Annotated in this window: 438 protein-coding genes, 8 tRNA genes and 2 pseudogenes (2 of these 448 only partly in view); 287 read left to right on the plus strand and 161 right to left on the minus strand. The window is 72.6% G+C overall.

Translation table 11 applies throughout. The features are described 5' to 3' along the window. Window positions 1–455 carry the 3' portion of a nuclear transport factor 2 family protein gene (locus J2S63_RS11305; protein ID WP_310302001.1) on the plus strand. It extends 28 nt beyond the left edge of the window, so the window shows 455 of its 483 coding nt (coding positions 29–483); its start codon lies off the left edge, out of view; the stop codon is at window positions 453–455. An 89-nt stretch (window positions 456–544) separates the two neighbouring features. On the opposite strand, the gene J2S63_RS11310 is transcribed toward J2S63_RS11305, so the two are convergent. From J2S63_RS11310 to J2S63_RS11325, 4 genes are read right to left on the minus strand one after another with little or no spacing between them, the layout of a single operon-like run. Continuing rightward, window positions 545–1,783 (minus strand): arginine deiminase, encoded by a 1,239-nt coding sequence (locus J2S63_RS11310; protein ID WP_310302002.1) that lies wholly within the window; start codon window positions 1,781–1,783, stop codon window positions 545–547. Next, window positions 1,780–2,373, minus strand: coding sequence for a LemA family protein (locus J2S63_RS11315; protein WP_310302003.1), 594 nt, complete (start codon window positions 2,371–2,373; stop codon window positions 1,780–1,782). Before J2S63_RS11315 ends, J2S63_RS11310 begins: the two co-directional genes overlap by 4 nt. After that, window positions 2,370–3,098: a DUF3137 domain-containing protein gene (locus J2S63_RS11320; protein ID WP_310302004.1), complete on the minus strand. Its 729-nt coding sequence runs from the start codon at window positions 3,096–3,098 to the stop codon at window positions 2,370–2,372. The genes J2S63_RS11315 and J2S63_RS11320 overlap by 4 nt, the downstream gene beginning before the upstream one ends. A 17-nt stretch (window positions 3,099–3,115) precedes the next feature. Then, window positions 3,116–3,874 carry a M14 family zinc carboxypeptidase gene (locus tag J2S63_RS11325; protein ID WP_310302005.1) on the minus strand — a complete coding sequence of 253 codons (759 nt, stop codon included), beginning with the start codon at window positions 3,872–3,874 and terminating at the stop codon, window positions 3,116–3,118. Between the two features lie 30 nt (window positions 3,875–3,904). Between J2S63_RS11325 and J2S63_RS11330 the strand changes: the two genes are divergently transcribed. Both J2S63_RS11330 and J2S63_RS11335 read left to right on the plus strand, forming a co-directional pair. Next, window positions 3,905–4,891, plus strand: a complete 987-nt coding sequence (locus tag J2S63_RS11330; RefSeq protein WP_310302006.1) for an NAD-dependent epimerase/dehydratase family protein — start codon at window positions 3,905–3,907, stop codon at window positions 4,889–4,891. Beyond that, window positions 4,888–5,865 carry an NAD-dependent epimerase/dehydratase family protein gene (locus J2S63_RS11335; protein WP_310302007.1) on the plus strand — a complete coding sequence of 326 codons (978 nt, stop codon included), beginning with the start codon at window positions 4,888–4,890 and terminating at the stop codon, window positions 5,863–5,865. Before J2S63_RS11330 ends, J2S63_RS11335 begins: the two co-directional genes overlap by 4 nt. Here the strand turns inward: J2S63_RS11335 and J2S63_RS11340 are convergent. Both J2S63_RS11340 and J2S63_RS11345 read right to left on the minus strand, forming a co-directional pair. Beyond that, window positions 5,842–7,104: a T6SS phospholipase effector Tle1-like catalytic domain-containing protein gene (locus J2S63_RS11340; protein ID WP_310302008.1), complete on the minus strand. Its 1,263-nt coding sequence runs from the start codon at window positions 7,102–7,104 to the stop codon at window positions 5,842–5,844. The genes J2S63_RS11335 and J2S63_RS11340 overlap by 24 nt on opposite strands. Window positions 7,105–7,143: 39 nt before the next feature. Continuing rightward, window positions 7,144–8,121: a TerC/Alx family metal homeostasis membrane protein gene (locus J2S63_RS11345; protein WP_310302010.1), complete on the minus strand. Its 978-nt coding sequence runs from the start codon at window positions 8,119–8,121 to the stop codon at window positions 7,144–7,146. 193 nt (window positions 8,122–8,314) lie between these two features. Between J2S63_RS11345 and J2S63_RS11350 the strand changes: the two genes are divergently transcribed. Beyond that, window positions 8,315–8,863: a YbaK/EbsC family protein gene (locus tag J2S63_RS11350; protein WP_310302012.1), complete on the plus strand. Its 549-nt coding sequence runs from the start codon at window positions 8,315–8,317 to the stop codon at window positions 8,861–8,863. A 9-nt stretch (window positions 8,864–8,872) separates the two neighbouring features. On the opposite strand, the gene J2S63_RS11355 is transcribed toward J2S63_RS11350, so the two are convergent. From J2S63_RS11355 to J2S63_RS11365, 3 genes are read right to left on the minus strand one after another with little or no spacing between them, the layout of a single operon-like run. Further along, the gene (locus tag J2S63_RS11355) at window positions 8,873–9,232 is read right to left on the minus strand and encodes a hypothetical protein (protein ID WP_310302013.1); all 360 of its coding nucleotides are present in this window, start codon (window positions 9,230–9,232) and stop codon (window positions 8,873–8,875) included. A 56-nt stretch (window positions 9,233–9,288) separates the two neighbouring features. Next, window positions 9,289–10,824 (minus strand): glycerol-3-phosphate dehydrogenase/oxidase, encoded by a 1,536-nt coding sequence (locus J2S63_RS11360; protein ID WP_310302014.1) that lies wholly within the window; start codon window positions 10,822–10,824, stop codon window positions 9,289–9,291. Then, on the minus strand, window positions 10,821–11,417 hold the full coding sequence (locus tag J2S63_RS11365) for a TetR/AcrR family transcriptional regulator (protein WP_310302016.1): 597 nt from the start codon (window positions 11,415–11,417) through the stop codon (window positions 10,821–10,823). The genes J2S63_RS11360 and J2S63_RS11365 overlap by 4 nt, the downstream gene beginning before the upstream one ends. A gap of 27 nt (window positions 11,418–11,444) precedes the next feature. Here J2S63_RS11365 and J2S63_RS11370 point away from each other — a divergent pair, with 27 nt between their 5' ends. The 4 genes from J2S63_RS11370 (at window position 11,445) to J2S63_RS11385 (ending at window position 15,960) form a co-directional block, all read left to right on the plus strand. After that, window positions 11,445–13,043, plus strand: a complete 1,599-nt coding sequence (locus J2S63_RS11370; protein ID WP_310302019.1) for an FAD-binding oxidoreductase — start codon at window positions 11,445–11,447, stop codon at window positions 13,041–13,043. Further along, window positions 13,040–13,927, plus strand: a complete 888-nt coding sequence (locus J2S63_RS11375) for a diacylglycerol/lipid kinase family protein (protein ID WP_310302022.1) — start codon at window positions 13,040–13,042, stop codon at window positions 13,925–13,927. The genes J2S63_RS11370 and J2S63_RS11375 overlap by 4 nt, the downstream gene beginning before the upstream one ends. 154 nt (window positions 13,928–14,081) lie before the next feature. Further along, the gene (locus tag J2S63_RS11380) at window positions 14,082–14,645 is read left to right on the plus strand and encodes a hypothetical protein (protein WP_310302024.1); all 564 of its coding nucleotides are present in this window, start codon (window positions 14,082–14,084) and stop codon (window positions 14,643–14,645) included. 391 nt (window positions 14,646–15,036) lie between these two features. Then, window positions 15,037–15,960, plus strand: a complete 924-nt coding sequence (locus tag J2S63_RS11385; RefSeq protein WP_310302026.1) for a cation diffusion facilitator family transporter — start codon at window positions 15,037–15,039, stop codon at window positions 15,958–15,960. A gap of 147 nt (window positions 15,961–16,107) precedes the next feature. On the opposite strand, the gene J2S63_RS11390 is transcribed toward J2S63_RS11385, so the two are convergent. The 5 genes from J2S63_RS11390 to J2S63_RS11410 form a co-directional block, all read right to left on the minus strand. Beyond that, on the minus strand, window positions 16,108–17,214 hold the full coding sequence (locus J2S63_RS11390; protein ID WP_310302029.1) for a hypothetical protein: 1,107 nt from the start codon (window positions 17,212–17,214) through the stop codon (window positions 16,108–16,110). Window positions 17,215–17,381: 167 nt separating this feature from the next. Next, on the minus strand, window positions 17,382–19,391 hold the full coding sequence (locus J2S63_RS11395) for an FAD-dependent oxidoreductase (protein ID WP_310302031.1): 2,010 nt from the start codon (window positions 19,389–19,391) through the stop codon (window positions 17,382–17,384). After that, window positions 19,388–19,960, minus strand: coding sequence for a PadR family transcriptional regulator (locus tag J2S63_RS11400; RefSeq protein ID WP_310302033.1), 573 nt, complete (start codon window positions 19,958–19,960; stop codon window positions 19,388–19,390). The genes J2S63_RS11395 and J2S63_RS11400 overlap by 4 nt, the downstream gene beginning before the upstream one ends. A gap of 52 nt (window positions 19,961–20,012) precedes the next feature. After that, on the minus strand, window positions 20,013–20,219 hold the full coding sequence (locus J2S63_RS11405) for a helix-turn-helix domain-containing protein (RefSeq protein ID WP_310302035.1): 207 nt from the start codon (window positions 20,217–20,219) through the stop codon (window positions 20,013–20,015). After that, on the minus strand, window positions 20,219–20,971 hold the full coding sequence (locus tag J2S63_RS11410; RefSeq protein WP_310302037.1) for a DUF2975 domain-containing protein: 753 nt from the start codon (window positions 20,969–20,971) through the stop codon (window positions 20,219–20,221). Before J2S63_RS11410 ends, J2S63_RS11405 begins: the two co-directional genes overlap by 1 nt. Before the next feature lie 135 nt (window positions 20,972–21,106). On the opposite strand from J2S63_RS11410, the gene J2S63_RS11415 reads away from it, so the two are divergent. The 6 genes from J2S63_RS11415 to J2S63_RS11440 all read left to right on the plus strand — a co-directional run bounded on the left by J2S63_RS11415 (window position 21,107) and on the right by J2S63_RS11440 (window position 28,798). Beyond that, window positions 21,107–22,267: a CaiB/BaiF CoA transferase family protein gene (locus tag J2S63_RS11415; RefSeq protein WP_310302039.1), complete on the plus strand. Its 1,161-nt coding sequence runs from the start codon at window positions 21,107–21,109 to the stop codon at window positions 22,265–22,267. Between the two features lie 9 nt (window positions 22,268–22,276). Continuing rightward, window positions 22,277–22,765: a hypothetical protein gene (locus tag J2S63_RS11420; protein ID WP_310302042.1), complete on the plus strand. Its 489-nt coding sequence runs from the start codon at window positions 22,277–22,279 to the stop codon at window positions 22,763–22,765. 90 nt (window positions 22,766–22,855) lie between these two features. After that, window positions 22,856–24,073: an acetyl-CoA C-acetyltransferase gene (locus J2S63_RS11425; protein WP_310302045.1), complete on the plus strand. Its 1,218-nt coding sequence runs from the start codon at window positions 22,856–22,858 to the stop codon at window positions 24,071–24,073. Window positions 24,074–24,124: 51 nt separating this feature from the next. After that, the gene (locus J2S63_RS11430) at window positions 24,125–26,311 is read left to right on the plus strand and encodes a 3-hydroxyacyl-CoA dehydrogenase NAD-binding domain-containing protein (RefSeq protein WP_310302047.1); all 2,187 of its coding nucleotides are present in this window, start codon (window positions 24,125–24,127) and stop codon (window positions 26,309–26,311) included. A gap of 209 nt (window positions 26,312–26,520) precedes the next feature. Then, window positions 26,521–27,237, plus strand: a complete 717-nt coding sequence (locus J2S63_RS11435; protein WP_310302049.1) for an ABC transporter ATP-binding protein — start codon at window positions 26,521–26,523, stop codon at window positions 27,235–27,237. Continuing rightward, window positions 27,212–28,798, plus strand: a complete 1,587-nt coding sequence (locus tag J2S63_RS11440; RefSeq protein ID WP_310302051.1) for a hypothetical protein — start codon at window positions 27,212–27,214, stop codon at window positions 28,796–28,798. Before J2S63_RS11435 ends, J2S63_RS11440 begins: the two co-directional genes overlap by 26 nt. 57 nt (window positions 28,799–28,855) lie before the next feature. Here J2S63_RS11440 and J2S63_RS11445 read toward each other — a convergent pair whose 3' ends face one another. Both J2S63_RS11445 and J2S63_RS11450 read right to left on the minus strand, forming a co-directional pair. Beyond that, window positions 28,856–29,371 (minus strand): hypothetical protein, encoded by a 516-nt coding sequence (locus J2S63_RS11445; protein WP_310302054.1) that lies wholly within the window; start codon window positions 29,369–29,371, stop codon window positions 28,856–28,858. Between the two features lie 131 nt (window positions 29,372–29,502). Beyond that, window positions 29,503–30,039 (minus strand): hypothetical protein, encoded by a 537-nt coding sequence (locus J2S63_RS11450; RefSeq protein WP_310302057.1) that lies wholly within the window; start codon window positions 30,037–30,039, stop codon window positions 29,503–29,505. Between the two features lie 73 nt (window positions 30,040–30,112). Between J2S63_RS11450 and J2S63_RS11455 the strand changes: the two genes are divergently transcribed. The 4 genes from J2S63_RS11455 to J2S63_RS11470 are packed head-to-tail and all read left to right on the plus strand — an operon-like array spanning window position 30,113 to window position 33,477. Continuing rightward, window positions 30,113–30,967 (plus strand): SDR family NAD(P)-dependent oxidoreductase, encoded by an 855-nt coding sequence (locus J2S63_RS11455; RefSeq protein ID WP_310302060.1) that lies wholly within the window; start codon window positions 30,113–30,115, stop codon window positions 30,965–30,967. Further along, window positions 30,964–32,046, plus strand: a complete 1,083-nt coding sequence (locus J2S63_RS11460) for a phosphotransferase family protein (RefSeq protein ID WP_310302063.1) — start codon at window positions 30,964–30,966, stop codon at window positions 32,044–32,046. Before J2S63_RS11455 ends, J2S63_RS11460 begins: the two co-directional genes overlap by 4 nt. Further along, the gene (locus tag J2S63_RS11465; protein WP_310302065.1) at window positions 32,043–32,696 is read left to right on the plus strand and encodes a histidine phosphatase family protein; all 654 of its coding nucleotides are present in this window, start codon (window positions 32,043–32,045) and stop codon (window positions 32,694–32,696) included. Before J2S63_RS11460 ends, J2S63_RS11465 begins: the two co-directional genes overlap by 4 nt. 31 nt (window positions 32,697–32,727) lie before the next feature. Continuing rightward, the gene (locus tag J2S63_RS11470) at window positions 32,728–33,477 is read left to right on the plus strand and encodes an SDR family oxidoreductase (RefSeq protein ID WP_310302067.1); all 750 of its coding nucleotides are present in this window, start codon (window positions 32,728–32,730) and stop codon (window positions 33,475–33,477) included. 11 nt (window positions 33,478–33,488) lie between these two features. On the opposite strand, the gene J2S63_RS11475 is transcribed toward J2S63_RS11470, so the two are convergent. Continuing rightward, window positions 33,489–34,121, minus strand: a complete 633-nt coding sequence (locus J2S63_RS11475) for a TetR family transcriptional regulator (protein WP_310302069.1) — start codon at window positions 34,119–34,121, stop codon at window positions 33,489–33,491. A gap of 228 nt (window positions 34,122–34,349) precedes the next feature. On the opposite strand from J2S63_RS11475, the gene J2S63_RS11480 reads away from it, so the two are divergent. The 3 genes from J2S63_RS11480 to J2S63_RS11490 all read left to right on the plus strand — a co-directional run bounded on the left by J2S63_RS11480 (window position 34,350) and on the right by J2S63_RS11490 (window position 37,055). Next, window positions 34,350–35,414 carry a ferredoxin reductase gene (locus J2S63_RS11480; RefSeq protein WP_310302071.1) on the plus strand — a complete coding sequence of 355 codons (1,065 nt, stop codon included), beginning with the start codon at window positions 34,350–34,352 and terminating at the stop codon, window positions 35,412–35,414. A 93-nt stretch (window positions 35,415–35,507) separates the two neighbouring features. Continuing rightward, window positions 35,508–36,725, plus strand: coding sequence for a fatty acid desaturase family protein (locus tag J2S63_RS11485; protein ID WP_310302074.1), 1,218 nt, complete (start codon window positions 35,508–35,510; stop codon window positions 36,723–36,725). A 99-nt stretch (window positions 36,726–36,824) separates the two neighbouring features. Further along, window positions 36,825–37,055 carry a hypothetical protein gene (locus J2S63_RS11490; RefSeq protein WP_310302076.1) on the plus strand — a complete coding sequence of 77 codons (231 nt, stop codon included), beginning with the start codon at window positions 36,825–36,827 and terminating at the stop codon, window positions 37,053–37,055. Here the strand turns inward: J2S63_RS11490 and J2S63_RS11495 are convergent. Then, complete coding sequence (locus tag J2S63_RS11495) at window positions 37,047–38,597, minus strand: sensor histidine kinase (protein WP_310302078.1); 1,551 nt, start codon at window positions 38,595–38,597, stop codon at window positions 37,047–37,049. The two genes, J2S63_RS11490 and J2S63_RS11495, sit on opposite strands and share 9 nt — an antisense overlap. Before the next feature lie 249 nt (window positions 38,598–38,846). Between J2S63_RS11495 and J2S63_RS11500 the strand changes: the two genes are divergently transcribed. The 7 genes from J2S63_RS11500 (at window position 38,847) to J2S63_RS11530 (ending at window position 48,179) form a co-directional block, all read left to right on the plus strand. Next, on the plus strand, window positions 38,847–39,473 hold the full coding sequence (locus J2S63_RS11500; RefSeq protein WP_310302081.1) for a TetR/AcrR family transcriptional regulator: 627 nt from the start codon (window positions 38,847–38,849) through the stop codon (window positions 39,471–39,473). Then, window positions 39,470–40,285, plus strand: a complete 816-nt coding sequence (locus J2S63_RS11505; protein ID WP_310302084.1) for a TIGR03084 family metal-binding protein — start codon at window positions 39,470–39,472, stop codon at window positions 40,283–40,285. The genes J2S63_RS11500 and J2S63_RS11505 overlap by 4 nt, the downstream gene beginning before the upstream one ends. A gap of 68 nt (window positions 40,286–40,353) precedes the next feature. Then, window positions 40,354–42,150, plus strand: a complete 1,797-nt coding sequence (locus J2S63_RS11510) for an acyclic terpene utilization AtuA family protein (protein ID WP_310302086.1) — start codon at window positions 40,354–40,356, stop codon at window positions 42,148–42,150. Beyond that, entirely contained in the window at window positions 42,147–43,301 is a 1,155-nt protein-coding gene (locus tag J2S63_RS11515; protein ID WP_310302088.1) for an acyl-CoA dehydrogenase family protein, read from the plus strand. The genes J2S63_RS11510 and J2S63_RS11515 overlap by 4 nt, the downstream gene beginning before the upstream one ends. A gap of 53 nt (window positions 43,302–43,354) precedes the next feature. Then, window positions 43,355–44,947: an acyl-CoA carboxylase subunit beta gene (locus J2S63_RS11520; RefSeq protein ID WP_310306675.1), complete on the plus strand. Its 1,593-nt coding sequence runs from the start codon at window positions 43,355–43,357 to the stop codon at window positions 44,945–44,947. Beyond that, window positions 44,944–47,004, plus strand: coding sequence for an acetyl/propionyl/methylcrotonyl-CoA carboxylase subunit alpha (locus J2S63_RS11525; protein ID WP_310302089.1), 2,061 nt, complete (start codon window positions 44,944–44,946; stop codon window positions 47,002–47,004). The genes J2S63_RS11520 and J2S63_RS11525 overlap by 4 nt, the downstream gene beginning before the upstream one ends. Beyond that, a complete protein-coding gene (locus tag J2S63_RS11530; protein ID WP_310302090.1) occupies window positions 47,001–48,179 on the plus strand; it encodes an acyl-CoA dehydrogenase family protein in 1,179 nt (392 codons plus the stop codon). Before J2S63_RS11525 ends, J2S63_RS11530 begins: the two co-directional genes overlap by 4 nt. On the opposite strand, the gene J2S63_RS21300 is transcribed toward J2S63_RS11530, so the two are convergent. Further along, window positions 48,173–48,586, minus strand: a complete 414-nt coding sequence (locus J2S63_RS21300; protein ID WP_374725113.1) for a YkvA family protein — start codon at window positions 48,584–48,586, stop codon at window positions 48,173–48,175. The two genes, J2S63_RS11530 and J2S63_RS21300, sit on opposite strands and share 7 nt — an antisense overlap. A gap of 50 nt (window positions 48,587–48,636) precedes the next feature. Between J2S63_RS21300 and J2S63_RS11540 the strand changes: the two genes are divergently transcribed. Beyond that, window positions 48,637–49,392, plus strand: a complete 756-nt coding sequence (locus tag J2S63_RS11540; protein ID WP_310302092.1) for an enoyl-CoA hydratase family protein — start codon at window positions 48,637–48,639, stop codon at window positions 49,390–49,392. A 96-nt stretch (window positions 49,393–49,488) separates the two neighbouring features. Here J2S63_RS11540 and J2S63_RS11545 read toward each other — a convergent pair whose 3' ends face one another. The 6 genes from J2S63_RS11545 to J2S63_RS11570 all read right to left on the minus strand — a co-directional run bounded on the left by J2S63_RS11545 (window position 49,489) and on the right by J2S63_RS11570 (window position 56,956). Continuing rightward, the gene (locus tag J2S63_RS11545) at window positions 49,489–50,538 is read right to left on the minus strand and encodes an ABC transporter ATP-binding protein (RefSeq protein ID WP_310302095.1); all 1,050 of its coding nucleotides are present in this window, start codon (window positions 50,536–50,538) and stop codon (window positions 49,489–49,491) included. Between the two features lies 1 nt (window position 50,539). After that, a complete protein-coding gene (locus J2S63_RS11550) occupies window positions 50,540–51,376 on the minus strand; it encodes an ABC transporter permease (RefSeq protein ID WP_310302097.1) in 837 nt (278 codons plus the stop codon). Then, complete coding sequence (locus J2S63_RS11555) at window positions 51,373–52,236, minus strand: ABC transporter permease (protein ID WP_310302099.1); 864 nt, start codon at window positions 52,234–52,236, stop codon at window positions 51,373–51,375. Before J2S63_RS11555 ends, J2S63_RS11550 begins: the two co-directional genes overlap by 4 nt. A gap of 17 nt (window positions 52,237–52,253) precedes the next feature. After that, window positions 52,254–53,417: an ABC transporter substrate-binding protein gene (locus J2S63_RS11560; protein WP_310302102.1), complete on the minus strand. Its 1,164-nt coding sequence runs from the start codon at window positions 53,415–53,417 to the stop codon at window positions 52,254–52,256. Window positions 53,418–53,532: 115 nt separating this feature from the next. After that, window positions 53,533–55,566 carry a vWA domain-containing protein gene (locus tag J2S63_RS11565; protein ID WP_310302105.1) on the minus strand — a complete coding sequence of 678 codons (2,034 nt, stop codon included), beginning with the start codon at window positions 55,564–55,566 and terminating at the stop codon, window positions 53,533–53,535. Beyond that, window positions 55,559–56,956 (minus strand): MoxR family ATPase, encoded by a 1,398-nt coding sequence (locus J2S63_RS11570; RefSeq protein ID WP_310302108.1) that lies wholly within the window; start codon window positions 56,954–56,956, stop codon window positions 55,559–55,561. The genes J2S63_RS11565 and J2S63_RS11570 overlap by 8 nt, the downstream gene beginning before the upstream one ends. An 81-nt stretch (window positions 56,957–57,037) precedes the next feature. Here J2S63_RS11570 and J2S63_RS11575 point away from each other — a divergent pair, with 81 nt between their 5' ends. From J2S63_RS11575 to J2S63_RS11590, 4 genes are all read left to right on the plus strand, one after another. Further along, window positions 57,038–59,224 carry a HelD family protein gene (locus J2S63_RS11575; RefSeq protein ID WP_310302111.1) on the plus strand — a complete coding sequence of 729 codons (2,187 nt, stop codon included), beginning with the start codon at window positions 57,038–57,040 and terminating at the stop codon, window positions 59,222–59,224. Window positions 59,225–59,616: 392 nt separating this feature from the next. Further along, window positions 59,617–61,524 (plus strand): anthranilate synthase family protein, encoded by a 1,908-nt coding sequence (locus tag J2S63_RS11580; RefSeq protein ID WP_310302114.1) that lies wholly within the window; start codon window positions 59,617–59,619, stop codon window positions 61,522–61,524. 46 nt (window positions 61,525–61,570) lie between these two features. Further along, on the plus strand, window positions 61,571–62,134 hold the full coding sequence (locus tag J2S63_RS11585) for an anthranilate synthase component II (RefSeq protein ID WP_310302117.1): 564 nt from the start codon (window positions 61,571–61,573) through the stop codon (window positions 62,132–62,134). Between the two features lie 20 nt (window positions 62,135–62,154). Next, window positions 62,155–63,402: an anthranilate synthase component I family protein gene (locus tag J2S63_RS11590; protein ID WP_310302120.1), complete on the plus strand. Its 1,248-nt coding sequence runs from the start codon at window positions 62,155–62,157 to the stop codon at window positions 63,400–63,402. Between the two features lie 99 nt (window positions 63,403–63,501). Here J2S63_RS11590 and J2S63_RS11595 read toward each other — a convergent pair whose 3' ends face one another. The 3 genes from J2S63_RS11595 to J2S63_RS11605 are packed head-to-tail and all read right to left on the minus strand — an operon-like array spanning window position 63,502 to window position 67,306. After that, window positions 63,502–65,049, minus strand: coding sequence for a S1C family serine protease (locus J2S63_RS11595; protein ID WP_310302122.1), 1,548 nt, complete (start codon window positions 65,047–65,049; stop codon window positions 63,502–63,504). Continuing rightward, window positions 65,046–66,548 (minus strand): sensor histidine kinase, encoded by a 1,503-nt coding sequence (locus J2S63_RS11600; RefSeq protein ID WP_310302125.1) that lies wholly within the window; start codon window positions 66,546–66,548, stop codon window positions 65,046–65,048. Before J2S63_RS11600 ends, J2S63_RS11595 begins: the two co-directional genes overlap by 4 nt. Before the next feature lie 14 nt (window positions 66,549–66,562). Then, complete coding sequence (locus tag J2S63_RS11605) at window positions 66,563–67,306, minus strand: response regulator transcription factor (protein ID WP_310302128.1); 744 nt, start codon at window positions 67,304–67,306, stop codon at window positions 66,563–66,565. A gap of 121 nt (window positions 67,307–67,427) precedes the next feature. Here J2S63_RS11605 and J2S63_RS11610 point away from each other — a divergent pair, with 121 nt between their 5' ends. After that, entirely contained in the window at window positions 67,428–68,690 is a 1,263-nt protein-coding gene (locus J2S63_RS11610) for a fibronectin type III domain-containing protein (RefSeq protein ID WP_310302131.1), read from the plus strand. Window positions 68,691–68,814: 124 nt separating this feature from the next. Further along, window positions 68,815–69,600, plus strand: coding sequence for a hypothetical protein (locus tag J2S63_RS11615; protein WP_310302134.1), 786 nt, complete (start codon window positions 68,815–68,817; stop codon window positions 69,598–69,600). 4 nt (window positions 69,601–69,604) lie between these two features. Here J2S63_RS11615 and J2S63_RS11620 read toward each other — a convergent pair whose 3' ends face one another. Next, window positions 69,605–70,117, minus strand: coding sequence for a low molecular weight protein-tyrosine-phosphatase (locus J2S63_RS11620; protein ID WP_310302137.1), 513 nt, complete (start codon window positions 70,115–70,117; stop codon window positions 69,605–69,607). Then, a complete protein-coding gene (locus J2S63_RS11625) occupies window positions 70,114–70,482 on the minus strand; it encodes a phage holin family protein (RefSeq protein ID WP_310302140.1) in 369 nt (122 codons plus the stop codon). Before J2S63_RS11625 ends, J2S63_RS11620 begins: the two co-directional genes overlap by 4 nt. A gap of 484 nt (window positions 70,483–70,966) precedes the next feature. On the opposite strand from J2S63_RS11625, the gene hisC reads away from it, so the two are divergent. The 5 genes from hisC (at window position 70,967) to J2S63_RS11650 (ending at window position 76,328) form a co-directional block, all read left to right on the plus strand. Further along, complete coding sequence (gene hisC, locus J2S63_RS11630; RefSeq protein WP_310302143.1) at window positions 70,967–72,052, plus strand: histidinol-phosphate transaminase; 1,086 nt, start codon at window positions 70,967–70,969, stop codon at window positions 72,050–72,052. A 213-nt stretch (window positions 72,053–72,265) separates the two neighbouring features. Then, window positions 72,266–73,408 carry a pyruvate dehydrogenase (acetyl-transferring) E1 component subunit alpha gene (gene pdhA / locus J2S63_RS11635; RefSeq protein ID WP_310306677.1) on the plus strand — a complete coding sequence of 381 codons (1,143 nt, stop codon included), beginning with the start codon at window positions 72,266–72,268 and terminating at the stop codon, window positions 73,406–73,408. After that, window positions 73,405–74,409: an alpha-ketoacid dehydrogenase subunit beta gene (locus tag J2S63_RS11640; protein ID WP_310302147.1), complete on the plus strand. Its 1,005-nt coding sequence runs from the start codon at window positions 73,405–73,407 to the stop codon at window positions 74,407–74,409. Before pdhA ends, J2S63_RS11640 begins: the two co-directional genes overlap by 4 nt. A gap of 22 nt (window positions 74,410–74,431) precedes the next feature. Then, on the plus strand, window positions 74,432–75,901 hold the full coding sequence (locus J2S63_RS11645; RefSeq protein ID WP_310302149.1) for a dihydrolipoamide acetyltransferase family protein: 1,470 nt from the start codon (window positions 74,432–74,434) through the stop codon (window positions 75,899–75,901). A gap of 121 nt (window positions 75,902–76,022) precedes the next feature. Beyond that, a complete protein-coding gene (locus tag J2S63_RS11650) occupies window positions 76,023–76,328 on the plus strand; it encodes a hypothetical protein (RefSeq protein ID WP_310302152.1) in 306 nt (101 codons plus the stop codon). Here J2S63_RS11650 and J2S63_RS11655 read toward each other — a convergent pair. The 4 genes from J2S63_RS11655 to J2S63_RS11670 are packed head-to-tail and all read right to left on the minus strand — an operon-like array spanning window position 76,325 to window position 80,002. After that, window positions 76,325–77,107, minus strand: a complete 783-nt coding sequence (locus tag J2S63_RS11655) for a putative protein N(5)-glutamine methyltransferase (RefSeq protein WP_310302155.1) — start codon at window positions 77,105–77,107, stop codon at window positions 76,325–76,327. The genes J2S63_RS11650 and J2S63_RS11655 overlap by 4 nt on opposite strands. Beyond that, window positions 77,104–78,000 (minus strand): SDR family oxidoreductase, encoded by an 897-nt coding sequence (locus tag J2S63_RS11660; protein WP_310302159.1) that lies wholly within the window; start codon window positions 77,998–78,000, stop codon window positions 77,104–77,106. Before J2S63_RS11660 ends, J2S63_RS11655 begins: the two co-directional genes overlap by 4 nt. Continuing rightward, window positions 77,997–79,478 (minus strand): carboxyl transferase domain-containing protein, encoded by a 1,482-nt coding sequence (locus J2S63_RS11665; RefSeq protein ID WP_310302162.1) that lies wholly within the window; start codon window positions 79,476–79,478, stop codon window positions 77,997–77,999. Before J2S63_RS11665 ends, J2S63_RS11660 begins: the two co-directional genes overlap by 4 nt. Then, window positions 79,475–80,002 carry a GNAT family N-acetyltransferase gene (locus tag J2S63_RS11670; RefSeq protein WP_310302166.1) on the minus strand — a complete coding sequence of 176 codons (528 nt, stop codon included), beginning with the start codon at window positions 80,000–80,002 and terminating at the stop codon, window positions 79,475–79,477. The genes J2S63_RS11665 and J2S63_RS11670 overlap by 4 nt, the downstream gene beginning before the upstream one ends. A 205-nt stretch (window positions 80,003–80,207) precedes the next feature. Between J2S63_RS11670 and J2S63_RS11675 the strand changes: the two genes are divergently transcribed. The 5 genes from J2S63_RS11675 to J2S63_RS11695 all read left to right on the plus strand — a co-directional run bounded on the left by J2S63_RS11675 (window position 80,208) and on the right by J2S63_RS11695 (window position 84,657). Beyond that, window positions 80,208–80,546 carry a hypothetical protein gene (locus J2S63_RS11675; RefSeq protein WP_310302169.1) on the plus strand — a complete coding sequence of 113 codons (339 nt, stop codon included), beginning with the start codon at window positions 80,208–80,210 and terminating at the stop codon, window positions 80,544–80,546. 78 nt (window positions 80,547–80,624) lie between these two features. Beyond that, window positions 80,625–81,350, plus strand: a complete 726-nt coding sequence (locus J2S63_RS11680) for a response regulator transcription factor (protein ID WP_310302172.1) — start codon at window positions 80,625–80,627, stop codon at window positions 81,348–81,350. Window positions 81,351–81,354: 4 nt separating this feature from the next. After that, entirely contained in the window at window positions 81,355–82,845 is a 1,491-nt protein-coding gene (locus J2S63_RS11685; RefSeq protein ID WP_310302175.1) for a sensor histidine kinase, read from the plus strand. A 142-nt stretch (window positions 82,846–82,987) separates the two neighbouring features. Next, window positions 82,988–83,542, plus strand: coding sequence for a SigE family RNA polymerase sigma factor (locus J2S63_RS11690; protein ID WP_310302178.1), 555 nt, complete (start codon window positions 82,988–82,990; stop codon window positions 83,540–83,542). After that, window positions 83,539–84,657: a hypothetical protein gene (locus tag J2S63_RS11695; protein ID WP_310302180.1), complete on the plus strand. Its 1,119-nt coding sequence runs from the start codon at window positions 83,539–83,541 to the stop codon at window positions 84,655–84,657. Before J2S63_RS11690 ends, J2S63_RS11695 begins: the two co-directional genes overlap by 4 nt. Here the strand turns inward: J2S63_RS11695 and J2S63_RS11700 are convergent. The 4 genes from J2S63_RS11700 to J2S63_RS11715 form a co-directional block, all read right to left on the minus strand. Beyond that, a complete protein-coding gene (locus tag J2S63_RS11700) occupies window positions 84,654–85,514 on the minus strand; it encodes an SDR family oxidoreductase (protein ID WP_310302183.1) in 861 nt (286 codons plus the stop codon). The two genes, J2S63_RS11695 and J2S63_RS11700, sit on opposite strands and share 4 nt — an antisense overlap. Beyond that, window positions 85,511–86,962, minus strand: a complete 1,452-nt coding sequence (locus tag J2S63_RS11705; protein ID WP_310302186.1) for a cytochrome P450 — start codon at window positions 86,960–86,962, stop codon at window positions 85,511–85,513. The genes J2S63_RS11700 and J2S63_RS11705 overlap by 4 nt, the downstream gene beginning before the upstream one ends. Then, entirely contained in the window at window positions 86,962–88,371 is a 1,410-nt protein-coding gene (locus J2S63_RS11710) for an aldehyde dehydrogenase family protein (RefSeq protein ID WP_310302189.1), read from the minus strand. Before J2S63_RS11710 ends, J2S63_RS11705 begins: the two co-directional genes overlap by 1 nt. A 154-nt stretch (window positions 88,372–88,525) precedes the next feature. Further along, entirely contained in the window at window positions 88,526–89,494 is a 969-nt protein-coding gene (locus J2S63_RS11715) for an alpha/beta hydrolase (protein ID WP_310302192.1), read from the minus strand. 164 nt (window positions 89,495–89,658) lie between these two features. On the opposite strand from J2S63_RS11715, the gene J2S63_RS11720 reads away from it, so the two are divergent. The 3 genes from J2S63_RS11720 to J2S63_RS11730 all read left to right on the plus strand — a co-directional run bounded on the left by J2S63_RS11720 (window position 89,659) and on the right by J2S63_RS11730 (window position 91,485). After that, a complete protein-coding gene (locus tag J2S63_RS11720; RefSeq protein WP_310302194.1) occupies window positions 89,659–90,546 on the plus strand; it encodes a phosphoribosylaminoimidazolesuccinocarboxamide synthase in 888 nt (295 codons plus the stop codon). Next, on the plus strand, window positions 90,546–90,971 hold the full coding sequence (locus J2S63_RS11725; protein ID WP_310302197.1) for an SRPBCC family protein: 426 nt from the start codon (window positions 90,546–90,548) through the stop codon (window positions 90,969–90,971). The genes J2S63_RS11720 and J2S63_RS11725 overlap by 1 nt, the downstream gene beginning before the upstream one ends. Before the next feature lie 73 nt (window positions 90,972–91,044). Beyond that, entirely contained in the window at window positions 91,045–91,485 is a 441-nt protein-coding gene (locus J2S63_RS11730) for a pyridoxamine 5'-phosphate oxidase family protein (RefSeq protein ID WP_310302200.1), read from the plus strand. Window positions 91,486–91,520: 35 nt separating this feature from the next. Here the strand turns inward: J2S63_RS11730 and J2S63_RS11735 are convergent, their stop codons facing one another. Together J2S63_RS11735 and J2S63_RS11740 are read right to left on the minus strand one after the other, a co-directional pair. Then, complete coding sequence (locus J2S63_RS11735; RefSeq protein WP_310302203.1) at window positions 91,521–92,123, minus strand: hypothetical protein; 603 nt, start codon at window positions 92,121–92,123, stop codon at window positions 91,521–91,523. After that, complete coding sequence (locus tag J2S63_RS11740) at window positions 92,120–92,344, minus strand: hypothetical protein (protein WP_310302206.1); 225 nt, start codon at window positions 92,342–92,344, stop codon at window positions 92,120–92,122. Before J2S63_RS11740 ends, J2S63_RS11735 begins: the two co-directional genes overlap by 4 nt. Before the next feature lie 124 nt (window positions 92,345–92,468). Between J2S63_RS11740 and J2S63_RS11745 the strand changes: the two genes are divergently transcribed. The 8 genes from J2S63_RS11745 (at window position 92,469) to metW (ending at window position 98,884) form a co-directional block, all read left to right on the plus strand. Beyond that, window positions 92,469–94,028: a long-chain-fatty-acid--CoA ligase gene (locus J2S63_RS11745; RefSeq protein WP_310302209.1), complete on the plus strand. Its 1,560-nt coding sequence runs from the start codon at window positions 92,469–92,471 to the stop codon at window positions 94,026–94,028. Beyond that, window positions 94,025–94,495: an SRPBCC family protein gene (locus J2S63_RS11750; protein WP_310302211.1), complete on the plus strand. Its 471-nt coding sequence runs from the start codon at window positions 94,025–94,027 to the stop codon at window positions 94,493–94,495. Before J2S63_RS11745 ends, J2S63_RS11750 begins: the two co-directional genes overlap by 4 nt. 61 nt (window positions 94,496–94,556) lie before the next feature. Beyond that, entirely contained in the window at window positions 94,557–94,814 is a 258-nt protein-coding gene (gene purS / locus J2S63_RS11755) for a phosphoribosylformylglycinamidine synthase subunit PurS (RefSeq protein WP_310302214.1), read from the plus strand. Further along, window positions 94,811–95,479 (plus strand): phosphoribosylformylglycinamidine synthase subunit PurQ, encoded by a 669-nt coding sequence (gene purQ, locus J2S63_RS11760; RefSeq protein ID WP_310302217.1) that lies wholly within the window; start codon window positions 94,811–94,813, stop codon window positions 95,477–95,479. The genes purS and purQ overlap by 4 nt, the downstream gene beginning before the upstream one ends. 13 nt (window positions 95,480–95,492) lie before the next feature. Continuing rightward, window positions 95,493–95,750, plus strand: a complete 258-nt coding sequence (locus tag J2S63_RS11765; RefSeq protein WP_310302220.1) for a LuxR C-terminal-related transcriptional regulator — start codon at window positions 95,493–95,495, stop codon at window positions 95,748–95,750. 79 nt (window positions 95,751–95,829) lie between these two features. Continuing rightward, a complete protein-coding gene (locus J2S63_RS11770) occupies window positions 95,830–97,116 on the plus strand; it encodes an O-acetylhomoserine aminocarboxypropyltransferase/cysteine synthase family protein (protein ID WP_310302222.1) in 1,287 nt (428 codons plus the stop codon). 38 nt (window positions 97,117–97,154) lie between these two features. After that, window positions 97,155–98,300 carry a homoserine O-acetyltransferase MetX gene (gene metX / locus J2S63_RS11775; protein WP_310302225.1) on the plus strand — a complete coding sequence of 382 codons (1,146 nt, stop codon included), beginning with the start codon at window positions 97,155–97,157 and terminating at the stop codon, window positions 98,298–98,300. After that, the gene (gene metW / locus J2S63_RS11780; RefSeq protein WP_310302228.1) at window positions 98,300–98,884 is read left to right on the plus strand and encodes a methionine biosynthesis protein MetW; all 585 of its coding nucleotides are present in this window, start codon (window positions 98,300–98,302) and stop codon (window positions 98,882–98,884) included. Before metX ends, metW begins: the two co-directional genes overlap by 1 nt. A gap of 129 nt (window positions 98,885–99,013) precedes the next feature. Here metW and J2S63_RS11785 read toward each other — a convergent pair whose 3' ends face one another. Further along, window positions 99,014–100,081, minus strand: a complete 1,068-nt coding sequence (locus tag J2S63_RS11785) for a PQQ-dependent sugar dehydrogenase (RefSeq protein WP_310302231.1) — start codon at window positions 100,079–100,081, stop codon at window positions 99,014–99,016. A 103-nt stretch (window positions 100,082–100,184) separates the two neighbouring features. On the opposite strand from J2S63_RS11785, the gene purL reads away from it, so the two are divergent. Next, the gene (gene purL / locus J2S63_RS11790) at window positions 100,185–102,464 is read left to right on the plus strand and encodes a phosphoribosylformylglycinamidine synthase subunit PurL (protein WP_310302234.1); all 2,280 of its coding nucleotides are present in this window, start codon (window positions 100,185–100,187) and stop codon (window positions 102,462–102,464) included. Window positions 102,465–102,765: 301 nt separating this feature from the next. Here the strand turns inward: purL and J2S63_RS11795 are convergent, their stop codons facing one another. The 3 genes from J2S63_RS11795 to J2S63_RS11805 form a co-directional block, all read right to left on the minus strand. Then, complete coding sequence (locus J2S63_RS11795; protein ID WP_310302237.1) at window positions 102,766–104,154, minus strand: helix-turn-helix domain-containing protein; 1,389 nt, start codon at window positions 104,152–104,154, stop codon at window positions 102,766–102,768. Between the two features lie 349 nt (window positions 104,155–104,503). Continuing rightward, window positions 104,504–105,841, minus strand: coding sequence for a glycoside hydrolase domain-containing protein (locus J2S63_RS11800; protein ID WP_310302240.1), 1,338 nt, complete (start codon window positions 105,839–105,841; stop codon window positions 104,504–104,506). 316 nt (window positions 105,842–106,157) lie between these two features. Beyond that, on the minus strand, window positions 106,158–107,450 hold the full coding sequence (locus tag J2S63_RS11805; RefSeq protein WP_310302243.1) for a glycoside hydrolase domain-containing protein: 1,293 nt from the start codon (window positions 107,448–107,450) through the stop codon (window positions 106,158–106,160). 158 nt (window positions 107,451–107,608) lie between these two features. On the opposite strand from J2S63_RS11805, the gene malQ reads away from it, so the two are divergent. From malQ to J2S63_RS11835, 6 genes are all read left to right on the plus strand, one after another. Further along, window positions 107,609–109,162 (plus strand): 4-alpha-glucanotransferase, encoded by a 1,554-nt coding sequence (malQ, locus tag J2S63_RS11810; RefSeq protein WP_310302246.1) that lies wholly within the window; start codon window positions 107,609–107,611, stop codon window positions 109,160–109,162. Window positions 109,163–109,172: 10 nt separating this feature from the next. Beyond that, on the plus strand, window positions 109,173–109,544 hold the full coding sequence (locus J2S63_RS11815) for a sterol carrier family protein (protein WP_310302249.1): 372 nt from the start codon (window positions 109,173–109,175) through the stop codon (window positions 109,542–109,544). Between the two features lie 8 nt (window positions 109,545–109,552). Further along, entirely contained in the window at window positions 109,553–110,881 is a 1,329-nt protein-coding gene (locus tag J2S63_RS11820) for a dipeptidase (protein WP_310302252.1), read from the plus strand. Between the two features lie 99 nt (window positions 110,882–110,980). Beyond that, window positions 110,981–112,603 (plus strand): amidophosphoribosyltransferase, encoded by a 1,623-nt coding sequence (gene purF / locus J2S63_RS11825; protein ID WP_310302256.1) that lies wholly within the window; start codon window positions 110,981–110,983, stop codon window positions 112,601–112,603. A 17-nt stretch (window positions 112,604–112,620) separates the two neighbouring features. Then, complete coding sequence (gene purM / locus J2S63_RS11830; RefSeq protein WP_310302259.1) at window positions 112,621–113,682, plus strand: phosphoribosylformylglycinamidine cyclo-ligase; 1,062 nt, start codon at window positions 112,621–112,623, stop codon at window positions 113,680–113,682. A 231-nt stretch (window positions 113,683–113,913) separates the two neighbouring features. Then, on the plus strand, window positions 113,914–114,117 hold the full coding sequence (locus J2S63_RS11835) for a DUF3073 domain-containing protein (RefSeq protein WP_310302263.1): 204 nt from the start codon (window positions 113,914–113,916) through the stop codon (window positions 114,115–114,117). Window positions 114,118–114,123: 6 nt separating this feature from the next. Here the strand turns inward: J2S63_RS11835 and J2S63_RS11840 are convergent, their stop codons facing one another. Further along, window positions 114,124–115,242, minus strand: a complete 1,119-nt coding sequence (locus J2S63_RS11840) for a Glu/Leu/Phe/Val dehydrogenase dimerization domain-containing protein (protein WP_310302266.1) — start codon at window positions 115,240–115,242, stop codon at window positions 114,124–114,126. Between the two features lie 350 nt (window positions 115,243–115,592). On the opposite strand from J2S63_RS11840, the gene J2S63_RS11845 reads away from it, so the two are divergent. After that, entirely contained in the window at window positions 115,593–115,811 is a 219-nt protein-coding gene (locus tag J2S63_RS11845) for a BldC family transcriptional regulator (RefSeq protein ID WP_310302270.1), read from the plus strand. Window positions 115,812–115,913: 102 nt separating this feature from the next. Here the strand turns inward: J2S63_RS11845 and J2S63_RS11850 are convergent, their stop codons facing one another. Further along, the gene (locus tag J2S63_RS11850) at window positions 115,914–118,580 is read right to left on the minus strand and encodes an SCO7613 C-terminal domain-containing membrane protein (protein ID WP_310302273.1); all 2,667 of its coding nucleotides are present in this window, start codon (window positions 118,578–118,580) and stop codon (window positions 115,914–115,916) included. Between the two features lie 139 nt (window positions 118,581–118,719). Here J2S63_RS11850 and J2S63_RS11855 point away from each other — a divergent pair, with 139 nt between their 5' ends. The 3 genes from J2S63_RS11855 to J2S63_RS11865 all read left to right on the plus strand — a co-directional run bounded on the left by J2S63_RS11855 (window position 118,720) and on the right by J2S63_RS11865 (window position 121,944). After that, window positions 118,720–120,528: a glycoside hydrolase family 15 protein gene (locus tag J2S63_RS11855; RefSeq protein ID WP_310302276.1), complete on the plus strand. Its 1,809-nt coding sequence runs from the start codon at window positions 118,720–118,722 to the stop codon at window positions 120,526–120,528. A 30-nt stretch (window positions 120,529–120,558) separates the two neighbouring features. After that, complete coding sequence (locus J2S63_RS11860; protein WP_310302278.1) at window positions 120,559–121,152, plus strand: SatD family protein; 594 nt, start codon at window positions 120,559–120,561, stop codon at window positions 121,150–121,152. Window positions 121,153–121,227: 75 nt separating this feature from the next. Next, window positions 121,228–121,944, plus strand: coding sequence for a hypothetical protein (locus J2S63_RS11865; RefSeq protein WP_310302281.1), 717 nt, complete (start codon window positions 121,228–121,230; stop codon window positions 121,942–121,944). A gap of 89 nt (window positions 121,945–122,033) precedes the next feature. Here J2S63_RS11865 and J2S63_RS11870 read toward each other — a convergent pair. From J2S63_RS11870 to soxR, 4 genes are all read right to left on the minus strand, one after another. Further along, window positions 122,034–122,110 (minus strand) — tRNA-Phe (locus tag J2S63_RS11870). 43 nt (window positions 122,111–122,153) lie between these two features. Continuing rightward, window positions 122,154–122,227: transfer RNA gene (locus tag J2S63_RS11875), tRNA-Asp, on the minus strand. 87 nt (window positions 122,228–122,314) lie between these two features. Next, a tRNA-Glu gene (locus J2S63_RS11880) sits at window positions 122,315–122,387 on the minus strand. A gap of 27 nt (window positions 122,388–122,414) precedes the next feature. Beyond that, entirely contained in the window at window positions 122,415–122,858 is a 444-nt protein-coding gene (gene soxR, locus J2S63_RS11885; RefSeq protein ID WP_310302283.1) for a redox-sensitive transcriptional activator SoxR, read from the minus strand. Between the two features lie 117 nt (window positions 122,859–122,975). On the opposite strand from soxR, the gene J2S63_RS11890 reads away from it, so the two are divergent. Then, window positions 122,976–123,326: a metallopeptidase family protein gene (locus J2S63_RS11890; protein WP_310302286.1), complete on the plus strand. Its 351-nt coding sequence runs from the start codon at window positions 122,976–122,978 to the stop codon at window positions 123,324–123,326. Window positions 123,327–123,331: 5 nt separating this feature from the next. Here J2S63_RS11890 and J2S63_RS11895 read toward each other — a convergent pair whose 3' ends face one another. The 9 genes from J2S63_RS11895 to J2S63_RS11935 form a co-directional block, all read right to left on the minus strand. Continuing rightward, window positions 123,332–123,757 (minus strand): phage holin family protein, encoded by a 426-nt coding sequence (locus tag J2S63_RS11895; protein ID WP_310302289.1) that lies wholly within the window; start codon window positions 123,755–123,757, stop codon window positions 123,332–123,334. A gap of 10 nt (window positions 123,758–123,767) precedes the next feature. Then, window positions 123,768–124,961: a Na+/H+ antiporter NhaA gene (gene nhaA, locus J2S63_RS11900; RefSeq protein WP_310302293.1), complete on the minus strand. Its 1,194-nt coding sequence runs from the start codon at window positions 124,959–124,961 to the stop codon at window positions 123,768–123,770. Between the two features lie 123 nt (window positions 124,962–125,084). After that, window positions 125,085–127,088, minus strand: coding sequence for an acetate--CoA ligase (acs, locus tag J2S63_RS11905; protein WP_310302296.1), 2,004 nt, complete (start codon window positions 127,086–127,088; stop codon window positions 125,085–125,087). A gap of 126 nt (window positions 127,089–127,214) precedes the next feature. After that, a complete protein-coding gene (locus J2S63_RS11910) occupies window positions 127,215–128,957 on the minus strand; it encodes a monocarboxylic acid transporter (protein ID WP_310302298.1) in 1,743 nt (580 codons plus the stop codon). Further along, window positions 128,954–129,334, minus strand: a complete 381-nt coding sequence (locus J2S63_RS11915) for a DUF485 domain-containing protein (protein ID WP_310302301.1) — start codon at window positions 129,332–129,334, stop codon at window positions 128,954–128,956. Before J2S63_RS11915 ends, J2S63_RS11910 begins: the two co-directional genes overlap by 4 nt. A gap of 166 nt (window positions 129,335–129,500) precedes the next feature. Then, window positions 129,501–131,054 (minus strand): sodium/solute symporter, encoded by a 1,554-nt coding sequence (locus tag J2S63_RS11920; protein ID WP_310302304.1) that lies wholly within the window; start codon window positions 131,052–131,054, stop codon window positions 129,501–129,503. Further along, window positions 131,051–131,437, minus strand: a complete 387-nt coding sequence (locus J2S63_RS11925) for a DUF485 domain-containing protein (RefSeq protein WP_310302307.1) — start codon at window positions 131,435–131,437, stop codon at window positions 131,051–131,053. The genes J2S63_RS11920 and J2S63_RS11925 overlap by 4 nt, the downstream gene beginning before the upstream one ends. Continuing rightward, the gene (locus tag J2S63_RS11930) at window positions 131,434–132,153 is read right to left on the minus strand and encodes a LytR/AlgR family response regulator transcription factor (RefSeq protein ID WP_310302309.1); all 720 of its coding nucleotides are present in this window, start codon (window positions 132,151–132,153) and stop codon (window positions 131,434–131,436) included. Before J2S63_RS11930 ends, J2S63_RS11925 begins: the two co-directional genes overlap by 4 nt. A 70-nt stretch (window positions 132,154–132,223) precedes the next feature. Then, entirely contained in the window at window positions 132,224–133,366 is a 1,143-nt protein-coding gene (locus J2S63_RS11935; RefSeq protein ID WP_310302312.1) for a sensor histidine kinase, read from the minus strand. Window positions 133,367–133,411: 45 nt separating this feature from the next. On the opposite strand from J2S63_RS11935, the gene J2S63_RS11940 reads away from it, so the two are divergent. Then, complete coding sequence (locus J2S63_RS11940) at window positions 133,412–133,621, plus strand: SPOR domain-containing protein (RefSeq protein WP_310302314.1); 210 nt, start codon at window positions 133,412–133,414, stop codon at window positions 133,619–133,621. Window positions 133,622–133,624: 3 nt separating this feature from the next. Here the strand turns inward: J2S63_RS11940 and J2S63_RS11945 are convergent, their stop codons facing one another. Further along, on the minus strand, window positions 133,625–134,521 hold the full coding sequence (locus J2S63_RS11945; RefSeq protein WP_310302317.1) for a class I SAM-dependent methyltransferase: 897 nt from the start codon (window positions 134,519–134,521) through the stop codon (window positions 133,625–133,627). A gap of 49 nt (window positions 134,522–134,570) precedes the next feature. On the opposite strand from J2S63_RS11945, the gene J2S63_RS11950 reads away from it, so the two are divergent. Further along, window positions 134,571–135,299, plus strand: coding sequence for an oxidoreductase (locus J2S63_RS11950; RefSeq protein ID WP_310302320.1), 729 nt, complete (start codon window positions 134,571–134,573; stop codon window positions 135,297–135,299). Window positions 135,300–135,573: 274 nt separating this feature from the next. Here the strand turns inward: J2S63_RS11950 and J2S63_RS11955 are convergent, their stop codons facing one another. Next, a complete protein-coding gene (locus tag J2S63_RS11955; protein ID WP_310302323.1) occupies window positions 135,574–136,389 on the minus strand; it encodes an HAD family hydrolase in 816 nt (271 codons plus the stop codon). A 386-nt stretch (window positions 136,390–136,775) separates the two neighbouring features. On the opposite strand from J2S63_RS11955, the gene ssd reads away from it, so the two are divergent. The 8 genes from ssd (at window position 136,776) to J2S63_RS11995 (ending at window position 143,404) form a co-directional block, all read left to right on the plus strand. Next, window positions 136,776–137,849: a septum site-determining protein Ssd gene (gene ssd / locus J2S63_RS11960; RefSeq protein ID WP_310302326.1), complete on the plus strand. Its 1,074-nt coding sequence runs from the start codon at window positions 136,776–136,778 to the stop codon at window positions 137,847–137,849. 9 nt (window positions 137,850–137,858) lie between these two features. Continuing rightward, window positions 137,859–139,307, plus strand: coding sequence for an MFS transporter (locus tag J2S63_RS11965; protein ID WP_310302329.1), 1,449 nt, complete (start codon window positions 137,859–137,861; stop codon window positions 139,305–139,307). Between the two features lie 147 nt (window positions 139,308–139,454). Then, window positions 139,455–140,699 carry a TadA family conjugal transfer-associated ATPase gene (locus J2S63_RS11970; protein ID WP_310302331.1) on the plus strand — a complete coding sequence of 415 codons (1,245 nt, stop codon included), beginning with the start codon at window positions 139,455–139,457 and terminating at the stop codon, window positions 140,697–140,699. After that, entirely contained in the window at window positions 140,696–141,505 is an 810-nt protein-coding gene (locus J2S63_RS11975; protein WP_310302336.1) for a type II secretion system F family protein, read from the plus strand. Before J2S63_RS11970 ends, J2S63_RS11975 begins: the two co-directional genes overlap by 4 nt. Further along, complete coding sequence (locus J2S63_RS11980; RefSeq protein WP_310302339.1) at window positions 141,502–142,221, plus strand: type II secretion system F family protein; 720 nt, start codon at window positions 141,502–141,504, stop codon at window positions 142,219–142,221. Before J2S63_RS11975 ends, J2S63_RS11980 begins: the two co-directional genes overlap by 4 nt. Window positions 142,222–142,411: 190 nt before the next feature. Then, complete coding sequence (locus J2S63_RS11985) at window positions 142,412–142,597, plus strand: DUF4244 domain-containing protein (protein WP_310302342.1); 186 nt, start codon at window positions 142,412–142,414, stop codon at window positions 142,595–142,597. A 10-nt stretch (window positions 142,598–142,607) separates the two neighbouring features. Next, entirely contained in the window at window positions 142,608–143,048 is a 441-nt protein-coding gene (locus J2S63_RS11990) for a TadE family type IV pilus minor pilin (protein ID WP_310302345.1), read from the plus strand. After that, a complete protein-coding gene (locus J2S63_RS11995) occupies window positions 143,045–143,404 on the plus strand; it encodes an Rv3654c family TadE-like protein (protein WP_310302348.1) in 360 nt (119 codons plus the stop codon). The genes J2S63_RS11990 and J2S63_RS11995 overlap by 4 nt, the downstream gene beginning before the upstream one ends. On the opposite strand, the gene sftH is transcribed toward J2S63_RS11995, so the two are convergent. Next, on the minus strand, window positions 143,386–145,818 hold the full coding sequence (sftH, locus tag J2S63_RS12000; protein ID WP_310302351.1) for a DNA 3'-5' helicase SftH: 2,433 nt from the start codon (window positions 145,816–145,818) through the stop codon (window positions 143,386–143,388). The genes J2S63_RS11995 and sftH overlap by 19 nt on opposite strands. 83 nt (window positions 145,819–145,901) lie before the next feature. Between sftH and J2S63_RS12005 the strand changes: the two genes are divergently transcribed. The 8 genes from J2S63_RS12005 to J2S63_RS12040 all read left to right on the plus strand — a co-directional run bounded on the left by J2S63_RS12005 (window position 145,902) and on the right by J2S63_RS12040 (window position 158,497). Next, complete coding sequence (locus J2S63_RS12005; protein WP_310302353.1) at window positions 145,902–146,249, plus strand: anti-sigma factor antagonist; 348 nt, start codon at window positions 145,902–145,904, stop codon at window positions 146,247–146,249. A 34-nt stretch (window positions 146,250–146,283) separates the two neighbouring features. Further along, window positions 146,284–146,724 carry an ATP-binding protein gene (locus J2S63_RS12010; RefSeq protein ID WP_310302356.1) on the plus strand — a complete coding sequence of 147 codons (441 nt, stop codon included), beginning with the start codon at window positions 146,284–146,286 and terminating at the stop codon, window positions 146,722–146,724. A gap of 275 nt (window positions 146,725–146,999) precedes the next feature. Next, a complete protein-coding gene (locus tag J2S63_RS12015) occupies window positions 147,000–149,384 on the plus strand; it encodes a sodium-translocating pyrophosphatase (protein WP_310302359.1) in 2,385 nt (794 codons plus the stop codon). 96 nt (window positions 149,385–149,480) lie between these two features. Beyond that, on the plus strand, window positions 149,481–150,986 hold the full coding sequence (locus J2S63_RS12020; RefSeq protein ID WP_310302361.1) for a DUF7059 domain-containing protein: 1,506 nt from the start codon (window positions 149,481–149,483) through the stop codon (window positions 150,984–150,986). A gap of 37 nt (window positions 150,987–151,023) precedes the next feature. Continuing rightward, window positions 151,024–153,717, plus strand: a complete 2,694-nt coding sequence (topA, locus tag J2S63_RS12025) for a type I DNA topoisomerase (protein ID WP_310302365.1) — start codon at window positions 151,024–151,026, stop codon at window positions 153,715–153,717. Window positions 153,718–153,757: 40 nt separating this feature from the next. After that, window positions 153,758–155,806, plus strand: coding sequence for a dTMP kinase (tmk, locus tag J2S63_RS12030; protein ID WP_310302366.1), 2,049 nt, complete (start codon window positions 153,758–153,760; stop codon window positions 155,804–155,806). Then, window positions 155,803–156,933, plus strand: a complete 1,131-nt coding sequence (locus J2S63_RS12035) for a DNA polymerase III subunit delta' (protein ID WP_310302369.1) — start codon at window positions 155,803–155,805, stop codon at window positions 156,931–156,933. The genes tmk and J2S63_RS12035 overlap by 4 nt, the downstream gene beginning before the upstream one ends. Then, window positions 156,926–158,497: an alpha/beta hydrolase gene (locus tag J2S63_RS12040; RefSeq protein WP_310302372.1), complete on the plus strand. Its 1,572-nt coding sequence runs from the start codon at window positions 156,926–156,928 to the stop codon at window positions 158,495–158,497. Before J2S63_RS12035 ends, J2S63_RS12040 begins: the two co-directional genes overlap by 8 nt. Here J2S63_RS12040 and J2S63_RS12045 read toward each other — a convergent pair. Beyond that, entirely contained in the window at window positions 158,452–159,210 is a 759-nt protein-coding gene (locus J2S63_RS12045; protein WP_310302376.1) for a DUF5701 family protein, read from the minus strand. The two genes, J2S63_RS12040 and J2S63_RS12045, sit on opposite strands and share 46 nt — an antisense overlap. Window positions 159,211–159,302: 92 nt before the next feature. On the opposite strand from J2S63_RS12045, the gene J2S63_RS12050 reads away from it, so the two are divergent. Both J2S63_RS12050 and J2S63_RS12055 read left to right on the plus strand, forming a co-directional pair. After that, a tRNA-Thr gene (locus J2S63_RS12050) sits at window positions 159,303–159,378 on the plus strand. An 87-nt stretch (window positions 159,379–159,465) separates the two neighbouring features. Continuing rightward, window positions 159,466–160,461 (plus strand): aldose epimerase family protein, encoded by a 996-nt coding sequence (locus J2S63_RS12055; RefSeq protein WP_310306679.1) that lies wholly within the window; start codon window positions 159,466–159,468, stop codon window positions 160,459–160,461. Window positions 160,462–160,483: 22 nt separating this feature from the next. On the opposite strand, the gene J2S63_RS12060 is transcribed toward J2S63_RS12055, so the two are convergent. Beyond that, a complete protein-coding gene (locus J2S63_RS12060; RefSeq protein WP_310302379.1) occupies window positions 160,484–161,398 on the minus strand; it encodes a LysR family transcriptional regulator in 915 nt (304 codons plus the stop codon). 126 nt (window positions 161,399–161,524) lie between these two features. On the opposite strand from J2S63_RS12060, the gene J2S63_RS12065 reads away from it, so the two are divergent. The 4 genes from J2S63_RS12065 to J2S63_RS12080 all read left to right on the plus strand — a co-directional run bounded on the left by J2S63_RS12065 (window position 161,525) and on the right by J2S63_RS12080 (window position 165,882). Continuing rightward, window positions 161,525–161,779 carry a CBU_0592 family membrane protein gene (locus J2S63_RS12065; RefSeq protein WP_310302382.1) on the plus strand — a complete coding sequence of 85 codons (255 nt, stop codon included), beginning with the start codon at window positions 161,525–161,527 and terminating at the stop codon, window positions 161,777–161,779. 83 nt (window positions 161,780–161,862) lie between these two features. Further along, window positions 161,863–162,483, plus strand: a complete 621-nt coding sequence (locus J2S63_RS12070) for a PadR family transcriptional regulator (protein WP_310302384.1) — start codon at window positions 161,863–161,865, stop codon at window positions 162,481–162,483. Further along, window positions 162,480–163,040, plus strand: a complete 561-nt coding sequence (locus tag J2S63_RS12075; RefSeq protein WP_310302387.1) for a DUF1707 SHOCT-like domain-containing protein — start codon at window positions 162,480–162,482, stop codon at window positions 163,038–163,040. The genes J2S63_RS12070 and J2S63_RS12075 overlap by 4 nt, the downstream gene beginning before the upstream one ends. A gap of 37 nt (window positions 163,041–163,077) precedes the next feature. Then, window positions 163,078–165,882: an NAD(P)-binding domain-containing protein gene (locus J2S63_RS12080; RefSeq protein WP_310302390.1), complete on the plus strand. Its 2,805-nt coding sequence runs from the start codon at window positions 163,078–163,080 to the stop codon at window positions 165,880–165,882. Here the strand turns inward: J2S63_RS12080 and J2S63_RS12085 are convergent. After that, a complete protein-coding gene (locus tag J2S63_RS12085) occupies window positions 165,876–166,454 on the minus strand; it encodes a hypothetical protein (protein WP_310302393.1) in 579 nt (192 codons plus the stop codon). The two genes, J2S63_RS12080 and J2S63_RS12085, sit on opposite strands and share 7 nt — an antisense overlap. A gap of 23 nt (window positions 166,455–166,477) precedes the next feature. Here J2S63_RS12085 and J2S63_RS12090 point away from each other — a divergent pair, with 23 nt between their 5' ends. The 5 genes from J2S63_RS12090 to J2S63_RS12110 all read left to right on the plus strand — a co-directional run bounded on the left by J2S63_RS12090 (window position 166,478) and on the right by J2S63_RS12110 (window position 172,948). Further along, window positions 166,478–168,349 (plus strand): alpha/beta hydrolase family protein, encoded by a 1,872-nt coding sequence (locus tag J2S63_RS12090; RefSeq protein ID WP_310302398.1) that lies wholly within the window; start codon window positions 166,478–166,480, stop codon window positions 168,347–168,349. 103 nt (window positions 168,350–168,452) lie between these two features. Continuing rightward, complete coding sequence (locus tag J2S63_RS12095; protein WP_310302401.1) at window positions 168,453–170,117, plus strand: sulfatase family protein; 1,665 nt, start codon at window positions 168,453–168,455, stop codon at window positions 170,115–170,117. Between the two features lie 46 nt (window positions 170,118–170,163). Beyond that, on the plus strand, window positions 170,164–170,883 hold the full coding sequence (locus J2S63_RS12100) for a (Fe-S)-binding protein (protein WP_310306681.1): 720 nt from the start codon (window positions 170,164–170,166) through the stop codon (window positions 170,881–170,883). A gap of 17 nt (window positions 170,884–170,900) precedes the next feature. Beyond that, the gene (locus tag J2S63_RS12105; protein ID WP_310306683.1) at window positions 170,901–172,307 is read left to right on the plus strand and encodes a lactate utilization protein B; all 1,407 of its coding nucleotides are present in this window, start codon (window positions 170,901–170,903) and stop codon (window positions 172,305–172,307) included. Further along, window positions 172,304–172,948 carry a LutC/YkgG family protein gene (locus tag J2S63_RS12110; protein ID WP_310302403.1) on the plus strand — a complete coding sequence of 215 codons (645 nt, stop codon included), beginning with the start codon at window positions 172,304–172,306 and terminating at the stop codon, window positions 172,946–172,948. Before J2S63_RS12105 ends, J2S63_RS12110 begins: the two co-directional genes overlap by 4 nt. Before the next feature lie 8 nt (window positions 172,949–172,956). On the opposite strand, the gene J2S63_RS12115 is transcribed toward J2S63_RS12110, so the two are convergent. Beyond that, the gene (locus J2S63_RS12115) at window positions 172,957–174,465 is read right to left on the minus strand and encodes an HNH endonuclease signature motif containing protein (protein WP_310302405.1); all 1,509 of its coding nucleotides are present in this window, start codon (window positions 174,463–174,465) and stop codon (window positions 172,957–172,959) included. 95 nt (window positions 174,466–174,560) lie between these two features. Between J2S63_RS12115 and J2S63_RS12120 the strand changes: the two genes are divergently transcribed. Further along, the gene (locus tag J2S63_RS12120; protein ID WP_310302408.1) at window positions 174,561–177,035 is read left to right on the plus strand and encodes a GcvT family protein; all 2,475 of its coding nucleotides are present in this window, start codon (window positions 174,561–174,563) and stop codon (window positions 177,033–177,035) included. Window positions 177,036–177,197: 162 nt separating this feature from the next. Here J2S63_RS12120 and acs (J2S63_RS12125) read toward each other — a convergent pair whose 3' ends face one another. The 3 genes from acs (J2S63_RS12125) to J2S63_RS12135 form a co-directional block, all read right to left on the minus strand. Then, a complete protein-coding gene (acs, locus tag J2S63_RS12125; protein WP_310302411.1) occupies window positions 177,198–179,180 on the minus strand; it encodes an acetate--CoA ligase in 1,983 nt (660 codons plus the stop codon). Further along, entirely contained in the window at window positions 179,177–179,797 is a 621-nt protein-coding gene (locus J2S63_RS12130; protein ID WP_310302414.1) for an acetate uptake transporter, read from the minus strand. Before J2S63_RS12130 ends, acs (J2S63_RS12125) begins: the two co-directional genes overlap by 4 nt. Before the next feature lie 123 nt (window positions 179,798–179,920). Continuing rightward, the gene (locus tag J2S63_RS12135) at window positions 179,921–180,610 is read right to left on the minus strand and encodes a hypothetical protein (RefSeq protein ID WP_310302417.1); all 690 of its coding nucleotides are present in this window, start codon (window positions 180,608–180,610) and stop codon (window positions 179,921–179,923) included. A 90-nt stretch (window positions 180,611–180,700) separates the two neighbouring features. On the opposite strand from J2S63_RS12135, the gene J2S63_RS12140 reads away from it, so the two are divergent. Continuing rightward, a complete protein-coding gene (locus J2S63_RS12140; protein WP_310302419.1) occupies window positions 180,701–181,627 on the plus strand; it encodes a crotonase/enoyl-CoA hydratase family protein in 927 nt (308 codons plus the stop codon). Between the two features lie 13 nt (window positions 181,628–181,640). On the opposite strand, the gene J2S63_RS12145 is transcribed toward J2S63_RS12140, so the two are convergent. From J2S63_RS12145 to J2S63_RS12185, 9 genes are all read right to left on the minus strand, one after another. Further along, window positions 181,641–181,826: a hypothetical protein gene (locus J2S63_RS12145; protein ID WP_310302422.1), complete on the minus strand. Its 186-nt coding sequence runs from the start codon at window positions 181,824–181,826 to the stop codon at window positions 181,641–181,643. 80 nt (window positions 181,827–181,906) lie between these two features. Continuing rightward, window positions 181,907–182,770: a hypothetical protein gene (locus J2S63_RS12150; protein ID WP_310302428.1), complete on the minus strand. Its 864-nt coding sequence runs from the start codon at window positions 182,768–182,770 to the stop codon at window positions 181,907–181,909. Continuing rightward, a complete protein-coding gene (locus J2S63_RS12155) occupies window positions 182,757–183,338 on the minus strand; it encodes an RNA polymerase sigma factor (RefSeq protein ID WP_310302430.1) in 582 nt (193 codons plus the stop codon). The genes J2S63_RS12150 and J2S63_RS12155 overlap by 14 nt, the downstream gene beginning before the upstream one ends. A gap of 116 nt (window positions 183,339–183,454) precedes the next feature. Next, complete coding sequence (locus J2S63_RS12160) at window positions 183,455–184,192, minus strand: YqjF family protein (RefSeq protein WP_310302433.1); 738 nt, start codon at window positions 184,190–184,192, stop codon at window positions 183,455–183,457. A 10-nt stretch (window positions 184,193–184,202) separates the two neighbouring features. Then, on the minus strand, window positions 184,203–185,927 hold the full coding sequence (locus J2S63_RS12165; protein WP_310302435.1) for a thiamine pyrophosphate-dependent enzyme: 1,725 nt from the start codon (window positions 185,925–185,927) through the stop codon (window positions 184,203–184,205). Between the two features lies 1 nt (window position 185,928). After that, window positions 185,929–187,539 carry an FMN-binding glutamate synthase family protein gene (locus tag J2S63_RS12170; protein WP_310302437.1) on the minus strand — a complete coding sequence of 537 codons (1,611 nt, stop codon included), beginning with the start codon at window positions 187,537–187,539 and terminating at the stop codon, window positions 185,929–185,931. 79 nt (window positions 187,540–187,618) lie between these two features. Beyond that, on the minus strand, window positions 187,619–188,857 hold the full coding sequence (locus J2S63_RS12175; protein ID WP_310302440.1) for a cytochrome P450: 1,239 nt from the start codon (window positions 188,855–188,857) through the stop codon (window positions 187,619–187,621). A gap of 103 nt (window positions 188,858–188,960) precedes the next feature. Then, window positions 188,961–189,641, minus strand: a complete 681-nt coding sequence (locus J2S63_RS12180) for a response regulator transcription factor (protein WP_310302443.1) — start codon at window positions 189,639–189,641, stop codon at window positions 188,961–188,963. 46 nt (window positions 189,642–189,687) lie between these two features. After that, a complete protein-coding gene (locus tag J2S63_RS12185; protein WP_310302446.1) occupies window positions 189,688–190,029 on the minus strand; it encodes a hypothetical protein in 342 nt (113 codons plus the stop codon). 56 nt (window positions 190,030–190,085) lie between these two features. Here J2S63_RS12185 and J2S63_RS12190 point away from each other — a divergent pair, with 56 nt between their 5' ends. Both J2S63_RS12190 and J2S63_RS12195 read left to right on the plus strand, forming a co-directional pair. Then, the gene (locus J2S63_RS12190; RefSeq protein ID WP_310302449.1) at window positions 190,086–190,490 is read left to right on the plus strand and encodes a secondary thiamine-phosphate synthase enzyme YjbQ; all 405 of its coding nucleotides are present in this window, start codon (window positions 190,086–190,088) and stop codon (window positions 190,488–190,490) included. 71 nt (window positions 190,491–190,561) lie between these two features. Then, entirely contained in the window at window positions 190,562–191,524 is a 963-nt protein-coding gene (locus J2S63_RS12195; RefSeq protein WP_310302453.1) for a GNAT family N-acetyltransferase, read from the plus strand. Here the strand turns inward: J2S63_RS12195 and J2S63_RS12200 are convergent. Then, window positions 191,508–192,023 carry a MarR family winged helix-turn-helix transcriptional regulator gene (locus tag J2S63_RS12200; protein ID WP_310302455.1) on the minus strand — a complete coding sequence of 172 codons (516 nt, stop codon included), beginning with the start codon at window positions 192,021–192,023 and terminating at the stop codon, window positions 191,508–191,510. The genes J2S63_RS12195 and J2S63_RS12200 overlap by 17 nt on opposite strands. Before the next feature lie 91 nt (window positions 192,024–192,114). Between J2S63_RS12200 and J2S63_RS12205 the strand changes: the two genes are divergently transcribed. Then, window positions 192,115–192,681, plus strand: a complete 567-nt coding sequence (locus tag J2S63_RS12205) for a YceI family protein (RefSeq protein ID WP_310302459.1) — start codon at window positions 192,115–192,117, stop codon at window positions 192,679–192,681. Between the two features lie 109 nt (window positions 192,682–192,790). On the opposite strand, the gene J2S63_RS12210 is transcribed toward J2S63_RS12205, so the two are convergent. Together J2S63_RS12210 and J2S63_RS12215 are read right to left on the minus strand one after the other, a co-directional pair. Continuing rightward, window positions 192,791–193,318 carry a GNAT family N-acetyltransferase gene (locus J2S63_RS12210; protein ID WP_310302462.1) on the minus strand — a complete coding sequence of 176 codons (528 nt, stop codon included), beginning with the start codon at window positions 193,316–193,318 and terminating at the stop codon, window positions 192,791–192,793. A 37-nt stretch (window positions 193,319–193,355) separates the two neighbouring features. After that, window positions 193,356–193,841 (minus strand): DUF6328 family protein, encoded by a 486-nt coding sequence (locus J2S63_RS12215; protein WP_310302465.1) that lies wholly within the window; start codon window positions 193,839–193,841, stop codon window positions 193,356–193,358. Between the two features lie 96 nt (window positions 193,842–193,937). Here J2S63_RS12215 and J2S63_RS12220 point away from each other — a divergent pair, with 96 nt between their 5' ends. Genes J2S63_RS12220 through J2S63_RS12230 form a run of 3 tightly spaced genes read left to right on the plus strand, consistent with a single transcriptional unit; the run spans window position 193,938 to window position 196,866 of the window. After that, window positions 193,938–195,167: a peptidase C69 family protein gene (locus J2S63_RS12220; RefSeq protein ID WP_310302467.1), complete on the plus strand. Its 1,230-nt coding sequence runs from the start codon at window positions 193,938–193,940 to the stop codon at window positions 195,165–195,167. Then, window positions 195,164–196,531 carry a flavin monoamine oxidase family protein gene (locus J2S63_RS12225; protein WP_310302471.1) on the plus strand — a complete coding sequence of 456 codons (1,368 nt, stop codon included), beginning with the start codon at window positions 195,164–195,166 and terminating at the stop codon, window positions 196,529–196,531. Before J2S63_RS12220 ends, J2S63_RS12225 begins: the two co-directional genes overlap by 4 nt. Then, on the plus strand, window positions 196,528–196,866 hold the full coding sequence (locus J2S63_RS12230; RefSeq protein WP_310302474.1) for a hypothetical protein: 339 nt from the start codon (window positions 196,528–196,530) through the stop codon (window positions 196,864–196,866). The genes J2S63_RS12225 and J2S63_RS12230 overlap by 4 nt, the downstream gene beginning before the upstream one ends. 22 nt (window positions 196,867–196,888) lie before the next feature. Here J2S63_RS12230 and J2S63_RS12235 read toward each other — a convergent pair whose 3' ends face one another. Further along, window positions 196,889–198,136 (minus strand): MFS transporter, encoded by a 1,248-nt coding sequence (locus J2S63_RS12235; protein ID WP_310302477.1) that lies wholly within the window; start codon window positions 198,134–198,136, stop codon window positions 196,889–196,891. Beyond that, window positions 198,133–199,503: a GH1 family beta-glucosidase gene (locus tag J2S63_RS12240; protein ID WP_310302480.1), complete on the minus strand. Its 1,371-nt coding sequence runs from the start codon at window positions 199,501–199,503 to the stop codon at window positions 198,133–198,135. The genes J2S63_RS12235 and J2S63_RS12240 overlap by 4 nt, the downstream gene beginning before the upstream one ends. Before the next feature lie 208 nt (window positions 199,504–199,711). On the opposite strand from J2S63_RS12240, the gene J2S63_RS12245 reads away from it, so the two are divergent. From J2S63_RS12245 to J2S63_RS12270, 6 genes and pseudogenes are all read left to right on the plus strand, one after another. Further along, window positions 199,712–200,893 carry an alanine racemase gene (locus J2S63_RS12245; protein WP_310302483.1) on the plus strand — a complete coding sequence of 394 codons (1,182 nt, stop codon included), beginning with the start codon at window positions 199,712–199,714 and terminating at the stop codon, window positions 200,891–200,893. Window positions 200,894–200,965: 72 nt separating this feature from the next. Then, window positions 200,966–201,625, plus strand: coding sequence for a TetR/AcrR family transcriptional regulator (locus J2S63_RS12250; protein WP_310302486.1), 660 nt, complete (start codon window positions 200,966–200,968; stop codon window positions 201,623–201,625). Next, window positions 201,622–202,866: a fumarylacetoacetase gene (gene fahA / locus J2S63_RS12255; protein WP_310302489.1), complete on the plus strand. Its 1,245-nt coding sequence runs from the start codon at window positions 201,622–201,624 to the stop codon at window positions 202,864–202,866. The genes J2S63_RS12250 and fahA overlap by 4 nt, the downstream gene beginning before the upstream one ends. A 146-nt stretch (window positions 202,867–203,012) precedes the next feature. After that, entirely contained in the window at window positions 203,013–204,395 is a 1,383-nt protein-coding gene (locus J2S63_RS12260; protein ID WP_310302492.1) for an MFS transporter, read from the plus strand. A gap of 167 nt (window positions 204,396–204,562) precedes the next feature. Continuing rightward, window positions 204,563–204,616: pseudogene (locus J2S63_RS12265) on the plus strand (transcriptional regulator); the annotation flags it as partial. Between the two features lie 52 nt (window positions 204,617–204,668). Next, window positions 204,669–204,833 carry a hypothetical protein gene (locus J2S63_RS12270; RefSeq protein ID WP_310302495.1) on the plus strand — a complete coding sequence of 55 codons (165 nt, stop codon included), beginning with the start codon at window positions 204,669–204,671 and terminating at the stop codon, window positions 204,831–204,833. 24 nt (window positions 204,834–204,857) lie between these two features. Here the strand turns inward: J2S63_RS12270 and J2S63_RS12275 are convergent, their stop codons facing one another. After that, window positions 204,858–206,468: a GMC family oxidoreductase gene (locus J2S63_RS12275; protein WP_310302497.1), complete on the minus strand. Its 1,611-nt coding sequence runs from the start codon at window positions 206,466–206,468 to the stop codon at window positions 204,858–204,860. Window positions 206,469–206,628: 160 nt separating this feature from the next. Here J2S63_RS12275 and J2S63_RS12280 point away from each other — a divergent pair, with 160 nt between their 5' ends. Further along, complete coding sequence (locus J2S63_RS12280) at window positions 206,629–207,030, plus strand: cyclic nucleotide-binding domain-containing protein (RefSeq protein ID WP_310302499.1); 402 nt, start codon at window positions 206,629–206,631, stop codon at window positions 207,028–207,030. Beyond that, complete coding sequence (locus J2S63_RS12285; RefSeq protein WP_310302502.1) at window positions 207,027–208,196, plus strand: adenylate/guanylate cyclase domain-containing protein; 1,170 nt, start codon at window positions 207,027–207,029, stop codon at window positions 208,194–208,196. The genes J2S63_RS12280 and J2S63_RS12285 overlap by 4 nt, the downstream gene beginning before the upstream one ends. A gap of 28 nt (window positions 208,197–208,224) precedes the next feature. Here J2S63_RS12285 and J2S63_RS12290 read toward each other — a convergent pair whose 3' ends face one another. Then, window positions 208,225–209,439 carry a PucR family transcriptional regulator gene (locus J2S63_RS12290; RefSeq protein ID WP_310302505.1) on the minus strand — a complete coding sequence of 405 codons (1,215 nt, stop codon included), beginning with the start codon at window positions 209,437–209,439 and terminating at the stop codon, window positions 208,225–208,227. 102 nt (window positions 209,440–209,541) lie between these two features. Between J2S63_RS12290 and J2S63_RS12295 the strand changes: the two genes are divergently transcribed. Both J2S63_RS12295 and J2S63_RS12300 read left to right on the plus strand, forming a co-directional pair. Beyond that, complete coding sequence (locus J2S63_RS12295) at window positions 209,542–210,657, plus strand: ferredoxin reductase (protein WP_310302508.1); 1,116 nt, start codon at window positions 209,542–209,544, stop codon at window positions 210,655–210,657. Between the two features lie 64 nt (window positions 210,658–210,721). Next, the gene (locus J2S63_RS12300; RefSeq protein WP_310302510.1) at window positions 210,722–211,846 is read left to right on the plus strand and encodes a fatty acid desaturase family protein; all 1,125 of its coding nucleotides are present in this window, start codon (window positions 210,722–210,724) and stop codon (window positions 211,844–211,846) included. A gap of 29 nt (window positions 211,847–211,875) precedes the next feature. Here the strand turns inward: J2S63_RS12300 and J2S63_RS12305 are convergent, their stop codons facing one another. Next, on the minus strand, window positions 211,876–212,280 hold the full coding sequence (locus tag J2S63_RS12305; protein ID WP_310302514.1) for a PaaI family thioesterase: 405 nt from the start codon (window positions 212,278–212,280) through the stop codon (window positions 211,876–211,878). 57 nt (window positions 212,281–212,337) lie between these two features. Here J2S63_RS12305 and J2S63_RS12310 point away from each other — a divergent pair, with 57 nt between their 5' ends. After that, a complete protein-coding gene (locus J2S63_RS12310; RefSeq protein WP_310302515.1) occupies window positions 212,338–213,261 on the plus strand; it encodes an oxidoreductase in 924 nt (307 codons plus the stop codon). Here J2S63_RS12310 and J2S63_RS12315 read toward each other — a convergent pair. After that, window positions 213,243–213,845 (minus strand): FMN reductase, encoded by a 603-nt coding sequence (locus J2S63_RS12315; RefSeq protein ID WP_310302518.1) that lies wholly within the window; start codon window positions 213,843–213,845, stop codon window positions 213,243–213,245. The genes J2S63_RS12310 and J2S63_RS12315 overlap by 19 nt on opposite strands. After that, entirely contained in the window at window positions 213,842–214,930 is a 1,089-nt protein-coding gene (locus tag J2S63_RS12320; protein WP_310306685.1) for an LLM class flavin-dependent oxidoreductase, read from the minus strand. The genes J2S63_RS12315 and J2S63_RS12320 overlap by 4 nt, the downstream gene beginning before the upstream one ends. Window positions 214,931–215,037: 107 nt before the next feature. Here J2S63_RS12320 and J2S63_RS12325 point away from each other — a divergent pair, with 107 nt between their 5' ends. After that, complete coding sequence (locus J2S63_RS12325) at window positions 215,038–216,501, plus strand: FAD-binding protein (RefSeq protein ID WP_310302521.1); 1,464 nt, start codon at window positions 215,038–215,040, stop codon at window positions 216,499–216,501. Window positions 216,502–216,503: 2 nt separating this feature from the next. On the opposite strand, the gene J2S63_RS12330 is transcribed toward J2S63_RS12325, so the two are convergent. Together J2S63_RS12330 and J2S63_RS12335 are read right to left on the minus strand one after the other, a co-directional pair. Continuing rightward, window positions 216,504–217,994, minus strand: coding sequence for a multicopper oxidase family protein (locus J2S63_RS12330; RefSeq protein ID WP_310302524.1), 1,491 nt, complete (start codon window positions 217,992–217,994; stop codon window positions 216,504–216,506). After that, a complete protein-coding gene (locus J2S63_RS12335; protein ID WP_310302527.1) occupies window positions 217,991–218,509 on the minus strand; it encodes a COX15/CtaA family protein in 519 nt (172 codons plus the stop codon). Before J2S63_RS12335 ends, J2S63_RS12330 begins: the two co-directional genes overlap by 4 nt. Window positions 218,510–218,688: 179 nt before the next feature. Between J2S63_RS12335 and J2S63_RS12340 the strand changes: the two genes are divergently transcribed. The 6 genes from J2S63_RS12340 (at window position 218,689) to J2S63_RS12365 (ending at window position 221,138) form a co-directional block, all read left to right on the plus strand. Continuing rightward, window positions 218,689–218,761: transfer RNA gene (locus J2S63_RS12340), tRNA-Thr, on the plus strand. 49 nt (window positions 218,762–218,810) lie between these two features. Beyond that, window positions 218,811–218,884, plus strand: a tRNA-Met gene (locus J2S63_RS12345). An 84-nt stretch (window positions 218,885–218,968) separates the two neighbouring features. Then, on the plus strand, window positions 218,969–219,139 hold the full coding sequence (gene rpmG / locus J2S63_RS12350) for a 50S ribosomal protein L33 (RefSeq protein ID WP_310302530.1): 171 nt from the start codon (window positions 218,969–218,971) through the stop codon (window positions 219,137–219,139). Between the two features lie 79 nt (window positions 219,140–219,218). After that, on the plus strand, window positions 219,219–219,674 hold the full coding sequence (locus J2S63_RS12355; protein WP_310302533.1) for an FAS1-like dehydratase domain-containing protein: 456 nt from the start codon (window positions 219,219–219,221) through the stop codon (window positions 219,672–219,674). Further along, window positions 219,671–220,099, plus strand: a complete 429-nt coding sequence (locus tag J2S63_RS12360) for a MaoC/PaaZ C-terminal domain-containing protein (protein WP_310302536.1) — start codon at window positions 219,671–219,673, stop codon at window positions 220,097–220,099. Before J2S63_RS12355 ends, J2S63_RS12360 begins: the two co-directional genes overlap by 4 nt. Then, entirely contained in the window at window positions 220,092–221,138 is a 1,047-nt protein-coding gene (locus tag J2S63_RS12365; protein WP_310302539.1) for a UDP-N-acetylmuramate dehydrogenase, read from the plus strand. The genes J2S63_RS12360 and J2S63_RS12365 overlap by 8 nt, the downstream gene beginning before the upstream one ends. A gap of 40 nt (window positions 221,139–221,178) precedes the next feature. Here J2S63_RS12365 and J2S63_RS12370 read toward each other — a convergent pair whose 3' ends face one another. Then, complete coding sequence (locus tag J2S63_RS12370) at window positions 221,179–222,228, minus strand: adenosine deaminase (RefSeq protein ID WP_310302542.1); 1,050 nt, start codon at window positions 222,226–222,228, stop codon at window positions 221,179–221,181. After that, window positions 222,229–223,443: a pyridoxal phosphate-dependent aminotransferase gene (locus tag J2S63_RS12375; RefSeq protein ID WP_310302545.1), complete on the minus strand. Its 1,215-nt coding sequence runs from the start codon at window positions 223,441–223,443 to the stop codon at window positions 222,229–222,231. Window positions 223,444–223,622: 179 nt separating this feature from the next. On the opposite strand from J2S63_RS12375, the gene J2S63_RS12380 reads away from it, so the two are divergent. From J2S63_RS12380 to rplA, 5 genes are all read left to right on the plus strand, one after another. Next, window positions 223,623–223,695 (plus strand) — tRNA-Trp (locus J2S63_RS12380). Between the two features lie 72 nt (window positions 223,696–223,767). Further along, window positions 223,768–223,989 (plus strand): preprotein translocase subunit SecE, encoded by a 222-nt coding sequence (gene secE, locus J2S63_RS12385; RefSeq protein ID WP_310302548.1) that lies wholly within the window; start codon window positions 223,768–223,770, stop codon window positions 223,987–223,989. Between the two features lie 74 nt (window positions 223,990–224,063). Further along, window positions 224,064–224,873: a transcription termination/antitermination protein NusG gene (nusG, locus tag J2S63_RS12390; RefSeq protein ID WP_310302551.1), complete on the plus strand. Its 810-nt coding sequence runs from the start codon at window positions 224,064–224,066 to the stop codon at window positions 224,871–224,873. Window positions 224,874–224,979: 106 nt separating this feature from the next. Then, the gene (rplK, locus tag J2S63_RS12395; protein WP_310302554.1) at window positions 224,980–225,411 is read left to right on the plus strand and encodes a 50S ribosomal protein L11; all 432 of its coding nucleotides are present in this window, start codon (window positions 224,980–224,982) and stop codon (window positions 225,409–225,411) included. A gap of 115 nt (window positions 225,412–225,526) precedes the next feature. After that, complete coding sequence (rplA, locus tag J2S63_RS12400; protein ID WP_310302557.1) at window positions 225,527–226,246, plus strand: 50S ribosomal protein L1; 720 nt, start codon at window positions 225,527–225,529, stop codon at window positions 226,244–226,246. A gap of 70 nt (window positions 226,247–226,316) precedes the next feature. Here the strand turns inward: rplA and J2S63_RS12405 are convergent, their stop codons facing one another. Continuing rightward, window positions 226,317–227,315 carry a DnaB-like helicase C-terminal domain-containing protein gene (locus J2S63_RS12405; RefSeq protein WP_310302561.1) on the minus strand — a complete coding sequence of 333 codons (999 nt, stop codon included), beginning with the start codon at window positions 227,313–227,315 and terminating at the stop codon, window positions 226,317–226,319. A 336-nt stretch (window positions 227,316–227,651) separates the two neighbouring features. Here J2S63_RS12405 and rplJ point away from each other — a divergent pair, with 336 nt between their 5' ends. The 16 genes from rplJ (at window position 227,652) to J2S63_RS12485 (ending at window position 248,492) form a co-directional block, all read left to right on the plus strand. Further along, window positions 227,652–228,215, plus strand: a complete 564-nt coding sequence (gene rplJ / locus J2S63_RS12410; RefSeq protein WP_310302564.1) for a 50S ribosomal protein L10 — start codon at window positions 227,652–227,654, stop codon at window positions 228,213–228,215. Window positions 228,216–228,295: 80 nt separating this feature from the next. After that, a complete protein-coding gene (rplL, locus tag J2S63_RS12415; RefSeq protein WP_310302567.1) occupies window positions 228,296–228,688 on the plus strand; it encodes a 50S ribosomal protein L7/L12 in 393 nt (130 codons plus the stop codon). Window positions 228,689–228,926: 238 nt separating this feature from the next. After that, on the plus strand, window positions 228,927–229,883 hold the full coding sequence (locus J2S63_RS12420; RefSeq protein WP_310302571.1) for an ABC transporter ATP-binding protein: 957 nt from the start codon (window positions 228,927–228,929) through the stop codon (window positions 229,881–229,883). Window positions 229,884–229,889: 6 nt separating this feature from the next. After that, window positions 229,890–230,675: an MlaE family ABC transporter permease gene (locus J2S63_RS12425; protein WP_310302574.1), complete on the plus strand. Its 786-nt coding sequence runs from the start codon at window positions 229,890–229,892 to the stop codon at window positions 230,673–230,675. Window positions 230,676–230,685: 10 nt separating this feature from the next. Next, window positions 230,686–231,513 (plus strand): MlaE family ABC transporter permease, encoded by an 828-nt coding sequence (locus tag J2S63_RS12430; RefSeq protein WP_310302577.1) that lies wholly within the window; start codon window positions 230,686–230,688, stop codon window positions 231,511–231,513. A 5-nt stretch (window positions 231,514–231,518) separates the two neighbouring features. Then, window positions 231,519–232,805 (plus strand): MCE family protein, encoded by a 1,287-nt coding sequence (locus J2S63_RS12435; protein ID WP_310302580.1) that lies wholly within the window; start codon window positions 231,519–231,521, stop codon window positions 232,803–232,805. Continuing rightward, window positions 232,802–233,839, plus strand: a complete 1,038-nt coding sequence (locus J2S63_RS12440) for an MCE family protein (RefSeq protein WP_310302583.1) — start codon at window positions 232,802–232,804, stop codon at window positions 233,837–233,839. Before J2S63_RS12435 ends, J2S63_RS12440 begins: the two co-directional genes overlap by 4 nt. Beyond that, window positions 233,836–234,810 carry an MCE family protein gene (locus J2S63_RS12445; RefSeq protein ID WP_310302586.1) on the plus strand — a complete coding sequence of 325 codons (975 nt, stop codon included), beginning with the start codon at window positions 233,836–233,838 and terminating at the stop codon, window positions 234,808–234,810. Before J2S63_RS12440 ends, J2S63_RS12445 begins: the two co-directional genes overlap by 4 nt. 1 nt (window position 234,811) lies before the next feature. Next, window positions 234,812–235,984: an MCE family protein gene (locus J2S63_RS12450; RefSeq protein WP_310302589.1), complete on the plus strand. Its 1,173-nt coding sequence runs from the start codon at window positions 234,812–234,814 to the stop codon at window positions 235,982–235,984. Continuing rightward, window positions 235,981–237,303, plus strand: a complete 1,323-nt coding sequence (locus J2S63_RS12455; RefSeq protein ID WP_310302593.1) for an MCE family protein — start codon at window positions 235,981–235,983, stop codon at window positions 237,301–237,303. The genes J2S63_RS12450 and J2S63_RS12455 overlap by 4 nt, the downstream gene beginning before the upstream one ends. Further along, entirely contained in the window at window positions 237,300–238,607 is a 1,308-nt protein-coding gene (locus J2S63_RS12460) for an MCE family protein (RefSeq protein ID WP_310302596.1), read from the plus strand. Before J2S63_RS12455 ends, J2S63_RS12460 begins: the two co-directional genes overlap by 4 nt. Then, window positions 238,604–239,119: a hypothetical protein gene (locus tag J2S63_RS12465; RefSeq protein ID WP_310302599.1), complete on the plus strand. Its 516-nt coding sequence runs from the start codon at window positions 238,604–238,606 to the stop codon at window positions 239,117–239,119. The genes J2S63_RS12460 and J2S63_RS12465 overlap by 4 nt, the downstream gene beginning before the upstream one ends. A gap of 1 nt (window position 239,120) precedes the next feature. Further along, window positions 239,121–239,870 carry a hypothetical protein gene (locus tag J2S63_RS12470; protein WP_310302602.1) on the plus strand — a complete coding sequence of 250 codons (750 nt, stop codon included), beginning with the start codon at window positions 239,121–239,123 and terminating at the stop codon, window positions 239,868–239,870. A gap of 339 nt (window positions 239,871–240,209) precedes the next feature. After that, window positions 240,210–243,722: a DNA-directed RNA polymerase subunit beta gene (rpoB, locus tag J2S63_RS12475; RefSeq protein ID WP_310302605.1), complete on the plus strand. Its 3,513-nt coding sequence runs from the start codon at window positions 240,210–240,212 to the stop codon at window positions 243,720–243,722. Between the two features lie 44 nt (window positions 243,723–243,766). Next, window positions 243,767–247,627 (plus strand): DNA-directed RNA polymerase subunit beta', encoded by a 3,861-nt coding sequence (locus J2S63_RS12480; protein WP_310302607.1) that lies wholly within the window; start codon window positions 243,767–243,769, stop codon window positions 247,625–247,627. Between the two features lie 94 nt (window positions 247,628–247,721). Next, a complete protein-coding gene (locus J2S63_RS12485; protein ID WP_310302610.1) occupies window positions 247,722–248,492 on the plus strand; it encodes a lysophospholipid acyltransferase family protein in 771 nt (256 codons plus the stop codon). Here J2S63_RS12485 and J2S63_RS12490 read toward each other — a convergent pair. Then, window positions 248,467–249,513, minus strand: a complete 1,047-nt coding sequence (locus J2S63_RS12490; protein ID WP_310302612.1) for an acyltransferase family protein — start codon at window positions 249,511–249,513, stop codon at window positions 248,467–248,469. The genes J2S63_RS12485 and J2S63_RS12490 overlap by 26 nt on opposite strands. 58 nt (window positions 249,514–249,571) lie before the next feature. Here J2S63_RS12490 and J2S63_RS12495 point away from each other — a divergent pair, with 58 nt between their 5' ends. Both J2S63_RS12495 and J2S63_RS12500 read left to right on the plus strand, forming a co-directional pair. After that, a complete protein-coding gene (locus J2S63_RS12495; RefSeq protein ID WP_310302614.1) occupies window positions 249,572–250,078 on the plus strand; it encodes an NUDIX hydrolase in 507 nt (168 codons plus the stop codon). Then, on the plus strand, window positions 250,075–251,337 hold the full coding sequence (locus J2S63_RS12500; protein WP_310302617.1) for a hydroxyacid-oxoacid transhydrogenase: 1,263 nt from the start codon (window positions 250,075–250,077) through the stop codon (window positions 251,335–251,337). Before J2S63_RS12495 ends, J2S63_RS12500 begins: the two co-directional genes overlap by 4 nt. Window positions 251,338–251,341: 4 nt before the next feature. On the opposite strand, the gene J2S63_RS12505 is transcribed toward J2S63_RS12500, so the two are convergent. Next, on the minus strand, window positions 251,342–252,994 hold the full coding sequence (locus J2S63_RS12505; protein ID WP_310302620.1) for an amidohydrolase: 1,653 nt from the start codon (window positions 252,992–252,994) through the stop codon (window positions 251,342–251,344). Window positions 252,995–253,053: 59 nt separating this feature from the next. Between J2S63_RS12505 and J2S63_RS12510 the strand changes: the two genes are divergently transcribed. The 9 genes from J2S63_RS12510 (at window position 253,054) to J2S63_RS12550 (ending at window position 263,886) form a co-directional block, all read left to right on the plus strand. Continuing rightward, on the plus strand, window positions 253,054–255,876 hold the full coding sequence (locus J2S63_RS12510; RefSeq protein ID WP_310302624.1) for an FAD-binding and (Fe-S)-binding domain-containing protein: 2,823 nt from the start codon (window positions 253,054–253,056) through the stop codon (window positions 255,874–255,876). A 157-nt stretch (window positions 255,877–256,033) separates the two neighbouring features. Next, window positions 256,034–256,408, plus strand: coding sequence for a 30S ribosomal protein S12 (gene rpsL, locus J2S63_RS12515; RefSeq protein ID WP_310302627.1), 375 nt, complete (start codon window positions 256,034–256,036; stop codon window positions 256,406–256,408). Beyond that, window positions 256,408–256,878 carry a 30S ribosomal protein S7 gene (gene rpsG, locus J2S63_RS12520; protein ID WP_310302630.1) on the plus strand — a complete coding sequence of 157 codons (471 nt, stop codon included), beginning with the start codon at window positions 256,408–256,410 and terminating at the stop codon, window positions 256,876–256,878. The genes rpsL and rpsG overlap by 1 nt, the downstream gene beginning before the upstream one ends. Before the next feature lie 158 nt (window positions 256,879–257,036). Continuing rightward, window positions 257,037–259,097 carry an elongation factor G gene (gene fusA / locus J2S63_RS12525; RefSeq protein ID WP_374725138.1) on the plus strand — a complete coding sequence of 687 codons (2,061 nt, stop codon included), beginning with the start codon at window positions 257,037–257,039 and terminating at the stop codon, window positions 259,095–259,097. Between the two features lie 89 nt (window positions 259,098–259,186). Then, the gene (tuf, locus tag J2S63_RS12530) at window positions 259,187–260,380 is read left to right on the plus strand and encodes an elongation factor Tu (protein WP_310302636.1); all 1,194 of its coding nucleotides are present in this window, start codon (window positions 259,187–259,189) and stop codon (window positions 260,378–260,380) included. 95 nt (window positions 260,381–260,475) lie between these two features. Then, window positions 260,476–261,225, plus strand: a complete 750-nt coding sequence (gene trmB, locus J2S63_RS12535) for a tRNA (guanosine(46)-N7)-methyltransferase TrmB (protein WP_310302639.1) — start codon at window positions 260,476–260,478, stop codon at window positions 261,223–261,225. Between the two features lie 68 nt (window positions 261,226–261,293). Then, window positions 261,294–261,818 (plus strand): PadR family transcriptional regulator, encoded by a 525-nt coding sequence (locus tag J2S63_RS12540; RefSeq protein ID WP_310302642.1) that lies wholly within the window; start codon window positions 261,294–261,296, stop codon window positions 261,816–261,818. Beyond that, window positions 261,815–262,519: an ABC transporter ATP-binding protein gene (locus J2S63_RS12545; RefSeq protein WP_310302645.1), complete on the plus strand. Its 705-nt coding sequence runs from the start codon at window positions 261,815–261,817 to the stop codon at window positions 262,517–262,519. The genes J2S63_RS12540 and J2S63_RS12545 overlap by 4 nt, the downstream gene beginning before the upstream one ends. Next, window positions 262,516–263,886, plus strand: coding sequence for an FtsX-like permease family protein (locus J2S63_RS12550; protein ID WP_310302648.1), 1,371 nt, complete (start codon window positions 262,516–262,518; stop codon window positions 263,884–263,886). Before J2S63_RS12545 ends, J2S63_RS12550 begins: the two co-directional genes overlap by 4 nt. A gap of 4 nt (window positions 263,887–263,890) precedes the next feature. Here the strand turns inward: J2S63_RS12550 and J2S63_RS12555 are convergent, their stop codons facing one another. Further along, on the minus strand, window positions 263,891–265,237 hold the full coding sequence (locus tag J2S63_RS12555; protein ID WP_310302651.1) for a transaminase: 1,347 nt from the start codon (window positions 265,235–265,237) through the stop codon (window positions 263,891–263,893). Window positions 265,238–265,295: 58 nt separating this feature from the next. Continuing rightward, window positions 265,296–266,120 (minus strand): RDD family protein, encoded by an 825-nt coding sequence (locus tag J2S63_RS12560; RefSeq protein WP_310302654.1) that lies wholly within the window; start codon window positions 266,118–266,120, stop codon window positions 265,296–265,298. Between the two features lie 39 nt (window positions 266,121–266,159). Here J2S63_RS12560 and J2S63_RS12565 point away from each other — a divergent pair, with 39 nt between their 5' ends. Next, window positions 266,160–267,155: a stage II sporulation protein M gene (locus tag J2S63_RS12565; RefSeq protein ID WP_310302657.1), complete on the plus strand. Its 996-nt coding sequence runs from the start codon at window positions 266,160–266,162 to the stop codon at window positions 267,153–267,155. A 46-nt stretch (window positions 267,156–267,201) separates the two neighbouring features. On the opposite strand, the gene J2S63_RS12570 is transcribed toward J2S63_RS12565, so the two are convergent. The 5 genes from J2S63_RS12570 to J2S63_RS12590 are packed head-to-tail and all read right to left on the minus strand — an operon-like array spanning window position 267,202 to window position 272,356. Next, window positions 267,202–268,488, minus strand: coding sequence for a DUF58 domain-containing protein (locus tag J2S63_RS12570; protein ID WP_310302660.1), 1,287 nt, complete (start codon window positions 268,486–268,488; stop codon window positions 267,202–267,204). A 10-nt stretch (window positions 268,489–268,498) separates the two neighbouring features. Beyond that, window positions 268,499–269,539 carry an AAA family ATPase gene (locus J2S63_RS12575; protein ID WP_310302663.1) on the minus strand — a complete coding sequence of 347 codons (1,041 nt, stop codon included), beginning with the start codon at window positions 269,537–269,539 and terminating at the stop codon, window positions 268,499–268,501. Beyond that, the gene (locus J2S63_RS12580; RefSeq protein ID WP_310302666.1) at window positions 269,536–270,729 is read right to left on the minus strand and encodes a DUF4350 domain-containing protein; all 1,194 of its coding nucleotides are present in this window, start codon (window positions 270,727–270,729) and stop codon (window positions 269,536–269,538) included. Before J2S63_RS12580 ends, J2S63_RS12575 begins: the two co-directional genes overlap by 4 nt. Further along, entirely contained in the window at window positions 270,726–271,355 is a 630-nt protein-coding gene (locus J2S63_RS12585) for a DUF4129 domain-containing protein (protein ID WP_310302669.1), read from the minus strand. The genes J2S63_RS12580 and J2S63_RS12585 overlap by 4 nt, the downstream gene beginning before the upstream one ends. Continuing rightward, a complete protein-coding gene (locus tag J2S63_RS12590; RefSeq protein WP_310302672.1) occupies window positions 271,352–272,356 on the minus strand; it encodes a DUF7847 domain-containing protein in 1,005 nt (334 codons plus the stop codon). The genes J2S63_RS12585 and J2S63_RS12590 overlap by 4 nt, the downstream gene beginning before the upstream one ends. A gap of 450 nt (window positions 272,357–272,806) precedes the next feature. Between J2S63_RS12590 and rpsJ the strand changes: the two genes are divergently transcribed. From rpsJ to J2S63_RS12725, 27 genes are all read left to right on the plus strand, one after another. After that, on the plus strand, window positions 272,807–273,115 hold the full coding sequence (gene rpsJ, locus J2S63_RS12595; protein ID WP_008360994.1) for a 30S ribosomal protein S10: 309 nt from the start codon (window positions 272,807–272,809) through the stop codon (window positions 273,113–273,115). 13 nt (window positions 273,116–273,128) lie between these two features. After that, a complete protein-coding gene (gene rplC / locus J2S63_RS12600; protein ID WP_425573350.1) occupies window positions 273,129–273,791 on the plus strand; it encodes a 50S ribosomal protein L3 in 663 nt (220 codons plus the stop codon). Continuing rightward, the gene (rplD, locus tag J2S63_RS12605; RefSeq protein ID WP_310302676.1) at window positions 273,788–274,465 is read left to right on the plus strand and encodes a 50S ribosomal protein L4; all 678 of its coding nucleotides are present in this window, start codon (window positions 273,788–273,790) and stop codon (window positions 274,463–274,465) included. Before rplC ends, rplD begins: the two co-directional genes overlap by 4 nt. Next, on the plus strand, window positions 274,462–274,767 hold the full coding sequence (gene rplW, locus J2S63_RS12610) for a 50S ribosomal protein L23 (RefSeq protein WP_310302679.1): 306 nt from the start codon (window positions 274,462–274,464) through the stop codon (window positions 274,765–274,767). The genes rplD and rplW overlap by 4 nt, the downstream gene beginning before the upstream one ends. A gap of 31 nt (window positions 274,768–274,798) precedes the next feature. Beyond that, the gene (rplB, locus tag J2S63_RS12615; protein ID WP_310302682.1) at window positions 274,799–275,632 is read left to right on the plus strand and encodes a 50S ribosomal protein L2; all 834 of its coding nucleotides are present in this window, start codon (window positions 274,799–274,801) and stop codon (window positions 275,630–275,632) included. Window positions 275,633–275,663: 31 nt separating this feature from the next. Then, complete coding sequence (gene rpsS, locus J2S63_RS12620; RefSeq protein ID WP_310302685.1) at window positions 275,664–275,945, plus strand: 30S ribosomal protein S19; 282 nt, start codon at window positions 275,664–275,666, stop codon at window positions 275,943–275,945. A gap of 28 nt (window positions 275,946–275,973) precedes the next feature. Then, a complete protein-coding gene (gene rplV / locus J2S63_RS12625; RefSeq protein WP_310302688.1) occupies window positions 275,974–276,414 on the plus strand; it encodes a 50S ribosomal protein L22 in 441 nt (146 codons plus the stop codon). Further along, the gene (rpsC, locus tag J2S63_RS12630; protein ID WP_310302692.1) at window positions 276,414–277,268 is read left to right on the plus strand and encodes a 30S ribosomal protein S3; all 855 of its coding nucleotides are present in this window, start codon (window positions 276,414–276,416) and stop codon (window positions 277,266–277,268) included. Before rplV ends, rpsC begins: the two co-directional genes overlap by 1 nt. A 3-nt stretch (window positions 277,269–277,271) precedes the next feature. Then, on the plus strand, window positions 277,272–277,691 hold the full coding sequence (gene rplP / locus J2S63_RS12635; RefSeq protein WP_310302694.1) for a 50S ribosomal protein L16: 420 nt from the start codon (window positions 277,272–277,274) through the stop codon (window positions 277,689–277,691). Continuing rightward, the gene (rpmC, locus tag J2S63_RS12640; protein ID WP_310302697.1) at window positions 277,691–277,924 is read left to right on the plus strand and encodes a 50S ribosomal protein L29; all 234 of its coding nucleotides are present in this window, start codon (window positions 277,691–277,693) and stop codon (window positions 277,922–277,924) included. Before rplP ends, rpmC begins: the two co-directional genes overlap by 1 nt. Then, window positions 277,921–278,214, plus strand: a complete 294-nt coding sequence (gene rpsQ, locus J2S63_RS12645; protein ID WP_310302700.1) for a 30S ribosomal protein S17 — start codon at window positions 277,921–277,923, stop codon at window positions 278,212–278,214. The genes rpmC and rpsQ overlap by 4 nt, the downstream gene beginning before the upstream one ends. Then, window positions 278,211–278,579, plus strand: a complete 369-nt coding sequence (gene rplN, locus J2S63_RS12650) for a 50S ribosomal protein L14 (protein WP_310302702.1) — start codon at window positions 278,211–278,213, stop codon at window positions 278,577–278,579. Before rpsQ ends, rplN begins: the two co-directional genes overlap by 4 nt. Before the next feature lie 3 nt (window positions 278,580–278,582). After that, window positions 278,583–278,957 (plus strand): 50S ribosomal protein L24, encoded by a 375-nt coding sequence (gene rplX, locus J2S63_RS12655; RefSeq protein WP_310302705.1) that lies wholly within the window; start codon window positions 278,583–278,585, stop codon window positions 278,955–278,957. A gap of 1 nt (window position 278,958) precedes the next feature. Beyond that, a complete protein-coding gene (rplE, locus tag J2S63_RS12660; RefSeq protein WP_310302708.1) occupies window positions 278,959–279,540 on the plus strand; it encodes a 50S ribosomal protein L5 in 582 nt (193 codons plus the stop codon). Then, window positions 279,540–279,725, plus strand: a complete 186-nt coding sequence (locus tag J2S63_RS12665) for a type Z 30S ribosomal protein S14 (protein ID WP_011757321.1) — start codon at window positions 279,540–279,542, stop codon at window positions 279,723–279,725. The genes rplE and J2S63_RS12665 overlap by 1 nt, the downstream gene beginning before the upstream one ends. 124 nt (window positions 279,726–279,849) lie before the next feature. Beyond that, entirely contained in the window at window positions 279,850–280,257 is a 408-nt protein-coding gene (gene rpsH / locus J2S63_RS12670) for a 30S ribosomal protein S8 (RefSeq protein ID WP_310302711.1), read from the plus strand. A gap of 28 nt (window positions 280,258–280,285) precedes the next feature. Continuing rightward, a complete protein-coding gene (gene rplF, locus J2S63_RS12675; protein WP_310302713.1) occupies window positions 280,286–280,828 on the plus strand; it encodes a 50S ribosomal protein L6 in 543 nt (180 codons plus the stop codon). A gap of 2 nt (window positions 280,829–280,830) precedes the next feature. After that, a complete protein-coding gene (gene rplR / locus J2S63_RS12680; RefSeq protein WP_310306689.1) occupies window positions 280,831–281,214 on the plus strand; it encodes a 50S ribosomal protein L18 in 384 nt (127 codons plus the stop codon). Window positions 281,215–281,236: 22 nt separating this feature from the next. Next, window positions 281,237–281,833 (plus strand): 30S ribosomal protein S5, encoded by a 597-nt coding sequence (rpsE, locus tag J2S63_RS12685; RefSeq protein ID WP_310302717.1) that lies wholly within the window; start codon window positions 281,237–281,239, stop codon window positions 281,831–281,833. After that, on the plus strand, window positions 281,833–282,012 hold the full coding sequence (gene rpmD, locus J2S63_RS12690; protein ID WP_374725114.1) for a 50S ribosomal protein L30: 180 nt from the start codon (window positions 281,833–281,835) through the stop codon (window positions 282,010–282,012). The genes rpsE and rpmD overlap by 1 nt, the downstream gene beginning before the upstream one ends. Before the next feature lies 1 nt (window position 282,013). Further along, window positions 282,014–282,475 (plus strand): 50S ribosomal protein L15, encoded by a 462-nt coding sequence (gene rplO, locus J2S63_RS12695; protein WP_310302719.1) that lies wholly within the window; start codon window positions 282,014–282,016, stop codon window positions 282,473–282,475. A 120-nt stretch (window positions 282,476–282,595) separates the two neighbouring features. Beyond that, window positions 282,596–283,888 (plus strand): preprotein translocase subunit SecY, encoded by a 1,293-nt coding sequence (gene secY, locus J2S63_RS12700; protein WP_310302723.1) that lies wholly within the window; start codon window positions 282,596–282,598, stop codon window positions 283,886–283,888. After that, window positions 283,888–284,460: an adenylate kinase gene (locus tag J2S63_RS12705; protein ID WP_310302726.1), complete on the plus strand. Its 573-nt coding sequence runs from the start codon at window positions 283,888–283,890 to the stop codon at window positions 284,458–284,460. The genes secY and J2S63_RS12705 overlap by 1 nt, the downstream gene beginning before the upstream one ends. A 15-nt stretch (window positions 284,461–284,475) precedes the next feature. After that, window positions 284,476–285,297: a type I methionyl aminopeptidase gene (gene map, locus J2S63_RS12710; protein WP_310302729.1), complete on the plus strand. Its 822-nt coding sequence runs from the start codon at window positions 284,476–284,478 to the stop codon at window positions 285,295–285,297. Window positions 285,298–285,330: 33 nt separating this feature from the next. Next, a complete protein-coding gene (locus tag J2S63_RS12715; protein WP_310302733.1) occupies window positions 285,331–286,707 on the plus strand; it encodes a cystathionine beta-synthase in 1,377 nt (458 codons plus the stop codon). Window positions 286,708–286,773: 66 nt separating this feature from the next. Beyond that, window positions 286,774–290,265: an adenylate/guanylate cyclase domain-containing protein gene (locus J2S63_RS12720; protein WP_310302736.1), complete on the plus strand. Its 3,492-nt coding sequence runs from the start codon at window positions 286,774–286,776 to the stop codon at window positions 290,263–290,265. After that, window positions 290,262–293,777, plus strand: coding sequence for an adenylate/guanylate cyclase domain-containing protein (locus tag J2S63_RS12725; RefSeq protein ID WP_310302739.1), 3,516 nt, complete (start codon window positions 290,262–290,264; stop codon window positions 293,775–293,777). The genes J2S63_RS12720 and J2S63_RS12725 overlap by 4 nt, the downstream gene beginning before the upstream one ends. Before the next feature lie 28 nt (window positions 293,778–293,805). Here the strand turns inward: J2S63_RS12725 and J2S63_RS12730 are convergent, their stop codons facing one another. The 4 genes from J2S63_RS12730 to msrA form a co-directional block, all read right to left on the minus strand. Then, complete coding sequence (locus J2S63_RS12730; RefSeq protein WP_310302742.1) at window positions 293,806–294,144, minus strand: YciI family protein; 339 nt, start codon at window positions 294,142–294,144, stop codon at window positions 293,806–293,808. Window positions 294,145–294,412: 268 nt separating this feature from the next. Further along, entirely contained in the window at window positions 294,413–294,574 is a 162-nt protein-coding gene (locus J2S63_RS12735) for a hypothetical protein (protein ID WP_310302745.1), read from the minus strand. A gap of 7 nt (window positions 294,575–294,581) precedes the next feature. Then, window positions 294,582–294,974 carry a hypothetical protein gene (locus J2S63_RS12740; RefSeq protein WP_310302748.1) on the minus strand — a complete coding sequence of 131 codons (393 nt, stop codon included), beginning with the start codon at window positions 294,972–294,974 and terminating at the stop codon, window positions 294,582–294,584. 65 nt (window positions 294,975–295,039) lie between these two features. Beyond that, the gene (msrA, locus tag J2S63_RS12745; RefSeq protein WP_310302751.1) at window positions 295,040–295,687 is read right to left on the minus strand and encodes a peptide-methionine (S)-S-oxide reductase MsrA; all 648 of its coding nucleotides are present in this window, start codon (window positions 295,685–295,687) and stop codon (window positions 295,040–295,042) included. Window positions 295,688–295,758: 71 nt separating this feature from the next. On the opposite strand from msrA, the gene J2S63_RS12750 reads away from it, so the two are divergent. Genes J2S63_RS12750 through ilvA form a run of 3 tightly spaced genes read left to right on the plus strand, consistent with a single transcriptional unit; the run spans window position 295,759 to window position 299,568 of the window. After that, complete coding sequence (locus J2S63_RS12750) at window positions 295,759–296,919, plus strand: cystathionine gamma-synthase (protein WP_310302754.1); 1,161 nt, start codon at window positions 295,759–295,761, stop codon at window positions 296,917–296,919. Window positions 296,920–296,978: 59 nt separating this feature from the next. Further along, window positions 296,979–298,313 carry an AI-2E family transporter gene (locus tag J2S63_RS12755; RefSeq protein WP_310302757.1) on the plus strand — a complete coding sequence of 445 codons (1,335 nt, stop codon included), beginning with the start codon at window positions 296,979–296,981 and terminating at the stop codon, window positions 298,311–298,313. A gap of 19 nt (window positions 298,314–298,332) precedes the next feature. Then, the gene (gene ilvA, locus J2S63_RS12760) at window positions 298,333–299,568 is read left to right on the plus strand and encodes a threonine ammonia-lyase (protein WP_310302760.1); all 1,236 of its coding nucleotides are present in this window, start codon (window positions 298,333–298,335) and stop codon (window positions 299,566–299,568) included. Window positions 299,569–299,575: 7 nt separating this feature from the next. Here the strand turns inward: ilvA and greA are convergent, their stop codons facing one another. Then, the gene (greA, locus tag J2S63_RS12765; protein ID WP_310302765.1) at window positions 299,576–300,088 is read right to left on the minus strand and encodes a transcription elongation factor GreA; all 513 of its coding nucleotides are present in this window, start codon (window positions 300,086–300,088) and stop codon (window positions 299,576–299,578) included. Between the two features lie 65 nt (window positions 300,089–300,153). Next, window positions 300,154–300,564: a DUF4307 domain-containing protein gene (locus J2S63_RS12770; protein ID WP_310302768.1), complete on the minus strand. Its 411-nt coding sequence runs from the start codon at window positions 300,562–300,564 to the stop codon at window positions 300,154–300,156. Window positions 300,565–300,607: 43 nt separating this feature from the next. Between J2S63_RS12770 and mca the strand changes: the two genes are divergently transcribed. Continuing rightward, the gene (gene mca, locus J2S63_RS12775) at window positions 300,608–301,540 is read left to right on the plus strand and encodes a mycothiol conjugate amidase Mca (RefSeq protein WP_310302771.1); all 933 of its coding nucleotides are present in this window, start codon (window positions 300,608–300,610) and stop codon (window positions 301,538–301,540) included. Further along, entirely contained in the window at window positions 301,537–301,803 is a 267-nt protein-coding gene (locus J2S63_RS12780) for an ABC-2 family transporter permease (protein ID WP_310302774.1), read from the plus strand. Before mca ends, J2S63_RS12780 begins: the two co-directional genes overlap by 4 nt. Here J2S63_RS12780 and J2S63_RS12785 read toward each other — a convergent pair. From J2S63_RS12785 to J2S63_RS12795, 3 genes are read right to left on the minus strand one after another with little or no spacing between them, the layout of a single operon-like run. Further along, complete coding sequence (locus J2S63_RS12785; protein ID WP_310302777.1) at window positions 301,800–302,690, minus strand: oxygenase MpaB family protein; 891 nt, start codon at window positions 302,688–302,690, stop codon at window positions 301,800–301,802. The two genes, J2S63_RS12780 and J2S63_RS12785, sit on opposite strands and share 4 nt — an antisense overlap. Beyond that, on the minus strand, window positions 302,687–303,304 hold the full coding sequence (locus J2S63_RS12790) for a class I SAM-dependent methyltransferase (RefSeq protein ID WP_310302781.1): 618 nt from the start codon (window positions 303,302–303,304) through the stop codon (window positions 302,687–302,689). Before J2S63_RS12790 ends, J2S63_RS12785 begins: the two co-directional genes overlap by 4 nt. 19 nt (window positions 303,305–303,323) lie before the next feature. Further along, complete coding sequence (locus tag J2S63_RS12795) at window positions 303,324–303,707, minus strand: thioredoxin family protein (protein ID WP_310306693.1); 384 nt, start codon at window positions 303,705–303,707, stop codon at window positions 303,324–303,326. A 219-nt stretch (window positions 303,708–303,926) separates the two neighbouring features. On the opposite strand from J2S63_RS12795, the gene J2S63_RS12800 reads away from it, so the two are divergent. From J2S63_RS12800 to J2S63_RS12820, 5 genes are read left to right on the plus strand one after another with little or no spacing between them, the layout of a single operon-like run. Beyond that, window positions 303,927–304,946 (plus strand): sulfate ABC transporter substrate-binding protein, encoded by a 1,020-nt coding sequence (locus tag J2S63_RS12800; protein WP_310302783.1) that lies wholly within the window; start codon window positions 303,927–303,929, stop codon window positions 304,944–304,946. Beyond that, the gene (gene cysT, locus J2S63_RS12805; protein WP_310302786.1) at window positions 304,943–305,791 is read left to right on the plus strand and encodes a sulfate ABC transporter permease subunit CysT; all 849 of its coding nucleotides are present in this window, start codon (window positions 304,943–304,945) and stop codon (window positions 305,789–305,791) included. The genes J2S63_RS12800 and cysT overlap by 4 nt, the downstream gene beginning before the upstream one ends. Beyond that, window positions 305,784–306,590, plus strand: coding sequence for a sulfate ABC transporter permease subunit (locus J2S63_RS12810; protein WP_310302788.1), 807 nt, complete (start codon window positions 305,784–305,786; stop codon window positions 306,588–306,590). The genes cysT and J2S63_RS12810 overlap by 8 nt, the downstream gene beginning before the upstream one ends. Then, window positions 306,587–307,618 carry a sulfate/molybdate ABC transporter ATP-binding protein gene (locus J2S63_RS12815; protein WP_310302791.1) on the plus strand — a complete coding sequence of 344 codons (1,032 nt, stop codon included), beginning with the start codon at window positions 306,587–306,589 and terminating at the stop codon, window positions 307,616–307,618. Before J2S63_RS12810 ends, J2S63_RS12815 begins: the two co-directional genes overlap by 4 nt. Before the next feature lie 32 nt (window positions 307,619–307,650). After that, window positions 307,651–308,442 carry an inositol monophosphatase family protein gene (locus tag J2S63_RS12820; RefSeq protein ID WP_310302794.1) on the plus strand — a complete coding sequence of 264 codons (792 nt, stop codon included), beginning with the start codon at window positions 307,651–307,653 and terminating at the stop codon, window positions 308,440–308,442. Between the two features lie 18 nt (window positions 308,443–308,460). Here the strand turns inward: J2S63_RS12820 and trhA are convergent, their stop codons facing one another. After that, on the minus strand, window positions 308,461–309,204 hold the full coding sequence (gene trhA / locus J2S63_RS12825; protein WP_310302796.1) for a PAQR family membrane homeostasis protein TrhA: 744 nt from the start codon (window positions 309,202–309,204) through the stop codon (window positions 308,461–308,463). Window positions 309,205–309,242: 38 nt separating this feature from the next. On the opposite strand from trhA, the gene J2S63_RS12830 reads away from it, so the two are divergent. The 3 genes from J2S63_RS12830 (at window position 309,243) to J2S63_RS12840 (ending at window position 312,543) form a co-directional block, all read left to right on the plus strand. Continuing rightward, a complete protein-coding gene (locus J2S63_RS12830) occupies window positions 309,243–310,031 on the plus strand; it encodes an isoprenyl transferase (RefSeq protein ID WP_310302799.1) in 789 nt (262 codons plus the stop codon). 234 nt (window positions 310,032–310,265) lie between these two features. Further along, the gene (phoH2, locus tag J2S63_RS12835; protein WP_310302802.1) at window positions 310,266–311,573 is read left to right on the plus strand and encodes an RNA 5'-3' helicase PhoH2; all 1,308 of its coding nucleotides are present in this window, start codon (window positions 310,266–310,268) and stop codon (window positions 311,571–311,573) included. A gap of 265 nt (window positions 311,574–311,838) precedes the next feature. Further along, on the plus strand, window positions 311,839–312,543 hold the full coding sequence (locus J2S63_RS12840) for an aggregation-promoting factor C-terminal-like domain-containing protein (protein WP_310302805.1): 705 nt from the start codon (window positions 311,839–311,841) through the stop codon (window positions 312,541–312,543). Window positions 312,544–312,596: 53 nt separating this feature from the next. Here the strand turns inward: J2S63_RS12840 and J2S63_RS12845 are convergent, their stop codons facing one another. The 4 genes from J2S63_RS12845 to J2S63_RS12860 are packed head-to-tail and all read right to left on the minus strand — an operon-like array spanning window position 312,597 to window position 316,031. Then, window positions 312,597–313,409: a DUF72 domain-containing protein gene (locus J2S63_RS12845; RefSeq protein WP_310302809.1), complete on the minus strand. Its 813-nt coding sequence runs from the start codon at window positions 313,407–313,409 to the stop codon at window positions 312,597–312,599. 11 nt (window positions 313,410–313,420) lie between these two features. Continuing rightward, window positions 313,421–314,809, minus strand: coding sequence for a class II fumarate hydratase (locus tag J2S63_RS12850; RefSeq protein ID WP_310302812.1), 1,389 nt, complete (start codon window positions 314,807–314,809; stop codon window positions 313,421–313,423). After that, complete coding sequence (locus J2S63_RS12855) at window positions 314,806–315,501, minus strand: spermidine synthase (RefSeq protein WP_310302815.1); 696 nt, start codon at window positions 315,499–315,501, stop codon at window positions 314,806–314,808. Before J2S63_RS12855 ends, J2S63_RS12850 begins: the two co-directional genes overlap by 4 nt. Beyond that, window positions 315,498–316,031, minus strand: a complete 534-nt coding sequence (locus J2S63_RS12860) for a DUF427 domain-containing protein (protein WP_310302818.1) — start codon at window positions 316,029–316,031, stop codon at window positions 315,498–315,500. Before J2S63_RS12860 ends, J2S63_RS12855 begins: the two co-directional genes overlap by 4 nt. On the opposite strand from J2S63_RS12860, the gene J2S63_RS12865 reads away from it, so the two are divergent. Continuing rightward, window positions 316,026–316,472, plus strand: a complete 447-nt coding sequence (locus tag J2S63_RS12865; RefSeq protein WP_310302820.1) for a DUF3817 domain-containing protein — start codon at window positions 316,026–316,028, stop codon at window positions 316,470–316,472. The genes J2S63_RS12860 and J2S63_RS12865 overlap by 6 nt on opposite strands. A gap of 205 nt (window positions 316,473–316,677) precedes the next feature. Here J2S63_RS12865 and J2S63_RS12870 read toward each other — a convergent pair whose 3' ends face one another. Together J2S63_RS12870 and J2S63_RS12875 are read right to left on the minus strand one after the other, a co-directional pair. Beyond that, window positions 316,678–318,384 carry a fumarate hydratase gene (locus J2S63_RS12870; protein WP_310302822.1) on the minus strand — a complete coding sequence of 569 codons (1,707 nt, stop codon included), beginning with the start codon at window positions 318,382–318,384 and terminating at the stop codon, window positions 316,678–316,680. Then, window positions 318,381–319,469: a LacI family DNA-binding transcriptional regulator gene (locus J2S63_RS12875; RefSeq protein WP_310302824.1), complete on the minus strand. Its 1,089-nt coding sequence runs from the start codon at window positions 319,467–319,469 to the stop codon at window positions 318,381–318,383. The genes J2S63_RS12870 and J2S63_RS12875 overlap by 4 nt, the downstream gene beginning before the upstream one ends. A gap of 213 nt (window positions 319,470–319,682) precedes the next feature. On the opposite strand from J2S63_RS12875, the gene J2S63_RS12880 reads away from it, so the two are divergent. The 8 genes from J2S63_RS12880 (at window position 319,683) to J2S63_RS12915 (ending at window position 329,389) form a co-directional block, all read left to right on the plus strand. After that, the gene (locus J2S63_RS12880; protein WP_310302827.1) at window positions 319,683–321,395 is read left to right on the plus strand and encodes a glycoside hydrolase family 13 protein; all 1,713 of its coding nucleotides are present in this window, start codon (window positions 319,683–319,685) and stop codon (window positions 321,393–321,395) included. A 1-nt stretch (window position 321,396) separates the two neighbouring features. Then, on the plus strand, window positions 321,397–322,695 hold the full coding sequence (locus J2S63_RS12885; protein ID WP_310302829.1) for an ABC transporter substrate-binding protein: 1,299 nt from the start codon (window positions 321,397–321,399) through the stop codon (window positions 322,693–322,695). A 182-nt stretch (window positions 322,696–322,877) separates the two neighbouring features. After that, window positions 322,878–323,882, plus strand: coding sequence for a carbohydrate ABC transporter permease (locus J2S63_RS12890; protein WP_310302832.1), 1,005 nt, complete (start codon window positions 322,878–322,880; stop codon window positions 323,880–323,882). Window position 323,883: 1 nt separating this feature from the next. After that, a complete protein-coding gene (locus J2S63_RS12895) occupies window positions 323,884–324,801 on the plus strand; it encodes a carbohydrate ABC transporter permease (RefSeq protein WP_310302835.1) in 918 nt (305 codons plus the stop codon). After that, window positions 324,801–325,103, plus strand: coding sequence for a hypothetical protein (locus tag J2S63_RS12900; RefSeq protein ID WP_310302838.1), 303 nt, complete (start codon window positions 324,801–324,803; stop codon window positions 325,101–325,103). The genes J2S63_RS12895 and J2S63_RS12900 overlap by 1 nt, the downstream gene beginning before the upstream one ends. 84 nt (window positions 325,104–325,187) lie before the next feature. Further along, window positions 325,188–326,270: an ABC transporter ATP-binding protein gene (locus J2S63_RS12905; protein WP_310302841.1), complete on the plus strand. Its 1,083-nt coding sequence runs from the start codon at window positions 325,188–325,190 to the stop codon at window positions 326,268–326,270. Between the two features lie 42 nt (window positions 326,271–326,312). Continuing rightward, window positions 326,313–327,464 (plus strand): galactokinase, encoded by a 1,152-nt coding sequence (gene galK / locus J2S63_RS12910; RefSeq protein WP_310302844.1) that lies wholly within the window; start codon window positions 326,313–326,315, stop codon window positions 327,462–327,464. Then, window positions 327,461–329,389, plus strand: coding sequence for an alpha-amylase family protein (locus J2S63_RS12915; protein ID WP_310302847.1), 1,929 nt, complete (start codon window positions 327,461–327,463; stop codon window positions 329,387–329,389). The genes galK and J2S63_RS12915 overlap by 4 nt, the downstream gene beginning before the upstream one ends. A gap of 19 nt (window positions 329,390–329,408) precedes the next feature. Here J2S63_RS12915 and J2S63_RS12920 read toward each other — a convergent pair whose 3' ends face one another. After that, the gene (locus J2S63_RS12920) at window positions 329,409–330,359 is read right to left on the minus strand and encodes an alpha/beta fold hydrolase (protein WP_310302850.1); all 951 of its coding nucleotides are present in this window, start codon (window positions 330,357–330,359) and stop codon (window positions 329,409–329,411) included. A 57-nt stretch (window positions 330,360–330,416) separates the two neighbouring features. Here J2S63_RS12920 and J2S63_RS12925 point away from each other — a divergent pair, with 57 nt between their 5' ends. Continuing rightward, entirely contained in the window at window positions 330,417–331,295 is an 879-nt protein-coding gene (locus J2S63_RS12925; RefSeq protein WP_310302852.1) for an esterase/lipase family protein, read from the plus strand. A gap of 58 nt (window positions 331,296–331,353) precedes the next feature. Here the strand turns inward: J2S63_RS12925 and J2S63_RS12930 are convergent, their stop codons facing one another. From J2S63_RS12930 to J2S63_RS12940, 3 genes are read right to left on the minus strand one after another with little or no spacing between them, the layout of a single operon-like run. Continuing rightward, window positions 331,354–332,283 (minus strand): PfkB family carbohydrate kinase, encoded by a 930-nt coding sequence (locus J2S63_RS12930; protein ID WP_310302854.1) that lies wholly within the window; start codon window positions 332,281–332,283, stop codon window positions 331,354–331,356. Between the two features lie 9 nt (window positions 332,284–332,292). Then, complete coding sequence (gene glpX, locus J2S63_RS12935; protein ID WP_310302856.1) at window positions 332,293–333,318, minus strand: class II fructose-bisphosphatase; 1,026 nt, start codon at window positions 333,316–333,318, stop codon at window positions 332,293–332,295. A 35-nt stretch (window positions 333,319–333,353) separates the two neighbouring features. Next, complete coding sequence (locus J2S63_RS12940; RefSeq protein WP_310302859.1) at window positions 333,354–334,127, minus strand: substrate-binding domain-containing protein; 774 nt, start codon at window positions 334,125–334,127, stop codon at window positions 333,354–333,356. A 57-nt stretch (window positions 334,128–334,184) separates the two neighbouring features. Between J2S63_RS12940 and J2S63_RS12945 the strand changes: the two genes are divergently transcribed. After that, window positions 334,185–334,709 carry a DUF4245 domain-containing protein gene (locus J2S63_RS12945; protein WP_310302863.1) on the plus strand — a complete coding sequence of 175 codons (525 nt, stop codon included), beginning with the start codon at window positions 334,185–334,187 and terminating at the stop codon, window positions 334,707–334,709. Between the two features lie 20 nt (window positions 334,710–334,729). Here the strand turns inward: J2S63_RS12945 and J2S63_RS12950 are convergent, their stop codons facing one another. Beyond that, window positions 334,730–334,957, minus strand: a complete 228-nt coding sequence (locus J2S63_RS12950) for an exodeoxyribonuclease VII small subunit (RefSeq protein ID WP_310302865.1) — start codon at window positions 334,955–334,957, stop codon at window positions 334,730–334,732. Beyond that, window positions 334,954–336,225, minus strand: a complete 1,272-nt coding sequence (xseA, locus tag J2S63_RS12955) for an exodeoxyribonuclease VII large subunit (protein WP_310302868.1) — start codon at window positions 336,223–336,225, stop codon at window positions 334,954–334,956. Before xseA ends, J2S63_RS12950 begins: the two co-directional genes overlap by 4 nt. A 79-nt stretch (window positions 336,226–336,304) precedes the next feature. Here xseA and J2S63_RS12960 point away from each other — a divergent pair, with 79 nt between their 5' ends. After that, window positions 336,305–337,306 (plus strand): 4-hydroxy-3-methylbut-2-enyl diphosphate reductase, encoded by a 1,002-nt coding sequence (locus tag J2S63_RS12960; RefSeq protein ID WP_310302871.1) that lies wholly within the window; start codon window positions 336,305–336,307, stop codon window positions 337,304–337,306. 156 nt (window positions 337,307–337,462) lie between these two features. Here the strand turns inward: J2S63_RS12960 and J2S63_RS12965 are convergent, their stop codons facing one another. Genes J2S63_RS12965 through J2S63_RS12980 form a run of 4 tightly spaced genes read right to left on the minus strand, consistent with a single transcriptional unit; the run spans window position 337,463 to window position 341,155 of the window. Further along, window positions 337,463–337,954 (minus strand): DUF6542 domain-containing protein, encoded by a 492-nt coding sequence (locus J2S63_RS12965; protein ID WP_310302874.1) that lies wholly within the window; start codon window positions 337,952–337,954, stop codon window positions 337,463–337,465. 19 nt (window positions 337,955–337,973) lie between these two features. Continuing rightward, the gene (locus tag J2S63_RS12970) at window positions 337,974–339,086 is read right to left on the minus strand and encodes a DNA recombination protein RmuC (protein WP_310302878.1); all 1,113 of its coding nucleotides are present in this window, start codon (window positions 339,084–339,086) and stop codon (window positions 337,974–337,976) included. Window positions 339,087–339,129: 43 nt separating this feature from the next. Further along, window positions 339,130–340,344: an oxygenase MpaB family protein gene (locus J2S63_RS12975; protein ID WP_310302881.1), complete on the minus strand. Its 1,215-nt coding sequence runs from the start codon at window positions 340,342–340,344 to the stop codon at window positions 339,130–339,132. Window positions 340,345–340,363: 19 nt separating this feature from the next. Then, window positions 340,364–341,155, minus strand: coding sequence for an exodeoxyribonuclease III (locus J2S63_RS12980; RefSeq protein WP_310302884.1), 792 nt, complete (start codon window positions 341,153–341,155; stop codon window positions 340,364–340,366). Between the two features lie 41 nt (window positions 341,156–341,196). Between J2S63_RS12980 and J2S63_RS12985 the strand changes: the two genes are divergently transcribed. Then, on the plus strand, window positions 341,197–342,549 hold the full coding sequence (locus J2S63_RS12985) for a DUF2252 domain-containing protein (protein ID WP_310302887.1): 1,353 nt from the start codon (window positions 341,197–341,199) through the stop codon (window positions 342,547–342,549). A gap of 3 nt (window positions 342,550–342,552) precedes the next feature. Here J2S63_RS12985 and J2S63_RS12990 read toward each other — a convergent pair whose 3' ends face one another. After that, window positions 342,553–343,818 carry a GAF domain-containing sensor histidine kinase gene (locus J2S63_RS12990; protein WP_310302890.1) on the minus strand — a complete coding sequence of 422 codons (1,266 nt, stop codon included), beginning with the start codon at window positions 343,816–343,818 and terminating at the stop codon, window positions 342,553–342,555. Between the two features lie 141 nt (window positions 343,819–343,959). On the opposite strand from J2S63_RS12990, the gene ychF reads away from it, so the two are divergent. Further along, window positions 343,960–345,033: a redox-regulated ATPase YchF gene (gene ychF, locus J2S63_RS12995; protein WP_310302895.1), complete on the plus strand. Its 1,074-nt coding sequence runs from the start codon at window positions 343,960–343,962 to the stop codon at window positions 345,031–345,033. A 19-nt stretch (window positions 345,034–345,052) separates the two neighbouring features. On the opposite strand, the gene J2S63_RS13000 is transcribed toward ychF, so the two are convergent. Continuing rightward, the gene (locus J2S63_RS13000) at window positions 345,053–345,643 is read right to left on the minus strand and encodes a hypothetical protein (RefSeq protein WP_310302898.1); all 591 of its coding nucleotides are present in this window, start codon (window positions 345,641–345,643) and stop codon (window positions 345,053–345,055) included. Window positions 345,644–345,792: 149 nt separating this feature from the next. Here J2S63_RS13000 and J2S63_RS13005 point away from each other — a divergent pair, with 149 nt between their 5' ends. Together J2S63_RS13005 and J2S63_RS13010 are read left to right on the plus strand one after the other, a co-directional pair. Further along, complete coding sequence (locus J2S63_RS13005; protein ID WP_310302901.1) at window positions 345,793–347,646, plus strand: sensor histidine kinase; 1,854 nt, start codon at window positions 345,793–345,795, stop codon at window positions 347,644–347,646. Further along, complete coding sequence (locus J2S63_RS13010) at window positions 347,643–348,299, plus strand: response regulator (protein WP_310302904.1); 657 nt, start codon at window positions 347,643–347,645, stop codon at window positions 348,297–348,299. The genes J2S63_RS13005 and J2S63_RS13010 overlap by 4 nt, the downstream gene beginning before the upstream one ends. 10 nt (window positions 348,300–348,309) lie before the next feature. On the opposite strand, the gene J2S63_RS13015 is transcribed toward J2S63_RS13010, so the two are convergent. After that, complete coding sequence (locus J2S63_RS13015) at window positions 348,310–348,960, minus strand: hypothetical protein (protein WP_310302906.1); 651 nt, start codon at window positions 348,958–348,960, stop codon at window positions 348,310–348,312. 130 nt (window positions 348,961–349,090) lie between these two features. On the opposite strand from J2S63_RS13015, the gene J2S63_RS13020 reads away from it, so the two are divergent. The 3 genes from J2S63_RS13020 to J2S63_RS13030 all read left to right on the plus strand — a co-directional run bounded on the left by J2S63_RS13020 (window position 349,091) and on the right by J2S63_RS13030 (window position 351,633). Continuing rightward, window positions 349,091–350,269 carry a sensor histidine kinase gene (locus J2S63_RS13020; RefSeq protein ID WP_310302908.1) on the plus strand — a complete coding sequence of 393 codons (1,179 nt, stop codon included), beginning with the start codon at window positions 349,091–349,093 and terminating at the stop codon, window positions 350,267–350,269. Next, window positions 350,266–350,946, plus strand: coding sequence for a response regulator (locus J2S63_RS13025; RefSeq protein ID WP_310302911.1), 681 nt, complete (start codon window positions 350,266–350,268; stop codon window positions 350,944–350,946). Before J2S63_RS13020 ends, J2S63_RS13025 begins: the two co-directional genes overlap by 4 nt. Window positions 350,947–351,063: 117 nt before the next feature. Beyond that, window positions 351,064–351,633, plus strand: coding sequence for a dienelactone hydrolase family protein (locus tag J2S63_RS13030; RefSeq protein WP_310302914.1), 570 nt, complete (start codon window positions 351,064–351,066; stop codon window positions 351,631–351,633). Here the strand turns inward: J2S63_RS13030 and mmuM are convergent. Continuing rightward, window positions 351,622–352,497, minus strand: coding sequence for a homocysteine S-methyltransferase (gene mmuM / locus J2S63_RS13035; protein WP_310302916.1), 876 nt, complete (start codon window positions 352,495–352,497; stop codon window positions 351,622–351,624). The genes J2S63_RS13030 and mmuM overlap by 12 nt on opposite strands. A 115-nt stretch (window positions 352,498–352,612) precedes the next feature. Here mmuM and J2S63_RS13040 point away from each other — a divergent pair, with 115 nt between their 5' ends. Continuing rightward, complete coding sequence (locus J2S63_RS13040; protein WP_310302919.1) at window positions 352,613–354,046, plus strand: sensor histidine kinase; 1,434 nt, start codon at window positions 352,613–352,615, stop codon at window positions 354,044–354,046. A 72-nt stretch (window positions 354,047–354,118) separates the two neighbouring features. On the opposite strand, the gene J2S63_RS13045 is transcribed toward J2S63_RS13040, so the two are convergent. After that, window positions 354,119–354,880: a nuclear transport factor 2 family protein gene (locus J2S63_RS13045; protein ID WP_310302922.1), complete on the minus strand. Its 762-nt coding sequence runs from the start codon at window positions 354,878–354,880 to the stop codon at window positions 354,119–354,121. Between the two features lie 199 nt (window positions 354,881–355,079). Between J2S63_RS13045 and J2S63_RS13050 the strand changes: the two genes are divergently transcribed. Together J2S63_RS13050 and J2S63_RS13055 are read left to right on the plus strand one after the other, a co-directional pair. Next, a complete protein-coding gene (locus J2S63_RS13050) occupies window positions 355,080–355,391 on the plus strand; it encodes a hypothetical protein (RefSeq protein ID WP_310302924.1) in 312 nt (103 codons plus the stop codon). A 160-nt stretch (window positions 355,392–355,551) separates the two neighbouring features. Next, a pseudogene (locus J2S63_RS13055) lies at window positions 355,552–355,812 on the plus strand (RidA family protein); the annotation flags it as partial. A 32-nt stretch (window positions 355,813–355,844) separates the two neighbouring features. On the opposite strand, the gene J2S63_RS13060 reads toward J2S63_RS13055, so the two are convergent. The 4 genes from J2S63_RS13060 to J2S63_RS13075 all read right to left on the minus strand — a co-directional run bounded on the left by J2S63_RS13060 (window position 355,845) and on the right by J2S63_RS13075 (window position 359,256). Continuing rightward, the gene (locus J2S63_RS13060) at window positions 355,845–356,318 is read right to left on the minus strand and encodes a DinB family protein (protein WP_310302927.1); all 474 of its coding nucleotides are present in this window, start codon (window positions 356,316–356,318) and stop codon (window positions 355,845–355,847) included. 19 nt (window positions 356,319–356,337) lie between these two features. Beyond that, window positions 356,338–357,804 (minus strand): HNH endonuclease signature motif containing protein, encoded by a 1,467-nt coding sequence (locus J2S63_RS13065; protein ID WP_310302929.1) that lies wholly within the window; start codon window positions 357,802–357,804, stop codon window positions 356,338–356,340. Window positions 357,805–358,111: 307 nt separating this feature from the next. Beyond that, window positions 358,112–358,852: a maleylpyruvate isomerase family mycothiol-dependent enzyme gene (locus J2S63_RS13070; RefSeq protein WP_310302931.1), complete on the minus strand. Its 741-nt coding sequence runs from the start codon at window positions 358,850–358,852 to the stop codon at window positions 358,112–358,114. Beyond that, window positions 358,849–359,256, minus strand: coding sequence for a PPOX class F420-dependent oxidoreductase (locus J2S63_RS13075; RefSeq protein ID WP_310302934.1), 408 nt, complete (start codon window positions 359,254–359,256; stop codon window positions 358,849–358,851). The genes J2S63_RS13070 and J2S63_RS13075 overlap by 4 nt, the downstream gene beginning before the upstream one ends. Before the next feature lie 90 nt (window positions 359,257–359,346). On the opposite strand from J2S63_RS13075, the gene J2S63_RS13080 reads away from it, so the two are divergent. The 7 genes from J2S63_RS13080 to J2S63_RS13110 all read left to right on the plus strand — a co-directional run bounded on the left by J2S63_RS13080 (window position 359,347) and on the right by J2S63_RS13110 (window position 367,241). Next, window positions 359,347–360,768, plus strand: coding sequence for a glycosyltransferase (locus J2S63_RS13080; protein ID WP_310302937.1), 1,422 nt, complete (start codon window positions 359,347–359,349; stop codon window positions 360,766–360,768). A 22-nt stretch (window positions 360,769–360,790) separates the two neighbouring features. Further along, window positions 360,791–361,843, plus strand: a complete 1,053-nt coding sequence (locus J2S63_RS13085; protein ID WP_310302939.1) for a MaoC family dehydratase — start codon at window positions 360,791–360,793, stop codon at window positions 361,841–361,843. Window positions 361,844–361,962: 119 nt separating this feature from the next. Further along, a complete protein-coding gene (locus J2S63_RS13090; RefSeq protein WP_310302941.1) occupies window positions 361,963–363,048 on the plus strand; it encodes a WD40/YVTN/BNR-like repeat-containing protein in 1,086 nt (361 codons plus the stop codon). Between the two features lie 116 nt (window positions 363,049–363,164). Beyond that, entirely contained in the window at window positions 363,165–364,781 is a 1,617-nt protein-coding gene (locus tag J2S63_RS13095; protein WP_310306696.1) for a circularly permuted type 2 ATP-grasp protein, read from the plus strand. After that, complete coding sequence (locus J2S63_RS13100) at window positions 364,775–365,719, plus strand: alpha-E domain-containing protein (RefSeq protein WP_310302943.1); 945 nt, start codon at window positions 364,775–364,777, stop codon at window positions 365,717–365,719. Before J2S63_RS13095 ends, J2S63_RS13100 begins: the two co-directional genes overlap by 7 nt. A 16-nt stretch (window positions 365,720–365,735) precedes the next feature. After that, the gene (locus J2S63_RS13105; protein ID WP_310302946.1) at window positions 365,736–366,575 is read left to right on the plus strand and encodes a transglutaminase family protein; all 840 of its coding nucleotides are present in this window, start codon (window positions 365,736–365,738) and stop codon (window positions 366,573–366,575) included. Between the two features lie 90 nt (window positions 366,576–366,665). Continuing rightward, window positions 366,666–367,241, plus strand: coding sequence for an NADPH-dependent FMN reductase (locus tag J2S63_RS13110; RefSeq protein WP_310302949.1), 576 nt, complete (start codon window positions 366,666–366,668; stop codon window positions 367,239–367,241). A gap of 26 nt (window positions 367,242–367,267) precedes the next feature. Here the strand turns inward: J2S63_RS13110 and J2S63_RS13115 are convergent, their stop codons facing one another. Further along, a complete protein-coding gene (locus tag J2S63_RS13115; RefSeq protein ID WP_310302951.1) occupies window positions 367,268–368,848 on the minus strand; it encodes a non-homologous end-joining DNA ligase LigD in 1,581 nt (526 codons plus the stop codon). Between the two features lie 60 nt (window positions 368,849–368,908). On the opposite strand from J2S63_RS13115, the gene J2S63_RS13120 reads away from it, so the two are divergent. From J2S63_RS13120 to J2S63_RS13130, 3 genes are all read left to right on the plus strand, one after another. Further along, window positions 368,909–369,667: a fructosamine kinase family protein gene (locus tag J2S63_RS13120; protein WP_310302953.1), complete on the plus strand. Its 759-nt coding sequence runs from the start codon at window positions 368,909–368,911 to the stop codon at window positions 369,665–369,667. Between the two features lie 108 nt (window positions 369,668–369,775). Continuing rightward, window positions 369,776–370,681 carry a lysophospholipid acyltransferase family protein gene (locus tag J2S63_RS13125; protein WP_310302955.1) on the plus strand — a complete coding sequence of 302 codons (906 nt, stop codon included), beginning with the start codon at window positions 369,776–369,778 and terminating at the stop codon, window positions 370,679–370,681. Continuing rightward, the gene (locus J2S63_RS13130; protein ID WP_310302958.1) at window positions 370,681–371,145 is read left to right on the plus strand and encodes an SRPBCC family protein; all 465 of its coding nucleotides are present in this window, start codon (window positions 370,681–370,683) and stop codon (window positions 371,143–371,145) included. The genes J2S63_RS13125 and J2S63_RS13130 overlap by 1 nt, the downstream gene beginning before the upstream one ends. Window positions 371,146–371,173: 28 nt before the next feature. Here the strand turns inward: J2S63_RS13130 and J2S63_RS13135 are convergent, their stop codons facing one another. Further along, a complete protein-coding gene (locus tag J2S63_RS13135; protein ID WP_310302960.1) occupies window positions 371,174–371,935 on the minus strand; it encodes a MerR family transcriptional regulator in 762 nt (253 codons plus the stop codon). 129 nt (window positions 371,936–372,064) lie between these two features. Between J2S63_RS13135 and J2S63_RS13140 the strand changes: the two genes are divergently transcribed. From J2S63_RS13140 to J2S63_RS13155, 4 genes are all read left to right on the plus strand, one after another. After that, window positions 372,065–373,093, plus strand: coding sequence for an LLM class F420-dependent oxidoreductase (locus J2S63_RS13140; protein WP_310302962.1), 1,029 nt, complete (start codon window positions 372,065–372,067; stop codon window positions 373,091–373,093). Continuing rightward, entirely contained in the window at window positions 373,093–374,244 is a 1,152-nt protein-coding gene (locus tag J2S63_RS13145) for an acyl-CoA dehydrogenase family protein (protein WP_310302964.1), read from the plus strand. The genes J2S63_RS13140 and J2S63_RS13145 overlap by 1 nt, the downstream gene beginning before the upstream one ends. Further along, window positions 374,244–375,422 (plus strand): acyl-CoA dehydrogenase family protein, encoded by a 1,179-nt coding sequence (locus J2S63_RS13150; protein ID WP_310302966.1) that lies wholly within the window; start codon window positions 374,244–374,246, stop codon window positions 375,420–375,422. The genes J2S63_RS13145 and J2S63_RS13150 overlap by 1 nt, the downstream gene beginning before the upstream one ends. Window positions 375,423–375,611: 189 nt before the next feature. After that, window positions 375,612–376,022, plus strand: coding sequence for a hypothetical protein (locus J2S63_RS13155; protein ID WP_310302969.1), 411 nt, complete (start codon window positions 375,612–375,614; stop codon window positions 376,020–376,022). Between the two features lie 75 nt (window positions 376,023–376,097). Here the strand turns inward: J2S63_RS13155 and J2S63_RS13160 are convergent, their stop codons facing one another. Next, on the minus strand, window positions 376,098–377,732 hold the full coding sequence (locus tag J2S63_RS13160; RefSeq protein ID WP_310302972.1) for a M4 family metallopeptidase: 1,635 nt from the start codon (window positions 377,730–377,732) through the stop codon (window positions 376,098–376,100). Between the two features lie 129 nt (window positions 377,733–377,861). Next, entirely contained in the window at window positions 377,862–378,995 is a 1,134-nt protein-coding gene (locus J2S63_RS13165) for a hypothetical protein (RefSeq protein ID WP_310302974.1), read from the minus strand. An 18-nt stretch (window positions 378,996–379,013) separates the two neighbouring features. Here J2S63_RS13165 and mshB point away from each other — a divergent pair, with 18 nt between their 5' ends. The 3 genes from mshB to J2S63_RS13180 all read left to right on the plus strand — a co-directional run bounded on the left by mshB (window position 379,014) and on the right by J2S63_RS13180 (window position 382,958). Then, entirely contained in the window at window positions 379,014–379,922 is a 909-nt protein-coding gene (gene mshB, locus J2S63_RS13170) for an N-acetyl-1-D-myo-inositol-2-amino-2-deoxy-alpha-D-glucopyranoside deacetylase (protein ID WP_310302976.1), read from the plus strand. A 10-nt stretch (window positions 379,923–379,932) separates the two neighbouring features. Further along, window positions 379,933–380,943: a peptidoglycan binding domain-containing protein gene (locus J2S63_RS13175; RefSeq protein WP_310302978.1), complete on the plus strand. Its 1,011-nt coding sequence runs from the start codon at window positions 379,933–379,935 to the stop codon at window positions 380,941–380,943. 95 nt (window positions 380,944–381,038) lie between these two features. Next, entirely contained in the window at window positions 381,039–382,958 is a 1,920-nt protein-coding gene (locus tag J2S63_RS13180) for an AMP-dependent synthetase/ligase (protein ID WP_310302980.1), read from the plus strand. A 6-nt stretch (window positions 382,959–382,964) separates the two neighbouring features. On the opposite strand, the gene J2S63_RS13185 is transcribed toward J2S63_RS13180, so the two are convergent. Next, complete coding sequence (locus J2S63_RS13185) at window positions 382,965–383,678, minus strand: TetR/AcrR family transcriptional regulator (protein ID WP_310302984.1); 714 nt, start codon at window positions 383,676–383,678, stop codon at window positions 382,965–382,967. A 116-nt stretch (window positions 383,679–383,794) separates the two neighbouring features. On the opposite strand from J2S63_RS13185, the gene J2S63_RS13190 reads away from it, so the two are divergent. Next, entirely contained in the window at window positions 383,795–384,727 is a 933-nt protein-coding gene (locus tag J2S63_RS13190) for an NAD-dependent epimerase/dehydratase family protein (RefSeq protein ID WP_310302986.1), read from the plus strand. Window positions 384,728–384,745: 18 nt separating this feature from the next. Here J2S63_RS13190 and J2S63_RS13195 read toward each other — a convergent pair whose 3' ends face one another. Then, window positions 384,746–385,756, minus strand: coding sequence for a GNAT family N-acetyltransferase (locus J2S63_RS13195; protein WP_310302988.1), 1,011 nt, complete (start codon window positions 385,754–385,756; stop codon window positions 384,746–384,748). Window positions 385,757–385,875: 119 nt separating this feature from the next. Here J2S63_RS13195 and fdxA point away from each other — a divergent pair, with 119 nt between their 5' ends. Together fdxA and dapC are read left to right on the plus strand one after the other, a co-directional pair. Continuing rightward, window positions 385,876–386,202 (plus strand): ferredoxin, encoded by a 327-nt coding sequence (gene fdxA, locus J2S63_RS13200; RefSeq protein WP_310302989.1) that lies wholly within the window; start codon window positions 385,876–385,878, stop codon window positions 386,200–386,202. A 115-nt stretch (window positions 386,203–386,317) separates the two neighbouring features. After that, entirely contained in the window at window positions 386,318–387,406 is a 1,089-nt protein-coding gene (gene dapC / locus J2S63_RS13205) for a succinyldiaminopimelate transaminase (RefSeq protein WP_310306698.1), read from the plus strand. A 15-nt stretch (window positions 387,407–387,421) separates the two neighbouring features. Here dapC and J2S63_RS13210 read toward each other — a convergent pair whose 3' ends face one another. From J2S63_RS13210 to dapD, 4 genes are all read right to left on the minus strand, one after another. Further along, window positions 387,422–387,697 carry a hypothetical protein gene (locus tag J2S63_RS13210; protein WP_310302991.1) on the minus strand — a complete coding sequence of 92 codons (276 nt, stop codon included), beginning with the start codon at window positions 387,695–387,697 and terminating at the stop codon, window positions 387,422–387,424. Between the two features lie 180 nt (window positions 387,698–387,877). Next, a complete protein-coding gene (locus tag J2S63_RS13215) occupies window positions 387,878–388,150 on the minus strand; it encodes a hypothetical protein (protein ID WP_310302993.1) in 273 nt (90 codons plus the stop codon). Between the two features lie 100 nt (window positions 388,151–388,250). Beyond that, window positions 388,251–389,243 carry a VldE C-terminal domain-containing protein gene (locus tag J2S63_RS13220; protein WP_310302995.1) on the minus strand — a complete coding sequence of 331 codons (993 nt, stop codon included), beginning with the start codon at window positions 389,241–389,243 and terminating at the stop codon, window positions 388,251–388,253. Continuing rightward, window positions 389,230–390,255: a 2,3,4,5-tetrahydropyridine-2,6-dicarboxylate N-succinyltransferase gene (gene dapD / locus J2S63_RS13225; RefSeq protein WP_310302998.1), complete on the minus strand. Its 1,026-nt coding sequence runs from the start codon at window positions 390,253–390,255 to the stop codon at window positions 389,230–389,232. Before dapD ends, J2S63_RS13220 begins: the two co-directional genes overlap by 14 nt. 77 nt (window positions 390,256–390,332) lie before the next feature. Here dapD and dapE point away from each other — a divergent pair, with 77 nt between their 5' ends. Genes dapE through J2S63_RS13250 form a run of 5 tightly spaced genes read left to right on the plus strand, consistent with a single transcriptional unit; the run spans window position 390,333 to window position 393,632 of the window. Next, window positions 390,333–391,451, plus strand: a complete 1,119-nt coding sequence (dapE, locus tag J2S63_RS13230) for a succinyl-diaminopimelate desuccinylase (protein WP_310303000.1) — start codon at window positions 390,333–390,335, stop codon at window positions 391,449–391,451. A gap of 10 nt (window positions 391,452–391,461) precedes the next feature. Continuing rightward, window positions 391,462–392,274 (plus strand): LOG family protein, encoded by an 813-nt coding sequence (locus J2S63_RS13235; protein WP_310303002.1) that lies wholly within the window; start codon window positions 391,462–391,464, stop codon window positions 392,272–392,274. Continuing rightward, window positions 392,271–392,591 (plus strand): DivIVA domain-containing protein, encoded by a 321-nt coding sequence (locus J2S63_RS13240; protein WP_310303004.1) that lies wholly within the window; start codon window positions 392,271–392,273, stop codon window positions 392,589–392,591. The genes J2S63_RS13235 and J2S63_RS13240 overlap by 4 nt, the downstream gene beginning before the upstream one ends. Then, complete coding sequence (locus J2S63_RS13245; protein WP_310303006.1) at window positions 392,581–393,171, plus strand: DNA-3-methyladenine glycosylase I; 591 nt, start codon at window positions 392,581–392,583, stop codon at window positions 393,169–393,171. Before J2S63_RS13240 ends, J2S63_RS13245 begins: the two co-directional genes overlap by 11 nt. A 50-nt stretch (window positions 393,172–393,221) precedes the next feature. After that, on the plus strand, window positions 393,222–393,632 hold the full coding sequence (locus J2S63_RS13250; protein WP_310303008.1) for a hypothetical protein: 411 nt from the start codon (window positions 393,222–393,224) through the stop codon (window positions 393,630–393,632). 24 nt (window positions 393,633–393,656) lie between these two features. Here J2S63_RS13250 and J2S63_RS13255 read toward each other — a convergent pair whose 3' ends face one another. Then, window positions 393,657–394,463: an enoyl-CoA hydratase/isomerase family protein gene (locus J2S63_RS13255; protein ID WP_310303010.1), complete on the minus strand. Its 807-nt coding sequence runs from the start codon at window positions 394,461–394,463 to the stop codon at window positions 393,657–393,659. Between the two features lie 135 nt (window positions 394,464–394,598). Here J2S63_RS13255 and J2S63_RS13260 point away from each other — a divergent pair, with 135 nt between their 5' ends. The 3 genes from J2S63_RS13260 to J2S63_RS13270 are packed head-to-tail and all read left to right on the plus strand — an operon-like array spanning window position 394,599 to window position 396,696. Continuing rightward, window positions 394,599–394,766, plus strand: a complete 168-nt coding sequence (locus J2S63_RS13260) for a DUF3117 domain-containing protein (protein WP_151084696.1) — start codon at window positions 394,599–394,601, stop codon at window positions 394,764–394,766. Window positions 394,767–394,792: 26 nt separating this feature from the next. Beyond that, a complete protein-coding gene (locus J2S63_RS13265) occupies window positions 394,793–396,358 on the plus strand; it encodes a leucyl aminopeptidase family protein (protein ID WP_310303014.1) in 1,566 nt (521 codons plus the stop codon). Beyond that, window positions 396,355–396,696, plus strand: coding sequence for a hypothetical protein (locus J2S63_RS13270; protein ID WP_310303016.1), 342 nt, complete (start codon window positions 396,355–396,357; stop codon window positions 396,694–396,696). The genes J2S63_RS13265 and J2S63_RS13270 overlap by 4 nt, the downstream gene beginning before the upstream one ends. Window positions 396,697–396,726: 30 nt before the next feature. Here J2S63_RS13270 and J2S63_RS13275 read toward each other — a convergent pair whose 3' ends face one another. Beyond that, on the minus strand, window positions 396,727–397,362 hold the full coding sequence (locus J2S63_RS13275) for an O-methyltransferase (RefSeq protein WP_310303018.1): 636 nt from the start codon (window positions 397,360–397,362) through the stop codon (window positions 396,727–396,729). A gap of 205 nt (window positions 397,363–397,567) precedes the next feature. Between J2S63_RS13275 and sigE the strand changes: the two genes are divergently transcribed. The 3 genes from sigE to J2S63_RS13290 all read left to right on the plus strand — a co-directional run bounded on the left by sigE (window position 397,568) and on the right by J2S63_RS13290 (window position 400,261). Beyond that, the gene (gene sigE / locus J2S63_RS13280; protein ID WP_310303020.1) at window positions 397,568–398,200 is read left to right on the plus strand and encodes an RNA polymerase sigma factor SigE; all 633 of its coding nucleotides are present in this window, start codon (window positions 397,568–397,570) and stop codon (window positions 398,198–398,200) included. 218 nt (window positions 398,201–398,418) lie between these two features. After that, window positions 398,419–398,940, plus strand: coding sequence for a hypothetical protein (locus tag J2S63_RS13285; protein WP_310303022.1), 522 nt, complete (start codon window positions 398,419–398,421; stop codon window positions 398,938–398,940). A gap of 43 nt (window positions 398,941–398,983) precedes the next feature. Continuing rightward, window positions 398,984–400,261 carry a S1C family serine protease gene (locus J2S63_RS13290; RefSeq protein ID WP_310303025.1) on the plus strand — a complete coding sequence of 426 codons (1,278 nt, stop codon included), beginning with the start codon at window positions 398,984–398,986 and terminating at the stop codon, window positions 400,259–400,261. Here the strand turns inward: J2S63_RS13290 and J2S63_RS13295 are convergent. The 4 genes from J2S63_RS13295 to J2S63_RS13310 all read right to left on the minus strand — a co-directional run bounded on the left by J2S63_RS13295 (window position 400,258) and on the right by J2S63_RS13310 (window position 403,689). After that, window positions 400,258–400,581 carry a sec-independent translocase gene (locus J2S63_RS13295; protein ID WP_310303027.1) on the minus strand — a complete coding sequence of 108 codons (324 nt, stop codon included), beginning with the start codon at window positions 400,579–400,581 and terminating at the stop codon, window positions 400,258–400,260. The two genes, J2S63_RS13290 and J2S63_RS13295, sit on opposite strands and share 4 nt — an antisense overlap. A 32-nt stretch (window positions 400,582–400,613) precedes the next feature. Then, a complete protein-coding gene (locus J2S63_RS13300; RefSeq protein ID WP_310303029.1) occupies window positions 400,614–401,768 on the minus strand; it encodes an Mrp/NBP35 family ATP-binding protein in 1,155 nt (384 codons plus the stop codon). A 33-nt stretch (window positions 401,769–401,801) separates the two neighbouring features. Beyond that, window positions 401,802–402,362, minus strand: coding sequence for a DUF1003 domain-containing protein (locus J2S63_RS13305; protein WP_310306700.1), 561 nt, complete (start codon window positions 402,360–402,362; stop codon window positions 401,802–401,804). A gap of 70 nt (window positions 402,363–402,432) precedes the next feature. Continuing rightward, window positions 402,433–403,689, minus strand: coding sequence for a magnesium transporter MgtE N-terminal domain-containing protein (locus J2S63_RS13310; protein ID WP_310303032.1), 1,257 nt, complete (start codon window positions 403,687–403,689; stop codon window positions 402,433–402,435). Window positions 403,690–403,725: 36 nt separating this feature from the next. Between J2S63_RS13310 and J2S63_RS13315 the strand changes: the two genes are divergently transcribed. Then, window positions 403,726–404,856, plus strand: a complete 1,131-nt coding sequence (locus J2S63_RS13315; RefSeq protein WP_310303034.1) for a sulfotransferase — start codon at window positions 403,726–403,728, stop codon at window positions 404,854–404,856. Here J2S63_RS13315 and J2S63_RS13320 read toward each other — a convergent pair. Then, window positions 404,798–405,925: an endonuclease/exonuclease/phosphatase family protein gene (locus tag J2S63_RS13320; RefSeq protein WP_310303036.1), complete on the minus strand. Its 1,128-nt coding sequence runs from the start codon at window positions 405,923–405,925 to the stop codon at window positions 404,798–404,800. The genes J2S63_RS13315 and J2S63_RS13320 overlap by 59 nt on opposite strands. A gap of 143 nt (window positions 405,926–406,068) precedes the next feature. Here J2S63_RS13320 and J2S63_RS13325 point away from each other — a divergent pair, with 143 nt between their 5' ends. The 10 genes from J2S63_RS13325 (at window position 406,069) to J2S63_RS13370 (ending at window position 416,395) form a co-directional block, all read left to right on the plus strand. Then, window positions 406,069–407,709 carry a LicD family protein gene (locus tag J2S63_RS13325; protein WP_310303038.1) on the plus strand — a complete coding sequence of 547 codons (1,641 nt, stop codon included), beginning with the start codon at window positions 406,069–406,071 and terminating at the stop codon, window positions 407,707–407,709. After that, window positions 407,700–407,945, plus strand: a complete 246-nt coding sequence (locus tag J2S63_RS13330; protein WP_310303039.1) for a DUF6752 domain-containing protein — start codon at window positions 407,700–407,702, stop codon at window positions 407,943–407,945. Before J2S63_RS13325 ends, J2S63_RS13330 begins: the two co-directional genes overlap by 10 nt. Window positions 407,946–408,005: 60 nt before the next feature. Next, complete coding sequence (locus tag J2S63_RS13335) at window positions 408,006–409,322, plus strand: hypothetical protein (protein WP_310303042.1); 1,317 nt, start codon at window positions 408,006–408,008, stop codon at window positions 409,320–409,322. Between the two features lie 29 nt (window positions 409,323–409,351). After that, window positions 409,352–410,686 carry a phospholipase D-like domain-containing protein gene (locus J2S63_RS13340; protein ID WP_310303044.1) on the plus strand — a complete coding sequence of 445 codons (1,335 nt, stop codon included), beginning with the start codon at window positions 409,352–409,354 and terminating at the stop codon, window positions 410,684–410,686. After that, complete coding sequence (locus J2S63_RS13345; protein WP_310303045.1) at window positions 410,686–411,618, plus strand: glycosyltransferase family 2 protein; 933 nt, start codon at window positions 410,686–410,688, stop codon at window positions 411,616–411,618. The genes J2S63_RS13340 and J2S63_RS13345 overlap by 1 nt, the downstream gene beginning before the upstream one ends. A 150-nt stretch (window positions 411,619–411,768) precedes the next feature. Beyond that, window positions 411,769–412,716, plus strand: coding sequence for an endonuclease/exonuclease/phosphatase family protein (locus tag J2S63_RS13350; RefSeq protein ID WP_310303047.1), 948 nt, complete (start codon window positions 411,769–411,771; stop codon window positions 412,714–412,716). Window positions 412,717–412,770: 54 nt separating this feature from the next. Further along, entirely contained in the window at window positions 412,771–413,805 is a 1,035-nt protein-coding gene (locus J2S63_RS13355; protein ID WP_310303050.1) for a hypothetical protein, read from the plus strand. Between the two features lie 72 nt (window positions 413,806–413,877). Then, window positions 413,878–415,077: an acyl-CoA dehydrogenase family protein gene (locus J2S63_RS13360; protein ID WP_310303052.1), complete on the plus strand. Its 1,200-nt coding sequence runs from the start codon at window positions 413,878–413,880 to the stop codon at window positions 415,075–415,077. A gap of 76 nt (window positions 415,078–415,153) precedes the next feature. Continuing rightward, window positions 415,154–415,327, plus strand: coding sequence for a DUF5302 domain-containing protein (locus J2S63_RS13365; protein ID WP_310303055.1), 174 nt, complete (start codon window positions 415,154–415,156; stop codon window positions 415,325–415,327). Window positions 415,328–415,333: 6 nt separating this feature from the next. Continuing rightward, window positions 415,334–416,395: a DUF2332 domain-containing protein gene (locus J2S63_RS13370; protein ID WP_310303057.1), complete on the plus strand. Its 1,062-nt coding sequence runs from the start codon at window positions 415,334–415,336 to the stop codon at window positions 416,393–416,395. Window position 416,396: 1 nt separating this feature from the next. Here the strand turns inward: J2S63_RS13370 and J2S63_RS13375 are convergent, their stop codons facing one another. Continuing rightward, window positions 416,397–417,020, minus strand: coding sequence for a hypothetical protein (locus J2S63_RS13375; protein ID WP_310303059.1), 624 nt, complete (start codon window positions 417,018–417,020; stop codon window positions 416,397–416,399). A gap of 22 nt (window positions 417,021–417,042) precedes the next feature. Next, complete coding sequence (locus tag J2S63_RS13380) at window positions 417,043–417,465, minus strand: NUDIX domain-containing protein (RefSeq protein WP_310303061.1); 423 nt, start codon at window positions 417,463–417,465, stop codon at window positions 417,043–417,045. A gap of 153 nt (window positions 417,466–417,618) precedes the next feature. On the opposite strand from J2S63_RS13380, the gene J2S63_RS13385 reads away from it, so the two are divergent. From J2S63_RS13385 to J2S63_RS13395, 3 genes are all read left to right on the plus strand, one after another. Continuing rightward, window positions 417,619–418,284: a DUF6758 family protein gene (locus J2S63_RS13385; RefSeq protein WP_310303063.1), complete on the plus strand. Its 666-nt coding sequence runs from the start codon at window positions 417,619–417,621 to the stop codon at window positions 418,282–418,284. A gap of 358 nt (window positions 418,285–418,642) precedes the next feature. Then, window positions 418,643–419,689 (plus strand): PHP domain-containing protein, encoded by a 1,047-nt coding sequence (locus tag J2S63_RS13390; protein WP_310303066.1) that lies wholly within the window; start codon window positions 418,643–418,645, stop codon window positions 419,687–419,689. Between the two features lie 27 nt (window positions 419,690–419,716). Continuing rightward, window positions 419,717–420,295, plus strand: a complete 579-nt coding sequence (locus J2S63_RS13395) for a M48 metallopeptidase family protein (protein ID WP_310303068.1) — start codon at window positions 419,717–419,719, stop codon at window positions 420,293–420,295. Here J2S63_RS13395 and J2S63_RS13400 read toward each other — a convergent pair. Together J2S63_RS13400 and J2S63_RS13405 are read right to left on the minus strand one after the other, a co-directional pair. Further along, entirely contained in the window at window positions 420,214–420,825 is a 612-nt protein-coding gene (locus J2S63_RS13400; RefSeq protein ID WP_310303070.1) for an NUDIX hydrolase, read from the minus strand. The genes J2S63_RS13395 and J2S63_RS13400 overlap by 82 nt on opposite strands. Further along, window positions 420,822–422,255, minus strand: a complete 1,434-nt coding sequence (locus J2S63_RS13405; RefSeq protein WP_310303072.1) for a zinc-dependent metalloprotease — start codon at window positions 422,253–422,255, stop codon at window positions 420,822–420,824. Before J2S63_RS13405 ends, J2S63_RS13400 begins: the two co-directional genes overlap by 4 nt. A gap of 45 nt (window positions 422,256–422,300) precedes the next feature. On the opposite strand from J2S63_RS13405, the gene J2S63_RS13410 reads away from it, so the two are divergent. Continuing rightward, on the plus strand, window positions 422,301–422,738 hold the full coding sequence (locus tag J2S63_RS13410) for a molybdenum cofactor biosynthesis protein MoaE (RefSeq protein WP_310303074.1): 438 nt from the start codon (window positions 422,301–422,303) through the stop codon (window positions 422,736–422,738). 35 nt (window positions 422,739–422,773) lie between these two features. On the opposite strand, the gene J2S63_RS13415 is transcribed toward J2S63_RS13410, so the two are convergent. Beyond that, window positions 422,774–423,010 (minus strand): hypothetical protein, encoded by a 237-nt coding sequence (locus J2S63_RS13415; RefSeq protein ID WP_310303076.1) that lies wholly within the window; start codon window positions 423,008–423,010, stop codon window positions 422,774–422,776. A gap of 84 nt (window positions 423,011–423,094) precedes the next feature. Between J2S63_RS13415 and J2S63_RS13420 the strand changes: the two genes are divergently transcribed. Genes J2S63_RS13420 through J2S63_RS13430 form a run of 3 tightly spaced genes read left to right on the plus strand, consistent with a single transcriptional unit; the run spans window position 423,095 to window position 427,896 of the window. Beyond that, window positions 423,095–424,174, plus strand: coding sequence for a YlbL family protein (locus J2S63_RS13420; protein WP_310303078.1), 1,080 nt, complete (start codon window positions 423,095–423,097; stop codon window positions 424,172–424,174). Beyond that, window positions 424,167–424,880, plus strand: coding sequence for a PPA1309 family protein (locus J2S63_RS13425; protein ID WP_310303080.1), 714 nt, complete (start codon window positions 424,167–424,169; stop codon window positions 424,878–424,880). Before J2S63_RS13420 ends, J2S63_RS13425 begins: the two co-directional genes overlap by 8 nt. A gap of 7 nt (window positions 424,881–424,887) precedes the next feature. Beyond that, entirely contained in the window at window positions 424,888–427,896 is a 3,009-nt protein-coding gene (locus tag J2S63_RS13430; protein WP_310303082.1) for a UPF0182 family membrane protein, read from the plus strand. Window positions 427,897–427,945: 49 nt separating this feature from the next. Here J2S63_RS13430 and J2S63_RS13435 read toward each other — a convergent pair whose 3' ends face one another. Next, complete coding sequence (locus tag J2S63_RS13435; protein ID WP_310303084.1) at window positions 427,946–428,446, minus strand: hemerythrin domain-containing protein; 501 nt, start codon at window positions 428,444–428,446, stop codon at window positions 427,946–427,948. A gap of 223 nt (window positions 428,447–428,669) precedes the next feature. On the opposite strand from J2S63_RS13435, the gene J2S63_RS13440 reads away from it, so the two are divergent. From J2S63_RS13440 to J2S63_RS13525, 18 genes are all read left to right on the plus strand, one after another. Continuing rightward, the gene (locus J2S63_RS13440; RefSeq protein ID WP_310303086.1) at window positions 428,670–429,350 is read left to right on the plus strand and encodes an SAF domain-containing protein; all 681 of its coding nucleotides are present in this window, start codon (window positions 428,670–428,672) and stop codon (window positions 429,348–429,350) included. Between the two features lie 4 nt (window positions 429,351–429,354). Beyond that, window positions 429,355–430,233, plus strand: a complete 879-nt coding sequence (locus J2S63_RS13445) for a CpaE/TadZ family protein (protein ID WP_310303088.1) — start codon at window positions 429,355–429,357, stop codon at window positions 430,231–430,233. Then, window positions 430,230–431,564, plus strand: a complete 1,335-nt coding sequence (locus J2S63_RS13450; RefSeq protein WP_310303090.1) for a TadA family conjugal transfer-associated ATPase — start codon at window positions 430,230–430,232, stop codon at window positions 431,562–431,564. Before J2S63_RS13445 ends, J2S63_RS13450 begins: the two co-directional genes overlap by 4 nt. Beyond that, on the plus strand, window positions 431,555–432,493 hold the full coding sequence (locus tag J2S63_RS13455) for a type II secretion system F family protein (protein ID WP_310303092.1): 939 nt from the start codon (window positions 431,555–431,557) through the stop codon (window positions 432,491–432,493). Before J2S63_RS13450 ends, J2S63_RS13455 begins: the two co-directional genes overlap by 10 nt. Beyond that, window positions 432,490–433,410: a type II secretion system F family protein gene (locus J2S63_RS13460; RefSeq protein WP_310303094.1), complete on the plus strand. Its 921-nt coding sequence runs from the start codon at window positions 432,490–432,492 to the stop codon at window positions 433,408–433,410. Before J2S63_RS13455 ends, J2S63_RS13460 begins: the two co-directional genes overlap by 4 nt. A 31-nt stretch (window positions 433,411–433,441) precedes the next feature. After that, complete coding sequence (locus J2S63_RS13465; RefSeq protein ID WP_310303096.1) at window positions 433,442–433,648, plus strand: hypothetical protein; 207 nt, start codon at window positions 433,442–433,444, stop codon at window positions 433,646–433,648. 23 nt (window positions 433,649–433,671) lie between these two features. Beyond that, entirely contained in the window at window positions 433,672–434,106 is a 435-nt protein-coding gene (locus J2S63_RS13470; RefSeq protein WP_310303098.1) for a TadE/TadG family type IV pilus assembly protein, read from the plus strand. Beyond that, window positions 434,103–434,516 (plus strand): TadE/TadG family type IV pilus assembly protein, encoded by a 414-nt coding sequence (locus J2S63_RS13475; RefSeq protein ID WP_310303100.1) that lies wholly within the window; start codon window positions 434,103–434,105, stop codon window positions 434,514–434,516. Before J2S63_RS13470 ends, J2S63_RS13475 begins: the two co-directional genes overlap by 4 nt. Further along, window positions 434,513–434,962, plus strand: a complete 450-nt coding sequence (locus tag J2S63_RS13480) for a pilus assembly protein TadG-related protein (protein ID WP_310303102.1) — start codon at window positions 434,513–434,515, stop codon at window positions 434,960–434,962. Before J2S63_RS13475 ends, J2S63_RS13480 begins: the two co-directional genes overlap by 4 nt. 113 nt (window positions 434,963–435,075) lie before the next feature. After that, entirely contained in the window at window positions 435,076–435,687 is a 612-nt protein-coding gene (locus J2S63_RS13485) for a hypothetical protein (RefSeq protein WP_310303104.1), read from the plus strand. 14 nt (window positions 435,688–435,701) lie between these two features. Beyond that, a complete protein-coding gene (locus J2S63_RS13490) occupies window positions 435,702–436,697 on the plus strand; it encodes a hypothetical protein (protein ID WP_310303106.1) in 996 nt (331 codons plus the stop codon). A gap of 52 nt (window positions 436,698–436,749) precedes the next feature. After that, window positions 436,750–439,542: a LysM peptidoglycan-binding domain-containing protein gene (locus tag J2S63_RS13495; RefSeq protein WP_310303108.1), complete on the plus strand. Its 2,793-nt coding sequence runs from the start codon at window positions 436,750–436,752 to the stop codon at window positions 439,540–439,542. A 77-nt stretch (window positions 439,543–439,619) separates the two neighbouring features. Further along, complete coding sequence (locus J2S63_RS13500) at window positions 439,620–439,916, plus strand: WXG100 family type VII secretion target (RefSeq protein ID WP_310303110.1); 297 nt, start codon at window positions 439,620–439,622, stop codon at window positions 439,914–439,916. Window positions 439,917–439,995: 79 nt separating this feature from the next. After that, window positions 439,996–440,292 (plus strand): DUF6317 family protein, encoded by a 297-nt coding sequence (locus J2S63_RS13505; protein ID WP_310303114.1) that lies wholly within the window; start codon window positions 439,996–439,998, stop codon window positions 440,290–440,292. Next, window positions 440,289–440,942, plus strand: coding sequence for a hypothetical protein (locus tag J2S63_RS13510; RefSeq protein WP_310303116.1), 654 nt, complete (start codon window positions 440,289–440,291; stop codon window positions 440,940–440,942). The genes J2S63_RS13505 and J2S63_RS13510 overlap by 4 nt, the downstream gene beginning before the upstream one ends. Next, the gene (locus J2S63_RS13515; protein WP_310303118.1) at window positions 440,942–442,717 is read left to right on the plus strand and encodes a putative T7SS-secreted protein; all 1,776 of its coding nucleotides are present in this window, start codon (window positions 440,942–440,944) and stop codon (window positions 442,715–442,717) included. Before J2S63_RS13510 ends, J2S63_RS13515 begins: the two co-directional genes overlap by 1 nt. A 7-nt stretch (window positions 442,718–442,724) precedes the next feature. After that, a complete protein-coding gene (locus tag J2S63_RS13520; protein WP_310303120.1) occupies window positions 442,725–443,483 on the plus strand; it encodes a hypothetical protein in 759 nt (252 codons plus the stop codon). Then, window positions 443,480–444,121, plus strand: a complete 642-nt coding sequence (locus J2S63_RS13525; protein WP_310303123.1) for an SseB family protein — start codon at window positions 443,480–443,482, stop codon at window positions 444,119–444,121. The genes J2S63_RS13520 and J2S63_RS13525 overlap by 4 nt, the downstream gene beginning before the upstream one ends. 1 nt (window position 444,122) lies before the next feature. Here J2S63_RS13525 and J2S63_RS13530 read toward each other — a convergent pair whose 3' ends face one another. Then, window positions 444,123–448,532 carry a type VII secretion EssC family protein gene (locus J2S63_RS13530; RefSeq protein WP_310303125.1) on the minus strand — a complete coding sequence of 1,470 codons (4,410 nt, stop codon included), beginning with the start codon at window positions 448,530–448,532 and terminating at the stop codon, window positions 444,123–444,125. Window positions 448,533–448,613: 81 nt separating this feature from the next. Here J2S63_RS13530 and J2S63_RS13535 point away from each other — a divergent pair. Then, window positions 448,614–448,690 (plus strand) — tRNA-Met (locus J2S63_RS13535). Window positions 448,691–448,835: 145 nt separating this feature from the next. Further along, window positions 448,836–449,563: the 5' portion of a tyrosine-type recombinase/integrase gene (locus J2S63_RS13540; protein WP_310303127.1), read on the plus strand. 262 nt of this gene lie beyond the right edge of the window; only the first 728 of its 990 coding nucleotides appear in the window; its start codon is at window positions 448,836–448,838; the stop codon falls past the right edge of the window.

Genomic DNA, 449,563 nt, shown 5'->3' on the forward strand with positions numbered 1-449,563 from the left:
CCCGGGACCACGACGACGTCGAGGCGATCAAGCAGCTCAAGTACGCCTACTTCCGCTGCCTCGACCTCAAGCGTTGGGACGAGTTCGCGGAGCTGTTCGTGCCCCAGGCGACGGGGGCCTACGCCGGCCTCGACTTCGGCTCCCGCGACGACCTCGTGGCCTACATGAGCGAGAACCTCCCGGCCGACCGGATCACCTTCCACCAGGCCCACCACCCCGAGATCACCGTCGACGGGGACGTGGCCGAGGGCACGTGGTACCTCCACGACAAGGTCTTCGTCCCGGAGTACGACGTCGCGATCGAGGGTGCGGCGTTCTACCGCGACCGCTACGTCCGCACGCCCGACGGCTGGCGCCTGAGCCACGTCGGCTACGAGCGCACCTTCGAGGCGTCCTGGCAGATGTCGGCGGTCCCGGGCTGGACCTTCAAGCGGGGCAAGGCGTACGACGCCTGACGGCTGCCCGGCTTGCGGGGCCGGTTGTCATCACGGGGTGACCCCGAGCGACCCCACAAGCAGCCAGGGTCGAGGGCCACCCGGTGGGGTCAGACCTCGTCGCGGAGGACCGGGCAGGACATGCACCTCGGTCCGCCGCGGCCCGAGCCGAGCTCGGAACCGGCGATCCGGACGACCTCGATCCCGGCCTCCTCGAGGCGGCGGTTGGTCTGGGTGTTGCGCTCGTAGGCCACGGCCAGCCGCGGGGCGAGCGCGAGGGTGTTGTTGCCGTCGTCCCACTGCTCGCGCTCGGCGGTGGTCGGGTCGAGGCCGGTGTCGATCACCTTGAGCTCGTCGATCCCCATCGCGGCGGCGGCAGCGTGGAGGAAGGGCTCTGCCCTGGTGACCCGCAGCTCCAGCTCGGTGGCCGGCGTGCCCGCGGGGGACTCCGTGGTGACCGTGAGTGCGCGGAGGCCGTCGGCGATGTTGGGGTACATCACGACCGTGTCGACGTCGACCATCGTGCAGACGGTGTCGAGGTGCATGGTCGCGCGGTCCTGCGTGATCGGCACGGCGAGCACGGTGGTCGCGATCCCGCCGGACATGAGCTGGCGCGCCAGGCCCTCGACGCCCGCGGGCGTGGTGCGCTCGCCCACCCCGACGGCCACGACGCCGGGCGCGAGGAGCAGGACGTCCCCGCCCTCGACGTACTCCCGGTCCCAGCCGTGCAGGCGCTGGACGGCGGCGAACCGGGGGTGGTGGCGGTAGACGAGCTCGGTCAGCTGGGTCTCACGGGAGCGGGCGGGCATCGCCAGCGAGGTGATCGTGACGTGGTCGCGCACCCACACGCTGGAGTCGCGGGTGAACAGCAGGTTGGGCAGCGGGTCGATCAGGAAGTCGTCGTCCGCGAGCAGGCTGGACACGAGCCCCGGCGAGGGGTGGCGGACCTCGTCGTTGCGCAGGCCCGCGCACAGCGACAGCGCCAGGTCGTCGGGCGCCATGTCGAAGAGCATCGCCGAGAGGTACGCGCGGAGCGACTCGCCCAGGTGCAGGCTCTCCATCGCACTGCCGATCGCGAGCTCACGGGCCTCGTCGGAGCCGAGCGTCTCCTCGAGCAGGTCGGCGAGGTAGAGCACCTCGACGTCGCGGGAGCGCAGCGCCTCGGCGAACGCGTCGTGCTCCTCCTGAGCGCGGCTCACCCACGGGATGCCGTCGAACAGCAGCCGGTCGTTGTTGCGTGGGGTGAGCCGGGTCAGCTCCGGACCCGGGCGGTGCAGGAGGACCGTGCGGAGGCGGCCCACCTCGGTGGTGACGCCGACCGGTGGCAGCGCGTGGTCATCGACGGTCATGGTGTCTCCTCGGTCAGGGCGGGCCCGACCTGTGGTGGGGTCGCGGCTGCCGGGTCCGACAGCTCGAAGAACTCCGAGCGGTCGAAGCCGAACATCGCGGCGACCACGTTGGACGGGAAGGTGCCGACCCGGGTGTTGAGCGCCCGCACGTTGCCGTTGTAGAAGCGGCGTCCGGCGGCGATGCGGTCCTCGGTGTCGGTCAGCTCGCGCTGCAGCTGCAGGAAGGTGATGCTGGCCTTGAGGTCGGGGTAGGCCTCGGCGACGACCATGAGGCCCGACAACGCACCGCCCACCTCCTCCTCGAAGGGGCGGCGCTGCGGCGGGCTGTCGCGCCGGTGCTGGTCCGCGGCGACGCGTGCCGCGGTGACGCGCTCGAGCACCGAGCGCTCGTGGGCGGCGTACCCCTTCACCGTCTCGACCAGGTTGGGGATGAGGTCGTGGCGCCGCTGCAGCTCGACGTCGACCTGGCTCCAGGACTCCTCGACCAGGGTGGTCTGCTGCACGAACCGGTTGTACGACGTCACCAGCGCGACCAGCAGCAGGAACAGCAGGCCGCCGCCGACGGCGAGGCCGGCACCGAGGGGGCTCATGCGGCGCCGCCGGTCTGCTGGGTGGGCGCCGGGATGCCGTACTGCCGGCGCAGGAAGTCGGGCAGCGCGTCGAGCAGCCGGTCGGCGAAGTCCAGCCGCTGGTCGACGTCGGGCAGCTCGTAGGTGCCGCGCTCGACGGTCAGCAGCCACCCGCGGTCGATCCGCCACGCGGTGTCGCGGTGCTGCAGCAGCAGCTCCATCATCCGGGGGTGCAGCACGTCGGAGGCGAACTTGCGGTCGTCGGCGGTGACGGTGAAGGCGCGGTTGAACTCCTCGGACTCCAGTTCGATGTCGCTGTTGAACATGCGGCCGAGCAGGCGACCGAAGGCACCCTCGGGGGAGACCGACAGGCCCGGGGTCGTGGCGCCGAGGGACAGGGCCACGACGTTGAAGTGGTGCGACTCCTCGCGGGAGTGGCTGTGGCCGTTGGCGTCCGTCGAGGTCTCGGTGGTGTGGTAGACGAAGTCGAAGACCGCCGCCTCGCGCCCGTCGTACGGGCCTCGGAGCACCTTGGTGCTCCGGCGGCCGTGGCCGGAGTGGAACGGCGACCCGGTGAAGGACTCGTGCCAGGAGTCGTCGCGCTCGGTGTAGGACCAGCCGCGGCGGGCGGCGTACGCCTTCACCTCGGCGATGCGCTTCTGCTCGGCCTTCCAGCCGAGGTAGATCAGCAGGCCGACCACGACCAGCATCCCGCCGACGATCACCGGGAAGAGCGCTGCGTCCACGAGACCTGCCTTCGCTGTCAGAGATCGGAGAGGTACTGGCCCAGCACAGCACGGACCGCCGCCCGCGCGGCCGCGCCGCGCAGCCACCGGACCGAGGGGTGGTGGCCGAGCTCGACGGTGATGGCGGTGCCCGCGTGGCGGTGGTTGTACCAGGACGTCATCGTCCCGTAGCAGCGGCCGCTGCAGTTGAACGCCTTGACGGGCAGGTCGAGGCCGCGCGCGAGCCGGCGCTGGAACGCCTTGTCCTTGCGGTCGCTGCCCACGCCGTGCAGCGGCTGGTGGATGGACACCACGAACCGCGGGCGCACCCGGTCGAGGAACCTCCTGAGCGCGCGGGACTCGGGCTCGCTCAGCGACTCCGGTCCGGAGTAGTACGTCCCGGTCAGGTGACCCCACTGGTAGGGGAAGTTGCGGTTGAGGTCGACCCCGTGGGCGTTCTGCCGGGTGCCGCGGGCGACGCCGTCGGGGTTGACCGTGGGGATCACCCACAGGTCGACCTCGTGGACCGGGGCGCCGCGCCGGATGCCCTCGGTGAGGCGGATGCCGGCCGTCTCGTCGCCGTGGATGGACCCCAGCACCACGGCTCGGCGCGGGCTGGTCGGGTCGCCGAGGTGGTAGGCCCGGATCGCCCGGCCCTGCACCGACCGCCCGATGACGGTGCTCCCCAAGACGGTCGGGGCCGGCTCGACCGGGGCGGCCTGCGCGGTCGTGACCAGCGTGCCCCCGGCGAGGGAGGTGAGCCCGAGGAGCGCGGCGGCCAGCCGCTTCCGGTGCATGGGGGGATCGTAGGGCCCTAGATTGACCCGGTGCAGTTCTTCGTCACCGGCGGCAGCGGCTTCCTCGGCCGCCACCTGGTGACGCGCCTGGTCGCCGAGGGCCACGTCGTCCTCGCCCTCGCGCGCTCCGAGCAGGCGGCCCACGCGGTCGTCGCGGCCGGCGCCCGACCGGTCCGGGGGGCGCTCTGCGACGCCCCGGCCCTCGCGCACGAGGTCGAGGGCACCGACGTCGTGGTCCACGCCGCGGCCGACACCCGCCAGTGGGGCCGGCCCGGGGCGCTGCAGGCCGACAACGTCGAGGGCACCCGCGCGGTCATCGCCCTCGCGCTCGCCGGGCACGCCGCGCGGCTCGTGCACGTCAGCACCGAGGCGGTGCTGGCCGGGGGCCGACCCCTGCGCTACGCCGACGAGTCCGCGCCCTACCCGTCGCGCCACAGCGGGGAGTACGCCCGCACCAAGGCCGTCGCCGAGCAGCTCGTGCTCGCCGCCGACGGCCACGAGCTGCGCACGGTCTCGGTCCGGCCCCGCCTGATCTGGGGGCCGGGGGACACCACGTTCGCGCCCGCCGTGCTCGACGCGATGCGCGGCGGCCGCTGGGCCTGGGTCTCCGGGGGCGACTACCTCACCTCGACCTGCCACGTCCGCAACGTGGTGGAGGGCCTCGTGCTCGCCGCCACGGTCGAGCGGGCGCAGGGCACCTACTTCCTGACCGACGGGGCGCCCGTGCGCTTCCGCGAGTTCGTCACCGACGTCGCCACGGCGTACGGCGTCGAGCCGCCCGAGCGGTCCGTCCCCTACGCCGTGGCCCGGACCATGGCCGGCGTGGTGGACCGCGGCTGGCGCACGCTCCACCTGCGCGGTGAGCCGGCGGTCTCGGAGGGGGCGATCGCGCTGGTCGGCCACGAGATGACGGTCAACGACACGCGTGCGCGCAGCGAGCTCGGCTACCGACCCGTGGTCGGGGTCGCCGACGGGTTGGCCGAGCTGCGCGCCCACGAGCAGGAGAAGCGGGCGTGAAGGTCCTGCTCACCGGGGGCACCGGCTACGTCGGCGCCTGGACGGCCAAGGCGTGCGTCGACGCCGGTCACGAGGTCCGCTACCTCGTCCGCACGCCGGAGAAGCTGGCCAGGTCCGCGGGCGCGCTCGGGCTGGACACCTCCGACCACGTGGTCGGCGACATCACCGACTCCGGCTCCGTGCGTCGCGCGATGGAGGACTGCGAGGCGGTCATCCACTGCGCGGCCGTCGTCGCGCTCGGCCCGGAGGACGCGGAGTGGATGTCGCGGACCAACCTCGAGGGCGCCCGCCACGTGCTCGGGCAGGCCGTCGAGCAGGGCCTCGACCCGGTCGTGCACTGCTCCAGCGCCGCCGCGCTCTTCCGCCCCGGTCTCCCGGTGCTCACCGCCGACCTGCCCGTGCTCGGCGGTCTCGACGACTACGGCCGCTCCAAGGGCGAGGTCGAGGAGTACGCCAGGTCGCTGCAGTCCGCCGGGGCGCCGGTGGTCTGCACCTATCCGGTGATGGTGCTCGGCCCGCCGGCCGGCGACCAGCTCGGCGAGGCCAACGAGGGCCTGCTCAAGGGGCTGCGCCTGCGGATGCTGCCCGGGACCGGGGCGACGTGGACGGTCTGCGACGTGCGCGACCTCGGTCGCGCCCACGCGGCGCTCCTCGAGCCCGGTCGCGGCCCGCGGCGCTACGTCACCGGCGGGGTCACCGTGCCCGTCCGCGAGGCGGCTCGCGTCCTCAGCGAGGTCTCCGGACGCCGGGTCCTCCACGTGCCGGTCCCCGACGCGGCCCTGCGCGGCTTCGGTCGGCTGCAGGACCGGCTCCGCCTCGGCACGCCGATGACCGCCTCGGCGATGGAGTACTACACCCGCATGCCCGACGCGGACAACGAGCCGATGCGCACCGACCTCGGGGTCGAGTTCCGCGACCCCCGCGAGACCCTCGCCGACGCGTGCGACGGCCTACGTCGGCTGGGTCATCTCTGAGGCCGACTCGGTCGCGACCCGCGGTCCGGGGACCGAGTCGCCTCCGCCGGCCACCTGCTGGCCGCCGGCGCGCAGCCGGGCCAGCAGCGCGTCGTACGCCTCGGACGGGACGACCACCGTGTCCTCCAGCACCCCGTCGAAGTGGCGGGTCGAGGTGTCGTAGGAGTGCAGGTTGCGCGGGTGGTAGCCGAGCCCGGCGTCGTCGTACCTCGTCGCGGTGGTGCGGGCGAGCCGGATGCCGGCGCACTCGGGCCGGAACAGCCGGCGCCGCTCGCCCTCGAAGGCGCCGCCGTCGGCGACCTTGACCGCGATCTTGGCGCGGATGGCCAGGTCGAGGAAGCGGTAGACGGGCTTGGAGGGGTTGTGCCGCACCAGCGGCGAGCCCTTGAGCTGCCGCTCGAACAGGTCGAGGTCGAGGACCAGCCCCTTGTCCTGCGCCTCGGCCGCCATCCACAGCAGCGCGGTGTCGGACAGGCCGCACTCCTTGGCGCCGTAGCCGCCGCCCACGTCGGAGTGCGCGCCCTCGAACCACACCTGCCGGATGCGGCCGTCCTCCCAGGGCGGCACCGGCTCCTCCCACAGGCAGGGCTCGAACTTCATCCGCGGCTCGTCGATCGCCAGTGCCTGCCGGGCGGTGACCACCGCGGAGCCCAGGCGGACGTCGTGGAACTGGTGCCCCCGGCGTACGGCGCCCGGGACGCCGAGCGCGCCGACGGTGTCGAAGACGCCGAGGAACTGGATCGGCACCTCGTCGTGGCAGAACTCCTTGCGGAACTGCTCCGGTGGCGACCACTCGGGCTTGGGGTGCTCGCGCAGCTGGTAGCGCTGGCAGGCCTCGCCGAGCCTGCCGTCGACGAGCGCCTCGCCGGTCAGCAGGCCGACCCGGCCGATCATCCCGGCCAGCGACCGGGCGGTGTAGGCGCCGCGGGAGAAGCCGAAGACGAAGATCTCGTCGCCGGCCTCGTAGTTGAGCGCCAGCCACCGGTAGGCGGTCTTGACGTTGGCGAACAGACCGAACCCGAAGGCCCCGCCGAGCAGGCGGTCGGTCTTGTAGCCCGCCGTCCCGACACCGGTCAGGTAGAGCACCTGCTGGGGCACTCCACCGGTCCGGGTCGGGTCCGACTCGATCGTGCGGGCGATCTTCTCGATGTTGGTCACGGTGTCGGCGTCGGCGCGGTTCCACGTGCCGTCGCAGCACACGACCAGACGCTTCTTGGTGCCGGTCCTGGGCTCGTCCATGGGGCCAGGGTGCACCCGTGTGACGCTTGTGTCGATGGCTCAGACGGGCTCTTTGACCGGCTCGTCCTCGGCGACCCGGTTGCCCACCAGGCTCGCGACCGTGGTGACCACGAGGATGCCGACGACCACGACGAGCGACCACAGGGTCGGCACCTCGGGGACGCCCTTCCAGTGCTCGTGGCCCCAGTGCAGCCCGAGCTTGGCGCCGATGAACACGAGGATCGCCGCCAGGCCGTAGCCGAGGTAGCGCAGCTTGTGGAGCGCGCCGGCGAGCACGAAGTAGAGCGCGCGCAGGCCGAGCAGGGCGAAGGCGTTGGTGGCGAGGACCAGGTAGGGGTCCTCGGTGATGCCGTAGACCGCGGGGACCGAGTCGACCGCGAAGACCACGTCGGTGGCGAACACGGCCACCACCACGACCGCGAGCGGGGTGAGGGCCCGACGGCCGGCGACCCGCGAGAGCAGCCGCGGACCGTCGTAGTCGGCCGTGACCGGGAAGACCTTCCGGACGAGCCTCACACTGCGCAGGCCGTCGGGGTCGATCTCGTGGTCGGTGCCGCTCAGCGTGTCCTTGAGCACCTTGAGGCCGGTGACGGCGAGGACCAGCCCGAACACCAGGAACATCCAGTCGAAGCTGTCCAGGGCGGCCGCCCCGAGGGCGATGAAGATGCCGCGCAGGACGAGGGCACCGGCGATGCCGTAGAGCAGCACCCGCTGCTGCAGCTCGCGCGGCACCGCGAAGGCGGAGAGCAGCAGCATGAACACGAACAGGTTGTCGACGCTGAGCGACTTCTCGACCAGGTAGCCGGTGTAGTACTGCAGCCCGGTCTCACCGCCGTGCGCCGCGAGCACCCAGCCACCGAAGGTCAGCGGCAGCGCGACGTAGAAGGCGGACCAGCCGAGCGCCTCCTTCATCGACACCTCGTGCGGGCGGCGGGTCAGGACGAAGTCGACGGCGAGCAGCAGCAGCACCGCGCCGAGGGTGAGGCCCCACAGCAGGGGCGTTCCGATGGACTCCACGAGTGCTCCTCGAGGTCGTGCGCGGGATGCGCGATGGGCCTCGAGGTCTCCTTCGCCGCCCGTTGCCGGGTCGGCCGCCGCACCGGGACGCCTGACTGGGCTGGCGTCGTACTGACCGGTGAGGTGTTGGGAAGTACTCCCCTCGCGGGCAATGCTAGGGCAGGAACCTGAACGGAGACCGAGAGGCGGGCGCGTGGGCGACGGACGGTGGCGGCTGGGCAGGGCGGACGGGGTGCCGGCGGTGGAGCGCACCGATCTCCTCGCGGACCCGGTGGCGACGGCACTGCGGTCGTGGGACCGGGCCGGCGAGGCGGGGGTCATCGAGATCGACCCCGCCCTGGCCGACACCGCGACGCTGAGCGAGGCCTACGACCTGCCGATGGAGGCCGGCGGCAACTGCGTGGTCGTGATGGGCCGGCGCGACGGCGAGGAGCGGTTCGCGGCCTGCGTGGTGCGCGCCGACACCCGTGCGGACGTCAACAACCTGGTCAAGCGTCGCCTCGACGTGCGCAAGTGCAGCTTCCTGGCCGTGGACCGGGCGACCGCGGAGAGCGGCATGGAGCACGGCGGGATCACCCCGCTCGGCCTCCCGGCCGCGTGGCGGGTGCTGGTCGACGCCGCCCTGCTCGAGCAGCCGCTGGTCGTGCTCGGCTCCGGCGTGCGCCGCTCCAAGCTGCTGCTCCCCGGACCCGTCCTGGCCGAGCTGCCGGGTGCGGAGGTCGTCGAGGGGCTGGGGGTCTGACCGCGGGGGTCAGCCCTTCTGCTGGCCGAGCGCCTGGACGCCCCCGAGCACCGCGGCTCCGGCCGCACCGGCCATGACCGCCCCGACGACGGGCTTGAGCTGCCCGGCCTTGAGGGCGAGCAGGGCCGCGCCTGTGTCGGCGGAGTCGACGGCGAGCCCGACCTGGAGCAGCGCCCGCCTGCTCGCCGGCGGGGCGAGCAGCGTGATCGTCCCCAGCGCCACGTCCCGCGCGCCGAACAGCCGCAGCAGGTAGGGCGACTGGGGAGCGTCCGCATCGAGCAGCGCCGCCTTGAGCGACGTCCGGGGCGCCAGCCAGGCGGCGGCTCCCACGGCGATGCGGGCGAGGGACAGGGTGGTGGTCTGGTCCATGCCGGGACCCTAACGGTGGCCGGAACCGACCCGGGGGACGTCCGCCTGGAGGGCGCTCAGCCCGCGACGGAGAGGGCCCAGGAGGCGGCGTCCTCGCAGGCCTCCCGGTCGACAGGCACGAGTCCGATGCGGGTACGGCGGTCGAGCAGGTCTGAGGTGTCGAGGGCTCCCTCGTGGGTCACGCCGAAGACCAGCTCGGCCCGGGTGACGGGGACCCGGTCGGACAGCGGCGCGAGGAGGTCGGCCTCGGGCAGGCCGGTCGCCTCGACGGCCGCGGCGACCACGGCGGGGGCCTCGGTGCCGTAGCGGCGGACCAGCCGGGTGGGGGCCACGATGCGCGCCAGCTCGTGGCGGGGCGCGGCTCCCACGAGGGGCAGCGACGCGGTCACCGAGGACCCGGCGCCGAGCCCGGCCGCGCTGACCGCCTGGTCGACCGCGTCCTGCGCCATGCGCCGGTAGGTGGTCAGCTTGCCGCCGACGATCGTGACCACACCCGTGGTCGAGGTGAGGACCGCGTGCCGCCGCGACAGGTCGGAGGTCGAGCCCTCGGCGGACAGCAGGGGACGCAGCCCGGCGTAGGACCCGACGACGTCGTCGCGGGTGAGGGGGCGGGCCAGCACCCGGTTGATCGTGTCGAGCAGGAAGTCGACCTCGTGCTCCTCGGGGCGCGGCACGTCGGGGATCTCGTCGGTCGCCTCGTCGGTCAGGCCGAGGTAGACCAGGCCGTCGGCCTGCGGGAGCGTGAACACGAACCGGTTGGTCGACCCGGGGACGGGGGCCGAGACGGCCACGTCGGTGCCGGGCATCCGGTCGGCGCGCAGCACGAGGTGCGTGCCCCGGCTCGGGGTGAGGGTCAGGCCGTCCACGAGCCCGCCGGCCCAGACCCCGGTCGCGTTGACGACCGCGCGCGCCCTCACGGTCAGGGTCTGCCCGGTCACCTCGTCGCGCAGCGTGGCGGAGTCGCCGGCGAGGTCGGTGGCGCGCACCTTGGTCAGCACGCGAGCGCCGTGGGCCGCGGCGGTGCGCGCCAGCGCGGTGACGAGGCGGGCGTCGTCCTCGAGCTGGCCGTCGTACGACAGGAGGCCGCCGCGGAGACCCGCCCGGCTCACCCCGGGCACGCGAGCAATTGTCTGCTCGACAGAAAGTCGGCGCGGGCCGGGGAGCAGCCCCCGTGGCGTGTGGGCCATGCGCCGGAGCAGGTCGCCGGCCCGCAGGCCCTGCATCGCGAGCGCGGCCTGCGGCTTGCCGACCGCGTCGGTCAGCGGGATCACCATGGGCATCGCGTGGGTGAGGTGGGGAGCGGTCCGGGTCATCAGGACCCCCCGCTCGACCGCGGACTCGTGGGCGACGCCGACCTGGCCCTTCGCCAGGTAGCGCAGGCCGCCGTGCACGAGCTTGGAGGACCACCGCGAGGTGCCGAAGGCGAGGTCGTGCGCGTCGACGGCGACCACGCGCAGCCCGCGCGACGCGGCGTCGAGGGCGACGCCTGCCCCGGTGACGCCGAGACCGACCACGAGGACGTCGACCGGGGCGCCGCCGGCGAGGGCGTCGAGGTCGGCGGTGCGGCGGGCGGCGTTGAGCGAGACGGTCATGGCTGGAGGTGTCCTTCGATCAGATGGGCGAGCTCGCCGAGCAGGGCGTCCTCGGTGACGTCGGGGTCGGTCATGGTGGTCAGGGACAGCACGTAGCCCTGCGCGGCCAGTACGACGGAGCGCGCGATCGTCACCGGGTCGCCCTCGCGCAGGAGGGACTCGGACTGGCCGAGCCGGACCGCGGTCGCGAGGACCTCGACGATGCGGTCCTGGTTGCGGCCGCGCCGCTGCAGCAGGTAGGGGAGCAGCAGCTCGGGGTCCACCTCGACGATGCGGGCGAACAGCTCGTCGGCCCGCAGCAGCCGGACCGTCTCGACGACCCCGCCGGCCAGCGCGGCCGGGGTGGGGGAGGCGGTCGTCGTCGCCGCCAGGGCCTCGCGCAGCGCGGTGTCCCACTCGCGCACGAGCAGGTCGGCGAGCACGGCCTGCATGTCGTCCCAGCGGCGGTAGATGGTCATGCGCGAGATGCCGGCGCGCTTGGCGATGTCGGTCAATGTCGAGCGCCGGAAGCCCACGGCGAGGATGCTGGCCCGGGCGGCGTCGAGCACGACGGTGTCGGGATCAGGCGTGTCGATGTGACGACTTGACGTCATGTGTCACAGTGTATCACACTGGCGTGCATGACCATCGACCTCGACTCCCAGATGCACTGGGCCCGCTGGGGGGACCCGGCGAGGTCCCACCCGGTCTCGGACTCCATGCGCGAGCTCATCGAGATGTTCCTCGGCGAGCTGACCGAGCGCCCCGCCGTCCCGCAGGCCGACGTGCGCCTGCCCGAGGTCGGGCTCTCCGACGAGCACCTCGCCGCACTGGCCGGTCTCGTCGGCGAGGACCACGTGCACACCGATGCCGAGTGGCGCATCGCCCGCACGCGCGGCAAGTCCACCCCCGACCTGCTCCGCATGCGGGAGGGGGACGGCGCCGACGCCCCCGACGCCGTCGTACGCCCGGCCTCGCACGAGGAGGTCGCCGCGGTGGTCTCGTGGTGTGCCGACAACCAGGTCGCGCTGGTCCCGTTCGGGGGAGGTACGTCGGTCGTGGGCGGCCTGGCCGCCCGCCGTGACGGCTTCGACGGCGTCGTCGCGCTCGACCTGCGCCTGATGAACCGGCTGCTCGAGGTCGACGAGAGGTCGGGCATGGCCACCCTCGAGGCCGGCCTCCTCGGGCCCGAGGCCGAGGAGCTGCTGGCCGAGCACGGCCTGATGATCGGGCACTACCCGCAGTCCTTCCGCTACGCCTCGATCGGAGGCTTCGCCGCGACCCGCTCGAGCGGCCAGTCGTCGGCGGGCTACGGCCGCTTCGACTCGATGGTGATGCGGCTCCGGATGGCCACCCCGCAGGGCGACCTGGTCGCCGGCAGCTCGCCGGCCAACGCCGCCGGTCCCGACCTGCGCGAGCTGGTGATGGGCTCCGAGGGCGCCTTCGGCGTGATCACCGAGGTGACGCTCAAGGTCAAGCCGATCCCGCAGGTGAAGGTCTACGAGGGCTGGCGCTGGGAGTCCTTCGCCGCGGGCGCCGACGCGATGCGCCGCCTCGCGCAGGGCAAGGTCCTGCCGACCGTGCTGCGCCTGTCCGACGAGGCGGAGACCTCGGTCAACCTCGCCCGTCCCGACGCGGTCGGTGGCGAGAGCACCGGCGGCTGCCTGATGGTCACCGGCTACGAGGGCACCCCGGCCCAGGTCGAGCGCGCCCGCGCGGCCGCGACCGAGCTGCTCGAGGAGCTCGGTGGCGAGAACCTCGGCGAGGAGGTCGGGCAGTCGTGGGCCGAGGGCCGCTTCGACGGTCCCTACCTCCGTGACGCGCTGCTCGACGTCGGCGTCCTGGTCGAGACCTTCGAGACCGTCGCCTTCTGGTCGCGCCTCGACGAGGTGTACGCCGCGGTGAAGTCCGCGGTCGAGGGCGCGCTCGCCGGGCAGGGCACCCCGCCACTGGTGCTCTGCCACATCTCCCACGTCTACGAGACCGGGGCCTCGCTCTACTTCACCGTCGCGGCGAAGGAGCTCGAGGACGGGCTCGGCCAGTGGAGGCAGGCCAAGGCCGCCGCCAGCCAGGCGATGGTCGACCACGGCGCCTCGATCACCCACCACCACGCGGTCGGCCAGGACCACAAGGAGTGGTTCGCCCAGGAGATCGGGCCGGTCGGGGTCGAGGTGCTGCGCGCGGTCAAGCAGGCGCTCGACCCGGCCGGCGTGCTCAACCCGGGGGTGCTGGTCCCGTGACGGACCGTTCGTTCCGGATCCTGGTCAACCCGCTCTCCGGTGGCGGGACGGCGCCGGAGAAGGTGCGGCAGGTCTCCGAGCTCCTGGTGCGCGCCGGGGCACGGGTGTCGGTCGAGCAGAGCCGGGACGCCGCGCACAGCCAGGCGGTCGCCACCGACGCGGTGGAGCGCGGCGAGGTGGTCGTGGCGGCCGGTGGTGACGGCATGCTCGCCTCGATCGCCGGCACCGTCGTCGCGGCCGGCGGCACCCTCGGCATCGTCCCGTCGGGCCGCGGCAACGACTTCGCCCGCATGCTCCGGCTCGAGGGGACCCCGGAGGGCGTGGCGCACTGCCTGCTCGAGGGCGACCCCACGCCGGTCGACGTGATCGAGGTGGCCGACGGGGCGGGCGCGACGACCGTCGTGCTCGGCAGCCTCTACGCCGGGGTCGACTCGCTGGCCTCCGAGATCGTGGACCGCTCGCGGCGGATGCCCGCGGCGCTGCAGTACCCCTCGGCCGCGGTCCGCGCGCTGGCGTCGTACCAGCCGGTGGAGTTCCACGTGACGGTCGACGCGCGCACGCACGTGCAGGAGGCGTTCAACGTCGTGGTGGCCAACTCGGGCTACTACGGCTCCGGCATGCACATCGCGCCGATGGCCGACGTGCACGACGGTGTCCTCGACGTGGTCGTGCTGCCCGCCGGCTCGCGGCTCTCGATGATCCGCCGCCTGCCCAAGGTGTACGACGGCTCGCACGTCGAGCTCGACGGCGTCACCGTCCTGCACGGCTCGCAGGTGCGCGTGGCCGGGGAGGGCGTGGTCGGGTACGGCGACGGCGAGCGGATCGGTCCGCTCCCGCTCACCGCGACGGTGCGCCCCGGGGCGCTGCGGCTGCTCCTGCCCTGACCGTTCGCCCGGGGGGAGGTCGCCCGTCCGGTCCTTTTAGTGACAAAGTGGACAAATGCCACCTACCCTTGTGCTAGCCGCTCGAGGGAGCGGACCTGGTCGGAGGGAGCAGGTCCGTGCGGCGCCTGGCTCGGTCGTGCAGGAGGCACCCACCGTGAATCGCACCTTCCGTCAAGGCCTGCTCTCGGCCGTCACCGGCCTGCTGGTCGGGGTGGCCTACCAGGTCGCCATGGTCCGCACCGGCAGCTGTGCCGGCTACGTCTCGCTCGTCGGGGGCGCGGACGGCTGCTCCGCCGTCGCCGACGGCACCGCCGGGCTCAACGCCTTCGCGCTGGCCACGCTGGTCCTGACCGTCGTGACCGGCCTGGTCGCGGCCCGTCGCTACGCCGAGGAGGAGGGCTTCCTCTCGCTCGGTGACACCTTCCTCGCCATCGGCACGATGGTGGTGGTGGTCGAGGCGGTCTTCTTCGCTGTCTCCGGGCTGTGGGTCGGCCTGGCCTACGGCGTCGCGGGGGTGGCGCTCACGCTCTTCGCGCTCAAGCAGGACCGGCAGACCGCCGTCGCGGTGGCGGCGATCATGAGCCTGTTCGTCGGGACGTGGATGTACTCCGACAGCAGTGCCCTGCTGCTCGGCCTGACCCCGTCGGTCCTGTGGGTGCTCGGCGCGCTGGCCTACACCAGCAGCCTGCGCAGTGGGGAGAGCCTCGCCCTCGACTGACCCAGATCGTGGGGGTGGCGGCCATCGTGCTCGCCGGACCGTCGTCCTCACAGGTGCGTCTCCCGGGCGCGGCGGAGTCCCAGCTGCCCCCTGCCCGCTCAGGTGGGACGCACCGGAGCCGGGTGTCTCCCACCTCTCCATCCCGGCTCCAGCCTCCGGCGGCACGAGCGGCAGGTCGATGCCCGACGGGGCGACACCGGCTGCTGGGCGACGGGCGATGTGGAGGATCGTCCGCCGCCCGACGGGCGGGCGGCGGTGTGGGCCGGCAGGCACACGCCGGACGTGGGTGCGACCCAGCCACCACGTCCGGGGGCCGGGTCTCGCCGCCGTCCGTTCCCTGCGCCGGGGTCTCCCACGTCCCGGCGCAGGAGCCCGCCCTAGGCTCGGCCCCGTGGGACACGGGCATGGCCACGACTGGGCCGCCGGACGGGCGGAGGACCGCCGCCGGCTGAGGTACGTCCTGGCGATCACCCTGTCCGTGCTGGCCGTCGAGGTGGTCGGCTCCCTGGCCACGGGCTCCCTGGCGCTCCTGGCCGACGCCGGCCACATGCTGACCGACTCCGCCGCGGTCGCGATCGCGCTCTCGGCCTCCCACCTCGCGGCGCTGCCGTCCACGGACCGTCGTACCTTCGGCCTCCAGCGCGCCGAGATCCTCGCCGCCCTCGCCAACGCCGTGGTCCTGCTCGCGCTGTGCGGCTTCCTCGTCGTGGAAGGCGTACGCCGGCTGGCCGACCCGCACCCCGTCGACGGCGGGCCGATGCTGGCCGTGGCCGGACTGGGGCTGCTGGGCAACCTGGTCGCGCTCCGGCTGCTGAGCACCCGCAAGGAGTCCTCGCTCAACCTGCGCGCGGCCTACCTCGAGGTGCTCACCGACCTCCTGGGCTCCGTCGCCGTCCTCGTCGCCGCGCTGGTGGTGCTCACCACCGGCGTCGACCGGGCCGATCCCGTCGCGACGCTGCTGGTGGCCGCGATGGTGCTGCCGCGCTCCTTCCTGCTGCTGCGCGAGGCCGTCGACGTGCTCCTCGAGGCGACCCCGCGCGACGTCGACGTCGACGAGCTGCGCTCCCGGCTGAGCGGGATCCACGGGGTCGTGGAGGTGCACGACCTGCACGTGTGGACCATCACCAGCGGCGTGCCGTCCCTGTCGGCCCACGTCGTGGTCGAGGACGGGGCGCTGGCGTCCCGCGGGCTCGGCGCGCTGCTCGACGAGCTGTGCGCGTGCGTGGGCGACGACTTCGACGTCGAGCACGTGACCTTCCAGGTCGAGCCGCGGTCCCACCGCGAGCACGAGGACCTGGGGCACCACCACCCCTGAGGACCCCCGGCGTCCGGAAGGGCCCGGACGGGCCCGGACGCGGCAGGGCGCGGGCGGCCCGGAGGTCGCCCGCGCCCTGTGCGTGCGGTGCGTGCGGTGCGTGCGGTGCGTGCGGTGGGTGCGGTGGGTGCGGTGTGGTCGACGGGGTCAGAGGCCGAGGCCCCCGAGGCCCCCGAGGAGACCGCCGAGCGTGTCGGTGACCACCGTGGTCGTCCCGGCGTCGCCGACGACGCCGGTGACGGCGTCCTGCAGCAGGACGAACAGGTCGGTCGGGTCCGAGGGGACCGTCCCGCTGTTCAGTCCCGCCAGGGTGGTGAACAGGGTGGTCAGCTGCGGCGCCGCCGCGGCGAGCTGGTCGGTGACGGCGTCGACCGCCGCGCTGAGCGCGGCCACACCGGCCGCACCCGTGGACGGGTCGAAGGCGGTCAGGGTCGTGACCAGCGTCTGCAGGGTGGACCGGAGGTCGGCGAGGTCACCGGTCGCCGGCACCGGCATCCCGGCGGTGGCGTTGCCCAGCAGTCCCTCGATGAGCGCTTGGAGCGCCGCGGGGTCGCCGCCGGCGGTCTGCAGCTGGGTGACGAGCTCCTCGACCGACATCTGCAGCGCGCTCGGGTCGAGCGCGTCGAGCTGCGCCATGATCTGGTCGAGCTGCTCCGGCGTGGCGCCGGGGACCTGGGCCAGCAGCTGGTCGATCGCAGCCTGCGCGGTGTCGGAGGCCGTGGTCAGCGCCGCGAGCAGCGTGGGCGGCAGCGGGCTGCTGGAGGGCTCGCCCGTGGAGCCGCCGGTGGAGCCGCCGGTGGACCCGCCGGTGGACCCGCCGGTGGACCCGCCGGTCGAGCCGCCGGACGTGGTGTCCTCGTAGCCGGCCTTGGTCTCCTGGCCCTTGGTGGTGGCGTCCGCCTGCTTCTTGGCGGCGCTGCACCAACGCGACATCTGGGCGCGCTGGGCCTTGAGGTTGCGCGTGGCCAGCTTGTGCCGGCGCGTGGCCTTCTTGAGCGCCTTCCTGGCCTTGGTCTTGGCCTTCTTGCCGTGGGCCTTCTTGACCTTCTTGGCGGCCTTCTTCTTCTTCGCCGTGGCCTTCTTCAGCGCGGACGTCGCGTGGCGCACGTCCTGCCGCTCGTGCCGGCAGTGCTGCGCGGCGGTCATCGAGTCGGCCTGCGCGACCGAGACCAGGCCGGGCCCGGCGATCAGCGCGATGGCGGTGACGATGCCGGCGACGGCGCGCGCGACGAGTCCCTGGTGTCCCTGGTGCATGCGTGGTTCTCCCTCACCCCGAGCGGGGACCCCTCCCCGTCTCTTCCGCCGCCCAGGATGCCAGTCGATTCATGGTCATATGACCAGTTCGGGACCTTGGGCCCGAGTCTTTACCTTCCGGTCCGGTCCGGGGAGGCGGGGGAGCCCGGGGCGATGCTGGGGGAGGCTCAGAGCCGGGCGGCGACCTCGGTGCCCTGCTTGATCGCCCGCTTGGCGTCGAGCTCGGCCGCCACGTCGGCCCCACCGACGAGGTGGGCGGCGACACCCCGCTCGACCAGCTCGTCGTACAGCCCGCGGACGGACTCCTGGCCCGCACAGACCACGACGTGGTCGACGTCGAGCACGCGCGGCTCGCCGTCGACGGTGACGTGCAGCCCCGCGTCGTCGACCAGGTCGTAGGTCGCGCCGGTCACGTGGTGCACCCCGGAGTCCTTGAGCACGATGCGGTGGGCCCACCCGGAGGTGCGGCCCAGGTCCTTGCCGATCATGCTGGTCCTGCGCTGCAGCAGCCACACCTCGCGTGCGGGAGTGCGGTCCTTCTTGGCGGTCAGGCCACCGCGGTCGACCGACGGGTCCCCGACGCCCCAGTGGGCCAGCCACTCGTCGAGGTCCTCCTCGGTGTGGGTCAGGAAGACGCTCAGGTCGACCCCGATCCCGCCGGCGCCGACCACGGCCACCCGCTGCCCGACCTCGACCCGGCCACCCAGCACGTCGTCGTACGCCACGACCTTGGGGTGGTCGCTCCCCGGGAGGTCGAGACGCCGCGGCTCGACCCCGGTGGCGACCACGACGTCGTCGTACGCCGCGAGGTCGTCGGCGGCCACGCGGTGGCCCGTGCGCACGTCGACGCCCAGCACCTCGAGGCGCCGGGAGTAGTAGCGCAGGGTCTCGGCGAACTCCTCCTTGCCCGGGACGCGCATGGCGTAGCGGAACTGGCCGCCGAGCTCCTCCTCGGCCTCGAAGAGGGTCACGCGGTGACCACGCTCGGCGGCGTTGAGCGCGGCGGCGAGCCCGGCGGGTCCGGCACCGACGACCGCGACCTGCTTGGCGCGCGTGCGCGGCACCGGCAGCAGGACCAGCTCGGTCTCGTGGCAGGCGCGCGGGTTGACCAGGCACGAGGCCCGCTTGGCCGAGAAGGTGTGGTCCAGGCAGGCCTGGTTGCAGGCGATGCAGGTGTTGATCTCGTCGGCGCGACCCTCGGCCGCCTTGTTCACGAAGTTCGGGTCGGCCAGGAACGGCCGGGCCATGGAGACCAGGTCCGCGCTGCCGTCGGTGAGGAGCTGCTCGCACACCTCGGGGGTGTTGATCCGGTTGGACGCGCAGACCGGGATGCCGACCTCCTCGCGGAGGCGCTTGGTCGTCCAGGCGAACGCCGCCCGGGGGACCTGAGTGAGGATCGTGGGGACGCGGGCCTCGTGCCACCCGATGCCGGTGTTGATGATCGAGGCGCCGGCGTCCTCGACCCGGTGGGCCAGCTCGACGGTCTCGTCCCAGGTCTGGCCGTCGTCGACCAGGTCGAGCAGGGACATGCGGTACATCACGATGAGGTCGTCACCGACGGCCTCGCGGATGCGCCGCACGATCTCGACCGGGAAGCGCATCCGCTTGTCGGCGGTGCCGCCCCACTCGTCGTCGCGCTTGTTCACCCGCGCGGCGAGGAACTGGTTGATCAGGTAGCCCTCGGACCCCATCACCTCGACGGCGTCGTAGCCGGCCTTGCGGGCGAGATCGGCGGAGCGCACGAAGTCGGAAATTGTCTGCTCGACCATTCTCCCGCTCATCCCGGACGCCTTGAAGGGCGTGATGGGGGACTTGCTGGGGCTCGCGCTGACGGAGAACGGCGTGTAGCCGTAGCGCCCGGCGTGCAGCAGCTGCAGCGCGATCTTGCCGCCCTCGGCGTGCACCGCCTCGGTCACGCGCTGGTGCCGCGCCGCGTTGAGGCGTGTGGTCATCTGCGAGCCGAACGGCAGCAGCCACCCACGCACGTTGGGGGCGTAGCCGCCGGTGACGATCAGCCCGGCGCCCCCGCGGGCGCGCTCGGCGAAGTACGCCGCCAGCTCGTCGACGTGCCACGGGCGGTCCTCGAGCCCGGTGTGCATCGACCCCATGACCGTGCGGTTGCGCAGCGTCCCGCCGCGGACCTCGAGCGGCGACAGCAGGGTGGGGTAGGGGTTCATCGTTCCTCCGTGGTGGTCGAGCCTGTCGGGACCTCGGTCGCGCCGTGGGCGTCGAGGTACTCACCGAGCCACTCGACCCAGAACTCCTCCATGCGGACGCCGCCGCGCAGGACGAGGTAGTGGTCGAGGTCGGCACCCTCGAGCTCGTCGGGGTGGGGGTACTGCGTGGCGGCCATCTGCTCGTAGCCGGCCAGCCGGGTGGCGTGCTCGGCACGCAGGGCGGCGACCTCGCGCAGCAGGGCCGCGCGGTCGCCGTACGACGCGGCGCGCAGCTTGACCGCGAGGTCGCTGCGGTGGGACTCGCGCAGGAGCGGCTCGCCCAGCCAGCGGCGCAGCTCGGCCCGCCCGGCCTCGGTGACCTCGTAGACGCGCTTGTCGGGGCGGCCGGACTGGGCGACGGCGGTCGAGACGACCCAGCCGTCGGACTCCATGCGACCGAGCACGCGGTAGATCTGCTGGTGGGTGGCGGTCCAGAAGTAGCCGATCGAGCGGTCGAAGCGCCGGGTCAGGTCGAGCCCCGCGCCGGCACGCTCGCTGAGCGAGACGAGGATCGCGTGCTCGAGGGCCATGCGGAGGAGTATGCAACGAGTTGCACAAGGCATGCAACGAGTTGCACTTCACTCAGTCGGGGACGTACTCCAGCAGGTCGCCCGGCTGGCACTGCAGCTCGCGGCAGACCGCCTCGAGGGTGTGCAGGCGCACCGCCTTGGCCTTGCCGGTCTTGAGGATCGACAGGTTGGCGACCGTGATCCCGACCCGGTCGGCCAGCTCCGTGAGGGTCATCCGCCGCTCCAGCAGCATCCGGTCGAGCCGGACCTCGATCGCCATCAGACGGTGAGCTCCTGCTCGGCCTCGATCTCCGCGCCGCGGCGCAGCACCTCGGCGACCAGGACCACGAGCAGGCCCAGGGCGACCGCGGACACGTTGAGCGAGCTCTCGGTGCCCGGCACGAGCATGGGCCCGGGTCCGCGGGACTGGAAGCCGTAGCCGAGCGCCTCGGGCCGGGTGAGCTGGCTGATGACCGGGTCGAGCAGCGCCATCGCGATGACCAGCCCCCCGATGCCGCGCAGCCGGTCGACCTGGCCGAAGGCGCGACCCGCGGCCCCGGCGCGCAGGAAGCGCGACAGCTGGAACAGCAGCAGCGAGAACAGGCCGGCCCAGACCGCGGTGCCCGCCATCTTGGCCGCCACGTAGGGGCTCCAGCCCGGAGGGACCCGGAGGGCCAGGTCGCCGTCCATCACCGCCGAGACGGGCTCGACGTCGTTCTGGACCTCCACGCCCCGGAACCGGCCCGGGGACACCTCCTCGGCGCGGTCGCGGTCGAAGGCGAAGGCGGCGCAGTCGCCCGGCGGGTTGCGCCTGGCGGCGAAGACCGCCGGGTCGCAGACCTCGACGAAGAGCCGGACCGGCATCGAGATCGCGGAGTCGAGGTGGACGGGGCCCACCGCCTTGTGCAGCGGCAGCCCGGTCTGGCCGGTGAGCACGAGCGCGCCGACCACGACGGCGTAGACCGCGAACGCGGCGCTCACCACGGCCGCAACAAGGGCGACCCACGCCGCGGCGACGAATCCTCGGTGCATGAGACGCTCCTCGACATCGAGACGCGGCAAGTCCGCATCGAGAATCAATAAGATCATGTTGCTTTGCGATATGGCAAGGGCTGGGTTGGTGATCCCTCTGGCGACCGTGACAGTTCTGCTGTCAGAATCCGGGCCATGGGTGACTACGCGCTTGGCCAGGGGACCGGACCGCTTCGGGGCATCAAGGTCGTCGAGATCGCCGGCATCGGGCCCGGCCCGCACGCCGCGACGATCCTCGCCGACCTCGGCGCGGACGTCGTCCGGGTGGAGAGGCCCGGCGGCGCCGCCTCGGCAGGCCCGCGCGGGGCCGACCTGCTCACCCGCGGGCGCCCGTCGGTGGCGATGGACCTGAAGGACCCCGAGGCCCTGCGCGCGCTCAAGGAGCTGATCGCCTCGGCCGACGTGCTCATCGAGGGCATGCGGCCGGGCGTGACCGAGCGGCTCGGGATCGGCCCCCACGACTGCCTCGCGCTCAACCCCGCCCTGGTCTACGGGCGCATGACCGGTTGGGGCCAGACCGGCCCGCTGGCCCACACCGCCGGCCACGACATGAACTACATCGCGATCGCCGGGGTGCTGCACGGCCTCGGCCAGGACCCCGGCCGGCCGCACTTCCCGAGCAACGTCGTCGGCGACTTCGGCGGCGGCTCGGCCTACCTGGTCATCGGCGTGCTGGCCGCTCTGCTCGAGGCGCGGGTCTCCGGCCAGGGCCAGGTCGTCGACGCCGCGATCGTCGACGGCGCCGCGCACCTCAACCTCATGTGGGCCGCGATCCTCGCCGGTGGCTGGGCGCAGGAGAAGCGCGCGGCCAACCTGCTCGACGGGGGCATCCCCTACTACGACGTCTACGAGACCTCCGACGGCAAGCACATGAGCGTCGGCGCGCTCGAGCCGCAGTTCTACGCCGAGATGGTCCGGCTGCTCGGGATCGAGGACACCGCCCCGGACCGCAACGACTTCGCCTCGCTCGGCGAGCTGCGCACGGTGCTCACCGAGACCTTCCGGTCGCGCACCCAGGCGGAGTGGGCCGAGGTCTTCGACGGCACCGACGCCTGCGTCGCGCCGATCCTCCCGCTCACCGAGGCAGCCCAGCACCCCCACATGGCCGCCCGCGAGGTGTACGTCGAGCGCGACGGCCTGCTCCAGCCCGCCCCCGCTCCGCGGTTCTCGCGGACCGAGGCCACCCTGACCACCGGCCCCTCCGTGCCGGGGGGCGGCACCCGCGACGTCCTCGAGGCGTGGGGCGTGTCCGACGTGGACGGGCTGCTGGGCTCCGGGGCCGCCGTCCAGGCCTAGTGTGGAGGTGTGGGTGGACGTCCGTGGCCCGCACGGCTGCTGGCCCTGAGCATGCTCCTGTGGGGGGTCGCCGCGATCGGTGGCTCCGTCGGGATCCTCGGCGCGCCCGACGGCTCGGCGATGAGCTGGGACACCGCCTGGCTGGTCCACACGCCGTTCTCCGACTGGCTGGTCCCTGGCCTGCTGCTCCTCGGCGTGGGGCTGGTCAGCCTGGTTGCCGGGGCACTGCTGGTGCGCGACCTGGTCCGTCGTACCTCCCGGGCGTGGGTGGGCACCGCCCTCCTGCTCGTCGCGCTGGTGCACGTCGCCTGGATCGCCGGCGAGGTCGCGCTGCTCTGGGGGCCGGTGAGCGGCACCGACGCGACCACCCGACGGTTCTTCCTCGTGTTCTGGGCGGTCTACGTCCCCTGGGCCCTGCTCGACCTCGCCCTCGCCGCCGTATGGCGGGGCCGCGGGGTGCGACGCCCGTCACACGCCCCTGCGCGGCCGGGCCATTGACGACCGTGACAGTAAGAGTGTCACAATCAGACGATGTCATCTGCGCGCCCGGTTCCTGGGCGCGGACGCTCGCTCGAAAGTTGGGACTCCATGGCTGACTCGCCACAGGCGTACGTGTACGACGCGATCCGGACCCCGCGGGGGAAGGGCAAGAAGGACGGCTCCCTCCACGAGGTGAAGCCCATCGACCTGGTGACCACGCTGCTGGACGAGGTCCGCACGCGTCACGAGGGCTTCGACCCGTCCCGCGTCGACGACGTCGTCCTGGGTGTGGTCTCCCCGATCGGCGACCAGGGTGGCGACATCGCCAAGACCGCGGCGCTGGCCGCGGGCTACCCCGACACCGTCGCCGGCGTGCAGCTCAACCGCTTCTGCGCCTCCGGCCTCGAGGCCGTCAACCAGGCCGCCGGCCGCATCCGCTCCGGCTGGGAGGACCTGATCCTGGCCGGTGGCGTGGAGTCGATGAGCCGCGTGCCGATGGGCTCCGACGGCGGCTCGTGGGCCTCCGACCCGGCCACCGCGTTCTCCACCGCGTTCGTGCCCCAGGGCATCGGCGCCGACCTGATCGCCACGATCGAGGGCTGGGACCGCGAGGACGTCGACGGCTTCGCCGCCGAGTCGCAGGCGCGTGCCGCCAAGGCGCAGGCCAACGGCTACTTCGACCGCTCGGTCGTCCCGGTCAAGGACCAGAACGGCCTCATGGTGCTGGAGAAGGACGAGTTCATCCGCCCCGGCACGACCGTCGAGAGCCTCGCGGGCCTCAAGCCGAGCTTCCAGTTCCACGGCGACCTCGGCTTCGACTCCGTCGCGCTGGAGAAGTACCACTGGCTCGAGGGCATCGACCACGTGCACCACGCGGGCAACTCCTCGGGCATCGTCGACGGCGCCGCGATCGTCGCGATCGGCAACGAGCAGGTCGGCAAGGACCTCGGCCTCACCCCGCGGGCCCGCATCGTCGCGGCCGCCGTCTCCGGCGCCGACCCGACGATCATGCTCACCGGCCCGGCTCCCGCGAGCCGCAAGGCACTGGCCAAGGCCGGCATGACGGTGGACGACATCGACCTGTTCGAGATCAACGAGGCGTTCGCCGCCGTCGCGATGCGCTTCATGCGCGACCTCGACCTGGACCACGACAAGGTCAACGTCAACGGCGGCGCCATCGCGATGGGCCACCCGCTCGGTGCGACCGGCGCGATGATCCTCGGCACCCTGATCGACGAGCTCGAGCGCCGCGACCTGCAGCGCGGCCTGGCCACGCTCTGCGTCGGTGGCGGCATGGGCATCGCCACGATCGTCGAGCGCGTCTGACGCCCCGCCCGCCCTCACTGACTCTCGAACCACAGAACGGATCTCTCACGCATGACTGACACCAGCGCGGTGCGCTACGAGCGGGACAACGACGGCATCGTCACCCTGACGATGGACGACCCGTCCGCCTCGGCCAACACCATGAACGAGGCCTACAAGGATGCCATGAAGGCGGCCGTGGACCGCCTGCACGACGAGAAGGACGACATCACCGGTGTCGTCCTCACCTCGGCCAAGAAGACCTTCTTCGCCGGCGGCAACCTCAACATGCTGCAGCAGGCCACGAAGGCCGACGCCCAGCGCATGTTCGAGGAGAGCATGGGCATCAAGGCCGACCTGCGTCGCCTGGAGACCCTCGGCAAGCCCGTCGTCGCCGCGATCAACGGCGCTGCCCTCGGCGGTGGCCTCGAGATCGCGCTGGCCACGCACCACCGCATCGCGGCCGAGGGTCGCTACGAGATCGGCCTGCCCGAGGTCACCCTCGGCCTGCTGCCCGGTGGCGGCGGCGTCGCCCGCACCGTGCGCATGCTCGGCCTGCAGACCGCGCTGACCGAGGTGCTCCTCCAGGGCCAGCGCTACAAGCCCGAGCAGGCACGCGAGAAGGGCCTCATCGACGAGATCGTCCCGGCCGACCAGCTGGTCGACGCGGCCAAGAAGTGGATCGCCTCGGTCAAGGACGACGAGACCGCGGCGCAGCAGCCGTGGGACCGCAAGGGCTACAAGATGCCCGGCGGCACCCCGTCCCACCCGGCGCTCGCGCAGATGCTCCCGGTCTTCCCGGCCACGCTGCGCAAGACGCTCAAGGGCGCGGACTACCCCGCCCCCCGCGCGATCATGTCGGCCGCCGTCGAGGGCGCCCAGCTCGACTTCGCGGGCGCGGAGCGCGTCGAGGCGCGCTACTTCGTCGAGCTCGCCACGGGCCAGAACGCCAAGAACATGATCCAGGCGTTCTTCTTCGACCTGCAGGCGATCAACTCCGGCAAGCTGCGTCCGCAGGGCCACGACCAGTACGTCGCCAAGAAGGTCGTCGTCCTCGGCGCCGGCATGATGGGCGCGGGCATCGCCTACGTCTGCGCCAAGGCCGGCATGGAGGTCGTCCTCAAGGACGTCTCGCTCGAGGCCGCCGAGCGCGGCAAGTCGTACTCCCAGAAGATCAACGAGAAGGCCGTCTCGCGCGGCAAGCTCACCCAGGAGAAGTCCGACGAGCTGCTCGGCCGGATCACCCCGACCGACGACCCGCAGGCCGCGGCCGGTGCCGACCTGGTGATCGAGGCCGTCTTCGAGGACCCGTCGCTCAAGGCCAAGGTGTTCGCCGAGATCCTCCCGGTGATCAACTCCGACGCGCTGCTGTGCTCCAACACCTCGACGCTGCCGATCACCGAGCTCGCCGACGGCGTCGACCGTCCCGACGACTTCATCGGCCTGCACTTCTTCTCCCCGGTCGACAAGATGCCGCTGGTCGAGATCATCCGCGGCGAGAAGACCTCCGACGCCGCCACGGCGAAGGCGATCGACGTCGTCCAGCAGATCCGCAAGACCCCGATCGTGGTCAACGACAGCCGCGGCTTCTACACCTCCCGCGTCATCGGCACCCAGATCAACGAGGGCCTGGCGATGCTCGGCGAGGGCGTGCGCCCGATGACCGTCGAGCGTGCGGCGCTGCAGGCCGGCTACCCGGTCGGTCCGCTGCAGATCACCGACGAGCTCAACATGGAGCTCATGGTCAAGATCCGCAACGCCACCAAGGCTGCGGTCGAGCGCGACGGCGGCACCTACACGCCGCACCCGGCCGAGAAGGTCATCGACGCGATGATCGAGGCGGGCCGCCCGAGCAAGCTCAAGGGTGCCGGCTTCTACGAGTACGACGAGTCGGGCAAGCGCGGCAAGCTGTGGACCGGCCTGTCCGAGCTCTTCACGCCGGCCGACGAGCAGCCCGACATCCAGGACTGCAAGGACCGGATGCTGTTCATCGAGTCGATCGAGACGGTCCGCTGCTTCGACGAGGGCGTGCTCAACTCGACCGCCGAGGCCAACATCGGCTCGATCTTCGGCATCGGCTTCCCGGCCAACACCGGCGGCGCGGCGCAGTTCATCAACGGCTACGAAGGCCCCGCCGGCACCGGCACCGCGGCGTTCGTCGCCCGGGCCCGCGAGCTCGCCGCGGCGTACGGCGAGCGCTTCGAGCCCCCGGCCAGCCTGGTCGAGAAGGCCGAGAAGAACGAGCCGTTCACGGTCTGATCGCTGGGGTCCAGTTTCACTAGGGCCCTAGTGAAACTGGCACTCCCCGAGCGAAACTTCGCTCGGGGAGTGCCAGTCCTCCCGCAGGTACGACGGCCGGCGGGCGGGGCGTCCTCCGTCGGGGTGGTCTTTGCCCAAACCGGGCAACTCGTCGCCCGCCGTTTGTCAGACTCGTTGACATGTCCGTCGCGCCCGAAGACGCTGCCGTCATGACCTCGTCCGGCACGGCCGTCGTCGACGTCCACCAGCTCCGGGTGCGCTTCGGCGAGGTGGAGGCCGTGCGGGGGATCAGCTTCGGCGTCGAGCCCGGGGCCGCGACCGCGCTGCTCGGCCGCAACGGCGCCGGCAAGTCCACGACCATGCGCGTGCTGGCCGGGGTCATCCCGCCCACCGAGGGCGAGGTCCGGGTCCACGGCCACGACCTGCGGCGGGACACGATCGCGGTCAAGCGGCTGACCGGCTACTGCCCCGACGTGGGCGGGCTCGTGCCTCGCGCGACGCCCTGGGAGCACCTCCAGCTCGCGGCCCGGCTCCGCCGCCTCGAGGGCTGGGAGGACCGCGCCCGGCGCCTGCTCGAGCGCTTCGACCTCGGCGCCGCCTCGCACCGCGTCACCGCCGGGTTCAGCCACGGCATGGGCCGCCGCATGTCGGTGATCCTCGCGTCGTTCCACGAGCCCGAGGTCCTGCTCCTCGACGAGCCGTTCGACGGCGTCGACCCCCTCGGGGTGGAGGCCACGATGGAGGTCATCGCCGACGCGCGCGCCCGCGGCGCGGCCGTCCTGGTCTCCACCCACCTACGCGAGCTGGCCGTCGACGCGTGCCAGGAGGCGCTGGTGCTCCGCGGCGGCTCGGCGGTCGCCCAGATGCCCGCTTCGGAGATGACCGGGGAGGCAGGTGCGGATGCCTACCGGGCGCTCCTCGACTGACACGGGGGCGCCCCACCTCGAGAGGCCCGCACCGGTCCGCGAGGGCCGCAAGGAGTCGGTCCTGCGCAGCCTGTCCGACACCCGGGCGCTGATCAGCTTCCGCCTGGCCGGCCTGCGCGGCCGCTCGCGCCGCGTCGCGGCGTACGGGCTCGCCCTCATGGTGCTCCTGACCCTCGCCTTCGCGGTCGCGCCCGCGTTCGTCGAGCGCAACACCGCACGCCTGACCGACGTCCTCAGCCTGCTGCCGACGGCGATGGTCGGGATCCTCGTGATCGCCCTGATCTCGGCGGCGGCCTCGGGCGGCGGCCGCGAGCTCATCCCGCGCGACCAGGGCGTCGCCTACCCCGTCACGCCCCTGACCGACCACCTCGGCGCGCTGCTCATGGCGCCGCTCAACACGGCCTGGCTGCTGCAGGCCTGGACGCTGCTCGGCGCCACGGCGTACGTCGTCGGCCCCACCTGGTGGCTGCCGCTCGTGCAGCTCCCGGTGGTGCTGTGGCTGGTGTGCGCGACCACCATCGCCCAGGTGATCGGCTGGGGCATGGAGTGGGTGCGCCGCGGCCGCGGCGGGCCGTGGTCGATCCGTGGGATCGGGGCGGGGTTCGGGCTGGTGCTGGCCTACCTCATCGCCGCCGACCGGCTCGTGCCGCTGCTGCAGGGCAGCCCGACCATCCAGGTGACGATCGCCTCGCTGGCGGCGGCGCGAGGGATCGACGCCAACTACGTCCGCGTGGTCGCCGAGCTCCTCGTCGTCACCGGCGTCGCCGTGGTGGCCGGCGCCTACGTCGCCGCCGCGGTCGTACGACGGCCGGCGCGCGACGAGCTGCGCGTGGAGTCCGCGTCCTACCAGCCCCGCCCGGCACCGGGCTCCGACCTGGTCGCGATGATGCGCACCGACCGGGTCGGCATCTGGCGCTCGGTGCCCCTGCGCCGCGGGCTGGCCGTGCTCGCCGTCATGCCGGGGCTGGTCGCGATCGCCGGCGGACTCGAGTGGGGGATGCTCACGATCCTGCCGGGGCTGGTCGCCTCCGGTGGCGCGCTGCTGTTCGGGGTGAACAGCTGGTGCCTCGACGGGCGCGGAGCGCTGTGGCGCGACAGCCTGCCGGCCTCGCCGCGCCTGGTGTTCACCTCCCGCGTGCTGGTGCTGCTCGAGGTCCTGCTCGCTGCGACCGCGGGGACGATCGTGCTCGCCTCGCTCCGTGCGGGCCTGCCCGACACCGCCGAGCTGGCCGCGGTCCTCGCGGGCTCGCTGGTCGTGTCGGCGCAGGTGGTCTCGGCGTCGCTGCGCTGGTCGGTGCGGCGGCCGTTCCCGGTCGACCTGCGCAGCGCGCGGGCGACCCCCGCGCCGCCGCTGGTGATGGTGGGCTACTCCTCCCGGCTGGCGCTCAGCACGACGTTCGTGGGGCTGTTCTTCGCGGTCCTGGCCCGCACCTCGTGGGAGTGGTCCGTGCTCGCCGCGCTGCCGTTCGTGCTGCTCTCGGCCTACCGGCTGGTCCGCACCTCCAACGTCTGGGCCGACCCGGTCGAGCGCTCGCGCGTGGTGGCCACGGTCGCCTCCTGAGACGCCGGCACCCCCCGACCCGCGGGTGCGGGCTCGAGGGGTGCGGGTCAGGTCAGGTCAGGACGAGGGCTGGATGCACTTGACCAGGTCGGGGCGCAGGTCCTCCTGGATCTGCGAGGACTTGCCCTGGAACGTCAGGGACAGGATCTTCTCGACCCGGTCCTTGGTGAGGACGTCCTTGATGCACTGCTGCTGCTTGTCGCTCATGCCCGACGCGGCCTGCGAGAACTGCTTCTCGATCAGGCCCTCGGCGTCGACGCAGCCGGTGAAGGAGGCGGCCATGGCGTCCGCATCGTCCTTCTTGAGCTTGACGTCGGTGAGCTTGTCGTCGACCTTGAGGTCCTTGTCGAGCAGGCCGTACTTCTTGAGCTGGTCGACGCCGATCTTGTCCACGATGTTGTCGGCCAGGCAGCCGGCCTGCCTGCCGGTGAGGTCGGCGCCCGCGACCTGCTCCTTGAGGATGCTCGCCTTGATGTTCTTGGCCGCGGTCTCGTCGTCGTTGGTGCCGCACCCGGCGAGGAGGCCGGAGGTGGCCACGAGGACCACGACGGGGATGGCGTGCATGAGCTTCACGGGGATGGGGTCCTCCCTGTCGGTCCGCGTCGGGGCTCGACGCGGGCGTGCCAGGGGCTGGCCCCCCGGATCAGGGCCACGATACGCAGGTGACCGGGCGGCCGGCCCGCGCGGCACGGGGCCGCCGGCCCTCAGCCGCGGCAGGCGCCGAGCTGCTCGACGAGACGGGTGTAGGCGGTCGCCCCGGTCTTCTGGAAGCTCTGGGCCAGGATGTCGCGGACCACGTCGGCCGTGACGGCGTCCCGGACGCACGCGGTGATCTTCGCCCGTCTCGCCGCCCTGCTCTTGCCGGCGGGGGCGAGCCGCGCGACGAGCCGGTCCTCGACGATCCTCTCCGCGTCGGAGCACTCGAGGTAGACCCCGGCCAGGGCGTCGGCGTCCTTCGCCGACAGCGGCACCTCGCTGAGCCGCTTCTGCACGTCGAGCCGGTCGTCGAGGATCTGGTAGTCCTGCAGCCTGTCCACGGTGATCGCGTCGACCGCTCCGCGCGCGATGCACGTGGACTGCTCGTCGCTGATCGCGGTGTCGCTCACCATCGAGTTGTTGGCCACGATCTGGGACTTGAGTGCGGCGACCGCCTGCGCCTCGTCGTCGGACCCGCACGACGACAGGCCCGCGGCCGCGACCACCACCGTCGCGACGACGTGCGCGGCTCGTCCAGATCGCATGCGTCTCCCTCGGGTCCGTCCAGCAGCCGGTGGGTCCCGGCGAGCATAGTGGCGCCGACTAGCCTCAGGGCTCATGACGAGCGACACGACCGACCCGACCCCGCCCGCCGATCCGGTGTTCGGTCCCGGCACCCGCGTGCTGGTCACCGGGGCCGCCTCCGGCCTGGGTGCTGCGATCACCGCCGCCGCCCGGGCCCGAGGGGCGCAGGTCCTCGCCACGGACCGCGACGGCGACGACCTGGCCGAGCACGAGGGGGAGGGCATCGCCCGCCTCGACATCACCTCCGACGACGACTGGGCCGCTGCGGTCGCCTGGGTCGAGCGGCGGTGGGGCGCGCTCGACGTGCTGGTCAACAACGCCGGCGTCGCGGGCGGCGGTCGTCTCGACCAGGCCGGCCTCGACGAGTGGCAGTGGCTGTTCGACGTCAACGTCTTCGGCATGGTGCGCGGGGTCCGGGCATTCACCCCGATGCTCAAGCAGCACGGCGGTCACGTGGTCGACGTCGCGTCCCTGGCCGCACTCGTGCACCCGGCCGGCATGGCGTCGTACAACGCGGCGAAGGCGGCCGTCCTCGCCTTCACCGAGACGGTGGGCCACGAGCTGGCGTCGTACGGCGTGACCGCGCACGCGGTGTGCCCGTCGTACTTCCGGACCAACCTGATGGACAGCCTGCGCGGACGCGACACCGCGATCGCCCAGGTGATGAGCCGCCTGGTCACCGACTCCCCGGTGAGCGCCGAGGACGTCGCCGAGGCGGTGCTGGCCGGGGTCGAGGCGGGGGAGGAGCTGATCCTGCCCGACCCGGCCGCCCGCGCGGCCTACCGGATGAAGGTGGACGACCGCTCGGCGTACGACGGGGTCATGCGTCACCAGGCCGCGCGCCTGGAGCAGCTGAGCACGGTCACGACGAGCGAGGAGCAGGCATGAGTAGCGTCCCCGACGGGTCCCGCAGCGTCCGCGAGGAGGACGCCTTCGACGTCGCGGCGGTGACCAGGTGGCTGCAGGACAACGCCTCCGAGGCCGACCGCGCGACGCTCGTCGGCGAGCCGGAGGTGCGCCAGTTCAGCGGCGGGGCCTCCAACCTGACCTACCTGCTGCGCTTTCCCGAGCGTGACCTGATCCTGCGTCGCGCCCCCCGCGGCACCAAGGCCAAGGGCGCCCACGACATGGGCCGGGAGTACTTCATCCAGTCCGCGCTCGAGGGTCACTTCCCCTACGTCGCGCACATGGTCGGCTTCTGCCAGGACGAGTCGGTGCTGGGTGCCGACTTCTACGTCATGGACCGCATCGACGGGATCATCCCCCGCAGCGAGATGCCCCCTGGGGTCGACCTCACGCCCGAGCAGGCGCGCGGCATGTGCCTGTCGATGATCGACACGCTCGTGCGGCTGCACCAGGTGGACTTCGAGGCCGCGGGGCTCGAGCGGCTCAACAAGGGCCGCGGCTACGTCCGCCGCCAGGTCGAGGGCTGGTCGACGCGCTACCGCAACGCCCGCACCGACGACGCCCCCGACTGCGAGGCGACGATGGCCTGGCTCGCCGAGCACCAGCCCGAGGACGTCGCGACCTGCGTGATCCACAACGACTTCAAGCTCGACAACCTCGTCTTCGACACGGACGACCCGACCCAGGTGGTCGGCGTCCTCGACTGGGAGATGGCGACGCTCGGCGACCCGCTGATGGACCTCGGCGGCGACCTCGCCTTCTGGGTCCAGGCCGACGACGAGACGCTCAGCCACTTCCGACGGGTGCCGACGCACCTGCCCGGGATGATGACGCGCGAGGAGATCGTGCAGACCTACTGCGAGCGCATGGGGTTCGACCTCACGCCCGAGCAGTGGCGGTTCTACGAGGTGTTCGGCTACTTCCGGCTCGGGGTGATCGCGCAGCAGATCTACTACCGCTACTTCCACGGGCAGACCACCAACGAGCTGTTCGCGCTGTTCGGGCCCGCGGTCCACCTGGCCGAGCAGCGCATCCGCGAGCTGGGGGTCGGGAGCGCGTGAGCCTGCTGCTGCTGGTCCGCCACGGCCAGGCCTCCTGGGGTGCGGCGGACTACGACAACCTGTCCCCGCTCGGGACCGAGCAGTCCGCGCTGCTCGGCCGGCACCTGGCGTCCCTCGGCGTCGAGCCCGTCCGGCTGTGGGTCGGCGGCATGCGGCGCCACCAGCAGACCGCCGACGCGGCGCGCGAGGCGGCCGGCTGGGCCGTCGAGCCCGAGGTCGACGAGGGCTGGGCGGAGTTCGACCACGTCCGCCTCCTCGAGGCGCACGGTGACGCCCCCGACGCCCACGGCATGCCCATCACCGACTTCAACGTGCTCTTCGACGCCGCCATCCGGCGGTGGACGGGCGGCGAGCACGCCACGGACTACGACGAGCCGTTCTCCGCGTTCAGCGACCGCGTCGACGCCGTCGTACGCCGGGCGGCGGAGCAGCTGGGCAAGGGCGAGACCGGCGTCGTGTTCACCAGCGGGGGGCCGATCGCCTGGGCCGCCTCGCGCCTCCTCGGCGCCGGGACCGAGCAGTGGGGACGTCTCAACCCGGTCCAGGTCAACACCGGCTACTCCCGCCTGGTCACCGGGTCGCGCGGCGTGAGCCTGGTCTCGCTCAACGAGCAGTCCCACCTGACCACCGAGACCCTGACCTACCGATGATCTCGACAAGCTCGATCCACGAGGAGACACGATGAGCAAGACGATCCTGATCACCGGTGCCAGCTCCGGCCTCGGCGCGGAGATGGCCCGGCAGTTCGCTGCCAAGGGCCACGACCTCGCACTGGCCGCGCGGCGGCTGGACAACCTCGAGGCACTCAAGGCCGAGATCCTTGCCGCCCACCCCGACCGTCGGGTCGAGGTGCGGGCGCTCGACGTCACCGACCACGACCAGGTCTTCGAGGTCTTCCGCGGCTTCGCCGAGGACTTCGGCACGATCGACCGCTTCGTGGTCAACGCGGGCCTGGGCAAGGGAGCACCGCTCGGCACCGGCCGGTTCTACGCCAACCGGCAGACCTCCGAGACCAACTTCATCGGCGCGCTCGCCCAGACCGAGGCCGCGGCCGAGATCCTGCGCGAGCAGGGTCACGGCCACTTCGTCATGGTCTCCTCGGTCTCCGCGATGCGGGGGCTGCCGGGCAACGTGACGGCGTACGCCGCGACCAAGGCCGGGGTCGCCCACCTCGCCGAGGGGCTCCGCGCCGACCTGCTGGGGACCCCGATCAAGGTGACCGTGCTCTACCCGGGCTTCATCGAGTCCGAGATGACCTCACGCAACCCCGGCAACAAGATGCTGATCGTCTCGACCGAGGACGGGGTCCGCGCGATGGTGTCGGCGATCGAGAAGGAGAAGGCGTCGGCGGCGGTGCCGCAGTGGCCGTGGGAGCCGCTCGGCTTCGCGCTGAAGCACCTCCCGCTCACGCTGGCCCGTCGCCTCATGTGAGGCGGTGAGGGTCAGTCGGGCCGGGTGGACCGCCAGTTGATGCCGCCGATGACCACCATGCGCAGCTGGGTCTCGGCGGTCGCGACCACGCGGGCGCGCAGGTCGGGGCGGTGGGGCGGCAGCGTGATCAGCTCGACGGCCGTCTCGACCATCGACTTCACGATCAGGTTGGCCAGCGCCTGGAGGTCCTCGCTCGACCACTCCTCGACCCCCGGCAGCCGGGCGACGTCCATCGCGAGCTCGCGCTCGAACAGCCCCAGCTCGTGGCGGATGGCGTCCTGCACGACGACCAGCCCGCCCACGCGCTCGCGGCCGATGAACAGGAAGTGCTCGCGGCGCTCGAGGGTGTGACGGGCCAGGATCGCCACCGAGTCGGCGATGACGCGGTCGATCTGCATCTCGCGCCGCAGGTCGCGCAGCACCTGTCGCAGCGAGGCGAACGACTCCCCGACCAGGGCGACGCCGAGCTCCTCGATGCTGGCGAAGTGGCGGTAGAACGCCGTCGGCACGATGCCGACCTCCTTGGCCACCGAGCGCAGCGACAGCCCGGCCAGGCCGGTCTCGGCGCTCAGGGCCAGTGCGGCGTCCAGGATCGCGCGCCGCGTGGCCTCCTTGCGCTCGCTGCGGGTCGGAGCGGTGGTCACTCGTCGGAGTCTAGGTCGTGCTCCCCGTGGCGGCGGCCCGGGCGCGGCCCCGAGCGCCCGCCCGGAGGGGGGTCGCTTTGGGGTGGTGCGGTTGGTGCACAGGTGTTCCGCGTCACGGCTGAGCGGGAAGTGAGGGGCTGGTGAGCGCGGTCACGGCGGGTTTGGCTTGCCACGGGTCCGGGGGACACTCAGACTGAGTGTACGGATGTTCACTGAAAGGGATTTCTCGTGACACTGACCCAGACTCTTCTCCGGTCGCCGCTGGCGGCCGCCCTGACCACGCCGCACGGCGTCGACCGCTACATCGAGCTGGTCGCGCCGATGGGCGTGGTCGACGAGGTCCGCGCCAAGATCGTCTCGATCCACCGTGAGACCAGCGCCGGCGCCCCCGTGGCCACCCTGACCCTCGAGCCCAACCGCCGCTGGCGCGGCCACCAGGCCGGGCAGTACGTCCAGGTCGGCGTCGAGATCGACGGTCGGCGGCGCACCCGCTGCTTCTCGGTCTCCTCCGCCGAGTCCAAGCCCGGCGACCTGATCACCCTGACCATGCGGGCCAACCCCGACGGCCTCGTCTCGCGCCACCTGGTCGAGGACGCGCGCGTCGGCGACGTGCTGTTCCTGTCGCAGGCGCAGGGCGAGTTCACGATCCCCAACCCCCTGCCCGCCTCGGTCCTGCTCATCTCCGGCGGGTCCGGGATCACCCCGGTGATGTCGATCCTGCGCACCCTGCTGCGCCGGGGGTACGGCGGCACGATCCACTTCGTGCACTACGCCCAGTCCCCGGACCACCAGATCTACGAGGCCGAGCTGCGCGACCTGCCGCCCAACGTCAAGGTCCGCCTGCTCTACCCGGAGTGCGGCGACCCGGCGTACACCACCGAGGAGCTGCGCGGCCTCGTGCCGGACCACGCCGAGCTCGACACCTGGGCCTGTGGCCCCGCCGGCCTGATCGAGCTGGTGCAGGAGACCTACGCCGACAGCGACCGGCTCAAGGTCGAGTACTTCAAGACCTCCACCAAGCCCGCCTCCGACGTGGTGGCGGAAGGAGCCACGTCCTTCGCGGTCTCCGGCAAGGAGTCGGCCAACGAGGGCGTGCCGCTGCTCGAGCAGGCCGAGGCGCTCGGCCTGAGCCCGGAGTACGGCTGCCGCATGGGCATCTGCATGTCGTGCACCTCGCGCAAGACCGAGGGCACCGTCCGCAACGTGATGACCGGCGCCGTCTCCGACGAGCCCGACGAGGACATCCAGATCTGTGTCAGCGCCGCCGTCGGCGACTGCACCGTCCAGCTCTGACCCGATCCACACCGATCCACCGATCCACCGATCCACTTCGCGAGGTTTCGAGGCTCGCTCCGCTCGCACCTCAACCAGCAAAGGAGATTCTCCATGACCATCAAGCTCAGCCCCGAGCAGCTCGAGGCGTTCGGCCAGGAGCTCGACGAGCTCCGCAACCGCACCATGGCCGACCTCGGCCAGGCCGACGCCGACTACCTGCGCAGCGTGATCAAGGCCCAGCGCGCCTTCGAGGGCGCCGGACGCGCGCTGTTCTACCTGCCCCCGGCCTGGCCGCTCGCGGTCGCCGCGCTCTCCGTGTCGAAGATCCTCGACAACATGGAGATCGGCCACAACGTGATGCACGGCCAGTACGACTGGATGGGCGACCCGCAGCTCAACTCGCGGATGTACGAGTGGGACACCGTGTGCCCCAGCGAGCAGTGGAAGTACTCCCACAACTACATCCACCACACCTACACCAACATCCTCGGCAAGGACCGGGACATCGGCTACGGCATCCTGCGCATGGACAAGGACCAGCAGTGGCGGCCGAACCACCTGCTCAACCCGGTCAACGCCTTCCTGCTCATGGTCTTCTTCCAGTGGGGCGTGCTGCTGCACGACCTGGAGGTCGAGGAGATCGCCGCCGGCCGTCGCACCTGGGGTGACACCAAGCACCTGCACCGCGGCATGATCCGCAAGGTCCGCCGCCAGGTGCTCAAGGACTACGTGCTGTTCCCGCTGCTGACGGGGCCGTTCGCGCCGCTGACCCTGGCGGGCAACGTGGGCGCCAACCTGATGCGCAACCTGTGGACGTTCAGCATCATCTTCTGCGGCCACTTCCCGGCCGGCGTGGAGAGCTTCTCCATCGAGGAGACCGAGGGCGAGAGCCGCGGCGGGTGGTACTACCGCCAGATGCTCGGCTCGGCCAACATCACCGGCAGCCCGCTCTTCCACATCATGAGCGGCAACCTGTCGCACCAGATCGAGCACCACCTCTTCCCGGACATGCCGGCCGCGCGCTACCCGACGATCGCGCCCGAGGTGAAGGCGATCGCCGACAAGTACGGCCTGGAGTACAACTCCAAGTCGCTGAGCAAGCAGCTCGGCAGCGTCTACGTGAAGATCGCCAAGCTGGCCCTGCCGGACAGCATGGAGGACCTGCGCCGCGGGTTGCGCCTGCCGTTCCTCGGCCGTCGCAAGGCCACCCCGGCCACGCCTCCCACGCCCACCTCGGACGCAGCCGAGGTCGCGGCGACCTTCCCGCGGGTCGACGTGGAGTCGGCCGTGCAGGACGCCGACCCCGGTCTCGTGGGAGCCGGCGTCTGAGGTCTCGTACGACGACCAGTGCGACACTGGGCCGGCCGGACCGCACCCGTGGAGGGTGTGGCCCGGCCGGAGCCGTGACGGAGACGTGAGAGGTCCACGATGAGGGAACGACTCAGCAAGGCGGAGATCACCAAGGACGCCCTGCAGTCCACGGTGAGTGCCGGTGCGGAGACCGTGGCGGAGGTGACCACCGTGGTGGTCCACGCGGTCCGCGACGTGGTCAACGCCGTCGGCGGGTTCGCCACCGAGGTCTTCGAGATCCGCGAGGCTGCCCGGCGCGCGCGCGTCGAGAGCGAGGTCCCCGCGGAGGTCGAGACCAACTCAGAGTGACGGTGGGAGCGGCATGTCCCACCTCAGGGTCGTGCCCTCCCCGATCTCGGACTCGACGGTGAAGGTCCCGCCGTGGGCGCGGGCGCGCTCGCTGAGGTTCTCCAGCCCGCTGCGCCGTTCGCTCTGGATGCCGATGCCGTCGTCGCTGACGGTGACGACCACGCGCCCGTCCGCCACCCGGACGGTGAGGGAGACCGCCGCGGCCTTGGCGTGACGCACGATGTTGGACATCGCCTCCCGCAGGCTCAGGGCGAGGTCGGCGGCCAGCGGTCCCGTCACGCGGCGGGCCGCGGCGTCCATGCTCAGCTCCGGGGCGAAGCCGAGCAGTGTCGACGTCTCGCTGACGATGCCGGTGAACAGCTGGTCGAGGCGGTCCGCGGCGGTGCTCCGCAGCACGAGGATCGTGTTGCGGATCTGGCGGATCGTCTGGTCGATGGAGATGATCGCGTCGTCCACCTGGGCGCGGGTCTTGCCGGTGAGGTCCGGGGCCGCCTGGGAGAGGTAGAGGCCCGTGGCGAAGAGGCGCTGCACGACGTTGTCGTGCAGGTCGCGCGCGATGCGGTTGCGCTCCTCGAGCAGCCGCAGCTGCTCGCGTGCCTCACGCGCCGCGGTCAGCTCGATCGCGAGGGCTGCTGTGCTGGCGAAGGCCTCGGCCGTGTGCATGTGGGAGAGGCTGAAGGTGCGTGCGCCGGCGCGGCGCACCATGACGATCACCCCGAGCACCTCGTGCGCCCCGTGCAGCGGGACCGCCAGGGTCGGACCGACGGCGAGGTCGCCGAGCTGGGCGAAGCGCGTCGAGTCGCTGCTGCCGAGGTCGGCCAGCAGCACCGGCTCGCCGGTGCGCAGCACGTGGTCGCTGACGGTGTTGGCGCGCGGCTGGACGGTGCCCATCAGGTGCTCGGCCCCCGCGCCGTTGACGTAGCGCATCTCGACGCGGTCCTCGTCGCGCGCGATCATCACGGTCACGCCGTCGGCGTTGGCCAGCTCGAGGGCACGGTCCGCGATGAGCGCGAGCGGGTCCTCCACGTCGGGGCTCAGCACCTGGGCGGTCAGCTCCGCGGAGGCCCGCATCCACCGCTGGGAGCGCTCCGCCTCACGCAGGCGCACGCCGTGCTCGACGGCGGGGGCGACGGTCTGGCAGAAGAACTCGAGGACCGCGCGGTCCTCGTCGGTGAACGCCGGCTCCGTCCTCGGGCGCGAGAGGCACACGGCCCCGAAGACGGTCTCGTCGGCGACCAGGCTCAGCCCGAGGCGGTGGCGCGAGGGGTCGGAGAGGTCGAGCACATCAGGGCTGCCGAGCACCCGGTCGCGCACCGCGTCGTCGAGGAGGGGGATGTCCTCGTCGGGGGTCGTGCCGGCCAGGTCGACGTGACGGACCAGGGGCTCGGCCATCTGGTCCACGACCGCGACCGTCACCCCGGAGGCGTCGAGGAGCTCGCCGAGGGTGCCGGCCATGTCGTCGAGCTTCACCTCCAGCGCGACGTCTCCGCTGAGGAAGTGAGGGACCTGACGGAGGATCCGGCGCAGGCGAGCGTCGCGCACGAGGGCTTCCATCCGACTCTTTCTGCACGGGGCCGCCCGGGGGCTGGACGGCGTTGACGGGTGGGTTCGGGGTCCATCGTGCCAGTCCCCGTTCGGGGACGCCGAGAGTTGCAGGATCGGTCCGTTTTCAGTCCGTTCGGTCTACCAGGGGGTGACCGACCCGGCAAGGCGGCGCTCCGTGCAGCGTCGGACCCGCCGCAGAAAGAATCAGTCTTGACTGTTTGTGGGTCTCGTGGTCGGGTGGTCCCCGTGACCACCTCGGCCCGTCGGGCGCCCGCCCGGGTCCCCCAGGAGGAGCGCAGCCGCGCCATGCGGTCCCGCCTGCTGGTGGCGACCGTCGAGTGCCTGGTCGAGCACGGCTGGGCCGGTACGTCGACCACGCTGGTCTCCCAGCGTGCGGGCGTGAGCCGCGGGGCCCAGCTCCACCACTTCCCGACCAAGAACGACCTGGTCCTCGCCGCGGTCGAGCACGTCACGCTGGCCCGCGAGGACGACCTGGTCGGTCTCGTCCGAGCCGGCGCGGGCCGCACCCGGGCGGTGCTGGCCGCCCTCGCCGAGCTCTACACCGGCCCCCTGTTCACCGCCGCCCTCGAGCTGTGGGTCGCCGCGCGCACCGACCCGGCCCTCCACGAGGCCGTCGTCGAGCTCGAGGCCCGGGTGGGACGCGACGCCCACCGCCGCACGGTCGAGGCGCTCGGCATCGACGAGGCCGCGCCCGGCAACCGCGAGCTCGTGCAGGCCACCCTCGACCTGGTCCGGGGCCTCGGCCTCGCGACCACCCTGACCGACGACGCCGGCCGCCGCGCCCACATCCTCGACCGCTGGGCGGCCGTCCTCGACGCCGAGCTGGTCCGACCCGAAGGAGTCCTCCCGTGACCGATCCGCGCACGCTGGGCGTGCTGACCGACCTGGCCCAGGAGGGCGACTGGCTGGAGAGCCTGGTCGTGGACCTGCCCGACGAGGGCTGGCGCAGGGCCACGCCCGCCGATGGCTGGGACGTCGCGACGACGATCGCGCACCTGGCATGGACCGACGAGGTCGCGGTGCTCGCGGCCGGTGCCGCGGCCGGCGAGGAGGGCAAGTCGGCGTGGGACGCGGTCGTCCTGGAGGCGATCGGCGACCCGGAGGGGTTCGTCGACGCGCAGGCCCTGGAGGGCGGCCGCGCGACGCCTGCGGACCTGCTCGCCCGGTGGAGGCACGCCCGCCAGGAGCTCGCCCGCGTGCTGAGCGACGTGCCCGCCGGGACGAAGATGCCGTGGTTCGGACCGCCGATGAGCCCCACGTCGATGGCGACCGCGCGCTACATGGAGACCTGGGCGCACGCGTTCGACGTCGCGGACGCCCTGGGGGTCACCGTCGAGCCGCACGACCGCGTGCGCCACGTCGTCCACCTCGGCGTGCGCACCCGTGACTTCGCCTACGCCAACCGAGGTGAGACCCCGCCCGGCGAGGAGTTCGCCGTGGTGCTGCAGGCCCCCTCGGGAGACACCTGGGCCTACGGTCCCGAGGACGCCGCGCAGCGCGTGACCGGCTCGGCGTGGGACTTCGCGCGGCTGGTGACCCAGCGCGCCCACCGCGAGGACCTCGACGTCCGTGCCGAGGGCCCCGACGCCGACCACTGGCTCGACATCGCCCAGGCCTTCGCCGGGCCGTCCGGCGAGGGACGCTCGCCCGGGGCATCGGCATGACAGCGAGCGGAGCGAGCCACAGGGTCACGCCTGGCTCTGCCGCCGAGCGGAGCGAAGGCGGTGGAGGCGTGACGCTGCGCGTCGGCAACTGCTCCGGGTTCTACGGCGACCGCCTCACCGCGATGCGGGAGATGCTCGAGGGCGGCCCGCTCGACGTGCTCACCGGTGACTACCTGGCCGAGCTCACCATGCTCATCCTCGGCCGCGACCAGCTGAAGGACCCCTCGCTCGGCTACGCCCGCACCTTCCTCAAGCAGGCCGCGGACTGTCTCGCCCTGGCGAAGGAGAAGGACGTCCGCATCGTCAGCAACGCCGGCGGCCTCAACCCCGCCGGGCTGGCCGAGGCGTTGCGCAAGGTCGCCGCCGACCAGGGCCTCGACGTCACGGTCGCCCACGTCGACGGCGACGGGCTGATGGGTCGCGACGACCTCGACCTGCCCGAGGGTGCGCTCACCGCCAACGCCTACCTCGGCGCGTTCGGCATCGCGGCCGCGCTCTCCGCCGGCGCGGACGTGGTCGTGACCGGGCGGGTCACCGACGCCTCGGTGGTCGTCGGGCCGGCCATCTGGCACTTCGGCTGGGGCCGCGAGGACCTCGACCAGCTCGCCGGCGCGGTGGTCGCGGGCCACGTGATCGAGTGCGGGGCCCAGGCGACCGGCGGCAACTTCAGCGGCTTCCGCGAGCTGGTCGCCTCCGGCCGCGGCCACCTGCCGCTCGGCTTCCCGCTCGCCGAGATCGACGCGGACGGCTCGTGCGTGATCACCAAGCACCCCGGCACCGGCGGCATCGTCACCACCGACACCGTGACCGCGCAGCTGGTCTACGAGATCCAGTCCGCGCGTTACCTCGGCCCCGACGTGACCGTCCGGCTCGACACGGTCGCGCTGTCGGACGACGGCGAGGACCGGGTCCGCATCTCCGGGGTCCGGGGCGAGGCGCCCCCGGACACGCTCAAGGTCTGCGTCAACCAGCTCGGCGGCTTCCGCAACCAGATGGAGCTCGTCCTCACCGGCCTCGAGATCGAGGACAAGGCCGCCTGGGTGCGCGCCCAGGTGGAGGCCGCGCTCCGTGTGCGGCCCGCCGAGATGGACTGGTCGCTGGCCCGGACCGACCACCCCGACGCCTCGACCGAGGAGGCCGCGTCCGCCCGCCTGCGGTGCGTGGTGCGCGACCCGTCGGGCGACGTGGTCGGCAAGGGGTTCACCGGTCCGCTGATCGAGCTGGCGCTGGCGTCCTACCCCGGCTTCACCGCCACCACCCCGCCCACCCCCGCCACGCCGTACGCCGTCTATCGCGCGGCCTACGTGCCGCAGTCCGCCGTGACCCACACGGTGCACCTGCCCTCGGGGTCTGTTGTCACTGTGGAACCCCCGGTGGTCACGTCTGGCGGGGACGACGCCGCCGCCGCGGGCAACCACCCCCTCCGCTCCTTCGTCGCTCCGGGGGGGCCAGTCCCATCCACGCCCTCGGCGGCGGCGCCGTCCCCGCCCGGCGCCGACGCTGCGGACTCCGCGGGGTCGACCACTCGCGCTCCTCTCGGCTCGTTCGTCCATGCGCGTTCGGGGGACAAGGGCGGGGACGCGAACCTCGGGCTGTGGGTCTCCGCATCCGACCCGAAGGCGCAGGCACGTGCCGAGTGGCTGCTCGCGACGGTGACCCCGGAGTGGGTGCGCGGGCTGCTGCCGGAGGCCGCTGACCTGGAGGTGGACGTCGTCCCCCTCCCCAACCTGCACGGCGTCAACGTCGTGCTCCACGGACTGCTCGGCCTGGGAGTGGCGGCGAGCAGCCGCTTCGACCCGCAGGCCAAGGGACTGGGCGAGTGGGCCCGGTCCCGTCACGTCGACATCCCCGAGGAGCTGGTGTGAGTTTCTGGTCAGAGGAACAAGAAGCGCTGCGCGAGACGTGCCGACGCTTCACCGAGCGTGAGATCGTCCCGCACCTCGCAGAGTGGGAGGAGGCCCAGGCGCTGCCGCGCGAGCTGCACGTCGCGGCCGCCAAGCACGGGCTGCTCGGCGTCTCGTTCCCCGAGGAGGTCGGCGGACAGGGCGGCGGCCTGCTCGACTCGGTGGCGCTGACCGAGTCGATGATGGAGGCCGGCGCGTCCGGCGGGGTCATGGCGAGCCTGTTCACCCACGGCATCGCGCTGCCGCACATCGTCCACTCCGGCAACCAGGACCTGATCGACCGCTTCGTGCGGCCGACGCTCGCCGGCGAGCTCATCGGGTCGCTGGCGATCACCGAGCCCGACGGCGGGTCCGACGTCGCCGGCATCCGCACCAAGGCGCAGCGCGACGGCGACCACTACGTCGTCGACGGCGCCAAGACGTTCATCACCTCCGGCACCCGCGCCGACTTCGTCACCACCGCGGTGCGCACGGGCGGCCCGGGTCACGGCGGCATCAGCCTGCTCGTGGTCGAGAAGGGCACACCCGGCTTCGAGGTCACCCGCAAGCTGGAGAAGCTCGGCTGGCACTGCTCCGACACCGCCGAGCTCTCCTACGCCGATGCCCGCGTCCCGGTCGAGAACCTCGTGGGTGACGAGGGCTCGGGCTTCGTCCAGATCGCGATGGCGTTCGTCACCGAGCGGGTCAGCCTCGCGGTGCAGGGCTACTCGACCGCCGCCCGCTGCCTCGCGCTGACCGTGGACCACGCCACGCAGCGCGAGACCTTTGGCACGCCGCTGATCCAGCGTCAGGCCGTGCGGCACAAGCTCGTCGAGATGCACCGGCGGGTCGAGGCCGCGCGGGTCTACACCCGTGAGGTCGCCCGGAGGTACGACGCCGGGGAGCAGCCGCTCGTCGAGGCGCTGCACGCCAAGCGGCTCGGGGTCGACGCCGCGTCGTACGCCGTGGAGGAGGCCGTCCAGATCCACGGCGGCACGGGCTACATGAAGGGGACCGAGGTGGAGATGCATTACCGCGACGCACGCATCCTGGGCATCGGCGGCGGCGCCAACGAGGTCCTCGACGACCTCGCCGCCAAGCTGCTGGGCTACTCGGCGGGGAGCAGCCGGTGACCGCGACGGAGCAGGAGAAGCCCGCAGCGGAGCCGATCAGTCGGCGCGAGGCGATGCTCGCCAAGATCGCGGACCTCCACGCCGAGCAGGCCAAAGCCGTCGACGGCGGCGGCGAGCGCAACAACGAGCGCCACCGCAAGCGCGGCAAGCTCCTGGCCCGAGAGCGGATCGAGCTGCTGCTCGACGAGGGCTCGCCGTTCCTCGAGCTGATGCCGCTGGCCGGCTGGGGCTCCGACTTCACCGTGGGCGCGAGCATCGTCACCGGCATCGGCGTCGTCTCCGGCGTCGAGTGCATGATCGTCGCCAACGACCCGACCGTGAAGGGGGGTGCCAGCAATCCCTGGACGCTGAAGAAGTCGTTCCGCGCCGCGCAGATCGCCGCGGAGAACCGCCTTCCCACGATCAACCTCGTCGAGTCCGGCGGCGCCGACCTCCCCACGCAGAAGGAGATCTTCATCCCCGGCGGCAAGATCTTCCGCGACATCACGCGGTCGTCGGCGGACAAGCGGCCGACCATCGCGCTCGTGTTCGGCAACTCGACCGCCGGTGGTGCCTACATCCCCGGCATGAGCGACTACGTCGTCATGGTCAAGGAGGGCGCCAAGGTGTTCCTCGGCGGCCCGCCGCTCGTCAAGATGGCGACCGGCGAGGAGTCCGACGACGAGTCGCTCGGCGGCGCCGAGATGCACGCGCGGATCTCCGGCCTCGCGGACTACCTCGCGGTCGACGAGGAGGACGCCATCCGCCTCGGGCGTCGCATCGTGGCGCGGCTCAACCACCGCAAGGCGCCCGTCGCGAGTGGTCTCGAGGCTCGGCTAGCGCCTCGCACCTCGACCAACGAGGTGGGCTTCGTCGAGCCGGACCTGCCGGCCGACGACCTGCTCGACATCATCCCGACCGACCTCAAGGAGCCGTTCGACCCGCGCGAGGTGATCCACCGCATCTGCGACGGGGTCGGGCCCGGCAACGAGGCTGGCTTCGACGAGTTCAAGCCGCTCTACGGCTCCTCGCTGGTCACGGGGTGGGCCCGGCTGCACGGCCACCAGGTGGGCATCCTCGCCAACGCGCAGGGGATCCTCTTCTCCGAGGAGGCCCAGAAGGCGACCCAGTTCATCCAGCTGGCCAACCAGATCGACGTGCCGCTGCTGTTCCTGCACAACACCACCGGCTACATGGTCGGCAAGGAGTACGAGCAGGGCGGCATCATCAAGCACGGCGCCCAGATGATCAACGCGGTCAGCAACAGCCGGGTCCCGCACCTGACGGTGATCATGGGCGCGTCGTACGGCGCCGGCAACTACGGCATGAACGGCCGTGCCTACGACCCGCGCTTCCTCTTCACGTGGCCGAGCGCCAAGTCCGCGGTGATGGGCCCTGCCCAGCTCGCGGGCGTGCTCTCGATCGTCGCCAGGGCAGCGGCCGAGTCCAAGGGCAAGCCCTACGACGAGCAGGCCGACGCCGGGATGCGCGCGTTCGTCGAGCAGTCGGTCGAGGAGCAGAGCCTGCCGTTCTTCCTCTCCGGGATGGTCTACGACGACGGGGTCATCGACCCGCGCGACACCCGCACCGTCCTCGGGATCTGCCTGTCCGTGATCGCCAACCAGCCCGTCGAAGGCACCGACCGCTTCGGAGTGTTCCGCCCATGACGCAGCCGATCCGACGACTGCTCGTCGCCAACCGCGGTGAGATCGCCCGCCGCGTCTTCCGCACCTGCCGTGACCTCGGCATCGGCACCGTCGCCGTGCACTCCGACGCCGACGCGGACCTGCTGTTCGTGCGCGAGGCCGACGTCGCCGTGCGCCTTCCTGGCAACACGCCTGCGGAGACCTACCTGCGCGCCGACCTGGTCATCGAGGCCGCGCAGCGAGCCGGTGCCGACGCCATCCATCCCGGCTACGGCTTCCTGTCCGAGAACGCCGACTTCGCCCGCGAGGTGCTCAAGGCCGGCCTGACCTGGGTCGGTCCTGCCCCTGAGTCGATCGAGGCGATGGGCTCCAAGGTCGAGTCCAAGCGGCTGATGGCCGAGGCGGGCGTGCCCACGCTCGACAACCTGGCGCCCGACGCGGTCACCGAGTCCGACCTCCCGGTGCTGGTCAAGGCCTCGTCCGGTGGCGGCGGCCGCGGCATGCGCGTCGTACGCCGCCGCGAGTCGGTCGCCGCCAACGTGGACGCGGCCCGCGACGAGGCTGCGTCGGCCTTCGGCGACGGCACGGTGTTCATCGAGCCCTACGTCGAGCAGGGTCGCCACGTCGAGGTGCAGATCATCGGCGACGCACACGGCACCGTCCTCGTGGTCGGTGACCGCGACTGCTCGGTCCAGCGCCGCCACCAGAAGGTGGTCGAGGAGGCGCCTGCCCCCGGCATCCCCGACGACGTGCGCACCGCGCTGCACGAGGCGGCCCGCCTGGCAGGCGAGGCGATCTCCTACCAGGGCGCCGGCACCGTCGAGTTCTTGTACGACGAACAGAAACAGCGCTTCTACTTCCTCGAGATGAACACCCGTCTGCAGGTGGAGCACCCGGTCACCGAGTGCGTGACCGGCCTCGACCTGGTGGAGCTGCAGGTCGGCGTCGCCGAGAGACGCGCGCTCACCGAGCTCGTGCCCGACGGCGTCCCGGCGCCGCGCGGTCACGCGGTCGAGGTCCGGCTCTATGCCGAGGACCCCAGCCAGGACTGGCAGCCGCAGGCGGGCGGGCTCGGTGCCTTCGAGGTGCCGAGCGACCTCCAGTTCGTCACGCCCACGGCGTACGGCGTCCGGCTCGACTCCGGCTTCCAGACCGGCGACGAGGTGTCGACGTACTACGACGCCATGCTCGCCAAGGTGATCGCCTGGGGGCCCGACCGCCGCGCGGCGCTGCGCCGTCTCGGTGGTGCGCTCGGTCGTGCTCGGCTGCACGGCATCCGCACCAACCGCGACCTGCTGGTCGAGATCCTGCGCCACCCGGACTTCGTGGAGGAGCGGCTGTCGACCGCGTTCCTGTCGGACCCTGACGTGCTCGACCGCGTCAACGGCTCGGGCATCCCGTCCGTCCCGCCGTCCGAGCAGGGCTGCGCGCTGTTCGCCGCGGCCGTGGCGTGCACGGAGGAGGTGGCGCGCAGACGCCCTGTCCTGCAGGCGGTCCCGGCCGGCTGGCGCAACGTCACGTCCGCCCCGCAGCGCACGTCGTTCGAGGCCGACGGCACGAGAGTGGATGTCGGCTGGCTCGGTGGGCGGGATGGCTACGTCCTGGCCGACGTGTACGACGAGGTCGGCCCCGCTCGCGCGACGTCGATCGAGGACCTCGGCGACGGGCTCTGGCGTGTGGTCGTCGAGCTCGACGGGACCGCCCGGCCGTTCGACGTCGCCCTCGACGGCGACCGGGTCGACATCGACTGGTCCGGTGGGCACTGGGCGTTCACCCGGGTGCCGCGCTTCGTGGATCCGGCCGACCAGGTTGCCGAGGGCTCGCTCCTCGCACCGATGCCGGGCTCGGTCATCGCCCTCCGCGCGGCCGCCGGCGAGTCCGTCACGGCCGGCCAGCCGGTCGTCGTGCTCGAGGCGATGAAGATGCAGCACACGATCAACGCCCCGCACGACGGCGTCGTCACCGAGGTGCCGGTGAGCGTCGGCACCCAGGTCGCGGCCGGCGACGTCCTCGCCGTCGTCGAGTCCACCAGCAGTACTCGCAGCACCGACAGCACCACCTCCGAGGAGACGTCATGACCCAGACCATGTTCACCGAGCCCGACGAGCGCGTCGCCCTGCGCGAGGCCGTCCACAAGCTGGCCTCGTCCTACGGCCGGGACTACATCGAGGCCAAGGCGCGTGCCGGCGAGCGGACCACCGAGCTGTGGCAGGACATGGGCAGGCACGGCTACCTCGGGGTCTCGCTCCCGGAGGAGCACGGCGGTGGGGGTGGCGGCATCGCGGACCTCGCGGCGGTGCTCGAGGAGGCCGCGGCGGCCGGCGCCCCGCTGCTCCTCATGGTGGTGAGCCCGGCGATCTGCGGCACGATCATCGCCCGCTACGGCACGCCCGAGCAGAAGCAGCGCTGGGTCCCCGGCATCGCCGACGGCTCGATCACGATGGCCTTCGCGATCACCGAGCCCGACGCCGGCTCCAACAGCCACAAGATCATCACCGCGGCGACCGCGGACGGCGACGGCTACGTGCTCAACGGCCGCAAGACCTACATCTCGGGCGTCGACGAGGCCGACCACGTCCTCGTGGTCGCGCGGATGGCCGACGAGAAGACCGGCAACCTCAAGCCGGCGCTGTTCATCGTCCCGACCGACGCGCCGGGCTTCGAGTACCAGCCGATCGAGATGTCGTTCACCGCCCCCGAGAAGCAGTTCAACCTCTACATCGACGGCGTGCGGCTGACCCAGGACCAGCTCGTCGGCGACCCCGACCAGGCCGACGCGGGCCTGCTGCAGCTCTTCGCCGGGCTCAACCCCGAGCGCATCATGGGCGCCGCGTTCTCCAACGGGATGGCGCGCTACGCCCTGGAGAAGGCCGTCGCCTACGCCAAGGAGCGCGCGGTGTGGAAGGGCAACCCGATCGGCACGCACCAGGGCATCGCGCACCCGCTGGCCAAGATCAAGATCGAGCTCGAGCAGGCGAGACTCCTGCAGCAGAAGGCCGCCGCGCTCTACGACGCCGGTGACGACACCGGTGCGGGGGAGTACGCCAACATGGCGAAGTACGCCGCCGGCGAGGTCGCCTGCAACGCCACCGACGTGGCGGTGCACACCCACGGTGGCAACGGCCTGGCACAGGAGTACGGCCTCGGCCAGATGCTCCTCGCCGCCCGCCTGGGCCGCATCGCCCCGGTGTCGCGCGAGATGATCCTCAACTTCGTCGCGATGCACACGCTGGGGCTGCCCAAGTCCTACTGAGGGCGCACGCCCGCGAGCCGCTTGACCGCGGCCAGGCCCTGCTCGGTGCCCGTCCAGTGCCGGTCGAGCGCCTCCGGCCCCGCTCGGCGTACGACGGACCGGAGCGCCAGCGCCACGACCACGGCGTCGTCGGCGTAGCCGACCACCGGGATGAAGTCGGGCACGAGGTCGATCGGCAGGAGCAGGTAGGCGAGCAGCGCCCCGAGCCGCCACCGCACGCCGCGTGGCAGCTCGGGGTCGGCCGCCAGCCGGCGCAGCAGGCGGACGACGTCCGGGACCAGGCGTACGACGTCCCGCAGCGTCATCGGGTCGTCCTCGCGCCGGGCGACGAGGGAGAGCGCCCCCACCAGCACCACCCAGAGCAGCACGAGACCGCCGACGACGGCGATCACCAGGTCCCAGGGCACGGACCCAGTGTCCCCCGCCCGCAGCACGCCGATGAGACAGGATGACCCGCATGACCGATGCCTCCGCCGAGCCCGTCCACTACGACGTCGCCGACCAGGTCGCGACGCTGACCCTCGACCAGCCCCACAACCGCAACGCGCTGAGCAAGGCGCTCGTGCGGGGGCTCTTCGACGGGCTGACCCGGGCCGAGGAGGACGACGAGGTCAAGGTCGTGCTCCTGCGGTCGGCCGACCGGGTGTTCTGCTCGGGCGCGGACCTCTCGGAGGCGACGGGCGAGGGGATGGTCGAGGGCGCGAAGCAGATCGTCGAGCTGCAGCGCCGTGTCGTGGCCTCGCCCAAGCCGGTCGTGGTCCGGCTGGACGGCCCGGTGCGCGCGGGCGGCATCGGCATCGTCGCCGCCGCCGACGTCGCGGTCGCGGGGCCCGACGCGAGCTTCGCCCTGACCGAGGTGCGCCTCGGGCTCGCCGCGGCGGTCATCTCGCTGACCGTCTTCCACCGCATGACCAGCCGGGCCGGGTCGCGCGCGATCCTCACCGGTGAGACCTTCGACGCCCGTCAGGCCGCCGAGTGGGGCCTGGTGACCGAGGCCGCCGACGACGTCGACGCGGCGGTCGGGCGCGTGCTGGACGACCTGCGCAAGGGGCACCCCCAGGGCCTCCGCGAGTCCAAGCGGGTGGTCAACGGCGTGCTGCTGCAGCGCATCGAGGACCACGGGACCGAGATGGCCGAGCTGTCCGGCCGGCTGTTCGGCTCCGACGCCGCGCGCGAGGCGATGCTGGCCTTCCTGTCGAGGAAGAAGGGCTGACCCCCGCGACCTTGGGGTTCCGCGACCAGGTCGGGACGCGGCGCTCACCCACGACCTCGACCGAGCGCCCGCTGACGGAGCCCCGCCGCGTCGTGATCAGTCGACGACGAGGACCGGGGCGGTGTCCACCCCGACCCGGACCCGGGTGCCGGGGTCGAGCGCACGCGCCTCCTGGGAGCCGACCTGCGCGACGAGCTCGGTGCCGTCGGAGGTGGTGAGCTGCACCCGCGAGATCGGGCCGAGGAACGAGCGCGTGACCACCGTGGCGTCGCCGTCGGCGTCCTCGCGCAGGTTGAGGGCCTCGGGCCGGACCAGCGCGGTGCCGGAGCCCGAGACCGAGCCGGGGAGGACGGGCAGCGAGGTGCCCAGCACGACCGCTGAGCCGCCGGAGACGCTGGCCGGCACCCGGTTGTTGAGCCCGACGAACTCGGCGACGAAGGGGGTGGCCGGCTCGGCGTAGAGCGTCGCCGGCGCGGCGACCTGCTCCAGGCGCCCCTGGTTCATCACGCCGACCCGGTCGGCGACCGAGAGGGCCTCCTCCTGGTCGTGGGTGACGAAGAGCGTGGTCGTGCCGACGTCGAGCTGGACGCGCCGGATCTCCTCGCGCAGCTGCACCCGGACCTTGGCGTCCAGCGCCGACAGCGGCTCGTCGAGCAGCAGGACCGAGGGCTCGATCGCGAGCGCCCGCGCCAGGGCGACCCGCTGCTGCTGCCCCCCGGAGAGCTGGTGGGCGTAGCGGTCGGCGTGCTCCTCCAGCCCCACCAGGGCGAGCATGTCGTCGGCCCGCTCGCGGCGCTTGCGGGTGTCGAGGCCGCGCAGCTTGAGCCCGAAGGCGACGTTGTCGCGCACGGTGAGGTGCGGGAACAGCGAGTAGGCCTGGAAGACCATCCCCATGTCGCGCTTGTTGGCCGGGACGGTGGTGAGGTCCTTGCCCGCCACCTCGACCCGGCCGGAGGTCGCGGTGTCGAGTCCGGCCAGGATGCGCAGTGCCGTGGTCTTGCCGCAACCGGACGGCCCGAGCAGGGCGACCAGCTCGCCGGCGCTGAGGTGCAGGGTCAGGCCGTCGAGGGCCTTGACGCTGCCGTAGACGCGGGTCAGGTCGGTCAGCTCGACCGACACCCCCTCGGTCTGTCTGGGCTCGGTCACCTCAGGTCCCTTCCGTGACGGGGGCGGGTGTGGCGGTGCGCGCGGCGGCGTCGCCCCGACGTCCGCGTGAGAACAGGGTCAGCAGGCCCAGGAGCACGAAGCCGAGGACCAGCGTGGCGAAGGAGGCCGCCACCGAGGTCGGGCCGTCGACCTTGCCGATCAGCACGATGACGACCTGGAGGTTCTGGTAGCCGGCCAGCGAGGCGATCGTGTACTCGCCGAGGACGACCGCCACCGAGATGAAGGCCGCCGACAGGATGCCGCTCCAGATGTTGGGGACGACCACCCGGACGATCGTGGTGGGCCAGCTCGCCCCCAGCGAGCGGGCGGCCTCGGCCAGCGTGGTCATGTCGATCGAGGACAGGGCGCCGTCGAGGGCTCGGTAGGCGTAGGGCAGCACGAGGACGACGTAGACGAAGGTCAGCGTCAGGGGTGACTCGCCGAAGAAGTAGGTCACCCAGTCGTAGACGCCGCGCATCCCGACCACGATCACCAGCGGCGGGATCGTGAGGGGGAGCAGGCAGAGGAACTCGATGGTGCGCGCCGCCCACGGCACCCGCAGCCGCACCCAGATCATCGTCGGCACCAGCAGGGCCAGCATCAGCGCCACGGTCAGGGCCGCCAGGAGCAGCGAGGTGACCACGGCGGTGTAGAGCTGGTCGTCCTGGAAGAGGTTGACCCAGGCCTGCCAGGACCGGTCCACGCCGGTGGCCGTGCGCGTGCTGAAGTCGGCCATCGACAGCAGGGGGATGCCGAAGAAGAGGACGAAGGGCGCCATCAGCAGCGCGCGACGCCAGCCGCTGGGCCCCGTGGTGCTCGGGGCGAGGGAGGCGCTCACCGCAGCCACCTCGACGTACGCCGCAGGAGCAGGGTGTAGAGCGTCATCACGACCGCCACGACCACCACCATCTCGAGAGCCAGGGCGTAGGCGAACCCGGCCTGGCCGAGCACGACCTCGCTGGTCATCGCGGTGCGGATCATCAGCGGGACGATCGGGTTGCCCTGGCTGATCAGCGCCGCCGCCGTGGCGTAGGCGGCGAACGCGTTGGCGAACAGCAGCAGGGTCGAGCCCAGGAACGCCGGGGCGAGGAGCGGGGCCGCCACGTGGGTCCAGTACTGCCGCGGAGTGGCGCCGAGGGAGACCGCCGCCTCGCGCCACTGCACCCGCAGACCCTCCAGGGCGGGGAGGAACACGATCACCATCAGCGGGATCTGGAAGTAGGAGTAGACCAGCAGCAGGCCCTTGACGCTGTAGAGCCAGCCCGAGCCGTAGAGGTCGAGGCTGCCGTGGTCGTGGAACCACTGGGTCAGCACGCCGGAGTAGCCGATCGTCGCGATGAACGCGAAGGCGAGCATGACGCCGCCGAACTGGGCGAGCACGCTGCACACGGACGTCACCGTGCGGCGCAGGAGCGAGGTGGGGGGCGCCGAGACGACCAACCAGGAGAGCACGGCCCCGAGGACCGCGCCGATCACGGCGGTGACGGCGGAGACCAGGACGCTCTTGCCGAGGGCGCGCATGGCAGCGCCGCCGAAGAGGGCCTGGAGCTTGTCGGTGGTGAAGCCGCCGTCCTGGCTGACCGACCCCACCACGATGGCGATCGTCGGGATCAGCAGGAAGACCAGCAGGTAGAGCAGGAAGGGCGCCAGCGGCAAGGTGTTGCGCACCCTGCCGCCGGCGCCCTTCGAGGCACTCATCGAGGAACCGTCCGGCCTCAGCCGATGACCTTGGCCCAGTTCTTGGACAGGTAGTCGGCGCCCTTGGTGTTCTGCTCGTTGGTCACGGTGACCGGGTTGCCGGGGACCTCGGGAAGCGCGTCCCAGGCCTGCTTGTCGATCGTGCCGTCCTTGACCATCGCCTCGGCGCGGACCGGGCGGGCCCCACCGCCCAGCCAGAGGTTCTGGCCGTCGTCGCTGTAGAGGAACTCCTGCCACAGGCGAGCGGCCGCGGGGTGCGGGCCGCCCTTGTTGATCGCCTGGAAGTAGTAGCCGGCGACCGGGTCGCCGTCGCTGGGGATCACGACCTTCCAGCTGGGCAGCTTGGCGGTCTCGGCGGCGTTGAGGTAGTCCCAGTCGATGACGACCGGCGTCTGGCCGGACTCGATCGTGGCCGGGGTGGGGTCGACGGCGACGAAGTTGCCGGCCTTCTTGAGCTTCTGGAAGAACTCGACACCAGGAGCCAGGTCGTCGGCCGAGCCGCCGTTGGCCAGGGACGCCATGACCACGCCCGAGAACGCCGCGCCCGCCTGGGTCGGGTCACCGTTGAGCGCCACGGCGCCCTTGAAGTCACCCTTGAGCAGGTCGGCGACCTTGGTCACGTCCGGGACCTTGTCGGAGTTGTAGCCGATCGACATGTAGCCGCCGTAGTCGTTGACCCAGGCGCCGTCGGGGTCCTTGAACTCCTCGGGGATGGAGTCCCAGGTCGCGACCTTGTAGGGGGCGAACATGTCGGTGTTGGCCAGTGCGACCGACTGCCCGAGGTCGAAGACGTCGGGGGCCGTGCTCTTGCCCTTCTGCTGCTCGGCGGCGTTGATCTCGTCCTGGCTGGCGCCGTCGGGCAGCTGGGAGTTGATCTTGATGCCGTACTTGGCGGTGAAGGCCTTGAGGATCTCGCCGTAGTTGGCCCAGGTCGGGGGAAGGGCGATGACGTTGAGCTCGCCCTCCTTCTTGGCGGCCTTGACCAGGGCGTCCATGCCGCCCAGGTCCGCGGCCGAGGTGGCGGAGGCGGCCTTGTCCGAGCCGGACCCGCCGCCGCTGTCCTTGGCGGGCGGGGAGCACGCGGCCACCCCGGCGACGGCCATCGTGGCGACCAGGGTCATCGCCGGCAGGCGGTGGGCGCGCGTGGCCGTGAGACGCGCGCGGAGCTGCAGCAGTGTCATGTCTCGGAAGGTAGCGCACCGCGGGCGTCGCGGCAGTGACCTGCGGGCGACGAGTCGGTGGCGCCGTGGTCGACGTACGCCGGCCCGAGCGTCGAGCGGAGCGTCGGCCGGAGGGTCAGCCGACCCACCAGCCGCGGCCACCGAACCAGTCGCCCATGTGCTCGCCGACCGGTCCGCGTCCGCCCTTGCGCGACCCGAGGTAGGACCCCACGACCGCGGCGCCGAGGTCGTCGAGCTCGGGCGCGACGACCCGGCCCTCCACCCGGCCGGCCATCGCGTCGATGAACCGGGCCAGCCCCGGGTCCTCGCCGAGCCGGAAGAACGTCGTCTGCGCGCCGAGCCGGCGGGCGTTGTCGAGCTCGCGGACCGCGAGGGCGATGGTGCGCGGGTGCGGCGGGTAGGAGAACCGCACCTCGCCGTCGGCCTCCAGGTGGGAGGTCGGCTCGCCGTCGGTGACGATCAGCAGCACCGGCTGGGCGTTGGGGTGCTTGCGGAAGTGCCGGTTGGCCAGCAGCAGCCCGTGGTGGAGGTTGGTGCCCTTGTCGTAGCGGGGGTCGAGCGCGGTGAGCTCCTCGATCTCCATCACGCGAGCGGCGCGACCGAACGAGATCAGCTGCAGCGCGTCACCGCGGAACCGCGACCTGATCAGGGTGTGCAGGGCCAGCGCGGTGCGCTTCATCGGCACCCACCGGCCGTCCATGGCCATGGAGAACGACGTGTCGACCAGCAGTGCGACGCACGCCTGCGTGCGGGCCTCGGTCTCGCTGACCTCGATGTCCTCCATGGTGAGGCGCACGCCGGGCCCGGTGCGGCCCTCGGAGGAACTGCGCAGGACGGCGTTGGTGATCGAGCGCGTCACGTCCCAGGGCTCGGTGTCCCCGAACGCCCAGGGCCGCGTCGCGCCGGACAGCTCGCCGGCCGCGCCCGACTGCCGCACGTCGCGCTGGCCCTGCCGACCGGAGAGCCGGTTGGCCACGTCGCGCAGCAACGCCTTGCCCAGCTGGCGCATCGCCTTGGGCGAGAGCTTGAGCTGCCCGTCGGCGGAGCGGCGGAGGTAGCCGGTCTCCTTGAGCGCGCGCTCGAGGTCGGCCAGCGTGCGCGCGTCGATCGCGGCCTGGTCGCCGAGCTGGCGCTGCACCTTGTCGAGGTCGATGTCGTCGAGCCGTGCTCCGGAGTAGGACTGCGACACCTGCTCGGCCAGCTCGTCGAGGTCGGCGAGGTCCTGCAGCACGCCGGTGCCGTCGCCGAGGCCGAGCCCCTCCTCGCCCTCGAAGCGCTGCGACCCGTGCCAGTCCTCGCCCGGACGGAGCGAGCGCAGGTTGTCGTCGAGCCGGGACATCGCCTGCATCAGCTCCGGGGACCCGAAGGCCTGCTGTGAGAGCTCCATCAGCTCGGCGCGCTGCTCGGGCGTCATCGAGTTGAGCATGCGCTGGGCGGCGGCCGCGCGCTGGGCGAGGGCGTCGAGCAGCTCGGTGATGTTCTGCGGGTCCTCCGGGAAGTACTGGCCGTGCTTGGCCATGAACTCCTCGAAGTCCTCCTGTGTGTCCTCGCCGAGGCGGTGCTTCTCGAGCAGCTCGTTGAGGTCGCCGAGCATCTCCTGGACCGCCGCTCGGTCCTCCTCGGTGGCGCCCTCGAGCGCCTGCTTCATCCCGGCGAAGCGCTGGTCGAGCAGCTCCCGCCCGAGCAGGTCGCGGATCTTCTCGTAGTCCTCGCGGGCGTCGCTGCTCTGCCAGTCGTATGACGACAGCTCGCTGACCGCGGCGGCGGGCGACTGGGGCAGGCTGTCGAGCCGCATCTCGCGGAAGGCCCGGTCGGTGTCGTCGAGGTCGATGTCGCGGGCCAGCTGCTTGCGCTCGTTGAGCACGGCGCGGTCGAGCAGCTCCTTGACCTCCTGCATCGTGCCGTCGAGGGAGTGCTGCTGGAGCAGCTCGCGCCGCTTCTGGGCGATGCGCCGCGCGAGCTCGTCGAGCCCCACCTGGTCGCGGCCGCCGCGGCGCAGGAACTCCTGCATCGCGCGCTCGGGGGAGTAGCCCGCCATCACGTCCTCGCCGATCGCGTCGAGCGCCTCGGCCAGGTCGACGGGAGGGGCCAGCGGGTCGGGCCCCCCGTCGTACCGGGTGTAGCGGGACCGGTGACCCGACCTAGCCATAGACCGTCTCCCCGCCGCCGGTCTCCTTGCCGATCTTGCGGGCGAGGTAGAGGCCCTCGAGGGCGAGCTCGAGGGCGGAGGCGCGCGCGCCGTCCGTGCGCGCGCCGAGCCGGTCCATCACCTGGTCGTAGACGTCGGACTCGCCGAGCACCGGCAGCCCGGCCAGGAAGTCGCGGGCGGTCACCTGCTCGCCGGTGGTGACCAGTGCGCCGTTCTCCAGCGCCGCCACGAGGGGCCCGAAGTCGATGCCGCGCAGGTGCGCGCGGACCGTCTCGGCGGTCGCGGTGCGCAGCAGGTGGGTGAGCACCTCGCGCTCGCGTCCCTCCTCGCCGGTCTCGAACTCGACCTTGCCGCCGAGCACGTCGACCGCGGTCTCGAGGTCGACGATGCGGGCGACCGCCTCGTCCTCGCCCTGGACGGTCGCGCGGTGCAGCGCGGAGGCGGCGATGGTCTCGGCACCGGCGATCGAGAAGCGCGCGCTGACGCCCGAGCGCTGGTCGACCGAGGACGACTGGCGCAGGTGACGGGTGAACCGGGCGAGGATCTCGACCACGAAGTCGGGCACCTCGGCCAGCAGGTGGGCCTCCTGGCGGATCACCGCGACCTCGTCCTCGAGCGCGACGGGGTAGTGCGTGCGGATCTCCGCGCCGAAGCGGTCCTTGAGCGGGGTGATGATGCGCCCGCGGTTGGTGTAGTCCTCGGGGTTGGCCGAGGCCACCACGAGCACGTCCAGCGGCAGCCGCAGGAGGTAGCCGCGGATCTGGATGTCGCGCTCCTCCATCACGTTGAGCATCGCGACCTGGATGCGCTCGGCGAGGTCGGGCAGCTCGTTGATCGCCACGATGCCGCGGTGGCTGCGCGGGATCAGCCCGAAGTGGATCGTCTCCGGGTCGCCCAGCGACCGGCCCTCGGCGACCTTGATCGGGTCGATGTCGCCGATCAGGTCGGCCACCGAGGTGTCCGGGGTGGCGAGCTTCTCGGCGTACCGCTCCGAGCGGTGCCGCCACGAGATGCGCAGGTCGTCCCCGTCGGTCGCCGCGGCCTGCTGCGAGGCGTGGCTGATCGGCTCGTAGGGGTGCTCGCCGAGCTCGGAGCCGCTGATCACCGGCGTCCACTCGTCGAGCAGCGTCACCAGGGTGCGCAGGAGGCGGGTCTTGCCCTGGCCGCGCTCGCCGAGGAGGACGACGTCGTGCCCGGCGATGAGGGCGCGCTCGAGCTGGGGGACGACGGTGTCCTCGAAGCCGTGCAGGCCGGGCCAGGGGTCCTCGCCGGCGCGCAGCTTGGCCAGGAGGTTGTCGCGCAGCTCCACGCGCAGCGGCTTGTGGACGTGCCCCGAGGCGCGGAGCTCGCCGAGGGTGGCGGGAAGCGGGGAGGGGGTGCGGTCGGTCACGGCTTCCACGCTAGACCCGTCCTGGTCGGACCTCCTCGCGATAGGCTTGCGTGCTCGTTTCCCAGGGAGGACCCCGCACCCGTGACCGACCGGACCCCACCGGCACGCCCCGACCTCGCCGTCGGCCCCGCCGCCGCCGACCCCGCACAGGTCGAGGCGCGCGAGATCGCCCATGAGCAGGGGGTCGTCGACCGCGTCTACGCCCAGCTCGAGGTGGCCGCGCGCAACGCCCAGCTCCTCGCCGCCGAGGGCCACAGCCGCGCCCGCCTGGGCCACGAGGGCGGGCTGGTCGAGCGCGACGCGATGGTGTTCCAGGCGGCCAAGCGCATCGCCACCCTCGACGCGGCCCACGAGGGCCTGGTCTTCGGACGGCTCGACCTCAAGGACCCGGCCGTCGAGCCGAGGTACGTCGGCCGCATCGGCGTGCGCGACGACGACCACGAGCCCCTGCTGATCGACTGGCGCGCCCCCGCCGCGGCGGTGTTCTACCAGGCGACGGCCTCGGAGCCCCAGGGCGTCGTACGCCGGCGGGTGCTGCGCTGCACCGGCAAGCGCGTCGTCGGGGTCGAGGACGACCTGCTCGACGCCGAGGCCGAGACCGACCTGCCGATCGTGGGCGAGGGCGCCCTGATGGCGCAGCTCTCGCGGGCCCGCGACCGCCGCATGCACTCGATCGTCGCGACCATCCAGGCCGCGCAGGACAAGGCGATCCGCGCCCCGAGCCGCGGTGTCGTCGAGATCTCCGGCGGACCCGGCACCGGCAAGACCGTCGTCGCGCTGCACCGCGCGGCCTACCTGCTCTACTCCGACCGCCGCCGCTACGAGCGCGGGGGCGTGCTGGTCGTGGGTCCCTCAGGCGTCTTCATGCGTTACATCGAGCGGGTGCTGCCCTCCCTGGGCGAGACCGCCGTCGCCCTGCGCTCCCTGGGCGAGGTCGTCGACGGCATCGACGCGGTCCGCCACGACGCGGCCGACGTGGCCGCGGTCAAGGGCGCGGCCCGCATGGCCGAGCTGCTGCGGCGCGCCGCCCGCCAGCCGGTGCCGGGCTCGCCGCGCGAGTTCCGCTACTTCTACCGCGACGACGTCCTGCGCCTGACCCCCGGCGACCTGGGCCGGGTGCGGCGCTCGCTGCTCGGCCAGGGTGGCGCCGCCGGGCGCCGCAACGCGGTGCCGCAGGCCCGCGCGGGCAGCCTGCTGGTCGACGCGCTCTGGCGCCAGGTCAAGGGCGAGCGGGCGCTGGAGCGCAGCCGCGAGGACTTCGCCGAGACGGTGCTCGGCGACGACCGCTTCCTGCTGTTCCTGCGCGAGTGGTGGCCGCCGCTCTACAGCGCCGAGGTGCTCGGCTGGCTGCGCGACCCCAGCTTCCTCAGCACGATCGGCGAGGGCGTGATCAGCGTCGCGGACGTCGCGGTCCTCACCCGGGCCGACGCCTGGGGCCGCGACGCCCACGACCTGTCGGTGGAGGACGTGGCGCTGGTCGACGAGCTGCGCCACCTGCTCGGCGAGCCGCAGGAGGACCCCGAGCTGCTCGACGACCCGCTGGCGCACCTGGTCGACGCCAACCTGCCCGAGCTCACCACGGTCCAGGACCGCGAGTTCACCGGACCCCGCGCGCAGCGCCGCATCGAGGACGACACCTACGCCCACGTGCTCGTCGACGAGGCCCAGGACCTCTCGCCGATGCAGTGGCGCATGGTCGGCCGGCGGGGCCCGACCGCGACGTGGACCGTCGTCGGCGACCCGGCCCAGTCGTCGTGGCCGTTCCCCGGGGAGGCCGACGCCGCGCGCGAGGAGGCGATGCGCAACAAGCAGCGCTACCGCTTCCACCTCGACACCAACTACCGCAACTCCGCGGAGATCTACCGCTTCGCCGCGGCGTACGCCGAGCGCGTCGGCCTGGACATCGACCTGCCCGAGGCGGTCCGCAGCACCGGCGTCGAGCCGGTCGAGGCCAAGGCCACCGACCTGGCCGCCGAGGTGACCGCCGAGGCCCGCCGCATGCTCGACCACCTCCCCGGCACGGTCGGGGTGGTCGCGGCCGCGGGCCGCCGGGCCGAGCTCGAGGCGTGGTTCGAGGGCTGGGCCGAGCGCGAGGGCGGCGACCAGGCGAGGCTCGCGCTGCTCACCGGCCTGGACACCAAGGGCCTGGAGTTCGACGGCATCGTCGTCGTCGCGCCCGGCGAGATCGAGGCGGAGTCCCCGACCGGTCGCGCCACCCTCTACGTCGTCCTGACCCGGGCGACCCAGGAGCTCACCCTCGTCCACTGACGTGGCTCACCCCGGCGGGCTCGGCCGATCGGCGGATCGGCTCAGCCGTTCGGTCGCAGGACTCGGGACCATCGCACCGGCCGAATCCGGGCCGTCCGACCGTGTCCGGTGATGTCCCGGTCCGACACAGTTGTCCCTGTCGACGCACCGGCTCGGGAAGGGCCCAGCGAAGCACCGTGGGGGGCCACGGGGGAGCTCACCGCAGGGGAGACGTGCCGCAGTCGACGGGGGTGCATCAGGAGGCTCGGCGCCACGCACGGACCGACAGATGTGACGCAGCAGGGCTGCACCGACCGGGGGGAAGGTGCAGCCCTGCTGATGTTTTCCCACGGCGTCCGGCCGGGCCTCGAAACCCGTCGAGCCCGACCGCCCGGCCCGGGTAGCGTTCGCCCATGACCGGCACCCCTCCCTCCCCCCGTGCGGCGCTCGACGAGCTGCTGGGGTGCGAGGCCTGGGCGGTCGTCCGGGTCAAGGACGCAGCGACGGTCACGTTGGTCGGGGGGCCGAGGAGCGAGGTGGGCTCGCTGCTCGAGGTCCCCCTCGAGCAGGGCGTCCCCGCCGAGGGCAAGCGCTTCGACCGGCTGCTCGCCGTGCCGTTCCGCCAGGTCCGCGAGCGCGGGTTCGTCGCCCACGACGACGGCGCGCCCCTCACGGTCGTCGACGTGCAGGTCGAGCACGAGGTCCCCTACGCCGACCTGCTCGCCGCCCTGCCCGACGTACCCGTCACCTTCGCCGACCGCGGTGCCTTCGAGACCAGCGACGAGGACTACGCCGACGTCGTGCGCACGATCATCGACGAGGAGATCGGCAACGGCGAGGGCGCCAACCTCGTGGTCGGCCGGCACTACCGCGCCCAGCTGGAGCAGTGGGGCCCCGACCAGGCGCTGACGGTCCTGCGGCGGCTGCTCGAGCGCGAGCGCGGCGCCTACTGGACCTACTGCTTCTCCACCGGCGACCGCTTCCTCGTCGGCGCCAGCCCGGAGCGTCACGTGTCGGTGCACGGGGGCGACGTGCGGATGAACCCGATCTCCGGCACCTTCCGTCTGCGCGGGGTCCCCGAGGCCGAGCGCAAGGCGCGGCTGCTGGAGTTCCTGGCCGACGAGAAGGAGATCTACGAGCTCTTCATGGTCGTCGACGAGGAGCTCAAGATGATGTGCGACGTCTGCAACGAGGGCGGCCAGGTGCTCGGCCCGTTCCTCAAGCCGATGACGCACCTGGTCCACACGGAGTACCTCCTCGCCGGCCGCACCAGCCGCGACGTGCGCGAGGTCCTCCGCGACACGATGTACGCCGCGACCGTCACCGGCGCTCCCGTCGAGAACGCCTGCCGGCTGATCGCGCAGTACGAGACCGAAGGGCGCGGCTACTACGGCGCCGCCCTCGCGCTGCTGGGCCGCGACGCGAGCGGTGCCCAGACCGCCGACAGCCCGATCGTCATCCGCACCGCCGACGTCAGCCTCGACGGGCGGCTCAAGGTCACCGCCGGTGCGACGCTCGTGCGCGACTCCGACCCGGCGTACGAGGTGGCCGAGACGTGGGCCAAGGCAGGCGGCATCCTGACCGCCTTCGGCCTCACCGACGCGCCCGCCGAGCCGGTCACCGGTGTCGCCGAGCTGACGCAGGACGAGGACGTCATCGTCGCGCTCGGGTCGCGCAACCAGCGGCTGAGCCGGTTCTGGCTGACCGACCAGGGCGGGGCCGCCCCCGTGCCGGAGCTCAAGGGCAAGCGGGCGGCGATCCTCGAGGGCGAGGACGACTTCGTCAACATGCTCGTGCACGTGCTCGAGGTGCTCGGGATGAGCGCGGTCGTCGTACCCCACGAGGAGGCGACGCCCGAGCGGTTCGAGGGCCTCGACCTCGTGGTCGTCGGCCCCGGCCCGGGCGACCCCCGCGACGGCGACCACCCCAAGATCGCGGCGTTCCGCCGGGTGGTCGACGGGCTGCTGGCCTCGCGGAGCCCGTTCCTCGCGGTGTGCCTGGGTCACCAGGTGCTCTGCGACCGGCTGGGGATCCCCCTTGCCTACAAGGACATCGTCTTCCAGGGCACGCAGTCGCGGGTCTCGCTCGACCCCGTGCTGCCGGACCGCGAGGAGGTGGTCGGCTTCTACAACACCTTCGTCGGCCGCCCCGACGGTCCGTTGCCCGAGGGGGTCACGGTCGCCGCCGACCCGGCCACCGGAGACGTGCACATGCTGCGGGGTCCGCACTACCGCGGGATGCAGTTCCACGCCGAGTCGATCCTCACCGAGGACGGCTTCGCCCTCGTCCGCGACCTCGTCGTCGACCTCGTGCTCCGGTGATCGAGCCGGTGCGGTGAGCGAGCCCGGGCGAGGTCCCCGTGTCGTGGTGGTCGACCACCATGACTCCTACACCTGGAACCTCGTCCACCTGGTCGCCGAGGTGACCGGCTCCCTGCCGGTCGTCGTCGAGCACGACCAGGTCGGCGCCGCCGACCTCGACGGGTTCACCCACGTCGTCCTCTCGCCCGGGCCCGGCAGCCCCGACGTCCCCGCGGACTTCCGGGTCGGCCGCGACCTCCTGCTCGCCGCGCGCACGCCCGTGCTCGGCGTCTGCCTCGGCCTGCAGGGCCTGGTCTCGGCGTACGGCGGCCGCGTCGCCCAGGTGCCGCCCGCCCACGGCGTGGTCGCCCGGGTGGAGCACGACGGGACCGGGGTGTTCGCGGGGCTGCCCTCACCGTTCGACGCGGTGCGCTACCACTCCCTCGCGGCCGTCGAGGTGCCCGACTGCCTGCGCGTCAACGCCTGGGTCGGCGAGGGAGAGGACCGGATCGTCATGGGCGTCGAGCACCGCGACCTCCCGCTGGCCGGCGTCCAGTTCCACCCCGAGTCGGTCCTCTCCCACCACGGCGCCCCCCTCCTCGCGAACTTCCTGGGGGTCGGTCGACCGTGACCGAGGTCGGGGAGTTTCGGGTGGCGGCGGGGCGGTCGGACCGGATGTTCTGGCTCGACGGCGGGGGGGCGACCCCGTGGTCGGGGACGCGGTCGGTGATCGGGACGCTCGACGAGGACGACGTGTCGCTGACCTTCCACGCCGGGCGTCGGGAGGTACGCCGGCACGGGGCCGGCCCGAGCGAGGTGGTCGGCGACGACGTGTTCACGGCCCTCGAGGAGCACCTGGACGCCGACCGGGCCTCCGGGGAGGACGTGAGCTGGGTCGGCTACCTCGGCTACGCCTGCCGCACCGACCTCCCCGGCCGGCCCTCGGACGACCCGGCGGTGCCGGACGCGGTGTGGATGCGCTGCCGCTCGCCGCGGGTGCTCGAGGGGCACCCGACCCGCGCGCACCCCGCCGCCCCGACCAGCGCGGACGAGCCGGTGCCCGAGTGGTACGCCGCGGCGTTCGCGGAGGTGCAGCGCCAGCTCCACCTCGGCAACTCCTACGAGGTCAACCTGACCTGTCGCGAGAGCGCGGTGTCCGCGCGCGACCCGGTCGCGACGTACCTCCGGCTGCGCGAGACCGACCCGGCGCCGTACTCCGGCTACCTCCAGCACCGCGGCGTCCACCTGCTCAGCTCGAGCCCGGAGCGCTTCGCCACGGTCAACCGCCAGCGGGTGGTCGAGGCCCGGCCGATCAAGGGGACGACGCCGCGCGGCGCCGACGAGACCGATGACGCCCGGCTCCGCGAGCACCTGGCGAGCGACCCGAAGTTCCGCGCGGAGAACCTGATGATCGTCGACCTGCTCCGCAACGACGTCGGCATGGTGAGCGCACCGGGGACGGTCGCGGTGCCCGAGCTGATGCAGGTCGAGTCCTACCGCTCGGTGCACCAGCTGGTCTCCACCGTGCAGGGCCGGCTGCGCGACGAGGTCTCGACCGTGCAGGCGCTGCGCGCGATCTTCCCGGCGGGGTCGATGACCGGGGCGCCCAAGCTGCGCACGATGGAGGTGATCGACGCCGTCGAGCAGACCCCGCGCGGGGTGTACGCCGGCGCGTTCGGCTGGCTGGCCCCCGACGGCCGGGCGGACCTCGCCGTGGTGATCAGGTCGCTCGTCGCGCGGCCGGAGGGTGACCGCTGGCGCTACGCCTGGGGCACCGGGGGAGGCATCACGGTGCAGAGCGACGTGCGTGAGGAGTGGGAGGAGACCCGGTGGAAGGCCGCCCGGATCCGGGCGGCCCTCCAGGGTCCCGCCCGGCCGCAAGGGGGGGATGCGGCCTGACAGGTCTCTGGGGCGTCAGGGCCCGGTCCGAGTGCGCGGGGGCGACGCACGCGTCACTCTAGCGGTTGCGGACCCGCCGGCCGGTATCCCCCGATCGTGTCAGCTGGTGGTGCTGGCGACGTCGCTGTCGAGGGTGGCGTCGAGGGTCTGCGTCTTGCCGTCGCGCAGGATCGTCAGCGTGACCTTGTCGCCGGGCCGGTAGCCGCGGATCGTCGCCACCAGGGACTCGCTGCTGCTGATCGGCTCGTCGTCGACCTTGGTCACGACGTCGCCGGCCTCGAGCCCCGCCTTGTCGCCGGCCGACCCCGGGGTGACCTGCTCGACGCCCGCCCCGGTGATGAGGCCGTTGTCGGTGGGGTCGGTGCTGCTGCCCTTGTCGGAGACCGTGATGCCCAGTCGGGCGTGGGTCGGGCTCTGGCCGTTGCGCAGCTGGTCGACGACCGGGAGCACCTTGCTGATCGGGATCGCGAAGCCGAGGCCGATCGAGCCACCCTCGCCACCGATGTCGGAGGAGGAGCGGATCGAGGAGTTGATGCCCACGACCTGGCCGGCGAGGTTGACCAGCGGACCACCGGAGTTGCCGGGGTTGATCGCGGCGTCGGTCTGGATCGCGGGGTAGGTGGTGGACTCGTTGGCGCCGCCGTCGCCGCCCACGGAGACCGGACGGTTGAGCGCCGAGACGATGCCCGAGGTGACGGTGGCCTGGAGGCCGAACGGCGAGCCGATCGCGACGACCCCCTCACCCACGTCGAGCTTGTCGGAGTCGCCGAGCTTGGCGGGGGTGAGGCCGGCGACGCCGTCGACCTTGATGACGGCGAGGTCGGTGACCGGGTCGTCGCCGACGAGCTTGGCGGGCGCGGTGGTGCCGTCGTTGAAGCTGACCGTCATGCGGCCGCCGTTCTTGGCGATCTCGGTGACGTGGTTGTTGGTGAGGATCTCGCCGGCGCTGCTCAGGATGATCCCGGAGCCGGACCCGGCGCCCTGGCTGCCGGAGACGTTGATCTTGACCACGCTGGGCAGCACCTTGGCCGCGACCGCCTCGGCCGACCCGGCCGCGGCGGGCAGGTCGGTGCTGTCGGTGCGGCTGTCGTCGTCGCTGGTCGTGCGGGTGGTGACCGTCGCGGTCGGGGCGCTCAGCGAGCCGGTCGGGCTCTGGTCGCCGTTGGCCGCGGTGTACGCCGCCGCACCGACCACGCCGCCCGCGCTGCCGAGCAGGAGGGCACCGACGAGGACCCCCGCGGCGCGGTTGCGGCCACGGGTGCGCTCCTGCCGGGTCACGTGGGCCGGGTCGGACGGCTCGTCCGGGCGGAAGGTGAAGGGGCCGAACGCCGAGGTGTGCTCGGCCGGCGGGGGCGGGAGCACCGGGGGCGCCGGTGCGGTCGCCGGCCCGGTGGAGCCCGCGGGGTCGTAGGAATGGGCGGAGGGAGCCTCCCAGCCGGCCTGGGACCCGGCGGAGGCCCCCTCCTGCGACGCGGCCCGTCCCTCGCGGTGCCACGTCCCGGCCGGAGGCACGGCAGCAGTCTGCTCGGTGCCGTCCGGTGCGGAGGGGTCGTAGCGGTGCAGCCGCTCGTCGGGGTCCGGGGTCTGGGGGTCCCGGTGGGTCTCGTCCGACGTGGGCTGGGGGTCGCGAGGGTCGTGGTCGGTCATGACTCCATCGTGTGGTCGGTTGCTGAAGTGTCACTGAGAGCGTGCTGCGTCGGCGCTGTCGGTGTTCTGAGAGCTTTCTGTGCCCGGCGGAGGGGGCCGTGGCCGGGGGTGGAGCCGACCTCGGACTGGTCGGGGCGACCGGGGACGAAGAACCTGAACGCGGCGCCGCCGCCGGGGGCGGACCCGGCGTGCACGCGGCCGCCGTGGGACTGCGCGACCTTGGCGACGATGGCCAGCCCGAGGCCCGACCCGGGCATGGTGCGGGCGTCGGCCGAGCGGTAGAAGCGCTCGAACACGTGCTCCACGTCCTCGGGCGCGATGCCGCGGCCCTGGTCGAGCACCTCGAGGGTGCCCGCGCGCAGCCGCACGGTCACGGTGCCGAGCGGCGGGCTCCACTTCGCCGCGTTGTCGAGCAGGTTGGTGACCGCCCGCTCCAGCCCGTGCCCGTCGCCGACCACCCACCACGGGTCGAGGTCGACGTCGAACTCCAGCGAGCTGGCGCGCCGGCGCACCCGGTCGACCGCCCGCTCGACGACCTCGGCCAGGTCGACGCGGTCGTAGACCTCCGTGGGCCGCTGCTCACGGGCCAGCTCGGTGAGGTCGCCGATGAGCTGGGTCAGCTCGTCGATCTGGAAGCGCAGGTCGCCCATCAGCTCGCGCCGCGACTCGGCGCTGAGCGAGCCCCGGCGGGACGGGTCGTCGGCCTGGCTGAGCAGGTCGAGGTTGGTCCGCAGCGCGGTCAGGGGCGTCCGCAGCTCGTGCCCCGCGTCGGCGACGAGCTGGGACTGGCGGGTGCGCGAGGCCTCGAGCGCGGCGAGCATCGAGTTGAAGGCCACGGCCAGCCGCGCCACCTCGTCCTGGCCCTCGACCTCGATCGGCGCGAGCCGCTCGGTGCGGGCGATGTCCTCGACGGCCCCGGTCAGCCGGCGCACCGGGCGCAGCCCGTTGCGCGCCACCAGCCATCCCAGCATCCCGGCCAGCGCGATGCCGAGCAGCCCGAAGACGGTGAGGACGGCACCGACCTTGCCCAACGCGTCGTACGTCGGCCGGAGCGACTGCGCGAGGATCAGTGCGGTGCCCGGGTCGTTGCCGGGGACCGCGGCGACGCGGTAGCGGCCGTCCGAGGTGCGGATGGTGCGCTGGGAGAGCGTGGACTGCCCCCGCGCGACGGCCAGCTCGGGACGGCCGAGCTCGATCGTCGCGTCGTCGGTCGACTGGCTGTTGATCACCTGGTTGGCCTCGGTGAGGACGGCGACCTTGATGTCGCCGGCGCCCAGCGCCCACGCGGGCACGCGCCGGGCGGTCAGCGCGGAGAGCGTGTTGGTGCTCGCCGCCGCGGTGGCCCGCTGCTCGAGCGAGGCGTCGAGGGAGGCGTAGAGCTGGTGCCGGATCACGGCGTACGCCGCGAGGGAGCCGAAGACGACCGACAGCGTCACCGCGAGGGTCGCCAGGAGGCTGACCCTGCTGGCCAGCGTGCCGCGGAACCGCACGGGCTGCACGGGCGGGAGGCCCCTCACGCCTCGCGGAGGACGTAGCCGACGCCGCGGACCGTGTGGATGAGCCGGGGCTCGCCCTCGGCCTCGGTCTTGCGGCGCAGATAGCCGACGTAGACCTCGAGGGAGTTGGCGGTCGTCGGGAAGTCGTAGCCCCAGACCTCCTCGAGGATGAAGGACCGGTCGAGCACGCGGCGGGGGCGGCGCAGGAACATCTCGAGCAGCGCGAACTCGGTGCGGGTCAGCTCGATCAGGCGGTCACCGCGGGTCACCTCGCGGGTGGCCGGGTTGAGCGTGAGGTCGGAGAAGCGCAGCTCCTCGGCCGCGAGGTCGTCGTCGTCGTGCTCCGCTCCGTGGCGGCGCAGCAGGGCGCGCAGGCGGGCCAGGAGCTCCTCGAGGGCGAACGGCTTGGTGAGGTAGTCGTCGGCGCCGGCGTCGAGGCCGTCGACCCGGTCCCCGACGGAGTCCAGGGCCGTCAGCACGATGATCGGCAGGTCGTTGCCGGCCGAGCGCAGGGCCTTGGTGGTCTCGATGCCGTCGAGCCGCGGCATCATCACGTCCATCACCACCACGTCGGGTGCGGACCGCGCGATGCCGGCGAGGGCCTCCGCGCCGTCGGTCGCGGTGGCGACCTCGTAGCCGTTGAACTCCAACGAGCGCCGCAGCGAGTCGCGCACCGCCCGGTCGTCGTCGACCACCAGGACGCGCGGCCTGGCGCCGTCGGGGGTCGGCTGGGCGGCGGGCTCGGGCGGGCGGGACGTCACCCTCCCACTTTTGCACCTCGCCCTGAGTTTTCGGTGATGGAGGTCGTCGAGATCGCTGAGCGGCCCACCGAGCCGTGACGATCGGCCCTCCTCGGAGGCCCCGCAGGTGCAGGATTGCGCCATGCGTTCGCGGAGCCTGCTGGCGACCCTGTCCCTCGTGTCCGGCGGCCTCGCCGCGCTGGTCGTGACCACGGCGCCCACCTCGAGCGCCTCCGCGACGCTCGAGCAGCGCTGGTGCGCCGGCCCGGGCACCGCGCGCCCGTGCGTGATGTCGTTCCGCCACAACGGGGTGGACACCAGCCCCGCCGACACCTTCCGGGTCCGGCTCAACACCCCTCAGGCGCTCGACGGCGGTCACTACGTCAACTGGGCGGTCGTGCGCGCCAACGGCGTCTCCGACCTGCCTCCGGGTGACACGTGGTCGGTCACGATCGACACCGGGACCCTCGCGCCCCGCTACACCGAGGGCTACTCCGGTGACACCTGGGTGGAGCGCACGGTCAACGGGGACGGGACCTACCGGGTGACGATCAGCGGGCGGTCGGTCCGGACGGCGGAGGGCTGCACCGACGTGTGGCCGCCGGTCTGCCAGGACCCCGCTCCCAGGTCGACCGTGGGCGGCGCGTTCAACGGCGAGGTGTGGGACCTCGAGGGGGAGGGCGGTGCGGCCTCGTGGCGCAACGGCTACGACCGCTCGCAGAACGTCGACGGCGTCAACGACCCCGACTTCGCGCCCACCTCCGGCGGCGGTTACCGCTTCTCGACCGAGACCTACAACTCCGCGACGTACGACGACGACGGCGACCCGGCCACGGCCCCGGTCGTCTTCACCGGCGAGCTCAGGTTCCGGCTGCCCTACGGCCTGATGCAGAAGCGGTTCGGGGTGCCCGACCCCGACACCCTCCCCCTGAGCAGCCTGACCGGGTCGACGTCCGGGTCCGGCGACGCCAACCCATGGACCATCACCAGGAACGCGGCCGGCAAGTACTTCCTCGCCGAGGTCACCGGGATCACCTACCCCGACACGGTCTCCGCCCGGGCCCTCGCCCGCGGTGCCTCCCGGACCCAGGTGCGCACCCTGCAGGTCGAGCGGGGCCGCATCACGCCGTACGCCCCGAGGAACGTGAGCGCGAGGCGCGTCGCCGCGCACCGGGGCCGCGTGGCCTACTCCGCCGCCCGCGCCCGGGGTGCACGACCGACGGGCTACACCGTCCGGTGCGTCGTCGTGCGCGGCACCCACGTGGTCGCGGTCAACGACGCCGCCAGCCCGACGGCCGTGACCGGGCTCCGGTCGAGGAGGGCCTACGACTGCCGCGTCCGCGCCCGGTCCAAGGCAGGACCCGGCGCCTGGAGCGTGAAGGTCCGCGTGCGGGCCCGTCCCTGACCGTCTCGCGCCGGTCCGACCTGTTCACGACGTAGGTCCTGGGATCCCCCACTGAGGGACTCGCCCTCGTCCTGCCGCACTGGTGGGGTGAGGGCACGCATCGTCGTTCTCGGGGGTCCCGCACATGCCAGCACGTCTCGTCCGCCCGCTCGGTGTCCTGCTCGTCGTCCTGCTCACGACAGCCGGCGCGATCAGCACCAGTGCGGCCGCGGCCTCGACCTACGTCGTCACCGCCAAGCCCAACAAGACCAACCTGGTCCTGGGGCAGGCGGTGGTCTTCACCGGCTCGGTGTCGCCACGGGCCTCGGGCAAGACGGTGGTCCTGCAGAAGCGCTACCGCACGACCGACGCGTGGACCAACGAGCGCACCGCGACGATCGCGAACGACGGCACGTTCCGCGTGACCGACCGGCCGTCCTCCCTCAAGCCGCGCTACTACCGCGTCCGCAAGCCGGCCTCCTCCACCATCGGCGCGGGCGTCAGCCCGACGTCCAAGGTGCTGATCTACAAGTGGCACTACCTCACCGACCTCTCGTCGGTCGACGACAACGACATGGACACCGAAGTCACCGTGACGATCAACGGCGACGCCTATCGGAAGTCGATGTACGCCGACTGGCTCTACCTCGATGGCGACGCCTCGTTCATCGAGTGGAATCTCAGCCGCAAGTGCTCGCGAATGGTCGGCACCTTCGGCCTGTCCGACGACAGCGAAACCGGGAGCCGCGCCAACATTGAGGTGTCCGGCGACGGCAACACGCTGTACTCCCGCGACTTCGACCTGGGCGTGTCCGAGAGGCGCACGCTGGCCGTCGGCAACGTGCTCCGCGTCCGGTTCGAGTTCACTGCCCTCGCCTACCCGGACGTCTATCCAGCGGTCGGGTCGGCACGCGTCCTCTGCCGGTTCTGACCCGTCAGGGCAGGATCGCGGCCAGCTCGTCGACCAGGGCCCTGGACGTGCGGGTGACCATCGCGAGCACGCGCTCGAACCCGTCGTCGCGGCCGTAGTAGGGGTCGGGCACGTCGCGGTCGCCCTCGGTCGCGCGGGGGTCGAGGTCACGGAACATCCGCACGCGGTCCCACTCCTCGGGGTCGTGGGCGTGCTCCATCACGTCGGCGTGGTTGGTGGCGTCCATGGTGAGCACCAGGTCGCAGTCCTCGACCCACGAGCGTCCGAACTGGCGCGCCCGGTGCCGCGAGGCGTCGTACCCGTGGGCGGTGAGGACCGCCGCCGCCCGCCGGTCCATCGGGTCGCCGACGTGCCAGCCGCCGGTGCCCGCGCTGACCACCTCGACCCGGTCGTCGAGCCCGGCCTCGGCGACCAGGCTCTCCAGGACGACGTGGGCCATTGGGGAGCGGCAGATGTTGCCCAGGCAGACGACCGCGACGCGGTAGCGCCCGGGGGTGCGGGGCGCGGGGAGGCTCACCTGTCGTCGTCCACGAGCGAGCCGAGCAGCGCGCCGACGACGCTGATCACCAGGGCGCCGAGCAGCGCGGTGCCGAACCCGTCGACCTCGAAGCCGAGCCCCAGCGCGTCGGCGATGCGGCTGGTGAGCAGGAGCATCGCCGCGTTGATCACCCACAGCAGCAGACCGAGGGTGAGGATGACGAACGGCAGCGACAGCAGCTTGATCACCGGCGCGACGAAGGCGTTGACCAGGCCGAAAACGACCGCGACCCCGAGCAGGGTGAGGACCCGGTCCTGCCGGTCGGTCAGCCGGATGCCGTCGAGCAGCCACGCGGCCACGGCGAGCGCCGCGGCGTTGACCGCGACGCGGATCAGCAGGTTCATGCCGTCAGACTAGGCACGGTGGCCAGACGGGACGGTCCTCGCCGCACGGGCCCGGGATGGTCCGTTCGTCCCGGCGTGAGGGCCCGTCCGGGGCCGACCTCCGTCACGGGTGGCTAGCCCGTTGGGACTAGGGGCTCTCCGATCTTCGGTCGGACGATCCCTGGCCGAACGTAGTTGGACATCCGACCGACTAACGGAGGCTTATGTCCGATTCGCTCCGTATTCTGGATCTCGGTGATCGACCACCGGACGAGCATGGTGGGTGCGCGGACAGGTGGGGTGTCGATCGCCGTCGCCGGGTGGGCCCGTGGGGGCACGTGGCCCTCCCGGCACCTCGTGGGACACGTGGCAGCAGGTGGCAAGCACGTGGCGAGACGGGGTCACACGAGGGATACGTGGGGATCGCGACGGCCCCGACCCAGTGCGCAGTGGGAGGCGCAGCGGGTCGGGGCCGTGGGTCATCTCCCCGCCGTAGCCTGAGCCCGTGAGCACTCCCTCAGCCCCGGTCCCTCGCGCGGCCCTCGCCGACGTGCCGGCCTACGTCGCGGGCCGTCCCGCGGCCGCCGTGCCCGGCCGCCCGTCGTACAAGCTCTCCTCCAACGAGAACCCCTTCCCGCCCCCCGCGGCGGTCGTCGAGGCGGTCCGGGAGGCGGCCGAGCGCGTCAACCGCTACCCCGACATGGGCAACACCGCGGTGTACGACGCCCTCTCGGCCCGGCTGGGCCAGCCGACCGAGCGCCTCGCGGCCGCGACCGGGTCGGTCGCGCTGCTCTACCACCTCGTGCAGGCGTTCTGCGAGGCCGGCGACGAGGTGGTCTTCGCCTGGCGGTCCTTCGAGGCCTACCCGATCGCGGCGGCGGTCAACGGCGCGCGGTCGGTGCAGGTCCCGGTGACCGCCGACGGCCGGCACGACCTGCCGGCGATGGCCGCTGCCGTCGGCGAGCGCACCAAGGTGGTGCTCGTCTGCACCCCCAACAACCCGACGGGCCCGGCGGTCACCCGCGCCGAGCTCGAGGCCTTCCTCGCCGAGGTCCCCCCGCACGTCGTGGTCGTGGTCGACGAGGCCTACCGCGAGTTCGTCCGGGGTCCCGAGGCCTTCGACGCCCTGGACCTGCTCGAGGACCGGCCCAACCTGGTCGTCATGCGCACGCTGGCCAAGGCGTTCGGCCTGGCCGGCCTGCGGGTCGGCTACCTCGTCGCGCACGAGCCGGTCGCGGCCGCCGTACGCGCGTGCGCCCTGCCGTTCGGCGTCAGCGCCGTCGCCCAGGCCGCGACCGTGGCGGCCCTGGGCGCGGAGGCCGAGCTGCTCGAGCGGGTCGAGCGGGTCGTCGCCGAGCGCACCCGGGTCGTCGACACGCTCCGCGAGCAGGGCTGGCACCTGCCCGAGGCACAGGGCAACTTCGTCTGGCTCGCGCTCGGTGAGGACACCCCCCGATTCGCCACCGCCTGCGAGGAGGCCGGGGTGACCGTCCGCCCCTACGCCACCGACGGGGTCCGGGTCACCGTCGGCGAGCCCGAGGCCAACGACGTCTTCCTCCGGGTGGCCGGGGAGTTCGACCCCAAGGTGTGACCGACGCCCCAGGGTTCGCTACCGTGGGACCGACCGGTGTGTCGCCGGTCACATGCCGCTCGCCCCGGCCGGATCACCCTTCCTCACCCGGCGCGCGCGGCTGCTTCTCCCCAGCCGGACCCCGGAGACCCCGGGGGACGACGAGACGAAGGAGTCCCCTCGATGTCGCGCACCACCAAGGACGTCATCGCCAGCGACTTCGGCCCTGCGCTGATGCACCGCCGCCGCGCCCAGGCCGAGCCGCCCGACGGGTCCCGTGAGCCGGAGTTCGTCCAGCTGCTCACCCCCGAGGGCGAGCGGGTCGAGCACCCGTCGTTCTCCTTCGACGGCGACGAGGAGACGGTCCGCGGCTTCTACCGCGACATGGTCCTCACCCGCCGCATCGACGTCGAGGCGACCGCTCTCCAGCGTCACGGCGAGCTCGGCATCTGGGCCCAGCTCCTCGGCCAGGAGGCCGCGCAGGTGGGCTCGGGTCGCGCGCTCTCCCCGCAGGACTTCGTCTTCCCGACCTACCGCGAGCACGGCGTGGCCTGGTGCCGCGGTCTCGACCCCCTCAAGCTGCTCGGTCTCTTCCGCGGCGTCGACCAGGGCTCCTGGGACCCGCACGAGGCCAACTTCGGGCTCTACACGATCGTGATCGGGGCCCAGACCCTCCACGCCACCGGCTACGCGATGGGCATCCAGCGTGACGGCAACGTCGGCACCGGCGACCCAGACCGCGACGCCGCGGTGGTCGCCTACTTCGGCGACGGGGCCAGCAGCCAGGGCGACGTCAACGAGGCCTTCATCTTCGCCGCGTCCTACAACGCGCCGGTGGTGTTCTTCTGCCAGAACAACCAGTGGGCGATCTCCGAGCCGATCGAGCGCCAGTCGCGCATCCCGCTCTACCAGCGGGCCCTGGGGTTCGGGTTCCCCGGCGTCCGCGTCGACGGCAACGACGTCCTCGCGACGTACGCCGTCACGCAGGCCGCGCTGCAGCGCGCGCGTGAGGGCCAGGGCCCCACCTTCGTGGAGGCCTACACCTACCGCATGGGCGCCCACACCACGACCGACGACCCGACGCGCTACCGCCTGTCCTCCGACGTCGAGGCGTGGAAGCTGCGCGACCCGATCGCCCGGGTCAAGGCCTACCTGTCCCGTCAGGGCCACGCCGACCAGGCGTTCTTCGACTCCGTGGAGGCGGAGTCCGAGGAGCTCGGCGAGCGTCTCCGGGAGGGCTGTCGTTCGATGCCCGACCCGCACGTGCTCGACGTGTTCGACCACGTCTACGCCGAGCAGACCGACGAGCTCGCGCAGCAGAAGGCCGCCTATGCCGCCTACCTGTCCACCTTCGAGACCGAGGAGGCCGCGCGATGACCGAGACCCCCGCCTCCGCCCAGGTCCAGAAGATGACCCTGGCCAAGGCGCTCAACTCCGGCCTGCGCCGCGCGATGGAGGACGACCCCAAGGTCCTGGTGATGGGCGAGGACGTCGGCAAGCTCGGCGGCGTCTTCCGGATCACCGACGGGCTGCAGAAGGACTTCGGCGAGGACCGGGTGATCGACTCCCCGCTGGCCGAGTCCGGCATCCTCGGCACCGCCGTCGGCCTCGCGATGCGGGGCTACCGGCCGGTGTGCGAGATCCAGTTCGACGGGTTCGTCTACCCGGCGTACGACCAGATCGTCAGCCAGGTCGCCAAGCTGCACTTCCGCAGCCAGGGCAAGGTGCCGATGCCGATGGTGATCCGCATCCCGTTCGGTGGCGGGATCGGCGCGGTCGAGCACCACTCGGAGTCGCCGGAGGCGCAGTTCGCGCACACGCCCGGCCTCAAGGTGGTCGCCTGCTCCAACCCGGTCGACGGCTACTGGATGATCCAGCAGGCGATCGCCTGCGACGACCCGGTCGTGTTCCTCGAGCCCAAGCGGCAGTACCACGCCGACAAGGCCGAGGTGGACCCGACCGCGACGCCCGACCCGCTGTTCACCTCCCGGGTGGTGCGGGCCGGCGAGGACGTCACGCTGCTGGCCTACGGCCCGATGGTGAAGACCTGCCTGACCTCCGCCGAGGCGGCCGCCGGGGACGGCGCCAGCATCGAGGTGATCGACCTGCGCACGCTGTCGCCGCTCGACCTCGAGCCGGTCTTCGAGTCGGTGCGCCGCACCGGCCGCGCCGTCGTCGCCCACGAGGCGCACACCAACCTCGGCATGGGCGCGGAGATCGCGGCCCGCATCACCGAGGAGTGCTTCTACAGCCTCGAGGCGCCGGTCCTCCGGGTCGGCGGCTTCGACACCCCCTACCCGCCCGCGCGGGTCGAGGAGGAGTGGCTGCCCGACCTCGACCGCGTCCTGGACGCCGTCGACCGCTCGCTGACCTACTGATTCTTGTTGGAGTGACATTTTCATGACAGTCCGTGAGTACAAGCTGCCCGACCCCGGTGAGGGCCTGACCGAGGCCGAGATCGTCACCTGGCAGGTCAAGGTCGGTGACGTCATCAAGGTCAACGACGTCGTCGTCGAGATCGAGACCGCCAAGTCGCTGGTCGAGCTGCCGTCGCCCTACGCCGGCACCGTGACCGCCCTCCTCGTGCAGGAGGGGGTGACGGTCCCGGTCGGGACGCCGATCATCGCCGTGGACGACGGGGTCGCCTCGGCCGAGGCGCCCTCGGTGGTCGAGCCTGTCGAGACCATCGACCCCCACAACCCAGCGGCGACCGGTGGCGGCGAGAACCAGACGCTCGTCGGCTACGGCCCCCGCTCGGGCCGCGCGATGCGCCGCGCCCGTCGGGGTCCCGCGACGGCCCGGACCGACGCGGGCTCGGCCGCGCAGATGCAGGTGCAGGGGTCGTTCGCCGCCGGCGGCACCGACACCTCCGACGTGGTGCCGGCCGACGAGCCGCCAGTCCCCTCCACGCCCGCCCGCGAGCGGACCGTGGCCGAGCCGACGGCCAAGCCCGGCTCGGCGTGGTCGGTCGGCGGCGTGCTGGCCAAGCCCGCCGTCCGCAAGCTCGCCCGCGACCTCGGTGTCGACCTCGCCTCGATCACGCCCGCCGACCCACGAGGCATCGTCAGCGCCGACGAGGTGCGGTCCGCGGCCGACGGGTCGACCGGAGGTGGGCGCGAGCCGATGCCCGCGTCGTACTCCGGCACGCCCGGCCAGGGGCGCGTCGCGACGCTGGTCGACAAGCGCGAGCCGATCAAGGGCGTGCGCAAGATGATGGGCCAGGCGATGGTGTCCTCGGCCTTCTCGATCCCCCACGTCACCGAGTGGATCACCGTCGACGTGACCCGTACGACCAAGCTGGTCGAGCGGCTGCGCGAGGACCGCGACTTCGCCGACGTCAAGGTGTCGCCGCTGCTGGTGCTCGCCCGCGCGGTCTGCCTGGCGATGCGGCGCACGCCCGAGGTCAACGCCCACTGGGACGACGAGGCCCAGGAGGTCGTCTACCGTGCCGGGGTCAACCTCGGCATCGCCGCCGCCACCCCGCGCGGCCTGGTCGTGCCCAACGTCAAGTCGGCCGACGCGCTGTCGCTGGTCGAGCTCGCCGGCGAGATCACCCAGCTGACCGCGACCGCCCGCGAGGGCCGCACCCAGCCGGCCGAGATGGCAGGTGGCACGTTCACGATCACCAACGTGGGCGTCTTCGGGGTCGACGCCGGCACGCCGATCATCAACCCGGGCGAGTCCGCGATCCTCTGCTTCGGCGCCGTCCGCAAGCAGCCGTGGGTGCACAAGGGCACGATCAAGGCACGCGACCTCACCACGCTGGCGCTCTCCTTCGACCACCGGTTCATCGACGGCGCCCTCGGGTCGCGGTTCCTGGCCGACGTGGCCGCCCTGCTCGAGGACCCGGCAGCGGCCCTGCGCTACTGAGCCCCCCGCGCCCCCAGCCCCCGCCGCGCGTACCCCGACGTACGCGCTGGACATTTCGGACATCGACGACACGTACGTCGGAGTACGCCGGGCGGGCAGGCGACCAGCGCAGACTGGACGCATGAGCGAGCCACCACCCTGGCTGGTCGAGGGCGCCGACGTCGTCCACCCGACCCACGGCACGGGCACCGTCGCGCGCGTGGGCGAGGAGCGCCGGCTGCCGACGGTGTGGGTCGACTTCGACTACGGCGAGCGGCGTGCGCTCGCGATGAGGTACGCCGTCGACCTGCTGCGCCGCCCGCAGGCCGGGTCGCAGCGCACCCGGCCCAAGCCCGCGGTGCGGTGCGACCAGTGCGGTCGGCGGCCGGTCGTGCTGCGTGCCGAGGGCCACCAGTGGTGCGAGGAGCACGTGCCCCAGGAGGTCTAGCCGAGCCGCCCGGCCAGGAAGACCGTGCCGTCCTCGTCCTCGGCGGCGACCGAGGGACGCAGCCCCGCCGTCGCCACGGCGAAGCGCGCACTGGCGACCTGGCGACGGTTGAGCTCGACGACCAGATGACCACCGGGGACCAGCCAGTCGCGCGCGTCCCGCGCCGCCCGGCGTACGACGTCCAGGCCGTCCTCGCCGCCGTCGTGCGTGGAGAGCGGCTCGTGTTCGCGGGCCTCGGGTGGCAGCATCTCGAGCTCGCCCGTGGGGACGTAGGGCACGTTGGCGGTCACCACGTCGATCCGCCCGCGCAGGTCGGCCGGCAGGTTGTCGAACAGGTCGGACACGACCACCTGTGCGCGGTCGATGAGGTTGGCGCGCGCGCACTGCAGGGCCGCGGGGTGGAGGTCGGCGGCGTAGAGCTCGAGGTCGGGCCGCTCGACGCTGAGCGCCAGGGCGACCGCGCCCGAGCCGGTGCAGAGGTCCACCACGACCGCGCCCTCGCCGGCGAGCGAGGCGGCCACGTCGACCATCAGCTCGGTCCGGCGGCGGGGCACGAACACCCCCGCGCTGACGCCGACGCGCAGCCCGCGGAACGCCGCCCAGCCGAGCAGCACCTCGAGCGGCTCTCCCGCACAGCGGCGTGCCACGAGCCGGTCGAGCCCGACGGTCGTCGGCGACTCCTCCATCAGCAGCCGCGCCTCGTCCTCGGCGAAGACGCAGCCGGCCGCGCGCAGGCGCGAGGAGACCTGGCGGTGACGGTCGGCGTCAAGCCCGGTCACTTGCCGCCTCGGCGGTCCTGGAGGCGGCCCACGAGGGGGACGACCTTGCCGGCAGCCTTCATGACCGGGGCGGGCACCCAGGCGGTGCGGGGGCGGCGGGGGTGCATGAGCGCGTCGGTGCCGCCGTCGGCGACGACCACCGAGCCGACCAGCAGCGAGGCGTCGTCGGAGAGCAGGAACGCGATCAGCGCGGCGATCTCCTCGGGCCGGCCGGGACGACCGAGCGCGGTGGGGTAGCTGTCGGCGAAGCGCCCGAACACCGGGTCGGCCTTGACCTGCTGGGTCATCGCGGTGGCGACCAGGCCCGGCGCGACGGCGTTGAGACGTACGCCGGCGCCGGCCCACCCCGGTCGCGTCCCCTGCGTGCGGGCCCACCACGCCAGGGCGGCCTTCGTCGCGGGGTAGACGGTGACCGCGTCGCGGCGCGCCGCCCGGTGGCGCGCGGCCTCCTCGTCGCCGTCGAGGCACGCCCGGGCGACGTCGAGGGCCCAGCCGGGCTGGCAGAGGGTCGAGTTGGACGAGAGCAGGACGGCCGCGGCCGCCCCACCTGCCGCGGCCGTCGCGACGAGCCGGTCGTGCAGGCCCTCCACGAGCGCGACCGCCCCGAAGTAGTTGACCGACACGAGCAGCTCGGGGTCCCCGCCGCTCAGCCCGGCGAGCCCGGCGCAGGGGACGACCCCGTTGAGGGCCGCGTCGCCGAGCGCGCCCTCGACCGCGGCCAGCGCGGCGCGGCGACCGGAGGCCGTCGAGAGGTCGGCGGTCACGGAGGTGTCGGCGGCAGGGGAGGCGACGCGGTCGACGCCGACGACCCGGTGACCGCGCTCGCGCAGCAGCCGGGTGGTGGCCTCGCCGATGCCCGACGCGGACCCGGTGACGACGGTGGTCAGGCTCATCTGTGTCTCTCCATCCTGGTGGCGACCAGCCCGGCGACGTCCTGTCGTCGGAGCCAGGCCAGCTCGTGGCGCAGCACCTCGCCGACCCGGCGGCAGAACTCCTCGGGCTCGTCGGCGGCGTCGGGCAGCTCGGGGACGACCACGTCGACGATGCCTGCCTCGAGCAGGTCGAGGCTGCGCACCCGCTGGGCCCGCGCCATGTCGGCGGCGTGGTCGGTGTCGCGGTGGACGATCGCGCTGGCCCCCTCGGGCGGCAGCGGCGAGAGCCAGGCGTGCTGGGCGGCGACCACGCGGTCGGCGGGCAGCAGCGCCAGCGCGCCGCCACCGGTGCCCTGGCCGAGCATCAGCGAGAGCGTGGGCGCGCGCAGGGTCACCAGGTCGGCGAGCGAGCGCGCGATCTCGCCCGCCAGCCCGCCCTCCTCGGCCTCGGGCGACAGGGCGGCACCCGGGGTGTCGATGAGCGTGAGCAGCGGCAGGTGGAGCTCGGCGGCCAGGCGCATGCCGCGGCGGGCCTCGCGGAGCGCGGCGGGACCCAGCGGGTGGGACTCGGTCTGCCCGCGCCGGTCCTGCGCGAGCAGCACGCACGGGGTGTCCCCGAACCGCACCAGCGCGAGCAGCAGCCCCGCGTCGGCCTCACCCTGGCCGGTGCCGTTGAGTGGCACGACGTCGGTGGCGGCGTACTTCAGCAGGCGGCGTACGCCGGGGCGTTCGGGTCGGCGCGACCGGGTCACCGACTCCCACGTGTCGACGTCGGTGACCGCGGGGAGGGGGGCGAGGGGGACGACGGGGTCGCCGGTCGCCTGGAGGATCGTGAGCGTGCGGTCGAGGAGGTCGCCGATCTCGTCGGGCGGGACGACCCCGTCGACGAGACCGTGGGCGTAGAGGTTCTCGGCGGTCTGCACGCCCTCCGGGAACGGCTCGCCGTAGATCGCCTCGTAGACGCGCGGTCCGAGGAAGCCGAGCAGGGCGCCCGGCTCGGCGACCGTGACGTGGCCGAGCGAGCCCCAGGAGGCCATCACTCCGCCGGTCGTGGGGTGGCGCAGGTAGACGAGGTAGGGCAGGCCGGCCGCCTTGTGCACGGCCAGCGCGGCGCTGATCTGGGCCATCCAGACGAAGGCCGGCGTGCCCTCCTGCATGCGGGTGCCGCCGGACACCGGCGCGGCGACGAGGGGCAGCGCCTCACGGGTCGCCCGCTCGACCGCCTGCACGACCCGGCGGGCGGACGCGACCCCGATGGACCCGGCGAGGAAGCCGAACTCACCGACGACCACGGCCACGCGGCGTCCCCGCAGGGTCGCCTCGCCGGTGACCACCGACTCGTCGGTGCCGGCCTTGTCCTGGGCGGCGGCGAGCTCGGCGGCATAGGCCTCGGAGGCGCCGGTGCGGTCGGGCGGGGTGTCCCACGAGGTCCACGAGCCCTCGTCCATCACCAGGTCGACCAGGGCCCGGGCCGAGAGGCGCTCACCCCGCTGGCTCACGGGGCGAGCTCCTTGACCATGAGGGTGTTGCGGTGGCCGGGGTCGCCGAGCACCCCGACCGGCTCGAAGCCCCGGCTGCGGTGGAAGGCCAGCGAGACCTCGTTGGGTGGCTCCTGGCGGACCTCGAGGGCCAGCCGGCCGAACGGACGCGCGGCGGCCTCGGCCACGTCGTACACCTGGGACCCGACGCCGCGCCGACGCGTCGCCGCGGTCAGCGCCACGCGGTCGAGGTAGGAGAACGAGTCGCCGTAGCGGTCGCCGAACCAGCGGTAGTTCTCCGAGTCGTACGACGTCCCGGGGCCGACCGTGACCACGAAGCCGGCGAACCTGCCGTCGAGCTCGACGACCAGGAACTGGTCGGCCACGGCGTGGATCTCCCACAGGCGGCCCTCGTCCATCGGGGCCAGCCAGAACACCTCGGCCTCGTTGAGCGCGAGGACGTCGGCCACGTCGCGCTCCTCGATCGGCCGGAGGTCCGCCGGGCCGCCGAGCCGTCCCCGCTGGTCGAGCTTGTCGAGATCCACGGCCCCATGGTCCCAGTCGCGCACCGGCGTCCGGCGGCTCCCCCCGGAGGGGTGGAGCATCGGCCTCGCCACGCCTGGTGTGGCGGGACAGACACCGCTCGTGGCCGAACGTCCCATACCTTCCCCGGCCCTTGGTCGTTGACGAGTCAGATGTCCGCGACGGGTCCCGAGGGACCCGCGAGAGCGCCGAGGAGGAGGACACCCCATGCAGCTGGTGCACATCACGCTCACCGCCCTGCAGCGCCGCAACCGCGTCGCCTTCGCGGTGACCCCGCTCGGATCCCCGTCGCCCGAGACCGGTGAGCACGTCGTCGTGCAGGACCAGAGCGGTGCCTTCTTCGGCGCGGTCTGCGTGGACTCGGCGTACGACGCCGACGGGCGCGGCACGCACCGGCTGAGGCTCGGCGCGGCCCTGCCGGAGATCCTCGTCGAGCGGCGGCTGGGACGCCACGACGTCCCGTCGCCTGCGGCAGAGGCCCTGCACGCCCAGGTCGAGCAGTACCTCACCGAGGCCGCGGCGTTCCAGGCCTCGTTCGCCGAGTAGCCCCCGCCGAGGCGGGTCCACAGGAAGCACACAGGAACCGCACAGCGGGACCGCGCACAGCCAGGGCACAGTAGGGCCATGGCCGCAGAGAACGACACTCTCACGCGCCCGGACGGCTCGCCGGTCCAGGTGCTCGTCGTCGACGACGAGCCCAACATCGCCGAGCTGCTCGGCATGGCGCTGAGGTACGAGGGCTGGTCGACGACCCTGGCCCACACCGGCCTCAAGGCGGTCACTGCCGCCAAGGCGGTCAAGCCCGACGCGGTCGTCCTCGACATCATGCTGCCCGACATCGACGGCCTCGAGGTGCTGCGCCGGATGCGGGAGCACGTGCCCGACGTGCCCGTCCTCTTCCTCACCGCCAAGGACGCCGTCGAGGACCGCGTCGCCGGGCTGACCGCGGGGGGCGACGACTACGTCACCAAGCCGTTCTCGCTCGAGGAGGTTGTCGCGCGGCTGCGTGCCCTGATGCGCCGCTCCGGGGTCTCGACGAGGTCCTCGTCCTCGGTGCTCACCGTCGGCGACCTCACCCTCGACGAGGACAGCCACGAGGTCACCCGCGGCGGGGAGGAGGTCAACCTCACCGCGACCGAGTTCGAGCTGCTCCGTTTCTTCATGCGCAACCCGCGCCGGGTGCTGTCCAAGGCCCAGATCCTCGACCGCGTGTGGCACTACGACTTCGGCGGCCAGGCCAACGTCGTCGAGCTCTACGTGTCCTACCTGCGCAAGAAGATCGACGCCGGTCGCGCCCCGATGATCCACACGCTGCGCGGCGCGGGCTACGTCCTCAAGCCGGCCGAGTGAGCCGGTGAACCTCGCCCGGCCGCACCTGCCGGTCACGCTGACCGCGCGGCTGCTGGCGATCCTGGTCACCCTGCTCGCCGTGGCCGGGCTCCTCGTGGCGGTCTCCACCACCCTGGCGATGCGCACCTACCTCACCGACCGGCTCGACTCCCAGGTGCTCGACTCCGTCGGCCGCGCCAGCCGCGACCCCGACGACGTCGGACAGAGCGACGACCAGCCCGGGCCCCGACGCCCGCCGCTGGAGTTCGGGCTCGGCGACCAGGAGGGGTCACTGGCCGCCGTCACCACGGGAAGCGGGTGGACGGCCGTGACCCTCGAGGTGAAGCCGGGTGCCCACCGGCCGTCCCCCGAACCGCTGCCCACCAAGGCCCTGCGCGGACTGGACTCCCTCGACCTCGAGGAGAGCGGGGTCCAGCAGGTCGAGCTCGACGGTGCCGGCACCTACCGCGTCGCCGTCCGCCGCGGCGAGGTCCAGGGGCAGCCCACCATCCTGGTCAGCGGCCTGCCCACCCACGACCTCGACCGCACGGTCCGGCGGATGCTGCTGGCCCAGCTGCTCCTCACCGGCGCCGCAGTGCTCGCGGCCGGGGTGGTCGGCCAGCGCGTGGTCCGTCGTACCCTCCAGCCGCTGAAGGCCGTCGCGACCACCGCCCACGAGGTCGCCGGGATGCAGCTCGACACCGGCCAGGTGGGGGAGACCGCGCGCGTGCCCGAGGAGTACGTCGACGCGCGCACCGAGGTCGGACAGGTCGCCGGCGCGCTCAACCTGCTGCTCGGCCACATGGAGGGCGCACTCGACGCCCGCCACCGCAGCGAGCAGCAGGTCAGGCAGTTCGTCGCGGACGCCAGCCACGAGCTGCGCACCCCGCTGGCCACGATCATGGGCTACGCCGAGCTCGCCCGGCGCAACCCCGAGTACGACGGGGCCGAGGCGCTGCTCAAGGTCGAGGCCGAGGGCGTGCGCATGCGGGGGCTGGTCGAGGACCTCCTCCTGCTGGCCCGGCTCGACTCCGGCCGGCCCCTGGCGCGCGAGGAGGTCGACCTCACGCTCCTCGCGCTCGAGGGCGTCCAGGACGCCCAGGTGCTCGCACCGGACCACGAGTGGGTGCTCGACCTGCCCGACGAGCCGGTCTCCACGATCGGCGACGGTCCGCGGCTGCACCAGGGGCTGACCAACCTGCTCACCAACGCCCGGCGCCACACCCCGCCCGGCACCCGGGTGACGGTGTCGGTCTCGCGCGAGCCGACCGGCGTACGCCTGCGCGTGGCCGACAACGGGCCGGGGATCCCCGAGGAGCTCCGGTCCCGGGTCTTCGAGCGCTTCACCCGCGCCGACGCCTCCCGCACCCGCGACTCCGGCGGTGCCGGCCTCGGCCTCGCGCTGGTCCAGGCCATCGCGGCCGCCCACGGCGGCCTGGCCTACGTCGAGTCCCGCCCCGGCTCGACCGTCTTCACCGTCGACCTGCCGGGGGGTGCAGTTTCACTAGGTACCTAGTGGTTCTGTCACTCCCCGAGCGAAACTTCGCTCGGGGAGTGACAAGTTCACTAGGTACCTAGTGAAACCGTTCCGGGCCCTCTGAACCTTTCGCCGCCGCCGTCGCGTCAACCACACTGAGAACGACAGACGCGAGGCGACCATGGCACGACGTGACGACGCGGAGTTCACCGAGTTCGTGCGCGCCCGGTCGGGGATGCTCCTCCGGACGGCGTACCTCATCCTCGGTGACCATGCGCTGGCCCAGGACCTGGTCCAGGAGGCGCTGACCAAGGTGTACGTCGCGTGGCCGCGCATCCAGCGCCGCGAGGGGGTCGACGCCTACGCACGCACCGTGGTGGTCAACACCGCGATCTCCTGGAAGCGGCGCAGGGGCTGGCGCGGCGAGCAGCCCGTCGGCGAGGTCCCGGAGCCGAGGGGCGCGGCGGCCGACGAGCCCGACGTCCGGCTGGCGATCTGGCGCACCCTGCAGGACCTGCCCCCGCGCCAGCGCGCGACGTTGGTGCTGCGCTTCTACGAGGACCTCTCGATCAAGGAGACCGCCCAGGTGATGCAGTGCGCGGAGGGCACGGTCAAGAGCCAGGTGTCGCAGGGGATCGAGCGGCTGCGCGAGACCCTCGGGAGCCGCGCCGCGGCCCTGGGGCACCTCGAGGCAGCCGACCGCGAGCACGAGCCCGAAGGAGGTGTCCTGCGATGACGGGCCTGGTCGACGTCCTGCGGGAGCGGGCCGGCACGACCGTCGACCTCGACCCGGCCGACGTGCTCGACGAGGCCAGGCGCCGCCTGCGCCGCACCCGCCTCGTGCGCGGGGTGGTCACGGCCGTCGCGGTCACGGCCGCGTCGGCCGTCGCCCTGGTCGTGGCGGCCCCGAAGGGGCACGAGCCACAACCGGTCGCGACCCAGTCGATGACAGCGCCCGCCTACTCGACCGGCGCGGTCCTGATCATCGGCGACAGGGTCGTCGAGGGCGGCGGGCCGGTCACGTCCTTCGTCCGGGTCCCGGCGGGCACGGTCTGGACCACAGGTGAGGGACGGGTGCGGCTGCTCGCCCCGCACGGCAGGGAGGCGATGACGATCGGCACCACCAAGGCCGACGCCCCCCACCTGGTGGCCGATCCGGCGCACGACCAGGTCGCGTGGGTCAGCCGTCCACCCGGCTCCCCGGCGTTCGTGGTCTACGACGTGGCGGCCGGCACCCAGCGCACGATCTTCTCCGAGGTCAGGGGAGGACGGCGCGCCGCGGATCGGGTGCGGGTCTACGGCGTGGACGGCGACGTGCTCTATGCCCGCGACTCGCGCGGCCTGGTGCAGGTCGACCTGCGCGACGAGAGCACCAAGGTGCTGAGCATCTCCCCCGACGACGGGACCATCGCCTCGGTCGCCGGCGGGATGCTCGCCTGGCGCTCTCCCGTGCCGTCGAAGGGCTACGTCGTGGGCCCGCGCTACGGCGACGGGGTCCCGACGGGGCGGCGTTCCCGGCCGATGCTCTCCACCGGAGGGACCTACCTGAGCACCGACGACGACGCCGGTATCCACGTCCAGCGCACCAGTGACGGTTCGGTCGTCACGCCGAGGCTCGAGCCGTCGTACACCCGGGCCGTCGCCTACGCCTGGAGCGACGACGACCACCTGCTGGTCGCCGGTGTGACCAGCCGCCTGGACGGCAGGCGCGTGGTCGACCTGGTGTTCCTCACGTGCGCCATCGACACGGGTCGATGCGAGGTGACCGGCGAGGGCCACTCCTACCCCGGCACCCTCGACCTCCCGGTCGGGGAGCCGGCGAGCGCGCTCGCCGAGGCGCTGCGCCGCTAGCGGGTCGACTCCTCGGCCGCCATGTCGGTGCGTGCCGCGCGGGACTCGTACGACGCGCGCGACGGGTCGTGCGAGGCGTCGGTGAAGACCCGGTCGGCGCCCATCTTCTTGGCCAGCCACAGGCCGGCGCGACGGGGCAGCAGCGTCGTGCTGGTGAGCAGGGGGCCTGCCGAGCGGGGCACGAAGACGTAGAGCCGCGGCTTCTCCAGCGCGGCGGCGATGCCGTCGGCCACGTCTTCGGGCTTGACCGCCTTGAAGGCCGGGAGGTCGGGGACGCCCACGGACAGCTCGGTCTGGACGATGCCGGGCATCACGCAGGACACGCGGACGTCGTGCTCGGCGAGCTCCATCTCGATGCCCTCGCAGAAGGCGATCACCGCGGCCTTGGAGGCGCAGTACGTCGCCCCGCCGGCCAGCCCGGTCTTGCCCGCGGTGGAGGCGATGTTGACGATGTGGCCGCCCTGGCCGCGCGCCACCAGGCGGCGGGCCGCCTCGCGGGAGGCGACGATCACCGAGCGCACGTTGAGGTCCAGGATCCGGTGGGTCGAGGCGTCGTCCTCCTCCAGGAGCGTGGCCAGCGGCATGATCCCGGCGTTGTTGACCACGACGTCGACCGGGCCGAGCTTCTCCTCGGTCTCGTCGAGGAACGAGGCGAACGACTTGGGGTCGGTCACGTCGAGGCGTACGGCGAGGGTGCCGCTGCCGATGCGCTCCGCGGTGGCCTGGGCCACGTCGAGGTCGAGGTCACCGATCGCGACCTTGGCCCCCGCGCGGGCGAGCCGGGTCGCGGTGGCGGCGCCGATACCGCGGCCGCCGCCGGTGATGGCGACGACCTTGCCGTGGAGGGAGGTGCTCATCTGGGTGCCTTTCGGAGGGGTCGCAGGACGAGCGGGAGCCCGTCCTCGGGAGTCGGGAGGGACGTCATGTCCCAGGCCACCTCGTAGCCCGGGTGGGGCAGCTCGAGACGGTGGTGCAGCAGGATCGTGTGGACCAGCGCCTTGACCTCGGCGCGGCCGAAGCTCATGCCGATGCACTTGTGGGCCCCGCCGCCGAAGGCCATGTGGGCCAGGCGGTGCTGCTTGTCCTCGCGGCGCGGCTCCTCGTAGCGGCTCGGGTCGAACTGGTCGGCGGCGGTCCAGATCATCGGCAGCAGGTGGGAGGCCCAGGCCGAGACGGTGATCATCGTGCCCTCGGGCACGAAGTGGCCGAGGATCTCGGTGTCGCGCACCGCGCGGCGCGCCATGCCCGGCACGGGGGTGACCAGGCGCAGCGCCTCCATCACGCACAGGTCGAGGGACTGGAGCTTCTCGGTGCCGGCGAGGTCGATCGGGCCGGCATCGGCGAGCACGAGCGACTCCTCGCGGCAGCGCTCCTGCCACTCGGGGTGCTTGGCGAGGAACCAGCACACCGCGGTCGCGGTGATGGTGGAGGTGTCGTGCGCGGCCATCATCAGGAAGATCATGTGGTTGACGACGTCCTCGTCGGAGAACGCGTGACCGTCGTCGGTCTCGACCTTGCAGAGCGCGGCGAAGAGGTCCTCGTCGTCCGAGGCCCGCTTGGCCGGGATGCGGGAGCGGAAGTACTCCTCGAGCACCTTGCGGCTGCGCAGCCCGCGGTCCCAGCGCAGGCCGGGGACGGGGAAACGCACGTAGGCCAGGCCGGCCCGCACGCAGTCCTCGAAGGCCTCGGCGATCCGCGCGGACTCCTCGTCCTGCTCGGCGCCCATGAAGATCTCGGTGGCGATGCCCAGCGAGAGGTCCTTGACCATCGGGTAGACCTGCACCGGCTCGTCGGCCGGCCACTGCGGGACCTCGCGCTCGATGACCGCGCCGAACTGCCGCGCGTAGGCCTCGAGCCGCGGCCGGGTGAAGGCCTCCTGCATGATCCGCCGGTGGTAGAGGTGCTCCTCGCCGTCGAGCAGCATCAGGCCACGCTTGAAGAACGGGCCGATGAACCACTGCCAGCCGCTCTGGCTGAAGGCCTTGTCCTTGTTGACCAGGACGGCCTGCGCGGCTTCGGCGCCGACGACCGCGCACGCGCGCATGCCGAGGAAGTTGGTCCACGAGACCGGACCGAACTTCTCGTAGTGCTCGATCGAGAGCTGGGGCCCGTGTCGCATGAACAGGAAGGTCTTGCCCACCACCGGCAGCCCGGGCTCACCCATCACCGGCCGCAGGCCGGAGTCTGCCGGCGGCTCGGCGAGTGGCGAGACACGGCCGTGCACGCGCCGGAACAGCGGCTCGAGGTAGCGGTCGCCCGGGTAGTGGGCGAGGGTCGGACGCTTGAGCGGCGGGAGGAGCGCCATCAGTAGAGCTTCCGCACCACGGCCTGCTTCCACCGTGAGAACGGCGGTCGCAGGATCGGGGCGTCGGCCAGCCACGACGGGCGTCGCAGCACCGCCTTGCGGTGGCTGAAGGTCTCGAAGCCCCAGCGGCCGTGGTAGGCGCCGTAGCCGCTCTCGCCGACCCCGCCGAAGGGCAGGGCGTTGACCCCGATGTGGACCATCGCGTCGTTGACGCAGGCGCCGCCCGAGGAGGTCTCGGTGAGCACCTTGTCGACGTTCTCGTCGCCGAAGACGTAGAGCGCCAGCGGCTTGTCGCCGGCGTTGACCGCGGCGATCGCCTCGTCGACGTCGTCGACGGCGAGGAGGGGCAGGATCGGCCCGAAGATCTCCTCCTGCATCACCGCGGCGTCGCGGGAGACCCCGCGCAGGACGGTCGGGGCGACGTACCTCTCGGCCTCGTCGGCGTCGCCGCCCACCACGACCTCGAAGCCGCCGGCGTCGATGAGCTGGCTCAGGCGCAGGGCGTGCCCGGTGTTGACGATGCGTCCGAAGTCGACCGACTCGCGCGGGTCCTTGCCGAACCGGTTGCGGACCTCCTCGACGAGCAGCTCGACCAGCTCCTGCTCCACGTCGCGGTGGACGTAGACGTGGTCGACGCTGACGCAGGTCTGGCCGGCGTTGGTCCACTTGGCAAAGGCGATGCGACCGGCGGCCAGCTTGAGGTTGGCGTCCTTGTCGACGATCGCCGGGCTCTTGCCGCCGAGCTCGAGGGTCACCGGGGTCAGGTGCTTCGCCGCGGCCTGCGCGACGATCCGGCCGACGGTGCCGTTGCCCGTGTAGAGGATGTGGTCCCACCGCTGCTCGAGCAGCGCGGTCGTCTCGGGCACGCCGCCCTCGACGACCACGACCGCCTCGGGGTCGAGGTACTGCGGCAGCAGGCGCGCCATCGCCGCAGACGTCGCCGGGGCGACCTCGGAGGGCTTGCACACCACCGTGTTGCCCGCGGCCAGCGCCGCGGCGAGCGGGGTGAGCATCAGGTGGACGGGGTAGTTCCAGGGCGCGATGACCAGGACGGCGCCGAGCGGCTCGTGGACCACGCTGGCCCTGTCGGGGCGCAGCAGCAGCGGCACCTTGTGCGACTCGGGCCGCATCCACGACGCGAGGTGCTTCTCGACGTACTCGATCTCGCGGCCCGTGCCGCGCAGGTCGGTCAACCAGGCCTCGAAGGGCGGCTTGCCGAGGTCGGCGGCCAGCGCGGCCTGCAGGTCGTCCTCGCACTCGACGAGCAGCCGGCCCAGGGCGCGCAGCTGGTCGCGACGCCACTCCTCGCTGCGGGTCCGTCCGGTGCGGTACGTCGCCCGCATGCGCTCGGCGAGCCCCTCCAGACCGCCGGCGGTGCCGGTCGGGCGGTGGTCCTGCGTGGTGGTCACGAGTCCTCCTTCGCCGCGCTGATCGTGACAGTGACGCTGTCAACGACGCGGGGGAGGCCAGTCTGCAACGCCCGGGCAGGGCGCGCCAGGGGTCAGGGTGGAGCGTCTCGTGTGACGGACGTCACCCGTTGTCAGTTCGCCGCGGGGCGAGGGATCAGGCGACGCCGATGCGGGTCACGCCGGTGCGGCGGCCGCGGGCGGCGGCGGCCACCGAGGTCCTCGTGAAGGTCACGATCTCCTCGATGGCGGCCAGGCTCTCCGGGTTGACGTCGGCGAGCACCGGGAACGCGTGCACCTGGCCCTCCCAGACCTGCAGCGTGCAGCGGACCTGGGCGTCGAGCAGGCGCTCGGCCATGAGCTCGGCGTCGACGCGGAGCACCTCGTCGGCGCCGACCAGGATCAGCGCGGGCGGCAGGTCGGTCAGGTCGGCGTTGACCGGCGAGTGGTGGTCCTCGATGCGCGAGCCGACGGCCATGCGGCCGACCCGGCGCAGCCGGCGGACGGGGATGTAGGCGTCACGGCGGGCGTTGTGGTGGGCCACCTTGGGGCGGTGGTCGAAGTCGAGCCACGGCGAGAGACCGACGATGCCGGCCGGCCGCAGGCCCGCGTCGCGCATGCGGATCGCGGTCGCGAAGGCGAGGTGACCGCCGGCCGAGTCGCCGGCGAGGACGATCTGGTGGGCCGGGTGGCCGTTGCGGGTCAGCCAGCGGAACGCGTCCTCGGCGTCCTCGAGGCTGTCGTCGAGGACGCCGACCGGGAGCTGGCGGTAGTCGACGGCCAGCACGGCCATGCCCGTGCGCCACGCGAGCCGCTCGACGATGCGGCGGTGGGTGCCCAGGCCGCAGGCCAGGAAGGCGCCGCCGTGCAGGTAGAGGATCGCGCCGTCGGAGGTCGTGCCGTCGATCGGGGTGACCAGCTCCCCGCGCCACGAGCGGGCGATGATCTGGCGGTGGCTGCAGCGGCCGGATCGGGGGAGCAGGTCAGCCGCGCGGTCGATGAGCGGGAAGAGCTTCATCGTGGAGGCGTTGAGCGGGCCCCACTTCATCACGGGTCCGATGGTCAGCCTGCTGATCGCCTGCACGGCGTCGGACCGGCGGGTGGTGCCGATGCGGTGCTCGATCATGCTGGTCGCCTCTCGTTCCCCCGGTCCCTCTGCCGGGCAGGAATGTAGTACCCGCTGTGGCGTAGACCACTCCTGCCCCCACGGGAGCAGTGTGGACGTGACGAGTCTCACCCTGTCGACGAACCGCCGGACATGGGCTGAACGGCTCCTTCTAGGGTGACCACATGCCCGCGCCGAACCTCCCGCCCGCCCCTGCGATCGCCGGCGCGGAGCCCCTGCACTCCGGCAAGGTGCGCGACCTCTACCGTCTGGCCGACGGCCACCTGCTGATGGTCGCCAGCGACCGCATCTCGGCCTTCGACTTCGTGCTCGAGACCCCGATCCCCGACAAGGGACGTGTCCTCACCCAGCTGTCCCTGTGGTGGTTCGAGCGGCTGACCGAGATCGTGCCGCACCACGTGGTGTCCACCGACGTCCCCGCCGAGGTCGCCGGGCGCGCGCTGGTGTGCGAGGCGCTGGAGATGTACCCCGTCGAGTGCGTCGCCCGCGGCTACCTCACCGGGTCGGGCCTGATCGACTACCGCGAGACCGGCGAGGTGTGCGGCGTCCCGCTGCCGCCCGGCCTCGAGGACGGCAGCCGCCTCGAGCAACCGGTCTTCACCCCGGCGACCAAGGCCGCCCTGGGCGACCACGACGAGAACGTCTCCTACGACGTGGTGGCCGGCCAGATCGGGGCCGACCGCGCCGCCGAGCTGCGCGACCTGACCCTGCGCGTCTACGCCACCGCCGAGGGCGTGGCCCGCGAGCGGGGCATCATCCTCGCCGACACCAAGCTCGAGTTCGGCGCCCGGCCCGATGGCACGACCGTCCTCGGGGACGAGGTGCTCACCCCCGACTCCTCCCGCTTCTGGCCCGCCGACCAGTGGCAGCCGGGCCGCGCCCAGCCGTCGTACGACAAGCAGTACGTCCGTGACTGGCTGCTCTCCGAGGCCTCCGGCTGGGACCGCCACGGCGGGGAGGCGCCCCCGCCCCTGCCGGACGACGTCGTGGAGCGCACGCGCTCGAAGTACGTCGAGGCCTACGAGCGGCTCACCGGCCGGAGGTTCGACTGATGCAGGTCTTCGTCGCCGCGCCGCGCGACCGCGTGGCCGTCTACTTCGCCGACCCCGTCAACCGGCCCGAGTGGCAGGCCAGCCTGCGCCGGGTCGAGATCCTCGACCCCGGCGAGCCGCACGTCGGCCAGCGCTGGGTCGACCACGTGCACGCCGCCCCGCCGTTCCACCTGCGCACCACCCGGTGGGAGCCGGGCCGGGTGTGGGCGGAGGAGGGGACCTCGGGGCCCTTCACCGCGGTCGCGACGCTGCGGTTCGAGGACGAGGTGCGCGACGGCGTCGCCGGCACCCGCGTCACGTGCACGCCGCGGGTCACGGCCAGGGGTCCGGCCCGTCCCCTGGCGCTCGGCGCCCGCCTGGTCGCGGAGGTGCTGGTGCGCAACGACCTCGGGCGCGCCGCCCGTCTCCTGTCCCGCCGACGCTGACCGTGCCGGTCGGCCGCCCAGGCGTGCCCGACCGGCTCTGCCGCCCCGTCCGGGCCCGGGCGAGGATCAGGGCATGGACGAGCCGCTCGAGCTGAGCGCCGAGAAGTGCCTGGAGCTCCTCTCCGGGGGCGTCCTCGGCCGGGTCGCCGCCTGCACCGCGGCGGGCCCACGCATCTTCCCGGTCAACTACTCCGTCGTCGACGACGCGGTGGTGTTCCGGACCACCCCCCTGGGCTCCCTCGGTACGACGGGGTGGCAGACCGAGCTCGCCTTCGAGGTCGACCACGTGGACCACGATGAGGAGCGGGGCTGGAGCGTGATCGCCCAGGGGCGCGGCGAGGTGGTCCAGGACCCGACCGAGGTGGCGCGGATCCGCGCGGTCTGGGAGCCGCGTCCCTGGGCGGGCGGGACGCGGCACCTCTACGTCTGGCTGCGGTGGCGCGAGCTCACCGGCCGCCGGGTCGGCGGCGGCTGGACCCACGAGGACGAGCTGCCGTCCCGACGGCCGGTCTGAGCCGGCCCCCGGCAGGCCGCCGACCCACGTGGTGGTCACCCGTCGCTGACCGCGTCCTCCGCGGGGAGGCCGGTGTCCCGCACGAGGTAGACCCAGGGGAAGGCCCGGGCCCCGACCTGCCAGCCGTCCGCGGCGTACCTCTTCTCGCTCGACCACAGGGCCCGCCGGTGCTCCCACTGCGTGGGGCCGCGTCGCACGCGGTGGCGCAGCATGCCGGCGCCGACGGTGCGCCACCCGAGGCGGCCGGCCAGCTCGAGCTCGGCCATCTCGTCGAAGGCGGTGACCGGACCCAGCCAGCGTTCCTCCACCTCGCCGGCGGACCCGTCCCCAGCGTCGGCACGGTCCCCACCGTCGGCACCGTCGGCACGGTCGGCGCGGTCGGCGCGGTCGTCACGGTCGTCACGCCGCTCGCCGAAGCGCTGCTGCGCGGCCTGGCGCGTCATCCCGAGCTCGGCGCCCAGCTCTGCCCAGCTGTGACCCGCCGCGCGGGCGCTCACCACCGACTGCGCGAGGAGGTCGTGGACGGCGTGCTCCGCGGCCGCGGTGGCCCGCAGCAGTGCGAGGTGGTCGTCGTGCTGGGCGGGTGGCACCTGCTGCAGGATCGCCTGCCCGAGCGCGCGCGACAGGTCCTCGCTCATCGCGTCTCGTCCCGGCTCGGGAGCCAGGGGCCGGCCTCGCCGCGGCCGTGGGGACGGGTCCGGCGCTGATGGTGCCCGGAGAGGTAGGCGCCGAGGAGGACGAGGGCGAGCCCCGCCCCCAGGAGCAACCCGCGGAGGAGACCGTCGAACGGCGAGGCCGCGGTCAGGGCGGCGACGCCGAGGATGATGAGGCCGGCGGGCGAGCGGCGAGGAGAGGTCATGCGTCAACTATTGCTTGACATCATCCTCGTTGTCAATCAACAGTTGACGGCGGTCCTCCCAGCCTCGACCGGTGTGGAGGCCGCGACTAGGTTGTCCTCACCCTGACTGCCTGGAGGCTCGCCGATGCTCAACCTGTCCGCCCTGCTCGAAGACAGCGCTCGCAAGCACCCCGACCGCGACGCGGTGGTGCTCGGCCAGACCCGGCTGAGCTACGGGCGGGTCGAGGCCGCCGCCAACCAGGTCGCCAACCTCCTGGTGGAGCGGGGGATCCAGCCCGGTGACAAGGTCGCGCTGAGCTGCCCCAACCTCCCGTTCTTCCCGATCGTCTACTACGGCATCCTCAAGGCCGGTGCGGTCGTCGTCCCCCTCAACGTGCTGCTCAAGGGCCGCGAGGTGGCCTACCACCTCGGCGACTCCGAGGCCAAGGCCTACTTCTGCTTCGAGGGCACCGCCGACCTGCCGATCGGCGAGGAGGGCTTCAAGGGCTTCAACGACGCCGAGGGCTGCACGGACTTCTTCCTGATCACCGTCGACCCGGCGGCGGCGTCGCCGATCGAGGGCGCGGAGACGATGGGCGCGGCGGTCGCCGGCAGGTCGCCGGTCTTCGAGTCGGTGATCACCAGCCCCGACGACGGCGCGGTCATCCTCTACACCTCCGGCACGACCGGCCAGCCCAAGGGAGCGCTGCTCAGCCACGCCAACCTGGTGCTCAACGCGTTGGAGTCCAACCGGATGCTCGGCACCGACCCGACCGGCGAGCGCCACCTGGTGACGCTGCCGCTGTTCCACTCCTTCGGCTCCACCGTGCAGATGAACGCCGGGTTCGCCAGCGCCTCGACGCTGGTGCTCATCCCGCGCTTCGACGCCTCCGCCGCGGTCAAGCTGCTCGACGCCGAGGAGATCACCTTCTTCGCCGGCGTCCCGACGATGTACTGGGGCCTGCTCGGGGCGCTCGACGACAGCGGGGTCGACGTCGAGAAGATCGCCCGCAACCTCCGCGTCGCCGCCGCCGGCGGGGCCAGCCTCCCGGTCGAGATCCTCAAGGAGTTCAAGTCGCGCTTCGGCGTCGACATCCTCGAGGGCTACGGCCTGTCGGAGACCTCACCCGTCGCGACGTTCAACCAGAAGGACCGTCCCGCCAAGCCCGGCTCGATCGGCTACCCCATCTGGGGCATCGAGGTGAAGCTGGTCAAGGACGACTGGGAGACGGTCGAGGGCGACGGGCCGGACAACATCGGCGAGATCGCGATCCGCGGCCACAACATCATGAAGGGCTACTACAACCGGCCGGAGGCCACCGACGAGGTCATGCGCGACGGGTGGTTCCGCTCCGGCGACCTGGCCTACCGCGACGACGACGGCTACTACTACATCGTCGACCGGTCCAAGGACATGATCATCCGCGGCGGCTACAACGTCTACCCGCGCGAGATCGAGGAGGTCCTGCTCACCCACGAGGCGGTCTCGCTGGTCGCGGTCGTCGGCGTCCCGCACGACAGCCACGGCGAGGAGGTCAAGGCGTTCGTGATCAAGAAGGAGGGCGCCGAGGTCACCGAGGACGAGCTGGTCGCGTGGGCCAAGGAGCAGATGGCCTCCTACAAGTACCCCCGCATCGTCGAGTTCCGTGACGAGCTCCCGATGACCGCGACGGGCAAGATCCTCAAGCGCGAGCTGGTCGAGTGAGCCTCCACGTCGAGGCGTCCCGGGAGGTCCCCGGCACGCCGGAGGAGGTGTACGACGCCGTCATCCCGACCCCGTTGCAGGCGATCTTCAAGCGCCGCCACGGGATCATGCCGCCGATCGCCCGGACCAGCGAGCAGGAGGGGGTCTGGGGCGGCACGGTCGGCCAGACCCGCCGCATCCACCTGGCCGACGGCGGCTCGTTGACCGAGACCCTGGTCGAGTCCGACCGGCCCTCGCGGTCGTCCTACACGATCACCGACATCGCCGGTCCGATGCGGCTCCTGGTCTCGCAGGTTGAGGGGCGCTGGACGTTCGTGCCCGCCGGCAGCCGCACGGTCGTGACCTGGGCGTGGACCCTGCACCCGACCAACGCGGTGACCGCACGGCTGCTGCCGGTGGTCGGGATGTTCTGGCACGGCTACGCCCGCAAGGCCCTGGCCGAGGTGGAGCGTCTCGTCGCGGCGTAGGAGGTCTCGTCGGTCGAGGTGCGAGCAGAGCCCGCCCCGGGACCACCCCTAGAATCCAGGCATGCCCCGCGTCGTCGTCAGCGTCATGCCCAAGCCCGAGATCCTCGACCCCCAGGGCAAGGCCGTGCAGCACGCGCTGCCCAAGCTCGGGTTCGACGGCATCTCCGACGTCCGTCAGGGCAAGCGGTTCGAGCTCGAGGTGGACGGCGAGCTCACCGACGCCCGCCTCCAGGAGATCCACGACCTCGCCGAGAAGCTGCTCTCCAACCCGGTGATCGAGGACTTCGAGGTCGTCGTCCACGAGGACACGCTCCCGTGAGGATCGGCGTCGTCACCTTCCCCGGTTCCCTCGACGACGTCGACGCCGCCCGCGCGGTGCGCGTGGCCGGCGGGGACGCCGTACGCCTCTGGCACGGGGACGCCGACCTCCGGGGCGTGGACGCGGTCGTCCTGCCCGGCGGCTTCTCGTACGGCGACTACCTGCGGTGCGGCGCGATCGCGCGGTTCGCGCCGGTGATGGACGAGGTGGTCCGGGCGGCCCGCGGCGGGATGCCCGTGCTCGGCATCTGCAACGGCTTCCAGATCCTGTGCGAGTCCCACCTGCTGCCCGGGGCGCTGATCCGCAACGACCACCGCAAGTTCGTGTGCCGCGACCAGCGGCTGCGCATCGAGAACAACCGCACCTCCTGGACCTCCGGCTACACCGAGGGCCAGGAGGTGACGATCGTGCTCAAGAACGGCGAGGGCGGCTTCGTCGCCGACGAGCAGACACTCGACCGGCTCGAGGGCGAGGGCCGCGTCGTGGCGCGCTACCTCGACGACAACCCCAACGGGTCGCTGCGCGACATCGCCGGCATCACCAACGACACCGGCACGGTCGTCGGCCTCATGCCCCACCCCGAGCACGCGGTGGAGGACCTGTGCGGTCCCGGCACCGACGGCCTGCCGTTCTTCACCAGCGCCCTGGCGGCGCTCGTCGGCTGAGCCGGTCAAGGACGTGCCGGTCGACCAGCTGGTGCACGCGATCCGCACCGTCGCCGCGGGTGACTCGGTCCTCGCCCCCAGCGTGACGCGTCGCCTCAGCGCGGCCTACGCGCCGCAGACCGGCCGCACCCCTGCCGACGAGGAGCGGCTCGCCCGACTCTCCGAGGCGACGGTCAAGACCCACGTCGGCCGGGTGCTCACCAAGCTCGGGTGCCGTGACCGGGTGCAGGCGGTGGTGTTCGCCTACCGCACCAGCTTCGCCACCTCCTGACCTGCCGCGGGGCGAGACGCCGGCGAGACGTCGACCGGGGGCGCCTTACGTTGTCGTCACGCCATCGAAGGAGATGACCATGACCTACCGTCCCGAGACCATCGCCGTGCACGCCGGCCAGGAGCAGGCCGACCCCGCGACCAACGCGCGCGCCGTGCCGATCTACCAGACCACGTCCTACGTCTTCAACGACACCGAGCACGCCGCGAACCTCTTCGCGCTCGCCGAGCCCGGCAACATCTACACGCGGATCATGAACCCGACCCAGTCGGTCTTCGAGGACCGCATGACCCAGCTCGAGGGTGGGGTCGGCGCTCTCGCGACCGCCTCGGGCTCCGCGGCCACGACGTACGCCGTGCTCAACCTGGCCGGCACCGGCGACAACATCGTCGCCCTCTCGACGCTCTACGGCGGCACCTACGCGCTGTTCGCCCACACGCTGCCGCAGTTCGGCATCACGGTCCGCTTCGTCGACCCGGAGAAGCCGGAGGAGCTGGCGCAGCACGTCGACGACCGCACCCGCCTGGTCTTCGGCGAGACCGTCGGCAACCCGCGGATCAACGTGATCGACATCCAGGCCTGGGCCGACGCCGCGCACGCGCAGGGCCTGCCGCTCATCGTCGACAACACCGCGGCGCCGCTGCTGTGCCGTCCGTTCGACCTCGGCGCCGACGTGATCGTGCACGCCGCGACGAAGTACATCGGCGGCCACGGGACGTCCATCGGTGGCGTCATCGTCGACTCGGGCAAGTTCCCGTGGACCGAGCACGCCGAGCGCTTCCCGGGGCTGACCGGCCCCGACGGCGCCTACCACGGGGTGGTGTGGACCGAGGCCGCCGGCGAGCTGGCCTACATCATCCGCGCGCGCACGGTGCTGCTGCGCAACACCGGCGCCGCGATCGCCCCGCTCAACTCCTGGCTCTTCCTCCAGGGGCTGGAGACGCTGCACCTGCGGATGGACCGCCACAGCGAGAACGCCCTCGCGGTCGCGCAGTGGCTCGAGAGCCGCGACGAGGTGTCGTGGGTCTCCTACCCCGGTCTGGCCTCCAGCGAGCACCGCGAGGTCGCCGAGCGCACGCTCAACGGCAACCGGGGGTTCGGCGGCCTGATCAGCTTCGGCGTCCGGTCCGGTCGCGGGGGCGGACAGCGCTTCATCGAGGCGCTGCAGCTGTTCAGCCACCTGGCCAACATCGGCGACACCAAGTCGCTGGCGATCCACAACGCGACCACGACGCACTCCCAGCTGACCCCCGACGAGCTGGTCGCGGCAGGGGTTCCGGAGGACATGGTCCGGCTCTCGATCGGCATCGAGCACGTCGACGACCTGCTCGCCGACCTCGAGCAGGCGCTCAAGGCCTCTGCCTGAGCGCGGAGGGGCACCGGCCGGTCGGTAGCCTTTTCCAGATGGCCACCCTCGGACTCACCAAGCCGCAGCGGGTCGTCCTCTTCACCGAGGACGACCCCCTGCGCCTTGCCGGTGGCCGGACGCTGGGTCCGGTCGAGGTCGCCTTCGAGACCTACGGCGAGCTGTCGCCCGAGCGCGACAACGTGGTGTTCGTCTGTCACGCACTGACCGGGGACGCCCACGCCGCGGGGGAGCACCCCGACGACGGTCGTCGCGGCTGGTGGGACAACCTGATCGGGCCCGGCAAGCCGGTGGACACCGACCGGTTCTTCGTCGTGTGTCCCAACCTGCTCGGCGGCTGCCAGGGCACGACCGGGCCGTCGTCGCCCAACCCGGAGACGGGGCACTCCTACGGCCGCGACTTCCCGATCCTGCAGATGAGCGACTTCGTGGCGGTGCACCGCGCGCTGCTCGACCACCTCGGCATCGAGCGGGTGATGGCCGCGGTCGGCGGCTCACTGGGCGGCATGCAGGTCCTGCAGTGGGCGGTCGAGCACCCCGAGCAGATCGAGCACGCCGTCGTGGTCGCGGCCAGCGCGCGGCTCTCCGCGCAGAACATCGCGTTCTCGGCGGTCGCCCGCGAGGCGATCATGCGCGACCCGGACTTCCAGGACGGGCATTATTTTGAGTCCGACAAGAAACCGGAGATCGGCCTCGCCATCGCGCGGATGATGGCCCACATCACCTACCTCTCCGACGAGGCGATGACCGAGAAGTTCGGGCGCCGTCTCCAGCAGGGGGAGGAGCCCGGCTTCCGGTTCGGCGTCGACTTCCAGGTGGAGAGCTACCTCGCCCACCAGGGGCGCTCGTTCCTCGACCGCTTCGACGCGATGAGCTACCTCTACCTCACCCGGGTCATGGACTACTACGACCCGTTCGCCGACCCCGACGCGGTGACGCGGGTCGCCGCGGGCGGGACCCACTTCCTCGTGGTCTCCTTCGACACCGACTGGCGGTTCAGCACGTCCCACAGCCGCGAGATCGTGCGGACGCTGGAGCACGCCGGCGTGCCGGTCTCCTTCCGGGAGATCCGCTCGCCGTGGGGCCACGACTCCTTCCTCCTCCAGCCACCGGGCTACCACCCGACGGTGCAGGCCTTCCTCGACCACGCCGACGACTGCCGGGCCCAGCGGGGCGGCGCGTGATGCGCAACGACCTCCGCGTGGTCTCCGGCCTCGTCCCCGACGGCAGCCGCGTCCTCGACCTCGGCTGCGGTGCGGGGGAGCTGCTGTCCCACCTGGCCACCCGCGGGTGCCGCGGCACCGGTGTCGACACCGACGAGGAGGCCGTGCTCGGGGCGATCCGCTCCGGGGTCTCGGTGATCGAGCTCGACGTCGACCACGACCTCGGCGAGTTCGCCGACGACACCTACGACGTCGTGGTGCTCTCGCGCACCCTCCAGGCCCTGCACCGGCCGGCCGACGTGCTCACCGAGATCCGCCGCATCGGTCGGCGCTGCGTGGTCTCGGTGCCCAACTTCGGTCTCTGGAAGCACCGCGCGTTCCTCGCCGTGCGCGGACGGATGCCGGTCTCCCGCGCGCTGCCGCACGAGTGGTTCGACACCCCCAACATCCACCTCGCGACCCTCCCCGACATGGAGGCGCTGTTCGCGCGCACGAGGTGGGACGTCGAGCAGCGGGTCCTCCTCGACGAGTCGGGCTCGCCGCTGCGCCGCCAGGCCGGCGGCAACCTGCGGGCCGGCGCCGCGGCGTACCTCCTGCAGCGCTGACGGCTGCAGGTCGGTTTCCCTGGGTATGCAGGGGACCTGCTCGTTCCCATGGTGAATCCAGCGTGGGAGGCGGCATGTCGGCGTGGAGGGGTTGCCAGGGCCCGGGCTGTCGTCCCGGAGGGACCCCCGTCAGGTGAAGCGGATCCGGACGACCTTGTCGTCGCCGGTGCGGGGGCGCCCCCGGCCGTCGCGGTTGCTGGTGGTCACCCACAGCGAGCCGTCGGGGGCCGCGGCCACGGCCCGGATCCGCCCCAGCGTGTCGTGGAAGTAGCGGGTCTTGGTGCGCGCCCCGGTGCCGCTGATGTCGACCCGCCACAGGCACGCGCCGTGCAGCGCGCCGACCCAGGCGGCGCCGCGTGCGATCGCCAGCCCGCTGGGGGAGCAGGTGTCGGTCGGCGACCAGGTGACGTAGGGGTCGTGGAAGCCGCCCGGCCCGTCACCGCCCTCGACGGTGGGCCAGCCGTAGTCGTGGCCCTTGACGATGCGGTTGAGCTCGTCGCGGTCGTTCTCGCCGAGCTCGGTGGCCCACAGGCGGTGGCGCGAGTCGATGGCGAGGCCCTGCACGTTGCGGTGCCCCAGCGTCCAGACCCGGTTGCCGAACGGGTTGTCCGACGGCGTCGAGCCGTCGGGGTCGATCCGCAGGATCTTGCCGTTGAGGGCGTTGCGGTTCTGCGCCTGCGAGCGGTCGAGCGCGTCACCGGTGGAGACGTAGAGCTTGCCACTGGGCCCGAACAGCAGCTGCCCGCCGTCGTGGTTGGTGCTCCTGGGGATGCCGGCCAGGATCGTGCGCCGGTCGCCCAGGGTGCCGGTGGTGCGGTAGGTCATCCGGATGACGCGGTTGTCGCTGGAGCCGGTCAGGTAGAAGAACACGTGCCGGTCGGAGCGGAACGTCGGCGAGAGGGCGACGCCCATCAGGCCGCCCTCGCCGTGGTCCTGCACGCCGGCGACGTCACCGACCTGGTGCCGTCCGCCCGTCCTGCGCACGCGGTGCACACGGCCCGACTCGCGCTCGGTCACCAGCGCGTCCCCGTTGGGCAGGAACGCCAGACCCCACGGCACGGCCAGGCCCCGGGCGAGGGTCGAGCCGATGAGCGGCCGGGCGTCGGCGCGGTCGCTCATCAGGGTGAAGGCGGTCGCGGTCGCGGCCGAACCGGCCAGCAGCGAGCGGCGGGAGAGACGGGGAGCACTGGAGGTCATGACCGGGGTCCTTCCGAGAGCGTCGTCCCATCGTGCCACCGGGGCGTCTCGGCGGGCTCGGCCGAGGACGGCGCCGACTCGTCCGCCGGATAGATTGAGGCCCGTGGCCGCCCTCGACACCGTCGTCTCCGCCCAGTCCGACCCCGACCGCGGCCAGCCGTGGGCGGAGCTCGGGCTCAAGTCCGACGAGTACGCCCAGATCCGCGAGATCCTCGGGCGGCGGCCGACCAGCTCCGAGTTGGCGATGTACTCCGTGATGTGGAGCGAGCACTGCTCCTACAAGTCCTCCAAGGTCCACCTGCGCCAGTTTGGCGAGAAGGTCACCGACGAGATGCGCGCCCCGCTGATGGTCGGCATGGGCGAGAACGCCGGCGTGGTCGACATCGGCCAGGGCTACGCGGTGACGTTCAAGATCGAGTCGCACAACCACCCGTCGTACGTCGAGCCCTACCAGGGCGCCGCGACCGGCGTGGGCGGCATCGTGCGCGACATCCTCTCGATGGGCGCGCGACCCGTGGCCGTGATGGACCCGCTGCGCTTCGGGCCGCTGGACGAGCCCGACACCCACCGCGTCCTGCCGGGGATCGTGGCCGGCGTGGGCGGCTACGGCAACTGCCTGGGCCTGCCCAACATCGGCGGCGAGGCGATCTTCGACCCGACCTACCTCGGCAACCCGCTGGTCAACGCGCTGTGCGTCGGCGTGATGCGCCACGAGGAGATCCACCTGGCCAAGGCCTCCGGCGCCGGCAACCTCGTCGTCCTGTACGGCGCCAGGACCGGCGGCGACGGCATCGGCGGCGTGTCCGTGCTCGCCTCCGAGACCTTCGACGCAGGGGCCGACGGGAAGGGGGGTCCCGCCAAGCGACCCAGCGTCCAGGTGGGCGACCCGTTCCAGGAGAAGCTGCTCATCGAGTGCACCCTCGACCTCTTCAAGGAGGGTCTGGTCGTCGGCATCCAGGACCTCGGCGGTGCGGGCCTGTCCTGCGCGACCTCCGAGCTGGCCTCGGCCGGCGACGGCGGCATGCGCGTCCACCTCGACCGTGTCCCGCTGCGCGACTCCTCGCTCTCCCCCGAGGAGATCCTGATGAGCGAGTCCCAGGAGCGCATGATGGCGGTCGTCGAGCCCGCCAAGGCCGAGCGGTTCCTGGAGATCTGCGAGCGCTGGGAGGTCGACGCGACCGTCATCGGCGAGGTCACCGAGGACGGACGCCTGGTGATCGAGTGGCACGGTGAGGTCGTCGTCGACGTCCCGCCCCGCACCGTCGCCCACGAGGGCCCGGTCTACCAGCGCCCGTTCGCCCGCCCGTCCTGGCAGGACGCCCTCCAGTCCGACGCGGCCGAGGCGCTGCCGAGGCCCGGCTCGGGCGAGGAGCTGCGCGAGACCCTGCTGCGCCTGGTCGGCAGCCCCAACCTCTGTGACCGGTCGTGGATCACCGACCAGTACGACCGCTACGTCCTCGGCAACACCGTGCTGGCCCAGCCCGAGGACGCCGGCATGGTCCGCGTCGACGAGGAGACCGGTCTCGGCGTCGCCCTGGCCACCGACTGCAACGGCCGCTTCGCCAAGCTCGACCCCTACGCCGGCGCCCAGCTCGCGCTGGCCGAGGCCTACCGCAACGTCGCGGTCACCGGCGCGCGCCCGCTCGCGGTCAGCGACTGCCTCAACTTCGGCTCGCCCGAGGACCCCGACGTGATGTGGCAGTTCGCCGAGGCCGTGCGCGGCCTCGCCGACGGCTGCCGCGAGCTCGGCGTCCCGGTCACCGGGGGCAACGTCAGCCTCTACAACCAGACCGGCGACACCGCGATCCTGCCGACGCCGGTGGTGGCGGTGCTCGGCACCATCGAGGACGTACGCCGCCGCGTGCCGACCGGCTTCGGCCCCGGCCAGACGGTGCTGCTGCTGGGCACCACCGGTGAGGAGCTCTCGGGCTCGGAGTGGGCCCACGTGGTCCACGGGCACCTGGGCGGGCTCCCGCCCCGCGTCGACCTGGCCGCCGAGCAGGCGCTCGCGGCCTTCCTCGCCGAGGCCGGGGCCGCCGGCCTGCTCGGGGCGGCCCACGACCTCTCCGACGGCGGCCTGGCCCAGGCGCTGGTCGAGGCCGCGCTGCGGCGCGGGGTCGGCGTCCGCGTGGCGCCCGAGGGCGATCCCTTCGTGGCGCTGTTCGCCGAGTCGGCCGGCCGGGCCCTCGTGGCCGTCGACCCCCAGGACGAGGAGCGGGTCGTCTCCCTGGCGGGGGAGCACGGCGTCCCGGTGACCCGCCTGGGCGCGACCACCGGCCAGGGGGACGACGCGGCGCTGGAGGTCGAGGGCTCCTTCACCGTGCCGCTCGCCGAGCTGCGTGCGGTCTGGGCCACGACGCTCCCGGCCGCCCTCGGCGGCTGAGCTCTCCGGCCCAGACCAGGCGGACTGGACCGGACCACGGTGTCCGTTTCGCGACTGATGTGACCCCTGAGACGTCAGGGGTCACGTTTTGGGCGGTTCGCTTGCCAATTCTTGACAAGACACTTTGACTTCTCCTGAACGCACGCCACCAGGGCGCGCGACGTCGGGAGGAAATCACATGTCGAAGCTCGTGCGCGCCATCGTCAGCGGTCTGTTCGTCGTCACCGCCGTCGCGGCTCCCGCGGTCCTCGGGACCGAGACCGCTCAGGCCAAGGACGTGTGGTGCTGCTGAGCCCCGGGCTCAGCGCTCACTGGTCACCGACACCGAGGACCGGAACGCCACGGCAGGAGTGGTGAGACCGGTCGAGGCCGCCGCACGCCGGTAGGCGTCGAGCGCCTCTGCGGTCGCCCCCGCCTGCTCCAGGCACATCGCGAGCTCGTACCAGACCTGGGCCGTGGCCCGGTCGGCGCCGGCAGCGCTCAGCAGCAGGGCCGCCTCGGCGCACAGGCTCTTCGCGCGCTCGGTGTCGCCCTCGAGCACCGCCACCTGACCCAGGACGGCAGCCGCCTCGGCCTTGGCCAGGGGCATCTCGTCCGCCTCGGTGGCCCGTGCCTGCTCCGCGACCTCCGAGGCCGCGAGCAGGTCGCCGTCGAGCAGGTGCGCCCTCGCCAGGGCGGCGCGGACGTGACCGAGGTCGGCCGGCGCCGCGCTGGACTCCTGCAGCTCGGTCTCAGCCTGCCGCAGGGTCGAGAGGGCCTCGGCGACCGCCGGCGGGACGCTGCGCAGCTGCAGGATGCCGAGCTGGATGCGCAGCCGCGCCAGGTTGCGGGCGTCGCGACCCTCGCCGAGCAGGCTGAGCGCGCGCTGGGCCTGGAAGACCGCGGAGTCGACGCGTCCGCGGTGCGACTCCACGATGCTGGCGTTCCAGTACGCCGAGGCACGGGCGGTCGCCGACCCGAGCTGCTCGGCGGTCGCGACCGCCTCGCGGCACAGCCGGGCCGCCGTCGTCACGTCGCCGCTCTCGAAGTAGCACGAGGCGACGGTCGCGACGAGCTGGATCGACTCGTCGGTGCCGTAGAGCGGTGTCTCGCGCAGGCGGGCCAGGGCGGCGTCGCCCTCGTCGATCGCGCGGTCGAGCTCGCCGCTCTCCCGCAGGCAGCGGCACAGCGCGATCGTGGCCCGCAGGGCGTGCGCCCCGTCGGCGGCCACGACCTGCTCGAGGACGGTCACGGCCTGGGCCAGCCGGCCGGTCGCCTCGAGGGCGCGGCCGTGCAGGAAGAGGGCGCGCTCGCGCAGGGGTGAGCCCTCCGGCAGGTGGCCCAGGGCGGTGCTCACCTGCGAGACCGCCTCCTGGGCCTCGCCCGTCTCGAGGGCGAGCTCGGCGTAGTCGAGGGTCAGGCGGAGCTCGGTGGTGGCCGGGTCGTCCTCGGGTGAGCGCAGGAGGACGTCCGGGGTCGTGCCCGTCCGCTCGGCCAGCGTCTGCAGCGCGCGGGCCGACGGCCGGCGCGCGCCGGCCTCGATGCGCGAGACGTAGGCGGTGGAGAGCTCGGGGCCGCCGGCGTCGGTCTGCGTGAGCCCGGCGGCCACGCGGGCCGCGCGCACGCGGCGCCCGAGGAGGGCGGGGTCGATCCCACGCAGTCGCTCGGCGAGGGTCGGCTCCCACCCGAGCAAGGGCTGCTCGGTCGTCATGGCACACCTCCACGGGCGTTCGGACGGTCAGAAAGGCGGAGGTTCCCCTCCTCCGGTCAGACGATCTTGACGCAACGAGGTGACATTTGCCAGGAGACGTGTCAAATTAAGTCATGTCACCCCGTGGTGCCGCGCCACACCCCCTTGAGCGGCACCGACGACGACACGGCGACGGAGACCGCTCCGACCGACACCCCGGACGTTCGCGTTCCGGTCGGAGCGCAGTCGCCACCCTCTCCGCCACCCCCGGCGCCGTCCCCCGCGGCGCTGGCGGATCAGGGCTGCCCGGACAGGCTCGGGCGGGCAGCCCTGAGGGCGGGGCCGGGACGGCCCCGCACGCGGGTGGGGATCAGCCCCTGCGGCCGACCTTCAGCTGGGTCCACAGGTCGCCGACCACCACGCCGGTGGGCGTGACCCCCAGGTCGGCCTGGTAGCGCTTCACCGCGGCCGTGGTGCGGCCCTCGAGCCAGCCGTTGACCGGCGAGGACATGGGGTAGAGCGCGTTGAGCGCCCGCTGCAGCTTGCGCACGTTCTCGCCCGAGGCGCCGTACTTCTTCAGCCCGCCCGCGCGCCACGCGAGCAACGCGGCCCAGACGCGGGGGCCGGCCGAGGTGCCCGTCGGGATCCTGCGAGCCTTGCGGGCGGCCTGCACCGCGGCGACGGTCGCGGGGTCCATGGAGCCGGTGAGCGTGCCCTCGTAGAAGCCCTGCTGGGTGAGCAGGCACTGCAGCGCCTTGACCTGGGCGCCGGTCATGCCGGGCTTCTGGGTGACGTAGCGGCCGTAGTTCATCTTCAGGCCGCCGCAGTACTCGCGCCGGGTGGTCGGGCGCGACCCGTTGCCCATCCGCAGGAAGTTGGAGTCGATGTTGATCCGGACGCCGTTGTAGGTCTCGTCGTGGCCGCCGCGGTACTGGTGCATGCGGTCGCCCGGCCTCCACCCGTCGCTGCGGATGTACGACGACTCGACATCGGCGCGCCCGTTCCAGTCCGCGATCCAGACGCGGTCGGGCAGCGGGATGAGGGTGGGCCGGTCGACCCGCACGTCGTCGAGCATCTTGATGCCAGAGGCGGCGGAGGAGTAGAAGCCGGCGACGTAGCCGAGCTCGTGCATGCGGCGGTTCCACGCCCCGACGAAGCGGATCGCGGACTCGCGACACGTCGTACGGCCGGTGTCGAAGGCCTCGAGGTCGTACCACAGCGTGCTGCCGGCGACGAGCCCCAGCGCCCGGGCGGCGTCGACGGTGCTCTGCGCCTCGGCGCGGCCCATCCGGCGTGCCTTGAGGTAGTTGCGCGTCGGGTCGGGGCTGATCGTGGGGTCGTCCTTGTAGCGCGGGAAGCGGGTGGAGCACGAGGCCTGGGGACCCAGGGTGATCGGCAGGAGCCGCCAGCCCTTGCGCAGCTGGGTGGAGACCCAGGTGGGGGTGAGGTTGGGCTGGTTGCGGCACGCCCGCGACTTGCCGGAGATGTAGATGCCGACCGCCCAGTACGGCGAGCCGGTGAGCCAGGCGTCCATCGCGCTCTGGCTCGGGGCCACGCACTGGTCGAAGCCGTAGCCGGTGAAGTTGCCGGGCGTGGCCCGGTTGTCCGCCACGGCGGCCGGCGCGACGAGGGTCGCGGAGGCGAGCGTCGCCACGGTGGCGCTGAGCGTGGCGAGGACGAGACGGATCCGGCGTCGGGTGGGGCGCATGGAGGGCTCCTCAGGTCAGGGAAGGCCCGGTCACTGTAGTCACATCCGTCCCACCTGTTGGGCGGAATGCGCAGATCGACGGGTCTCCCCGGGGGGTGCCCGAGGGGGCGGGAGGTGAGGTGTCCCGGACGGCCCGGCGACGGCCGTTGCCGACGCGGTTGGGGTGACCTATGGGAGTAGCTCGCCCCGGGAGTCGGGAGCTGCGTCGACGACGTTCGTTGGGAGGTCGCCGCGCCGGGTCCCGTCCGGCCCTCACGTGGACAACAGTAGAAGACTCACGCCCCTTGTGTCCCAACTTTCACAAAAGTCACATCATTCACAGGTTGCCGCGCTGGAGCAGCCGCCACGTGCGCGCGCTCACCACCCCGGTGGCGGGAAGGTGGTGGCGGCGCTGGTAGCGCTCCACCACGCGGGCGTCCCCGAGCCCGAAGATCCCGTCGACGGCGACCGAGGCGCGCGTGGCGGCGTTGAGCGCGCGCTGGAGCCGGCGTACGGCGGTGCCCTGGCTGCCGTACTTCAGCGCCGGCCGGTCACCGCGGGAGAGCAGCGCGGTCCACGTGCCGCGGGTGAGGACGCCGGTCGCCCGCAGGCGCGGGTGCACGGCCTGGAAGTGCCGCACCGCCCTGGTCGTACGACGGTCGTAGCGCCCGGTGAGCCGGCCGCGGTAGTGGCGGCCGTCGCGCAGCACGCACTGGGCCGCACGCACGCCCGGGCCACGGGCGCCGGGCCGCATCGTCTCGTAGCGGCCGTAGGAGATCCGGACCCCGCAGTGCGAGCGCCGCTGCTCCTTGCCGATCCAGATGCCCTGGCCGACCGAGTAGTAGTTGCTGTCGATCACCAGGCGGCGACCGCCGTGGCGCTCGGAGTGGCCGCCGCGGAACTGGTGGACCCGCCGGTGCGGCATCCAGTGGTTGTTGCTGAGGTACTTCGTGGCGACCGTCGCCCGGCCGTTCCAGTGGGCGAACCACAGGTAGCCCGGGAGGCTGAAGACGTCGGGGTAGGCGCGCGCCGGGCCGAGCATCCGCAGGGTCGAGGCGCTGGAGTAGAGCCCCGACCGGAACCCGTCCCGCCGCACCTGACGGCTCCACCCGCTGACGAAGTGGAGCGCCGAGCGGCGGCAGTGGGTGCGGGTGGTGTCGAAGCCCTCGAGGTCGAACCACAGCACCGAGCCCTCGCGGATGCCGAGGTGGCGGGCGGCCCGCGCCGCACCGCGCGCGGCGTCGGCCCCCTGGCCGCGCGCCTGGCGGTAGAGCCCGGCCGGCCTCGGCGAGATCCGCTTGCCGCGATAGAGGCCCCGGGGGGCGCAGGAGGCCTGGCGCCCGACGACCAGCGGCAGCAGCTTCCACCCACGCGCCTTCTGGGTGCGCACCCAGCGGCGGTCGAGGTGGGGCTGGGAGGAGCACGCGCGGTTCATCCCGGCGATGTAGATGCCGACCGCCGAGAAGTGCGAGTGCTGGTTCCAGGCGTTCATGGCCCGCTGGGAAGGCGCGTCGCAGGCGTCGAAGCCGTAGCCGAAGCCGCTGCCGGGGTCGGGGCCGCGCACGACAGCGGCGCCCGCCGACGACGGCAGGCCCGCGGCGACCACGAGCAGCGTGGCCGTGGCGAGCATGGCGAGCAGGGTGTGCATCGTGCGGCGGACGGGGGACGGAGGGGAAGTAGTTCGGACAGGTCCGGACATGGGCCGAGACTCTAACCACAGCGCGGGGCGGATCGTGGGACCCCGCCCTGGTCCGTCCCGGCCGCGTCGCGGTGTGACAATCTGAGGGCATGGAGGACACCCCCTCGGTCCCGGACGACCAGCACCGACCGGCCGACGTGCCTCCCGACCTGCCTCTCGACGTACGCCGGGCAGGGGTCCTGCTGCACGTCACCTCGCTCCCGTCCCCCTACGGCACGGGCGACCTGGGCCACGCGGCCTACCGCTTCGTCGACTTCCTCGCCGCCGCGGGCGTGACCGTGTGGCAGGTGCTCCCGCTGGTCCCCACGCACGCCGAGGACCGCTCGCCCTACAACGGCCTCTCCGCCCTCGCGGGCAACCCCGAGCTGGTCAGCCTCGACTGGCTGGCCGACCGTGGGCTGCTGCGCGACGACGACCTCGCCCAGGTGGCCTCCGGCGAGATCAGCCGCGCCGAGGCCCGCACCCGCGCGGTGCGGCTGTGGCAGTCCGAGGTGGAGGCCGGCGAGCGGCAGGAGCAGCGCGAGCACTTCCTGTCCTGGGTCGACGAGCACGACGACTGGCTCGGCGACTACACCGACTTCGTCGCGCTGCGCGAGTCGCTCGGCGGCACCTCGTGGCACGACTGGGAGCCCGGGCTGCGCGACCGCGACGCCGACGCCCTCGACAAGGCGCTCGCCCCGCTGCAGGACCGCCTGCGGGTGCTGCAGTTCGAGCAGTACCTCTTCGATACCCAGTGGCAGGAGCTGCGCGACTACGCCGCCGAGCGCGGGGTGCTCGTCTTCGGCGACCTGCCGATCTTCGTCTCCCACGACAGCGCCGACGTGTGGGTCGACCGCGCGCAGTTCGACCTCGACGAGACCGGCGCCCCGCGCACCGTCACCGGGGTGCCGCCGGACTACTTCGCCCAGGACGGCCAGCGCTGGAACAACCCCCACTACGACTGGGACGTGATGCGCGAGGACGGCTTCGCCTGGTGGCGTCGCCGGATCGCGCGCCAGCGCGACCTGTTCGACCTGGTGCGCATCGACCACTTCCGCGGCCTGGAGGCGTCCTGGCACATCCCGGCGTCGGCGGAGACCGCGCGCGAGGGCGAGTGGGTCGCGTCCCCCGGCGTCGAGGTCCTCACCGCCCTGGTCGCCGAGGCCGGCGAGGGCCACCTGGTGGCCGAGGACCTCGGGGTGATCACGCCCGAGGTCGAGGCGCTGCGCCTGCGGTTCGGGCTGCCCGGCATGAAGGTCCTGCAGTTCGCCTTCGACGGCAACCCCGCCAACCCCCACCTGCCGCACCACCACGACCACCTCGGCGTGGTCTACACCGGCACCCACGACAACGACACGAGCGTCGGCTGGCTCAGCGAGGTCGACGACCGCACCCGGGTCCGGATCCGCGGCCACCTGGTCGGTCCCACCGACGACATGCCGTGGCCGTTGATGCGCACGGCGATGGCCTCGGTGAGCCGCCTGGCCGTCGTACCCGCCCAGGACCTGCTGGGCCTGGGCAGCGCGGCCCGCATGAACGTCCCCGGCAAGGCGACCGGCAACTGGTCCTGGCAGCTGCGCGAGGGCGCGCTCGACGACGCGATCGCGGCTCGGCTGCGCGACGTGCTCGAGCGCTACGACCGTGTGCCCGGCGACCCGCGGTGAGGGAGGAGCAGTGCCCGCGCGCCTCCGCGAGGCCGACCCCGCGGCCGTGTCGTCCGCCCGCGCCCGGCTCGGTGCCGGCGACGCCACGCCGGACGACGTCCGTCTCCTGGTCAAGCACGCGATGGCCGTGCTCCAGCGGCGCGCCCCCGGCGGCGCGGTCGAGGTGCGCGTCCCGCCCTACTCCGCGGTGCAGGTGATCGGCGGCACCACCCACAAGCGGGGCACGCCGCCGGCGGTCGTCGAGATGGACGCCGACACCTGGCTCGCCCTCGCCTTCGGTGACCTGGCCTGGTCCGACGCCGTCTCCACGGGCCGGGTGGTCGCCAGCGGGGAGAGGTCCGACCTCAGCGAGCACCTGCCGCTGGTGCCACCCCTGGTATGACAGGGCACATGGACCTCCACGCCCGGCTCGACGCCGTCCTGCCCTCCGTCCGTGCCGACCTGGAGGACCTCGTCCGGATCCCGTCGGTGGGGGCGCTGCCCGCCCACGCCGACGACGTACGCCGGTCGGCCGAGGCGACCGCCCGCCTCCTGGAGGGCGCGGGCCTGGCGGTCGAGGTGCTCAGCGTCGAGGGCGGCGCCCCCGCGGTGCTGGGGACGAGGCCGGCCCCGGAGGGTGCGCCGACCGTGCTGCTCTACGCCCACCACGACGTCCAGCCGGTCGGTGAGGAGACCGAGTGGACCAGCGCGCCGTTCGAGCCGACCGAGCGCGGCGGGCGGCTGTTCGGTCGCGGGGCGGCCGACGACAAGGCCGGCATCGCCGTGCACCTGGCCGCCCTGCGCGCCTGGGGGGACGACCTGCCGGTCGGCGTGACCGTCCTGGTCGAGGGCGAGGAGGAGGAGGGCTCCCCGACCCTGGAGGCGTTCCTCGAGACCTACCGCGACCGCCTCGCCGCCGACGTGATCGTGATCGCCGACAGCACCAACTGGGAGGTCGGCGTCCCGGCCCTCACCACCAGCCTGCGCGGCCTCGCGGGCTGCGACATCGAGGTCTCGACCCTGGAGCACGGCGTCCACTCCGGCATGTTCGGCGGCCCCGTGCCCGATGCGCTCACCACCCTGTGCCGCCTGCTGGCGACGCTGCACGACGAGGCCGGCGAGGTCGCGGTCGAGGGCCTGCACGCCGGACCCGCCTCCGACCTCGACTACCCCGAGGACCGGTTCCGGGCCGAGGCCTCCGCCCTGGAGGGCGTCGAGCTCATCGGCTCGGGCTCGATCGTCGAGCGGCTGTGGACCAGGCCGACGGTCAACGTGATCGGCATCGACGCCCCGAGCGTCGCCGAGTGCAGCAACACCCTCGTCCCGCGGGCCCGGGCGGCGATCTCGCTGCGCGTGGCGCCCGGCCAGGACGCCAAGGAGGCGCTGGGGCGGCTCCTGGACCACCTCGAGCGGCACGTGCCGTGGGGGGCGCGGCTCGAGGTGCTCGCGACCGACACCGGCTCCCCGACCGCGATCGACGCGACCGGCCCGGCGTACGACGCGGCGCGCGAGGCCTTCGCCGAGGCGTGGGACGGCACCGAGCCGGTCGACATCGGCGTGGGCGGGTCGATCCCGTTCATCGCGGCGTTCCGGGAGGCCTTCCCGGAGGCGTCGGTGCTGGTGACGGGCGTGGAGGACCCCGACACCCGCGCCCACAGCACCGACGAGGGCCTGCACCTCGGGGAGTTCCGGCGCGCGTGCCTGGCCGAGACCCTGCTGCTGCGCAACCTCACCCGCTGAGCCTGCTGGGGTCCGCGGGTCCGCTGGGCCCGCTGGGCCCGCTGGGTCCGGCGGGTCCGCGATTCGGCCGACCCCGCCTCCGGCACCTACACTCGAGGCGTGACTCGACGCACCCGTCCTGGTGACGGCCGCCTGAACCACGACCTCGACCCCACCTCGGCCGCCGACAAGGGACCCCAGGACGCCTGCGGCGTCTTCGGTGTCTGGGCCCCGGGCGAGGACGTCGCCAAGCTCACCTACTTCGGTCTCTACTCGCTGCAGCACCGCGGGCAGGAGTCGGCGGGCATCGCGGTGAGCAACGGGCGTCAGATCCTGGTCTACAAGGACATGGGGCTGGTCTCCCAGGCCTTCGACGAGTCGACGCTGGAGAGCCTCCAGGGCGGCCTGGCGATCGGCCACACGCGCTACAGCACCACCGGCGCGAGCACCTGGCACAACGCCCAGCCGACCTTCCGCCCGACGGCCAACGGCTCGATCGCCCTGGCCCACAACGGCAACCTGACCAACACGCGCGAGCTCGCCGACCGGGTCGAGCGCCTCAAGCACATCGGCGGCGAGCTGGACACCCCCTCCCGCCAGGGCAACCACATCGTGGCGACCAACGACACCAGCCTGGTGACCGCGCTGCTCGCCGGCGACCCCGACCGCACCATCGAGGAGACCGCGATCGAGGTGCTCCCGACGGTCAAGGGTGCGTTCTCCTTCGTCTTCATGGACGAGCACACGCTCTACGCCGCCCGCGACCCGCAGGGCATCCGCCCGCTGGTGCTCGGCCGGCTCGAGCGGGGCTGGGTCGTCGCCAGCGAGGACGCCGCGCTGGCGACCGTGGGCGCGCGCGTCGTGCGCGAGGTCGAGCCGGGTGAGCTGGTCGTCGTCGACGACAACGGCTTGCGCAGCCACAGGTTCGCCGAGCCCGCCCCCAAGGGCTGCGTGTTCGAGTACGTCTACCTCGCCCGCCCCGACGCCACGATCGCCGGCCGCAGCGTGCACGCCGCGCGTGTCGAGATGGGTCGGCTCCTGGCCAGGTCGCACCCGGTCGAGGCCGACCTGGTCATCCCGGTGCCGGAGTCCGGCACCCCTGCCGCGGTCGGCTACGCCGAGGCCAGCGGCATCCCGTTCGGCCAGGGGTTCGTCAAGAACGCCTACGTCGGCCGCACCTTCATCCAGCCGTCCCAGACCCTGCGCCAGCTCGGCATCCGGCTCAAGCTCAATGCCCTCGAGCACGTGATCCGCGGCAAGCGGCTGGTCGTGGTCGACGACTCGATCGTGCGCGGCAACACCCAGCGTGCGCAGGTGCGGATGCTGCGCGAGGCGGGCGCGCTCGAGGTCCACGTGCGCATCTCCTCGCCACCGGTGAAGTGGCCCTGCTTCTACGGCATCGACTTCGCCACCCGGGCCGAGCTGATCGCCACCGGCCTCGGCGTGGAGGAGATCCGCGCCAGCATCGGCGCCGACAGCCTGGGCTACATCTCGCAGGAGGACATGGTCGCCGCGACGGGGCAGCCCTCGGAGCGGCTGTGCCGGGCGTGCTTCGACGGCGAGTACCCCATCGACCTGCCCGACGAGGCCCTGCTCGGCAAGCACCTGCTGGAACGCTCGCTCCCGGTCCTGGAGCGCGACACCCCGCTGCCAGGGGTCCTCGACGGGCGCGAGGCACGCGACGTCGAGGGCGTGCCGATCGGTCTCTCCGGTGGCGCCGCGGGCGCCCTGGACCACCCCTGACTGGACTGGAGCCACACGTGAGCACCTACGAGGCCGCCGGCGTCTCCATCGAGGCCGGCGACAAGGCCGTCGAGCTGATGAAGGTCTGGGTCGACAAGGCCCGCCGCCCCGAGATGGTCGGGGGCATCGGCGGCTTCGCCGGGCTGTTCGACGCCTCGGCCCTCAAGGCCTACGACCGGCCGCTGCTGGCGACCAGCGCCGACGGCGTCGGCACCAAGGTGGCCGTCGCCCAGGCGATGGACGTCCACCACACGATCGGGTTCGACCTGGTCGGGATGCTGGTCGACGACCTGGTCGTGTGCGGCGCCGAGCCGCTGTTCCTCACCGACTACATCGCCACGGGGCGGGTCGTGCCGGAGCGCATCGCCGCGATCGTCCAGGGCATCGCCGAGGCGTGCGTCGAGGCGGGGTGCGCGCTCGTCGGCGGCGAGACCGCCGAGCACCCCGGGCTCCTCGGGCCCGACGAGTACGACGTCGCGGGCTCGACCACCGGCGTCGTCGAGGCCACCCACCTCCTGGGTCCCGGCCGGGTCCGGCCGGGCGACCTGGTGGTGGCCATGCGCAGCAGCGGGCTCCACAGCAACGGCTACTCCCTGGTCCGCCACGTGCTGCTGGAGCAGGCCGGCTGGGCGCTCGACCGCGACGTCCCCGAGCTCGGCCGCACGCTGGGCGAGGAGCTGCTCGAGCCGACGCGCATCTACGCCAAGGCGTGCCTGGCGCTCGCCCGCGGCACCCGCACCCACGCCATGTCGCACATCACCGGGGGCGGCCTGGCCGCCAACCTCGAGCGTGTCCTGCCGGCCGAGGTGAGCGTCACCCTCGACCGCACCACCTGGACCCCCCAGCCCGTGTTCGGACTCGTCGCGGAGGTCGGCGGGGTGGCCCGCGAGGACCTCGAGCGCACGCTCAACTGCGGTGTCGGCATGGTGGCGGTCGTGGACGCCGACGACGTCGACCGGGTGCTGGCCACGCTGGCCGAGCACGAGGTCGGGTCGTGGGTCTGCGGCGAGGTCGCGCTGGCCGGCTCCGCCGACGACGGGGGCCGGGTCCGGCTGGTCGGCGCCCACCCCGCGGGCTAGCCCACGGGCGACAGCCCGGGGCCGGGGCCCGGTGAGGTGCAGGTCTCGTGCCGGAGTGCGGCTTTCTGGGCCGGTCGAGGTGCGGGATTCACCAGGAGCCAGGTAGCCTTGCCCGCACGAGACAAGTCGATGGTCAGACCGGACGCATGTATCTCGGCCACGTGTTCAGTTGTGACGAAGGACCGTGGCCGCTGCATGACTCCGGCCATATGTGCGAGGGGGTCGGAGGCTATGGGCCGCGGCCGTGCAAAGGCAAAGCAGACCAAGGTCGCCCGCGACCTGAAGTACCGCACTCACGAGGCGGACTTCGGAGCGCTGGCCAAGGAGCTGCACGGGTCTTCCGGTGACCCGTCGTCCCCCGGGGCGTCGGAGCCGGACGAGACTCCCGAGGACGACTACGACCAGTGGGCGGACTACGCCGAGCGGGATCGCTGACCGCGCTCAGACGGTCCAGATCCTCCTGACGCGGGACACCTCCGCGATCCGATGCTCCGCAACGCGGTCGGCAGCGACCGCGGGCGGCACGCCGTCGCTCTCGGCGAGCTCGAAGATGCGCAGCGTGGTGTCGTAGATCCCGCTCGCGCGTCGCTGCGCACGGGGGAACGAGAACCCCTCGCGCTCGTCGGCGACCTGGATCAGCCCGCCGGCGTTGACCACGTAGTCGGGGGCGTAGAGCACGCCGTGGTCCTCCAGCCGCTTGGCGATGCCGGGGTGGGCGAGCTGGTTGTTGGCCGCCCCGCAGACCACCCGGGCCCGCAGCGCGTCGACGGTCGCGTCGTCCAGGGCGCCGCCCAGCGCGCACGGGGCGTAGACGTCGAGGTCGGAGGCCACCAGCGCCGCGGTGCCGTCAGGGCCGTCGGGGCCGTCGGGGCCACCGACCACGTCGACCTCCGGGTGCGCCGCGCGTACGACGGCCAGCGCCCGCTCGCTGACGTCGGTCACGACCACGTCGGCACCGTCCTCGAGCAGCAGGTCCACCAGGTGGCGGCCGACCTTGCCGACCCCGGCGACGCCGACGCGGCGACCGCGCAGGGTGGGGTCGCCCCAGGTGCGCAGGGCCGCGGCCCGCATGCCCTGGAAGACGCCGAACGCGGTGAGGACCGAGGAGTCGCCGGCCCCGCCGTGCTCCTCGGTGCGGCCGGTGACCACGCCGGGGCCGCACTCGCGGGCCACGACGTCCATGTCGGGGGAGAACGTGCCGACGTCGCAGGCGGTGACGTAGCGGCCGCCGAGGGTCTGCACGAAGCGGCCGTAGGCCCGCAGCAGCGCCTCGGACTTGTCGAGGGCCGGGTCGCCGATGATGACCGCCTTGCCGCCGCCGAGGTCGAGGCCCGCCGCGGCGGCCTTGTAGGTCATGCCGCGCGAGAGCTCGAGGACGTCGGCGAGCGCGGACTGCTCGTCGGCGTAGGGGTAGAAGCGGGTGCCGCCGAGCGCGGGGCCCAGGGCGGTGGAGTGGATCGCGATGATCGCGCGGAGCCCGGTGGGCTCGTCGTGGCAGAACACGACCTGCTCGTGCTGGTGCAGCTGGTCGAAGACGGACGTGGGGGCGGGTGTGCTCATGAGCATGTCTCCTGCGGGTGGTCTGCTCGCCGGGGTGTGGCGATGGCTGACGCGGGGCCGCGGGTGTGCGACCTTGGTCACATGCTATCGACGGGCGCGTGAGCGCGTGCGCAGGTGGCAGGGGTAGTCCGGCCGGAGGATGGGCCCGGGCCGTCCGGCACACCCGGAGGGGCACTTGGGCCCGGTTGGGACGGGAAAAGGGCCCGACTTCCGTTTGGTCCTGATTCGTCGCCTGTACCCGTTGTCGCAACTGTCCTACTATGGAACGCAGGCCACGGTGCCCCACGCACCAGGGCCCGGATCCTCGTGCGGGGATCTCACCAAGGGAGAGAAAGAAGAGGGGTGGCGTGATGACCGCTCGACCGACTGAGTCGGAGGCTCTGCTGACGCCTGCAGAGGTTGCCGCCATGTTCCGGGTCGACCCGAAGACCGTGACGAGGTGGGCCAAGGCGGGCAAGCTCAGCTCGATCCGCACGCTGGGCGGCCACCGCCGCTACCGCGAGTCCGAGGTGCGCGAGCTGCTCGCCGGCATGATGCCGACGCAGCGTCGCGGCAACGACTTCGAGTGAGCGACCCGCTCCGCTGAGGAGCGACCGACAGCTGTTCCGGAGGGGACGGACCCACAGGGTCCGTCCCCTCCGTCGTCTGCGCCGTCGGCCCGGGCGGGGCCGTCAGCGCAGGCCGTCGACGTAGCGGCGCAGACGCTCGGCGTCCTTGAGGCGGTGCTCCCAGGTCGCCCCGACCACCAGCAGCAGCACGCCGCCCACGGCGAAGACCAGGAACGGTCCGACCAGCAGGGCGACCGGCGCCACCATCCGCAGCACCAGCACGGTGCCGACCGCCGCACCCCACACGAACGGCGCGGCCCAGCGACGGCTCGTGCCGAGCAGCACCAGGCCGAGGCAGACCAGGCCCAGGAGCAGCGCGCGCAGCGAGACCGGGTCGGCCAGCACCCACAGCAGCGAGGGCACGAGGGCCAGGCCCAGCCCGGAGCTCCAGGCCCGCATCGTGCCGGCGGCGGGGTGCTGCCGCAGGTGGAACCAGCCCACCACCAGGAGCACGAGCGCCGAGGGGACCGTGTAGGCCTCGGGCTGGTGCACCCCGATGTCGGACAGGCGCACCCAGCTGGCCGCGGTGAGCAGCACGAAGGCGGCCCAGCCGGCCACCCGTCGCCGCTCCTCCCGGGTCAGCGACACGATGGAGGCCACGACCCCGGCGACGGTGAGGTGGACCGAGGTCCACGGGGCCTGGAGGTCCAGCGGCGAGAAGACCATCACGCCGACCACCGCGGTGAGGGCCGCCGCGGCGATCGTGCCCACCTCGACCCCGACGACCGGGTCGGTCCAGGGATCGCGAACCGGATGCTCGCCGCTCCCCTCGGTGTCGGCCAGCCCCCGCAGGACCACCCAGGCGCCGAGGGCGAGCAGGACCACCAGCGCGGCCCAGTCCCCACGGACCTCGAGCAGCGAGGTGCCCGCCCACAGCCCCAGGGCGCCCAGCGGCCCGAGCACGAGCCCGCCTCCCCACGCGGCCCAGCCGCCCAGGGCGGGGCTGCGGTGGTGGAGGGCGGCCAGGCCGCCCAGGACGAGGCAGGCCAGCAGGGTCAGCCACTCGTCGTACGCCGAGAGCGTGAGCGCCAGCGCACCGAGCGCGAAGGAGCTCCAGGCGGCGGCCGCCTGGGTCATCCGCGGGTGCCCGCGCAGGCCGTCGATGCCGACGCGCAGCGTGGTCAGCAGCATCACCGCGAGCAGGGCGACCACGGGGGTGCGCAGGACCAGCAGGCCGCCGTGGACCGCCACGATCGCCGAGGTCTCGGACACGCGGCGCACCTGCTCGGCCGAGGGTCGTGACCCGGTCGCGGCGCGGTGCACGGCGAAGCCGGTCACCACCAGCACCAGCAGCGCCGCGGGGAGCACCCAGGGGGCGGCCAGGCCTCCGACCGGCGGGTCCAGCCGTCCGGTCAGGGAGCCGTCCCAACCCTTCTCGACCGCGGCGGCGAAGGCCCTGAGGCCTGCGACGAGCAGCTCGAGGCTGTGGGCGACGAGCACCGGCACGGTGACCAGCAGCCCCGATCCGGCGGCCCGCACCCAGGGCAGCGGGCCGGTCGCGAGGACGACGGCGAGCACGAGCGTGGCCACCGCCATGACCAGGGCGAGCGTGGTGCCCGACTCGTCGAAGGCCGGCGCGGTCAGCAGCACGGTCAGCGGGGCGACGGCGACCGCGAGGGCGGTCACCCGCGCCGCGCGGAGGCCGGGCAGGAGGGCCGGCAGGGCGGCGTACACCGCGGCGGCCAGGAGCGGCAGCCCCGAGCCGCCCCAGACGCCGGCGAGGGTGAGGTCGTCGAACACGCGCTCCAGCGCGGTGCCGGCCAGCGCCAGCCAGGCCGCGACCGTGACCAGCGCGATGCCGGCGGTCTCGGCCTGCATCGGCAGGAGGCGTCGACGCCGCGGGGTCCTGCCGGGCTCGGGGAGCGGGAGGAAGGCGGAGTCGGAGGGGCCGCCGGGCACGAGCTGCCCGAGCAGGCGGGCCATGACCGCGAGGAGGGCGACGAGCGGGACGGCGACCACCAGCCGGCCGGCGGTCGAGCCCCAGCCACTGTCGGCGATGCCGCCGGCCACGCACGCGGCCCCGAGGGCCGCCACGACCTCGCCGGAGACCAGGCGCCCGGCGCGGGTCCGGGTCAGCGCGAGCGCCGAGGTCGTGCCCGCGACGAGCAGCACCGTGCCCAGCACCAGGGACATCTGCGCGCCGTTGCCCGGGTGCAGCCAGCCGGCGTCACGGGCGGCGAAGACGTCACCGGCCACGAGCCCCAGGCTCACCAGCCCCAGCGCCTCGGTCGCGCCCCGAAGGTCACGACGGGCCAGCTCAGCGGTCACCGCGCTGGTGGCGAGGGTCAGCAGCACCAGCACCACCGCCCGACCGTCAGGACCCAGCGCGGCCCAGGTGACGGCGAAGAACAGGGAGATCGCGACCAGCAGGGTGAGGGCGCCGAGCCCGAGCAGCACCTGCGGCACGCTGGACGCCCGGACCGCGGGACGCGGGGCCGGTGCCGACGGGAACGGCGCCGGGCCACCGGGGGGTGCCGGCTGGGGCGGCAGGCCCGGACCACCGGCTCCCACCGGCACGCGGGTGCCGGGGGTCGGCGCGCCGGCGGGGACCGGCGCCGCGCTGCGGGATCGCATCTGCACCAGCACGCTGTCGGCGTCGGTGAGCAGGGTGAACAGCCGCTGACCCAGCTCGCCGCTCAGGTCGAGGCGGCACGCGGGGCACAGCAGGCTGCCGGGCGTCAGGGTGGCGCGGCAGTCGGGGCAGCGCGCGGGGTCGGCGAACCTGGTCATGGCTCCATCAAGCCACACCCGCGCGTGCGCCTGCGTGCGCCACCCCACTCACCTGGTGTGAGTGTGCGTACTCATCCGCGCACCTCCGCTCACCCGGCGATCGCGCCCCGGGTGACCGTCCCTCGGCTAGCGTCGCAGCATGGCACTGCCGATCGAGGACTACGCGATCATCGGCGACCGGCACACCGGCGCGCTGGTCGGCCTCGACGGGTCGGTCGACTGGCTCTGCCTGCCTCGCTTCGACTCCGCCGCCTGCTTCGCGGCGCTCCTCGGCGAGCCCGAGCACGGTCGCTGGCTGATCGGGCCGGCCGATCCGGACGAGGTCGAGACCACGCGGGCCTACGAGGGCGCCACCACCCACCTGGTCACCACGTTCAGCGGACCCACCGGCACCGTGACCGTGCACGACTCGATGCCGCGCGGTGACCGCCGCGCCGACCTGGTGCGCACCGTCACCGGGGTGTCCGGGTCGCTGCGGCTGCGGCACGAGTGGGTCGTGCGGTTCGCCTACGGCGCGGTCCGGCCCTGGGTGCGGCGCGCCCACCGGGCCGACGGCGAGGAGGTGATCGTCGCGGTCGCGGGTCCCGACCAGCTCGTGCTGAGCGGGCCCCGGCTGCCCACCGCGACCGACCACCGGCACGCCGACGAGCTCGAGGTGCACGAGGGCGACGTGCTCACCTTCGCCCTCACGTGGGCGCCCTCGTGGCACCCGGTGCCGGACGTGCTCGACTCCTTGGCCGTCGTACGCCGGGACGGGGAGGAGCAGGAGCGCTGGGCCGAGCCCTGCGCCCACGACCTGCCGCACCGCGACCTCGTGGTGCGCAGCCTGGCCACACTCCGGGCGCTCACCCACGTCGAGACCGGCGGGATCGTGGCGGCGCTGACGACCTCGCTGCCGGAGGACTTCGGAGGGGAGCGCAACTGGGACTACCGCTTCTGCTGGCTGCGCGACGCCAGCCTGACCCTCACCGCGCTGCTCGACGCGGGCTACACCGAGGAGGCTGAGGCCTGGCGCCGGTGGCTCGTCCGCGCGGTCGCCGCCGAGCCCGCCGACCTGCAGATCATGTACGGCGTCGACGGCTCCCGCGAGCTGCCCGAGCGCGAGCTGGACCACCTGCCGGGCTACGCGGGGTCGCGGCCCGTGCGCATCGGCAACGGCGCCGCCGCGCAGCTGCAGACCGACGTCTTCGGCTCGATGATGATCGCCTTCGACACCGCCCGCCGGGCCGGTCTCGAGGAGGACCTCAACTCCTGGCGGATCCAGTGCGCGATGCTCGACCACCTCGCCGGGGCCTGGCGCGAGCCCGACCACGGGATGTGGGAGGTGCGGGGTCCGCGGCAGCGGTTCACCCACTCCCAGGTGATGGCGTGGGTGGCGTTCGACCGCGGGGTGAGGGCGGTCGAGGAGCTGGGGCTCGAGGGGCGCGTGGATCGGTGGCGGGAGGCGCGCGACGCGGTCCGGGCGGCGGTGCTCGCCGACTGCGTGGACCCCGAGCGGGGCTGCTTCGTCCAGCACCCGGGCACCACCGAGGTGGACGCCGCCCTGCTGCAGGTCCCGATGGTCGGCTTCCTGCCCGGGGACGACCCGCGGGTCCTGGCCACGATCCGCGCGGTGGAGGAGGACCTGCTCCGCGACGGGCTGCTCCTGCGCTACCGCACCGGCAGCGGCGTCGACGGCCTGGCCGGGGACGAGCACCCGTTCCTGGCGTGCTCGTTCTGGTTGGTGGACGCCTACGTCCTGGCGGGGCGCACCGACGAGGCCGCCGAGCTCCTCGACCGTCTGGTCGGCCTGGTCAACGACGTCGGCCTGCTCAGCGAGGAGTACGACGTGGCGGGGGCCCGCATGGTCGGCAACTTCCCGCAGGCCTTCAGCCACCTGGCGCTGGTCCGGTCGGCGATCTCGCTGCGCCGCGAGCGGGCGTCCGACCCGAATTCAGCCCAGCGCTGAACTTCGTAGAAGTTCAGCTATGATCTGAACATGTATGCGGTCATCGGTGACCTGGTCGGCTCCCGGCAGGCCGGCGACCGTGCTGCGATCCATCGGGCGCTGGTCGCCGCGCTCGCGGCCACCAACCGCCTCGTCCCCGCCGAGCAGGAGCTCGAGCCGACGGTCGGCGACGAGTTCCAGGGCGCCTACGCCCGGCTCGTCGACGCCGCGCACGCCGCGCTGCTGGTGCGGCTGCACCTGCTGCCCCAGGTCGACGCGCGCGCCGGCATCGGTCAGGGCGACGCGCGGACCCTGGACGCCGCCCGCACCCCGCGGATCCAGGACGGCCCGGCCTGGTGGGCCGCGCGCGAGGCCCTGGTGCACCTGGGCAGGCCCCGTCACTCCGCGCTGCGGACGTGGTACGCCGGCGAGGGCGCCGACGCGGAGAACGCCTATCTCACGTGCCGCGACGGCCTGGTCGAGCGGCTCAACGAGCGCAGCCACCGCATGCTCGCCCTCGCCCTCGCCGGCCGCACGCAGCGGGAGGTCGCCGAGGCGGAGGGCGTCTCCGCCTCGGCGGTGTCCCAGGCCTTCGCGCGCGGCATCGGGGCCGTCCGGGACGCCGAGCGGCTGCGGCGCGGTTGACCCGCGGCGGGCGGCCCGGGCGGGTCGCCGTCGCGCCTGACGCCCGACGTCGGTGGTGGCTGCTAGACCGGACGCATGACGGAGGTCGGGGTGTGGTTGCTCGTGGTGGGTCTGGTCGACCTCGTCCGCGCGGCGCGCGACGTCACCCGCTCCGGCCGACGCCTGCTGATGGCGGTGCTGGGCGTGCTGCTCCTGGCCGGGGCGGTCCTCGCCTACGCCCCCTCCGTCCGGGTGGGACTGCTCGACCTGGCCGTGTGGAGCGCCGCGTTCCTCAGCTGGCTCCTCGGCTCGGCGGTCGCGCTGTCCACACGCTCCGCCCGGGCCCGCGTGGTGGCGTTCGCCGGGTGGGCGGTCGGGCTCGCCTGGTCGCTCCTCGCCGGAGGCCGCCTGGCCGCCGCGCTCCCGGCGCAGGTGGAGGGCCCTCTCTCCTCGGTCTCGCCCGACCGGCTGGTGCTGGTGCTCGGGGTGCTGGTGGCCCAGCTCTCGACGGTCAACCTGCTCGTGCGGCTCGTCCTCGACGCCGTCGGGGTCCCGGCCGCGACCAACGAGAAGTCGCTCAAGGGTGGCCGGCTGCTCGGGCCGATGGAGCGGCTGCTCATCGTCGGCCTCGGCCTCGCCGGCCACGTCACGGCCGCCTCGATCGTGGTGGCGGCCAAGGGCCTGCTGCGCTTCCCCGAGCTGCAGCGCGGCGCGGCGACCAGCGGCCCGAGCGACGTGACCGAGTACTTCCTCATCGGCTCGTTCGCCAGCTGGCTGCTCGCGCTGGGAGGCGTGGCGCTGTGCGCCTGGTGACCCGCGTCGAGTGAAGCCGAGCGCTTCACTCGGCCCGAGTGAAGCCCTGGCATGGAACGAGGACCGCCTGGTGGGCGGTCCTCGTGGGCTGGTGGCCAGGGGCGGGGTCGAACCGCCGACCTACCGATTTTCAGTCGGTCGCTCGTACCAACTGAGCTACCTGGCCTAGCCGCGAACAGCCGCTCCGGAAAGGGAACGGCTGGTCGTCGCGACCCCGACGGGACTCGAACCCGCGGCCTCCGCCGTGACAGGGCGGCGCGCTAACCAACTGCGCTACGGGGCCTGGTGGTGCCCTCCACGCGGGAGGACGGAGGGAACTCTAACAGTTGCGGCTCCCACCTCCGAATCGGGGGCGGAGCCGCAGAACGAGCACCCCCAACGGGATTCGAACCCGTGCTACCGCCGTGAAAGGGCGGGGTCCTGGGCCGCTAGACGATGGGGGCCCGTCCCGCGGACGGGACCGGCACATCCTAGCCAGGCTCGAGCTCGACGGCGCCCGGGCCTCGGGCGGCCTTGGCGTCGTCGGGGTTGTGCAGCGCGCAGGACCGCAGGCTCAGGCACCCGCAGCCGAGGCAGCCGTCGAGCCGGTCGCGCAGGCGCTCGAGCCGCTCGATCCGGGCGTCGAGCAGGTCGCGCCAGCTCGCACTGAGCCGGGTCCAGTCCCGCTTGGTGGGGGTGCGGTCGTCGGGGAGCGTGGCCAGCGCCCGGGCGATCTCGTCCAGGCTGAGCCCGACGGCCTGCGCGGCGCGCACGAAGGACACCCGCCGCAGCGTCGCCCGGGCGTACCTCCGCTGGTTGCCGGCCGTCCGCCGCGACGCGATGAGACCGAGCTCCTCGTAGTACCGGAGCGCGCTCGGGGCGACGCCGGACCGCGCCGACAGCTCGCCGACGCTGAGCTCGCCGCGACCGGTCATCGAGACCTCCGGGGTCAGACGTCACGTGGACGTGAGGTCGTCCCATCGTCGCACGACGACCCGCACCGCCGAGCCGGGCGCCGCCGGCCTCACCAGGAGCCTGGGACACTGGCTCGCATGATCGAGATGGGGCGCGAGCGGTTCGAGGAGCTGGTCTCCGACGCGCTGGACTCCGTCCCGGGGGAGCTGCTGGACCTGGTCGACAACTGCGTGGTGCTCGTCGAGGACGAGCCGCCGCCGGACGACCCCGACCTGCTCGGACTCTACGACGGCATCGCGCTGACCGAGCGCGACAGCAGCTACACGATGGTGGCGCCGGACCGGATCTTCCTCTACCGCGGTCCGCTGACCCGGATGTGCGGCTCGGAGGACGAGCTGGTCGACGAGGTTCGCATCACCGTGGTGCACGAGATCGCCCACCACTTCGGCATCGACGACGACCGCCTGCACGACCTCGGCTACGCGTAGGGGCCCTACTTCTTGCGGAGCAGGGTGTCCTTGGTCTCCTGGGCCTGGTGGATCGAGCGCTCGGGCGGGCGCACCTTGGTGATCCTCTTGTAGCCCACGAAGCCGAGCAGGCCCGCCACGAGCAGGTAGACCAGCACGACGATGCCGTAGGACCACACCAGGCCGAGCCCGGTCAGGTGCACGAGGTAGACGAAGAAGAACGACAGCAGGATCACCGCGAGCAGCGCGACGAACCCGGCGGCCGCGAACAGCGCGATGCTCAGGCCGCCGAGCCTGACGCTCACCTTGACCTCGGACTTGAGCAGGGCGATCTCCTGCTTGACCAGCGAGGAGAGGTCCTTCTGCGCCGAGGTGATCAGCTGGCCGATGCTCGGCTCGACCTCGGTGTCGACCTCAGCAGCCGGGCGTCGTGCGGGTGCGTGCTCGCTCATGCCGCGAACACTACCCAGGCGAGCCCGCGTGCACGCGGTTGCGGCGGCGCAGGATCACCGCGGCCAGGGCGGCGCTGACCACGGAGCCGGAGAGGACGGCGGTCTTGGCTGCCTCCGCCTCGGCACCGGTGAAGGACAGCTCGGCGACGAGCAGGGCCACGGTGAAGCCGACGCCGGCGAGGACCGCCACGCCCACCAGGTCGCGCCACTGGAGGTCGCCGAGCTCGGCGCGGGTGAGCCGCACGGTCAGCCAGGTGCCGAGCAGGACGCCTGCCGGCTTGCCGAGCACGAGGCCGGCGAAGACGCCGAGGACGACCGGGTCGCGGACCAGGTCGCCCCCGCCGTGCACGGCCACGCCCGCGGACATGAGGGCGAAGAACGGCACGGCCAGGCCGCTGCTGAACGGGGTGAGGGTGTGCTCGAGCACCTCGGCGGGGGAGCACTCCTCACCCTCGTCGGGCACGACCCTGGTGAGCAGGCCCATCGCCACGCCGGCCACGGTCGCGTGGATGCCGCTCTCGTGGGTGGCCCACCAGATGCCCAGGGCGAGCGGGACGTACCACAGCCACGACTCCCCGCGGATCTTCTGCAGGACGGCGAAGACCCCCAGGCCCACCAGGGCCGCGCCGACGGCCAGGAGGTCGATCGAGGAGGTGTAGAAGACCGCGATGATGACGATCACGACGAGGTCGTCGACCACCGCCAGCGTGAGCAGGAACGCCCGGAGCGAGCTGGGCAGCGCCCCGCCCACGACCGCGAGCACGGCCAGGGCGAAGGCGATGTCGGTCGCGGCCGGGATCGCCCACCCCCCGGAGCGGCCCTGGTCGAGCGTGGTGTTGAGGACCAGGTAGACCGTGGCCGGGACCAGCACGCCGCACACCGCGGCCACCGCGGGCACGGCGGCGTCCGAGGGCCGGCGCAGCGAGCCGACGAGCAGCTCGCGCTTGAGCTCGAGGCCCGCGACGTAGAAGAACAGGGTCAGTGCCCCGTCGGCCGCCCAGTGCTCGAGGTCGAGCGGCCCGAGCTCGAGGTGCCGCAGGTCGTCGTACGCCTGCGACCAGGGGGAGTTGGCCCACAGCACGGCGACCACCGCCGCGACGAGGACGACCGCACCGCCGATCGTCTCCTGCCGCAGCAGGTGACCGAGGAAGGTCTCCTCGTGGGTGCTCGGGCGGGGGAGCAGCGGGCGACGGGTGCGGCTCACGGGTTCCTTCGGGGTCGGCGACCGGACGCCGACCAGACTTCCCGGCACACCAGCCCGAGCGTGACCGGGCCTGTCGAGATCATCCCAGATCCCGACAGGCCCGACCGACGCGGCCCGGGGGACCTACTCGTCGCCGGACTTGCCGCCCATGCCGTCGGAGATCAGGTCCATGACCGTGGAGTCGGCGAGGGTGGTGACGTCACCGACCTCGCGGTTCTCCGCCACGTCCTTGAGCAGGCGACGCATGATCTTGCCGGAGCGGGTCTTGGGCAGCTCGGGGACGACCATGATCTGGCGCGGCTTGGCGATCGCGCCGATCTCCTTGCGCACGTGGTTGCGCAGCTCCTCGACGATGTCCTTGCCGCCGTCGCCCGCGGACTCCCGCAGGATGACGAAGGCGCAGACCGCCTGGCCGGTGTCCTCGTCCTTGGCCCCCACCACCGCGGCCTCGGCGACCTTGGGGTGGGAGACCAGCGCAGACTCGATCTCGGTGGTGGACAGGCGGTGGCCCGAGACGTTCATGACGTCGTCGACCCGGCCGAGCAGCCAGATCGCACCGTCGTCGTCGAGCTTGGCGCCGTCCCCGGCGAAGTAGGTGTCCTCGAAGCGGGACCAGTAGGTCTCCTTGAACCGCTCGTCGTCGCCCCAGAGCGTGCGCAGCATCGCGGGCCACGGCTCCTTGAGCACGAGGTAGCCGCCCTGGCCGTTGCCCACCTCCTTGCCCTCGTCGTTGACGACCGCGGCGACGACGCCGGGGATCGGTGCCATCGCGGAGCCGGGCTTGCCGGCCGTGACGCCCGGCAGCGGGCTGATCATGATCTGGCCGGTCTCGGTCTGCCACCAGGTGTCCACGACGGGGCAGCGCTCGGCGCCGATGACCTCGCGGTACCACATGTAGGCCTCGGGGTTGATCGGCTCACCGACCGACCCGAGGAGGCGCAGCGAGGACAGGTCGCGCTGGTCGGGGATCTCGCGGCCCTGCTTCATGAACGAGCGGATCGCGGTGGGGGCGGTGTAGAAGATCGTGACGCCGTACTCCTCGATGATCTGCCACCAGCGGCCCTTCTCCGGGGAGTCGGGCGTGCCCTCGTACATCACCTGCGTGGTCGCGTTGGCCAGCGGGCCGTAGACCATGTAGCTGTGGCCGGTCACCCAGCCGACGTCGGCGGTGCACCAATAGACGTCGGTCTCGGGCTTGAGGTCGAAGACCGCCCAGTGGGTCCAGGAGGTGCCCACGAGGTAGCCGCCGGTCGTGTGGAGGATGCCCTTGGGCTTGCCGGTGGTGCCCGAGGTGTACATGACGTAGAGCGGGTGCTCGGAGTCGAAGAACTCGCACTCGTGCGCAGGTGAGGCGGAGTCCACGACGTCGTGCCACCAGACGTCGAGGTCGTCGTTCCACGCCACGTCCTCACCTGTGCGCTTGACCACGAGGACCTTCTTGACCAGGTCGTCGCGCTCCTCGGCGACCTTGGCGACGGCCTCGTCGACGGCCGGCTTGAGGGCCGAGGGGGCGCCGCGGCGGTAGCCGCCGTCGGAGGTGACGATGACCGACGCCTCGCAGTCGAGCACCCGGCTGGCCAGGGCGTCGGAGGAGAAGCCGCCGAAGACCACCGTGTGGATCGCACCGAGCCGCGCGCAGGCGAGCATCGCCACCGCGGTCTCCGGGATCATCGGCATGTAGATCGCGACGCGGTCGCCCTTCTGCACGCCCAGGTCGGTCAGCGCGTTGGCGGCCCGGCAGACCTCGTCCTTGAGGTCGGCGTAGGTGATCGTGCGCTTGTCGTCGACCGGCTCGCCCTCCCAGTGGAAGGCGACGCGGTCACCGAGACCCGCCTCCACGTGGCGGTCGACGCAGTTGTACGCCGCGTTGAGCTTGCCGCCCACGAACCACTTGGCGAACGGCGGGTTGCTCCAGTCGAGCACCTCGTCGAACGGCTCGGCCCAGTCCAGCCGCTCGGCCGCCTTGGCCCAGAACGCCAACCGGTCCTCGGCCGCCTCGTCGAAGGTCGCCTGGGTGACGTTGGCATTCTCCGCGAGCTCCGTGGGCGGGTCGAAGGTGCGGTCCTCCTGCATCAGGTTGGACAGCGTCTGGTTCGTCTGGTTCGTCTCGCTGGACTCGTCTGACATGCGCGCTCCTCGTGTGTGGTTCGAGCGGTGTGACCGGGCTCTCTTCCGACCCTAGCCACGGGGGGATGGACGAAACAGGGGCCGGCCGCGCCCGCGGACTCGCGGGCGCGGCCGGACGGGGCCGGATCAGTGCGCGACGGCGCCCTCGGCGCCCGCACCGGTGAGGGAGCGGACCTCGAGCTCGTCGAACTCCTGGACCGCCTCGCGGTCCTTCGTCGTGACGGTGCCGAGGAAGCCCAGCAGGAAGCCGATCGGGATCGACACGAGGCCGGGGTTCTCCAGCGGGAACCACGAGATGTCGACGCCGGCCGGCAGCAGGGACAGGTTGGCCCCGGTGACCGGGTCGGTCTTGCCGGACATCACCGGCGAGAACAGCACCAGCCCGAGGGAGCTGATCAGGCCGCCGTAGATGCTCCACACCGCGCCGCGGGTGTTGAAGCGACGCCAGAACATGTTGTAGAGGATCGCCGGCAGGTTGGCCGAGGCGGCGACCGCGAAGGCCAGCGCCACGAGGAAGGCGATGTTGAGGTTCTGCGCGGGGATGGCCAGCCCGATCGCGATCGCGCCGAGCACGAACGCGGTCGTCTTGGCGACCTTGATCTCCTCCTTGTCGGTGGCCTCGCCGCGGCGCAGCACCGAGTTGTAGAGGTCGTGGGCGACCGAGGTCGACGAGGCCAGGGTCAGCCCGGCCACCACGGCCAGGATCGTCGCGAAGGCGATCGCGGCGATGACGGCGAGCAGGATCGCGCCGCCCGTCGTACCCTCGCCGCCGCCGACGGCCTGGGCCAGCAGCGGGGAGGCGAGGTTGCCCTTGCTCTCGACCACCTTGGCCATGTCGTCGCCGTTGAGCAGGGCGCGGGCGCCGAAGCCGAGGACGAGGGTGAACAGGTAGAAGGTGCCGATCAGGCCGATCGCCCAGAGCACCGACTTGCGCGCGTCGCGGGCGGTCGGGACGGTGTAGAAGCGGATCAGGATGTGCGGCAGGCCGGCGGTGCCGAGCACCAGGGCGAGACCGAGCGAGAAGAAGTCGAGCTTGCTGGTCATGTTGAGGCCGTACTTCAGGCCCGGCTCGAGGAACTGGCCGGCCGTCGCGGCCTCCGGCTTGCCCGCCGCGGCAGCGGCCGCGTTGGCGCCCTCGGCGTAGCGGTCGCCCGCGGTGCCGAGCAGGTCGGAGAGGTTGAAGCTGAACTCCTTGAGGACCAGCACCACGATCACGGCCGAGCCGACCATGAGCAGGCAGGCCTTGATGATCTGCACCCAGGTCGTGCCCTTCATGCCACCGACGGTGACGTAGAAGATCATCAGCGCGCCGACCCCCACGATCGTGAAGTTCTTGACGCCCTGGTCCTCCACGCCGAGCAGCAGCGCGACGAGCGCGCCGGCGCCGACCATCTGCGCGAGCAGGTAGAACACCGAGACGACGACGGTGCTGACCGCGGCCGCCGTGCGGACCGGGCGCTGGTGCATCCGGTAGGCGAGCTGGTCGGCCATCGTGTAGCGGCCGGAGTTGCGCAGCAGCTCGGCGACGAGCAGCAGGGCGACCAGCCAGGCGACGAGGAAGCCGATCGAGTAGAGGAAGCCGTCGTAGCCCGCCAGCGCGATGGCGCCGGAGATGCCGAGGAACGACGCGGCCGACATGTAGTCGCCGCCGATCGCGAGACCGTTCTGGAAGCCGGAGAAGTTGCGCCCGCCGGCGTAGTAGTCGGCCGCGCCGGACGTGGACCGGCTGGCCCACACGGTGACGCCGATGGTGGCGAGCACGATCGCGCCGAAGAGCAGGGAGGTGAACAGCTGGTGGTCGGTGCCACCTGACTCCGCTGCCTTGGCGGCGACGTGCGGGAGCGCGTGCGCGACGGACAGGGCGCTCATCGACGCTCACCCCGCTTGGCCTCGTACTCCGCGTTGAGCTTGTCGGCCAGCGGGTCGAACTGGTGGGCCGCGTGCGTGGAGTAGAGCCACGCGATGCCGAAGGTGGTCACGAACTGCAGCAGCCCCATGACCAGGCCCAGGTTGATGTTGCCGAGCACCTTGGTGCCCATGAAGCCGGGCGCCCAGTTGGAGAGGGCGACGAACAGCAGGTACCAGACCAGGAACGCGATCGTCCACGGGAAGACGAAGGCGCGGTAGCGCCGGCGGAGCTCCTGGAAGTCCTCGCCGGCCGCCAGCTCGGCGTAGAGCGGGTCGTTGGGGTCGGCGTGCGTGTGCAGGCGCGCCGCACTGCGCTCGGGAGGCATCGCTTGGGTCACGGGTGACAGCCCTTCTGTGGCTCACGGGGTCGACCACCGGCGGGAGGCGGCGACGTGAGGTGGCTCACGCTAGGAACGCGCGGCGGACGTCGGCGAGAGGCGGGCGGTCACCAGTCGGCGGACGGACCGCGGCGTCGGTCAGCGGTCGCGCAGGCGCGACGAACGGTCAGCGCAGGGCGGGACCGCGGTCGAGCGGCAGGGCCTCGGGCGTGTGCAGGCGCACCATCGTGGTGTCGACGTGCAGCGGCACCCGGTGGGGGGTCAGCCAGGACACGACGACCATGGCGGCGAACGCCAGGGGCGCCGACCACGCCGCCGGATGGGTGAGCAGGACCCCGAGCCAGCCGCCGTGGGCGGTCCCCAGCCAGGTGTCGACGATGGCGACTCCGGCGGCGGCGCCGCCCACGGCCATGCCCGCGAGCGCGCCCGCGTCGGTCAGCCCGCGCCACCAGATGCCGAGCAGGATGAGCGGGGCGAGCGTCGAGGCGGCGAAGGCGAACGCCAGGCCGACCGCCTCCGCCACGCCGACGCCCTGCACGGCGAGCGCGACGAGCAGGGGCAGCGCGAGGGCGACGACGGCGGACGCCTGGAAAGGGCGCACACCGGCACGGGGGTCCCGCACGGTCGTGGCGGCCCGTCGCCGCTGCAGCTCCTGGCTGAGCACGCCGGCGACCGCGACGGTCAGGCCGCCCGAGGTGGAGAGGAACGCCGCGAACGCGCCGGCCGCGGTGAGCGCCGACAGGGCGGTCCCGAGGTCCCCGCCGACCATCCGGCCGGGCAGTGTGAGGACCACCGAGTCGGCCTTGCCGGCGGCGACCAGGTCGGAGGCGTAGAGCCGGCCGAGGGCGGCGTACACCGGGGGCAGGACGTAGAACAGGCCGAGCAGCACCAGCACCACCAGCGTCGTGCGGCGGGCCTGGCGGCCGTCGGGGTTGGTGTAGAAGCGGACGACCACGTGCGGCAGGCCGACGGTGCCGAGGAACGTCGCCACGATGATGGAGTACGTCGAGTAGAGACCTGGGCCGACCGACCCGCCGGAGGTGGCGGCCGGGTCCGCCCAGGCGGCTCCGCCCACGCCCTCGGCGGGGCTCGGGGCGCCGTCCCCGAGCCACACCCCGAGCAGGAACAGGACGGGCACGAGCAGGGCGGAGAGCTTGAGCCAGTACTGGAACGCCTGCACGAACGTGATGCTGCGCATCCCTCCGAGCAGCACGTTGCCGAGCACGACCGCGCCGACGACGGTGGCGCCGGGCCACGGCTCGGTGCCGGCCACGATGCCCAGCGCGAGGCCGGCCCCCTCGAACTGCGGGATGAGGTAGAGCGAGCCGAGGGCGACCACGAGCAGGGCGGTGAAGCGACGCACCTGCAGCGACTCGAGCCGCGCCTCGGCGAAGTCGGGGACCGTGTAGGCCCCCGAGCGCCGGAGCGGCGCGGCCACGAGGGCGAGCATCACCAGGTAGCCGCCGGTCCAGCCGATGGGGTACCAGAGCATGTCGGACCCGAAGGCGAGCACGAGCCCGGCGACCCCGAGGAAGGAGCCGGCGGAGAGGTACTCCCCGCCGATCGCACTGGCGTTCCACCCGGGTCCGACCGACCGCGACGCGACCAGGAAGTCGCTCGTGGTGCGCGAGAACCGCCACCCGTAGGCGCCGATTGCGAGCGTCACCACCGCGACCAGGGCCACCGCCACGATGCCGGCCACCGACTGCGTGTCGTTCACGCCTCGTCCTCCGGGTGGACCAGGGAGGTGAAGGTGGCCTCGTTGGCCTCGGCCCGCCGCACGAAGAACCAGCCGGCGACCACGAAACCGGGGTAGGCCGCGAACGCGAGGACCACCCACGGCAGGGGGACCCCGAGCACGATCACGCGGCTCAGGCCGGGCAACCAGGCGAAGAGCAGGGGGAGGGCACCGGTCACGAGCAGCACCGTGCCCAGCACGCCGCCCGCGAGCCGCAGCTGGGCGCGGAGCAGCGAGCCGAGGTAGACCGAGCCCAGGGAGGTGCGCCGGTCGATCTCGGAGGTCAGCGGCGCCGGTCGCTGGCGGGCCGCGCCGGCGGACGTCCGGGGGCTGGTGACCCGCACCCGCCGGGGCGGCTGGTTCACCGGCTTCCGCCCGACCGGCGCACGAGCAGGTCGCGCACCTCGCGCGCGTGCCGCCGCGAGACGACCAGCTCCTCGTCGCCCACCAGCACGATCACGGTGCCGTTCTCCACGCGCACCTCGCGCACGTGGGCCAGGGCGACCAGCGTCGAGCGGTGGATGCGCACGAAGCCGGCGTCGGCCCACTCGGCCTCCAGCCTGGCCAGCGGGATGCGCACCAGCGGGTTCCCCTGCGGGGTGTGCAGACGGGTGTAGTCGCCGTGTGCCTCGACGTAGCGCACCTCGCCGCGCCGCACGAACCGGGTGACCCCGCCGACCTCGACGGCGATCGGCTCCTCCTCGCCCGGCGCCGCACCCGGCGCCTCGATCGCCCGGCGGATCGCCTCGGCCAGCCGGGTCTCGCGCACCGGCTTGAGCAGGTAGTCGACGGCCCCGACCTCGAACGCCTCGACCGCGTGGGCGTCGTACGCCGTCACGAAGACGACCTGGGGCGGCTCGCGGAAGCGCCGCAGCACCTGGGCCAGCTCGAGCCCGCTGAGCCCCGGCATGCGGATGTCGGAGAGGACGAGGTCGACCTGGTGCTCCTGGAGCAGGCGCAGGGCGTCGGCGGCCGAGTCGGCGACCAGGACCGTGCCCACCCGCTCGTCGCGCTCGAGCAGCCAGCCGATCTCGTCGAGGGCGGGGCGCTCGTCGTCGACGGCGAGCACGGTCAGGCTCACGTCTCCACCGCCTTCGCTGCGCCCGGCGGCGGAGCCAGGCGTGAGTCGGTGGCTCGCTCGCTGCGCTCGCTCACGCGTGCACCCCCGCCGCGAACTTGGGCACCCGCAGCGTCACCTTGGTGCCGGCTCCCAGCGCCGTCTCGACGACCAGGCCGTACTCGTCGCCGAACGCCGAGCGGAGCCGCCCGTCGACGTTGCCGAGCCCGACCGAGTCGCTGTCGGAGGTGCCGGCCAGCACCTGGCGGACGTGCTCGGGGTCCTCGCCGACGCCGTCGTCCTCCACCGAGATCACCGCCTCCTGGTCGCGGTTGACCGCGACGATCTCCACCAGCCCGGGGCCCTCGCGGGACTCCAGGCCGTGGCGGACGGCGTTCTCCACCAGCGGCTGGAGGCAGAGGAACGGGACGGTCACCCCGAGCACCTCGGGGTCGACCTGGAGGCTCACGCGCAGCCGGTCCCCGAAGCGGGCCTGCTCGAGCACGAGGTAGCGCTCGATCGACCGCAGCTCCTCGGCCAGGGTCGTGAACTCGCCGTGACGGCGGAAGGAGTAGCGGGTGAAGTCGGCGAAGTCGAGCAGCAGCTCGCGCGCCTTGCCCGGGTCGGTGCGCACGAACGAGGCGATCGCGTTGAGCGAGTTGTAGATGAAGTGCGGGCTGATCTGCGCGCGCAGCGCCCGGACCTCGGCCTCCATCAGCCGGGTGCGGCTGGCGTCCAGCGCGGCGAGCTCGAGCTGGCCCGAGACCCAGGCCGCGACCTCCTCCACCGCGCTGAGCAGGCCGGCGTTGGCCCGCACGGTGAAGACCTGGACGGTGCCGACCACGACGCCCTCGACCACGAGCGGGCACACGACCGCGGCGGCGACCGGGCAGGGGAGGTCCTGGCACTCCACGTCGCGCCGTCCGAGGACCACGGTCTGGTGGGGCCGCCCGCGCGCTGCGGCCTCGGCGTGCTCCCGGTGGTGGTCGAAGTCCCCGGACCAGGCCATCACGCGACTGTCGTCGGTGAGGACCAGCGAGGCGCTGCCGACCAGCGAGCGCAGGTCGTCGACCGACCGCTGCGCGGCCTGCTCGGTGAGGCCGCCGCGCAGGGCCGAGGCCGTGCGCAGCGCGGTCCGCAGCGCCCGCAGCGTCGCCCGGTCGGTGTCGCTGCCGAGGTGCGAGCCCCACCGTCCGCGGCGCCACCGCCGGCGCCGTGGGGTGGGCGGGCTGGTCACGCGCTCACGATAGGACGCCGCCCAGCGCTCCCCTAGGGTTTGCGCATGGCCGACACCGGACCCGTGCACTTCCTGTCCTCGGAGGACGCCGACGAGCTCGCCAAGGCGCTGAAGGCCGAGGGCTACCGCGCGGAGGGGTCGCCCGTGGACGGCCCCGGCGACGTGCGCTGGGAGCTGCGCGTCACGCCGTACGACGACGGGGTGGCCGCGCTCGTCGACGTGTACGGCGGGTGGATGCCCGAGGAGACGCCCTAGCCGTCAGCGGAAGTCGATCAGCGTGGTCGCCGGGTCGTCCTCGTGGGGCACGGCCGTGGCGGACGGGCCGTCGGGCCCCTGCGCGTCGCGGACGGCCCGGGCCGCCTCGGTCAGGTCGCGGCTGTGCTCGGGCTCCTCGATGATGCCGCGCGGTCGCACGACGGCGCGGAAGCAGCGGGTGAGGTAGGGGAGCAGCAGGCCGTCGGGGCCGCGGTCGTAGGCGTCGAACAGCTCGTCGACCTTGCGCAGCAGGCGGTCCTGGGCCATGGGGTCCATCACCGCGACGTAGGAGCGGGACAGCACCAGCTCGCGCAGGTCCTGCTTGCGCAGCGGCTGCCAGTGGCGGAACGTCTCGGTCTCGACGTAGCCGAAGAGGCCCGAGGAGATGAGCACCTCGGCCCAGTCGGTGTCGTCCGGCGGCTCGCCCAGGAGGGCGGTCAGCTTGCGCACCCACGGCACGCGCTCGTCGCGCTGGTTCCACACCAGGGCGATGCGGCCCTCGGGCTTGAGCACCCGGGCGATCTCCTTGAGCGCGACCGGGTGGTCGAACCAGTGGAAGGCCTGCGCGGCGACCACGGTGTCCACGCTGCGGGTCGCGGCCGGGATCTGCTCGGCGGGGGCCTGCGCGACCCGCACGTCGGGGTGCTGCTCGACGAGGTGGTCGAGCATCTCCTGCAGCGGGTCGGTGGCGAGCACGTCGTGGCCGAGCTCGAGGAGGCGCGCGGTGAGCTTGCCGGTGCCGGCGCCGAGCTCGATGACCGAGGAGGGACGGGTCCCGACCAGCCAGCGCGCGGCCTCGACCGGGTAGCCGGGGCGGGAGCGGGCGTACTCGTCGGCCACGAGGGCGAAGGAGGTGCGCTGCTGGTCGCGGGCGGCGCCGGGGCGGGAGGAGGAGTCCATGTCGGCGCCCAATCTACCCCGCGGCGAGCCGGGTACTAGCCTGCCGCTCATGCCCGACGCGACCCCTGACCCCCTCGCCGCACTGGCCTCCCTGGAAGGCGTCGGCTCCGCGATGGCGGGCACCCGGGACGGCATCGACGCGATGCTCCGCGACCGCGGGCTCCGTCGTACGACGGCCGACCTGACCGGGGAGTCGCTGCTCCGCGGCGCGCACGCGAGTGCGGTCCTCGAGGGGTCCGCGTCGTCGCTGGAGGAGTCGCGCGCCGGGTCCGGCGACGAGGTCGCGACCGCCGCGCTGCGGGTGTCCACCGAGCTGATGTCGCTGCTGCCCGTGCTCGAGCACTCGCCGCTGCAGGTGCTGGTGCGGCTGCACATGACGGCCGCCAAGGGCTACGTCGTCGACGAGGACCTCGGCCGTCCCCGGGCCGACGTCGACCGCGGCCGCCTGCGCAGCCTGGCCTCGGTGCTGACCGGCCGCACGTCCGCGCCGGGCCTGGTGGTCGCCGCGGTGGCGCACGCCGAGGTGCTCACCCTCGCGCCGTTCGTGTCCCACAACGGCATCGTCGCCCGCGCGCTCGAGCGGCTGGTGCTGGTCGCCCGCGCGGTCGACCCCACCTCGCTCACCGTCCCGGAGGCCGGGCACCTGGCCAACCGCCCGCAGTACGAGTCCAACCTCCGCGGCTACGCCCAGGGTGGCCGCAGCGGCGTCCACGCCTGGCTGCTCTACGCCGCCGAGGCCTACGCCGCCGGCGCCGAGGCCAGCCCGCTCAAGGGCTAGGCGGGCACCCTCGGGGGCTCCGCACGCAACAGTGGGCGGCGCTCCCGGAGGAGTGCCGCCCACTGACACACAGGACCTCGGGCTACCAGGCGTGCACCATGTACGTCGCCCGGGGGATGTCCCCGGTGCTGACGGCCTCAAGAAGGTCGGTCACCGCGTGGGTACCCAGCCCATGTGTGGGTCTGTGTCGAGTTGTCCGTGCCTCATTTGTACGCCGGAGCGGGGGGCCGGACAAGGCTTGACATCGCCCCCGGGACCCGGGTGGGCGTGTCGGTCAGGCTCCCGCGCCGTCGAGCCGCCGGCGCACGGAGAGGTAGATCGCGCTGCCGACCACGACCGCCGTGCCGACGCCGAGGGCGGTCATCGTGGACCTGCTCCCCGGCAGCTTCATGCGCGCGCCGAGCGCGACCGGTCGGGTGAAGGAGAGGACGGGCCAGCCGCGGCTCTCCGCGACCCGGCGCAGCTCCTTGTCGGGGTTGACCGCGTAGGGGTGGCCGACGACCTCGAGCATGTGCACGTCGGTGATGGAGTCGGAGTAGGCGAAGCTGCGGTCGAGGTCGTAGCCGCGGCGGCGGGCGAGCTCCTGGATCGCGGTGGCCTTGTTCTCGGCGTAGGCGTAGTACTCGATGCCGCCGGTGTAGCGACCGGCCTCCACCGCCAGACGGCTGGCGATGACCGCGTCTGCGCCGATGAGCTCGCCGATCGGCTCGACGATCTCGGAGCCGCTGGCCGAGACGATGATGACGTCGCGGCCCGCGAGGTGGTGGTCCTCGATCAGGCTGACCGCCTCGTCGTAGACGATCGGGTCGACGATGTTGTGCAGGGTGTCGGCGACGATCTCCCGCACGCTGTCGACGGGCCAGCCGGTGACCATCTGGGAGAGGAAGCGGCGCATCTTCTCCATCTGGTCGTGGTCGGCGCCGCCGACGAGGAACATGAACTGCGCGTAGGCGCTGCGCAGGACCAGGCGGCGGTTGATCAGGCCACGGGCGTAGAACGACTTGCTGAACGCGAGCGCGCTGGACTTGGCGATGATCGTCTTGTCCAGGTCGAAGAACGCCGCGGGACGGCCGAGTCGACGGGTGCTCACAGCTTCCAGTGTGCCGGGTCGTCCCCGAGCCCGGACCACAACCGTCGCATCCGTCACACGACGCGCGCCGCGACAGGGCCACCTTTCCTATCCGCAGCGCGGCGAGTTCCGGTACTATCCCGTTCGATGCACCGCGCCGGGTCTCCGCGAGACTGACCCGGCTCGGACGCACCCAGCGATCCCCCCTCGCTGGTCGTGATCCGGGTCGATCCCCCCTGATCCGGATGACTGTGGGCCCCTGGCTTTCCCCCCTCGCCAGGGGCCCGCTCATTTTTCCTCCGCGCCCCCGGGCCGGTCCCCGTCCACAGGGCCCCGGGTCCCGTGCGTCGTGCACAGGCGTCGCCCCGCGCCCGGGCGCGAGCCGCCGCTCGGGCCACCCTGGCCGCATGACCGACCCGGCCCTGCTCCTCGTCACCGCTCACCCGACCCTGCGTGGAGAGGTGATGCGGCTCGCCGCGGCCGCCAACGTCGGGGTCGAGCTGCTGGCGCCCGCCGACGCACCGCGGCTCGCCGAGCGCTGGCGGGCCGCACCCGCGGTGCTGGTCGGCGACGACGTGGCCCCGACCGTGGCCGACCGGCTCCCCGGCCGGCGCGACGAGGTCTGGGTCGTCGTGGACGGTCCCGCCGACGAGCCGACGCTGCGCGGCGCCCTGGCCCTCGGCGCCGGCGGCGTGGTCGAGCTGCCCGGCGACGCCCCCGCGCTCCGGGCCTGGCTCTCCGACCTCGGGGACAGGTCCGGGGACCCGGTGGCGGGACAGGTCGTGGGCGTGCTCGGAGCCTCGGGCGGGGTGGGCGCGAGCGTGCTGGCCCTGGCGGTGGCAGAGCTCGCGGCCCGGGACTCACCGGCACTCCTGGTCGACCTGGACCCGTGGGGCCTGCCGGCAGGTGCGTTGGCAGGCACCTCGCCGGACGGGACGACGAGCACGGGCTGGGCCGAGCTGGCCGAGCTCGACGGCCGGGTCGGGGCGCGGGCGCTGCGCGAGAGCCTGCCCTCCCGCGACGGGCTGGGGGTGCTGGGGTGGGCCGCCGACACCCCGACGGCCGAGCTGCCTCGACGGGTCGTGCACGAGGTGCTCACGGCGGCCCGGCGGGGGCACGGCCTGGTCGTGCTCGACGTGCCGCGCTCCACCACGACCCGGGAGCTGCTCGCGCTGTGCGACGCGGTGGTCGTCGTGGCCTCGCCGTCCCTCGCCGGCACGGCCGGGGCGGCGCGGGTCCGGGCCCTGGTCCCGCCCGGGGTCGCCGCCGGGGTCGTCGTACGCACGGAGCGCGGAGCGCTGCCCGAGGACGTCGCGCGGCTGGCGGGTCTCCCGCTGTGGGGAGTGCTGCGGGCGCAGCGGAGCCTGGACGAGCACCTCGCGGCCGGTCTCGGCGCTGTGCGGTCGCGCCGTTCGCCCCTCGCCCGGGCGGCCCGGGACGTGCTCGCCGCCGTGGCGCGGGAGGTTGGTCGTCCTGTCTAGGTTGAGCGGGTGCGAGGGTCGACCGGGGTGGGGCAGGGCGCCCCCGACCCGGCACGCTGGCGGATCCTCGGCGTCACGCTGACGGTCGGGTTCATGGTGCTGCTCGACGTGACGATCGTGAACGTCGCGATCCCCTCGATGCGCTCGGCGCTGGAGACCTCAGCCGGCTCGATCCAGTGGGTGGTCTCGGGCTACGCGCTCACGTTCGGTCTCACGCTGGTGACCGGCGGCCGGCTCGGCGACGCCTACGGCCGCCGCCGGATGATGCTGATCGGCCTCGCCGGCTTCATCGCCGCGAGCGCCGCGGCCGGGCTGGCGCCCTCGATCGGGGTGCTGGTCGCCGCGCGACTGGTGCAGGGGTGCGCCGCGGGGCTGCTCACGCCGCAGAACTCCGGGCTCATCCAGACCCTCTTCAAGGGGCCCGAGCGCGGCACGGCCTTCGGCCTGTTCGGCCTCACCGTCTCGGTGTCCTCCGCGGTCGGCCCGGTCCTCGGTGGGCTGATCATCGCGCTGGTCGGGCCGGACTCGGGGTGGCGCTGGATCTTCCTGGTCAACGTGCCCATCGGGCTGGTGCTGCTCGTGGCGATCCGGGCGATGGTGCCGGGACGCGACCCGGACGGCGACGGGGACACCCGGCTGGACCTGGTCGGCGCGCTGCTCCTCGGGCTCACCGTGCTGCTCGTGCTCTTCCCTGTGGTGCGGGTCGAGGGCGGGTCGCGCACCCCGCTCCTGCTCCTGCTGCTGGTGCCCGTGCTGACGACCGGGTTCGTCCGGTGGGAGCGCCGGGTGGTCCGGCGGGGAGGCGCGCCGCTGCTCGACATCGGGCTGCTGCGCCAGGTGCCCGGCTATGCCAGTGGCATCGTCGTGGGCACGCTCTACTTCACCGGGTTCACCGGGATCTTCCTGGTGCTCAGCGTCTACCTCCAGGACGGCGTCGACCGCACCGCCCTCGCGACCGGCCTGCTGCTGGTGCCCTTCGCGGTCGGGTCCGCGGTCGCCTCGCCGGTGGCCGGTCGGGTCGTGTCGAGGATCGGTCGCCGGGTCACGGTCGGGGCCCTCCTGGTGATGATCAGCGGCATCCTGTCGGTGACGCTGATGGTCCCGCCGGTCGGTGGCGGCAGGTGGCTGTGGCTCGTCCTCGGCGTCCCGCTGCTCGTGGCGGGGCTGGGCGGCGGTGCCGTGGTCTCGCCGAACTTCACCCTGACCCTCGCCGACGTCCCGACCCGCATGGGCGGGGCGGCCGGGGGTGCGGTGCAGACCGGTCAGCGCATCGGCGCCTCGATCGGCGCCGCGGTGGTGATGACGACCTACCAGGTCGCGCTCTCGTCGTACGACGACCCGGGCGTCGCGCTGCGCTGGGCCCTCTCGTTCTCGCTGGTGGTCCTGACCACCGCGCTGGGCGCGGCCGTGTGGTCGTGGCGCTACGACCCCGAGTCCTCGGTCACCGTGCGCCCGTGAGCACCCCGCCGGGACGGGAGCGGGCTCCTGCCGGTGGTCGAGCCGGTCGGGGCCACTTCCCGTCCGCAGGTCGACCGAGCAGCCGGCTGTCCCCACGACGGGACGGGCGGGCCGGCACCGTCGCCGCCGCGCAGGATCGTGCCAGGCATGCCGCTCTCGTCCGTGCCGCCCGCCGACCGTCCCGCCCCGCCCGCCCCGGCCGCCCCGCCCGCCTCGCCCGCCCTGCCCGCCTCGCCCGACCCGGCCCTCGTCGCCCGCGTCCGTGACCGCCTGGCCGCCGAGGGAGGGGAGGGGTCGCTGACCCCGGCGGCCGTGGCGAGGGTGCTGCGCAGCGAGGGCCGACCGGTGGGCGACGCGACCGTGCTGACGGTGCTCGACGCGCTCCGCCGCGACGTGGTCGGGGCCGGTCCCCTCGAGGACCTGGTGCGGCTCGACGGGGTGACCGACGTGGTCGTCAACGGGCCCGACCAGGTCTTCGTCGACCGCGGTGAGGGCCTGGAGCCGGCGGCGGTCACGTTCCCCGACGACGCCGCGGTGCGCCGTCTCGCGCAGCGGCTCGCGGCCCGGGCAGGGAGGCGGCTCGACGACGCGACTCCCTATGCCGACGTACGCCTGGCCGACGGGACCCGCTTCCACGCCGTGCTCGCCCCGCTGGCCCGGCCGGGCACGTCGATCTCGCTGCGGGTGCCGCGGCGGCGGGTGTTCACCCTGGCCGAGCTGGAGGCCGCGGGGTCCCTCACCGGCGACGGGGCGGCACTGCTGCGGCAGGTGGTCGACGCGCGGCTGGCGTTCCTGGTCGGGGGCGGGACCGGGGCCGGCAAGACCACCGTCCTCAACGCGCTGCTCAGCCTGGTCGACCCGCGTGAGCGCCTCGTGCTGGTCGAGGACACCGCCGAGCTCGACCCGGCCCATCCCCACGTCGTCGGGCTGGAGGCGCGGCCGGCCAACGTGGAGGGGGCCGGTGCCGTCGACCTGCGCACGCTGGTGAGGCAGGGCCTGCGCATGCGCCCGGACCGGCTGGTGGTCGGCGAGGTGCGGGGCGCCGAGGTCGTGGACATGCTGGCGGCGCTCAACACCGGCCACCGCGGCGGCTGCGGCACCGTCCACGCCAACTCCGCGGCCGACGTCGTGACCCGCGTGGAGGGCCTCTGCCTCGCGGCCGGGCTCCCGTCCTCGGCGGCCCACGCCCAGCTGGCCAGCGCGGTCGAGGTGGTCCTGCACTGCGGGCGCGACCCCGACGGGCTCCGCCGCCTGGGGGAGGTGGCCGTCCTGCACCGGTCGGGCGACGGCGCGTGCCGGGCGGAGTCGGCGGTGCGGTTCCCCCGCGACGGCGCGGCCCTCGAGGGGCCCGGCGCCGACCGGCTCGCCGCCCTGCTCGCGGGTCGGTCGTGACCGCCTGGGTGGCCGCGGCGGCGGCTGCGCTCGCCGTGCTCGTGGCGCTGCCGGACCGGCCGACCGGACCGGCCGTGGTGCAGGCACCGGCAGAGGCGGGGTCCCGCGCGCGCGGACGTCCGCTCAGGCCGGTCGCCGAGGCCGGGGTGCTCGGGGGCGGTGTCCTCCTGCTCGCGACCCTGTCGCCCGCCGGGCCTCTCGTGCTGGGGGCGGTCGCGGTGGCCGGTCTCGTGGTGGTCCGGCTGCGGGCGGCGGCCCGCGCCGAGCGGGACGCGGCGGGTCGGCAGCAGTCGGTGCTCGACGCCTGCGAGGCCCTCGTGGGCGAGCTGAGGGCCGGCCGGCCCCTCGCGCCGGCCCTCGACGGAGCGTCCCGGGTGTGGCCCGACCTCGCCCCGGTCGCCCTGCGTGCCCGGCTCGGCGGCGACGTGCCCGACGCGCTGCGCGACCTCGCCGCCCGTCCGGGCGCCGACGTGCTCCGGCGTGCGGCCGGAGCCTGGGAGCTGTGCGCGAGCAGTGGCTCGGGCCTCGTGCACGCCCTCGACCTCGTGCTCGAGACGGTGCGCGCCGACCAGGCCGCGCGGCGACAGGTGCGCACCGAGCTGGCCGCCACCCGGGCGACGGCGCGCATGGTCTCGGCGCTCCCGTTGCTCCTCCTCGTCGGGGCGCAGGGTGCCGGGGCCGACCCGTGGCACGTGCTCCTGGCCACCGTGCCGGGGCAGGTCTGCCTCCTCGCCGGCACCGGCCTCCTCGGGGTCGGGCTGATGTGGATCGAACGCATCGCGCGCAGCGCGGTGGAGGACCAGTGACCACCGCCTGGGTGGCCGCCGTCCTCGCCGCGGCGGCCGCCGCCCTGTGCCTCCCACCGGCGCCGCGGCCCGTGCCCGGGCGCGACCGCGAGGCCCGGCCCGCACGGGCACGAGCTGCCCCGGCCCCCGCGACGTGGGCTGCCCTGGCCGCCGGCGCGGGCGTGCTGCTGGTCGCCCCGGGCCCGCTGGGACTGGTGGCGGCCGCCGTGGTCGCGCTCGGCGTACGCCGCAAGGTGGCGTCCGCCGAGACCCGGACCGCACGACGACGGCGCGTGGCGGTCGAGCAGGAGCTCCCGCACGTGGTGGACCTCCTCGCCTCCCTCATGGTCGCCGGCGCTGCTCCGGAGGAGGCGCTCGAGCGCGTGCGGCGGGTGGTGCACCCCGCCATGGCCGAGGAGCTGCGCCCGTGGTCCGAGCGGCTGCGCCTCGGGGCCGACCCCTCGACGGTGTGGACCGAGCTCGCGGACGACCGCCTGCTCGGTCGGCTCGGGGCCTGCCTGAGGCGGGCCACGGCCAGCGGGGCCCCCGTCGCCGACGCGCTCGACCGGCTGGGCGCCGACCTGCGCGCGGCCACGCGCGCCGGCACGCTCGAGCGGGTGCGCCAGGTCGAGGTGCGGGCCACCGCGCCGCTGGCCGCCTGTCTCCTCCCCGCCTTCGTCCTGCTCGGCGTGGTCCCCCTGGTGGCCGGCACCGTCGGCCGCCTCGGCATCGGCTGAGGGCCGCGCGCGGCCGTCGTGCGGCCGTCGTGCGGCGGCCCGCGCGGGGCCCGATGCCCTCCCCAGGCCGAGGGAGTGGCCCCCTCTCCGCAGATCGGCGGCCGCCCCAGCGGGAGGTGCCCGACCGCGACGAGAGTCGGCCCGTCAACACAGCCCGGGCACCGAGCCCGGACGATCGAGGAGGTCAAGGATGGTCACGTCACCGGTGGCGCGGACGCGTCGAGAGATGGGCGCGGTCAGCGCGGAGTACGCCGCGGTCACGGCCGCGGGCTGCGGGTTCGCGGGGGTGCTGATCAAGTTCCTCACCAGCGAGGCCGGCATGGCGATCCTGAAGAGGATCCTGGAGTTCTTCCTGGGTCTCGTCGGGGTCCGCTGAGATGGCCTGCGTGGAGGTCCGCGGAGGTCACCGGGCCTCCGCGCGGCCGGCGATCGTGCGCCGGGGCCGCCGCGCCGGCGGGCCCCCGGCCCCGGGCACCGCGCGGGCGGAGACGGGGGCCGTGACCGCGGAGGCGGCGGCGGTGCTGCCCGTCCTGGTCGCGCTCTGCCTCGGGCTCGTCTGGTGCCTCTCGCTCGTGGTCGCCCAGGTCAGGGTCGTCGACGGCGCCCGCGAGGTGGCCCGGGTGGGGGCCCGGGGTGACGGCGACGCGGTGGCGGTGCGGGCCGGGCGGCAGGTCGCCCCCGACGGGGCGAGCGTCCGGCTCGAGCGCCACGGCGACACCGTGGTCGCGGTGGTCAGGGTCCGCGTGCGAGGGCCGGGCGGGGTGTTCCGGCACCTCCCGGCCCCGACCGTGCACTCCCGCGCGGTGGCCGCGGCGGAGCCGTCGTGACCCACGGCGAGGGCGGGTTCGCCGTCCCGGTCGCCCTGGGTCTCGGTGGCGTGCTCGTCGCTCTCGGTCTGGCCGGCACGGCCGGCGGGCAGGTGCTGGTGGCCCAGCGCCGTGCCGCGGCGGCGGCCGACCTGGCCGCGCTGGCCGGTGCGGTCGCGGTGCAGCACGGCCAGGACGCCTGTCCGGCGGCGGTCCGGATGGCGCGGCTCGACCGGGCGTCACTGCGGTCGTGCCGCGTGGTCGGCGAGCAGGTCCGGGTGGTGGGGTCGGTGTCCGTCGTGCTCATGGGGCACCGGGTCGTGGTGCAGGCGCGTGCCCACGCCGGGCCACGCGACCGTCAGGAGCCGGCCGGGTGAGACGGCTCGTCCTCGTCCGCCTCCGCCAGCAGCAGGTCGAGCAGGACCAGGGCGGCGGCCTTGTCCAGCGGGTCGTTGCCGCTCCCGCAACGAGGGGACTGCACGCACGAGGGGCACCCGTCGGTGCAGTCGCAGGACGCGACCGCGTCGTGGGTGGCGCTCAGCCACGCCCGTGCGCGGGCGAAGCCCTGGTCGGCGAACCCCGCCCCTCCCGGGTGGGCGTCGTGGGCGAAGACCGTGAGCTCGCCGGTGTCGGGGTGGACCACCGCCGAGAGGCCGCCGAGGTCGCTGCGGTCGCACCCTGCCACCAGGGGCAGCAGACCGACCGCCGCGTGCTCGAGCGCGTGCACGCCGCCGGCGACGGTCGTCCTGGTGAGGCCGGCCGCCGCCCAGCGCGTCTCCGGGACGGTCCACCACACCGCGACCGTCGGGAGGCAGCGGGCCGGGAGGTCCAGCAGCTCCTCGCCGAGGACGACCCCGGTGTCCGCGGCGCGGCGGAGGAACGACACGACCTGCCGGGTCACCTCGACCTCGCCCCGCACCACGCGACTGTCCCCCCACGTGCGCTCGGCCGTCTCGTGACGCACCTCGAGCTCGGTGACGGAGCGGGCGGTGGTGGTGAAGCCCGGGTCCTCGCGGTGCAGCTCGGCCACGCCCTCGTCGAGGTCGAGCCGGTCCACCAGCCAGGTCTCGCCCTGCACCAGGTGGACGGCACCCTGGTGCACCAGGGCCGGCGCCGAGGCCACGTCGACCGTGCCGACGACCCGGCCGCTGCCCGTCTCGACGAGGGCGACGGGCGCCCCGCCGGAGGAGCGCAGGTCCGCGAGGTCGGAGGGCCGGCCGGCGCCGGTCCAGAACCACCGCGCACCCCGTTGCCGCAACAGCCCGGCCGCCGCGAGCGCGATCGCGCCCTCCAACGCCCGGTCCCCGAAGAGCCCCAGGTCGTCGTCGGTGAGGGGCACCTCGGCCGCCGCCGCGCAGAGGTGGGGCCCGACGACGTGCGGGTTGGTCGGGTCCAGTGCCGTCGGCTCCAGCGGGGCACCGAGGAGGACGTCCGGGTGGTCGACGAGATAGGTGTCGAGGGGATCGTCGCGGCCCACGAGCACGGCGAGCGCGGGCCCCCGGTCGCGCCCGGCCCGGCCGACCTGCTGCCAGAACGACGCGCGGCTGCCGGGGTAGCCCGCGATCAGCACCGCGTCGAGCCCGCTGATGTCCACGCCCAGCTCGAGCGCGTTGGTGGCGGCGACGCCGACCAGCTCGCCGCTGCGCAGGTCCGCCTCCAGGCGCCGGCGCTCCTCCGGCACGTAGCCACCGCGGTAGGCCGCCACCCGCCCGGCCAGGGCCGGGGCGACCGGGCGCAGCCGCTGCGAGGCCTGCAGGGCCACGGTCTCGGCGGCGTGACGTGACCGGACGAAGGTGAGGGTGTGGACGTCGTGGGCGACCAGGTCCGCCATGAGGTCGGCGCACTCCGCCGTGGCGCTCCGCCGCGTGCGGGCGTCCTGCTCCCCACCGCCGTCGAGGAGCGGGGGCTCCCACAGGGCGAGGGTGACCGGGCCGCGCGGTGCGGTGTCCTCCTGCACCGGCACGCACTCCAGGCCGGTCAGCGCCAGGGCCGAGGCGGCCGGGTCCCGCACCGTGGCCGAGGCCAGCACGAAGGTCGGGGACGCGCCGTACGCCGTGCAGACCCGGCGCAGCCGCCGCAGCACGGCCGCGACGTGGGCCCCGAAGACGCCGCGGTAGTGGTGGCACTCGTCGACCACGACGTAGGACAGCCGCGACAGGAAGCCTGCCCAGCGCTGGTGGCCCGGCAGCAGTCCGTGGTGCAACAGGTCGGGGTTGGTCAGGACGTACTCCGCGTGCTCCTGGGCCCACTGCCGCTGCTCCGGCGAGCTGTCGCCGTCGACGGTGCACGCGGCGAGGCCCGGCACACCGAGACGGCCGAGACCAGCCAGCTGGTCCTGCGCGAGCGCCTTGGTGGGGCTGAGGTAGAGCACCGTCGCCCCGCGCCGCCGGCCCCGGCGCGAGCCGAGCACCGCGGTCAGCGCCGGGAGCTGGAAGGCCAGTGACTTGCCCGAGGCCGTCCCCGTGGCCAGGACGACGTGCCGGCCCGCGTGCGCGTGCTCGGCGGCGAGCACCTGGTGCTCCCACGGCTGGTGCACGCCGCGGGCCTGCAGCGACCGCACCAGCTCCGGCGCGGCCCAGTCCGGCCACGGCGCCGTACGCCCCTCGCGGGCGGGGAGACGCCGGACGTGACGGAGCCGGTCGGCGCGCTCCGGGTCGACGGCGAGGAGCCGCGACAGCGCGCCGGACGACTCGTCCGTCAGCGGGTCGGGACGGGGGTCCCCGACCCGGTCCGAGCCCACCCGGGAGCCGCCCTCCTGACGATCCGCAGGGGCGGAGGGTGGTGATGCCACCCGGACAGTCTCGCAAGTCTGATTCAATGAGCGCTGGGACGGGACCACCCCGTCGGCACCAATACTTGCGACCAGGAGTTCACGTGGACCTGTCTCTCGAGACCCGGCAGGACAACGAGCACACCGTCCTGGAGGTGGGTGGTGAGATCGACGTCTACACCGCACCCAAGCTCCGCGACCGCATCACCGAGCTCGTCGACGCCGGCAACCTCAACCTCGTCGTCGACCTGGAGGGTGTGGAGTTCATGGACTCCACCGGCCTCGGTGTCCTCGTCGGCGGGCTGAAGAAGGTGCGCACCAACGGCGGCTCGCTCAGCCTGGTCTGCACCCAGGAGCGCCTGCTCAAGATCTTCCGCATCACGGGCCTGGGCAAGGTCTTCGCGATCCACGCCACGCAGGCCGAGGCGACCTCCGCCGAGCCGGCTCACTGAGCGCGGGCCGAGACCGACCGGGCCTCCTCCCCTCATGACTGCCGGCACCCTTCCCGGAGACACGCACGACCGCGAGGTCTCCCTCACCATCACGCGTGACCCGTCGCTGGTCCGCACGGTCCGACTGGTCGCGGCCTCCCTCGCGCGGCGCGCCGGCCTCGACGCCGCCGCCGTGGAGGAGGTGCGCCTGGCCATCGGCGAGACCTGCGCGGTGATGGTCGGTGTGGCACCCGAGGACGAGTCCGTGGCGAGTGCCTCCGCCGACCAGGTCAGCGTCACCCTCCGCGTGGAGGAGGGGTTGGTCGCCGAGATCAGTGGCCCGTCGGTCGCCCCGTCCGAGGACGCCGCGGGCGGCCCTGCCGAGCTGGCCGCGCTGGCCACCGACCCGTGGGCGCTGGTCCGCGGGCTCCTCGAGGACGTCGACGTCGTCGAGGACGGCGGGGCCACCTCGGTGCGGCTGCGCTGGTCGGCCTGAGCCCGACCCGCACCCGGTCGCCGCACGCACACCTCCCGGGCCTCCGGCGGGACACGCCGGGGTCCCATGCGGTGGGCCGCGTCCCGGTGACCGGGGCCGACACGTAGACTCCGGGCCGTTCGCGTGAGCCGCGTCACTGCTGGCTCCGCGTCGTCACGCACCCACCGGTCGGGCGAGTCTGCTCTCCGGGCCTTCCTGCGGGTACGCGACGGCGCCTCACCACGGAGGGCGCAAGCCCGAATCGGAGGAAACGGATGTCCCGGGTCTCATCCAGCGTGCGCAGCGCTGAGACCGCGGTGGACCTCTCCGGTGGCAACCTGACCCTGGTCATCATCGTCGCCGTCATCGCGCTCGTCGCGCTGGCCATGGCTGTGGTGTTCCGGAAGCAGGTCCTTGCCGCCGGCGAAGGCACCACCAACATGCAGAACATCGGTCAGGCCGTGCAGGAGGGCGCCTCGGCGTACCTCGCCCGGCAGTTCCGCACGCTCGCGGTCTTCGCGGTCATCGCGTTCGCGCTGCTGTTCGTGCTGCCCGCAGAGAGCGGCTCCATCAGGATCGGCCGGTCGATCTTCTTCGCGGTCGGCGCGGGCTTCTCGGCCGCCATCGGCTACCTCGGCATGTCGCTCGCGGTCCGCGCCAACGTGCGCGTCGCCGCGGCCGCGCAGACCGAGGGCCGTGACCCGGCGATGAGGATCGCCTTCCGCACCGGTGGTGTGGTCGGCATGGCGACCGTGGGCCTGGGCCTGCTCGGCGCCGCCACGGTCGTGCTCATCTACAAGGGAGACGCTCCGGCGGTCCTCGAGGGCTTCGGCTTCGGCGCCGCGCTGCTCGCGATGTTCATGCGAGTCGGCGGCGGCATCTTCACCAAGGCCGCCGACGTCGGTGCTGACCTGGTCGGCAAGGTGGAGCAGAACATCCCGGAGGACGACCCGCGCAACGCCGCGACCATCGCCGACAACGTGGGCGACAACGTGGGCGACTGCGCCGGCATGGCGGCGGACCTGTTCGAGTCCTACGCCGTCACGCTGGTCGCCGCGCTGATCCTCGGCAAGGTGGCCTTCGGCGACCAGGGACTCGTGTTCCCGCTGATCATCCCGGCCATCGGTGCGCTCACCGCGATCATGGGCATCTACCTGTGCCGCCCCAAGCCCACCGAGTCGGGCCTGACCACCATCAACCGGGCGTTCTACATCTCCGCCGCGGTCTCCGCGGTCGTGTGCGCGGTGGCGGCGTTCATCTACCTGCCGACCGCGAGCAAGGACCTCGACAACGCCGGCTCCGGGGGTGGCCTCCTGGGCCGACTCCTCCCGAGCGCCGGGTCGACGGACTTCAACCCCGCCCTCATCGGCGCCCTCGCGGTGCTCATCGGCATCGTGCTGGCCGCGGTGATCCTCTACATCACCGGCTACTACACCGGCACCGAGCACAAGCCCGTCCAGGACGTCGGCCGCACCTCCCTCACCGGTGCCGCGACCGTGGTGCTGTCGGGCATCGCGGTCGGCCTGGAGTCGGCGGTCTACACCGCGCTCGTCATCGGGGCAGCCGTGTTCGGCGCGTTCCTCCTGGGTGGCGCGTCCGTCACGGTCTCGCTGTTCGCCGTCGCCCTCGCCGGCTGCGGCCTGCTGACCACGGTCGGCGTCATCGTCGCGATGGACACCTTCGGCCCGGTCTCCGACAACGCCCAGGGCATCGCGGAGATGTCGGGTGACGTCGACGTCCACGGCGCGGCGATCCTGACCGAGCTCGACGCGGTCGGCAACACCACCAAGGCGATCACCAAGGGCATCGCGATCGCGACGGCCGTGCTCGCCGCGACCGCGCTGTTCGGCTCGTTCACCGACGCGATCACCAACGCCACCCTGGACCTCAAGGGTTTGGACCAGGCCGCCGGTGACCTCTCGGCCAACGAGCAGCTCGGCCTCCTCGGTGTGCTCAACATCGCCGACCCGGCCAACCTGGTCGGCCTGCTGATCGGCGCCGCGGTCGTCTTCCTCTTCTCGGGCCTCGCGATCAGCGCCGTCGGCCGCGCCGCCGGTGCGGTCGTGTTCGAGGTGCGTCGCCAGTTCCGCGACATCCCCGGGATCATGGAGGGCACCGGCCGTCCGGAGTACGGCAAGGTCGTCGACATCTGCACGCGCGACTCGCTGCGCGAGCTGGCCACCCCCGGCCTGCTGGCGATCCTGGCCCCGATCGCGGTCGGCTTCGGCCTCGGCCCGGGCCCGCTGGGCGCCTACCTCGCCGGTGCGATCGGTGCAGGCACCCTGATGGCGGTCTTCCTGGCCAACTCCGGTGGTGCCTGGGACAACGCCAAGAAGCTCGTCGAGGACGGCGTCCACGGCGGCAAGGGCTCCCCGGCGCACGAGGCGACGATCATCGGTGACACCGTCGGTGACCCGTTCAAGGACACCGCCGGACCGGCGATCAACCCGCTGCTCAAGGTGATGAACCTCGTCTCGCTGCTCATCGCCGCGGCCGTGGTCAAGATGACCTACGGCGACGACGCCAACACCGCGCTGCGCATCGCGATCGCCCTCGTGGCGACCGCGATCATCGTGGCCGCGGTGATGATCTCCAAGCGTCGCAGCGTGGTCATCGGGGAGGACCCCGAGCCCCACCCGGCCTCGCACGACGCGACGGGGCACATCACCCGGGTCGACTGACCCTCTGCTCTTGTCCGGTCGAGCGGGCGCTCCGGCGCCCGCTCGACCGGACGAGGCGTTTTTTGGGGGCCGCGCCATCACGTAGGTTCGGGGCTCGTGGACGCACCCCTCCTCCCCGACCCCGTCACCGACCGTCTCGCCGAGGCGCTGGACGCCGCCGGCTTCCGGTACGACGCCGTGGCCGGCCTGCTCGGCCCCCTCGCCCACGCCGCCCTGTCGCGCAACGAGACGACCCCCGCCATGCGGGCCACGACCGGTGGGTCGCCGCTCGAGACGCTGACCCGGCTGTGGCCGCTCCAGGCGCCGGTCGACGTCGACGCGGTCGAGCGCGCGCTGCCCGGTCTGCTCGACCCGCTCTGCGTGGCGGGGGTGCTCGAGCGCAGCGTCGGGAGCGTCCGCGCCCGCCTCGACGTCCGCCCGTACGCCGACGAGGACCACGACTGGTGGGTGGTCAGCGACCTCACCCCCGGCCTCGACGGCACGGGGACCCGGCAGGTCTCCGACCACGTGCTGGGGATCTCGTCGGCCTCCTCGTCCCTCGCCCAGCTGACCGTACGACGGCCGGTCGGCCGCGCGCTCGACCTCGGCACGGGGTGCGGGGTCCAGGGGCTGCACCTCGCCGCGCACGCCCGCCACGTGGTGGCCACCGACGTCAACCGGCGGGCGCTCGCCGTCACCCGGCTCAACGCCCGCCTCAACGGGGTCACGCTCGACGTGCGGGAGGGGTCGCTCTACGAGCCCGTCCGCCGCGAGGAGTTCGACCTCGTCGTGACCAACCCGCCCTTCGTGGTCTCGCCGGCCACGGGTGAGCGGCTGGTCTACCGCGACTCCGGCTTCCCCGGTGACGAGATGGTCCGCCGGGTCGTCACCGGTGCGGCCGAGCACCTGGCCCCGGGCGGGGTCGCGCAGGTGCTGGCCAACTGGGTCCACGAGGACGGGCTGCCGTGGGAGGACCGGGTGCGCGGGTGGCTCGGTGACGACCTCGACGCCTGGGTGGTGCAGCGCGAGGTGCTCGACCCCGCGCAGTACGTCGAGCTGTGGCTGCGCGATGCCGGCCACGACCGCTCCGCGGACTACACATCCCGCTACGACGCGTGGCTGCGGTGGTTCGAGGAGCAGCGGGTCACCGCGATCGGGATGGGCTGGCTGGCGCTGCGCCGCACGGCCGGAGCGGGCCGAACACCCGTCGTGCGCCTCGAGGACTGGCCCTACGACGTCGAGCAGCCGCTCGGCACCGAGATCGCCGACTGGCTGGACCGGGTCGAGCTGCTCGCCGGGCTCGACGACGCGGCGCTGCTCGCGGGCACCTGGCGCACGCGCGCCGACGTACGCCAGGAGACCCTCGGGCCGCCCGGGGCGCCCGACCCGGAGGCGATCGTGCTGCGCCAGCAGCGGGGGTTCCGGCGTGCGCGGCACGTCGACACCGTCGAGGCCGCGCTCGTGGGCGCCAGCGACGGGGACCTGCCTGCCGGGCGCCTGCTGGAGGCGATCGGCGAGCTGCTGGGGCAGCCGGTGGACGTGGCGGCGGGGGCCGCGACGGTCCGCGGGCTGGTCACCGACGGGTTCCTGGTGAGGCCGTCCACCGCCCATGTGGCACCCTGAGCCCGGGAACCACCGTCTGCAGAGAAGAGAACCGCACGTGGCACAGGACGCGACCGGCTCGGGCCAGAAGCTCGTGATCGTCGAGTCGCCCGCCAAGGCGAAGACGATCGCCGGCTACCTCGGCCCCGGCTACGTCGTCGAGTCGTCGATCGGCCACATCCGCGACCTCCCGCAGAGCGCCTCCGACATCCCTGCCTCGATCAAGGGTGAGCCGTGGGCGCGTCTCGGGGTCGACGTGGACAACGACTTCACGCCCTACTACGTGGTCAGCAGCGACAAGAAGTCGCACATGACCAAGCTCAAGAAGCTGCTCAAGGAGTCCGACGAGCTCTACCTCGCCACCGATGAGGACCGCGAGGGCGAGGCCATCGCGTGGCACCTGCAGGAGGAGCTCAAGCCCAAGGTGCCCGTGCACCGCATGGTCTTCCACGAGATCACCAAGCAGGCCATCCAGGCCGCGGTCGCCAACCCCCGCACGCTCGACACCGACCTCGTCGAGGCGCAGGAGGCACGCCGCATCCTCGACCGGCTCTACGGCTACGAGGTCTCGCCGGTCCTGTGGAAGAAGGTCATGCCGCGGCTGTCGGCCGGCCGGGTCCAGTCGGTCGCCACGCGTCTCGTGGTGGACCGCGAGCGGGCGCGCATCGCCTTCCGCTCCGCGTCCTACTGGGACATCGAGGGCACCTTCGACGCCGGCGAGAGGCACGAGGACCGGATGTTCCCGGGCCGCCTGCACGCCGTCGACGGCTCCCGCGTCGCCCGTGGGTCGGACTTCGAGTCCACCGGGCAGCTCAAGTCCTCAGGCGTGGTCCACCTGGAGCGCGCCCGGGCCGAGGCGCTGGTCAACGCCCTGCACGACACGACGTTCGAGGTCCGCTCGGTCGAGTCCAAGCCCTACCGCCGCCAGCCCTACGCGCCGTTCCGCACCACGACGCTGCAGCAGGAGGCCTCCCGCAAGCTCGGGATGACCGCCTCGCAGGCGATGTCGGTGGCGCAGCGGCTCTACGAGAACGGCTTCATCACCTACATGAGGACCGACTCGACGACGCTGTCGCAGTCGGCGGTCAACGCGGCCCGCGACCAGGTGCGCGACCTGTACGGCGCGGAGTACCTCCCCGACAGCCCGCGGACCTACGCCTCCAAGGTGAAGAACGCCCAGGAGGCCCACGAGGCGATCCGCCCCGCCGGCGAGACGTTCCGCACCCCGGCGCAGACCGGGCTGGCGGGCCAGGAGTTCCGGCTCTACGAGCTGATCTGGATGCGCACCGTCGCCTCCCAGATGAAGGACGCGGTCGGCCAGTCGGTCTCGGTGCGCCTCGGCGGCCAGGCGAGCACCGGCGAGGACGTGGTGTTCGCCGCGTCGGGCCGCGTGATCACCTTCCACGGCTTCCTCAAGGCCTACGTCGAGGGTCGTGACGACGAGTCCGAGAGCGACGACAGCCAGGCCCGGCTCCCCGCGGTCGAGGAGGGCGACGAGGTCTCCGCGGCCGCGCTGCAGGCGGCGGGCCACGAGACCAAGCCGCCGGCCAGGTTCACCGAGGCCACGCTGGTCCGGGAGCTCGAGGAGCGCGAGATCGGGCGCCCGTCGACGTACGCCTCGATCATCGGCACGATCATCAACCGCGGCTACGTCTACAAGAAGGGCTCCGCCCTCGTGCCCTCGTGGGTGGCGTTCTCCGTGGTGCGGCTGCTGGAGGAGCACTTCGAGCGGCTGGTCTCCTACGAGTTCACCGCGGGCATGGAGGACATCCTCGACGAGATCGCGGGCGGCCGGAAGGACCGGGTCAGCGAGCTCGCCGAGTTCTACTTCGGCAGCGACTCGGTCGAGGGCCTGCACAAGCTGGTCACCGAGCTCGGTGACATCGACGCCCGCGAGCTCGCGACGTTCCCCGTGCCCGACCCCCAGGGCGAGGGCGACCACGGCATCGTGCTGCGGGTCGGCCGCTACGGCCCCTACGTCGAGGACCGCGACGGCGAGCGCGGCAACGTGCCCGACGACCTCCCGCCCGACGAGCTGACCCCCGAGAAGGCGCGCGACCTGATCGCCAACCAGTCCGGCGGCGACGTCGAGCTGGGCACGCATCCCGAGACGGGCTTGGCGATCGTGGCCAAGGCCGGTCGTTACGGCCCCTACGTCACCGAGGTGCTCCCCGAGGACGCGCCCAAGAAGGAGAAGCCGCGCACGGCCTCCCTCTTCAAGTCGATGTCGCTGGAGGAGATCACCCTGGAGCAGGCGGTCCAGCTGCTCACCCTGCCGCGGGTGGTCGGCGTCGACCCCGAGTCGGGGGAGGAGATCACCGCCCAGAACGGCCGCTACGGGCCCTACCTCAAGAAGGGCACGGACTCCCGCTCGATCGAGTCCGAGGAGCAGCTGCTCACGATCACCCTCGACGAGGCGCTCAGGATCTACGCCCAGCCCAAGCAGCGCGGGCGCGCGGCGGCCAACCCGGGCAAGGAGCTCGGCGAGGACCCGGCCAGCGGCAACAAGGTGACGGTCAAGAGCGGGCGCTTCGGCTACTACGTCACCGACGGGGAGTACAACGCGACCCTGCGCCAGGGCGACGACCACGAGACGATCACGCTCGATCGCGCCGCCGAGCTGCTCGCCGAGAAGCGCGCCAAGGGCCCTGCGCCCCAGAAGCGCGGCGCCAAGAAGACGGCGAAGAAGTCGACGGCCAAGAAGACCACCAAGAAGGCGACCGCCAAGAAGACCACGGCGAAGAAGAAGTAGTGGGTGGTCGAGCTTGTCGAGACCACGACGAGCCGACGAGGTGATCTCGACAGGCTCGATCACCGGGGACGGGCCCGTCCTACGGGTCCCGGGGTTCCGCCGGCTGTGGATCGGGCTCGGGCTCTCCAGCCTCGGTGACTGGCTGGGGCTGCTGGCGCTGACCGCGATGGCCAACCTCATGGTCGAGGGGTACGCCGCGCGCAACTACGCGATCGCCGGCGTGCTCTTCCTCCGCGTCGTCCCGGCGCTGGTGGTCGGACCGGTCGCGGGCTACGTCGCCGACCGCACCGACCGCCGTACGGTCCTGGTCTGGGGCGACTACGTCCGCGGGCTGCTGTTCCTCTCGATCCCGTTCGTGGGCGAGCTGTGGTGGGTCTTCGTGGTCACCGTGCTGGTCGAGTCGGTCAGCCTGGTGTGGGGGCCGTCCAAGGACGCCACCGTGCCCAACCTGGTCTCGCCCGCGCAGCTGGAGTCGGCCAACGCGATCAGCACGACGACGACCTACGCCTCGGCCGTGCCCGCGGCCGCGCTCTTCGCGCTGCTCACCACGGTCGACCGGCTCTTCCCGTCGCTGCTGGGCTTCCTCGAGCGGGGCGCGGTCGACCTGGCCCTGTGGCTCAACGGCATCTCGTTCATCGTCTCGGGCCTGGTCATCGCCTCCCTGCACCAGATCCCGCGCGGCCCCGCCGACCTGCACGGCGAGACCAACCTCGTCGCAGCGGTGCTGCACGGCTGGAGGTACGTCGTGGGCACGCCGCTCGTGCGCGGGCTGGTCACCGGCATGGTCGGTGCGTTCGCCGCCGGAGGGGTGGTGGTCGGCCTGGCGAGGACCTACGTCGACGACCTCGGCGGCGGCGACGCGGGCTACGCCGTGCTCTTCGGAGCGGTCTTCGTCGGCATGGGGCTCGGGATGTGGCGCGGGACGCGGCTGCTGAGGCGGATGAACCGCCGTCGCGTGTTCGGCTTCGCCCTCGTCGGGTGCGGGCTCCTCCTGGTGCCGCTGGCGCTGGTGCCCCACCTCGAGGTCGTGGTCGGGCTCGCCGTCGCGGTCGGGTTCCTCGCCGGGACGGCGTGGATCAACGGCATGACGATGCTCGGTCTCGAGGTGCCCGACGAGGTGCGCGGGAGGACGTTCGCGTTCGTCGGGTCCGCCGTACGCCTGGCGCTGGCGCTGGTCCTGGCCGTCGCCCCGCTGCTGGCGGGCCTGGTCGGCACCGTCGCGTTCGGCCCCGAGGTGGCCGGCGGTGGGAGGCTGTTCGAGTACGGCGGCGCCGCGGTCACCATCGTGCTCGCGGCCCTGCTGCTCACGGTTGTCGGCGTGCTGGCCTACCGTCTGATGGACGACCACGAGGGAAGGTCCCTGTTGAGCGATCTGAGCGGCGCCCTGCGGCGCGAGGCGGGCGCGGCCACCGACCCGCTGGCGGCGACCGGCGCCGGCGTCTTCACCGAGCGCGGCGTCTTCGTCGCCTTCGAGGGCGGCGAGGGCGCGGGCAAGTCGACCCAGGCGCGACGCCTGCAGACGTGGCTCGAGGCCGAGGGCTACTCCGTGCTGCTGACCCACGAGCCCGGTGACACCGAGGTGGGCCGCGAGCTGCGCCGCATCGTGCTCGACCCGCAGACCGGCGTGATCTCGCACCGCGCCGAGGCGCTGATGTACGCCGCCGACAAGGCCGAGCACGTCGACCGCGTCGTGCTGCCCGCCCTGACCCGCGGCGAGGTGGTGGTCACCGACCGCTACGTCGACTCGACGATCGCCTACCAGGGCGCGGGCCGCGACCTGCTCGACGACGACGTGGAGCGCATCGCCCGGTGGGCCACCGGCGACCTGCGACCCCACCTCACCGTGCTGCTCGACGTGGCGCCCGAGCACGGCCTGACCCGCTTCGAGGAGCGCGACCGCATCGAGGCCGAGTCGGCCGACTTCCACGAGCGGGTGCGCGCGATGTTCCTGCGGCTGGCCGAGGCGCAGCCCGACCACTACCTCGTCGTCGACGGCCGGCAGACGCCCGAGGAGATCGAGGAGCAGGTGCGCGAGCGGCTGCGGCCGCTGCTGGTGGGAGCGTCCCCGCGGGACGGAGCCACCGCGTGAGCGTCTTCGACTCGCTCGTCGGGCAGGCCCCGGCGATCCAGACCCTCCAGGCGGCGGCTCGTGGGCACGGCATGAGCCACGCATGGCTGGTCACCGGTCCGCCCGGCTCCGGGCGCTCCAACGCGGCGCTCGCGTTCGCCGCGGCGCTCCAGTGCGAGCAGGCCGGGTGCGGCGAGTGCGAGGCGTGCCGCACGGCGCTGGCGGGCAGTCACCCCGACGTGCTCGTGCAGAGCACCGAGCGGATGATCATCTCCGTCGACCTGGCCCGGGAGTGGGTGCTGCGCGCCGCCCTCAAGCCCATGCGTGGGCGCTGGCAGATCCTCGTCGTCGAGGACGCCGACCGGCTCAACGAGCACGCCAACAACGCGCTGCTCAAGGCGATCGAGGAGCCCCACCCCCGCACGGTGTGGATCCTCTGCGCGCCCAACCCCAGCGACGTCCTGCCCACCATCCGGTCCCGCTCGCGGACGCTGCAGCTCACGACCCCCCACCTCGAGGAGGTGACGCGCTTCCTGGTCGAGCGCCACGGCGTGCCCGAGGCCCTCGCGGCCTACTCCGCCCGTGCCGCCCAGGGTCACATCGGCCGGGCCCGTGCGCTCGCGCTCGACGAGGCCGTGCGCAACCGGCGCCGCGAGGTGATCACGTTGCCCGCCAGGCTGCGCGGCCTCGGCGACTGCATGACGGCGGCGGCCAACATCGCCGACCTGGCCAAGCAGGACAGCGCCGAGCAGATCGAGGCGTTCCGCACGCGCGAGTTCAAGAACGTCGAGATGGTCTACGGCGAGGACCGCAAGGCCCGCTCGACGGTGTCCGCACGGGCAGCGGTCTCCCAGCTCGACAAGGAGGTCAAGGCGCGGGAGCGGCGCGCGGTCAACGACAGCGTCGACCGGGTGCTGATGGACCTGGTCTCGGTCTACCGCGACCTGCTCCTGCTCCAGCTCGGCTCCACCAAGCCGCTGGTCAACGAGGAGCTGCGGCCCGACCTGACCGAGCTGGGCCGCCGCACGACGCCCGAGAGCAACCTCCAGCGCATCGACGCGATCTACGCTGCCCGCGAGCAGATGCTCGAGTTCAACACCCCACCCCTCCTGGCGCTGGAGTCGATGATGGTGGCACTTCGTGCCTGAGCCCGCCCGTCTCCGCTCGACCCTCGCGACCGCGCTGGTCGCCGCCCTCGCCCTGTCCGCCTGCTCCGGCGCCGGCGACGCCGGTCCCGAGCCGCGGCCGGTCGAGACCAGCACGTCGACCTCGGCGTCGGCGTCGTCCTCCAGCGGCACGCCGGCCACCGAGGACGTCCCCGCGGGTCTCGAGGACTACTACGGGCAGACCCTGGACTGGCAGGACTGCCGCAAGGGTGACCAGTGCGCCACGCTCGAGGTCCCGCTCGACTACGCGCAGCCGCAGGGCCGCACGATCGAGCTGTCGCTGCTGCGCGTGCCGGCCGGCGACCAGGACAGCAAGGTGGGGTCGCTCCTGGTCAACCCCGGCGGCCCGGGCGCGTCCGGGGTCGACTACGCCGCCGCCGCCACGACCTACTTCAACAAGCCGATCCGCACCTACTTCGACATCGTCGGCTTCGACCCGCGCGGTGTCGGTCGCAGCGACCCGATCGACTGCCTGAGCGACGAGCAGCTCGACGAGTTCGCCGCCTCCGACCCCGACCCCGACGACGTGCCCGAGCAGCAGCTGTCCGACGCGCTGCTGCGCCAGTTCGGCGAGGGCTGCCTGGCTCGGTCGGGCGCGCTCACCCGCCACGTCTCCACCGAGGAGGCGGCCCGCGACATGGACGTGCTGCGGTCGGCGCTGCGGCAGCCCAAGATGCTCTACTTCGGCGCCTCCTACGGCACCTTCCTCGGCGGGACCTACGCCGACCTGTTCCCCGACAAGGTCGGGCGGATGGTCCTCGACGGTGCCGTCGACCCGACGGTCAGCCTGGTCAAGGGTGCCGAGGTCCAGGCCAAGGGGTTCGAGACCGCGCTGCGGGCCTACGTCGGCCACTGCGTCGACAAGGGCGACTGCTACCTCGGCGACAGCGTCGACGAGGGGATCGGCAGGATCCAGGACCTCCTCGAGCAGACCGACGCCGAGCCCCTGCCGGCCGCCGAGGGCCGGCCGCTCACCGAGGGCCTCGCGGTGCTGGGGATCTGGGCGCCGCTCTACAACCGTGACTTCTGGTACGCCCTGGACGTCGGCCTCAAGTCGGCCTTCGCGGGCAACGGCAAGGTGCTGCTCCAGCTCGCCGACGCCTACCTCAACCGAGGCAAGGACGGCTACAAGGACAACTCGGGCGAGGCGATCTACGCCGTCAACTGCCTCGACCGCGACGAGTGGGTCGACCCCGGCGAGGTGGCCCGCGTGCAGGGGCCGATCATCAAGGCGTCCCCGACCTTCGGCCGGCTGTTCGCCTGGGGCCTCACCGCGTGCGGGTCATGGGCTGTCCACAGTGGCAAGAAGCCGCACCCGCTCCGGGCGACCGGGTCCGCGCCGATCATGGTCGTGGGCACCACGCGCGACCCGGCAACGCCGCTGTCGTGGGCCGAGGGCCTGGTGAGGCAGCTCGACGACGCCGTGCTGGTCAAGCGCGACGGCGACGGGCACACCGGCTACAAGGCCGGCAACAAGTGCGTCGACGAGGCGGTCGAGGCCTACCTCGTCTCCGGCACGGTCCCCCCGGACACCGTCAGCTGCTGACCCTGCTGACCCTGCTGACGCTGCTGACCCTGCTGAGCCGGTCGAGGCGCCGAGCGCGCCTCAGGGCCTGGCGCTGACCGACCACGCCCGGTGCACGACGCGAACCCCAGCCACGTGTGCCGGTTGTTCCACCAGCACCACCCGACCTTGGGCGCACCCCGGCGCCCGGCACCGTCGCGGCCGGTCCCGCGGCTGATCCAGATCGCGGGCGTGCGCGCGTCGTACCCGCTCGGACGGGGGCGCCGGCTGCCGACGGTCATGAAGCAGTGGTTGTCGGCCAGCACCGCGGGCACCTGGAGCAGCCAGGAGATCCCCTCCTGCAGCGTGAGCGGGCTGCGTCCGCGGCGCTCGAGCTCGGGCAGTGCCTCGGACGGCCGCCGGTCACGAAGGTCGTCACCCCGGTCGAGCCCGTGGACGAGGTAGGCCTGCCCCGCGGGAAGCCCCACGGTCGGCAGGAACTTCTCCACGTCGGTCAGGTCCTCGACGACGAAGCCCGTCCGGTCGCCCAGAGTGAGCAGGGTGGCGAGGAGATCGACCGGCACACTGCCGGGAGCCAGCGCCACGAGCGCGCCGTCCGTCCCGTGGTCGAGCGGCTCCCGAGGGTGGAGCTCGTCGAGACCAGGCACCTCCAGACCCAGCGACCGCAGGCGCGCGACCTGCTCGGCGATCGGTGGCAGTGCGGGCACGACAGACGTGAGCGGGTCGGTGGCCATGGACCGCCAACGTGGCAGGTCAACCGGTTGTTCCCGGCTCGCCGACGCCCCCTATACTCGGCTCCCGTGGCTCGCCGACGTGCGAGCCGCTGGCCGCCTTAGCTCAGTCGGTAGAGCGATTCACTCGTAATGAATAGGTCGTCGGTTCGATTCCGACAGGCGGCTCCATCTCCAAGCCCTCGCTCCCGCCCGAGCACGCCGACAGCCTGGAGGCGATGACGCGGATGACCACCACCCGACGACGCCGGTTCGGCGCTGCCCGACGGCCACGAGGTCGAGGTGCTCGTGGTCGGTGCCGCGCCGGGGCCCGTGGTCGAGGTGCTCACGCTCGGGGCGGCGCTGCACACGCTGACCGTCACCTGCGGGGACGGGGTCCGTCGCAACGTGGCCCTCGGGCACCGCAGCGTGGAGGACCGCCTGGCCAGTCCGGCGTACGTCGGCGCGACCGTGGGGCGCTATGCCAACCGGATCGCGGGGGCGTCCTTCGAGCTCGACGGGCGCGAGGTCCGGCTGGCCGCCAACGAGGACGGGAACTCGCTGCACGGCGGACCGGACGGGTTCGACCGGCGACTGTGGGAGGTGGTCTCCCAGACCGAGGACGAGGTCGTGCTCGAGCTGGTGAGTCCGGACGGCGACCAGGGCTTCCCGGGGACGGTGACGGCGCGGGTCGCCTACCAGGTGGACGGGGACGGCGTGACCATCGAGCTGACCGCCACCACGGACGCACCGACCGTGGTCAACCTGACCCACCATGCCTACCTCAACCTCGACGGCCAGGACGCCGGCACCGTGGACGACCACGTGCTCGAGGTGCCGTCGGACCACTACCTGCCCGTCCTGGAGGGGATCCCGACCGGCATCGCACCGGTCGACGGCACCCCGTTCGACCTGCGAGCGCCGACCCGGGTGGGCCAGGCCGCCCGCAGCGGCCACGAGCAGGTGGCAGCGGCGTGCGGTCTCGACCATTGCCTCGCCGTGCGCGGCGACGGCCTGCGCCGGCACGCGACCCTGTCGACGCCGACCACCAGCACGCGGGTGGAGCTGTGGTCCGACCAGCCCGGGCTGCAGGTGTTCACCGCCAACTTCGACGCACCGGTCCCGTCGCTGGCCGGCGGCATCTACCGCATGGGGGACGGCCTCGCCCTGGAGCCGCAGCTGTTCCCCGACACCCCGCACCACCCGCAGTGGCCCTCGGCCGTCCTGCGACCCGGTGAGACCTACCGCTCGCGCATCGAGTGGCGCTTCGCCTGACGCTGGTCCCGCCGGGCCGGGCTCACACCAGCTCCTGGCCGAGCGACGCAGCGGCGTCGCGCACCAGGGTCGCCACCGCCTCGACGGCCTCGACGTCACCGGTGTCGCGCTGACGCAGGACGATGCGGCGGGTGCCGAGACCGGGGACGTCGAGCACGTCCACGCCCTCCATGGTCTGCAGGTGCAGGGCCAGCGACGGGAGCAGCGTGAAGCCCTCCCCGGCCGCGACCAGTGCGACGGCGCTCTGGAAGTTGGCGAACGTGTGGACGGGCGCGGTGCGCACGCCGAGCGAGCGCCGCACGCGCCGCACGGCCTGCCAGCTCGCGGCCGACGGCTCGGCGCCGAGCCAGGGCAGCGGGAGCCGCGCCAGGTCGACGACGTCACCCGCGATCGTGGTGCCGGCCGGGACGACGAGCTTCCACGGCTCGTCGAGCAGGGGCGTCTCGCGCACGCCGCGAGGGAGCGCGCGGTTGGGCTCGCCGGCGTCGAGCTCGACGACCGCGAGGTCCAGCTCGCCGGAGCGCAGGGAGCGCACCAGGGTGTCGCGGTCGGACTCGACGATGTCGAGGTGGATGCGCGGGAACCGTGCACGCCACTGCGGCAGCTGCGGCAGCAGGACCGTCACCAGGAAGGTCTGGAACGTCCCGAGGTGCGCCGAGCCGACCGTGTCGGAGTCCTCCCCGACCAGGCGGGCCCGGGCCTCCTCGAGCGACCGCTCCACCTCCTCCGCGGTCTCGGCGAGGGTGTGCCCGGCGGCAGTGAGCACCGCCCCGCGAGGCGTGCGGTCCAGGAGCGGGCGGCCCACCTCCAGCTCGAGCCGGGCGAGCTGCTGGGACACGGCTGACGCGCTGACGCCGAGCTCGTCAGCCGCCGCGAGCACGCCGCCGGCGCGCGCGACCGCGAGCAGGAAACGCAGGCGTCGGGGGTCGATCTCCACTTAAGCAATGCTAAAGGCGGAGTGCAGAGATCTGCGATTGATCTGAACGTCTGGGGACCTCACCATTGTCCTCGGACGGGCGCGGATCGCGACGTCATGGCTGCGAGGACAACGGAAGGCGGGCGCATGATCGCGGCGTCGCTGGGCTGGATGGGCACGATCGGGACGATGCTGGCCTACGTGCTGATGGCCAACGGGAGACTGGTCGCGACGTCACGGACGTACGCCGCGATGAACGTCGCCGGAGGCGTGCTGGCCGGCGTGGGCGCCATGGCGTACGCCGCGTGGCCGAGCGTCGCGTCCAACGTGATGTGGGCCGCCATCGGGGCCTGGTCCTTCCTCAGCGCCACCCGGGTCGCGCACGCGCGTCGTACCGCCTGAGCCCCTTCCCGTCGGGCCCTTGGCCGGCGACTGTCGGCGATATATCGTCTGACTATCGCGAACGGTCGTGAGGGAGGTCGGCGATGCCGAACAAGCACTGGCAGGGAGGCCGCGGAGGCGGCTGGTCCGAGTGGTCCGACTGGGGCCACCAGCAGGCCTGGAGATCCTCAGGGCCCCCACCGTGGCTGACCGGGCTCTTCGGGCTCGCGCAGGCCGGGCAGTCCGCCAAGGGCGCGCCGAAGGTCCGCCGCGGTGACGTGCGCTCCGCGATCCTCGACGTGCTCTCGGGGGAGCCGATGAACGGCTACCAGGTGATCCAGCAGATCGCCGAGCGCAGCAACGGCCTCTGGAAGCCCAGCCCCGGCTCGGTCTACCCCACGATCCAGCAGCTCGAGGACGAGGGCCTGGTCGAGGGCACGAGCCCGGAGGGCCGCCGGCTCCTCCAGCTCACCGCCGCGGGGCGGGTCTACGTCGAGGAGCGCGCCGAGGAGCTCGCCGAGACCTGGCGCCCGTTCGACGAGGCGCAGCAGCCCACGTCCGGCGGGGAGGCGGGCGACCTCAAGCCGGTCATCGGGCAGGTGATGGGTGCGGTGTGGCAGGTGATCACCACCGGCACGCGCCAGCAGCAGGCCGAGGCCGCGGAGATCCTCTCCGAGACCCGTCGACGGCTCTACACGCTCCTGGCCGACGGGGAGCCGTCATGAGCTGCGGCCCCCACACCGGCCCCCACACCGGCCCCCACACCGGCCGCTACGACGACCGCTGGGCGCGCCGCGCGGAGGTCGAGCGGATCAAGCAGCAGCAGCGCGCGATGTGGACCGCGGCCCTCACCGGTGCGGTGTCCGGGGCGGTCAACGGAGCTCGCGGCGGTGGCCCCCAGGTGCGCATCGGCGACGCCGAGCGCGAGTCCGCGATCGCCGCCCTGGGTGAGCACTACGTCGCCGGTCGGCTCACCAAGGAGGAGCTCGACGAGCGCGCGGACGCGGCTTGGTCGGCCCGCACCTCCGGTGACCTGGCGCCCCTGTTCCGCGACCTGCCTGCGCTCGCCCCGCCGGCCCCGGTGCGCCCGCCCCGCCGGCCGGCGCAGCGCCGGTCGTGGTGGATGGGCGTGCGGCTGACGTGGGTCTTCCTGCTGCTCATGGTGCTGGCCGTCACCAGCCACCTGCCGTGGTTCGCCGTGCTCGTGTTCATGGGCTTGTGGTGGAGCGGGCTGTTCAGCGGGCTCCGGCGCTGGACGTCTCGGCAAGCTCGACGACCGTGACGGCACGGTAGCCCGCGGTCGGTCCTATCCTCTGGCCATGCCGGACGCGCCCTCCTCCCGCCGGGTGCTGTCCACCCGGCGGGTCGTCTTCATGGTCATCGCCGCGGCGGCCCCGATGGCCGCGGTCGCGGGCAACGCGCCCCTCGCGCTGGCCCGCGGCGACGGGATCACGCTCCCGGCGGCGTACCTCCTGGCCGGGCTCGTGCTGCTCTGCTTCGCCGCGGCGTACTCCTCGATGACGCGGCGCGTGGTCAACAACGGCGCGTTCTACGTCTACGTCGCCAAGGGGCTCGGCAAGCGCGCCGGCATCGCGTCGGGGTACGTCGGGGCGCTGGGCTACCTGGGCCAGACCCTCGGGCTCGCCGCGGCGTTCGGCTACTTCGTCTCGCTGGTGGCCGCCGAGTCCGGGATCGACCTGGCGTGGGGTTGGCCGGCCGCGGTGGGCACGGTGGTCGTCGCGGTGTTCGGCTACCGCAGCGCCGACGTGTCCGCGCGCTTCCTCGGCGTGCTGATGGTGCTGGAGTTCGCGGTGCTGCTCGTGCTCGACGTGCTGGTCGTGGGGGAGAAGGGCGGTGGCGCGTTCCCGGCCGGCTCGTTCAGCCCGGCCGAGGTGGCGGGCGGCTCGCTGGGCATCGCGCTGATGTTCGCCTTCACCAGCTTCATCGGCTTCGAGTCCGCGGCGCTCTACGGCGAGGAGACGAAGCACCCGGAGCGCAGCATCCCGGGCGCGCTCTACATCAGCGTCTCGGTGATCGCGGTGTTCTACGTGCTCACCTCGTGGATCATCATCGGCGGCGCCGGAGGGGAGGCCGCGCCCGGACGCGCGAAGGACGAGCTGGGCGACCTGGTCTTCAACCTCGCCGAGCAGTACGGCGGCACGGCGCTCCTCGACGCCGCCGCGGTCCTGCTGTGCACCAGCGTGCTGGCGTCGTGGATCGCGCTGCACAACGCGGCGTCGCGCTACCTCTTCGCGCTGGGCTTCGAGGGGGTCGCACCGGCCGCGTGGGGGCGCTACCACCCCGTGCACCAGAGCCCGCACGTCGGCAGCGGGGTCGTGACGCTGCTGACCGTCGGTGTGGTCGGCGCACTGGGTGTCGCGGGCGCGGATCCCTACGAGGTGATCGCCTCGGCGCTGGTGGGGCTCGGGACGCTCAGCCTCGTGCTCATGCAGGGGATCACGGCGTTCTCCGTGCTGGCGTTCTTCCGCACGCGGCACGACCGCCACTGGTTCGGAGGGCTGGCCGCCCCGGTCGTGGCGAGCCTCGGCCTGACCGCGGCGTTCGTCCTCGCGTGCCTGCACTACGCGACGCTCACCGGGGCCACGAACCCGGTGGTCAACGGCGTGCCGCTGGTGATCGTGCTCGCGGCGGTCGCCGGGTGGGTCGCCGCGGACCGGTTGCGACGCCGGAGCCCTCGCCGGTTCGCCGGCCTCGCGCACACCACGCACCGTCACCGACCGGACACCCGGACCACGAAGCCCAGCTACACGAGGCGTTACTGCGTCGTCGGCGCCGGCCCGGCGGGCATGGTGATGGCGCGCGCGCTCCTGCGCGAGGGTGTGCCGTTCGACTGGTTCGAGCGCCACGACGAGCTCGGTGGGATCTGGAACGCCGACGCCCCCGGGTCGCCGATGTACTCCTCGGCGCACTTCATCAGCTCGCGCTGGACCAGCGGGTTCTACGGCTACCCGATGCCCAGCCACCTGCCCGACTACCCGCGTTGGGACGAGGTGCGCGACTACCTGCACGCGTTCGCCCGCCGCTACGGCCTCGACCGGATGGTCACGCTCGGCACCGCGGTCGAGCGGGCCGAGCCCCTTCCCGACGACCGATGGAGGGTCACGCTGCGCGGCGCGGGAGGCACCACCCAGGTCCGGGAGTACGACGGCCTCGTCGCGTGCCCGGGGGTCACCTGGCACCCGAACCTCCCCGCCCTCGAGGGTCGGGACGAGTTCCGGGGGACCGTGCGCCACTCCAACACGTTCGGCGACGGGATCGAGCTGCGCGGCAAGAGGGTGCTCATCGTCGGTGCGGGCAACTCGGGCGTCGACATCGCCTGCGACGCGGCCCGGCACGCGGACGCGGCGTACCTCTCCGTGCGCCGGGGCTACCGCTTCGTGCCCAAGCACATCGCGGGCCTGCCGACCGATGCCCTGCTGACCGGCAGGATCGAGCCACCGAAGGGGATGGTGCTCTCCCGGGACGTCGACGAGATGCTCGACGCCCTGGTGGGCGACCTGACCCGCTTCGGCCTCCCCGCGCCCGACCACGAGGCGCTGAGCAGCCACCCGATCATGAACACCCAGGTGCTCCACCACCTCGCGCACGGCGACCTCGTCGCGAAGCCCGACGTCGAGCGGCTGACCCCGGGCGGCGCGGTGTTCGCCGACGGCAGCGAGGTCGAGCTCGACGAGGTGATCCTGGCGACGGGCTACACCTACGCCCTGCCCTTCCTCGACGAGTCGCTGCTGACCTGGGACCGCGGCCATCCCCAGCTGTGGCTGAACATCTGCGCCCGCGAGCACGACTCGCTCTACGTGCTGGGCTTCGTGGAGCTCGCCGACGCGGCCTACCAGCGCTTCGACGAGATGGCGCAGCTGGTCGTGATGGACATCCACGCCCGCGAGACCGGTCGGCACAAGGCCGAGCTGAGCGAGCTCAAGCGCACCGACCACCCCGACCTGCGCGGCGGGATCGACTACGTCGACAGCCCGCGGCACGCCAGCTACGTCGAGCGCACGACCTACATCGACCACCTGGCAGGGCTGCGCGAGCGCTTCGGCTGGTTCGACGTCGACGACGACACGTACGCCGACCTGGTCGTCGAGCCGGACGGTCAGTAGCGCTGCAAGCCGCGGATGTGGAAGCCGCCCCAGCCGCTGACGAAGTCCTGCGAAGCGTGCGGGTAGCGCTTGGTGGACTTGCGCACCCAGCCGTCGGACGTCCATCGGAAGGTGCTGATGCGGGCGTCGAACGTCCGGCAGTCGTCGTTGCGGTCGGCACGCTTGAGGCGCACGACACCGGGCGGCTCGTCCTGGCGGCGCCACCAGCCGTACTCGATCGCGTAGGCGCCGTCGATCGTCCACACCCCGCCACGAGGGCTCGGCGCGTGACGCTCGACGAGCTTGCCGCCCTGGTAGGCGAGGGCGGCGAAGAACTGCGTGTGGGCGCCGGCCATGACCCCGAGGAACAGCTCCTTGCCGGGGCGCCCGTCGACGTTCGCCGCGCCCTGCCACGGCGACCCGTACCAGCCGGCGGTCTTGCGCGTCGCCGTCACCACCCGGGAGCCGACCGACACCCGCACGGTCCACGACCCGTTCTGGGTGTCCCCGCGGCGGACGAGGCCCACCTTGTTGGGCGTGCCGTTGCCGTTGACGTCGACGTCCAGCCGACCCGCGGAGCCTACGACCATCACGCCCGGCGTCCTAGGGTCGGGGGATGCAGACCCTTCCCTTCGGCACCTGGCCCTCCCCGATCAGCCCGGAGGACCTCGCCACCGGCACGGTCGGCCTCGACGAGGTGCGGGTCGACGGTCCGTCGACGTACTGGCTGGAGCTGCGGCCCACCGAGGCGGGGCGCGTCGCGCTCGTGCGGCACGACGGCTCGACCGCCGCGGACGTGCTGGGCACGGAGTGGAACGTCCGCTCGCGCGTCCAGGAGTACGGCGGCGGGAGCTACGCCGTGCAGGACGGCACGGTCGTGTTCTCCCACTTCGACGACGGGCGGCTGCGGCGGCTGGACCGCGGCGCCGAGGAGCCGGTCGCGATCACGCCCGAGGGCCCCTGGAGGTACGGCGGCCTGGTGCTGCACGGCGACCGCGTCTACGCGGTGCGCGAGGACCACTCGCGCGAGCCCGAGCCCGCCAACGAGCTGGTGCGCCTCGACCTGCGCGGCGACAACGAGGGCGGGGGCACGGTGCTCCACACGGGCAACGACTTCGTCTCGCGGCCGGCGGTCTCCCCGGACGGCGCCGAGATCGCGTTCGTGACCTACGACCACCCCCACATGCCGTGGGACTCGACCCGGCTGCTCCGCGCGCGGCTGACCGCCGACGGGGTCGCCGACGTCGTCGTGGTCGCCGGCCGCGAGGGCGTCTCGGTGCTGCAGCCGCAGTTCGGGCCCGACGGGGCTCTGTGGTTCATCGGCGACGAGTCCGGCTGGTGGCTGCTGCACCGTGACACCGGCGACGGTCCGGTGGCGGTGCACGAGGAGCGGGCCGACCACGGCAGTCCTCAGTGGGTGCTGGGGATGCGCGACTTCGCCGTCCTCGACGCCGACCGCGCGCTGGTGCGGTGGTGGCGGCTCGACGGACAGGGCGTCGGCGTGCTCGACGCCCGGACCGGGGTGACCGAACCGCTCGCCCAGGCGGGGACCTTCAACGACCACCTCGTCGCCACCGACGGCGAGGTCGCGTTCGAGCGCGGCGACGGGCAGGGGCCGTCCGTGGTGCTGCGCGGCCCGGCGGCGGGCCCGCTGCGGGTGCTCAACCCCCGCGACGAGACGCCCGACCCGGCGCACGTCTCGCTGCCGCTGCCGTGGACCTGGCGCAACTCCGAGGGCGACGAGGTGCACGGCGTCCGCTTCGAGCCGCGCAACGCCGACGTGACGGGGCCCGAGGGCGACCTGCCCCCACTGGTCGTGATGGCGCACGGCGGCCCGACCGGTCGCGCGGAGATGCGCTACTCCGCGGCGACGCAGTTCTGGACCTCTCGCGGCTTCGCGGTCCTCCTGGTCAACTACTCCGGCAGCACGGGCTTCGGTCGCGCCTACCGCGACCGCCTCCTCGGTCGCTGGGGCACCGTCGACATCGACGACATCGTCACGGGTGCCCGCTCGGTGGCCGAGGCGGGGCACGCCGACGGTTCGCGGCTGGTGATCCGAGGCGGGAGCGCCGGTGGCTACGCCGTGCTGCGCGCGATGACCACCAGCGACGCGTTCGCCGCCGGCACGAGCCTCTTCGGCGTCGCTGACCTCGGGGCGCTGGCCGAGCACACGCACAAGTTCGAGTCGCGCTACCTCGACCGTCTCGTCGCCCCGTGGCCCGAGGGGCGGGCGACCTACGACGAGCGCTCCCCGATCAACCACATCGCCGACCTCCACGGGGAGCTGCTGCTCCTGCAGGGACGCGACGACCTCGTCGTACCCCTTGCGCAGGCGGAGGAGCTGGCGGCCGCCCTGCGCGAGGCCGGTCGCGACGTCGAGCTCCAGGTGTACGACGGCGAGGGGCACGGCTTCCGCCGCAAGGAGACGATCATCGACGCCCTCGAGCGCGAGCTGGCGTTCTACGTCCGCGTGCTCGGCCTCGCCTGACCGCCGGTCGAGGACGGGCCGGTCGTACCCCTGCCCGGGTACGACCGACTCTGCCGGTGACGCGTCCGGACCCCTACGGTGGGTGCCGACCGAAGGGGGTGACATGGTGGGCCGGTGGCGGGGGGCGCTCGTGGTGCTGCTGGCGGCCGCGGTCGCGGGCATCCCGTCCTCACCCAGCACCGGACGGACGGCACCGGGGACGACGTCCCTCGGGCAGGCCCAGCAGGTCCAGCAGGTCGAGCCCCGCGTCGTGCTGCGGCCGCGGCCCAACGTCGTGTTCATCATGACCGACGACATGCGGGACGACGACCTGCGCTTCATGCCGTGGACCCGCCGGATGATCGGCGACAAGGGCGTGCGGTTCCGCAACTCGTTCTCGCCCTACCCGCTGTGCTGCCCGGCCCGTGCCTCGGTGCTCACCGGGCGCTACGCCCACAACCACCGCGTGATGAGCGTGCTGCTGCCCTACGCCTTCCCGTCGTTCGACGACCGGTCGACGTTCGCCACCTGGCTGCACGACTCCGGCTACACCACGACCTACGTCGGGAAGTACCTCAACGGCTTCGGCAAGTGGCCGGCGCCGCGGTCGTCGGGAGGGACCTCGCTGTCCTACGTGCCGCCCGGGTGGACCGACTGGAGGGCGTCGTTCGACCAGGGCTTCGCTCCGTTCAGCCCCTACGCCGGGGACACCTACGACTTCTTCGACACCACCCTGAGCCGCAACGGCCACGGCTTCACCCCCTACGAGGGTCGCTACCAGACGCGGGTCTACGGCCGCCTCAGCGAGCGGATCATCGCCCGGAGGGCGGCGTCCGAGCGGCCGTTCCTCTTCTACCTCTCCTTCGCCGCGCCGCACCACGGCTGGCCGGTCGAGCCCGACGACCCGGGCCCCGTCGTGCGCGACGACGGTGAGGTGACGACGTTCCCCACGACCGCGCGGCCGAACGACGTCAAGGGGGCCTTCGACCGCAGGATCCGCCAGGCGCCCGGGGTGTCGTGGGTGGACCCCGACTTCCGCGACAAGCCCGGCTACCTCCAGAAGCCTGCGCTCAACGCGGCCGAGAAGGCAGCGCTGCTGGAGGTGACGCGCCAGCGGGCCGAGGCCCTGTCGGTCGTCGACGAGCAGGTGCGGCGGACCGTTCGTGCCCTCCGGCGCAGTGGCGAGCTCGGCCGCACGCTGGTGGTGTTCACCTCCGACAACGGCTACTTCCTCGGTGAGCAGCGGATGCGCGAGGGCAAGATCTGGCCGCACGAGCCGTCGCTGCGGGTGCCGCTGCTGATGCGGGGGCCGGGCATCCCCGCGGGCCAGGTCAGGAACGACCCGTTCAGCTCCATCGACTTCGCCCCGACCATCGCCGAGCTCGCCGGCGTGACCCCGCGGACCCAGGTCGACGGGGTGTCGCTGCTCGGGGTGGCGCGGCACGGCGACCGCGGCTGGACCCGCGGCGTGCTGACCGAGACCGGACCGCAGCACCCGGAGATCGAGCGGCGGACCGACTGGGCCGGCCGGGCCGTGCTGCCGGGAGGCGACCGCGACGTCCGGTTCGCCATCGGCCTGCGCACGCCGCGCTACCTCTACGTCGACCTGGCCTCCGGGGCCCACGAGCTCTACGACCTACGCCGCGACCCACGCGAGTACGTCAACCTCGCGCGCCGGCCGTCGTACGCCGGACGTCTGCGCCTGCTGGCCGACGTCCTCGCGCGACTGCGCGACTGCCAGGGCGAGGAGTGCAGCCGTCCGCTCCCACCGGACCTCGCGGGACGGTGACGACGGCCCGGGCGCAGTGCAGGATGGCGGCGTGAAGGTCGCCCTGATGGTCACGTGCATCAACGACGCGCTGGTGCCGCAGACCGGCCGAGCCGTGGTGACGCTGCTGCGGCGACTGGGCGTGGACGTCGACTTCCCCGAGGGACAGACCTGCTGCGGCCAGCCGATGGTCAACACCGGCTACCTCGACGAGGCGGTGCCGGTGGTGCGCACCTTCGTCCGCGCCTTCGAGGGGTACGACGCCGTGGTCACGCCGAGCGGCTCGTGCGCCGGGTGTGCGCGGCACCAGCACGCGATCGTGGCCCGTCGCTCGGACGACCCTGCCTTCGTCGCAGCCGTCGAGGAGACCGCGCCCAAGGTCTTCGAGCTGAGCGAGTTCCTTGTCGACGTGCTGGGGGTGGAGGACGTGGGTGCGTCGTTCCCGCACCGCGTGACCTACCACCCGACCTGCCACTCGCTGCGGATGCTCGGCGTCGGGGACCGCCCGCTGCGGCTGCTGCGCGCGGTGCGCGGCATCGACCTGGTCGAGCTGCCCGGAGCCGAGCAGTGCTGCGGCTTCGGCGGCACCTTCGCGGTGAAGAACGCCGACACCTCGGTGGCCATGGGCGCGGACAAGGCCCGCCACGTGCGGTCCACGGGGGCCGAGGTGCTGGTCGCCGGCGACAGCTCGTGCCTGATGCACGTGGGCGGACTGCTCTCGCGCGAGCGGGCCGGCGTACGCGTGATGCACCTCGCCGAGGTGCTGGCCGCGCAGGAGGGGACGTGACCGGGACGTTCCTCGGCATGCCGCCTTTCCCCGAAGCGGCGCGCATCGCGCTGGCGAACACCCAGCTGCGCACCAACCTGGCGCACGCCACGGCGACGATCCGGGACAAGCGCGCGCGGGTGGTCGCCGAGGTCGACGACTGGGAGGAGCTGCGCACCGCGGGCGCGGCGACCAAGGACCGCGTGCTGCTCGACCTCGACACCCACCTGGTGCGTCTGGAGGAGTCGCTGATCCGCGCGGGAGCGACCGTGCACTGGGCGCGCGACGCCGAGGAGGCCTGCCGGATCGTCGCCGACGTGGCGAAGGCGCACCACGTCGACGAGGTCGTGAAGGTCAAGTCCATGGCCACGCAGGAGATCGGGCTCAACGAGGCCCTCGCCCAGGAGGGGATCTCGGCGTGGGAGACCGACCTCGCCGAGCTCATCGTGCAGCTCGGCGACGACCTGCCCAGCCACATCCTCGTGCCGGCGATCCACCGCAACCGGGCGGAGATCCGCGAGATCTTCCTTGCCGGCATGGCGAGAGCCGGTCGCCCGGCGCCGGAAGGTCTCGACGACGAGCCCGCGCACCTGGCCGAGGCAGCGCGGCTGCACCTGCGCGAGAAGTTCCTGCGCGCCGAGGTCGCCGTCTCCGGCGCCAACTTCGCGGTCGCGGAGACCGGCACGCTCGTCGTGGTCGAGTCCGAGGGCAACGGCCGGATGTGCCTGACGCTGCCCCAGGTGCTGGTCTCCGTGGTGGGCATCGAGAAGGTCGTGCCGACCTGGGCCGACCTCGACGTCTTCCTCCAGCTGCTGCCGAGGTCGTCCACCGGTGAGCGGATGAATCCCTTCACCTCGACGTGGACCGGCGTGACGCCCGGCGACGGCCCGCAGGAGGTGCACGTCGTCCTGCTCGACAACGGCCGCACCCGCGCGCTCGCCGACGAGGTCGGCCGCCAGGCGCTGCGGTGCATCCGCTGCTCGGCCTGCCTCAACGTGTGCCCGGTCTACGAGCGCACCGGCGGCCACGCCTACGGCTCGGTCTACCCCGGCCCGATCGGCGCGATCCTCAACCCGCTGCTGCGCGGCGTCGGTGTCGACGACCAGGTCGACTCGCTGCCCTACGCCTCCTCGCTCTGCGGGGCCTGCTACGACGTCTGCCCGGTCAAGATCGACATCCCCTCGGTGCTGGTCGACCTGCGGGCGCAGGTCGTCGATGCCCATCGCGGCGGCGTGCCGAGGCCCGAGGCGGTCGCGATGAAGGCCGCCGCCGCGACCTTCCGGCGGCCCGGGCTCCTGCGAGCGGCCGAGCGGCTCACGCGGCCCGGCCTGGCCGTCGTACGCCGCGTGGGGGCGTCGGCCTGGACCGGCGCCCGCGACCTGCCCCCCGCGCCGAAGGAGTCGTTCCGCGCCTGGTGGAAGCGCACCGACGGAGGCCGGTCGTGAACGCCCGCGAGGAGATCCTCGGCCGCGTCCGCGCGGCGCTCGAAGGAGCCCCGCCACCCCCGGTGGTCGAGCCACGATCGGTGGTCGAGCCACGAGCGGTGGTCGAGCAGGGAGCGCAGCGACCGATCAGTCGAGACCACTCCGCCACGGACCTCGTCGACCTCTTCGCCGAACGGGTCGCCGACTACACGGCGACCGTCCACCGCTGCACCGCCGACGAGGTGGAGGCGGTGCTGACCGAGCTGCTCGGCGACCGCACCACGGTCGTGCCCCCCGGCTTCGACCGGGCCGTCCCTCACCCCGTGGAGGACACGGGGCTCACACCCACCGAGCTCGACGGGATCGACGCGGTCGTCACCATGGCCACGCTCGGCATCGCCGAGACCGGCACGATCGTGCTCACCCACGGTCCGGGTCAGGGGCGTCGTGCGCTCAGCCTTGTGCCGGACCTGCACGTCTGCGTGGTCCGCGAGGACCAGGTCGTGCCGGGCGTGCCGGACGCCGTCACGGCTCTCGACCCCACCCGCCCGCAGACCTGGATCAGCGGCCCGTCGGCGACCAGCGACATCGAGCTCGACCGGGTCGAGGGCGTGCACGGGCCGCGCACGCTGCGGGTCGTCCTGGTCGCGGGCGACGCCTGACCGCACCGTCAGGCGGCCCACGAGGGGACGTGCGGCACCCAGGTCCGGCGACGCCGACTCGGCCAGCGGTGCTCGAAGGTGATCGAGCCGTCGGGATGGACGCGATGCTCGTAGAGCGGGTCGTGGATGCGGCGATGGTGATGACCGCACAGCGGGACCGCGTTGTCCAGGTCGGTGGGTCCGAGGCAGGACCACTCGAGCAGGTGGTGGAGGTCGCACCAGGCGAACGGCCTCTCGCAGTCCTGCGCGGCACACGTGTCGTGCTGGGCGGACAGGACGATCGCCTGATGTCGGGAGAACAGCCGTTTGTCGCGGCCGAGGTCGATCGGGACCGAGTCGCCGGAGAGGACGAGCGGCAGGATGCCGGCGTTGCAGGCCAGCCGGCGCGCCTCGCTCGCGGAGAGGTCGCCCCCGGTGGCGAGCGGCGCGCTGCCGAGGCCGGCCCGCAGCTTGCCCTCGTCGATGTGGACCACGATCGCGGCGTCGACGGCCCCGCCACGGCCGAACCCGTCGGTCGGGAGGTGCTCGATGATCTCGCAGAGCGCTCGACCGAGCCGCTCCCCGTGCGTGAGGGTGGCGCCGTCGGTCGGCTCGACGGTGATCGAGCCGTGACCCTCCTCGCCGGCGGCGACGCGCTGGGCGGCGCGGCGGGGAGCGGTCAGGTGCTCGAGGCGGTTGCGGAGCGCCTGCCCGGCCAGCGGCGGGAGGACGAACTGGCCCGCCCAGCAACCGTCGTCGCGCTCGTGGAGGAAGAGGTAGGTCTCGCGCAGCGCGGCGTCCTCCGCGTCGCGGACCTGCTCGTCCTCGACGACCAGGGCGAGGTCGACCTCGGTGAGCTCACCGGTGACCGGGTCGACCTCGGGCAGACGGACCTCCACGCGCTTGCGCAGCGGCGCCAGCACACGACGTGCGGCTGCGGTCAGTCGCTTGGGGGACATCATGAGGGCCTTGTCGACGAGGACGCGCTCGCACGCGGCGAGCTCCTCGGGCGAGACGGTCGGCACCGCGTCGGCGACCTGCTCCTCGGTGAGCCCCCGGTCGCGTGCGTCCCTGCGCAGCCGCTCGACGATGCCCCCGACCTTCTCGCAGGCGCGGACGATGATGCGCGCGTGGTCGTCGGTGATGCGGCCCTCCGCGAGGGCTGCGCGGACGTGCGCGTAGGTGCTCTCCAGGTGCTGGGCGACGCCGAGCGAGCCCCAGCTCCGCTCGCGGTTGCGTCCGGCCGCGCGCGAGGCCCAGGTCTCGGTGTGGGTGGCGGCGGTCGTCGCCTTGGCGTCCGAGGCCTCCGCGGCCGCGAGGACGTGCAGGCCGAGACCGGCCATGCGCGCCTCGAGGGAGGCCTGCAGCCGGATCGCCTCGGCGAGCTCGTCGGAGTCGAGGCCGGCCATCGAGGCCCAGCCGACGACCTGGCCACGGTCGTCCCGGAGGAGTCCCCGGTCAAGGGCAGCATGAGCGTCGCGCAGCCCCTCGAGCACGGCGACGCCGCTCGGCGCCGTCATCGGGGTGAGGGTCTGCATGCGATCAGTATAGCTGCGAGGCGGACGATATACAAACGCACATTCGAATATGAACCCGTGCGGTTCGGCGTCGACGAGCGCCCTAGCCTGGCCCGGTGACTCCTCCTGCGCTCCCCAGCCGCGCCCGCGTCGTCGTGATCGGTGGCGGGGTGATCGGCTGCTCGATCGCCTACCACCTCGCCCACGCGGGCTGGACCGACGTGCTCGTCCTGGAGCGCGACCGGCTGACCTCCGGCACGACCTGGCACGCCGCCGGGCTGATGACCTGCTTCGGCTCGACGTCGGAGACGAGCACCGGGATCCGCCTCCACTCCCGCGACCTCTACGCCCGGCTCGAGGCCGAGACCGGCCAGTCGACGGGGTTCAAGCCGGTCGGGCTGATCGAGGCCGCGGCCGACACCGACCGGCTGGAGGAGTACCGCCGGGTCGCCGCCTTCCAGCGCCACCTCGGCCTCGAGGTCGAGGAGATCTCCCCGCGCGAGATGTCGGAGCTCTTCCCGTGGGCGAGGACCGACGACCTGCTCGCCGGCTTCCACGTCCCCGGCGACGGGCGGGTCAACCCGGTGGACGTGACCACCGCGCTGGCCAAGGGTGCGCGGCAGCTCGGCGTGCGGGTGGTCGAGGGCGTGCGGGTCGAGGAGGTGCTGGTCTCGACAAGCTCGACCACCGAGAGAGTGACCGGCGTACGCACGTCCACCGGCGAGACGGTCGAGGCGGAGTACGTCGTCAACTGCGCCGGCATGTGGGCACGCGAGCTCGGCGCGCAGAACGGCCTGGTGATCCCCAACCAGGCCGCGGAGCACTACTACCTGATCACCGACACGATCGACGGGATGGACCCGGACGCACCGATCTTCGAGGACCCCGCGTCCTACGGCTACTACCGCGAGGAGGGCGGCGGCATGATGGTCGGGCTCTTCGAGCCCCGGGCCTCGCCGTGGAAGGTCGAGGGCATCCCTCGGGACTTCTCGTTCGGCACGCTCCCGCCCGACTGGGACCGCATGGCGCCGTTCCTGGAGAAGGCCATGGCGCGCGTGCCGGTCACGCTCGAGGTCGGCGTGCGCACGTTCTTCTGCGGTCCGGAGTCGTTCACGCCGGACCTCTCGCCCGCGGTCGGCGAGGCGCCGGGGATCCGCGGCTACTTCGTCGCCGCCGGGATGAACTCCGTGGGCATCCTGTCGGCCGGCGGGCTCGGCCGCGTCCTCGCGCACTGGATCGTCGAGGGCCGCCCCGACGTCGACGTCACCGGCTTCGACGTGGCTCGCTTCCGGCCCTGGCAGGCCGACGACGCCTACCGGGCCGCGCGCACGACCGAGATCCTCGGCACGGTGTACGCCGCGCACACACCCGGCAAGCAGCTCACCTCCGCACGCGACCAGCTGCTCTCACCCGTGCACGACCGGCTCGTCGAGCAGGGCGGACTCATGCGCGAGGTCTCCGGGTGGGAGGGGGCCGACTGGTTCGCCGGTCCCGGCGAGCACCCGGATCCCCAGCCCACGTGGGGACGCGCGCCGTGGTTCGAGCAGTGGGAGGCGGAGCACCGCGCGGTCCGCGAGGCTGTGGGCCTGATGGACATGAGCTTCATGGCCAAGCTCCGCGTGCGGGGCGAGGGTGCCGGCCGTGTGCTCGACCACCTGTCTGCGGGCCCCGTCGACGGGCCGACCGAGACGATCACCTACACCCAGTGGCTCAACGAGGGCGGTCGCATCGAGGCCGACCTCACCGTCACCAAGCTCGCCGACGACGACTTCCTCGTCGTCGCCTCCGACACCGCCCACGGCCACGTGCTCGCGTGGCTCGGTCGCCACCTGACCGACGGGGTCACGGTCACCGACGTGACCACCGACTACGGCCAGCTCAACGTCCAGGGCCCTCGCTCCCGCGAGGTCCTCGCGACCCTCACCGACGCCGACCTGTCGACCGAGTCGTTCCCGTTCCGCACGGCCCGCTGGGTCACCCTCGCCCACGTCGAGGTGCTGCTCGTGCGCATCACCTACCTCGGCGAGCTCGGCTACGAGCTCTACGTCCCCGCCGGCCACGCCGTCGGGGTGTACGACGCCGTCGCGGCGGCGGGCGCGGCGTACGGCCTGCGGCCGGTGGGCCTCAAGGCCCTTGCCTCGTTGAGGATGGAGAAGGCCTACCGCGACTTCGGCCACGACATCGACAACACCGACTGCCCGCTCGAGGTCGGTCTCGGGTTCGCCCTCGACCTGGACAAGCCGTTCCTCGGCCGCGACGCGGTGCTCGCGCGCAAGTCAGCCGATGGGGAGCGGGGCGGCATGAGGCAACGGCTGGTCCAGCTGCGCCTCACCGACCCTGAGCCCCTGCTGTTCCACGCCGAGGTCGTGCACCGCGACGGTGAGGCGGTCGGCTACGTCCGCGCGGCGTCGTACGGCTGGACGCTCGGCGGGGCGGTCGGTCTCGCGTTCGTCTCCCACGGCGACGAGCCGGTCACGCCGGAGTGGCTGCGCACCGGCACGTGGGAGGTCGACGTCGCCGGCACCTGTCACCCGGCCGAGGTGTCGCTGCGGCCGATGTACGACCCGGCCGGCGAGCGGATCAAGGTCTGAGACTGTCGAGCAACCCCACCGCGCGCCCTTGACGAAGGAACGCGCACTCGCACTGATCACCCGACTGGCCAAGACTCACGGCGTCGCGCTCGGAGTGGTCGCCCTCGCGATCAACGCCGCCAGCCGTCGCCGTGCCGACGAGGTCTGACAGGCCCGGCCCGCTCAGTCCTCGTCGGCCTTCCCGGAGCTGATGCCCTCGCTGATCTGGTCCATCACCCCGGAGTCGGCGAGCGTGGTCACGTCACCGACGTCGCGGTTCTCGGCGACGTCCTTGAGCAGCCGGCGCATGATCTTGCCCGACCGCGTCTTCGGCAGCTCGGGGACGACCAGGATCGACTTCGGCTTGGCGATCGCCCCGATCTCCTTGGCGACGTGGTCGCGCAGCTCCTTGATCAGGTCGTCAGGCGCCTCCTCGCCGCCCTCGAGCGCCGACTCGCGCAGGATCACGAACGCGTTGACCGCCTGGCCGGTCTGCTCGTCCTTGGCGCCCACGACGGCGGCCTCGGCCACCCTCGGGTGGGACACCAGGGCGGACTCGATCTCGGTCGTCGAGAGCCGGTGCCCGGAGACGTTCATGACGTCGTCCACGCGGCCGAGGAGCCAGATGTCCCCGTCGTCGTCGAGCTTGGCACCGTCCCCCGCGAAGTAGTAGCCCTGCTTCTCGAACCGCTGCCAGTAGGTCTCCTTGAAGCGCTCGTCGTCGCCCCACAACGTCCGCAGCATCGCCGGCCACGGCTCGGTGAGCACGAGGTAGCCGCCCCGGCCGTTGCCGACGGGCTCGCCCTCGTCGTCGACCACCTCGGCGGAGATCCCGGGCAGTGCCTTCATCGCCGAGCCGGGCTTGCCCGCCGTGACCCCGGGGAGCGGACTGATCATGAGCTGGCCGGTCTCGGTCTGCCACCAGGTGTCCATGACCGGACACCTGTTGCCGCCGATGTTCTCGCGGTACCAGATGTAGGCCTCGGGGTTGATCGGCTCCCCGACCGAGCCGAGGAGGCGCAGCGAGGAGAGGTCGGCCCTCGCGGGGATCTCCTTGCCCCACTTCATGAAGGTGCGGATCGCAGTCGGGGCGCAGTAGAGGATCGTCACGCCGTACTTCTCGATGATCTCCCACCACCTGCCCTTGTGGGGCGTGTCCGGGGTGCCCTCGTACATCACCGAGGTCGCGCCGTTCGCCAGCGGGCCGTAGACGATGTAGCTGTGCCCGGTGACCCAGCCGATGTCGGCCGCGGTCCAGAAGATGTCGGTCTCGGGCTTGAGGTCGAACACCGCCCAGTGCGTGTAGGACGTGCCGACCAGGTAGCCACCGGTCGTGTGCAGGATGCCCTTGGGCTTGCCGGTCGTGCCCGAGGTGTACATCACGTAGAGCGGGTGCTCGCTCTCGAACGCCTCCGCGGTGTGCTCGGTGCTCGCGCCCTCGACGACGTCGTGCCACCACACGTCGCGGCCGTCGGTCCACTCGACGTCCTGCCCGGTCCGGCGCACGACGAGCACGCTGCGGACGTCAGGGCACTGGCTCACCGCCTCGTCGACGGCCGGCTTCAGCGCGGCCGGCGCTCCGCGACGGTAGCCGCCGTCGGCGGTGATCACCACGCGCGCGTCACAGTCCTGGATGCGGTCACGAAGCGCCGAGGACGAGAAGCCGCCGAACACGACCGTGTGCGGCGCACCGATGCGTGCGCAGGCGAGCATCGCGACCACCGTCTCGGGGATCATCGGCATGTAGATCGCGACCCGGTCGCCCTTCTCGACGCCCAGGTCCACCAGGGCGTTGGCCGCCTGGCAGACCGAGTCCTTCAGCTCGCCGTAGGTGATGTCTCGGGTGTCGTCGTCCGGCTCACCGACCCAGTGGAAGGCCACCTTGTCGCCCTTGCCGTCCGCGACGTGGCGGTCCACGCAGTTGTGGGCGACGTTGAGCTTGCCTCCCACGAACCACTTCGCGAAGGGCGCGTCGTCCCAGTCGAGCACCGTGTCCCACCGCGTGTCCCAGGAGAGTCGCTCCGCGGCCTTCTCCCAGAAGGCGATGCGGTCCCGGTCGGCCTCGTCGTAGGCCTCGGCCGTGACGTTCGCGTGGTCGGCGAGGTCCTGAGGGGGCTCGAAACGGCGCTCCTCGTGGGACAGGTTGGCCAGCGTCTCGTCGCTCATGACGAGCGGGCTCCCACCGGGAGCAGCTGGCGCTGGTGGGTGAACGCGGTGACTCCCGCGAAGGAGGCGTACCAGGCCGCCAGTGCGGTCAGCAGGCCGAGGTAGCCACCCACCTTGTGGATGCCGTCGGAGGTGGCGAACTCGCCCCAGGCAAGGACCAGGAAGGTGAGCGTCAGCAGGACGAAGACCGCCAACACCGCTCCGCTGACGCGCGTGGCAGCCACGGTCATGTAGGCGGTGAAGATGCCCCAGACGAGCAGGTAGAGGCCGATCCCCTTGGCGGCGTCGGCCGGGGGGATCTTGTCGACGCCGGAGTGACCGGTCAGCCACCAGAACGACACCCAGAAGGCGCCGTACGACGAGAACGCGGTCGCACCGAAGGTGTTGCCCTTGGCGAACTCCCACATGCCGGCAGCGAACTGGGCGATGCCGCCGTAGGCCAGCGCGAGCCCGAAGACGACGGGTTCGACGGAGGCCGGCACCAAGCCGGCGTTGACGGCACTGAGCACGGCCGTGGTCAGCGCGAACGCTGCCAGTCCCAGCGGCGCTGGGTCGGCGATGTGGGACCCGGGCAACGAGGCCCGGGGCAGCGGTTCCTGTGTGTGGTGCTCGGACATGATGTGCTCCCCTCGAGTGGAGACGTGAACCAGGTCACACCTCAGCCCTGCGGTGCCCGAAACTCACGGTCTGATGCACGGCCGCCGAAGGAGCCCGGGACAAGCCCGTCGGACCCGAGCAGGTCAGAACCGTTGCAGGCCCTTGACGTGAAAACCGGTCCAGCGCGAGACACGGTCCTCGCTCGCATGCGGGAAGCGCCGGATCGCCGTCCGGACCCAGCCGTCGCGGGTCCACCGGAACGTCTTGACCACGCCCTCGAAGTCGCTGTCGTTCGGCGGGTCGTTGCGGTACGCCGTGCGGAAGCGCACCACGCCCGGAGCGTCGGAGGTCGTGCGGAGCCAGCCGCCGACGTACATCACCGAGCTGTCGACGTACCAGAGCCCCTGGTAGCCGCGCCCCGGCGCGCGCAGCGTCACCAGCCGGCCGGCGCGCAGGGTGAGCGACTGGAAGAGCTCGGCGTGCGCGCCCTGGGTGCGCCCGAAGAACAGCTCGGCACCGCGGCGGCCGTCGACGTCCGCGGCACCCTGCCAGAGCGGGCCGTACCAGTACTCCGTCGGCTTGGTGGCGCGCACGACCCGGCTGCCGAGCTGGACGCGCAGGGTGGCGGTGCCGTGGGCGGCGCCGTCCTTCCCGCTCCGCGCGAGGCCGACCGCGTCAGGGGTCCCGTCACCGTCGACGTCGGCGTGGGCCACCACGTGGCAGCGGGCCACGCCGGAGCAGGGGCCGGCCGCCTGGGCGGACGAGGCGGGGAGGACGGCCGCTCCGGTGACGAGGAGGCCGAGCGCGAGCAGGCGGGAGGGGATCCGAGGCATGACCGACATGGTGGCCCTTCGTGGTGGCAGGACGGTGAACGCCGCGCGTCCTGGTGGTGGTCGAGCAGGGTCGAGGTGTTCACTGCCCGGATGGACGCCCCTGCACCTGACGAAGGAGCCGCGCCGTGGCGCGGTGATACCGACGACTCCGTCGACGAGGAGATCGCCCACCCGACCCTGACCTACCAGCGCACGGGCCGCGTGGCGCGGCTGACGTTCGACCGGCCGGCGGCCGGCAACGCGATCACCGCGGACACCCCGTTCGACCTGGCGGCCGCCGTCGAGCGGGCCGACCGCGACCCGCGGGTGCACGTGATCCTGCTGTCGGGGCGGGGCAAGGGGTTCTGCGGCGGCTACGACCTGTCCTTGTGGGCCGAGCAGCGCATCGCCAACCACGAGCCCGGCGAGGTCTGGGACCCGATGGTCGACTACGCGATGATGAGCCGCTTCACCAAGGGCTACGCGTCGCTGCTGCACGCGGACAAGCCGACGGTGGCCAAGGTGCACGGGTTCTGCGTGGCGGGCGGCACGGACATCGCGCTGCACTGCGACCAGATCGTCATCGCCGACGACGCCAAGATCGGCTACCCGCCCACCCGGGTCTGGGGCGTGCCGTCGGCGGGGATGTGGGCGCACCGCCTGGGCGACCAGCGGGCCAAGCGGCTGCTCCTCACCGGCGACTGCCTCTCGGGGGTCGAGGCGGCCGCGTGGGGCCTGGCCGTGGAGTCCGCGCCGGCCGACCGCCTCGACGAGCGGGCCGAGGTGCTCGTGCAGCGGATCGCCGCGATGCCGGTCAACCAGCTGATGATGGTCAAGCTCGCGCTCAACCACGCGCTGCTGAGCCAGGGCGTCGCGACCTCGCAGATGGTGAGCACCGTCTTCGACGGCATCTCACGGCACACCCGCGAGGGCTACGCGTTCCAGCAGCGGGCCGAGGCCGTCGGCTTCCGGCAGGCGGTCCGGGAGCGCGACGGGTCGCCGTACGACGACGCGGGGCCCTCGACCCACAAGGGGTGAGCCTCGGTCAGGGTCAGGCGGGGTGACGCTGCTCGAGCGCGGCCCGGCGGGCGGCCTGTTCGAGGGCGGTCCGGCGGGACTGCTCGGCGGTGTCGCGCTCCACCTCGTGGGCGCGAGCGACGTCGAACCCCCAGATGGCGGCACAGCCGACGACGGCGGTCGTCATGGCGACGATGGACAGGAAGATCACGAAGGTCATGGTGGCCTCCTTTCGTGCTCCATCGTCCTCTCTTGTGCAGGGTTATTCAAGGGTTTGCGCAAGGTTTGTGCAAACCGGTGTCACGAGGAGCCCCCCGGCACGAGCCGCACCGTCGACAGCGCCTCCTCCAGCACGGCCCGACCCCGCTCGTCGGCCCCCGGGGTCGCGGTCGCCGCGACCACCACGCCGCGATGGTCGACGTCGACCACCCACACGTCCACCCGGCTGCCCGGGCGTGGGGCCTGGACCAGCCCGCCCCCGGTGTCGACCAGGTGGTACGGCGTGTGGAACGGACAGCGCACCGCCTCGGTCGTGCTCAGGCGCAGCCACGTGGCCGGCCGGCCGAACGCGGTGACGACCCGCGCGGGCGCGCGCTGCTCGAGGCCCGGTGCGCCTGCGACCGCGGCGACCAGGGTGGCCGGGTCGTCGGTCACGTCGACCATGCCGCGGTCGTCGTCGTCGCAGGGGGTGCGCACCACCTGGTCGACGTCGGCGACCAGCAGGGTCACCAGCCCGGCACCTGCGCGGTGCTGCAGGTCCACCGAGGCGACGTCGCCGTGCCAGCCACGGCCGAGCCGCAGGCGCACCGTCGGCGCGTCGCGGTAGGGCGAGAGCGGGAACCAGTGGTCCCCGGCCCGGACCTGCGGCAGGTGGGGGTTGCCGGGCCAGCGGTCGAGCCCGGCGGGCCAGGTGAGGCCGGCGGTGTCGACCGGCCGGTGCCGGGACAGCTCCCCGGCCACCCCGACCCCCGCCACGACGAGCGTCGTGGCGAGGGCTGCGGCGGTGGCGTGCCGGCGGCGTCGCCGTGCCCGTCCGCGCCGCTCGATGCTCGCCAGGCCGGGCGGCTCGACGAGCAGCTCGACGTCGGCGCGCACGGCTCGTGCCCGCTCCACCCTCGCCCGGGCGGTCTCGGACAGCTGGGCGGTCGTCTCAGCTCGCGTCATCACCGTCTCCTTCCCGCAGCACCTGGTCGAGCGCGTCACGAGCGCGGGACAGCCGCGACTTCACGGTCCCCTCGGGGACCTGGAGCGCCTCGGCCACCTCGGCCACGGACAGGTCGGAGAGGTAGTGCAGCGCCAGCACCTCCCGGTGCCGCGCGGGCAGGCGCCTCAGCGCCCGCACCACGTCGAGGTGCTCCTCGGGGCCCGGCAGGTCGGCCTCTCGCTCGGACTCCACCACCCGGCGCACGCGCAGCCAGCCGCGGACCTTGCGCACCCGGTTGCGGTGCAGGTTGAGGGCGACCGTGCGCAGCCACGCCTCGGGGTTGTCGACCTGGGCGAGACGGGACGGCAGGGCGGCCGCGCGCACGAACGCCTCCTGCACGACGTCCTCGGCCTCCGCGAGGTCGCCGGTGACGGCGTACAGCTGGACGACGAGCCGCCGGTAGCCGCCGTGGAACACCTCGGCGAGCAGCTGGCCGGGGGTGACGTCGACGTACGCCGACGGCACGACCCCGTCCACCGGGCCGGACCGGTGCGCCCGCGTGAGGAGCAGGCTCTCGCGCTGGTCCACGGGCCACCTCCTCCGCCTCGAGGGCGCCGGGAAGGCGCCCTGATGAGACGACACCCCACCAGCGTCCCCGGGTTCCACGCCCCCGGCAATGGCAGGGCAGGTCTGGACCGCCGGCCTCAGCGGCGGGGCGACCGCGCGTCGCGCGGGAGGCCGAAGCGCGTCGTGACGCCGTCGCTGAAGGCGACGTGGTCCGGGGCCCGTCCGACCAGCTCGGGCAGGCCCACCGAGGCGAGCACGCGGGCGTCGAGGTCGAGCAGGGTCGCCTCGCGCAGCGTCCACGTGTCGTGCTCGTTGGGGACGTACCAGCTGCGGCCGAGCCAGCGGCTGTGCAGCCCCCACCGGGCGGTGAGGAAGTGCTCCAGCTCGCCCGGCTCCCGGGCCGCTCCCGCCTCGAGCTCGACCCGGGCGTGGCCGTCCCGCGGCAGCAGGTGCGAGGCGTAGGCGTGCCGCTCGCCGCGGCGGTCGTAGGTCATCCGCGCCCAGCGGTAGGGCACCCCGAAGGAGAGCCGCGCGCCCGCGCACACCAGCAGCCGCTGGCAGTCCAGGCTGAGGAAGACGATGCCTCGTCGCCCGGTGCGGTCGACCGAGTAGAGCCGCACGTTGGTCTCGAGGAACGTGCCGAGCCAGGGCACTCCCGGGCCTCGGCCCACCCCGGCGTCGACCATGCGGAACGGCACCAGTCCGACGTACGTCCTCCCGTCGAGCACGTCCGGCCGCACGCCCGGCGGCATGTGGCCGGCCACCCGCTCGGGCTCGACCGCCCAGTGCACGAAGCCCAGGTCCTGCCACTGCTGGCTCATCAGCGTGGGACCCCGCAGCGCGGGCGCGGACGGCATGAGCTCCTCGACGGTCATGCCCCCAGCGTCACTCGGGGCTGGTGAGGAACTCCTTGCTCTTGGCGATCGCGAAGCCCCAGCCCTGCTCGAGCGTCGGCTTGGGGGGTACGGCGACCTCGTCGGCGTTGGTGACCACGTCCAGCAGGGCCGGACCGGGGTGGGCGAAGGCCTCCTGGACCGCGGCGTCGACGTCGTGGGGGTCCTCGACCCGGACGCCGTGCATCCCCATCGCGCGGGCGACAGCCGCGAAGTCGGGGTTGTGCAGGACCGTGCCGAACTCCGGCAGCCCGACCTGCTCCATCTCGAGCTTGACCATGCCGAGCCGGCCGTTGTCGAAGACCACGAGCTTGACCGGCAGGTCGTGGCTCACCGCGGTGATGAGGTCGCCCAGCAGCATCGACAGACCGCCGTCCCCGCAGAACGCCACCACCTGGCGGCTGCGGTCGAGCGCCTGGGCGCCCAGGGCCTGCGGCATCGCGTTGGCCATCGAGCCCAGGTTGTACGAGCCGAGCAGCCGGCGGGTGCCGGTCATCCGCACGAACCGCGAGAGCCACACCGTCGACATGCCCGTGTCGGTGGTGAAGACCGCGTCCTGCGCGGCGTGCCGGTCCACCACGGCCGCGAGCAGCTCGGGCCGGATGCGGGAGTCGGGGTTGTCGACCTTGCGGCGCAGGAGGCCACGGGGCTTGCGGTCGTAGCCGGGGTCGGTGAGGTGGGACTGCCGCTCCTGCCACTTCGCGTAGGACGTCCGCGTCGAGTCGAGGTGCCCGGCGTCGGCCTTGGCCTCGAGCAGCGGGAGCAGGGCCTGGAGGGTGAGCCTGCTGTCGCCGACGAGCGCGTGGTCGACCGGGGTGCGCCGCCCCACGTGCGACCCGCGGCTGTCGAGCTGCACCACGGTCTTCCCGGTCGGCAGGAAGTCGCGGTAGGGGAAGTCGGTGCCGACCATCACCAGCACGTCGCAGTCGTCGAAGGCCTGCTTGGTGGCGGGGTTGCCGATCAGCCCGGACTGCCCGATCTCGAACGGGTTGTCGTCGTCGAAGCCGTCCTTGGCCTTGAGGCTCAGCACCATCGGCGCCTTGAGCCGGTCTGCCAGCTCGAGCACCTCGGTCCGCGCGTGCCGGGCGCCGATGCCCACCAGCAGGGTCACCTTGGCCGCGGCGGAGAGCACGCTCGCCACCCGGCGTACGTCGTCCAGGTCGGCCGCCGCGATCGGCGCCGGCCGGGCGAACCGCGGGACCGGGGTGTCGTCCGGCACGTCCATCCCGCCCACGTCACCCGGCACGGTCAGCACCGCCACGCCGCGCTCGGCCAGGGCGGTGCTCGCCGCGCGCTCCAGCAGGTGCGGCAGCTGCTCGGGGCTGGTGAGCATCTCGTTGAAGCACGCCACGTCGGCGAAGACGGCCCGGTTGTCGACCTCCTGGAAGAAGTCGCTGCCGATGTCCTCCCGCGGCACCTGTCCGACGACCGCGAGGACGGGCGCGTGGCTCTTGCGGGCGTCGTACAGCCCGTTGAGCAGGTGGACCGCCCCCGGGCCGACCGTGCCCATGCAGACGGCCAGGTCCTCGGTCAGCTGGGCCTGCGCACCGGCGGCGAAGGCGCCCGCCTCCTCGTGGCGCACGCCGATCCACTCGATGCGCTCCTCGCGCCGGATCGCATCGGTCACCGGGTTGAGGGCGTCGCCGACCACCCCCCACACCTGGCGCACGCCGTGCTCGGCGAGTGCGGTGACGATGAGCTCGGCGATGGTGGTCATCTCAGGTCCTTCCGGGAGCGAGCGCCCAGCCGGTCGGCCGGAACGAGTCGGGGTCGGCGGCGGCCCAGTCGTGGGCCCACGACTCCGGGGCCTCGGCGAGCAGCTCGCCTGGCGCGAGGTGGTCGTAGAGGTGGGCGTAGGAGCGGGTGGTGGACGCGCTGGTGCGGCGCATGAGCAGCCCCGGGTGGAGCTCGGAGGGGCTGTCGACGCCCATCGAGGCCATGATCTGCAGGGCCCCGTCGACCACCAGGTGCTGGTAGCTGCGCACCCGCTCTGCCTTGTCCGGCACGACGAGCGCCCGCTGCCGCTTCGGGTCCTGGGTGGCGACCCCGACCGGGCACGTGTTGGTGTGGCACCTCTGGGCCTGGATGCAGCCGACCGCCATCATCATCGCCCGCGCGGCGTTGGTGTAGTCCGCGCCCTGCACGAGGCGCTTGACCAGGTCGGCGCTGGTCGCGACCTTGCCCGACGCGCCGATCCGCACCTGGTCGCGCAGCCCGGTCCCGACCAGCGCGTTGTGCACGGTCATGAGTCCCTCCGTCAGCGGCATGCCGACGTGGTCCTGGTACTCCGCCGGCGCGGCGCCCGTGCCGCCCTCGGCGCCGTCGACGATCACGAAGTCGGGGGCGACCCCCTCCTCGAGCATCGCCTTGCAGATCGCCAGCACGTCGATGCGCGAGCCGACGCACAGCTTGAAGCCGGCGGGCTTGCCCCCTGCCAGCTCGCGGAAGTGCCCGATGAAGCGGACCAGCTCGCGCGGTGTCGAGAAGACCCGGTGGTAGGGCGGGGAGACGACGGTCTTGCCCTGCTCGACGTCGCGGGTGCGGGCCAGCTCCTCGGTGACCTTGGCCCCGGGGAGGACGCCGCCGATCCCGGGCTTGGCGCCCTGGCTGAGCTTGAGGCTGACCATCTTGACCTGGTCGTCGGCGGCCTTGTCGGCGAACTCGCCCTCGTCGAAACCGCCGTCCTTCGTGCGACACCCGAAGTAGCCCGACCCGACCTCCCAGACCAGGTCACCGCCCTGGCGGTGGTAGGGACTGATCGCGCCCTCGCCGGTGTCGTGGGCGAAGCCGCCCATCGCCGCACCTCGGTTGAGCGCCTCGATCGCGTTGCCGGACAGGGATCCGAAGCTCATCGCCGAGACGTTGAGCAGCGCCATGTCGTAGGGGTGGCGGCAGTCCGGACCGCCGATCCGCACGCGCGGGGGCTCGTCCGGCTTCGGCCTGGGGGCGGTGGAGTGGACGAGGTACTCGTAGCCGATCTCGTAGACGTCGCGCTCGGTGCCGAACGGCGCCTCGTCCTTCTGGCCCTTGGCCCGCTGGTAGATCGAGGTCCTGGTGTCGCGGTCGAACGGGCGACCGTCGAAGTTGCGCTCGATGAAGTACTGCTGCAGCTCGGGCCGGATGTCCTCCATGAGGAAGCGCAGGTGGCCCAGCACGGGGTAGTTGCGCAGGATCGAGTGCCTGGTCTGCACGAGGTCGTGGACCGCGAGGACCAGGAGGAGGACGACGACCACGACCAGCGCCCACCAGGCGGGCCCGCCGACAGCGGCCGCGAGGGTGGTGAGGGCGCCGGCGACGACGAGGAACCCGAGGACGAAGAAGCGCAGCACCTCCTCGTCCTACCCGAGTCGGCAGGTGCGTACGCCGCCCCGCCGCACTCTCACAGCGGGGGCTCAGGCTCGAGCCGGCTCAGCGGTAGCAGACGCCGAGCTCCTTGATCGCGTTGAGCCACCCGGACCTCAGCCGGCGGGGCTCGGCGACCTTGCGGAGGTCGGGGGCGAGGTCGGCGAGGACGTCGAAGATCACCCCGACCTCCATGCGCGCGAGGTTGGCGCCGATGCAGTAGTGCGCGCCGTGGCCGCCGAAGGCGACGTGCGGGTTGGGCGAGCGGGTGATGTCGAAGGTGAAGGGGTCGGTGAAGACCTCGTCGTCGAAGTTGGCCGAGGCGTAGAACATCCCCACCCGGTCGCCCTTGCGGATCTGCTGCCCGCCGAGCTCGAGGTCGCGCAGCGCGGTGCGCTGGAAGACGGTGATCGGGGTGGCCCAGCGGATCACCTCGTCGACCATGGTCTGCGGCCGCTCGCGCTTCCACAGCTCCCACTGGTCACGGTTGTCCATGAACGCGTTGAGGCCGTGGCTGATCGCGTTGCGGGTGGTCTCGTTGCCGGCGACGGTGAGCAGGATGACGAAGAACCCGAACTGGTCGTTGGTCAGCGCCTCGCCGTCCTGGGCGGTGATCAGCTTGGTGACGATGTCGTCGCGCGGGTTGGCCCGGCGGTCGTTGGCCAGGGCGTCGAAGTACATCAGGATCTCGACCGACGCGGTGGGTGCGTCCCCGGGGACCTCGGGGTCGTCGTAGCTCATCATCTGGTTGGACCAGTCGAAGAGCTTGGCCCGGTCCTCCTGCGGCACGCCGAGGAGGTCCGCGATGGCCTGCAGCGGCAGCTCGGCGGCGATGTCGCGCACGAAGTCGCCGGACCCGCGCTCGACCGCCTCGGCGATGATCACCTTGGACCGCTCGCGCAGCTTCTCCTCCAGCTGCGCGATCGCGCGCGGGGTGAAGCCGCGGGAGACGATGCGTCGCATCAGGGCGTGCTCGGGGTCGTCGTGGTTGATCATCATCAGGTTCTGCGCCTCGACCTCCTCCCGCGTCATCTCGGGGGCGAAGCGCACGATCACGCCGTTCTCCGCGGTCGACCAGTCGGTGCTGTTGCGCGAGATCGCCGCCACCTCCTCGTGCCTGCTGGCCGCCCAGTAGCCGGTGCCGAAGAAGCCCGCCCGCGCTCCCGGGTCGGCCTGCTCGACCCAGTGGACCGGCGCCGTGCGCCGCAGCAGGGCCCACTGCTCGTGGGGGAGCCCCTGCTCGATCAGGTCGGGGTCGGTCGGGTCGAAGTCGGCCGGGAGGCGCGTGGTCGGCTCAGCGGTCATCAGGGTGCTCCTGCAAAACGAGAACGTGTTCTAGTCACCGTACGCAGGAACGGGGGCGTTTGTCAGCCCTCGTGCACCCCTCGGCGCGGAGCGCGCGCCACGCTCAGCTCGACGAGCCGGTGAGCAGCGGCCGGCGTCCCCGACGGGCGGAGTACGGCGGGTGCGCGAGCGAGGAGTCGGAGACGCAACCGTTGTGCAGCGCCCACAGCAGCGCCTGAGCCCGGTTGCGCGCCCCGATCTTCTGGTAGGCGCCGCGGATGTAGGTCTTCACGGAGTTGATGCTCAGGTTGGTGGCGCGCGCGATGTCGGCGTTGCTCATGCCGCTGGCGATGAGGCCGAGCACCTGGGTCTCGCGGCGGGTCAGGTCGGCGTTGGCGACCTCGGCCGACGGGGTGACCCGCCGGCCCCGGACGACGGTGTCACCCAAGGCGACCCGGTGCAGGGCGTCGACCAGCGAGGCCGCGCTGAGGGACTTGGAGAAGTAGCCCTTGACCCCCGCGGCGAGGGCCGTGCCGACCGCGTCCGGGCGGATGTCCCAGGCGTAGAGCACCAGGCGCCCGCCCCGCGGCCGCTCGGTGAGGTAGTCCAGCGCCTCGCGGGACAGGTTGGTGCCGGGCACGTCGTAGAGCGTGATGTCGGGACCGTCGTCCGCGCGCTGCTCGGCTCCGTCGGCCGAGACCTCGACGCCGTAGGGGGTGAGCATCGTCTCCAGCCCGGCGCGCACGAGCTCGCAGGCCTCGACGACGTCGACTCTCAGCGGTGAGCGGCGGTGGGAGCGATCCATGCGGCCCCGGTACCCACCAGCCGAGGAAGCACGCACCGCCCCCGACTCAGCCGTCCTGCCGGTCCTCCTCGTCGGAGTCGTCGTCCGGGGAGTCGTCGACCTCGTCGTCCTCGGTCTCGTCCGGATCGTCGGAGTCCTCCGCCTTCGCGAGCTCCGCCTGGTCGTCCTGGGCGTCCTCGGAGAGGTCGGGCACGTCGGGCAGGTCGGGCTTCTCCGCCTCGCCCGCCGCGCGCTCGCGGTGGTCCTCGGGCAGGTGGGAGTCGTGCTGGTCGGGGACGTCGCCGATCGCCGCGGGGCTCGGGCCCGGGTCGGAGCCGGGGGCCGCGCCGGACTCCTCGGCCTCCTCGCGCTCGTCGTGCTCGCCGCTGGAGGTCTCCGCTGCACTCATGCGGGGGGTGTACCCGGCCGGCCGCCGGTCACACCCGCTCCTGGCACGATCGACGGATGGAGACCACCACGCTCAGCGTCCGCACCGGCGACCGCGAGGTCGTCCACGACCTCACCCGCGCCTGCGCCGAGTTCGTCGCCGGGCGCGGCGACGGGCTGCTGCACGTCTTCGTGCCCCACGCCACCGCCGGCCTGGCGATCCTCGAGACCGGCGCCGGCTCCGACGACGACCTCCTCGCCGCGCTCGGCGACCTGCTGCCGGCCGACGACCGGTGGGTCCACCGGCACGGCTCCCGGGGTCACGGCCGCTCGCACGTCATGCCTGCCCTGGTGCCGCCGTACGCCTCGGTCCCGGTCGACGACGGCCGGCTCGCCCTCGGCACCTGGCAGAGCATCTGCCTGGTCGACCTCAACGTCGACAACGCCGAACGGTCGGTGCGCCTGGACTTCTTGTCGGGCTGACATCAGCAGAGTTTTCACGCCCGTTACACGCCCGACCCGGCTCCGGAACCCGGCCCCGCGAGCCTTGCCGCATGGACGAGAACGGCACGGCCCTGTGGCGGGTCCGCACGACCCTGAACGACCGGCCGGGCGCCCTGGCCCGGCTGGCGAGCGCGTGCGGCGAGGCAGGGGTCAACATCCTGGCCCTGCAGATCTTCCCCGACGTCGGTTCGGTGACCGACGAGCTCGTCCTCTCCACGCCCGGCGACTGGACCGTACGCCGTGTCCAGGAGCTGACGCTGGAGGCAGGGGCGGATGCGACCCGGGGCGCACCCCAGGTGACGCCCGCCCCGCCGTCCTCCCTCACCGACCAGCCGGTCCGTCACCTGCATGCGGTGGCCCGGCTGGTCGAGGAGCCTGAGCGTCTCGGCGAGGTCGCCGCGGCGCTGTTCGAGGGCCGGGTCGCGCAGGCCGCCGGCCCGCTGCACGACGGTGCTCGCGACGGTGCTCGCGACGGTGCTCGCGACGGTGCTCGCGACGGTGCTCGCGACGGGGCTCACGACGGGGCGCTCGACCTGCGCCTGGCCGGACGGACGGTCCGCGTCGTGCGCGAGGCGCCGTTCACGGCGACCGAGCGCGCCCGGGCCGCCGTGCTGGAGATGGTGGCCGACCAGGTCCGGGCCGGTGCGTCCGTGCCGGACCCCACGACCGGGACAGGTGTCCCCGTGGTGCGCGTCGAGCACGACCGAGTCCTGGCCGAGGTCGAGGGGCACCTGGTGGGCAAGGCGGTGCTGACCCGCGAGCCGGAGGGGGCCGGGGTGCGCGTCCACGTCGTCCCGGCGTGGCGCGGGCGCGGGCTGGGGGCACGGCTGCTGCGCGAGGCGTGCGCCCTGGGCCGCACGAGGGGGGAGTCGGCGCTGGTCGCGCGGGTCCCGGCGCACGACGTGGCGGCCCTGCGGCTGCTCCTCGGGTCCGGCCTGTGCGGCCGGATCCGGTCGGACGGCGGCGAGACGGTGGCGCGGCTCGTGGTGGGTCAGCTCAGCGCTGCCCGCTGAGCCCTGCCTGCTGGTCCTGCGGCGCCCGCTGGGTGTCCTGGGCGTCGAGCCGCGTCAGGGCGGTGTCGAGGGCGTCGACGCCGTCGGGCCCGAGCCGGTCGATGAAGAACCGCCGGACCGCGCTCACGTGCCCGGGGGCGGCCCGCTCGATGGTGCGCTGGCCGAGCGGGGTGATCCCGACAAACGCTCCGCGCCCGTCCTCCTGGCACTCGCGGCGCTCGACGAGCCCACGGGCCTCCATGCGGCGGATGTGGTGCGAGAGCCGGCTGCGCTCCCACTCCAGCAGGTCGGCCAGCGCGGCCATGCGCACGCGGCCCTCCGGGGTGTCGGTGAGCATGACGAGCACCTCGTAGTCGGGCATCGACAGCCCGCTCTCCTCCGCGAGGCTGCGGGTCAGCTCGACCATCAGGTGTCGCTGGCTGAACAGCCAGCGGCGCCACACCGCCTGCTCGTGCGGGTCGAGCCACCGCACGTCGTCGTCGTCAGTGCCCGGGTTCATGGGAAGAAGTCTACCGCTGTAGTTGACACGTCACCTAATCCGTGGCATGCTGTTACTTGAAACGTCAACCATACCCCACCAGGAGGACAGCATGACCGCCACCGCTTCCCAGACCGTCACCCTGCAGGACCTCGACGGCACCTACGTGCTCGACGCCAGCCACAGCCGCATGGGCTTCGTCGCCCGGCACGCGATGGTCACCAAGGTCCGCGGCTCCTTCAACGACTTCTCCGGCTCCGCCACCACCGGCGCCGGACTGGCCGACGCCAGGATCGAGGTCGCGATCAAGGCCGACAGCATCACCACCGGCAACGCCGACCGCGACGGGCACCTCCGCTCGGGCGACTTCTTCGGCACCGACGAGCACGCCGAGCTGACCTTCGTCTCCACCTCGGTCGAGGCCGTCGACGCCGAGACCCTCCGCGTCACCGGCGACCTGACCATCAAGGGCGTCGCCAAGCCGGTCACCATCGACTTCGAGTACGCCGGTGCGGCCACCGACCCGTTCGGCAACCTGCGCGTCGGCTTCGAGGGCTCGACCGTCATCAAGCGCTCGGACTACGGCATCACCTGGAACGCCGCGCTCGAGGCCGGCGGCGTCCTGGTCTCGGACAAGGTCACCCTCGAGATCGAGATCTCCGCGATCAAGCAGGCCTGACCCGCCCGGGAGACCCCCGCACCCACCCAGCACGCAGGGCCCGCGACCTCGGTCGCGGGCCCTGCTGCCGTCGTACGCCGGCGGCTCGGCCGGGCGCGAGGGGCGGAGCTCAGGCGGGTGGGTCGAGCACCATGAGCGTGACCCGGAGGCCGGTCCCCGGAGGCAGCCAGTCGGGCTCGTCCTCGCCGATCGCGCGCCACCCCCGGGAGGCGTAGATCCCGGCGGCGCGCTGCTGGAGGCCCAGCACCTCGAGCACGGGCACCCGGCCGAGCCCGTGGGCGTGCGTCTCGCAGGTGTCGAGCAGGGCTCGCGCGAGGCCTCGGCCGGTCACCTCGGGGTCGACCACGAGCACGGAGACCGCGGCCAGGTCCTCGACCGGACGCCCCACGGCCGCAGCCCAGCGTGGACCCAGGTGGTGCTCGCCCACCGCGACCAGGCTCACGTGACCCACGGGTCCGGGCCGGTCGTCCACCTCGGCGACCCAGGCCCCCAGCTCGCCGGGGCGTTGCACGAACTGCTCGACCGGGAACGGCAGCGGGTTGCGGAAGGGGTAGCGGGTCAGTGGCTGCTGCCGCATCACCAGGTCGCACACCTCGGGGACGTCCTCGGGGACGCGGGGACGGACGACGGGAGCCACGCCGGCGAGCGTAGTCGCGGGTGGTGACCGGCTCGGGTCAGTCGCGGGCCTCCGCGACGACCGGGATCGCCACCCACAGGCCGGCGACCACCACCAGCGTCACGATCGAGGCGGCCAGGGCCGCCCCGATCCCGAGCAGCACGTCGAAGACCAGGAAGACCGACCCCGTCATGGTCAGCGCCATGAGGGTCAGCCCGACCCGGGAGACGTGGTTGGCCGCGGTGATCAGCCAGGTCTTCTCGCTCCGGCCGAACAGCACGCGGTGGAACGCCACGGGAGCGATGAGGCAGGCCGCCGAGCCGATCGCGCACGAGATCGTCACCAGGTAGGCGGTCTTGTCGGTCCCGGACAGCTTGGTGAACCGCTGCGTGAACGGCAGCGTCAGCAGGAAGCCGGTGAGCACCTGCACCCCTGTCTGCGCGACGCGCAGCTCCTGGAGCATCTCGTTCCACTTGCGGGTCGCCCGCTCCTTGGGCGACTCCTCCTCGCGGTCCATCTCCGCGTTGCTCCCGTCCTGGGCCATCGGGGCTCCTCCCGTGGGTCTCGATGGTTCTCGCCTGACAGGAGGGTTCCCGTCACAGGTCTGCGGCACGCGCCCTGGCTGGTTAAGGTCACGGGCATGTGCGACACCCTCGTCACGATCTCGCGCGACGGGGTGCTCCTGGCCAAGAACAGCGATCGCGACCCCGACGAGGCCCAGCAGGTCCGCCGCCACGCCGCTGCCGAGCACGCCGACGGGGCCGTCGTGCGCACCACCTGGTCGCAGGTGCCGCAGGTGCCGCGCACCCACGCCGTCGTCCTGTCCCAGCCGTGGTGGATGTGGGGCGCAGAGATGGGCGCCAACGAGCACGGCGTGGTGATCGGCAACGAGGCCGTGTTCACCCGACGGACCGGTGACAGGGGAGACGGCGCGCTGCTCGGCATGGACCTGCTGCGGCCGGGCCTGGAGCGAGGAGCCACCCGGCACGAGGCGGTCGAGGCCATCGTCGGCCTGCTCGAGGAGCACGGCCAGGGCGGCGCCTGCAGCCACGAGCACCCGCGGTTCACCTACGACAGCTCGTTCCTGGTCGCCGACCCCGACGGCGCGGTGCTGCTCGAGACGGCCGGTCGGCACTGGGCGACCGAGGAGGTCTCCGGTGCCCGGTCGATCTCCAACGGGTTGACCATCCCGGGCTTTGCCGAGGTGTACGCCGACCCGTTGCGCGGGCGCGTCGCCGCCTGCGCGGTCCGGCAGGCCCGCACCACCGGCGCCGCCCGTGCCGCGACCGGCCCCGCCGACCTCGTGGCGGCGCTGCGCGACCACGGCGAGGGCGCCCGCTGGCCGTCGTACTCACCGGTGAACGGGGCGCTCTCCGCCCCGTGCGCGCACGCCGGCGGGCTGGTGACGTCCACACAGACGACGGGCTCGTGGGTCGCCGACCTCCGGGCCGGCACGCCACCGGGCGGGCGGCACTGGGTGACCGGGTCGTCGGCGCCGTGCGTGTCGCTCTTCAAACCCGTCACCTTCGGCGAGGATCTCGACCACGAGCCAGACCGAGCCGCGCCGGAGCGGTTCGACCCCGACTTCTTGTGGTGGCGACAAGAGCTGCTGCATCGCACTGTCATGCGTGACCCCGAGCGGCTCGGCGGCTTCCTCACCGAGCGGGACGCGGTCGAGCAGCGGTGGCTGGCCGACCCGCCGTCCGCCGCCGAGGCCTTCGCCGAGGGCGACCGGCTGGGGGAGCGCTGGGTCCGCGACCTGCCGGCGCACGTCGCCGACCGTCGGCCGTGGTGGGTCCGACGGCAGTGGGCGCGCTGGAGCACACGGGCCGCGCTGCCGGCCGGGACCCTGGAGGTGGAGCGGTCGTGAAGGTCGTCGTCGTCGGAGCCGGTCTGGCAGGTCTCACCGCTGCGCGGCGGCTGGTCGCGCTCGGCCACGAGGTGGTGGTGCTCGAGGCCCGGTCGAGGGTCGGCGGGCGCACGGAGGGCGGCGTCCTCTCCGACGGCACTCCCGTCGAGCTCGGCGGTCAGTGGCTGGGGGAGGGTCATAGCCGGATGTACGCCCTGTGCGAGGAGCTCGGCCTGGAGACCTTCCGCACCTGGAACGACGAGGGCGAGCTGCTGCTCGAGCTCCGGGGCAAGCGGTCGCGGCTCAAGCCGCACAAGGGCGCGGTCCCCCGCGTCTCGCCCTTCGCGCTGGCCGACCTGGCACAGGGGATGGCGCGCTTCGAGCGGCTCGCCCGCCGGGTCGACCTCGACCGCCCCTGGCTCACCCCGGGGGCGGAGCGCCTCGACGGCCAGACCTGGGAGTCGTGGATCCGGCGCAACCTGCGCACGGCGGCCGGGCGTGCCTACTTCCGCGTCGCGTGCGAGGCGGTGTGGGCCGCGGAGGCCGCCGACGTCTCGCTCCTGCACGCGCTCTTCTACACCCGGTCCAACGCGGACCTCGAGACCCTGCTCGCGGTCGACGAGGGCGCCCAGCAGGACCGGGTGGTGGGCGGGTCGGTCCGGGTCAGCGAGCGCCTGGCCGAGGAGCTCGGTGACCGGGTGGTGCTGGGCAGCCCGGTCCGCCGCGTCGCCCACCGGCCCGACGGCGTCGGCGTGGAGACCCGCGCCGGCACGACGTACGACGGCGACGCGGTGGTCGTGACCCTCCCGCCGGCGCTGGCCGGGCGCCTCGACTACGACCCGGTGCTGCCCTCGTGGCGCGACCAGCTCACCCAGCGGCTGCCGGCCGGCTCCGTGGTCAAGACCTACGCCGCCTACCCGACGCCGTTCTGGCGCGAGGACGGGCTCAACGGACAGGCCGCCTCCGACGAGGGACCGGTCAAGATCACCTTCGACAACTCGCCGCCGTCGGGCACGCCCGGGGTGCTCATGGGCTTCATCGAGGGCGCCGAGGCGCGCCGCTGGGTTCGGGCCACGCCGGACGAGCGACGGGCCGCCGTGGTCGGGTGCTTCGTGCGCTACTTCGGTCCGCGCGCCGCCGACCCGGTGGAGTACCTCGAGCGCGACTGGAACGCCGAGGAGTTCACCCGCGGCTGCTACGGCGCCCACTTCACCCCCGGCGTCTGGACGACGTACGGCGAGGCGCTGCGCGAGCCGGTCGGGCGCATCCACTGGGCCGGCGCGGACTACGCCCGCGACTGGTGCGGCTACATGGAGGGGGCCGTGCGCAGTGGCGAGTCGGTGGCGGAGTCGATCGCCGCCGAGCTGGGTAGGAAGCCCGCATGAGCGACTCGAGCACGCCCGGGGACGACAACCCGCAGACCGCCGACTCCGCCGAGGGCGAGACCGCCCCGACGCAGCAGGAGCCCGACGACGGCTCGGCGGCGACCGGCACGACCGACGACGAGGACGCCTCCGGGTCCGGGTCCGGGTCGGGGTCGGGGTCGGGCGAGGACTTCCCCGGCTCCGACGACCCGTCGCAGATCTCCGACGACCAGCTGCCCGAGGACCTGCGTCCCACCGACGACAACCCGCTGGCCAAGCCGGCCGACGAGGACGACGACGAGGACTCGGGGATGAACCTCCAGGAGCAGGCCGGGGACGCGGGCGCCCCCGCCTGACTCCCTGGTGGGTCGGCGGCCCTCAGCGCACGCCGCGGATCCGGCCGACGGCCAGCGCGCCGGCGAGGGTGGCGAGCGCCGCGAGCAGGTAGAGCCCCGGGTAGCCCGCGCCGGAGGACACCAGCGCCCCGGCCAGCACGGGGGAGAAGACCTGCGGCAGCGAGGCGGCGACGTTGATCACCCCGAGGTCGCGACCGGAGTCCTCGGCGGTCGGCAGCACCTCGGTCATCACCGCGTAGTCGACGGCGGTGAAGACGCCGAACCCGGCGCCCAGCACGACCGCACCGGCGACCACCATCGGCCACACCGGCGCGAGCGCGAGGGCGGTCGCGGCGAGCGCCATCACGACCCCGCTCACCACGATGAACACCTTGCGTCGCCCGAGGCGGTCCGAGAGGCGCCCGCTGGTGACGGTGGTGAGGACCGACGACACGGCGTACACCACGGTGAGGAGGAAGACCCCGCCCTCGGGGTCGGCGTACCCCACCCCGTCCTGGAGGAAGTAGTAGAGGTAGACCAGCCCCAGGGCGTTGCCGAGCTGCACCAGGAACCGCACGACCCACGCCCAGGCGAAGTCCGGGTGCCGGCGCGGGCTGACCCAGAAGCCGCGCAGGAAGCCGGACCACGAGAAGGCGGGGACGTGCCGGACGGGTTCGTCGCGGCCGCCGAGCACGTAGGGCAGGCTCGCGAGGACGACGAACACCGCGACCGCGAGGTAGCCGATCGCCCAGTCGCCGGTGACCGAGGCGATGCCCACGCCCAGCAGGGCACCGACCGTCTGGGCGAGGGCGACCGTGCCGCCCACGACGCCGCGCTGGGTGCGGGGGACGCGGTCGGGGATCGCGGCCATGATGGCGGCGAGCGAGCCGTTGGCCCCGAGCTGCACCAGGGCCCAGCCGAGGACCATCAGCGCGACGAGCTGGGACCCGGACAGCAGCGCCAGCCCGCCGACGCTGACCAGCGCACCGGTCAGCACCCACGGCCGCCGACGTCCGAAGCGCCCCCGGGTGCGGTCGGAGCACGCGCCGAGCACGGGGTTGGCCACCATCGCGACGAACGCGCCGATGCCGGTGACCAGGCCGAGCGTCGCCTCCTTGCTCCCCGGCGAGAGGTCCTCGGCCTGCTGGGCCAGGAGCACCTGGAGCGGACCGAAGAACGCCGCGAAGACCGCGAGGTTGGCGACCGCGAGCAGCGAGACCCAGCCGGCGCGGACGGGCGTCGAGGGCTCCCAGGGCCGCTCGGCTGCGTCGAGGGGAGGAGCGGCCGTCAACCCCGGCTCGCGCGGATCACGTCGGCGTACCAGGCGAACGAGTCCTTGGGCGTCCTCACCAGCGTCTCGTAGTCGACGTGCACGAGGCCGAACCGCTGGGAGTAGCCCTCGGCCCACTCGAAGTTGTCCAGCAGCGACCAGGTGAAGTAGCCGCGCACGTCGACGCCCTCCTCGCGGGCCTGCTGCAGCGCGCGGAGCGAGCCGTCGAGGAAGGCGATGCGACGGTCGTCGTGCACGCGGCCGTCGTCGCCGGGCCCGTCGGCGTAGGAGCAGCCGTTCTCGGTGATGAAGACAGGCGGCAGCGCGGACCCGTAACGATCCTTCAGGGTCACGAGGATCTCGCGGAACGCGTCAGGCACGATCGGCCAGCCGAAGTCCGTGCGTTCGACGTCCTTGATCTCGACCAGGCGGAAGGGCGCGTCGTCGCCGAGCGTGAGCCCGCCGGCCTCCCCGTCGGCGAGGGAGGGGCTGCCGGGCGCCGCGACCCGGGCGGGGGCGTAGTGGTTGAGCCCGAACCAGTCGATCGGCCCGCGGATCACGTCGAGGTCGCCGTCCTGGACAGGCAGCAGGTCGACCAGCGTCTCGGGGTAGCGGCCGAGGAGCACCGGGTCGGCGAACAGCCAGTTGAGCACGTCGTCGTGCAGCGCCGCGGCCGCACGGTCCTCCTCGGAGTCCGAGGCCGCCCAGGTCGGGCCGTGGTTGCTGGCGATGCCGACCATCTGCGCGCCGGACGCGCGGAGCGCCTGCACGGCGAGCCCGTGGCCGAGCAGCAGGTGGTGTGCCACCGGCAGCGCGTCGAACATCAGCGTCCTCCCGGGCGCGTGCAGACCGATCGCGTGTCCCAGCAGGGTGACCACGCTCGGCTCGTTGATCGTGGCCCACATCGGCACCCGGTCGGCGAGGCGCTCGCCCACGACGCCGGCGTACTCCGCGAACCGCTGCGCGGTCTCCCGCGACAGCCACCCGCCCTGGTCCTCCAGCGCCTGCGGGGTGTCCCAGTGGAAGAGCGTCGGGCACGGACGGATGCCCGCCTCGAGCAGCCCGTCGACCAACCGATCGTAGAACGCCAGGCCGGCCTCGTTGACCTGGCCGCTGCCCGTCGGCTGGATGCGCGGCCACGCGATCGAGAAGCGGTAGGTGTCGATGCCGAGGTCGCGCATCAGCGCCACGTCCTCGGGCCAGCGGTGGTAGTGGTCGCACGCGACCTCGCCGGTGTCGCCGTCCTTGACCTTGCCCGGTGTCGCGCAGAACGTGTCCCACACCGACGGCCCGCGTCCGTCCTCGTGGACGGCCCCCTCGATCTGGTACGACGCGGTCGAGGCGCCCCAGCTGAAGTCCGGTCCGAAGCCGCTCGGCAGCTCGCTCATGCGTCCACCGCCTTCGCTCCGCAGGCTCCGCGCGGCGGCGGAGCCACGCACCTGTGCTCGATGATTCGCTCGCTGCGCTCGCTCATGCGTCCACCGCCTTCGCTCCGCAGGCTCCGCGCGGCGGCGGAGCCACGCACCTGTGCTCGATGATTCGCTCGCTGCGCTCGCTCATGGAACGGATCATGACCCGAAGCGGCACACTGGCGCCATGCCTGCCGCACCCGACCCTGCCCGCATGGAGGCCCTCGCAGCGGCGACCGCGCACCTCTCGCCGCCGTACGCCGTGGTCGACCTCGACGCCTTCGACCGCAACGCGGCGGAGCTCGTGCGACGAGCCGGCGGCAAGCCGATCCGGGTCGCCAGCAAGTCGGTGCGCAGCCGCGCCCTGGTCGACCGCGCGCTCGCGCGCGAGGGGTACGCCGGCATCCTCGCCTTCACGCTGCCCGAGGCGCTGTGGCTGGCCGAGGACCACGAGGACGTGGTCGTCGGCTACCCGACCGCCGACGTGGAGGCGCTGCGCACGCTCGCGGCCGACCCGCGGCTCGCCGCACGCGTCGCCGTGATGGTGGACGGCTCCGGGCAGCTCGACCTGATGCGCCGCGTGCTGCAACCGGACGCGCACCCGGTCCGCGTCTGCCTCGACCTCGACGCGTCCCTGCGGCTGCTCGGCGGCCGGGTGCACCTCGGCATGCGCCGCTCGCCGACCCACACCGCCCGCGAGGCGCAGGCGCTGGCCGAGGAGGTGCACCGCGACCCTCGCTTCCGGCTGGTCGGGGTCATGTCCTACGAGGGCCAGATCGCCGGGCTCGCCAACGAGCGCAGGACGATCCGCGGGTTCCAGTGGGTCTCCGCCCGTGAGCTGCGCCGCCGACGGGCCCGCGCCGTCCGCGCGGTGTCGCGGGTCGTCCCGCTCGACTTCGTGAACGGCGGTGGCACGGGGAGCCTGGAGAGCACCGGCGCCGAGGACGCGGTCACCGAGGTCGCCGCCGGCTCCGGGCTGCTCGCCCCGACGCTGTTCGACCACTACGCGCACTTCTCGCCCGAGCCCGCGGCGTACTTCGTCCTCGACGTCGTACGGCGGCCCTCTCCCGACCACGTGACCGTCCTGGGTGGCGGCTGGATCGCCAGCGGGCCGGCGGGCCCGGACCGGGTGCCGACCCCGTGGTGGCCGGAGGGCCTCGGGCTGGTCCCGGACGAGGGGGCGGGCGAGGTCCAGACCCCGCTCACCGGGCCGGGGGCCCGCGGGCTGCGAGTCGGTGACCGGGTCTGGTTCCGCCACGCCAAGGCCGGTGAGCTGTGCGAGCGGGTCGACCTGCTCCACCTCGTCGAGGGCGGTGCCGTGACCGGTGCCACCCCGACTTATCGTGGTGAGGGGCGTGTTTTCGTCTGAACCGTGCCGCGACAGCGGCAGGATGGGCCCAGGCGCCGATGGGTGCGCCACCGAGAGAGGGAAGTCCCGGCGATGGCACGTATGTCGGCGGAGGAGCGTCGCGCCGCTCTGGTCGAGGCGGCGATCCGCGTGATGACCCGCGACGGCGTCGCTCGCGCGACCACGCGCGCGATCGCGAGCGAGGCGGAGATGCCGCTGGGCATCTTCCACTACGCGTTCCGGTCCAAGCACGAGCTGCTCGTGCGGGTGATCCAGGAGATCGCCAAGCAGTCCAAGGGCGACATCGACGCGGCGGTGCTGGACAAGCCCGACGTGCAGCTCGAGGAGGTCGCGACCGCCGGCCTGATGGCCTACTTCGACCACGTCGTCGCCCACCCCAAGGAGCACCTGCTCACCTACGAGCTCACCCAGTTCGCGCTGCGCGAGGCCGGCTTCGAGGGGGTCGCCAAGGAGCAGTACACCTACTACCTCCAGGAGAACGAGGCCCTGCTCGCCGCGTTCGCCGAGGTCATGCAGATCGACTACGTCGTGCCCCTGTCGGTGGTCAGCCGCTTCGCGTTCTCAGTGATGGACGGGCTGGCGCTCAACTACCTCTCGATCGGCGACGAGGACGAGGCGCGCGAGGTCGTCCGCCTCGCGGTGCGGTCGCTGAGCCACTTCGTCCGTCCTCGCGAGACGGCCGCCGTCGGCGTCGGACCGACGGTGGTGCCCCAGGCCGACGGGGCCGAGTGAGCAGCGCGACGCCGACCGCCGAGGGGCCCCGGCCCTCGTGGGTCGACGAGGCCGCCGGCTCCGGCTTCGACGTCGACCACCTGCCGCTGGGCGTCGACCCGCGCCACGGCGTCCTCGCCAGGATCGGCCCCTACGCCCTCCCGCTCGCCGTCCTCACCACGGTGGTCGAGCAGAGAGCGGAGCGACCGGTCAGTCGAGACCACTCCGACCTCTTCGCCCAGCCCACCCTCAACCCCTTCCTCGCGGCGGGCCCCGAGGCCTGGGCCGAGACCCGGCGGACCCTGCAGCGGACGTTCCTCGACTTCACGGCCGAGGACACGGTCCGCCCGCACCTCGTGCCCGTGGAGGACCTCGACCTGGTGCTGCCGTTCGAGGTGGCCGACTACGTCGACTTCTACGCCTCCCTCGACCACGCCTCCAACGTCGGTCGCATCCTGCGGCCCGACTCCGAGCCGCTGCTGCCCAACTGGCGCCACCTGCCGGTCGGCTACCACGGTCGCGCCGGCACGGTGGTCGTGAGCGGCACCGACGTACGCCGGCCCTCGGGGCAGCGCAAGCCGCCCCACGAGGCCTCGCCGACCTTCGGGCCGACCCGGCGGCTCGACCTGGAGGCCGAGCTCGGTTTCGTCGTCGGGGTGCCGAGCACGCTGGGGGAGCCGGTCCCCACCTCCGCGTTCGCCGACCACGTCTTCGGCGTCGTCGGCCTCAACGACTGGTCGGCCCGCGACATCCAGGGCTGGGAGTACGTCCCCCTCGGCCCGTTCCTCGGCAAGTCCTTCGCCACCTCGGTCTCCGCCTGGGTCACCCCGCTCGCGGCGCTCGACGGGGCTCGGCACCCGCTGCCCGGCCAGGGGGAGGTGCTCGACTACCTCGCGGTGGCGGAGCCGGCCGGCTACGACATCGCGGTCGAGGTGGTGCTCGACGGCGAGGTCGTCGCGCGACCGCCGTACTCCTCGATGTGGTGGTCCCCGGCCCAGATGCTCGCCCACCTGACGGTCAACGGGGCCTCGCTGCGCACCGGCGACCTGTTCGCCTCGGGCACGATCAGCGGCCCCGAGCGCGACCAGCGCGGGTCGTTCCTCGAGCTCAGCTGGGGCGGGCGCGAGCCGTTCACCGCCGGCGGGCGCGAGCGCACCTTCCTCGAGGACGGCGACGAGGTGGTCCTGCGCTACTCCGCTCCCGGCGAGCGGGGTCGGATCACCCTCGGCGAGGTCCGCGGTCGCGTCCTCCCCGCCCTCTGACCCGCCCGCCCCTCCGCTGTCCATCGGAGCTGCTGTCGCTCATCTGGCGTCACAACCCTCGCCAAGCGTCAACAGCTCCGATCTACAGCTGGCGGGGGGGAGCTCGGGTTTGACCTCAAGTGCGCTTGAGGTTCTCTCATAGGGGAATGACCACGACGACCGCGCCCCCGGCCGCCCCGCAGGCCCGTCCCCTCGACCGCCACCACCGACTCGTCACCGTCGCCCTCCTCGCACTGGTGACCGGCACCGCCTACGAGGCGGTCGGGGTCGGTCTCGCCATGCCGACAGTCGTCGCCGACCTCGACGGGACCACGCTCTACCCGGTCGCGGTGATGGGTGCGGTGACGGCGCAGGTCGTCGGGCTCGTCGTCGGCGGCAGGTGGACCGACGCGCGCGGCCTGCGCGCACCGACGTACGCCGGCGGCGCGGTCTTCACGCTCGGCCTGCTGGTCTCGGGGCTGGCAGGGTCGATGCCGGTCCTGGTGGCGGGCCGGTTGGTGCAGGGCCTCGGTGCAGGCGTCGTCCTGGTCGCGCTGTACGTCGTGGTGGCGCGTGCGTTCCCGGCGCACCTGCACCTGCGGGTGTTCTCGCTCTTCGCCGCCGCCTGGGTGCTGCCGGCCGTGCTCGGTCCGGCGGTGACGGGGGCGCTGATCCACGCGCTGGGCTGGCGCTCGGTCTTCCTGGCCGTGGCCGCGCTGACGGCGGTCGCGCTCGTGCTGCTCGGTCTCGGGCTGCGGCGTCTGCCCGACCCAGAGCCCCGACCGCTGCGCTGGGGCCGGCGCCCGCTCCTCGCCGTGGTGGTCGCGGCCGGCGCGCTCGGCCTGCACCTCGCCGGACAGCTGACCGGGTTCCGGGCGGTGGTGCTCGTCCTGGTCGCCGCGGTGGCGGTGGTCGTCACCGCCCCTCGACTGCTGCCGTCGGGCACCTACCGCGGCCGGCCCGGGCTGCCCGCGGTCGTGCTGATGCGCGGGGTCACCGGTGCCGCCTTCATGGGCATGGAGACGCTCATGCCGCTGCTGCTGCAGCGCGAGCGCGGCTTGTCCCCGCTGGTGGCGGGTCTGGTGATGACGTCCGGCGCGCTGGGGTGGAGCGCCGCGAGCGAGCGGGTCGGTCGCATCTCCGACCCGGGCCGCTACGCCGCCTGGCTGCGCGGCGGGGCGGCGACCCTCGTCGCCGGGGCCGCGGCCTCGGTCGCGCTCGTCGCGGTCGCGGGGTGGGCGGTCGCCGGCCCGGTGCTGGGCGTCGCGTCCTGCCTGCTGCTCGGCCTCGGGATGGGCACCGTCTCCCCGGTGCTCTCCACCCTCGCGCTCGAGCACGCCGAGGACGGTGCTGGTGGGGACGCGGCGTCGTCGCTGCAGCTGAGCGACGTGCTGCTCCAGGGCGTGGTGGCCGGCCTCACCGGGCTGGTCTTCGCGCCGTGGGTGGTCGCCGCGCCGCACACCGCCTACCTCGCGGGGTTCGTCCCCGCGCTCGTGCTCGCGGTCGTGGCGGTCCGCCTGGCGCCGCGCTGCGTCGGACCCACTCGTTGAGAAGCAACCGATGATGTGCGTATGACGACGCAGCGACCCGGCCCACGTGTCGCAGTGGTGGCCCGACGAGGCGCGCTACGAGGCGGCGGTCCTGGAGGAGAGCTACCGCGACCACGTCCAGGGCTGGGACCACGGATCCCACCCGCCGCCGCATCGTCGACCTGCTCCTGACCGAGGGGGGCGGCACGGCCACCTCGCTCAGCGAGCAGCTGCCCGTCACCCGCCGGGCGCTCGCCAAGCACCTGGTCGTGCTGAGCCGGGTCGACCTGGTGCGTGGGGTGGTCTCCGGTCGCGAGCGCAAGCTACCGCCTCGACGAGGAGCAGTGGGCCCGGGCGGTCGCCCAGCTCGGTGCGGTGAGTGCGGCCTGGGGCGGCAGGCTCCGGCGGGTCAAGCGCCTCGCGGAGGCGCTGCAGGAGACCAGCACGACGGGGGGCTGAGAGGAGGGACGGCCCGGCCGGCGGTCAGCCGACGATCAGCTCCGCGGCCCGCTCGCCGATCATCAGCGACGGGGCGTTGGTGTTGCCGCCGGTGATCGACGGCATGATCGAGGCGTCCGCGACGCGGAGCCCCTCGATGCCGCGCACGCGCAGCTGCGGGTCGACCACGGCGCGCTCGTCGACGCCCATCCGGCAGGTGCCGACGGGGTGGTAGACGGAGTGCACGTAGTTGGGCAGCTCGCGACGCAGCGCGGCGTCGGAGAAGTACTTCGGGCCGGGGCCGATCTCGCCCTTGTTGTCGCCGGCGCCGGCCATGATCTCGCGGGCCATCGCGATGCCCTCGACGAGCACCTCGGTGTCCTTGGCGGCGCGCAGGTAGCCCGGGTCGATCAGCGGCGCGGCGGTCGGGTCGGCCGAGGCGAGCCGCACGGTGCCGCGCGACTCGGGGTAGATCAGCGTCGGGAAGACGCTGAGGCCCGGGGTCTTGATCGGCGGGTCGACCCGCTTGGTGGTGTCGTCCTGGTTGGGCACGGGATAGGTCCAGTAGAGCGCGTGCAGCTGCAGGTCGGGGATCGACGCCGCGTGCGAGGTCCGCACGAACCCGACCGCCTCGAACGACGACCACGCGGCCCAGCCGGTGCCGGGGCGCAAGCGCTCGCGCGCGATGCCGGACAGGAAGTGGTACGGCGTGGGCCGGCGTACGGCGGAGGCCATGTCGAAGCTGATCGGCACGAACAGGTGGTCGTGCAGGTTGTCGCCCACGGGCAGGTCGGCGGCGACGTCGATCCCGAGGGAGCGCAGGTGGTCGGCGGGGCCGATCCCGGAGAGCTGGAGGAGCTGGGCCGAGCCGAAGACCCCGGCGGACAGGATGACCTCGCGGGAGGCCGAGACCGTGTCGACGCCGTCCTTGGTGCGGATCTCGACGCCGGTCGCGCGCGAGCCCTCGAGGACCACGCGCAGCGCCTGGGCGCCGGTGAGCACCGCGAGGTTGGGCAGGCCCCCGTCGTGGAGGTAGGCGACCGAGGAGGAGTAGCGCTTGGCGTCGCCCACGCTCTGCTGGAAGACCGAGATGCCCTCCTGGTCCTTGCCGTTGTAGTCGTCGATCTCCTCGACGCCGAGCTTGCGGGTCGCGGCGTCCATGAACGACCGGGTCGCACCGGTGAGCCTGGTGGGCCGGGTCACCTTGACCGGCCCGTCCCCGCCGCGGAACTCCGACGCCCCGCCCTCGTAGGACTCGAGCCTGCGGAACGCCGGCAGCACCTCGTCGAAGGACCAGCCCGCGTTGCCCTCGGCGGCCCAGTCGTCGTAGTTCTGGCGGTTGCCGCGCACGAAGAGCATGCCGTTGACCGAGCTCGAGCCGCCGAGGACCTTGCCGCGGGTCTGGGGCACCTGGCGGTCCCACGCGCTCTCCTGCGGGACGGACTTGTAGCCCCAGTCGAAGTACTTCTTCAGCTGCGGGGTGGAGTGCATGATCGCGACCGCACCCGGGATCTGGAAGAGCAGCTTGGCCAGACCCTTGGTGTCGTCACCGCCCGCCTCCAGCAGGATGACGCTGGCGCCGCTCTCGGCGAGCCTGCGTGCGAGCGCGCACCCCGCGCTGCCCGCTCCGACGACGACGTAGTCCGCTTGTGCCATGGCGAAACGATAACGTGTTCTAGTTCTGGTGGGAATGGCCCGGAGCGGTGGACGTCACGTACGACGACTCGGGCATTTCCTGGACAGCGGCCGTGATGATGGGAAGATCGTCCGCGGGAGGCCCGCACCAGGCGCACCGCGCCTCGAGAGGAGCAAGCACATGGGTGACGACGTCAACCTCGATCACATCGACCGGTTCTCGGACCTCAGCGACAGCGAGGTCCAGAAGATCGCCAAGACCGGCACCTACGTCACGGTCCCCGAGAACTGGGCGCTGATGGGCGAGGGCACCTCGGCGGACAAGGCCTACCTGCTGATCAGCGGTGAGGTGTCCGTGCGCCGGGACGGCCAGGAGGTCGCCACCCTCGGCCCCGGCGAGATCTTCGGCGAGATGGGCATCGTCAACCACAAGCTGCGCACCGCGACCGTCATCTCCAAGACCCGCCTGGAGTGCCTGCACTTCACCCGCGACCAGATCGAGAAGCTGGAGAACGAGATCCCGGCCTTCAGGAAGGCCCTGACCGACACCTCCACCTCGCGGTCGGGGTCCGGCGAGGGGTGAGCGGGACCCCGGAGCCCGGGGACTCCCAGGCAGCAGAGACCGGCGACGCACCCGAGCCGCCACCCGAGACCCCCGTCGGCGGGGGGCCCGACGCCGCGCTGCTCGAGGCCCGGGTGATGGCCGAGCAGATCGAGGAGGCGATCCTCGGGGCCCCGCGCACGCTCAACCGCGTCGAGGTCACCGAGGCCGCCGACGTCCCCCTCGACCGCGCGACCGCGCTGTGGCGCGCGCTGGGCTTCCCCGCGCCCGCCGACGACACCCAGGTGATGTTCAACGAGGCCGACATCGAGGCGTTGCGGTTGGCCGGCTGGCTGGAGGAGAACGGCGTCCTCGAGCCCGGCATCGAGATGACCCTGGTCCGCAGCCTGGGCAGAGGCTTCGCGCGCCTGGCCGAGTGGGAGATCGCCGAGCTCGCCTCGACCATGCTGAGCGACACCCAGGAGCCGACCGAGGAGATCCGGGAGCTCGTCGACAGCCTCATGCCGGTCCTGGAGGACCTGCAGACCTACGTCTGGCGCCGTCACCTCGCGCAGGCCGCCGGCCGCCTGATGATGCGTCCGCTCGAGACCGACGACGCCGAGTCGCAGGTCGTGGGCTTCGCCGACATCGTCGGCTTCACCCGACGCAGCCGCGACCTCAGCGCCGCCGAGCTGGGTCACCTCGTCGACACCTTCGAGGCCCGGTCGTTCGACGTCGTCCTCGACCACGGGGGCCGCGTGATCAAGACGATCGGCGACGAGATCCTGTTCGTGGCCGACCGTCCGGAGCACGGTGCGCGCATCGCGCTGGACCTGATCGACGCCGAGGACCTGGTCGAGGACTTCCCGACCCTGCGCGTCGGGCTCGCCTACGGCCCCGTGCTCGCCCGCGTGGGCGACGTGTTCGGCCCGGTGGTCAACATCGCCTCCCGCCTCACCTCGCTCGCCCGTCCCGGCCGGGTCCTGGTCGAGCGTGAGCTGCGCGGTGCGCTGCGCGGCTTCGAGGACGAGTTCCGCGTCCGCCGCAGCCGTACGACGGCCGTGCGCGGCTACGCGCGCCTCGACACCTGGACCCTCACCAGGCCCAAGGGGTGGGCCAAGGACCCCGGCGGACCGCCCGAGCACGTGGGCGTGGACCAGGCCCACCAGCTGGGCGGACCGCTCGACGTGGGTCAGCTGCTCCGCTGAGCCTCGGTGGTCGAGCTTGTCGAGACCACTACTCCACCCCCACGGCCAGGGTCACCCGCACCACCCAGTCCGGGTCGGTGAGGCGCTCGGCGTACAGCTCGCGCAGCTGGCCCATGCGGTAGCGCACCGTCTGCGGGTGCACGAACAGCTCCGCCGCCATGTCCTCGCGCCGGCCCTGGTGGCGCACCCAGGCCCGCAGGGTCTCCTCGAGCTTGTCAGCGGCCGCCGGCCGGAGGTCCTGCAGCGGGGCGAGCACCTGGGTGCGCAGGTCCTGTCGGGCGGCGGGGTCGGCGGACAGCACGAGCCGGTCGAGGTGGTCCTCGGTGTCGACCGTGGCCACGCGCGCCGCCGCCCCGTCGGCGTCACCGAGCAGACGCACGACGCGCAGCGCGCGCTCCAGCGACCGCCGCGCCTCGCTCCACGGCAGGGTCGGGCCGACCACCGCTCCGCGGTCGGCCAGCCCGCGCACGAGGGCCGCCCGTGCGTCCTGGGCCCGGCCGGGGACGAGCAGCACGGTGAGGTCCGGGAGGTCCTCGAGGTCCGGCACCTGCTCGGTGGCCTGGAGCGTGGCCGCGTCGAGCTGCCCGAGTGCCGCGCGGACCCGTGACTCGGGGAGCACCACGGCGGTGAGCACGTCCGGGACCACCCACTCCGCGCGGTGGGCGTGGCTCTCGAGGTCGGTCGCGGGGTCGCCGCGCAGGAGCGCCTGGGCGAGCCGCTCGAGGTAGCGCAGGCGCACCCGGCCCGTCCTGGCCAGCTCGTCGGCGTGCCCGGCGGCGCTCGCCGCGGACAGCTCGTCGATGTAGTCGAAGACCAGCTCGGCGAACGACGCGATGGCCCCGGCCGGCACCGAGGCGGACACCGCGGCCCGGCTCAGGTCGCGCCACGCCACGCGGGCCCCGACGCGATAGGCGCTGAGCAGCGCCTCCATCGACCGCCCGCTGCGGGCCTCGCCGCGGCCCAGGGCGTACGCCGCGTCCCAGACCCGCTCGAAGGACCCCTCGCCGGCGGGCTGGCTGGCGGCCAGGTCGAGGAAGCCGCCGAGGGCGAGCGTCACCGCGGTCTCGATGGTGCGGCCCATCTCGCCGCGGAACGGGTCGGCGTACTCCGGCACCTCGCTGCGGATCGCGACCACGACCTCGCCGCCGGTCCTGGCCAGCTCGGCGCGCATGGCCGCGATCACCTCCGGGGAGACCTCGAAGTGGGGGAGGTCACGAGGGGATCGGGGTTCACGGGTCGCCATGGGTCGATGATGCCCCATCTTTGTTCGGAGAGGACAAAAGTGATGGGTGGCTTCACAGGTACAGGTCATGCGATTGCGTCCGCAGTACAGCAGTCTGGTGACATGACGACGACCGCACCCTCGCCGGCGCCCACCCTGCGCCTGCGTGACCGCGTCCTGCGGGCCGCCGAGGCGATCACCACCCCCCTGCTCCCCGACGACTACCTCGACCTGATCGCGCCCCTGCGACCAGGAGCCGACCTGCGCGGTCGGATCGAGTCGGTGCAGCCGGAGACTGCCGACGCGGCCACGCTGGTGATCCGGCCGGGCGCCGACTGGGCCGGGCACGTCCCCGGGCAGTACGTGCGGATCGGCGTCGACGTCGACGGCGTGCGCCGCTGGCGCGCCTACTCGCTCACCCACGGGCCGCGCGCCGACGGCCGCATCACGGTCACGGTCAAGGCGGTCCCGGACGGGATCGTGAGCAACTACCTGGTCCACCGGGTCCGGGTCGGCACGATGGTGCACCTGGAGCAGGCGGCCGGCGAGTTCGTGCTGCCCGCTGCGCCGGCGAAGCTGCTCATGGTCACCGCGGGATCCGGCGTCACCCCGGTGATCGGCATGCTGCGCAACCTCTTCCCGTCCACGGACGACGGCGTCCTGCTCCCGGCCCGCAGCGCGGGCTACGACATCGTCGTGGTGCACGTCGCCCCCTCGGAACCGCAGTCGATCTTCCTCGACGACCTGCGCGCCCTCGAGCGGGCGGGAGCGATCGAGCTCGTGCCGCGCTACGACGACGTCCACGGCGTGCTCGACGTCGACGACCTGCGCTCGCTCGTCAGCGACCTCGACGAGCGCACCACGCTGGCCTGCGGGCCCGGTGGGTTGCTGGACGCGATGGCCACCCACCACGAGGAGCGCGGGCTGCCGCTGCTCGTCGAGCTGTTCCGGCTGACCCCGACCGCCACCGGCGAGGGCGGCACCGTCACCTTCGGCCTCACCGGCACCACCGTCGACGCCGACGGCTCGACCCCGATCCTGGAGGCCGGCGAGGAAGTCGGCGTCCTCATGCCGAGCGGGTGCCGCATGGGCATCTGCTTCGGCTGCGTCCTCCCCCTGCGCGAGGGGTCCGTCCGCGACCTCCGCACCGGTGAGGTCACCACCGCCTCCGAGGGCGACGGCGTGAAGGTGCAGACCTGCATCAGCGCGGCCGCCGGCCCCTGCCACCTCGACATCTGACCGACACGGTGGTCGAGCCCGTCGAGACCACTTGTCGCACCCACAAGAAGCACAGGAGATCCTCATGACCGTCCTGCAGAAGAAGGCCCACGACCCGATCGCCCACCTCTCCGAGGAGGACATCGAGCTGATCGGCAAGGAGCTCGACGAGATCCGCGACTCGATCGTCGCCGACCGCGGCGAGCGCGACGCGGCGTACATCCGGCGCGTGATCAAGACCCAGCGCTACCTCGAGCTCGGCAGCCGCGCCGTCCTGCTCGGCTCGCTCTTCCCGCCCGCGTGGATCGCCGGCACGGTCGGCCTGAGCGTCGCCAAGATCCTCGACAACATGGAGATCGGGCACAACATCATGCACGGCCAGTGGGACTGGATGCGTGACCCCAAGATCCACTCGACCACGTGGGAGTGGGACAACGTCTCGCCGGCCGCGCAGTGGAAGCACTCGCACAACGAGCTGCACCACACCTACACGAACGTGATCGGCAAGGACAACGACCTCGGCTACGGCATCATGCGCGTCGACGAGGACCAGCGCTGGCACCCCGCCTACCTCGCGCAGCCGCTGTTCAACTTCATCAACGCCTGCTTCTTCGAGTACGGCATCGCCGCCTACGACCTCGAGCTCGGCAAGAACCTGCGCAAGGGCCGCCGCAACAAGCCGGAGTTCATCGCCCGCGCCAAGCAGGTCGGGCGGAAGATCCGCAGGCAGGTCACCAAGGACTACGTGCTGCACCCGCTGCTGAGCGGTCCGTCGTTCGTGCCCACGCTCGCGGCCAACGCCACCGCCAACTTCGTGCGCAACTGGTGGACGCACTCGGTGATCATGTGCGGTCACTTCCCCAACGGCGTCGAGACCTTCGAGCGCCGCTCGATCGTCGGCGAGACCCGCGGTGAGTGGTACGTCCGTCAGATGCTCGGCTCGGCGAACATCTCCGGCTCCCGGCTGATGCACCTGATGACCGGCAACCTGAGCTACCAGATCGAGCACCACCTGTTCCCCGACCTCCCGAGCAACCGCTACCAGGAGATCGCCCCGCAGGTCCGCGACCTGTTCGACCGCAACGGGCTGGCCTACACCACCGGGCCGCTGCCCAAGCAGGTCGCCTCGGCGTGGGCCAAGATCATCCGGCTCTCCCTGCCCAACGACTCCTGGGTCAACAAGAGGCTCAGCCCCGCCCGCGCCGCCTGAGGGCGCACGCCCGCGAGGGCGTACGCCGGTCAGTCCTTGCGCAGGTTCTGGATCCGCACCTGGCCCCGGGCCACGAGGCGGCCCTCGGTGTCGTGGGTCTCGACGACCCAGACCTGCTGCGAGCGGCCCTGGTGCACGGGGGTGCCGACCGAGGTCATCTCGCCCTCGCGGACCGCGCGGTAGAAGTCGGTGGAGTTGTTGACCCCGACCACGCGCACCTCCGGACCGGCCCACAGGTGGGCGCCGATGCTGGCCAGGGTCTCGACGACGCTGCAGTGCACCCCGCCGTGGACGATGCCGAACGGCTGGTGGTGCTTGTCCGACGCGGTCCAGCGGGCGGCGATCCGCGAGCCGGTCAGCTCGGTGTACTCCATGCCGAGGTGGTCCATCCAGGGACCCATGAGGTCGGAGGCCGAGGTCACGTCGAGATCCATGTCTCACATCGTAGGGAGGCCGTCGAGGCGCTTCCGCGCCGGTGGATCCTGGGGCCCATGGCCACCTACGACTGGACCCCCGACCGGCTGCCGGACCTGAGCGGCCGGACGGCCGTGGTCACGGGGGGCAACTCGGGGATCGGCCTCCACACCGCTCTCGAGCTCGCGCGCCACGGCGCCGCGGTCACGCTCGCGTGCCGCAACACCGACAGCGCGGCCGAGGCGGCGCAGAGGATCCGCAGGGAGACCGGGGCGACCGCCGAGGTCGCTCGCCTCGACCTGTCGTCCCTGGCGAGCGTCGAGGAGTTCGCCGACCAGTGGCAGGGGCCGATCGACCTGCTGGTCAACAACGCCGGCGTGATGACCCCGCCGCGCTACCGCGAGACCGAGGACGGCTTCGAGCTCCAGCTCGGCACCAACCACCTCGGCCACTTCGCGCTGACCGGCCGGCTGCTCCCGGCGCTGCTGGAGGCGCCCGCGGCCCGGGTCGTGGCGGTCTCCTCGGTCGCGCACCACGCCGGGGCCGACGACCTGCTCGAGGCCAACCCGCGCTCGTCGTACTCCCCGCAGCGCGCCTACGGCAACTCCAAGCTGGCCAACATCCTGTTCGCCGACGAGCTCCAGCGTCAGGCCGCCGCGCACGGGGCGAGCCTCACCGCGGCGGCCGCGCACCCCGGCGTCGCGCACACCAACCTGGTCACCTCCAGCGACGGCCTCGGGGCGATCCCCGGGGTGAAGCACGTCGCGCCGCTGTTCCTCAAGCTGGTCTTCCAGTCCGCGGCCAAGGGGGCCTGGGGCCCGCTCTACGCCGCGACCGAGGCCGAGCCCGGCTCCTACACCGGCCCGCAGCGCATGCGCGAGCAGCGCGGACCGGTCGGTCCGGCGCGACGCCAGCGTCGTGCCCGTGACGAGCAGCTCGCCAAGGACCTCTGGGCGCTCAGCGAGGAGAAGACGGGCGTGACCTACGCCTGGCCCGCCTGACGCAGCAGCTGGTCGAACGAGGTGACCTCGGGGTCCTCGTCCCGGCGCGCCGGTGCGGCTCCCCACGCGGCCACGAGCTCGTCGGCCGCGCGGGAGATCCGGGGTGCCAGCGCGTGCTCGGCGGACCCGAAGTCGTCGGTCGCCGCGAACACACCGGTCGGCACGACCGCGGCGCGCAGGTAGGCGAACAGCGGACGCATGGCGTGGTCGATCACCAGCGAGTGCCGCGCGGTGCCGGCGGTCGCGCCGAGCAGCGTCGGCAGGCCCGCGAGCGCGTCCTTCTCGACCACGTCGAAGAAGGTCTTGAACAAGCCGGAGTAGGACGCGGAGAAGACCGGGGTGACCGCGACGAGCCCGTCGGCGCGGGTGACGGTCGACAGCGCCGCCTCGAGGGTCGGGGAGGGGAACCCGGTCGCCAGGTGGTCGGCGAGGTCGCGGGCCAGCGGCCGGAGCTCCACCTGCTCCACCAGGACCGACCCGTCCGCCGCCGCGACGACGGCGGCGGACAGCCGGTCGGCGAGCAACCGGGTCGACGAGGGCTGGGAGAGGCCGGCGCTGACGACGGCGAGGGTGCGGGTGGTCATCGGGCGCCCACCAGGCCCTGGTCCGCGGCCACGAGGGAGGCGTGCGTGGGTGCGTCGGGGACGTCGGCCCCGCGGCCCTCGGCGAAGCCGGCACGCAGGTCGGGCAGGATCTCGCCGAGCAGGTCCAGCTGCTCGAGCACGGTCGTGAGCGGCAGGCCGGCGTGGTCGACGAGGAACAGCTGTCGCTGGTAGTCGCCGACGTACTCCCGGAAGCCGAGCGTGCGCTCGAGCACCTGCTGGGGCGACCCGACGGTGAGCGGGGTCTGCTCGGTGAACTCCTCCAAGGACGGGCCGTGGCCGTAGACCGGGGCGTTGTCGAAGTACGGCCGGAACTCCCGCACCGCGTCCTGGCTGTTGCGGCGCATGAAGAACTGGCCGCCGAGCCCGACGATCGCCTGCTCGGGCGTCCCGTGGCCGTAGTGCGCGAAGCGGCGGCGGTAGAGCTGGACCATCCGCTGCGTGTGGGACGCGGGCCAGAAGATGTGGTTGGAGAAGAACCCGTCGCCGTAGTAGGCCGCCTGCTCGGCGATCTCGGGGGAGCGGATCGAGCCGTGCCACACGAACGGGGGTACGCCGTCCAGCGGTCGCGGGGTGCTGGTGAAGCCCTGCAGCGGGGTGCGGAAGCGGCCCTCCCAGTCCACCACGTCCTCGCGCCAGAGCCGGTGGAGCAGGTGGTAGTTCTCGACCGCCAGCGCGATGCCCTCACGGATGTCCTTGCCGAACCAGGGGTAGACCGGCCCGGTGTTGCCGCGCCCCAGCATGAGGTCGGTGCGGCCGTCGGAGAGGTGCTGCAGGGTCGCGTAGTCCTCGGCGATGCGCACCGGGTCGGTCGTGGTGATCAAGGTCGTCGAGGTGGACAGGATGATCCGCTCGGTGAGCGCCGCGACGTGCGCGAGCATCGTCGTGGGGGCGGACGCCACGAAGGGCGGGTTGTGGTGCTGGCCCCACGCGAAGACGTCGAGCCCGATCTCCTCGGCCTTCTGCGCGATCGCGACGGTCGCCTTGAGGCGCTCGTGCTCGGTCGGGGTGCGGCCGGTCGTCGGGTCGGGCGTCACGTCGCTGACGCTGAAGATCCCGAGCTGCATCTGGGACATGGGCACTCCTTGGATTGACGTGTCAACCATCTCAACAGCGTCGGCCGTACGAGCATTCCACCCTGCCGCAGAACTAGAACACGTTCTACGATGGGCCGGTGAGCGTCGAGATCCCCGCCCCCGTGCCCGTCGACTCCGTCGCCGAGTGGAGCGACGAGGTGGACGTCCTCGTGCTCGGCGCCGGCATGGCCGGGGTGAGCGCCGCCCTCGAGGCCGCCCGGGCCGGGGCGCGCGTCCTGGTCGTCGACAAGGGCGGCCCCGGCACGTGCACGACCGCGATGGCCGGTGGCCACTTCTACCTCGGCGGCGGCACCGCGGTGCAGCAGGCCACCGGCTTCGAGGACACCCCGACCGAGATGGCGACGTACCTCCAGGCGGTCAGCCCCGACGCCGACCCCGCCAAGATCCAGGCCTACTGCGAGGACTCCCCGGAGCACTTCGACTGGCTCGAGGGGCTCGGGTTCGAGTTCGAGCGCAGCTACTACCCCGAGAAGGCCGTGGTCCAGCCCGGCACCCAGGGGCTGATGTACACCGGTTCCGAGAAGGCCTGGCCGTACGCCGAGCAGGCGCGCCCGGCGCCCCGCGGCCACAAGGTGCCGGTCCCCGGCGACACCGGGGGAGCCGCGATGGTGGTGAGCCTCGCGGTCGAGCGGCTCACCGAGCTCGGGGTCGAGGTGCGCTACGACACCGGCGCGACGGCGCTGGTCACCGACGGCGAGCGGGTCGTCGGCGCCACCTGGCGGCGGTTCACCGAGCAGGGCGCGATCCGGGCGCGCGCGGTCGTGATCGCCGCCGGCGGCTTCGTGATGAACCAGGAGATGATCGACTTCTACGCCCCGCGCCTGCAGGCGCTGGTCGCGAAGGGCATGCCCCTGGGCAACTCCCACGACGACGGTCTCGGCATCCGGCTGGGCGTCTCCGTCGGAGGGCTGCTCGAGCACATGGAGGGTGCCTTCTTCACCGCGCCGTTCTACCCGCCCGGCCGGCACGTGTTCGGGATCGTGGTCAACGCCGAGGGCCGGCGCATCGTCAACGAGGACGGCTACCACTCCCGCACCGCGAGCGCGGTGTTCGAGCAGCCCGGCCAGACCGGCTACCTGATCCTCGACTCCGAGACCATCGGCGAGCCCTACTACCACCTGACCCCGCTGATCGACGGCTGGGACACCATCGAGGAGATGGAGGCCGGCCTCGGCATCCCGGCGGGCAACCTGCAGGCCACCCTGGCGTCGTACAACGAGCACGCGGCGCGCGGTGAGGACCCCGAGCACCACAAGGCGAAGGAGTGGCTCACGCCGCTCGACAAGGGCCCGTGGGGTGCCTTCGACCTCTCCCCGGGCAAGGCGTTCTACGCCGGGTTCACCCTGGGTGGGCTGCGGGTCAGCATCGACGGGGAGGTGCTCGACGGCTCCGGCGATCCGGTCCCGGGCGTCTACTCCGTCGGCGCGGGCGCGTCCAACATCGCCCTCGACGGCGCCGGCTACAGCTCCGGCACCCAGCTCGGCGAGGCGTCGTACTTCGGGCGGCGGGCGGGGCGCCACGCGGCGGCACGCACCCGCTGACCTCACTCCGGGTGGTTGTCCTCGTGGCCGACCCGGAACGGCGTGGTGACCCCGGCGTACATCAGGTGCGCGACGAGGCCCTGCGTGGCGTGCGGCAGGTTGTGGCAGTGGTCCATCCAGACGCCGGGGTTGTCGGCCACGAAGGCGATCCGGTAGCGCTCGCCCGGGGCCACCTCCAGCGAGTCCATCCAGAACGGGCTCCCGGTGGCGGCCCTGCCGTCCCGGCTCAGCACGACCGCGTGGTGTCCGTGCAGGTGCATCGGGTGGCTCGCCCCGGTGCCGTTGTGGAGGTCCATCACGACGACGTCGCCCTCCTCGACGGTGAACATCGGCACGTCGGGGAAGAGGTGTCCGTTGATCGTCCACCACACCCCCGGCCGGCCGTCGACGAAGCCGGGGCGGCGACCGATGTCGTAGCGGAACGTGCGGTCGGGGTGGGAGGCGTCGAACGGGAGCGCCGTCGGTGAGCCGTAGGAGAGCACGTCGAGACGCGTGCGCGGCTGGTCCGGCGGGGCCGGCTCGGCGGCGTCGGCGGGACCGATGACGAGGTAGGTCCCCTTGCTCACCTGGACCCGCGCGGCGCCGTCCTCGGGCACGGTGAGCTCGAGGTCCGCGCGGCCCCCGGCGGTGACCTGCACCATCCGGGCCTCGACCTCGGTCGGCTCGTTCACCTCGTAGCCGTCGAGCGCGACCACCGTGACCGGCACGTCGGCCCAGGCGTCCAGCGCGGCGTTGTCGGTGTCGACCAGGCGCACGCGGACGGTGTCGCCCGGCTCCGCCTCCACGCGTACGGCGCCCTCCCGGCCGTTGAGCGTGCGTGCGGACCCGTAGGTGTGGGCGACCGCGGTGACGTCGACGTCCTGGGCGATCCCGCTGCGCGGGCGCACCACCAGCGCGCCGAGGAGACCCTTGCGCACCTGGACGTGGGAGACCTGGTGGGAGTGGTACCAGTAGGTCCCGACCTGCGAGGCCACGAACCGGTAGGTGAAGGTGCCGCCGACCGGGACGGCGTCCTGGGTGACCCCGGCGACGCCGTCCATCGCGTTGGGCACGTCGACGCCGTGCCAGTGCAGGCTCACGCCGTCGGGCACCGACTCGTTGACCAGCCGCACCTCGACCAGGTCACCCTGCGTGGCCTCGATCGTCGGGCCGGGGGAGGTCCCGTTGAGCGTGAAGCCGTCCAGCTCGCGGCCGGAGGCCAGCTCGACCGTGCCCGACCGGGCGGTGAGGGTCAGTGCGACGTCGGGCTCACCCGTGCGGTGCTCGACCAGGTCGGTGACGCTGGTCGCCCCGTCCGCCCCGTGGTGCATCCCGTGCAGGCCGGCCGACCCGGGGCCGGCCACGGCGGGGCCGCCGCCGGTGTCGACGTACCCCATGTCCATCACGGAGTACGTGCCCGGCAGCAGGCTCGCCTGCCACAGCCACGCCAGAGGTACGACGACCGCGAGGGCCGCCGCGACCGGCAGGAGGACCCGGAGTCGGGCCCGGGTCACGCCTGGAGCTGCTGCGAGGACGCCGGCTCCGGCTGGCCGGGGATCGTGCGGCCCTTGCCGACCGTGGGAGCGGTGGTGGTGGCCGCGTCGTCCTGGCGGCTCATCAGCCGCGCGGCGCTGAGGGCGGTGAGGAAGATCGCGAAGGCGTTGATCCCGTGGAGGGGGCCGATCGCCGGCACGCTGTGCGCCACGAGGCCGAGGGTCACCTGGAGGGCCACGAGGCCGACGAGGAGGCCGCCGCGGGCCGCGGCGCCCTTGGTCTTGGTGAGGAATCCCACGACGAGCGTGACGATCGCGACCAGCGGGATGAGCATCATGCCGTTCATGCCGTGGAGCATGAAGCCGCCCAGGCCCGGGAACGACAGGGAGTCGTCGTTGAGGGCGGCCTTGTCGAGCACGCCCCCGTCCTGGTCGATCCACTGGAACAGCCCGGCGTCGGCATAGACGACGAACGCCGCCTGGAGCGCGACGAGGCCGCAGATGGCATAGGCGAGGTACTTGTACGTGCTGCGCATGATGTCCTCCCAGGACGAGTCGATCCCCACTGCTCGAGGCGCACGTCAAGGGCACCGCGCAAGGGGCGCTGTGGACCACGGCCGAAGGTCCGTTCACAGCGGTGCGGTCGTCCCGATTCGGGGCGTGCCCGACCGATTTCAGGTTGGGGTTCGCGCCTGTGTATGCTTCCTCGTCGCACGCCCCTTTAGCTCAGTCGGCAGAGCGTCTCCATGGTAAGGAGAAGGTCTACGGTTCGATTCCGTAAAGGGGCTCTGGGTGGGAATGCAGGCATCGTCACCGGTGTTGCAGCCCCGTCCCGGTGGCGGGGTAGCTCAGGTGGTTAGAGCACACGGCTCATAATCGTGGTGTCGCGGGTTCGAGTCCCGCCCCCGCTACTCATCACAGCTCATCAGACAGACCGCCGCGAGGCGCATCCAGCAGGACCGCAAGACGCAGCAACACCGAGGAGAGGCATCGCCGTGGCGAGCAAGGCAAGCGACATCCGGCCCAAGATCACGCTGGCGTGCGTGGAGTGCAAGGAGCGCAACTACATCACCAAGAAGAACCGGCGCAACGACCCCGACCGGCTGGAGCTCAAGAAGTTCTGCCCCCGTTGCCGCACCCACACCGCGCACCGCGAGACCCGCTGAGCCGCGCACCGCAGAGCATCGACGACGGCCTCCCCGACGGGGAGGCCGTCGTCCGTTTTCGGCTGCTAGCGTCGGTCCCATGAGCCTCGGCCCCGACCTCGCCGGGCGGACCTTCCCGCCCACCGCTCCGTTCGAGGTGACCCACGACCACGTCGCCGCCTTCGCGCGGTCCTTCGGGTCGTCGTACGACGGGGGGCCGGCGCCGGCGACCTACCCGATCGTCGTCGCCTTCGGCGCCATGCGCACCCTGCTCGACGACCCCGACGTGGGCATCTCGCTGCAGCACGTGGTCCACGGCGAGCAGCGCTTCAGCTACACCCGGCCCGTGGTCCCCGGCGACCGGCTCACCGCCGAGCTCACCGTGACCTCGGTCCGCAGCCTCGGTGCGGCCGACATCATCGGCACCCGCAGCGAGATCACCGACGCCGAGGGCGCCCACGTGGTCACCGCCGTCGCGACGCTCGTGCACAGCGCCCCGGGTGGGACGGCCGAGCCCGGGGAGCCGCCCGCCCCGCAGGTCGGACGCCAGCGATGACGACCTTCGAGGCCGGGCAGGCCCTCCCGCCCCACGAGTACGAGGTCACCCGCGCCGACCTGGTCGCCTACGCCGAGGCCTCCGGCGACGACAACCCGATCCACCAGGACGAGGACGTCGCGCAGGCCGTCGGCCTGCCCGGCGTCATCGCCCACGGCATGTTCACCCTGGCCCTCGCCTCCCGCGCGGTCGAGGAGTGGGCAGGCGGCCCGGGTCGCGTGCGCGAGCTCGGGGCCAAGTTCACCCGCCCGGTCGTCGTCCACGCCCACGAGCCGGCCTACGTCGCCGTGGTGGGCGTGGTCCGCTCCGTGGAGCCCGCGGAGGGCGGCGGCACGGCCGTGACGGTCGCGCTCGAGGTGACCTGCGGGATCGACAAGGTCCTGGGTGCGCCCAAGGCCGTCTTCGTGGTCCCCGACGGTGCCTGAGGCCCCCCGGCCCCCGGTCCGTCTGGCCGACCGGACGACCCTGCGGCTCGGTGGGCCGGTCGGCGAGCTGGTCGAGGCGCGCGACGAGCAGGGCCTGGTCGCCGCGGTCCGTGAGGCCGACGAGACCGGCACGCCGATGCTCCTGCTCGGCGGCGGCAGCAACCTGGTGGTGGCCGACGAGGGCGTGCCCGGTCGCGTGGTCGACGTCGCGGTGAGCGGGGTCCACGTCGAGTCCGACCTGTGCGGAGGCGCCTTCGTCACCGTCGCGGCCGGCGAGGGGTGGGACGACCTGGTCGCGCGCGCGGTCCAGGAGGGCTGGGTGGGCCTCGAGGCGCTGTCGGGCATCCCCGGCCGCGTCGGTGCGACGCCGATCCAGAACGTCGGCGCCTACGGCCAGGAGGTCGCCCAGACCATCGCCCGGGTGCGCGTGTGGGACCGCCGCGAGCAGACCGTGCGCACGCTCATGGCCTCCGACTGCGGCTTCGGCTACCGCACCAGCCGCTTCAAGCAGGACCCCGCGCGGTGGGTCGTGCTCGACGTCTCCTTCCAGCTGCGGCTGGGCTCGCTCGGCGCCCCGGTGGCGTACGCCGAGCTCGCCCGCGCGCTGGGCGTCGAGGTCGGGCAGCGCGCCCCCTCCGCCGACGTCCGCGAGGCGGTGCTCGGCCTGCGCCGGGGCAAGGGCATGGTGCTGGACGCCGCGGACCACGACACCTGGTCCGCGGGCTCCTTCTTCACCAACCCGGTCGTCGAGCCGGAGGCGGTCCCCGAGGGTGCGCCGGCGTGGGAGCAGCCCGACGGGCGGGTCAAGACGAGCGCGGCCTGGCTGATCGAGCACGCCGGGTTCGGCAAGGGCTACGGGCTCGACCACGGCGAGGGCCGGGTCGCCCTGTCCACCAAGCACACCCTCGCACTGACCAACCGCGGGGGCGCCTCGACGGCCGAGCTGCTCGCCCTGGCCGCCGAGATCCGCGACGGCGTCCGCGAGCGGCACGGCATCACACTGGTCAACGAGCCCGTGCTCGTCGGCTGCACCCTCTGACGGCCTCTGAGGGTGGTCGAGCAGGGAGCGGAGCGACCGATCAGTCGAGACCACTCCCGGCCCACGCGCTGATCTCCCGCGCGAGCTCCTCCTTCAGCGAGTCCGGCGCGCAGGACGCCTCGACCGACATCCGCGCCAGGTGGGCCAGGGTCGCGTCGTCGAGGTCGTGGGCCGCGCGTACGGCGGCGTACTGCCCGTGCAGGCGCGAGCCGAACAGCAGCGGGTCGTCGGCCCCCAGCGCGACCGTCGCCCCGGCCTCGAGCAGCGTCGGCAGCGGCACGCTCGAGAGGTCGCTGAAGACGCCGAGGGACACGTTGGACGTGGGGCACACCTCCAGGGCGATGCCGCGGCGGACGACCTCGTCGAGGAGGGCGGGGTCCTCCGCCGAGCGGACGCCGTGCCCGAGCCGGTCGGCCCCGAGCTGCTCCACCGCGACCCGGATGTTGGCCGGCCCGACCAGCTCACCGGCGTGGGGCAGGGCGCGCAGGCCGGCGCGGCGGGCGATGGCGAAGGCGGCGGCGAAGTCGGCCGTGGTGCCGCGACGCTCGTCGTTGGACAGGCCGAACCCGACCACGCCGCGGTCGGCGTACTGCGCGGCGAGCCGGGCCAGCGTCCGCGCGTCGAGCGGGTGACGGGTGCGGTTGGCGGCGACCACGAGCCCGATCCCGACACCGGTCCGCGCCGAGGCGTCGGCCACGGCGTCGAGGACCAGCTCGGTGAACCTGGTGATCCCCCCGAACTTCGCGGCATAGCCGCTCGGGTCCACCTGGAGCTCCAGCCAGCGGCCCCCGTCGGCCCCGTCGTCCTCCGCGGCCTCCAGCACCAGCCGGCGCACGTCGTCCTCGGTCCGCAGCACCGACCGGGCCACGTCGTAGAGCCGCTGGAAGCGGAACCAGCCCTTCTCGTCGGCCGCGGACAGCCTCGGGGGCCAGTCCTCGACGAGCGCGTCGGGCAGCACGTGCCCGTCACGCTCGGCGAGCTCGACCAGGGTCCCGTGACGCATGGACCCGGTGAAGTGCAGGTGCAGGTGCGCCTTGGGCAGCAGCTGCAGGTCCCGCCGACCCTCGGCGGTCGAGCTCGTCGAGACCACTCAGGCGAAGAGCTTCTGGATGCGGCTGACGCCCTCGACCAGGTCGTCGTCACCGAGCGCGTAGGAGAGCCGGAGGTAGCCGGGGGAGCCGAACGCCTCGCCGGGGACCACCGCCACCTCCACCTTGTCGAGGATCAGGCCGGCGAGCTCGGCGGAGGTCTGCGGGGCGACCCCGTCGACCTCCTTGCCGAGCAGTCCCTTGACCGAGGGGTAGACGTAGAACGCGCCCTTGGGCTCGGGGCAGACGACGCCGTCGATCTCGTTGAGCATCTCGACCATCGTGCGGCGACGCCGGTCGAAGGCGCTCCTCATCTCGTCGACGGCGGAGAGGTCGCCGGTGAGGGCGGCCAGCGCTGCCTTCTGGGCGACGTTGCAGACGTTGGAGGTGGCGTGGGACTGCAGGTTGGTGGCGGCCTTCACCACGTCGGCGGGACCGATGAGCCAGCCCACGCGCCACCCGGTCATCGCGTAGGTCTTGGCGACGCCGTTGAGCACGACCGTGCGGTCGGCGATCTCCGGCACGGCGACGGGCAGGGAGACCGCCTCCACGCCGTCGTAGGTCAGGTGCTCGTAGATCTCGTCGGTGACGACCCACAGCCCGTGCTCGTCGGCCCAGCGGCCGATCGCCTCGACCTGCTCGCGGGTGTAGACCGCGCCCGTGGGGTTGGACGGCGAGCAGAACAGCAGCACCTTGGTGCGGTCGGTGCGGGACGCCTCCAGCTGCTCGACGGTGACCAGGTAGTCCTGGGTCTCGTCGGCCAGCACCTCCACCGGCACCCCGCCCGCGAGGCGGATCGCCTCGGGGTAGGTCGTCCAGTACGGCGCCGGCAGGAGGACCTCGTCGCCCGGGTCGAGCAGGGTGGCGAACGCCTCGTAGACGGCCTGCTTGCCGCCGTTGGTGACGAGCACCTGGGACGGCTCCACGCGGTAGCCGCTGTCGCGCAGGGTCTTCTCCGCGATCGCCTTCTTGAGCGCCGGGAGACCGCCGGCGGGGCTGTAGCGGTGGTTCGCGCTGTCGCGGCACGCCTCGACCGCGGCGTCGACGATGTAGCCCGGGGTCGGGAAGTCCGGTTCCCCGGCCCCGAAGCCGATCACCGGGCGTCCCTCGGCCTTGAGGGCCTTGGCCCTGGCGTCGACGGCCAGCGTGGCGGACTCGGCGATGCCGCCGATGCGGGCAGAGACGCGGGCGGGGGACTGGCTGGGCTGCGAGCTCATGCGTCCCACTCTGTCACCTCGTCCGAGGCCACCGCACCCGCGTTCCGCCGCTGGTTCGACTTCGAGTTGCCCGCCCCGTAGACTCTCCCGTCGGTGGATCTGCACCCTTGTTCGTCATGCCCTCCTGTCCCCGGCCCGCCGGTGGCTGCGGGCCGCCGTCGAGGGGCCGGCCCCACCGAAGGGCACTAGCTCAACTGGCAGAGCATCGGTCTCCAAAACCGAAGGTTGGGGGTTCAAGTCCCTCGTGCCCTGCGAGGCTCCGCGCACCCGTGCGGGGTCGACCGTTCGAGGTCTCCACCGGAGGCGCGTGAAGGGAAGTGGTGGATGGTGACCGGCACCAGCCCGGCGACGGCCAAGCAGAGCCGCACCAGCCCGTCGACCTTCTACCGCCAGATGGTGGCCGAGCTCCGCAAGGTCGTCTGGCCCACCCGCGAACAGCTGATCACCTATTTCTGGGTGGTGCTCGTGTTCGTGCTGGTGGTCATGACCTTCGTGTCGCTGCTCGACCTCGGCGTCGGCAAGCTGGTCTTCAAGATCTTCGCCTGAGCAAGGCCTCGAGGGCCTCAGGCAGCCACAGACAACGTCCCGCCAGGGACTGACGGAGAAGGTGACGGACAACCGTGTCGCAGTCGTACGACGAGCTGGGCGAGACGCCCGACCAGGAGCCCACCGCTGACCCCGCGGTCACGGTGGACGCGCCGGCGGAGCAGGTCGTCCCCGACGACGACGTCCCCTCGGAGGAGGTGCCCTCCGACGACGTCGCGGCGGAGGAGTCCGAGACCCTCGACGAGGCCGAGCCGGCCCCGGCCGACCCGCTCGAGGAGTTCCGCGAGCGCCTGCGCGACCAGATCGGCGACTGGTTCGTGGTCCACACCTACTCCGGCATGGAGAACCGGGTGAAGACCAACCTGGAGAGCCGGATCACCTCGCTCAACATGGAGGACTACATCCACGAGGTGATCGTCCCGACCGAGGAGGTCGCGGAGATCAAGAACGGCCAGCGCAAGATGGTGCGCCGCACCGTCCTCCCCGGCTACGTCCTCGTGCGCATGGACCTCACCGACGAGTCGTGGGCCGCGGTCCGCCACACCCCCTCCGTGACCGGCTTCGTCGGCCACAGCCAGCAGCCGGTGCCGCTGAGCCTGGAGGAGGTCGAGAAGATGCTCGCCCCCACGCTCGCCCCGCAGCCCGAGACCGGCGACGGCGCCGACGGCACCACGTCGCCGAGCGGCGCCAAGGCCAAGCCCAAGGTCGAGGTCGCCGACTTCAGCGTCTCCGACTCCGTCATGGTGGTCGACGGGCCGTTCGCGACCCTGCACGCCACGCTCACCGAGATCAACGCCGACACCCAGAGGGTCAAGGCGCTGGTCGAGATCTTCGGCCGGGAGACCCCGGTCGAGCTGAGCTTCACCCAGATCCAGAAGGTCTGAGACCCGGGTCGAGGAGCGCCGCCGGCGGCGACGCGCCTCCACCCCCAGCAGTAGTGGCAGGGGAACCACCCCGCGATGACCACATGAGAGAAAGAAGAAGGAAGCAATGCCTCCCAAGAAGAAGATCGCCGCGCTGGTCAAGGTGCAGCTGAACGCCGGGGCGGCCACTCCTGCTCCGCCGGTCGGCACCGCCCTCGGTCCGCACGGCGTCAACATCATGGAGTTCTGCAAGGCGTACAACGCGGCCACCGAGTCGCAGCGCGGCCAGGTGATCCCCGTCGAGATCACCATCTACGAGGACCGCTCGTTCACCTTCGTCACCAAGACCCCGCCGGCCGCCGAGCTGATCAAGAAGGCCGCCGGCCTGGCCAAGGGCTCCTCGGTCCCGCACAAGGACAAGGTCGGTCGCCTGACCCGTGACCAGGTCCGCGAGATCGCCGAGGGCAAGCTGCCCGACCTCAACGCCAACGACGTCGACGCGGCGATGAAGATCGTCGAGGGCACCGCCCGCTCGATGGGCGTGACCATCGAGGGCTGAGCGCCCCCTGACGGTGGTCGCGCCCTGTCGGGACCACCAGCACCACCCAGCAGCTCGTGGGAGGCCCGCTCTGCGGCCGCACCACACCTGATCCTCTGAAAGGGGAACCAGCACCATGCAGCGCAGCAAGAACTACCGCGCGGCGGCCGACGCCTTCGACCAGGACGAGGTGTACGCCCCGCTGGCCGCCATCAAGGTGGCCAAGGCCGGCTCCAAGAAGAAGTTCGACGAGACCGTCGACGTCGCGATGCGCCTCGGGGTCGACCCCCGCAAGGCCGACCAGATGGTCCGCGGCACCGTCAACCTGCCGCACGGCACCGGCAAGACCGCCAGGGTCCTGGTCTTCGCCAACGCCGACAAGGCAGAGGCGGCCCGCGAGGCCGGTGCCGACTTCGTCGGCGGCGACGACATGATCGAGAAGGTCCAGGGCGGCTGGCTCGACTTCGACGCCGCGGTCGCGACCCCGGACATGATGGGCAAGCTCGCCCGCCTGGGCAAGGTGCTCGGCCCGCGCGGCCTCATGCCCAACCCCAAGACCGGCACGGTCACGATGGACGTCGCCAAGGCGGTCAACGACATCAAGGGCGGCAAGATCGAGTTCCGCGTGGACCGTCACGCCAACCTGCACTTCATCATCGGCAAGGCCTCGTTCTCCGAGACCCAGCTCGCGGAGAACTACGCCGCGGCGCTCGAGGAGGTCCTGCGGCTCAAGCCGGCCAGCTCCAAGGGTCGTTACATCCGCAAGATCACGGTGTCCACCACCATGGGCCCCGGCATCCAGGTCGACCCCAACCGCACCCGCAACGTGGCGGTCGAGGACGACGCGCAGGCCTGACCGCACGACGTACGACGCCCCCTCCCGCCGGCGCGGGAGGGGGCGTTCGTCGTCCGGGACCGGGGCCGTCCTACTCCACGAACACCCGCTCGTCCATGAGCTTCTCCCGGACCAGCTGGCCCTTCGTCTCGAAGCGGGACTGGTCGAAGCGCTTGGGGAACTCCAGGTCCACGCCGGTCACCCCGCTGCGGCTCTTCTCGATCGAGATCACGGCCCAGTGCTTGAACCGCTCGATGTTGCCGGCGTCGTAGACCAGGTGGTGACGGGCCACGACGTCGTACTTGTTGTTGAGCATGAGGATGGTGTCGGCCTCGTAGGCCAGCGCGCTCGACCCGCGCAGGTGGTTGACCCGCATCCGGACGCCGGCGGTGATGCCCTCCTTGTCGGAGGCGACGACGCACAGCACGGGCACGTCGTAGTCCAGCGCCATGTCCTTGACGCCCTCGACCACGTGGGTGATCCGCTCGTCCTCGTTGGGGGTCCCGGGGAAGGGGATCTTCTGGAGGTAGTCGATGCACACGAACGGCGAGACCCCGGTGACCTCGCGCATCTCGACGATCGCCTGCTTGATCGCGTCGAGGTCGGTCTGCGAGCCCGACGACCGGTGGACGACCAGGCGGTCGGAGTACTCCCGGACGATCTCGATGGCCTCCGCGCCGCCGCTGGTGTCGGCCAGCCGCTCGCCGAGGTTGCGCCCGAGGCCGTCGCTGGCCTCGAAGGTGCGGCGGATGCGCTGGATGTTGGGGGCCTCGATGCCGCCGATCAGCCCGGACTCGAGAGCCAGCAGACGGATCAGCATCGTCTCCTGGTCGTGCTCGTAGCAGAAGTAGAGGACGGGGCGACCGGCGCGCGCGATGTTGCGGGCGACCTGGAGCACGAACGTGGTCTTGCCGGCGCCCTGCTGCCCGCCGCAGAGCACCAGGTCACCGCTGCGGAAGCCGCCGGTGAGGTACTCGTCCAGGGCGTCGAAGCCGGTGGGCCAGACCCGGTCCACGGCGTGGCGGCCCGACTGCACGCGATAGTCGGCCGCGTCGAGGGTCTCGGTGAGCGACTGCATGAGGAGGTCCACGCGGATATGGAAACAGACGGGCGCGGCTCATGGGGAGGACCGGACCGATTTGCTCCGGTGCAGGGCGTCGCCTAGAGTCGTCGTCGTAACCAGAGACCGCCGGTCGGTTCGCGCTGCCCCGAGAGGGGTTGTTCGGCTCGAAGGTCCCGCTGAGGCGGGCGGCCCGCGCAGGAGACACGTTGCCAGCCCTTCCGGGCCCGTCCCGGATGCTCACGCCCCGTGGCCTCTGCGCCCGGGGCGTTCGTCGTCTCCGCAGCCCGTCACGGGCCGGCAGAGATGTTCCGCGGGTGGTGGTCTCGGACCGTCCGGTCCAGGTGCAACCGCGGAAGGAGAACCATGGCGCGGCCTGACAAGGCAGCCGCAGTCGCGGACCTCGTGGAGTCGTTCCAGGAGGCCAGCGGTGCTGTGCTGACCGAGTACCGCGGCCTCACGGTCAAGCAGCTGCAGGAACTGCGGCGCTCGCTCGGTGAGAACGCGAACTACGCCGTGGTGAAGAACACCCTGACCCTCATCGCGGCCAAGGAGGCGGGTGTCGACGGCGTCGACGACCTGCTCTCCGGCCCGACCGCCATCGCCTTCATCAACGGTGATGTGGTCGAGGCGGCCAAGGGGCTGCGTGACTTCGCCAAGGCCCACCCCGCCCTCGTGATCAAGGGCGGCTATCTCGACGGCAAGACGATGGACCCCTCGGAGATCGCCAAGCTGGCCGATCTTGAGTCCCGGGAGGTCCTCCTCGGCAAGATCGCCGGCGGCATGCTCGCCTCGCTCAGCCAGGCCGTCTACCTGCTCAACGCGCCGCTCGCGCAGACCGCCCGCCTCGCGGGTGCCCTGCAGCAGCAGCTCGAGCAGGACCCCTCAGCCCAGACCGCAGCCGCGGAGCCGGCTGCCGACGAGGCCTGAGACAGCAGCACCCCAGCACGACTCACCACCACCCCGGTCCGCACGCAGACGTGGACCAGCTAACGGAAGGAACCGCCACCATGGCGAAGCTCAGCACTGACGAGCTGCTCGACGCGTTCAAGGAGATGACGCTGATCGAGCTCTCCGAGTTCGTGAAGCAGTTCGAGGAGACCTTCGGCGTCACCGCCGCCGCTCCGGTGGCCGTGGCCGCTGCCCCCGCTGCCGGCGGTGCCGGTGGCGGCGCCGAGGAGGCCGCGGAGCAGGACGAGTTCGACGTCGTCCTCGAGGCCGCGGGCGAGAAGAAGATCAACGTCATCAAGGAGGTCCGCGCGCTCACCAGCCTCGGCCTCAAGGAGGCCAAGGAGCTGGTCGAGTCCGCTCCCAAGGCCGTCCTGGAGAAGGTCACCAAGGAGGCCGCGGGCAAGGCCAAGGAGCAGCTCGAGGCTGCCGGCGCGTCCGTCTCCGTCAAGTGACCTGATCCGGGTCCGGGCCACCCGCCCGACCGGGTGAGACGCACCTCCGAGGAGGGAGGCTCCCGCATGGGAGCCTCCCTCTTTGCTTTTCCCGGACAGAGGGCCCTGGTTCGTCTAGGTTTTTCGTGCACGACCAGGGGTTTCCACCCGTAACGTCAGGGCAAGTTACCCGTTAGTACTCGTGGCGCGAGTCTGCGCTGTCGCCTGCCACGAGGCCGGAACACACGGAGGAGAGCCGATGGGGACCGAGATCCAGGTCAACAACCTGACCAAGCAGTTCGGCAAGCAGCTCATCTGGGGCGACGTGACCCTGACGATCCCCGCCGGCGAGATCTCGGTCATGCTCGGGCCGTCCGGCACCGGCAAGTCCGTGCTCCTCAAGACCATCATCGGGCTGCTCAAGCCCGACCGGGGAAGCATCATCATCCAGGGCACCGACATCGCGACCTGCCCCGAGGCCGAGCTCTACGAGATCCGCAAGCTCTTCGGCGTGCTGTTCCAGGACGGCGCGATGTTCGGCTCGATGAACCTCTACGACAACGTCGCCTTCCCGCTGCGCGAGCACACCAAGAAGAGCGAGTCCGAGATCAAGTCCATCGTGATGGAGAAGATGGACCTGGTCGGCCTCCTCGGCGCCGAGGACAAGCTCCCCGGTGAGATCTCCGGCGGCATGCGCAAGCGGGCCGGCCTGGCGCGTGCGCTGGTCCTCGACCCCGAGATCGTGCTCTTCGATGAGCCGGACTCCGGCCTCGACCCGGTCCGCACCGCGTTCCTCAACCAGCTGATCATCGACCTCAACGCGCAGATCGACGCGACGTTCCTCATCGTCACCCACGACATCAACACCGCCCGCACGGTGCCGGACAACATCGGCCTGCTCTACCACAAGCACCTGGCGATGTTCGGTCCGCGCGAGATGCTGCTGGCCTCGGAGGAGCCGGTGGTCCGTCAGTTCCTCAACGCCCAGCGCGTCGGCCCGATCGGCATGTCCGAGGAGAAGGACGCCGACGAGCTCGAGGCCGAGAAGGGCCAGGACCTGCCGCCTCTCCCGCCCATCCCGAAGCAGATCGAGCCGACCAACGGCATCCCGCGGCGCAGCCAGCGCGAGCCCGGCTCCTGGTGCAAGGAGAACGGCATCACCCCGCCGCCCGGGTCGTTCGAGTCCTCCAACGCCGGCCTGGCGCCGGGTTCCTGAGGTCAGATGTCGTCCATCACCTCCGCACGCGTCCTCCGACCGGTCGGGACCGCGGGCAAGCTCTTCGCCTTCGGTCTCGACGTCGGTCGAGGACTCTTCAAGCGCCCGTTCCAGTGGCGTGAGTTCCTCCAGCAGGCCTGGTTCATCGCCTCGGTGACGATCATCCCGACCGCGCTGGTCGCCATCCCGTTCGGCGCGGTCATCGCGCTGCAGGTGGGCGGCCTGATCAAGCAGTTCGGCGCGCAGTCGTTCACCGGCTCCGCCTCGGTCCTGGCCGTCGTGCGCGAGGCGGGCCCGATCGCCACCTCGCTGCTGATCGCCGGGGCGGGCGGCTCGGCGATCGCGGCCGACCTCGGTGCCCGCAAGATCCGCGAGGAGCTCGACGCGATGATGGTGCTGGGCATCGACCCGATCCACCGCCTGGTCGTGCCCCGTGTGCTCGCGTGCATGTTCGTCGCGGTGTTCCTCAACGGCCTGGTCAGCGTCGTCGGTGTCATCGGCGGCTACGTCTTCAACGTGATCCTCCAGGACGGCACACCAGGGTCCTACCTGGCGAGCTTCACCGCGCTCGCCCAGCTGCCCGACCTGTGGCAGGGCATGGCCAAGGCGCTGGTGTTCGGCCTGATCGCGGCCATCGTCGCGGCCTACAAGGGCATGAACGCCGGCGGCGGCCCCAAGGGAGTGGGTGATGCCGTCAACGAGGCGGTCGTCATCACCTTCCTCCTGCTGTTCATCGTCAACTTCGTGATGAGCGCGATCTACTTCCAGCTCGTCCCGCCGAAGACAGGGTGAGGGACGAGACATGGCAGACATGAAGGCTCTCGCGGGCAAGCCCCTGAAGTCGCTGGACAGCCTCGGCGACCAGATGAGCTTCTACATCAGGGCGCTCGCCTGGACCCCTCGGTCCATCCGGCGCTACAAGAAGGAGATCGCCCGCCTCCTCGCCGAGGTCGCCCTCGGCTCGGGATCGCTCGCGGTCATCGGCGGCACCATCGGCGTCATCACGATGATGGCGTTCTTCACCGGCACCGAGGTCGGCCTGCAGGGCTACGCCGCCCTCAACCAGCTCGGCACCTCGGCCTTCTCCGGCTTCGTCTCGGCCTACTTCAACACCCGTGAGATCGCACCGCTCGTGGCCGGCATCGCGCTCGCCGCGACGGTCGGCTGCGGGTTCACCGCCCAGCTCGGCGCCATGCGGATCTCCGAGGAGGTCGACGCCCTCGAGGTGATGGCGATCCCCTCCCTGCCGTTCCTTGTCACGACCCGCATCGTCGGAGGGCTGATCGCGGTCGTGCCGCTCTACACCGTCGGCCTGCTGTCGTCGTACTTCGCGACGAGGCTGACGGTCACCAAGTTCTTCGGCCAGTCGGCCGGCACCTACGACCACTACTTCCACCTCTTCCTGCCCCCGGGCGACGTGCTGTGGTCCTTCGGCAAGATCCTCGTCTTCGCCGTCGTGGTGATCCTCATCCACTGCTACTACGGCTACAACGCCAGCGGTGGCCCGGCCGGTGTGGGCGTCGCCGTGGGGCGTGCCGTCCGGACCTCCATCGTCGCGATCAACGTGATCGACCTGCTGCTGTCGATGGCGATCTGGGGCACCACGACCACCGTCAGGCTGGCGGGGTAGCGGGCATGCGCAAGCTCCTCTCGGCCTCGGGCCCCCGCGTCTTCGGCGCGGCGTTCATCGCGCTGGTGATCCTCTTCGTGTGGCTGACCTACGCGGTCTTCACCAAGAAGTTCAGCAGCTACGACGAGGTGACCCTCGAGTCCTCCAAGATCGGCCTCTCGCTGCCCTCCCGTGCCGACGTCAAGATTCGTGGCGTCCTCGTCGGCGAGGTGCTCAAGGTCGTCACCGACGGCGACGGGGCCGAGCTGACCCTGGGCCTCTACCCCGACCAGACCAGCACGATCCCGGAGAACGTCACGGCGCAGATCCTGCCCAAGACCCTCTTCGGCGAGAAGTACGTCGCGCTCCAGGTCCCGAAGGACCCCCAGGGCACGATCAAGGCCGGCGACACGATCAAGCGCACCGACGTCTCGATCGAGCTGGAGGCCGTCCTCAACGACCTCTTCCCGCTGCTGCGTGCCGTGCGACCGATCGACCTGAACTACACGCTCACCGCGATCTCCAACGCGCTGGAGGGTCGCGGCGACAAGCTCGGCAACAGCCTCGAGACCCTCGACAGCTACCTGCGGCAGTTCAACCCCGACGTGCCGGACCTGATCGACAACGTCGTCAAGCTCGGCAAGGTCTCGCAGACCTACAACAGCGTGGTGCCCGAGCTCGCTCGGCTGCTGCGCAACTCGGTCAAGACGACCAACACGCTGGAGACCAAGGACCAGCAGATCAAGGCGCTGTTCACCGACGTGGCCGGCTTCAGCGGCACGGCCAAGGCGTTCCTGGACAAGAACGGCGACAACCTCGTCACGCTCGCTGACCAGGGGCAGCGGATCCTCCCGCTGCTGGCGCGCTACAGCCCGCAGTACTCCTGCTTCATCAAGGGCATCGTCGCGGCGATCCCGCTGCAGGAAGAGGCCTTCCGCGACAAGACGCTGCACATCATCCTCGAGCCGCTGCGCAAGGAGCCGCGGGGCTACACCCCGAGCGACCGCCCGCAGTACACCGACAACCGCGGGCCGTTCCCCTACTGCAACGCGCTCCGCAGGGCGATCAACGGTGGCTTCGGCCAGGACCACCCGTTCCGGGGGAAGTACATCCCTCGGATCGAGGACGGCTCCGACTACAACTTCGGCAAGCGTGTGCCGGTCGGCGACGCGGTCGGCGGCACCTCCCGGGAGAAGCTGCTGATCGGCGCGGCCGCGTCGCCGGTGCTCGGGGTCCCGGTCGACGACGTCCCCGACGTCACCACGCTGCTGCTCGGCCCGCTCGCACGAGGGATGGAGCTGGACGTCAGATGAGGTTCATCGACAAGCAGACCGCCGGCGACTCGATCCGCCTGATCATCTTCGTGGTCGTCACGACGCTGGCCACGGGCCTGCTCGCCCTGACCATCGGCAACGTCTCCTTCGGGGACAAGACGCACTACAAGGCCGTCTTCAGCGACGTCACCGGCGTGGCCAAGGGCGACGACGTGCGCGTGGCCGGGGTCAAGGTCGGCAGCGTCGCGGGGGTCAAGATCCTCAACCGCACCAAGGCGCTGGTGGACTTCGACGTGCAGAGCACGACCAAGCTGACCGGGGCGACCTACGCGACGATCCGCTACCGCAACCTCGTCGGACAGCGCTACATCTCGCTCGCCGAGGGAGCGGGCTCACCCGCGCCGCTGCAGGAGAACGGCACCATCCCGGAGTCGCGGACCACGCCCGCGCTCGACCTCACCGTGCTGTTCAACGGCTTCAAGCCGCTCTTCGCCGCGCTCACGCCGTCCGACATCAACAAGTTCGCCTACCAGATCATCCAGGTCTTCCAGGGCGAGGGCGGCACCCTCGAGGGCCTCCTGGCCCGGACGGCGTCGGTGACCAACACGCTCGCGAGCCGCGACCAGCTGATCGGCAACCTCATCGCCGACCTCAACCGCACGCTGCGCACGGTCGGCGACCGCGACCAGCAGCTGTCCGACCTGATCATCCAGTTCCGCCGCTTCGTCGGCGGCCTCAAGGACGACCGGCAGGCGATCCTCGGATCCCTGGACTCGATCTCCTCGCTCGCCGTCCAGACCAGCGACCTGGTGCAGGGGGTCCGTCCCGGGCTCGTCGGCGACATCAAGCAGGTCCGCAAGCTGGCTGGCACGATCAACCGCAACCGCGGCGAGGTCAACCGTGCCCTCGGCGTCCTGCCGGTCAAGCTGCAGAAGGTCGGTCGCACCGCGATCTACGGCTCCTGGTTCAACTTCTACCTCTGCGAGTTCAAGGGGCAGGTCGTGCTCCCGGGGTCGCGGCCGATCGAGCTGCCGGCCTACGAGACCAACACGGAGAGGTGCCACATCGGATGAGCGTCCCGTTCCGTGAGCGCAACCCCGTCACCATCGGGGCCATCAGCCTCGCCGTGATCGCCGCTCTCCTGGTGGTCGCGTTCAAGGCGGGCGACCTGCCGGTGATCGGCGGTGGCGACACCTACTACGCCTCGTTCAGCGAGGCCGGCGGGCTCAAGCCCAACGACGAGGTCCGCATCGCGGGCGTCCGGGTCGGCAAGGTCCGCTCGGTGGAGCTCAAGGGCTCTCGGGTGAGGGTGAAGTTCCAGGTCGACAACAGCGCGCAGTTCGGCAAGGAGACCGGCGCCGAGATCAAGGTCAAGACGATCCTCGGCAGCATGTTCCTGGCGCTCAAGCCGGCCGGGCCCGGCCAGCTCGCGGAGGGGACGGACATCCCGGTCTCGCGCACGAGCTCGCCGTACGACGTGGTCGAGGTGTTCGAGGGCCTGGCGGAGAGGTCGGAGCGCATCGACACCAAGCAGCTCGCGACCGCGTTCGACACCCTGGCTGCGGTGACCCGCAACACGCCCGAGGAGTTCAAGTCGGCGCTGAAGGGCGTCTCGGCGCTCTCGCAGACCGTCGCCTCCCGCGACGACCAGCTCAACGAGCTGCTGCGCAACCTCGACGACGTCTCGCAGGTGCTCGGCGACCGCAAGGACGACATCGTCGCGCTGATGAAGGACGGCGACGTCCTCTTCCGCGCGCTGGTCGCCCGCCGCCAGGCGGTGAGCAACCTGCTCAAGGCGACCGCCAACCTGTCCCAGGAGCTCACCACGCTGGTGCGCCAGTCCCGGGCCGACCTCAAGCCCGCCCTCGACCAGCTCCAGGGAGTGGTGGACCTGCTCAACGCCAACCAGGAGAACCTCGACTCGAGCCTCCGACTGCTGGCGCCGTTCTACCGGGTCTTCGCCAACACGCTGGGCAACGGGCCGTGGTTCGACACGATCATCAAGAACCTCCCGCCGGCTCCCGGCACCGGGGCGGGTGGCTGACGTGGCGATCTCCCTGCCCCGCGGCTCCGGTCTCGCCCGGATCCTGCCCCTGCTCGTCGTCGGCGTCATCGTGATCGCCGCTGTCGCGACCTTCGCCAAGGGTGGCGGCGGCCAGAAGACGGTCACCGCTGACTTCCCGCGCACGGTGTCGGTCTACGAGGGCTCCGACGTCCGAGTGCTGGGCGTCAAGGTCGGCCAGATCGACTCGGTCACCCCCACCGGCACCACGGTCAAGGTCGTCATGTCCTACGACGAGAACGTCAAGATCCCGGCGACCGCCAAGGCCGCGATCATCGCGCCGTCCGTCGTGGGCGACCGATTCGTGCAGTTCACGCCGGTCTACAAGGGCGGGCCGGTGATGGAGGACAACGCCAAGCTGGGCAGCGACCGCACGGCGGTGCCGCTCGAGCTCGACCAGATCTACCAGAACCTCAACGACCTCGCCGTCGGCCTCGGCCCGGACGGGGCCAACAAGGAGGGCGCGCTCACGCGCCTGCTGCAGTCGACCGCCCGCAACTTCGGTGGCCAGGGCAAGCAGTTCAACGAGACCATCCGCAACCTGTCGAAGTTCACCTCCACGCTGGACAACAACAAGGAGGAGCTGTTCGGCGCGACCCGTCAGATCGAGGTGTTCGTGCAGGCCCTGGCCGACAACGACCAGACCGTCCGCGACTTCAACGACAGCCTGGCCTCCGCCTCCGACCTGCTCTCCGACGAGCGCAAGGACCTCGCCGCGGCGCTGCGCAACCTCGCCACGGCGATGACCGAGGTGCGCACCTTCGTCAAGGACAACCGGCAGGGCCTCACGCGCAACATCAAGGGGCTGGTCAAGGTCACCGACATCCTGGTCAAGCAGCGCAAGGCGCTCGACGAGGTGCTGCACGTCGCCCCGACGGCGCTGGCGAACCTCTACCACACCTACAACCCGTCGGCCGGCACGCTCGACACCCGCAGCAACCTCGGCAAGAACCTCGACTTCGCCACGCAGGACCCGGCCGACGTCCTGTGCGGGCTGGTCGTCACGGCCGACCCCAAGGGTCAGGTCTGCGACCAGATCCAGGGCGCCCTCGGGCGCACCTCGCCCGGCGCGCAGGCCGCACCGGCGGACCGCAAGCCCATCGAGGTCGAGTACGTCGACCGCACGCTCGCCGGCATCCTCGGGGGGTCGCGATGAACCGCCGCTTCTCCCGTCGGGCCGCCGCCGCCCTGGCCGCGAGCGGTGCCCTGCTGCTCTCCGGCTGTGACTTCCAGGTCTACGACCTCCCGCTGCCCGGAGGAGCCGACGTCGGCGACAACCCCTACCACGTCAAGGTGGAGTTCCGTGACGTGCTCGACCTGGTGCCACAGTCGGCCGTGCGGGTCGACGACATCGCCGTGGGTCGTGTCGAGGACGTCCAGCTCAAGGGCTACAAGGCCGTCGTGACCCTGCTGGTCCGCAGGGACACCAAGCTGCCGGACAACGCCGAGGCCGAGATCCGCCAGACCAGCCTCCTGGGCGAGAAGTTCGTCTCGCTCAAGACTCCCGACCAGAACCCGTCCCCCAACCTGCTGGGCGACGGCGACGTCATCGGCCTGGACCACTCGGGCCGCAACGTCGAGGTCGAGGAGGTGCTGGGGGCGCTGTCCCTGCTGCTCAACGGCGGTGGCGTGGGCCAGCTCAAGATCATCAACGAGGAGCTCAACAAGGCCCTCGACGGCCGCACGGGCACGGTCAGGGACGTCCTGCGCCAGCTGCGGACCTTCATGACCCAGCTCGACGGCAGCAAGAACCAGATCGTCACCGCGCTCGAGCAGGTCGACACGCTGTCCAGGTCGGTCAACGCCAACACCGACACTCTCGACCTCGCGCTCCGCGAGCTGCCCGGCGCGATCCGCACGGTCGAGGGCCAGCGCAAGGACCTGATCAAGATGCTGCGCGCCCTCGCCAACCTCAGCGGCACCGCGACCAAGGTGATCCTGGCCTCCAAGCAGGGCACGATCGACAGCCTCAACTCGCTGCTGCCCACCCTGCGGGGCTTCGTCGCCGCCGGCGACGCGTTCCCCAAGGCGCTCCAGGTGTTCCTGACCTACCCGTTCATCGACGCCGTGGTCGGCAAGACCGCCGCCCAGGCGAGGGACCTCCACATGGGCGACTACACCAACCTGTCGGTCAACCTCGACGTCAACCCGGCGAGCCTGGGCGGTGCGGACGAGGGAGGCAACGGCGGCGGCACTCCGACCTGCCTGCCCCAGACCCAGGTCTGCCTCCCCGGCGGTCTCCCGACCAAGCTGCCGACCAAGCTGCCGACCAAGCTGCCGACCAAGCTGCCGACGACCGTCCTGCCGGGCACCGGTGGTGGCGGCTCGGGCGGCGACGGCGGCCTCCTCGGCGGCCTCGGCGTGGGTCGCGCCGCGGTGGGGCCGACCAGGACGGTGCCGACCGCCGAGCACGTGCCCGGCACGATCGACACCGAGCTCACCGCTCTGATCGGCTGGGGGGTGCTGGGCCGATGATCACCAGGCGCACCAAGATCCAGCTGGTCATCTTCTTGGCGATCACCCTCTTCGGGGTCTCGTTCGTGGGGGCGAAGTACGCCCAGCTCGACCGTCTGGTGCTCGACGACTCCTACGAGGTCACCGCGCACTTCGCCGACAGCGGTGGCATCTTCGCCGGGGCCGAGGTGACCTACCGCGGTCTCACCATCGGCCGCGTCGACTCGCTCAAGCTGACCGACCAGGGGGTCGACGTCAACCTCGCGATCGAGAACCAGCACGACAGCATCCCGGCCAAGACCGACGCGATCGTGGGCAACCGCTCGGCGGTCGGTGAGCAGTACGTCGAGCTCCAGCCGTTCTCCAACGACAAGCCCTACCTCAAGGAGGGCTCCGAGATCGCCCAGTCGGCCACGCAGATCCCGATCCAGCCCACGGAGTGGCTCGACAACACCCAGAAGCTGGTCAACTCGGTCCCCAAGCAGGACCTGAGCACCGTCGTGAGCGAGTTCGGGCAGGCCTTCAAGGGCGGCGGACGGGACCTCGGCACCCTGATCGACTCGCAGGACTCCTTCATCCGGGCCGCCAGCGACAACCTCGACATCACCCGCCAGCTGCTGCGCGACAGCAACGTGGTCCTCACCACCCAGCTCGACAAGGCCTCGGCGATCCAGAGCTTCGCGCGCGACCTCGCGGCGTTCTCCGACACCCTGGCCTCCTCCGACGGTGACCTGCGCAAGGTGATCGCCAACGGCTCGGCCACCGCCAACGAGCTGCGCAGCTTCCTGGAGGAGAACAAGGTCGACCTCGGCAAGCTCGTGAGCAACCTGGTCACGACCGGCGAGGTGCAGGTCAAGAACCTCGCCGGCATCCGGATGACGCTGATCCTCTACCCCTACGTCGTCGCGGGCGGCTTCACGGTCGTGGACAAGGTGGGCAACGGCCCCTACAACGCCCACTTCGGGCTCGTCACCACCAACGACCCGCCGGTCTGCACGCGGGGCTACGAGGGCACCAACCGCCGGCCGCCCGACGGGAAGCAGAACACCGGCAACGTCCCGATGAACGAGAACGCCCGGTGCAGCGAGCCGGCCACGCAGAGCAACCCCCGTGGTGCGCAGAACGCGCCGCGCGTGGCGCCCTTCGGCGAGGCCGGCCAGCCCGGAGTGGACGCCCCGGTCATCGGCACCTACGACCGCGCCTCGGGGACGTTCAGCTACGCCGACGACGCCTCCACGCCGCAGGTCGCCTACACCGGCGGTTCGGCCGCCCAGTACGGTGACCAGTCGTGGATGCAGCTGCTCCTGCAGCCGGTTCTCCCGTGACGGGCCGGCGCAGACGACCTCGACTCGCGACCGCCCTGGCGGTGCTGTGCGTCCTGGCCCTGGCCGGGGGACTGGCCGCCGGGCTCTGGATGCGCAGCCGCTCGGCCGACATCGAGGCGGACGACACCGCCCGCGCCGAGGTGGTGCAGGCGGCGGCGAGGTTCACCTCCACCTGGAACACCATCGACCCGAAGCATCCCCAGGCCTACGTCGACGCGGTGACGCCCCTGCTCTCGACGAAGTTCCGCAAGGAGTTCACCGACACCAAGGACGACGTCATCGGCGGCATCACCCAGCTCGGCCTGTCCTCCCGGGGCAAGGTCCTCAACGACGACGACGGCATCCCGCTGGTCGGGATCGCCGACCTGGACGCCGACTCGGCGAAGGTCCTGGTCGTCTCGGACTCCCAGCGGGTCTCCGGTGGCCAGCCGGTGGTCCGGCACTGGCGCTGGGAGCTCACCATGGTCAACGTCGACGGCTCCTGGCTGGTCGACGACCTGAAGGCGGTGTGAGATGAGCGGCCAGCTCCCTCCGCCCCGCCGCCGGCGCATCGCCGGTGAGCGCCGTCCGGCCCCCACCGCCCAGTCGGCGACCCCGGCGACCCCGGAGCCCCAGGCGACCCCGGCGACTCCGGCGCCCCAGGCCGCGCCGGACGAGCAGGCGCCCGTCGACCTGACGAAGCCCGCGAAGCCGACAGAGCCGACGAAGCGCACGAAGGTACGCCGCCCGCGCCCGCAGCCGACCGGTGACGGGTGGTGGGGCTCGACCGCGACGGTGGTCGTGCTGGCGGTCGCCTTGGTGGTCATCCTCGCCCTCACCGGCCTGGGCCTGGCTGGGCTCCTGGGCAACCGCGGCATCCCCCAGATCCGCGAGGCCGCCCAGGTCACCGACGCCGAGGAGACCGCGCCCTCGGTGGCCGAGCGGGCGGCCGAGGCGATCCTGGCCTACGACTACAAGACGCTGGACGCCGACCAGGACGCCGCCGAGCGCTTCATGACGCCGGCCTTCGTCAAGAAGTACTCCGACAGCTTCACCAAGGCCGTGGCCCCGGCGGCCCGAACCTTCAAGGCGCGGGTCACCACCGAGGTGCTCGCCTCCTCGGTCGTCCGCGCGACGCCCGACCACGTGCGCGTCCTGGTGTTCGTGGACCAGACCACGGTGGCGACCAACAAGAAGAACCCCCAGGTGGCCCTCAACCGGGTCGAGCTGAGCATGGTCCTGCGGGGCGGCTCGTGGCTCGTGGACGACATCGGCTCCTACTGAGCGAGCCCGCCGCGGCTCGCCCGCGCGGGTGGGAGAAGCCCGCTCCGTCCTGGACCGGGGGCACGGTTTGGGGCGATTCGCTTGACTGCCGCCCCGGTGGCCCCCATCCTTTCGGCAGAGGTCTCGAGCCGCTGATGGCTCCTCGTGACGGTCATATGGAGGTCCGGGCACGCAGGGGCGACGAAGGCGAGCTCTCTGCGGTTGTGCCTTGTGCACGGCGGTGATATCGTCGCTCTTTGCGTCTGCCCACCCTCCCCTCTCCGGACACTGGTGTGTCCTCGACCAGGTGAGCCCGGGCAACGCCCCCACGATGAGTCCGAGCCTCCGGAAGGACGCCTCTTGGCCGCCTCGCGCCGCACGTCTAGCACTGCCAGCTCCACCCCCCGCCGCATCTCCTTCGCCAAGATCTCAGAGCCTCTCGAGGTCCCCAAGCTGCTCGCCCTGCAGACCAACAGCTATGACTGGCTGGTCGGCAACGAGCGGTGGGACACCGAGGTCCAGGCCCGCACCGACGCCGGCGAGGACGTCAGCCCCAAGTCCGGGCTGCAGGAGATCTTCGAGGAGATCTCCCCGATCGAGGACTTCTCCCAGACCATGTCGCTCTCGTTCGAAGAGCCGGTCATGATGGACCCGAAGTACACCACCGAGGAGTGCAAGGAGAAGGACCTCACCTACGCGGCCCAGCTCTACGTCTCCGCGGAGTTCACCAACAACGAGACCGGTGAGATCAAGGGCCAGACGGTCTTCATGGGCGACTTCCCGCTCATGACCGACAAGGGCACCTTCATCATCAACGGCACCGAGCGGGTCGTGGTGTCCCAGCTCGTCCGCTCGCCGGGTGTCTACTTCGAGCGCACCCCGGACAAGACGTCCGACAAGGACATCTACACCGCCAAGCTGATCCCGTCGCGGGGCGCCTGGCTGGAGTTCGAGATCGACAAGCGCGACATGGTCGGCGTCCGCCTCGACCGCAAGCGCAAGCAGAACGCCACGGTGCTGCTCAAGGCGCTCGGCTGGACCGACGCGCAGATCCGCGAGGAGTTCCGCGACCCGCGCAGCCCCGACAACGACCCGCAGCCCTACGAGTCGATCGCGCTGACCCTCGACAAGGACCACACCGAGGCCCAGGACGAGGCGCTGCTGGACATCTACCGCAAGCTGCGCCCGGGCGAGCCCCCGACGCGTGAGGCCGCGCAGACGCTGCTGGACAACTACTACTTCAACGGCAAGCGCTACGACCTGGCCAAGGTCGGCCGCTACAAGATCAACAAGAAGCTCGGTCTGACCGAGGCCTTCGACCAGCAGACCCTGACCGTCGACGACATCGTCGCCACGATCAAGTTCCTGGTGGCCCTGCACGCCGGCGACGCCACCCTCGAGGCCCCGCAGGGCACGATCGAGGTCCGCGCCGACGACATCGACCACTTCGGCAACCGTCGCCTGCGCACGGTCGGCGAGCTGATCCAGAACCAGCTCCGCACGGGCCTGGCCCGCATGGAGCGGGTGGTCCGCGAGCGGATGACGACCCAGGACGTCGAGGCGATCACGCCCCAGTCCCTGATCAACATCCGTCCCGTGGTGGCGGCGCTGAAGGAGTTCTTCGGCACCTCCCAGCTCTCGCAGTTCATGGACCAGACCAACCCGATCGCGGGCCTGACCCACAAGCGGCGCCTGTCCGCGCTGGGCCCCGGCGGTCTGTCCCGTGACCGCGCCGGCTTCGAGGTCCGCGACGTCCACCACTCGCACTACGGCCGCATGTGCCCGATCGAGACCCCCGAGGGTCCCAACATCGGCCTGATCGGCTCGCTGTCGACCTACGGACGGATCAACCCGTTCGGGTTCGTGGAGACGCCCTACCGCAAGGTGGTCAACGGCCGCGTCACCGACGAGGTCGTCTACGTCACCGCCGACGAGGAGGACCGCTTCGTCATCGCGCAGGCCAACGCCGTGCTCGACGACGACGGCAACTTCGTCGAGGAGCGGGTGCTCGTCCGGACCCGCGGCGGCGAGACCGTCGACGTCCCGGCCGACGAGGTCGACTACATGGACGTCTCGCCGCGCCAGATGGTGTCGGTGGCGACCGCGCTCATCCCGTTCCTCGAGCACGACGACGCCAACCGCGCGCTCATGGGCTCCAACATGCAGCGCCAGGCGGTGCCGCTGATCCAGTCCGAGGCCCCCCTCGTCGGCACCGGCATGGAGTTCCGCGCCGCGGTCGACGCCGGTGACGTGGTCGCCGCGTCCAAGGCCGGCGTGGTGCAGGCCGTCTCGGCCGACGCCATCGAGGTGATGAACGACGACGGCACCTACAGCACCTACCGGATGCAGAAGTTCCGTCGCTCCAACCAGGGCACCTGCATCAACCAGCGTCCGCTGGTCGAGGCCGGCGCGCGCCTGGAGGTCGGCTCGCCGATCGCCGACGGCCCCTGCACCGACGACGGCGAGATGGCGCTCGGCCGCAACCTGCTGGTCGCCTTCATGCCGTGGCAGGGCCACAACTACGAGGACGCGATCATCCTCAGCCAGCGCCTGGTGCAGGAGGACGTCCTCACCTCGATCCACATCGAGGAGCACGAGGTCGACGCCCGCGACACCAAGCTGGGTCCGGAGGAGATCACCCGGGACATCCCCAACGTCTCCGAGGAGATGCTGGCCGACCTCGACGAGCGCGGCATCATCCGCATCGGCGCCGAGGTCACCACCGGTGACATCCTCGTCGGCAAGGTCACGCCCAAGGGCGAGACCGAGCTGACCCCCGAGGAGCGCCTGCTCCGCGCGATCTTCGGTGAGAAGGCGCGCGAGGTGCGCGACACCTCGATGAAGGTGCCGCACGGTGAGTCCGGCACGGTCATCGGCGTCCGCGAGTTCGACCGTGAGAACGGCGACGAGCTGCCCCCGGGCGTCAACCGCCTGGTCCGGGTCTACGTCGCCCAGAAGCGCAAGATCTCCGTGGGTGACAAGCTCGCCGGTCGTCACGGCAACAAGGGCGTCATCTCCAAGGTGCTCCCCGTCGAGGACATGCCGTTCCTCGAGGACGGCACTCCGGTCGACGTCATCCTCAACCCGCTCGGCGTGCCGGGCCGGATGAACATCGGCCAGATCCTGGAGATCCACCTGGGCTGGCTGGCCAAGACCGGGTGGGACGTCGCGGAGTACGACGGCGACAACCCCGACGACGACTGGAAGGAGCGCCTCATCTCGATCGCCGCGGACGAGGCGCCGGCCGACTCCAACGTCGCCACGCCGGTCTTCGACGGTGCACGTGAGGACGAGATCACGGGTCTGCTCAGCTCGACGCTGAAGAACCGCGACGGCATCCGCACCGTGGGCGGCAACGGCAAGGCGCGCCTGTTCGACGGGCGCTCCGGCGAGCCGTTCCCGGACCCGGTCTCGGTGGGCTACATGTACATCCTCAAGCTCCACCACCTGGTCGACGACAAGATCCACGCGCGGTCGACCGGCCCCTACTCGATGATCACGCAGCAGCCCCTGGGCGGCAAGGCCCAGTTCGGCGGCCAGCGGTTCGGCGAGATGGAGGTCTGGGCGATGGAGGCCTACGGCGCCGCCTACGCCCTGCAGGAGCTGCTCACGATCAAGTCCGACGACGTGCCCGGTCGCGTCAAGGTCTACGAGGCGATCGTCAAGGGCGAGAACATCCCCGACTCCGGCATCCCCGAGTCGTTCAAGGTGCTCGTCAAGGAGATGCAGTCCCTCTGTCTCAACGTGGAGGTCCTGTCCCAGGACGGCACCGCGATCGAGATGAAGGACGCGGAGGACGACGTCTTCCGCGCCGCTGAGGAGCTCGGCATCGACCTGTCCCGGCGTGAGCCCTCCTCGGTCGAGGAAGTCTGACCCGCCCCACCACCCGGCGTACGAAGCAAACAAAGGAACAAGCTTTGCTGGACGTGAATTTCTTCGATCAGCTGAAGATCGGCCTGGCCACCGCGGAGGAGATCCGCAACTGGAGCCACGGCGAGGTCAAGAAGCCGGAGACGATCAACTACCGCACGCTCAAGCCGGAGCGTGACGGTCTCTTCTGCGAGAAGATCTTCGGTCCCACCCGGGACTGGGAGTGCTACTGCGGCAAGTACAAGCGCGTGCGCTTCAAGGGCATCATCTGCGAGCGCTGCGGCGTCGAGGTGACCCGCTCCAAGGTGCGTCGTGAGCGCATGGGCCACATCGAGCTCGCGGCTCCGGTGACCCACATCTGGTACTTCAAGGGCGTGCCCAGCCGTCTGGGCTACCTGCTCGACCTGGCCCCGAAGGACCTGGAGAAGGTCATCTACTTCGCGGCCTACATGATCACCAGCGTCGACGAGGAGGCGCGTCACCGCGACCTGTCCTCGCTCGAGGCCAAGGTCGACATGGAGCGAAAGCGCCTCGAGGGCCGTCGCGACGACCAGATCAACAAGCGGGCCGAGAAGCTCGAGGAGGACATGGGCGCGCTCGAGGCCGAGGGCGCCAAGTCCGACCAGAAGCGCAAGGTGCGCGACGCTGCCGAGCGCGAGATGAAGCAGCTGCGCGACCGCTCCACCAAGGAGATCGACCGCCTCAACGAGGTGTGGGACACCTTCAAGTCGCTCAAGGTCCAGGACCTGATGGGCGACGAGATGCTCTACCGCGACCTGCGCTCGTGGTTCGGGAAGTACTTCGAGGGCTACATGGGCGCCGCGGCGATCCAGAAGCGCCTCGAGGACTTCGACCTCGAGGCCGAGGTCGAGTCCCTCAAGGACACGATCCAGAACGGCAAGGGCCAGAAGAAGGTCCGCGCCCTCAAGCGCCTCAAGGTCGTCGACGCCTTCCGCAAGACCGGCAACAAGCCGGTCGGCATGGTGCTCGACGCCGTCCCGGTCATCCCCCCGGACCTGCGCCCGATGGTCCAGCTGGACGGTGGCCGCTTCGCGACCTCCGACCTCAACGACCTCTACCGCCGCGTGATCAACCGCAACAACCGGCTCAAGCGCCTGCTCGACCTCGGTGCGCCGGAGATCATCGTCAACAACGAGAAGCGGATGCTCCAGGAGGCCGTCGACTCGCTGTTCGACAACGGTCGTCGTGGTCGCCCGGTCACCGGTCCGGGCAACCGGCCGCTGAAGTCGCTGTCCGACATGCTCAAGGGCAAGCAGGGCCGCTTCCGTCAGAACCTGCTGGGCAAGCGCGTCGACTACTCCGGCCGTTCGGTCATCGTGGTCGGCCCGCAGCTCAAGCTGCACCAGTGCGGTCTGCCCAAGCAGATGGCACTCGAGCTGTTCAAGCCGTTCGTGATGAAGCGGCTCGTCGAGCTCAACCACGCGCAGAACATCAAGTCCGCCAAGCGGATGGTGGAGCGCGCGGTCAGCGGCCTGACCCGTTACGCCGTGGTCTGGGACGTGCTGGAGGAGGTCATCGCGGAGCACCCGGTGCTGCTCAACCGTGCGCCCACGCTGCACCGCCTCGGCATCCAGGCCTTCGAGCCGCAGCTGATCGAGGGCAAGGCCATCCAGATCCACCCGCTGGTCTGCACCGCCTTCAACGCCGACTTCGACGGTGACCAGATGGCGGTCCACCTGCCGCTGTCCGCGGAGGCGCAGGCCGAGGCCCGCATCCTCATGCTGTCGACGAACAACATCCTCAAGCCGTCCGACGGCCGTCCGGTCACCATGCCGACGCAGGACATGATCATCGGGCTGTACTTCCTGACCCACCGCAACGAGGGCCAGGAGTACAAGGGCGACGGTCGGGTGTTCTCCTCGACCGCCGAGGCGATCATGGCCTTCGACCTGGGTGAGATCGAGCTGCAGAGCGAGGTGCGCATCCGCGGCCTCAAGGTCGAGGACATCACCACGCTGGGCCGTGCGCTCTTCAACGAGGCGATGCCGGACGACTACGGCTACGTCAACGGCGAGGTCGGCAAGAAGCAGCTCGGCACGATCGTGAACGACCTGGCCGAGCGCTACACCAAGGTGGAGGTGGCCCACGCGCTCGACGCGCTCAAGGACACCGGCTTCCACTGGGCGACCCGCTCCGGCGTCACGGTCTCCATCGACGACGTGGTCACCCCCGGTGGCAAGGCGAAGATCCTGGAGAAGTACGACGTCGAGGCCAAGAAGGTCCAGGTCAACTACGAGCGTGGTCTCATGACCGACGACGAGCGTCGTCAGGAGCTCATCGAGATCTGGACCCGCGCCTCCAACGAGGTGGCCGGCGAGCTGGAGAAGACCTTCGAGGGCGACAAGAGCAACCCCATCTACATGATGGTCCACTCCGGTGCCCGAGGGAACATGCAGCAGGTCCGCCAGATCGCGGCCATGCGTGGACTGGTGGCCAACCCCAAGGGCGAGATCATCCCGCGTCCGATCAAGTCGAACTTCCGTGAGGGCCTCACGGTGCTCGAGTACTTCATCGCGACGCACGGTGCTCGCAAGGGCCTGGCGGACACCGCGCTGCGGACCGCCGACTCCGGCTACCTCACCCGTCGTCTGGTCGACGTCTCGCAGGACGTGATCATCCGCGAGGAGGACTGCGGCACCGAGCGTGGTCTGCCCAAGCGGATCGGCCAGCGTGACGAGGAGGGCGGCCCGCTGCGGCTGGCCGACAACGTCGACACCGCGGCCTACGCCCGCTCGGTCGCCACGGCCGTCACGCACCCGGAGACCGGTGAGGTCCTCCTCGGTGCGGGTGACGACCTGGGCGACGTCAAGATCGACGAGCTGATCCTCGCCGGCATCGAGGAGGTCAAGGTCCGCTCCGTGCTGACCTGTGACGCCAAGACCGGCACGTGCGCCAAGTGCTACGGCCGCTCGCTGGCCACCGGCAAGCTGGTGGACATCGGTGAGGCCGTCGGCATCATCGCGGCGCAGTCGATCGGTGAGCCCGGCACCCAGCTGACGATGCGGACCTTCCACACCGGTGGTGTGGCCTCCGCGGACGACATCACGCAGGGTCTGCCGCGTGTGGTCGAGCTGTTCGAGGCTCGCAGCCCCAAGGGTCGCGCCCCGATCAGCGAGGCCGCGGGTCGGATCAGCATCGACGAGACCGAGAAGGCCAAGAAGGTCATCGTCACCCCCGACGACGGCTCGGAGCCGCTGGAGTACCCCGTCTCCAAGCGGTCCCGCCTGCTCGTCGACGAGGGCGACCACATCGAGGTCGGCGACAAGATCACCGTCGGCACGCCGGACCCGCAGGACGTCCTGCGCATCCTCGGTGTCCGCAAGGCGCAGGAGCACCTGGTGGACGAGGTCCAGGAGGTCTACCGCTCGCAGGGCGTGCAGATCCACGACAAGCACATCGAGATCATCATCCGGCAGATGCTGCGCCGGGTGCTCGTGCTGGAGCAGGGCGACACGCACCTGCTCCCGTCGGACCTGGTCGACCGGCCGCGCTTCGAGTCCGAGAACCGCCGCGTGGTCTCGGAGGGCGGCAAGCCCGCCGCCGGGCGTCCGCAGCTGATGGGCATCACCAAGGCGTCGCTGGCCACCGAGTCGTGGCTGTCGGCGGCGTCGTTCCAGGAGACCACCCGGGTGCTGACGGACGCGGCGATCCACGCCAAGTCCGACTCGCTCATGGGTCTGAAGGAGAACGTGATCATCGGCAAGCTGATCCCAGCCGGCACCGGTCTCGAGCGCTACCGCAACGTGCGCGTCGAGCCGACCGAGGAGGCCCGGGCCAACGCCTACACGGTGAGCGGCTACTCGTCGTACTACGACGACTTCTCCAACACCGGTGGTCAGCAGGTCGTGGCGCTGGACGAGTTCTCGTTCCGCTCCTACGACGACTGATCCTCAGCACCACGCGAAGGGCCGTCCCCACCGGGGGCGGCCCTTCGTCGTACGCCGGGGCAAGCGTCGCGCGGGCCTCCTGCGAACCCCGGACGTGGTCGACGACTGGGTGATCCGCGTGGGGCGGCTGGTGTTCCGGCTGCTCGGGCTGCGCGTGCGGCTCGAGGGCCTCGAGCACGTGCCGCGGACCGGACCCGCGGTCCTCGCCGCCAACCACGTCTCGTTCCTCGACTTCCTGCTGCTCGGGCTCGTCGGCGAGGAGCAGTGCGGCCGGCGGGTGCGGTTCCTGGCGCGCCACGACCTGTGGAAGGTGCGACCCGTCGGGCGGCTGATGGACCGGATGGGGCACGTCCCCGTCGACCGGGACGCGCCCGCGGACGCCTACCTGAGGGCTCGCGAGGCCCTGCGACGAGGTGAGCTGGTGGGCATCTTCCCCGAGGCCGGGGTGAGCCGCTCCTTCACCGTGCGGGCGTTGATGCCGGGGGCCGCCGCGCTCGCGAACGAGACCGGGGCGCCGCTCGTCCCGGTCGTGCTGTGGGGCGGTCAGCGGATCTGGACGGCCAAGAGCCGCCCGGTGCTGCGGCGGCACGTCCCGGTGTCGGTGAGCGTCGGGCCCCGGCTGCCGGAGGCCGGGGTGGTCGAGCGCACGGCGCTGCTCGGCCGCACCCTGCAGGGGATGCTCGACGGCGTGCAGGCCGAGCCGCGACACCGGCCCGCGCCGGGGGAGTCACCGGCCTGGCACCCGCACCACCTCGGCGGGTCCGCGCTCTCGGTGGCCGAGGCCGCCCTGGTCCAGGACGTGCCCCGCAGCGCCCTGGACCCCGCGTGGGCGCCGGCGGTCAGGGCAGCAGCGGCGGAGGGGTGACGACCTTGTCGAGGCGCGTGGAGACCGGGCGCCAGGCCAGGGCCGTGGCGAGCGCGAAGCCGCCGGCCGTCGTCAGGACCACCGACTGCCAGGCGTGGTCCTCGGACCAGCCGTTCATGCCGGCGATGGCCAGCCCCTCGACCACGAAGCCGTGGAACAGGTAGACCACCAGGCTCGCGGCACCCAGCCGGGAGTACCACGTCCTGCGGTTCGGGACCCACGAGAGCACGGCCAGCGACATCAGCAGGCCGGTGGCGAGGAACATCGCCCGCAAGGCCACGCCCTGGAGGCCGAGCGCGTCGAGCTCGGCGTACGGCGTGCGGTAGTAGAGCCACTCCGTGGTCAGCCGGCTCTCGACGAGCCACGCCATGCCGACCCCGGCCAGCAGGACGAGGAGCCCGGGCCTGCGGAACGTGCCCTCGCGCAGCCGCTGGACCTGCTCGGGGCGCGCGGTGAGGCCGAGGACGAAGAAGGGGAGCAGCCCCATGGCGCGGTTGCCGTCGAGGTAGGCCACCGAGAGGAACCCGCCCGCCAGCGACACCGCGAACGACAGGAGCACCACGTGGGGCACCCGGGTGAGCAGGGGGGTCGCCATGCGCCACAGGAACAGCACGGAGAGGTACCACATCGGCCAGTGGGGGTTGAGCCACAGCAGCTCGAGCCGCTCGCCCCCGACGTAGATGCGCAGGAGCGCGAAGAGCCCCTCGAAGAGCGCGTAGGGGAACACGACGGTGACCGCGAGCCGGTGCAGGTGGCGCCGGCTGAAGCGGAACGAGCGTGAGAGGTAGCCCGTGACCAGGACGAACGCCGGGACGTGCCACAGGTAGAGCCAGCTGTAGAGCAGGCCCACGCTCGCGGCGAGCGTCCAGGCGTGGCCCACGACCACGAGGGCGACGAAGAGGAACTTGCTGTTGTCGAGGAACGGGTCGCGTTCCTTGCGACCAGGGGTCGCGGCGGCCTGGCTCTCGCGGGTGGGTGCGGAGGCGGTCCGGCGCTCGAGGGTGACGGCGTCTGACTGCACCTCCGGAGGATGCCCAGACGGCGACTCACCCACACGTGCACTGCCTAGAATCGCTGCCATGTCCGTCACACCCCCTGCCGGCCCGGACGGGGAGGTGCCTCCGAGGCGTCAGCGCGTCGCGGCCTACGCCCTGCTCCGACGCGACGACCAGGTGCTGCTGTGCCACCTCGCGCCGCGGGTCGGCTTCGACGGCTGGGCCCTGCCCGGCGGGGGAGTCGACCACGGTGAGTCCCCGCGCGCCGCCCTGGTGCGTGAGGTCCACGAGGAGACCGGGCTCGACGTGGAGCCGGGCCGGGTGCTCGACGTCTACTCGCACCACTTCACCGGCCACAGCCCCCGCGGCGTGCTCGAGGACTTCCACGGGATCGGCCTGGTCTTCGAGGCCGAGATCACCCCCGCGTCGTACGCCGTCGAGCCGCACGTCGTCGAGGTCGACGGGTCCACCGACCGGTGCGGCTGGGTCGACCTGGACGAGGCCGCCCGGCTGCCCCTGACCGGCGCCGCACGCTTCGGCCTGCGGCTGCTGGGCATCGAGACCCCGATCCCCGAGGAGTACTCCCGATGAACGAGACCGTCTTCACCTACGGCGCGCCCTCGCTGAAGTTCGGCCTGGGCGCCTCCGACGAGCTCGGGCACGACCTCGCCGCGCTCGACGCCCGACGCGTGCTGCTGGTGACCGACCCCGGCGTCGCCGCGGCCGGCCACCCCGCGCGGCTGGCCGAGCTGGTGCGTGCCGCCGGCATCGAGGTGGAGGTCTTCGACCGGGTCCACGTCGAGCCCACTGACGTCTCGCTGGAGGAGGCGGTCGCGTTCGGCCGCGACACCGGGCCGTACGACGCGATCGTGGCGGTCGGCGGGGGGTCGGCCATCGACACGGCCAAGGCGGTCAACCTGCTCACCAGCAACCCCGGCGAGCTCATGGACTACATCAACGCCCCGGTCGGCAGGGCGCGGGCACCGAGGAACGCCCTGGCCCCCCTCGTGGCCGTGCCCACCACGACCGGCACCGGCAGCGAGAGCACGACGATCTGCGTGCTCGACGTGCTGTCGCTGCACGTGAAGACCGGCATCAGCCACCCGCGGCTGCGTCCCACGTTGGCGGTCGTCGACCCGCGGCTCACCATGTCCCAGCCGCCCGAGGTCACGGCGGCGGCCGGGATGGACATCCTGTGCCACGCCCTGGAGTCGTGGACGGCGCGCCCCTACTCGTCGTACCCCCGCAAGAAGCCCGAGGAGCGGGTGCCCTACTGCGGCGCCAACCCGGTCGCGGACATGTGGGCGGAGAAGGCGATGACGCTGCTCGCCGCGTCGTTCCGCACCGCCGTGCGCGACGGCGGGGACGAGGCTGCCCGCGAGCAGATGGCGCTGGCCGCGACGTTCGCCGGGATGGGCTTCGGCAACGCCGGCGTGCACATCCCGCACGCCAACGCCTACCCGATCGCGGGGCGGGTCAAGGACTTCCGCCCGGCCGGCTACCCGCAGGACGGGCCGATGGTGCCGCACGGCATGGCGGTCTCGCTCACCGCGCCCGAGGCCTTCCGCTTCACGTTCGAGGCCTCGCCGGAGCGGCATCTGCGCGCCGCCGAGCTGCTCGGCGGCGCCGAGGGTGCCGAGGGACCGGACCTCCTGCCGCGCACGCTGGCCCGGCTCATGCGCGACATCGAGATGCCCAACGGCATCGCCGCCGTGGGGTACGACGAGGGCGACGTCGGTGCCCTCGTCGAGGGCTCGCTCAAGCAGCAGCGGCTGCTCGCCACGGCCCCCCGCGAGGTGGGCGCCGACGACCTGGCCGGCATCCTGCGGGGCTCGCTCGAGCTCTGGTGAGCGGTCAGACGGGCCGCTCGTGCACCACGCGCCCGTCGACGAGGGTCAGGTCGACCCGCGCCTCGTGCAGCTCGTCCGCGGGGATGGCGAACAGGTCGCGGTCGAGCACGGCGAGGTCGGCCAGCATGCCGACCTCGAGCCGGCCGGTGACGTCGTCGAGACGGTTCACGTAGGCCGACCCGGCGGTGTAGGCGGTCAGCGCGGTGTCGAGGTCGATCGCCTGGTCCGGCAGGAAGGGCGGGGTGCCCTCCGGCTGTGACGGCGCGACGCGCGTGACCGCCGTACGGATCGCCTTGAGCGGGTCCGGGCTGCTGACGAACCAGTCGCTCCCCATGGCGAGCCGGGCCCCGGAGCGGGCCAGGTCGGCGAACGGGTAGTGCCACGCGGCGCGCTGCTCGCCGACCAACGGCAGGCACAGCTCGTCGACCTGCCACTCGTGCGTGGCCCACAGCGCTTGGCAGTTGGCGGTGACGTCGAGCTCGGCGAAGCGCGGCACGTCGTCGGGGTGGATCACCTGGATGTGCGCCAGGTGGTGGCGCCCACCGCCCGGTCCGTTGGCGCGCCGGGCGGCCTCGACCGCGTCGAGCGCCTCACGGACGGCCCGGTCGCCGATCGCGTGCACGTGCAGGGTGAACCCCTGCGCGTCGAGGCGTACGGCGGCCTCGCGCAGCATGTCCGGGTCGACCATCGAGATGCCGCTCTCCTGGCCGGGCAGGCAGCAGACGTCGGGGTGCGGGAGGTAGGGCTCGAGCATCGAGGCGGTGCCGTTCTCGACGATGCCGTCCTGCATCACCTTCACGGCTCCCGTGCGGAAGCGCCCCACCTCGGAGGTCGCGCGGCGGTGGACGAGCTCCTCGACCTGCTCGAGCCCGTCGCCGCGACGCCACCACAGCGCGCCCTCGACGCGGGCCGTGAGGGTGCCGTCGGCCGCGGCGGCCATGTAGTAGGGCGTCGGGTCGGACCAGCCGGCGAAGTCGCCCAGGATCGCGTCCTGCCAGGCGGTGACGCCGTGGGAGTGCAGCCGGGCCTGGGCGGCCCTGAGCCCGGCCTGGTAGTCCTCGTCGGAGGGCGGGGGCAGCACGCCCTCGACGAGGTCCATCGCGCCCTCGTGGAGGACGCCGGTCGGGCGCCCCGCCTCGTCCCGCTCGAGGTAGCCGTCGGCCGGGTCCGGGGTGCGCTCGTCGATCCCCGCCAGCGCGAGCGTGCGGCTGCTCGCCCAGCCGGCGTGGCCGTCGCGGATCGTCAGCCAGGCCGGGCGGTCACCGACCAGCAGGTCGAGGTCGGCGGCGGTCGGCGTGCGGCCGAAGGTGTCGAAGGACCAGCCGCCACCGAGCAGCCAGCCCTCGGGACGCAGGTGCGAGGCCTCCACGATGCGTCGCTGCGCGGCCTCGCCGTCGAGCCCGGCGAGGTCGCAGCGGATGACCGTGACCCCGGCGAAGACGGCATGGACGTGGGCGTCCTGGAACCCGGGCAGCAGCATGCGCCCGGTCAGGTCGACCTCCTCGGTGCCGCGGCCCCGTTGCGCCAGGGCCTCGTCGTCCCACGCGACGACCCGGCCGTCCCGCACCCCCAGGGCGTACGACGGCCCGCCGCCCGCGCTCCACAGCCGCCCGGGGCCGGAGGGGTCACGACGGAGGAGGAGGTCCAGGGGCGCCATGCGTCCATGATCCCGGTCGGGGCGAAGCGGCCTCGGCACCCCCCAATAAACTCAGCGGCATGTCCCTGGCCCCCGACCCCCTCGCCGGGGACCTCGTCGCAGCCCTGCGCGCAGCGGGTCTCGCCGACGTCGACGACTCCCGGCTGGCCCGGACCCTCTACTCCTCCGACGCGTCGGTCTACCGCCTCGAGCCGCGGGTCGTCGTACGCCCTCGGCACCGGGACGAGATCGCAGCGACCCTCGCCGTGGCGCGTGACCTCGCGGTGCCGCTGACCGCGCGCGGGGCCGGCACGTCCATCGCGGGCAACGCGATCGGCACGGGCATCGTGCTCGACACCTACCGTCACCTCAACCGGGTCCTGGCGGTCGACCCCGAGGCGGCCGAGGCCGTGGTCGAGCCGGGCGCGGTGCACGCCACGCTCCAGCGCGCCGCGATGTCTCACGGCCTCCGGTTCGGCCCCGACCCGTCGACGCACACGCGCTGCACGATCGGCGGCATGATCGGCAACAACGCCTGCGGCTCGCGAGCGCTGGGCTACGGCCGCACCTCCGACAACGTGCTCGGCCTGTCGACCCTCACCGCCGACGGTGCCGGCGTCGAGACCCGGGCCGCCGACCTGGCCGCCCTCGTCGACCAGCACCTCGGCCTGGTCCGCACCGAGTTCGGCCGCTTCGCGCGCCAGGTCTCGGGCTACGCCCTCGAGCACCTGCTGCCCGAGAACGGCCGTTCGCTCGACCGCTTCCTGGTCGGCAGCGAGGGCACGCTCGCCCTGGTCACCGAGGCACGCGTGCGGCTCGTGCGCGACCTCCCGGTGCGCGTGCTCGTGGTGCTGGGCTACCCGAGCCTGGCCGAGGGCGCCGACCACGTGCCCGCGATCCTCGCGCACCGCCCGGTCGCCTGCGAGGGCATCGACCACCGCATCACCGACGTGCTCACCACCCCGCCCGACCTGCCGGGTGGCCGCGCCTGGCTCATGGTCGAGCTGACCGGTGACGACCCGCGCGAGGTCGCCGACCGGGCCGCGGCGGTGGTCGCCGACTCCGCGCCCCAGGACCACCGGGTGGTCGAGGACGTGGCGGAGCAGGCCGCGATCTGGCGGGTCCGCGAGGACGGTGCCGGGCTCGCGGCTCGCGCCGTCGACCCGCCCGGCCAGCCCGGCTGGGAGGACGCCGCGGTGCTGCCCGAGCGGATGGGGGCCTACCTGCGGGACTTCGACGCGCTCCTGGAGTCCCACGGGCTCCAGGGCGCGCCCTACGGCCACATCGGCGACGGCTGCCTGCACATCCGGGTCAACTTCGACCTGGCCTCCGCGGGCGGACGGGTCGGCTACCGCCGCTTCGTCGAGGAGGCGGCCGACCTCGCCATGGGGTACGGCGGCAGCCTGTCCGGCGAGCACGGCGACGGCCGGGCCCGCTCGGAGCTCCTGACGCGGATGTACTCCCGCGAGGCGCTCGACCTCATGGCCGCGGTGAAGCACGCCCTCGACCCCGGCGCCCTGCTCAACCCCGGCGTGCTGGTCGACCCGGCCCCGCTCGACGCCGACCTGCGCCTGGCCCACGTGCCGGCGCACCCGCCCCGCACGTCCCTGCGGCTCGTCGCCGACCGGGGCGACCTGGTCGCGGCGGTGCACCGCTGCACCGGTGTCGGCAAGTGTCTGGCGGACGGCACCGCCAACGGGGGAGTGATGTGTCCCTCCTTCCAGGCCACGCGCGAGGAGAAGGACTCCACCCGTGGCCGGGCGCGGACCCTGCAGGACGCCGTCGCCGGCCACCTGCCCGGCGGTCTCGCCGACCCCGCGGTCCACGAGGCGCTCGACCTCTGCCTGGCCTGCAAGGGCTGCGCGAGCGACTGCCCGACCGGGGTCGACATGGCGACGTACAAGTCCGAGGTGCTCCACCAGACCTACTCCGGCAAGGGCCGCAGACGGCGCCCTCGCACGCACTACACCCTCGGCGGGCTGCCCCAGCTGCTCTCCCGCGTCCCGACCCCGCTGGTGCGCCTCGGGCTGCGCGCGACCCCCGGCATCGCCGCCCGCGTGGGCGGCGTCGACCGCAGGCGCCGCCTCCCGGTCCCGGCACCCCGGCCGCTCTCGTCGCGGACCCACGACCGGGCGGCCGACGCCGACGTGGTGCTGTGGGTCGACACCTTCACCAACCGCTTCTCCCCGCAGGTGGGCGACGCCGCCGTCCAGGTGCTCGAGGCGGCCGGGGCGCGGGTGCGGGTCGTGGCCGACGGATCCCAGTGCTGCGGGCTGACGCTGGTCAGCGCCGGACGGCTCGACGAGGCGCGGGCCACGCTCGGCCGCCTGGTCGACACGTTGGGCGCGCACAACCCCGAGGGTCTGCCCGTCGTGGTGCTCGAGCCGTCGTGCCTGGCGGTGCTGCGCCACGACGCGCAGCACCTGCTCGAGGAGCACCGGGTGCCGGACCTGCCCCCGCTGCGCACGCTCGCCGAGCACCTGGCCGACCTGGGCTGGACGCCCCCGCGCCTGGACGGCGTCCAGGTGGTCGCCCAGCCCCACTGCCACCAGGCCTCGGTGATCGGGTGGCAGGCCGACGAGGCGCTCCTGCGCGCCACCGGCGCGGAACTGACCCGCGTCGGCGGCTGCTGCGGCCTGGCCGGCGACTTCGGCATGGTCCCCGAGCACTACGACGTCTCGGTCAAGGTCTTCGAGCACGACCTGGGACCTGCTCTCGAGCAGCACCCCGAAGCCCTGCTGTGGGCCGACGGCTTCTCCTGCCGCACGCAGGCAGCCGACCTGCGAGGACGCACCGGGCTGCACCTCGCCGAGATCCTGCAGCGGGCGGCCTCGTCGACCGTCGGGGTGGCCTCGGCTCCCGCTGGGGGCACCGATTTTGACCCTCCCCACGGCACCCGGTAGATTAGGCGATCGTGCCTGGCCGCCCAGGCCGTCACGCGTGCTCGCAGTCGCCGCCCCGCTCCATCGGGCGACACGCCCGACCGCGGGGGTGTGCATCAAAGCCCCCCGTCCGGCGAGCACCACCCAGACGTAGTCACAGAGGAAAGAGAACGACGCGGTGCCCACAATCCAGCAGCTGGTCCGCAAGGGCCGCCAGGACAAGGTGTCGAAGAACAAGACGCCCGCTCTGAAGGGCTCGCCCCAGCGGCGAGGGGTGTGCACGCGTGTGTACACCACCACCCCGAAGAAGCCGAACTCCGCGCTGCGCAAGGTGGCTCGCGTCCGACTGTCCAGCGGTGTCGAGGTCACGGCCTACATCCCCGGCGTCGGCCACAACCTGCAGGAGCACTCGATGGTGCTCGTGCGTGGCGGTCGTGTGAAGGACCTGCCCGGCGTGCGCTACAAGATCATCCGCGGCTCGCTCGACACCCAGGGCGTCAAGAACCGCAAGCAGGCTCGCAGCCGCTACGGCGCGAAGAAGGAGAAGAGCTGATGCCGCGCAAGGGCCCCGCTCCCAAGCGACCGATCGACATCGACCCGGTCTACGGCAGCCCCGTCGTGACCCAGCTGGTCAACAAGATCCTGATGGACGGCAAGAAGCAGACCGCTCAGCGCATTGTCTACACCGCGCTCGAGGGCGCCCGCGAGAAGACCGGCACCGACCCGGTCGTCACGCTCAAGCGCGCGCTGGACAACGTCAAGCCGCAGCTCGAGGTCAAGTCCCGCCGCGTCGGCGGTGCGACCTACCAGGTGCCGATCGAGGTCAAGGGCAACCGCGGCCTCACCCTGGCGCTGCGCTGGCTCGTGCAGTACTCCCAGGCCCGCCGTGAGAAGACCATGGCCGAGCGCCTCATGAACGAGATCCTCGACGCCTCCAACGGCCTCGGCGCCGCGGTCAAGCGTCGCGAGGACACCCACAAGATGGCTGAGTCCAACCGCGCCTTCGCGCACTACCGCTGGTGATCGCGGCTTGGTGAGCGCGGGGCTGGGAACACCTTCCGCACTCGCCAGGCACGTCACCACGCGCCCCATCAACTAACCGCAGCACGAGTCTCGAGGAGACATCACAGGTGGCTGTCGACATCACGACGGACCTCAACAAGGTCCGCAACATCGGCATCATGGCGCACATCGACGCCGGCAAGACGACGACGACCGAACGCATCCTCTTCTACACCGGCATCACCTACAAGATCGGTGAGGTCCACGAGGGTGCCGCGACGATGGACTGGATGGAGCAGGAGCAGGAGCGCGGCATCACCATCACGTCCGCCGCGACGACCTGCTGGTGGAAGCAGCACCAGATCAACATCATCGACACCCCGGGCCACGTGGACTTCACCGTCGAGGTCGAGCGCTCGCTGCGCGTCCTCGACGGCGCGGTCGCGGTCTTCGACGGCGTCGCCGGCGTCGAGCCGCAGACCATGACGGTGTGGCGCCAGGCCAACAAGTACTCCGTGCCGCGGATGTGCTTCGTCAACAAGCTCGACCGCACCGGGGCAGACTTCTTCCGCTGCGTCGACATGATGGTCGAGCGGCTCAACTCCACCCCGCTCGTCCTCCAGCTGCCGATCGGCGCGGAGCAGGACTTCCTCGGCGTCGTCGACCTGGTCGGCATGCGCGCCCTCACCTGGCGTGGCGAGACCACGATGGGCGAGGACTACACCGTCGAGGAGATCCCCGCCGAGCTGGCCGACCAGGCCGCGGAGTGGCGCGAGAAGTTCCTGGAGACCCTGGCCGAGGCCGACGACGCGGTGATGGAGAAGTACCTCGAGGGCGAGGACCTCTCGGTCGAGGAGCTCGAGGCTGCGATCCGTCGCGCCACGCTCGCCGACAAGGTCAACCCGGTCCTGTGCGGCACCGCCTTCAAGAACAAGGGCGTGCAGCCCCTGCTCGACGCCGTCGTGAAGTACCTCCCGTCGCCGCTCGACGTCGAGGCGATCGTCGGCCACAAGCCGAACGACGAGGAGTCCGAGGTGCTGCGCAAGCCCTCCGACGAGGAGCCGTTCGCAGGGTTGGCCTACAAGATCGCCTCCGACCCGCACCTCGGCAAGCTGATCTACGTCCGCGTCTACTCCGGCAAGCTCGACGCCGGGTCGCAGGTCCTCAACTCCGTGACGGGCCGCAAGGAGCGGGTCGGCAAGGTCTACCAGATGCACGCCAACAAGCGTGAGGAGATCGCGTCGGTCGGCGCCGGCCAGATCGTGGCGGTCATGGGCCTCAAGGAGACCAAGACCGGTCACACCCTCTGCGACACCGCCAACCCGGTCGTCCTGGAGTCGATGACGTTCCCGGCCCCGGTCATCGAGGTCGCGATCGAGCCCAAGACCAAGAGCGACCAGGAGAAGCTCGGCGCCGCCATCCAGCGGCTCTCCGACGAGGACCCGACCTTCACGGTCAAGACCGACGAGGAGACCGGCCAGACGATCATCGCCGGCATGGGCGAGCTCCACCTGGAGATCCTCGTCGACCGCATGCGTCGCGAGTTCAAGGTCGAGGCGACGGTCGGCAAGCCGCAGGTGGCCTACCGCGAGACCATCCGCCAGAAGGTCGCCAACCACAGCTACACCCACAAGAAGCAGACCGGTGGGTCCGGCCAGTTCGCGAAGGTCATCGTCTCCCTGGAGCCGAACATCGACCCCGACACCGGCACGGGAGCGGGCTACGAGTTCGCCAACAACGTCTCCGGTGGCCGCGTGCCCCGCGAGTACATCCCGTCGGTGGACCAGGGTGCGCAGGAGGCTATGGAGTTCGGCGTGCTGGCCGGCTACCCGATGGTGGACGTCAAGTACACCCTCGAGGACGGCGGCTACCACGAGGTCGACTCCTCCGAGCTCGCCTTCAAGCTCGCCAGCATCCAGGCCTTCAAGGAGGCGGCGCGCATGGCGAAGCCGGTGCTCCTCGAGCCGGTGTTCGCGGTCGAGGTGATCACGCCCGAGACGTTCCTCGGCACGGTCATCGGCGACATCAACTCCCGCCGCGGCCAGATCCAGGCCCAGGAGGAGAGGCACGGCGACCTGGTGGTCAACGCCCTGGTGCCGCTGTCCGAGATGTTCGGGTACGTTGGGGACCTGCGGTCGAAGACCTCAGGCCAGGCGTCCTACTCCATGGAGTTCGACTCCTACGCCGAGGTCCCGAACAACGTCGCCGAAGAGATCGTCAAGAAGGTCCGCGGCGAGTAGCCCCGGCCTCACCGCACCTGTCGCCCCGTCGAGACTGGGCGTCATCAGCTTCAACGAGACACAGAAACAAACAACAGGAGGAGCCCACCGTGGCCAAGGCTAAGTTCGAGCGGACTAAGCCGCACGTCAACATCGGAACCATCGGTCACATCGACCACGGTAAGACGACGCTGACCGCAGCTATCACCAAGGTGCTGCACGACAAGTACCCGGACCTCAACCCCTTCACGCCGTTCGACCAGATCGACAAGGCACCGGAGGAGCGGCAGCGCGGCATCACGATCTCGATCGCGCACGTCGAGTACCAGACCGAGAGCCGGCACTACGCCCACGTGGACTGCCCCGGTCACGCCGACTACATCAAGAACATGATCACCGGTGCCGCGCAGATGGACGGCGCGATCCTCGTGGTCGCCGCCACCGACGGCCCGATGCCGCAGACCAAGGAGCACGTCCTCCTGGCCCGCCAGGTCGGCGTCCCCGCGATCGTCGTCGCGCTGAACAAGTGCGACATGGTCGACGACGAGGAGCTCATCGAGCTCGTCGAGATGGAGGTGCGCGAGCTCCTCTCCGAGTACGACTTCCCCGGTGACGACCTGCCGGTCGTCCGTGTGGCCGCCTTCCCGGCCCTCAACGGTGACGCCAAGTGGGGCGAGTCGGTCGCCGAGCTCATGCAGGCCGTCGACGACTACATCCCCCAGCCGGAGCGCGACATCGACAAGCCGTTCCTCATGCCCGTCGAGGACGTCTTCACGATCACCGGTCGTGGCACGGTCATCACCGGCCGCATCGAGCGCGGTGTGGTCAAGGTGAACGAGGAGGTCGAGATCATCGGCATCCGCGAGAAGTCGATGAAGAGCACCGTCACCGGTGTCGAGATGTTCCGCAAGCTGCTCGACGAGGGCCAGGCGGGCGAGAACGTCGGTCTGCTCCTCCGCGGCACCAAGCGCGAGGACGTCGAGCGCGGCATGGTCGTGATCAAGCCGGGCACCACCACCCCGCACACGAACTTCGAGGCGTCGGTCTACATCCTGTCGAAGGAGGAGGGCGGCCGTCACACGCCGTTCTTCAACAACTACCGCCCGCAGTTCTACTTCCGCACCACCGACGTGACCGGCGTCGTGACCCTCCCCGAGGGCACCGAGATGGTCATGCCGGGCGACAACACCGAGATGTCGGTCGAGCTCATCCAGCCGATCGCCATGGAGGACGGCCTGAAGTTCGCCATCCGTGAGGGTGGCCGGACCGTCGGCGCGGGTCGCGTCACCAAGATCACCAAGTGATCCCCGGCCGGTCACCCTGGTGACCGGCCCCGCAGGACCACGAAGGGCCCCGACTCCGGTCGGGGCCCTTCGCCATGTCCCCCGAGAGGAGCCCCATGGATCGCGAGGCGTCGTACGACGGCGGCGTGCGCCGCGCGCACCCGTCCGCGGGACTGACCCCCGACGGCCGCCGGATGCAGGTGGTGACCAGCTACACCCGTCGCGGCAGCCGGCTCACCAGCGGGCAGCAGGCCGCGTGGGAGCGTCGCTCCGGCCAGTGGCTGGTCCCTGACGCGGTGGCGTCCGAGGGGCACCTGGACCAGCGCCGCTACTGGGGGCGTGCGGCACCGGACGGGCTGGTGATGGAGATCGGCTCCGGCAACGGGGAGGTGGTGGCCGCGCTGGCCGCCGAGCGGCCCGAGGCCAACGTCCTGGCGTGCGAGGTCTGGCGTCCCGGGGTGGCGGCGACCTTCCTGCGGCTGGAGGAGACCGGGCTCACCAACGTGCGGCTGCTGGCGCTGGACGCGGTCTGGGTGCTCGAGCACCTGCTGCGGCCCGGTGAGCTCGCCGAGCTGTGGACGTTCTTCCCCGACCCGTGGCACAAGGCCCGTCACCACAAGCGGCGCCTGGTGACGCCCCGGGTGGCGGCGCTGGTCGCGGACCGCCTCCGACCGGGCGGGGTCTGGCGCATCGCCACGGACTGGCCGGACTACGCCGAGCAGGTCGACGAGGTCCTGGCCGGCGAGCCGCGCCTGGTCGGCGGTCGCACCGAGCGCTGGGCCGAGCGGCCGGTGACGAAGTTCGAGCGACGGGGACTGGCCGAGGGGCGCCCGATCGCCGACTGGACGGCGACCCGGGAGCCCTGACCAGGCCGCGTCTCGCAGAGATCGTGCGACTATTCACAGTGTGTATTCATGTGGTGTACAGTCGGCCCATGACGGTCTCCCACGTGCTCCTGGGCATCCTGGCCGACGGCCCGGCCCACGGGTACGACCTCAAGCGCGTGCACGACAGACGGTTCGCCGGAGCGCGGCCGCTGGCGTTCGGCCAGGTGTACGCCGCGCTGTCCAGGCTCGAGCGCGACGGCCTCGTCGTCGTGGCGGGGACGGCCACCGATGGCGGGCCGGAGCGGACGACGTACGCCATCACCGACGGGGGACGGGCCTCCCTCGACTCCTGGCTGGCCACCAGCGAGCCGGCCGGTCCCTACGCAGCGGACGAGATGGTGCGCAAGGTCGTCACCGCTCTCGCGCTGGGCGCCGGAGCGGTCGACGTGCTCGACCGGCAGCGCGTCGCCCACCTGGCCGAGATGCGGCGGCTGCTCGCCGAGCAGTCCGCGGCGACCGACGTGTCCACCCGGATCGTCCTCGACCACGCCGTCTCCCACCTCGACGCCGACCTCCGGTGGCTCGAGACCTCCGCCGACCGGATCCGCACCACTCAGGGGGCCCTCCGATGACCGCGACCGACCTCACCGAGCCCAGGACCACCCCGGTCCTCGAGGTGGACGACGTGCACAAGACGTTCGGGCGTGACGAGGCCCTGCGGGGAGCCTCGCTCACCGTCGCCGCGGGCGAGGTGGTCGCGCTCACCGGGCCGTCCGGCAGCGGCAAGTCCACCCTCCTGCACTGTGCCGTGGGGCTGCTGGCCGCCGACAGCGGCGTGGTCCGGGTGCTCGACCGCGACCTGGGCACGATGCGGGACGCCGACCGATCCCGCCTGCGGCGCCGCGAGGTCGGCCTGGTGCTGCAGTTCGGCCAGCTCGCCCCCGAGCTGACCGCGGCGCAGAACGTCGCCCTCCCGCTGCTCCTCGAGCGCCGGTCACGGCGCGCGGCGTTCGCTGCCGCGGAGCAGTGGCTCGAGCGGGCGGGCGTCCCGGACGTCGGCGACGCCCTGCCGGGGGAGCTCTCGGGCGGCCAGCAGCAGCGCGTGGCCGTCGCCCGCGCGCTGGTCACGCAGCCCCTGCTGGTCTGCGCCGACGAGCCCACGGGTGCGCTGGACGCGCTCACCGGCGAGGCCCTCCTCGGGCTGCTGCTCGAGGTAGGGGCCGAGACGGGGGCCGGCCTGCTCCTGGTCACCCACGACAACCGCGTGGCCGCGCGGGCCGACCGCGAGGTCGTCCTGCGCGACGGTCGCACCAGCGCCGGGGTCGTGGCATGAGCGGCTTCGGGGGCACCGCGCTCCTCCGGCTCGGGCCGCGCCGCCACCGCCCGGTGGCCCGGCCGGTCGTCGTCGCCTTCTGCGTGGCGCTCGTCGCGGCGCTCGCGCTGGTCGCGATCACGGTCGCGCTCCTGCCAGCAGGCACCTGGCAGGCGGGCTCCAACCTGGTCAACGACCCCGGGGTCCGTGGGGGGTACGTCGTCGGGCTGGCCCTGTGCTGCCTCGGTCCCCTCGCGCTCCTGTGGCAGGTGCTGCGGCTGGGCGCCGCCGCGCGCGCACGGCACCTCGCCGCGCTCCGCACCGCCGGTGCGACGGCGGCCGACGCCCGGGTGGAGGCCGCGGTGGCCACCGCCCTCCCCTCGGTGGTCGGCGCCCTGCTCGGCACCCCGCTCTACCTCCTCGCCCGGCACCTGCTGGGCGCCGTCCCCCCGGGGTCCAGCACTTCCCGGATGAGCGAGTTCGAGCTCCAGCTCCGGGTGGTGCCCACGGCGACCGCACCCACGTGGTGGCAGGTGCTGCTCGTCGTCCTGCTCCTCGGTGCCCTGGGGGCGGCCGCCGGCGCTGCCACGGCCGGTGCGGCGGTCCGCGATCCCCTCGGCACCTCACGACGTGTGTCGGGCCGAGCGCCGCGCCCCTGGAGCCTCCTGCTGCTCGTGCCCGGCGTGGGGCTGGTCGGGGCCATGGTGCTGGGGGACGTCAACGGGTCGGTCGCCTCCCAGGTCCTCGGCAGCCTCGCCGTGACCTGCCTCGCGCTCGCCTTCCTCGGGCTCGGGCCGAGCGTCGCCCACCGCATGGGCCGCCGCCTCTCGAGGACCGCCACGTCTCCCTCGACGATGCTCGCGGCCGCCCGGCTGCGCACCGACCCGCGGTCGACGGGCCGGGCGGCCGCCGCCGTCGGCACCGTGGCTCTCGCCGCCGGCGTGTGTGCGTGGTTCATCGCCTCGCTCGGCGGCAGTGGCAACGGCGGCGACCCGATCTACGTCGTGCCGGCCCTCATGGTGCTGGCCGTGCTCGGTGTGTCGCTGCTCCTCGTGGCGGTCTCGTTGGCCGCGCACGGCGTCGAGACCGCGGCCGACCGTCGACGGGCCTTCGCTGCGCTGGGGGCGCAAGGGGCGACCGTCGGGGACCTGGTCGCTGCCCACCGTCGCGAGGCCGAGCTGGTGGTCCTTCCCCTGGCTGCCCTCGGTGTGACCGCGGGCATCGTCCCGGTCGCGTTCGACCACCCCTCGGGGGGCTCCGTCGGCCTGGCGCTCGGAGTGGCGGTCGGGACCCTCGTGCTGTGCTGGCTGGCGGTGGCGGTCTCGACTGCGCTCGCCCGCCCGGCGATCCGGCGGGCGTGCCGCCCGGAGAACCTCCGCAACGGCTGACCGGTCAGCGACCGAGCAGCTCCTCCACCGCCTCCCCGAAGACCTCGGTGTGGCGGTCGACGTCGGACTCGGTGTGGTGCGGGGAGAACAGCGCCATGTTGTGGAAGGGCGTCAGCAGCACCCCGCGGTTGAGCGCCCACAGGTGCATGAAGCCCTCGAGATCGTCGTCGATCGCGGCGGCGGCGTCGGCGCCGTTGCGCGGGGGAGGGCAGAACCAGTACTCCGCCCGGCAGCCCAGCTGCTGCACGTGCCAGGGCAGGTCGTGCTCGGCGATCACGCCGGCCACCCCGGCGGTCCACCTCGTCGCCAGCGGGACCGCGGCGGCGAAGTCCTCCTCCCGCAGGGCGGTGGACAGCGTCGCCCGCGTCGCGGCCATCGCCAGCGCGCTGCCGGTCAGGGTGCCGCCGACCCCCGCGACGTCGATCTCGTGGCCGCGCATCGGCCCCTCGAGCCGGTCGGCGACCTCGGCGGTCATGCCGTAGGCCGCCACCGGGATCCCGCCCCCGATGGGCTTGCCCACCACGAGCAGGTCCGGCTCGAGGCCCCAGGCGGCGGTGGCACCCCCGGGCCCGGCGCAGAGGGTGTGCGTCTCGTCGACGACCCACAGCACGCCGTGCTCCCGGGTCAGCTCGCGCACCCGGGCGAGGTAGCCCTCGTCGGGCAGGATCATCCCGATGTTGGTCAGCGCCGGCTCCATCAGCAGCGCGGCCACGTCACCGTGCGCCAGCGCCGCGTCGAGCGCGTCGAGGTCGTTGAAGGGCACGACCCGCGTGGTGAGGGCCACGTCCACCTGCGGGCCCAGCGCACCGGGCCGGGGGACGACCCGGTCGCCGTCGAGCACGGCGAGGGTCTCGTCGACGGTGCCGTGGTAGCACCAGTCCATCACCGCGACCTTGGGCCGCCCGGTCAGGTGTCGCGCGAAGCGCAGCACGAACCGGTTGGCGTCCGTCGCGGTCATCGCGAACTGCCAGCGGTCCAGCCCGAACCGCCGCCGCAGCTCCTCGCCGACCCACGCGGCGTCGCTGCTCGGCATCATCGTGGTGAACCCGTGCGCCGCCCGGTCCTGCACCGCGGAGGCGACCGACGGCAGCGCGTGGCCCGTCATCGCGCCGGTGTCGCCGAGGCACAGGTCGACGTACTCCAGGCCGTCGACGTCGGTGAACCGCGCCCCGCCGGCGGAGTCCACGAAGAGCGGGAAGGAGCCCGCCCACCTGGTCATCCACGGCATCGGGACGCCCGCCAGCAGGCTGTGGTCGGCCTCGCGCGCGAGCTCCGCGGACCGCGGGTGGGACTCTCGGAACCGCTCCTCCTCGGCGGTGCGCAGGGAGTCGAGTCGGGTGCGGTCGATCATGCGGAAAGCGTAGGGAAGTGCCCCCGAGTTGTGAAGGATCCGCACGTGAACGCGTCGGTCACGAGCGGATGCGTCCCTCCTCGGCGCTCCTTCGGAGGAGGGCGTCCTTGCGCGTGACGTCGGCACGCAGGCGGGCGACGTCGCGCTCCCGCCGCTCGGCCAGGACGGCGGCCAGGAAGTCCTCGGGGTGCGTGCCGGCCGGCGGGTCGGGGGCGGTGTACGCCGCGAGCGAGGCCGCCAGCTGCTGGGCCGTGACCCACCGGTGGTGGGGCACGAGGGTCGGTGCGCGCAGCAGGAACTGGCGCACGGCGACGGCCAGCCCGACCGGCGGGTCGGCGAGGTCGGCGCTCGCCGCCCAGGTGCGCAGGTGCGGCGGGCAGGCTCGCGGCTCGGTGAGCCTGAGCCGGAAGCGCTCGCGGACGACGTACGTCCCCGCGACGAGGTCGCCCACGCGCTGGCCGCGCGAGGTGGCGAGCGAGCTGAACAGCGCGGGGGCGCCGGACAGGAGGTAGATCTCGACCACCCCGACCAGGGCGCGGACGAAGCAGTGCCGGAACGAGACCGGGCCGGCGTCGCCGCGCACCGCGCGCAGCCCCATCACCCACTTGCCGAGCGTGCGGCCGCGGGTGACCGTCTCGACCGTGGTGGGGAGCCCGACCAGCACCGCGACCACGGCGAGCAGCGTCACGACCGCCTGCAGGGCGCCGTCGAGCAGCGGTCCGACGGCCGCGATGCCCAGGACCGCCCCGACCACGAGGAGTGCCGCCAGGACGAGGTCGATGACCCCGGCGACCGCTCGCACCCCGACGCTCGCGACCGGGAGGTCGAGGGCGACCGCCTCGCCGGTGAGGACGAGGTCCTCCCGTCGCGGTCCGCTCCTCATGCGCCCACGGTACGGCGGGCGGGCACGTACCGTGACGGCATGGACCTCGACGCCCTCGCCGCTGTGCACCGCGAGGAGTGGGTCCGGCTCGACCGGCTGAGCCGGCGCCGCCGGCTGAGCGGCGAAGAGGCCGACGAGCTGGTCGACCTCTACACCGAGGTGGCCACGCACCTGTCGCTGGTCAGGTCGCAGGCGCCGGACGCGGAGGTGATCGCCTACCTCTCCTCGGTCCTGGCCCGCGCACGCAGCCGGCAGACCGGGACCCGCTCGGCGTCGTGGCGCGCGGCGGGGGACTTCTTCCTCCGCCGCTTCCCCGCGGCGCTCTACCGCACCCGCTGGTGGTGGGCGACGACCGCGCTGGCGAACCTCGCGGTCGCGTTCCTCATGGGCTGGTGGCTGCTGCGGCACCCCGAGGTCGAGACGGGGCTCGTGGGCGCCGACCGTGCGCGGCAGATCGCCTCGCAGGACTTCGAGGGCTACTACTCGACCTATGCCGCCTCGCACTTCGCCGCGCAGGTGTGGACCAACAACGCCTGGGTCGCCGCGCTGTGCATCGGGCTCGGGGTCTTCGGCGTGCCGGTGCTCTGGGTGCTGTTCCAGAACGTCGCCAACCTCGCGCTGATGGGGTCGGTGATGGTGCGCCACGACCGCGGCGAGCTGTTCTTCGGGCTGATCCTGCCCCACGGCCTGCTCGAGCTGACCGCGGTGTTCGTGGCCGCCGGGGTCGGGCTGAGGATCTTCTGGTCATGGGTGCGGCCGGGTCACCTCACGCGGGGGCAGTCGCTGGCACGCGAGGGCCGGTCGGCCGCCGGCGTCGCGATGGGCCTGGTGGTCGTGCTGCTCGTCTCGGGGGTCATCGAGGCGTTCGTGACGCCGAGCCCCCTGCCGACCTGGGCCCGCATCGGGATCGGCGTCGTCGCGGAGGTGTCCTTCCTGGCCTACGTCCTGGTGGTCGGGCGTGCCGCCGTCCGGGCCGGCGAGACCGGCGACGTCGACGCCGACCTGCTCGAGGCCTCGGTCGCCACCGCGGGCTGAGCCGTGACGGCCGGGGTCACAGCCGCCCGGGTCGCGGCCGCCCGGGTCACAGCCGCCCGGCGGCCTTGAGGGCGAGGTAGTGGTCGGCGACGCCCACGGGCAGCCGGTCCGGCGAGGTCTCGAGGACCTCGACCCCGGTCAGGGCGAGGGCCGCGGCCGCACGCCGGCGCCGTTCACGGCCACCGGCCCGGCCCGCGGCGGCGTAGGCCTCGGTGACCAGCTGCGGGGGCTCGTCGGCCTCCGAGGGGTCGACGGTGGCGGCCACCAGCACCTCGTGCCGTCGCGCCAGCACGGGGAGGTGGGGCAGCAGGCCGTGCTCGCCGGCCGCGGCGTCGAGGGAGGTGAGCACGACGACCAGGCTGCGCTGCGAGGTCAGGCCCTGCACGGCCCCCGCGAGGAGTCGCCAGTCGGCCTCGACGAAGACCGGCTCGAGGTCGCCCAGTGCGGCCTGCAGGTCCGGGAGGACGCCGTGCCGGTGGCCCGACGAGAGCTGGAGACGCAGGGCCACGTCGCCGGCGACGACGTCCACCACGTCCCCGGCCCGTGCCGCGAGGGTCGCCAGCAGCTGCACGGCCTCCATGGCCGCGTCGAGGCGCGGGACGTCGGCGACGCGGGCGGCCGAGGTGCGGGAGGTGTCGAGGACCAGCACCACGCGGCGGTCCCGTTCCGGCTGCCAGGTGCGCACGACCGTCGTACGGCTGCGGGCCGTGGCGCGCCAGTCGATGCTGCGCCAGTCGTCGCCGCGGACGTACTCCCGCAGCGAGTCGAACTCGGTGCCCTGGCCGCGGGTCCGCACCGCCGTGCGGCCGTCCATCTCGCGCAGCACCGCCAGCCGCGACGGCAGGTGCTTGCGGGACTCGAACGGCGGCGCGACGCGGAGCTCGCCCGGCACCTCGCGCGAGACCTGCCGGCAGGCGAGCCCCAGCGGCCCGCGTGACCGCACGGTCACCTTGTCTGCCCGCAGCCGTCCCCTCCGGGTCGGGCGCAGCGGCGTGGTCAGCCGCGCCTGCTCCCCGGCCGGCAGCCGGAGCCGGTGGCGGTTGGCCTCCGCGCCCGCGGTCGGCTGCCAGGCGTCGCGCAGCTGCCCGCGGACCCCACGAGGCCCCGGGTTGCGGACGGTCAGGGTCGTCTCGCTGCGCGCCCCCTCCCGCGCCGGGGGTACGACGGCACGCACGACCTCCAGCCGCCGCGGCGAGGGGGCGAGGAGGAGGTCGAGACCGACCAGCAGGACGACCACGAGCAGCCACGCCCAGGCGGTGCCGAGGGTGGGGCGGACGACGACGGCCGCGAGCCCGCACAGCACGAGCAACGGGGTGCGGCCGGTCAGGTGCACGGGACGACCCTCACCGCGGGACCGCGACCGACTGGAGCGCGGTGGCGAGCACCCGGGCGGTGTCGACGCCCTCCAGCTCGGCGGACGGGGTGAGGACCATGCGGTGGGCGAGGGTGGCCGAGGCCAGCGACTTCACGTCGTCGGGGGTGACGAAGTCGCGGCCGTTGAGCCAGGCCCACGCGCGGCTGGTGCGCAGCAGCGCGGTGGCGCCGCGGGGGCTGACGCCGAGCGCCACCGACGGGCTGTGCCGGGTGGCGCGAGCCACGTCGACGACGTAGCCGCACACCTCGGGCGAGACCGACACCGTCGAGACCGAGGCGATCGCGTCGCGCACCTGGTCCGCCGACGCCACCGTGGCGAGGCCCGCCGAGGCGAGGGCGTGGGGGTCGAAGCCGGCGGCGTGGCGGCGCAGCACCTCGATCTCGTCGTCACGGCCGGGCACGGGCAGGGTGACCTTGAGCAGGAAGCGGTCGAGCTGGGCCTCGGGGAGGGGATAGGTGCCCTGGAACTCGACGGGATTCTGTGTCGCCGCGACAAGAAATGGGACGGGCAGCGGATGGCTCGTGCCGTCGACCGACACCTGGCGCTCCTCCATCGCCTCGAGCAGCGCCGACTGGGTCTTGGGCGGCGTGCGGTTGATCTCGTCGGCCAGCAGGAGGTTCGTGAACAGGGGACCGGGGCGGAACACCAGCCCGCCGTCGTGCCCGTCGAGCATCATCGAGCCGGTGATGTCGCCCGGCATGAGGTCGGGGCTGAACTGCACCCGCTTGGTCTCCACGCCGAGCGCCGCGGACAGGGCGCGCACGAGCAGGGTCTTGGCCACCCCGGGCACCCCCTCGAGGAGCACGTGCCCCTCGCAGATCAGCGCGACGAGCAGGCCGGCCACGGCGGCGTCCTGGCCGACGACCGCCTTGCCGACCTCCCGGCGTACGTCCTGGAGCGCCTGGCGCGCCGCGTCGGCCGTGCCGTCGGGCACGCGCGCAGCTGACTGCTCGGACGGGTCGGACGGGTCGGACGGGTCGGACGGGTCGGACTGGTCGGACTGGGTCATGGACGGTCCTTTCCTGGGCCGGTGCCCGGGTGGGGGTCGGTGAGGGCCGCGAGGTCGACGGCCAGCCGCAGCAGGGCGCGGTCGTCGGCGACGGGGCCGTCGGCGAGCAGGGCGTGGAGGGTCCGGCGGTCCGGAGCGCCTGCGCGGGCCGCGAGGTGGTCGACCAGGTCGTCGACCGAGGCGGTGGGTGGGAGGTGGAGGCGCTCGCGCCAGGCGGACCGCGCGTCGGCACGCAGGGCGGCGGCCGCGTGGCGGCGGTCGCGTGCGGCGCGGTAGAGGCGCCCGCGGCTGGCCTCGGTCTCGTCCGCGCGCACGGTCACCGGCAGCGGCTCCACCACGAGAGGACCGAAGCGCCGCCCCTGCCAGAGCAGCGCGAGCAGGACCGCGACGGCGACCAGCAGCAGGCCCGGCCCCAGCCAGCGGGGGAGGACGGTGCTCAGCTCGGTGGCGTCCGCGCGCTCGTCGCCGGCGGCCAGGTCGTCGGCGGTGGCGTGGTACCAGACCACCCGCGGGTGCTGCCCCAGCACGCGCAGTGCGACGGCGGCGTTGTCCGGCTCGTCGACCGTGTCGTTGGTGAGCAGGCCCGCCGCGCCGACGAGCAGGGTGTCGCCGGTCGTGGCGACGAGGCCGGGCAGCTCGGCGCCTGGGCCGGTGCGGAAGCAGGCGGCGTCGCCGGTCTCCCCCCCGACGGCGTACGGCGTGCCGACCGCGTCGACGGTCAGGTCCTCGAGCAGCGGCAGGTCGCACTCGGCCTCCAGGCTCCCGCCGATCGGCGACCCGGACCGCGCCGTGACGTCGAGCTCGTCGAGCAGCCGGTCGGGCGGGGTCACCAGGACGGTGGTGCCGGCCCGGTCGAGCGCGTCCCGCACGGTGGCGTACGTCGACGTGCCGAGCTCGCCGGTGCCGGTCACGACCAGCGTGGTGCCCGCGTCGAGGTCGGTCCGCCGGAGCGCGCGGTCGGAGCCCACGACCTCGACGTCGACCCCGTGGTCGGCCAGGACCCGGGCCACCGCCCTCGCCCCGTCCTCGGTGGGGTTCTGGGGGTGGAGCGGCTCGGTCGACCCGGCGCGACCGAGGTCGGCGACGGTGAGCAGGACCGCGCCGACGAGGAGCAGGAGGGCCAGGCCGACCCAGCCGCGCGCGCCACCGGGCCGGGAGGTGCCGGCGCCCGCGGTGAGGGTGCCGGTCACCGGGGGACCGCCAGCCCGTCGACGGGGCCGGCGGCACCGGGCCGGGTGCGACGCAGCTCGTCCTCGAGGTCGAGCAGGTCCCGGGCCGCGTCGGCGCCGGCGGCACGGCGGCCGTAGACGACGCGGTCGAAGAGGTCCGCGGCGCCCATCAGCCGGGACGACCGGTCGGTGAACCGTGCGGCGACCTCGGCGTAGACCTCGTGCGTGGTGCGGCCCGGGGAGTCGTCGATCAGGCCGCGCTCGACGCACCGCCGGGCGAGCGCCCGCGCGGCGTCGGCCACGGCGTCACCGGGTCGTCCGTCGGCCAGGGACAGCTCCGCGCGGCGCCTCAGCCCGTCGGCGGTCTCGGGCAGGTCGAGGACGCCGGCCTCACCACCGGTTGCCACGGGGTCGCGCCGGACCCGCGACAGCGCGGCGAGCAGCACGACGGCCAGGACCCCGGCCACCACCACCGCCACCAGCACCCCGACGCCCGACCCCCCGGCGGCGGAGACGAGGCCGTCGAGCCGGTCGCCGAGCCAGCTGAGGAACCGGTCGAGCAGGGACGGGTGGGGGTACTCCGGCCGGGCGAGCTCCCGCGTCACCCACTCCCGGGCCTGGTCGGGCGACGGGTCGAGCCCGCTCACGCCGCGGGCCCGACCGGGTCGGTCGACCCGGCGATCAGCTGCACGTCGAACGCCTCCTTGCGGATCCTCTGGTCGACGTACTGCAGGACGGTCACGGCCGCGGTGAAGGGCGTCGCCAGCGAGTAGGAGACGAGCATGCCGAGATAGGTGCCGAGCACGTAGACCAGCCCCGCCGCCGTCTCGGGCACCACCAGGCCGGCGAACATGCCGCCGAGGCTGAACGGCATCGACAGCAGGCTGGAGGCGAACCCGGCGACCATCTGCGCGAGCAGGGTGATGCCGAGGATGCGCCAGAACTGACCGCGGCTGAGATCGCCGGCCCGTCGCAGCGAGGCCATCACACCGGAGCCCTCCAGGACCAGGGCCGCGGGCGCGAGCACGAACCAGCGCACCCAGGCGTACGCCGCGAGGAGGACCCCGCCGAAGCCCAGTGCGAGCCCGACCACGACGCCGAGCGCCGGGGCGACACCCACCCCCAGCGCGAGCCCCACCGCGAGGGCGACGAGCACGACGCCGACCACCATCAGCCAGCTCAGGAGGGTCAGCACGACCAGCCGCCAGACGCGTCCGCGCACGGCAGCCCAGGCCTCGCCGGTCGTGACCCGCTTGCCGAGCACCGCCTGCGCCACGACGTGGACGACCATCCCGGTGACGAGGAGGACCGCGAAGGCGGCGAGCAGCTGGCCGGCGTAGGCCATCAGGGTCGAGAGCGGGACCTCGGTCGACGTCTGCTCGGCCGCGCGGGTGCTGAACATGTCGGGGTCCAGCGGCCCGCCGCCCAGCCGACCCGCCGCCGCCAGCGCGAGCGAGACCAGGGTGGGCAGGAGGAGGAACCACACCATCACCACGGCCGCCAGGCCGATCATCGTGCGAGGGTTCTGCCGCATCGCGGTGAAGGCGCCGTCGAACATGTCGCCGAGCCGCAGCGGCCGCAGCGGCACGATCCCCGGCTTGTGCACCGGGAGGCCGGTCGGACCCCACTGCTGCCCCCGGGTCGGCACGAAGCGGGGAGGGCCGCCAGGGCCGGGCGGTGCCCCGTGAGGCGGCGGAGGAGGGGTCGCCCGTCCGTCCGCCGGCGCACCCCCGGTCGGGGGTGTCCCGGAGGGCGAGGTCCACGAGCGCTCGTCGGTCACGGGGCCATTCCACCAGCCACCCGGGCACCGTGGAGGGCGGATTTGCACCCACTCCGGTGGTCTGACAAGATGTTCCGGTTGCTCCGGCGGGGTCGCCGGGGCGCGGGCTTGACTTTGACTGCTGAATCGGTGTTCCGGATCGAGGGCAGTTCATCGTGCCCGTGCCGCACCGTGAGACCCCTCTCAGCCCGACGTCGAGTCGGGCCGCCACCAACAAGAGATCACCCGGACGGGTCGTCGCGCGTGCGAAGCAGACGCGACACGCCCGACCGCGGGGGTCGGTGGGGAGCAGGAACACGACGACAGTGAGGACGGCTGATGGCGGGACAGAAGATCCGCATCAGGCTTAAGGCCTACGACCACGAGGTGATCGACACCTCGGCGCGCAAGATCGTGGACACGGTCACGCGCACGGGTGCGAAGGTGGCAGGCCCGGTGCCGCTGCCGACCGAGAAGAACGTCTACTGCGTGATTCGGTCGCCCCACAAGTACAAGGACTCCCGGGAGCACTTCGAGATGCGCACGCACAAGCGCCTCATCGACATCATCGACCCCACCCCCAAGACGGTGGACTCGCTGATGCGTCTCGATCTGCCCGCCGGCGTCGACATCGAGATCAAGCTCTGAGGGGTGTGACCTGATGACGATGGAGCACCCGATCAAGGGACTGCTGGGCACCAAGCTCGGCATGACCCAGCTCTGGGACGAGAACAACCGTGTGATCCCCGTGACGGTCGTCGCGGCCGGCACCAACGTGGTCACCCAGGTCCGCGGACCCGAGAAGGACGGCTACAACGCCGTGCAGATCGGCTTCGGCGAGATCGAGGGCCGCAAGGTCAACAAGCCGGAGACCGGTCACTTCGTCGCGGCCGGGGTCACCCCCCGCCGCCACGTCGCCGAGATCCGCACCAGCGACGCCGCGTCCTACACGGTCGGCCAGGAGCTCGCTCCCGCCGACGTGTTCGCCGCCGGTGACGTGGTGGACGTCTCCGGCACCACCAAGGGCAAGGGCTTCGCCGGTGTCATGAAGCGTCATGGCTTCGCCGGCGTGTCCGCCTCCCACGGTGCGCACCGCAACCACCGCAAGCCGGGCTCGATCGGTGGCTGTGCCACTCCGGGCCGTGTCTTCAAGGGCATGCGCATGGCCGGTCGCATGGGTGGCGTCACCGCGACCACCCAGAACCTCACCGTCCACGCCGTCGACGCGGACAAGGGCCTGCTGCTGATCAAGGGCGCCGTCCCCGGCCCCAAGGGCAGCCTGCTCGTGATCCGCACCGCTGCCAAGAAGGGTGGTGTCCAGTGAGCGCCAAGCTCGTGAAGGTCGACTTCCCCGCCGAGATCTTCGACGTCGAGGTCAACATCCCGCTGATCCACCAGGTCGTCGTGGCCCAGCAGGCCGCTGCGCGTCAGGGCACGCACGCCACCAAGACCCGCGGCGAGGTCCGCGGTGGTGGCCGCAAGCCCTACAAGCAGAAGGGCACCGGCCGCGCCCGTCAGGGCTCGACCCGTGCGCCGCAGTTCGCCGGTGGTGGCACCGTCCACGGCCCGCAGCCGCGGTCCTACGACCAGCGCACGCCCAAGAAGATGAAGGCCGCCGCCCTGCGCGGTGCCCTCTCCGACCGGGCCCGCGCCGGCCGCGTGCACGTCGTCGAGGCCCTCGTCGAGGGTGAGGTCCCCAGCACCAAGGGCGCGCTCAAGCTGCTCCGCGACGTGACCTCGGCCCGCAAGGCCCTGGTCGTCGTCGAGCGCGGTGACGACCTGACCCGCCGCTCGCTCCGCAACGAGCAGAGCGTGCACCTCCTGCCGGTCGACCAGCTCAACACCTACGACGTGCTGGTCGCCGACGACGTGGTCTTCACCAAGGCCGCCTACGACGCCTTCGTCGCCGGGCCCTCCACGGGCAAGTCGGTCAAGGCTGTGGGAACTGCAACGGACGCGCCTGAAGCGGCCAATGGCACCCAGGAGATCCACCAGTGAGCACATTCCACAAGGACCACCGCGACGTGATCATCCGTCCGGTCGTGAGCGAGAAGAGCTACGGCCTGATGGACCTCAACAAGTACACCTTCCTGGTGCACCCCGACGCGAACAAGACCGAGATCAAGATCGCCATCGAGAAGATCTTCGACGTCAAGGTCACCTCGGTGAACACCATGAACCGCCAGGGCAAGGCTCGCCGCACCCGCACGGGTGTCGGCCGTCGCGCCGCCACCAAGCGCGCGATCGTCAGCCTCGCCGAGGGTCAGAGCATCGACGTCTTCGGGGGCCCGGTCGGCTGACCGGGACCACCGAGAGATCGAGGACTAAGACATGGGTATCCGTAAGTACAAGCCGACCACGCCGGGTCGTCGCGGCTCGTCCGTCGCCGACTTCGTGGAGATCACCCGGACCACGCCGGAGAAGTCGCTGCTGCGCCCCCTTCCCAAGAAGGGCGGCCGCAACAACCAGGGACGCATCACCACGCGTCACCAGGGTGGCGGCCACAAGCGTGCCTACCGCGTGATCGACTTCCGTCGCTACGACAAGGACGGCGTCCCCGCGAAGGTCGCGCACATCGAGTACGACCCCAACCGCACCGCGCGCATCGCGCTGCTGCACTACGCCGACGGCGAGAAGCGCTACATCGTGGCGCCGAAGGACCTGCGCCAGGGCATGACGGTCGAGGCCGGGGTCAAGGCCGACATCAAGCCGGGCAACAACCTGCCGCTGCGCAACATCCCCGTCGGCACGACGATCCACTGCGTCGAGCTCCGTCCCGGTGGCGGCGCCAAGATGGCCCGCTCGGCCGGCAACAGCGCCCAGCTGGTGGCCCGCGAGGGCTCCCGCGCGACGCTGCGCCTGCCCTCGGGCGAGATGCGGTTCGTCGACGTGCGCTGCCGCGCCACGATCGGTGAGGTCGGCAACGCCGAGCAGTCCAACATCAACTGGGGCAAGGCCGGCCGCATGCGCTGGAAGGGCCGTCGCCCCACCGTCCGTGGTGTCGTCATGAACCCGGTCGACCACCCGCACGGTGGTGGTGAGGGCAAGACCTCCGGTGGCCGCCACCCGGTGTCCCCCTGGGGCAAGCCCGAGGGCCGCACGCGTCGTCGCAAGGCTTCCGACGCCCAGATCATCCGTCGTCGCAAGTCCGGCAAGCGCCGCTGAGCTGGCCTCGAAAGCAGAGTAAGGACACAGCATGCCTCGCAGCCTGAAGAAGGGCCCCTTCGTCGACGACCACCTGCTCAAGAAGGTGGAAGCGCAGAACGAGAAGGGCACCCACAACGTGATCAAGACGTGGTCGCGCCGGTCGATGATCCTCCCCGAGATGATCGGGCACACCATCGCCGTGCACGACGGTCGCAAGCACGTCCCCGTCTTCGTCAGCGACTCCATGGTGGGCCACAAGCTGGGCGAGTTCGCCCCCACCCGGACCTACCGCGGACACGTCAAGGACGACCGGAAGAGCCGCCGCCGCTGAGCGCGGGGGCACAACGGAGAACACAGAGATGAGCACTATGCGCACCAACGAGCCGAGCGCGCGGCGCGAGAGCCTGCTGGGTGACCAGCCGGGCGCCTTCGCCCGCGCCCGCTACGTCCGCATCACGCCGCAGAAGGCACGTCGCGTCGTGGACATGGTCCGTGGGATGGACGTCGAGTCCGCCCTGGTCACCCTGCAGTTCGCGCCGCAGGCCGCGGCCGAGACCGTCGGCAAGATCCTGGCGAGCGCCGTGGCGAACGCCGAGACCACCGAGGGCCTCGACGCCGCGGACCTCGTCGTCTCGCAGGCGATGGTCGACGAGGGCCCGACGATGAAGCGCTGGCGTGCCCGCGCCCAGGGTCGTGCGTCGCGGATCAACAAGCGCACGAGCCACATCACCATCGTGGTCGCACCGGCCGGCACCGTCGCCGGCACGACCACCCAGGCTAAGAAGGGACGGAAGGCCTGATGGGTCAGAAGATCAACCCCAACGGGTTCCGCCTCGGCATCTCCACCGACCACCGCAGCCGCTGGTTCCCGCCGCGCGGGCAGTACAAGAGCTACGTGGGCGAGGACGTCGCGATCCGCAAGCTGCTGAGCAAGGGCATGGAGCGCGCCGGCATCTCCCGCGTGGAGATCGAGCGCACCCGTGACCGCGTGCGGGTGGACATCCACACCGCGCGGCCCGGCATCGTGATCGGTCGCCGTGGTGCGGAGGCCGACCGGATCCGTGGCGAGCTCGAGAAGCTCACCGGCAAGCAGGTGCAGCTCAACATCCTCGAGGTGAAGAACCCCGAGATCGACGCGCAGCTGGTCGCCCAGGGCGTCGCGGAGCAGCTGGCGGGCCGTGTGGCCTTCCGCCGCGCGATGCGCAAGGCGATGCAGACCTCGATGCGCTCCGGCGCCAAGGGTGTCCGCATCCAGTGCTCCGGCCGTCTCGGCGGCGCGGAGATGTCGCGCTCGGAGTTCTATCGCGAGGGTCGCGTCCCGCTGCACACGCTGCGTGCCGACATCGACTACGGCTTCTACGAGGCCAAGACCACCTTCGGTCGCATCGGCGTGAAGGTCTGGATCTACAAGGGCGAGGTCGCGGGCACCCGCGCCGAGCGCGAGGCGCAGGCCGCAGCGCGCGCCGGCGCCCCCGGCCGTGGCGGTCGTGGTGGCGGCGGTGGCCGTGGCGGCGAGCGTCCGACCCGTGGCAGCCGCGGCGGCGAGCGTCCGACCCGTGCGGGTCGCGAGGGTGCGCCGGCCGAGTCCACTGCTCCTGCTGAGACCGCGGCCGCTCCGGCCGAGGCCGCGGCGACGACCGGTGGGGAGGCCTGAGCCATGTTGATGCCCCGTAGGGTCAAGCACCGCAAGCAGCACCACCCCAACCGCCGTGGCGCGGCCAAGGGCGGCACCACGCTGGCGTTCGGCGACTTCGGCATCCAGGCGATCGAGGGTCACTACGTGACCAACCGCCAGATCGAGTCGGCCCGTATCGCCATGACCCGGCACATCAAGCGTGGCGGAAAGGTGTGGATCAACATCTACCCCGACCGCCCGCTGACCAAGAAGCCGGCCGAGACCCGCATGGGTTCCGGCAAGGGCTCGCCCGAGTGGTGGATCGCCAACGTCAAGCCCGGCCGCGTCATGTTCGAGCTGTCCGGCGTGTCGGAGGACGTGGCCCGCGAGGCCATGCGCCGCGCGATGCACAAGCTCCCGATGAAGTGCCGTTTCGTGTCACGTGAGGGTGGTGACTTCTGATGGCCAACAACTCCGTGAAGGCCCACGAGCTCGACGACATGAGCAACGTGGACCTGGAGACCAAGCTCCGCGAGGCCAAGGAGGAGCTGTTCAACCTCCGCTTCCAGTCGGCCACCGGCCAGCTGGAGAGCCACGGCCGGCTCCGGTCGGTCAAGCGCGACATCGCCCGCATCTACACCGTGGTGCGTGAGCGAGAGCTGGGGATCCGTCAGACGCCGGGCGGTGCGGCATGAGTGAGGGTACGAACGTGAGCACGACTGACTCGACCGAGGCTCGTCCGCCCCGCAAGGTGCGCACCGGTCTCGTGGTGAGCGACAAGATGGACAAGACCGTGGTCGTCCTGGTGGAGGACCGCGTCAAGCACGCGCTGTACGGCAAGGTCATGCGTCGCACCAGCAAGCTCAAGGCCCACGACGAGGCCAACGAGTGCGGTGCGGGTGACCGCGTGCAGATCATGGAGACCCGCCCGCTCTCGGCGACGAAGCGCTGGCGTGTCGTGCAGATCCTGGAGAAGGCGAAATGATCCAGCAGGAGTCGCGACTCAAGGTCGCCGACAACACGGGTGCCAAGGAGATCCTCTGCATCCGCGTGCTCGGTGGCTCGGGGCGCCGCTACGCCGGCATCGGCGACATCATCGTCGCCACGGTCAAGGACGCGATCCCCGGCGGCAACGTCAAGAAGGGCGACGTGGTCAAGGCCGTGGTCGTGCGCACCGTCAAGGAGCGCCGCCGTCCCGACGGTTCCTACATCCGATTCGACGAGAACGCCGCCGTGATCCTGAAGAACGACGGGGAGCCGCGAGGCACCCGCATCTTCGGTCCCGTCGGCCGTGAGCTGCGCGAGAAGAAGTTCATGAAGATCATCTCGCTCGCGCCGGAGGTGCTCTGACTCATGGGCCACAAGTCAGCCAAGAGCCTGAACATCAAGAAGGGCGACACCGTCAAGGTGATCGCCGGCAAGGACAAGGGCGCCGAGGGCAAGGTCATCGCGGTCGACCGCGAGACCGGCCGCGTCGTCGTCGAGGGCGTCAACCTCGTCAAGCAGCACACCAAGGTGCTCCAGCAGGGCGGCCGCGCGGGCAACACCGGCGGCATCGTCACCAGGGAGGCCGCGATCCACGTGTCCAACGTGATGCTGGTCGCCGGCAAGAACACCACCCGGGTGGGCTTCAAGCGGGTCGACGTCGACAAGCGCCGGCCGGACGGCTCGACGTACACCGCCCAGCGCAGCGTCCGCGTGTCGCGCAAGTCCGGTGAGGAGATCTGAGATGACCGACACCGCCACCGAGCAGTCGACGCGCACCGCGCCCCGGCTCAAGCAGAAGTACCGCGAGGAGATCCTCCCGGCCCTGCACCAGCAGTTCGGCCACGCCAACGTCATGCAGGTGCCCGGCCTGACCAAGATCGTGGTCAACATGGGTGTCGGCGAGGCTGCTCGTGACTCCAAGCTGATCGAGGGTGCGGTCCGCGACCTGACCCAGATCACCGGCCAGAAGCCGCAGGTCACCAAGGCCCGCAAGTCCATCGCGCAGTTCAAGCTGCGCGAGGGCATGCCGATCGGCGCGCACGTCACGCTGCGCGGCGACCGCATGTGGGAGTTCCTGGACCGTCTCCTGTCGCTCGCGCTGCCCCGCATCCGCGACTTCCGCGGCCTCTCGGACCGGCAGTTCGACGGCCAGGGCAACTACACCTTCGGTCTCACCGAGCAGGTCATGTTCCACGAGATCGACCAGGACCGGATCGACCGCTCCCGCGGCATGGACATCACCGTGGTCACCACCGCGACCAACGACGACGAGGGTCGTGCGCTGCTCAAGGCGCTGGGCTTCCCGTTCAAGGAGAACAACTGATGGCGAAGACTGCCCTCAAGGTCAAGGCCGCCCGCAAGCCCAAGTTCGCGGTGCGCGGCTACACCCGCTGCCAGCGCTGCGGCCGCCCCAAGGCCGTCTACCGCAAGTTCGGCCTGTGCCGGATCTGCCTGCGCGAGATGGCCCACCGCGGCGAGCTGCCCGGTGTGACCAAGTCCAGCTGGTGAACCTCCGGGGGCTGCGCCCCCGGAAACCCCCGATCCCTGGCCGCGTTCGCGAGAACCGGCCGCGAAGCACGAGAAGTCGTAGGTCCCTGACGGGAAACCACGACGAGAAAGGACCTTCGGTCCCATGACGATGACCGACCCGATCGCAGACATGCTCACGCGTCTGCGCAACGCCAACCAGGCGTACCACGACTCCGTGACGATGCCCTACAGCAAGCTGAAGCAGGGCGTCGCGGAGATCCTGCAGCAGGAGGGCTACATCACCTCCTTCGACGTGCAGGACGCCCCCGAGGGTGCCGTCGGCAAGACGCTGACCCTGACCCTCAAGTACGGCCCGACCCGTGAGCGCTCGATCGCCGGCATCCGCCGGATCAGCAAGCCCGGCCTGCGCGTCTACGCCAAGGCCAGCGGCCTGCCCAAGGTCCTCGGCGGCCTCGGCATCGCGATCATCTCCACCAGCCAGGGCCTGCTGACCGACCGCCAGGCCAACCAGAAGGGCGTGGGTGGGGAAGTCCTCGCCTACGTCTGGTGACGACGGACTGAGAGAGGAGAAGCAGAACATGTCGCGTATTGGCAAGCTCCCCATCCCGGTCCCCTCCGGTGTCGAGGTCACCCTCGAGGACCGTCAGGTCACGGTGAAGGGCCCCAAGGGCACGCTCACCCACACGGTCGTGCGACCGATCACGGTGGCGAAGAACGACGACGGCACCGTGGCGGTGTCGCGTCCCGACGACGAGCGCGAGTCCCGTGCCCGTCACGGCCTGACCCGCACGCTCATCGCCAACATGGTGACCGGTGTGACCGAGGGCTACGAGAAGAAGCTCGAGATCGTGGGCGTGGGCTACCGCGTCCTGTCCAAGGGTCCGACCCAGCTGGAGTTCCAGCTCGGCTACTCGCACCCGATCATCTTCGACGCCCCCGAGGGCATCACGTTCGCCGTCGAGAGCCCGACCAAGCTCGGGGTCGCCGGCATCGACAAGCAGCTGGTCGGTGAGGTCGCGGCCAACATCCGCAAGCTGCGCAAGCCCGAGCCCTACAAGGGCAAGGGCGTCCGCTACGCCGGCGAGGTCGTGCGGCGCAAGGTCGGAAAGGCTGGTAAGTGACGATGGCCATCTCGCTCAAGCAGGGCAAGCACACCCGGGGCCGCGTGGCCTCGCGGCTGCGCCGCCAGGTCCGGGGACGCAAGCGCCTCTCCGGCACCGCCGAGCGGCCGCGCCTGGTCGTCACCCGCTCGTCGAAGCACATCACCGCACAGGTGGTCGACGACGGTGTCGGCCGCACCCTGGCCTACGCCAGCACCATGGAGGCCGACCTGCGCGGCTTCGAGGGTGACAAGTCGGCGAAGGCCAAGAAGGTCGGCGAGCTCGTCGCCGAGCGGGCCAAGTCGGCCGGCATCGAGGGCGTGGTCTTCGACCGCGCCGGCAACAAGTACCACGGCCGCGTCGCGGCCCTCGCCGACGGCGCCCGCGAGGGCGGCCTCGCGTTCTGACGCGAAGGAAGGACGAACAATCATGAGCGGATCCCAGCGCCGTACCGGTGGTGGTGACCGTCGCGGTGGTCGTGACGACCGACGCGGAGGTCAGGCCCCCGACAAGAACGCCTACATCGAGCGGGTCGTCGCGATCAACCGCGTCGCCAAGGTCGTCAAGGGCGGTCGACGCTTCAGCTTCACCGCCCTGGTGATCGTCGGCGACGGTGACGGCATGGTCGGCGTCGGCTACGGCAAGGCCAAGGAGGTGCCGGCCGCCATCGCCAAGGGCGTGGAGGAGGCCAAGAAGGCCTTCTTCCGTGTGCCCCGCATCCAGGGCACCATCCCGCACCCGGTGCAGGGCGAGAAGGCCGCCGGCGTCGTGCTCCTGCGACCGGCCGCCCCCGGTACCGGTGTCATCGCCGGTGGTCCGGTGCGCGCCGTCCTGGAGTGCGCCGGCATCCACGACGTGCTGAGCAAGTCGCTCGGCTCGTCCAACCAGATCAACATCGTGCACGCGACCGTCGCGGCCCTCAAGGGCCTCGAGGAGCCGGAGGCCGTCGCCGCTCGCCGCGGGCTGCCGGTCGAGCGCGTCGCCCCGGCCGCGCTGCTCAAGGCACGCGAGGAGGCGAAGGCCTGATGGCTCTCCAGGTCAAGCAGACCCGTTCGTCGATCGGCTGCAAGCAGAACCAGCGCGACACCCTGCGCTCGCTCGGCTTGAAGCGGATCGGTGACGTGGTCACCAAGGAGGACCGTCCCGAGATCCGGGGCATGGTCCACACCGTGCGTCACCTCGTGACCGTCGAGGAGGTCGACTGACATGGCTGACAACACCAGCCCCAAGCCGCTCAAGCTGCACCACCTGCGGCCCGCCCCCGGTGCCAAGACCGCGAAGACCCGTGTGGGTCGCGGTGAGGCCTCCAAGGGCAAGACCGCGGGTCGTGGCACCAAGGGCACCAAGGCCCGCTACCAGGTGCCGGCGTCCTTCGAGGGTGGCCAGATGCCGCTCCACATGCGCCTGCCCAAGCTCAAGGGCTTCAAGAACCCGTTCAAGGTCGAGTTCCAGGTCGTCAACCTGGACCGCCTGAGCGCGCTCTACCCCGACGGTGGCGAGGTCACCGTGGACAGCCTGGTCGCCAAGGGCGCCGTCCGTGACGGGCACCCCGTCAAGGTCCTCGGCACCGGCGAGATCACCTCGGCGGTCCAGGTGACCGCCCATGCGTTCTCGGCCTCGGCCAAGGACAAGATCGAGGCCGCCGGCGGCTCCGCCACCGCGCTCTGACCTCGTCCGACCCAGTCGACACAGGGGCCGGTCGCTCTCTTCGCGTACACCCGAAGGGAGCGCCCGAGCCCCTGTTAGGCTTCCCGGGGCCGTGTGAGCCCGTAAAGAAATGAGGACCTGGTGCTAGGCGCATTCGTGAACGCGTTCCGCACGCCTGACCTCCGGCGCAAGCTGTTGTTCGTCATCGGGATCATCGTGATCTTCCGGGTCGGCTCGCAGCTCCCGTCGCCGGGCGTCAACGTCGCGAACGTCCGGGAGTGCGTCTCCCAGGTCGAGAACGACGGCATCTACGGGTTGGTCAACCTGTTCTCGGGTGGAGCGCTGCTCCAGCTCACCGTGTTCGCGCTGGGGATCATGCCCTACATCACCGCGAGCATCATCCTGCAGCTGCTCGTCGTGGTGATCCCGCGGCTCGAGGCCCTCAAGAACGAGGGGCAGGCCGGCCAGACCAAGATCACCCAGTACACCCGCTACCTCACGCTCGCCCTGGCGATCCTCCAGGCGACCGGCATCGTGGCGCTGGCCCGCGCGGGGCAGCTGCTCCAGTGCGACCAGGACCTGCTCTACAAGAACAACATCCAGACCATGATCATCATGGTCGTCACGATGACCGCGGGCACCGCCGTCATCATGTGGCTCGGCGAGCTCATCACCGACCGCGGCATCGGCAACGGCATGTCGATCCTGATCTTCACCCAGGTCGTCGCGACCTTCCCCGCCTCCCTCTGGGCGCTGCAGCAGCGCAAGGGCTGGGGCGTGTTCGCCATGGTCGTGGTGATCGGCCTGATCATCATGGCGGCCGTCATCTTCATGGAGCAGGGCCAGCGCCGCATCCCGGTGCAGTACGCCAAGCGCATGGTGGGCCGGCGCATGTACGGCGGCTCGTCGACGTACATCCCGCTCAAGGTCAACCAGGCCGGCATCATCCCGGTCATCTTCGCCTCGAGCCTGCTCTACCTCCCGGCCCTGGCGACCCAGTTCGACCGCAGCCAGACCAGCCCGATCACGCAGTGGATCGGCGGCCACCTGGTCAAGGGCGACCACCCGATCTACATGCTGATCTTCTTCGGGCTGATCGTCTTCTTCACCTACTTCTACGTCGCGATCACGTTCAACCCCGTCGAGGTCGCCGACAACATGAAGAAGTACGGCGGCTTCATCCCCGGGATCCGGGCAGGCAAGCCGACCGAGGAGTACCTCAACTACGTCCTGTCCCGGATCACCCTTCCCGGAGCGACGTACCTCGGTCTCATCGCTCTCATCCCGCTCATCGCGCTCGCGGTGGTCGGTGCGAACCAGAACTTCCCCTTCGGTGGCACCTCGATCCTCATCATGGTCGGTGTCGCGCTGGACACGGTGAAGCAGATCGAGAGCCAGCTCCAGCAGCGCAACTACGAAGGGTTCCTCCGCTGATGCGACTCATCCTCATGGGCCCCCCGGGGGCGGGCAAGGGCACGCAGGCCAAGGTCATCGCGACCCACTTCTCGATCCCTGCGATCTCGACCGGTGACATCTTCCGCGCCAACGTGGCCGGACGCACCGAGCTCGGCCGTGAGGCACAGCGCTACATGGACGCCGGGGAGTACGTCCCCGACGAGGTCACCAACGCGATGGTGCGCGACCGGCTCGGCCTGCCGGACTGCCGTCCGGGCTTCCTGCTCGACGGCTACCCCCGCACGCTGGCCCAGGTCGACGAGCTCGACGGGATGCTCAAGGACCTCGACGTCGCGCTCGACGCGGTGGTCGTGCTGACCGCCGACCTGGACGAGCTGGTCGCGCGGCTGCTGCAGCGCGCCCACGTCGAGGGCCGGGCCGACGACACCGAGGAGGTCATCCGTCGGCGCCAGGAGGTCTACGCCGAGCAGACCGAGCCGCTGATCAAGGTCTACGAGGAGCGCGGCATGGTGGTCTCGGTGGACGGCATGGGCGAGATCGACGTGGTCTCCCACCGCATCTTCAACGAGCTCGAGCAGCTCACCGCCTGACCCGGCGCGGCACGCGTGTGGGGTGACCGCGGGATCGAGCTCAAGACTCCCGCCCAGATCGAGCAGATGCGTCCTGCGGGGCTGCTGGTCGCGCAGACGCTGGCGGCCCTGCGCGACGCCGTACGCCCCGGGGTGAGCACCGCCGAGCTGGACGCCCTGGCGGAGTCGACCATCCGCGGTGCCGGCGGCGTGCCGTCGTTCAAGGGCTACAGCGAGCCGCCGTTCCCCGCCACGATCTGTGCCTCGGTCAACGACGAGGTGGTCCACGGCATCCCGGGCAACCGGGTGCTGCAGGACGGCGACGTCATCTCGATCGACTGCGGGGCGGTCGTCGACGGCTGGCACGGCGACGCGGCGGTGTCCGTGCCCGTCGGCAAGGTCGCCCCAGCCGTGGAGGAGCTGCTCCGGGTCACCGAGGACGCCCTGTGGGCCGGCATCGCGGCGTTCCGGGCCGGGGCGCGGGTCGGCGACATCTCCCACGCGGTGGAGACCCACGTGCGCGCGCAGGGAGCCTACGGCGTCGTCGAGGACTACACCGGTCACGGGATCGGCAGCGCGATGCACATGCCGCCGGACGTGCCCAACGTCGGCCGGCCACGGCGCGGCCCGCGGCTCGTCCCCGGCCTGGCGCTGGCGATCGAGCCGATGGTCGTCCTCGGCAGCCCCCGCACCGCGCTGCTCGACGACGAGTGGACCGTCGTCACCGCCGACGGGTCCTGGGCGGCTCACGCCGAGCACACCTGCGCGCTCACCGAGGACGGCGTCTGGGTGCTCACCGCGCTCGACGGCGGGGCCGAGCGGCTCGGCGCCCTCGGCGTGCCCTGCGCCGCCGAGTGAGCGGCGCTGCGGGCGTTTCCTAGACTCGCGGACGTGGACTACGCGGACTCGATCCTGGACCTCGTCGGCAACACCCCCCTCGTGCGGCTGCGGCACGTCGCGCCCCAGGAGGGGCCGCTCGTGCTGGCGAAGGTGGAGTACCTCAACCCCGGCGGGTCGGTGAAGGACCGGATCGCCACCCGCATGATCGACGCCGCCGAGGCCTCCGGCGAGCTGAGGCCGGGCGGCACCATCGTCGAGCCGACGTCGGGCAACACCGGCGTCGGGCTCGCGATGGTCGCCCAGCAGCGCGGCTACACGTGCGTCTTCGTCTGCCCGGACAAGGTCAGCGAGGACAAGCAGAACGTCCTGCGGGCGTACGGCGCCGAGGTGGTCGTCGCGCCGACCGCGCTGCCCCCGGAGCACCCGGACTCCTACTACAACGTCTCCGACCGGCTGGTCCGCGAGATCGAGGGAGCCTGGAAGCCCGACCAGTACTCCAACCCCCACAACCCGCGCTCGCACTACGAGGACACCGGCCCGGAGATCTGGCGGCAGACCGACGGGCGGATCACCCACTTCGTCGCCGGCGTCGGCACCGGCGGCACGATCTCGGGCACGGGTCGCTTCCTCAAGGAGCAGAACCCCGAGGTGAAGGTCGTCGGCGCCGACCCGGAGGGGTCGGTCTACTCCGGCGGCACGGGTCGGCCCTACCTGGTCGAGGGCGTCGGCGAGGACTTCTGGCCCGACGCCTACGACCGCGACGTCGCCGACCGGATCATCGAGGTCTCGGACGCCGACTCGTTCGCCATGACCCGCCGCCTCGCCCGCGAGGAGGGGCTGCTGGTCGGCGGCTCGAGCGGCATGGCCGTGCACGCCGCCGTACGCCTGGCCGAGGAGCTGGCGGGCACCGAGGAGGGCAAGGACGCCGTCATCGTCGTGCTGATGCCCGACTCCGGCCGCGGCTACCTCGCCAAGGTGTTCAGCGACGAGTGGCTGGGGCGCTACGGCTTCCTCGGGGACACCGGCGGCAAGACCGTCGGCGAGGTGCTGAGGGGCAAGGACGGGCGCCTGCCCGACCTGGTGCACACCCACCCGCAGGAGACGATCGCCGAGGCGATCGCGATCCTCCAGGAGTACGGCGTCTCGCAGATGCCGGTCGTCCGCGCCGAGCCCCCGATCGTCGCGGCCGAGGTGGCCGGGTCGGTCTCGGAGCGGGCCCTGCTGGACGCGTTGTTCCACCACGAGGCGCGGCTCAACGACCCGGTGGAGAAGCACATGGACCAGCCGCTGCCGTCGGTCGGCGCGAGCGCCCCGGTCGAGGAGGCGATGGACCTGCTGACCGGCGCGGACGCGCTGCTGGTGCAGGAGGACGGCAAGCCGGTCGGTGTGGTGACTCGGCAGGACCTGCTCGCGTTCCTGGCCCGCTGACCTCGGGAAAGGTCATGATGTCCCCAGTGGCCGCGGGGTGACCGCGGCCTGAGCCTGGGGGTCGGGATGGTCAGGTGCACGGCGTGCGGCACGGAGTGCCCGTCCGGCACGAAGTTCTGCGGCGAGTGCGGCGCGCGGCTGGCCCCGGCCGCGTGCTCGGCGTGCGGGACCACGCTGGCGCCCGGGGTGAAGTTCTGCGGCGAGTGCGGGGCCCCGGTGGCCGCCGGCGCCGCGCGTGAGCCGATGGCCGCCCCGGTCGCGTCGCGACGGGTGACCAGCGTGCTGTTCGGCGACCTGGTCGGGTTCACGACCTTGTCGGAGTCGCGTGACCAGGAGGAGGTGCGCGAGCTCCTCGGGCGCTACTTCGACGAGTGCCGCACGATCGTCGGGCACTACGGCGGCACGGTGGAGAAGTTCATCGGTGACGCGGTCATGGCGGTGTGGGGGGTGCCGACGGCCTACGAGGACGACGCGGAGCGGGCGGTGCGGGCCGGTCTCGAGATGACCGCCCGGGTCGCGGCCCTGGGCTCCGACCTGCGGCTCGACGGTCTGGCGATGCGCGTGGGCGTGGTCACCGGCGAGGTCGCGGTGACCGTCGGAGCGACGGGGCAGGGCATGGTGGCGGGCGACCCGGTCAACACCGCGGCCCGCGTCCAGTCGGTCGCGGGGCCGGGACAGGTCTGGGTCGACGAGACGACGCGGCTGCTCACGTCGTCGTCGATCAGCTACGTCGACGCCGGCTCGCACGCGCTCAAGGGCAAGGCCGAGCCGGTGCCGCTGTGGTCGGTGCGCGCGGTCGTCGCCGCGAGCGGAGGTGCCCAGCGGGCCGACGGGCTCGAGGCGCCGCTGGTCGGCCGGGACCGCGAGCTGCGGCTGCTCAAGGAGCACTTCCACGCGACGCTGGAGTCCGGTCGCCCCCAGCTCACGCTCGTCAGCTCCGAGCCCGGTGTCGGCAAGAGCCGCCTGGGCTGGGAGTTCTTCAAGTACGTCGACGGGCTGAGCACGACCGTCCGCTGGAACGAGGGCCGCTGCCTGGCGTACGGCGAGGGGGTCGCCTACTCCGCCCTCGCCGACATCGTGCGCGCCCGGCTGCGCGTGCCGCTCGAGGAGGACGACGGCGACCCGGGCCCGGAGCGCCTGCTCTCCGACGGCCTGTCGGCCTACGTCCCGGACGCCGACGAGCGGGCCTGGCTGCGCCCGCGGCTGGCGACCCTGCTCGGCGTACCCGGTGGGGACGCGTTCGCCCGCGAGGACCTGTTCACGGCCTGGACGGCGTTCTTCGAGCGGGTCGCGGCCGACTCGTCCGGCCTGGTGCTCGTGCTCGACGACGCGCAGTACGCCGACGACGGGCTCGTGCTGTTCCTCGAGCACCTCCTGGCCACGGCGTCGTTCCCGTGCTTCGTCCTCGCGCTCGCGCGGCCCGCCCTGCTCGAGGCCCAGCCCGGTCTCCCGGCCAACCGGCGCGTGACGGTCCTGCACCTGGACACCCTGAGCGCCGCGGACCTCGCCCTCCTCGTCGAGGGGCTGGTGGCCGGCGTCCCCGACCCGGTGCGGGACGGCCTGGTCGCCCGGGCCGACGGCGTGCCGCTGTTCGCGGTCGAGACGGTCCGCTCGTTGATCGACCGCGACCTGGTGGTGCCGCGAGGAGGGCAGTACGTCCTCGCCACCGAGGACGTCGACCTCGACGGGATCGGCGCGCCGGCCTCGTTGCAGGCCCTGGTCAGCGCCCGGCTCGACACCCTGTCCAGCGAGCAGCGGCGGGTGGTCGAGATGGGCAGCGTGCTGGGCACGACCTTCCGACGCGACGAGCTCGCGGTGCTCTGCCCGGGGGTCGACCTGGACGAGGCGCTCCCCGCCCTCGTGCGCACGCAGATCCTCGACGTGGAGTCCAGCCGGCTGTCCGCCGAGCACGGCCACTTCCGTTTCGTGCAGGACGTCGTGCGCCAGGTGGCCTACGGGTCGCTCTCGCGGCGTGACCGCAGGGCCGCCCACCTCGCCGTCGTCGCGCTGCTGGAGCAGGACGCCCGCGAGGAGATCGCCCCGATCCTGGCGCAGCACTACCTCGACGCCGCGGACTCCCTCCCCGACGCCGACGACGCCGAGCAGCTCACCCGGCTGGCCGTGGAGCACCTGCGCCGGGCCGCCACCCGCGCCGGCTCCCTGGGGGCCACCGGGGAGGCGGTGGCCCATCTCAAGGTCGCGCTGCGGCACGCGGGGGAGGGTCGCGAGACCGCCGAGGTGCAGTCTGCGCTCGCGGAGGCGCTCTTCGCCGTCGGCTCGTCCGCCGAGGCGATCACGTTGGCGGTGGCTGCCGGTGAGCACTTCGAGGAGGTCGGTGACCCCGTCGCCGCCGGCTACGCGGCGAGCCTGCACGCACTCCTGCTCAACAACCAGCTCAACGCCTCGGACGGGCTGACGATCGCGCTGCCGCACTGGGAGCGGCTCAAGGGGCGCGACGACGCCGACGCCACGCTGCTGCGCCTGGGCACCGCCATCCACTACGCGCAGCGTTCCCTCGGGCTGGACACCCGCGACGTGGTCGAGGAGATGCTGCGGATCAGCCTGGTGACGGGGGGCAACGACCTGGTCATCGGGCTCCAGGCGCTCTGCACCTACTTCATCGGCCGCGACCTCACGCCGCTCGCCGCTCCGCTGAGCGGGATGGCCGTGGAGGTCGCGCGGTCGACCGGGCGCACGGACACGCTGGCCCGGGCCCTGGTGAACAAGGTCATCCTCGACATGACCGAGCACCTGCCCACCGCGCTCCGGACCGCTGAGGAGGGCTCCGCCGCGAGCCGGCTCGGGGGGTTCGCGAGCCTGCGAGCGGTCGCGTTGATCAACACGATGACCGTGCGCTTCAACCTGGGCGCCTGGGACGAGCTGCCCCGCGCGGACGACGAGGAGCTGGTCGAGCTGGGCGAGCAGTACGAGTTCCTCGGCCCGATGGCCGGGTGCGTCCGGGGTCTCGTCGACCGGGCGTCCGGCCGGCCGGTGGTCGCGCCCTGGCCGGACGAGCCGCCGGTCATCGACGAGGACGAGACGATGGCCTGGGTGCGCATGTGCGAGGCGCTCCTGGCCCAGGACGCCGGCCAGGACGAGCGTGCGGTGACCCTGGCCGTCGAGTCCTGCCGGCTGATCAGCGTGCTGGGCCTCGGCGACGACTTCCCCTTCCTGTTCGCCGCGGCGTGCGAGGTCGTGGTGGCCGCGGGCTCGGGTCACGAGGCGCTCCTGGAGCTGATCGGCAGCCGGCGCATGCTCCTGCCCCGGGCCCTCCGCGGCCATCGCGCCTGGCTCCAGGGCGCGTGGGAGCTGCACGCGGGGCGTCCCGTGGAGGCGGAGCTCGCGCTGCGCGAGGCCCTGGAGCACCACCGTGCCTGGGAGTCACCGGTCCACGTCGCCCGGTCCGAGTCCCTGCTGGCGGTGGCCCTCCACCAGCAGGGCCGCGTCGAGGAGGCCGCGGAGGCCGCCGCCTCGGCAGGCGTCGTGCTGGACCGGCTCGGTGCCACCGCCTGGGCGAGCGAGCTCGACCCGGCGGTCCTCGGAGGTGTGGCGCGATGAACCGGTGCACTGCCTGCGGGGTCGAGACCCCGGCAGGGGCGAGGTTCTGCCCGGAGTGCGGCACCCCGACGACCCCTCCCGGATGCGCGTCCTGCGGCAGCGCCCTCACCCCGGGAGCGAAGTTCTGCGCGGAGTGCGGCACCCCGGTCGCCGGCGCGACACCCGTCGTACCCCGCGTCGAGGGCAACGGCCCGGTCGCCGCCCGTCGCGTCACCAGCGTGCTCTTCGGCGACCTGGTCGGCTTCACGGCGCTGTCGGAGTCGCGTGACCAGGAGGAGGTCCGCGAGCTGCTGAGCCGCTACTTCGACGAGTGCCGCACGATCGTGGGCCACTACGACGGCATGGTCGAGAAGTTCATCGGCGACGCGGTCATGGCGGTGTGGGGCGTGCCGACGGCCTACGAGGACGACGCCGAGCGGGCCGTCCGGGCCGGTCTCGAGATGACCGCCCGGGTCGCCGCGCTGGGGGCCGACCTCGGCGTCGAGGGCCTGTCCATGCGCGTGGGCGTGGTCACCGGCGAGGTCGCGGTGACCGTCGGCGCCACGGGTCAGGGCATGGTCGCCGGCGACCCGGTCAACACCGCGGCCCGCGTCCAGGCGGTCGCCGGTCCGGGCCAGGTCTGGGTCGACGAGACGACGCGGCTGCTCACGTCGTCGTCGATCACCTACGTCGACGCCGGGTCGCACGCGCTCAAGGGCAAGGCCGAGCCGGTGCCGCTGTGGTCGGTGCGTGCGGTCGTCGCCGCCCGCGGCGGGTCCCAGCGGGCCGACGGCCTCGAGGCGCCGCTGACCGGCCGTGACCGCGAGCTGCGGCTGCTCAAGGAGCACTTCCACGCCACGCTCGAGTCCGGGCGTCCCCAGCTCGCCCTGGTCAGCGCGGAGCCCGGTGTCGGCAAGAGCCGCCTGGGCTGGGAGTTCTTCAAGTACGTCGACGGGCTGAGCACGACGGTGACGTGGAACGAGGGCCGCTGCCTGGCGTACGGCGAGGGGGTCGCCTACTCCGCGCTCGCCGACATGGTGCGCGCCCGGCTGCGCCAGCCGCTCGGCGACGACGAGGCCGACCCGAGCTCGGAGCGGCTGCTCGCCGACGGCCTCACGGCGTACGTCCCCGATGCCGAGGAGCAGGCGTGGCTGCGTCCGCGGCTGGCGACGCTCCTCGGGGTCCCGGGCGGTGACTCGTTCGCCCGTGAGGACCTCTTCACCGCGTGGACCGGGTTCTTCGAGCGGGTGGCGGCCGACTCCGCGGGCCTGGTGCTGGTGCTCGACGACGCGCAGTACGCCGATGACGGGCTGGTGCTGTTCCTCGAGCACCTGCTGTCCACCGCGTCGTTCCCCTGCTTCGTGCTCGCCCTCGCACGGCCGGCGCTGCTCGAGGCCCACCCGGGTCTCGCGACCAACCGGCGGGTGACGGTCCTGCACCTGGACACCCTCAGCGACCGTGACATGACGCTGCTGGTGGAGGGGCTCGTGGCGGGCATCCCGGCCGGGGTGCGCGACGGCCTCGTCGCCCGAGCGGACGGCGTCCCGCTCTTCGCGGTCGAGACGGTCCGCTCGCTGATCGACCGCGACCTGGTCGTGCCGCGCGGCGGGCAGTACGTCCTCGCCGGCGACGAGGTGGACCTCGACGCCATCGGGGCCCCCGCCTCCCTGCAGGCCCTCGTGGGGGCCCGCCTGGACACCCTCTCACCGGAGCAGCGCCGGGTCGTGGAGATGGGCAGCGTGCTCGGGGCGACCTTCCGCCGCGAGGAGCTGCAGGTGCTGTGCCCGGGCGTGGACCTCGACCAGGTCCTGCCGGCGCTGGTGCGCACGCAGATCCTCGACCTCGAGGCGAGCCGGCTGTCGGCCGAGCACGGGCAGTACGGCTTCGTGCAGGACGTGGTGCGGCAGGTGGCCTACGGCTCGCTGTCGCGGCGCGACCGCAAGGCCGCCCACCTCGCCGTGGTCGCCCTGCTGGAGTCCGAGACCGAGTCGACCGCCGAGCTGGCCCCGATCCTCGCCCAGCACTACCTCGACGCCGCCGAGGCCGTGGCCGGCGACGAGGACGCGGCCGAGCTCACCCACCAGGCGGTCACGCACCTGCGCCGCGCGGCCTCGCGCGCCCGGGACCTGGGCGCCAGCGGCGAGTCGGTGGCCCACATGCGTCGTGCCCGCGAGCACGCGGTCCCCGGCCGCGAGGCGGCGGAGGTGGAGGCCGAGCTGGCGACGAGCCTGACCAGGGCGGGAGTCATCGGCGAGGCGGTGGAGCACGCCACGCGCGCCGTCGCCGCCTTCGAGGACCTCGGCGACGTCGTGGCGGCGGGCCTCGCGGTCGGCACGCTCGCGCAGGCGCTCAACAACCAGCCGAACCCCGTCGCGACCCTCGAGGTGGCGGAGCCGCACTGGGAGCGCCTGCTCGAGCGTGAGGACGCCGACGAGGCGTTGCTCGAGATCGCCCCGCCCCTGCTGTTCGCGCGCCGCGCCCTCGGGCTGGACTACCGCGAGATCGCGGAGACCCAGGTGCGCATCTCCTCCGCGACCGGTGGACGGGACCTGTCGGTGGGCCTGCAGTCGCTCAGCGCCTACTACATGGGCCGCGACCTCCCTGCCGTCGCGACCCCGCTCGCCGCGCGGGCCGTCGAGGTGGCGCGCACCGAGGGCAGGCCCGACAACCTGAGCCGAGGCCTCATGCAGCAGGTGATCCTCGAGATGACCGAGGACCTCCCGTCGGCCTCCGGCATCTCCGCGGAGATGGCGTCGGTGGCCCGGCAGACCGGCTTCCGGACCTACCAGGTCGTGGCCGAGGTCAACTCCCTCAGCATCGGGTTCCACCTCGGTGAGTGGAGCGAGCCGATCGGCCACGCCCGCCACGTGGAGATGTGCGAGCAGTTCCCGTTCTTCGCCCCGATGATGTCGGCGTTCCGGGGGCTGCGCTCCCGGGCGGTGCGAGGCCTCTTCGAGGCGCCGTGGGAGGGGACCACGACGGACTTCGACGAGGACGAGACGATGGCCTGGGTCCGGCTCTGCGAGGCGTTCACGGCCGCGGACCGGGCTGATCCGGAGAGGTCCGTCGACCTCGCCATCGAGGCGTGCCGCCTGATGAGTGTGATCGGCTTCGGCGACGACTTCCCGACCGTCTTCCAGGGTGCGTGCGAGCTGGTGCTGGAGGCAGGGCTCCCCACCGGGCACTCCGACCTGCTGGCGCTCGGGGGCGGACCACGTGTGGCCGTGCCGCGGGCGCTGCGCGGGCACCGCGCTCGGCTCCGCGGTGCCTGGCAGGCCCGCTACGGCGACGACCAGGTCGAGGCCGAGCTGCGCCTGCGCGAGGCGATGGAGCACTACGAGGCGTGGGGCTCACCGGTCCACCTCGCCCGCACCCGGGCCGACCTCGCCCTCACCCTCGCCCGGCAGGGGAGGGCCGAGGAGGCCGAGGAGGCGCGCTCGCTGGCGCGGGCGACGTACGAGCAGCTGGGCGCGGCGGCCTGGCTGCTCCAGCTCGAGCAGCAGGACGTCCGGCAGGCGCGTGCGGGGGGCTAGTCGTCCTCGGCCCGGCGTCGGGGGCGCCCTACTTGAAGCGCCGCACCTCGTGCGGCCAGCCGCAGGCCTCGGAGATCCTGCCCGCCCAGTGCTTGGCGGTCTCGTCGTCGGGGACGTCGACCAGGGCGAAGCCGCCCAGCCACTCCTTGGTCTCGGCGTAGGGACCGTCGGTCACGACTGTCTCCCCGGACGTCGGGTCGGCGTGCGCGAGCGGGGGCGCCTCCTCGAGGCCGCCGGCGACGACGTACACCCCGGCTTCCTTCATCTCCTCGACGCACGCCCTGGCCGGTGCGGCGCGGCTCGCGAACCACTCCTCGGAGTGGTCACCCACCCACTGCTGGTTGAAGTAGAGGAGGTACTGGGGCATCGGTGCTCCTTCGGCCGCGGCGGACCCGGTGCCCGCCCTCACTCACGCTACGAACGGGGACCGACGGACACGACAGGCGGCGCGAGGAATCTCAGGAACGCGTGGCGACCAGCTCGACGAGGTCGACCAGGCCCGAGGTGACCACGCGGCTCAGCCCTCGGTGAGGAAGGGGACCCCGTGGTGGCGTGGCAGCGGTAGCCGTGGGGGTTCCTGGCGAGGTACTGCTGGGGGGACCGAGAACTGCGCGCAGTTCGCCGAGCCCCTGAGATCATGCGCGCTGAGCGCCTGCCGCCGAGAAGTCCCCGCGGGCGTTGGCGATCGCGAGGAGCGAGGCAGGCGGTTCCTCCCCGCGTTCCAGCATGCGGCGGACCTTCATCTGAGCGGCCTTGACCTCGGCAGGGGAGACGAAGGTCTCGCTCCGCCCAGGCACGCGACGATCAACCATCGTCGGCCACCTCCACGTCGTAGTTCCCGCTTTCGTCAGGGTACTCCTCGACCACGGCTGTGGCATCGGACAGCACGGCGTCGAGCACGCCGTCGAGGATGCCCTGGTCCTCGGGTTGGAGCATGGCGGGCTTGGAATGGTCGAGCGCATCGAGCACTGATACCGCCAGGAGGCGCTCGTCGTCGCTCGTTGCCGTGGCCTTGTCCGCAGCCCAGCGCAAGATACGCATGGTCTCCTCCCGCCGGCGCCACTGGTCGAGCTGCTTCGCTGCCTTTCGCGAGCCGGCCAGCCATGCAGCCAGCACGGCGGATGCCCCTGCAATGAGTGCCGGAACGACTGTCAGCACCACAACCAGCCACACCGGCAGCTGAGTGGTCTCCTTCACGTCCGCGAACGTATCGAGACGTGCCGACAATCGGGCCCGCGGTCGTGCCCCGACTCCAAGCCGGCTCAGCCCTCGGTGGGGAACGGGACTCCCGTGGTGGCGTGGCAGCGGTAGCCGTGGGGGTTCTTGGCGAGGTACTGCTGGTGGTGGTCCTCGGCGTAGTAGTACGGCGGCGCCGGCGCGACCTCGGTGGTGATCGGGTCGTAGCCGCGGCGGGCGAGCTCCTCGCCGTAGACCTTGGTCAGTCGCTCGGCGACCTCGACCTGCTCGGGGGTGGTGGTGTAGATCGCGGAGCGGTACTGCGTGCCGACGTCGTTGCCCTGGCGCATGCCCTGCGTGGGGTCGTGGACCTCGAAGAACGTCTTGACCAGCGTCGCGTAGTCGACCTTCGTGGGGTCGTAGACCACGCGGACCGCCTCGGTGTGGCCGGTGCGGCCCGAGCAGACCTCCTCGTAGGACGGGTGGGGGGTCTCGCCGCCGGCGTAGCCCACCGAGGTGGACCAGACGCCGGGGACCTGCCAGTAGATCTCCTCCGCGCCCCAGAAGCAGCCGAGGCCGAACACGGCGACCTCGAGGCCCTCGGGGACCTCGTCGGTGACCAGCGGGGTGCCGAGCACCAGGTGGCGCTCGGAGAGGTGGAAGGGGCGCTCGGGGCGGCCGGCGAGGGCCTCACCCGGCGCCGGGAGGGTCGCAGCGCGGCGCGAGAAGAGCATGGTGGTCCCTTCGAGGTGGACGGGGGTTCCCCTCCAGTTTCCCGCTCCGGTCAAGCGGCTACGGTCGGAGGATGAGCGACGAGCACCCCCCCGAGCTGGGTTTCGAGTCCCGTGCGATCCACGTCGGCTCCGAGCCCGACGCCGCGACCGGCAGCGTGATCCCGCCGATCTACGCCACCAGCACCTACAAGCAGGACGGTGTGGGAGGGCTGCGCGGCGGCTACGAGTACTCCCGCAGCGGCAACCCGACCCGCACCGCCCTGGAGCGCTGCCTGGCCAGCCTCGAGGGCGGGAGCCACGGGTTCGCGTTCGCCAGCGGCCTCGCGGCCGAGGACACGCTGCTCCGCACGATCTGCCGCCCGGGGGACCACGTCGTCGTACCCGATGACGCCTACGGCGGCACCTACCGGCTGGTCGACCAGGTCGAGCGGCCGTGGGGGCTGGAGCACTCCACCGCGCCGGTCAGCGACCCCGAGGCCGTCGCAGCCGCGATCCGGCCGGGGGAGACCAGGGCGGTGTGGGTCGAGACCCCGACCAACCCGCTGCTCAACATCGCCGACCTCGCGGCCCTGGCCGAGGTCGCCCACGACGCGGGCGCGCTGCTGGTGGTCGACAACACCTTCGCCTCGTCCTACCTCCAGCAGCCGATCTCGCACGGCGCCGACGTCGTCCTCCACAGCACCACGAAGTACGCCGGCGGGCACAGCGACGTGGTCGGCGGTGCCCTGGTGGTCCACGACGAGCAGCTGGCCGAGCGCATCGGCTTCCACCAGAACGCCATGGGCGCCGTGGCCGGTCCGTTCGACTCCTGGCTCGTGCTGCGCGGCCTCAAGACCCTCGCCCTGCGGATGGAGCGCCACTGCGACAACGCCGAGGCGGTGGTGCGGTTCCTCGAGCAGCACCCCGGGGTGGGCGAGGTGTTCTACCCCGGCCGCTCGGGCCACCCGGGCCACGAGGTCGCGGCGCGCCAGATGAAGCGGTTCGGCGGCATCGTGTCGTTCCGGGTCAAGGCGGGCGAGCAGGCCGCGGTCGACCTGTGCGGGCGCACGCAGGTGTGGACCCTGGGAGAGTCGCTCGGCGGGGTCGAGTCGCTGATCGAGCACCCGGGCCGGATGACCCACGCCTCGGTGAGCGGCACCGAGCTGGAGGTGCCCGCCGACCTGGTGCGCCTCAGCGTGGGGGTCGAGACCGTCGACGACCTGCTGGTCGACCTCGAGCAGGCGCTGGGCTGAGGACCCCCGCCCGCGGCAAGGGTGGGTCGGGACGTGGCCGGTGTCCCTAGAGTGAGCGGATGACCGGGAGCGAGGACGAGCCGCAGGACGGCGAGGGCGTCGAGGGACCGCCGGAGCAGCGTTCGCGCCGCCGGGGACGGCGCGGCGCCGGCGAGGAGTCCGCTCACGACCGCCTCGTGCGCGCCCAGGCCTGGGCGGCGCACCTGGCCGAGCAGCGCGCCCGCCACCGCGCCGAGCTGGCGCAGGTCCAGCTCCGCCCGGTCGTGACCGGCGGGGCCTCGAACTTCACCCGGGCCCAGGTGCCCTACGGCGTCGACCTCGCCGCGGCCTGGTCGTGGCGGCTCCTGGTCATCATCGGCGCGGCCGGCGTGCTGCTGTGGATGGTGGGGCACGTCACGCTGGTCCTGGTCCCGGTGTTCGCTGCGCTCTTCGTGGCCGCCCTGGCCGCCCCCGTCGTCGCGGTCATGGCCCGCGTCCTGCCCCGAGGACTCTCGACGCTGCTGGTCGTCGTGACGCTGGTCGGCGCGGTGGTGCTCATGCTCGTGTTCGCGACCCAGCAGGTCGTCCAGGGCGCCAACGACCTGGCCGACCAGGTGGTCACCGCTCTCGACCAGATCCGCACCTGGCTGCAGGACGGGCCACTGCACGCCACCGACAAGCAGATCGACGACTCGATCAAGTCGATGCAGGACCTCGTGCTGTCGTCCAACAAGCAGCTGGCCGGCCGCGTCCAGGAGGTCGGCACCGCGATCAGCCACGTCGTCGCGGCGTTCTTCATCGCGCTGTTCTCGACCTACTTCTTCCTCGCCGACGGCGACCGGATCTGGCTGTGGGTGGTCCGGCTGTTCCCTCGTGCCGCCCGCGGGCGGGCCGACGCCTCCGGACGAGTGGCCTGGCTGAGCCTGACCCAGTACGTCCGGGCGACGGTGCTCGTCGCCGCCACCGACGCGATCGGCATCATGATCGTCGCCGCGGTCCTCAAGGTGCCCTTCGTGATGGCGATCGGCGTCCTGGTGTTCCTCGGCTCCTTCGTGCCGCTGGTCGGCTCGACGGTCTCCGGCTCGGTCGCGGTGCTGGTCGCGCTCGTCGACCAGGGCCCCTTCGTGGCGCTGCTCATGACCGCGGGCGTCATCGGCGTCCAGCAGCTCGAGGCCCATGTGCTGCAGCCGTTCCTGCTCGGCCGCATGGTCGCCGTGCACCCGCTCGGGGTCATCCTGGCGGTCGCCTGCGGCATCGTGGTCGCCGGCATCCTGGGCGCGCTGCTCGCCGTCCCCCTCGTCGCCTGCGCGAACGCCGTGGTCACCTACCTCGCCGCCGAGCCACCACCACCGTCGGTCACCGCGGGCTCACTGGTCAGCACCGAGGACGAGGTGGCCGAGGACCCGGGCCGCTGAGGGGTCCTATCGTGTGGACGTGACGACTCCCGATGCTCCCGTCCCCACCGCCGAGGAGATCACCGAGGCCCGCCGGCTGCTCCAGGACGTCGCCGTGCGCACGCCGCTGGAGGAGTCACGCTGGCTCTCCAAGATCGCCGGCGGCCCGGTGTACTTCAAGGCCGAGAACCTCCAGCGCGCCGGCTCCTTCAAGATCCGCGGCGCCTACGTCCGCATGGCGCGGCTGAGCAGCGAGGAGAAGGCCCGTGGGGTCGTCGCCGCCAGCGCCGGCAACCACGCGCAGGGCGTCGCGCTCGCGGCGCAGATGCTGGGCATCCGGTCCATCGTCTACATGCCGCACGGGGCCCCGATCCCCAAGATCAAGGCCACCCGCGGCTACGGCGCCGAGGTGCGCTTCCACGGCAACACCGTCGACGTCGCGCTGCAGGAGGCCAGGAAGTACGCCGACGCCACAGGCGCCGTGCTCGTGCACCCCTTCGACCACGAGGACATCGTGCTCGGCCAGGCCACCTGCGGCGCCGAGATCCTCGAGCAGTGCCCCGAGGTGAAGACCCTCGTCGTGCCGACCGGCGGGGGCGGGCTGCTGGCCGGCATCGCGGCGGCGGTGAAACCCACGCGTCCCGACGTCCACCTGGTCGGGGTGCAGGCGGAGGGGGCGGCGGCCTACCCGCCGTCGCTGCGCGAGGGCGCGCCGACCCCGCTGGAGTCGATGAGCACGATGGCCGACGGCATCGCGATCGGGCGGCCCGGCGACGTGCCGTTCTCGACCGTCCTGCGGATGGTCGACGAGGTCACGACGGTCAGCGAGGACCGACTGTCGTGGGCCCTGCTCATGCTGGTCGAGCGCGCCAAGCTGGTCGTCGAGCCGGCCGGTGCGGCCGGGGTCGCGGCCGTCCTTGACCGCGCCGAGGGCGTCGGCGGTGCGAGGTTCGAGACGCCCGCGGTCGTGGTGCTCTCCGGCGGCAACATCGACCCGCTGCTGCTGATGAACGTGATCCGGCACGGGCTGGCGGCCTCGGGCCGCTACCTCGCGTGCACGGTCGTCATCCCCGACCGCCCGGGCGGCCTCGCGGGGCTGCTGGCCGTGATCGCCGAGACCGGGGCCAACGTGATCGACCTGCGGCACGAGCGCACGTCGGCGTACCTCCACATCGGCGAGGTCGACGTCGCGGTGCAGCTGGAGGCCAAGGGCGCCGAGCACGCGGCCGAGGTGCTGGCGCACCTGCGGGCCGCGGGCTACGGCGTCCGGGAGTGAGTCGCGCTCAGCCCTCGTAGGGCTTGGCGGCGGTGATCTTGATCGCGATCTTCTTGCCGGTCGGGCCCTCGAAGGCGACGTCGTCGCCGACCTGGTGGCCGGAGATCGCAGCACCCATCGGGGACTGCGGGGAGTAGACGGTCAGCCCCTCCACGTGGTCGGACATCTCGCGGGAGCCGAGGAGGAAGCGCTCCTCGTCGCCGGGGCCGAACTCGACGGTGACGACCATGCCGGGCTCGACCACGCCGTCGTCGGCCGGTCGCGCGCCGACCTCGGCCTTGCGCAGCTGGTCCTCCAGCTGCTTGATGCGGGCCTCGAGCTTGCCCTGCTCCTCGCGCGCGGCGTGGTAGCCGCCGTTCTCCTTGAGGTCACCCTCGTCGCGGGCGGCAGCGATCTTGTTGACGATGTCCTCGCGGACGGGACCCTTGAGGTTCTCCAGCTCCGCGGTGAGCTTGTCGTAGGACTCCTGGGTCATCCACACGGTGTCGGTGCGGCCGGTGTTCTCGCTCTGCTGGGTCACCAGCGTCTCCTTCTCAGAACGTCCGTGGCCGGACGTGGTGCTCGTGGGCAGGCAAGTGTTCGAGTCTAGCGGGGGCGGTGCTGGTCGGGCGAGGTGCACCCGTCGGCGACCACGCTCACCGCACGGCGCTCGGTGGGGATCCGCACCTCGAGGACCTGCGTCGCCCTGCCGCTGTCCACGACCTGCTGGGCCCGGCCGACGGTCGAGTGGTCCTGGGCGACCGCGTGCAGCCGGCACGTGGCACGCACGTCGGTGTCGCCGCGCGCGACGACCAGCTCGGCGACCACCTCGTGCTCGGACCGGATGTCGTAGGTGCGCAGCGTCGAGCGCACGTCGGGGTCGGCCTGCGACACGAAGGACCAGATCGTCACCGCGACCAGTGCGATGCCGGCGACGGCGGCGACGGCGAGCACGAGGTTGGTGCGGTTGCGCGACCCCGACCCGTAGCGGTCGGCCAGGGCCGTGGGGTCGGTCATGCGGTCCATCCTAGGAGCCGCCCGGTGCACACCCCTCCCTAGGATGGAGGCCATGCTGCGCCTGATGCACGTGCACGCCCACCCCGACGACGAGTCCAGCAAGGGCGCGGCGTCGACGGCGAGGTACGTCGCCGAGGGGGTCGACGTCCACGTCGCCACCTGCACGGGCGGGGAGCGTGGCTCGATCCTCAACCCCAACATGGACCGGCCCGACGTGCTGGCCAACATCGCCGAGATCCGCCGGCAGGAGATGGACGCCGCCCGCGAGATCCTCGGGATCAAGCAGGACTGGCTGGGCTGGGTCGACTCCGGCTTCCCCGAGGGCGACCCCAAGCCGCCGCTGCCCGAGGGCTGCTTCGCGCTGATGGACGTGGAGGAGGCGGCCGAGCCCCTGGTCCGCCTGGTGCGCGAGTTCAAGCCGCACGTGATGACGACGTACGACGAGAACGGCGGCTACCCGCACCCCGACCACATCATGTGCCACAAGGTGGCCGTGCACGCCTTCGAGGCGGCCGGCGACCCCGACCGCTACCCCGACTCGGGGGAGCCGTGGCAGCCGCTCAAGCTCTACTACCACCACTCGTTCCACTACGCCCGCTTCAAGGCGCTCAACGACGAGATGCTGCGCCGGGGCCTCGAGTCGCCGTACGAGGAGCGGCTGCGCGACTGGAAGCCCGACCCGGTCCACGCCGCCCGCGTGACCACCCGGGTGGAGTGCGCGGACTGGTTCGCGGTGCGCGACCGCGCCCTCATCGCGCACGCGACCCAGATCGATCCCGAGGGTTTCTGGTTCGCCGTGCCCCTGGAGGTCCACCAGCAGGTGTGGCCCACCGAGGACTACGAGCTGGCCCGCAGCCTGGTCGAGACCGACCTGCCCGAGGACGACCTGTTCGCCGGGGTCCGCGAGCTGGCCGACGGGGCCGGTGACCCAGACCACCTGGAGGACGCCGCGCGGCCTGGGACAATGGGCGCATGAGCACCGTGTGGCTGGTCGAGTCCCTGCTGAGCGTCGCGACGGCCCTGGTGGGCCTGGTGGGGCAGGCGGCCGACCCGGTGCCCGACCCGCAGGACGTCAAGCCGGGCTGGATCGCGCTGATCACGGTGGCCTCCCTGTGCGCGGCGAGCCTGCTGCTGTGGTTCTCGATGCGCAAGCAGCTGCGCAAGATCCAGGTCCCCCGCGAGGACGAGGGGACGACCGATCAGGTCACGACCCCCGACGACCAGGCCGACGCCCGCTAGCTCCTCTGGGAATTCGCCCGGGCCGCCTCGAGCAGGTCGGGGGGCGGGGCCATGGCCCAGCGGATCGTGCGGGTGAGGCCCGCACCGACCGCCGGCACGACCCGGCGCTCGAGCAGGGGGTGGCGCGGCAGGCCGAGCTCGTCGCTGGCCCAGCGGGGCAGCAGCTCGGTCGCGGCGGCCACGATCAGGCGGTAGCCCGGCATCGCCGCACGCGGCAGGTCGGGGTGCCGCACGAGCCACCTGATCGCCCCGCGCGCCTCGGCCGTCGCGTGCAGCTCGGGGCGGAAGTCGTCGAGCGTCGCGCGCAGCTCGGCCTCGGTGTGCGGGACCCGGTCGGCGCCGAGCTTCTCGGCCACCAGGGCCGCCTGGTCGACGTAGGCGTCGCGCCCGGCCTGGTCGAGCGGGCGGGCGCCGTAGCGCTGGTGGGCCAGCAGGAAGCTGTCGATCTCCGCCACGTGGACCCAGCGCAGCAGGTGGGGGTCGTCGGCGGAGTAGGGCGTGCCGTCCGGCATGGTGCCGCGGACGTGACCGTGGATGCGCCGCACGAGCGCGACGGCCTCCTCGGCGTCGTCGGCGGTCGCGAACGTCGTGGTCGCGAGGAAGGCGCTCGTGCGGGCCAGGCGGCCCCACAGGTCACCGCGGTAGCCGGAGTTCTCCGCCACCGCCTGCATCGCGAGCGGGTGCAGCGACTGCAGCATGACCGCGCGCATGCCACCGATGAACATCGAGGCGTCACCGTGCACGCGCTGGATCGCGCTGTCGTGGGGGAACCAGCGCGGGCCCGGGGTGCTGTGGATGCGCTCCCTGCGGCGAGGTCCCTCGTCGCCGGCGACCCGGTGGAACAGCGCCTCGCCGAGCCGGCGGCGCACCACGGCGACCGGGCTCATCGGGCGGGTCGCACCAGGTGCACCAGGGCGTCCCAGGCGGTGCGGTCGACGGTGCCGCCGTGGGCGTCCTCGGACGACACGACCCGCGCGACCCGCTCGGCCGCCACGACCTCGGGCTCGGCGAGGCCGGCCAGGTCACCGAGCACGTCGGTCGCGGTGTAGAGCACCGCAGGGTCCTGGGGGCCGCCCGTCCCCTCGGTCAGGTTGGTCGAGTCGTGCGCCACGAGGAAGAACGTGCCACCGGGCGCGAGCGACTCCCACGCCCGGCGTACGGCGGTGCGCCGCGAGGCAGCGGGCAGCTGGAGGTAGGCGAGCACCACGAGGTCGGTCTCGGGCAGCGGGGCCTGCGTCGCATCACCGACGACCCACTCGACCTCGACGCGGTGCTCCTCGGCGGCCTCGCGCCCGCGGTCGAGGGCGACGGCGGAGAAGTCCATCGCGGTCATCCGCCAGCCGAGCCCGGCCAGCCAGATCGCGTTGCGCCCCTCCCCGCACGCGAGGTCGAGACCGCGGGCGGGGGTGAGGTCGCCGAGCCGCTCGGCGAGGAGGGCGTTGGGGGTGACCGACCACTGACGGGCGGCGGCGTAGCGCTCGTCCCAGGCCTGCGCGTCCATCGGGGGGCTGCTCAGCCGGTCAGGCCTGGCCCTGCGGGCCGGCCTGCTCCTGCGCGGCGATCTGGGCCCGGACGTCGTCCATGTCGAGGTCCTTGACCGCGGTGATCACCTGCTCGAGCGCCGCCGCCGGGAGGGCACCGGGCTGGGAGAAGACCAGGATCTTGTCGCGGAAGGCCATGAGCGTGGGGATCGAGGTGATGTTGGCCATCCCCGCCAGGTCGCGCTCGGCCTCGGTGTCGACCTTGCCGAAGACGACGTCGGGGTGGGACTCGGAGGCCTGCTCGTAGGTCGGGGCGAACTGACGGCACGGTCCGCACCAGGCCGCCCAGAAGTCGACCAGCACGATGTCGTTGTCGACGACGGTGCTCTCGAAGGTGTCCTTGGTCAGCTCGACGGTCGCCATGAATCTCATTCCCTGGATGGTCTCGAGGTCGCCCCGTGGGGCGCTTCCGTCCAGTCAAGCACGCAGGCGGAGGCCGGTATTCCGGCTCGTGCCCCGCCTCGGCGCCGGCCTCGACACGCGGTGTGACACGGGTTACCTTCATCTTTCCAATAAAGACTAGTAATCTACTCGTGTTACTCGGGACGTCCCCGGGTCGGACACGTCTGGAAGGACTACGCAATGGTGCGCACGACGACGGCGGCCGCGCTCGGCGCCGCCGCTCTCCTGGCCCTGACGGGCTGCGGGGCGAGCTCGGAGGCGAGCTCAGGAGGCGAGCAGCAGGAGATCGACCTCGTCGGCTTCTCCATCCTCGAGGCGGCCAACCAGCCGCTCATCGAGGCCTTCGAGAAGACCCCCGGCGGCAAGGGCGTGACCTTCAAGACCTCCTACGGCGCCTCGGGCGACCAGAGCCGTGCGGTCGAGAGCGGTCTCGGCGCCGACGTCGTGCACTTCTCCCTCGAGGGCGACGTGACGCGGCTGGTGGACGCCGGGCTCGTGGCCAAGGACTGGAACACCGGCCCGACCAAGGGCATCCTCACCCAGTCGGTGGTCTCGATCGTGGTCCGCAAGGGAAATCCCAAGCACATCGAGGGCTGGGACGACCTGGTGAAGCCGGGCGTCGAGGTGGTGACCCCCAACCCGGGCTCGTCGGGCTCGGCGCGCTGGAACATCCTGGCGGCGTACGGCCACACCCTGGCCACCGGCGGCAGCGAGGCCGACGCCAAGGCCTACCTGAAGAAGTTCCTCGAGCACACCGTCGCGCTGCCGAGCAGCGGTCGTGAGGCCACCACCGCCTTCTCCGGCGGCACCGGCGACGCCCTCATCTCCTACGAGAACGAGGCGATCCTGGCCCGCCAGAAGGGCGAGGACTTCGACTACGTCGTCCCGGACCAGACGCTGCTGATCGAGAACCCGGGCGCCGTCACCGAGGACGCCCCGCCCGCCGCGCGGAAGTGGCTGGACTTCCAGCTCAGCAAGGAGGGCCAGAAGGACTACGCCGCCTTCGGCTTCCGTCCGCTGGTCGACGTCGGCGACGTGCGGGTCGAGGGGGCCAACGACCCCTCGGACCCCTTCCCGCAGCCCAAGACGCTCATGACCATCGAGAAGGACTTCGGCGGCTGGAGCAACGCGGCCGACAAGTTCTTCGACGAGGAGTCCGGTCTCGTCCCGCAGCTCCAGCAGGAGACCGGCACGTCATGACCGCCACCGCAGTGATCACCTCGGCGGGACCGGCGCTGCGGCGCCGGTCCCGCCGGGCGGGGTCCCTCACCTCGATCTCGGGCCTCGGCCTCGGCGTCGCCCTGCTGTGGTTCAGCCTGCTGGTGATGGTCCCGCTGGTCGCGATCGTCGCGACCTCTGCCGGGGCCGGCCCGGGCGACCTCGCCCGGACCCTGACCAACGCCCAGACGCTCAGCGCCGTGCGCCTGACCGTCGTCCAGTCCGCGGCGGTGACCCTGGTCAACGTCGTCATGGGCGTCGCGATCGCCTGGGTGCTGGTGCGGGACCGGTTCTGGGGCCGCAGCCTGGTCAACGTCGTCATCGACGTCCCGTTCGCGCTGCCGACCGTCGTCGCCGGCCTGGTGCTCCTCGCGCTCTACGGGCCGCGCAGCCCGGTGGGCATCGACGTGGCGAGCACCCGCTGGGCGGTGTTCATGGCGCTGGCGTTCGTGACGCTGCCGTTCGTCGTGCGGACCGTGCAGCCCGTGCTGGAGGAGCTCGACCCCGACGTCGAGGAGGCCGCGCTCTCGCTGGGCGCGAGCCGCTTCACGACGTTCCGGCGGATCATCCTGCCGGCCATCGCGCCGGCCGCGGCCGCCGGCGCCGCGCTCTCCTTCGCCCGCGCGATGGGGGAGTACGGGTCTCTGGTGCTGCTCAGCGGCAACCTGCCCAACCGCACCGAGGTCGCCTCGGTGCGGATCCTGACCTACATCGAGAACGGCAACCCCCAGGGCGCGGCCGCCATCGCCACGCTCCTGCTGGTCATCGCGCTCGTCGTGATCGTGCTGCTCGACGTCATCCAGAGAAGGGTCGCTCGCCGTGGCTGAGGCACCTGTCGTGAAGTGGGCGCTGCGCGTGGTCGTGGTGTCCTACCTGTTCCTCCTCGTCGCGTGGCCCGTCGGCCTGCTGACCACCCGCACCTTCGAGAACGGCTTCGACTCGATCAGCACCGCGCTGGCCGACCCGAGCGTCCAGCACGCGCTGAGGATGACCGCGGTCGTGGCGCTCTCGGCGGTCGCGATCAACCTCGTCTTCGGCGTCACCATCGCGCTGCTGCTCGTGCGCTACGAGTTCCCCGGCAAGCGCGCCCTGTCGGCGATGGTCGACGTCCCGCTGTCGGTGTCGCCGGTCGTGGTCGGGCTGGCGCTGCTGCTGGTCTACAACGGTCGCGACGGGTGGCTCGGCCGGCCCCTGATGGACCACGGCGTCCAGATGGTCTTCGCCACCCCGGCGATGATCATGGCCACGACCTTCGTCGCGCTGCCGCTGGTGATCCGCGAGGTCGTGCCCGTGCTGCAGGAGATCGGCGAGGAGCAGGAGCAGGCCGCCCGCAGCCTCGGGGCCAGCGGCCCCCAGACGTTCTGGCGGATCACCCTGCCCAGCATCAAGTGGGCGGTGGTGTACGGCGTGGTGCTGAGCCTGGCGCGCTCCCTTGGGGAGTTCGGCGCGGTCAAGGTCGTCTCCGGCGGCATCGTCGACCAGACCGAGACCACCACGCTCGTCGTCGAGCGGAAGTACCAGAACTTCGAGCAGTCCACCGCCTACGCCAGCGCCTTCATGCTGGCCTTCGCCGCCGTCGTCTGCATCGTCATCGTCTCGATCCTGCGACCCGAGGAAGAATCATGAGCATCGAAGTGAACGGCATCGCCAAGCGGTTCGGCGACTTCGTCGCCCTGGACGACGTGTCGGTCGCCATCCCGACCGGCCGGCTGACCGCCCTGCTCGGCCCCAGCGGCGGTGGCAAGTCCACCCTGCTGCGGATCATCGCCGGGCTGGAGTCGGCCGACGAGGGCACCGTGTCGATCGAGGGCCGGGAGGCCACCCACCTCCCGCCGCAGAAGCGCAACGTGGGCTTCGTGTTCCAGCACTACGCGGCGTTCAAGCACATGACGGTGGCGAAGAACATCGCCTTCGGCCTCGAGATCAGGACACACGGGGGGCTCCGCCCCCCGTGGGCCTCCCAGAAGCGTGCCGAACGTGAGCGGATCGACCAGCGGGTCGCGGAGCTCCTCGAGCTGGTGCACCTCTCGCAGTTCGGCCACCGCCTGCCCTCCCAGCTCTCCGGCGGGCAGCGCCAGCGCATGGCGCTGGCCCGCGCGCTCGCGGTCGAGCCCAACGTGCTGCTGCTCGACGAGCCGTTCGGTGCCCTCGACGCCAAGGTCCGCAAGGAGCTGCGTGACTGGCTGCGCCGGCTCCACGACGAGATGCACGTGACCACGGTCTTCGTCACGCACGACCAGGAGGAGGCGCTCGAGGTCGCCGACGAGATCGTGATCATCAACGACGGCCGCGTCGAGCAGATCGGCAGCCCGGACGACCTCTACGACGCGCCGGCCAACGACTTCGTGATGAGCTTCCTGGGCCCGGTCACCGAGCTCGAGGGGAGCCTGGTGCGCCCGCACGACGTCGAGGTGGTCCCCGTCTCCGACGGGGGTCCGCGGGGTGCGCTCCAGGGCACGGTCGAGCGGGTCACGCGCATCGGCTTCGAGGTGCGCCTCGACGTCCGCCCCGACGCCGCGGCGCCCGTGGTGCAGGCGACGATGACCCGCACCCAGGCCCGGGCGCTGGGGCTCGACGAGGGCGAGCGCGTGTGGTTGCGCGCCCGCGTCGACCGCCGGCCCGTCGCGAGCGGGGGACTGCTGGCGGTGCGGTGACCCGCCGTCGGGGTGCTCGCTAGGTTGGGTCGGTGGCTGCCCCGGACGCGATGGACACCGACGCCGTGCTGGCCCTGCTCCAGGAGGTCGCCGCGGAGGTGGTCGACCCCCGCTTCCGCAACCTCGACCGCGACCAGGTCTCGAGCAAGGGCCGGCCCGGCGACCTGGTGACCGTCGTCGACCGCGAGGCGGAGGAGCGGCTGACCGCCGTCCTGCGTGCTGCCTACCCCGACGCGCTCGTGCTGGGCGAGGAGGCCGTGCACGCCGACCCCGGCCTGCGCGACCGCTTCGAGCACGCCGAGCACGCCTTCACCGTGGACCCGGTCGACGGCACCCGCCAGTTCGTCAAGGGCTCGCCGCACCACGCGATGATGCTCGCCGAGCTCCGCCGCGCGGAGGTGGTCCGCAGCTGGATCTGGCAGCCCCAGCACCGCACCGCCTACGTCGCCGAGCAGGGCGCCGGGGCGTGGCGGGACGGGGTGCGGCTGCAGCGGGCGCCGGTCGAGGCGACCCCCTCGCTCGAGGGCCGGTCCTGGCCCCGGCGGGCGATCGGGGTCGCGCGCCGGCTGCGGTTCACCTCGGTGTGCTGCGGCATCGACTACGGGCGGCTCGCCTCCGGCGAGGCCGACCACGCCGTCTACGTCCGGACCCAGCCGTGGGACCACGCACCGGGCAGCCTGCTGCTGCGCGAGGCCGGGGGGTGGATGGGCACCGCATCGGGGGAGGCCTACCGACCTCAGGCCCCGCGGCCGCGTCGCCTGGTCGCCGCCGGCGACCGCGCGACGTACGACCTGGTGAGGGGTCTGCTGCCCGGGCGCCGATGAGCCCCCGGGCGCCGACGGTCAGCGCAGGGAGTACGTCGCCAGCGAGATGCCGACGTAGTGGGTGATGAACGCCAGGATCGTGAAGGTGTGGAACACCTCGTGGAAGCCGAACCACGCCGGCCAGGGGTCGGGGCGCTGGAGGCCGTAGACCACGCCGCCGATGGTGTAGAGGAGCCCGCCCGCCGCGATGAGGACGAAGACCGGCACGTTGCCGGCCGCGACGAAGTCGCCGGCGTAGAAGACCGCGGCCCACCCCAGCGCGATGTAGATCGGCACGAACACCCACCGCGGGGCGCCGGCCCACAGCACCCGGGCGAGCACCCCCGCAGCGGCTCCGCCCCAGGCGACGCTGAGCAGCACCACCCGGTCGGTCCCGTCGAGCATGAGGAGGGTGAAGGGCGTGTAGCTGCCGGCGATGAGCAGGAAGATGTTGGCGTGGTCGAGACGCTGCAGCACCCGCCAGGTGCGGGGGCTCCAGGTGCCGCGGTGGTAGACCGCCGAGACCGTGAACAGCAGCCCGGCCGAGAGGGCGAAGACCGCAGACCCGATGCGGGTCATCGCGGTCGGCGAGAGCGCCACCAGCACGATGCCCGCAGCGACGGTCAGCGGGGAGGTCACCGCGTGCAGCCAGCCCCGCAGCCGTGGCTTGATGTCCTCCTTGAGCTCGTGGAGGGCTGACTGCACCGACTCGCCCACCTGGTTGACCTGGGGGGGCAGGTGGGAGGCGACCCGTTCGCCGCCGCCACGCTCGTTGCTGGTCATGGGTCCCAAAATACCGCGGCCGAGTACCCTCGTGACTCGTGGGAGCCGGTCGGGACGCAGTCAAGCGCGTGCTCTACCCGGCGTACGAGGCGCGGCTCGTGCGCCGCCTGCGCGACGCCCAGGAACGGGGTCAGCTCCCCGCCCACGTCGGCGTCATGCTCGACGGCAACCGACGCTGGGCCAAGGCGGTCGGCGCCGACAGCGCCGCCGGCCACCGCGCCGGCGCGGCCAACATCGAGCCGTTCCTCGGCTGGTGCGAGGACCTCGGCATCGAGGTCGTCACCCTGTGGCTGCTCTCCACCGACAACCTCAACCGGCCCGAGGCCGAGCTCGTGCCCCTGCTCGGCATCATCGAGGACGTCGTCCAGGAGCTGCGCGACGCCGGACGCTGGCGGATCAACCCGGTCGGCGCGCTCGACCTCCTGCCCGACTCCACCTCGCGCTGCCTCAAGGACGCCGCCGACGCGACCCGCGACGTCGACGGCCTGCTGGTCAACGTCGCGGTGGGGTACGGCGGCCGCCGCGAGATCGCCGACGCCGTGCGGTCCCTGCTCCAGCACCACGCCAGCGAGGGCACCACGATCGAGGAGCTGGCCAGCATCCTCGACGTGGAGCACATCGCCGAGCACCTCTACACCAAGGGCCAGCCCGACCCCGACCTGGTGATCCGCACCTCGGGGGAGCAGCGGCTGGGCGGCTTCCTGCTGTGGCAGAGCACGCACAGCGAGTTCTACTTCTGCGAGGCCTACTGGCCCGACTTCCGCCGCGTCGACTTCCTGCGCGCGCTGCGCGCCTACTCCGAGCGCCATCGCCGCTTCGGCGTCTGACCGTTCGCCGCACGTTCACCCGCCGAGCGTGCGTGTCGGCGCGGTCCGGCCCCCTGGTCGCCGTACCGTCGGAACAGCCTCGGGTGGGGAAGCCCGGGGCGCGGGAGGCCCAACCTCGTGACAGCTCACGAACAAGCGAGAGGGTCCGCACTCGGACCCTCGGGCCCGGTCCCGGTCGGCCACGACTGAGGGACCGGGGCGCTGAGTGCGCGTGCCGGTCCCGCGAGGAGCGAGATGTTCTCGACCAACCGCACCACGCGCACGTACGTCCTCGACACGAGCGTCCTGCTCGCCGATCCCTCCGCGCTGACGCGCTTCGAGGAGCACGCCGTCGTGCTGCCCGTCGTGGTGATCACCGAGCTGGAGGCCAAGCGCGACCACCCCGAGCTGGGGTACTTCGCGCGAGCGGCGCTGCGGCACCTCGACGAGCTGCGCGTCGAGCACGGACGGCTCGACCGCCCGGTCCCGGTGGGGGAGGTCGGCGGCACCCTGCGCGTCGAGCTCAACCACACCGACGCCTCGTCGCTGCCCTCCGGCTTCCGCCTCGGCGACAACGACACCCGCATCCTCGCGGTGGCGCGCAACCTCGCCGACGAGGGCCACACCGTGACCCTGGTCAGCAAGGACCTGCCGCTGCGGATCAAGGCCTCCGCGGTGGGGCTGGACGCCCAGGAGTACCGCGCGGAGCTCGCCCCGGAGTCCGGCTGGACCGGCATGGTCGAGCTCGACGTCGAGGCCGCCGACCTCGACGAGCTGTACGACGGCGGCCGGGTCGAGCTGGAGGAGGCGCGCGAGCTGCCCTGCCACACCGGGCTGGTGCTGCTCTCCGAGCGCGGCAGCGCGCTGGGCCGCGTCCGCGCCGACAAGAGCGTGGCGCTGGTCCGCGGGGACCGCGAGGCGTTCGGGGTGCACGGCCGGTCCGCCGAGCAGCGGGTCGCGCTCGACCTCCTGCTCGACCCCGAGGTCGGCATCGTCTCCCTCGGGGGCCGGGCCGGCACCGGCAAGTCGGCGCTGGCGCTGTGCGCCGGGCTCGAGGCGGTGATGGAGCGCCGCCAGCACCGCAAGGTGGTCGTGTTCCGGCCGCTCTACGCCGTCGGCGGCCAGGAGCTCGGCTACCTGCCGGGCAGCGAGGCCGAGAAGATGGGTCCCTGGGCCCAGGCGGTCTTCGACACCCTCGGCGCGATCACCGGCACCGACGTGATCGAGGAGGTGCTCGACCGCGGGATGCTCGAGGTGCTCCCGCTGACCCACATCCGCGGCCGCTCCCTGCACGACGCGTTCGTCATCGTCGACGAGGCGCAGTCGCTGGAGCGCAACGTGCTGCTCACCGTCCTCTCGCGCATCGGGGCCAACTCCAAGGTGGTGCTCACCCACGACGTGGCGCAGCGCGACAACCTGCGGGTCGGCCGGCACGACGGCGTCGTCGCGGTGGTCGAGCGGCTCAAGGGGCACCCGCTGTTCGCCCACGTCACGCTGACCCGCTCGGAGCGCTCGCCGATCGCGGCGCTGGTCACCGACCTGCTGGAGAGCGTGACCGTCTGAGCGGGCCCACCGGTCTAGACCGGGACGGGGTGGGATCGTGAGCGTTCTCACCCCGTCTCAGCGGGTTAGCCAGCCGCTAGCAGGCGGGCACGCGCGGCGTGGTCCTTCGCACACCGCCTCGGCGTGACATCGCGGGTCCCGATGGGTGAGGGTGGAAGACGTCCGGCCCACTCGGGAGCCGGCTGGCGGATCCCCGGATCCCCGGGCTCGAGCAGCCCACGCGGACCGCCTGTCCTGCCGTCGACGTACAGCGAGCTGAAAGTCTGTGACTTCCAACCCTGCCCATACCGACACCACGACCACCACCACCCCGCACGACCAGCACGAGCATGACCAGCACGGCTCCGGCCACTCGCGCCGGCGTACCTTCCGCAAGGCGCTGACCGGGGTCACCCTGACCGCCCTCGCCCTGGGCGCCGTCGGTGGCGCAGCCGTCGCCGTCGACCGCCGGGCCGAGCGGCCCGACGCGGCCGCTGCCGCGCTCGCCGCGGCCGAGGCGCGCCAGAGCACCGGCATCGCCGACCTGGGTGAGCGTGGCTCGACCACCTCGCGCTCGCTGCGCGGCCCGGTCGACCCGGCCAAGGCCGCCCTCGTGCGCGCCGCCACCCGGTCGGGCGGCCAGGTCACCCGCACCGCGAAGGTCGACCCGGTCGAGGCCGCGGCGGCCACCGGCGACCCCAAGGCGATCGCCCAGGCCATGCTCGGCCGGTTCGGCTTCGGCTCCGACCAGTTCTCCTGCCTGGAGTCGCTGTGGGACAAGGAGTCCGGCTGGGACCCGCACGCCAGCAACCCCTCCTCGGGCGCCTACGGCATCCCGCAGTCGCTGCCCGGCTCCAAGATGGCCAGCGCCGGCGCGGACTGGCAGACCAACCCCGCCACGCAGATCGAGTGGGGCCTGGGCTACATCCGCGACAGCTACGGCTCGCCGTGCTCCGCGTGGGGCCACAGCGAGGCCAACGGCTGGTACTGACCCACCACGCCCCGACCGAGGCCCCCGGACCGCCGTCCGGGGGCCTCGTCGCGTCAGGCGAGCCGCTGCTGCAGCCGCAGCGCGTCCCAGGGGGCGAAGCCCTTCATGTCGTTGTCGAAGTAGACGAACACGTCGTGGTCCGGTGACCACTCCCGGCACCGCTCGGCCCAGCGGTCCAGGGAGTCGTCGGAGTAGCCGCTGGCGTAGAGCTCCTGGTCGCCGTGCAGCCGGACGTAGCGCACGTCGCTGGTGTCGGCGTCGGCCATCGGCCACTTGCCGGCGGAGTCCGACAGCACGCACCCCACGCCGTGCTCGGCCAGCTGGGCGAACGCCTCGTCGGTGCAGAACGAGGTGCTGCGGAACTCCAGCACGTGGCGCAGCGGCCGGTCGGCGTCGGTCGTGGTCAGCGCCCGGTCCTCGGCCAGCTTGTCGTCGTGCCGCGCGGCGGTGGCGGCGGCCTCGGTCGTGGTGCGCGGCAGGAGCGTGAGGAAGTCCTCGAGCAGCGCGTGGTCGTAGGTCAGGCGCTCCGGCAGCTGCCACAGCAGGGGACCGAGCTTGGGGCCGAGCGCGAGCACGCCGGAGGCCAGGAAGTTGGCCAGCGGCGTCTCCACGTCGCGCAGCCGCTTGAGGTGGGTGATGAAGCGCCCGCCCTTGACCGCGAAGACGAAGTCGTCGGGGGTCTCCGCGGCCCAGCGGGCGTACGACGACGGGCGCTGCAGCGAGTAGAACGAGCCGTTGACCTCGACCGACCCCAGCTGCTGCGCGGCGTAGGCGAGCTCGTCGCGCTGACGGAGCCCCTGGGGGTAGAAGTCGCCCCGCCAACCGGCGTAGGTCCAGCCGGAGATGCCGATGCGGATCTCACCCATCGCGTGTCCCGTCAGGGGTGGGTCATCGACTCCACGTCGAGGGCCTCGTCGAGCTGCTCCTCGGTGAGCTCGCCGGACTCGACGTGGCCCTGGGCGATGACCGCCTCGCGGATGGTCGTGCCGTCGGCGATCGCCCGCTTGGCCACCTTGGCCGCCGCCTCGTAGCCGATGTGCTTGTTGAGGGGCGTGACCACCGAGGGCGAGGACTCGGCGTACTCCCGCATCCGCTCGGTGTCGGCCTCGATGCCGTCGATGCACCGCTCGGCGAGGACCGTGCTCGCCGCCGCGAGCAGCCGCACCGACTCGAGCACGTTGCGCGCGATCACCGGCATCTGGACGTTGAGCTCGAAGCTGCCGCTCGCGCCGGCGGTGGTGACGGTCAGGTCGTTGCCGATCACCTGGGAGCACACCATGAGCGTGGCCTCCGGCAGGACCGGGTTGACCTTGCCGGGCATGATGCTCGACCCCGGCTGGAGGTCGGGCAGGTGGATCTCGGCCAGGCCGGTGCGCGGGCCCGAGGACATCCAGCGCAGGTCGTTGCAGATCTTGGTCAGGCCGACGGCGAAGGTGCGCAGCTGGCCCGACAGCTCGACCAGCGAGTCGCGCCCGCCCTGGGCCTCGAAGTGGTCCGACGCCTCGGTGAACGGCAGGCCGGTCATCTCGGCCAGCTCCTCGATCACGGCGGCCGCGAAGCCCTGCGGGGTGTTGATGCCGGTGCCGACGGCGGTGCCGCCGAGGGGGAGGGCGGCGACCCGGGGGAGGGTGCTCTCGAGCCGCTCCTGCGCGAGGCGCACGATCGCGGCGTAGCCGCCGAGCTCCTGGCCGAGCATCACCGGCGTCGCGTCCATGAGGTGGGTGCGGCCGGACTTCACCGTGGTGGCGAACTCCTCGGCCTTGCGCTCCAGCGACTGCGCGAGCGTGTCGAGCGCCGGCTGCAACCGGTCGGTGACCGCGCGCACGGCCGCGACGTGGATCGAGGTCGGGAAGGTGTCGTTGCTCGACTGGCTGGCGTTGACGTGGTCGTTGGGGTGCGCCTCGGTCCCGGCCTTCGCTGCGAGGGTGGCGAGCACCTCGTTCATGTTCATGTTGGAGCTGGTGCCGGACCCGGTCTGGAAGACGTCGACGGGGAACGCCTCGTCGTGCTCCCCGGCCGCGACCTGCTCGGCGGCGGACACGATCGCGTCGGCGACGTCCTGGTCGAGGACGCCGAGGCGGGCGTTGACCTTGGCGGCGGCGGCCTTCACCAGCGCCAGGGCGTGGAGGTGGTCGGCCTCGAGCGGCGTGCCGCTGATCGGGAAGTTCTCGACGGCCCGCTGGGTCTGCGCCCGCCACAGCGCGTCGGCGGGGACCTCGATGTCGCCCATGCTGTCGTGCTCGGTCCTGGTCTCCTGCGTGCTCATGCCGACTGCGTACCCCCCAGGTGCAGCCAGTAGGCCTCCTCGCGACCCTGCAGCCGCACCGGCAGCGGCACGGTCCAGGCCGTCGCGCACACCTGGGCCAGCGCCTCCTCCAGCGCGGCCGAGGGCGAGGCCGACCACACCGCCACGACGCCGCCCGGCGCGAGCACCCGTCGTACGCCGGCGAGGAAGGGGGTGGCGTAGATGCCCGCGTTGCCCTCGTGGACCAGGAAGTCCGGCCCGTTGTCGACGTCCAGCAGCACCAGGTCGTACGACGAGTCCCCGGCCTGCGCGACCGCCTCCTGCACCGCGCCGGTCCAGAGGTCCAGGCGCCCGTCCACGAGTGCGGCACGGTCCGCCGGGTGGCCCACGGTCCCGTCGCGGAACCACCCGACCAGCGCCTCCTCGAGCTCGGCGACGACGACACGCTCGACCCGCTCGTCGGCGAGCACCGCGTGGGTGGTGAACCCGAGCCCGAGCCCTCCGACCAGCACCCGCCGCGGGCTCCCCACCTGCGCCAGCGCGGCTCGGGCGAGCTCGACCTCGGTCGAGGTCTCGGCGGTGTCCATCACGAAGACGCCGTTGACCCGCAGCTCCAGCACGGGGTCCGCGAGGGCCGGGTCGTGGCGGCGCCGCAGCACCACCTCGCCGCGCTCCGACGCCGATCGCGCCAGCTCGTCGTACTCGAAGGTCACCAGCCCATCGTGCCCGGGCCGCCCTTGAAGGGGCCGGCGACCCGAGGCGTGATCCAGCCGCCGTAGAACGACCCCTCCTGCGGGACCACCTCGACGCCGTCGACCACGCACCGGTCGACGGTGTGGGCGTAGAGCGCCACGTGGTCCCGGAGCACGACCGCCCGCGGCGAGGGGTCGGGGTAGGTCCACGCGGCGCGGGCCGCGACGCGGTCACCGCCGACGAGGTCGAGGTAGGTCGCGCGCCCCTTCCACTCGCACCACGACGAGCCGCCGGCCGGGCGCAGGGCGCCCTCCACGAACGCCTCGGGCGGCAGGTAGTAGGTCGGGGGGTGTGAGGTCTCCAGCACCGCCCAGGCGTGCCGCGTGTCGGCGATCGTCACGCCGCCGAGCACGACCTGGATGCTCTCGCCCCACTGCACGAGCTCGGGGGGACGGGGGAAGTCCCACACCGAGACCTGACCGGGACCGACGGGGTCGCGAGGAGGCGGGTAGCGCACGACCACCAGCCTGTCAGGCTCGTGGTCATGCACCCCCGCTCGCTCCTGCGCACCGTCGCACGCACCGAGGCCATCACCTGGGCGCTCCTGCTGCTCGGGATGTTCCTGAAGTACGTCACCGAGACCACCGAGCTCGGGGTCCGCGTCTTCGGGATGCTCCACGGCGTCGTGTTCATCGCCTACTGCCTGACCGTGGTGGTGGTCGCGATCGACGCTCGCTGGCGACCGGGTCAGGCGCTGCTCGGGCTGGTCTGCGCCGTGCCGCCGTTCGCCACCCTCTGGTTCGAGAAGTACGCCGACGCACGCGGCCTCGGCGCGGACGCGTGGCGCCTGCGCCGCTCCGACCCGTCGCGGGGGCTCGACCGACCCGTCGCCTGGTTGGTGCGCAACCCGCTGGCCGGGCTCGGGACCGGGCTCGTCGCGGTCGGTGTCCTCACCGCCGTCGCGCTGGCGGTCGGCCCGCCGGCCGGCTGACGCCCGCGTACTCCGACGTACGTGCGCTGGCCCGCGCGTACTCCGACGTACGTGCGCTGGCCCGCGCGTACTCCGACGTACGCGCTGGACATATCGGACATCCACCACGCGTACGTCGGAGTACGCGGGGCGGGGCGCGGGGCGCGGGGCCGCGGGGCGCGGGGCGCCGCGGGGGGCGGGGCGGGCGTGGGCGGCGGGGCCCGGGCTACGCCTTGACGGTGGGCGGGGGGTTCTCGCTCGAGCGGACGCGGATGCCGGAGAGGGGGACGGTGACGGTGCCGCCGGGGTCGGTGAAGAAGTCGTTGCCCTTGTCGTCGACCACGATGAAGGCCGGGAAGTCCTCGACCTCGATCTTCCAGACCGCCTCCATGCCGAGCTCCTCGTACTCCAGCACCGACACGGACTTGATGCAGTCCTGCGCGAGCCGGGCGGCGGGGCCGCCGATCGAGCCGAGGTAGAAGCCCCCGTGCGCCTCGCAGGCGCGGGTGACCTGGGCGGACCGGTTGCCCTTGGCCAGCATCACCTTGGAGCCGCCGGCGGCCTGGAACTGCTCGACGTAGGAGTCCATGCGCCCGGCGGTCGTGGGGCCGAACGAGCCGGACGCCATGCCGTCGGGGGTCTTGGCCGGGCCGGCGTAGTAGACCGGGTGGTCGCGCAGGTAGGACGGCATCTCCTCGCCGGCGTCGAGCCGCTCCTTGATCTTGGCGTGCGCGATGTCGCGAGCCACGACGAGCGGGCCGGTCAGCGACAGCCGCGTCTTGACCGGGTGCCTGGTCAGCTCGGCGAGGATCTCGTCCATCGGCCGGTTGAGGTCGATCGGGACCACCTCGCCGCCGGAGATGTCCTCCCGGACACCGACGGACGGCATGTACTGCGCCGGGTCGGTCTCGAGCTGCTCCAGGAAGACGCCCTCGGCGGTGATCTTGCCCAGCGCCTGCCGGTCGGCCGAGCACGAGACCGCGAGCGCGACCGGGCACGAGGCGCCGTGACGGGGCAGGCGCACCACACGGACGTCGTGGCAGAAGTACTTGCCGCCGAACTGCGCGCCGATCCCGAACGACTGCGTCAGCTTGAAGACCTCCTCCTCGAGCTCGAGGTCGCGGAAGGCGTGTGCCGACAGGCTGCCTGAGGTCGGCAGGTTGTCGAGGTAGTGCGCGGAGGCGTACTTCGCGGTCTTCAACGCGTACTCCGCGCTGGTGCCGCCGATCACCACGGCCAGGTGGTAGGGCGGGCAGGCGGCCGTGCCGAGCGAGCGGATCTTCTCGTCGAGGAACTCCAGCATCCGCGTGGGGTTGAGGACGGCCTTGGTCTCCTGGAACAGGAACGACTTGTTGGCCGACCCGCCGCCCTTGGCCATGAAGAGGAACTTGTACGCCGGGTCGCCGGTCCCCGGGGTCGAGTAGAGCTCGATCTGGGCCGGGAGGTTGGTGCCGGTGTTCTTCTCCTCCCACATCGTCAGCGGCGCGAGCTGGGAGTAGCGCAGGTTGAGCCTGGTGTAGGCGTCGTACACCCCGCGCGAGATCCACTCGCCGTCGTCGGCGCCGGTGATCACGCCCTCGGACTTCTTGCCCATCACGATCGCGGTGCCGGTGTCCTGGCACATCGGGAGGACGCCGCCGGCGGAGATGTTGACGTTCTTGAGCAGGTCGAGCGCCACGAACCGGTCGTTGCCCGAGGCCTCGGGGTCGTCGATGATCCGGCGCAGCTGCGCGAGATGGGCGGGCCGCAGGAAGTGCGAGATGTCGTGCATGGCCTCGGCGGTGAGCCGCTGGATCGCCTCGGGCTCGACCTGGAGGAAGGTGCGACCGTCGACCTCGAAGGTGCGGACGCCCTCGGTCGTCAGGAGGCGGTACGGCGTGTCGTCGGCCCCGGTGGGCAGCAGGTCGGAGTAGCGGAACTCAGGGTTGCTCACCCGTCCGAGCCTAGTGGCGCCCCCGCCTCCCGTGGCCTGCCGGTGGACCCGCGGACGACCAGTGTGGTGGCGACCACGTGGTCGGCCGCGCCACCGGCCCCACCCGCCCCGGCCACGGGCGTGCCGCCGAGCGACCCGAGCATCGCCATGGCCGCCAGCTCGCCCTGGGTCCGCACGGGCTGGGCGACGGTGGTCAGGCCCATCACGCCCGACAGCGGGTGGTCGTCGATCGCGACCACCGACATGTCCTGCGGCACCGACCAGCCGTGGTGGCGCAGCGCCTGGAGGCAGCCGAACGCGATCTCGTCGGAGTGGGCGAAGATCGCGGTCGGGGGGTGCGGCCCGCTGATCAGCCGCTCGGTCGCCGCCCAGCCGTGGTCGGCGCCGAAGGGGATCGTCAGGACGGGGTGGGTCCCGCCGAGCGGGGTGTCCTGGTCGCCGAGGAGCGCGTCGGGGTCCTCGGGCCTCACGCCGACCTGTGCCATCGCCTCGAGGTAGCCCTCGGTGCGGGCCTGGTCGGTGGGCCACACCGCGCCCCCGCTGTCGCGGGTGCGCAGCATCGCGACGTGCCGGTGGCCCAGCCCGGTGAGGTGGGAGACCGCCGTGCGCGCGGCCGCCACGTCGTCGATGCGGACGCACTCGAACTCGCCCATCCGTCCGCCGGCGACGACGACGTGGACCCCCATCAGGCTCAGCCGGGCGAACTCGTGGGCAGGGGCGGGCAGGGCGACCACGATGACCCCGTCGACCTTGCGGCGGGCGGGGAGATCGGCGAAGAACCGCTGCCGCTCCTCCTCGCCGTCGACGTGGTAGACGAGCACGTCGAAGTCGGCCGCGCGCAGCACCCGCTCGATGCCGGCGAGCACGGTGCCGAAGAACCAGCGGTCGACGTTGTCCAGCACGACCGCGATGCGCCCGGTGCCGCCGCGCGCCAGGCGGGAGGCGTCGGGGGAGACGACGTAGGAGAGCTGGGCGGCGATGCCCTCGATGCGGCGGCGCTGCTCCTCGCCGACCCCGGGCAGGCCGCGCAGCGCCCGGGAGACCGTCGAGACGGACACGCCGGCAGCGGCGGCCACGTCGGCCATGTTGACCGTCCCCCGGCCGTCGGGGGGCGTGGCTGTCGCGTGGTCCCGGGGCCTGCGGTAACGGTCCGGACTCGATTTCCTGCTCAACCGACCTGACCCCCTTGCACGGCGGGTATGGCGCACGTCACAGTGATGTGGCTACATTACGCAAACGCTTGCGTCTCGGTAAAGGGAACGCCGAGACCCATCCGATCCAGAAGGAGCAGCACCCGCGTGGACGACCTGACCCAGCCGGAGTGGTGGCGGACCGCCGTGGTCTACCAGGTCTACATCCGTTCCTTCCGGGACGAGAACGGCGACGGGCTGGGAGACGTCGCGGGGCTGCGGCGCCAGCTGCCCTACCTCGCCGACCTCGGCGTCGACGCGCTGTGGATCAACCCGTGGTACCCCTCCCCCCAGGCCGACGCCGGCTACGACGTGTCCGACTACCGCGACATCGCCCCGGAGTACGGCACCCTCGAGGAGGCCGAGAAGCTGCTCCACGAGATCCACCAGCGCGGCATGAAGGTCTTCCTCGACATCGTCCCCAACCACACCTCCTCCGAGCACGCGTGGTTCAAGCAGGCGCTGGCCGGCGACGAGGCGGCCCGCGCCCGCTACGTCTTCCGCCCCGGCCTCGGCGACGGCGGCACCGAGCCGCCCAACGACTGGACGAGCAACTTCGGCGGCCCCGCCTGGACCCAGGTCCCCGGCGAGCCCGGCCTCTGGTACCTCCACCTCTTCGCCCCCGAGCAGCCCGACCTGGACTGGACCAACGACGAGGTGGTGGCCGAGTTCGAGGACGTCCTGCGCTTCTGGTTCGACCGCGAGGTCGACGGCTTCCGCATCGACGTGGCGCACGGCCTGGCCAAGGCCGAGGGGCTGCCCGACGCCGGCCGGCGCATGGCGATCATGCACAACGACCCGCACCCGGCCTGGGACCAGGACGCCGTGCACGAGGTCTACCGCGGCTGGCGTCGCCTGGCCGACTCCTACGACCCGCCGCGCGTCTTCGTCGGCGAGACCTGGGTGCCGACCAACGAGCGGCTGGCGATGTACGTCCGTCCCGACGAGCTGCACACCACGTTCCAGTTCGACTTCCTCCGCGCGCCGTTCGGTGCCGACGTCATGCGCGAGACCGCGGTCGACGCGCTCGGCGCCCTCGGCGGCCCCGACGGCTCCGGCGCGCCCAGCACCTGGGTGCTCTCCAACCACGACGTGGTCCGCCACGTCACCCGCTACGCCCGCTCGCAGCCCGACCACCCGGTGGAGACCGACTGGGAGCGCACGCGCTGGCCCGAGGAGGAGCCCGACCTCGAGCTCGGCCGCCGCCGGGCGCGGGCCGCCCTGCTGGTGATCCTCGCGCTGCCCGGGACCGCCTACCTCTACCAGGGCGAGGAGCTCGGGCTCGAGGAGGTCGAGGAGATCCCCGGCCACCTGCGCCAGGACCCGATCTTCACCCAGTCCGACAACGGCGACCCCGGCCGGGACGGCTGCCGCGTGCCGCTGCCCTGGGCCGGCGACGCGCCGCCGTACTCCTTCGGCCCGGAGGGCGCGGCCGACCCCTGGCTGCCGCAGCCGGCGTCCTGGGCGGCGCTCACCGCCGACAAGCAGGTCGGCGACCCCTCCTCGATGTGGACCTTCTACCGCGACGCCCTCGCGCTGCGCCGCCGGGCCTGGGTGCCCGCCGGCGCCCTCAGCTGGCAGGAGGCCGGACCCGGCCTCCTGGTCTTCCGCCGTGGCGACCTCGAGTGCTGGCTCAACACCAGCGGCGCCACGGTCCCTGTTCCTGGGGAGGTCCTCCTGGCCTCCTCACCCGTCGGCGACGACGGCGGGCTGCCGCACGACGCGGCAGCCTGGGTGCGGGTCGGGCCCGGCTCGACCACGCCCGACTCCAGCGACGGTGCGTCCGTGCCGTCGTCGAACACGCAAACAACGGAGGATTGAGATGTCCCACAAGCGGCACGCTGGGCTCATCGCCCTGGCCCTCGCCGTCGCGCCGCTCGCCGCGTGTGGCGGTGGCGACAGCGGCGGCGGAAGCGGCGGCGGAGGCGGCGGTGCGTTCGACAAGGCCCTCGACTCGCGCGGTCCCATCACCTACGTCCAGGGCAAGGACAACAGCGGACTCGTGCAGCCGCTGATCGACGCCTGGAACAAGGACCACCCCGACGAGAAGGTCACGCTCAAGGAGCAGACCGTCGACGCCAACCAGCAGCACGACGACCTCGTGCGCAACTTCGACGCCAAGAACGCCGACTACGACGTGGTCTCGGTCGACGTGGTGTGGACCGCCGAGTTCGCGGCCAAGGGCTACCTCCAGCCCCTCAAGGACAAGATGGCGATCGACACCAGCGCGATGCTCAAGCCGACCGTCGACGCGGCGACCTACAACGGCACGCTCTACGCCGGCCCGGTGACCAGCGACGGCGGCATGCTCTACTACCGCTCCGACCTGGTGAAGACCCCGCCGAAGTCGTGGGACGACATGATGGGCATGTGCTCCATCGCCAAGAAGAACAAGATGGACTGCTACGCCGGCCAGTTCGCGAAGTACGAGGGCCTCACGGTCAACGCGGCTGAGGCGATCAACACCGCCGGTGGCACGTTCGTCAGCGAGGACGGCAAGAAGTCCACGGTCGACAGCAGCGAGTCGGCCAAGGGTCTCGACCGCCTGGTCCAGGCCTTCAAGGACGGCAACATCCCCGCCGCCGCGATCGGCTACAAGGAGGAGGAGGGCCGCCTGTCCTTCGAGGCCGGCAAGCTCCTCTTCCTGCGCAACTGGCCCTACGTCTACAGCCTGGCCTCGACCGACGCCTCGTCGAAGGTCAAGGGCAAGTTCGCCGTGGCCCCGCTGCCGGGTGACGACGGCTCGGCGCCGGGCGCCTCCTCGCTCGGTGGTCACAACGCCGCGATCAGCGCGTTCTCCGACCACAAGGCGACCGCCCTCGACTTCATCAAGTACCTCGAGAGCGACGGGGTGCAGCGGCAGTACCTCCTCAAGGCGTCCAACGCCCCGTGCCTGGCGGCGCTCTACGACGACCCCGAGCTGCAGAAGAAGGTGCCCTACCTCAAGACCCTGGGCACCTCGATCGGCAGCGCGGTCCCGCGTCCGGTGACGCCGTTCTACCCGGCCGTCACCCAGGCGATCTCCGACAACGCCTACGCCGCGCTCAAGGGCTCGGTCGACACCAAGAGCGCGCTCTCCTCGATGGCGCAGGCCATCGACGGCGCGAGCTCCGGAGGCTGATCCCGCTGCGGCTCCCGGCCCGGTCCCACCGGGCCGGGGGCTGACAGCACCGCCCCCCGAGGGACACGATGGGGGTGGCGCAGGTCACACCGGCGCCACCCCTCACCCGGGCACCCAGCAGCACCCAGCACACCCAGCTCGACCCACAGCACCCCAGCATCGCCAGGACAGGAGGGCACCCGATGTCCACTCAGACGGGACCGGTCGCTGCCGCAGAGGAGAAGCGCAGCGCCACCTCAGGGCCGGAGAGGGCCTCCATCGACCCCCACCAGGGCCGGCGCGCGTGGCTCCTCATCGCCCCGACCATCGCCGTGCTGCTGGTGGTCATCGGCTATCCGATCTTCCGCGCGGTCTACATGTCCTTCCAGAGGGACGCCGCGCTGGACCCCTCGACCGGCCTGTTCGTCGAGGGCGGTTTCGCGGGACTGCTCAACTACAAGCACTGGATCCTGCAGCAGTGCGGCGCCACCTCGTGCGGGCCCGGGACCAACGCGTCCAACTTCTGGGGCTCGGTGTGGATCACCGTCTTCTTCACCGTCGTCACGGTCGTGCTCGAGCTCGTGCTCGGCTTCATGTTCGCGATGATCATGAACGGCAACTTCAAGGGCCGCGCGCTGGTCCGCGCCAGCATCCTCATCCCGTGGGCGATCCCGACCGCGGTCACCGCCAAGCTGTGGTACTTCATCTTCGCCAACGGCGGCCTCGCGAACTCGCTGCTGCACACCGACATCATCTGGTTCAGCGACAAGTGGGCCGCTCGGAGCGCGATCATCGTGGCCGACGTGTGGAAGACGACACCGTTCATGGCCCTGCTCATCCTGGCCGGCCTCCAGCTGATCTCCTCGGAGGTCTACGAGGCGGCCAAGGTCGACGGGGCGAGTGCGTGGCAACGCTTCACCCAGATCACCATCCCGCTGGTCAGACCGGCGGTCATGGTGGCGTTGCTCTTCCGCACGCTCGACGTGCTGCGGATGTACGACCTGCCCGCGATCATGACCGGTGGCGGCGCCGGCGACGGCAACGACACCACGACGCTGTCGATCCTCGTCGTCAACGAGGTCCGGCAAGGCTTCAACAGTGCGGCAGCACTGTCCACGCTGACGTTCCTGTTCATCTTCGGCGTCGCGTTCATCTTCATCAGGTTCCTGGGCGCGGACCTGTCGGACGACCAGGCAGAGGGGCGCTGACATGGCCACCACGGACGTCAACGAGGAGACCCGGACCGACTCCGGCCAGGACCCCACCCAGCACTACGTCGAGGGCCGCAAGCCCACCCTGTCCCTGGGCAAGGGGATCCGGATGTACGTCGGGGTGGTCCTCATCGTGGTCTGGGGCCTCGCCCCCTTCTACTGGATGATGATCACCGCCTTCCGGCAGGTGGACTTCACCTACGACACCGCGCTCTACCCGACCCACGTCACGTGGGACAACTTCCAGACGGTGTTCTCGACGCGTCAGGGCAACCACTTCGGTCGCGCGCTGGCCAACAGCGTCATCATCAGCACCGCGGCGACGGTGGTCGGCCTGCTGTTCGGCGTCTCCGCGGCGTACGCCCTCGCGCGCCTGCGGTTCAAGGGCAAGGGCCTGGTGCTCGGCTTCGTCCTCGGTGCCTCGATGTTCCCGGGCGTCGCCCTGATCTCGCCGCTGTTCCAGCTGTTCCGCGACATCGGGTGGTTCGGCACCTACCAGGCCCTGATCATCCCGGACATCTCCTTCGTGCTCCCGCTGACGATCTACACCCTCACGGCGTTCTTCCGGGAGATGCCGTGGGAGCTGGAGGAGGCGGCCAAGATCGACGGGGCGACGCCGGGGGAGGCCTTCCGCAAGGTGATCCTCCCGCTGGCCGCGCCGGGCATCTTCACCACCGCGATCCTGGCGTTCATCGCGGCGTGGAACGAGTTCCTCATCGCCAGCCAGCTGAGCAACGACAAGACCCAACCGGTCACGGTGGCCATCGCGAGCTTCACCGGGTCGCAGCCGCACCAGGAGCCCTACACCGCGGTCATGGCTGCCGGCACGGTGGTGACCGTGCCGCTGATCATCCTGGTGCTGGCCTTCCAGCGGAAGATCGTGGCGGGCCTGACCGCAGGCGGGGTCAAGGGCTGATGGCCTCCTCCCCGCCCCGCCGACCCACCGACCCCGACGAGGTCCCGAGCCTCTTCGCCGCGCTCGTGCGCAACCTGGGCCCGGGGCGCTCGCGGGCGGCCCGTCAGATGAACCTCGAGGTGGTCCTCGGGATCCTGGGGTTCTTCAGCATCATGGCCCTGATCTCGCTGGTCGCCGCCGAGCTGCGCGGAGGCGGTGCCCTCTTCGAGTCCCTGGTCACGATCGCGTTCCTCGGGCTCACCTGGATGACGTACCGCTCCTGGCGGCGCGGTGGGGGGTGGTCCTCCGAGCTGCCTCGCTGAGGCCGCCGACCCGTTTGGCCCCGCACGACCTCTCTTTCACTTCGGATCGTCCGGCACGTGCCTGCCGGTGGAAGGAACACACTCATGGCTGGAATCAGGTTCGAGAAGGCCCAGCGCTGGTATCCCGGCGCGGAGGTCCCGGCGGTGCCGGGCATCGACCTCGAGATCAACGACGGCGAGTTCATGGTGCTCGTCGGCCCCTCCGGGTGCGGCAAGTCCACGACCCTGCGCATGCTCGCGGGACTCGAGGACGTCAACTCCGGCAAGATCTTCATCGGTGACCGCGACGTCACGATGATGCCGCCCAAGGACCGCGACATCGCGATGGTCTTCCAGAACTACGCGCTCTACCCGCACATGAGCGTGCGCGACAACATGGCGTTCGCCCTCAAGATGGCCAAGACGCCCAAGGAGGAGCAGGACAAGCGCGTCGCCGAGGCGGCCCGCATCCTCGGCCTGGAGGACTTCCTCGACCGCAAGCCCAAGGCGCTGTCCGGTGGCCAGCGCCAGCGGGTCGCGATGGGGCGCGCGATCGTCCGCCAGCCGCAGGTGTTCTGCATGGACGAGCCGCTGTCCAACCTCGACGCCAAGATGCGCGTGCAGACCCGCACCGACATCGCCAAGCTCCAGGCCGACCTCGGGGTCACCACCGTCTACGTCACCCACGACCAGGTCGAGGCGATGACGATGGGTGACCGTGTCGCGGTGATGAAGCTCGGTGTCCTCCAGCAGGTCGACACCCCGCTCAACCTCTACGACAAGCCGGCCAACCTGTTCGTCGCCGGCTTCATCGGCTCCCCCCAGATGAACCTCCTCGAGGGCGTCGCCGACGACAAGGGCGAGGTGCGGATCGGCAACTACACCGTCCCGGTCGACCCCGGTGCGGGCAAGAAGATGTCCGGCAAGGTCACGGTCGGGGTGCGGCCCGAGAACTGGCGCATCGTCTCCGAGGGCGAGGGACTGCCGGTCAAGGTCACGGTGATCGAGGAGCTGGGCGCGGACTCGTTCGTCTACGGCAACTGCGACGTGGAGGGCACACCCGGCAGCATCATCATCCGGGTCAGCGGCCGGACGCACCCGCACAAGGGCGAGACGCTCTACGTCACCACGGACCCGCAGCACGTCCACGTCTTCGACACCGAGACCGGTGACCGGATCAGCGGCTGAGTGGACGAGCCGACCCCTCACCGCGGCACCGCTCCGACCCCGATGACGCAGCCCACCGTGCACGCACGGTGGGCTGCGCCCGGTCGGGTCAACCTGATCGGTGAGCACACCGACTACGCCGGCGGCCTCGCGCTGCCGTTCGCCCTCCCGCAGACCTGCGTGGCCGACGTACGCCGGCGGGAGGGGACGCGCTGGACCGCCCGGTCGGCGCAGGCCGACGAGACCGTCGAGGTGGAGGCCGGCGAGCTCCCCGACGACGTCCCCGGCTGGGCCGCCTACGTCCTCGGGCCGCTGGTGGTGCTGCACCGCCGGGGGGTCGAGGTGCCCGGCCTGGAGGTGGTGATCGACAGCGACGTGCCGCTCGGCGCCGGGCTGTCGTCGTCGGCGGCGGTGGTGTGCTCGGTGACGGTCGCCCTCGGCGAGGTGCTCGGCACGGGCCTCGACGCCGAGGCCCTGCTGGCGCTCAGCCGTGCCGCCGAGAACGACGTGGTCGGAGCCCCCACCGGCGGGCTCGACCAGCTGGCGTCGCTGCGCGCCGAGGAGGGCCACGCCCTGCTGTGCGACTTCCGCGACCCCGAGCACCCGAAGAGCCGCCAGGTCGGCTTCGACCTGAGCGGGCACGGCCTGGCTGTCCTCGTCGTCGACACCCGGGCTCCGCACGCCCACGCCGACAACGAGTACGCCGCCCGGCGCGAGGCCTGCACCCGGGCCGCGGAGGTGCTCGGGCCGCTCCGGGAGATCGACCCCGACGACGTGGAGCCGGCACTGGACCGCCTGCCCGAGGAGGACGACGGCGACGGACCGGGCCTGCGCGGGTGCGTGCGCCACCAGGTGGGTGAGAACGCCCGCGTCGAGCAGGTGGTCGCGCTGCTGGACCAGGGCCGGGTCGAGGAGATCGGCCCGCTGCTCTCGGCCTCCCACGCGTCCCTGCGCGACGTCTACCGCGTGACCGTCCCGCAGCTCGACGTCGCTGCCGCGGCCGCCGAGGCCGGCGGCGCGCTCGGCGCGCGCATGACCGGCGGCGGCTTCGGTGGCAGCGTCATCGCGCTGGTCGAGCGGCCACGGGCCGACGCGGTCGGCGAGGCCGTGCGCGAGGCCTTCGCGGAGCACGGGTGGGACGAGCCCCGGGGCTGGGTGACCACGGCGGCGGCCGGCGCCCACCGCGCCGACGACCCGGCGGGGGGCACGCGATGAGCCCCGGGCGGCCACCGGACGCGCGCGTGCGGGACGCGGCCGTCGCCCGGCTGGGGCTGCTCGAGGGCGAGGCGTTCGCCGCCCGGTTCGACCTGGTGCGGCACGACCTGCACGACGCCCTGGCGCTGGTCTACGGCGAGGCTGCGGGCGACCTGGTGGGACGCGTCGTCACCAGTGCGCTCGACGCCGCGGCCGAGCGCGCCGAGCCCCTGCGCGTGCTCGACCGCGTGCGCGAGGTCGACCCGTCGTGGTTCCTCGACGGGCGCGTCGGCTACATCTGCTATGCCGACCGCTTCGCCGGCACCCTGGCGGGAGTCGGCACCCACCTCGACCACCTCGCCGAGCTCGGGGTCGGCTACCTCCACCTCATGCCGCTGCTCGAGCCGCGCGAGGGCGAGAACGACGGCGGCTACGCGGTCAAGGACTACGACGCCGTCGACCCGCGGCTGGGGTCGATGGACGACCTGGAGCGGCTGGCGGGCTCGCTGCACGAGCGGGGCATCGCGCTCTGCGTCGACCTGGTCCTCAACCACACCGCGCGCGAGCACGAGTGGGCCCGGGCGGCCCTCGCCGGCGACCCCCACCACCGTGCGTTCTACCGCTTCTTCCCCGACCGCGAGCTGCCCGACGCCTACGAGCGGACACTGCCCGAGGTGTTCCCCGACATGGCTCCCGGCAGCTTCACGCAGCTGGAGACCGGCGAGTGGGTGTGGACCACCTTCCACGAGTTCCAGTGGGACCTCGACTGGACCAACCCCGACGTCTTCGAGGCGATGCTGGGCGTGCTGCTGCGGCTGGGCAACCACGGCATCGACGTGGTGCGGCTCGACGCGGCCCCCTTCCTGGGCAAGCGGATGGGCACCGACTGCCAGAACCAGCCCGAGGCCCACGCCCTCCTCCAGGCCCTGCGCGCCCTGACCCGCCTGGCGATGCCGGGGCTGGTGCTCAAGGCCGAGGCGATCGTGGGGCCCGACCAGCTCCTGCCCTACCTCGGCGCGCACGACCACGAGCGGCCCGAGTGCCAGCTGGCCTACGACAACCAGCTGATGGTCATGCTCTGGTCGGCGCTGGCCACCCGCGACGTGAGCCTGGCCGCGCAGTCGCTCTCGCGGCGCACGCCCGCGCCGGTGGGCACCGGCTGGGTGACCTACGTGCGCTGCCACGACGACATCGGCTGGGCCGTCGGCGACAGCGACGCCGGCGCGATCGGGCTCGACCCCGAGTCCCACCGCCGCTTCCTCGCCGCGTTCTACGCCGGCGACCACCGCGGCAGCTTCTCGCGGGGGATGGACTTCCAGGTCGACCCGGTCTCCGGCAGCCGTCGTACGTCGGGCATGACGGCCTCGCTGGCCGGTCTGGAGAGCGCGCTGGTCGCCGGTGACGAGGCACAGGTGACCGCGGCGCTGCTGCGGATCGAGCTCCTGCACTCGGTCGTCTACTCCTTCGGCGGGATCCCGCTGGTCTACATGGGCGACGAGATCGGGCAGCGCAACGACGCCCACTGGGACGCCGACCCGGCGCACGCCGACGACAACCGCTGGCTCCACCGACCCCTGATGAACTGGGAGGCCGCCGCGCACCGGCACGACCCGAGCACCCCCGAGGGGCAGGTCTTCGAGGCGCTGGTCGCGCTGGGGCGAGCGCGGGGCAGCACCGACTCGTTGCGGTCCGACGCGGCCACCCGGGTCGTGAAGCACGGCAACCACCGCGTGCTGGCCCACGTCCGTGAGCACCCCCGTGCCTCGCCCGTGCTGTGCCTGGCGTGCTTCAGCGACGAGCCGCAGACCGTCGAGCCCTGGGTGCTGGACGCCGCGGGTGTCGGCGCCCACCCCACCGTGCTGCACTCGTCGCGGGCCGACCGCACCGCCGCCCCCGAGTGGCCGCTGCGGCTGCCGGCCTGGTCGTTCGTGTGGCTGACCCGGTGACGACGCCCGGGGGCCGAGCTCAGCCGCGCGCCGCCGCGCGGTGTGCGGACCGGTTGACCGCCTCGACGTACGTCGGCCAGAGCCCGCTGGGCAGGTCGTGACCCATGCCGGGCACGAGCATGAGGTGCGACCCGGGGATCGCGCGCGCCGTCGCCCGGCCCCCGGTGTGGTGGACCATCCGGTCGTCGAGGCCGTGCAGCACGGTGGTGGGCGCCGTGACGCGGGCGAGGGCCTCGCGCCGGTCGGGCTGGGTGAGGATCGCCAGCATCTGGCGCATCACGCCCGACAGGCTGATGCCGCGGTCCCAGGTGTCGCCGGCCCGCTCGCGCGCCCGCTCGACCGGGTCGCGGTAGCGCGGGGAGCCGATGCGGCCGGAGAACCGGGCGCTGCGCTCGACGTACTCCTCGCGCGTGCGGCCGGCACGGCCGAGCAGGTGGGGCAGCAGCCGCGGGTCCTGCCAGCCGGTGAGGCGGTGGCCGGTGCTCGACATCACCGAGGTCAGCGACAGCACGCGCTCGGGATGCTCGATCGCCATCGTCTGCACGATCATGCCGCCCATCGACACCCCACAGACGTGGGCCCGCTCGACCCCGACCGCGTCGAGGACGGCCAGGCCGTCGCGGGCCAGGTCGGACAGGGAGTAGGGCGCGGAGGACCGCGAGCCGAGGAACGCCCGGACCAGGTCGCGCCGGCGCACCCGGTGTCCCTGGGTGAAACGGTCGGACCGGCCGGTGTCGCGGTTGTCGTAGCGGACGACGAAGTAGCCCTCGACCGCGAACCGGCGGCACAGCTCCTCCGGCCACCAGGTCATCGGCCCGCCGAGGCCCATCACCAGCAGCAGCGGCTGCCCGGACGGGTCGCCGAAGGTCTGGTAGCACAGGCGCAGCCCGTCGCCCGTCGTGGTGAACAGCTCCTCGGACATCGGCACCGCGGCGAGGTCAGCGGCGGCCGGCTCCTGCGCAGTCGTCATACCTGAAGGCTAGCCAGAATCCCACCATCGACGCCTTTGAGGTCGTACCTTGGCCAGGTGTCCAGGTCAGCGAAGTCGCTCAGGTCGCCCGTCGCCGACTTCCTGGTGCCCGAGGGCTTCGCCGGCCCCCGGGGGCTCCGCGCCCTGGCCCGCGAGGCCAGCGTCGTGACCGAGGCCGTCGCCTACCGCCGCCGCGCGGTCGCCACGCTCGCGCACCACCGCGCCACGCCGTACGCCGAGCGGCGCGACCGGCACACCGTCAACGACCCGGTGCTGCTGGTCCCGGGCTTCATGGCGGGCGACTGGACGCTGGCGCTGATGAGCCGCCACCTGCGCCTGCTGGGGTTCCGCACCTACCGCTCCGGCATCGTGGCCAACATCGGCTGCATCGACGAGGGGACGCAGGCGCTCGAGCGGCGGCTGGAGCACATCGCCGCCCGCCGCGAGCGCAAGGTGACGATCGTCGGGCACAGCCTCGGCGGGATGATGGCCCGCGGCCTCGCCGCCCGCCGCCCCGACCTGGTCGCGGGCATCGTGACGATGGGCAGCCCGATCATGGCCCCCGGCGCCGCCCACACGGGCCTGCTCGCGATGGTGGCCACGCTCAAACGGCTCGAGGCGCTCGGGCTGCACGTGATGGGCCAGGACTGCACCGAGGGCGGCTGCGCCCTCCGGATGTGGGAGGAGTCGCGGCTGCCGCTGCCCGAGGGCTTCCCGTTCACCGCGATCTACTCCCCGCGCGACGGCATCGCCGACTGGCGCGCCTGCATCGATCCCGCCGGCCAGGCCCGCGAGGTCCGCACCAGCCACGTCGGCATGGCCCTCGACCCGGTCGTCATCGACCTGGTCACCGAGACCCTCGCCGCGATCCACAACCAGCCCCTCGAGGCCCGCCTCCTCGGCCGTCTCCAGGACCACGAGCGACGAGCAGGTTAGGCAGGCGGTCTCGAGCTGCGCCGGTCGTCGCGCCTCGCCAGCGGGACGACGGTGAGCCTCAGACCCGGGGCCAGCCCGGCGGGAGCTCCGCCAGCCGGGGCGGGTCGGCTCCGCGACGGGTGACGGTGACGGCCGCGGCGGCGTGGGCGGCGGAGAGGTACTCCGCGACGTGCGAGTGGGTGGGTCCCTCGTCCCAGGCCCCGGCGGCGCGGTCGGGCAGGGTGGCCGCGACCAGCGCGGCCATGAACGAGTCGCCGGCGCCGACGGTGTCGGCGACCTCGACCTTGCGGGACTCGGCGACCAGGACGACCCCGGTGCGGCTGACCGCGGTGGCGACGCCGCCCCCTCCGGTGACCACGACGAGCGCCGGTCCGCGCTCGAGGACGGCATGGGCCACGTCCACGACCTCACGGCCGGGCTGGAAGAACGCGGCGTCCTCGTCGCTGAGCTTGACCAGGTCGCAGAGCGAGGCCAGCTCGAGGACGTCGCGCCACGCCACCTCGGGGTCGGGGGTGAACGCCGGGCGGGCGTTGGGGTCGAAGCTCACCGGCAGCCCCACGCGGTGGGCGTCGGCGGCCAGGGCGACGACGGCGTCGCGTCCGGGGCGTACGCCGGCCCCGATCGACCCGACGTGCAGCGCACGGCAGTCGTCGGGGAGCAGGGTGGGCGGGAGGTCCCAGGCGACCGCGAAGTCGTAGGTCGCCACGCCGTCGGCGTCGAGGTGGGCGGTCGCGACGCCGGTGGTCGTGGCCGGGTCGACGGCCCCCTCGGCCAGCGCGACGTGGCTGGCGGCGAGGTGGTCGCGGACCAGCCGGCCGTCGGGGTCGTCGCCGAGACGGGTGACCAGCCGGGTGGGCACCTCGAGACGGGCCAGGCCGACGGCGACGTTCATCGGGGAGCCGCCCGGGCGGCGTACGACGTCGGCCGGGTCGCCGGACGCCGGGACGACGACGTCGACCAGGGACTCACCGACGACGAGGACGACCATGGGGGCTGCTCAGTGCTCGAAGTCGATGCTGGCGTAGGTCTTGAGCTTCATCAGCTGGTGCTCGGAGACGATCGAGCGGACCGTGCCGCTGCGCCCGCGCATCACCAGGGAGTGGGTGGTCGCGCCGCCGCCGCGGTACTGCACGCCGCGCAGCAGCTCGCCGTCGGTGATGCCGGTGGCCACGAAGAAGCAGTCCTCGGCGGTCACGAGGTCCTCGGTGGTGAGCACGTGGTCGGGGTCGAGGTCGTGGCCGGCGTCGAGCGCACGCTGCCGCTCCTCGTCGTCCCGGGGCCAGAGTCGGGCCTGGATGACCCCGTCGAGGGCCTTGAGCGCGCAGGCGGTGATGATGCCCTCGGGGGTGCCTCCGATGCCGAGCAGGAGGTCGACCCCCGTGCCCGCGCGGGCGGCCATGATCGCGCCGGCCACGTCGCCGTCGCTGATGAACTTGATCCGCGCACCCGTCGCGCGGACCTCCTCGGCGATGGTCTCGTGGCGCGGCCGGTCGAGGAGCACGACCATGACGTCCTCGGGGGCGGCCTTCTTGGCCTTGGCGACCGCGAGGATGTTCTCCTTGACCGGCTTGCGGATGTCGACGACGTCGCGGGCGTCGGGGCCGGTGACCAGCTTCTCCATGTAGAACACCGCCGACGGGTCGTACATCGAGCCGCGGGGCGCCACCGCCATCACCGAGATCGCGTTGTTCTGCCCCTTGGCGGCCAGCGTCGTGCCGTCGATCGGGTCGACCGCGACGTCGGTCTCCGGCCCGGTGCCGTCACCCACCTCCTCGCCGTTGAACAGCATCGGGGCGTTGTCCTTCTCGCCCTCGCCGATCACGACGATGCCCTGCATGCCGACGGTGGAGATCAGGGTGCGCATCGCGTTGACCGCGACGCCGTCGGCGCCGTTCTTGTCACCCCTGCCCACCCAGCGGGCCGCGGCCATCGCGCCGGCCTCGGTGACACGCACCAGGTCGAGCGCGAGGTTGCGGTCAGGGGCGGAAGGTGACGGAGCGAGTGACGCGGGCTGGTCCGACATGGGACTCACCCTAGCGGCCCGGGCGGCCCTCGGGGTCAGCCCTGCGGGGGCATGAAACCGGCCGCGCGGAGGGCGCTGCGTCCCTCCTGCCCGAGGACGAGGTCGGTCCACTCCTGCGCCAGGCCGGGGTGCCCGCTCAGGGAGACGGGGGCGATGAAGAGCTCGTTGAGCCGCTGCGCCCGGCCGCGCAGGGGCAGGACGTGGAGGCGGTCGCGCAGTCGCCGCACCTGCCCGGCGTAGACCACCCCGGCGGCGTAGGTGCCCTGCATGACCTCGTCCAGCACGTCGGTGGCGTCGCCCTCCGCGCCGTCCGGCTCACGGCGTACGCCGGCGCCCGCCAGCAGGGCGCGACCGATGCGCCCGCAGGGCGCGGTGTCCGCGCACACGGCGAACCGCACGCCGGTGGTCTGGAGGTCCCGGACGCGCCGGACCTTGTCCCACGCCGGCTTCGCGACGGCGAGCACCAGCCGCGCGGTGGCGAACGAGACGGGGCCCTTCACCTGGTCGGAGGCGGCGTTCATCGAGTCCTCGTCGGCGGTGGCCAGCACGTCGGCGGACGTCGGGTCCTCGCCGAGCCTGGCCGCGAGGTCGACGCTGCCGCCGTAGGTGAGCACCACGTCGACCTCGAGGTGGTCCTCCTCGAAGGCGGTGGCGAGCTCGTCGAAGGCCGGCTGCAGGGGAGAGGCGGCGAGCACCTGCAGCTGCGTGCGGCCGCCGTCGGCCGCGTCGGGGGACCCGCCGCAGGCGGCGAGGAGGGGGAGGAACGCCAGCGCCGAGGTGACGGCGACCACGGACCGGCCTCGCGACACGGCTCCTCCTGCTGGACGTGATGGCGGGCGCTGGAACGGGCCCGGAAGAATGGGCGCATGAGCGCTCAAGCGGGACGCTACCAACGTTCGGTCTCCGGCATGGTCGGAGCGATGGTGGTCCTGCTGGCCGTCATCGGCGGCTACGTCGCCTTCCGCGCGGTCAACCGCAACGACGTCGCCGACCCGGTGACCGCGTTCGACTGGCGGGGGCCCGCGACGTACGCCCGCCAGCAGGCCGACTTCACCGTGCTGACACCCTCGCGGCTCCCCGACGGCTGGATCGCCACCAGCGCGCGCTGGACCGGCGGCCGCGAGCAGCACTGGCACCTGGGGCTGCTGACCGGGCAGCGGCAGTACGTGGGGGTCGAGCAGGAGGACCGCTCGGTCGACGACATGGTCCACGAGTACGTCGACCCCGACGCCGCGCGCGGCAAGGACGTGCGCATCGACGGGCGCACCTGGCAGTCGTGGTTCGACGACCAGGACCAGGCGCTGGTGCTGGAGCAGGAGGACGTCACCACGCTCGTGGTGGGGACCCTCGACCGGGGGACGGTCGAGGACTTCGTCGCGACCCTGCGCTGAGCGACCGCGCCGCGGGACGCTCAGTCCTCGTCGGCGGCGCCGGCGAGCACGGCCTCGAGACGCTCGCGGGCGCCGTCGAGCCACTGCTGGCAGACCTCGGCGAGACGCTCGCCGCGCTCCCACAGCGCGATCGACTCCTCGAGGGTGGCGCCGCCCTGCTCCAGGGTGCGCACCACCTCGAGGAGCTGGGCGCGGGCGTCCTCGTAGCTGAGGTCCTTGTCGCCGGTCGTCGTGGGGGGCGTGCTCATGACGGGCCTCCTGGGGCGCCAGGGTCGGCGCTCGGGTCGGGATCGGGGTCGGGGTGCTGCCGGTCGGCGACGGTGAGGGCGAGCCTGCCGGCGTGCAGGCGGGCCGAGACCGCGGCGCCCGGCGCCACCTCGGCCGGGTCGGTGAGCACGTGGCCGTCGGCGTCCTGCAGGACGGCGTAGCCGCGGCGGAGGGTCTCCAGTGGCGACAGCGCCCGCACCCGCGCACGGGTGTGGTCGACGTCGTCGGCCGCCCGGTCGAGCAGGCGCCCCAGGCAGCGACGGCTGCGCTCGAGCAGCTGGTCGACCTCGTCGCCGCGCTCCTCGAGCAGGCTGGTGGGCGCAGCGAGGCACGGCCGGTCACGCAGGCGCTGGAGGGCGTTGTGCTCCGAGGCGACGTGGTTCCACAAGAAGCGGCGGCCGCGGTCGCGCAGCTCGGCGATGCGGCGCTGCTCCTCGCTGACCTCGGGCACGACGTGCTTGGCGGCGTCGGTGGGCGTGGACGCCCGGACGTCGGCGACCAGGTCGAGGAGCGGGGTGTCGGGCTCGTGGCCGATGGCGGAGACGACCGGGGTGCGCACGGCCGCCACGGTGCGGATCATCGTCTCGTCGGAGAACGGCAGGAGGTCCTCGACCGAGCCGCCCCCGCGGGCCACGACGATCACGTCGACGTCGGGGTCACGGTCGAGCCGCTGGAGGGCGTCGACGACCTCGCGCACGCAGCTGGTGCCCTGCATGGAGGCGTAGGCGCAGGTGATCTCCACCGCGGGCCAGCGGCGGCGGGCGTTGTCCTTGACGTCGCGCTCGGCGGCCGAGCCCTCGGCGGTGACCAGACCGATGCGTCGCGGGAGGAACGGCAGGCGGCGCTTGAGCTCGGCAGCGAAGAGTCCCTCGGCGGCGAGCAGCTGCCGACGCCGCTCGAGGCGGGCGAGCAGCTCACCGAGGCCGACCATGCGGATCTCGTCGGCGGCGAGGCTGAACGACCCGCGCTGGGCGAAGTAGCGGGGGCGTCCGTGCACCACCACGCTCGCCCCCTCGACCACCGGCGGGTCGGCGCTGTCGACGACCGCACGGGGGCAGGTCACGGTCATCGTCACGTCGGCGAGCGAGTCGCGCAGCGTGATGAAGACGGTGTTGATCGCACTGGGGCGGTTGACCTGGGTGATCTGGCCCTCGACCCACACCGCGCCCAGCCGGTCGACCCAGCCCGCGACGGCCTGGGCGATCTGGCGCAGGGGTGCAGGTCGCTCCGCGCTCGTCTCGAGCCCCATGGCACCTCCCTGCGTCGTCGGGCCGGGGTCCGGTCCCGGCTGGTCGGCACCCTACGCGGCACCACCTACGATTGAGCGCATGAGCACCGACCTGGGGATCCCCCCTGTCCTCGACGCCGACGCGGCCGACCGCGCGCTGCTCCTGGCCGCGCCGCGGGGCTACTGCGCCGGCGTCGACCGTGCCGTGATCACGGTGGAGAAGGCGCTCGACCTCTACGGCGCCCCGGTCTACGTCCGCAAGCAGATCGTGCACAACAAGCACGTCGTCTCCGACCTGGAGCGGCGTGGCGCGGTCTTCGTCGACGAGCTCGACGAGGTCCCCGAGGGCGCGACGGTCGTCTTCTCGGCCCACGGCGTCTCGCCGGTCGTGCACGAGCAGGCCGCCGAGCGCGGGCTCAAGACCATCGACGCCACCTGCCCGCTGGTCACCAAGGTCCACCACGAGGCCAAGCGGTTCGCCGCCGAGGACTACGACATCCTCCTGATCGGCCACGCCGGTCACGAGGAGGTCGAGGGCACCGCCGGCGAGGCCCCGAGCCACATCCAGCTCGTGGAGACCCCCGCGGACGTCGCCGAGGTCGAGGTGCGCGACCCCGCCAAGGTGGCCTGGCTCTCCCAGACGACGCTCTCGGTCGACGAGACGATGGCGGTCGTGGACGCCATCCGCGAGCGCTTCCCGCTGCTGCTCGACCCGCCGTCGGACGACATCTGCTACGCCACCCAGAACCGCCAGATGGCGATCAAGGAGATCTCCCGCGAGGCCGACCTGGTGATCGTGGTCGGCTCCGGCAACTCCTCCAACTCGGTGCGCCTGGTCGAGGTCGCCCTCGAGGCCGGCGCCAAGGCGGCCCACCGGGTCGATGACGCCTCCGAGATCGAGGAGGCCTGGCTCGACGGCGTCCGCTCGGTGAGCGTGACCTCCGGGGCCTCGGTGCCCGAGGACCTGGTCGAGGGGGTCCTCACCTGGCTCAACGAGCGCGGCTACCCGGCCGCCCGGGCGGTCCACACCGCCGAGGAGTCGCTGATCTTCGCGCTCCCGCCGGAGCTGCGCCGCGACCTCCGCGCGGCCGCCACCTCCTGACCGTCCTTCCCGACGGCTGCGCCGGGCCTCAGGGCAGGCGCGTCAGCGTGATCCGGGTCAGGTCGACCACTGGTGCCTTGGCGGGGGTCGGCCCGTTGGCCCACCCAGCGTCGAGCGGGACCGGGTGAGAGGTGCCCGGTCGGGATCGCAGGTCCCTCAGGAGACAGTGGCCTCCGGGGACCGGTGCTCGGGCGCGCCGGTGGCGGGGTCCTGCGGGCCGGCCGCCTCGTGGTGGGGGCGCCTCAGCCGGCCGCGGTTGCGCAGGGCCACCTGACGGAGCCCGAGCACGCCGAGGGTCAGGGCGTAGGCGACGGCCAGCGCGACGGCGTGGTGCGCGAGCCCGGACACGAAGGCCTGGACCATCCCGTCGCCGGCCTGGGCCACCGCACCGCGGTCGGTCGCGGACACCACCAGCACGGTGACCCCGAGGGCGAGGGGCGGCAGGACGCCGATGGCGAAGAAGTCGCGGGGCCGGACCAGGAGGGCGGCGCCGACGCACGCGGCGACGAGGACCAGGTCGAAGAACCAGCCCAGCCGGTCACCCACGGCGAGCTGCAGCAGGACCGCGACCCCGAGGGACGCGGCCACGCCGGAGACGACAAGGGCGCCGGGGTGGCGGCCTTCTTCCCAGAGCGTGCGGTGGGCCACGAGGTCAAAGTAGGAGACCTCAGGCGGTCTCCTCGTCCGCCACGCCGAAGGATCTGGTCCTCGTCGGGTCCTGCTGCACGAGATCCTCCGGTGTGGGGACGCGCGGGGAGAGGTCGACGAGGGCGGGCGTGTCGACCGTCGACCCGACCACTCCCAGGTCGGCGAAGCGGCGCGAGGAGACCAGGACGCGGCTCTCGAGGGAGCCGATGGCCGCGTTGTAGGACGTGACCGCACCGGTCAGCGACCGGCCGAGCTTGTCGAGGTGGCCCGACATCGTGCCCAGCCGCTCGTGCAGCTCGCGGCCGAGCCGGTGGATCTCACGGGCCTGGTCGCTCACGGCCTGCTCGGTCCACGCGTGGGCGACGGTGCGGAGCAGGGCGATGAGCGTGGTCGGGGTCGCCAGCACGACCCGGCGGTCGGCCGCCCACTCGAGCAGGCCCGGGTCGGACTCGAGGGCGGCGGAGAGGAACGACTCGCCGGGCATGAACAGCACCACCAGCTCGGGCGACCCGTCGAGGGCGCGCCAGTAGGCCTTGGAGCCGAGCGTCTCGACGTGCTGCCGCACGTGACGGGCGTGGCGGCGCAGGTGGGCCTCACGCTCCTCGGGCTGGTCCTCGGGGCACTCGCAGGCGTCGAGGAAGCCCTCGAGCGGCACCTTGGCGTCGACCACCACCTGGCGGCCGCCGGCGAGGTGCACGACGAGGTCGGGGCGCTGCAGGGCCCCGGCGGCGTCACGGGTGCTGACCTGCTCGGTGAAGTCGCACCGGTCGACGAGCCCGGCGATCTCGACCGCCCGACGCAGGTGCAGCTCGCCCCACCGGCCCCGCACCTGCGGGCGCCGGAGGGCGGTGGACAGCGCGGTGGTCTCGCGGCGGAGCAGGTCGGTCGAGTGACGCATCTGGTCGACCTGCTGGTCGAGGGCGCTCTGCCACGCGACCCGGCCGTGGTCGAGCTCGCGCAGCCGCTCCTCGAGCCGCCCCAGCCCGTCGCGGACCAAGGCGCCGTCGACGGAGCCCTGGCCGAGCGCGGGAGGCCCGCTGCGTGAGCGGGACCAGAGCACGCCGAGGGCCAGCCCGAGCAGCGCCCCGACGAGGAGGGTGCCGAGCAGGGCGAGGGCGGTCGTCGCTGTCATGGGGTCACCATGGCGGACCCCTCCGACATTTGGCTCAGATTGCTCAGGCCGACACGGGGTGACCGACCGCGTCGGGGGCGACGTCGACCAGGTCGTGGGTCATGGCGTACTTCTCCCGCAGGCGCTGCTCCTGCTCGGCCTGGTAGGCGCGGCCCCGGGTGACGCGTGCGTCGACTGCCGCAGGGCCGCGCAGGCGGTCCTGGCCGGCGTACGCGACGGCGGTGAGGTGGCCGAGCGCCGGCACCGCTCGCGACAGGCGTGAGGGACGGATGCCGAGCTCGTCGGAGAGCGCGTCGCCGACGAGCGCGCGGACCAGCGCGTCGACGTAGGACCGGGCGACGCGCGCGCGGGCGGGGAGGCGGCCGGGCAGCAGGTCCTCGACCTCGGGCACGAGGTAGTCGTCGATGAGCCCGGCCACGAGCGCGCGGCTGCCCTCGTCGACGGGCGGGCGCGTGAGCTGGTAGAGCGCCTCGATGTCGAGCTGCTCGTCGAGGGTGGTGGGCAGGAGCTGCGGGACGACCCCGCTCAGGTGGCCGACGTAGCGCCACAGGGCGCCGAGGTCCGCCAGCTCCGCGTCGGTGTAGCGCGCGCCGAGCAGGTGCATCCCGCGCACCGCGATCGAGCCGAACTCGGCGAGCGTGTGGGCGAGGTAGGGCTGGCTGATCGGCGTCCCCAGCTCGGCCTCGTCCCAGTCCGGTGAGGAGGAGAGGTGGCGGCGGACCATCGCGTGGATCAGGCGCACCCGGACCGTGCGCTCCAGGCCGAGCCCGTGGCGGCGCAGGCCGCCGCGCGTGGTCACCTCGCGCAGCCAGTCGCCGACCTCGAGGTTGCGCACGCCGGCGTTGCCGACCAGCCGGCCGGTCAGCACGAGGGGCCGCGCCGCTGCGGGGTTGGTGTAGCCGACCATCAGCGACGCCGCGGCCAGCACGAGCCCGAGCTGGAGCGAGTGCCGGGCGAGGTGGTCGCCCGCACGGTCGAGCTGGTCGTGGTCGACCCAGTCGGGCTCGTCGTCGAGGACGGCGAAGAGCGCGCGGACCGAGTCGGGGGCGTCGGCGGGGACCTCGCCGCGGAGCGCGGCCTCGACCGCGCGCATGACCCGCGCTCGTCCGAGCTCCCTCAGGTCGGCCGCGACGGCGTCCGCCAGCGGGTCTCCCTGCCGCGTGCCCTCGACCCAGGCGCGCCCCAGGTCGCCGTACCTCCGCACGGCCTCGGCGCCGCACCGGACGTGGGTGGGCAGCCCAGGTGTCGACAGCGCCATACCGAGCAGTATGGCGCGGTCAGTCGGCGAGGTCCACGACGACCGGCGCGTGGTCGCTGGCCCCCTGGCCGGCGCGCTCCTCGCGGTCGATGAACGCTCCGGTCACCCGCGACTGGAACGCGGGCGACCCGAGCACGAAGTCGATGCGCATGCCCTTGTTGCGCTCGAACCGCTGCCGGTAGTAGTCGAAGTAGGTGTAGACGCCGGGCCCCGGCGCGTGGGGGCGTACGACGTCGGCGAAGCCCGCGTCCACGACCGCCTGGAACGCGGCGCGCTCCGGGGGCGTCACGTGCGTGCTGGTCGCGAAGACGGCGATGTCCCAGACGTCGTCGTCCTGCGGCGCGATGTTCCAGTCGCCGGTCAGCGCCACCGGCAGGTCGGGGGCGGCCGCGACCCAGGAGCGGGCACTCGCCTCGAGCGCGGCCAACCAGCGCAGCTTGTAGTCCAGGTGCGGGTCGCCGATCTTGCGGCCGTTGGGCACGTAGAGCGACCACATCCGCACCCCTCCGCACGTCGCGCCCATCGCGCGGGCCTCGAGGGCGCCCGGCTCGCCGTACTCCGGCATGCCCTCGAACCCGCGCTGGACGTCCTCGATCCCGACGCGGGAGACGATCGCGACGCCGTTCCACTGGTTGAGGCCGTGCGACGCGACCTCGTAGCCGAGCGCCTCGAGCCCCATCGTCGGCCACTGGTCGTCGCGGGCCTTGGTCTCCTGCAGGGCGAGGACGTCGACGTCCTGGCGCTGCAGGAACTGCTCGACCCGGCCGATGCGGGAGCGGATCGAGTTGACGTTCCAGGTGGCCACGCGCATCCCGGGAGCCTAGCCAGGCCGGCAGCGGGTAACCCTTCCGCATGAGCCCCCGCCCCACCAAGGCCGACGAGAGGCGCACCGACCTCATCGTCGAGACCCTCAACGACGCGTTCGCGCCGATGATGAAGGCCGACCCGCGGGCGTTCCGCGTGAAGTACCGCAAGATGGCCGCCGACCCGTTCGCCTTCTACCGCGGCACGGCCTGCCTCTTCTACGCCGACGTCGCCGACGAGAAGGGCGCCCACCGCTCGTGGGACGCCGACTACCTCAGCGACCGCAGCAGCCGCATCTGGATCCACGGCGACCTGCACGCGGAGAACTTCGGCACCTACATGAACGCCTCGGGCCGCCTGGTCTTCGACGTCAACGACTTCGACGAGGCCTACATCGGGCACTACACGTGGGACCTGCAGCGCTTCGCCGCCAGCCTGGCGCTGATGGGATGGACCAAGGCCCTGCCGAAGGAAGACGTACGCCGGCTGGTGGCGCGCTATGCCCGCGGCTACCTCGCGCAGGTCTCGCGCTACGTGGAGACCGACGACGACGACAACGACTTCGCCCTCAACCTGGACACCGCCGACGGGCCGATCCTGGCGATCCTGGGGCAGGCCCGGCAGGCCAGCCGGATCGCCCTGCTCGACGGGATGACCGTGGTGAAGAACGGCGTGCGCTCGTTCGCCGAGGACGGCACCACGCGGCGCCTGTCGAGGACGGAGCGCAGGAAGCTCGAGGCCGCGTTCCTCCGCTACCTGGACTCGATCCCCCGCGACAAGCGCTACGACCGGTCGCTGTTCTACGACCTGCGCGACCTGGTGGGCAAGAGCGGCTTCGGCATCGGCAGCGCCGGCCTCCCGGCGTACAACGTGCTGGTCGAGGGGTTCAACCAGGCGCTGGAGAACGACGTCGTGCTGTCGATGAAGCAGGCCAACGTGCCGGCGGTGAGCCGTTTCGTCGACACGAGCACGGTCGAGGGCTACTTCGAGAACGAGGCCCACCGCACGGTCGTCAGCCAGCGCGCGCTGCAGGCGCACACCGACCCGCTGCTCGGCTGGACCACCGTCGACGGAGTGGGCTACGTGGTGGCCGAGGTCTCGCCGTACGAGAGCGACCTGGAGTGGGCCGACCTCACCGAGCCCGACGAGATCGGCCCGGTCGTCGAGCAGCTCGGGCGGGCGACGGCCAAGATCCACTGCGCCTCCGACGACGACAGCGACCAGGACCTGGTCGACTTCTCCGTCGAGGAGGAGATCGCCTCCTCCCTGGAGGGGAAGCGCAAGGCGTTCACCGAGGCGCTGGTCGACTTCGGCCTGGAGTACGCCGTCCGCGTGCGCCGCGACCACGCGCTGTTCGTGGAGGCGTTCCGCAGCGGGCGGATCGGCGTCGCGGCGACCTGACGGTCAGGCCTCCGTGCACGGCAGGAGGGCGGGGAGCTCGAACCAGACGGTCGTCCCTCCGCCCGGCGACGCCTCGGCGCCGAGCCGGCCGCCGTGCGCCTCGACGATGCGCGCGACCCTCGCCAGGCCGACCCCCTCGCCGCGGCTCACCGACGCGAGCCGGGTCGCGGTGTCGAAGAGGGTCGCCCGCGCCTCGGCGGGGATCCCGACGCCGTTGTCCGTGACCGAGACGCGCCAGGCGTCTCCACCGTCGGTGGGCGTGGCCCACACCGCCACGCGCGGGGGGACGCCGGGCCGGGCGGCCCGGACGGCGTTGGTCACCAGCTCGAGGAGCACGCGGTGGACCTGGCCGGCGTCGGCCGCGACCATCGGCAGCTCGCCCGCGGCCAGGCTGCCGCCGGCGGTCTGGACGACCAGGGACGTGTCGCGGGCGACGAGGTCGAAGACGTCACCGAGGTCGACCGGTGCCGGTTCGACGGTGCGGCCCACCTTGCTGAGCGTGAGCAGCCGGTCGACCACGTCGTTGAGCCGACGCGTCGAGCGATGTGCGCTGTTGAGGACGCGGCGGCGGGAGGGGTCGGCGTCCGGCTCGGTCTCGGCGAGCAGCTCGAGGCTGGTGAGCACGGCCATCAACGGGGTGCGCAGCTCGCGGGCGATCTGGGAGGACAGGTCGAGCAGCTCGTCAGGTCCGGCGTGGTGCGGGAGCGGCCGGTCGGCCTCGCGCCGCAGGTGGAGCTCGATGATGTTGCTGACGTCGGCCGCCACGGCGGTGAGGGCGCGCAGCTGCGACTCGGTGAGCTCGCGGGGCTCCAGGTCGAAGACGCACAGGCGGCCCACCATGGTGCCGTCGGGGTCGACCACCGGAGCCGAGGCGTAGAAGCCGAGGCTCATGAACCGCCCGTCGACGTAGGGGCTGGCGTCGAAGCGCCCGTCCCTCCTCACGTCGGCGACGTGCACGGTCTCCCGGGTGTCCATCACCTGCACGCACAGAGTGTCCTGCGCGTCGCAGACCAGCGGCGCGATGCCGGCGGTGGTGGTGAGGTGGTAGTCGCTGCCCTCGAAGATCGCCAGCGCCGCCAAGGGCACGTCGCACAGGTCCTGGACGAGGTCGACCAGCGTCTGCAGCTGGTCGTCATCGGCCCGGCTCAGCGCCCACAGGGCCCGCAGCCCGGGGTGCGGCGACGCCGGGTCCGGGTGCGAGGCGGGCGCGAGCGCGTCCGGCGCCCTCACGGCGTACGACGGGTTGAGCGCGATGGCGTGCTCGGACAAAGGTTCCCCCCAGGGACGTGCGTGTGCCTGCGGTCCATGAGAGCACCCGGGTGACCAGGCCCACCAGGACCCGTTCGGGGGGTTTCGTCCCGGTTGTCCCCTGGTCGGGAGGTGGCCGTCCGGCTCGTAGGATGGACTCCCGTGGCTCTCACCATCGGGATCGTCGGTCTCCCCAACGCCGGCAAGTCGACCCTCTTCAACGCGCTGACGCGCAACGACGTGCTCGCGGCGAACTACCCGTTCGCGACGATCGAGCCCAACGTCGGCGTCGTGGGTGTGCCCGACGAGCGGCTGGGGGTCCTCGCCAAGCTCTCCAGCTCCGAGAAGGTCGTCCCGGCGACCGTCCAGTTCGTCGACATCGCGGGCATCGTGCGCGGCGCGTCCGAGGGCGAGGGCCTGGGCAACAAGTTCCTGTCCCACATCCGCGAGTCCGACGCGATCTGCCAGGTCACCCGCGTCTTCCGCGACGAGGACGTGACCCACGTCGACGGCGAGGTCAACCCCGCCTCGGACATCTCGACGATCCAGACCGAGATGATCCTGGCCGACCTGCAGACCGTGGAGAAGGCGATCCCGCGGCTGGAGAAGGAGGCTCGGGGCCGCAAGGAGCTCGCGGCCAACCTCGCCGCGGCCAAGGAGGCGCTCGCCGCCCTCGAGGCCGGCACCCCGATCATCGCCACCTCGATCGACCTGGCGCTGGTGCGCGAGCTGACCCTCCTCACGGCCAAGCCCTACCTCTACGTCTTCAACTGCGACTCCGACGAGCTCGAGGACGAGGAGCTCAAACAGCGGATGCGCGACCTCGTCGCCCCGAGCGAGGCGATCTTCCTCGACGCCAAGATCGAGGCCGAGCTCGCCGAGCTCGAGGAGGACGAGGCCCGCGAGATGCTCTCCGACATGGGCATCGAGGAGCCCGGTCTCGACCTGCTGGCCCGCGTCGGCTTCGACACCCTCGGCCTGCAGACCTACCTCACCGCCGGGCCCAAGGAGGCCCGCGCCTGGACGATCCGCAAGGGCGCCACCGCGCCCGAGGCCGCCGGCGTCATCCACACCGACTTCCAGAAGGGCTTCATCAAGGCCGAGGTCGTGTCGTACGACGACCTGGTCGCCTACGGCTCCGTCGCCAAGGCCCGCGAGGCCGGCAAGGTCCGCATGGAGGGCAAGGACTACGTGATGGTCGACGGCGACGTGGTGGAGTTCCGCTTCAACGTCTGAGCCCGCGTGGGCGTGCAGCTCAAAGGGCCGAGCTGCGAACGCGCTGCCGCAGCAGGACAGCGAGGAGCGCGAGGAACGCGGCGAAGACCAGCGGGATCGGGCCGATGCCGAGGAACGAGCCGATGAGTCCCAAGGGCGGCCAGACGCCGAGCATCCACTTCGGGAGCAGGCCGACCCGCCACGAGCCCGCGGCCAGCAGGACGAGCCCGACCATGAGACCGAACGCGCACAGCGGGTAGAGCGGCCCCCAGATCAGCTCCGAGGCGACCACGACCGAGGCCATGCACTGGACGACCAGCTCGGCCATGCACAGGCCGTAGACCCAGACGCCGACGGTGCCGAGCCGGCCGTCGCGACCCCGCTGGAGACGGTGGAAGCCGAGCGTCGCGAGGAAGAGGCCGACACCTTGCGGCAACGCGGCGCTGGTGAGGACGTAGTCGGTGGCGTGGAAGTCGTCGTCGTGGAACGTCCCGAACAGCATGGCCAGGCCCATCATCAGGAGGCCGACGATCGCGAGCCCGATCCCGGTCAGGGTCAGACGCAGCCAGTAGTCGTCGGTGCGGGCTCGGGGCGTGCTGGTCGTGCTGGTCGTCCTGGTCGTGCTGGTCATCGGGGTGTCCTCTCTCGGCAGGGGGTGGCCAGGACGCTAGAGGCGGCGGGATGCCCGGGTCGTCCGCCCAGGAGCCGATTCCGGTCCTCCTCACGGTGTCCTTCTCGAGAAGGACCTCAACTGCTCCAGGCCCTTCTAGGCTGTGGTGGGTGCCGGGGCGTGCAGGGCTGACCAGGTCGGACGCGGTGGTCGCCGCGGGCTTCGTGCTGGCCGGTCTCGCCGAGGCGGTCGTGCTGCACCGGCGTCCGCCCGGGCTGTTGGCGTTCACGGCCTCCGGCGCGCCCCTCCTGGCTGTTCTCGCCGTGCGCCGGAGTCGGCCGGTCGTCCCGCTCTGCGTCATCGCGGCGTTCGCCGTCGTCGGTACGACGGTCCAGTCCGTCTTCTGGCCCGGCGCCGGGGACGGTGGCGGGGTCTGGCTGTTCGGGCTGATGTTCGCCTCGTACTCGCTCGGCGCGCACGGGCGTGGCCGCGCGGTCGCCCTCGGGGGGTTGCTGCCGCTGCTGGTCGGGCTGGCGGTCGACCTGCCGACCATGTCCGGGTGGGCGCTCGTCAACGGCGTGCTCTTCCTGACGGTCTTCGTCGGTGTGCTGCCCACGGCGGTGGGCCGGCTCCTCCAGGTGCGTCGGGCGCGGCTGACCGCTCTGGAGGAGCAGCGCGACCTGATCCTGCGCGAGCAGCACGACGAGCGCGAAGCCGCCGTGCTCGACGAGCGACTCCGCAACACCGAACGGCTCCAGCCCGCGCTGCTCGACGGTCTGAGCGCGATCGCGGACCGCGCCGAGACCGGCGCCGACCCGGGCGAGATCGAGCAGGCCGCGCGCCGGCTGCTCGGCCGGACGCGCGAGGAGGTGGTCGCGTTGACCGCGCCCGTGGAGGTGCCGGAGCCACCCGCCTCGCCCGCCACCGACCACCTGTCCACCTTGAGGACGGCCGCCCAACGCTGGGCGGTGCTCGGCGCGGGCGCCATCGGCGCCGGCCTGGCGCTGGAGTCGACGGGTGCGTTGTCGGTCCCGGTGGGTCTCGCGGTGGGCGCCGGTGCCGCGGTCGGCCTCCCGCTCTCCCTGGTCTGGTGGCGGCCCCTGACGGCCCTGACCGTGGGCTGGTGCGCCATCGTGGCGTTCTCGCGTCTGGTCGCGCCGTTGGACGGCTCGCTCAGCGGCACCACCTTCGCCCTGGTGGCCGCGTTCGCGGTCGCGGTGCTCTCCACCCGGCGTGACGCGGTCCTCGGGCTCGGACTGTGCTGGGTCGGCCAGCTGGTCGGGGTGGGCACCGACGACCCGGTCGGGGAGGCGGTGATCATCGGCGTGTGCTGGCTCGGCGGGCTGGCGGTCAACGAGGTCAGCGCGCTGGTGGAGCAGGGCCGAGCCAACAACCGCCTGCTCACCGGGCAGGAGGAGGTCGCGCGGCACCGGGCCGTCGTGGAGGAGCGGCTCCGGCTGGCCCGGGAGGTGCACGACCAGATCGGGCACACCCTCACCGTGGTCGCCCTCCAGGCAGGTGCGGCCCGGCGGATGGCACGAGCCGATCCGCAGCGGGCCCGGCAGGTGATGGAGACGATCGTCGGAGCGGCACGCGAGGGCGAGAACGCGATGACGGGCCGTGGCCCCACCGACCTGGCGGGCCTGCTCCAGCGCACCCGCGACACGGGCTTGTCCCTCACGGCCGACGTCGCCGACCTCGACACCCCGGGGCTGCTCGACCCCCAGACCCGGGAAGTCGCCTGTCGGATCGTCCAGGAGGGGCTGACGAACGTGCTGCGCCACGCACCCGGAGCCGCCGCTACCGTGACCACGCGCGGGGACGTCGACGCGGTGAGCGTCACCCTGCGCAACGGTCCGCCGACCCGAGGTGGCGGCTCCGCCGGAGGCAGGCGTGGGCTCGCCGGGCTGCGGGAGCGGGTCGCCGCCCACGGTGGCGAGCTGGACTGGGGACCGTGCGAGGACGGCGGCTTCGAGGTGCGGGCCGTGCTGCCCGTCCGTCGTCACCAGGAAGTCGGGCGATGATCACCGTCGCGCTCGCCGACGACCAGCCCCTGGTGCGCAGCGGCCTCCGGATGATCCTCGAGGGCGAGGCGGACGTGGAGATCGTGGGCGAGGCCGCGGACGGCGCGGAGGCGGTCGCCCTCGTGCGAGCCGCACATCCCGACGTGCTCCTGCTGGACGTGCAGATGCCCGGCGTCGACGGCCTGGAGGCGCTGGCGCAGCTCGCGGCCACCACGATCACGACACGGGTCCTCATGCTCACGACCTTCGACCTCGACGAGTACGTCTACCGCGCGATGCGCGCCGGCGCCTCGGGCTTCCTGCTCAAGGACATGCCCGGCGAGGACATCGCAGCCGCTGTCCGCCAGGCGGCCCGGGGCGGTGACGCACTGCTCGCTCCCGCGCTCACCCGTCGGCTGGTCGACCGCTTCGCGAGGGACCGTCCCCGAGCCACCGCGCCCGCACTGGACCGGCTCACGGCCCGTGAGCTCGAGGTGCTGCGGCTGGTCGCTCGCGGCCTGTCCAACGCCGAGATCGCCGCCGACCTCTCCATCGGCGAGACCACCGTGAAGACCCACGTCGCCCGGGTCCTCATGAAGCTCGGCCTGCGCGACCGTGTCCAGGCCGTCGTCGCCGCCTACGAGGCCGGCCTGACGTCGGGGACGACGGGGTGACCTGCGTACTTCACGCGTTGACCGTGCGCACGGTCGGGGCGGTCAGGGACCGTGCCGCAGGCAGGAAGGCCGCCAGCGCCGCCACGATGCCGAGGACTCCCATCGCGACACTGCTCGAGCTGCCGGCAGCCGCGAAGACCACGGCGGCGATCGGCGCCCACACGGGCACCCGGCGAGCCCGACGCAGGCCCACGAGGAGCGTGATCATGCCGATCGTGAGGCCGACGACGAACGCGACGATCAGCCCGACCAGCATGGGGTAGGCCTCCGAGGCATCGTCCAGAGCCTGGATCGTCGCGGCGTCGGTGGCGGCTCGGCCGTAGAGCGCGAACGGGGCGTAGTACGCCACCGCGTGCCCCGCCGAGGCCACCAGGCCCACCACGACCAGCGCTCCGCCGACGGCGACGACACGCGACCCCCGGCCGCGCGTCGTCGCCACCAGGGCACAGACGCCCGGGATGAGGAGCACCGGTGCCAGCGCGCTCAGGACGCCGGCCGTGAGCCAGACGCCGGCGTGGTCATGGGCCGACGCGGCGATCGCCGTCGGCGAGGAGCCGGTGGCGGAGTCGACCGTACGGCGCAGGAGGTCGCCCAGCGAGAGCACCAGCGCCCCCACCAGGAGGCCGGCCGCCGAGAACCTGAGAAGAGTGGAATTCGTCATGGAGCCACGCTGGCGCGGTCGACGCCCTCGGCGCCTCCCTCTGCCTCGCGAACCGACTCCACCGCCCGGCGGACCCGTCTCCTCCTCCCGACCGATCCGCGGGACCGCCGACCCGACCTACCCTCGACCCGTGCCCTCCGCCGCGCGCCCCCGAGCCGTCCTCGGCGTCCCTCTCCTCGACGTCGTCCTGGCGGGTGTCGTGGTGGTCCTCTCGGTGGGCGGCCTGACCAGCGGAGACGTCGACGAGACGCCCCTGGCGTTGACGCTGCCGGTGGCCGTCGTGATCGGTCTGAGCCTCCTCGGCCGCACCCGCGCACCCCTCGTCGCCGCGATGGTCACCACCGTGGCCAACGTCGTCCAGGGGGCCTGGGGCAACCAGTCGCCGGGGACCCTCATGGCGCTGGTGGTGGTGCTCCTGCTCGCCTACTCGCTCGGCGCCGAGCACGACGAAGGCGTCGCCTCGCTCGGGCTGGGGTTCGTGCTCGCCGGGATGTTCCTCACCGAATGGCTCGACGGCGGGTCGGACTACCCGTTCATCGCCGTCGAGCTCGGTGGCGCCTGGTTGCTGGGCAGAGCCTCCCGGTCCTGGCGGTCGCGGGCGACGTACGCCGAGCAGCACCAGCGCGACCTCGCCCGCCTGGCCGTCGCGGACGAGCGCGCCCGGATCGCTCGTGAGCTGCACGACATCGTCGCCCACAGCCTGAGCGTGATCGCGGTCCAGTCCGACGCAGCCGAGGCGGCCCTCGCCCGAGACCCGGCGCTGGCCGGGGAACCGCTGCGCGCCATCCGCGGGAGCGCCCGGGAGGCCCTGGTCGACATGCGTCAGCTGCTGCACGTGATGCGGAGCGACGACCTCGGCGACCGGAGCGACGAGTCGGACGCAGCCCGATCCTCCCGGGCGCCGGCCCGCGGACTGGCGGACCTGCCGCCGCTGGTCAAGGCCCTGCGCGAGGCAGGGCTGCCGCTCGAGGCCGACGTGCGCGTCGACGCCGCGTCAGTGCCGTCGGGCATCGAGCTGGCGGTCTACCGGATCGCGCAGGAAGCACTCACCAACGTGCTCAAGCACGCCGGCGCCGTGCCCACCAGGCTCACTGTCGAGGCGCGACAGGACGACGTGCGCGTCGTCGTGCGCAACCACCCGGGCCGGTCGGCTCGGCCGGCGCTCGCCGCGGACGGGGGCTCCGGCCACGGGCTCGTCGGCGCGCGCGAGCGAGCCCTGGCGGCGGGCGGCACCCTGCACTCCGGCCGCACTGACGACGGTGGGTTCGAGCTGGTCGCGACGCTCCCGATCACCGAGGAGCTCGGATGATCCGGGTCCTGCTCTGCGACGACCAGGAGCTCGTCCGCGCCGGGTTCCGGCTGATCCTCGACCTCGAGGACGACCTCGAGGTGGTGGGTGAGGCCAGGGACGGCCACGAGTGCCTGCGCCTGGTGGCCACCGTGAGGCCGGACGTGGTGCTGATGGACATCCGGATGCCGCGCATGGACGGCGTCGAGGCGACGCGTCAGCTGGTGCGCGCCGGGTCGCCGGCGCGAGTGCTGGTCCTCACCACCTTCGACCTCGACGAGTACGTCTACGACGCCATGCGCGCGGGAGCCAGCGGGTTCCTGCTCAAGGACGTCCCCCGCGAACAGCTCGTGTTCGCGGTGCGCATGGTCGCTCGCGGAGACGCCGTGGTCTCCCCGAAGGTGACGCGTCGCCTGGTCCAGCACTACGTCGGGGCGCCGCCCCCGACCACCGGCGTGCCCGACGTGCTGGCCGACCTCAGCGAGCGGGAGCTCGAGGTGTTCGGCCTGGTCGCGAGCGGCCGGTCGAACGCCGAGGTCGCGGAGACGCTGGTGCTCGGTGAAGCCACCGTGAAGACTCACGTCGGCAACATCTTGTCCAAGCTGGGCCTGCGGGACCGGATCCAGGCGGTCGTGCTCGCCTACGAGTCCGGCTACCTCCAGCCCGGCCGCGCTGACCCTGCCCGTGACGTGACGTGACGTGACGTGACGTGACGGCTCCGCCAGGTCGACCCGGTGAGGTGGGGAGCGTGTGCGGGCCCGCGAGGGGCGGGTTAGCGTCGCACATCAGAGGTTCCGCGACATCGAGGAGGCATCGTGGCCGAGGTCGTCCTGTTCCACCACGCCCAGGGGCTCACCGCGGGCGTGCGCGCCTTCGCCGACCGGCTGCGCGAAGCGGGCCACACCGTGCACACGCCCGACCTGTTCGCCGGGCGCACGTTCGACAGTGTCGAGGAGGGCGTGGACCACGCCCGGTCGCTCGGCTTCGACGCCGTCCGCGAGGCAGGGGTGGCGGCCGCGCAGGACCTGCCTGCCGAGATCGTCTACGCCGGGTTCTCGCTCGGCGTGATGCCGGCCCAGCAGCTCGCCCAGACCCGGACCGGTGCGCGCGGCGCGCTGCTGCTCGACTCGTGCCTGCCGGCCGAGGAGTTCGGCACCTGGCCCGCCGGCCTGCGCGCCCAGGTGCACGGGAGCGTGTCCGACGAGTGGTTCGAGGAGGACCTGCCGTTCGCCCGCGAGCTGGCCGAGACCAACCCGACCGTCGAGCTGTTCACCTACGAGGGGCCCGGCCACCTGTTCGCGGACTCCTCCGTGGCGTCGTACGACGAGGCCGCGGCGGCCGTCCTGCTCGAGCGCGTGCTGGGGTTCCTGGGATCAGTCGGCTGAGAGCCGGGTCGCCAGGGCAGCGATGTCGGCCGGACCGAGCCCGCAGCAGCCGCCGACGTAGCGCGCGCCCGCGTCCACCCAGGCGTCCACGAGCTCGAGGTCGAGCGCGGCGCCGGCCGACCAGGACTTCGACGCCGCGTCCCAGGTGCCCCCACGGTTGGGGTAGGCCACCGCGGGCAGCCCGGTCGTCATGTGGGCGGTGCGTACGGCGCCCAGCACGTCGGCCTGGTCCGAGCAGTTGACGCCGGCCGCGACGAGCGAGGGCCGGTGGGCCAGGACGTCGTACGCCTCGGGCAGCGGCTGGCCCGCGCAGGTGCGGTCGCCGCGCACCGAGTAGCAGAACCACGCCGGCAGGCCGACCTCGTCGACGAGGTCGGCGAGCACCTCGGCCTCGACGGCGTCCGGGACCGTCTCGACGGCGAGGAGGTCGGGCCCGGCGGAGGCCAGCAGCTCGATCCGGGGGGCGTGGAAGTCGCGGAGGCGGGCGCGGCTCACGCCGTAGTCGCCGCGGTACTCCGAGCCGTCGGCGAGGAACGCGCCGTACGGCCCGACCGACGCGGCCACGAGCAGCCCGTCGCGACCGTCCCGGGCGTCCTGCGCCAGCCGGATGCTCAGCAGGAGCAGGCGCCTGGCCTCCTCCGCGGCGATCCCGGCGGCGACGAAGCCCTCCACCGACGCCTGGTAGGTCGAGGTCGTCGCGACCTGCGCCCCCGCGCCGAAGAACGCGCGGTGGGCGGCGAGGATCCGCTCCGGCTCCTCGGCCAGCAGGCGCGCGGTCCACAGCGCCCCGCCGAGGTCGGCGCCGGCCTCCTCGAGCGCGGTCGACAGCCCCCCGTCCAGCACCTGCACGGATCCGTGGCCCATGTCAGCCATCCTCCCAGCCCGGCTGACCAGGGGCCCATGGCCTGGCCGGGTCACGCCGGCGGGACGGGTGCCCGGTTCGGCGGCCGCGCGGTCCGGGCGGTGACAGGATGGAGGCATGGCCCCCCTGGGCACGCTTCCCGACCCGCTCGACGAGCCCGCCGTCCTCCGCCGACTGTTCAACCACCTCCCCGCGATGGTGGCCTTCTGGGACGCCCAGGCCCGCAACGTGGTGGCCAACGACGCCTACCTGGAGTGGTTCGGGTGGTCCCCGGAGCGCCTGCGGGGACACCACATCTCCGAGCTGCTCGGCGACGAGCTCTACGCCCTGAACCTCCCCTTCATCACCGCTGCGCTCGCCGGCGAGGAGCAGGTGTTCGACCGCACGCTGGTCGACACCCTGGGACGCACGCGCCACACGCAGGCCCACTACGTGCCCGAGCTGGTCGACGGCGAGGTGCGCGGCTTCTTCGTCCTCGTCGCCGACGTCACCGCGCACGTGGAGGCCCAACGCGAGCTCGCCGAGGTGCAGCGGCTGGCCCGCGTCGGCAGCTGGACCGAGCAGCGGCTGACCGGCGAGCTCGCCTGGTCCGACGGGATGTACCGCATCTTCGGGCTGGAGCCGGGGCAGCCTCCGGCACGCGACGAGGTCGTGGACCTGGTCCACCCCGAGGACCGCGACCAGGCGCTCGCCGTCGCACAGGCGGGCATCGACGCGGCGGAGGACACCGAGTCACGTTTCCGCATCGTGCGGCCCGACGGCGCGGTCCGGTTCGTCCACGGCCGGACGTCGGTGGTGACGCGGGACGGGGAGGTCCTCGCGCGCAGGGGCACCCTGATCGACGAGACCGAGGTCCAGGAGGCCTCGGCCCGGGTCAACGAGGTCAACGAGCGCCTCTCGGACCTCGTCGGGGTGATCGGGCACGACGTCCGCACGCCGACGACGGCCGTCCGGGGGTTCCTCGACCTGGCGGAGTCTGCTCTGGCGGGCGGCCACCCCGACCAGGCGCTCGCCCTGGTCCGGCGTGCCCAGAAGTCCGCGCTGCGGCTCGACGGCCTGCTCACCAACATCTTGAGCATGGCGCAGCTCGACGCCGGCGACCTGGCGGCCCGTCAGCAGCCCCTGGACGCGCGCGAGCTCGTCGACTCGGTGCTGGCCGACCTCCCCGCCGGGGAGCAGCTGAGCGTCGAGGTCGCACCTGGCCTCTCGGTGCTCGCCGAGCCCGCGCACGCCCAGCTGGTCCTGTCCAACCTCCTCGCCAACGCGCTCAAGTACGGCGAGCCGCCGTACGCCGTGACCGTGGCGGCACGCGGCGACGAGGTGGAGCTGTGCGTCACCGACCACGGCGAGGGCGTGCCCGAGGACTTCCGGCCGCGGTTGTTCGACCGCTTCGCCCGTGCGGAGTCCGGGGTTGCCACGGACCGGTCCGGGAGCGGCCTGGGTCTCTACATCGTCCGCCGGCTGTGCGAGGTCAACGGCGGGTCGATCCGCCACGAGCAGGGCCCCGGGGGCCGCGGCGCGACGTTCGTGGTGCGGCTGCCGCGCGGCTGAGGACGCCGGAGCCGGACCGGGTGCGGACCCCGAGCGGGGTGGACCGTAGGTCGCGGCCCACCCCGTCGAGCCTCAGGCGAGGAAGGCGTCGTCGCCCGGCAGGTCGGCACGCAGCTCGAGCATGTCGGTGACCTTGTCGCCGATGCAGGTGAACACGATCGAGCCGCGGGCGACCCGCTTGGCGCCGTTGCGCGTCGCGCTGGTCTGGTGCGTGGCGCAGACGTGGCCCGAGCCGTCGCCGTGCACGTCGACGAGGTCGGCGCGGAACGTGCCGCCGGTCAGCTCGGCGAGCTTGCCGTAGTAGCCCAGGACGGCCTCCGGTCCCTTGTAGGTGCCGGCCAGCGGTCCGTGGCCGGGCACGTGCTGGACGACGTCCTTGGAGAACAGGCCGAGCAGCGTCTCGACGTCGCCTGAGTTGAAGGCGGCGTAGCCGCGCCGGACCAGCGTCATCCACTGGTCGTCCGGCGAGGCGATGTCGGTGGGACGCGTGACGGCGTAGCGGGTGGCCTCGGGGGAGATGTCGACCATCTCCAGCGCGACGTCGCTGGTCACCCAGGCGTCATGACCGGCCGGGAGGTCGACGACGTCCCCGGCGCCGATGTCCCACTCGCTGCCGTCGTCCATGCGGATGTGCATGGTGCCCTCGAGCACGTAGCCCATGTGCCGGACCTGGCAGCTGGACGTGCCCGCGATCGGCTTGACGTCGTCGGACCACTTCCAGCCGGGCTCGAAGGTGCCCTTGAGCACCGAGATCCCGCCTGCGTTCCCGAGCGTCGCGTGGCCGTGGGCGCGGAAGACCCGACCCTCACCCTCGCGATCGAGATTGCTGATCATGCAGTCAGCCATGGAATGACCTCCGGTCCCGAACGGAGCCGGTCGCCGGTTGCGGCCGGCCACCTCGCAGGCTTGCACCGAGGGCTGGTGGCGGCCAGTCCGCAAGGTCCCGCTCCGGACACCCTCCTGGGATTGGTTCCGATCCGGTTCCTCGACCGTTGACGACATCCGTACACCAGTTCGATGGCAGGATGGGTCGGTGGCAGGTGGGATGAACAGGTACGGCGGCCAGTCGCTGCCGATGTCCGAGCGCGTGCGCCTGGGGCAGGAGGCGCGGCCCGCCTGGGATCGCGAGGACCCGCCGTACCCCGGACGTCACTGCTGGGTCCTCGACCCGGCGGACGGCACCGCGGTCCCGCGCGCCGGGCTGCTGCTCGAGTGGCGCCGCAACGCCGGGGTGTGGGAGGGCCAGGTCGCCTACCTGTCCCGGCACCCCGGACGCGGGTGGGCGGTGACGGTCGAGTGGCTCCCCGGCTCGGCGCTGGAGGTGGCGTCGCCGGGCTCCGGCTGACGCGGGCAGGGCAGGATCGCCGCATGCCGTCCCGACTGGTGCGTTGCCCGACCCTCGCCCCCGCGCCCTACGCGTACGCCGCTGTGGCTGACCCGGCACCCGCACGGTCCACTTCGCCGGCGCCTGCCCGCTCGACCCCGACGGCCAGACGCTCGCGCCGGGTGACGTCGTGGCGCAGACCCGCCAGGTCATGGGCAACCTGCGCGTGGCGCTCGCCGAGGCGGGCGCGACGGTCGAGGACGTGGTGTTCGTCCGCGTGCTCGTCGCCTCCTCGGAGCGCTCGGAGCTGGTCGACGCGTGGCAGACCTTCCGCGACGACTTCGGCGACCACGATCCGCCCGCGACGCTCCAGGGCGTCACGGTGCTTGGCTACCCCGACCAGCTGGTCGAGGTCGAGGCGGTCGCTGCGGTCTCCGGCTGAGTCTCCGGCTCGGTCTCTGGCTGAGGCCCTGGTCAGCGGCGGGCCTGGAGCTGCTCGACCAGGATGTCGCCGTGGCCCGCGTGCCGGGCGAGCTCCTGCACCATGTGGAGCACGATGTAGCGCAGGCTCACCCGCACCGTGCGCCACTGGTGCTCCTCGTCGAGGTCGCGCCCCTCGACCACCGTGCGGGAGTGGTCGCAGGCGGCGAGGTAGGCCTCGCGCACCGACGCCACCGTGTCCGTGTCGTCGACGACGAAGCTGCTGTCGATGTCGTCGGGCAGCCCCACGACGTGGCGGGGCACGCCGGCCACCCGTGAGTGGAACCAGACCTTCTCGACGAACGTCGCGTGCTTCACCAGCCCCATCACCGTCGTGAGCGACGGCACCAGCCTGGCCCGGCCCTCCTCCTCGCTCACGTCGTCGAGGAGCGCCACGATCTCGGCGCGCTGCCGATCGAGCAGGCCCAGCAGGAGCGTCCGCTCGTCCGCGAGGTGGATGTCGTCCATGCCGCGAGGTTAGTGCGGCCTATCTGCGGGTGCGGGTGAGGTGGGTGGTGCCGCCGGGGTCGTAGGTGGTGGTGTAGGCGGGATGGTGGATCTTGCGGTGGTGGGGGCCGCAGACCAGGGTGCCGTCGGCGAGGCTGGTCCGTCGGGACAGGGCCCAGGGGGTCTTGTGGTGGGCGTGGCACCACGCGGCGGGGACGGTGCAGCCCTGCACGGTGCAGGTGCGGTGCTGCACGCGGAGTCCGATGCGCATCGCCTGGGTGTGGAAGCGGGCCTTGTCGCCGACGTCGAGGACCTCGGACTTCGTGCCGAGCACGACGGGGATCAGGCCGTGCTCGGCGGCCAAGCGACGGGCCTCGCCGGGGCTGATGAGGGTGCCGGTGTCCAGGACGCCGGGGGCCAGGCCGCCGAGGAGCGAGGCCAGGGTCATGGTCACCACGACGGTGAACGGCGATCCTCCCGTGGAGGGCAGGCAAGCGGCCGGGAGGCGTTCGAGGAGCTCGCAGAACGCGCGGCCTCGTGCCTGGTCGCGGCTGATCCGACGGCCAGGGCGGGTCGGGTCCTCGACGAATCCGTCGTCCCTCCCGGTCTCGGTGCTGTCTCTCCTGGTCGCCGTGCTGTGGGTCCCGGTGCCCTTCTTGCGTCGCTTGCCGCGTCGCTTGCCGCGTCGCTTGCCGCGTCGCTTCCCGGTCGGGGAGGGCTGGTGGGTGGGTCGCTTGGGTGACTCGAGCGCGTGCAGGATCGAGCGGAACAGGTCGCCGTCCAGGCGGGGCATGTCGATCACCGCGCGGGTGCGGCCGTTGCTGGTGTCACGGACCTTGCAGGTCGTGGCGGCGTGGGCGGCGTCTTCCTCCGCGGCGAGCCGGGCGGCCAGGGCGGCCTCGGCGCCCTCGGGGTCGATCACCTCGTGCAGGTGCCGGGCGAGGTTCGTCAGCTCCTCGGCGTCGTGGACCCGGGCCAGGTCGAGCAGGTGGGCCTCGGCCTGGTCGCGCAGGACCGGCCCGACGTGCTCGGGAAGGTCGTCGACCGCCTTGACCACGACTGCTGCCTGCGCGGCGTCACAGGCACCAGCCCGCAGAGCCGCCCCGGTCAGACGACGCTCGCCGGCCAGCCGCAGCGCCTGCTTCACCTGCCGTGCCGCAGCCGGGCGGCCGGTGCGGGTGGCGTGGGCGAACCACGCCCCGGTGGTGGTCGCGACCGGCGTGGCGTGAGCGGCGACGTCGAGGGTCTCGGCGTGGGCGAGCGGCTCCGCGGTCAGACCTCGGAGCCGGGCCACCGCACGGTGGATCTCGACCACCGTCTCCGCGGTCTGCTGCTCATCGAGCAGCGACAGCGCCAGACCCGCCTCTCCGTCGGGGCCCAGGAGCCCGTCGAGGACCTCACCCAGACGACCGGAGAACCAGTGCACCCGATGCGCCCGCTCTCCGGTCGGGGTCACCGCAGCCGCGCCCGTCGGCGCGGTCTGCGGTGCTGCCTGGTCCTCGTCCATGCAAACCACTCAACCAGGCACCACCGACAATCCACGGAACCAAAAACCCCCTCTGACCTGCGGGTTTACGGACCGGATTCCGTCCACAGGGCGGGGGGGGGGTCTCGACTGATCGCTCGCTCCGCTCGCTGCTCGACCACCGGGGAATCGCTCGCTCCGCTCGCTGCTCGACCACCGGGGAATCGCTCGCTCCGCTCGCTGCTCGACCACCGGGGAATCGCTCGCTCCGCTCGCTGCTCGACCACCGGGGAATCGCTCGCTCCGCTCGCTGCTCGACCACCGGGGAATCGCTGGCCGGTGGCGGCGATCAGCGGATGACGGCGTGCTGCCTCCAGACGTCCCAGAGCGAGGCGTCGCCGGCGAGGGCGACCGGCTGCTCGGGCGGCCGGTTCCACAGGTGCACCACGAGGTCGGCGGCGCGGCCGCTCAGCTCGACGTCGCCGTCGGAGCCCTCGACGAGGGTGCGCTCCTCCCGCGGCAGCGACCCGCCGACCTGCAGCGTCCACGCCGAGCCCGTGTCCGTCGTACGCACGGCGAAGCGGACCTCGCGGTCACTGCCGAACCGCGTGCGGTGGCGCACCATCTGCAGCGCCTCCTCGACGCCGTCGGTCGCCACCGCCGCGTCGACCGGGGTACGACGGCCCGCCGCCCCCTCGGCGTCGTAGCGGTGGACGAGCGTCTCGAAGCACTGCCGCCGCTTCCAGAAGTCGATCCCGGGCGGGGTGTCGAACAGCGTCCACACCTCCCGGTCCGCGGGGACGGAGGCGAGGAGCTCGAGCAGCGAGGAGAGGCGCTCGAGGTACCACGCCGCGAGCACCGAGTGGTCCTGCGGCGCCCGGGGCATCAGGTCGTCGTACCCCCAGTCGGGCAGCCCGTGGGCGACCACCTCGCAGATCCACTCGTGGACCGACCCGGTGTGGCGGGCGACGTCGTCGAGGGTCCAGTCGCCGAGGCCGGGGACCGGCGAGGTCCCGGCACCCGCGGCGACCGCAGCCGCGAGGAGGCGGCCCTCGGCGCCGAGCGCCTCGAGGTGCTCGGTGGGGGTCATCGGGCCTTCGTCGCGCCCCAGCCGTGCCACCGGTCCACCGCGACCCAGGCGCTGACCCGTGCACTGTCGCGGACGGGGTAGTCCTTGCCGGTGTAGTGCCGCGAGATCCGGTCGATGTCCGCGAGGCCCTCGTCGTCGGCGATCTCCACGACCCGTCCGACGATGCTGACGTGGGTGTACCAGGAGTCCTTGTCCAGCACGGTGATCGCGACCCGGGGGTCGTCCCGCAGGTGCTGCAGGCGCGCACGGGTGTGGTCCATGTTGACCAGGATCCGGTCGCCGTCGAGGACGTACCACGTGGCCACCGAGACCGGGCTCCCGTCGGAGCGCAACGTGGTGATCGTGCAGGGGTTGGGCTGCTCGAGCTTCTGGCGGACCTTGTCGGGGAACGGCGGCTTGGCCACGGGAGACCTCCGGAGGGCAGTGCTGCGGGGTGGGGCGTACGTCGACATCGTGCCGGGTAGGACCAGACGACCGACACCCCTGGAGGACCTGTGAAGGACGTCGAGCTCGGCAGCACCCCGATCGACAAGCTGGCGGAGCTGCTGCTCCCGGATCGGCGCGAGCGCCTCGACGAGGTGATCGACTGGGGCCGGGAGGTGCTGGACGGTCGCACGGTGTGGCACGTCAACGCCACGGCGAGCGGCGGTGGGGTCGCCGAGATGCTGCTCGCGCTGCTCGCCTACACCAAGGGCGCCGGCATCGACTCGCGCTGGGTGGTGCTCGACGGCTCGTCGCCGTTCTTCACGCTCACCAAGCGCATCCACAACCTGCTCCACGGCTCCGACGGGGACGGGGGTGCCCTCGGCGAGGAGGAGCGCGAGCTCTACGAGGAGGTCCTCCGCGGCGAGACCGAGCACCTGCTCTCCCGGGTCGAGGAGGGCGACGTGGTGGTCCTGCACGACCCGCAGACCGCCGGCATGGGCCGCGCGCTGCGCGAGGCGGGGGCCCACGTCGTCTGGCGCTGCCACGTCGGCAAGGACGAGCCCTGCGAGCGCACCGACAAGGCCTGGGCGTTCCTGCGGCCCTACGTCGAGGACGCCGAGGCGGTCGTGTTCTCCCGCCCGGCCTACGTGCCCGACTGGGTCCCCGAGGACCGGGTCCGCATCATCCCTCCCTCGATCGACCCGTTCTCGGCCAAGAACGAGGACATGGACCGCGACGACGTCGACGCGGTGCTCGAGCGCACGGGGATCGTCGACGTGCCGGGTGGGGCCGGCTCGGTGAAGTTCTCCCGCCGCGACGGCAGCACCGGCGAGGTCCGGGCGTACGACGACCTCGTGCACGGCGGCCAGGTGGTCCCGGCCGACGCGAGGCTCGTGCTCCAGGTCAGCCGCTGGGACCGGCTCAAGGACATGGACGGCGTGCTCCGCGCGTTCACCGACCACCTCGACGACCTGCCCGACGACGTGCACCTGATGCTCTGCGGGCCCGACGTGTCCGGCGTCAGCGACGACCCGGAGGGGCAGCAGGTGCTCGAGGAGTGCACCAAGATCTGGGAGGACCAGCCCGACGAGGTCAAGCCGCGCCTGCACCTGTGCAGCCTCCCGATGGACGACATCGACGAGAACGCCCACATCGTCAACGCCCTGCAGAGGCACGCGACCGTGGTCGTCCAGAAGAGCATCGTCGAGGGCTTCGGGCTCACCGTCACCGAGCCGATGTGGAAGGGCCGCGCCGTCGTCGCGACGCGCGTCGGCGGCATCCAGGACCAGATCGAGCACGGGGAGAACGGCCTGCTGCTCGACGACCCGCACGACCTCGACGGCTTCGCGCGCCTGCTGGCCGAGCTCCTCGCCGACGACGACGAGTGCCGGCGCCTGGGGGAGGCGGCCAAGGAGAGCGTGCGGGAGCGCTACCTCGGTGACCTCGCTCTCATCCGCTACGCAGAGCTGGTCCGCGACCTCCTGGAGTGAGCCGGGCTGGGAGGATGCCCGCATGACGAACCGGAAGACCGACGCGGGCAACTACTTCGAGGACTTCACCGTCGGGCAGGAGCTGGTGCACACCAGCCCCCGCACGGTCACCGAGGGCGACGCGGCCCTCTACACCGCGCTCTACGGGGCGCGGTTCGCCCCGACCTCGGGCGCGACGACCGCCGAAGCGCTGGGCTACGACCGTCAGCCGATGGACAGCCTGCTGGTCTTCCACGTCGTCTTCGGCAAGACCGTCCCGGAGGTCTCCCTCAACGCGGTCGCCAACCTCGGCTATGCGGCCGGCACCTTCCAGGCCCCGGTGTACGCCGGCGACACGCTGTCGGCGCGCAGCGAGGTCATCGGCGTCAAGGCCAACCGCGACGGCAGGACGGGTGTGGTCTACGTGCACTCGGTGGGCCGCAACCAGCGCGACGAGGTGGTGCTCGACTACGTCCGCTGGGTGATGGTCCGCAAGCGCGACGAGGCGAGCCCGGCGCCCGAGACCGTCGTACCCGAGCTGCCGAAGGCGGTCCCCGCCGACCAGCTCACGGTGCCGTTCGGCGAGGGGTCGTTCGACACGACGCTGTCCGGCAGCCCGCACCTGTGGGACGACTACGAGCCCGGCGAGCGGATCGACCACGTCGACGCGATGACGATCGAGGAGGCCGAGCACATGCTGGCCACCCGGCTCTACCACAACACCGCCAAGGTGCACTTCAACCAGCACGTCGAGCAGCACGGGCGCTTCGGCCGCCGCATCGTGTACGGCGGCCACGTCATCTCGATCGCCCGGGCGCTGTCGTTCAACGGGCTGGCCAACGCGGTGAGCATCGCCGCGATCAACGGCGGCTCGCACACCAACCCGACCTTCGCCGGTGACACCGTCTACGCCTGGTCGGAGGTGCTGGACAAGCTCGAGGTGCCGGGCCGCACCGACGTCGGCGCCCTGCGGGTGCGGACGGTGGCGACCAAGGACCGCGCCTGCGCGGACTTCCCCTACAAGGGCGAGGACGGCAAGCACCTCCCCGAGGTCGTCCTGGACTTCGACTACACGGTGCTGGTGCCGCGCCGCTGAGGCGGGGCCCCGACGAGCTCGACCACCGGGACCGATGAGTTCCTGGTCCGGTCCTGGTCTGTCGTTCTGTCGGCCACGTCTGGTAGGCCGTACCCAGGACGACGAGACGGAGGTCGGGCATGTCGACGGTGCTGATGGCAGGGACGCGCAAGGGGGTCTGGGTCGGGACCTCGGACGACGCCCGGGAGAGCTGGGCGTGGAAGGGCCCGTTCTTCGACGTCGACCAGGTCTACTCGGTGATGGTCGACACCCGTGGCGGCAAGCCGCGACTGTTCGCCGGCGCGGCGAGCATGTGGCTGGGCCCGCAGGTGCACCGCTCCGACGACCTGGGCGAGACCTGGGAGGCCACGCCCAACGGCGGCCCGACCTTCCCCGACGACGTCGACGCCTCGGTCGAGCGCATCTGGCAGCTCCAGCCGGGTCCCGACGAGACCACGGTCTACGCCGGCACCGAGCCCGGGGCGATCTTCCGCTCCCGCGACCGGGGCGAGCACTTCGAGCTGGTCCGCGGCCTGTGGGACCACCCCCAGCGCACCGAGTGGGGTGCGGGGTTCGGCGGCCAGGCCTTCCACACGATCCTGCCCCACCCCACCGACCCCGACTCGGTCACCGCGGCGATCTCGACCGGCGGGGTCTACCAGACCCGCGACGGCGGGGAGTCGTGGTCGGCGCGCAACCAGGGGATCCGCGCCGAGTTCCTCCCCGAGGGCCAGCAGTACCCCGAGTTCGGTCAGTGCGTGCACAAGGTCACCCGCCACCCGAGCCGGCCCGAGCGGCTCTACCTGCAGAACCACGGCGGTGTCTACCGCTCCGACGACGAGGGCGGCTCGTGGGACTACATCGGTGACGGCCTGCCGTCCGACTTCGGCTTCTCGGTCGTGGTCCACCCGCACGAGCCCGACACGCTGTTCGTCTTCCCGATCGGCGGCGGCGCCAACCGCTACCCGCCGGAGGGCAAGGCGCGCGTCTACCGCTCCCGGGACGCCGGTGCGACCTGGGAGGAGTCCGGCACCGGGCTTCCGCACCACTTCTTCGTCGGCGTCATGCGCGACGGCATGTGCACCGACACCCACGACCCGGCCGGGGTTTACGTCGGCGCCAGGAACGGGAGTGTCTATGCGTCCGCCGACGCCGGGGAGACCTGGCGGGAGATCGTGCGCGACCTGCCAGACGTGATGGTGGTGCGCGCCGCGGCTCTCGCCTGACCCCCGAGCTCGACCCAGCTGTCCTCCCAGCCGACGCGGGCTGTCGGTCGAGACGAGGTCGTGCGCGGGCCACCCGCCTGCAACGCAGGGCCGCTACCTTGCGAGGCGTGAACGGGATGTTCAGTGGCTACGGGCAGAGCGCCGGGACGGCCAACGACGAGATGTTCGACGGTGAGCGCCTGCGTGGGGCCTACACCGGGCTGCGCGACGCGCTCACCGACATGTCCGACTCCGACCTGCGCGGTCGGGCCGAGGCGCTCCAGACCCGCTACCTCGACCAGGGCGTCACCTTCGACATCGGCGGCGAGGAGCGGGCGTTCCCGCTCGACATCCTGCCGCGGGTGATCGAGCACGAGCCCTGGTCCCTGGTCGAGCGGGGCGTCAAGCAGCGGGTCCAGGCCCTCGAGCTGTTCCTCGCCGACGTCTACGCCGCGGGGCGGGTCTTCGCCGACGGCGTCATCCCGCGCCGGGTGATCGTGACCTCCTCCCACTTCCACCGCGAGGTCGCGGGCTACGAGCCGAGCAACGGCGTGCGCGTGCACGTCTCCGGCATCGACCTGGTCCGCGACTCCGGGGGCGAGTTCCGGGTGCTGGAGGACAACGTCCGCGTGCCCTCCGGCGTCTCCTACGTGATGACCAACCGGCGCGCGATCGCGACCGCGCTGCCCGAGACCTTCGCCAACCACCGCATCCGGCCCGTCGACGACTACCCCCGCCGCCTGCTGAGCGCCCTGCGGGCCGCCGCCCCCGCCGGCGTCTCCGACCCGACCGTCGTCGTCCTCACCCCCGGTGTCTTCAACGGGGCCTACTTCGAGCACGCGCTGCTCGCGCGCACCATGGGCGTCGAGCTCGTCGAGGGCCGCGACCTCGTGGCCCGCCGCGGCCGCGTGATGATGCGGACGACGAGCGGCCTGGCGCCGGTGCACGTGATCTACCGCCGCGTCGACGACGAGTTCCTCGACCCGATCCACTTTCGTCGCGACTCGCTGCTGGGCTGTCCCGGCATGCTCGACGCGGCCCGCGCCGGCAACCTCACCTTGGCCAACGCGGTCGGCAACGGCGTCGCGGACGACAAGCTCGTCTACACCTACATGCCCGACCTGATCCGCTACTACCTCTCCGAGGAGCCGGTGCTGCGCAACGTCGACACGTGGCGGTTGGGCGAGCCCGACCACCTCGAGGAGGTGATGGACCGGCTCGACGAGCTCGTGGTCAAGCCGGTCGACGGGTCCGGCGGCAAGGGCATCGTGATCGGGCCCGCCGCCAGCAAGGACGAGCTGGAGGACCTGCGGGTGCGGGTGCTGCGCCGTCCCCGCGACTGGATCGCCCAGCCGGTGGTGCAGCTCTCGACCGTCCCGACGTTCGTCGACGGGCAGATGGGGCCGCGTCACGTCGACCTGCGGCCGTTCGCGGTCAACGACGGGGACGACGTCTGGGTGCTCCCCGGTGGCCTGACCCGTGTGGCCCTCCAGGAGGGCGAGCTGGTGGTCAACTCCTCCCGCGGCGGTGGCAGCAAGGACACCTGGGTCCTCGCCCCGCCCCGCACGCCCCTGCCGGAGCCCGAGCACGTCCCGACCGTCCCGCCGGTCGGCACCCGCGACGCCGGCCCGGCCCTGGTCGAGATGGGCGACAGCGAGGTCCAGCAGCAACAGCAACAGCAACAGCAGCAGCAACAGCAGCAGCAGCAGCAGCAACAGCAGCAGCAGCAGCAGGGTCGGGAGGCGTCGTGCTGAGCCGGATCGCGGAGTCGATGTTCTGGATCGGCCGCTACGTCGAGCGGGCGGAGGACACCGCGCGCATCCTCGACGTGCAGCTGCAGATCATGCTCGAGGACCCGACCGCCGAGGAGGGCGCCACCGCGCGGTCGGTGCTGGCGATCATGGGCGTCGACACCGGCGACGACCGCCCGCTGGGCCGCGGCGACGTGCTCGCCCGGCTGGCCTACGACCCGCTCTCGCCCACCTCGATCGCAGCCGCGCTGGCGGGCGCGCGGGAGAGCGCGCGGCGGGCGCGCGAGACGCTGTCCGAGCCGCTGTGGGAGGCGCTCAACACGACCTACCGCGCGATCCCGTCCGGCCAGTTCCGCTCGATGCGCTCGAGCGCGACCTTCCGGTGGGTGCGCGAGCGCTCCGCGCTGATCAACGGCACCGCCGACGCCACGATGACGCGCGACGAGCGGTGGCACTTCCTCGTGCTGGGCCGCTGCATCGAGCGCGCCGACATGACGTCGCGGCTGATCGCCACGAGCGAGATGACGTCCGGGGGACCGTCGGCGGCGACCGCCTCGCGCTGGGCCTCGACCCTGCGGGCGTGCGGCGCCTACGAGGCGTTCCTGCGCACGCAGCCGACCCCCGGCGTGCCCCACCAGGAGGCCGAGTTCCTCCTGCTCGACCGGCTGTTCCCGCGGTCGGTGGTCTTCTCGCTCGCCCGGGCGGAGCAGTGCCTGGCCAACATCGAGACCGGCGGCCGCCGCGGCTTCGAGAACGAGGCGCAGCGGCTGCTCGGTCGCATGCGCTCGGAGCTGGAGTACTCCTCCATCGCCGACGTCGCCGCCGACCTGCCGGCGTCCATGGAGCGGCTGCAGCGCACCTGCGCCCAGGCCACCGAGGTGGTCACACGGCGCTACTTCGCCGGCGCCGAGGCGCTCTACTGGCACGGGCTCCAGGGCTGAGGACGGGGAGGACGACATGCACCTGCGCATCGTGCACAGCACGACCTTCGAGTACGACGGGCTGGCGGCCGCGTCGTACAACCAGGCCCGGCTGACGCCGCCCACCGCGGCCGACCAGATCGTGGCGCACTCGCGGATCGACGTGACGCCGACGCCGTGGTCGCTGACCTACAAGGACTACTTCGGCAACGAGGTGACCTCGTTCGAGGTCCTCGAGATGCACGACTCGTTGTCGATCGTGGCGACCGCCCACGTGCACACGCTGCCCGGCGCCGAGGTCGAGGGCCGCCTGACCTGGCAGGACCTCGAGGCCGAGGAGGTGCTCGACCGCTTCACCGAGTACCTCACCCTCACCGAGCGCGTGGCTCCTCCGCCGGACTTCGCCGAGCGGTGCGACGCGATCCGCGCGGCGGCCGCGACACCGGGGGAGGCCGCCCACGGCATCTGCGACCTGGTGCATGCCGAGGTGGACTACGTCGTCGGCGCCACCGACGTGCGCTCGCACGGCTCGGAGGCGTGGACCCAGCGCAGCGGCGTCTGCCAGGACATGGCCCACCTGGTCATCGGGGGCCTGCGCCACCTGGGCATCCCGGCACGCTACGTCTCGGGCTACCTCCACCCCCGCGAGGACGCCGCCGTCGGCGAGACCGTGCGCGGCGAGAGCCATGCGTGGGTGGAGTGGTGGGACGACGGGTGGCGGGGCTTCGACCCGACCAACGAGACCCACCCGGGCGAGCGGCACGTCGTCGTCGCGAGCGGCCGCGACTACGACGACGTGATCCCGCTGCAGGGCATCTACGCCGGCGCGGCGACCGACCGGATGACCGTCGACGTCCATGTGACGCGCCTGGCGTGAATAGGTGGGCTCGACCTGGGCACACTGGAGGTAGTTGACGCGTCACGCGTCGGCCTCACGCACCAGCACCCGACGGAAGGTCCCACCCCCATGTCGACCACCAAGCCCCGCATCGCCATCGTCATCGGCAGCACCCGCCCCGGACGTCTCGGCCCCGAGGTCGCCGACTGGGTGGCCCGGCAGGCCAAGGAGCGCGCGTTCGCCGACTACGAGCTGCTCGACGTCGACGACTTCGACCTCGAGCTGCTCTCCGAGCCGACCGTGCCCGGCGCGGCCGACCGCGACTACGACAACGAGAACACCCGCCGCTGGAGCAGCGCCGTCGACGCCTTCGACGGCTTCGTCTTCGTCACCCCGGAGTACAACCACAGCGTCCCGGCGGCGCTCAAGAACGCCTTCGACGTGCTCTACCCCGAGTGGGGCGACAAGCCGGTCGCCTTCGTCGGCTACGGCGCCGACGGGGCCGTCCGCGCGGTCGAGCACTGGCGCACGATCGTGGCCAACGCCCGCATGGTCGCGGTGCGCGCCCAGGTCGCGCTGTCGCTGTTCCACGACATGGGCGACGACGGCCTGTCGCCGATGGAGCGCCGCGAGGGCGAGCTCGCCACGGTCTTCGACCAGGTCGAGCAGATGGCCGGCGCGCTCGCGCCGCTGCGCGCCGCCTGACGTGCACCTCCCACGGCTCCCCGACCTCAGGTGAGGTCGGGGAGCCGTTGCGCTGCGCCCAGCAGCACGCGGAACGGGTCGCCCTCGTCGGCCAGCCGTCCCGGCACCGTGCGCACGGTCCACCGGTCCGGTCGCAGGTCGGGGTCGTCGAGCTCGTCCCAGGTCAGCGGCACCGAGACCGGTGCGCCGGGCGCCGGCCGCGGGGAGTACGGCGCGACGAGGGTCTTGTTGACCGCGTTCTGCGTGTAGTCGAGGCGCGCGAGCCCCTTGCGCGCCTTGACCTCCCACTTCCAGCTCACCAGGTCGGGCACGACCTGGCCGACGGTCCGGGAGAGCCGCTCGACCCAGGCCCGGGTGTCGTCGAAGGTGTAGCCCTCCACGACCGGCACCCACACCTGGATGCCGCGGCGTCCGGTCACCTTGGGCCGCGAGGTCACGCCCAGGTGCTCGAGCGCGGTCCGGTGCAGCCGGGCGAGCTGGAGCAGCTCGTCCCAGGTCGTGCGCTCGCCGGGGTCCAGGTCCACCAGGGCGTACGACGGCTGGTGCGGCGACGCGGTGGTCGAGGTCCACGGGTGCCACTCCAGGGCCCCGAAGTTGGCCGCCCACACGAGCACCGCCGGCTCGTCGGCCACGACGTAGGTGGTGGTCTCGCCGTCGTCGGCGTCGGGGTTGTCCCACGAGCCGACCCAGTCGGGGGCGTGGTCGGGGCGCTGCTTGTGCCAGAACCCCTTGCGCTCGGCGCCGTCGGGGTAGCGATGCAGGTTGAGCGGCCTGCCCTCGAGGTAGGGCAGGGCGTACGGCGCCACGCGCGCGGCGTAGGCGAGCAGCTCGCGCTTGGTGACCGGGGGCTCGCCGGGCAGCCCGGGGAAGAGCTCCTTGTCCAGGTTGGTCACCTTGACCCTGCGTCCGAACACCTCCCAGGTGCCCTGCTGCCCTAGTGACGCGAGGACGTCGATGGCGTCGTCGTCCACGGGCTCGTGGGTCGTGCGGACCGCGGCCTGAGCGGCCGGCAGGTCCGAGCGCCACAGCAGGTCCGGGTCCGCCAGCACCTCGTCGTTGGTGCGCCCGGTGAGCACCGACCGCGGGTGCTCCTCGGGGTCCCAGCCGTCCACGGCGTGCTCGTCGCGCTTGTGCAGCAGCATCCAGGGCTCGCCGCTCTCGCCCTCCCGGGCCTCACGGCGGACCAGCACGAGCCGCCCCCGCAGCTTGTCGCCGTGCACCTCCGCGTGCAGCTCGCCCGCCTCCACGGCGGCGCGCGGGTCCTCGGTCCTGACCGGCTCCCACGTGCCGGTGTCCCACACGATGACGTCCCCGCCGCCGTACTCCCCGGAGGGGATGACCCCCTCGAAGTGGAGGTACTCCACCGGGTGGTCCTCCACGTGCATCGCCAACCGCCGGGCCGCGGGGTCGAGCGTGGGTCCCTTGGGGACCGCCCAGCTCACCAGCACGCCGTCGATCTCGAAGCGGAGGTCGTAGTGCAGGCGGCTGGCCCGGTGGCGTTGCACGACGAACCGCGGCCGGCCGTCGGGAGGGCTCACCGCGCCGGACGGCTCCGGGGTGCGCGTGAAGTCCCGCTTGCAGCGGTAGACGTCGAGCTGGTCGCCCATGTCGTCCTCCTACCCGCTCTGCCCCGGGCTCAGCCGGGCGCAGCCGGGCACGATGGGGAGGTGACCGAGGTGTTCCGCAAGCAGTCGTCGACCGAGGGCTACGTCGCGTGGGAGGCGGCCGGGCTGCGCTGGCTCGCCGGGGCCACCGGCTCCGGAGGGGCGCCGGTCGTCGAGGTCCTCGACGTCGGCCCCGAGCACCTCGACCTGGTGCGGCTCCGGTCGGTCGCGCCCACCTCGGACGCCGCCCGCGCCCTGGGCGCCGGGCTCGCGCACACCCACGACGCCGGTGCGCCGTCGTACGCCTGCGCCCCGGAGGGGTACCTCGGCCCCGGCTTCTTCGGCCCCCTGTCCGACCCGCTGCCGCTCGAGCTGGGTGCCTGGGACCGCTGGGGCGAGATGTACGCCGAGGCGCGGGTCCGCCCCATGGCGCGGCTCGCGCGCGACCGGGGGATGGACGTGCAGGTGCTCGACGCGGTGTGCGACCGCCTGAGGAGCGGCGACCTCGACACCGACGACGTGCCCGCCCGCCTCCACGGCGACCTGTGGTCCGGCAACGTGATGTGGACGCCCGACGGCGCGGTGCTGGTCGACCCTGCGGCGCACGGCGGCCACCGCGAGACCGACCTGGCCCTGCTCGCCCTCTTCGGGGCGCCCCACCTCGAGGAGGTCCGGGCGGGCTACGAGGAGGTGCACCCGCTGGCCGAGGGCTGGGCCGACCGGGTCCCGCTGCACCAGCTGCACTGCCTGCTCGTGCACGCCGTGCTGTTCGGTGGTGGCTACGGCCGGCAGGCGCTGGAGGCGGCCCGCCGATTCGCCTGACCCGGTCGCACGCCGCGGCCGGACGTGGTCGACTTCACCCGGGCGGGTCGTAGCGCGCACCCGTCCGGCGTCGTTGAACCGGGTCAGCGCACGGACGGAAGGGACCACATGGCCATCGGGATCGGCCCGCTCAAGCTGGGTGCGGGCCCGCTCAGGGGCGTGCTCCAGAGCTCGCCCGAGGAGGACGTCCGCCGCGACAACCGGATCGAGCCGGCCGGGGGCCGGGTCGACCTCTCGGGCCGCGACCCGTCGTTCATCCGGCGGATGCTGCCGCGCCTGTGGCTGATGACCGCGGTCTACCACCGCGCCGAGGTCCGGGGCTTCGAGAAGGTCCCCGACGAGCCGGTGCTCTTCGTGGCCAACCACAGCGGTGGCGCGAACATCCCGGACACCTTCATCTTCATGCTGGCCTACAACACGTTCTTCACCGTCGACGGCCGCCCGCTCTACGGCCTGGGCCACGACATCGTCACCAAGGTCCCGCTGGTCGGTGCGTTCGCCCGCAAGATGGGCGTGGTCACCGCCGGCCAGGGTGCCGCCGCCCAGATCTTCGAGGCCGGCGCCTCGTGCCTGGTCTACCCCGGCGGTGACGTCGAGGCCCTGCGTCCGTGGCGCGACCGGCACAAGATCGTCTTCGACGGGCGACAGGGTTTCCTGCGCCTGGCGCACGGCGCCGGGGTCAAGATCGTCCCCGTGGTGGCGACGGGTGGCCAGGACACCTTCATGGTGTGGAACGACGGGCGGGTCTGGGCCAAGCGGCTGCGCTTCGACAAGCTCCTGCGGGTCAAGAACCTGCCGATCAGCAGCAGCATCCCGTGGCTGCTGACCCCCGGCGACCTGCCGCACCTGCCGCTGCCGGCCAAGATCCGCATCCAGGTCCTCGACCCGATCGACCTCAACGAGCGGTTCGGGGACGACCCCGACTGGGACGCGGCCTACGACTACGTCACCAGCGTCATGCAGGCCGGTCTGTCGACCCTGGCCTCCAAGACCATGCTCCCGGTGATCGGCTGATGTCGGAGCGCATCGTCCGGGCGATCAACGTCCGCAAGCCCTACGAGGAGGTCGCGGCCTTCGTGACCGACCCGGCCCAGGCGCTGGCCGCGATCCCGGGCTTCGCCCGCTTCTCCTACCAGGGCCCCGGCCAGGCGCCGGACGCGTCCGAGGGCGAGGAGTGGGACGTCTTCCTCGAGGTCGGCACGTTCCACGTCGGCGGCCGCGTGCTGATCACCACGCCCTCGGCCAACCGCATCGAGTGGACGCCGCTGCGCGGCACGTCGTCCCACTTCGTGATGATGGTCGAGCCGCTGGGGGAGCAGGCCCGGCTGACGATGGAGATGGAGTACTCCCTCAACGGGCTGCTGCTGGCCCGCGTCGCCGAGCTGCTGGTCAAGGGGGCGGTCTCGCGCCACCTCGAGGCCGGCCTGCAGGAGATGCGTCACCGGCTGGAGTACGGCGAGAGCGTCACCGGCTCCTGACCGTGCCCCAGGGCGCCTCGGGCCTCGCTCAGCGCGGCGGGAGCCCGACGGGGCCGTCCAGCGTCATCGACTTCGACGCCACCTGGTCGGCCGCCCGCTGGAAGGCGGTGACGATCGCCTCGAGCGTCAGGTCACGCAGGTTGGCCATCGTGCGCTCGAGGCGTTCGGCGTCGGCCATCGACAGGTCCTCGCGCTGGAACTGCGGCACGATCGTGCGCTGGAGGATCGCGGTGAGCTCGTCGGCGAGCTCACCCATGTGCCGGCGTACGGCGACGTTGGACTCCTGCAGCGCCTCGATCGGGGTGCCGAGGTCGAGGGTCTCCACCGCCTTGGCGACCAGGGGGATCGCGCGCAGGGTGCCGTCGGCGTTGCGGCGGACCGCGCCGACCTTGAGCAGCCACTCGACGTCCTCCTCCGACAGCGGCCGGCCGGCGATCTCGTCGAGGCGCTCGCGGGTGACGGTCTCGCCGGGCTGCGGCTTCCACGCGGTGAGCAGCGCGCGCTGGACGGCGAGCTCCTCCGGGGTGGCGTCCATCGGGACGTTCTCGAGGTAGCGCTCGATCGCGGCGAGGGTGAACCCGTGGTCCTGCAGGGCGCGCACGAGGTGGAGGCGGGCGAGGTGGCTCGGGCCGTAGTAGGCCATGCGCCCGCGCCGGACCGGGGTCGGCAGGAGGCCGAGGCTGGCGTAGTAGCGCGTCGTGCGCACGGTGAGGCCCGTGCTCAGGGCGAGCTCGTCGATGGTGAGCAGGGCGTCGCCGGGCTGCTCGTGCGCCCCCACTGCCTCGGTCATGCGGCCTCCTCTCGTGTGACCTGGCCTACTATTGCACCGTGACAGTGTTGCTGTCACAGTTGACGTGCTCTCGGTCCCGACTGATCTCGACTGGGCTCGATCACCAGGTAACTCCCCAGAAGGACGTGGATGAAGCTCTCGCAGATGCTCCAGTACGACGGCAACCCGCGGGCCGCCGCCGACGCCGTGGCCAAGCTCGAGAAGGCCGGCCTCGACACGGTGTGGATCGCGGAGGCCTACGGCTTCGACAGCCCGACGCTGATGGGCTACCTCGCCGCCAAGACCGAGACGGTCGAGATCGGGTCGGCGATCCTCAACATCTACTCCCGCACGCCCGCCCTGCTCGCGCAGACCGCGGCCGGCCTCGACAACGTCAGCGGTGGCCGCGCGATCCTCGGCCTCGGCGCCTCCGGCCCGCAGGTGATCGAGGGCTGGCACGGCGTGCCCTACGACAAGCCGCTCGGCCGCACCCGCGAGGTCGTGGACGTGGTGCGCATGGCGCTGCGCCGCGAGAAGCTCGAGCACGACGGCCTGATCAAGCTCCCCCTGCCCGAGGGGCAGGGCACCGGCCTCGGCAAGCCGCTCAAGATGCTGACCAAGCCCGAGCGCGCCGAGATCCCGATCTGGATCGCCTCGCTCGGCCCCAAGAACGTCGAGGGCACCGCGGAGTACGCCGACGGCTGGCTGCCGCACCTCTACGCCCCCGAGCTGGCCGACAAGGTCTGGGGCGAGTCGCTGCGCAAGGGCAAGGAGAAGCGTCCGGCCGAGCTCGGCGAGCTCCAGGTCGCCGCGGGCGGCATCGCCGCGATCGGCGAGGACGTCAAGGGGATGCTCGACTTCGTGCGCCCGATGTTCGCCCTCTACATCGGTGGGATGGGAGCGCGCGGCAAGAACTTCTACAACGACCTCGTGCGCCAGTACGGCTACGAGGAGGAGGCCGAGAAGATCCAGGACCTCTACCTCGACGGCAAGAAGGACGAGGCCGCGGCGCTGGTCCCCACCGAGCTGCTCGAGATGTGCAACCTGGTCGGTCCCGAGTCCTACGTCCAGGAGCGCATCGAGGCGTTCCGCGCCTCCGGCGTCACCCACCTCAACGTCATCCCGGCCACCGAGGACCCCGTGGCCACCACCGCGCAGCTCAAGGAGTGGATCAGCTGATGCCCAGCACGACACGCGACATCTTCGACGCCGAGCACGAGGACTTCCGCAGCACGGTCCGCTCCTTCTTCGAGAAGGAGGTGACGCCCCACCACGACCAGTGGGAGAAGGACGGCGTCGTCCCGCGCGAGCTGTGGCTCAAGGCCGGCGAGGCCGGGCTGCTCTGCTTCGACGTGCCGGAGGAGTTCGGCGGCCCCGGCATCACCGACTTCCGGTTCAACCAGATCGTGTCGGAGGAGCAGGCCCGCTCCGGCGCCAACGGCCCCGGCTTCTCGGTGCACACCGACATCATCGTCCCCTACCTCATCAGCCTCGGCACCGACGAGCAGAAGCAGCGCTGGCTGCCCGGCTGCGTCAGCGGCGAGACGATCACCGCGATCGCGATGACCGAGCCGGGCGCCGGCTCGGACCTGCAGGGCGTGCGCACCACCGCGATCGACAAGGGCGACCACTACGTCCTCAACGGCTCCAAGACCTTCATCTCCAACGGCATCAACGCCGACCTGGTGATCGTGGTCGCGCGCACCGACCCCGAGGCCGGCCACAAGGGCATCAGCCTGCTCGTGGTCGAGCGCGGCATGGCCGGCTTCGAGCGCGGCCGCAACCTCGACAAGGTCGGCCTCAAGGCCCAGGACACCGCCGAGCTGTCGTTCACCGACGTCGAGGTGCCCAAGGAGAACCTCCTCGGCAACGAGGGCGAGGGCTTCATCTACCTGATGATGAACCTGCCCCAAGAGCGCCTGGCGATCGCGATGCAGGCCGCCGCGGCGTGCGAGGGCCTGGTCGAGATGTGCCTGTCCTACGCCAAGGAGCGCGAGGCCTTCGGTCGCTCGATCGGCAAGTTCCAGCACAACCGCTTCCTCATCGCCGAGATGGCGACCGAGGCGCGCATCGCGCAGGTCTTCGTCGACGACTGCATCAAGAAGCACCTCGACGGCAAGCTCGACGCGACGCTGGCCTCGATGGCGAAGTGGTGGACCACCGAGCTGCAGAACAAGCTCGCGGGCCAGGCCGTCCAGCTGCACGGCGGCTACGGCTACATGATGGAGTACCCCGTCGCACGGGCCTTCGTCGACAGCCGGATCAGCACCATCTACGGCGGCACGACCGAGATCCAGAAGGAGATCATCGGCCGGTCGCTGGGGCTCTGATGGACTTCGACCTGCCCGACTCCGCGCTCGCCGTCCGCGACGGCGTGCGCGCGGTCGCCGCGAAGTACGACCACGAGTACTGGTCGCGCTGCGAGGAGGAGCACCGGTTCCCTGCCGAGGTCTACCAGGACCTGTGCGACGGCGGCTGGATCGGCCTGTCCATCCCCGAGGAGTACGGCGGCGGCGGGCAGGGCCTGCTCGAGCTCGTGGTGGCCAACGAGACGCTCTGCGCCTCGGGCGGCACGGCCGGTGGTTTCCTCTACGTGCTCAACCCGGGCTTCGGGGCGACCACGATCATCCGGCACGGCACCGAGGAGCAGAAGCAGCGACTCCTCCCGGGGCTGGCGTCCGGCGAGATCCACTTCGCCCTCGGCCTGACCGAGCCCGACGCCGGCAGCAACGCGATCGAGATCTCGACCAGCGCGCGACGCGACGGCGACGACTTCTTGATCAAGGGACAAAAAGTCTGGATCTCCAACATGGAGAACGCCGACTGGATGATCGCGGTCACTCGCACGATCCCGGCGGCCGAGGCGACCCCGCGGGTCAACGGCTTCACGCTGTTCCTCGTCCCGGTCAAGGAGGCGCTCGCCGCCGGCACGCTGTCCTACACGCCGATCCCCAAGATGGGCACCAACGTGCTCACCTCGAGCCAGGTGTTCCTCGACGACGTGCGCGTGCCCGTCGACAACGTGATCGGCGAGGTCGACGCGGGGTTCGGCGTGCTGTGGGACGTGCTCAACCCCGAGCGCATCATCGCGGCCTCCGGGGGAGTGGGCGGTGCCGAGGCGGCGCTCGCGATCGCCGCCGACTACGCCCGCGAGCGCTCGGTGTTCGGCCGCTCGATCGGCACCAACCAGGCGATCCAGTTCCCGCTGGCCCAGATCAAGGCGACCACCGAGCTGGCCCGGCTGATGACCTACAAGGCGGCCTGGCTGTTCGACCAGGGGCGCCCGTGCGGCAACGAGGCCAACGTGGCCAAGCTGACCGGGGCGCAGGTCGGCTGGGACGCAGCCAACCAGGCGTTCCAGACCTTCGGCGGCATGGCCTACTCCAAGGAGTACCCCGTCGAGCGGCTCTTCCGCGACGCCCGCATCGCCAAGAACATCCCCGTCGCCGAGGAGCTGATCCTGGCCCACATCGGCACCTCGATGCTGGGCCTGCCCAAGTCCTACTGACGGCGGGCCCGGCGGGCTCCTGTCCGCTTGAGGACCTAGGCCCTCACCTGTCCTGCGCAGGTCCCGACTCACCCGATATGCGTTGTCGACCGTCCGTTCGGGTCGAGATAGTTGACGAACGGACGACGCTTGCCGCCGGGTCGTGGCCCCACCGACCGACCGGCGCCCTGGAATCCCTGGGAGGGGACCATGGAGCTCACGCAGTACAAGAGGTACCGCACCGCGGTGCAGTCCAACGCCTCGCCGGCCACCACCGAGCAGATCACCCGCGTCGAGGAGAAGGTCCGCTCGATGCTGATGTCGACCGGGTTCTTCGAGGACGTCGAGGTCGAGCACACCGACGACGTCGACGAGCTCGTCATCGCGATGTGCAAGTTCCCGTCGCAGATGAGCCACGTGCAGATCGCCCAGCGCCTCGAGCAGGCCTGGGAGGACCGCGTGCGCTTCGACTTCTGGGAGGTCCACGCGACCCTCGCCGAGGACGACCAGGTCGAGTTCCAGGGCGCGACCCGCTCCGGCTCCGCCGGGGAGTACGTCACGGTCCACATCGTCGCCCAGAAGGCTCCGGTCCCCGCCCAGCGCGTGGGCAGCAGCTGGTAGCCACGTCCCCGGACGCAGGACGGGCCGCCTCCCACGCGGGAGGCGACCCGTCCTCTTGTGCAGGACCTGGGTGGGTCAGCTGACGTCGACCCCGCTCCACGCCGCGGCGACGGCGTCGGACTGGGCGCTGCCCGCGCCGTAGAGGTCGTCGGCCGCCTTGATCGAGGCCTGGCGGGCACCGGAGTAGTTCGTGCTCGAGGTCATGTAGACCGTGAGCGCGCGGTACCAGATCGCACCTGCTGCGTCGCGGCCGATGCCGGTGACCGTCGACCCGTTGCAGGTCGTGCTGGTGTGCGCGACGCCGCCGATCGTCTTGGCGCCCGAGCCCTCGGCGAGCAGGTAGAAGAAGTGGTTGCCCACGCCCGAGGAGTAGTGCACGTCGAGGCTGCCGACGGTGGGGGACCAGCAGCTGGCCGACGAGCCGTCGGAGGACGGGTCGTCCATGCGGCGGAAGCCGAGGTGCTTGGCCAGGTCGAACTCCTCGCCGATGAGGTAGTCGCCCGGGTCGTCGGTGGTCTCGCCGGCGTAGAACTCCACCAGCGTGCCGAAGATGTCGGAGGTCGACTCGTTGAGGCCGCCGGACTCACCGGAGTAGGTCAGGTTGGCGGAGTTCTCGGTCACGCCGTGCGACATCTCGTGGCCGGCCACGTCGAGGGAGACCAGCGGACCGTAGCTCTTGCCGTCACCGTCGCCGTAGGTCATCTTCGTGCCGTCCCAGAAGGCGTTGACGTAGCCGTTGCCGTAGTGCACCCGGTTGAACGAGCCCTTGCCGGTGCCGAAGATGCCGTTCCGCCCGTGCACGTTCTTGTAGTAGTCCCAGGTGACGTCCGTGCCGTGCTGGGCGTCGACCGCCGCCGACTCCCGGCTGCTGGTCGAGCCGTTGCCGAACAGGTTGTCGGTCGAGGTGAAGAGCGTGCCGTTGGAGCAGTTGACGCCGAGGAGCTGGCACCCGTAGCTGTCGGACTTGTTCTTCATGTCGGTGGTGTAGGTGTTGCCGCGGGTCGGGTCCTTGAGCTGGTAGGTCCCGCTGGCCAGGGTGAGCTGCAGGGGGTCGGTCCCGGTGTAGAGCGACTGGCCGGAGCCGTCGACCGTCTCGACCTCCTGCTCGCTGCGCAGCACCTTGCCGCTGCGCGCGTCGACGTACGTCGCGAGGCGGCTGGGGGTGCCGTCCTGCTGCACGCCTCCGGTGAGGACCTTCCAGGCCAGGCGGGGGGTGCCGGAGGTGGCGTCGAGGACGAGGCTCCGGGCGCCGAGGGTCGTGCCGGAGACCTGCGCGTCGGCGGGCACGTGCATCGCGGCCGCGGCCGCTGCGGTGCCGGTGACCTGCGCGACGACCGGGCCGGCGGGGGTCGCGTCGAGCGTGCCGGACACGCCCTTCCACGCGCCGTCGGCGGTCCGGTGGACGACGACGTCGCCGCCGAGGACCGGCAGGCCGCGATAGGTGCGGGTCATCCGCACGTGGCTGGTGCCGTCGCGGTCGACCAGCGCGTCGGTGACGCGGAACGACTGGTCGGCGCCGACGTGACCGGCGCGGGGGTGCGCGCGCAGCGCGCGGACGGCGGAGCCGGCGAGGTCGCCGGAGCGGCTGACCGAGGTCGTGGAGGAGGTGCCTGCGGTGTCGGCGGGGGCGGCCGACGACGGCGGGAGGGAGAGGGTGGCCGCGCCGGTGGCGACCACGACGGCCGCTCCGAGGGCAGGGAAGGTGCGCATGTGGGGGCGACGCCTTTCGATGGAGTTGCGGTGGGAGATGGGGTCGAACGTGAACGATCCTCACCCTCGGGAGGTACGGCTGTAAACCTTTCGGGTGGTCCTGCGTGGGACTTACGTCCCTAGGGGTGGTCAGTCGAACCGGCGGCGGTCGAGCGCGAAGACGTAGCGGCTGTGCGGGTGCTCGGAGAGGGACCACAGCTGGTCGCGGGCCGGCCAGTAGGCGACGTCCTCGGGGCCGGGCGGGGTCGCGTACTGCCGCTCCTCGAGCACGCCGTCGCGCTCGACCCACAGGCTCCCGCGCCGCAGCCTGCCCCGGCTCGTCGTGACGTGGAGACGCCCCTGCGCCACGACCGCGCCCTGCATCCGAGGGACCCCGGCCACGGTGGACAGGCGCGGCCGGATGACGCCGTCGGGGTCGGCGGCGAGCAGGCTGGTGGACGGATCGAGCCCGTAGTGCCAGAGCCGCGTCGACATCGCGCCGTGGCCGTACTCCCCGGCGAGCAGCTCCGCGGGCCCGGCGCCGTGGCTGCGCGAGAGGAACGAGAAGCGCAGCGGCTCGCCACCCTGCGCGGTGCGCGAGGCGTGGCCGAACCGCACCGGAAGCAGGTAGGGGTGGCCGAAGGTCGCGATCCCCTCGGGCCCGGCGCCGAGCCGGTCCCGGTCGGGCAGCGGGTCGACGCGGAGGAGGTCGTCGAGCCGGAAGGTCCAGAAGCCCCGGCCGGTCGCGGCGACGTGCAGCCACGGCCCGTGCCACACGATGCCGCCGGCGTGCGCCCGCACCGGGCGAAGCACCGGCGCGCCCGTGCCTCCGTGCGCACTGTCCCGGCGTACGTCGACCAGCAGGACGTGCCGGTAGCGCGGACGCGCGGGGTCACTCAGGTCGACCACGCTGATCCGGCTGCCCTGGGCGACGCCGCGCACCGTCTTGGCGTAGGCCGAGGTGATCAGCACCGGCGGGTCCTCGGCGTCCCCGTCGCGGTCGAGGTCGGCCACGGCGTCGGCCGAGGTGGTGATGCCCTGCGGCCACCACCGCAGGCTCGCGCGGTCCTGGGCCTGCCAGGTGAACGCGTAGGCCACCGGGGTGAGCGCGTTGAGGCGACCGGTCGCGACCTGTCCGGTGCGGTCGAGGTCCGCGAGCACGCCCCCCAGACCGACGCGCTCCGCCCCGACGGCCAGCAGCGCCTCGATGTCCGGGCCACGGTCGGCGCCGCGGTGCAGGGTGGCGTGCGCCAGCGGGCCGGCGTCCCGGGGAGCGTCGTGCATGTCACTAGGCTTACCCCCATGAGTGACCGGCGCCTCCTGCTCGTGCACGCGCACCCCGATGACGAGTCGATCAACAACGGCGCCACCATGGCGAAGTACGTCGCCGAGGGCGCGCACGTGACCCTGGTGACCTGCACGCTCGGCGAGGAGGGGGAGGTGCTCGTCCCCGACCTGGTCCACCTCGCCGCCGACGCCGACGACGCGCTCGGCGAGCACCGCATCGGCGAGCTGGCCGCGGCGATGAAGGCGCTCGGGGTCACCGACCACCGCTTCCTCGGCGGGCCGGGTCACTTCCGCGACTCCGGCATGGAGTGGTCCGAGAGCGGCGCCGCCCAGCCCAAGCCGACGGTGCGGGACGACACCTTCTGGCGCGCGGACCTGACCCAGGCCGCCGACCTGCTCGTCGAGATCGTCCGCGAGGTGCGGCCCCAGGTCCTGGTCACCTACGACCAGTTCGGCAACTACGGCCACCCCGACCACATCCAGGCCCACCGCGTCGCGATGTACGCCGCCCAGCTCGCCGCGGTGCCGTCCTACCGGCGCGACCTCGGCGAGCCCTGGGACGTCGCCAAGATCTACTGGGTGACGATGTCGCTCTCCCGCGTCGAGGCCGACCTGGTCAGGCTGCGCGAGGAGGGGCTGGACTCGCCCTTCGAGGAGATGGGGGAGGCGATGCGCAAGGCCCTCTTCTCCGACGACGACGCGGTGGCGGCCCAGATCGACGGGCGCGAGTTCGCCGACGCCAAGATCGCCGCGCTGCGGGCCCACGCCACGCAGATCACCACCGACGGACCCTTCTTCGCCCTGAGCAACAACCTCGGCCAGGCCGCGTGGGGCTTCGAGGAGTACAGGCTCGCCAAGGGCACCCAGGGCCCGGTCGACGGGCGTGGCTGGGAGAACGACCTCTTCGCCGGTCTCGGCGTCTGAGCCGGCACCCGTGTCCTACGACGTCGCCGCGGACGACGCCCGCCGCGACCGGCGTGCGCTGGTGGTCGTCCTCGTCGTGCTCGTGCTGCTCGTCGGCGGCCTCTACGCGGGCGGCTACGCCCTCACCAGCGACCGCCTGCCGCAGGGCTCCCGCGTCGGCGGCGTGCGCGTGGGCGGGCTGAGCCCCGCGGCGGCCCGCCGGAAGATCGCCCGGGAAACCGCCGCCAGGGCCGCGCGTCCCCTGGTGGTCCAGGTGGCCGACCGCACCTTCCGGCTCAGTCCCGCCGACCTCGGGCTGGAGGTCGACGTGCCCGGGTCGGTCGCCCAGGTGCCGGTCGGCCGGTCCTTCGACCCGCGTGAGATGTGGGAGGCCTTCGTCGGCAGCACCGACGTGCCGCTCCGGTCGGTCGCGGTCGGGGACGCCCTCGAGCGCCGCCTGGACCGCATCGCCGACCAGGTCGACGACCCCGTGGTCGAGGGCGACGTGCGGTTCGAGGGCGGTCGGGCCGTCGCGGTCTACCCCCAGGTGGGCCACCTGCTCGACCGGGGCGCGGCGGCACTGGCGGTGGAGGCGGCCTTCCCCTCCGACGGCGACCCGGTCCGGCTGTCCCTGGTCGACACGCCACCCCAGGTGTCGAGCACCGAGGTCAGCCGCGCCATGCGCGCCTTCGCCAACCCCGCCATGTCGGGGGCGGTGACCTACCGCTTCGGCCGGGGTCTCGGCGTGGTCGTGCGCCCCGAGGACTTCGGGCCGGCGCTGAGCACCACCGCGGTGGCGGGCCGGCTCCGTCCCCGTCTCGACGGCGACCGGCTCTGGCGCCGGTTCCGCGTCGTCGACTCGGTCTACCGCGGCGGCGCCTACGACGGCTCGCTCAGCTTCCGCGTCGAGGACCGGGTCCTGCGCAAGGGCCAGGTCGCGTCCTACCTCCGGGACCGCGTCGTGCGCGGCTTCCTGGCGGTGGTCCGGCGGCCGCAGGGACGCCGGGTCGTGGAGATCCCGGTGACCCGCGTGACCCGCTGACCGTCCGGCCCACCCCTTGGACCGTGACAGTTCCACTGTTAGCGTTCCGCCAACAACCGGGGGCTGTCGTCCCCACCTGCGTGCCGAGGAGACCCGTGAGCGCCACCGACGTGATCGACCCGACCGACCTGGCCAAGGCCCCGTCCACCGACAGCGAGCGTCGCCGGTCGGCCCGGAGCTTCGTGGAGGTCCAGGACCTCAACGCCGAGGACTTCGGCGACTTCGTGGCCCTGGAGGACCCCGACGCCGGGCCCTTGGCCTCGGTGACGTGGGCCGAGCTCAAGCACCTCAGCGAGGCGCTCGCCCTGGCCCTGGGCGAGCTCGGGGTCGAGCGCGGCGACGCGGTCGGGATGCACATGGTCAACCGGGCTGAGCACGCGATCACCGACGCGGCCGCGCTGCGCGCCGGTGCCACGCCGGTCTCCTTCTACTACACGCTGACCGAGGAGCAGCTCAGCTACGTCGCCAAGGACTGCCGCACCAAGGTGGCGTTCGTGGACGAGGCGCTGATGCCGCTGTGGCGCACGCTGCGCGACAAGCTCGACCTGGCCGCGATCGTGATCGTGGGGTCGGTCGGCGAGGTCGACGGGGCGACCACCTTCGAGGCGCTGCTGGCCCGGGGCAAGGAGCTGCTGGCCGAGGGCCGGGGGCGGCTCGACGAGGTCGCCGGGGCGATCACCGGCGAGGACACCGCGACGATCATCTACACCTCCGGCACGACGGGTCCGCCCAAGGGCGCGGTCCTGACCCACGCGGGCCTGCTGTTCAACGTGCGCACCTGCCTGGACATCCTCGGCGAGCACGCCGACAACCTGCACCGGGCCAAGCAGCTCGGGCTGGTCCAGGACGGCGGGACCTACCACCAGCCGGCCGGCGCCCGCGGCATCTCCTACCTGCCGCTGGCCCACATCGCCGAGCGCATCTTCAGCTTCTACACCGCGCAGTACGCCGTCGGCCGCACCCGCTTCGTGCGCGACCTCACCACGATGGCCGAGGTGCTGCCGCAGGTGCGGCCGCTGAGCTTCCTCGCCGTGCCGCGGGTCTGGGAGAAGTTCCACTCGGCCATCACCACCAAGCTCCAGGCCGAGTCGGGGCTCAAGAAGGCCCTCGGCCTGCGCGCCGTCGAGGTGGCCCGTCAGCGGGGCGTCGCGCTGCTGGAGCAGCGCCGGCCCGGCCTGCTGCTGTCGCTACAGCACGGGCTGTTCGAGAAGATCATCTACAGCAAGCTGCGCGAGGCGATCGGCCTCGACCAGACCGTCATCGGCCTGACCGGTGCGGCCCCGATCAGCAAGGACCTGCTGGCCACCTGGATCGGGTTCGGGGTGATGATCAGCGAGGCCTTCGGCATGACCGAGACCCACGCGATCATCGCCTACACCCCGCCCGGCGAGCCGCGCGCCGGCACGGTCGGCAAGCCGATCCCCGGGGTCGAGATCCGCGTGGCCGACGACGGCGAGCTGCTGGTCAAGGGCCCCAACGTCTTCGGCGGCTACCTCAACCGCGACGAGGCCACCGCCGAGGCCCTGGTGGACGGCTGGCTGCACACCGGTGACCTGGTCTCGCTGACCGACGAGGGCTACCTCAAGGTGATCGGTCGCAAGAAGGAGCTGATCATCACCGCCGGCGGCAAGAACCTCTCGCCCAACAACATCGAGGAGGCGATCAAGACCAAGTCGCCGATCGTCGGCCAGATGCTCGTCTACGGCGACGACAAGCCGTTCGTCAGCGCCCTGGTCGTCCTCGACCCCGAGGCCTTCCCGGTGTGGGCCCAGCAGCACGGCGTCGCCGACGACCTGGCCGAGGCCGCCCGGGACCCCAGGGTCCTGACCGAGGTGGAGCGCGCGGTCCGCGAGGGCAACGCCGAGCTGGCCAAGGTCGAGCAGGTCAAGAAGTGGACGGTCCTCGGCAACGAGTGGACCCCCGACTCCGGCGAGCTGACCCCGACGATGAAGCTCAAGCGCGCGGTCATCCACGACAAGTACCGCGACGAGATCGAGGCGATGTACCGCGGCTGAGGCGTTCTACGCGCGGCCGAACAGCACGCGCTCGGCGACCGCGACGGCGTGCTCGAAACGCGCCCGGTGGTCGCCACCCCCCTTGCCGAAGAGCTCGAACACCTCGGCGCTGACCGCGCCGACGAGCAGCGTCCAGGCGGTCATGCCCTGCAGGAGGCGTACGGCGCCCAGTGGTCCCCCGACGCCCTCGGTCACCAGCGGGCCGACCGCCGCCACCGCGCGTTCCTCCTGCCCGGTCAGCACCGGCTCGCCCCATGCCTCGGGCCCCGCCTCCTGCCCGATCCGCAGCAGCAGGTCGGTGACCCGCGTGCCTGCGGGCGTGGTGACCTCCGGCGGGGCGTCGTAGGTCGGCACGGGGGAGCCGTAGAGCAGCGCCCAGTCGTGCGGGTGCTCCAGCGCCCAGTCGCGGCAGGCGTGGGCCAGCGACCACCAACGGGCGTGGGCGTCGCCCTGGTCGACGGCCGCGTCGGCGGCCAGGACCCGGTCGCCGAGCTCCTCGTAGCAGGCCACGATCAGCGTGGTGAGCAGGTCCTCGAGGCCGTCGACGTAGCGGAACAGCGCCGACGGGGCCATCTGGAGGTCGCGCGCCACGCCGCGCACGGTGAGGCCGGCCGCCCCGTGCCGGGCGAGGTGGGTGCGGCCGACCTCGACGAGGCGGCGCTCGACCTGGGCCCGGCGCCGCGCGCGCACCCCGGTGGGGACCTGCTCGTCCTGGCTCATGGGCCCACCCTAGGGACTTCCCCGAAGAAGTGCGAACACTGTTCTTGCATTTGCCGTGAGGCGGTGCTTCACTAGAAGTGCGAACACCGTTCGCACTTCGAACCCAGGAGGTCCTCGTGTCCCGCATCCTCGTCCTCGGCGCCGGCAGCATCGGTCGCCTCACCGCCACCCGCCTCGTCGCCGCCGGCCACGAGGTCGACCTGGCGTCCCGTTCGGGCAGCACCTCGGTCGAGGGCGCCCGCACCGTGGGTCTCGACGTCACCGACGTCGACGCCACGCGCGCGGCGGTGGCCGGGACCGACGCCGTCGTCAACGCGATGAACCCGGCGAAGTACACGACCTGGGACCGCGACTGGCCCCCGATGGCGCGCTCGGTGCAGGCGGCCGTCGAGGCCGCCGGCGGCCGGGTGGTGCTGGTCGGCAACCTCTACGCCTACGGCCGCGTCCAGGCCCCGATGTCCGAGCGCACGCCGCTGCGGCCCCACGGGCACAAGGGCGAGCTGCGCCGCACGATGTGGGAGGACCTCGAGGCCGCCGACCGGGCCGGTCGCCTGCGGGCGGTCGAGCTGCGCGCCTCGGACTACTACGGCCCGGGCGTCGCCAACGGCACCAGCTACCTCAACGACTACGTCGTGGAGCCGGCCGCCACCAAGAGCACGGTGCGACTCGTCATCGGCTCTCCCGACGTCGCGCACAGCTGGACGCACCTCGACGACATCGCCGCGCTCGCCGCCGCTGTCGCGGTCTGTGCGGACGACGACGTCTGGGGTCGCCCCTGGATGGTGCCGTCGGAGTCGGCGACGCTGCGCGAGGTCGCCGAACGGGTCGCCGCGCTCCGCGGCCGCCCACAGCCCCGGGTCGTCGAGCTCGCAGGAGTCGCCCGCGCGGCGCTGCGGGTGCTGCCCTTCATGCGCGAGCTCGACGAGACCCGTCACCAGTTCGAGGCGCCGTTCCTGGTCGACGACACCGACGCCCGCGCGCGGTTCGGTCTGCAGCCGGTCCCGCTGGACGTCGGCCTCAAGGCCACCGTCGAGGACCTGCTCGGCTGACGTCGCCGGACCGGGCCACTAGGTCCGGGGCGAGCGCAGGTAGCGGTAGGAGTGGTGGGTGAGGAAGCCCAGCCGCTCGTAGAGCGCGACCGCGCGGGTGTTGCCCGCCTCGACCTGGAGGTACGCCGACGTGGCTCCGCCCTCGGCGGCCCACTCCAGCAGCGCGCGGAGCACGCCGGCGCCGAGGCCCTGGCCGCGCAGGTCGGGGCGGGTCCACAGCGTGCTGAGCCCGAGCCGCACGTCGGAGCCGACGTTGAGCGCCGCCCGCCCCCGCGCCACGACCGTGCCGTCGACCTCGATCCGCGCGAGCGCCACCTCGGCCGGACCGGCGAGCACCGCGCGCACGTGGGACGACCACGGCGGGTCGTGGTCGGCCACCCACCACGACTCGTCGACGGTGTCGGCGATCGTGACCCGCTCGGCGGTGTCGGCGGCCTCGGGGGACTGGTCCTCGAGGTGGCGCAGCGCCGCCGCGACCCCCGAGACCTGGAACAGCACGTCGTCGGAGGCCGGGACCCAGCCCTCGGCGGCCACCTGGTCGGCGACGGGCTCGGTCGGCACCGTCAGGACGAGCGCGGGCAGCCCGCGCTCGGCGTACCACTCCTCGACCCGGCGCAGCGCCTCGGCCATGGGGACCCCCGGGTCGCCCAGGGCGAGCGCGGAGTTGGCGCGGCGGGAGTAGCCGGCGGCGGCCCGCAGCAGCCACTCGCCGAGCGGGGCGGAGTCCTCGGCCGGCCAGTCCTGCGCAGCCCGACGCTCCATGGTGAGCAGCGGCTCGCGCAGCCGCACCGACGGCTTGGGCGGCACGGGCTTGCCCGAGACGATCGCGGCGACCGGCACCTCGACCACACCGCCCTCGGTGCGGATGCGGGTCACGGCGTCCGGCCCCGAGGTCCAAGCCTCCATCACCCCGAGGACGTCGGTCATCCGCGGACCGCCGGACGGGCCGGTCTCACCCGGGAGGAGGTGCCGGACGACGACGCGGAGCCCCACGCACGCCGGGCCGAGGGAGGTCGGAGCAGGAACCATGGTCCCGATCGTTCCAGCCCGTGAGGTCTCCGACGACGGCGGTCGTCCGGTGACTAGGCTGTGACCAGACGACCGCTTGAGTCGCGACCTCGCGTCGCGACGCTGCCGAGGAGGATCGGATGACCTACGTCATCGCCCAGCCCTGCGTGGACCTCAAGGACCGCGCCTGTGTGGACGAGTGCCCCGTGGACTGCATCTACGAGGGCAAGCGCATGCTCTACATCCACCCGGACGAGTGCGTGGACTGCGGCGCCTGCGAGCCGGTGTGCCCGGTGGAGGCGATCTTCTACGAGGACGACACCCCGGAGGAGTGGAAGCAGTTCTACGACGCCAACGTCCACTTCTTCGACGACCTCGGCTCGCCCGGCGGCGCGGCCAAGATGGGTGAGATCGACAAGGACCACCCGATCGTCGCCGCGCTGCCCCCGCAGGAGCACGACGAGTGACCTCCCCGTCGTCGGTCGAGGTGCGAACGAAGTGAGCCTCGAGACCACCGACGGCGCGACGCGGACGCCGCCCCCGGGCCAGCCCCGGTGGGCGGCTCGTGCTGTCTCCACCCGGCTGCCCGACTTCCCCTGGGACAAGCTGACGTCGTACGCCGAGCGCGCGCGCCGGCACCCCGACGGCCTGGTCGACCTCTCGGTCGGCACGCCGGTCGACCCGACCCCCGAGGTCGTGCAGGCGGCCCTGCGGGGAGCGGCCGACTCACCGGGCTACCCGCTGACGATCGGTCGCGCCGACCTGCGGCAGGCCTGCGTCGACTGGCTCTCGAGGCGGTTCGGCGTCACCGGCCTGGGCCTCGACGCCGTGCTCCCGGTGATCGGCTCCAAGGAGCTCATCGCCTCCATGCCGGGCCACCTCGGTCTCGGCCCCGGCGACACGATCGTGGCGCCCGCCCTGGCCTACCCGACCTACGAGGTGGGGGCCGTCCTGGCCGGCGCCCGCTGCGTCGCCACCGACTCGCTGACCGCGGTGGGGCCCGAGCGGGTCTCGCTGGTCTGGCTCAACTCGCCGTCCAACCCGACCGGCCGGGTGCTGCCGGTCGACCACCTGCGCAAGGTGGTCGCGTGGTGCCGCGAGCGCGGCGCGCTGCTGGTCTCCGACGAGTGCTACCTCGAGTGCGCCTGGGACGGCGTGGAGCCGGTCAGCGTGCTGCACCCCGACGTCTGCGACGGCGACCACTCCGGCATCCTCGCCGTCCACTCGCTGAGCAAGCGGTCCAACCTCGCGGGCTACCGCACCGCCTTCGTCGCCGGTGACCCCGCGGTCGTGGGCGAGCTGCTCGCCGTGCGCAAGAACCTCGGGCTCCAGCTGCCCGGCCCCCAGCAGGTCGCGATGCGGGCGGCGCTCGACGACGACGACCACGTGGCCGAGCAGCACGCGAGGTACGCCGTCCGGCGCGCGCGCCTGCGCGAGGCCTTCGAGGGTGCGGGCTTCCGCATCGACCACTCCGAGGCCTCGCTCTACCTCTGGGCCACGCGGGGGGAGGGGTGCTGGCAGACGGTCGACGCCCTGGCCGACCTGGGCATCCTGGTGGCGCCGGGGGAGTTCTACGGCCGCGCCGGTGCCGAGCACGTGCGGGTGGCGTTCACCGTCACCGACGACGGGGTCGACCGGGCGGTGGGCCGCCTCCGCGCCTCGTCCGGCTGAGCCGCTGGTCCGCGTTCAGCAGGCGGTCGCGACCAGCGGGCGGGCCCGCTCCGCGCCGGCCTGGTCGTGGGCCGCGAAGGGCGAGCTCGCCTGCAGGTTGACCGCGGCGATGCGCTCCACGCGCACGACGCTGTGGGTGCCGTCCGGCTGCTCGAGGACGAGCCCGGTGCCGTCGTGGGCGGCCACCTGGCCGTGCATCCACTGGCCCTCGACGAGGACCGAGACGGCGAGGCCGAAGTCGGCGGCACGGGTCAGGGCCAGGCCCATCGTGTAGATCATCGAGCCGGACATGCGGTCCCCTTCCCTGTGCCGCCCGAGCAGCGGTCCTCGTCCTCACAAACTAGGTCAGAACGGACATGGCGGGGCGCCCCAGGGGCGCACTCGGGACCAACGCCTGCCCAAGATGGTCCTGGTCCGCAGGGGCCGCGACCGCTCGGCGGCCACCGGGTGGCCGAACGGTGGAGGGGCGGGTCAGCCGGCCCGAGGGCCCGGCATCGGCCGGGCCCCGGTGATCTCCTGGTGGTAGGGCGACTCGGCGTGGATGGTCACCGCGCTGACGCGCTCCAGGCGTACGACGCTGTGCGCGGCGCTCTCCTGCTCCAGGACGAGACCCGTGCCGTCCTCGGCGGCGATGCGCCCGTGGAGCCACTGCCCGTCGACGAGGACCGAGACGTCGTAGCCGAGGTCGTGGGCCCGTCCGAGCGCCATGCCCATCGTGTAGAGGATGGAGCTGTTGCCGTTCATGGAGCCTCCCTCGTGCCGCGGTCCCCCGACTCGCGACGTGAGGGCCAATCTAGGCGAGCCGGGCGTCCATGTCGTCCTTCCGTGGCCCGTTCGTGTCGACTCAGGTCCCTCGGGCAACGTCGACGTGCACATGGTCCCGGTGCTCCAGGATCTTCCGGGTCGACGCGGACGCCGTCGAGGGGACGCGGGGCTCGTAGGGGCGCCAGCCGTCCTGCGAGCGGCCGCCGGCCGACCAGATGCGGCCGTCGAAGATGACGTGGTCGACGTGCAGGCGCTCGGCCTGGGACACCAGGTAGCAGGCGATCGCCCACCCGCGGCGCTTGTTGTCGGGGTTGATCGGCCGGACGAACACGTCGATGGCCCTGCCCTGGTAGTGGGCCGAGCCCTTCATGTGGCCGCTCGAGACGCCCCCCGGCTCGAAGCCGCCCAGCGACAGGTCGCCGAAGGTCGCCACCAGGTCGCGCCGGACCCTCTCGGCCCGCCCGGTCAGCCCCGAGCCGCCGGCGAACTCCTCGGGCACGTCGGCCTCGTCGACCACGCAGGAGAACGCCGCTCGGCTGTAGCCGGTCAGGGCCGAGGCCAGCGCGCGTGCCCCCGCCGCGTGCTCCTCGTAGGCCTCCGGGAACCCGGAGCGCTGCACCGCCTGCGCGGCCTCGGTGATCCGCATCGACTGGTAGCCGTTGATCTCGACGAGCGCGTCGTAGAAGGCGTTGATCGCGTAGCGCGGGTCGCGCAGCTGACGCTCGGAGCCCCACCCCTGGGAGGGCCGCTGCTGGAACAGCCCGACCGAGTCGCGGTCACCGTGGGCGAGGTTGCGCAGCTTGCTCTCCTGGAACGCGGTCGCGAGGGCGATGGAGACCGCGCGGGCCGGCAGGCCGCGCTGCACCGCGATCCCGGCGATGAGGCCGGCGTAGCGCCCCTGAGTGGGGCTCAGGCGCACCTTCTCCGAGCCGACCCGGGCCGTGCAGCCGTCGGGGTCGGGGAGGGGGCCGACGCCCAGGCGGACGAGCAGGCCGGTGCCGAGCCCGACGACGGCGACGACGACGACCAGGACCCAGGTGCGGGCCCGCCCCCGCTCGTCAGTTGTGGGCATGCAGGGCTTCGTTGAGCTCGATGCCCGTGCCCGCCCTGGGCAGCGCCTCGACGGCGCCCGACTGGGAGTTGCGGCGGAACAGCACGTTGTCGACCCCCGACAGCTCGGCGGCCTTGACCACGCGGGTGCCGGCGCCGTCGGGGCCCCCGTGCAGCGCGACCTTGGTGCCGGCGGTGACGTAGCAGCCCGCCTCGACCACGCAGTCGTCGCCCAGCGAGATGCCGATGCCCGCGTTGGCGCCCAGCAGGCACCGCTCGCCCAGGGAGATGACCTCCTTGCCGCCGCCGGACAGGGTGCCCATGATCGAGGCGCCGCCGCCGATGTCGGTGCCGTCGCCGACCACCACGCCGGCGCTGATGCGTCCCTCCACCATCGAGGCGCCCAGGGTGCCGGCGTTGTAGTTGACGAAGCCCTCGTGCATCACGGTGGTGCCCTCGGCGAGGTGGGCCCCGAGCCGGACCCGGTCGGCGTCGGCGATGCGCACGCCGGTCGGCACGACGTAGTCGGTCATGCGCGGGAACTTGTCGACGCCGTAGACCGCGACCTGGCGGCCGTCGGCGCGCAGCCGCGCCCGCGTCTGCTCGAAGCCCGGCACCGCGCAGGGACCCTCGCTGGTCCACACGACGTTGGTGAGCAGCCCGAAGATGCCGTCGAGGTCGGCCTCGTGCGGTGCCACGAGACGGTGGGAGAGCAGGTGCAGGCGCAGCCACACGTCGTAGGCGTCGACCGGCGGGGCGCCGAGGTCGGGCGTCTCGACCCTGACCACGACCCGACGGACCCCGCGGGCCTCGTCGTCGCCCGCGAGCGCGTCGAGGCCGCCGGTGTCGGTGTGGTCCGCGCGCGGCCCGAGGTAGGGCGCGGGGAACCACACGTCGAGGACGACGTCACGCTCCGGCGTCCCCTCGGGGGTCGGCTCGTCCGCGGACCTCGCGGTGCCGGTGAGGGTGGCGAGGCCGTAGCCGAAGGCCGGCCGCGGTCCGGGGCGGGAGGAGCTGCTGGGGTCGCTGGTCACGGGCCAAAACTAGCGAAGCCGGCGAAGGTCGCCGCGCGCGCCGGGCCGCCACCGGGACGCCTGTCAGGATGGCGACCATGCCGTCCACGCCACCCACGACGCCACCCACGACGCCACCCACGACGCCCGCCCGGTCGACCACCCTCGACCTGACCCAGGACCCGGTGACGCTCACCGCCACGCTGGTGGACCTCCCGTCGGAGAGCGGCGAGGAGCAGGCGATCGCCGACGCGGTGGAGGCGGCGCTGCGCGTCCTGCCCCACCTCGAGGTGCAGCGGTTCGGCCACACGGTCGTGGCGCGCACCCACCTCGGCCGCGACGAGCGCGTCGTGCTGGCCGGTCACCTCGACACCGTCCCGGAGAACGCCAACCTCCCCTCCCGGCTCGAGGACGGCATCCTGCACGGGCTCGGCACGTGCGACATGAAGGGCGGCGTGGCCGTGGCCCTCCACCTCGCCGCGACGCTGCCCGAGCCGAGCCGCGACGTGACCTTCCTGTTCTACGAGTGCGAGGAGGTCGACTCCGCGCGCAACGGGCTGACCAAGCTCGCGGCGAGCCACCCCGAGCTGCTCGAGGCCGACTTCGCGGTCCTGATGGAGCCCTCCGACGCCGTCGTGGAGGCGGGCTGCCAGGGCACGCTGCGCGCCGAGGTCGTGGCCCGCGGCCAGCGCTCCCACTCCGCGCGGGCGTGGATGGGCTCCAACGCGATCCACGCCGCGGGCGCGGTGCTCGACCGGCTCCGTGCCTACGAGCCGCGCAAGCCCGTCATCGACGGGCTCGGCTACCACGAGGGGCTCAACGCCACCCGCATCTCCGGCGGGGTCGCCGGCAACGTGATCCCCGACGAGTGCCGCCTGGAGGTCAACTACCGCTTCGCCCCGGACCGGTCGACCGAGGAGGCCGAGGCCTTCGTCCGCGACCTGTTCGAGGGGTTCGAGGTCACGGTCCTCGACCTCTCGCCCGGGGCCCTGCCCGGCCTGTCGGTGCCGGCGGCGGCGGACTTCGTGGCCGCGGTCGGCGGGACCGCCAACCCCAAGTTCGGCTGGACCGACGTCGCGCGCTTCAGCGCCCTCGGGGTCCCCGCGGTGAACTTCGGCCCGGGCGACCCGATGTACGCCCACCGCCAGGACGAGCACGTCCCCGTCGAGCACGTACGACGGGTGGAGCGCCAGCTGCGCAGCTGGCTCGAGAGCTGAGGAGACCGCGTTGAACGAGCGCTACCAGGGCCGCACCTGGCTGACCGGCGACCGGGCCGGGGAGAGCACGACCGACCAGCGCCTGCTCGACAACCGCGGCCCGAGCGACTGGGTGCACACCGACCCGTGGCGCGTGCTGCGCATCCAGTCGGAGTTCGTCGAGGGGTTCGGCGCGCTGGCCGAGCTGGGGCCCGCCGTGGCGGTCTTCGGGTCCGCGCGCACCCAGCCGGACCACCCGACGTACGCCCAGGCGCGGGAGGTGGGGCGGCTGCTGGCACGCGCCGGCTTCGCGGTCATCACCGGTGGCGGGCCCGGGATCATGGAGGCCGCCAACCGCGGGGCCCGCGAGGGCGACGGCACGTCGGTCGGGCTGGGCATCGAGCTGCCCTTCGAGCAGGGCATGAACGACCACGTCGACCTCGGGGTCAACTTCCGCTACTTCTTCGCCCGCAAGACGATGTTCGTCAAGTACTCCCAGGGCTTCATCGTCATGCCCGGCGGCTTCGGCACGTTCGACGAGCTCTTCGAGGCGCTCACGCTGCGCCAGACCCGCAAGGTGACCGCCTTCCCGCTGGTGCTCCTCGGCACCGACTACTGGTGCGGGCTGGTCGACTGGATCCGCGACACGGTGCTCGAGCACGGCGCGATCAACCCGCAGGACCTCGAGCTGCTCCACGTCACCGACGACCCCGTCGAGGCCGTGCAGAAGATGGTCGACGCCAACCGCGACGAGCTGGCCGCCGAGGCCGCGGCCGCCCGTGCCACCGCGGACGGCGCCGGCCGGACCGAGGACCCGGACGCCGGTGGGAGCATCGCCCCATGATGTGGTTCTTCTCCGTCCTCATCGTCGCGGTGATGGGCGTGGCCGCCGTGGCCGCCACCGGCCGCCTCGGGGGGCTCTCGGAGACCTACGACGACCGGCCCGACTCGCGGGTGCCGGCCGACGGCCCGCTCACCGCCGAGGACCTGGAGGCCGTGCGGTTCACCAGCGCGCTGCGCGGCTACCGCATGTCGGAGGTCGACGCCCTGCTCGACCGGCTCGTCGAGGAGCTGCGGGCCGCGCAGGGCGCTCGGCCCCGCCCGGCCGACGCCGAGCCGGTGCCCGAGCCGGAGCCGGAGCAGGAGCACGGTGTCGGCTGACCGCGGGGCGCAGCCCGGCCCCGACGGCCGGCCGAGGTGCCCCTGGGCGCTCTCGACGCCGGACTACCTCGACTACCACGACACCGAGTGGGGCCGTCCGCTCACCGGTGGGGACCCCGACGCGCTGCTCTTCGAGCGCCTGTCGCTGGAGGCGTTCCAGTCCGGGCTGAGCTGGCTGACGATCCTGCGCAAGCGGGAGGCCTTCCGCGCGGCCTTCGACGGCTTCGACCCGGCCCGCGTCGCGGCGTACGACGACCGCGACGTCGCGCGCCTCCTGGCCGACGCCGGCATCGTGCGCAACGCGGCGAAGGTGGCGGCGACCATCCACAACGCCGGCCGGGTCGTGGAGCTGGACGGCGGGTTCGCCGAGCTGGTCGCGGGCCACCGCCCCGCCCCCCGGCCGCGTCCGCGCACCCTGGACGACGTCCCCGCCGTGACGCCGGAGTCGACGGCGCTGGCCAAGGCGCTGAAGAGGCAGGGGTTCCGCTTCGTCGGCCCGACGACCGCCTACGCGCTCATGCAGGCCACGGGGCTGGTCGACGACCACCTCGAGGAGTGCCGCCGTCCCGACGAGGCCTGAGCCCGCCGAGATCGCTCCCGGCACGTCCGCTGTGCGGCACCATGTCGAGCGTGTCCCCGTCACTGATCACGCTGCTGCTCACCGGCCTGGCCTCGCTCGTCGTCGTCCTGACCCGCATGCGCATGGTCAAGGAGGGGCGGGCCGCCGGACGGGCCGCGGTGTCGAGGTGGCTGGTCGACGTGCACACGGTCGGTGGCGTGCTGGCCGTCGTCCTCTGGGTCGCGATGTTCGTCGTCGGCGACCGCCGGCTCGGGGCGGCCGCGCTCCCGCTGTGGTGGGCCACCGTCGTGGCGGGCCTGCTCATCCTCGTGCGCTGGCTGCCCGCCCGCGGCCGGCACTCCTCGGGCCCCGTCGCCGACGCGTGGGGCGACGGACCGGGACTGTCGATCCTGGCCCACGTCGGGCTGCTCGTCGGCGTGCTGGTCTTCAGCGTCTACCTGCTGCTCGACCAGATCCCCTGAGCGGGCGGACCGCCGCCCGGCCCGTCAGCGGCCGTGGAAGACCGGCTTGCGCTTGGCGACGAACGCCTCGACGGCGTCGCGGTGGTCCTGGGTGCCGCCGGTGAACGTCATCATCTCGGCCTCGTGGGCCAGCGACTCCGGGAGCGCGTGGGTGCTGGAGTACTCCACCGAGCGCCGGATCGCGGCGTAGGCCTGGGTCGGTCCCTGGGCCAGGCGGTGGGCCAGCTCGTGGACGGTGTCCTCGAGCTCGGCGGCGGGCACCACGCGGCTGGCCAGGCCCAGCTCCAGGGCCTCGTCGGCGGGGATGGTGCGCGGCTCGTAGAGCAGCTCGATCGCCTTGGCCCGCCCGACGATGCGGGGGAGGGTCCACGAGACGCCGGTGTCGCACGAGAGCGCGATGCCGGCGAAGGCGAGGTTGAAGCCGGCGGTGTCGGCGACCAGGCGGTAGTCGGAGGCCAGCGCCAACGAGGCCCCGGCCCCTGCGGCGACGCCGTTGACCGCGGCGACCACGGGCTTGGGCATCGTGGCGAGCGCGAGCACGGTCGGGTTGTAGTGCTCGGGCACCGTGCGGAACAGCGACTCCGCCCCCTCGGCCAGCAGCCCGATGTGCTCCTTGAGGTCCTGCCCCACGCAGAAGGCACGCCCGCTGCCGGTGAGCACGACGCAGCGCACCGACGTGTCGTCGGCGACCTCGCGGACCGCGTCGCGCAGCGCCTCCTTGGTCGCCACGTCGAGGCTGTTCATCGCCTCGGGACGGGTGAGGCGCAGGGTCGCGACCCCGCCCTCGCGTGTGACCTCGACGCCCGGTCGCTGCTCGCTGCTCTGGCTCATGGGACCCCTCAGATCGGCCGGTGTCGGCAATGTCTCACCGGTGGGAGATACTAGTGACCACGACGACGACGCATGGGGGCCAGGTCGCCCTCGCGTCCGCACCGACCGGTGCTCCGACAAGGGAGAGGTGTCAGCATGGCGGCCATGAAGCCACGGACCGGGGACGGCCCGCTCGAGGTCACCAAGGAGGGTCGCGGCATCGTGATGCGCGTCCCCCTGGAGGGTGGCGGGCGACTCGTGGTCGAGCTGAACGCCGACGAGGCCGGCGCCCTCGGTGACGCCCTCAAGGAGGTCGTGGGCTGACCGCCACGGCCCCGCCATCCCCGTCGGTGCCCCTCCCGTCCCCGGGAGCGGAGCTCGACGGTGCACCGCCGGTCGCAGTCTTCTCGGGGACGCTGCGCGAGGCCTCCGGTGCCGACGTGTGGGCGCTCGGCTTCAGGTCCGTCGACGGGGAGCACCTCGTCGGCAGCCAGGTCGCCGACGCCGCCGACCTGCTCCCGGCCCCGGTGGCCGACGTGCTCTCGCGAGCCCGCGCCCGTGGCGCGGTCGGCGAGGTCGTCGAGGTCCCCGTCCACGCCGGTGACGGCGCCCCCGAGTCCGTCCTCCTGGTCGGGCTCGGCACGGGCACCGCGACCGACCTCCGCCGGGCAGGGGCCGCGCTGTCGCGCCGCGTCCGGGGGAGGGCCCACCTCGCGGTGGCGATCGGCGCCGACTGCCTCGGCGGCGACCTGGTGGCCGCGGAGGAGCGCGCCGACGTCGCCGCCCTGCGCGCCCTGACCGAGGGGCTCGTGCTCGGCGGCTTCTCCTTCGACCTCAAGACCCAGCCCGGGCAGGCGGCCGTCGGCCAGGTGACCCTCACCGGGGTCGGTGAGGGTGCCGAGACCGCCGTCCGCCAGGCACGGGTCACCGCCCACGCCGGGTGGTTCTCCCGGGCGCTCGCGGTCATGCCCTCCAACGTCAAGAACCCCGCCTGGCTGGCCGACCGCGCCACCGAGGTCGCCCACGCCCACGGGCTGGAGTGCCAGGTGTGGGACGAGCCGGCCCTCGAGCGCGACGGGTTCGGCGGCGTGCTCGCCGTGGGCCAGGCCTCGGTCTCCGGGCCACGGTTCGTGCGGCTGGACTACGCGCCCGAGGGTGCCGGCCGCCGCACTCCCCACGTCGTGCTGGTCGGCAAGGGCATCACCTTCGACACCGGCGGCCTCTCGCTCAAGCCCTCGGACTCGATGGCCCCGATGAAGCGCGACATGACCGGGGCCGGGGTGGTGCTGGCCGTGATGGCCGCCCTGCGCGACCTCGGCTGCCCGGTCCGCGTGACCGGTCTGCTCGCCTGCGCCGAGAACGCCGTCGGCGGAGCGGCCCTGCGCCCCGGTGACGTGATCCGTCACTACGGCGGTCGCACCACCGAGGTCACCAACACCGACGCCGAGGGCCGCCTGGTGCTCGCCGACGGGCTCGCCTACGCCGTCGACACGATCGAGCCCGACGTCCTGGTCGACGTCGCCACGCTCACCGGGGCGGTCCGCATCGCCCTGGGCCAGCGCCTGGGCGGCCTGTTCACCGACGACGCCGAGCTGGCCGACCAGCTGGTCACCGCCGGCCGCTCGTCCGGCGAGCCGGTCTGGCACCTGCCGCTGGTCGACGACTACCTCGAGCGCCTCGAGTCCCGGGTCGCCGACGCCGACAACGCGGGCGGCACCCCCGGGGCGATCACCGCGGCGCTGTTCCTGCGCCCCTTCGCGGGGTCGGTCCGGTGGGCCCACCTCGACCTCGCCTCGGTCGGCGACTCGCCCTCCGACCAGTTCGAGTGGACCCAGGGCGCCACCGGCTTCGGTGCGCGCCTGCTGCTGAGGTGGTTGTGCCACGAGGCCGCCACGGGAAGGAAGGCACGCCGATGAGGGGACTGACCGTGCGCTGGTCGCTGGTGGGCGCGCCCGCCGACATGGCCGACCGCCTGGCCGACTACGTCGCGGAGACCTCCCACCAGCGCTTCCAGGGCATGGAGGGCCTGTCCTACAAGACCTGGCGGGCGATCCCCGGGGAGTGGTTCGAGGGGGTCTACGTGTTCGTCTCCGACGAGGCGCGGGCCCGGTTCCAGGCCGACTTCGCCGCCAAGGCCGCGGACGCGCCCGCCTCGCAGCTGATCGGCTCGCCGCCGGTGCTCATCGAGCCGTGCCGCGTCGTCGCGGTCGCCGAGGGCGCCCAGGGCCTGGAGGCCACGCCCCGCGCCGAGTGAGCCCGGCGCAGTGACGGGCTCGAGCCCGGCTCAGAGCTTGCGGGCCACCAGGAGACCGTCGCCGACCGGCAGCAGCAGCGGCACGAGCCCCTCGTGCTCCCGCACGGCCACGCCGACCTCGCGGATGGCCACGGTCTCGGGGTCGCGCTGGGCCGGGTCGGCCACCCGGTCGTGCCAGAGCGCGTTGTCGAAGGCCACCACGCCGCCCGGCCGGAGCAGGCGCAGCGCCTCGGCGAGGTAGTCGGCGTACTCCTGCTTGTCGCCGTCGCAGAAGACCAGGTCGTAGGCACCGTCGGTCAGGCGCGGGAGCACCTCGAGCGCCGCGCCGTTGATCAGGCGGGCGCGCTGGCTGGGGATGCCGGCCTCGGTGAAGCCCTTCTTGGCCAGGCGCTGGTGCTCGGCCTCGGTGTCGACCGTGGTGAGGACGCCGTCGGGCCGCATGCCCCTCAGGAGCCACAGGCCGGAGACGCCGGTGCCGGTGCCGATCTCGACGACGGAGCGGGCCTCGATCACCGAGGCGATGAACCGCAGGGCGGCACCGGCTCCGGTGCCGATCGGGGAGACGCGGACCTCCTGCGCGCGCGCACGCGCGGCGGAGAGGACCTCGTCCTCGGCGAGGAACTCCTCGGCGTAGGTCCAGCTCGCGGGCTTCAGACCGGTGGACATGCGCTCTCCCTCGACTCCTGCTTCGCTCACAGCACAGAACGCCAGGACTCTATCGTGGGAACTGTCCGGGCCCCTCCGCGCGTTGTCCTGTCGTGACCCCCGGCTCCCCGCGCAGTGATTCGCAGCCCGCCCTCCGGTCGCGCTCAGCCCGCTCTCAGTGTGGGTTCCTAGCGTGATCGTCCGGACCCGAGCGGAAGTGGACACCATGGCCCACAGCGACCAGCAGCACCAGAGCCCCGACGAGCCGTCCTCCACCCGCGAGTCGTGGGACGCGATCGTCCGTGACCACTCCGCGCGCGTCTACCGCCTGGCCTACCGACTGACCGGCAACGTCGCCGACGCCGAGGACCTCACCCAGGAGGTCTTCGTGCGGGTCTTCCGCTCCCTCGACGACTACGTCCCCGGCACCTTCGAGGGCTGGCTGCACCGCATCACCACCAACCTCTTCCTCGACCAGGCGCGCCGCCGCTCCCGCATCCGGTTCGACCACCTCGCCCACGACCCGGGCACCGAGTCGGTCCACACCGGCCGTGGCCTGGGCGTCGCGGGGTCCTCCGACCGGGTCCTCCTCGACGGGCTCTTCGAGGCCGACGTCGAGTCCGCGCTCGCCTCACTGCCCCCCGACTTCCGCGCGGCGGTCGTGCTCTGCGACATCGAGGGCCTCTCCTACGACGAGATCGCCCGGGTGCTCGACCTCAAGCTCGGCACGGTCCGCTCGCGCATCCACCGCGGTCGGGCGCTCCTGCGCGAGGCCCTCTCGCACCGCGCCCCCGGGCCGGGCCGCCAGCGCGTGGCCGGCCCCGTCGAGCGACCGGGGGGACTGGGGGTGGACGCGTGAACGAGCGCAGCGAGCGAGCCACCAGGTCACGCGTGGCTCCGCCGCCGAGCGGAGCGAAGGCGGTGGACGCGTGAACGAGCGCAGCGAGCGAACCACCAGGTCACGCGTGGCTCCGCCGCCGAGCGGAGCGAAGGCGGTGGACGCGTGAACGAGCGCAGCGAGCGAACCACCAGGTCACGCGTGGCTCCGCCGCCGAGCGGAGCGAAGGCGGTGGACGCGTGAGCCAGCGCGGGGCCTCGCTCCTCACGACGTACGCCGGCGGGCACCTCGGTGCGCTCGTCGCGCCGCTGGTCGACGGACAGCTGCGCCGCTCGACCGCCGAGCGGGCCTGGGCGCACGTCCTGCGCTGCCGGTGCTGCACGGAGTCCGTGCGGCGCCAGACCTGGGTCAAGAACCAGCTGCTGCTCGCCGGCTCGACGCACCCCGTCGCGCCGTCGGCGTCCCTGGCCGACCGCCTCGCCGCGCTGCCCGACCGCCTGTGCCAGGAGGCCCCGGTGCCCGCGGCCGAGCCCGCCTGGGCGGCCTGGACCCCGCGCACCCGGGTGGTCGCGGCGGCCGGGGTGGGCAGCCTCTCCGCGGCCGCGTTCGTCGTGGCGTCCCTGGTGGGGCTGCCGGCGGTCGACGGCTCGGTCCCGGTGGGGGCCGACCTCGGCGTCCCCGCCGCCACCTCGGGCGGCCCGGGAGCCGCCGTGGTCGACGCGGTCGACCTCGACCGTCAGCGCCGCGCTCCGCAGCCCTGACCGCACGGGCGTCGGTTCCCCACCGGTGGGGGACAATCGGCGCGTGAGCTTCCCCGGCGACCAGCCGCCCCCGCACCCGACGCCCTACGCAGGCGGGGACGTCCCCGACCCCGATCGGGCGCCGGCCCAGCAGCCCGAGGCACCCCGCCCGCCCGACAACCTGTGGGCGCCCCGCCCCCAGGCCCCGGGGCCCACCTGGGCCCCGCCGCCCGGACCGCCCCCGCGGACCTCGTCGGGCACCCCGGGGTGGGTGTGGCCGGTGGTCGCGGTGACCGCGCTCGTCGTGGGCCTGCTCGGCGGTGTGCTGGGCGGCGCCCTCGTGCTCGGCACCTCCGGTGGCGGAGCCGGCGGTCTCGGGCCGCTGGAGACGGGCCGCTCGGGCACGGCGTCCAAGGGGTCGATCGCCGCGGTCGCCCAGCAGCTGCTGCCCAGCACCGTGCAGGTCCGGGTGCGCAGCGGCGGCAAGGGCAAGTCCGTCACCGGTGGCACCGGCTCGGGGTTCGTGATCGACCGCTCGGGCCACGTCGTGACCAACAACCACGTCACCGAGGTCGCCGACGGCGGCGGCACGATCATCGTGGTCGACAACTCCGGCAAGCCGCACGACGCGACGCTGGTCGGGCACAGCGAGGTCTACGACCTCGCGGTCGTGAAGATCGAGGACCCCGGCGACCTTCGGCCGGTCACGTTCGGCTCCTCGCGCAGCATGTACGTCGGCGACACGGTCGTGGCGATCGGCTCACCGCTCGGCCTGGACCACACGGTCACCGCCGGCATCGTCAGCGCCCTCGACCGCCCGGTGACCACCGGGGACCAGGACTCCGCGTCCTACATCAACGCGGTCCAGACCGACGCCGCGATCAACCCGGGCAACTCCGGCGGGCCGCTGGTCAACCTGGCCGGTCAGGTGATCGGGGTCAACTCCGCGATCGCGACGACGGGTGGCGGCTTCCTCGGCAGCGGCGAGAGCGGCAGCATCGGGGTCGGCTTCGCGATCCCGATGGAGCAGGTGCGCATCACCGCCCAGCAGATCCTCACCACCGGCAAGGCGCAGTACCCCGTCATCGGGGCCAACGTCGACACCGGCTCCAGCCGCAACGGCGCCGAGGTGGTCGAGGTGCCCAAGGGGACCCCGGCCGCGCAGGCGGGCCTGCGCAAGGGCGACCGCATCGTGGCCGTGGAGGACACCCGGGTGCTCGACGGCATCTCGCTGATCGTGGCGATCCGGTCCCACCGGCCGGGGGAGAAGCTCGAGATGACGGTCGTGCGCAAGGGCGCCGAGCGCACCCTGACGATCAAGCTCGACGCCAAGGTCGGCTAGGTCGCCTCGCTGTCGTACGGCGGCTGCTCGCCCCGGGCGAGCGACGGCCCGGACGAGGGCTGGTCCTCGTCCTCCTCGTCCCACGCCTCGATGATGTGCTTGCGGATCGCCCGGCGGGGGTCGAGGTCGCGCAGCTCGAAGTCGGCGTAGTCAGGCCCGAGCTCGGCGCGGATGTCGTCGCGGGCCTGCTTGGACAGGGCGCGCAGCTGGCGCACCATGCGGCCGGCCTGGCGGGCGAACTCGGGCAGCCGGTCGGGGCCGAAGACGAGCATGCCGACGACCGCGATCACGAAGAACTCCGGCAGCCCGATCCCCAACACGTCGAAAGCCTAGGTGAGACCGGGTCGGGGTGTCAGAGCTTGCTAGTGGGCGTGAGTCCGAGCTGCATGCCGGCGAGGTTGCGTCCGCGGCTCGACAGGCGGCGGGCAGCACCGCCCAGGGCCACCGAGGCGGGGGCGTCGGGCTCGGACCACACCAGCGGCTGACCGGAGTCGCCGCCCGAGCGCAGGCGCGGGTCGAGCGGCACCTCGGCGAGCAGCGGGACGTCGTACCCGAAGCGCGCGGAGAGGGTCTCGGCCACGCGCTGGCCGCCGCCGGCGCCGAAGAGGTCGATGCGGTGCTCGGGCCCGCAGTGCGGGCAGGGGAGGTAGGACATGTTCTCCACGACGCCGACCACGCGCTGGTGGAGCATCGAGGCCATGGTGCCCGCGCGCTCGGCGACCTCGGCGGCCGCCTCCTGCGGGGTGGTCACCACGATCACCTCGGCGTTGGGCAGGTGCTGGCCGAGCGAGATGGCCATGTCGCCGGTGCCGGGCGGGAGGTCGAGCAGGAGCGCGTCGAGGTCGCCCCAGTAGAAGTCGGAGAGCATCTGGACCAGGGCCCGGTCGAGCATCGGGCCGCGCCAGGCGACGACCTGCTCGCGGCGGGGCTTGAACATCCCCATGCTCACCACCGACGGGCCGTACTCGGTCGGCACGGGCATGATCATGTCGTCGACCTGAGTGGGCCGCTGCTCGGCGATGCCCATCATCGCCGGGATCGAGTGGCCGTAGATGTCGGCGTCGACGAGGCCGACCTTGAGGCCCTCACGGGCCATCGCCACGGCGAGGTTGACCGTGACCGACGACTTGCCGACGCCGCCCTTGCCGGAGGCGATCGCGTAGACCTTGGTCAGCGAGTCGGGCTTGGCGAAGGGGATCTCCTTGGGCGCCTTGCCGTTGTTCAAGGTGGCGCGGAGCGCGGTGCGCTGCTCGTCGTTCATCACCCCGAAGGTCACGGTCGCGCCGGTGACGCCCTCGACGGAGCGGGCGGCCGCGGTGACGTCCTTGGTCAGGGTGTCGCGCATCGGGCAGCCGGAGACGGTGAGCAGGATCGTGACGGCCGCGTGGCCGGAGGCGTCGACCTCGACGGACTCGACCATGCCGAGCTCGGTGATCGGGCGCCGGATCTCGGGGTCGTTGACGCTCGCGAGGGCAGCGCGGACCTGGTCGGGAGTGGGGTGTGGCATGGGTCCCAGCCTACGTCGGGGCAGGCGCGCCGATCAGGGCGACGGGGTGTGGCGTTCCTCGCTCGGGGGCTCGTGCCCCTCGGAGAGGTCGTCGTCGTCCTGCAGGCGCTCCTCGATCTCGGAGAGCAGGGTGCGCAGCTCGGAGCGGACGTAGTCGCGGGTCGCCACCTCGCCCAGCGCCATGCGCAGGCTGGCCATCTCGCGAGCCAGGAACTCCATGTCGGCGTGGGCACGGGAGTTGTCGAGGCGGTCCTGCTCGGCGATCACCCGGTCGCGGTCCTCCTGGCGGTTCTGCGCGAGCAGGATCAGCGGTGCGGCGTACGACGCCTGGAGGCTGAGCATCAGGGTCAGGAAGATGAAGGGGTAGGCGTCGAAGGCCCCCGGCGCCAGCCAGTTCCACGCCACCCACGCGATGACGAAGGCGGTCATGTAGAGCAGGAACCGCGCGGTGCCCATGAAGCGCGCGAACTGCTCGGCGAAGCGGCCGAACGCGTCGTCCTCGAAGCGGGGCCGCCGCAGTCGGCGGGTGTCCTTGGGCTGGTCGAGCCGCTCCTGGCGATCGGCCTCGCTGCGCTCGCGGTGCTCGCGGCGCAGGGTGCGGCGCTGCTCGTCGCGGCGCTCGCTGCGGCGCACGCGACCGCGCTCCGGTCGGGTCGAGCCGAGGTCAGACACGGAGCCTCCCCACGCCGGCCGGGCGCTCGCGCCAGCCCTCGGGCAGGAGGTGGTCGAGCAGGTCGTCGACGGTCACCGCACCGAGCAGGCGCCCGTCCTCGTCGACGACGGGCGCGGCGACGAGGTTGTACGCCGCCAGGTGGCGGGCGACGTCCTCGAGGCGGGCGGCGGGGTCGATCGCGTCCTGCGAGCCCTTGACGATCGCGCCGAGCATCGTGCGGGGCGGCTCACGCAGCAGGTGCTGGATGTGGGCGACGCCGATCAGCCGGCCGGTCGGAGGCTCGAGCGGGGGCCGGCAGACGTAGACCGCGGCCGCGAGCGACGGGGTGAGGTCGGCGTTGCGGACGTGCGCGAGCGCCTCGGCGACCGTCGCGTCCGGGGGGAGGACCACCGGCTCGGTGGTCATCATGCCGCCGGCCGTGCGCTCCTCGTAGGACATCAGCCGCCGGACGTCCTCGGCCTCCTCGGGCTCCATCAGGCTCAGGAGGTTCTCGGCGGTCTCGGGCGGGAGCTCGGCGATCAGGTCGGCGGCGTCGTCGGGGGACATCTCCTCGAGCACGTCGGCGGCGCGCTCGTCGGGCAGGTCGCCGAGGATCTCGACCTGGTCCTCCTCGGGCAGCTCCTCCAGGACGTCGGCGAGGCGCTCGTCGTCGAGGGCGGCGGCGATCTCGCGGCGGCGCTTGGCCGGCATCTCGTGGATGACGGTCGCGAGGTCGGCCGGCTTCATCTCCTCGAGCGCGGCCAGCACGTGGGTGGCGCCCTGCTCGCCGTCGGTCTCGAAGCCGGTCACCTCGTGCCAGTCCACGACGTGGGTCTGGCCCTTGCGGCCGAAGCGCTTGGAGTCCTCCTGGAGCGCGACCTTGCTGATCACCCAGTCGCGGTTGCGCTGCTGGTCGATGGCGAGGTCGTAGACGGTGCCCTGGACCCCGGTCTCGCGCACCGTCACACGCCGGTCGAGCATCTGCGCCACGGCCAGGGTCTCGTTGTTGCGCTGCTCGAAGCGGCGCATGTTGACCACCCCGGTGGTGATCACCTGGCGACCGTCGATGCTCGTGACCCGCGTCATCGGCAGGAAGATCGAGCGCCGCCCGAAGACCTCCACCACCAGGCCCACCACGCGCGCCGGCCGGTTGGTCTTCTGCAGCGTGATGACCAGGTCGCGCACCCGGCCGACCTGGTCGCCGGCGGGGTCGAACACCTGCAGGCCGGTCAGGCGGCCCACGAAGACGCGGTTCGGCGAGGTGCTCACACGCTCCAGCGTAGTGGTCGGCGTACCCTGCCCCGGGTGAGCACACCCGCGCGGCTGACACTGCATCTCGGGCTGCCGAAGAGCGGGACGACCTACCTCCAGGGGCTGCTCGCCTCCCACCGCGAGGAGCTGCGGGCCGCCGGGGCGGTCTACCCGTTCGTCCGCCCCGAGGCGATGTTCCGGGCCGCGGTCGAGGTCCGCGAGCAGCACGACCTGTGGGGGTTCGGCCACCAGGAGGTCGACGGGACCTGGCAGGCGCTGGTCGACCGGGTCCGGGAGGTGGGCCTGCCGGGGATCATCAGCCACGAGATCCTGGCCGGCGCCTCGCCCGAGCACGCGGCCCGTGTCGCGGCCACGCTCAAGGGGTTCGAGGTGCACCTGGTCGTGACCTGTCGCGACCCGCTGCGCCAGGCCATGGCGCACTGGCAGGAGGAGGTCAAGAACGGCCGCCCGTGGTCGTACGCCGAGTTCGTCGCCGCCCTGCCGACCCCCGCGGAGTCGACCGCGGCCGAGCTCGGCTTCTGGCGCTCGCAGGACCTCGTCGACGTGCTCGACCGGTGGTCGGCCGCGGTGCCGGGCGCCACCGTGCACGTGGTGACCGCGCCCCCGGCGGGCTCACCTCCCGAGGTGCTGTGGCGTCGCTTCGCCGAGGCGGCCGCCCTGTCGCCCGACGTGCTGGACCCGCGCGAGACCGACCCGGCGTCGGGCGCCAACCGCTCCCTCGGGGCGGCCCAGGTGCGCCTGCTGCGCGAGGTCCTCGCGGTGCTCGACGGCCGCATCGGGCAGCCCGACCACGCCCACGTGGTCAAGCGCGGCTTCGCCCAGCAGACCCTGGCCGCGCGGGCGGGAGAGCCGGCCCGGCCCACGGCCGGGCTCGCCCGTCTCGTCCAGGAGCGGACGGCCGCGTGGCCCGAGGTGGTCCGCGAGCGGGGGTGGCAGGTGCACGGGGACCTCGCCGACCTCGAGGTGCACGTGCCCGAGCCCGGGCCGGACCCCGACCAGGTGCCGGCCGACACCCTCGGCACGCCGGAGGAGCTGGCGCAGGGGCTGCTCGAGGAGGTCGCCCGGCGTCACGACGAGGCGGGCCGCGACGGCCTGCTGAGCCGGGTCAGTCGCCGAGTGCGGCGAGGGCGTCAGCAGCCTCCGACACCGCGTCGGCCCCGCTGATCGTCAGCACCGCCCGCACCATCGGGTGGTCGGTGCTCCACCGCACCAGGGCCGAACGGTCGACGACGTAGCCCGACCACGGCAGCTCGGGGGTGCCCATGATCCAGTCGATCTGGATCCTGGGGGGCGGCGCGCACGACCCGCCGCCGGCCGACCCGCCGTTGGAGGCGCGCAGCAGGCCGGAGCCGACCATGGGGCAGAAGAAGTCGGCGCGGTCGTTCATGTCGCCGGTCATCACGACCGGGACGTCGGGCTCGGCCTGGCGCAGGCCGCGGACCAGCTCGATCTCGCGCTGCACGGCGACCTTGCGCCAGCGGGCGTTGTTGCCGAACTGCCGGGTGCTGGCCGGGTTGTGGACGTTGAGGACCCACAGCTCCTTGCCGTTGGCGATGCTCCGCAGCTTGATGTAGGGCATCTGGCGGGGGTGCCCGCGGAAGTACGGGATCGTCACCGTGTGCGACTCGACCAGCTCGAACATCGAGCGTCGCCACATGATGCTGTTCTCGGCGTTGCGCGCCCCCATCGAGGTGCCGGGGTAGATGGCGTAGTCGGGCAGCCGCGAGGTGAGCGCGCGGGCCTGGTCCCACTGGAGCTCCTGCAGGCCGACGATGCCGACCCCGTTGCCGCTGATCAGCCGGGCGGCGCCCGCGGCCCTGGTCACGCCGCTGGGCCGGCCCTTCTTGCCCCCGCCGCTCCCGGCGGTGTGGCTGCTGCCGAGCACGTTGAAGGAGCTCACCACGACCTGGACGGTCGGCGCGGGGGCGTTGCGGGCCCGCTCCGGCTGCTTGGTGAGCTTGAGCGGGTTGGGGAAGGCAGCCTTGGCGGAGCCGGACAGGCGCGGCATCGGGGCGCGCTTCCTGGCGGCGCGGGCCTTGGCGTCGATCGTGGTGCTCGGGGCGACGTCCTCGTGCACGCTGCCCCAGCCGCCGTCGGCCGAGTCGGACCTGGTGACCCTGGTGGTGGGAGAGGTCGTCGCGACCGCCTGGACGCCGTACGTGCCGGCGATGCCGAGCACGACGAGCAGCGAGGTGCCGATGACCCAGTCCATCGGCCGGACGTTCCACTTCACAGGCCGATGGTACGTGTTGGACAGGGGCCCCGACGACCGTTCCAGGGGGCTCGGTGGGGGTCCCGCCACGCGCCTCGGGGGTCCCGAACCGGACGCCCGCCCGACGATAGGCTGACAGCCCGACCGGAGGCAGCGGAGGAACGATGACAGGCGCGGAGCAGCACCCGCTCGCGCCCTTGCGCTCGCTCCGGGTCGACGACGAGGGCCTGCTGCTCGAGCCGGACCCCGCCGACGCCGGTCACGACGTCGCCCTCGACGTGCTCCTCGACGACCGGCGCATCTGGTCGTTCTGGACCGTCCGCGACACCCACGAGGAGGGAGCGGCGCTCCGGCTCCCGTGGCCCCCGGCCCTGGCCCGCTTCCTCGACGGACGCACGACCGTGAGCCTGGTCGACCACGTCCACCGCGCCGAGGTCGGCCGGGCCGAGGCCGTCCTGGGGTCCGGCGAGGGCCGCATCGCCGTGGTCGACAAGCAGGGGAGGCCGCTGGGCCTCGACAAGTCCCTGGTGCTCTCGCGGCTGTTCGACTCCCGCGACCCCGAGCAGGTCGCTCCGCTCCTGGACTCGATCGAGCAGGTCCTGGCCGAGCTGCGGGCGTGCGGCATCGAGGCGTTCCTGGCCTACGGCTCGCTGCTGGGCGCGGTGCGCGAGGGCGGCCTCATCGGTCACGACAACGACGCCGACCTGGGCTACGTCAGCACCTACGACCACCCCGCGGAGGCCGTGGCCGAGTCGTTCCGCCTGCAGCGCGCCCTGGTGGAGCGGGGCCTGCCGGTCACGCGCTACAGCGGCATGGGCCTCCGCGTCGACGTGTCCGAGCCCGACGGCGGCACCCGCGGCCTGGACGTCTTCGGCGGGTTCATGCGCGAGGGCAGCCTCTACCTCATGGGCGAGGTCGGGGCGCCCTTCGAGCGCGACTGGGTCTGGCCGCTGTCGGAGGTGAGGTTCGAGGGCCGCACGTTCCCGGCTCCGGCGGCGCCCGACAAGCTCCTCGAGGCGATGTACGGCCCCACCTGGCGCACGCCCGACCCGGCGTACAAGTTCACGACGCCGCAGTCGACCACCCGCCGCCTCGACGGCTGGTTCCGCGGCACGCGCGGCGGTCGCATCCTCGAGTGGGACGTCGCCAAGCCGCGCGAGCTCGCCGGCCGCACGCTGCGCCCGAGCGCCTTCGCCCGCTGGGCCGTCGGCACTCTCGAGGGGCCGTTGCGTCCCACGACCCTGCTCGACGTCGGGTGCGGTGCCGGCGTGGACGCGACCTGGACCGCGCGCGAGGGCCTGAGCACGGTCGGGGTCGACTTCAAGCCGATCCACCACCGCCACCTGGCCGCCCGCGCCGAGGCGGAGGGGCTCCCGCTGCGCTTCCACTGGACCAACCTCAACGAGGTCCGCTCGGTGATGGCCGGGGGCGCCCAGCTCGCCCGGCTGCCCGGGCCCCGGTCGGTGGTGAGCCGCCACGTCCTCGACGCGGTGGACGGCGACGGTCGCCGGGGCTTCTACCGCCTGGCCGACATGGCGACCCGGGGCGGTGGCCGCACGCTGGTGCAGGTGCGTCGGGCTCCCCGGGGTGCCGGCGAGGACCGGGTGACCCCGCCCCAGGCGGGCGGTCGTGGACGGTCCCGACCCCTCGACGTCGACGCGCTGGTCGCCGAGGTGGCCGCCCACGGCGGTCGGGTGCTGGAGCGCGTGGACCTGACCGAGACCGCGGCGGACGCCCCCGAGGGCGGCTTCCCCCGGGGCGAGGAGACGAGCGACGTGACGAGACTGGTGATGACATGGCACTGAGAGACCTGGCGCGCATGGCGAGGTCGGCCCCGCGCCTCGAGCAGCGCCTGCGCGACCTCGAGGTCGAGGTGCAGGAGTGCCGGCAGGTCAACCTGCGCCTCGCCGAGCTGATGGACGTCGTGGCCGAGCTGCTGCTGCCCGTGGCCCAGCAGGACCCGGCCCGGGTCGAGGAGCTGCTGGCTCGCTACCACGAGAGCGTCGGCGGCCCGCCGCGGCCGCCGGTCGAGGGGACGTGAGCGGGGCGTGGGCAGGACGTGCGACAGGTGAGCGACAGGTGAGCGACAGGTGAGCGACAGGTGAGCGACACAGCCCCGGCGGTCTCGGGGGGCGAGGCGACCACCGTCTCGTCGCGCTGGGACAGACCCGCACGGGTCTTCCTCCACATCGGCCTGCCCAAGACCGGCACGACCTACGTCCAGCGGGTCCTCTGGGAGAACAAGGCCCGCCTGCGCGACAACGGCGTGCTCCTGCCCGGCCGGCACCGCCGCCGCCACCTGCTGGCCTCGCTCGACGTCCGCGAGGACCCCAAGCTCCAGCGGCGCCCGGGCGACGTCAGCCACCCCTGGCAGGACCTGGTCGAGGAGATCCTCGAGTGGGACGGCGACGCCGAGGTGAGCCACGAGTTCTTCGCCGCCGCATCCACCCCGCAGGTGCAGCGCATCGTCGACAACCTGCAGGACCGCGAGCTCCACGTGGTGGTGACCGCGCGGGCGATGACCGAGCTGGGGGTCTCGCGCTGGCAGGAGGACGTCAAGAACGGCGGCACCCTCCCGGTCGACGACTACCCCGCCCGCGAGGACTACGACCCCACCGACGAGTGGGGCTGGGGCAGCTTCGACCTCGCCGACATCCTCGAGCGCTGGTCGGCGGTCGTCCCTCCCGAGCGCATCCACGTCCTGGTTGTCGCGCCGGGCTCCGGCGCGCCGGCTGAGCTGTGGCTGCGCTTCGCCGAGGTGATGGGTCTCGACGGTGACGACTACGAGATCCCCGAGGCCCCGGTCAACACCTCGCTCGGCCTGGTGGAGGTCGAGCTGCTGCGCCGGGTCAACGCCAAGCTGGAGGGCTTCTCCTCGGCGATGGCGCGGGGTCGCTGGATCCGGGGATACCTCGCAGAGGGTGATATTCTGCCGAGCCGGCGCGAGAAGTTCCGTGCGGGGGATGCGAAGCGGTCCGACCTCCAACGACGGGGGGAACGAGCGGTCCAGCTCCTGCGCGCCGGAGGGTACGACGTCCGGGGGGACCTGGAGGCGCTGCTGCCGCCGGTGGCAGACGGTCTCCGTCATCCCGACGAGGTGTCAGCCGAGGAGCTTCTCGACAGCGCGACGACCGCCATTGCCCGCTTGCTGCGGGATGTCCGGACCCTGACCCGAGAGCGAGACGAGCTCATGGGTCGTGACCTCGGGCCGGGCCCCGTGACCGGGGACTCGGACGGTCAGGCACCATCGACAACAACATCAGCAACAGCATCATCAACAGGGCACCAGGGGTCGACACAGGCGTCGGCCGCACCGGCGGAGCAGCTCGAGGGCGCCCCGTTGCGGACCAAGGTCCGGCGCAGGCTCAGGCGGCTGCGTGACAGGTTCCGAACCGAGCAGAGTGGGGCGACGACGTGACTGACCGGGCGACAACGAGCACGCCGACCATGAGGCGCCGAGGTGCGCTCCTGGTCCTGACGGTGGCGGCCGCGGTGCTGGCCGCTCTCCTCGTGGCCACGCCGGGACAGGCGGTCACGCCCGCCACCCGGCAGGTCGCGCAGCGCACGACGACCGGGTTCAAGCCCGAGGCCGGCGCGCACTTCAACAACCCCAACGGCGGGGACGCAGCGCACCGGGCGATCGAGGACGTCGTCTACCGCTCGATCCAGCACACCCACAAGGGTGACGAGATCCGGATCTCGCTGTTCTCCTTCGACCGCAAGCGGATGTCGGACGCCCTGATCCGGGCCTACCGACGCGGCGTCGCGGTGCAGCTGCTGCTCAACGGGCACCAGAACACCGCCGCGATGAAGCAGATGCGCCACGTCTTCGGCGCCAACCGGGCCCGTCGCAGCTTCATCTACCAGTGCGAGCGGGGCTGCCGCGGCGGCTCCTTCCTGCACAGCAAGTTCTACCTGTTCTCGCGCTCGGGCATCGCCAAGAACGTCGTCATGGTCGGGTCGAACAACTTCACCTACAACGCCCAGGTCCACCAGTGGAACGACCTGCTGGTGATGAACGACCGGCCCAACACCTACGACGCGTTCGAGAACGTCTTCGAGCAGATGAAGAAGGACACGCGCGCCGACCCGCTCTACCAGATCTTCAAGATCAGCTCCGGCTCGACGCTGCGGGTCTTCCCGTTCCCCAAGGCCACGGCCACCAACGACCCGATCATCCGCATCCTGAGCCAGGTGCACTGCCGGGGCGCGGCCAAGGGCTACGGCACCAACGGACGCACCCGCATCCGCATCGACCAGCACCGCATCGGCGGGGAGCGCGGCGGCTGGCTCGCGCGCCGGCTGGTCAGGCTCTGGGCCGCGGGGTGCGACATCAAGGTGATGCACGGCTCGGTCGATGCGCCGGTCAAGCGGGCCTTCCGCGCGCGCACCAAGCGGGGTCTCATCCCGGTGCGCGCCAACGGGTTCGACTACGACCGCGACGGGTTCCTCGACGTCTACACCCACCACAAGTACATGACGATCTCGGGCTACTACGGCGACAACCGCCGCACCAACATGGTGATGACGGGCTCGAGCAACTGGGCGGGCATCGGCGTCACGGGTGACGAGGTCGTCTACACCACGACCTCCACGCGCTACCGCCGTCAGTACGAGCGCAACTGGAACTACATCTGGACCCACGGCTCCCGGGCGGTGTCCTACCGGGGCGGGGCGCGCGCCGGCACCTCCTACCGCACGGCCGACGGCTCGATGGTCGACTCCGGTCTGCTCGGTGACACCGAGCCCAAGCCCGGCGGTCGCCACTGGGAGAACGACTGATGCCAGACCCGCTCCGGCGGCGTCCCCCGACGCCGCCGGGTGGGCGGCCCCGCGTGGCCGCCCTGACGATGGTGCGTGACGAGCCCGTCATGCTGCCGCGCTGGGTCGAGCACTACTCCCGCCAGTGCGGGGGAGCGGGTGCGCTGCTGGTCATCGACGACAACACCACCGACGGGTCGACCGACGACCTGGAGTGCCCGGTGCTGCGCGTCCCCCCGTTCGTGCACCGGCCCTTCGAGCCGGCCCGGATGGGGTTCGTCAGCCACGTGGCCTCGGCGCTGCTGGAGTCCTACGACGCGGTGGTCTTCTGCGACGCCGACGAGTTCCTGGTCGCCGAGCCGGAGCGCTACGACACCCTGGCCGACCTGGTCGGCGCCAAGCCGCGCACCAAGGTGTTCGGAGCGGTCGGCATGAACGTCGTGCACCATGTCGGCGCCGAGCCCGACCTCGACCCGGCCGCCCCCATCTCCGAGCAGCGGGCATTGGCGAAGTTCGTGCCGCTGATGTGCAAGCCGGCCATGAAGAAGGTCCACGGGGCCTGGACCGCCGCCTCCCACGGGCTCAAGCACACCGAGTGGGCGATCGACCCCGAGCTGTGGCTGTTCCACGCCAAGTTCGCCGACCGGGAGGCCCTGCGCATGGCCGCCGAGGGCCGCCGTGCCGCGGTGCTGCACGACAACCGTCCGCAGGAGACGAGCTGGAAGTTCACCGGCGACAAGATGGTCCGCCTGCTCGACCAGATGACCGCCCACCTGCCCGAGACCGACCCCTACGCCGCGATCCCCGAGTTCGCCCCCACGACCCACCAGCTGCGGCGGGTGGTCGTGCAGGAGGACGACGCCTGGCGGGCGCGAGGAGGGGGCCGGCAGATCCAGCGGATGCGCAAGGGCGAGCTGGTGCGCATCCCCGAACGGTTCCGCGGGACTTTCTAGTCGCCCCGGCGTGTCGCCCGGATTTTCCGGCTTTCTTCCTCCATTCTGTCCCGCCAGTCACACGCGTCCCTTACGGTCGACAGGTCCGCAGGCTCCGGAGCCCCCGCTCCCGGTCGCGGACGGTCTTGTCGTCGGATGTGGGAGGTAGCAGTGGCTGCGGCACGCGAAGTGGGGCTCGGCGCTCGGACCCGGGACGGACGGCGCAGGAGTCGTCGGCTGGTCGCCACGGCCGTCGTCGGCGCGGCTGCCTTCGCCGGCGGCCTGTCGCTGCAGGGTGCTCCGGCGGACGCCGTCGCCCCCCGTGCGGCCTCGAGCTTGCGCGACGCGACCCCCGCGACCTTCCGCGTCTCCTCGTTCAACGTGCTCGGCGCGAGCCACACCGCACCGGGCGGCAACAAGGCCCGGATGGCCTCCGGCGAGACCCGCATGCAGTGGACGACCCAGCTGCTGGCCAACAACCGCGTCGACGTGGTGGGCATGCAGGAGATGCAGCCGTCGCAGCAGGCCGCCTTCCGGCAGATCCAGGGCGACTCCTGGAACCTCTACCCGGCCGGCAGGCTCAACCGGATGGACGGGCACAACTCCATCGCCTGGCGCACCGACACGTGGGAGCTGGTCGAGGCCAACACCATCGCCATCCCGTACTTCCACGGGGTCAAGGTGCAGATGCCCTACATCCTGCTGCGCAACATCGCCTCGAACCGCCTGGTGTGGTTCGCCAACTTCCACAACCCGGCCAACACCAAGTTCGCCGGCATCAACCTCCAGTGGCGCGCGCAGGCGCGGATCATCGAGGTGGGGCTGGCCAACAAGCTCTGGGAGACGGGCGTGCCGCTGATCTACACCGGCGACATGAACGAGACCACGCCGTACTTCTGCGCGCTCACCACCGGCTCGCCGATGAAGAGCGCCAGCGGCGGCTCGTGGGGCACCAGCACGTGCTCGCCGCCGCCTCGCCTGAAGATCGACTGGATCTTCGGCTCCCACGACGTGCGCTTCGCGAACTACCGGGTCAATGACGGTACGTTGGTCGACAAGGCATCGGACCACCCGATGATCCTCGCCGACGTGACCGTCTCCAGCCGTCCGCGCTCCTGACCAGCGGCCCGCAGGGACGGGCCGCCGCGACAGGAGCACGGAAGGAGCACGGCTGTGGCCCACACCGTCGTGCTGCACATCGGGGCGATGAAGTCGGGCACCAGCACGATCCAGCACCAGCTCCAGCACCACCCCGAGGTCCTCGCGGCCCAGGGCTTCCGGTTCCCGGGGCACCGGTGGCGCCAGCAGATCCTGGGTGTGCTCGACGTCCTCGACCAGACCCGCGACGGGCAGGTCGTCCCCGGCTCGGAGGGCGCGTGGCAGCGGCTGCTCGACGAGCTCGCGGCCTTCGAGGGCACCGGCGTGATCTCGATGGAGTTCCTCGGCCCCACCCCGCCCGACTACATCGCCACGGTGGTCGACTCGCTGGCCCCCGCGCGGGTGCAGGTGGTGATGACCGCCCGCGACCTCGGTCGCAACGTGCCGGCGATGTGGCAGGAGGGCCTGAAGAACCGCGCCACCTGGACCTGGCCGGAGTACCTCGCCGACATCGCGACCACCGAGAAGCCGCGGGCGGGGCACGCCCGGCGCTTCTGGCGGCAGATGAACTACCCCTTCATCGTCGAGAAGTGGCTGCAGGTGGTCGGGCGCGACGCCTTCACGCTGGTCACCGTGCCGCACCCGGGCGCGGGTCCCGGTGTGCTGTGGGACCGCTTCTGCTCCGTCGTCGGGCTGAAGGCCCACGACTTCCCCCCGGTCGAGGTGCAGAACGTCTCCCTGAGCGCGGCCTCGGCCCAGGTGCTGCGGGCGCTCAACGAGACCCTGCCCCAGGACCTCCCGCTCGTCCACTACCAGAAGGTGGTCAAGCACCTGCTCGCCAAGCAGGGCATGCCCGCCCCCACCGGTCCCGCCGACCGGATCGGGTTCTCCGCCGAGTGGGTCGAGGCCCGGGCGGCCCGGCAGATCGCCCGGCTCCGGGCCCTGGACGTGCCGGTCGTCGGCGACCTCGAGGAGCTGCGCCCGGTGGCGCAGGCCGGGATCGACCCCACCACCTGCCCGCCCGAGGAGGTCCTCCGGGCCGCGGTCCACTCGCTGGCTCACCTCGTCGGCGTGTGGCCCACCGCACAGGCGCTGTTAGGTAGTCCATAGCGCTCTCCGTGGTCGTGCGGAGCCCCCGTCACTAGGCTGGTGACTTCCTGTCGTACGACCGAAAGGACCGCCATGGGTCGCCTCGCGCAGACCGAGGGTCTCACCGACATCCAGCAGGAGATCCTGTCGACCGTCCGCGACTTCGTGGACAAGAAGATCATCCCGGTCGCCCAGGAGCTGGAGCACGCCGACGAGTACCCCGAGGAGATCGTCGAGGGCCTCAAGGAGCTCGGCATCTTCGGCCTCATGATCCCCGAGGAGTACGACGGCCTGGGCGAGTCGCTGCTGACCTACGCCCTCGTGGTCGAGGAGATCGCGCGCGGGTGGATGAGCGTCTCCGGCGTGATCAACACCCACTTCATCGTGGCCTACATGCTGATGCGCCACGGCACCGAGGAGCAGAAGAAGAAGTACCTCCCCAAGATGGCGACGGGCGAGGTGCGCGGTGCGTTCTCGATGTCCGAGCCGGGGCTGGGCTCCGACGTCTCGGCGGTGAAGACCAAGGCCACCAGGCTCGACGACGGGTCCTACGAGGTCACCGGCCAGAAGATGTGGCTGACCAACGGCGGCACCTCCACGCTGGTGGCGACGCTGGTGAAGACCGACGAGGGCGCCGACTCGGTCTACAAGAACATGACCACGTTCCTCGTCGAGAAGGAGCCGGGCTTCGGCGAGACCGCCCAGGGCGTCACGGTGCCCGGCAAGCTCCACAAGATGGGCTACAAGGGCGTCGAGACCACTGAGCTCATCCTCGACAAGCACAAGATCTCCGCCGACCAGATCCTCGGCGGTGAGCCCGGCAAGGGCTTCTTCCAGATGATGGACGGCGTCGAGGTCGGCCGGGTCAACGTGGCGGCCCGGGCCTGCGGCATCGCGCTGCGCGCCTTCGAGCTCGCCATCGACTACGCCCAGCAGCGCGAGACCTTCGGCAAGAAGATCGCCGACCACCAGGCCGTGCTCTTCCGCCTCGCGGAGATGGCGACCAAGGTCGAGGCCGCCCACACGATGATGGTCAAGGCCGCCCGCCTCAAGGACTCCGGCAAGCGGATGGACGTCGAGGCCGGCATGGCCAAGATGCTCGCCTCGGAGTACTGCAACGAGGTCGTCGAGGCGTCGTTCCGCATCCACGGCGGCTACGGCTACTCCAAGGAGTACGAGATCGAGCGCCTCTACCGCGAGTCGGCGTTCATGCTGATCGGCGAGGGCACCTCCGACATCCAGAAGATGATCATCGGCCGCAACCTGCTCAAGGACTACGCGCTCAAGGGCTGAGGCCCGCGCCTTGCGAGGGGCCCCGCTGACGCGATCTGCGTCGACGGGGCCCCTCGTGGCATGTCACGGTGGGGACATGACGGACAAGGACGAGATCATGGCCAAGATGCGTGCGGCCCTGGACAAGAAGAAGCCGAACGACTCCGGGGTCGACGAGCACGGTCATCCGCACGAGCAGGCGCACCGCACCCAGGGTCCGCAGGGCGGCCCGCAGCAGCACCGGCGCAAGGCCGGCGGCGGCGGCTCCTGACCACGGGTGGGGCTCTCGGAGAGGTTCGCGGCGCAGGCGGAGGCGTGTGCCGCGCTCGGGTCGCCGCTGTACGCCGACCTGCTGCGTGGGCTCGTCCCTGACCTCGAGGACCCGGGCAGCGCGCTGAGGCTCGTGCTGCACGGGCACGAGGACGCACCGACGGACGCGGCGCTCGCCCTGCGGGTGCTCGGCTCGGTGCACCGGCTCGTGCTCGAGCGCCGCGCCGGACCGCTGGCCGCGTTCTACCCGTCGGTCGGCGGCACGTGGGACCCCGCGGGCGGTGTCGCCGCGTTCCGCGAGGTGCTCGCCGAGCAGCCGGCAGAGGTCGCCTCGTGGCTCGACCGGGCGCCCCAGACCAACGAGGTCGGGCGGTCCTCGGCCCTGTGGGCGGCGCTGTGCGTGAACGCCGCCGAGGAGCAGGCGGCCGGCGGCACCCTCCCCGTGCGCCTGCTCGAGCTCGGCTCCTCGGCCGGGCTCAACCTCAACGCCGACCGCTTCGCCCACGTCGGCGCCGACGGCGAGGTGCGCGGGGAGCCCGCGAGCGTCGTACGCCTGCAGCCTGCGTGGGTCGGAGCGGCGCCGCCCGACGTGGCGCCACGGGTCGTGGAGCGCCTGGGCTGTGACCTGCATCCGGTGGACGTCTCGACGACCGAGGGTCGGCTCTCGCTCACGGCCTACGTCTGGCCGGACCAGGTGGCACGGTTCGAGCGGCTGCGCGCGGCGCTGGCGATCGCGGCGGAGCACCCACCGGCCGTGGTCACGTCCTCGGCAGCGGACTTCGTCGACGGGGTGGAGACCGCGGAGGGCACCACCACGGTGCTGTGGCACTCGGTGATGTGGCAGTACCTCGACGCGGCCGAGCAGGAGCACGTCCTGGCCCGGCTCGAGGAGCTGGGCGCGACGGCCACGCACACGCGGCGGCTCGTGCACGTCGGGGCCGAGCCCGGCCGCCGCTCGCCCGACGCCGAGATCGAGTTCCTCCTGCGCGTGCGCGCCTGGCCGGGCGGTCAGGAGCGCGTGCTCGGCACGCTCCAGGCGCACGGCCCGCCGTTGCGGCTCGAGGTGTGACTCAGTCGGACCACTGCCAGGAGTCCAGCATCGACTGGACCTCCTCGGCCTCGGACTCCTCGTCGGTCTGAGGGCCGTAGGAGAACGTCACGAGGTACCACGTCCTGCCGTGCTTGGCGAAGTACTGCGAGGTGCGCACCTTGAGGTGACCGACCTTGAGTCGCGCCGTGGCGTGGTAGGCGACCTCGCCGTCGAGCTCACCGGGCTCCTGGACCTCGACCCGCCGGCCGACCAGCCGCAGCTCGCGAGCGAGGATGCGCTCGGCCTTCTGCTGCGACTTGATGCGGCGCTTGTCGCTGACGATCACGTTGACGTTGTCGGCGAAACCGCCGGTCACGGCGGTGTCGCCGGCCGATGCGTCGACCTGGTGGTAGCGCTGCTGGACCTCGTCGGTGGTCTCCTCCCACCCGGGCGGGGTGGTGAGGGAGTAGCCCGTGCCCTGGACGTCGAGGCCGTCGGTGGGGTTGCCCGCAGGGAGGGCCTGCTCGGTCGGGCTGGGGGTCGTCGAGGGCTCGGCCGAGGTCGACCCGAGGACGCCGCATCCGCTCAGCACAAGGGCGGAGAGCACGAAGGGCAGCGCCGCGGAGGTCGCGCGCCGAGCAGGGGTCCGTGGGCGCGCGGTCATGGGCCCACGGTAGTCGCGCGGGTCAGCCCGACGGCGGCAGGACACCCCACTCGCGCAGGGTTGCGGCGAGACCCTCGGTCAGGTCCAGCTCCTCGACCCGGTGGGCCGGGAACCAGCCGACGTCGGCGGCGTCGCTGCCGGCGCGCAGGGCGTGGGGGTCGGTGCCGGGCTCGACGCGGGCGTAGTAGTCCTCGATCTCGTAGGTGCCGCCGTCGGGTGCCGGTCGCTCGACGTAACCGGCGACGCCCGTGACGACCACCCGGACGCCGGTCTCCTCGAACACCTCGCGCACGACCGCGTCCTGGCTGGTCTCGCCGGGCTCGACCCGGCCCCCGGGCACGGACCAGCGACCACGCTCGGGCTCCTGCCCGCGACGGACCAGCAGCAGGCGGTCGCGGTCGTCGCGGACGACCCCGCCGGCGCACCGGGTGCGCATGGCCTCCATGGTGCCAACCTAGGACGGCCGGGACCACCCCGGAGGGGCGAGGGCGGCCAACCACCCGAGTGGGCCACGCTCCCGGGGCCCACGCGAGCGGCCTGCCTGGCCCGGCGGGCCCGGGTGGTTGACGCGGCGCCGCCGGCCGTGGACCGTCTCAGCATGAGGCTCCATGCCGTGTGCGCCCGCTGCGGTGCCGCGCTCACCGCCGCCTCCGGAGGGACCGGCCACGGCGCGACCGGCGGCGGCGGGCGGTGGGCCTGCCCGCTGCACGGGGAGGTCCAGCCGTGCTGGCGGGCGATCGAGGCGAGCTACGAGGCGTTCGCCGAGCACCTCGTCCTGTCCAGGGGGTTGCCCACGTGGATCCCGTGGCCCCTCCCGCCGGGATGGGCGGTGGCCGACTTCGGCTGCGTCGGCGGGGAGGGCGAGCCTGCGCGGGCCACCTTCGCGACCTGCCACGGACTGACCCCCGAGGACGGTGGGGTCTCGCTCGTGGTGGTCACCGAGGAGCCGGGCGTCGGGCTGGGGGCGCACCTGGCCGACGTACCCCACAGCGACCCGGGGCGCGCGGCGTGGGACCAGCCGCCCGCCCTGCGGCTGCGCCTGGACGGCGCCTCCGTGCCGCTGTGGCCGGTCCCGCAGACCCTCGTCCAGGGCGACGACGACCGCACCGTCCTCGCCGGGGAGGCCCAGGGACGCTGGCTGTGGGTGGTGGTCAAGCCGGCCGAGGCCGTGCTCGGCCTGGTCGACCGGGCCTCGCTCGGCGACGCCTCCGGGCTGGGGCCCGAGCTGGTCGCGGTGACCTTCGGGTCGCCGGCGGAGGACTGAGCCCGATCCCGGCCCCGGCCCAGGTCCGTGGGGACAAACAGGGCCCCGGGAACCTCGGCCCGACGCACTCACCTTCCCCGTGTGAGTGCCGGTCCGAGGCCCCGGGGCCTCGTTGCGTCCGAACCTAGGTGGGCCCGATCGGGCCGGTCAACGACTCCCGGCGAATGGTTCTCCACCCCTGTGGAGAACTCTGTGGAGAGCTTGTGGAGCGGGTCGGCCGGCCTGTGGAACACACCGGCCCTGCCTGGGTACGACGCTGTGGAACCCGCGGCCTCCCACGTGCCGACGGGCGCCGCTGACCTGCGACGATGCCGGTGCACAGGGTGTGCAGGAGAAGTTCTCACGCCGAGGAGGACAGGTGGACCAGACCAGTGGCGCACCGAGCCCGGTCACCGCGCTGCGCCGGATCTCGTTCCTGCTCGAGCGGCGGCTGGCCGACACCTACAAGGTCCGGGCGTTCCGGGGGGCCGTCGCCACCGTGCTGACCCTGGCCCCCGACGAGCTCGACCGGCGGTGCGCCGAGGGCACGCTGCAGGAGCTCCCCGGCATCGGCAGGGCGACCGCCGGTGTCATCTCGGAGGCGCACGCCGGCCGCGTGCCGGCGTACCTCGCGGAGCTGGAGGAGACCGCAGGGCCGCTGGTCGAGGGCGGTGACGCGCTGCGCCCGCTCCTGCGCGGCGACCTGCACAGCCACTCCGACTGGTCCGACGGCGGCTCGCCGATCGAGGAGATGGTGATGACCGCGGTCGAGGTCGGCCGGGAGTACCAGGCACTGACCGACCACTCGCCCCGCCTCAAGGTCGCGCGCGGCCTGTCCGTCGCGCGCCTGACGCGGCAGCTGGAGGTGGTCGACGGCATCAACTCCCACCTGGCAGGCACGTTCCGGCTGCTCAAGGGGATCGAGGTGGACATCCTCGACGACGGCGGCCTCGACCAGACCGAGGAGATGCTCGGCCGGCTCGACGTCGTCGTCGCCAGCGTGCACTCCAAGCTGCGCATGAAGTCCCGGCCGATGACCCGCCGGATGGTCGCCGCGGTCGAGAACCCCTACGTCGACGTGCTGGGCCACTGCACCGGACGACTGGTCAAGGGCGGTCGCGGCACGAGGCCGCAGAGCGAGTTCGACGCCGCCGCGGTCTTCGCCGCCTGCGCCGAGCACGGGGTCGCGGTGGAGATCAACAGCCGACCCGAGCGCCAGGACCCGCCCGACGACCTCATCGCCCAGGCGCTCGAGGCGGGGTGCCTGTTCAGCATCGACACCGACGCCCACGCCCCCGGCCAGCTCGACTTCCTGCAGTACGGCGCGGCGCGGGCCGAGGCGGCCGGCGTCCCGGCCGAGCGCGTCGTCACCACGTGGCCGCTCGAGCGGCTCCTCGAGTGGACCGGGCGGCGTCGGCCCTCCTGAGGCGTGTCCGGGCGCTAGCGTGCCTCCATGCCCGCCACCGAGGACCCCGCGGTGGCGGACGCGCGCCCCGAGGTCGAGGTGCGGCGCAGCCGACGCCGTCGTCGGACGGTCTCGGCCTACCGCGACACCGACGGCACGATCGTGGTGCTCGTGCCCGCCCGGCTCAGCCGGGCCGAGGAGCGCGAGTGGGTCGACACGATGGTCGGGCGGCTGGAGCGGTCGGAGGCACGACGGCGTCCCACCGACGACGCGCTGCTCGCCCGGGCCCAGCACCTCTCGGAGAAGTACCTCGAGGGCCTGGCCCGTCCCGACTCCGTGCGGTGGGTCGACAACCAGCGCACCCGCTGGGGCTCGTGCACCCCGCGTGACCGGTCGATCCGGCTCTCCACGCGCCTGCAGGGCATGCCCGGGTGGGTGGTCGACTACGTGATGGTCCACGAGCTGGCCCACCTGCTCGAGGCAGGGCACACCGAGGCGTTCTGGCGGATGGTCGACCGCTACCCCAAGGCCGAGCGGGCCAAGGGCTACCTCGAGGGCGTCGAGTCGGTGGCGCGCACCGCCGCGACCCCGGCCGGGGTCGCGGACGAGGTGGAGACCGAGGACTGACGGGCCCTCGCGCGGGCGACCAGCTCGTGCAGCGAGGCCTCCTCGGAGGGCAGGCCGTCGACGGGCCACCAGCGCACGTCGACCGACTCCTCGGTCACCGTCAGCGGCAGCGCCGGGTCGGCGACCGCGACGAAGCGCACGTCGAGGTGGTCGCCGCCGTCCCCGCAGAACGGCACCGCGTGGCGGTCGAGCTGCACCGGGACGGGGTCGAGCGCGTAGGTGCCGAGGCCGGACTCCTCCTCGAGCTCCCGCTCGGCCCCGGCCGCCAGCGAGGCGTCCTCGGGCTCGACGTGCCCGCCGAGCTGGAACCAGGCGTCGGCCCGCCGGTGGTGGGTGAGCAGCACCTGCGAGGCGTCGGGGGAGACCACGAGCACGCTCGCGGTGAGGTGGTCGGGGCGGCAGGACCGCAGGTGGCCGTCGGCGTGGGTCCGCAGGTGCTCGACGTAGGACGACCGGAGGCGCTCCTGCGCCTCGTCCGGCGCCTGCCAGGCGAGCAGGGTGGCCAGCGCGGCGGCGTGGCCCTCGCTCACCGGGTGGGGTCGTCGCCGGGCTCGTCAGCGGGACCGGCCGGGCCGGACCCGTCCTCGCGAGCGAGCAGCTCCTGGAGCGCGGCGTCGAAGTCGTCGCCGAGCATCGCCTCGGCCTGGTCCTCGATCTCGGCGGGGGTGGTGCCCTCGGCGAAGCCCAGCGGGTCGTCGAGGTCGGCCGCGGTGGGCAGGTGGTCGGGGTGGCTCCACACGGAGTCACGCGCCTCGACGCCCTTGCGGACCCGCAGGTTGCCCCACAGCGCGGCGGCGTCGCGCAGGCGGCGCGGCCGCAGCTCGAGGCCGACCAGGGCGGCGAAGGTGTCCTCGGCGGGACCACCAGCCGCGCGACGGCGCCGGATGACCTCCTGGAGCCGGCCGGCGCTGGGCATGCGGTCGGCACAGGCCTGGTTGACCACGTCGTCGACCCAGCCCTCGACCAGGGCGAGCAGGGTCTCGAGGCGGACCAGCGCGGCCTGCTGCGACGGCGTCTTCTGCGGCTCGAACATGCCCCCGGCCATCGCCTCCTGCAGCGCAGCAGGGTTGGTCGGGTCGACCCCGCCGAGCTGCTCCTCGATCTTGCCGAGGTCGATGCTCATGCCGCGGCCGTAGTCCTCGACCGCGCCGATCAGGTGGCCGCGCAGCCACGGCACGTGGGCGAACAGCCGCTGGTGGGCGGCCTCGCGCAGGGCGAGGAACAGGCGGACGTCGTCCGCCGGCACGTCGAGCCCGTCGGCGAAGGCCTCGACGTTGGCAGGGACCAGGGCGGCGCGGCCGACCGGGGCGAGCGGGAGGCCGATGTCGGTGGCGCCGAGGACCTCGGTCGCGAGGGTGCCGATGGCCTGCCCGATCTGGGTGCCGAAGATGGCGCCGCCGGCCTGGCCGAGCATCCCCATGAGCGGCCCGGCCATCGCGCGGGTCTCGGCGGGCAGGGCGTCGGTCATCGCCTTGACGACGTGCTGGGCGACCGGCTCGACCAGCTGCTGCCAGGTGGGGAGCGTCTGCTCGACCCACTCGGCCCGGCTCCAGCCGACCGTGGTGCTGATGCCGCTGGGCAGCTCGGTCACGCCGTCGAGCCAGTGGTCGGCCAGCCGCAGGGCGTCACCGATGCGGGCGTCCTCGGTGGTGGTGACCGACGGGTCGGTGGTCGCGGCGGTGACCCGGCGTGCGGTGTCGCGGGCGAGGTTCCAGTTCACGGTGCCGTCGTGGGGCTGCATCATCGCCTGGAACTGGCCCATGAGGGCCGACAGGTCGAAGCCCTGGCCACCGGGCCCGGTCATGCCGGCCAGCGCGGAGAGGTCGGGCATCTGCCCGCCCTGGCCCCCGAACATCGCGAAGACGGCCTCGAACGGCGTGCCGGCGAAGGGGTTGTGCGGCTCGCCGCGGCCCTCCTCGGGGTCCTCGTTCGGCTCGTCTGCTCCAGGGTTCTGCGCCATGCACCCAACCTACTCGTGACGCGGCAACGGACTACCCTCGCGCTTGTGAGCCCGCCCACCACCCCGCGCGTCCGCCTGCTCGACATCCGCGACGTGCCGCTGTCCGTCGACGAGGTGGCGGCCGCCGTCGCCGACCCGGCCGCGGGCGGCACCACGGTCTTCATCGGCGCGGTGCGCGACCACGACAGCGACAAGGGCGTCACGGGCCTGGAGTACTCCGCCCATCCCTCGGCCCTCGACCGGCTGCGGGAGGTCGCCGAGCGCGTCGCCTCGTCGTACGACATCGTGGCGCTGGCCGCGGTGCACCGCGTGGGACGGCTGGCGATCGGGGACCTCGCGGTCGTGGTCGCGGTCTCGGCCGGCCACCGGGGCGAGGCCTTCGACGCCTCCCGGGCCCTCATCGACGACCTCAAGGCCCAGGTGCCGATCTGGAAGCACCAGGTCTTCACCGACGGCACCGAGGAGTGGGTCGGCACCCCCTGAGGGGGTCCGCGGTGCGGGGGTCAGCGGTGCGGGGGTCAGCCGTCGCGGCGCGAGGGCCGGACCGCGATGCCGGTGCTGCGGTCGTGCACCTGCGGCAGGCGGGGGTAGTGGGCCGCCGGGTGCTCCTTGGCGATCGCGGCGGCGAACCGCTCGTAGTCGGCCTCCGACCGCTCGCGGGGGGTGTCCTTCTGCGGGCGACCCGCCCACGCGGCCCACAGCATCGCCAGCACGGTCGCCCCGGCCGCGGGCGCCAGCCACCACAGGATCTCCACGGCGCCAGGCTAGGCGGCATCGGGGCCGCCGGACGGCCGCCACACCGGCGCCGCTGCCAGCCAGGGGTCTGAGAGGGTGTGGCCATGAACCGCCGCTCGATCGCCACGGTGACCGCCGTCGCCGCCGTCGTGGTGCTCGCGGTCGGGATCGTGCGGTCGCCGATGCCCTACGTCACGATGCAGCCCGGTCCCACGGTCGACGTCCTCGGCACCTACCGCGGCGAGCCGATCGTCGAGGTGGACGGCACGCGGTCCTACCCGCCCGACGGCAACCTGCGCCTGGTCACGGTCTCCGAGTCGACCCCCGACCACTCGGTGCTGCTGCCCGAGGCGCTGCAGGCGTGGTTCGACAAGGACGCGGCCCTCATCCCGCGCGACGCGGTCTACCCCGACGACGCCACCAGCGAGTCCGAGCGCGCGTTGTCGTCCGCCCAGATGGTGACCTCGCAGGACACCGCCGTGGCCGCGGCGCTGCGGCGGCTGGGCTACCACCTGCGCACGTTCCCCGAGGTGATCGGGCTGTCCCCGGGAGGCCCCTCGGCCGGCAAGCTCGAGCTGCGCGACCGCCTGCGCTCGATCGCGGGCAAGCCGACGCCCACGCTGCGCTCGGTCTTCGAGGCGCTCAAGGGCGTCGAGCCCGGCGCGACCGTCACGGTCGTGGTGGACCGTGGCTCGTTCGCGGACCCGACGCGCAAGCGCCTGCGCATCACCACGGTCCGTGATCCCGACCCGGCCAACGGGGGACGGGCCCTGATCGGCATCTTCCCGGGCACCGGCTACCGCTTCCCGTTCAAGGTCTCCGTGGGCATCGACGAGGGCATCGGCGGCCCCAGCGCCGGGCTGATGTTCTCCCTGGCCATCTACGACACCCTCACGCCCGGCGACCTGACCGGCGGCGAGGACGTCGCCGGCACCGGGACGATCTCCGACCGGGGCGTCGTGGGGGCCATCGGCGGCATCCAGCAGAAGATCGTCGGCGCCCAGCGCGACGGCGCCACGCTCTTCCTCGTCCCGCCGGACAACTGCGCCGACGCGCTCGGCGCCCCGGTCGACGACCAGGACATCCGCCTGGTCAAGGCCCCCACGCTCAAGTCCGCGATCAACTCGCTGACCGCCTATGCCAAGGACCCCGACGCCGACCTGCCGAGGTGCACGCATGACTGACCAGCCCACCCCCCAGCCCGAGCCGGGCACGCCCGCCGAGCACGACGAGCACGACGAGCACGAGGAGCTCCGCCCGGCGATCGACCCGACCCTGCGCGGGGCGGTGCTCGAGCTGGAGCAGCACGCCGCGGCCGCCGGCTGGGACCAGCCCGCCCAGCTGTTCGCGCTCGTGCCGGCCGGTGAGCTCGTCGCCCAGGACCCCGACATGGCCGCGCTGGTCGGGCTCGGTCCCGACACCGACCCCGGCGTCCTCGTGACCGTCGAGCAGGGCGAGCTGCCCCCCGAGGTCCCGCTCGAGGAGCTGCTCGCGCAGATCGAGTGGCCCGAGGAGGTGCGGGGCGCTGCCGTCGTGGTCGAGCGCCTCGTCCTGCCCCCGTCCGCGGGCGAGGTCCCGGTCGACCCGGAGGAGGCGGCGGCCTTCGCGGCCGGCCACCCCGACCGCGAGGAGGTGCGCATCGTCGCCGCCGCCCGCAGGCCGCAGGCCGGCACGCCGGCAGGGTCGCCCGGGTCGACGTACTGCGCGATGCGGCTGCGCTCGCGCGACGACGACTTCGCCGTGCTCGAGGCACCCGACCTGGTGCCCGGGCTGCTCGACCTGCTGCTCAGCACCCTGGGCGCGGCCCCCCAGACCCCCGGCACCCAGACCCCCGGCACCGAGACCCCCGGCACCGAGACTCCCGGCACCGAGACCCCCGAGGACCAGTGAGGTCGAGATGAGCGGACTCTTCCCCGACGACGCCTACGACGGCCCGGCCCAGCCGCCGCCGCCGGCCCGCCCGCAGCGGCGGCGCGCGCTGCTCTACACCGCCCTGGTGATGGTGGCGCTGTTCTTCGCCTTCTCCGCGTTCACCTCGATCTGGACCGACCGGCTGTGGTTCTCCAGCGTCGACTACCCCCAGGTGTTCCGCACGGTCATCGCCACCCGCGTGATCCTCTTCATCGTCTTCGGCGCGCTCTTCGGCGGGTTCGTGGCGGCCAACATCGCGATCGCGTTCCGCGTCCGTCCGGTCTTCCGGCCGCGGGCCTCCGAGCTCAGCCTCAACCAGTACCGCGACGTCGTCGAGCCGATGGGCCGCCTGCTCGTCATCGGCCTCGGCATCCTGCTCGGCCTCATGGCCGGCGGCTCCGCGGCCGGTGAGTGGCGCCAGTTCCTGATGTGGCGCAACGGCACGGACTTCGGCACCAAGGACCCCTACTTCAAGAGGGACATCGGCTTCTTCGTCTTCTCGCTGCCGTGGTTCCACTACGTGGTCAACCTGCTGCTGATGATGACCGTGCTCGGGCTCGTGGCCGCGATCGTCACGCACTACCTCTTCGGCGGCATCCGGCTGCAGAACCCGGCGGGGGAGAAGGTCACCGAGGCCGCCCAGGTGCAGTTCTCGGTGCTGCTCGGCATCTTCGTGCTGGTCAAGGCGGTCGACTACTGGCTAGACCGCTTCGACCTCACCACCGACCAGGGGCGGCGGTTCACCGGCATCAACTACACCGCCTTCCACGCGGTGCTGCCGGCCAAGAACATCCTGATGTTCATCTCGGTCATCTGCGCGCTGCTGTTCTTCGCCAACATCGCGCGCCGCACGTGGCTGCTCCCGGCGATGAGCCTCGGCATGCTGGTGCTCTCCGCGGTGCTCCTCGGCGCCGTGTGGCCGGGCATCGTCTGGCAGTTCCAGGTCCGTCCCTCCGAGCCCGACAAGGAGGAGCCGTTCCTGTCCCACAACATCCAGGCCACACGGGCGGCGTACGACGTCGACGGGCTCAAGGAGCAGGACTACGACGCGACGGTCAACGTGACCGGCAAGCAGCTGCGGGCCAGCGCCGAGTCGCTGCCCGGCATCCGCCTGATCGACCCCCAGCGGATGAGCGCGGCGTTCGACGAGCTGCAGCAGGTGCGCGGCTACTACAGCGTCGCGAGCGTCCTCGACGTCGACCGCTACAACATCGACGGCAAGGACCGCGACATCGTCCTCGGCGTGCGCGAGCTCGACCAGACCCGGCTGGCGGAGTCGCAGCGCAACTGGGCCAACGAGCACACCGTCTACACCCACGGCTACGGCGTCATCGCGGCCTACGGCAACAACCGCCAAGCCGACGACTCGCCCAACACGACCGGCCAGCCGCCGTGGGCCGAGCGCGACCTGCCGCCGCAGGGGGACCTGACCAACCTGTCCAAGCCCGACGGCTACGAGGGTCGCATCTACTTCGGGGAGAAGTCGCCGGCGTACTCCATCGTCGGCAAGGCCAAGGACAACGGCAAGGACGTCGAGCTCGACATCCCCGAGGAGGTCGCGGGCACCCGCGGCAACACGACGTACGACGGCGCCGACGGCGTGCCGATCGGCGGGCTGTTCAACAAGCTCCTCTACGCCGCGAAGTACGGCGACGCCAACATCCTGCTCTCGAGCCGGGTCAACGAGAACTCCAAGATCCTCTACGTCCGCAACCCGCGTGACCGCGTGGAGAAGGTCGCCCCCTGGCTGACCGTGGACGGCGACCCCTATCCCGCCGTGGTGGACGACCGGGTCCAGTGGATCCTCGACGGCTACACGATGACCGACCGCTACCCCAACTCCGAGCGCGACTCCTTCGAGTCGATGATCTCCGACGCGCTGACCCCGCAGACGTCCTACGTCACGCTGCCGACCGACCAGATCAACTACATGCGCAACTCGGTCAAGGTCACCGTCGACGCCTACGACGGCACGGTCCGGATCTACCAGTGGCAGAGCGACCCGATCCTCGAGACGTGGAAGAAGATCTTCCCCGGCCTGGTGCTGCCCGAGAAGGAGATCTCGCCGGACCTGATGCAGCACCTGCGCTACCCCGAGGACATGTTCAAGGTGCAGCGCAGCATCCTGGCGAAGTACCACGTCACCAGGGCCCAGGACTTCTACAAGGGCACCGACCTGTGGACCGTCCCACAGGACCCCGCGCAGCAGTCGAGCAAGCAGCCGCCCTACCGCCTGTCGGTGCAGCTGCCGCCCGAGGGGGAGCGGGCGCTGCCGGGCGCCGACACCAGCGAGACCAAGGCCCCGGTCGACGAGACCCCGCCGGCGCCGGTCTTCTCGCTGACCAGCGTCTACGCGCCGAACAACCGCGACAACCTGGCGTCGTTCATCTCGGTGAACTCCGACGCGACGAGTCCCGACTACGGCGAGATGCGCGTCCTGCGGCTGCCCGACGACACCGCCGTCCAGGGCCCGGCGCAGGTGGCCAACACCTTCGCCTCCGACAACCGCATCCAGGACGTGCTGGCGCCGATCAAGATCAACTCCTCGATCGTCTACGGCAACCTGCTCACCCTCCCGGTGGGCGGCGGCCTGCTCTACGTCCAGCCGGTCTACGCGGTCAACCCGACCGGTCAGGGCACCTACCCGGTGCTGCGGTTCGTGCTGGCCTCGTTCGGCCAGGACGCCGGCTACGGCACCACGCTCAAGGGTGCGCTGGACGACGTGCTGGACAAGGCCGGCGGCGGCTCGCTGCCCGACGACAGCGGCACCGGCACCGACGGGGGCGCCGGCGACAACGGTGACAACGGCGACAACGGCGGGAAGGGCAACGGGCAGGTCAGCCCTCAGGTGCTCGACCTGCTGCGCCAGGCCGACGCGAAGTACGACGCCGCCGAGCGTGCGCTCAAGAAGGGCGACACCGTCGGGTGGGCCCGCAGCACCCGGCAGGCCGAGGACCTGGTCCGCCAGGCCCTGGCCGCCGCCCAGTCCGGCTGAGCCGCGGCCGGGCTCGGGGGACCCCCGGGCCCGGCCCGTGCCCAGGTGGCTACTTGATGACCGCGTCCACGGTCTTCTTGAGGGCGCTCGGCTGCGAGGGCTTGCGGGGGGCCTTCTTGCGCGCCAGCTCGAGGTTCGCGCCGAGGTCCTGGAGCGCCTTGCGGCCGAGGGCCTCCCGGACCTTGGGGAACCACTCCTGCTCCTCCTCCTCGATGTGGTGGCGCACGTTCTCGATGAGGACGGTCGTCTTGGCGTCGAACCGCTCGGCGTCGGGCTTCATCCCGACCAGCTCCATGACGAGCAGGTCGGCGACGTGGTGCTCCTCGTAGGACTCGTCGATGTCGCCCTCGAGGTCGGGGACGAGCTCGCGGACGCGGGGATACATCACCTCGTTCTCGATGTAGGTGTGCACCGTGAGCAGCTCGATGATCCGGTCGACCAGGCGACCCTTCTCCTTGTGTGCCTGCTCGCCGGCCTTCTCGAACGCCTTGAAGGCCTTCTCGATCTCCTTGTGGTCCTGACGGAGCAGGACGATGGCATCTGTCGACATGCCGCGTGGTGTCCCGGCAGGCCCTTCGCCAAACCGGGGCTGTCGCCCTTGCCCACCGGGGAGGTCCGTCCTCCGAACGGCCGAGTGTGAATTGCGGACAAGCCGGGCATAGTGCTCCCGGACAGGTGGGGGGAGCCGTTCGGCCCGACTGGGGCGATACGGGCTGAACCGGATACCCTCGCGCTCGCATCGTCATCTGGGGAACGAGGGGGACGCACCACTCATGAGCACCGTCACCGGCCCGGCGCCCGCCCGCGGACGCCTGCCCGTCGCCCGTCGTGACCGGCGTCCCGCCCTGGCGGCCCTGGCCCTCCTGCTCGTGCTCGTCGGGGCCCTGGGCAGCGCGCTCGTGGCCTACCGCAGCGGGAGCCGCGAGGAGGTGCTGGTCGCCCGTCAGGACATCGAGGTCGGGCAGGTCGTCACCGCCGCCGACCTGACGACCGCGCGGGTGGCCGCGGACGGCGGGGCCACGGTCGACGCGGCCGCGATCAGGAACTTCATCGGCACCCACGCGGTCGCCTACGTCCCCCAGGGCACGCTGGTCAACCGGTTCATGTTCACCGGCGAGAGGATCGTGCCGGCGGGCGCCCAAGTGGTGGGAGTGGTCGTCGACATCACCCGCCGCACGACCGAGCGGCTCAGGTCGGGTGACGTGGTCCAGCTCGTCTACGTCTCGGGCTCGGGTGACCAGTCCAGCGGGGCGGCCCAGCCCGGCGACTCGATCGTCCGCGCGGCCAAGGTGGTCGCCGTGGGCAGTGGCGGTGGCTCCGGCCAGCTCAGCGTCTCGGTGCTGGTGCCCGACAAGGACGCGGGTGCGGTCGCCGACCTGGCCTCGAGCAACAGCATCGCCCTGACCCTCCTGCCCGCGGGCACCACGCCGGTCGTCGACCTGGTCAAGAGGTGACCTGATGGCCCTCGTGACCGTGATGTCGGCCAAGGGCGCGCCCGGGGCCTCCACCACCGCCATGCTCGTGGCGGCGCTGTGGCCCCAGGACACCCTGCTGGTCGACGCCGACCCCAGCGGCGGTGACGTCGCCCTGCGCCTCCCGCGGCTGGACGGCCGCGCCCTCGACCGCGACCGTGGCCTCCTCTCGCTCCTGCCACTGGCCCGCCGCGGTGTCACCCCCGAACTGGTGCGGGAGCACTCCCAGACCGCCCTGGGCGGCCAGCGGGTGCTCGCCGGCCTCGCCGGTCCCGAGCAGTCCCGCGCCGTGGGCCCGCTCTGGACGACCCTCGCCGAGGCGTTCGCGCGCTACCCCGGCGCCGACGTGGTCGTCGACGCCGGGCAGGTCCACTCCCAGTCACCCCATCTCGCCCTGGTCCACCATGCCGATGCGCTGCTGGTCGTCTACCGCCCCACGGCGTGGAACGTCCTGCACACCCGCCGACGCCTCGAGGCCCTCGCCGACCACCTGTCCGACAGCCCGACCCGGGTGGGGCTCGTCGGCGTCGCGACCGCCCAGCAGAAGGCTGACTGCGAGGCGGCGGTGGCCACGATCCGCGGTGACTGGCGCTGGGTCCAGGACCTCGGCGTCGTCGCGCACGACCCCAAGGCGGTCGTGATGTTCGAGGGCGGCGAGGTCTACCGCCCCGAGCGCACGCTGCTGGCGCGCAGCGGTCGCACGCTCGCCGACGCGGCGTACGCCGAGCTGGCGCCGCTGCGCCCCGTGCCCCCGGCCGACGGGCCCGCGGCCGACCCCGACCACCCCGACCACCCCGACCACCCCGACCACCGCGAGGAGCCCGCCCCGCGGGGCGCCGACGAGACCGAGGCGGCCACCGCATGAGCGAGCAGCGACTGGCGACCCGCACCGCCGACCCCATGCTCGTGCGGCGGCTGCGCAGCCAGGTGGCCGACCGGCTCAACCAGCAGCGCCGCAGCGACGAGGTCCTGGGCCGCACCCCGATGTCGGCCGAGGACGAGCGGCAGTTCGCCCGCTCGCTCATCGTGCAGGTGCTCGAGGACTACGCCCGCGGTGAGATCACCGACGGACGCACCCCGCCGACCGCCGAGGAGGAGGAGGTCGTCGCCTCCGCCGTCCACGCGGCGCTGTTCGGTGTCGGCCGGCTCCAGCCCCTGCTGGAGAACCCCGAGGTCGAGAACATCGACATCAACGGCTACGACCGCGTCTTCGTGCAGTACGCCGACGGCCGCGAGGAGCTGGCCGACCCCGTCGCCGACAGCGACGAGGAGCTGATCGAGCTGATCCAGATCCTCGCCTCGAGCGTCGGCCTGGCGTCACGTCCCTTCGACTCGGCCAACCCGCAGCTCGACCTGCGCCTGCCCGACGGCTCGCGCCTGTCGGCGGTGATGGCGGTCTGCGCGCGGCCGAGCATCTCGCTGCGGCGGGCCCGGCTGGGCAAGGTCAGTCTCGACGACCTGGTCGGCAACGGCACGATGACCGCGCAGGTCGCCTCGTTCCTCAAGGCCGCGGTCAGGGCGCGCAAGAACATCATGATCGCGGGCTCGACCAACTCCGGGAAGACGACGCTGCTGCGTGCGCTCGCAGGTGAGATCCCGCCGCACGAGCGCCTGATCACCGTGGAGCGGGCGATGGAGCTCGGGCTGGACAAGTTCGAGGACGCCCACCCCAACGTCGTGGCCTTCGAGGAGCGGCTGCCCAACTCCGAGGGCCTCGGCGGGGTCACGATGGCCGAGCTGGTGCGGCGCTCGCTGCGGCAGAACCCCTCCCGCGTCATCGTCGGTGAGGTCCTCGGCGACGAGATCGTGACGATGCTCAACGCGATGAGCCAGGGCAACGACGGCTCGCTGTCGACGATCCACGCCAACTCCTCGCTCGAGGTGTTCAACCGCATCGCGACCTATGCCCTGCAGGCCAGCGAGCGCCTCCCGGTCGAGGCGACGCACATGCTGATCTCGGGCTCGATCAACTTCGTGGTCTTCCTCCGCAAGCGCAACGACTACCACGCCGGCGGCGGCATGAGCCGGGTCGTGGAGAGCATCCGCGAGGTGACCGGCGTCGACGGCCGCGTGCTGTCGAGCGAGGTCTTCACCGTCGGCCGCGACGGCCAGGCGGTGCCGCACGCCACGATCTCCTGCATCGACGACCTGGTCGAGCACGGCTACGAGTCCGACACCCTCGCGCGGTGGGGCTGAGCATGTCCGACCTCCTCGGCGGCACGACGGGAGCGCTCCTCGCGGGAGCGGTCCTGGGGCTCGGCCTGTTCGTGGCGGTGCTCGCCGTCGTCGGGCTGCCGCAGCGCCCGGCCGGGCGACCGGGTCGGCGCCGCACGAGCGGCGGGATGCAGGAGCGCACCAAGCGGATGGTGTGGGGCTTCGGGGTGGGCCTGGTCGTCCTCCTCGGCACCGGCTGGATCGTGGCGGCGGTCGCGCTCGGCCTGCTGGCGGCGTACTGGGACCGCATCGCGGGCTCCTCGGCGGCCGAGAAGCGGGGCATCACCCGGCTCGAGGCCCTGGCCTCCTGGACCGAGTCGCTGCGCGACACCATCGCGGGCGCGATCGGCCTGGAGCAGGCGATCCCCGCGACCGCGGCGACCGCGGGGTCCTCGATCCGCCCGTCGCTCAACCTCCTCGTCGACCGCCTGCGCATCCGCGAGCCGCTCCCGGCCGCCCTCATGGCCTTCGCCGACGACCTCGACGACTCGAGCGCGGACGTGGTCTGCGCCTCGCTGATCCTCAACGCGCGGCTGCGCGGACCCGGCCTGCGCGACGTGCTGACCGCGCTGTCGGCCTCGATCCGCGAGGAGCTCGACATGCGCCGGCGCATCGAGGCGAGCCGGCGCAGCATCCGCCGCAGCGTGCGGATCGTCCTGCTGATCGTGCTGGGCATGATGGGTGGTCTCACCGTCTTCAACCGCAAGTACGTCGCGCCGTACGACTCCTTCGGTGGCCAGGTGACGCTCGCGATCGTGGCGATGCTGTTCCTCGGCGGCCTGCTGTGGCTGCGCAAGCTGGCCAGCCCGAGCAAGGTCGACCGCTTCCTCGTGGTCGACGTCGTCGCGGCCGACCAGATCGTCGGCGAGGCGCCGTCCATCCGTGACCGGCGGACGGAGGTCGGCGCGTGACCTGGGCCCTGCTCACCGGTGCGCTGACCGGACTCGGCGTCTACGCCCTGGTGCGGGTGTTCCTGCGCCCGCGTCCCGGCGTGGCCACGATGATCGCGCGCATCGAGGGCGGCCAGCGCTCGATGAGCACCCACACGATGACGGCGTCGGAGGCCGACGGGCTCTCCGGCCACGTGCAGGGGGCGATGAACCGCCTGGCCGACCGGCTCGAGGTGATGGCCGTCGACCGAGGCTGGGAGCTCGGCGGGATCCGCACCGACCTGGCGCTCATGGGGCGCACGCGCGGCTCGCACCTGGCCACCAAGGTGGCCGTCGGCGGCCTGCTGTTCCTGCTGGCGCCGGTGGTCTGGTCGGTGCTGCGGATCAGCGGGATGAACCTGCCGACCGCGGTGCCGGCGATCCTCGCGCTGGGCCTGGCGGCGTTCGGGTTCTTCATGCCCGACCTCGCGCTCAAGAGCGAGGCCGCCACCCGGCGCAACGACTTCCGCCGCACGGTCGGGGTCTTCCTCGACCTCGTCGCGATGAACCTCGCCGGGGGTCGCGGCCTCCCCGAGGCGCTGCTCGCCGCGGCGACGGTCAGCGACCACTGGACGCTGGTCCGCATCCGCCAGGCGCTGGCCAACGCCCGGCTCTACGGCACGACCCCGTGGGTGGCGCTGGGCGACCTCGGCCGCGACATCGGCCTCGAGGAGCTGCAGGACCTCGCCGGTGCGCTGTCCCTGGCCGCCGACGACGGCGCCAAGATCCGCAGCTCGCTCAGCGCCCGCGCCGCCACGATGCGCCGCAAGGAGCTGACCGCCGCCGAGGGCGCCGAGGGCGAGAAGTCCCAGTCGATGCTCGTGGCACAGATGCTCATCAGCACCGCGTTCCTGATCTTCCTGGCCTACCCCGCCGTGTCCCAGCTCCTGGCCGCCTGACCCCCAGACCCAGCACCGAAAGGCAAACCGCATGAACCTCCACACGCTGCTCACCCGCCTCCGGGCCTCGCGCCGCGACGAGCGCGGCGCGACCGTCCTGGAGTGGGCGCTCATCGCCGCTGCCGTCGTGGTCGCCGCCTCGATCATCGCGGCAGTGATCTTCCGGATCATCGACACCAAGAGCGGGCAGCTGGAGGACTGCGCCAACCAGCCCGCCAACGTCGAGTGCGCTCCCTGAGCCACCCCGCCTGCTGCTGACCGATGCGTCCGGGACGTCGTACTCCGCACGCTCGCACCGAGTCCGGTGCGAGCGCGCTGGAGCTGTCGTTCCTGGCGCCCGGCCTGATCTTCCTGATCTTCCTGGTGATCCAGGCCGGCCTGTTCTTCTACGGCAGGACGGTCGCCATCCAGGCAGCACGTGAGGGGGTCTCCCAGCTGCGGCTGGCCCAGACCCGGGACGTCTACGACGACATCCGCCGGGACGTGAAGCGCAACACCGAGAGCTATGCCCTCTCCGTGGGCCGTGAGGCGCTGCTCAGCCCGGTCGCCACGTCGTCGTACGACGAGGGCGCGGGCCGGGTGACGATGGACGTGCAGGGCGAGGTGATCACGCTCGTGCCGGGCCTGCAGCTGCGGGCCACGGCCCACGCCGAGGGCGCGGTCGAGCGCTTCGAGCCCGACCAGGCGGCGCCATGAGCCGGCGCGACGAACGCGGCTCGATGGCGATCGAGATGGCGATCATCATCCCGTCCCTGCTGCTCATCTTCGGCCTGATCTACGCCTACGGCCGGGCCGCCCAGGTCAACGGCACGCTGGAGTCCGGCACGCGCGACGCGGCGCGCAGCGCGACGATCGCCCGGTCCTACGACGAGGCCAAGGACCGCGCCCGGCGTGTGGTCGACGCGGCGATCGTCGACCTGCCGCGCTCGTGCCGGCAGTCGGTGAGGGTGACCGTCTCGGACAACTTCGTGCCCGGCGAGCCGATCACGGTGGACGCGGAGTGCGACTACGCGCTGTCCGACCTGGGGCTCCCGGGGGCGCCGGGTGACATCACCGCGAGGTCGTCGTTCACCTCCATGCTCGACCCCTACCGGGGGCTGGAGTGAGGGCGCGCGACGAGCGCGGGTCGCTCGCGCCGGCCGTCCCGATCATCGCGATGTTCCTGCTCCTCATGGGCGGGCTGGTCATCGACGCCTCGCGGCAGCTCAACGCCCGCGGCGAGGCGGTGGCGTTCGCCGAGGAGGCGGCCCGGGCGGGGGCGCAGGGGGTCGACGTCGCGGCCGACCAGCTCGAGCTCGACCCGGTGCTGGCCCGGGAGCGGGTCGACACCTACTGCGCGCGCGTCGAGGAGCTCGGCCAGGTGCGCACCTGCCGCTTCCTGCGAATCGACCGGGTCTCGAGCACCGACTCGCGCCGGCTCGTCGTGGTCACCCAGGTGACCACCCAGATCCAGACGACGCTGCTCGGGCTGATCGGCGTGCGGTCGCTGGACGCCACCGGCGACGCGCGGGCCCGCCCCTACGAGGGCATCGATGAGGCGATCGAGCCATGAGCCGACGGACGTTCTCCCCAGGTCGGGAAGGAACAAGAGCCCGAAATAACCTTTTCGGGCGAACCGGGTTAAGGTTTTGCACTGCTGATTCTCGAGGGGGGAACACCACCACCGTGACGACGTCTCGCACCCGGATGTGTGCCGCGCTGAGCGGCGCTCTGCTGCTCTCGACCGGACTCGCCGCCTGCGGCGGGGACGACACGGCAGCCGAGGCGCCCCCCGCACCCGCGTCGTCCTCGACGACGCCCGAGTCGACCAGCGCCACCCCCACGCCGACCCCGAGTCCCACCCCGACCCTGCGTCCCTTGTCGCGGTTCGAGGACCGTCCTCAGGTCAAGGTCGCGCGCAACCTGGCGCGCGCCGCCGCCCTGGCCGTGAACAAGGGCGACAAGAGCATGACGCGCATCCGTCCGTTCGTGACCGACGCCGGGCTGAAGAACTTCCAGCGCTACTTCAACGAGGACTTCCCCAACCTCTTCCCGGGGCCGCTGCCGTTCACCCCGGTCGGGGTCCGCGACCTCGGAGGCGGACGCGCGGAGGTCCCGATGTGCGTGTGGCTCCAGGGCTTCACCGTCGACCGCAAGTCCAAGGCGCCGGTCAAGTCGCGCGACGTCGAGGCGGGCAAGTTCACGCTCGTGCGCGCCGGAGGCAAGTGGCGGGTCGAGGACATGATCGGCGAGAACCGCAGCTGTGAGAAGACGGTCGTGAAGGGTCGGCCGTTCTGATGATGGGGGATTCGATGCACGACACCAACCGACGCCGGCTCGCACGCACGGCGGCGTTCACCACCGCACTCGTGCTGGCGCTCGGCGCCTCGCCTGCGATGGCGACCGGCATGAAGCCGGGTGACCCCGGCCCGGCGCCGTCCGGCCCGCCCGCGAGCGACGGCCCGAGCAACACGAGCGACCCCTACTCCTCCTCCGGCCCGTCCTACGGCACGGTGAGCAACTGCTCGGTCGTCTCGACCCCCAACTTCCTCGGCGTCTCCTGCGGCAACGGGGCCGGCGAGGGCCAGACCGTCAAGGAGTACTTCGGCGCCGAGGGCGTCAAGGACCTCCCCGGCTGCTCGCACAAGGCGCTCGACGCCTCGGAGCTGGCCGGGCTCAGCTACGAGAACACTCCGGGGCCGGAGGGCTCGACCTGGTACTGGGAGTACTGCCTGGTCGACCCCAAGCTCGGCGAGCAGGTGCGCCAGGCCGAGATCAGCGTCTCGATCGTCTGGATCCGCAACGACGCCAAGGTCGAGAAGGACGACAAGCTCAACGCCCTGGCCGACCTGCGGCAGGGCACGGTGCCGTTCCCGGTCGCCGTACCCACCCCGTCCACGCAGCCGCGCGTCGGGGCGTGGACCTCGTTCGTCGACGGCACCGACGACCACGTGACGGTGGAGACGCCGACCGTGACCCTCGACGCCCACGTGGTCGGCGTGACCGTCAAGCCGCTCGGCAAGGACGCGCGCGAGTCGGTCAGCTGCCCGGGCACCGGCTACCACGCCGAGCGCGGCGACAACCCCAGCACCACCGACGTGGAGGCGTGCTGGTGGCAGTACTCCCACTCCTCCTCGGGCCAGCCGATGACGACCTCCGAGGGCCAGCCTGCCTACCCGGTGGAGATCACCGCGACCTGGGCGGTCGACACGATCGTCGGCGGGGTGCGCAGCCGCTTCAACACCTTCCAGAAGTCCCAGGTCACGCCGCTCCCGGTCACCGAGATCCAGGCGCTGGTCGTCAGCTGAGCCCGACGGGCCGTGGGAGAGCGGCCCGAGACACGAGAGAGGGGAGCCGTCGATGAGGACGACTGCACCGGACAGGCCCCGGGGCCGCACGCAGGTGCGACCCGACACGCTCCCGCGCGGAGGTGCCGCCCCCCGACGTCGCACCGGTACGGCGCTGCTCGCCGTCCTGGGCGCGCTCCTCCTGGTCGTCGGCGTGCCGGTCGGGCTGGTGCTCGGCGTCGGCAACCCGCTGCCCACCACGGCGCCCTCGACCGCGTGGCTGACCGCCGACCTGACACCGATGCTGGTGATCAAGGTGCTGGCCGCGGTCGTGTGGGTCGCGTGGGCCCACTTCGTCGTCTGCTTCCTCACCGAGTGGCGCGCCTTCCGGTCGGGCCGCGTGCCGCGCCAGGTGCTCCTCGGCGGGGGCTCCCAGAGCCTCGCGCGCCAGCTGGTCGCCAGCATCCTGCTCCTCGCCGGCGGCGCGACCCTGGCAGGCGGCGTGACCGCCCTGGGCGCCGACCACGAGCCGGCGCGCCCGAGCGCGCCGGTCGTGCAGGTGATGGACCAGCAGGTCGTCGTGGACGCGCTCGGCCAGGCGCAGGCCCAGGTCGACGCCGACCAGGCCGCGCACGTGGACCTCGCCCCCGGGCAGCACCTCAAGCACTACGAGGTCCGGCCGCCGCAGGGCCGCAACCACGACACCCTGTGGGACATCGCCGAGCGCACGATGGGCGACCCGTTCCGCTACAAGGAGATCTTCGAGCTCAACAAGGACCGGCTCCAGCCCGACGGCAGCCGCCTCACCGACGCCGACCTGATCCGTCCCGGCTGGCAGCTGCGCCTGCCCGGCGACGCCAAGGGCCCGGGGGTCCGCTCGACGCCCGCTCCCACGCCCGACCGCGGCCCTGGCACGACGGCGGCCACGGCCGGCGCCGAGGGCGGCGCGGCGGCGCAGGCCGGCGGCTCCGCCACGCAGCAGGCCAGCCAGCCGGGTGGCGGCTCCTTCGTCGCGCCCGAGCAGGACCGCGCCGGTGCGCTCGGGTCGCTGCTCCTCGGCGGCGGCCTGGTCCTGGCCGGCGTGGCCCGGGCGCTCACCGCGCGCCGCGGACCGTTCGGGGAGCCCGACCCCGACGCGCTCGACGTGACCCGGGCGGCCGCGCTGCGTCGCTCGCAGCTGGTCGACGACGCCCTGCGGGGGCTGGCCGAGACCCGTCTGGCCCACTCCCAGCGCATGCCCGAGGTGCTCTTCGCCTACGTCGACGACCGGCAGGTCGTGCTCCACCTGGCCCGCTCGGTGCCGGCCGACGAGGCCCCCGCGGCCCCGTGGTCGGTCTCCGAGGACGGCCTGTCGTGGACCGTCCACGCCGACGAGGTGACCCCGCCCAACCAGGGCGCCCCCGCGCCGTACCCCTGCCTGGTCAACGTCGCCGAGTCCCACGGCTTCGACCTCCTCGTCGACCTCGAGATGGCTCCCGGCCTCGTCGCCATCGGCGGCAGCGCCGAGATCGCACGCGAGGTCGTGATGGCCATGGCGCTCGAGCTCGCCACGCACGCCTGGGCCGACCGGGTCAGCGTCGTGATGGCCGGTTTCGGCGACGAGCTGGCCGACCTCAACCGCTCCGGCGTGCGCCACGTCAGCGGCCTCGACGAGGCGCTCGAGGAGGCCCGCCGCGGTCGCGAGCGGGTCAGCCGGGTCGCCGCCGAGCTCGGGGTCGAGGGCGTCCTGCAGGGACGTCAGCGCGGCGCCGCGTCGGACGCTCCTCCGGTGGTCGTCTTCGCCTCCGGCACCCCGACGGCCGAGCAGGCCCGCGAGATCGCCGAGCTCTCCGGCAACGGACGCACCGCGGTCTCGGTCGTCTGCGTCGGTGACACCCCCAGCGCCCGCTGGCGCTTCGTGGTCGACGGCGCCGGCGCCTTCGACGGCGGTGTCCTGGGCGTGCGTGGCACGGCCCGACGCCTCACCGGCGAGGGCCAGGCCCGGATCCACGCGCTCCTCGAGGAGGCGCTGCGGCGCCGTGTCGAGGGCGAGTTCGAGGCCGGCTCGGTCAGCCCCGCCGACGTCGCGGACGACGCCGCGGTGCGCCCCGTCGCCCCTTCCCCCGCCCCGGACGACCCCGGCGCGGGCCGCTCCGGCAGCCCCGTGCGCATCCAGCTGCTCGGGCAGGTCGAGGTCGTCGCACCCGGTCACCTCGACCCGGCCCGGCGCGAGATGCTGACCGAGCTCGTCGTCATGGCGGCGCTGCACCCCGAGGGCCTGCACGAGGCCGTGCTGGTCTCGGGCCTCTGGCCGCGCGGCGCCGAGCGCGACGTGGTCGACGCCCGGCTGGCCGACGCGCAGGAGTGGCTGGGCCGTGACGCCGAGGGCCGCCCGCGCCTGAGCCTCGACGCCGACGGGCGCTGGCACCTGCACCCCGAGGTCGAGACCGACTACGCCGCCCTGTCGGCGGCCGCACGCGCCGAGGGTGCGGGCGAGCTCGCCGCCCTGCTCGCCGGGCTGCGCCACGGGCGCGGCGAGGCGTTCTCCGGGGTGCACTACTCCTGGCTGACCTTCGCCCGTGAGGCGCGCACCTGCCGGATGCTCGTGACGTCGATGGCCCGCCGGGCCGCCGACCTCGCGGTCGCAGCGGGCCGGGTCGAGCAGGCCGAGGAGGCCCTGGTCATGGGCCTGCGGCTGGTGCCGACGGCCGAGCCGCTGTGGCGCGACCGCCTGCGGGTGCTCGCCACCCACGCGCCGGACCGGCTGGACCCGGCGATCACCGAGATGTACTCCGTGCTCGACGAGCACGGGGTCAGGCACGCTCCCGAAACCGACGCGCTGGTCGCAGAGCTGGCGCCGGGGTCACGAGGTGCCATCGGGGGCTGACCCCGGAGGGGGGAGACAACCCCGACCACCCGCCCCGGCCGTCCGGCCGGCGGAGAGAAACCAACGAAGGAGAGATCATGTCGAACCTGAACGTGACCTACGAGGAGATGCACTCCGCCGCCGCCAAGCTCAAGGCCGGGCGCTCGGAGATCGAGGGCCAGCTCGCCAAGCTCAAGAGCATGATCGACGGGCTGGTCTCCGGTGGCTACGTCACCGACAAGTCCTCGAAGGCGTTCCAGACCTCCTACGAGGAGTTCAACACCGGCGTCAACAAGACCATCGAGGGTCTCGACGGCATGGGCGAGTACCTCTCCCAGGCCGCCAAGGCGCTGCAGGACACCGACGAGCAGCTGGCCTCGGCGCTCAACAAGTGACTCGGGTCCGGTGCGCCGCCGTCCCTGCCGGCGGCGCACCGGTTCCTCCGACCGACGTGACCACCTGGGGGTGAGGGTCGTGCCCGACCTGTCCGTTGACGTGAGCGGCCTCCGCACGCTCGCGAGCACCATCCGCTCCGTGCGCTCGACCCTCGATGCCACGCGCTCGGTCGTCGAGGCCGCCCGCGACGACGTCGGCGACGGCCGGGTGTACGACGCGCTGGACGCGTTCGAGAACCACTGGGACGACGGACGCGGCCAGATCGACAAGAACATCGAGGCGATGGGCGAGATCCTCGCCGAGTCCGCCGGCGCCTACGAGAAGACCGACGCCGAGCTGGCCACCCAGCTCACCGAGCAGATGGACCGGCGGTGAGCGGTCCCGCGGCCGCCGGGCTCGAGGACCGGGTCGGCTTCGCCCTCACCGTCCCCGAGAGCTGGTTCGAGCTGGACCTGGCGCCCGCCACGCGCGACGACGCCGTACGCCGGCTGGTGGAGGACCGCCTGCGCGGCCAGCAGGAGCTGTGGGAGGCCCGCCAGGGTGTCATGCGCATCCTGCGCGAGGAGGCCGCCACGGCGTGGGACTCCGGCGCCGCCTACGCGGCCTGCCTGGTCCACCCGACCGACGAGGGTCCGATCACCGCGTCGCTGACCGTCTCGCTCGTGCGGGGCCCGGTCGGCGCGGAGGACACCCAGGACCTGCTCGGCACGCTCGAGACCGTGCCCCGCACCGACGACGGGCGGTTCACCTCCGTGACCGCCGTCCGGCTGGGCGACGCCCCGGCCGACTGCGCCCGCTCCTACGGCGTCGACGACCTGCCGGTCGCCGGCGGCTACGTCCGCACCGTCTTCATGCAGACGTTCGTGCGGGTGCCCGGCATGAACAAGTACTTCGTGGTCTCGGCCGGGTCGCCCGTGGTGGCGCTGGCCGAGGACCTGCTCGACCTCTTCGACGCGATCACGGGCACGTTCCGGGTCGTACCGCTCGAACCGACCGCATCGACCGCACGGACAGGAGACCGGTGATGGCGCGGCCGACCGACTGGTGGGTGCTGGACCTGGAGGGCGACCCCACGCCGGGGTCTCCCGCCGCCGTACGCCGGATGGCGCGCACGTGGTCGGTCGTCGCCGACGACGCGGCGTGGGGTGAGCGCCGGCTGCGTCAGCTGATGGGCGACGAGGCGCTGGGCAGGTGGATCGGCGAGGCCGGTGACGCGTTCCGGTCCAAGACCGAGGACCTGCCGGGCCAGCTGGGCAAGTGCGCCGACTCCTACGGCCGGGCCTCCGACGCGCTGTCGTGGTGGGCCGGCCGCCTCGAGACCCACCAGCACGACGCCGACGCGGCGCTGGACCGCGGGCGTGCGGCGCACGCCGACCTCGAGGAGGCCAAGCGGCGGGCCGCCGCTGCGGCGTCCTCGCTGTCGCACGCCTCCGGTGCGGCGGTGCTGACCGACCCGTCGCTCACCCCGACCCCCGAGCAGGTGCGCGACGCCCGCGCGCGGCTGCACTCGGCGCAGGCGGCGCGGTCCTCGGCCGACGCGGCCGTGTCCGCGGCGCAGTCGCGGCTCGACGCCGCGCGGCGGCTCGCGCTCGACGCCAAGCACCTGCGCGAGTCCGACGGGCGCACGACGGCCGAGCGCATCCACGACGCGGCGGAGGCCGGCATCCCGGAGCGGTCACGGTGGGACAAGCTCAAGGACTGGGCCGGCGAGGCGTGGCACGTGGTCGTGCAGATCGCCAAGGTCGTCGTGGCGGTCCTCGGCGTGGTCGCCCTCATCATCGGCGGGCCGCTGGCGTGGGTCGTGTTCGCCGCCGCCCTGGTGCTGCTGGCCGACGCGATCGCGAAGTACATGAAGGGCGAGGGCTCCCTGTGGGAGGTGGGTCTCGCGCTGCTGGGCTGCATCCCCGGCACCAAGGGGCTGACCACGCTGGCCGAGCTGCGGGCGGCGTTCGCGCTCGGTGGGCTCGCCAAGGCCGGCGGCCTGGTCGGCGGTCGACTGGTGACGATGGGCCGGCAGATGGCCGCGCAGGCCGACGTGATCCGCACGGGCTTCGTGCCCGGCATGCGCGCGGTCGTCCGCGTCCTGGGCAACGACGCCGGGCTCTCGGTGATCTGGAGCAGGGCGGCGCGGCTGCGCACGACCTCGGCCTTCATGGAGGCCGCGACGCCCTACGCCTCCAGCGTCAGCCAGGCGCGGCTGTGGCAGGGCGCGGCGCCCTACCCCGGCATCGACCGCTACGTCCCGACCGTGCTGCAGCCGGGCAGCCGCATCGAGGCCGGAGCCGGTGGGCTGGGCTTCTACGCGACCGAGGCCGGCACCGCCGAGCGCATGGGCTACTCCGCGCCGGCCGTCTGGGAGCACCTGCAGGTGGGCCCCGGGCCGGCCGGCACCCAGTTCGCCGGCTACCGCGGCCACATGGTGCCGCTCGAGGTGAACAACCCGATCGACGCGGCCACCGGGGTCGTCCACGCCAACCCGCACTTCGGCTCGGGCGGCGGCACCCAGTACTTCCTCGACATCAACCAGGGCCTGGCCACGGGCGACCTGTCCCTGCTGGACCGGGCGGGCAACGTCGTCGACATCCCGGCCGGCGCGAGTCGCGGCGACATCGGCACGATCGTCAACAGCCACCTCGGCAACGGGTCCCTCGGGGTGCGGCTGCACGACACGACCACGGTCGGTCCTGGCATCCTCGACACGTCACAGGCCGGTCACCTCCACGAGGTGCCCAACGGGTTCCGCACGGGAGCCCGCGGGACCGGCTACGTCGGCGACACCGCCTTCGCGACCCAGGACTGAGGAGCGCATGACCCGGACCCCCTCACGGATCCTCGGCCCGCTCGGTCCCCTCGCCCTGGTGGCCGAGGCCGAGGAGCGCCGCGGCAACAGCGTCGCGGTCGAGCTCCAGGCGTCCCGGCGACCCGAGCTCGCGCCGGTGGGCAGGGCTCGCCACGCGCTGGACCGCGAGGCACTCGAGCGCGAGGTCGAGCTGAGCCCCGACTTCGAGTGGGTCGAGGACCAGGCCGGCGTGCGGCTGCGTGACCGCTACACCGGCGTCACGGTGCACGGCGGGAGCGGGCGCGGCCTGCTCGCCCGGCTGCGCCGGGACCCCGAGCCGCCCCGCGAGCGGACCCCGGTCGCGTGGCAGCGGACGGCCCCGGCCGGACCGGGCGGGCTGCATGCCCCCGGCACCTGGGCGACGATCGGGGCCGAGGAGTGGGCGGTCGCGCGCGTCGCGGACGGGCAGGTGCACCTGGCGACGGTCGCCGTGGACGACGACGCGGTGCGCGAGGTCCCGGACCGCACCGTCGGCCAGGACGAGGTCGACCGCATCTTCCAGGTCGCCCAGCTCCGCGCGACGGTGGCCGGGGCCGAGGTGCGGGTCGAGGGGTTCGGGGCGCGGGCCGCTCGCGTCTCGACTGCGGACGCCGCCGTCGCTCGCGCCCACGACCTGCACGAGACCGCAGGACGCTGGGTCGGCACCGTGCCGCTGGACCGCCTCGAGGACCCGCGCAGCGAGCTGGTCGAGTGGTCCCGCGACCCCGAGACAGGAGCGTGGCGATGAGTGCCCCCGTGTTTCCCGACCCCTGGGACTTCCTGACCGCCTGGGTGCTGGTGGTCGCCGACGGCTCCGGTCGTCTGCAGCTGCTCCAGGACCCCGACGGCGGCACGACGCTCCCGGTCCGCACCGACCTCGAGGAGGCCCAGCGCCGGCTGCCGCCCGGTCACCGCCTGCTGCAGGCGCCGGTGGGCGAGCTCCTCGCGGGACTCCCGGAGGGGGTCTCGGTCTCGGTGGACCCGGGCTCCGAGTCCGGCATGCACGTGCCGGCCGACCTGGTGGTCGGCCTGCGCCGGCTGCTCGCGCCGGTGCCCGACGGGTCCTCGGTCGGGCCGTGGACCGACCTGCCCGCGGACGTCTCCCGGCGCCTCGCGGGCTCGACCGCCCAGGGCGTCCAGGTCTGGGCGCTCGCGGTCGACGTCCCCGACGGGCCCCGCCTGGGCCTGCTGGTCCACGACGTCGCCCACGACGACCAGGAGGCGCGCGGCGCGGCCGAGGGTGCGCTGCTCGGCGCGCTGGAGGGACGCGAGCCGAGCGACCTCGGGGTCGCCGGAGTGCGGGTCGCCGGACTCGACCAGCTGCCGGCGGACGCGGCCGACCTCGTGACTGGTGGCGGCGTGCCGCCGTTGTCCGTGGCGGGCTGAGTCACTGCGCCGGGACCTGCACGAGCTGCAGGTCGCCGGAGCCGTCGTTGAGGAACGCGCGGCCGGTGGTCGGGTTGTTGCCCAGGCTCGAGCGGGGCACGCGCACGCCGAGCAGCTCGCCGTCGGTGATCGACTGCGGGTTGATCAGCAGGCCCTGGCGGCCCTTCATGTCGACCTGCCAGCCGGAGAAGCCGCCGGCCACCTCGTTGACGTCGCCGCCCAGGACGATCGCGCGACCGCGGTCGACGGCCGTGCGCTGGAGGGCCCGGAGGTAGTCCTTGGCCTCCACGTCCTTGAGCAGCTCGCCGTCGTCGACCACCAGCACCACGGGCCCCTCGCCCTCGTCGACCAGGGGGGCCAGCTCCTGCTCGGTGATCTCCACGCCGGTGAGGACGGCGCGCACGCCCGCGCGGCCGTCGTACTCCCGGAGGGGGGAGGGCCGCGGGGCCGCGATGACGACCTCCGCGCCGCCACGCAGCAGGGACTCGACCACGGAGACCAGGACGGTGGAGCGGCCCGAGCGCGGGGGGCCGGCGATGATCGCCTGGGGGGTGCGGGCGAGGTCGAGGCCGCGGGCGGTGAGGTCGTCGCCGCCGACGCCGACCATCGCCCACAGCGGCCGGTCGACCTCGGGCACCCGCAGGTCCCACGCCGCCTCGAAGCCGATGCGGGAGGGGAGGACGTCGACGCGGAACGGGCGATGGGTGATCGTGCCCGCCCGCTCCTTGGCGGCGGCGCCGATCGCGCGCAGCGCGGCGCCCTGGGCCTGGCCGCCCGGGTCCTCGGTCAGGAGCGCGAACTGCAGCTCGATCGCGGACTCGGAGCGGAACCCGCGGCCCTCCGGGACGTCCTCGGGCAGCTTGCGGGGGCTGAGGCCCATCAGCGTGTAGTCGCCGCGGTCGGGCAGCCGCAGGCCGATCTTGTCCTCGATCAGCGAGCCCATGCGGGCGTTGACCAGCTGGCGGTCGCCGGTGATGACCAGGTGGATGCCGGTCGACGCGCCCTCGCGCAGCAGGGTCTGCACCTGCTCGAACGGCGTGCCGCCGTCGAGCTCGGACAGGCTGCCCAGGAAGCCTTCCCAGCGGTCGAGCATGACCATGATGTGCGGCAGCGGGTCGTCACCGGACGCCCGCTGCTCGGTGAGGTCGGCGTAGCCGCCCATGCCGAGGATCTCTTGTCGACGTGACAATTCACCGATGAGCCGCTGCAGCAGTCGCACCGCGCGGTCGGTCTGGGTGCGCTGGACGACCGCGCCCGTGTGCGGGAGGTCGTCGAGGGGGAGCAGAGCGCCGTTGCCGCAGTCGATGCCGTAGAGGTGCACGTCCTCCGGGGACGTCAGCCTGGCGAGGGACCCCGCCATCGTGCGCAGCGCCTGCGAGCGGCCGCTGCGGGGGCCACCCACGATCGCGAGGTGGGAGAACGTGTGCAGGTCGATGACCGCGGAGCGTCGGGCCTGCTGGGCAGGGAGGTCCTCGACGGCGAAGGGCGCCGCGGGGATGCGGCCGGGCTCGGTCACCACGTCCGCGAGCAGCTCGTCGAGGAGCACCTCGGTGGTCAGCGCCGGGAGCCACGGGCTGTGCTGGGGCTCGAGGCCGAGCGCGTCGTTGGCGGCCCGGATCGCCTCGACCAGCACCTTGAGGTCGGTGATCTCGGCGTCGTCGCTGCTCTCCGCGCGCGGGGGGTACGACGGGGGGTCGGCCAGGTCGCGCAGCCCCACCAGGGTGACCCACGGCTTGGCGTGGGTGACCGCGACGGTGCCGGGTCGGCGGCCACCGACGCGCCCGGCCTGGAAGGGCACGAGCGAGGAGGCCCCGAGGCGGGCGTAGGCGCGTCCCGGCGTCGCCTTGGAGATGCCGGCGGCGTCGGGGGCGTCGATCACGTCGGAGGACTCGGTGGAGTCGGTGACCCGCAGGGCGATGCGCAGGTTGGTGTTGGCGCGGATCTCGGGCGAGACCACGCCGCCGGGTCGCTGGGTGGCGAGGATCAGGTGGATGCCGAGCGAGCGGCCACGCTGGGCGATGTTGACCAGGCCGGTGACGAAGTCGGGCAACTCGCGCGCCAGCGAGGCGAACTCGTCGATGACGATGAGCAGCCGCGGCATCTCGGCCAGGTGCGACCGCTTGGCGCGGATGTCGATGTAGTCCTCGATGTCCTTGGCCCCGCCCTCGGCCAGCTGGTGCTCGCGGCGGGTCAGCTCGGCACCGAGGGAGACGAGTGCGCGCTCGACGAGATGGGTGTCGAGGTCGGTGACCATGCCGACGGTGTGCGGCAGGTCGACGCAGTCCTTGAACGCCGCGCCGCCCTTGTAGTCCACGAGCACGAAGGTCATCGCGTCGGGCCGGTTGGCCACCGCGAGCGAGGCGACGAGGGACTGGAGGAGCTCGGACTTGCCCGCACCCGTCGTACCCGCGATGAGACCGTGGGGGCCGTCGCGCACCAGGTCGAGCGCGAAGGCCCCGTCGAGCGAGGCGCCGATCACCGCACTGGTCGAGCGGCCGCCCATGGCCCACCGCGCACGCAGCGCGTCGGCGGTCGGGGGCTCGATGCCGAGCACCTCGGTGAGCCGGCAGGCGCTGGGCAGCACGGAGTCGTCGTCGCCTCCCGACACGTCGCGCAGCGGCGCGAGGGCGCGCGAGACCCGTTGCAGCCAAGGGAGTCCGACCAGGTCGGGGGTCACGTGCTCGACGTCGGAGCCGCGCATCTGGCGCAGCGTCACGCCGTCGTGGGTCTGCACGACGACGGCGGTCGCCTCCTCGGGCAGCAACCGCTCGTCGACGTCGAGGCAGATGGATCGGATGCCGAGGGCCGGACCCTCCTTGAGCAGGGCGACGACCCCGGGCAGGTTGCGCAGGCGGCGGGCGCCGTCGAGGACCACGACGACGTCGGGCTCGTTGAGCACCGCGTTGCTGCGGTTGGCCAGCGCCTGCCGACGGGAGGTGAGGATCGCGGTGAGCTCGGCGATGCGGCGCGCGCACGACTCGGTGTCGACGCCGAGCGTGGTCATCGTGTCCTGGCCGTGCTGGGGACGGGCGTGGGGGAGCCAGCGCAGCCAGTCCCAGTCGGTGGCGTGGTCGGCGTCGGTGAGCACGTAGACCCACGTGTCACGGGGGCTCTGCAGCACGCCGAGCTGGGCGACCATCCACGACGCGATGCGGCGGGGGAGCTCGTCGCGACCGGCCACGCCGACCACGCCACGCTCGCCGAGGTCGACGGTGACGGGGACGTCGTACGCCGTGGGGGTGGTCTCGCGCCGGTGCTCGAGCTCCTCGGGGTCGTCGACGGAGACCTCGCTGGGCAGGTCGCCGACGCCGATGCGCAGCGTGAGGTAGTCGGGGTCGGTGACCCGGCGCTCCCACAGCCGCATGCGCGGTCCGGCGGCGATGAGCAGCGCGGTCGCCGGGTCGGGCGCCTCCGCGCGACGGGCGATGCGCTCGTCGACGACGGCCTGGGCGGCGTCGGCCTCGATGCGCTTCTTCTTCTCCTTGTACTCCGCGAGCTGCTGGCGGTAGGTGACCTTGCCCTGACGCCGGCCCTGGAGGTAGGAGCCGAGCATCATCATCGGCGACATCAGGCCCATCATCAGGAAGTAGGGCTTGTGCAGGATGAGTGCGAGCGCGACCGCGAGGCCGAGCGGCATGAGCATGACCAGCCAGGGCAGGCCGGTCTTGGTCTGCTCGCTCGGCGGCGCGGGGAGCTTGAACTTGGTCCGGCGCAGCGGGGGCAGCAGTCGCGGTGGCCGGTTGTAGTCGATCCACCCGGCCTCGGCGCTCGGCTCGACCGCGGCGTCCGGCTCGGTGACCCGTTCGAGCTCGAGCATCGTGCGCCCGATCGTCACCAGCCCGCCGACGGGCCAGTCGGTGGCCTCGCCCAGCGCCTCGCGGTCGAGCGTGACGCCGCTGGCGTCGTACGGCGTCACCGTCGTGGTCCCGTCGGCCTTGACGCTCACCGTCGCGGCGACCGGCGGCACGGACGGGTCGGTCAGGCGTACGACGCACCCGGGGTCGCTGCCGACCGTCGCCTCGCCGACGGTGAGCCGGTGCACCTCGCCGGCCCCGGGACCCGAGACCAGCCGGAGCTCGACCAGACCGGGGGGCTCCTCGAGCAGGCTGGCGGCGGGGTCCGCGACGGCGATCAGCGACCCCTCGCGCAGCCCGCTGTCGGCCAGCGCCTTGGTCGGGTCGAGGCGCTCGCCGAGGTGGTAGAGCGTGGGGGCGCCCCTGGTGGCCCCGGACGGGCCGTTGGTGGTCGAGCTTGTCGAGACCCCGATCGAGACGACGTTGTCGCCGCTCGCCCGCGCGGCACGGACCAGCTCGGGGACGGTGTCGGCGACGGTCACGCCGTCGTCGGCCTGGAGCACCACGTCACGTCGAAGGTCCTGCCGCGGGTCGACGACAGTGACGAGGACGCGCATGCGCCGAGTGTAAAGAGGATGACTGGACCACCGCCCCGATTTGGTCTGCTCGGGACCGCCCGGTAACCTAGGGATCACCGACGCGGGGTGGAGCAGCTCGGTAGCTCGCTGGGCTCATAACCCAGAGGTCGCAGGTTCAAATCCTGCCCCCGCTACCAATCTGGCCCGGGATTCAGCGCGAATCCCGGGCCAGAAAGCATTTGAGACTTGAACCTCCCTCCGGAAACCCTCCTTTGCGGAGGGCGCGACTCGATGCCGCGGCCGCCGTTCGCGCGGACCCGGGCGCGGCGGCGAGAGTCGGCCATGACGAACCCACTCTTCATCCCGACCGTTCTTGATGCACCGCCGCGGACCATGCTGACTGAAGCCGACGCCTGGCGGATCGCCGTCGCCATCGAGGCGGAACTGGCCCCGTCCACCCGCGCCATGAACGCCGGCGCCTGGCGTCAGTGGGAGCGCTGGTGCCGGGGGAGGGGCCTCGATGCGCTGCCGGCCGCGCCCGAGGCGTTGGCCGCGTACCTGACCGAGCGGGCCGAGGCCGGGCTCACCTTCGGGACCCTCGATGGCTACTGCTCCGGCATCGCACATCGGCACCACCAGGAGGGCCTGTCCGACCCGACCGCCGATGTCGTCGTACGCCGGGTGCGTCGTGGACTGCGCCGGATCATGGGCGTCGCGCCCCGCCGGCAAGCCCACCCGCTGACCGTCTCCGAACTCGCCCAGATCGTGTCCCGCATCGACACCGGCCGCCCTATCGGCATCCGCGACCGGGCGGTCATCCTGCTCGGCTACGCCTCGGCGATGAGACCTGGCGAGATCTCGGCCCTGAACATCGAAGACCTCATCACCAAACCCACCGGCATTCTCATCTCCGTCCGCCGATCCAAGACCGACCAGGACGCCCACGGCCAGCTCGTCGGCGTCGCTCGCGGCGACAACCCGCTCACCGACCCGATCCGGGCACTCGACGCCTGGCTCAAGATCCGCCCAGCGGGGCCGGGGGCACTCTTCACCCGCGTCATCTATCCCGG

Origin of the sequence: Nocardioides marmoribigeumensis (assembly GCF_031458325.1) — a bacterium.
Lineage (GTDB): Bacteria > Actinomycetota > Actinomycetes > Propionibacteriales > Nocardioidaceae > Marmoricola_A > Marmoricola_A marmoribigeumensis.

Bases quoted from the DNA above. Each gene is read 5' to 3' on its own strand.
- J2S63_RS11595 (WP_310302122.1), bottom strand. From the start codon at position 65,049: ATGACCGACCACGACCCTCGCGACCCCCAGCCCACGTCGGACGAGACC.
- J2S63_RS11325 (WP_310302005.1), bottom strand. From the start codon at position 3,874: ATGCACCGGAAGCGGCTGGCCGCCGCGCTCCTCGGGCTCACCTCCCTC.
- xseA (WP_310302868.1), bottom strand. From the start codon at position 336,225: ATGGGGCTCGAGACGAGCGCGGAGCGACCTGCACCCCTGCGCCAGATC.
- J2S63_RS12785 (WP_310302777.1), bottom strand. From the start codon at position 302,690: ATGAGCCCGGTCGCCGTGGTGCGCCGCCGGCTCGGCGAGGCGCTGTTC.
- J2S63_RS11845 (WP_310302270.1), top strand. From the start codon at position 115,593: ATGACCGCTCGACCGACTGAGTCGGAGGCTCTGCTGACGCCTGCAGAG.
- J2S63_RS11945 (WP_310302317.1), bottom strand. From the start codon at position 134,521: ATGGACTCCTCCTCCCGCCCCGGCGCCGCCCGCGACCAGCAGCGCACC.
- J2S63_RS12755 (WP_310302757.1), top strand. From the start codon at position 296,979: ATGACCGGGAGCGAGGACGAGCCGCAGGACGGCGAGGGCGTCGAGGGA.
- J2S63_RS12795 (WP_310306693.1), bottom strand. From the start codon at position 303,707: ATGGCGACCGTCGAGCTGACCAAGGACACCTTCGAGAGCACCGTCGTC.
- J2S63_RS12130 (WP_310302414.1), bottom strand. From the start codon at position 179,797: ATGTCCGAGCACCACACACAGGAACCGCTGCCCCGGGCCTCGTTGCCC.
- J2S63_RS13405 (WP_310303072.1), bottom strand. From the start codon at position 422,255: ATGGCGCAGAACCCTGGAGCAGACGAGCCGAACGAGGACCCCGAGGAG.
- J2S63_RS11455 (WP_310302060.1), top strand. From the start codon at position 30,113: ATGACGAGCGACACGACCGACCCGACCCCGCCCGCCGATCCGGTGTTC.
- J2S63_RS12090 (WP_310302398.1), top strand. From the start codon at position 166,478: ATGCAGACCCTTCCCTTCGGCACCTGGCCCTCCCCGATCAGCCCGGAG.
- J2S63_RS13160 (WP_310302972.1), bottom strand. From the start codon at position 377,732: ATGCGCACCTTCCCTGCCCTCGGAGCGGCCGTCGTGGTCGCCACCGGC.
- J2S63_RS12730 (WP_310302742.1), bottom strand. From the start codon at position 294,144: ATGCCCCAGTACCTCCTCTACTTCAACCAGCAGTGGGTGGGTGACCAC.
- J2S63_RS13375 (WP_310303059.1), bottom strand. From the start codon at position 417,020: ATGACCGCGCGCCCACGGACCCCTGCTCGGCGCGCGACCTCCGCGGCG.
- J2S63_RS12165 (WP_310302435.1), bottom strand. From the start codon at position 185,927: ATGACCACCATCGCCGAGCTCATCGTCACCGCACTCGCCGAGCACGGC.
- J2S63_RS13395 (WP_310303068.1), top strand. From the start codon at position 419,717: ATGCCCGCCACCGAGGACCCCGCGGTGGCGGACGCGCGCCCCGAGGTC.
- J2S63_RS13220 (WP_310302995.1), bottom strand. From the start codon at position 389,243: ATGCCCACAACTGACGAGCGGGGGCGGGCCCGCACCTGGGTCCTGGTC.
- J2S63_RS12470 (WP_310302602.1), top strand. From the start codon at position 239,121: ATGAGCGGCCAGCTCCCTCCGCCCCGCCGCCGGCGCATCGCCGGTGAG.
- rplL (WP_310302567.1), top strand. From the start codon at position 228,296: ATGGCGAAGCTCAGCACTGACGAGCTGCTCGACGCGTTCAAGGAGATG.
- rplX (WP_310302705.1), top strand. From the start codon at position 278,583: ATGGGCCACAAGTCAGCCAAGAGCCTGAACATCAAGAAGGGCGACACC.
- J2S63_RS12175 (WP_310302440.1), bottom strand. From the start codon at position 188,857: ATGACCGCTGAGCCGACCACGCGCCTCCCGGCCGACTTCGACCCGACC.
- trmB (WP_310302639.1), top strand. From the start codon at position 260,476: ATGGATCGCGAGGCGTCGTACGACGGCGGCGTGCGCCGCGCGCACCCG.
- J2S63_RS11435 (WP_310302049.1), top strand. From the start codon at position 26,521: ATGACCTCGTCCGGCACGGCCGTCGTCGACGTCCACCAGCTCCGGGTG.
- J2S63_RS13015 (WP_310302906.1), bottom strand. From the start codon at position 348,960: ATGACGAATTCCACTCTTCTCAGGTTCTCGGCGGCCGGCCTCCTGGTG.
- J2S63_RS11680 (WP_310302172.1), top strand. From the start codon at position 80,625: ATGGCCGCAGAGAACGACACTCTCACGCGCCCGGACGGCTCGCCGGTC.
- cysT (WP_310302786.1), top strand. From the start codon at position 304,943: ATGACCGCCACCGCAGTGATCACCTCGGCGGGACCGGCGCTGCGGCGC.
- rplN (WP_310302702.1), top strand. From the start codon at position 278,211: ATGATCCAGCAGGAGTCGCGACTCAAGGTCGCCGACAACACGGGTGCC.
- J2S63_RS12115 (WP_310302405.1), bottom strand. From the start codon at position 174,465: ATGCAGACCCTCACCCCGATGACGGCGCCGAGCGGCGTCGCCGTGCTC.
- rplV (WP_310302688.1), top strand. From the start codon at position 275,974: ATGAGCACTATGCGCACCAACGAGCCGAGCGCGCGGCGCGAGAGCCTG.
- J2S63_RS12865 (WP_310302820.1), top strand. From the start codon at position 316,026: ATGCACCCCCGCTCGCTCCTGCGCACCGTCGCACGCACCGAGGCCATC.
- J2S63_RS13530 (WP_310303125.1), bottom strand. From the start codon at position 448,532: ATGCGCGTCCTCGTCACTGTCGTCGACCCGCGGCAGGACCTTCGACGT.
- J2S63_RS11645 (WP_310302149.1), top strand. From the start codon at position 74,432: ATGACAGTCCGTGAGTACAAGCTGCCCGACCCCGGTGAGGGCCTGACC.
- glpX (WP_310302856.1), bottom strand. From the start codon at position 333,318: ATGTCGGACCAGCCCGCGTCACTCGCTCCGTCACCTTCCGCCCCTGAC.
- J2S63_RS12495 (WP_310302614.1), top strand. From the start codon at position 249,572: ATGTCCGTCACACCCCCTGCCGGCCCGGACGGGGAGGTGCCTCCGAGG.
- soxR (WP_310302283.1), bottom strand. From the start codon at position 122,858: ATGACCGGTCGCGGCGAGCTCAGCGTCGGCGAGCTGTCGGCGCGGTCC.
- J2S63_RS11460 (WP_310302063.1), top strand. From the start codon at position 30,964: ATGAGTAGCGTCCCCGACGGGTCCCGCAGCGTCCGCGAGGAGGACGCC.
- J2S63_RS12720 (WP_310302736.1), top strand. From the start codon at position 286,774: ATGGTCAGGTGCACGGCGTGCGGCACGGAGTGCCCGTCCGGCACGAAG.
- J2S63_RS11785 (WP_310302231.1), bottom strand. From the start codon at position 100,081: ATGACCTCCAGTGCTCCCCGTCTCTCCCGCCGCTCGCTGCTGGCCGGT.
- J2S63_RS12275 (WP_310302497.1), bottom strand. From the start codon at position 206,468: ATGGCACAAGCGGACTACGTCGTCGTCGGAGCGGGCAGCGCGGGGTGC.
- J2S63_RS11910 (WP_310302298.1), bottom strand. From the start codon at position 128,957: ATGAGCGCCCTGTCCGTCGCGCACGCGCTCCCGCACGTCGCCGCCAAG.
- J2S63_RS12070 (WP_310302384.1), top strand. From the start codon at position 161,863: ATGCCGAACAAGCACTGGCAGGGAGGCCGCGGAGGCGGCTGGTCCGAG.
- J2S63_RS12195 (WP_310302453.1), top strand. From the start codon at position 190,562: ATGGACGAGAACGGCACGGCCCTGTGGCGGGTCCGCACGACCCTGAAC.
- rplK (WP_310302554.1), top strand. From the start codon at position 224,980: ATGCCTCCCAAGAAGAAGATCGCCGCGCTGGTCAAGGTGCAGCTGAAC.
- J2S63_RS11705 (WP_310302186.1), bottom strand. From the start codon at position 86,962: ATGGCGCTCCTCCCGCCGCTCAAGCGTCCGACCCTCGCCCACTACCCG.
- J2S63_RS13360 (WP_310303052.1), top strand. From the start codon at position 413,878: ATGGGTCGCCTCGCGCAGACCGAGGGTCTCACCGACATCCAGCAGGAG.
- J2S63_RS12780 (WP_310302774.1), top strand. From the start codon at position 301,537: ATGAGCACCGTGTGGCTGGTCGAGTCCCTGCTGAGCGTCGCGACGGCC.
- J2S63_RS13440 (WP_310303086.1), top strand. From the start codon at position 428,670: ATGAGCACCGTCACCGGCCCGGCGCCCGCCCGCGGACGCCTGCCCGTC.
- J2S63_RS11895 (WP_310302289.1), bottom strand. From the start codon at position 123,757: ATGAGCGAGCACGCACCCGCACGACGCCCGGCTGCTGAGGTCGACACC.
- secE (WP_310302548.1), top strand. From the start codon at position 223,768: ATGGTGACCGGCACCAGCCCGGCGACGGCCAAGCAGAGCCGCACCAGC.
- J2S63_RS12310 (WP_310302515.1), top strand. From the start codon at position 212,338: ATGGCCACCTACGACTGGACCCCCGACCGGCTGCCGGACCTGAGCGGC.
- J2S63_RS11395 (WP_310302031.1), bottom strand. From the start codon at position 19,391: ATGAACCCCTACCCCACCCTGCTGTCGCCGCTCGAGGTCCGCGGCGGG.
- J2S63_RS13425 (WP_310303080.1), top strand. From the start codon at position 424,167: ATGACTGACCAGCCCACCCCCCAGCCCGAGCCGGGCACGCCCGCCGAG.
- J2S63_RS11700 (WP_310302183.1), bottom strand. From the start codon at position 85,514: ATGAGCACCTCCCTCCACGGCAAGGTCGTCGCCATCACCGGCGGCGGC.
- rplO (WP_310302719.1), top strand. From the start codon at position 282,014: ATGGCTGACAACACCAGCCCCAAGCCGCTCAAGCTGCACCACCTGCGG.
- J2S63_RS12080 (WP_310302390.1), top strand. From the start codon at position 163,078: ATGCCGGACGCGCCCTCCTCCCGCCGGGTGCTGTCCACCCGGCGGGTC.
- J2S63_RS12985 (WP_310302887.1), top strand. From the start codon at position 341,197: ATGAGCCCCCGCCCCACCAAGGCCGACGAGAGGCGCACCGACCTCATC.
- J2S63_RS11450 (WP_310302057.1), bottom strand. From the start codon at position 30,039: ATGCGATCTGGACGAGCCGCGCACGTCGTCGCGACGGTGGTGGTCGCG.
- J2S63_RS12100 (WP_310306681.1), top strand. From the start codon at position 170,164: ATGGTCACGTGCATCAACGACGCGCTGGTGCCGCAGACCGGCCGAGCC.
- J2S63_RS12980 (WP_310302884.1), bottom strand. From the start codon at position 341,155: ATGCGCGTGGCCACCTGGAACGTCAACTCGATCCGCTCCCGCATCGGC.
- J2S63_RS11360 (WP_310302014.1), bottom strand. From the start codon at position 10,824: ATGACCGTCTCGCTCAACGCCGCCCGCCGCACCGCCGACCTCGACGCC.
- J2S63_RS12815 (WP_310302791.1), top strand. From the start codon at position 306,587: ATGAGCATCGAAGTGAACGGCATCGCCAAGCGGTTCGGCGACTTCGTC.
- J2S63_RS11940 (WP_310302314.1), top strand. From the start codon at position 133,412: ATGGCCGACACCGGACCCGTGCACTTCCTGTCCTCGGAGGACGCCGAC.
- metX (WP_310302225.1), top strand. From the start codon at position 97,155: ATGGCCACCCTCGGACTCACCAAGCCGCAGCGGGTCGTCCTCTTCACC.
- J2S63_RS11440 (WP_310302051.1), top strand. From the start codon at position 27,212: ATGCCTACCGGGCGCTCCTCGACTGACACGGGGGCGCCCCACCTCGAG.
- J2S63_RS13130 (WP_310302958.1), top strand. From the start codon at position 370,681: ATGTCGGAGCGCATCGTCCGGGCGATCAACGTCCGCAAGCCCTACGAG.
- trhA (WP_310302796.1), bottom strand. From the start codon at position 309,204: ATGACCAGCAACGAGCGTGGCGGCGGCGAACGGGTCGCCTCCCACCTG.
- J2S63_RS13110 (WP_310302949.1), top strand. From the start codon at position 366,666: ATGTCGACCACCAAGCCCCGCATCGCCATCGTCATCGGCAGCACCCGC.
- J2S63_RS11735 (WP_310302203.1), bottom strand. From the start codon at position 92,123: ATGAGCGAGGACCTGTCGCGCGCGCTCGGGCAGGCGATCCTGCAGCAG.
- J2S63_RS12260 (WP_310302492.1), top strand. From the start codon at position 203,013: ATGACCACGACGACCGCGCCCCCGGCCGCCCCGCAGGCCCGTCCCCTC.
- mshB (WP_310302976.1), top strand. From the start codon at position 379,014: ATGAGTGACCGGCGCCTCCTGCTCGTGCACGCGCACCCCGATGACGAG.
- J2S63_RS12320 (WP_310306685.1), bottom strand. From the start codon at position 214,930: ATGCAGCTCGGGATCTTCAGCGTCAGCGACGTGACGCCCGACCCGACG.
- J2S63_RS11855 (WP_310302276.1), top strand. From the start codon at position 118,720: ATGGCACTGCCGATCGAGGACTACGCGATCATCGGCGACCGGCACACC.
- J2S63_RS12890 (WP_310302832.1), top strand. From the start codon at position 322,878: ATGTCCACTCAGACGGGACCGGTCGCTGCCGCAGAGGAGAAGCGCAGC.
- J2S63_RS12420 (WP_310302571.1), top strand. From the start codon at position 228,927: ATGGGGACCGAGATCCAGGTCAACAACCTGACCAAGCAGTTCGGCAAG.
- J2S63_RS13240 (WP_310303004.1), top strand. From the start codon at position 392,271: ATGATGTGGTTCTTCTCCGTCCTCATCGTCGCGGTGATGGGCGTGGCC.
- J2S63_RS13165 (WP_310302974.1), bottom strand. From the start codon at position 378,995: ATGCACGACGCTCCCCGGGACGCCGGCCCGCTGGCGCACGCCACCCTG.
- J2S63_RS12665 (WP_011757321.1), top strand. From the start codon at position 279,540: ATGGCGAAGACTGCCCTCAAGGTCAAGGCCGCCCGCAAGCCCAAGTTC.
- J2S63_RS13145 (WP_310302964.1), top strand. From the start codon at position 373,093: ATGCCCAGCACGACACGCGACATCTTCGACGCCGAGCACGAGGACTTC.
- J2S63_RS12150 (WP_310302428.1), bottom strand. From the start codon at position 182,770: ATGACGCGAGCTGAGACGACCGCCCAGCTGTCCGAGACCGCCCGGGCG.
- rpsE (WP_310302717.1), top strand. From the start codon at position 281,237: ATGAGCGGATCCCAGCGCCGTACCGGTGGTGGTGACCGTCGCGGTGGT.
- J2S63_RS12900 (WP_310302838.1), top strand. From the start codon at position 324,801: ATGGCCTCCTCCCCGCCCCGCCGACCCACCGACCCCGACGAGGTCCCG.
- J2S63_RS11835 (WP_310302263.1), top strand. From the start codon at position 113,914: ATGGGCCGCGGCCGTGCAAAGGCAAAGCAGACCAAGGTCGCCCGCGAC.
- J2S63_RS12970 (WP_310302878.1), bottom strand. From the start codon at position 339,086: ATGACAGCGACGACCGCCCTCGCCCTGCTCGGCACCCTCCTCGTCGGG.
- J2S63_RS11950 (WP_310302320.1), top strand. From the start codon at position 134,571: ATGCCCGACGCGACCCCTGACCCCCTCGCCGCACTGGCCTCCCTGGAA.
- malQ (WP_310302246.1), top strand. From the start codon at position 107,609: ATGGAGGACACCCCCTCGGTCCCGGACGACCAGCACCGACCGGCCGAC.
- rplP (WP_310302694.1), top strand. From the start codon at position 277,272: ATGTTGATGCCCCGTAGGGTCAAGCACCGCAAGCAGCACCACCCCAAC.
- J2S63_RS12135 (WP_310302417.1), bottom strand. From the start codon at position 180,610: ATGCCTCGGATCCCCTCCCGCCTGCTCGCGCTCGGCCTCCTCGTCACC.
- J2S63_RS12160 (WP_310302433.1), bottom strand. From the start codon at position 184,192: ATGACCGTCGAGGAGCTCATGCCGTCCGCGCCCGCGCTGCGGGGTCCC.
- J2S63_RS11430 (WP_310302047.1), top strand. From the start codon at position 24,125: ATGACTGACACCAGCGCGGTGCGCTACGAGCGGGACAACGACGGCATC.
- J2S63_RS12920 (WP_310302850.1), bottom strand. From the start codon at position 330,359: ATGACGACTGCGCAGGAGCCGGCCGCCGCTGACCTCGCCGCGGTGCCG.
- J2S63_RS11800 (WP_310302240.1), bottom strand. From the start codon at position 105,841: ATGCGCCCCACCCGACGCCGGATCCGTCTCGTCCTCGCCACGCTCAGC.
- J2S63_RS12975 (WP_310302881.1), bottom strand. From the start codon at position 340,344: ATGGCGCTGTCGACACCTGGGCTGCCCACCCACGTCCGGTGCGGCGCC.
- J2S63_RS12375 (WP_310302545.1), bottom strand. From the start codon at position 223,443: ATGAGCTCGCAGCCCAGCCAGTCCCCCGCCCGCGTCTCTGCCCGCATC.
- J2S63_RS13105 (WP_310302946.1), top strand. From the start codon at position 365,736: ATGCACCTGCGCATCGTGCACAGCACGACCTTCGAGTACGACGGGCTG.
- J2S63_RS11675 (WP_310302169.1), top strand. From the start codon at position 80,208: ATGCAGCTGGTGCACATCACGCTCACCGCCCTGCAGCGCCGCAACCGC.
- J2S63_RS11520 (WP_310306675.1), top strand. From the start codon at position 43,355: ATGCTCGCCAAGATCGCGGACCTCCACGCCGAGCAGGCCAAAGCCGTC.
- J2S63_RS13340 (WP_310303044.1), top strand. From the start codon at position 409,352: ATGAGGCGCCGAGGTGCGCTCCTGGTCCTGACGGTGGCGGCCGCGGTG.
- J2S63_RS11820 (WP_310302252.1), top strand. From the start codon at position 109,553: ATGGACCTCCACGCCCGGCTCGACGCCGTCCTGCCCTCCGTCCGTGCC.
- metW (WP_310302228.1), top strand. From the start codon at position 98,300: ATGCGCAACGACCTCCGCGTGGTCTCCGGCCTCGTCCCCGACGGCAGC.
- J2S63_RS13065 (WP_310302929.1), bottom strand. From the start codon at position 357,804: ATGGACGAGGACCAGGCAGCACCGCAGACCGCGCCGACGGGCGCGGCT.
- J2S63_RS11425 (WP_310302045.1), top strand. From the start codon at position 22,856: ATGGCTGACTCGCCACAGGCGTACGTGTACGACGCGATCCGGACCCCG.
- J2S63_RS13275 (WP_310303018.1), bottom strand. From the start codon at position 397,362: ATGTCCACCGGTCTGAAGCCCGCGAGCTGGACCTACGCCGAGGAGTTC.
- J2S63_RS13435 (WP_310303084.1), bottom strand. From the start codon at position 428,446: ATGTCGACAGATGCCATCGTCCTGCTCCGTCAGGACCACAAGGAGATC.
- J2S63_RS12290 (WP_310302505.1), bottom strand. From the start codon at position 209,439: ATGGCGACCCGTGAACCCCGATCCCCTCGTGACCTCCCCCACTTCGAG.
- J2S63_RS12725 (WP_310302739.1), top strand. From the start codon at position 290,262: ATGAACCGGTGCACTGCCTGCGGGGTCGAGACCCCGGCAGGGGCGAGG.
- J2S63_RS13385 (WP_310303063.1), top strand. From the start codon at position 417,619: ATGAGGCTCCATGCCGTGTGCGCCCGCTGCGGTGCCGCGCTCACCGCC.
- J2S63_RS12875 (WP_310302824.1), bottom strand. From the start codon at position 319,469: ATGGCCGACGTGGCCGCCGCTGCCGGCGTGTCCGTCTCGACGGTCTCC.
- J2S63_RS12930 (WP_310302854.1), bottom strand. From the start codon at position 332,283: ATGGTCGTCCTCGTCGTCGGTGAGTCCCTGGTCGACGTCGTCGTCCCG.
- J2S63_RS11560 (WP_310302102.1), bottom strand. From the start codon at position 53,417: ATGACACTGCTGCAGCTCCGCGCGCGTCTCACGGCCACGCGCGCCCAC.
- J2S63_RS13070 (WP_310302931.1), bottom strand. From the start codon at position 358,852: ATGACCCCCACCGAGCACCTCGAGGCGCTCGGCGCCGAGGGCCGCCTC.
- J2S63_RS12045 (WP_310302376.1), bottom strand. From the start codon at position 159,210: ATGGCCACCGACCCGCTCACGTCTGTCGTGCCCGCACTGCCACCGATC.
- J2S63_RS13475 (WP_310303100.1), top strand. From the start codon at position 434,103: ATGAGCCGGCGCGACGAACGCGGCTCGATGGCGATCGAGATGGCGATC.
- J2S63_RS12205 (WP_310302459.1), top strand. From the start codon at position 192,115: ATGACCGCCACCGCTTCCCAGACCGTCACCCTGCAGGACCTCGACGGC.
- J2S63_RS11580 (WP_310302114.1), top strand. From the start codon at position 59,617: ATGACCGGCACCCCTCCCTCCCCCCGTGCGGCGCTCGACGAGCTGCTG.
- J2S63_RS12750 (WP_310302754.1), top strand. From the start codon at position 295,759: ATGAGCGACGAGCACCCCCCCGAGCTGGGTTTCGAGTCCCGTGCGATC.
- J2S63_RS12550 (WP_310302648.1), top strand. From the start codon at position 262,516: ATGAGCGGCTTCGGGGGCACCGCGCTCCTCCGGCTCGGGCCGCGCCGC.
- J2S63_RS12500 (WP_310302617.1), top strand. From the start codon at position 250,075: ATGAACGAGACCGTCTTCACCTACGGCGCGCCCTCGCTGAAGTTCGGC.
- J2S63_RS13215 (WP_310302993.1), bottom strand. From the start codon at position 388,150: ATGAACGGCAACAGCTCCATCCTCTACACGATGGGCATGGCGCTCGGA.
- J2S63_RS11890 (WP_310302286.1), top strand. From the start codon at position 122,976: ATGATCGAGATGGGGCGCGAGCGGTTCGAGGAGCTGGTCTCCGACGCG.
- mmuM (WP_310302916.1), bottom strand. From the start codon at position 352,497: ATGGGCCACGGATCCGTGCAGGTGCTGGACGGGGGGCTGTCGACCGCG.
- J2S63_RS12540 (WP_310302642.1), top strand. From the start codon at position 261,294: ATGACGGTCTCCCACGTGCTCCTGGGCATCCTGGCCGACGGCCCGGCC.
- J2S63_RS12770 (WP_310302768.1), bottom strand. From the start codon at position 300,564: ATGACCGACCCCACGGCCCTGGCCGACCGCTACGGGTCGGGGTCGCGC.
- J2S63_RS13430 (WP_310303082.1), top strand. From the start codon at position 424,888: ATGAGCGGACTCTTCCCCGACGACGCCTACGACGGCCCGGCCCAGCCG.
- J2S63_RS13465 (WP_310303096.1), top strand. From the start codon at position 433,442: ATGAACCTCCACACGCTGCTCACCCGCCTCCGGGCCTCGCGCCGCGAC.
- rplF (WP_310302713.1), top strand. From the start codon at position 280,286: ATGTCGCGTATTGGCAAGCTCCCCATCCCGGTCCCCTCCGGTGTCGAG.
- J2S63_RS12905 (WP_310302841.1), top strand. From the start codon at position 325,188: ATGGCTGGAATCAGGTTCGAGAAGGCCCAGCGCTGGTATCCCGGCGCG.
- J2S63_RS13135 (WP_310302960.1), bottom strand. From the start codon at position 371,935: ATGACCGAGGCAGTGGGGGCGCACGAGCAGCCCGGCGACGCCCTGCTC.
- J2S63_RS12440 (WP_310302583.1), top strand. From the start codon at position 232,802: ATGAGGTTCATCGACAAGCAGACCGCCGGCGACTCGATCCGCCTGATC.
- rpmC (WP_310302697.1), top strand. From the start codon at position 277,691: ATGGCCAACAACTCCGTGAAGGCCCACGAGCTCGACGACATGAGCAAC.
- J2S63_RS12185 (WP_310302446.1), bottom strand. From the start codon at position 190,029: ATGAGTGCAGCGGAGACCTCCAGCGGCGAGCACGACGAGCGCGAGGAG.
- rplA (WP_310302557.1), top strand. From the start codon at position 225,527: ATGCAGCGCAGCAAGAACTACCGCGCGGCGGCCGACGCCTTCGACCAG.
- J2S63_RS11695 (WP_310302180.1), top strand. From the start codon at position 83,539: ATGACGGGCCTGGTCGACGTCCTGCGGGAGCGGGCCGGCACGACCGTC.
- J2S63_RS11690 (WP_310302178.1), top strand. From the start codon at position 82,988: ATGGCACGACGTGACGACGCGGAGTTCACCGAGTTCGTGCGCGCCCGG.
- J2S63_RS12950 (WP_310302865.1), bottom strand. From the start codon at position 334,957: ATGAGCACGCCCCCCACGACGACCGGCGACAAGGACCTCAGCTACGAG.
- rplB (WP_310302682.1), top strand. From the start codon at position 274,799: ATGGGTATCCGTAAGTACAAGCCGACCACGCCGGGTCGTCGCGGCTCG.
- J2S63_RS11400 (WP_310302033.1), bottom strand. From the start codon at position 19,960: ATGGCCCTCGAGCACGCGATCCTCGTCTCGCTCAGCGAGCGTGCCGGC.
- J2S63_RS12575 (WP_310302663.1), bottom strand. From the start codon at position 269,539: ATGACCCAGTCCGACCAGTCCGACCCGTCCGACCCGTCCGACCCGTCC.
- J2S63_RS12315 (WP_310302518.1), bottom strand. From the start codon at position 213,845: ATGACCACCCGCACCCTCGCCGTCGTCAGCGCCGGCCTCTCCCAGCCC.
- J2S63_RS12455 (WP_310302593.1), top strand. From the start codon at position 235,981: ATGAACCGCCGCTTCTCCCGTCGGGCCGCCGCCGCCCTGGCCGCGAGC.
- rpsJ (WP_008360994.1), top strand. From the start codon at position 272,807: ATGGCGGGACAGAAGATCCGCATCAGGCTTAAGGCCTACGACCACGAG.
- fdxA (WP_310302989.1), top strand. From the start codon at position 385,876: ATGACCTACGTCATCGCCCAGCCCTGCGTGGACCTCAAGGACCGCGCC.
- rpsS (WP_310302685.1), top strand. From the start codon at position 275,664: ATGCCTCGCAGCCTGAAGAAGGGCCCCTTCGTCGACGACCACCTGCTC.
- J2S63_RS11390 (WP_310302029.1), bottom strand. From the start codon at position 17,214: ATGCACCAGGGACACCAGGGACTCGTCGCGCGCGCCGTCGCCGGCATC.
- J2S63_RS13090 (WP_310302941.1), top strand. From the start codon at position 361,963: ATGTCGACGGTGCTGATGGCAGGGACGCGCAAGGGGGTCTGGGTCGGG.
- J2S63_RS12145 (WP_310302422.1), bottom strand. From the start codon at position 181,826: ATGACCTTCGTGATCTTCCTGTCCATCGTCGCCATGACGACCGCCGTC.
- J2S63_RS13490 (WP_310303106.1), top strand. From the start codon at position 435,702: ATGCACGACACCAACCGACGCCGGCTCGCACGCACGGCGGCGTTCACC.
- J2S63_RS12460 (WP_310302596.1), top strand. From the start codon at position 237,300: ATGATCACCAGGCGCACCAAGATCCAGCTGGTCATCTTCTTGGCGATC.
- J2S63_RS13125 (WP_310302955.1), top strand. From the start codon at position 369,776: ATGGCCATCGGGATCGGCCCGCTCAAGCTGGGTGCGGGCCCGCTCAGG.
- J2S63_RS13210 (WP_310302991.1), bottom strand. From the start codon at position 387,697: ATGTCCGGCTCGATGATCTACACGATGGGCCTGGCCCTGACCCGTGCC.
- J2S63_RS13520 (WP_310303120.1), top strand. From the start codon at position 442,725: ATGACCCGGACCCCCTCACGGATCCTCGGCCCGCTCGGTCCCCTCGCC.
- J2S63_RS12240 (WP_310302480.1), bottom strand. From the start codon at position 199,503: ATGAGCGAGCTGCCGAGCGGCTTCGGACCGGACTTCAGCTGGGGCGCC.
- J2S63_RS11660 (WP_310302159.1), bottom strand. From the start codon at position 78,000: ATGAGCCTGACCACCGTCGTCACCGGGTCCGCGTCGGGCATCGGCGAG.
- J2S63_RS11715 (WP_310302192.1), bottom strand. From the start codon at position 89,494: ATGATCGAGCACCGCATCGGCACCACCCGCCGGTCCGACGCCGTGCAG.
- J2S63_RS12200 (WP_310302455.1), bottom strand. From the start codon at position 192,023: ATGAACCCGGGCACTGACGACGACGACGTGCGGTGGCTCGACCCGCAC.
- mca (WP_310302771.1), top strand. From the start codon at position 300,608: ATGGAGGCCATGCTGCGCCTGATGCACGTGCACGCCCACCCCGACGAC.
- sigE (WP_310303020.1), top strand. From the start codon at position 397,568: ATGGCCCACAGCGACCAGCAGCACCAGAGCCCCGACGAGCCGTCCTCC.
- J2S63_RS11850 (WP_310302273.1), bottom strand. From the start codon at position 118,580: ATGACCAGGTTCGCCGACCCCGCGCGCTGCCCCGACTGCCGCGCCACC.
- J2S63_RS12065 (WP_310302382.1), top strand. From the start codon at position 161,525: ATGATCGCGGCGTCGCTGGGCTGGATGGGCACGATCGGGACGATGCTG.
- J2S63_RS13365 (WP_310303055.1), top strand. From the start codon at position 415,154: ATGACGGACAAGGACGAGATCATGGCCAAGATGCGTGCGGCCCTGGAC.
- J2S63_RS12885 (WP_310302829.1), top strand. From the start codon at position 321,397: ATGTCCCACAAGCGGCACGCTGGGCTCATCGCCCTGGCCCTCGCCGTC.
- acs (WP_310302296.1), bottom strand. From the start codon at position 127,088: ATGTCAGACGAGTCCAGCGAGACGAACCAGACGAACCAGACGCTGTCC.
- J2S63_RS12220 (WP_310302467.1), top strand. From the start codon at position 193,938: ATGTGCGACACCCTCGTCACGATCTCGCGCGACGGGGTGCTCCTGGCC.
- J2S63_RS13445 (WP_310303088.1), top strand. From the start codon at position 429,355: ATGGCCCTCGTGACCGTGATGTCGGCCAAGGGCGCGCCCGGGGCCTCC.
- J2S63_RS13515 (WP_310303118.1), top strand. From the start codon at position 440,942: ATGGCGCGGCCGACCGACTGGTGGGTGCTGGACCTGGAGGGCGACCCC.
- J2S63_RS13255 (WP_310303010.1), bottom strand. From the start codon at position 394,463: ATGAGCCAGAGCAGCGAGCAGCGACCGGGCGTCGAGGTCACACGCGAG.
- J2S63_RS11310 (WP_310302002.1), bottom strand. From the start codon at position 1,783: ATGACCGTCGATGACCACGCGCTGCCACCGGTCGGCGTCACCACCGAG.
- J2S63_RS13525 (WP_310303123.1), top strand. From the start codon at position 443,480: ATGAGTGCCCCCGTGTTTCCCGACCCCTGGGACTTCCTGACCGCCTGG.
- J2S63_RS11865 (WP_310302281.1), top strand. From the start codon at position 121,228: ATGACGGAGGTCGGGGTGTGGTTGCTCGTGGTGGGTCTGGTCGACCTC.
- J2S63_RS13060 (WP_310302927.1), bottom strand. From the start codon at position 356,318: ATGGACGACATCCACCTCGCGGACGAGCGGACGCTCCTGCTGGGCCTG.
- rpsQ (WP_310302700.1), top strand. From the start codon at position 277,921: ATGAGTGAGGGTACGAACGTGAGCACGACTGACTCGACCGAGGCTCGT.
- J2S63_RS13260 (WP_151084696.1), top strand. From the start codon at position 394,599: ATGGCGGCCATGAAGCCACGGACCGGGGACGGCCCGCTCGAGGTCACC.
- J2S63_RS13345 (WP_310303045.1), top strand. From the start codon at position 410,686: ATGCCAGACCCGCTCCGGCGGCGTCCCCCGACGCCGCCGGGTGGGCGG.
- rpsC (WP_310302692.1), top strand. From the start codon at position 276,414: ATGGGTCAGAAGATCAACCCCAACGGGTTCCGCCTCGGCATCTCCACC.
- J2S63_RS12960 (WP_310302871.1), top strand. From the start codon at position 336,305: ATGAGCACCGACCTGGGGATCCCCCCTGTCCTCGACGCCGACGCGGCC.
- J2S63_RS12335 (WP_310302527.1), bottom strand. From the start codon at position 218,509: ATGCGCAGCACGTACAAGTACCTCGCCTATGCCATCTGCGGCCTCGTC.
- acs (WP_310302411.1), bottom strand. From the start codon at position 179,180: ATGAGCGACGAGACGCTGGCCAACCTGTCCCACGAGGAGCGCCGTTTC.
- J2S63_RS11490 (WP_310302076.1), top strand. From the start codon at position 36,825: ATGAGGGAACGACTCAGCAAGGCGGAGATCACCAAGGACGCCCTGCAG.
- rplE (WP_310302708.1), top strand. From the start codon at position 278,959: ATGACCGACACCGCCACCGAGCAGTCGACGCGCACCGCGCCCCGGCTC.
- J2S63_RS12555 (WP_310302651.1), bottom strand. From the start codon at position 265,237: ATGATCGACCGCACCCGACTCGACTCCCTGCGCACCGCCGAGGAGGAG.
- rpsG (WP_310302630.1), top strand. From the start codon at position 256,408: ATGCCGCGCAAGGGCCCCGCTCCCAAGCGACCGATCGACATCGACCCG.
- J2S63_RS11405 (WP_310302035.1), bottom strand. From the start codon at position 20,219: ATGGCGATCGAGGTCCGGCTCGACCGGATGCTGCTGGAGCGGCGGATG.
- J2S63_RS13040 (WP_310302919.1), top strand. From the start codon at position 352,613: ATGGCCCCCCTGGGCACGCTTCCCGACCCGCTCGACGAGCCCGCCGTC.
- J2S63_RS13155 (WP_310302969.1), top strand. From the start codon at position 375,612: ATGGAGCTCACGCAGTACAAGAGGTACCGCACCGCGGTGCAGTCCAAC.
- J2S63_RS11370 (WP_310302019.1), top strand. From the start codon at position 11,445: ATGACCATCGACCTCGACTCCCAGATGCACTGGGCCCGCTGGGGGGAC.
- J2S63_RS11625 (WP_310302140.1), bottom strand. From the start codon at position 70,482: ATGAACCTGCTGATCCGCGTCGCGGTCAACGCCGCGGCGCTCGCCGTG.
- J2S63_RS11365 (WP_310302016.1), bottom strand. From the start codon at position 11,417: ATGACGTCAAGTCGTCACATCGACACGCCTGATCCCGACACCGTCGTG.
- J2S63_RS11485 (WP_310302074.1), top strand. From the start codon at position 35,508: ATGACCATCAAGCTCAGCCCCGAGCAGCTCGAGGCGTTCGGCCAGGAG.
- J2S63_RS12705 (WP_310302726.1), top strand. From the start codon at position 283,888: ATGCGACTCATCCTCATGGGCCCCCCGGGGGCGGGCAAGGGCACGCAG.
- rplC (WP_425573350.1), top strand. From the start codon at position 273,129: ATGACGATGGAGCACCCGATCAAGGGACTGCTGGGCACCAAGCTCGGC.
- J2S63_RS13095 (WP_310306696.1), top strand. From the start codon at position 363,165: ATGTTCAGTGGCTACGGGCAGAGCGCCGGGACGGCCAACGACGAGATG.
- J2S63_RS11985 (WP_310302342.1), top strand. From the start codon at position 142,412: ATGGTCACGTCACCGGTGGCGCGGACGCGTCGAGAGATGGGCGCGGTC.
- J2S63_RS12945 (WP_310302863.1), top strand. From the start codon at position 334,185: ATGAGCGCTCAAGCGGGACGCTACCAACGTTCGGTCTCCGGCATGGTC.
- J2S63_RS13330 (WP_310303039.1), top strand. From the start codon at position 407,700: ATGGCACTGAGAGACCTGGCGCGCATGGCGAGGTCGGCCCCGCGCCTC.
- J2S63_RS12010 (WP_310302356.1), top strand. From the start codon at position 146,284: ATGACTGCCGGCACCCTTCCCGGAGACACGCACGACCGCGAGGTCTCC.
- J2S63_RS11525 (WP_310302089.1), top strand. From the start codon at position 44,944: ATGACGCAGCCGATCCGACGACTGCTCGTCGCCAACCGCGGTGAGATC.
- J2S63_RS12190 (WP_310302449.1), top strand. From the start codon at position 190,086: ATGGAGACCACCACGCTCAGCGTCCGCACCGGCGACCGCGAGGTCGTC.
- J2S63_RS12445 (WP_310302586.1), top strand. From the start codon at position 233,836: ATGAGCGTCCCGTTCCGTGAGCGCAACCCCGTCACCATCGGGGCCATC.
- J2S63_RS12790 (WP_310302781.1), bottom strand. From the start codon at position 303,304: ATGGACGCGCAGGCCTGGGACGAGCGCTACGCCGCCGCCCGTCAGTGG.
- J2S63_RS12545 (WP_310302645.1), top strand. From the start codon at position 261,815: ATGACCGCGACCGACCTCACCGAGCCCAGGACCACCCCGGTCCTCGAG.
- pdhA (WP_310306677.1), top strand. From the start codon at position 72,266: ATGCACCGCCGCCGCGCCCAGGCCGAGCCGCCCGACGGGTCCCGTGAG.
- fusA (WP_374725138.1), top strand. From the start codon at position 257,037: ATGGCGCACATCGACGCCGGCAAGACGACGACGACCGAACGCATCCTC.
- rplR (WP_310306689.1), top strand. From the start codon at position 280,831: ATGGCCATCTCGCTCAAGCAGGGCAAGCACACCCGGGGCCGCGTGGCC.
- J2S63_RS11640 (WP_310302147.1), top strand. From the start codon at position 73,405: ATGACCGAGACCCCCGCCTCCGCCCAGGTCCAGAAGATGACCCTGGCC.
- J2S63_RS12355 (WP_310302533.1), top strand. From the start codon at position 219,219: ATGAGCCTCGGCCCCGACCTCGCCGGGCGGACCTTCCCGCCCACCGCT.
- J2S63_RS12180 (WP_310302443.1), bottom strand. From the start codon at position 189,641: ATGGATCGCTCCCACCGCCGCTCACCGCTGAGAGTCGACGTCGTCGAG.
- J2S63_RS12915 (WP_310302847.1), top strand. From the start codon at position 327,461: ATGAGCCCCGGGCGGCCACCGGACGCGCGCGTGCGGGACGCGGCCGTC.
- J2S63_RS11860 (WP_310302278.1), top strand. From the start codon at position 120,559: ATGTATGCGGTCATCGGTGACCTGGTCGGCTCCCGGCAGGCCGGCGAC.
- J2S63_RS11840 (WP_310302266.1), bottom strand. From the start codon at position 115,242: ATGAGCACACCCGCCCCCACGTCCGTCTTCGACCAGCTGCACCAGCAC.
- J2S63_RS11315 (WP_310302003.1), bottom strand. From the start codon at position 2,373: ATGAGCCCCCTCGGTGCCGGCCTCGCCGTCGGCGGCGGCCTGCTGTTC.
- J2S63_RS13450 (WP_310303090.1), top strand. From the start codon at position 430,230: ATGAGCGAGCAGCGACTGGCGACCCGCACCGCCGACCCCATGCTCGTG.
- purS (WP_310302214.1), top strand. From the start codon at position 94,557: ATGCCCCGCGTCGTCGTCAGCGTCATGCCCAAGCCCGAGATCCTCGAC.
- J2S63_RS11770 (WP_310302222.1), top strand. From the start codon at position 95,830: ATGACCTACCGTCCCGAGACCATCGCCGTGCACGCCGGCCAGGAGCAG.
- J2S63_RS12095 (WP_310302401.1), top strand. From the start codon at position 168,453: ATGGTGGGCCGGTGGCGGGGGGCGCTCGTGGTGCTGCTGGCGGCCGCG.
- J2S63_RS11415 (WP_310302039.1), top strand. From the start codon at position 21,107: ATGGGTGACTACGCGCTTGGCCAGGGGACCGGACCGCTTCGGGGCATC.
- J2S63_RS11725 (WP_310302197.1), top strand. From the start codon at position 90,546: ATGCAGGTCTTCGTCGCCGCGCCGCGCGACCGCGTGGCCGTCTACTTC.
- J2S63_RS12430 (WP_310302577.1), top strand. From the start codon at position 230,686: ATGGCAGACATGAAGGCTCTCGCGGGCAAGCCCCTGAAGTCGCTGGAC.
- J2S63_RS11610 (WP_310302131.1), top strand. From the start codon at position 67,428: ATGCGTTCGCGGAGCCTGCTGGCGACCCTGTCCCTCGTGTCCGGCGGC.
- J2S63_RS13115 (WP_310302951.1), bottom strand. From the start codon at position 368,848: ATGGGCGACCAGCTCGACGTCTACCGCTGCAAGCGGGACTTCACGCGC.
- J2S63_RS12105 (WP_310306683.1), top strand. From the start codon at position 170,901: ATGCCGCCTTTCCCCGAAGCGGCGCGCATCGCGCTGGCGAACACCCAG.
- J2S63_RS11540 (WP_310302092.1), top strand. From the start codon at position 48,637: ATGACCGATGCCTCCGCCGAGCCCGTCCACTACGACGTCGCCGACCAG.
- J2S63_RS12505 (WP_310302620.1), bottom strand. From the start codon at position 252,994: ATGGCGCCCCTGGACCTCCTCCTCCGTCGTGACCCCTCCGGCCCCGGG.
- J2S63_RS11795 (WP_310302237.1), bottom strand. From the start codon at position 104,154: ATGACGACCGAGCAGCCCTTGCTCGGGTGGGAGCCGACCCTCGCCGAG.
- rpsH (WP_310302711.1), top strand. From the start codon at position 279,850: ATGACGATGACCGACCCGATCGCAGACATGCTCACGCGTCTGCGCAAC.
- J2S63_RS13300 (WP_310303029.1), bottom strand. From the start codon at position 401,768: ATGCCACACCCCACTCCCGACCAGGTCCGCGCTGCCCTCGCGAGCGTC.
- J2S63_RS12850 (WP_310302812.1), bottom strand. From the start codon at position 314,809: ATGAGCACGCAGGAGACCAGGACCGAGCACGACAGCATGGGCGACATC.
- J2S63_RS11805 (WP_310302243.1), bottom strand. From the start codon at position 107,450: ATGCTCGCCACGGCCACGCTGCTCGTGGTCGCCGCGGGCCTGCCGTCG.
- J2S63_RS13045 (WP_310302922.1), bottom strand. From the start codon at position 354,880: ATGATCAGCAATCTCGATCGCGAGGGTGAGGGTCGGGTCTTCCGCGCC.
- J2S63_RS12435 (WP_310302580.1), top strand. From the start codon at position 231,519: ATGCGCAAGCTCCTCTCGGCCTCGGGCCCCCGCGTCTTCGGCGCGGCG.
- dapE (WP_310303000.1), top strand. From the start codon at position 390,333: ATGCCGTCCACGCCACCCACGACGCCACCCACGACGCCACCCACGACG.
- J2S63_RS11355 (WP_310302013.1), bottom strand. From the start codon at position 9,232: ATGGACCAGACCACCACCCTGTCCCTCGCCCGCATCGCCGTGGGAGCC.
- J2S63_RS11555 (WP_310302099.1), bottom strand. From the start codon at position 52,236: ATGAGTGCCTCGAAGGGCGCCGGCGGCAGGGTGCGCAACACCTTGCCG.
- J2S63_RS12510 (WP_310302624.1), top strand. From the start codon at position 253,054: ATGTCCCTGGCCCCCGACCCCCTCGCCGGGGACCTCGTCGCAGCCCTG.
- J2S63_RS12295 (WP_310302508.1), top strand. From the start codon at position 209,542: ATGACGACGACCGCACCCTCGCCGGCGCCCACCCTGCGCCTGCGTGAC.
- J2S63_RS12560 (WP_310302654.1), bottom strand. From the start codon at position 266,120: ATGAGGAGCGGACCGCGACGGGAGGACCTCGTCCTCACCGGCGAGGCG.
- J2S63_RS12845 (WP_310302809.1), bottom strand. From the start codon at position 313,409: ATGGGTGAGATCCGCATCGGCATCTCCGGCTGGACCTACGCCGGTTGG.
- J2S63_RS11740 (WP_310302206.1), bottom strand. From the start codon at position 92,344: ATGACCTCTCCTCGCCGCTCGCCCGCCGGCCTCATCATCCTCGGCGTC.
- J2S63_RS13185 (WP_310302984.1), bottom strand. From the start codon at position 383,678: ATGAGCCAGGACGAGCAGGTCCCCACCGGGGTGCGCGCGCGGCGCCGG.
- J2S63_RS13000 (WP_310302898.1), bottom strand. From the start codon at position 345,643: ATGACCAGCACGACCAGGACGACCAGCACGACCAGCACGCCCCGAGCC.
- rpmD (WP_374725114.1), top strand. From the start codon at position 281,833: ATGGCTCTCCAGGTCAAGCAGACCCGTTCGTCGATCGGCTGCAAGCAG.
- J2S63_RS12425 (WP_310302574.1), top strand. From the start codon at position 229,890: ATGTCGTCCATCACCTCCGCACGCGTCCTCCGACCGGTCGGGACCGCG.
- J2S63_RS13270 (WP_310303016.1), top strand. From the start codon at position 396,355: ATGAGGGGACTGACCGTGCGCTGGTCGCTGGTGGGCGCGCCCGCCGAC.
- msrA (WP_310302751.1), bottom strand. From the start codon at position 295,687: ATGCTCTTCTCGCGCCGCGCTGCGACCCTCCCGGCGCCGGGTGAGGCC.
- rplJ (WP_310302564.1), top strand. From the start codon at position 227,652: ATGGCGCGGCCTGACAAGGCAGCCGCAGTCGCGGACCTCGTGGAGTCG.
- phoH2 (WP_310302802.1), top strand. From the start codon at position 310,266: ATGTTCTCGACCAACCGCACCACGCGCACGTACGTCCTCGACACGAGC.
- J2S63_RS12895 (WP_310302835.1), top strand. From the start codon at position 323,884: ATGGCCACCACGGACGTCAACGAGGAGACCCGGACCGACTCCGGCCAG.
- J2S63_RS13495 (WP_310303108.1), top strand. From the start codon at position 436,750: ATGAGGACGACTGCACCGGACAGGCCCCGGGGCCGCACGCAGGTGCGA.
- ssd (WP_310302326.1), top strand. From the start codon at position 136,776: ATGACCGACCCGGCCCTGCTCCTCGTCACCGCTCACCCGACCCTGCGT.
- J2S63_RS12305 (WP_310302514.1), bottom strand. From the start codon at position 212,280: ATGGATCTCGACGTGACCTCGGCCTCCGACCTCATGGGTCCCTGGATG.
- J2S63_RS13500 (WP_310303110.1), top strand. From the start codon at position 439,620: ATGTCGAACCTGAACGTGACCTACGAGGAGATGCACTCCGCCGCCGCC.
- J2S63_RS13470 (WP_310303098.1), top strand. From the start codon at position 433,672: ATGCGTCCGGGACGTCGTACTCCGCACGCTCGCACCGAGTCCGGTGCG.
- J2S63_RS12230 (WP_310302474.1), top strand. From the start codon at position 196,528: ATGAGCGACTCGAGCACGCCCGGGGACGACAACCCGCAGACCGCCGAC.
- J2S63_RS13420 (WP_310303078.1), top strand. From the start codon at position 423,095: ATGAACCGCCGCTCGATCGCCACGGTGACCGCCGTCGCCGCCGTCGTG.
- J2S63_RS11650 (WP_310302152.1), top strand. From the start codon at position 76,023: ATGAGCGAGCCACCACCCTGGCTGGTCGAGGGCGCCGACGTCGTCCAC.
- J2S63_RS11410 (WP_310302037.1), bottom strand. From the start codon at position 20,971: ATGCACCGAGGATTCGTCGCCGCGGCGTGGGTCGCCCTTGTTGCGGCC.
- J2S63_RS13025 (WP_310302911.1), top strand. From the start codon at position 350,266: ATGATCCGGGTCCTGCTCTGCGACGACCAGGAGCTCGTCCGCGCCGGG.
- J2S63_RS13140 (WP_310302962.1), top strand. From the start codon at position 372,065: ATGAAGCTCTCGCAGATGCTCCAGTACGACGGCAACCCGCGGGCCGCC.
- J2S63_RS13325 (WP_310303038.1), top strand. From the start codon at position 406,069: ATGACAGGCGCGGAGCAGCACCCGCTCGCGCCCTTGCGCTCGCTCCGG.
- J2S63_RS12245 (WP_310302483.1), top strand. From the start codon at position 199,712: ATGCCTGCCGCACCCGACCCTGCCCGCATGGAGGCCCTCGCAGCGGCG.
- J2S63_RS13380 (WP_310303061.1), bottom strand. From the start codon at position 417,465: ATGGAGGCCATGCGCACCCGGTGCGCCGGCGGGGTCGTCCGCGACGAC.
- J2S63_RS11470 (WP_310302067.1), top strand. From the start codon at position 32,728: ATGAGCAAGACGATCCTGATCACCGGTGCCAGCTCCGGCCTCGGCGCG.
- J2S63_RS11730 (WP_310302200.1), top strand. From the start codon at position 91,045: ATGGACGAGCCGCTCGAGCTGAGCGCCGAGAAGTGCCTGGAGCTCCTC.
- J2S63_RS12075 (WP_310302387.1), top strand. From the start codon at position 162,480: ATGAGCTGCGGCCCCCACACCGGCCCCCACACCGGCCCCCACACCGGC.
- J2S63_RS12250 (WP_310302486.1), top strand. From the start codon at position 200,966: ATGGCACGTATGTCGGCGGAGGAGCGTCGCGCCGCTCTGGTCGAGGCG.
- J2S63_RS12280 (WP_310302499.1), top strand. From the start codon at position 206,629: ATGGGTGACGACGTCAACCTCGATCACATCGACCGGTTCTCGGACCTC.
- J2S63_RS12800 (WP_310302783.1), top strand. From the start codon at position 303,927: ATGGTGCGCACGACGACGGCGGCCGCGCTCGGCGCCGCCGCTCTCCTG.
- J2S63_RS11565 (WP_310302105.1), bottom strand. From the start codon at position 55,566: ATGGCTAGGTCGGGTCACCGGTCCCGCTACACCCGGTACGACGGGGGG.
- J2S63_RS12140 (WP_310302419.1), top strand. From the start codon at position 180,701: ATGGACGCCCCTGCACCTGACGAAGGAGCCGCGCCGTGGCGCGGTGAT.
- J2S63_RS11970 (WP_310302331.1), top strand. From the start codon at position 139,455: ATGCCGCTCTCGTCCGTGCCGCCCGCCGACCGTCCCGCCCCGCCCGCC.
- J2S63_RS13010 (WP_310302904.1), top strand. From the start codon at position 347,643: ATGATCACCGTCGCGCTCGCCGACGACCAGCCCCTGGTGCGCAGCGGC.
- J2S63_RS13195 (WP_310302988.1), bottom strand. From the start codon at position 385,756: ATGGTTCCTGCTCCGACCTCCCTCGGCCCGGCGTGCGTGGGGCTCCGC.
- J2S63_RS11340 (WP_310302008.1), bottom strand. From the start codon at position 7,104: ATGGACGAGCCCAGGACCGGCACCAAGAAGCGTCTGGTCGTGTGCTGC.
- J2S63_RS12360 (WP_310302536.1), top strand. From the start codon at position 219,671: ATGACGACCTTCGAGGCCGGGCAGGCCCTCCCGCCCCACGAGTACGAG.
- J2S63_RS13150 (WP_310302966.1), top strand. From the start codon at position 374,244: ATGGACTTCGACCTGCCCGACTCCGCGCTCGCCGTCCGCGACGGCGTG.
- J2S63_RS11615 (WP_310302134.1), top strand. From the start codon at position 68,815: ATGCCAGCACGTCTCGTCCGCCCGCTCGGTGTCCTGCTCGTCGTCCTG.
- galK (WP_310302844.1), top strand. From the start codon at position 326,313: ATGACGCAGCCCACCGTGCACGCACGGTGGGCTGCGCCCGGTCGGGTC.
- J2S63_RS12300 (WP_310302510.1), top strand. From the start codon at position 210,722: ATGACCGTCCTGCAGAAGAAGGCCCACGACCCGATCGCCCACCTCTCC.
- J2S63_RS11530 (WP_310302090.1), top strand. From the start codon at position 47,001: ATGACCCAGACCATGTTCACCGAGCCCGACGAGCGCGTCGCCCTGCGC.
- J2S63_RS12215 (WP_310302465.1), bottom strand. From the start codon at position 193,841: ATGGCCCAGGACGGGAGCAACGCGGAGATGGACCGCGAGGAGGAGTCG.
- J2S63_RS12565 (WP_310302657.1), top strand. From the start codon at position 266,160: ATGGACCTCGACGCCCTCGCCGCTGTGCACCGCGAGGAGTGGGTCCGG.
- J2S63_RS13085 (WP_310302939.1), top strand. From the start codon at position 360,791: ATGACGAACCGGAAGACCGACGCGGGCAACTACTTCGAGGACTTCACC.
- J2S63_RS11720 (WP_310302194.1), top strand. From the start codon at position 89,659: ATGCCCGCGCCGAACCTCCCGCCCGCCCCTGCGATCGCCGGCGCGGAG.
- J2S63_RS11745 (WP_310302209.1), top strand. From the start codon at position 92,469: ATGCTCAACCTGTCCGCCCTGCTCGAAGACAGCGCTCGCAAGCACCCC.